Origin of the sequence: Citrobacter sp. CK195, assembly GCF_030333365.1 — a bacterium.
GTDB lineage: Bacteria > Pseudomonadota > Gammaproteobacteria > Enterobacterales > Enterobacteriaceae > Citrobacter_B > Citrobacter_B koseri.
Genome location: NZ_JAOWGB010000026.1, coordinates 14,947 through 476,319 on the forward strand (window position 1 = coordinate 14,947; position 461,373 = coordinate 476,319).

General features: G+C 54.0%; 416 protein-coding genes, 8 tRNA genes, 5 pseudogenes, 2 riboswitches and 1 other annotated feature (1 of these 432 only partly in view). Of the genes and pseudogenes, 159 read left to right on the plus strand and 270 right to left on the minus strand.

The features are described from left to right. The first annotated feature begins 371 nt into the window (after nt 1–371). The 3 genes from OGX93_RS17630 to OGX93_RS17640 all read left to right on the plus strand — a co-directional run bounded on the left by OGX93_RS17630 (nt 372) and on the right by OGX93_RS17640 (nt 1,633). Nucleotides 372–740 carry an NlpC/P60 family protein gene (locus OGX93_RS17630; protein ID WP_024130212.1) on the plus strand — a complete coding sequence of 123 codons (369 nt, stop codon included), beginning with the start codon at nt 372–374 and terminating at the stop codon, nt 738–740. Next, complete coding sequence (locus tag OGX93_RS17635) at nt 740–1,243, plus strand: YqhG/Tai3 family protein (protein ID WP_012131801.1); 504 nt, start codon at nt 740–742, stop codon at nt 1,241–1,243. Before OGX93_RS17630 ends, OGX93_RS17635 begins: the two co-directional genes overlap by 1 nt. Before the next feature lie 117 nt (nt 1,244–1,360). Beyond that, a complete protein-coding gene (locus OGX93_RS17640; protein ID WP_286449139.1) occupies nt 1,361–1,633 on the plus strand; it encodes a hypothetical protein in 273 nt (90 codons plus the stop codon). An 88-nt stretch (nt 1,634–1,721) separates the two neighbouring features. Here OGX93_RS17640 and dctP read toward each other — a convergent pair whose 3' ends face one another. Both dctP and OGX93_RS17650 read right to left on the minus strand, forming a co-directional pair. Further along, the gene (gene dctP / locus OGX93_RS17645; protein WP_286449140.1) at nt 1,722–2,777 is read right to left on the minus strand and encodes a TRAP transporter substrate-binding protein DctP; all 1,056 of its coding nucleotides are present in this window, start codon (nt 2,775–2,777) and stop codon (nt 1,722–1,724) included. A gap of 48 nt (nt 2,778–2,825) precedes the next feature. After that, entirely contained in the window at nt 2,826–3,416 is a 591-nt protein-coding gene (locus OGX93_RS17650; RefSeq protein WP_012131798.1) for a nuclear transport factor 2 family protein, read from the minus strand. Nucleotides 3,417–3,526: 110 nt separating this feature from the next. Between OGX93_RS17650 and OGX93_RS17655 the strand changes: the two genes are divergently transcribed. Next, nucleotides 3,527–4,429, plus strand: coding sequence for a LysR substrate-binding domain-containing protein (locus OGX93_RS17655; protein ID WP_071258852.1), 903 nt, complete (start codon nt 3,527–3,529; stop codon nt 4,427–4,429). Here OGX93_RS17655 and ldtA read toward each other — a convergent pair. From ldtA to pduF, 23 genes are all read right to left on the minus strand, one after another. Beyond that, nucleotides 4,404–5,336: a L,D-transpeptidase gene (gene ldtA, locus OGX93_RS17660; protein ID WP_441302676.1), complete on the minus strand. Its 933-nt coding sequence runs from the start codon at nt 5,334–5,336 to the stop codon at nt 4,404–4,406. The genes OGX93_RS17655 and ldtA overlap by 26 nt on opposite strands. A gap of 109 nt (nt 5,337–5,445) precedes the next feature. Then, a complete protein-coding gene (cobT, locus tag OGX93_RS17665; RefSeq protein ID WP_153258853.1) occupies nt 5,446–6,504 on the minus strand; it encodes a nicotinate-nucleotide--dimethylbenzimidazole phosphoribosyltransferase in 1,059 nt (352 codons plus the stop codon). Nucleotides 6,505–6,529: 25 nt separating this feature from the next. Continuing rightward, complete coding sequence (gene cobS, locus OGX93_RS17670) at nt 6,530–7,273, minus strand: adenosylcobinamide-GDP ribazoletransferase (RefSeq protein ID WP_058669344.1); 744 nt, start codon at nt 7,271–7,273, stop codon at nt 6,530–6,532. Continuing rightward, nucleotides 7,270–7,815 carry a bifunctional adenosylcobinamide kinase/adenosylcobinamide-phosphate guanylyltransferase gene (cobU, locus tag OGX93_RS17675; protein WP_286449141.1) on the minus strand — a complete coding sequence of 182 codons (546 nt, stop codon included), beginning with the start codon at nt 7,813–7,815 and terminating at the stop codon, nt 7,270–7,272. Before cobU ends, cobS begins: the two co-directional genes overlap by 4 nt. Beyond that, nucleotides 7,812–9,332, minus strand: coding sequence for a cobyric acid synthase (locus OGX93_RS17680; protein ID WP_286449142.1), 1,521 nt, complete (start codon nt 9,330–9,332; stop codon nt 7,812–7,814). Before OGX93_RS17680 ends, cobU begins: the two co-directional genes overlap by 4 nt. Beyond that, nucleotides 9,329–10,144: an energy-coupling factor ABC transporter ATP-binding protein gene (locus OGX93_RS17685; RefSeq protein ID WP_012131791.1), complete on the minus strand. Its 816-nt coding sequence runs from the start codon at nt 10,142–10,144 to the stop codon at nt 9,329–9,331. Before OGX93_RS17685 ends, OGX93_RS17680 begins: the two co-directional genes overlap by 4 nt. Before the next feature lie 8 nt (nt 10,145–10,152). Beyond that, nucleotides 10,153–10,830 (minus strand): energy-coupling factor ABC transporter transmembrane protein, encoded by a 678-nt coding sequence (locus OGX93_RS17690; protein WP_047462753.1) that lies wholly within the window; start codon nt 10,828–10,830, stop codon nt 10,153–10,155. After that, the gene (locus OGX93_RS17695) at nt 10,817–11,098 is read right to left on the minus strand and encodes an energy-coupling factor ABC transporter substrate-binding protein (protein WP_012131789.1); all 282 of its coding nucleotides are present in this window, start codon (nt 11,096–11,098) and stop codon (nt 10,817–10,819) included. Before OGX93_RS17695 ends, OGX93_RS17690 begins: the two co-directional genes overlap by 14 nt. A 1-nt stretch (nt 11,099) precedes the next feature. After that, nucleotides 11,100–11,837: a cobalt ECF transporter S component CbiM gene (gene cbiM, locus OGX93_RS17700; RefSeq protein ID WP_012131788.1), complete on the minus strand. Its 738-nt coding sequence runs from the start codon at nt 11,835–11,837 to the stop codon at nt 11,100–11,102. Then, nucleotides 11,834–12,547 carry a cobalt-factor II C(20)-methyltransferase gene (locus tag OGX93_RS17705; RefSeq protein ID WP_286449143.1) on the minus strand — a complete coding sequence of 238 codons (714 nt, stop codon included), beginning with the start codon at nt 12,545–12,547 and terminating at the stop codon, nt 11,834–11,836. Before OGX93_RS17705 ends, cbiM begins: the two co-directional genes overlap by 4 nt. Beyond that, nucleotides 12,544–13,338, minus strand: coding sequence for a sirohydrochlorin cobaltochelatase (gene cbiK / locus OGX93_RS17710; RefSeq protein ID WP_012131786.1), 795 nt, complete (start codon nt 13,336–13,338; stop codon nt 12,544–12,546). Before cbiK ends, OGX93_RS17705 begins: the two co-directional genes overlap by 4 nt. Before the next feature lie 10 nt (nt 13,339–13,348). Further along, nucleotides 13,349–14,134 (minus strand): cobalt-precorrin-6A reductase, encoded by a 786-nt coding sequence (locus OGX93_RS17715; RefSeq protein ID WP_153257697.1) that lies wholly within the window; start codon nt 14,132–14,134, stop codon nt 13,349–13,351. Beyond that, nucleotides 14,131–14,856 (minus strand): precorrin-3B C(17)-methyltransferase, encoded by a 726-nt coding sequence (locus OGX93_RS17720; protein ID WP_012131784.1) that lies wholly within the window; start codon nt 14,854–14,856, stop codon nt 14,131–14,133. The genes OGX93_RS17715 and OGX93_RS17720 overlap by 4 nt, the downstream gene beginning before the upstream one ends. Next, nucleotides 14,856–15,911 carry a cobalt-precorrin 5A hydrolase gene (cbiG, locus tag OGX93_RS17725; RefSeq protein WP_286449145.1) on the minus strand — a complete coding sequence of 352 codons (1,056 nt, stop codon included), beginning with the start codon at nt 15,909–15,911 and terminating at the stop codon, nt 14,856–14,858. Before cbiG ends, OGX93_RS17720 begins: the two co-directional genes overlap by 1 nt. Continuing rightward, nucleotides 15,892–16,665 carry a cobalt-precorrin-4 methyltransferase gene (locus OGX93_RS17730; RefSeq protein ID WP_012131782.1) on the minus strand — a complete coding sequence of 258 codons (774 nt, stop codon included), beginning with the start codon at nt 16,663–16,665 and terminating at the stop codon, nt 15,892–15,894. Before OGX93_RS17730 ends, cbiG begins: the two co-directional genes overlap by 20 nt. Then, nucleotides 16,658–17,227, minus strand: a complete 570-nt coding sequence (locus tag OGX93_RS17735; protein WP_286449146.1) for a decarboxylating cobalt-precorrin-6B (C(15))-methyltransferase — start codon at nt 17,225–17,227, stop codon at nt 16,658–16,660. Before OGX93_RS17735 ends, OGX93_RS17730 begins: the two co-directional genes overlap by 8 nt. Next, complete coding sequence (locus OGX93_RS17740) at nt 17,217–17,822, minus strand: cobalt-precorrin-7 (C(5))-methyltransferase (protein WP_047462737.1); 606 nt, start codon at nt 17,820–17,822, stop codon at nt 17,217–17,219. The genes OGX93_RS17735 and OGX93_RS17740 overlap by 11 nt, the downstream gene beginning before the upstream one ends. After that, complete coding sequence (gene cbiD, locus OGX93_RS17745; protein ID WP_012131779.1) at nt 17,816–18,955, minus strand: cobalt-precorrin-5B (C(1))-methyltransferase CbiD; 1,140 nt, start codon at nt 18,953–18,955, stop codon at nt 17,816–17,818. The genes OGX93_RS17740 and cbiD overlap by 7 nt, the downstream gene beginning before the upstream one ends. Further along, entirely contained in the window at nt 18,952–19,584 is a 633-nt protein-coding gene (locus OGX93_RS17750) for a cobalt-precorrin-8 methylmutase (RefSeq protein ID WP_012131778.1), read from the minus strand. Before OGX93_RS17750 ends, cbiD begins: the two co-directional genes overlap by 4 nt. Nucleotides 19,585–19,596: 12 nt before the next feature. Then, on the minus strand, nt 19,597–20,556 hold the full coding sequence (cbiB, locus tag OGX93_RS17755) for an adenosylcobinamide-phosphate synthase CbiB (RefSeq protein ID WP_047462732.1): 960 nt from the start codon (nt 20,554–20,556) through the stop codon (nt 19,597–19,599). Then, nucleotides 20,553–21,932 carry a cobyrinic acid a,c-diamide synthase CobB gene (locus OGX93_RS17760; protein ID WP_286449147.1) on the minus strand — a complete coding sequence of 460 codons (1,380 nt, stop codon included), beginning with the start codon at nt 21,930–21,932 and terminating at the stop codon, nt 20,553–20,555. The genes cbiB and OGX93_RS17760 overlap by 4 nt, the downstream gene beginning before the upstream one ends. A 99-nt stretch (nt 21,933–22,031) precedes the next feature. Continuing rightward, a riboswitch (cobalamin riboswitch) is annotated at nt 22,032–22,205 on the minus strand. A 298-nt stretch (nt 22,206–22,503) separates the two neighbouring features. Further along, complete coding sequence (pocR, locus tag OGX93_RS17765; protein WP_012131773.1) at nt 22,504–23,415, minus strand: transcriptional regulator PocR; 912 nt, start codon at nt 23,413–23,415, stop codon at nt 22,504–22,506. Nucleotides 23,416–23,620: 205 nt separating this feature from the next. Beyond that, nucleotides 23,621–24,430 (minus strand): propanediol diffusion facilitator PduF, encoded by an 810-nt coding sequence (gene pduF / locus OGX93_RS17770; RefSeq protein ID WP_047462725.1) that lies wholly within the window; start codon nt 24,428–24,430, stop codon nt 23,621–23,623. Nucleotides 24,431–24,953: 523 nt separating this feature from the next. On the opposite strand from pduF, the gene pduA reads away from it, so the two are divergent. The 21 genes from pduA to OGX93_RS17875 all read left to right on the plus strand — a co-directional run bounded on the left by pduA (nt 24,954) and on the right by OGX93_RS17875 (nt 41,728). Further along, nucleotides 24,954–25,238, plus strand: a complete 285-nt coding sequence (gene pduA, locus OGX93_RS17775; RefSeq protein ID WP_001183618.1) for a propanediol utilization microcompartment protein PduA — start codon at nt 24,954–24,956, stop codon at nt 25,236–25,238. Next, the gene (gene pduB, locus OGX93_RS17780) at nt 25,235–26,047 is read left to right on the plus strand and encodes a propanediol utilization microcompartment protein PduB (RefSeq protein WP_012131771.1); all 813 of its coding nucleotides are present in this window, start codon (nt 25,235–25,237) and stop codon (nt 26,045–26,047) included. Before pduA ends, pduB begins: the two co-directional genes overlap by 4 nt. An 18-nt stretch (nt 26,048–26,065) precedes the next feature. Further along, nucleotides 26,066–27,730, plus strand: coding sequence for a propanediol dehydratase large subunit PduC (pduC, locus tag OGX93_RS17785; RefSeq protein ID WP_047462720.1), 1,665 nt, complete (start codon nt 26,066–26,068; stop codon nt 27,728–27,730). A gap of 10 nt (nt 27,731–27,740) precedes the next feature. After that, complete coding sequence (pduD, locus tag OGX93_RS17790; protein WP_047462718.1) at nt 27,741–28,415, plus strand: propanediol dehydratase medium subunit PduD; 675 nt, start codon at nt 27,741–27,743, stop codon at nt 28,413–28,415. A gap of 14 nt (nt 28,416–28,429) precedes the next feature. After that, nucleotides 28,430–28,948, plus strand: coding sequence for a propanediol dehydratase small subunit PduE (pduE, locus tag OGX93_RS17795; RefSeq protein ID WP_012131768.1), 519 nt, complete (start codon nt 28,430–28,432; stop codon nt 28,946–28,948). A gap of 15 nt (nt 28,949–28,963) precedes the next feature. Then, on the plus strand, nt 28,964–30,796 hold the full coding sequence (locus tag OGX93_RS17800) for a diol dehydratase reactivase subunit alpha (RefSeq protein ID WP_286449148.1): 1,833 nt from the start codon (nt 28,964–28,966) through the stop codon (nt 30,794–30,796). Beyond that, a complete protein-coding gene (locus tag OGX93_RS17805; protein WP_047462708.1) occupies nt 30,786–31,136 on the plus strand; it encodes a glycerol dehydratase reactivase beta/small subunit family protein in 351 nt (116 codons plus the stop codon). Before OGX93_RS17800 ends, OGX93_RS17805 begins: the two co-directional genes overlap by 11 nt. A gap of 19 nt (nt 31,137–31,155) precedes the next feature. Further along, a complete protein-coding gene (gene pduJ / locus OGX93_RS17810; RefSeq protein ID WP_004853788.1) occupies nt 31,156–31,431 on the plus strand; it encodes a propanediol utilization microcompartment protein PduJ in 276 nt (91 codons plus the stop codon). Nucleotides 31,432–31,455: 24 nt separating this feature from the next. After that, a complete protein-coding gene (locus tag OGX93_RS17815; protein ID WP_047462701.1) occupies nt 31,456–31,920 on the plus strand; it encodes a BMC domain-containing protein in 465 nt (154 codons plus the stop codon). 11 nt (nt 31,921–31,931) lie between these two features. Further along, complete coding sequence (locus OGX93_RS17820) at nt 31,932–32,564, plus strand: phosphate propanoyltransferase (protein WP_012131764.1); 633 nt, start codon at nt 31,932–31,934, stop codon at nt 32,562–32,564. Further along, nucleotides 32,561–33,052 carry a microcompartment protein PduM gene (gene pduM / locus OGX93_RS17825; protein ID WP_047462698.1) on the plus strand — a complete coding sequence of 164 codons (492 nt, stop codon included), beginning with the start codon at nt 32,561–32,563 and terminating at the stop codon, nt 33,050–33,052. Before OGX93_RS17820 ends, pduM begins: the two co-directional genes overlap by 4 nt. Before the next feature lie 3 nt (nt 33,053–33,055). Then, the gene (locus OGX93_RS17830) at nt 33,056–33,331 is read left to right on the plus strand and encodes a EutN/CcmL family microcompartment protein (protein ID WP_012131762.1); all 276 of its coding nucleotides are present in this window, start codon (nt 33,056–33,058) and stop codon (nt 33,329–33,331) included. Nucleotides 33,332–33,341: 10 nt separating this feature from the next. After that, nucleotides 33,342–34,349 carry a two-domain cob(I)yrinic acid a,c-diamide adenosyltransferase PduO gene (pduO, locus tag OGX93_RS17835; protein WP_286449149.1) on the plus strand — a complete coding sequence of 336 codons (1,008 nt, stop codon included), beginning with the start codon at nt 33,342–33,344 and terminating at the stop codon, nt 34,347–34,349. Then, nucleotides 34,346–35,731, plus strand: a complete 1,386-nt coding sequence (gene pduP, locus OGX93_RS17840; protein WP_286449150.1) for a CoA-acylating propionaldehyde dehydrogenase PduP — start codon at nt 34,346–34,348, stop codon at nt 35,729–35,731. Before pduO ends, pduP begins: the two co-directional genes overlap by 4 nt. A gap of 10 nt (nt 35,732–35,741) precedes the next feature. Continuing rightward, nucleotides 35,742–36,854 carry a 1-propanol dehydrogenase PduQ gene (locus OGX93_RS17845; protein ID WP_286449151.1) on the plus strand — a complete coding sequence of 371 codons (1,113 nt, stop codon included), beginning with the start codon at nt 35,742–35,744 and terminating at the stop codon, nt 36,852–36,854. Then, on the plus strand, nt 36,851–38,206 hold the full coding sequence (locus tag OGX93_RS17850) for a 4Fe-4S dicluster domain-containing protein (RefSeq protein WP_286449153.1): 1,356 nt from the start codon (nt 36,851–36,853) through the stop codon (nt 38,204–38,206). The genes OGX93_RS17845 and OGX93_RS17850 overlap by 4 nt, the downstream gene beginning before the upstream one ends. 2 nt (nt 38,207–38,208) lie before the next feature. Beyond that, nucleotides 38,209–38,763, plus strand: a complete 555-nt coding sequence (gene pduT, locus OGX93_RS17855; RefSeq protein ID WP_012131757.1) for a propanediol utilization microcompartment protein PduT — start codon at nt 38,209–38,211, stop codon at nt 38,761–38,763. Beyond that, nucleotides 38,763–39,113, plus strand: a complete 351-nt coding sequence (gene pduU / locus OGX93_RS17860) for a propanediol utilization microcompartment protein PduU (protein WP_047462685.1) — start codon at nt 38,763–38,765, stop codon at nt 39,111–39,113. Before pduT ends, pduU begins: the two co-directional genes overlap by 1 nt. Nucleotides 39,114–39,117: 4 nt before the next feature. Next, nucleotides 39,118–39,570, plus strand: coding sequence for a EutP/PduV family microcompartment system protein (pduV, locus tag OGX93_RS17865; RefSeq protein WP_012131755.1), 453 nt, complete (start codon nt 39,118–39,120; stop codon nt 39,568–39,570). Further along, nucleotides 39,555–40,769, plus strand: coding sequence for an acetate/propionate family kinase (locus OGX93_RS17870; protein WP_286449154.1), 1,215 nt, complete (start codon nt 39,555–39,557; stop codon nt 40,767–40,769). Before pduV ends, OGX93_RS17870 begins: the two co-directional genes overlap by 16 nt. Nucleotides 40,770–40,861: 92 nt before the next feature. After that, nucleotides 40,862–41,728 carry a GHMP family kinase ATP-binding protein gene (locus tag OGX93_RS17875; RefSeq protein ID WP_047462679.1) on the plus strand — a complete coding sequence of 289 codons (867 nt, stop codon included), beginning with the start codon at nt 40,862–40,864 and terminating at the stop codon, nt 41,726–41,728. 33 nt (nt 41,729–41,761) lie between these two features. Here OGX93_RS17875 and OGX93_RS17880 read toward each other — a convergent pair whose 3' ends face one another. The 4 genes from OGX93_RS17880 to dacD form a co-directional block, all read right to left on the minus strand. Continuing rightward, nucleotides 41,762–42,097 carry a DUF496 family protein gene (locus OGX93_RS17880; protein ID WP_024130204.1) on the minus strand — a complete coding sequence of 112 codons (336 nt, stop codon included), beginning with the start codon at nt 42,095–42,097 and terminating at the stop codon, nt 41,762–41,764. A 172-nt stretch (nt 42,098–42,269) separates the two neighbouring features. Continuing rightward, nucleotides 42,270–43,328, minus strand: coding sequence for an FUSC family protein (locus OGX93_RS17885; protein WP_286449155.1), 1,059 nt, complete (start codon nt 43,326–43,328; stop codon nt 42,270–42,272). A gap of 143 nt (nt 43,329–43,471) precedes the next feature. Next, the gene (gene sbmC, locus OGX93_RS17890) at nt 43,472–43,939 is read right to left on the minus strand and encodes a DNA gyrase inhibitor SbmC (protein WP_012131750.1); all 468 of its coding nucleotides are present in this window, start codon (nt 43,937–43,939) and stop codon (nt 43,472–43,474) included. A gap of 247 nt (nt 43,940–44,186) precedes the next feature. Next, nucleotides 44,187–45,359 (minus strand): serine-type D-Ala-D-Ala carboxypeptidase DacD, encoded by a 1,173-nt coding sequence (gene dacD / locus OGX93_RS17895; protein ID WP_080750383.1) that lies wholly within the window; start codon nt 45,357–45,359, stop codon nt 44,187–44,189. A gap of 224 nt (nt 45,360–45,583) precedes the next feature. Between dacD and sbcB the strand changes: the two genes are divergently transcribed. Then, entirely contained in the window at nt 45,584–47,008 is a 1,425-nt protein-coding gene (gene sbcB / locus OGX93_RS17900; RefSeq protein ID WP_286449156.1) for an exodeoxyribonuclease I, read from the plus strand. Between the two features lie 13 nt (nt 47,009–47,021). Here sbcB and OGX93_RS22380 read toward each other — a convergent pair. The 5 genes and pseudogenes from OGX93_RS22380 to OGX93_RS17920 all read right to left on the minus strand — a co-directional run. Beyond that, nucleotides 47,022–47,105: pseudogene (locus OGX93_RS22380) on the minus strand (hypothetical protein); the annotation flags it as partial. A 110-nt stretch (nt 47,106–47,215) separates the two neighbouring features. Beyond that, a complete protein-coding gene (locus tag OGX93_RS17905; protein ID WP_024130202.1) occupies nt 47,216–48,577 on the minus strand; it encodes an APC family permease in 1,362 nt (453 codons plus the stop codon). Further along, on the minus strand, nt 48,567–48,629 hold the full coding sequence (gene yoeI / locus OGX93_RS17910; protein ID WP_099433339.1) for a membrane protein YoeI: 63 nt from the start codon (nt 48,627–48,629) through the stop codon (nt 48,567–48,569). Before yoeI ends, OGX93_RS17905 begins: the two co-directional genes overlap by 11 nt. A gap of 161 nt (nt 48,630–48,790) precedes the next feature. Continuing rightward, nucleotides 48,791–49,775: pseudogene (locus tag OGX93_RS17915) on the minus strand (LysR family transcriptional regulator). A gap of 41 nt (nt 49,776–49,816) precedes the next feature. After that, complete coding sequence (locus OGX93_RS17920; RefSeq protein ID WP_012131743.1) at nt 49,817–50,641, minus strand: SDR family oxidoreductase; 825 nt, start codon at nt 50,639–50,641, stop codon at nt 49,817–49,819. A 175-nt stretch (nt 50,642–50,816) separates the two neighbouring features. On the opposite strand from OGX93_RS17920, the gene hisL reads away from it, so the two are divergent. The 9 genes from hisL to hisIE all read left to right on the plus strand — a co-directional run bounded on the left by hisL (nt 50,817) and on the right by hisIE (nt 58,052). Further along, the gene (hisL, locus tag OGX93_RS17925; protein ID WP_001364200.1) at nt 50,817–50,867 is read left to right on the plus strand and encodes a his operon leader peptide; all 51 of its coding nucleotides are present in this window, start codon (nt 50,817–50,819) and stop codon (nt 50,865–50,867) included. Beyond that, nucleotides 50,843–50,967: a sequence feature (His leader region), on the plus strand. Its footprint overlaps the gene before it by 25 nt. 45 nt (nt 50,968–51,012) lie before the next feature. Beyond that, nucleotides 51,013–51,912 carry an ATP phosphoribosyltransferase gene (gene hisG, locus OGX93_RS17930; RefSeq protein ID WP_024130200.1) on the plus strand — a complete coding sequence of 300 codons (900 nt, stop codon included), beginning with the start codon at nt 51,013–51,015 and terminating at the stop codon, nt 51,910–51,912. A gap of 5 nt (nt 51,913–51,917) precedes the next feature. After that, the gene (hisD, locus tag OGX93_RS17935) at nt 51,918–53,222 is read left to right on the plus strand and encodes a histidinol dehydrogenase (RefSeq protein WP_286449157.1); all 1,305 of its coding nucleotides are present in this window, start codon (nt 51,918–51,920) and stop codon (nt 53,220–53,222) included. Next, the gene (gene hisC, locus OGX93_RS17940) at nt 53,219–54,298 is read left to right on the plus strand and encodes a histidinol-phosphate transaminase (RefSeq protein ID WP_286449158.1); all 1,080 of its coding nucleotides are present in this window, start codon (nt 53,219–53,221) and stop codon (nt 54,296–54,298) included. Before hisD ends, hisC begins: the two co-directional genes overlap by 4 nt. Then, complete coding sequence (gene hisB / locus OGX93_RS17945; protein WP_047462654.1) at nt 54,295–55,362, plus strand: bifunctional histidinol-phosphatase/imidazoleglycerol-phosphate dehydratase HisB; 1,068 nt, start codon at nt 54,295–54,297, stop codon at nt 55,360–55,362. The genes hisC and hisB overlap by 4 nt, the downstream gene beginning before the upstream one ends. Next, on the plus strand, nt 55,362–55,952 hold the full coding sequence (gene hisH, locus OGX93_RS17950; RefSeq protein ID WP_199976108.1) for an imidazole glycerol phosphate synthase subunit HisH: 591 nt from the start codon (nt 55,362–55,364) through the stop codon (nt 55,950–55,952). The genes hisB and hisH overlap by 1 nt, the downstream gene beginning before the upstream one ends. Continuing rightward, on the plus strand, nt 55,952–56,689 hold the full coding sequence (gene hisA / locus OGX93_RS17955) for a 1-(5-phosphoribosyl)-5-[(5-phosphoribosylamino)methylideneamino]imidazole-4-carboxamide isomerase (RefSeq protein WP_198447532.1): 738 nt from the start codon (nt 55,952–55,954) through the stop codon (nt 56,687–56,689). The genes hisH and hisA overlap by 1 nt, the downstream gene beginning before the upstream one ends. Beyond that, a complete protein-coding gene (gene hisF, locus OGX93_RS17960) occupies nt 56,671–57,447 on the plus strand; it encodes an imidazole glycerol phosphate synthase subunit HisF (RefSeq protein WP_012131735.1) in 777 nt (258 codons plus the stop codon). Before hisA ends, hisF begins: the two co-directional genes overlap by 19 nt. Further along, nucleotides 57,441–58,052, plus strand: coding sequence for a bifunctional phosphoribosyl-AMP cyclohydrolase/phosphoribosyl-ATP diphosphatase HisIE (gene hisIE / locus OGX93_RS17965; protein WP_047462646.1), 612 nt, complete (start codon nt 57,441–57,443; stop codon nt 58,050–58,052). The genes hisF and hisIE overlap by 7 nt, the downstream gene beginning before the upstream one ends. Before the next feature lie 79 nt (nt 58,053–58,131). On the opposite strand, the gene wzzB is transcribed toward hisIE, so the two are convergent. The 35 genes and pseudogenes from wzzB to OGX93_RS18140 form a co-directional block, all read right to left on the minus strand. Then, complete coding sequence (wzzB, locus tag OGX93_RS17970; RefSeq protein ID WP_104868479.1) at nt 58,132–59,115, minus strand: LPS O-antigen chain length determinant protein WzzB; 984 nt, start codon at nt 59,113–59,115, stop codon at nt 58,132–58,134. A 146-nt stretch (nt 59,116–59,261) separates the two neighbouring features. Next, nucleotides 59,262–60,428, minus strand: a complete 1,167-nt coding sequence (gene ugd / locus OGX93_RS17975; protein WP_112001938.1) for a UDP-glucose 6-dehydrogenase — start codon at nt 60,426–60,428, stop codon at nt 59,262–59,264. Between the two features lie 236 nt (nt 60,429–60,664). Further along, nucleotides 60,665–62,071, minus strand: coding sequence for an NADP-dependent phosphogluconate dehydrogenase (gnd, locus tag OGX93_RS17980; RefSeq protein ID WP_058669375.1), 1,407 nt, complete (start codon nt 62,069–62,071; stop codon nt 60,665–60,667). A gap of 149 nt (nt 62,072–62,220) precedes the next feature. After that, on the minus strand, nt 62,221–63,657 hold the full coding sequence (locus OGX93_RS17985; RefSeq protein ID WP_012131730.1) for an undecaprenyl-phosphate galactose phosphotransferase: 1,437 nt from the start codon (nt 63,655–63,657) through the stop codon (nt 62,221–62,223). A gap of 14 nt (nt 63,658–63,671) precedes the next feature. Continuing rightward, entirely contained in the window at nt 63,672–64,817 is a 1,146-nt protein-coding gene (gene glf, locus OGX93_RS17990; protein ID WP_115181434.1) for a UDP-galactopyranose mutase, read from the minus strand. Next, nucleotides 64,814–65,578, minus strand: coding sequence for a DUF4422 domain-containing protein (locus OGX93_RS17995; RefSeq protein WP_115181433.1), 765 nt, complete (start codon nt 65,576–65,578; stop codon nt 64,814–64,816). The genes glf and OGX93_RS17995 overlap by 4 nt, the downstream gene beginning before the upstream one ends. Nucleotides 65,579–66,525: 947 nt before the next feature. After that, nucleotides 66,526–67,554: a CDP-glycerol glycerophosphotransferase family protein gene (locus OGX93_RS18000; RefSeq protein WP_286449159.1), complete on the minus strand. Its 1,029-nt coding sequence runs from the start codon at nt 67,552–67,554 to the stop codon at nt 66,526–66,528. Then, nucleotides 67,551–68,411: a lipopolysaccharide biosynthesis protein gene (locus OGX93_RS18005; RefSeq protein WP_142757145.1), complete on the minus strand. Its 861-nt coding sequence runs from the start codon at nt 68,409–68,411 to the stop codon at nt 67,551–67,553. Before OGX93_RS18005 ends, OGX93_RS18000 begins: the two co-directional genes overlap by 4 nt. Nucleotides 68,412–68,854: 443 nt before the next feature. Beyond that, complete coding sequence (gene pseI, locus OGX93_RS18010) at nt 68,855–69,904, minus strand: pseudaminic acid synthase (RefSeq protein ID WP_115181430.1); 1,050 nt, start codon at nt 69,902–69,904, stop codon at nt 68,855–68,857. Next, complete coding sequence (locus OGX93_RS18015) at nt 69,904–70,545, minus strand: formyl transferase (RefSeq protein ID WP_115181429.1); 642 nt, start codon at nt 70,543–70,545, stop codon at nt 69,904–69,906. The genes pseI and OGX93_RS18015 overlap by 1 nt, the downstream gene beginning before the upstream one ends. Beyond that, on the minus strand, nt 70,533–71,648 hold the full coding sequence (gene pseG / locus OGX93_RS18020; RefSeq protein WP_286449160.1) for a UDP-2,4-diacetamido-2,4,6-trideoxy-beta-L-altropyranose hydrolase: 1,116 nt from the start codon (nt 71,646–71,648) through the stop codon (nt 70,533–70,535). Before pseG ends, OGX93_RS18015 begins: the two co-directional genes overlap by 13 nt. Continuing rightward, on the minus strand, nt 71,641–72,336 hold the full coding sequence (gene pseF / locus OGX93_RS18025) for a pseudaminic acid cytidylyltransferase (protein ID WP_115181427.1): 696 nt from the start codon (nt 72,334–72,336) through the stop codon (nt 71,641–71,643). Before pseF ends, pseG begins: the two co-directional genes overlap by 8 nt. Continuing rightward, entirely contained in the window at nt 72,337–73,488 is a 1,152-nt protein-coding gene (pseC, locus tag OGX93_RS18030) for a UDP-4-amino-4,6-dideoxy-N-acetyl-beta-L-altrosamine transaminase (RefSeq protein ID WP_286449161.1), read from the minus strand. Continuing rightward, nucleotides 73,488–74,486, minus strand: a complete 999-nt coding sequence (pseB, locus tag OGX93_RS18035) for a UDP-N-acetylglucosamine 4,6-dehydratase (inverting) (protein WP_058669386.1) — start codon at nt 74,484–74,486, stop codon at nt 73,488–73,490. The genes pseC and pseB overlap by 1 nt, the downstream gene beginning before the upstream one ends. Nucleotides 74,487–74,854: 368 nt before the next feature. Then, the gene (gene galF, locus OGX93_RS18040) at nt 74,855–75,748 is read right to left on the minus strand and encodes a UTP--glucose-1-phosphate uridylyltransferase GalF (protein WP_012131721.1); all 894 of its coding nucleotides are present in this window, start codon (nt 75,746–75,748) and stop codon (nt 74,855–74,857) included. Between the two features lie 165 nt (nt 75,749–75,913). Next, a complete protein-coding gene (gene wcaM / locus OGX93_RS18045) occupies nt 75,914–77,317 on the minus strand; it encodes a colanic acid biosynthesis protein WcaM (protein ID WP_214318766.1) in 1,404 nt (467 codons plus the stop codon). Nucleotides 77,318–77,328: 11 nt separating this feature from the next. Next, nucleotides 77,329–78,549, minus strand: a complete 1,221-nt coding sequence (gene wcaL / locus OGX93_RS18050; protein WP_047462621.1) for a colanic acid biosynthesis glycosyltransferase WcaL — start codon at nt 78,547–78,549, stop codon at nt 77,329–77,331. Further along, complete coding sequence (gene wcaK / locus OGX93_RS18055) at nt 78,546–79,826, minus strand: colanic acid biosynthesis pyruvyl transferase WcaK (RefSeq protein ID WP_012131717.1); 1,281 nt, start codon at nt 79,824–79,826, stop codon at nt 78,546–78,548. Before wcaK ends, wcaL begins: the two co-directional genes overlap by 4 nt. A 109-nt stretch (nt 79,827–79,935) precedes the next feature. Then, entirely contained in the window at nt 79,936–81,414 is a 1,479-nt protein-coding gene (gene wzxC, locus OGX93_RS18060; RefSeq protein WP_219936850.1) for a colanic acid undecaprenyl disphosphate flippase WzxC, read from the minus strand. Nucleotides 81,415–81,423: 9 nt separating this feature from the next. Continuing rightward, nucleotides 81,424–82,818 carry an undecaprenyl-phosphate glucose phosphotransferase gene (gene wcaJ, locus OGX93_RS18065; RefSeq protein ID WP_047462612.1) on the minus strand — a complete coding sequence of 465 codons (1,395 nt, stop codon included), beginning with the start codon at nt 82,816–82,818 and terminating at the stop codon, nt 81,424–81,426. A gap of 54 nt (nt 82,819–82,872) precedes the next feature. Beyond that, nucleotides 82,873–84,243 carry a colanic acid biosynthesis phosphomannomutase CpsG gene (gene cpsG / locus OGX93_RS18070; protein ID WP_012131713.1) on the minus strand — a complete coding sequence of 457 codons (1,371 nt, stop codon included), beginning with the start codon at nt 84,241–84,243 and terminating at the stop codon, nt 82,873–82,875. Between the two features lie 148 nt (nt 84,244–84,391). Beyond that, nucleotides 84,392–85,828, minus strand: a complete 1,437-nt coding sequence (gene cpsB, locus OGX93_RS18075) for a mannose-1-phosphate guanyltransferase (RefSeq protein WP_286449162.1) — start codon at nt 85,826–85,828, stop codon at nt 84,392–84,394. Nucleotides 85,829–85,831: 3 nt separating this feature from the next. Continuing rightward, nucleotides 85,832–87,055: a colanic acid biosynthesis fucosyltransferase WcaI gene (gene wcaI / locus OGX93_RS18080; RefSeq protein WP_153257712.1), complete on the minus strand. Its 1,224-nt coding sequence runs from the start codon at nt 87,053–87,055 to the stop codon at nt 85,832–85,834. Between the two features lie 86 nt (nt 87,056–87,141). Beyond that, nucleotides 87,142–87,615: pseudogene (locus OGX93_RS18085) on the minus strand (GDP-mannose mannosyl hydrolase); the annotation flags it as partial. A 2-nt stretch (nt 87,616–87,617) separates the two neighbouring features. After that, nucleotides 87,618–88,583 carry a GDP-L-fucose synthase gene (fcl, locus tag OGX93_RS18090; protein ID WP_047462602.1) on the minus strand — a complete coding sequence of 322 codons (966 nt, stop codon included), beginning with the start codon at nt 88,581–88,583 and terminating at the stop codon, nt 87,618–87,620. A 2-nt stretch (nt 88,584–88,585) separates the two neighbouring features. Beyond that, nucleotides 88,586–89,707 carry a GDP-mannose 4,6-dehydratase gene (gmd, locus tag OGX93_RS18095; protein WP_012131708.1) on the minus strand — a complete coding sequence of 374 codons (1,122 nt, stop codon included), beginning with the start codon at nt 89,705–89,707 and terminating at the stop codon, nt 88,586–88,588. 23 nt (nt 89,708–89,730) lie between these two features. Then, nucleotides 89,731–90,285 carry a colanic acid biosynthesis acetyltransferase WcaF gene (gene wcaF, locus OGX93_RS18100; protein ID WP_047462599.1) on the minus strand — a complete coding sequence of 185 codons (555 nt, stop codon included), beginning with the start codon at nt 90,283–90,285 and terminating at the stop codon, nt 89,731–89,733. A gap of 15 nt (nt 90,286–90,300) precedes the next feature. After that, the gene (wcaE, locus tag OGX93_RS18105; protein WP_012131706.1) at nt 90,301–91,047 is read right to left on the minus strand and encodes a colanic acid biosynthesis glycosyltransferase WcaE; all 747 of its coding nucleotides are present in this window, start codon (nt 91,045–91,047) and stop codon (nt 90,301–90,303) included. A 12-nt stretch (nt 91,048–91,059) separates the two neighbouring features. After that, on the minus strand, nt 91,060–92,280 hold the full coding sequence (wcaD, locus tag OGX93_RS18110; RefSeq protein WP_286449163.1) for a colanic acid polymerase WcaD: 1,221 nt from the start codon (nt 92,278–92,280) through the stop codon (nt 91,060–91,062). Beyond that, nucleotides 92,255–93,472 (minus strand): colanic acid biosynthesis glycosyltransferase WcaC, encoded by a 1,218-nt coding sequence (gene wcaC / locus OGX93_RS18115; protein ID WP_286449164.1) that lies wholly within the window; start codon nt 93,470–93,472, stop codon nt 92,255–92,257. Before wcaC ends, wcaD begins: the two co-directional genes overlap by 26 nt. After that, nucleotides 93,469–93,957 (minus strand): colanic acid biosynthesis acetyltransferase WcaB, encoded by a 489-nt coding sequence (wcaB, locus tag OGX93_RS18120; protein WP_214318762.1) that lies wholly within the window; start codon nt 93,955–93,957, stop codon nt 93,469–93,471. Before wcaB ends, wcaC begins: the two co-directional genes overlap by 4 nt. Before the next feature lie 2 nt (nt 93,958–93,959). Further along, on the minus strand, nt 93,960–94,802 hold the full coding sequence (gene wcaA, locus OGX93_RS18125) for a colanic acid biosynthesis glycosyltransferase WcaA (RefSeq protein WP_024130193.1): 843 nt from the start codon (nt 94,800–94,802) through the stop codon (nt 93,960–93,962). A gap of 114 nt (nt 94,803–94,916) precedes the next feature. Further along, the gene (gene wzc / locus OGX93_RS18130) at nt 94,917–97,079 is read right to left on the minus strand and encodes a tyrosine-protein kinase Wzc (RefSeq protein ID WP_286449165.1); all 2,163 of its coding nucleotides are present in this window, start codon (nt 97,077–97,079) and stop codon (nt 94,917–94,919) included. A gap of 2 nt (nt 97,080–97,081) precedes the next feature. After that, a complete protein-coding gene (gene wzb, locus OGX93_RS18135) occupies nt 97,082–97,525 on the minus strand; it encodes a low molecular weight protein-tyrosine-phosphatase Wzb (RefSeq protein WP_012131700.1) in 444 nt (147 codons plus the stop codon). Between the two features lie 5 nt (nt 97,526–97,530). Next, nucleotides 97,531–98,670, minus strand: coding sequence for a polysaccharide export protein (locus tag OGX93_RS18140; RefSeq protein WP_012131699.1), 1,140 nt, complete (start codon nt 98,668–98,670; stop codon nt 97,531–97,533). Between the two features lie 691 nt (nt 98,671–99,361). Here OGX93_RS18140 and OGX93_RS18145 point away from each other — a divergent pair. Further along, nucleotides 99,362–100,945, plus strand: coding sequence for a TerC family protein (locus OGX93_RS18145; RefSeq protein ID WP_058669389.1), 1,584 nt, complete (start codon nt 99,362–99,364; stop codon nt 100,943–100,945). Nucleotides 100,946–101,116: 171 nt separating this feature from the next. On the opposite strand, the gene asmA is transcribed toward OGX93_RS18145, so the two are convergent. From asmA to udk, 3 genes are all read right to left on the minus strand, one after another. Next, nucleotides 101,117–102,970 carry an outer membrane assembly protein AsmA gene (gene asmA / locus OGX93_RS18150; protein ID WP_286449166.1) on the minus strand — a complete coding sequence of 618 codons (1,854 nt, stop codon included), beginning with the start codon at nt 102,968–102,970 and terminating at the stop codon, nt 101,117–101,119. 21 nt (nt 102,971–102,991) lie between these two features. Then, the gene (dcd, locus tag OGX93_RS18155) at nt 102,992–103,573 is read right to left on the minus strand and encodes a dCTP deaminase (protein WP_012131692.1); all 582 of its coding nucleotides are present in this window, start codon (nt 103,571–103,573) and stop codon (nt 102,992–102,994) included. A gap of 91 nt (nt 103,574–103,664) precedes the next feature. Then, on the minus strand, nt 103,665–104,306 hold the full coding sequence (gene udk / locus OGX93_RS18160; RefSeq protein ID WP_024130192.1) for a uridine kinase: 642 nt from the start codon (nt 104,304–104,306) through the stop codon (nt 103,665–103,667). 327 nt (nt 104,307–104,633) lie between these two features. Here udk and OGX93_RS18165 point away from each other — a divergent pair, with 327 nt between their 5' ends. Beyond that, complete coding sequence (locus tag OGX93_RS18165) at nt 104,634–107,963, plus strand: diguanylate cyclase (RefSeq protein ID WP_286449167.1); 3,330 nt, start codon at nt 104,634–104,636, stop codon at nt 107,961–107,963. Here the strand turns inward: OGX93_RS18165 and alkA are convergent. Then, nucleotides 107,931–108,800: a DNA-3-methyladenine glycosylase 2 gene (alkA, locus tag OGX93_RS18170; protein ID WP_114647335.1), complete on the minus strand. Its 870-nt coding sequence runs from the start codon at nt 108,798–108,800 to the stop codon at nt 107,931–107,933. The two genes, OGX93_RS18165 and alkA, sit on opposite strands and share 33 nt — an antisense overlap. A 135-nt stretch (nt 108,801–108,935) precedes the next feature. On the opposite strand from alkA, the gene yegD reads away from it, so the two are divergent. Continuing rightward, the gene (gene yegD / locus OGX93_RS18175) at nt 108,936–110,288 is read left to right on the plus strand and encodes a molecular chaperone (RefSeq protein ID WP_286449168.1); all 1,353 of its coding nucleotides are present in this window, start codon (nt 108,936–108,938) and stop codon (nt 110,286–110,288) included. A 99-nt stretch (nt 110,289–110,387) separates the two neighbouring features. Here the strand turns inward: yegD and OGX93_RS18180 are convergent, their stop codons facing one another. After that, entirely contained in the window at nt 110,388–110,447 is a 60-nt protein-coding gene (locus OGX93_RS18180) for a type I toxin-antitoxin system Ibs family toxin (protein WP_075203763.1), read from the minus strand. Between the two features lie 280 nt (nt 110,448–110,727). Here OGX93_RS18180 and OGX93_RS18185 point away from each other — a divergent pair, with 280 nt between their 5' ends. The 8 genes from OGX93_RS18185 to yegS all read left to right on the plus strand — a co-directional run bounded on the left by OGX93_RS18185 (nt 110,728) and on the right by yegS (nt 124,455). Next, the gene (locus OGX93_RS18185) at nt 110,728–111,975 is read left to right on the plus strand and encodes an MdtA/MuxA family multidrug efflux RND transporter periplasmic adaptor subunit (protein ID WP_071258926.1); all 1,248 of its coding nucleotides are present in this window, start codon (nt 110,728–110,730) and stop codon (nt 111,973–111,975) included. Then, entirely contained in the window at nt 111,975–115,097 is a 3,123-nt protein-coding gene (gene mdtB, locus OGX93_RS18190) for a multidrug efflux RND transporter permease subunit MdtB (protein WP_012131683.1), read from the plus strand. Before OGX93_RS18185 ends, mdtB begins: the two co-directional genes overlap by 1 nt. Continuing rightward, a complete protein-coding gene (gene mdtC, locus OGX93_RS18195) occupies nt 115,098–118,184 on the plus strand; it encodes a multidrug efflux RND transporter permease subunit MdtC (protein ID WP_012131682.1) in 3,087 nt (1,028 codons plus the stop codon). It begins immediately after the preceding gene. After that, nucleotides 118,181–119,596 carry an MFS transporter gene (locus tag OGX93_RS18200; protein WP_012131681.1) on the plus strand — a complete coding sequence of 472 codons (1,416 nt, stop codon included), beginning with the start codon at nt 118,181–118,183 and terminating at the stop codon, nt 119,594–119,596. The genes mdtC and OGX93_RS18200 overlap by 4 nt, the downstream gene beginning before the upstream one ends. Continuing rightward, entirely contained in the window at nt 119,593–120,996 is a 1,404-nt protein-coding gene (gene baeS, locus OGX93_RS18205) for an envelope stress sensor histidine kinase BaeS (protein ID WP_047462573.1), read from the plus strand. The genes OGX93_RS18200 and baeS overlap by 4 nt, the downstream gene beginning before the upstream one ends. After that, complete coding sequence (gene baeR, locus OGX93_RS18210; RefSeq protein WP_012131679.1) at nt 120,993–121,715, plus strand: envelope stress response regulator BaeR; 723 nt, start codon at nt 120,993–120,995, stop codon at nt 121,713–121,715. The genes baeS and baeR overlap by 4 nt, the downstream gene beginning before the upstream one ends. 210 nt (nt 121,716–121,925) lie before the next feature. Beyond that, the gene (trhP, locus tag OGX93_RS18215; protein WP_012131678.1) at nt 121,926–123,287 is read left to right on the plus strand and encodes a prephenate-dependent tRNA uridine(34) hydroxylase TrhP; all 1,362 of its coding nucleotides are present in this window, start codon (nt 121,926–121,928) and stop codon (nt 123,285–123,287) included. Between the two features lie 268 nt (nt 123,288–123,555). Then, nucleotides 123,556–124,455, plus strand: a complete 900-nt coding sequence (gene yegS / locus OGX93_RS18220) for a lipid kinase YegS (RefSeq protein ID WP_101744013.1) — start codon at nt 123,556–123,558, stop codon at nt 124,453–124,455. A gap of 78 nt (nt 124,456–124,533) precedes the next feature. Here yegS and OGX93_RS18225 read toward each other — a convergent pair whose 3' ends face one another. The 4 genes from OGX93_RS18225 to dalD form a co-directional block, all read right to left on the minus strand. Continuing rightward, nucleotides 124,534–125,196, minus strand: a complete 663-nt coding sequence (locus OGX93_RS18225) for an HAD family hydrolase (protein WP_048902422.1) — start codon at nt 125,194–125,196, stop codon at nt 124,534–124,536. A gap of 48 nt (nt 125,197–125,244) precedes the next feature. Next, entirely contained in the window at nt 125,245–126,522 is a 1,278-nt protein-coding gene (locus OGX93_RS18230; protein ID WP_012131672.1) for an RbtT/DalT/CsbX family MFS transporter, read from the minus strand. A gap of 67 nt (nt 126,523–126,589) precedes the next feature. Beyond that, complete coding sequence (gene xylB / locus OGX93_RS18235) at nt 126,590–128,053, minus strand: xylulokinase (RefSeq protein WP_101744014.1); 1,464 nt, start codon at nt 128,051–128,053, stop codon at nt 126,590–126,592. A 9-nt stretch (nt 128,054–128,062) separates the two neighbouring features. Then, complete coding sequence (dalD, locus tag OGX93_RS18240) at nt 128,063–129,430, minus strand: D-arabinitol 4-dehydrogenase (protein WP_047462567.1); 1,368 nt, start codon at nt 129,428–129,430, stop codon at nt 128,063–128,065. A gap of 209 nt (nt 129,431–129,639) precedes the next feature. Between dalD and OGX93_RS18245 the strand changes: the two genes are divergently transcribed. Beyond that, nucleotides 129,640–130,581 (plus strand): sugar-binding transcriptional regulator, encoded by a 942-nt coding sequence (locus OGX93_RS18245; RefSeq protein ID WP_012131669.1) that lies wholly within the window; start codon nt 129,640–129,642, stop codon nt 130,579–130,581. On the opposite strand, the gene OGX93_RS18250 is transcribed toward OGX93_RS18245, so the two are convergent. Next, nucleotides 130,578–131,609, minus strand: coding sequence for a LacI family DNA-binding transcriptional regulator (locus tag OGX93_RS18250; protein ID WP_286449169.1), 1,032 nt, complete (start codon nt 131,607–131,609; stop codon nt 130,578–130,580). The two genes, OGX93_RS18245 and OGX93_RS18250, sit on opposite strands and share 4 nt — an antisense overlap. A gap of 164 nt (nt 131,610–131,773) precedes the next feature. On the opposite strand from OGX93_RS18250, the gene OGX93_RS18255 reads away from it, so the two are divergent. Together OGX93_RS18255 and OGX93_RS18260 are read left to right on the plus strand one after the other, a co-directional pair. Next, on the plus strand, nt 131,774–132,523 hold the full coding sequence (locus tag OGX93_RS18255; RefSeq protein WP_024130189.1) for an SDR family oxidoreductase: 750 nt from the start codon (nt 131,774–131,776) through the stop codon (nt 132,521–132,523). An 11-nt stretch (nt 132,524–132,534) separates the two neighbouring features. Continuing rightward, on the plus strand, nt 132,535–134,142 hold the full coding sequence (locus OGX93_RS18260) for an FGGY family pentulose kinase (RefSeq protein ID WP_286449171.1): 1,608 nt from the start codon (nt 132,535–132,537) through the stop codon (nt 134,140–134,142). Between the two features lie 61 nt (nt 134,143–134,203). Here OGX93_RS18260 and fbaB read toward each other — a convergent pair whose 3' ends face one another. Continuing rightward, the gene (gene fbaB, locus OGX93_RS18265) at nt 134,204–135,256 is read right to left on the minus strand and encodes a class I fructose-bisphosphate aldolase (protein WP_286449172.1); all 1,053 of its coding nucleotides are present in this window, start codon (nt 135,254–135,256) and stop codon (nt 134,204–134,206) included. A 252-nt stretch (nt 135,257–135,508) separates the two neighbouring features. On the opposite strand from fbaB, the gene OGX93_RS18270 reads away from it, so the two are divergent. From OGX93_RS18270 to OGX93_RS18280, 3 genes are read left to right on the plus strand one after another with little or no spacing between them, the layout of a single operon-like run. Continuing rightward, entirely contained in the window at nt 135,509–136,786 is a 1,278-nt protein-coding gene (locus OGX93_RS18270; RefSeq protein WP_047462559.1) for a nucleoside permease, read from the plus strand. Further along, nucleotides 136,783–137,787, plus strand: a complete 1,005-nt coding sequence (locus tag OGX93_RS18275; RefSeq protein ID WP_047462557.1) for an ADP-ribosylglycohydrolase family protein — start codon at nt 136,783–136,785, stop codon at nt 137,785–137,787. Before OGX93_RS18270 ends, OGX93_RS18275 begins: the two co-directional genes overlap by 4 nt. Further along, complete coding sequence (locus tag OGX93_RS18280) at nt 137,784–138,749, plus strand: PfkB family carbohydrate kinase (protein ID WP_071258943.1); 966 nt, start codon at nt 137,784–137,786, stop codon at nt 138,747–138,749. Before OGX93_RS18275 ends, OGX93_RS18280 begins: the two co-directional genes overlap by 4 nt. On the opposite strand, the gene OGX93_RS18285 is transcribed toward OGX93_RS18280, so the two are convergent. Genes OGX93_RS18285 through thiM form a run of 3 tightly spaced genes read right to left on the minus strand, consistent with a single transcriptional unit; the run spans nt 138,723 to nt 141,099 of the window. Continuing rightward, entirely contained in the window at nt 138,723–139,469 is a 747-nt protein-coding gene (locus OGX93_RS18285; protein ID WP_012131660.1) for a GntR family transcriptional regulator, read from the minus strand. The two genes, OGX93_RS18280 and OGX93_RS18285, sit on opposite strands and share 27 nt — an antisense overlap. A gap of 44 nt (nt 139,470–139,513) precedes the next feature. Beyond that, the gene (gene thiD, locus OGX93_RS18290; RefSeq protein ID WP_200075634.1) at nt 139,514–140,314 is read right to left on the minus strand and encodes a bifunctional hydroxymethylpyrimidine kinase/phosphomethylpyrimidine kinase; all 801 of its coding nucleotides are present in this window, start codon (nt 140,312–140,314) and stop codon (nt 139,514–139,516) included. Next, entirely contained in the window at nt 140,311–141,099 is a 789-nt protein-coding gene (thiM, locus tag OGX93_RS18295; RefSeq protein ID WP_200075633.1) for a hydroxyethylthiazole kinase, read from the minus strand. The genes thiD and thiM overlap by 4 nt, the downstream gene beginning before the upstream one ends. A gap of 31 nt (nt 141,100–141,130) precedes the next feature. Continuing rightward, nucleotides 141,131–141,228: riboswitch (TPP riboswitch) on the minus strand. A 281-nt stretch (nt 141,229–141,509) separates the two neighbouring features. Between thiM and rcnB the strand changes: the two genes are divergently transcribed. Then, nucleotides 141,510–141,830: a Ni(II)/Co(II) efflux transporter accessory subunit RcnB gene (gene rcnB / locus OGX93_RS18300; RefSeq protein WP_024130186.1), complete on the plus strand. Its 321-nt coding sequence runs from the start codon at nt 141,510–141,512 to the stop codon at nt 141,828–141,830. A gap of 42 nt (nt 141,831–141,872) precedes the next feature. Here rcnB and OGX93_RS18305 read toward each other — a convergent pair whose 3' ends face one another. The 6 genes from OGX93_RS18305 to apbC all read right to left on the minus strand — a co-directional run bounded on the left by OGX93_RS18305 (nt 141,873) and on the right by apbC (nt 148,554). Then, nucleotides 141,873–142,871, minus strand: a complete 999-nt coding sequence (locus tag OGX93_RS18305; protein ID WP_286449173.1) for a fimbrial protein — start codon at nt 142,869–142,871, stop codon at nt 141,873–141,875. Continuing rightward, nucleotides 142,843–145,323 carry a fimbrial biogenesis outer membrane usher protein gene (locus OGX93_RS18310; protein ID WP_286449174.1) on the minus strand — a complete coding sequence of 827 codons (2,481 nt, stop codon included), beginning with the start codon at nt 145,321–145,323 and terminating at the stop codon, nt 142,843–142,845. The genes OGX93_RS18305 and OGX93_RS18310 overlap by 29 nt, the downstream gene beginning before the upstream one ends. 12 nt (nt 145,324–145,335) lie before the next feature. Beyond that, nucleotides 145,336–146,019 carry a fimbria/pilus periplasmic chaperone gene (locus OGX93_RS18315; RefSeq protein ID WP_286449175.1) on the minus strand — a complete coding sequence of 228 codons (684 nt, stop codon included), beginning with the start codon at nt 146,017–146,019 and terminating at the stop codon, nt 145,336–145,338. A gap of 51 nt (nt 146,020–146,070) precedes the next feature. Then, on the minus strand, nt 146,071–146,610 hold the full coding sequence (gene yehD / locus OGX93_RS18320; RefSeq protein WP_130029051.1) for a fimbrial protein YehD: 540 nt from the start codon (nt 146,608–146,610) through the stop codon (nt 146,071–146,073). Nucleotides 146,611–146,888: 278 nt separating this feature from the next. Next, nucleotides 146,889–147,170, minus strand: a complete 282-nt coding sequence (locus OGX93_RS18325; RefSeq protein ID WP_112001919.1) for a YehE family protein — start codon at nt 147,168–147,170, stop codon at nt 146,889–146,891. Between the two features lie 274 nt (nt 147,171–147,444). Continuing rightward, nucleotides 147,445–148,554, minus strand: a complete 1,110-nt coding sequence (gene apbC / locus OGX93_RS18330) for an iron-sulfur cluster carrier protein ApbC (RefSeq protein ID WP_012131650.1) — start codon at nt 148,552–148,554, stop codon at nt 147,445–147,447. 165 nt (nt 148,555–148,719) lie between these two features. On the opposite strand from apbC, the gene metG reads away from it, so the two are divergent. Then, the gene (metG, locus tag OGX93_RS18335; protein ID WP_104868456.1) at nt 148,720–150,753 is read left to right on the plus strand and encodes a methionine--tRNA ligase; all 2,034 of its coding nucleotides are present in this window, start codon (nt 148,720–148,722) and stop codon (nt 150,751–150,753) included. Between the two features lie 102 nt (nt 150,754–150,855). Here metG and OGX93_RS18340 read toward each other — a convergent pair whose 3' ends face one another. The 3 genes from OGX93_RS18340 to OGX93_RS18350 are packed head-to-tail and all read right to left on the minus strand — an operon-like array spanning nt 150,856 to nt 153,774. Then, nucleotides 150,856–151,326 (minus strand): YehS family protein, encoded by a 471-nt coding sequence (locus OGX93_RS18340; RefSeq protein WP_012131648.1) that lies wholly within the window; start codon nt 151,324–151,326, stop codon nt 150,856–150,858. 46 nt (nt 151,327–151,372) lie between these two features. After that, nucleotides 151,373–152,092 (minus strand): two-component system response regulator BtsR, encoded by a 720-nt coding sequence (btsR, locus tag OGX93_RS18345; RefSeq protein ID WP_012131647.1) that lies wholly within the window; start codon nt 152,090–152,092, stop codon nt 151,373–151,375. Beyond that, entirely contained in the window at nt 152,089–153,774 is a 1,686-nt protein-coding gene (locus tag OGX93_RS18350) for a sensor histidine kinase (RefSeq protein ID WP_012131646.1), read from the minus strand. Before OGX93_RS18350 ends, btsR begins: the two co-directional genes overlap by 4 nt. 222 nt (nt 153,775–153,996) lie before the next feature. Here OGX93_RS18350 and mlrA point away from each other — a divergent pair, with 222 nt between their 5' ends. Further along, a complete protein-coding gene (mlrA, locus tag OGX93_RS18355; RefSeq protein WP_012131645.1) occupies nt 153,997–154,728 on the plus strand; it encodes an HTH-type transcriptional regulator MlrA in 732 nt (243 codons plus the stop codon). Nucleotides 154,729–154,837: 109 nt separating this feature from the next. Beyond that, nucleotides 154,838–154,945 (plus strand): protein YohO, encoded by a 108-nt coding sequence (locus OGX93_RS18360; RefSeq protein WP_047462533.1) that lies wholly within the window; start codon nt 154,838–154,840, stop codon nt 154,943–154,945. Here OGX93_RS18360 and OGX93_RS18365 read toward each other — a convergent pair. The 5 genes from OGX93_RS18365 to bglX all read right to left on the minus strand — a co-directional run bounded on the left by OGX93_RS18365 (nt 154,926) and on the right by bglX (nt 161,178). After that, nucleotides 154,926–155,657, minus strand: a complete 732-nt coding sequence (locus OGX93_RS18365; protein WP_012131644.1) for an ABC transporter permease — start codon at nt 155,655–155,657, stop codon at nt 154,926–154,928. The genes OGX93_RS18360 and OGX93_RS18365 overlap by 20 nt on opposite strands. Then, a complete protein-coding gene (locus tag OGX93_RS18370; RefSeq protein ID WP_286449229.1) occupies nt 155,641–156,588 on the minus strand; it encodes an ABC transporter ATP-binding protein in 948 nt (315 codons plus the stop codon). The genes OGX93_RS18365 and OGX93_RS18370 overlap by 17 nt, the downstream gene beginning before the upstream one ends. Beyond that, the gene (locus OGX93_RS18375) at nt 156,581–157,738 is read right to left on the minus strand and encodes an ABC transporter permease (protein ID WP_286449176.1); all 1,158 of its coding nucleotides are present in this window, start codon (nt 157,736–157,738) and stop codon (nt 156,581–156,583) included. Before OGX93_RS18375 ends, OGX93_RS18370 begins: the two co-directional genes overlap by 8 nt. A 24-nt stretch (nt 157,739–157,762) precedes the next feature. Continuing rightward, entirely contained in the window at nt 157,763–158,680 is a 918-nt protein-coding gene (osmF, locus tag OGX93_RS18380; protein WP_012131641.1) for a glycine betaine ABC transporter substrate-binding protein OsmF, read from the minus strand. A 200-nt stretch (nt 158,681–158,880) separates the two neighbouring features. After that, a complete protein-coding gene (bglX, locus tag OGX93_RS18385; RefSeq protein WP_286449177.1) occupies nt 158,881–161,178 on the minus strand; it encodes a beta-glucosidase BglX in 2,298 nt (765 codons plus the stop codon). A gap of 251 nt (nt 161,179–161,429) precedes the next feature. On the opposite strand from bglX, the gene dld reads away from it, so the two are divergent. Next, a complete protein-coding gene (dld, locus tag OGX93_RS18390) occupies nt 161,430–163,160 on the plus strand; it encodes a D-lactate dehydrogenase (RefSeq protein WP_024130181.1) in 1,731 nt (576 codons plus the stop codon). Between the two features lie 111 nt (nt 163,161–163,271). Here dld and pbpG read toward each other — a convergent pair whose 3' ends face one another. Further along, the gene (gene pbpG / locus OGX93_RS18395) at nt 163,272–164,207 is read right to left on the minus strand and encodes a D-alanyl-D-alanine endopeptidase (protein ID WP_198447505.1); all 936 of its coding nucleotides are present in this window, start codon (nt 164,205–164,207) and stop codon (nt 163,272–163,274) included. Nucleotides 164,208–164,437: 230 nt separating this feature from the next. Next, on the minus strand, nt 164,438–165,025 hold the full coding sequence (locus OGX93_RS18400; protein ID WP_012131637.1) for a Yip1 family protein: 588 nt from the start codon (nt 165,023–165,025) through the stop codon (nt 164,438–164,440). Nucleotides 165,026–165,187: 162 nt separating this feature from the next. Here OGX93_RS18400 and OGX93_RS18405 point away from each other — a divergent pair, with 162 nt between their 5' ends. Continuing rightward, on the plus strand, nt 165,188–165,757 hold the full coding sequence (locus tag OGX93_RS18405; RefSeq protein WP_286449180.1) for a DedA family protein: 570 nt from the start codon (nt 165,188–165,190) through the stop codon (nt 165,755–165,757). Between the two features lie 48 nt (nt 165,758–165,805). Here OGX93_RS18405 and mdtQ read toward each other — a convergent pair whose 3' ends face one another. From mdtQ to mhbT, 7 genes are all read right to left on the minus strand, one after another. Beyond that, nucleotides 165,806–167,242, minus strand: coding sequence for a multidrug resistance outer membrane protein MdtQ (gene mdtQ / locus OGX93_RS18410; RefSeq protein WP_286449182.1), 1,437 nt, complete (start codon nt 167,240–167,242; stop codon nt 165,806–165,808). Between the two features lie 302 nt (nt 167,243–167,544). After that, complete coding sequence (dusC, locus tag OGX93_RS18415; protein WP_012131633.1) at nt 167,545–168,483, minus strand: tRNA dihydrouridine(16) synthase DusC; 939 nt, start codon at nt 168,481–168,483, stop codon at nt 167,545–167,547. Between the two features lie 66 nt (nt 168,484–168,549). Beyond that, complete coding sequence (locus OGX93_RS18420) at nt 168,550–169,743, minus strand: 3-hydroxybenzoate 6-monooxygenase (RefSeq protein ID WP_012131632.1); 1,194 nt, start codon at nt 169,741–169,743, stop codon at nt 168,550–168,552. Nucleotides 169,744–169,757: 14 nt separating this feature from the next. Beyond that, a complete protein-coding gene (maiA, locus tag OGX93_RS18425) occupies nt 169,758–170,402 on the minus strand; it encodes a maleylacetoacetate isomerase (protein WP_110494033.1) in 645 nt (214 codons plus the stop codon). 8 nt (nt 170,403–170,410) lie between these two features. Beyond that, nucleotides 170,411–171,112: a fumarylacetoacetate hydrolase family protein gene (locus OGX93_RS18430; protein ID WP_012131630.1), complete on the minus strand. Its 702-nt coding sequence runs from the start codon at nt 171,110–171,112 to the stop codon at nt 170,411–170,413. Nucleotides 171,113–171,127: 15 nt separating this feature from the next. Next, the gene (gene gtdA, locus OGX93_RS18435) at nt 171,128–172,165 is read right to left on the minus strand and encodes a gentisate 1,2-dioxygenase (protein WP_286449184.1); all 1,038 of its coding nucleotides are present in this window, start codon (nt 172,163–172,165) and stop codon (nt 171,128–171,130) included. 11 nt (nt 172,166–172,176) lie between these two features. Next, entirely contained in the window at nt 172,177–173,535 is a 1,359-nt protein-coding gene (gene mhbT / locus OGX93_RS18440) for a 3-hydroxybenzoate transporter MhbT (protein WP_286449185.1), read from the minus strand. Nucleotides 173,536–173,661: 126 nt separating this feature from the next. Between mhbT and OGX93_RS18445 the strand changes: the two genes are divergently transcribed. The 6 genes from OGX93_RS18445 to OGX93_RS18470 all read left to right on the plus strand — a co-directional run bounded on the left by OGX93_RS18445 (nt 173,662) and on the right by OGX93_RS18470 (nt 177,932). Next, complete coding sequence (locus tag OGX93_RS18445; protein ID WP_024130178.1) at nt 173,662–174,570, plus strand: LysR substrate-binding domain-containing protein; 909 nt, start codon at nt 173,662–173,664, stop codon at nt 174,568–174,570. 129 nt (nt 174,571–174,699) lie between these two features. Continuing rightward, complete coding sequence (locus OGX93_RS18450; RefSeq protein WP_012131626.1) at nt 174,700–175,098, plus strand: CidA/LrgA family protein; 399 nt, start codon at nt 174,700–174,702, stop codon at nt 175,096–175,098. Continuing rightward, nucleotides 175,095–175,790: a CidB/LrgB family autolysis modulator gene (locus OGX93_RS18455; protein ID WP_012131625.1), complete on the plus strand. Its 696-nt coding sequence runs from the start codon at nt 175,095–175,097 to the stop codon at nt 175,788–175,790. Before OGX93_RS18450 ends, OGX93_RS18455 begins: the two co-directional genes overlap by 4 nt. A 129-nt stretch (nt 175,791–175,919) precedes the next feature. After that, nucleotides 175,920–176,804, plus strand: coding sequence for a cytidine deaminase (gene cdd / locus OGX93_RS18460; protein ID WP_275055719.1), 885 nt, complete (start codon nt 175,920–175,922; stop codon nt 176,802–176,804). Nucleotides 176,805–176,970: 166 nt separating this feature from the next. Beyond that, nucleotides 176,971–177,690, plus strand: coding sequence for an outer membrane permeability protein SanA (sanA, locus tag OGX93_RS18465; protein ID WP_012131623.1), 720 nt, complete (start codon nt 176,971–176,973; stop codon nt 177,688–177,690). Nucleotides 177,691–177,692: 2 nt separating this feature from the next. Next, nucleotides 177,693–177,932 (plus strand): DUF2542 family protein, encoded by a 240-nt coding sequence (locus OGX93_RS18470; RefSeq protein ID WP_012131622.1) that lies wholly within the window; start codon nt 177,693–177,695, stop codon nt 177,930–177,932. A gap of 59 nt (nt 177,933–177,991) precedes the next feature. Here the strand turns inward: OGX93_RS18470 and mglC are convergent, their stop codons facing one another. The 6 genes from mglC to folE form a co-directional block, all read right to left on the minus strand. Beyond that, nucleotides 177,992–179,002, minus strand: coding sequence for a galactose/methyl galactoside ABC transporter permease MglC (gene mglC / locus OGX93_RS18475; RefSeq protein WP_012131621.1), 1,011 nt, complete (start codon nt 179,000–179,002; stop codon nt 177,992–177,994). A 15-nt stretch (nt 179,003–179,017) separates the two neighbouring features. Then, nucleotides 179,018–180,538, minus strand: a complete 1,521-nt coding sequence (gene mglA, locus OGX93_RS18480; protein WP_047462502.1) for a galactose/methyl galactoside ABC transporter ATP-binding protein MglA — start codon at nt 180,536–180,538, stop codon at nt 179,018–179,020. A gap of 78 nt (nt 180,539–180,616) precedes the next feature. Further along, nucleotides 180,617–181,615 carry a galactose/glucose ABC transporter substrate-binding protein MglB gene (gene mglB, locus OGX93_RS18485; RefSeq protein ID WP_012131619.1) on the minus strand — a complete coding sequence of 333 codons (999 nt, stop codon included), beginning with the start codon at nt 181,613–181,615 and terminating at the stop codon, nt 180,617–180,619. Between the two features lie 279 nt (nt 181,616–181,894). Further along, complete coding sequence (galS, locus tag OGX93_RS18490) at nt 181,895–182,935, minus strand: HTH-type transcriptional regulator GalS (protein WP_012131618.1); 1,041 nt, start codon at nt 182,933–182,935, stop codon at nt 181,895–181,897. Nucleotides 182,936–183,087: 152 nt separating this feature from the next. Next, the gene (gene yeiB / locus OGX93_RS18495) at nt 183,088–184,245 is read right to left on the minus strand and encodes a DUF418 domain-containing protein YeiB (protein ID WP_058669421.1); all 1,158 of its coding nucleotides are present in this window, start codon (nt 184,243–184,245) and stop codon (nt 183,088–183,090) included. Nucleotides 184,246–184,259: 14 nt separating this feature from the next. Continuing rightward, entirely contained in the window at nt 184,260–184,928 is a 669-nt protein-coding gene (folE, locus tag OGX93_RS18500; RefSeq protein ID WP_012131616.1) for a GTP cyclohydrolase I FolE, read from the minus strand. A 337-nt stretch (nt 184,929–185,265) separates the two neighbouring features. Here folE and fghA point away from each other — a divergent pair, with 337 nt between their 5' ends. After that, entirely contained in the window at nt 185,266–186,102 is an 837-nt protein-coding gene (fghA, locus tag OGX93_RS18505; RefSeq protein WP_286449187.1) for an S-formylglutathione hydrolase, read from the plus strand. Here fghA and OGX93_RS18510 read toward each other — a convergent pair whose 3' ends face one another. Together OGX93_RS18510 and OGX93_RS18515 are read right to left on the minus strand one after the other, a co-directional pair. Next, nucleotides 186,103–186,480 (minus strand): helix-turn-helix transcriptional regulator, encoded by a 378-nt coding sequence (locus tag OGX93_RS18510; protein ID WP_024130176.1) that lies wholly within the window; start codon nt 186,478–186,480, stop codon nt 186,103–186,105. A 4-nt stretch (nt 186,481–186,484) separates the two neighbouring features. Next, nucleotides 186,485–187,852 carry an L-serine ammonia-lyase gene (locus OGX93_RS18515; protein ID WP_286449189.1) on the minus strand — a complete coding sequence of 456 codons (1,368 nt, stop codon included), beginning with the start codon at nt 187,850–187,852 and terminating at the stop codon, nt 186,485–186,487. 216 nt (nt 187,853–188,068) lie between these two features. Between OGX93_RS18515 and serB the strand changes: the two genes are divergently transcribed. The 3 genes from serB (at nt 188,069) to OGX93_RS18530 (ending at nt 192,608) form a co-directional block, all read left to right on the plus strand. Next, nucleotides 188,069–188,956, plus strand: coding sequence for a phosphoserine phosphatase SerB (gene serB / locus OGX93_RS18520; protein ID WP_153258930.1), 888 nt, complete (start codon nt 188,069–188,071; stop codon nt 188,954–188,956). A 32-nt stretch (nt 188,957–188,988) separates the two neighbouring features. Next, complete coding sequence (locus tag OGX93_RS18525) at nt 188,989–190,311, plus strand: MFS transporter (protein WP_286449191.1); 1,323 nt, start codon at nt 188,989–188,991, stop codon at nt 190,309–190,311. 311 nt (nt 190,312–190,622) lie between these two features. After that, the gene (locus tag OGX93_RS18530; RefSeq protein WP_024130173.1) at nt 190,623–192,608 is read left to right on the plus strand and encodes a ligand-gated channel protein; all 1,986 of its coding nucleotides are present in this window, start codon (nt 190,623–190,625) and stop codon (nt 192,606–192,608) included. A gap of 134 nt (nt 192,609–192,742) precedes the next feature. Here the strand turns inward: OGX93_RS18530 and lysP are convergent, their stop codons facing one another. Both lysP and yieE read right to left on the minus strand, forming a co-directional pair. Further along, nucleotides 192,743–194,212: a lysine-specific permease gene (gene lysP / locus OGX93_RS18535; protein ID WP_012131607.1), complete on the minus strand. Its 1,470-nt coding sequence runs from the start codon at nt 194,210–194,212 to the stop codon at nt 192,743–192,745. Nucleotides 194,213–194,446: 234 nt separating this feature from the next. After that, nucleotides 194,447–195,310, minus strand: coding sequence for a DNA-binding transcriptional regulator YeiE (gene yieE / locus OGX93_RS18540; protein WP_012131605.1), 864 nt, complete (start codon nt 195,308–195,310; stop codon nt 194,447–194,449). 119 nt (nt 195,311–195,429) lie between these two features. Between yieE and OGX93_RS18545 the strand changes: the two genes are divergently transcribed. The 3 genes from OGX93_RS18545 (at nt 195,430) to OGX93_RS18555 (ending at nt 198,549) form a co-directional block, all read left to right on the plus strand. Then, nucleotides 195,430–196,479, plus strand: a complete 1,050-nt coding sequence (locus OGX93_RS18545; RefSeq protein ID WP_286449193.1) for a YeiH family protein — start codon at nt 195,430–195,432, stop codon at nt 196,477–196,479. A 115-nt stretch (nt 196,480–196,594) separates the two neighbouring features. Continuing rightward, the gene (gene nfo / locus OGX93_RS18550; RefSeq protein WP_110494024.1) at nt 196,595–197,452 is read left to right on the plus strand and encodes a deoxyribonuclease IV; all 858 of its coding nucleotides are present in this window, start codon (nt 196,595–196,597) and stop codon (nt 197,450–197,452) included. Nucleotides 197,453–197,454: 2 nt separating this feature from the next. Continuing rightward, nucleotides 197,455–198,549 (plus strand): sugar kinase, encoded by a 1,095-nt coding sequence (locus tag OGX93_RS18555; RefSeq protein WP_134769954.1) that lies wholly within the window; start codon nt 197,455–197,457, stop codon nt 198,547–198,549. Between the two features lie 93 nt (nt 198,550–198,642). Here OGX93_RS18555 and OGX93_RS18560 read toward each other — a convergent pair whose 3' ends face one another. The 6 genes from OGX93_RS18560 to fruB all read right to left on the minus strand — a co-directional run bounded on the left by OGX93_RS18560 (nt 198,643) and on the right by fruB (nt 205,979). Further along, entirely contained in the window at nt 198,643–199,893 is a 1,251-nt protein-coding gene (locus tag OGX93_RS18560) for a NupC/NupG family nucleoside CNT transporter (protein WP_104868442.1), read from the minus strand. Nucleotides 199,894–199,979: 86 nt separating this feature from the next. Continuing rightward, nucleotides 199,980–200,915, minus strand: coding sequence for a pseudouridine-5'-phosphate glycosidase (locus OGX93_RS18565; protein WP_286449194.1), 936 nt, complete (start codon nt 200,913–200,915; stop codon nt 199,980–199,982). Beyond that, nucleotides 200,903–201,844 carry a pseudouridine kinase gene (locus OGX93_RS18570; RefSeq protein WP_012131594.1) on the minus strand — a complete coding sequence of 314 codons (942 nt, stop codon included), beginning with the start codon at nt 201,842–201,844 and terminating at the stop codon, nt 200,903–200,905. Before OGX93_RS18570 ends, OGX93_RS18565 begins: the two co-directional genes overlap by 13 nt. Before the next feature lie 358 nt (nt 201,845–202,202). Beyond that, nucleotides 202,203–203,894 (minus strand): PTS fructose transporter subunit IIBC, encoded by a 1,692-nt coding sequence (gene fruA, locus OGX93_RS18575; protein ID WP_012131593.1) that lies wholly within the window; start codon nt 203,892–203,894, stop codon nt 202,203–202,205. Between the two features lie 16 nt (nt 203,895–203,910). Beyond that, nucleotides 203,911–204,849, minus strand: a complete 939-nt coding sequence (fruK, locus tag OGX93_RS18580; RefSeq protein WP_012131592.1) for a 1-phosphofructokinase — start codon at nt 204,847–204,849, stop codon at nt 203,911–203,913. Continuing rightward, complete coding sequence (gene fruB, locus OGX93_RS18585) at nt 204,849–205,979, minus strand: fused PTS fructose transporter subunit IIA/HPr protein (RefSeq protein WP_286449196.1); 1,131 nt, start codon at nt 205,977–205,979, stop codon at nt 204,849–204,851. Before fruB ends, fruK begins: the two co-directional genes overlap by 1 nt. 369 nt (nt 205,980–206,348) lie before the next feature. Between fruB and setB the strand changes: the two genes are divergently transcribed. After that, on the plus strand, nt 206,349–207,530 hold the full coding sequence (gene setB, locus OGX93_RS18590; protein WP_047462472.1) for a sugar efflux transporter SetB: 1,182 nt from the start codon (nt 206,349–206,351) through the stop codon (nt 207,528–207,530). Here the strand turns inward: setB and OGX93_RS18595 are convergent. Further along, on the minus strand, nt 207,527–207,781 hold the full coding sequence (locus tag OGX93_RS18595) for a YkgJ family cysteine cluster protein (RefSeq protein WP_286449197.1): 255 nt from the start codon (nt 207,779–207,781) through the stop codon (nt 207,527–207,529). The two genes, setB and OGX93_RS18595, sit on opposite strands and share 4 nt — an antisense overlap. A gap of 152 nt (nt 207,782–207,933) precedes the next feature. Between OGX93_RS18595 and yeiP the strand changes: the two genes are divergently transcribed. Continuing rightward, complete coding sequence (gene yeiP, locus OGX93_RS18600; RefSeq protein WP_012131588.1) at nt 207,934–208,506, plus strand: elongation factor P-like protein YeiP; 573 nt, start codon at nt 207,934–207,936, stop codon at nt 208,504–208,506. 67 nt (nt 208,507–208,573) lie between these two features. Here yeiP and uxuA read toward each other — a convergent pair whose 3' ends face one another. Next, on the minus strand, nt 208,574–209,764 hold the full coding sequence (uxuA, locus tag OGX93_RS18605; protein ID WP_012131587.1) for a mannonate dehydratase: 1,191 nt from the start codon (nt 209,762–209,764) through the stop codon (nt 208,574–208,576). 204 nt (nt 209,765–209,968) lie between these two features. On the opposite strand from uxuA, the gene OGX93_RS18610 reads away from it, so the two are divergent. The 9 genes from OGX93_RS18610 to yejF all read left to right on the plus strand — a co-directional run bounded on the left by OGX93_RS18610 (nt 209,969) and on the right by yejF (nt 221,652). Beyond that, complete coding sequence (locus OGX93_RS18610; protein WP_286449199.1) at nt 209,969–211,435, plus strand: mannitol dehydrogenase family protein; 1,467 nt, start codon at nt 209,969–209,971, stop codon at nt 211,433–211,435. A 119-nt stretch (nt 211,436–211,554) separates the two neighbouring features. Beyond that, on the plus strand, nt 211,555–212,541 hold the full coding sequence (locus OGX93_RS18615; RefSeq protein ID WP_049009461.1) for a CobW family GTP-binding protein: 987 nt from the start codon (nt 211,555–211,557) through the stop codon (nt 212,539–212,541). A gap of 28 nt (nt 212,542–212,569) precedes the next feature. Then, nucleotides 212,570–213,289, plus strand: coding sequence for a phosphatase PAP2 family protein (locus tag OGX93_RS18620; protein WP_047462461.1), 720 nt, complete (start codon nt 212,570–212,572; stop codon nt 213,287–213,289). Between the two features lie 413 nt (nt 213,290–213,702). Continuing rightward, nucleotides 213,703–214,272, plus strand: coding sequence for a bifunctional murein DD-endopeptidase/murein LD-carboxypeptidase (mepS, locus tag OGX93_RS18625; RefSeq protein ID WP_012131581.1), 570 nt, complete (start codon nt 213,703–213,705; stop codon nt 214,270–214,272). 188 nt (nt 214,273–214,460) lie between these two features. Continuing rightward, nucleotides 214,461–216,017: a cyclic di-GMP phosphodiesterase gene (locus OGX93_RS18630; protein WP_248623124.1), complete on the plus strand. Its 1,557-nt coding sequence runs from the start codon at nt 214,461–214,463 to the stop codon at nt 216,015–216,017. A 109-nt stretch (nt 216,018–216,126) separates the two neighbouring features. Then, nucleotides 216,127–217,941 carry an extracellular solute-binding protein gene (locus OGX93_RS18635; RefSeq protein WP_060868305.1) on the plus strand — a complete coding sequence of 605 codons (1,815 nt, stop codon included), beginning with the start codon at nt 216,127–216,129 and terminating at the stop codon, nt 217,939–217,941. Beyond that, complete coding sequence (locus OGX93_RS18640) at nt 217,942–219,036, plus strand: microcin C ABC transporter permease YejB (protein ID WP_286449201.1); 1,095 nt, start codon at nt 217,942–217,944, stop codon at nt 219,034–219,036. It abuts the gene before it with no gap. Continuing rightward, nucleotides 219,036–220,061 (plus strand): ABC transporter permease, encoded by a 1,026-nt coding sequence (locus tag OGX93_RS18645; RefSeq protein WP_060815836.1) that lies wholly within the window; start codon nt 219,036–219,038, stop codon nt 220,059–220,061. Before OGX93_RS18640 ends, OGX93_RS18645 begins: the two co-directional genes overlap by 1 nt. 1 nt (nt 220,062) lies before the next feature. Further along, complete coding sequence (yejF, locus tag OGX93_RS18650) at nt 220,063–221,652, plus strand: microcin C ABC transporter ATP-binding protein YejF (protein WP_286449202.1); 1,590 nt, start codon at nt 220,063–220,065, stop codon at nt 221,650–221,652. Between the two features lie 3 nt (nt 221,653–221,655). Here the strand turns inward: yejF and OGX93_RS18655 are convergent, their stop codons facing one another. From OGX93_RS18655 to rsuA, 3 genes are all read right to left on the minus strand, one after another. Next, on the minus strand, nt 221,656–222,000 hold the full coding sequence (locus OGX93_RS18655; RefSeq protein ID WP_024130169.1) for a YejG family protein: 345 nt from the start codon (nt 221,998–222,000) through the stop codon (nt 221,656–221,658). Between the two features lie 335 nt (nt 222,001–222,335). Continuing rightward, a complete protein-coding gene (locus tag OGX93_RS18660) occupies nt 222,336–223,526 on the minus strand; it encodes a Bcr/CflA family multidrug efflux MFS transporter (protein ID WP_200075619.1) in 1,191 nt (396 codons plus the stop codon). Nucleotides 223,527–223,575: 49 nt separating this feature from the next. Next, nucleotides 223,576–224,274, minus strand: coding sequence for a 16S rRNA pseudouridine(516) synthase RsuA (rsuA, locus tag OGX93_RS18665; RefSeq protein ID WP_286449205.1), 699 nt, complete (start codon nt 224,272–224,274; stop codon nt 223,576–223,578). A gap of 150 nt (nt 224,275–224,424) precedes the next feature. Here rsuA and radD point away from each other — a divergent pair, with 150 nt between their 5' ends. Continuing rightward, complete coding sequence (gene radD, locus OGX93_RS18670) at nt 224,425–226,185, plus strand: DNA repair helicase RadD (protein WP_286449207.1); 1,761 nt, start codon at nt 224,425–224,427, stop codon at nt 226,183–226,185. Nucleotides 226,186–226,309: 124 nt separating this feature from the next. Beyond that, a complete protein-coding gene (gene rplY / locus OGX93_RS18675) occupies nt 226,310–226,594 on the plus strand; it encodes a 50S ribosomal protein L25 (RefSeq protein ID WP_012131568.1) in 285 nt (94 codons plus the stop codon). A 130-nt stretch (nt 226,595–226,724) separates the two neighbouring features. Here rplY and yejK read toward each other — a convergent pair whose 3' ends face one another. Continuing rightward, on the minus strand, nt 226,725–227,732 hold the full coding sequence (gene yejK / locus OGX93_RS18680; protein ID WP_012131566.1) for a nucleoid-associated protein YejK: 1,008 nt from the start codon (nt 227,730–227,732) through the stop codon (nt 226,725–226,727). 134 nt (nt 227,733–227,866) lie between these two features. On the opposite strand from yejK, the gene OGX93_RS18685 reads away from it, so the two are divergent. From OGX93_RS18685 to narP, 4 genes are all read left to right on the plus strand, one after another. Further along, entirely contained in the window at nt 227,867–228,094 is a 228-nt protein-coding gene (locus OGX93_RS18685) for a YejL family protein (RefSeq protein ID WP_012131565.1), read from the plus strand. Nucleotides 228,095–228,113: 19 nt separating this feature from the next. Beyond that, nucleotides 228,114–229,874, plus strand: coding sequence for an LPS biosynthesis-modulating metalloenzyme YejM (gene yejM, locus OGX93_RS18690; RefSeq protein ID WP_199976208.1), 1,761 nt, complete (start codon nt 228,114–228,116; stop codon nt 229,872–229,874). Nucleotides 229,875–229,947: 73 nt separating this feature from the next. Further along, nucleotides 229,948–230,024: transfer RNA gene (locus OGX93_RS18695), tRNA-Pro, on the plus strand. A 210-nt stretch (nt 230,025–230,234) separates the two neighbouring features. Then, nucleotides 230,235–230,882 (plus strand): nitrate/nitrite response regulator protein NarP, encoded by a 648-nt coding sequence (gene narP / locus OGX93_RS18700; protein ID WP_012131563.1) that lies wholly within the window; start codon nt 230,235–230,237, stop codon nt 230,880–230,882. 78 nt (nt 230,883–230,960) lie between these two features. Here narP and OGX93_RS18705 read toward each other — a convergent pair whose 3' ends face one another. From OGX93_RS18705 to napF, 15 genes are all read right to left on the minus strand, one after another. Continuing rightward, nucleotides 230,961–232,010, minus strand: a complete 1,050-nt coding sequence (locus OGX93_RS18705) for a cytochrome c-type biogenesis protein CcmH (RefSeq protein ID WP_047462441.1) — start codon at nt 232,008–232,010, stop codon at nt 230,961–230,963. Beyond that, nucleotides 232,007–232,564, minus strand: coding sequence for a thiol:disulfide interchange protein DsbE (gene dsbE / locus OGX93_RS18710; RefSeq protein WP_286449208.1), 558 nt, complete (start codon nt 232,562–232,564; stop codon nt 232,007–232,009). Before dsbE ends, OGX93_RS18705 begins: the two co-directional genes overlap by 4 nt. After that, nucleotides 232,561–234,504 (minus strand): heme lyase CcmF/NrfE family subunit, encoded by a 1,944-nt coding sequence (locus tag OGX93_RS18715; RefSeq protein ID WP_047462438.1) that lies wholly within the window; start codon nt 234,502–234,504, stop codon nt 232,561–232,563. The genes dsbE and OGX93_RS18715 overlap by 4 nt, the downstream gene beginning before the upstream one ends. After that, nucleotides 234,501–234,980 (minus strand): cytochrome c maturation protein CcmE, encoded by a 480-nt coding sequence (gene ccmE, locus OGX93_RS18720; protein WP_012131559.1) that lies wholly within the window; start codon nt 234,978–234,980, stop codon nt 234,501–234,503. Before ccmE ends, OGX93_RS18715 begins: the two co-directional genes overlap by 4 nt. After that, nucleotides 234,977–235,189, minus strand: coding sequence for a heme exporter protein CcmD (gene ccmD / locus OGX93_RS18725; RefSeq protein ID WP_012131557.1), 213 nt, complete (start codon nt 235,187–235,189; stop codon nt 234,977–234,979). Before ccmD ends, ccmE begins: the two co-directional genes overlap by 4 nt. Beyond that, a complete protein-coding gene (gene ccmC, locus OGX93_RS18730) occupies nt 235,186–235,923 on the minus strand; it encodes a heme exporter protein CcmC (protein WP_049008540.1) in 738 nt (245 codons plus the stop codon). Before ccmC ends, ccmD begins: the two co-directional genes overlap by 4 nt. A 144-nt stretch (nt 235,924–236,067) precedes the next feature. Beyond that, entirely contained in the window at nt 236,068–236,727 is a 660-nt protein-coding gene (ccmB, locus tag OGX93_RS18735; RefSeq protein WP_012131555.1) for a heme exporter protein CcmB, read from the minus strand. Next, a complete protein-coding gene (gene ccmA, locus OGX93_RS18740; RefSeq protein ID WP_102949630.1) occupies nt 236,724–237,350 on the minus strand; it encodes a cytochrome c biogenesis heme-transporting ATPase CcmA in 627 nt (208 codons plus the stop codon). Before ccmA ends, ccmB begins: the two co-directional genes overlap by 4 nt. Nucleotides 237,351–237,356: 6 nt before the next feature. Continuing rightward, the gene (napC, locus tag OGX93_RS18745) at nt 237,357–237,959 is read right to left on the minus strand and encodes a cytochrome c-type protein NapC (protein ID WP_012131552.1); all 603 of its coding nucleotides are present in this window, start codon (nt 237,957–237,959) and stop codon (nt 237,357–237,359) included. Between the two features lie 9 nt (nt 237,960–237,968). Further along, entirely contained in the window at nt 237,969–238,418 is a 450-nt protein-coding gene (napB, locus tag OGX93_RS18750) for a nitrate reductase cytochrome c-type subunit (protein ID WP_047462429.1), read from the minus strand. Then, nucleotides 238,415–239,278, minus strand: a complete 864-nt coding sequence (napH, locus tag OGX93_RS18755; RefSeq protein ID WP_047462425.1) for a quinol dehydrogenase ferredoxin subunit NapH — start codon at nt 239,276–239,278, stop codon at nt 238,415–238,417. The genes napB and napH overlap by 4 nt, the downstream gene beginning before the upstream one ends. Further along, nucleotides 239,265–239,960: a ferredoxin-type protein NapG gene (gene napG, locus OGX93_RS18760; RefSeq protein WP_058667724.1), complete on the minus strand. Its 696-nt coding sequence runs from the start codon at nt 239,958–239,960 to the stop codon at nt 239,265–239,267. Before napG ends, napH begins: the two co-directional genes overlap by 14 nt. 6 nt (nt 239,961–239,966) lie before the next feature. Then, nucleotides 239,967–242,453, minus strand: coding sequence for a nitrate reductase catalytic subunit NapA (gene napA / locus OGX93_RS18765; protein WP_012131548.1), 2,487 nt, complete (start codon nt 242,451–242,453; stop codon nt 239,967–239,969). Then, nucleotides 242,450–242,716: a chaperone NapD gene (gene napD / locus OGX93_RS18770; protein WP_012131547.1), complete on the minus strand. Its 267-nt coding sequence runs from the start codon at nt 242,714–242,716 to the stop codon at nt 242,450–242,452. The genes napA and napD overlap by 4 nt, the downstream gene beginning before the upstream one ends. Continuing rightward, nucleotides 242,703–243,197, minus strand: coding sequence for a ferredoxin-type protein NapF (napF, locus tag OGX93_RS18775; RefSeq protein ID WP_024130164.1), 495 nt, complete (start codon nt 243,195–243,197; stop codon nt 242,703–242,705). The genes napD and napF overlap by 14 nt, the downstream gene beginning before the upstream one ends. Before the next feature lie 77 nt (nt 243,198–243,274). Here napF and yojO point away from each other — a divergent pair, with 77 nt between their 5' ends. Together yojO and eco are read left to right on the plus strand one after the other, a co-directional pair. Continuing rightward, the gene (gene yojO / locus OGX93_RS22385; RefSeq protein WP_487490358.1) at nt 243,275–243,442 is read left to right on the plus strand and encodes a protein YojO; all 168 of its coding nucleotides are present in this window, start codon (nt 243,275–243,277) and stop codon (nt 243,440–243,442) included. A 165-nt stretch (nt 243,443–243,607) separates the two neighbouring features. Next, entirely contained in the window at nt 243,608–244,105 is a 498-nt protein-coding gene (gene eco / locus OGX93_RS18780) for a serine protease inhibitor ecotin (RefSeq protein WP_134769216.1), read from the plus strand. A 101-nt stretch (nt 244,106–244,206) separates the two neighbouring features. Here eco and mqo read toward each other — a convergent pair whose 3' ends face one another. From mqo to OGX93_RS18815, 7 genes are all read right to left on the minus strand, one after another. Further along, nucleotides 244,207–245,868, minus strand: a complete 1,662-nt coding sequence (mqo, locus tag OGX93_RS18785) for a malate dehydrogenase (quinone) (RefSeq protein ID WP_012131544.1) — start codon at nt 245,866–245,868, stop codon at nt 244,207–244,209. A 244-nt stretch (nt 245,869–246,112) separates the two neighbouring features. Continuing rightward, nucleotides 246,113–247,549, minus strand: coding sequence for a magnesium transporter (gene mgtE / locus OGX93_RS18790; protein WP_049009135.1), 1,437 nt, complete (start codon nt 247,547–247,549; stop codon nt 246,113–246,115). 179 nt (nt 247,550–247,728) lie between these two features. Further along, nucleotides 247,729–249,372: a multidrug ABC transporter permease/ATP-binding protein gene (locus OGX93_RS18795; RefSeq protein ID WP_104868425.1), complete on the minus strand. Its 1,644-nt coding sequence runs from the start codon at nt 249,370–249,372 to the stop codon at nt 247,729–247,731. 75 nt (nt 249,373–249,447) lie between these two features. Next, nucleotides 249,448–250,098: a DNA oxidative demethylase AlkB gene (alkB, locus tag OGX93_RS18800; protein ID WP_115614670.1), complete on the minus strand. Its 651-nt coding sequence runs from the start codon at nt 250,096–250,098 to the stop codon at nt 249,448–249,450. Continuing rightward, on the minus strand, nt 250,098–251,162 hold the full coding sequence (gene ada, locus OGX93_RS18805) for a bifunctional DNA-binding transcriptional regulator/O6-methylguanine-DNA methyltransferase Ada (RefSeq protein WP_101744033.1): 1,065 nt from the start codon (nt 251,160–251,162) through the stop codon (nt 250,098–250,100). Before ada ends, alkB begins: the two co-directional genes overlap by 1 nt. Before the next feature lie 79 nt (nt 251,163–251,241). Continuing rightward, complete coding sequence (gene apbE / locus OGX93_RS18810) at nt 251,242–252,297, minus strand: FAD:protein FMN transferase ApbE (RefSeq protein WP_200096723.1); 1,056 nt, start codon at nt 252,295–252,297, stop codon at nt 251,242–251,244. A 115-nt stretch (nt 252,298–252,412) separates the two neighbouring features. Further along, on the minus strand, nt 252,413–253,540 hold the full coding sequence (locus tag OGX93_RS18815) for a porin OmpC (protein ID WP_012131537.1): 1,128 nt from the start codon (nt 253,538–253,540) through the stop codon (nt 252,413–252,415). A 740-nt stretch (nt 253,541–254,280) separates the two neighbouring features. Here OGX93_RS18815 and rcsD point away from each other — a divergent pair. After that, nucleotides 254,281–256,950, plus strand: coding sequence for a phosphotransferase RcsD (gene rcsD, locus OGX93_RS18820; RefSeq protein WP_071260253.1), 2,670 nt, complete (start codon nt 254,281–254,283; stop codon nt 256,948–256,950). A 16-nt stretch (nt 256,951–256,966) separates the two neighbouring features. Further along, nucleotides 256,967–257,617 (plus strand): response regulator transcription factor RcsB, encoded by a 651-nt coding sequence (gene rcsB, locus OGX93_RS18825; RefSeq protein WP_001061917.1) that lies wholly within the window; start codon nt 256,967–256,969, stop codon nt 257,615–257,617. Between the two features lie 93 nt (nt 257,618–257,710). Here the strand turns inward: rcsB and rcsC are convergent, their stop codons facing one another. Then, nucleotides 257,711–260,557, minus strand: a complete 2,847-nt coding sequence (gene rcsC / locus OGX93_RS18830; RefSeq protein WP_047462396.1) for a two-component system sensor histidine kinase RcsC — start codon at nt 260,555–260,557, stop codon at nt 257,711–257,713. Nucleotides 260,558–260,725: 168 nt separating this feature from the next. Here rcsC and atoS point away from each other — a divergent pair, with 168 nt between their 5' ends. The 6 genes from atoS (at nt 260,726) to OGX93_RS18860 (ending at nt 267,978) form a co-directional block, all read left to right on the plus strand. Further along, nucleotides 260,726–262,552, plus strand: a complete 1,827-nt coding sequence (gene atoS, locus OGX93_RS18835) for a two-component system sensor histidine kinase AtoS (protein WP_286449210.1) — start codon at nt 260,726–260,728, stop codon at nt 262,550–262,552. Next, nucleotides 262,549–263,934, plus strand: coding sequence for an acetoacetate metabolism transcriptional regulator AtoC (gene atoC / locus OGX93_RS18840; RefSeq protein WP_101744037.1), 1,386 nt, complete (start codon nt 262,549–262,551; stop codon nt 263,932–263,934). Before atoS ends, atoC begins: the two co-directional genes overlap by 4 nt. A 197-nt stretch (nt 263,935–264,131) precedes the next feature. Continuing rightward, the gene (atoD, locus tag OGX93_RS18845) at nt 264,132–264,794 is read left to right on the plus strand and encodes an acetate CoA-transferase subunit alpha (RefSeq protein ID WP_047462390.1); all 663 of its coding nucleotides are present in this window, start codon (nt 264,132–264,134) and stop codon (nt 264,792–264,794) included. Continuing rightward, on the plus strand, nt 264,794–265,444 hold the full coding sequence (locus tag OGX93_RS18850; RefSeq protein ID WP_286449211.1) for a 3-oxoacid CoA-transferase subunit B: 651 nt from the start codon (nt 264,794–264,796) through the stop codon (nt 265,442–265,444). The genes atoD and OGX93_RS18850 overlap by 1 nt, the downstream gene beginning before the upstream one ends. Further along, nucleotides 265,441–266,763: a TIGR00366 family protein gene (locus tag OGX93_RS18855; protein ID WP_012131527.1), complete on the plus strand. Its 1,323-nt coding sequence runs from the start codon at nt 265,441–265,443 to the stop codon at nt 266,761–266,763. Before OGX93_RS18850 ends, OGX93_RS18855 begins: the two co-directional genes overlap by 4 nt. Before the next feature lie 30 nt (nt 266,764–266,793). Further along, nucleotides 266,794–267,978 (plus strand): acetyl-CoA C-acetyltransferase, encoded by a 1,185-nt coding sequence (locus OGX93_RS18860; RefSeq protein WP_286449212.1) that lies wholly within the window; start codon nt 266,794–266,796, stop codon nt 267,976–267,978. Between the two features lie 108 nt (nt 267,979–268,086). On the opposite strand, the gene gyrA is transcribed toward OGX93_RS18860, so the two are convergent. After that, entirely contained in the window at nt 268,087–270,723 is a 2,637-nt protein-coding gene (gyrA, locus tag OGX93_RS18865) for a DNA topoisomerase (ATP-hydrolyzing) subunit A (RefSeq protein ID WP_047462381.1), read from the minus strand. A 159-nt stretch (nt 270,724–270,882) separates the two neighbouring features. Here gyrA and ubiG point away from each other — a divergent pair, with 159 nt between their 5' ends. From ubiG to yfaE, 4 genes are all read left to right on the plus strand, one after another. Then, the gene (gene ubiG, locus OGX93_RS18870; protein ID WP_012131523.1) at nt 270,883–271,611 is read left to right on the plus strand and encodes a bifunctional 2-polyprenyl-6-hydroxyphenol methylase/3-demethylubiquinol 3-O-methyltransferase UbiG; all 729 of its coding nucleotides are present in this window, start codon (nt 270,883–270,885) and stop codon (nt 271,609–271,611) included. A 594-nt stretch (nt 271,612–272,205) separates the two neighbouring features. Beyond that, nucleotides 272,206–274,491: a class 1a ribonucleoside-diphosphate reductase subunit alpha gene (nrdA, locus tag OGX93_RS18875; RefSeq protein WP_286449213.1), complete on the plus strand. Its 2,286-nt coding sequence runs from the start codon at nt 272,206–272,208 to the stop codon at nt 274,489–274,491. Between the two features lie 102 nt (nt 274,492–274,593). Beyond that, complete coding sequence (nrdB, locus tag OGX93_RS18880; protein WP_012131521.1) at nt 274,594–275,724, plus strand: class Ia ribonucleoside-diphosphate reductase subunit beta; 1,131 nt, start codon at nt 274,594–274,596, stop codon at nt 275,722–275,724. Next, complete coding sequence (gene yfaE / locus OGX93_RS18885) at nt 275,724–275,978, plus strand: class I ribonucleotide reductase maintenance protein YfaE (RefSeq protein ID WP_012131520.1); 255 nt, start codon at nt 275,724–275,726, stop codon at nt 275,976–275,978. Before nrdB ends, yfaE begins: the two co-directional genes overlap by 1 nt. Before the next feature lie 71 nt (nt 275,979–276,049). On the opposite strand, the gene glpQ is transcribed toward yfaE, so the two are convergent. Beyond that, a complete protein-coding gene (gene glpQ / locus OGX93_RS18890) occupies nt 276,050–277,120 on the minus strand; it encodes a glycerophosphodiester phosphodiesterase (RefSeq protein ID WP_012131519.1) in 1,071 nt (356 codons plus the stop codon). Nucleotides 277,121–277,124: 4 nt separating this feature from the next. Beyond that, the gene (glpT, locus tag OGX93_RS18895) at nt 277,125–278,483 is read right to left on the minus strand and encodes a glycerol-3-phosphate transporter (protein WP_047462375.1); all 1,359 of its coding nucleotides are present in this window, start codon (nt 278,481–278,483) and stop codon (nt 277,125–277,127) included. A 273-nt stretch (nt 278,484–278,756) separates the two neighbouring features. Here glpT and glpA point away from each other — a divergent pair, with 273 nt between their 5' ends. From glpA to glpC, 3 genes are read left to right on the plus strand one after another with little or no spacing between them, the layout of a single operon-like run. Continuing rightward, nucleotides 278,757–280,385, plus strand: coding sequence for an anaerobic glycerol-3-phosphate dehydrogenase subunit A (gene glpA, locus OGX93_RS18900; RefSeq protein WP_114848246.1), 1,629 nt, complete (start codon nt 278,757–278,759; stop codon nt 280,383–280,385). Beyond that, nucleotides 280,375–281,634, plus strand: coding sequence for a glycerol-3-phosphate dehydrogenase subunit GlpB (gene glpB / locus OGX93_RS18905; RefSeq protein ID WP_286449214.1), 1,260 nt, complete (start codon nt 280,375–280,377; stop codon nt 281,632–281,634). Before glpA ends, glpB begins: the two co-directional genes overlap by 11 nt. Beyond that, nucleotides 281,631–282,821: an anaerobic glycerol-3-phosphate dehydrogenase subunit GlpC gene (glpC, locus tag OGX93_RS18910; RefSeq protein ID WP_058667751.1), complete on the plus strand. Its 1,191-nt coding sequence runs from the start codon at nt 281,631–281,633 to the stop codon at nt 282,819–282,821. Before glpB ends, glpC begins: the two co-directional genes overlap by 4 nt. 63 nt (nt 282,822–282,884) lie before the next feature. Here the strand turns inward: glpC and OGX93_RS18915 are convergent, their stop codons facing one another. Both OGX93_RS18915 and OGX93_RS18920 read right to left on the minus strand, forming a co-directional pair. After that, nucleotides 282,885–284,081 carry a nicotinamide mononucleotide deamidase-related protein YfaY gene (locus OGX93_RS18915; protein ID WP_200090847.1) on the minus strand — a complete coding sequence of 399 codons (1,197 nt, stop codon included), beginning with the start codon at nt 284,079–284,081 and terminating at the stop codon, nt 282,885–282,887. A gap of 136 nt (nt 284,082–284,217) precedes the next feature. Further along, nucleotides 284,218–284,760 (minus strand): YfaZ family protein, encoded by a 543-nt coding sequence (locus OGX93_RS18920; protein ID WP_012131513.1) that lies wholly within the window; start codon nt 284,758–284,760, stop codon nt 284,218–284,220. 272 nt (nt 284,761–285,032) lie between these two features. On the opposite strand from OGX93_RS18920, the gene OGX93_RS18925 reads away from it, so the two are divergent. Continuing rightward, nucleotides 285,033–286,481, plus strand: a complete 1,449-nt coding sequence (locus OGX93_RS18925; protein ID WP_286449215.1) for a catalase — start codon at nt 285,033–285,035, stop codon at nt 286,479–286,481. A gap of 38 nt (nt 286,482–286,519) precedes the next feature. Here the strand turns inward: OGX93_RS18925 and menE are convergent, their stop codons facing one another. The 8 genes from menE to OGX93_RS18965 form a co-directional block, all read right to left on the minus strand. Then, a complete protein-coding gene (gene menE, locus OGX93_RS18930) occupies nt 286,520–287,935 on the minus strand; it encodes an o-succinylbenzoate--CoA ligase (protein WP_286449216.1) in 1,416 nt (471 codons plus the stop codon). Further along, entirely contained in the window at nt 287,932–288,894 is a 963-nt protein-coding gene (gene menC, locus OGX93_RS18935; protein WP_200096735.1) for an o-succinylbenzoate synthase, read from the minus strand. Before menC ends, menE begins: the two co-directional genes overlap by 4 nt. Next, entirely contained in the window at nt 288,894–289,751 is an 858-nt protein-coding gene (gene menB, locus OGX93_RS18940) for a 1,4-dihydroxy-2-naphthoyl-CoA synthase (protein ID WP_012131509.1), read from the minus strand. The genes menC and menB overlap by 1 nt, the downstream gene beginning before the upstream one ends. A gap of 14 nt (nt 289,752–289,765) precedes the next feature. Then, on the minus strand, nt 289,766–290,524 hold the full coding sequence (gene menH, locus OGX93_RS18945; RefSeq protein WP_047462359.1) for a 2-succinyl-6-hydroxy-2,4-cyclohexadiene-1-carboxylate synthase: 759 nt from the start codon (nt 290,522–290,524) through the stop codon (nt 289,766–289,768). Next, a complete protein-coding gene (menD, locus tag OGX93_RS18950) occupies nt 290,521–292,191 on the minus strand; it encodes a 2-succinyl-5-enolpyruvyl-6-hydroxy-3-cyclohexene-1-carboxylic-acid synthase (RefSeq protein WP_286449217.1) in 1,671 nt (556 codons plus the stop codon). The genes menH and menD overlap by 4 nt, the downstream gene beginning before the upstream one ends. Nucleotides 292,192–292,319: 128 nt before the next feature. Beyond that, a complete protein-coding gene (gene menF / locus OGX93_RS18955; RefSeq protein ID WP_024130159.1) occupies nt 292,320–293,618 on the minus strand; it encodes an isochorismate synthase MenF in 1,299 nt (432 codons plus the stop codon). A gap of 95 nt (nt 293,619–293,713) precedes the next feature. Then, on the minus strand, nt 293,714–294,019 hold the full coding sequence (gene elaB / locus OGX93_RS18960) for a stress response protein ElaB (protein ID WP_012131505.1): 306 nt from the start codon (nt 294,017–294,019) through the stop codon (nt 293,714–293,716). 53 nt (nt 294,020–294,072) lie between these two features. Then, the gene (locus tag OGX93_RS18965) at nt 294,073–294,534 is read right to left on the minus strand and encodes a GNAT family N-acetyltransferase (RefSeq protein WP_012131504.1); all 462 of its coding nucleotides are present in this window, start codon (nt 294,532–294,534) and stop codon (nt 294,073–294,075) included. Between the two features lie 65 nt (nt 294,535–294,599). Here OGX93_RS18965 and rbn point away from each other — a divergent pair, with 65 nt between their 5' ends. Both rbn and OGX93_RS18975 read left to right on the plus strand, forming a co-directional pair. Then, nucleotides 294,600–295,517, plus strand: coding sequence for a ribonuclease BN (gene rbn, locus OGX93_RS18970; protein WP_199976248.1), 918 nt, complete (start codon nt 294,600–294,602; stop codon nt 295,515–295,517). A 64-nt stretch (nt 295,518–295,581) separates the two neighbouring features. Further along, nucleotides 295,582–296,586: a chemotaxis protein gene (locus OGX93_RS18975; RefSeq protein WP_286449218.1), complete on the plus strand. Its 1,005-nt coding sequence runs from the start codon at nt 295,582–295,584 to the stop codon at nt 296,584–296,586. 62 nt (nt 296,587–296,648) lie between these two features. Here OGX93_RS18975 and nuoN read toward each other — a convergent pair whose 3' ends face one another. From nuoN to lrhA, 14 genes are all read right to left on the minus strand, one after another. Continuing rightward, nucleotides 296,649–298,106 carry an NADH-quinone oxidoreductase subunit NuoN gene (nuoN, locus tag OGX93_RS18980; RefSeq protein ID WP_012131501.1) on the minus strand — a complete coding sequence of 486 codons (1,458 nt, stop codon included), beginning with the start codon at nt 298,104–298,106 and terminating at the stop codon, nt 296,649–296,651. 6 nt (nt 298,107–298,112) lie between these two features. Then, complete coding sequence (gene nuoM / locus OGX93_RS18985; RefSeq protein WP_012131500.1) at nt 298,113–299,642, minus strand: NADH-quinone oxidoreductase subunit M; 1,530 nt, start codon at nt 299,640–299,642, stop codon at nt 298,113–298,115. A 178-nt stretch (nt 299,643–299,820) separates the two neighbouring features. Beyond that, nucleotides 299,821–301,662 carry an NADH-quinone oxidoreductase subunit L gene (nuoL, locus tag OGX93_RS18990; RefSeq protein WP_012131499.1) on the minus strand — a complete coding sequence of 614 codons (1,842 nt, stop codon included), beginning with the start codon at nt 301,660–301,662 and terminating at the stop codon, nt 299,821–299,823. Then, nucleotides 301,659–301,961, minus strand: coding sequence for an NADH-quinone oxidoreductase subunit NuoK (gene nuoK, locus OGX93_RS18995; RefSeq protein WP_000612644.1), 303 nt, complete (start codon nt 301,959–301,961; stop codon nt 301,659–301,661). The genes nuoL and nuoK overlap by 4 nt, the downstream gene beginning before the upstream one ends. Then, a complete protein-coding gene (gene nuoJ / locus OGX93_RS19000) occupies nt 301,958–302,512 on the minus strand; it encodes an NADH-quinone oxidoreductase subunit J (protein ID WP_012131498.1) in 555 nt (184 codons plus the stop codon). The genes nuoK and nuoJ overlap by 4 nt, the downstream gene beginning before the upstream one ends. Nucleotides 302,513–302,523: 11 nt before the next feature. Next, nucleotides 302,524–303,066 carry an NADH-quinone oxidoreductase subunit NuoI gene (nuoI, locus tag OGX93_RS19005; RefSeq protein WP_012131497.1) on the minus strand — a complete coding sequence of 181 codons (543 nt, stop codon included), beginning with the start codon at nt 303,064–303,066 and terminating at the stop codon, nt 302,524–302,526. A gap of 14 nt (nt 303,067–303,080) precedes the next feature. After that, a complete protein-coding gene (gene nuoH, locus OGX93_RS19010) occupies nt 303,081–304,058 on the minus strand; it encodes an NADH-quinone oxidoreductase subunit NuoH (protein WP_012131496.1) in 978 nt (325 codons plus the stop codon). Continuing rightward, nucleotides 304,055–306,781 carry an NADH-quinone oxidoreductase subunit NuoG gene (nuoG, locus tag OGX93_RS19015; protein ID WP_047463972.1) on the minus strand — a complete coding sequence of 909 codons (2,727 nt, stop codon included), beginning with the start codon at nt 306,779–306,781 and terminating at the stop codon, nt 304,055–304,057. Before nuoG ends, nuoH begins: the two co-directional genes overlap by 4 nt. An 81-nt stretch (nt 306,782–306,862) precedes the next feature. Next, on the minus strand, nt 306,863–308,200 hold the full coding sequence (gene nuoF / locus OGX93_RS19020) for an NADH-quinone oxidoreductase subunit NuoF (RefSeq protein WP_012131494.1): 1,338 nt from the start codon (nt 308,198–308,200) through the stop codon (nt 306,863–306,865). Beyond that, nucleotides 308,197–308,697 carry an NADH-quinone oxidoreductase subunit NuoE gene (gene nuoE / locus OGX93_RS19025; protein WP_012131493.1) on the minus strand — a complete coding sequence of 167 codons (501 nt, stop codon included), beginning with the start codon at nt 308,695–308,697 and terminating at the stop codon, nt 308,197–308,199. Before nuoE ends, nuoF begins: the two co-directional genes overlap by 4 nt. Nucleotides 308,698–308,699: 2 nt before the next feature. Then, nucleotides 308,700–310,502, minus strand: coding sequence for an NADH-quinone oxidoreductase subunit C/D (gene nuoC, locus OGX93_RS19030; RefSeq protein ID WP_012131492.1), 1,803 nt, complete (start codon nt 310,500–310,502; stop codon nt 308,700–308,702). Between the two features lie 85 nt (nt 310,503–310,587). After that, a complete protein-coding gene (gene nuoB, locus OGX93_RS19035) occupies nt 310,588–311,262 on the minus strand; it encodes an NADH-quinone oxidoreductase subunit NuoB (protein ID WP_012131491.1) in 675 nt (224 codons plus the stop codon). A gap of 15 nt (nt 311,263–311,277) precedes the next feature. Continuing rightward, entirely contained in the window at nt 311,278–311,721 is a 444-nt protein-coding gene (gene nuoA / locus OGX93_RS19040; protein ID WP_286487823.1) for an NADH-quinone oxidoreductase subunit NuoA, read from the minus strand. Between the two features lie 628 nt (nt 311,722–312,349). Further along, the gene (gene lrhA / locus OGX93_RS19045) at nt 312,350–313,288 is read right to left on the minus strand and encodes a transcriptional regulator LrhA (protein ID WP_012131489.1); all 939 of its coding nucleotides are present in this window, start codon (nt 313,286–313,288) and stop codon (nt 312,350–312,352) included. 935 nt (nt 313,289–314,223) lie between these two features. Between lrhA and alaA the strand changes: the two genes are divergently transcribed. Then, a complete protein-coding gene (gene alaA / locus OGX93_RS19050) occupies nt 314,224–315,441 on the plus strand; it encodes an alanine transaminase AlaA (RefSeq protein WP_012131487.1) in 1,218 nt (405 codons plus the stop codon). A 104-nt stretch (nt 315,442–315,545) separates the two neighbouring features. Then, nucleotides 315,546–316,145, plus strand: a complete 600-nt coding sequence (gene yfbR / locus OGX93_RS19055; RefSeq protein WP_012131486.1) for a 5'-deoxynucleotidase — start codon at nt 315,546–315,548, stop codon at nt 316,143–316,145. Between the two features lie 91 nt (nt 316,146–316,236). Here the strand turns inward: yfbR and OGX93_RS19060 are convergent, their stop codons facing one another. The 4 genes from OGX93_RS19060 to yfbV all read right to left on the minus strand — a co-directional run bounded on the left by OGX93_RS19060 (nt 316,237) and on the right by yfbV (nt 319,850). After that, the gene (locus OGX93_RS19060) at nt 316,237–318,069 is read right to left on the minus strand and encodes an SLC13 family permease (protein WP_012131485.1); all 1,833 of its coding nucleotides are present in this window, start codon (nt 318,067–318,069) and stop codon (nt 316,237–316,239) included. Between the two features lie 77 nt (nt 318,070–318,146). Continuing rightward, entirely contained in the window at nt 318,147–318,824 is a 678-nt protein-coding gene (locus OGX93_RS19065; protein WP_115625750.1) for a sugar phosphatase, read from the minus strand. Next, nucleotides 318,817–319,311, minus strand: a complete 495-nt coding sequence (locus tag OGX93_RS19070; RefSeq protein WP_012131483.1) for a YfbU family protein — start codon at nt 319,309–319,311, stop codon at nt 318,817–318,819. Before OGX93_RS19070 ends, OGX93_RS19065 begins: the two co-directional genes overlap by 8 nt. Before the next feature lie 83 nt (nt 319,312–319,394). Then, nucleotides 319,395–319,850, minus strand: a complete 456-nt coding sequence (gene yfbV / locus OGX93_RS19075) for a terminus macrodomain insulation protein YfbV (RefSeq protein ID WP_003028087.1) — start codon at nt 319,848–319,850, stop codon at nt 319,395–319,397. Nucleotides 319,851–320,188: 338 nt separating this feature from the next. Here yfbV and ackA point away from each other — a divergent pair, with 338 nt between their 5' ends. The 3 genes from ackA (at nt 320,189) to yfcC (ending at nt 325,355) form a co-directional block, all read left to right on the plus strand. Then, nucleotides 320,189–321,391, plus strand: a complete 1,203-nt coding sequence (gene ackA, locus OGX93_RS19080) for an acetate kinase (protein ID WP_012131481.1) — start codon at nt 320,189–320,191, stop codon at nt 321,389–321,391. 76 nt (nt 321,392–321,467) lie between these two features. Continuing rightward, nucleotides 321,468–323,612, plus strand: coding sequence for a phosphate acetyltransferase (gene pta / locus OGX93_RS19085; protein WP_024130156.1), 2,145 nt, complete (start codon nt 321,468–321,470; stop codon nt 323,610–323,612). Between the two features lie 216 nt (nt 323,613–323,828). After that, on the plus strand, nt 323,829–325,355 hold the full coding sequence (yfcC, locus tag OGX93_RS19090; protein WP_104868408.1) for a putative basic amino acid antiporter YfcC: 1,527 nt from the start codon (nt 323,829–323,831) through the stop codon (nt 325,353–325,355). A 104-nt stretch (nt 325,356–325,459) separates the two neighbouring features. Here yfcC and OGX93_RS19095 read toward each other — a convergent pair whose 3' ends face one another. The 5 genes from OGX93_RS19095 to OGX93_RS19115 form a co-directional block, all read right to left on the minus strand. Further along, nucleotides 325,460–326,413 (minus strand): transketolase family protein, encoded by a 954-nt coding sequence (locus OGX93_RS19095; RefSeq protein ID WP_047462336.1) that lies wholly within the window; start codon nt 326,411–326,413, stop codon nt 325,460–325,462. Continuing rightward, nucleotides 326,406–327,236, minus strand: coding sequence for a transketolase (locus OGX93_RS19100; RefSeq protein ID WP_049008599.1), 831 nt, complete (start codon nt 327,234–327,236; stop codon nt 326,406–326,408). Before OGX93_RS19100 ends, OGX93_RS19095 begins: the two co-directional genes overlap by 8 nt. Then, complete coding sequence (locus OGX93_RS19105) at nt 327,233–328,624, minus strand: PTS ascorbate transporter subunit IIC (RefSeq protein WP_012131474.1); 1,392 nt, start codon at nt 328,622–328,624, stop codon at nt 327,233–327,235. Before OGX93_RS19105 ends, OGX93_RS19100 begins: the two co-directional genes overlap by 4 nt. A 22-nt stretch (nt 328,625–328,646) precedes the next feature. Further along, entirely contained in the window at nt 328,647–328,919 is a 273-nt protein-coding gene (locus tag OGX93_RS19110; protein ID WP_024130155.1) for a PTS sugar transporter subunit IIB, read from the minus strand. An 82-nt stretch (nt 328,920–329,001) separates the two neighbouring features. Then, nucleotides 329,002–329,445: a PTS sugar transporter subunit IIA gene (locus OGX93_RS19115; RefSeq protein ID WP_024130154.1), complete on the minus strand. Its 444-nt coding sequence runs from the start codon at nt 329,443–329,445 to the stop codon at nt 329,002–329,004. Between the two features lie 250 nt (nt 329,446–329,695). On the opposite strand from OGX93_RS19115, the gene OGX93_RS19120 reads away from it, so the two are divergent. Further along, nucleotides 329,696–330,715 carry a LacI family DNA-binding transcriptional regulator gene (locus tag OGX93_RS19120; protein ID WP_012131471.1) on the plus strand — a complete coding sequence of 340 codons (1,020 nt, stop codon included), beginning with the start codon at nt 329,696–329,698 and terminating at the stop codon, nt 330,713–330,715. A gap of 5 nt (nt 330,716–330,720) precedes the next feature. On the opposite strand, the gene yfcD is transcribed toward OGX93_RS19120, so the two are convergent. The 3 genes from yfcD to yfcF are packed head-to-tail and all read right to left on the minus strand — an operon-like array spanning nt 330,721 to nt 332,582. Next, nucleotides 330,721–331,275, minus strand: a complete 555-nt coding sequence (gene yfcD, locus OGX93_RS19125) for an NUDIX hydrolase YfcD (protein WP_012131470.1) — start codon at nt 331,273–331,275, stop codon at nt 330,721–330,723. Nucleotides 331,276–331,330: 55 nt separating this feature from the next. Next, on the minus strand, nt 331,331–331,882 hold the full coding sequence (gene yfcE, locus OGX93_RS19130) for a phosphodiesterase (protein WP_012131469.1): 552 nt from the start codon (nt 331,880–331,882) through the stop codon (nt 331,331–331,333). Nucleotides 331,883–331,937: 55 nt separating this feature from the next. Next, nucleotides 331,938–332,582: a glutathione transferase gene (yfcF, locus tag OGX93_RS19135; RefSeq protein ID WP_024130152.1), complete on the minus strand. Its 645-nt coding sequence runs from the start codon at nt 332,580–332,582 to the stop codon at nt 331,938–331,940. Nucleotides 332,583–332,778: 196 nt separating this feature from the next. Between yfcF and folX the strand changes: the two genes are divergently transcribed. From folX to OGX93_RS19150, 3 genes are all read left to right on the plus strand, one after another. Beyond that, complete coding sequence (gene folX, locus OGX93_RS19140; protein WP_275165848.1) at nt 332,779–333,141, plus strand: dihydroneopterin triphosphate 2'-epimerase; 363 nt, start codon at nt 332,779–332,781, stop codon at nt 333,139–333,141. A 19-nt stretch (nt 333,142–333,160) separates the two neighbouring features. Next, nucleotides 333,161–334,054 (plus strand): TIGR01777 family oxidoreductase, encoded by an 894-nt coding sequence (locus OGX93_RS19145; RefSeq protein WP_012131466.1) that lies wholly within the window; start codon nt 333,161–333,163, stop codon nt 334,052–334,054. 70 nt (nt 334,055–334,124) lie between these two features. Further along, entirely contained in the window at nt 334,125–334,634 is a 510-nt protein-coding gene (locus tag OGX93_RS19150; RefSeq protein WP_286449230.1) for a GNAT family N-acetyltransferase, read from the plus strand. A gap of 100 nt (nt 334,635–334,734) precedes the next feature. On the opposite strand, the gene hisP is transcribed toward OGX93_RS19150, so the two are convergent. From hisP to pdxB, 15 genes and pseudogenes are all read right to left on the minus strand, one after another. Then, on the minus strand, nt 334,735–335,508 hold the full coding sequence (gene hisP / locus OGX93_RS19155; protein WP_049008687.1) for a histidine ABC transporter ATP-binding protein HisP: 774 nt from the start codon (nt 335,506–335,508) through the stop codon (nt 334,735–334,737). 7 nt (nt 335,509–335,515) lie between these two features. Continuing rightward, nucleotides 335,516–336,232 carry a histidine ABC transporter permease HisM gene (gene hisM, locus OGX93_RS19160; protein WP_012131463.1) on the minus strand — a complete coding sequence of 239 codons (717 nt, stop codon included), beginning with the start codon at nt 336,230–336,232 and terminating at the stop codon, nt 335,516–335,518. After that, complete coding sequence (locus tag OGX93_RS19165; protein WP_012131462.1) at nt 336,229–336,915, minus strand: histidine ABC transporter permease HisQ; 687 nt, start codon at nt 336,913–336,915, stop codon at nt 336,229–336,231. The genes hisM and OGX93_RS19165 overlap by 4 nt, the downstream gene beginning before the upstream one ends. A gap of 185 nt (nt 336,916–337,100) precedes the next feature. After that, nucleotides 337,101–337,883 (minus strand): histidine ABC transporter substrate-binding protein HisJ, encoded by a 783-nt coding sequence (gene hisJ / locus OGX93_RS19170; protein ID WP_012131461.1) that lies wholly within the window; start codon nt 337,881–337,883, stop codon nt 337,101–337,103. Between the two features lie 248 nt (nt 337,884–338,131). Beyond that, nucleotides 338,132–338,914, minus strand: coding sequence for a lysine/arginine/ornithine ABC transporter substrate-binding protein ArgT (gene argT, locus OGX93_RS19175; protein ID WP_012131460.1), 783 nt, complete (start codon nt 338,912–338,914; stop codon nt 338,132–338,134). Nucleotides 338,915–339,202: 288 nt separating this feature from the next. After that, nucleotides 339,203–339,778, minus strand: a pseudogene (locus OGX93_RS19180) (UbiX family flavin prenyltransferase); the annotation flags it as partial. Nucleotides 339,779–339,869: 91 nt separating this feature from the next. Next, nucleotides 339,870–341,387, minus strand: coding sequence for an amidophosphoribosyltransferase (gene purF, locus OGX93_RS19185; RefSeq protein ID WP_012131457.1), 1,518 nt, complete (start codon nt 341,385–341,387; stop codon nt 339,870–339,872). 35 nt (nt 341,388–341,422) lie between these two features. Further along, nucleotides 341,423–341,911, minus strand: a complete 489-nt coding sequence (gene cvpA / locus OGX93_RS19190) for a colicin V production protein (protein ID WP_012131456.1) — start codon at nt 341,909–341,911, stop codon at nt 341,423–341,425. A gap of 314 nt (nt 341,912–342,225) precedes the next feature. Further along, entirely contained in the window at nt 342,226–342,909 is a 684-nt protein-coding gene (dedD, locus tag OGX93_RS19195) for a cell division protein DedD (RefSeq protein WP_012131455.1), read from the minus strand. Then, complete coding sequence (gene folC / locus OGX93_RS19200) at nt 342,899–344,167, minus strand: bifunctional tetrahydrofolate synthase/dihydrofolate synthase (RefSeq protein WP_012131454.1); 1,269 nt, start codon at nt 344,165–344,167, stop codon at nt 342,899–342,901. The genes dedD and folC overlap by 11 nt, the downstream gene beginning before the upstream one ends. Nucleotides 344,168–344,359: 192 nt before the next feature. Continuing rightward, entirely contained in the window at nt 344,360–345,274 is a 915-nt protein-coding gene (gene accD, locus OGX93_RS19205) for an acetyl-CoA carboxylase, carboxyltransferase subunit beta (protein WP_012131453.1), read from the minus strand. A gap of 152 nt (nt 345,275–345,426) precedes the next feature. Further along, nucleotides 345,427–346,086 carry a DedA family protein gene (locus tag OGX93_RS19210; RefSeq protein WP_012131452.1) on the minus strand — a complete coding sequence of 220 codons (660 nt, stop codon included), beginning with the start codon at nt 346,084–346,086 and terminating at the stop codon, nt 345,427–345,429. Between the two features lie 23 nt (nt 346,087–346,109). After that, a complete protein-coding gene (gene truA / locus OGX93_RS19215; protein ID WP_012131451.1) occupies nt 346,110–346,922 on the minus strand; it encodes a tRNA pseudouridine(38-40) synthase TruA in 813 nt (270 codons plus the stop codon). Continuing rightward, nucleotides 346,922–347,935 carry an aspartate-semialdehyde dehydrogenase gene (locus OGX93_RS19220; RefSeq protein WP_012131450.1) on the minus strand — a complete coding sequence of 338 codons (1,014 nt, stop codon included), beginning with the start codon at nt 347,933–347,935 and terminating at the stop codon, nt 346,922–346,924. Before OGX93_RS19220 ends, truA begins: the two co-directional genes overlap by 1 nt. Before the next feature lie 61 nt (nt 347,936–347,996). Then, entirely contained in the window at nt 347,997–349,133 is a 1,137-nt protein-coding gene (gene pdxB / locus OGX93_RS19225; RefSeq protein WP_286449220.1) for a 4-phosphoerythronate dehydrogenase PdxB, read from the minus strand. Nucleotides 349,134–349,235: 102 nt separating this feature from the next. On the opposite strand from pdxB, the gene flk reads away from it, so the two are divergent. Further along, nucleotides 349,236–350,237 carry a flagella biosynthesis regulator Flk gene (gene flk, locus OGX93_RS19230; RefSeq protein WP_286449231.1) on the plus strand — a complete coding sequence of 334 codons (1,002 nt, stop codon included), beginning with the start codon at nt 349,236–349,238 and terminating at the stop codon, nt 350,235–350,237. On the opposite strand, the gene OGX93_RS19235 is transcribed toward flk, so the two are convergent. Both OGX93_RS19235 and fabB read right to left on the minus strand, forming a co-directional pair. Then, complete coding sequence (locus OGX93_RS19235; RefSeq protein WP_012131447.1) at nt 350,234–351,412, minus strand: MFS transporter; 1,179 nt, start codon at nt 351,410–351,412, stop codon at nt 350,234–350,236. The two genes, flk and OGX93_RS19235, sit on opposite strands and share 4 nt — an antisense overlap. A gap of 274 nt (nt 351,413–351,686) precedes the next feature. Continuing rightward, nucleotides 351,687–352,907 carry a beta-ketoacyl-ACP synthase I gene (gene fabB, locus OGX93_RS19240; protein WP_047462293.1) on the minus strand — a complete coding sequence of 407 codons (1,221 nt, stop codon included), beginning with the start codon at nt 352,905–352,907 and terminating at the stop codon, nt 351,687–351,689. Between the two features lie 158 nt (nt 352,908–353,065). Between fabB and mnmC the strand changes: the two genes are divergently transcribed. After that, a complete protein-coding gene (mnmC, locus tag OGX93_RS19245; RefSeq protein WP_286449222.1) occupies nt 353,066–355,066 on the plus strand; it encodes a bifunctional tRNA (5-methylaminomethyl-2-thiouridine)(34)-methyltransferase MnmC2/FAD-dependent 5-carboxymethylaminomethyl-2-thiouridine(34) oxidoreductase MnmC1 in 2,001 nt (666 codons plus the stop codon). 68 nt (nt 355,067–355,134) lie between these two features. Here mnmC and OGX93_RS19250 read toward each other — a convergent pair whose 3' ends face one another. The 6 genes from OGX93_RS19250 to prmB are packed head-to-tail and all read right to left on the minus strand — an operon-like array spanning nt 355,135 to nt 359,687. Further along, on the minus strand, nt 355,135–355,413 hold the full coding sequence (locus OGX93_RS19250) for a YfcL family protein (RefSeq protein WP_071260202.1): 279 nt from the start codon (nt 355,411–355,413) through the stop codon (nt 355,135–355,137). Nucleotides 355,414–355,445: 32 nt separating this feature from the next. Then, a complete protein-coding gene (locus OGX93_RS19255) occupies nt 355,446–355,994 on the minus strand; it encodes an elongation factor P hydroxylase (RefSeq protein ID WP_012131442.1) in 549 nt (182 codons plus the stop codon). Then, nucleotides 355,994–356,803, minus strand: a complete 810-nt coding sequence (locus tag OGX93_RS19260; RefSeq protein WP_012131441.1) for a sulfite exporter TauE/SafE family protein — start codon at nt 356,801–356,803, stop codon at nt 355,994–355,996. The genes OGX93_RS19255 and OGX93_RS19260 overlap by 1 nt, the downstream gene beginning before the upstream one ends. Next, nucleotides 356,803–357,627 carry a penicillin-insensitive murein endopeptidase gene (gene mepA, locus OGX93_RS19265; RefSeq protein WP_112001875.1) on the minus strand — a complete coding sequence of 275 codons (825 nt, stop codon included), beginning with the start codon at nt 357,625–357,627 and terminating at the stop codon, nt 356,803–356,805. The genes OGX93_RS19260 and mepA overlap by 1 nt, the downstream gene beginning before the upstream one ends. Nucleotides 357,628–357,630: 3 nt before the next feature. Continuing rightward, entirely contained in the window at nt 357,631–358,716 is a 1,086-nt protein-coding gene (gene aroC, locus OGX93_RS19270; protein WP_012131439.1) for a chorismate synthase, read from the minus strand. Nucleotides 358,717–358,754: 38 nt separating this feature from the next. Continuing rightward, nucleotides 358,755–359,687: a 50S ribosomal protein L3 N(5)-glutamine methyltransferase gene (prmB, locus tag OGX93_RS19275; RefSeq protein ID WP_012131438.1), complete on the minus strand. Its 933-nt coding sequence runs from the start codon at nt 359,685–359,687 to the stop codon at nt 358,755–358,757. A 165-nt stretch (nt 359,688–359,852) separates the two neighbouring features. On the opposite strand from prmB, the gene smrB reads away from it, so the two are divergent. After that, entirely contained in the window at nt 359,853–360,404 is a 552-nt protein-coding gene (smrB, locus tag OGX93_RS19280; protein WP_012131437.1) for an endonuclease SmrB, read from the plus strand. A gap of 118 nt (nt 360,405–360,522) precedes the next feature. On the opposite strand, the gene sixA is transcribed toward smrB, so the two are convergent. From sixA to OGX93_RS19300, 4 genes are all read right to left on the minus strand, one after another. Further along, nucleotides 360,523–361,008 (minus strand): phosphohistidine phosphatase SixA, encoded by a 486-nt coding sequence (sixA, locus tag OGX93_RS19285; RefSeq protein ID WP_012131434.1) that lies wholly within the window; start codon nt 361,006–361,008, stop codon nt 360,523–360,525. A 206-nt stretch (nt 361,009–361,214) separates the two neighbouring features. Then, nucleotides 361,215–363,362 carry a fatty acid oxidation complex subunit alpha FadJ gene (gene fadJ, locus OGX93_RS19290; RefSeq protein WP_286449223.1) on the minus strand — a complete coding sequence of 716 codons (2,148 nt, stop codon included), beginning with the start codon at nt 363,360–363,362 and terminating at the stop codon, nt 361,215–361,217. Then, the gene (gene fadI / locus OGX93_RS19295) at nt 363,362–364,672 is read right to left on the minus strand and encodes an acetyl-CoA C-acyltransferase FadI (RefSeq protein ID WP_286449224.1); all 1,311 of its coding nucleotides are present in this window, start codon (nt 364,670–364,672) and stop codon (nt 363,362–363,364) included. The genes fadJ and fadI overlap by 1 nt, the downstream gene beginning before the upstream one ends. Nucleotides 364,673–364,849: 177 nt before the next feature. After that, nucleotides 364,850–365,134 (minus strand): YfcZ/YiiS family protein, encoded by a 285-nt coding sequence (locus tag OGX93_RS19300; RefSeq protein WP_024130148.1) that lies wholly within the window; start codon nt 365,132–365,134, stop codon nt 364,850–364,852. 371 nt (nt 365,135–365,505) lie between these two features. On the opposite strand from OGX93_RS19300, the gene fadL reads away from it, so the two are divergent. Continuing rightward, on the plus strand, nt 365,506–366,855 hold the full coding sequence (gene fadL, locus OGX93_RS19305) for a long-chain fatty acid transporter FadL (protein ID WP_024130146.1): 1,350 nt from the start codon (nt 365,506–365,508) through the stop codon (nt 366,853–366,855). 62 nt (nt 366,856–366,917) lie between these two features. Here the strand turns inward: fadL and mlaA are convergent, their stop codons facing one another. Continuing rightward, nucleotides 366,918–367,673, minus strand: coding sequence for a phospholipid-binding lipoprotein MlaA (mlaA, locus tag OGX93_RS19310; RefSeq protein ID WP_024130145.1), 756 nt, complete (start codon nt 367,671–367,673; stop codon nt 366,918–366,920). Between the two features lie 288 nt (nt 367,674–367,961). On the opposite strand from mlaA, the gene OGX93_RS19315 reads away from it, so the two are divergent. Continuing rightward, nucleotides 367,962–368,894, plus strand: a complete 933-nt coding sequence (locus OGX93_RS19315) for a formate/nitrite transporter family protein (protein WP_012131426.1) — start codon at nt 367,962–367,964, stop codon at nt 368,892–368,894. A gap of 75 nt (nt 368,895–368,969) precedes the next feature. Next, nucleotides 368,970–369,044, plus strand: a tRNA-Arg gene (locus tag OGX93_RS19320). A gap of 172 nt (nt 369,045–369,216) precedes the next feature. On the opposite strand, the gene OGX93_RS19325 is transcribed toward OGX93_RS19320, so the two are convergent. Beyond that, the gene (locus OGX93_RS19325; protein ID WP_198448625.1) at nt 369,217–370,821 is read right to left on the minus strand and encodes an MFS transporter; all 1,605 of its coding nucleotides are present in this window, start codon (nt 370,819–370,821) and stop codon (nt 369,217–369,219) included. A 627-nt stretch (nt 370,822–371,448) separates the two neighbouring features. Here OGX93_RS19325 and OGX93_RS19330 point away from each other — a divergent pair. Further along, nucleotides 371,449–372,873 (plus strand): glucose/sorbosone family PQQ-dependent dehydrogenase, encoded by a 1,425-nt coding sequence (locus OGX93_RS19330; RefSeq protein WP_198448676.1) that lies wholly within the window; start codon nt 371,449–371,451, stop codon nt 372,871–372,873. Nucleotides 372,874–372,915: 42 nt separating this feature from the next. On the opposite strand, the gene OGX93_RS19335 is transcribed toward OGX93_RS19330, so the two are convergent. From OGX93_RS19335 to gap, 3 genes are all read right to left on the minus strand, one after another. After that, nucleotides 372,916–374,478 (minus strand): sensor domain-containing diguanylate cyclase, encoded by a 1,563-nt coding sequence (locus tag OGX93_RS19335; RefSeq protein WP_198448626.1) that lies wholly within the window; start codon nt 374,476–374,478, stop codon nt 372,916–372,918. After that, on the minus strand, nt 374,475–377,018 hold the full coding sequence (dosP, locus tag OGX93_RS19340; protein ID WP_198448627.1) for an oxygen-sensing cyclic-di-GMP phosphodiesterase DosP: 2,544 nt from the start codon (nt 377,016–377,018) through the stop codon (nt 374,475–374,477). Before dosP ends, OGX93_RS19335 begins: the two co-directional genes overlap by 4 nt. Nucleotides 377,019–377,402: 384 nt before the next feature. Further along, nucleotides 377,403–378,404 carry a type I glyceraldehyde-3-phosphate dehydrogenase gene (gene gap, locus OGX93_RS19345; RefSeq protein ID WP_012131419.1) on the minus strand — a complete coding sequence of 334 codons (1,002 nt, stop codon included), beginning with the start codon at nt 378,402–378,404 and terminating at the stop codon, nt 377,403–377,405. A 182-nt stretch (nt 378,405–378,586) separates the two neighbouring features. Between gap and OGX93_RS19350 the strand changes: the two genes are divergently transcribed. Then, the gene (locus OGX93_RS19350) at nt 378,587–378,928 is read left to right on the plus strand and encodes a helix-turn-helix transcriptional regulator (RefSeq protein ID WP_071818848.1); all 342 of its coding nucleotides are present in this window, start codon (nt 378,587–378,589) and stop codon (nt 378,926–378,928) included. 211 nt (nt 378,929–379,139) lie between these two features. Here the strand turns inward: OGX93_RS19350 and OGX93_RS19355 are convergent, their stop codons facing one another. Then, nucleotides 379,140–380,042 (minus strand): LysR family transcriptional regulator, encoded by a 903-nt coding sequence (locus OGX93_RS19355; RefSeq protein ID WP_012131418.1) that lies wholly within the window; start codon nt 380,040–380,042, stop codon nt 379,140–379,142. Between the two features lie 525 nt (nt 380,043–380,567). Here OGX93_RS19355 and OGX93_RS19360 point away from each other — a divergent pair. From OGX93_RS19360 to OGX93_RS19370, 3 genes are all read left to right on the plus strand, one after another. Beyond that, a complete protein-coding gene (locus OGX93_RS19360) occupies nt 380,568–381,248 on the plus strand; it encodes a hydrolase (RefSeq protein ID WP_012131416.1) in 681 nt (226 codons plus the stop codon). A gap of 65 nt (nt 381,249–381,313) precedes the next feature. Next, nucleotides 381,314–381,592 carry a XapX domain-containing protein gene (locus OGX93_RS19365; RefSeq protein WP_012131415.1) on the plus strand — a complete coding sequence of 93 codons (279 nt, stop codon included), beginning with the start codon at nt 381,314–381,316 and terminating at the stop codon, nt 381,590–381,592. Further along, nucleotides 381,589–383,484 carry an amidohydrolase gene (locus OGX93_RS19370; RefSeq protein ID WP_012131414.1) on the plus strand — a complete coding sequence of 632 codons (1,896 nt, stop codon included), beginning with the start codon at nt 381,589–381,591 and terminating at the stop codon, nt 383,482–383,484. The genes OGX93_RS19365 and OGX93_RS19370 overlap by 4 nt, the downstream gene beginning before the upstream one ends. 297 nt (nt 383,485–383,781) lie before the next feature. Here the strand turns inward: OGX93_RS19370 and OGX93_RS19375 are convergent, their stop codons facing one another. The 5 genes and pseudogenes from OGX93_RS19375 to OGX93_RS19390 all read right to left on the minus strand — a co-directional run bounded on the left by OGX93_RS19375 (nt 383,782) and on the right by OGX93_RS19390 (nt 390,849). After that, entirely contained in the window at nt 383,782–385,293 is a 1,512-nt protein-coding gene (locus tag OGX93_RS19375; protein ID WP_200003467.1) for an EAL domain-containing protein, read from the minus strand. Nucleotides 385,294–385,355: 62 nt separating this feature from the next. Further along, nucleotides 385,356–385,937, minus strand: coding sequence for a LuxR C-terminal-related transcriptional regulator (locus OGX93_RS19380; RefSeq protein ID WP_012131411.1), 582 nt, complete (start codon nt 385,935–385,937; stop codon nt 385,356–385,358). 97 nt (nt 385,938–386,034) lie between these two features. Next, nucleotides 386,035–389,508 carry an autotransporter outer membrane beta-barrel domain-containing protein gene (locus tag OGX93_RS19385; RefSeq protein WP_286449815.1) on the minus strand — a complete coding sequence of 1,158 codons (3,474 nt, stop codon included), beginning with the start codon at nt 389,506–389,508 and terminating at the stop codon, nt 386,035–386,037. 174 nt (nt 389,509–389,682) lie between these two features. Beyond that, nucleotides 389,683–390,306, minus strand: a pseudogene (locus OGX93_RS22300) (hypothetical protein); the annotation flags it as partial. A gap of 324 nt (nt 390,307–390,630) precedes the next feature. Then, nucleotides 390,631–390,849, minus strand: coding sequence for a hypothetical protein (locus OGX93_RS19390; protein ID WP_200075592.1), 219 nt, complete (start codon nt 390,847–390,849; stop codon nt 390,631–390,633). A 147-nt stretch (nt 390,850–390,996) separates the two neighbouring features. On the opposite strand from OGX93_RS19390, the gene lpxP reads away from it, so the two are divergent. Both lpxP and ypdK read left to right on the plus strand, forming a co-directional pair. Continuing rightward, nucleotides 390,997–391,917: a kdo(2)-lipid IV(A) palmitoleoyltransferase gene (gene lpxP, locus OGX93_RS19395; RefSeq protein ID WP_101744049.1), complete on the plus strand. Its 921-nt coding sequence runs from the start codon at nt 390,997–390,999 to the stop codon at nt 391,915–391,917. A gap of 378 nt (nt 391,918–392,295) precedes the next feature. Continuing rightward, a complete protein-coding gene (gene ypdK, locus OGX93_RS19400) occupies nt 392,296–392,367 on the plus strand; it encodes a membrane protein YpdK (RefSeq protein WP_010723117.1) in 72 nt (23 codons plus the stop codon). A gap of 51 nt (nt 392,368–392,418) precedes the next feature. Here the strand turns inward: ypdK and alaC are convergent, their stop codons facing one another. Then, nucleotides 392,419–393,657 (minus strand): alanine transaminase, encoded by a 1,239-nt coding sequence (alaC, locus tag OGX93_RS19405; RefSeq protein ID WP_012131405.1) that lies wholly within the window; start codon nt 393,655–393,657, stop codon nt 392,419–392,421. Nucleotides 393,658–394,046: 389 nt separating this feature from the next. On the opposite strand from alaC, the gene ypdA reads away from it, so the two are divergent. The 3 genes from ypdA to OGX93_RS19420 are packed head-to-tail and all read left to right on the plus strand — an operon-like array spanning nt 394,047 to nt 397,365. Further along, on the plus strand, nt 394,047–395,744 hold the full coding sequence (ypdA, locus tag OGX93_RS19410; protein WP_283313163.1) for a two-component system sensor histidine kinase YpdA: 1,698 nt from the start codon (nt 394,047–394,049) through the stop codon (nt 395,742–395,744). Between the two features lie 14 nt (nt 395,745–395,758). After that, nucleotides 395,759–396,493 carry a two-component system response regulator YpdB gene (ypdB, locus tag OGX93_RS19415; protein WP_012131403.1) on the plus strand — a complete coding sequence of 245 codons (735 nt, stop codon included), beginning with the start codon at nt 395,759–395,761 and terminating at the stop codon, nt 396,491–396,493. Nucleotides 396,494–396,507: 14 nt separating this feature from the next. Next, a complete protein-coding gene (locus tag OGX93_RS19420; RefSeq protein ID WP_286449816.1) occupies nt 396,508–397,365 on the plus strand; it encodes an AraC family transcriptional regulator in 858 nt (285 codons plus the stop codon). A gap of 95 nt (nt 397,366–397,460) precedes the next feature. Here the strand turns inward: OGX93_RS19420 and ptsP are convergent, their stop codons facing one another. From ptsP to glk, 6 genes are all read right to left on the minus strand, one after another. Beyond that, nucleotides 397,461–399,956 (minus strand): phosphoenolpyruvate--protein phosphotransferase, encoded by a 2,496-nt coding sequence (gene ptsP, locus OGX93_RS19425; protein ID WP_286449817.1) that lies wholly within the window; start codon nt 399,954–399,956, stop codon nt 397,461–397,463. Nucleotides 399,957–399,982: 26 nt separating this feature from the next. Further along, complete coding sequence (gene ypdE / locus OGX93_RS19430) at nt 399,983–401,020, minus strand: aminopeptidase (protein WP_047462219.1); 1,038 nt, start codon at nt 401,018–401,020, stop codon at nt 399,983–399,985. Then, entirely contained in the window at nt 401,020–402,105 is a 1,086-nt protein-coding gene (gene ypdF, locus OGX93_RS19435; protein ID WP_049011636.1) for an aminopeptidase, read from the minus strand. Before ypdF ends, ypdE begins: the two co-directional genes overlap by 1 nt. A 16-nt stretch (nt 402,106–402,121) precedes the next feature. Then, nucleotides 402,122–403,369 carry a PTS fructose transporter subunit IIC gene (locus OGX93_RS19440; protein ID WP_047462213.1) on the minus strand — a complete coding sequence of 416 codons (1,248 nt, stop codon included), beginning with the start codon at nt 403,367–403,369 and terminating at the stop codon, nt 402,122–402,124. A gap of 20 nt (nt 403,370–403,389) precedes the next feature. Then, on the minus strand, nt 403,390–403,716 hold the full coding sequence (locus OGX93_RS19445) for a PTS fructose transporter subunit IIB (RefSeq protein WP_047462211.1): 327 nt from the start codon (nt 403,714–403,716) through the stop codon (nt 403,390–403,392). A 247-nt stretch (nt 403,717–403,963) separates the two neighbouring features. Continuing rightward, nucleotides 403,964–404,929 carry a glucokinase gene (gene glk / locus OGX93_RS19450; protein ID WP_049011635.1) on the minus strand — a complete coding sequence of 322 codons (966 nt, stop codon included), beginning with the start codon at nt 404,927–404,929 and terminating at the stop codon, nt 403,964–403,966. A gap of 204 nt (nt 404,930–405,133) precedes the next feature. Here glk and OGX93_RS19455 point away from each other — a divergent pair, with 204 nt between their 5' ends. Beyond that, the gene (locus OGX93_RS19455) at nt 405,134–406,369 is read left to right on the plus strand and encodes an ion channel protein (RefSeq protein ID WP_153257750.1); all 1,236 of its coding nucleotides are present in this window, start codon (nt 405,134–405,136) and stop codon (nt 406,367–406,369) included. Between the two features lie 13 nt (nt 406,370–406,382). On the opposite strand, the gene OGX93_RS19460 is transcribed toward OGX93_RS19455, so the two are convergent. After that, nucleotides 406,383–408,038 carry an alpha-keto acid decarboxylase family protein gene (locus OGX93_RS19460; RefSeq protein ID WP_200029217.1) on the minus strand — a complete coding sequence of 552 codons (1,656 nt, stop codon included), beginning with the start codon at nt 408,036–408,038 and terminating at the stop codon, nt 406,383–406,385. A 182-nt stretch (nt 408,039–408,220) separates the two neighbouring features. Here OGX93_RS19460 and mgrA point away from each other — a divergent pair, with 182 nt between their 5' ends. After that, nucleotides 408,221–409,219, plus strand: a complete 999-nt coding sequence (mgrA, locus tag OGX93_RS19465; RefSeq protein ID WP_286449819.1) for an L-glyceraldehyde 3-phosphate reductase — start codon at nt 408,221–408,223, stop codon at nt 409,217–409,219. 124 nt (nt 409,220–409,343) lie between these two features. Then, the gene (ypeC, locus tag OGX93_RS19470; protein WP_058667818.1) at nt 409,344–409,664 is read left to right on the plus strand and encodes a DUF2502 domain-containing protein YpeC; all 321 of its coding nucleotides are present in this window, start codon (nt 409,344–409,346) and stop codon (nt 409,662–409,664) included. A 100-nt stretch (nt 409,665–409,764) separates the two neighbouring features. Here ypeC and OGX93_RS19475 read toward each other — a convergent pair whose 3' ends face one another. Further along, the gene (locus OGX93_RS19475; RefSeq protein ID WP_047462196.1) at nt 409,765–411,003 is read right to left on the minus strand and encodes an Nramp family divalent metal transporter; all 1,239 of its coding nucleotides are present in this window, start codon (nt 411,001–411,003) and stop codon (nt 409,765–409,767) included. Beyond that, nucleotides 410,984–411,073 (minus strand): hypothetical protein, encoded by a 90-nt coding sequence (locus OGX93_RS22390; protein WP_418222348.1) that lies wholly within the window; start codon nt 411,071–411,073, stop codon nt 410,984–410,986. The genes OGX93_RS19475 and OGX93_RS22390 overlap by 20 nt, the downstream gene beginning before the upstream one ends. A gap of 275 nt (nt 411,074–411,348) precedes the next feature. On the opposite strand from OGX93_RS22390, the gene nupC reads away from it, so the two are divergent. Beyond that, nucleotides 411,349–412,536 (plus strand): nucleoside permease NupC, encoded by a 1,188-nt coding sequence (gene nupC, locus OGX93_RS19480; protein WP_012131386.1) that lies wholly within the window; start codon nt 411,349–411,351, stop codon nt 412,534–412,536. A gap of 80 nt (nt 412,537–412,616) precedes the next feature. Here nupC and OGX93_RS19485 read toward each other — a convergent pair whose 3' ends face one another. From OGX93_RS19485 to OGX93_RS19495, 3 genes are all read right to left on the minus strand, one after another. Then, nucleotides 412,617–414,815, minus strand: a complete 2,199-nt coding sequence (locus OGX93_RS19485) for a bifunctional diguanylate cyclase/phosphodiesterase (RefSeq protein WP_286449820.1) — start codon at nt 414,813–414,815, stop codon at nt 412,617–412,619. A 210-nt stretch (nt 414,816–415,025) separates the two neighbouring features. After that, nucleotides 415,026–415,101 (minus strand) — tRNA-Ala (locus OGX93_RS19490). Nucleotides 415,102–415,140: 39 nt separating this feature from the next. After that, nucleotides 415,141–415,216, minus strand: a tRNA-Ala gene (locus OGX93_RS19495). A gap of 221 nt (nt 415,217–415,437) precedes the next feature. Here OGX93_RS19495 and OGX93_RS19500 point away from each other — a divergent pair. Next, nucleotides 415,438–415,800 carry a YfeC-like transcriptional regulator gene (locus OGX93_RS19500; protein WP_012131384.1) on the plus strand — a complete coding sequence of 121 codons (363 nt, stop codon included), beginning with the start codon at nt 415,438–415,440 and terminating at the stop codon, nt 415,798–415,800. Between the two features lies 1 nt (nt 415,801). Beyond that, a complete protein-coding gene (locus OGX93_RS19505) occupies nt 415,802–416,191 on the plus strand; it encodes a MerR family transcriptional regulator (protein ID WP_286449821.1) in 390 nt (129 codons plus the stop codon). A gap of 76 nt (nt 416,192–416,267) precedes the next feature. On the opposite strand, the gene gltX is transcribed toward OGX93_RS19505, so the two are convergent. After that, entirely contained in the window at nt 416,268–417,683 is a 1,416-nt protein-coding gene (gene gltX / locus OGX93_RS19510; RefSeq protein ID WP_047462188.1) for a glutamate--tRNA ligase, read from the minus strand. Nucleotides 417,684–417,942: 259 nt separating this feature from the next. On the opposite strand from gltX, the gene OGX93_RS19515 reads away from it, so the two are divergent. The 4 genes from OGX93_RS19515 (at nt 417,943) to OGX93_RS19530 (ending at nt 418,340) form a co-directional block, all read left to right on the plus strand. Next, a tRNA-Val gene (locus tag OGX93_RS19515) sits at nt 417,943–418,018 on the plus strand. Nucleotides 418,019–418,062: 44 nt separating this feature from the next. Next, nucleotides 418,063–418,138, plus strand: a tRNA-Val gene (locus tag OGX93_RS19520). A 46-nt stretch (nt 418,139–418,184) separates the two neighbouring features. Then, a tRNA-Val gene (locus OGX93_RS19525) sits at nt 418,185–418,260 on the plus strand. Nucleotides 418,261–418,264: 4 nt separating this feature from the next. Then, nucleotides 418,265–418,340, plus strand: a tRNA-Lys gene (locus OGX93_RS19530). Nucleotides 418,341–418,468: 128 nt separating this feature from the next. Here OGX93_RS19530 and OGX93_RS19535 read toward each other — a convergent pair. From OGX93_RS19535 to xapA, 3 genes are all read right to left on the minus strand, one after another. Then, nucleotides 418,469–419,353: a LysR family transcriptional regulator gene (locus OGX93_RS19535; protein ID WP_012131381.1), complete on the minus strand. Its 885-nt coding sequence runs from the start codon at nt 419,351–419,353 to the stop codon at nt 418,469–418,471. 97 nt (nt 419,354–419,450) lie between these two features. Then, complete coding sequence (locus tag OGX93_RS19540; RefSeq protein WP_199977505.1) at nt 419,451–420,707, minus strand: nucleoside permease; 1,257 nt, start codon at nt 420,705–420,707, stop codon at nt 419,451–419,453. Between the two features lie 59 nt (nt 420,708–420,766). Then, nucleotides 420,767–421,600 carry a xanthosine phosphorylase gene (gene xapA / locus OGX93_RS19545; protein ID WP_047462182.1) on the minus strand — a complete coding sequence of 278 codons (834 nt, stop codon included), beginning with the start codon at nt 421,598–421,600 and terminating at the stop codon, nt 420,767–420,769. Between the two features lie 235 nt (nt 421,601–421,835). On the opposite strand from xapA, the gene OGX93_RS19550 reads away from it, so the two are divergent. Next, nucleotides 421,836–422,177 carry a FlxA-like family protein gene (locus tag OGX93_RS19550; RefSeq protein WP_024130136.1) on the plus strand — a complete coding sequence of 114 codons (342 nt, stop codon included), beginning with the start codon at nt 421,836–421,838 and terminating at the stop codon, nt 422,175–422,177. Here the strand turns inward: OGX93_RS19550 and OGX93_RS19555 are convergent. Next, nucleotides 422,168–423,094: a LysR family transcriptional regulator gene (locus OGX93_RS19555; protein ID WP_012131376.1), complete on the minus strand. Its 927-nt coding sequence runs from the start codon at nt 423,092–423,094 to the stop codon at nt 422,168–422,170. The genes OGX93_RS19550 and OGX93_RS19555 overlap by 10 nt on opposite strands. Before the next feature lie 89 nt (nt 423,095–423,183). Between OGX93_RS19555 and OGX93_RS19560 the strand changes: the two genes are divergently transcribed. Then, the gene (locus OGX93_RS19560) at nt 423,184–424,182 is read left to right on the plus strand and encodes a bile acid:sodium symporter family protein (RefSeq protein WP_012131374.1); all 999 of its coding nucleotides are present in this window, start codon (nt 423,184–423,186) and stop codon (nt 424,180–424,182) included. Here the strand turns inward: OGX93_RS19560 and OGX93_RS19565 are convergent. The 3 genes from OGX93_RS19565 to zipA form a co-directional block, all read right to left on the minus strand. Next, nucleotides 424,179–424,397, minus strand: a complete 219-nt coding sequence (locus OGX93_RS19565) for a DUF3820 family protein (protein WP_012131373.1) — start codon at nt 424,395–424,397, stop codon at nt 424,179–424,181. The genes OGX93_RS19560 and OGX93_RS19565 overlap by 4 nt on opposite strands. Nucleotide 424,398: 1 nt before the next feature. Next, on the minus strand, nt 424,399–426,414 hold the full coding sequence (ligA, locus tag OGX93_RS19570; RefSeq protein WP_286449822.1) for an NAD-dependent DNA ligase LigA: 2,016 nt from the start codon (nt 426,412–426,414) through the stop codon (nt 424,399–424,401). A 71-nt stretch (nt 426,415–426,485) separates the two neighbouring features. After that, nucleotides 426,486–427,511, minus strand: coding sequence for a cell division protein ZipA (gene zipA, locus OGX93_RS19575; protein WP_012131371.1), 1,026 nt, complete (start codon nt 427,509–427,511; stop codon nt 426,486–426,488). 229 nt (nt 427,512–427,740) lie between these two features. Here zipA and cysZ point away from each other — a divergent pair, with 229 nt between their 5' ends. The 5 genes from cysZ (at nt 427,741) to crr (ending at nt 432,625) form a co-directional block, all read left to right on the plus strand. Then, nucleotides 427,741–428,502: a sulfate transporter CysZ gene (gene cysZ / locus OGX93_RS19580; RefSeq protein WP_286449823.1), complete on the plus strand. Its 762-nt coding sequence runs from the start codon at nt 427,741–427,743 to the stop codon at nt 428,500–428,502. Between the two features lie 188 nt (nt 428,503–428,690). Then, nucleotides 428,691–429,662, plus strand: a complete 972-nt coding sequence (cysK, locus tag OGX93_RS19585; RefSeq protein ID WP_047462171.1) for a cysteine synthase A — start codon at nt 428,691–428,693, stop codon at nt 429,660–429,662. 383 nt (nt 429,663–430,045) lie between these two features. Next, nucleotides 430,046–430,303, plus strand: a complete 258-nt coding sequence (gene ptsH / locus OGX93_RS19590) for a phosphocarrier protein Hpr (protein WP_005971891.1) — start codon at nt 430,046–430,048, stop codon at nt 430,301–430,303. Nucleotides 430,304–430,347: 44 nt separating this feature from the next. Continuing rightward, nucleotides 430,348–432,075 (plus strand): phosphoenolpyruvate-protein phosphotransferase PtsI, encoded by a 1,728-nt coding sequence (gene ptsI, locus OGX93_RS19595; RefSeq protein ID WP_047462162.1) that lies wholly within the window; start codon nt 430,348–430,350, stop codon nt 432,073–432,075. Nucleotides 432,076–432,115: 40 nt separating this feature from the next. Then, complete coding sequence (gene crr / locus OGX93_RS19600; RefSeq protein ID WP_000522253.1) at nt 432,116–432,625, plus strand: PTS glucose transporter subunit IIA; 510 nt, start codon at nt 432,116–432,118, stop codon at nt 432,623–432,625. Between the two features lie 155 nt (nt 432,626–432,780). Here the strand turns inward: crr and OGX93_RS19605 are convergent, their stop codons facing one another. Next, entirely contained in the window at nt 432,781–433,020 is a 240-nt protein-coding gene (locus tag OGX93_RS19605; protein WP_198448640.1) for a cytoplasmic protein, read from the minus strand. Next, nucleotides 433,017–433,883, minus strand: a complete 867-nt coding sequence (pdxK, locus tag OGX93_RS19610; RefSeq protein WP_047462159.1) for a pyridoxine/pyridoxal/pyridoxamine kinase — start codon at nt 433,881–433,883, stop codon at nt 433,017–433,019. Before pdxK ends, OGX93_RS19605 begins: the two co-directional genes overlap by 4 nt. 82 nt (nt 433,884–433,965) lie before the next feature. Between pdxK and ptsJ the strand changes: the two genes are divergently transcribed. After that, nucleotides 433,966–435,258, plus strand: coding sequence for a MocR-like B6 salvage transcription factor PtsJ (gene ptsJ, locus OGX93_RS19615; protein ID WP_110493975.1), 1,293 nt, complete (start codon nt 433,966–433,968; stop codon nt 435,256–435,258). Nucleotides 435,259–435,271: 13 nt separating this feature from the next. Beyond that, nucleotides 435,272–435,988, plus strand: coding sequence for a type 1 glutamine amidotransferase (locus tag OGX93_RS19620; RefSeq protein WP_286449824.1), 717 nt, complete (start codon nt 435,272–435,274; stop codon nt 435,986–435,988). A 90-nt stretch (nt 435,989–436,078) separates the two neighbouring features. Here OGX93_RS19620 and cysM read toward each other — a convergent pair whose 3' ends face one another. From cysM to murR, 7 genes are all read right to left on the minus strand, one after another. Next, a complete protein-coding gene (cysM, locus tag OGX93_RS19625) occupies nt 436,079–436,990 on the minus strand; it encodes a cysteine synthase CysM (RefSeq protein WP_024130134.1) in 912 nt (303 codons plus the stop codon). 112 nt (nt 436,991–437,102) lie between these two features. Next, nucleotides 437,103–438,200, minus strand: coding sequence for a sulfate/thiosulfate ABC transporter ATP-binding protein CysA (cysA, locus tag OGX93_RS19630; RefSeq protein ID WP_012131360.1), 1,098 nt, complete (start codon nt 438,198–438,200; stop codon nt 437,103–437,105). Beyond that, complete coding sequence (gene cysW, locus OGX93_RS19635; RefSeq protein WP_012131359.1) at nt 438,190–439,065, minus strand: sulfate/thiosulfate ABC transporter permease CysW; 876 nt, start codon at nt 439,063–439,065, stop codon at nt 438,190–438,192. Before cysW ends, cysA begins: the two co-directional genes overlap by 11 nt. Next, nucleotides 439,065–439,898, minus strand: coding sequence for a sulfate/thiosulfate ABC transporter permease CysT (gene cysT / locus OGX93_RS19640; RefSeq protein WP_012131358.1), 834 nt, complete (start codon nt 439,896–439,898; stop codon nt 439,065–439,067). The genes cysW and cysT overlap by 1 nt, the downstream gene beginning before the upstream one ends. Continuing rightward, nucleotides 439,898–440,914 carry a thiosulfate/sulfate ABC transporter substrate-binding protein CysP gene (cysP, locus tag OGX93_RS19645; protein WP_012131357.1) on the minus strand — a complete coding sequence of 339 codons (1,017 nt, stop codon included), beginning with the start codon at nt 440,912–440,914 and terminating at the stop codon, nt 439,898–439,900. Before cysP ends, cysT begins: the two co-directional genes overlap by 1 nt. Before the next feature lie 157 nt (nt 440,915–441,071). Continuing rightward, the gene (gene ucpA, locus OGX93_RS19650) at nt 441,072–441,863 is read right to left on the minus strand and encodes an SDR family oxidoreductase UcpA (RefSeq protein ID WP_012131356.1); all 792 of its coding nucleotides are present in this window, start codon (nt 441,861–441,863) and stop codon (nt 441,072–441,074) included. 177 nt (nt 441,864–442,040) lie between these two features. Next, nucleotides 442,041–442,904 (minus strand): HTH-type transcriptional regulator MurR, encoded by an 864-nt coding sequence (murR, locus tag OGX93_RS19655; protein ID WP_012131355.1) that lies wholly within the window; start codon nt 442,902–442,904, stop codon nt 442,041–442,043. Nucleotides 442,905–443,105: 201 nt separating this feature from the next. On the opposite strand from murR, the gene OGX93_RS19660 reads away from it, so the two are divergent. Genes OGX93_RS19660 through pbp4b form a run of 5 tightly spaced genes read left to right on the plus strand, consistent with a single transcriptional unit; the run spans nt 443,106 to nt 448,461 of the window. Further along, complete coding sequence (locus OGX93_RS19660) at nt 443,106–444,191, plus strand: porin (protein ID WP_012131354.1); 1,086 nt, start codon at nt 443,106–443,108, stop codon at nt 444,189–444,191. 24 nt (nt 444,192–444,215) lie between these two features. Next, nucleotides 444,216–444,806 carry a DUF2057 family protein gene (locus tag OGX93_RS19665; RefSeq protein ID WP_012131352.1) on the plus strand — a complete coding sequence of 197 codons (591 nt, stop codon included), beginning with the start codon at nt 444,216–444,218 and terminating at the stop codon, nt 444,804–444,806. A 13-nt stretch (nt 444,807–444,819) separates the two neighbouring features. Then, entirely contained in the window at nt 444,820–445,716 is an 897-nt protein-coding gene (murQ, locus tag OGX93_RS19670; protein ID WP_286449825.1) for an N-acetylmuramic acid 6-phosphate etherase, read from the plus strand. 5 nt (nt 445,717–445,721) lie between these two features. Beyond that, nucleotides 445,722–447,152 carry a PTS N-acetylmuramic acid transporter subunit IIBC gene (murP, locus tag OGX93_RS19675; RefSeq protein ID WP_012131350.1) on the plus strand — a complete coding sequence of 477 codons (1,431 nt, stop codon included), beginning with the start codon at nt 445,722–445,724 and terminating at the stop codon, nt 447,150–447,152. A 4-nt stretch (nt 447,153–447,156) separates the two neighbouring features. Then, nucleotides 447,157–448,461, plus strand: a complete 1,305-nt coding sequence (pbp4b, locus tag OGX93_RS19680; RefSeq protein ID WP_047462148.1) for a penicillin binding protein PBP4B — start codon at nt 447,157–447,159, stop codon at nt 448,459–448,461. A gap of 96 nt (nt 448,462–448,557) precedes the next feature. Here the strand turns inward: pbp4b and yfeX are convergent, their stop codons facing one another. The 4 genes from yfeX to OGX93_RS19700 form a co-directional block, all read right to left on the minus strand. After that, nucleotides 448,558–449,457 carry a porphyrinogen peroxidase gene (gene yfeX, locus OGX93_RS19685; protein ID WP_286449826.1) on the minus strand — a complete coding sequence of 300 codons (900 nt, stop codon included), beginning with the start codon at nt 449,455–449,457 and terminating at the stop codon, nt 448,558–448,560. Nucleotides 449,458–449,551: 94 nt separating this feature from the next. Further along, nucleotides 449,552–450,127: an RpoE-regulated lipoprotein gene (locus OGX93_RS19690; protein ID WP_024130133.1), complete on the minus strand. Its 576-nt coding sequence runs from the start codon at nt 450,125–450,127 to the stop codon at nt 449,552–449,554. Nucleotides 450,128–450,187: 60 nt separating this feature from the next. Continuing rightward, nucleotides 450,188–450,637, minus strand: a complete 450-nt coding sequence (locus tag OGX93_RS19695) for a DUF2919 domain-containing protein (RefSeq protein WP_286449827.1) — start codon at nt 450,635–450,637, stop codon at nt 450,188–450,190. Beyond that, nucleotides 450,624–451,049 (minus strand): GNAT family acetyltransferase, encoded by a 426-nt coding sequence (locus tag OGX93_RS19700; protein ID WP_012131345.1) that lies wholly within the window; start codon nt 451,047–451,049, stop codon nt 450,624–450,626. The genes OGX93_RS19695 and OGX93_RS19700 overlap by 14 nt, the downstream gene beginning before the upstream one ends. A gap of 211 nt (nt 451,050–451,260) precedes the next feature. Between OGX93_RS19700 and amiA the strand changes: the two genes are divergently transcribed. Together amiA and hemF are read left to right on the plus strand one after the other, a co-directional pair. Next, nucleotides 451,261–452,130: an N-acetylmuramoyl-L-alanine amidase AmiA gene (gene amiA / locus OGX93_RS19705; protein WP_071258031.1), complete on the plus strand. Its 870-nt coding sequence runs from the start codon at nt 451,261–451,263 to the stop codon at nt 452,128–452,130. A 2-nt stretch (nt 452,131–452,132) separates the two neighbouring features. Then, nucleotides 452,133–453,032 (plus strand): oxygen-dependent coproporphyrinogen oxidase, encoded by a 900-nt coding sequence (hemF, locus tag OGX93_RS19710; RefSeq protein ID WP_101744322.1) that lies wholly within the window; start codon nt 452,133–452,135, stop codon nt 453,030–453,032. A gap of 117 nt (nt 453,033–453,149) precedes the next feature. Here hemF and eutR read toward each other — a convergent pair whose 3' ends face one another. From eutR to eutG, 8 genes are all read right to left on the minus strand, one after another. Continuing rightward, nucleotides 453,150–454,202 carry an HTH-type transcriptional regulator EutR gene (gene eutR, locus OGX93_RS19715; protein WP_012131341.1) on the minus strand — a complete coding sequence of 351 codons (1,053 nt, stop codon included), beginning with the start codon at nt 454,200–454,202 and terminating at the stop codon, nt 453,150–453,152. Nucleotides 454,203–454,246: 44 nt separating this feature from the next. Further along, nucleotides 454,247–454,744, minus strand: coding sequence for an ethanolamine utilization microcompartment protein EutK (eutK, locus tag OGX93_RS19720; RefSeq protein WP_012131340.1), 498 nt, complete (start codon nt 454,742–454,744; stop codon nt 454,247–454,249). Nucleotides 454,745–454,755: 11 nt separating this feature from the next. After that, complete coding sequence (eutL, locus tag OGX93_RS19725) at nt 454,756–455,415, minus strand: ethanolamine utilization microcompartment protein EutL (protein ID WP_047462132.1); 660 nt, start codon at nt 455,413–455,415, stop codon at nt 454,756–454,758. Between the two features lie 9 nt (nt 455,416–455,424). Further along, entirely contained in the window at nt 455,425–456,330 is a 906-nt protein-coding gene (gene eutC, locus OGX93_RS19730) for an ethanolamine ammonia-lyase subunit EutC (protein WP_012131338.1), read from the minus strand. A gap of 20 nt (nt 456,331–456,350) precedes the next feature. Further along, on the minus strand, nt 456,351–457,712 hold the full coding sequence (gene eutB / locus OGX93_RS19735; RefSeq protein WP_012131337.1) for an ethanolamine ammonia-lyase subunit alpha: 1,362 nt from the start codon (nt 457,710–457,712) through the stop codon (nt 456,351–456,353). Nucleotides 457,713–457,723: 11 nt separating this feature from the next. Further along, nucleotides 457,724–459,127, minus strand: coding sequence for an ethanolamine ammonia-lyase reactivating factor EutA (gene eutA / locus OGX93_RS19740; RefSeq protein ID WP_012131336.1), 1,404 nt, complete (start codon nt 459,125–459,127; stop codon nt 457,724–457,726). Continuing rightward, the gene (eutH, locus tag OGX93_RS19745; protein WP_110493967.1) at nt 459,124–460,350 is read right to left on the minus strand and encodes an ethanolamine utilization protein EutH; all 1,227 of its coding nucleotides are present in this window, start codon (nt 460,348–460,350) and stop codon (nt 459,124–459,126) included. Before eutH ends, eutA begins: the two co-directional genes overlap by 4 nt. A 123-nt stretch (nt 460,351–460,473) precedes the next feature. Beyond that, on the minus strand, nt 460,474–461,373 hold the 3' portion of the coding sequence (gene eutG, locus OGX93_RS19750) for an ethanolamine utilization ethanol dehydrogenase EutG (RefSeq protein ID WP_012131334.1). Its footprint extends 288 nt past the window's final position; the window shows 900 of its 1,188 coding nt (coding positions 289–1,188); the start codon falls outside the window, past its right edge; the stop codon is at nt 460,474–460,476.

Sequence of the window (461,373 nt, forward strand, 5' to 3'; positions counted from 1 at the left end):
GCTGCTATCAGCACCAAAGAATTATAAAAAATGATGCACGCCAGGGCCGAAAATGGTTATTCGGCCCTTTTATCAGGCAACTGTAGTAATACGTTCCCGAGCGTTACGCTTTGCCTTCTCGCTTAAGGGGCCGGAGACATCATCTCGTCCAGAATGCTAGTGACCTGTTTCCCGCTCATATTCCGATACCCGCATTCTTTTATTTTCGGAATTCGTTTAGGCAATCCCTTCGCTATTGATTCCGCCTGCTCTCAGCGTCAAGCGCACTTGCCTCGCTTATCACGTTACGCTTTCTGTGGCACTAAATGATTAACCCTCCTAACTAATTGGGTATCTATTAGCAATTTCTCTAACTGAAATGGATGATAATCATGGGATGGGACACAAGAAGCGCCGGAAACTGGGCAAAACATCACGCCGAACCGGGGCCAACGAATAACTGTGCATCGTATGTGCGCAAGGCCATAAAGGCAGGGGGCGTGACCGTAACAAACACGCAAAACGCCAAAGATTACGGCCCAATGCTGGAGTCTGCGGGGTTTAGAAAAATATCTTCAACGCAATCCCCCAGAGCTGGCGACGTGGTAGTGATTCAGCCTTACGCGGGAGGACACGCCGCCGGTCACATGGCTATTTACGACGGCCAGGATTGGTATTCAGACTTTAAACAGCGGGATTTTTGGGGCGGTCCTGGATACCGTTCGTCAAAGCCAGCGCATCAAATGTACAGGAAGGATTGATGAAAGCCCTTTATGTTGTTCTCATGATATTTGCAATTACCGCGTGCAGCTCAGGACGCGATAACGCAGAACGGCGTGTTTCAGATTTCTACACTTACTATCTAAACGTGTTTGCAAATAGTGAAGGGAAAATAAAGCCTGCGCCTGAAAAGATGGATGAATATATTTCGAAGGATACGCTAGCCCAACTAAATACTATCTCTCATATTTATGAGCAGGAGATTATCGACACCGATTACTATACATATGCGCAAGATTATTCAGCAGATTGGATCCCCTTATTGAAAGTTGGAAAAGCTAAAAACTGTTTTGGTGGTGAATACGTCGATGTTTGGTTGGGTCGACAAAACAATCAGACGTATCAAATTGGAGTCTACCTAAAAAGAGAGGGCGGCAAGTGGAAAATATACAGAGTGAAGAATGTTACCGCCGGTTATGAGCATTACATATTTGACGCGCACGCCATTGAGAAAGCGAAGCAACATGCTGCAACCACCAATTAAATAGGGAGATTATGACGGCCGCTAAATTAATCCCAATTCGCGGCCAACCTTAACAGTCATTATGCTTTTCTTTCGTCCTCCGGTGGATTCAACAACGTCAGCGCTACAGAATGTTTTATGATTCAGCCGTCGGTTAAGGATATAAGAGCCCACTCCCGCCAGCGTCAGTCGCTGGCGAGTCAGATATTGCAGACCGTAGAGAACCTGTCATTACGCACCCACAGTGATGAGGATAAGTACGTTCTGCAATATATTGCCCGGTATGTCAAAAAGGGCATCAATGATTCAGACAGAATACGCAGTATGATTAAACGCGCGGTGGACTTAAACACCGTCATGGAACGTATGCGAAAAATGCTGCTATCAGCACCAAAGAATTATAAAAAATGATGCACGCCAGGGCCGAAAATGGTTATTCGGCCCTTTTATCAGGCAATTGTCGCAATACGTTCCCGAGCGTTACGTTTTGCCTTCTCGCTTAAGGGGCCGGAGACATCATCTCGTCCAGAATGCTACTGACCTGTTTCATCACCCTTCCCGCCTCGGTAAGCCCGTTCTTTTCCTGTTCCTTCACCCACTCAGACTGAATCTCCTGGTATCGGGTGGCGGCTTTCCATTGCGCAACGTCTTCAGAGTGCAGAATCCTGACCGTCGCACCGCTTTTTTCCAGATCGGCGACTTGTGTGGTGAAACTTTTATCCATTACGGAACCCAGGGATTGATAAGCAATGTCAGCAGCCCGCTGAATCGCCGCCCGATCGTCGCGGGAAAGGTTATCCCAGGTGTTTTTATTCATCACCAGCAGGTAAACATGCCCAAGCCAGAGATCCCGCGAAACCAGCACATCAGGCGCGAATCGCTGAGCATTTAACGCATAGCCGCTATCCACATTCAACATTAATCCGTCGAGACTTCCGCTTTGTAAGGCCTTGTAGGTTTCATCTCCCCAGGGCATGGTCACGGCTTTAGCGCCGACATTTTTCAGAAACCCCTGGTGCCAGAAACTGGCGGAGCGCCACGTTCCCCCCTTAAGTCCTTCAGGATGACTCAGCGCGGTAGTGCTAAAAAAAGCCAGCGGATAGCCGGTCGCAATGAAAACATTCACCACATTTTCTTTCTTGAGTTCTGCCGAAAAATCCGGGATATCCGCATAAACGCGGCGAAAGAAAGCAACCTGCTTTTCCCCGGCAGGGCCGACGGGGAAGCTTTTAAAGATTTGCTGCAATGGTAATGCCTTAGCCGCATATTCAGGTACAACAACGGCCATATCCGCTTTGTCCCCCTTTCCCGCCATAGCCAGAGCCGTATAACCATCACTTAGCTCACCTCCCCAGTGCGCCTCTACCTTCAGGCGACCATGCGACTCTTTTTCGATTGCGGGGAAAAATACGTCATTGATAAAACGAGTGCGCATTCCACCCAGCGGTTCATGGTCGCTGTAGATTAGGGTTTGCGCAGCCAAAGCCGCACCGGGAAACATTAGCATCGCAAACAGAACGGCGATGCATTTTCGTCCTGGTATAGTGGTGAGCATTTCTCTTATCCTTTTGAGAATCATGATGATCGCAGTCGCTGATGAAGCTTAAACAACGGGCTCAGACAGCCAGCGCTGCCCTTCGGTTTTCATCTGCTGTTCGAGCGCACTGCCGCGCGTTGCGAATACACGCGTGACCGGAAATCCGCTTTTTTCCAGCAGGTATGCCAGCGCGGCGTATTCTCGCGGGTATTTTGCTACCGCGCTTTGATCAATATCGACCACGCCCAGCGGGAAGGTAAAACTCCCCATGTCATAAATGCTCTGGCGTCTGAAGAGCTTCCACACGCCATCGCGTTTTTCCGCCATATCGTAAAAGCGATTATGGGTCACCATCCCCAGATTCAGCTTCACATTCTCGCCGATGATCATGGCATTAGTTTCAACAATGGCGCGGTTGACGCTGCTATTGAAGGTCACTACCGGCGTGCCAATCAAATGTTTGGTGCGGATGTCAGAAGCCCCCATACGCATTGAGCCGTCAACAAAATCGCTCGCCAGCCCTTCAAACCAGGTTATCTCAATGGTGCCATCCGGGTGAAACAGCCCGCGAAGTTGCTCCCACTCGCCCAGATCGCGATGCATCCAGCCAGTGAGAAGATCGGTAATTTGCTGACGATCCGCCAGGTGATTGTGCATAATTTTTACTCCAGCCAGTTAAGTGGATTCAGTTTCCTCGCCATTAACGTTAAAATCCAATAGATAAATCTTACAGATTATTCAGTTTAGATGAATGATGAGGCCATCGTATGGATCTGCGCCACTTACGCTATTTTCTTGCCGTTGCACAAGAAGGACACTTTGGCCGCGCCGCCGAAAAACTCAATATCGTTCCTCCCGCGCTGAGCATGCAGATCAAGGCGCTGGAAGAAGAGTTAGGCGGCCCGCTGTTTATTCGTACCAGCCGGAAAGTTGAGTTAACCGAAGCGGGAAAATTGTTGCAGACCGAAGCGCAACGCACGCTTGAGCAGGCGGAACATGCCCGTCTGACAGTACAACGGTCGATGCGCGGAGAAACGGGTCTTGTGCGCGTTGGCTTTGCTGGCAACGCGGTGTTCAGCGGCAAATTGACAGAAGATCTGCGCGCCTTTCGCCAGGCCTATCCCGATGCGGAACTGGTCGTGTGCGAAATCGCGCCGTTGCTACAAGCGGATGCCATTCTGAGCGGCCAGCTCGACATTGGTTACACACCCGATCACCATAACGTACGCCAGCCAGAATTAGCGGCTGAAAAAATAGGCCTCTGGGGCCGGATGGTCGCCATCGCCGACGATCACCCGCTGGCTTGTGAAACCCATTTGACGGTAGATATGCTGGCTGAAGAGCCCCTCATTTTCTACGACACCCACCGTGCGGATGAGCCGCTTTATATGATGCTCACAGAGATTATGGGTCATGTTCCGCACGTCGCCCATTGCACCTCCAGCACGCTCAGCGTACTGGCTCTGGCCGCCGCCGGGCAAGGGCTGGCGCTGGTGCCTGAACCGCTGATGCACATCGCCATTCCCGGCCTGGTCTATCGCCCTCTCGACGCGCCTGAGTTATCGGCCAATCTGATGCTGCTCAGCAGAAAGAACGACAATAACGGCGCGGTAAAGGCTTTTCTGGAGATTGCGCGGAGAAACGTCAGAACCCCGTCAGACCCGCGCTGATATTTGTCGGCATCCCGGAGCGGCGCTCCAGCGCCTCGTTGACGCGATGAATGTCAACGCCGTCGCCCTTCATAAAAGTACGCATCACCGGCGTGATCGGCAGCGGTACTTTTTTGTCGGATTCAAATTCAGTGCGATTACGCGATAACGGCTCATGCACTTCAATCCAGCGACTGCCGTCCGCTTCGACGGTGGTTTTCAGCGGTTGATCGATAATCTGCACGCGAGTGCCCACCGGCACATTGTCAAACAGGTATTTGATATCATCGTTACGCAACCGGATGCACCCCTGGCTCACGCGCAGCCCAATACCGAAGTTCGCATTTGTGCCATGAATGGCATACAGCTTACCGATATAAATTGCATACAGCCCCATCGGGTTATCCGGCCCGGCGGGGACAAACGCGGGCAGACTTTCGCCTCGTTTAGCATATTCACGTCGGGTATTTGCCGTCGGCGTCCAGCTCGGCGCCTCCTGCTTACGCTCTACCGCAGTCACCCAGTTACGTGGGGTTTCTCGCCCCGCCTCGCCAATGCCAATCGGCAGGACATCAACGGTATCGCCCCCTTTCGGATAGTAGTAAAGACGCATTTCCGCCACGTTAACCACAATGCCTTCACGCACGGTATCCGGCAAAATAAGCTGCTGCGGCACCACCAACGTCGAACCGGACTTCGGCAAAAAGACATCCACATCGGGATTCGCTTCGAGCATATTGCTCAGCCCTTGTCCGTACTGCGCCGCAAACGCTTCCAGCGGTTGAGTATTATTGTCCGGGACGGTTATCGTCAGCGGGTTACCGACCAGACGACTCCCTTCTGGCGGCAATGGATAACTTACCGCCAGCGCGCTCTGGCTTGCGAACAGCAGAATAAAAGAACAAAACAATTTCACACGAGGCACCATTTCCCTTTCCTCAAATCGCAGCAGATGTCGGTTAATTATAGCTTTTTTATCGCCTTTCCGACGTTAACAGCGAATGAGCGCCACCGAAGGGAAACGATACGGCTTATCTTTATTTACCATTCGGCAGGACAATATTACTTGCCGCCAGTTGCCCCATGTTGCGGTACATCGCGCAGGCGGCTTCAACGATGGGCATTGCCAGCGCTGCGCCGCTGCCTTCGCCAAGACGCATTCCCATATGCAGATACGGCTCCAGCTCCAGGTGCTCCAGCGCAATCCGCGCACCCTTCTCTGCCGAGAAATGCGACGGAATCAGATACGGTTTAATTTCCGGCGCAACCTGACACGCCGCCAGCGCCGCAGAATAGGAGAGAAAACCATCCAGCACAACCGGCAATCCACATGACGCGGCGCCCAGCATCACGCCCGCCATACCGACCAGGTCAAAACCGCCCACCTTCGCCAGCACCTCAACGCCATCACGCGGATCGGGCCGGTTCACCGCAATGGCGCGGCGCACAACCTCAACTTTATTGCCAATTCTGGAGAGCGGAAGATTCGCGCCAATCCCCACCACATCTTCGGCATCGCTACCGGTCAGTACACTCACAATCGCCGCCGCAGGGGTGGTATTCGCCATTCCCAGTTCGCCAACGCCAAACAGCGTCACGCCGCTTTGCGCCAGTTCGCGGGTGTAGCGTATCACTTCCAGCAGCAGTTCTTCGGCCTGAACGCGGCTCATCGCCGGGCCTGTCGCGATATTCCCGCACCCACGCGCCACGCGCATATTCACCACGCCGGGGATCGGGTCGGCATCAATCCCGACGTCAATCACATGGACTTTTGCTCCGGCCTGAGCAGCCAGTACGCAAACACCGGTTGTTCCCTGCGTCATGTTGGCCGCCTGAATGGCGGTGACAACTTTCGGCGAGACCGCAACCCCTTCATCCCACACGCCATGATCGGCGCACATCACCAGCATCGCCTTCTTACCGACATGCGGAATGCCGTTGAGACCGGGCATCCCCGCTAACTGTACGGCCAGCGCTTCCAGGCGCCCGAGACTGCCCGGCGGCTTGAGCAAGCCGTCAATGTGTTGCCGGGCGTGCGCCATTGCGTCGCTGTCCGGTTTGGGAATGTCACGGAGTAAAGAGGTTAACGTCTGCATAAGGGTTCTCATCGTGTTGGCTGGCTCACAGCAGAGCCAGCAGGAAGATCAACTCGCCAAGTTCAATCGCCGCACCCAGCGTATCGCCGGTTTGCCCACCCAACGTGCGTTTTAATAATTGCCCAAGAATAAAAATTGCCGCCAGAGTGACCACCAGCGCAGCGACCCCGCGCATCCCCGGCATGAGTATCGCCGCGAGAATAGCGGTTAATCCCAGCGTAACGCAGGTTTGTCGCCCGGTAACTTTGCCGATAAACACGTTGCCCAGCCCTTCTTCACGGGCATAGCGATGACGATACATCAGCAATACGGCGACACCGCGCCCCGCCGCGCAGGCCATCGCCAGCGCCGCCAGCATCGGCGTGCCTCTCAGCGCCAGTTCGCTAATCACCAGCACTTTCGCCAGCAGGACAAAAATCAACGCCAGCCCGCCGTGGGTGCCCAGGCGGCTGTCACGCATAATTTCCAGCATCCGCTCCCGGCGGCGGGCGGAAAAAATACCGTCACAGGTATCCGCCAGACCGTCGAGGTGAAAACCGCCGGTCAGCAGCGCCAGCGTCAAAACGCAAAACAGGGCCGCCAGTGGAATGCCGCACCAGGACTGAAGCGCCACAAACACCAGGCCGCCAATCGCGCCCAGCAGCATGCCGATTAGCGGGAATGTCACAATACCGCGGGAATACTCCTCAAAATCCAGCCCCTGAGACCAACGGGTCGGAACAGGCAAACGCGAAATAAAAGCGAGCATCGCCCAGAACAACTTACTCATTTAATTTTGACTCCAATACCCGATACCACCAGCCAGACCTCATCCGCCGCCGCAGCCAGACGCTGATTGACCCGCCCGGCGATGTCGCGAAAATGTCGCGCCAGACGATTTTCCGGGACAATGCCCATGCCCACCTCATTGGTCACCAGAACCACCTGAGCCGGACAGCGCTGACAGGCGTCGATCAACGTGCGAATTTCATCTTCAATCGCCTGCTCCATCGCCGCGTAATCCCAGTTATCCGGGTCAGTATCGCCGCCCATCGCGAACAATAAATTGGTCACCATGGTCGTGATACACTCCAGCAGAATGGCCTCTTCGGGGGCGTTATCTGGCGTAATCAGCGCATCAAGATGCCGCCAGCATTCCGCTGTCCGCCAGTGCGGCGGTCTGCCATTCCGATGGTGCTGAATCCGCGCCGCCATCTCCTCGTCAAAAATCTGCGACGTGGCGATGTACAGCACCTGCGGCGAATCCGCGATTAACGCCTCCGCATGGCGGCTTTTCCCGCTGCGCGCGCCGCCGGTCACCAGAATCATCATACGGGCTCCTGGTGCTGTTGCATGATGGTATAAATTTTCTCAATATCGATGTGTTGTCGCATCGCATCCGCCAGCAGATCAAACTGCTGCGATTTATATTGCGCGTAATGGAAGGCGTGATCCAGCGGCGTCAGCCCCTTACGCACGCGCAGGCCATTGACCAGCGCCCGCGTGAACGCATCGCTGTCGAACAAGCCATGAAGATAGGTGCCAAAGACCAGTCCGTCGTCCGTTACCGCGCCGTCAGCGATAGCGTTTTCGCCTTTGCGTAACGTCATGGCTGGCTGGCATTGTGCATTCAGTGTCGTCTCGCCCATATGAATTTCATACCCGCGCACCGCCAGGCCAGACGCCGCCGCCAGCCATCCCGGCAGCGCAGAGGCCATCTGCCCTTCAACCTGCGTGGTGGTTTTATCCTGCGCGAAATGCGTGACGGTATTAAGCAGCCCAAGACCGGGGAGCGTGCCCAGCCCGGACTCCACCTCATCAATAATGGTGTCGCCCAGCATCTGATAGCCGCCACAGATGCCTGCCACCGGTACGCCCTGACGATGCGCCTGCAACACGGCATGCGCCATTGCGCTTTCACGCAGCCAGACCAGATCGCCAAGCGTATTTTTGCTGCCCGGCAGAATTATCAGGTCCGCGCCCGCCAGTTCTTCAGGATGGCGCACATAGCGCACGCGAACATCCGGCTGCGCCGCCAGCGCGTTGAAATCGGTGAAATTCGAGATGTGCGGCACCTGAACAACGGCAATGTCGATATCACGCCTATCGGTACGCAGGTATTTGCCTTTTTGCAGCGCCACGCCATCCTCATCTTCAAGATCGACCTCCAGCCAGGGCATCACGCCCAGAACCGGCACGCCGGTCAGCGCTTCAATTTGTTCAATGCCGGAGTAGAGCAGCGTCACGTCGCCGCGAAACTTATTGATGATCACCCCTTTCACTCTGGCGCGTTCACTATCATGCAGCAGCGCCAGCGTACCGTAGATAGAGGCAAAAACGCCGCCGCGATCGATATCCGCCACCAGAATGACCGGGCATTGCGCCATTTCCGCCATCCCCATATTGACGATGTCGCGGTCACGCAGGTTTATTTCCGCCGGGCTACCGGCGCCCTCCAGCACCAGAACGTCATATTCTTGCGCCAGGCTATTGTAAACCGTGAGGATCTGCTCACGCAGACGCGGCTTATATTCATGGTAGCTAACCGCGTCCATATCGGTGGCGACTTTGCCCATCAACACCACCTGCGCTTTCCGATCGCTGGTCGGTTTTAGCAGGACCGGATTCATCCGCACATCCGGCGCAATCCCCGCCGCTTCCGCCTGGAAAATCTGCGCGCGTCCCATCTCTTTGCCGTCCGGCGTAATGCCGGAATTCAGCGCCATATTCTGTGACTTAAACGGCGCCGTGCGCAGGCCATCCTGATAAAAGATGCGGCACAGCCCCGCCACCAGCACACTTTTACCTACATCTGATGCCGTTCCCTGCAACATTACTGCCTGCGTCATGACGCCTCCTTCAGCGCGTTCTCTCGCATACGCCCAAAAAATTCTTCTTCCGTTTTACACAACGGCAACCCCAGTTGCGCATGCAGTTTGACCAGCCACGGTTGCGTCAGCCCGGCTTGTTCGATCAGTTCAGTGCGTGCAAACACCTCCCCCGGCTCACCGTATGCCAGTACCTCGCCACGGCGCAGCACATAAACGGCATCGCTGACTTCATAAATGAGATCAATATCATGGCTGGAAATAACCACATGATTCCCCTGCGCCACAATCCGCTTGATGATCGCGATCATCTGCGTGCGCCCGGCAGGATCAAGCCCGGCAGTGGGTTCATCCAGCAGCAGGTAGCGGGCCTGCAACACCATCGCGCCCGCAATCGCCACACGTTTTTTTTGCCCGTGGCTTAAACACTGGATCGGCTGATGACGGAAATGCTGCGCATCAACCAGGGTCAACGCATCGTCCACGCGGCGGGCAATTTCATCCTCAGCCACGCCTAGATTTCGCAGACTAAAAGCGATATCGCTGTCGATATCGGTATAAAAAATTTGTTGATCGGGGTCCTGAAAAACGGTTGCCACCTGTTGGCGCAGCGCCAGCAGCCCGCGCTTACTGTAATCCAGCGCTTTTCCCTGCCACAAAACCTCGCCTTTTTGCGGGCGCAGTAAACCGCTCAGGTTCATGAATAGCGTCGATTTTCCGCAGCCGTTCGCGCCCACCAGCCCGGTAACCGCATGGGGGGAGAAATCCAGCGTTAGCCCCTTGAGCACCTGCTCATCCTGATAGCGAAACCAGAGACCGGAGGTGGCAAGCATACGAATCCTTACAGGTGAAAATCACCCTGATACAGTTTGATATCAAGCACGGTGGTCATTTGCTGATAGCGGATAAGCACACGCGTAAACAGCAAACCCACCAGCATTGCCAGAGAACGATAGCCTTTCGGCAAACTACGATAGCCAAAACGCAGCGTTTGCGCGCGATGAATGGCCAGCGCTTCGTCTAACAGGATAAAAATAAAGCGCCATGTCAGCAGGATCTGCTCGGTCAGCAGCCGTGGCACATGCGCGCGCTTAAGCAAAATAATCAGTTGCGGAAACGGCAGATTCAACACCAGCCAGAACGTCGCCGCCAGCGCGCTTAGGCTGCGCCAGAAGGTTTCATTGGCGGTATTCAACCCTGACGAAGTCACCCCCAGCCAGTAATCGCCAACCGGAACGCTTGCCAGTAACGAGTGAGGATCGCGGCTCACGCTGAATAAAATTGTCACCACGCCCACGCTTAAAAAGCCAAACGGTATCGCCATCCAGCGACACCAGCGCCAGAACGAAATCCGCAGCAGCCAGCAGCTCAGCCCGGCGATGAGCGCCAGTTCAATACCCTGCCCCAAAGGAGGCAGGGTAAAGGCCAGAATCATCATCAGCAACCAGAGCAAAAACTTACGCACCGGCGTAACATGAAGCCAGCGGCTCTGGTAGCTGAGTCGATCAAGCCCGGTCATCACGGCGCTGTCTGCCTTTGCTGTAACCGAGAATATAGAAAATCACCGCCGCGCCAAGCGAACCTTGCAGCGTAAACAGCAGGCTTTCAATTTCACCGCTGGCCGGTTCATACAATGGCTGGAACCACGGTTCATAGTGCGGCGCCACCACCTGGATCTGGCTTTCCGCTTCGCCGTCAGAGCCACCGAACTCACCGCCATGATCGATAAAAAACGGCAGGATCACCAGGGCAATCACCATAGCTAACAATATCAGCGTCTTTTTCATCTTAATGTCCTTGTGCGGTAATCAACCGGCGTTTGGTCAACTGGTCGTAAATCATGACGGTCAGCAGCCCCTCCGCGATCGCAATGGGGATCTGCGTCAGACAGAAAATCCCCATAAATTTAATCACTGAACCCATTGCTCCAGCCTGCGGGTCCGGGAACGCCACCCCAAGCTGCACCGACGTCACGAAGTACGTCACCAGATCCGCCAGCATGGCGCAAAGAAAGACGCCAACATCGCGGCGCAGCCCGGCGCGGCAGGCCATTTGCCATACCAGATACCCGACAACGGGGCCGATAACCGCCATCGACATCCCGTTCGCACCCAGCGTGGTCAGGCCGCCATGCGCCAGCAGCAGCGCCTGAAACAGCAGCACAATCGCCCCGAGGATCGCCACAACGCCTGGGCCAAATAAAATCACCGCAAGCCCTACCCCTGTCGGGTGCGAGCAACTACCTGTAACAGAAGGAATTTTAAGCGCCGACAGCACGAAGATAAACGCCCCGCACAATGCCAGCAGCACCTTCTGGTTGTTATCTTCCTGCACGATACGGCGCAGGCGCACCAGTCCGTACCACAGGCACGGTAAAAACAGCACCCACCAGGCCAGCGCCCACATCGGCGGCAGGAATCCCTCCATGATATGCATGGCGAACGCCTGTTCCGGGACAACCATCAGCAATAACGCCGCAGCTAACCCGCTGAAAGACAGCTGTTTTAGCTGTTGTTCAAGTTTCATTCTGCATACTCCCACTGTTTGTTGACCAGAATGGTCGAAAAATAGGGCAGCGGCTGCTCGTCGCTGACCTCATTCAGGTGACGCCAGCACTGCTCACCGGGCAGCGTGGCTTCCGCCATCATCAGGGCGCACTCCAGCAAACCTTCCTGTTGCAGCAATGCTTTAATGCGCGCGAAGCGACCGTAGACCTTCATCAGCACCAGACTGTCATGCTGTCTTAACGCCTGCTGAATTATCTCTTCCGCCGCGGTGCAGGAGATCACCGCCAGCGATTGTTGTTCCATCGCCAGCGGCGTTTTTGCGCGGGCGGCAATGGCGGCAAACGAGGTGACGCCAGGGACGATTTCCAGCCACGCCGGGTTGCCGATCCGCTGGAGTAAAAAGACCCAGGTGCTGAACAGCATGGCATCGCCGAGGGTGATGAACCCCACCTGTTTACCCGCCTCCACTTCCTGAACCAGCGCTGCGGCTACCTCATTCCAGACGGCTTCTTTTTCCGCGCTGTCGGCGCTCATCGGAAAGTGGCAGCAGCGGACTTCCGTCTGCTCACCCAGATACTCACGCACAATAGAGAGCGCCAGACTGTCGCCGCCTTTGCGCCCTGCCGGAGCGTAGAGGATATCGAGCGAGCCAAGTATTCGCGCCGCGCGCACGGTGATCAGATCGGCTGCGCCCGGCCCGGTGCTTAACGCATACAGCTTTCCACTCATGCCGCTTCCTCCATGGCCGTATTCAGCGCCTGTTGCAGATGCGCCACGAACATGGCGCGTACCGCCGGATTCTCCCCCAGACCGCTCAGCCACGGCGTCGCCGGGATGCCTGCGGCGTTGAACTGCGTTTTCCAGGAGTCCTCTTCATCGGAAGCCATATCGTTGATGGCATGATCGCCGGCGACAAGCATCAGCGGCATCAGATGCACCGCCGTTACGCCTTCCTGACGTAAGCTCCCGATGAGAATATCCACCTCCGGGTAACTCTCGACCGCTCCCACACGCGCCGGAAAACGCTGCGCCGTCATCATATGGTCCAGACACGCATAGGCCGCAAACGCGTGGTGGCTGGCGCCGTGCCCCATAAACACCACTTTCTCCGTCGCGCCAAGCGTCGGCATCTGCTGCTGTAAAGCCTGCATCAGCTGCGCGTAATCGGCATGGCTGCTCAACAGCGGCACGCCGAGCGTAAGACGGGTAAATAACGGGCGCAGAGTCTGAACTTCACGCACAATTTTTTCGTATTCGTCGCCGTTAATAATGTGCAGGGACTGAATCGCCACATCCTGATACCCCTGTTCAGCAAGCTTCTGCAATGCCTGAAGCGGCGTATCGATTTCAATGCCGTCACGCTGTTTGAGCTTGCGGATAATCATCCCGGAGGTGAACGCGCGAAACAGATCGCGATCCGGGCAGCTGGCTGCCAGATCGCGTTCGCAGGCCACAATGTTCTTTTCACAGGTGTCGTGATAGCTAGTGCCAAAACTCACCACCAGAAGCGCTTTTTTCATCTCTTACTCCTTAAGCAGCGGCCAGCCAGCGCGCCAAACGCTGCGCAAATGCGGCCTGACTTTCCAGTAACTCATCACCCGTTACAAGCGTTGCCGGGCGGGTAATCACGATGCAGGGGATACCGGCATCCAGACAGGGTTGAACTTTTTCCTGATAACCGCCCTCCGCCCCCGATGCTTTTGTCACCACGACATCGGCCTGGCACTGACGATAAAACGCCGCGTTAAATTCAGCGCTGAACGGCCCGCACAGGGCGAAAATCTCACCAACGCCAAATCCCAGGTCGGCACATTGCTGAATGACCTCAGGAACAGGTAAGACGCGGGCCAGCAGTTTTTTGTGCGGCAACCCGGCTCGCCAGGTCGCCAGATCTTTACTTCCGGTCGTTAACAGAACGCGTTCGCCAAAGCGCTGCGCCACATCGCAGGCCTCAGCAATCGTGTGGACATGGTGCAACAGCGGGTGCGTAAGCTCGCTGAGCTGTTCCGGGCGCTGATAGCGGCTCAGCAACACCCCCGCGCGTTCACAGGCGTGCATAATGTTGCGGCTGACGACCTCGGCATACGGGTGCGACGCATCAATGACCCAACGCGTGCGGTGCGCTTTCAGCCAGGCCACCATCTCCTCTGGCTCCAGGCGCCCGCAGCGGATATGCCCTTTAATGTCGCCAGCCAGCTGCTTTCCTGTCGGCGTGGCAACCGACAGGGTGTATGCCACCTTTGCCGCATCCAGTTGCTGACACAGCATCCGGGCATCGCTGGTGCCGCCCATAACCAGCACGTCGCCGTAACTCACAGTACGTAACCTCGCGGCGTGATCATCAGACCATCCTGTACGTAAGTGGCTTTGTTGCCGACAATCACCAGGCTGGTCATATCGACAGGCTCAAAATCCATATCGCCGAGCGTGGTCAGCCATTTTTCCTGCTTTTTACGCCCGGCCGACTTCACCACGCCAACCGGCGTTTGCGCGTTTTTGCTGGCGGACAGCAGTTCAAAAGCACGCGCCAGATGGCCTTCACGGCCACGGCTGCGCGGGTTATAGAAACAGATCACGAAGTCTGCTTCTCCGGCGGCGATAATCCGTTTTTCGATGACCGGCCACGGCGTCAGGAGATCGCTCAGGCTGATATGACAGAAATCGTGCATCAACGGCGCGCCCAGCAGGGAGGCCGCCGCGATACTGGCGGTCATGCCGGGGATCAGCCGCACTTCAACGTCCAGCTTCTGTTTGCTGACCAATTCCAGCACCAGCCCCGCCATGCCATAAATCCCCGCATCGCCGCTGCTGATCAGCGCCACATTGTGTCCGGCCTGCGCCAGTTCAATCGCCGCCTGACAGCGTTCGATCTCTTTGCACATTCCGGTTTTGATCACCTGCTTGTCGCCGGTAAAGGCTTTTACCAGATGGGTGTACGTTTTATAGCCAACGACAATTTCCGCCGCCTGTAAGGCTTCTACGGCTTCCATCGTCATCATTGCCTGCGAGCCAGGGCCAATTCCAATTACGCTTAACATCAGTGTGAAACTCCCAAAGTAATAGTGACGCCCTGTTCGCGCAGGGTTTCGCCAGACAGTTTTCCGTGACTTAACAGCCAGGCCGCCGGGCCGGATACGCTGCCCACACCGACGGTTTGCCGCACAAATCTGGAGGCCGGGAAGCGATGTTCATGCTCACGCAACGCGTCAGCGGTAAAGGTTTCAAAGGGAACGCGACAGCAGGAGGCAAGCTGGATTAATCCCTGCTCATCTTTTTTGAGCGAGACGCTGCCAATCGCTTTCAACGCCAGCGGATCAAATTTCTGCGCCTCCAGCTGTCGCGCCAGCAGCGCTGCCAGCAGCGGGAACGGCGTATCGCGGCGACAGCCGATTCCGGCGACCACCCGCTGCGGCACCAGCTTCCAGTGTCGGACGGGTATTTCTGGCAATTCATTGCGCAAAGTGATGCAAATCAGCGCATCAAGCTCAGGAAGTTGATGCAGGTCTGTCACGGTGATGAACCCGCGTCGATCGCAGTGACTGACATCGTCTGCCAGCTCCTCATCCCACCACAGCCCGACGCGCTGGTGGCTGACCAGCATCTGGTTGACGATTTTTACCGCCGAGCGGAAATCGGTCATCCGGGCATTGAGCTGAAATGCCAGCGTATCAAGCGCCGCCATATCGTTAACGTCAGTCGCCGTCGTGATAACCGGATCGGCGCCGAGCATGCCCGCCAGATAGCGGGTCAGCGCATTGGCGCCCCCCGCATGACCAGAGAGCAGGCTGATCACATGCTGGCCCCGCTCGTCGATCACCACCACCGCCGGGTCGCTGAATTTGTCGTTTACCAGCGGCGCCAGCACGCGTACCGCGATGCCGGTCGCACCGATAAAAATCAGCGCCGAATAGTTAGCAAACGCATCGCGGGCCGATTGTGCAAATCCGCCTTCGAAGGGCATAAACCCGTCGTCCAGCAGTTTCTCACTGGTAAAGCAGGTTAACGGCAGCATCGCCGCCAGCCGCTTCGCAAGCTGTACGCCGCCGGGCGTCAGACAAAACAGGGCTATAGATTCAGGCTTTACGGTATTCATGGCTAAAGTCCGCCGCATAGAGTTTTGAGTAGTGATACTCATCCCCCAGGAAATTCCCGACCAGAATGAGCGCCGTTTTACGGATACCCGCCTCACGTACTTTGTCGCCGATATCCGCCAGCGTGCCGCGCACGGTCTGGCTTTCCGGCCAGGTCGCTTTGTAGATAACCGCCACCGGCGTGGTGGTCGGATAGCCGCCTTCAATCAGCCGCTCGGCAACCCGGTGAATACGCTGCACGGAGAGATAAATCGCCATTGACGTCTGGTGGCTGGCGAAGGACTCCAGCTGTTCACGTTCCGGCACCGGAGTACGCCCTTCCAGGCGGGTAATGATGAGGCTTTGCGAAACTTCCGGGACGGTATACTCCACCCCCAGCTCCGCAGCAGCGCCGAGAAACGCGCTGACGCCCGGCACCACCTGCCAGTCGATGCCGCGCCGGGTAAGTTCTTCGCCCTGCTCACGCACGGAGCCGTACAGCGACACATCGCCCGTTTGCAGGCGTACGACCGTTTTTCCGGCTTTCACGCCCGCTTCCATCAGATCCAGAATTTGCTCCAGATGCAGTTCGGCGCTGTCGTGGCACTCTGCACCTGGTGGGCAATAGTCCAGCAGTTCAGTATTAATCAGCGATCCGGCATAAATAACGACCTGCGCCTGTTGCAACAGGCGATAACCTTTGAGCGTGATCAGTTCACGATCGCCCGGACCTGCGCCGACAAACCATACACAGCGGGGATCAAATGTCTCAGACATGGTTCTCTTCCTTCTGACAGGCGATAACAAAAACAGGATTATTCGGTTTGAAATAGTGGCCATTGCCGAGGGGAGTGAGTGACGACACCTGCACTTGCAGGCAATCCACCTCATGGATGCCAATCTGTGTCAGATATTCCAGCGCAGTATTCAGGTTTTCCTGAAGGATAAAGGTCATCACCAGACGGCCGCCGGGATGCAATTGCCGCATAGCCCAGTCAATCAGCGTCGTCAGATGGCCGCCGCTCCCGCCCATAAACACCGCATCCGCTTTTTCGGTCATCGTCATCGGCGCTTCACCCGGCAGAATGTCGATATTGCCGCAGGCAAAATGCTGGCGGTTTTCATCCAGCAACCGCAGGGCTGCCGGGTTACGTTCAATCGCCGTAACGTGCAGCGAAGGGTGCTGTAACGCCGCCTCTATCGACACACTCCCGGTTCCGGCGCCTACGTCAATCAGATGGCTGGCACGGTGCAAATCAAGTTTTGACAGCGCGAGCACGCGAACCGCTTCTTTGGTCATCGGCACGTTCTCGCCACGTAGAAAAAGCTCATCTTTCATCAAGGATCACCACTGCGTTCATGTCATAGTCGGCATTGACTTCACTGACGCGCAGCCAGTGAATCCGCTCGTTTTCCATTGCCAGGTTTTCGCCTATCACCATCCAGCGATGCCCCTTGTCGCGCGCCATTAACTGCGTCGCAATTTCTCGCGGCCCGCAGCGGGCATCCGTCACCATCGCGACCTTGCGATGACGCGCCAGCTCATCAAAACAGACGCTGCGACCGTGGCTGCTGGTCAGCCACATATCGTTCATATCGATACCCGATTGCGCACACAGATATTGCACTGCGCTGATACCGGGAATAATGCGCACCCGCTCAATGCCAAAATGGGCCACCATGCGCGTCCCGATGCCGTAAAACAGCGGATCGCCGGACGCCAGCACCACGATGCGTTTGTCCTGCTGCCCGGCAATCCAGTTGAGCAATTCCGCAATATTGGCGCCCAGAACAAACTGTTCGCCGGTGAACGCAGGAAACTGCAATAAATGGCGCTTTCCCCCCACCAGCACATCGGCATCCGCCACGGCCTCGCGTGCCGCTGGCGTCATCAAATGCAGCCCTGCCGGCCCCATGCCCACCACCGTTAGCATTGCATCTCCTCCACAATCTCTTCGATCGGGCGATTGCTACCGAGGATCTGGTTATCAAAAGAGAACATGATGGCGTCGCAGGTAGGTGGCGTTTTCGTGAAGCGCAGCATCTGCATCACGCGCATACAGATGCGTTGCGCAAGATGGTTGTAAATATGTTGAAAACCGTATGCTTCAATGTGCTCCATTGCCGCTTCGGTGGTGTCGCAGTCGCTGACCCGAGTCAGTAACTCAAGCGGCGCGCCAAGCAGCGCCAGATGCGCCACCAGGGTTTCCATGCGGGCATCTGCGATGTGGCTGTGAGTGTGGAAAATTCCCGCGGCTATTTTAATCAACTTACCGGGATGGCCGATCAACACGATATGGCGGTATCCCAGACGTACCGCTTCTTCAATCATGTAACCGACGAAATTGCTCATGGTGACGACAACCTGCGTGTCGATACCCATCTGTTCGCGCACAAAACGCTCGCCGTGGTTTCCCGGCACCAGCACAACGCGTTCCAGACCGGCGGCGCGTTTGATTTCCAGCTCCAGCGACAGTGAGCGTTTCCAGCTCTCCTCCGACATCGGAGTGACAATGCCGGTGGTTCCAATGATCGAAATACCGCCCAAAATACCGAGGCGCGCGTTATAGGTTTTCTGCGCCCGTTCTTCCCCCTCCGGGGCAAAAATTTCAATATCCGCTCCCCGCGCCGGGCCTATCGCTTCGCGTACTACAGACTCAATGGTATGACGCGGAGTACGATTAATCGCCGCGCTGCCCACCGGCAGTCCAATTCCCTTACGCGTCACGGTTCCCACGCCTTCTCCGCCCTGCAACGTAATCTCGCCGCTATCGTTCAGCGTTACGCGGGCAAAAATCAGCATTCCGTGCGTGGCATCGACATCATCGCCGCCGTCCTTACGGATCGCGGCAATCGCCTGCCGCCCTTCAATGTGCGGCGACTCGACGTTCAGGCACAATGTCACCCCGGACGGCGTAACGATGGAGACCTGATGAATCAGATGCTGGCGTAACACCATCAACGCGGCGACCTTTGCCGCAGCGGTCGCGCACGATCCGGTGGTATACCCTTTTCGCAACGCTTTGCCGTTGTGCCAGACAGGCGCGTCGAAGGATTGATCGCTCATCGCGCCCCCTGCAAGTAATAGAGCATGGCGTTTACGATCGCGGCGGCGACGTTGCTTCCTCCTTTACGCCCCAGCGCCGCGATAGCTGGCAATGCGCTTTTCGTCAGCGCATCTTTAGACTCCGCCGCCCCGACGAACCCGACCGGTACGCCTACCACGCCGCTCACGGCAACGTCATGCTCAAGCAACCGGAACAGCGCCGTCGGTGCATTGCCGAATACAAACACCTTTTCACTCTCTTCCGTCACGGCGATATCCACCGCCGCCATTGATCGGGTAATCCCCTGCGCTTTTGCTTCCGCCACGACTCGCGGATCGCTGATATAGCAACGGCATTCACCGCCAAACGTCGCCAGCAATGTTTTATTGATGCCGGAAAGCGCCATTGTGGTATCGGTATAGATAATGGATGGGCGACTCAGCGCCGCGCAGAGTCGCTCCAGCGCGTCATCGGAAAACCAGAGAATATCCAGCCAGTCAAAGTCGGCGGTGGTGTGAATCACCCGCTTGATGATCGCTTCGTGAAGCGGGCTGGCAAACTGATATTCCGGGCGTGTCTCGCGAATGATCTCGCCAATGATGTCGAAACTTTTGGCCTCAATCGCCTGGGGCTGCTGAATATATTGCATCGTCTGTTATCCTCAGGCTGCGCCAACCAGCAGGCACCGTACGGCGATAAACAGCGCCAGTGCCAGGGTCGAGGCTACCCACATCAATCGAATCGTTCGGGAAATGTCATCTACTGAAATGCCGCGCTGCGCGTCGCCTATCCAGGGTTTTTCAACACGCTCGCCAAAGTAGTCATTCGGGCCGCCAAGACGAATACCCAGCGCACCAGCAACAGAGGCTTCTGACCACGCGCAGTTAGGACTGCTGTGGTTGTAGCGATCCCGCCAGCCGATATGCAGGGCGCGATAGCCGTCGTAACGACACAACGTCGCGGCAATGCTCAGCAGCAGCCAGCTCAGACGCGCCGGGATAACGTTCGCAATATCATCCAGACGGGCGCTGACCATACCAATGGCGCGATATTTTTCGTGTTTATAGCCAACCATTGAATCGAGGGTATTTACGGCTTTGTACGCCATTGCCAGCGGCGCGCCGCCCAAAAAGAGGAAAAAAAGCGGGGCGATGATGCCATCTACGGTGTTCTCGGCGACCGTTTCCACCACGGCACGATTAACCTGTTCAGGCTGTAACTGTGAGGTATCCCGTCCGACAATCCATGACAGCTTCTCGCGGCTTTCAGCTAAATCGCCCGCCCGCAGCGGGCGTTCAACATCGCGGGCAGCATTCGCAAGACAGCGGCCAGCCAGCACGGTAAAAATCATCCAGATCTCTACCAGCCAGCCAAACCAGGGATGGATCGCGCTCGCCAGCGCCAGCACGCCCCAGGAAACCGCCCACGTCACGCCGACCACCACCAGCCACATCACCGCTCCGCCAATGCGCAGCGATCTGTCGCTATGGCAGTAACGCCGCACAACACGTTGAGTTGCTGAAATTAAATTGCCAATCCAGCGTACCGGATGCGGCCAGTTCTGCGGATCGCCAATAACGAAATCCAGAAGCCAGGCGATACACCACGCAAGCACGGTCATAGCGCCTCCCTTCCTGCCGCCAGCCAGTGGTTCAGCATTGCAGGGCGTTGTGCGAAATGAACGTGAAGGTAGCTTGCAAAGGTATTTCCCACCTGCCAGCCGCCAAACCATTCCTGCAATGTCTTACCATCGCGGACTTTACGGCACGCCATCACCGCCGGGTTTTCCGGGAGAAAATCAGAATAGTGGAACTCATGTCCACGCAGCACTTCGCCTGCCGCCGCCAGCAGCGTTTGCTCTCTGGCCTGCGCTTCGCAGTAGCCAAAGCGGGTCAACCGTTTCCCCATTTTGCTGTGCCCCGGAATCACATCCACCATCCGGTGAATCTCTCCACTAGCGTCCTCCAGGGTACTGCCGAGGTACATCAGCCCGCCGCACTCTGCGTAAATCGCCACGCCGCGCTGATGGGCGGCGCGCATTTGCGCCAGCATTGGGGTGTTCGCCGCCAGCGCGCCGGCGTGTAGCTCGGGGTATCCGCCTCCCAGCCAGATCATCTGGCATTCCGGCAGCGTGCTGTCATGCAGTGGACTGAAACGCGTCATCGTTACGCCAGTACGTTCCAGCAGTTTGATGTTATCGGGATAGTAAAAGTTAAACGCTTCGTCATCCGCGATGGCAACGGTAAGTCCTTTTCCCGCCTGCGGGTCGGGTAACGCCGGCCACTCGCCAGCAGGCAACGCGGTTAGCTGACTCAGGGAAAGAAGCGCATCAATGTCCAGCGTTCGTTCAAGCGTATCGGCAAACTCCTGCCACGGCTGCTGATTAACAACGGACTCACGCGCGGTAATCAGCCCCAGATGACGCTCCGGCAACGCCACGCCTTCCACTCCGGGAACATAGCCAAGCACCGGTAGCGAACAATAGCGTTCAATCGCCGTTTTCAGGAGTTGGTAGTGAGTTTCGCTATTAACGCGATTAACAATCACGCCAGCGATATTGAGGTCGGGATCAAAGTGCTGAAATCCCATTACCGTTGCGGCAATGGAGGTAGAAACGGCTTTACCGTCCACCAGTAAAATCACGGGGCAGCCCAGCTGTTTCGCCATCGCCGCCGTACTACAGTAGTTCGGGTCGGTGCCATAGCCGTCATAGAGTCCCATCACGCCTTCGATCACCGCGACGTCCGCCTGCTGCATGTGTTCACAAAACAGCGCGTTAAGCACGGGCTCCGGGAGCATAAAGCTGTCGAGGTTACGGGACGCACTGCCGCATACTGCCGTATGCCAGCCAGTATCGAGATAATCAGGGCCGACTTTGCATGGCTGAACACGCATTCCACGTCTTTTCAGCAGACTCAGCAGACCAAGCGTGACGGTGGTTTTACCACAGCCGCTTCCGGTTCCTGCGAGAATAAATGCGTGAAGCTTTGCCGCCATACCCTGATCCTGTTCAGGGTGGTAGAGGTATTGTTTAGCTGCGTATTACCCCAGTCTTTCGACTGTACGCTACTGAGCAACCCACTTCCCACCGAAGTTGTTGGTAAATACCGACAGGCAGGTCTTCTGGCTTAGCGTCCTCCTCGCCCGTCCTTCCCAATCTTGCGATCAGTGGTCTTACGGGGTCGTCAGCATCACAGCAGCGGGGGCTGCGGGGGATTCTCACCCCCTTCCCTGACACAAATGTGCCAAACCTGTCGGCTGATGTTATGAGCATCACTTTCTCGCTCATAACGACAATTAAATTTTAATTACCTGTTACGCGCCATTATGCCAACGCAATGGTGTAATGACGCCTGTTTTGAATGAAACACTGCGCAAAAGAATAATGAAACCTATTCATAATGACACTGTATCTCATCACAAAAATAAAAACTGGCTCAGTTTATCCTTCAGATAACATTATTTTGTTGCGCTATGACAATTTATTGCTCTGCTATAGTTTTTTTCATTTTATAATGACTGACATACAATACGATATCAAAAATCGGCAATAGCAAAATATTGCTATTTATGCGGACTCGGCGGACGAATTATCATTTATTTGCTGACGGAAAGCCTGTGGCGTGATCTGGTAGGTCTGACGGAACACTTTGCAAAAATAACTGGTTTGAGAAAAGCCTAAATTACGTGCAATGCTGGCGATACTCCAGTCACTGTGACAAAGCAGCTCTCTGGCGCTGGCCATGCGCTGTTGGTTTACCCAGGCATTAAAACCGATTCCCTGATATTTCTTGAATAACTTACTAAAGTAGTACGGGCTGAGGTAGACGTGAGAAGCGACATCCTCAAGGCGAAGATCGTCCGATAAATGCGCATCAATGTAGCGTAACGCTTTCTTCATTTTGCTGTCGTGGGGATTGGGCCCACGTTGCGAACGAGCAGGTTCCGCTTGCGGCGGATTGTCTTTAATAACAACAAAATTAAGTTGTTTTTTAAGGCAATTTTCCACAATCAGCTTCAGCAGATCCGCAGAGGCTATCACCCGCGCGTAGTCCATTTCGGGGACGTTTCGGAACTCATTCAACAGTTCAGGATCGGCCTGCCAGCGATCATCGACATTAAGAATATCAACCAGTCCGACATCATCGCTTAAACGTACCTGACCGCATAACACAAACCCCACCAGATGACCGGCAATCACCAAAGGAATGGAGAAATCGGTTAGCCCGGCATGGCAACGATAAATACAGGGCTGATCTGATTTTGACGCTTCCAGCCCCCCGCAGCGATCGCTCATACGGCAACGAATACTGTGTTGAGGATGTTGACGCATTAGCTGACAAAAAGGCGTGAAATTGAATAACTCAGAAATTTCATCACCGTGAATATTGACAACCACGACCGCCAGACTGGTGGCTTGTGCAAAATCCTGTGCGATTTTATTAATGAGTTCTGAGTTCAGGGCACTCGCAGAAATCATGATAAAACCCCTCAGTTAATTTATTGTTGCAAATGGAACATTTATTTCACATTTACCTTTCATCATCACCATACTGTATTAGTGATAAAAAAGTATAAGGGACAATAACAAAAGTCTCCCATCCGTGGGAGACGTTTTGACCAGTTCGTGAAACCAGATCACGAAATGATTTTACGTGTTTCAAAAATACATACGTCCCGTCGTGTTAACGTCCATTTTCCTCCAGCTTACAGGCATTGCACGGTAAATTTTTACCAATCAGGTAGCGATAAACCGCAGCTCCGGCGCAAGCTCCGACAATCGGCGCAATAATCGGCACAATAAAATAAGGAATATCGCGCCCCCCGGTCATGGCAATGTCTCCCCAACCGGCAAACCACGCGAATAATTTTGGACCAAAATCACGCGCCGGATTCATCGCAAACCCCGTAAGCGGCCCGGTAGACGCCCCGATAACGGCAACCAAAATACCGATAAGCAAAGGCGCCAGCGGCCCTTTAGGAACCCCATTGCCATCATCGGTCAGCGCCATGATCATCCCCATCAGAATCGAGGTAATGACCACTTCGACCAGCGCCGCCTGCCATACGCTCAGCGCGGCTGCCGGGTAGGTACTGAAAATACTGGCAAGTTGCAGACTCTCCACGCTGCCGCGCACCATATGGTTCGCCGCTTCAAACTCGGTAAATAAGCTACCGTAGAGCAGATAGGCCAACAGCGCGCCGCCGAACGCTCCGGCAACCTGAGCGATGGAATAAGGCAAGACCTTTCGCCCAGGGAAACAGGCAAACAACCACAGCGCAATGGTAATCGCCGGGTTCAGGTGCGCGCCCGATATCCCGGCCGTGAGATAAACGGCAAGCGAGATCCCAAGCCCCCAAATGATGCAGATCTCCCATAGCCCCAGACTCGCACCCGCAACCTTTAATGCACTCAGGCAACCGATACCAAAGAACAAAAACAGCCCGGTGCCCAAAAACTCGGCAATACATTGTGCTTTTAGTGAATCGTTCATTGTGACACCTTCTAAGCAGAGTTCGTGTCTTTACCAGCACAACGCCGTACTGGCAGTAGAGTACAACGAGCATCACTATAAAAAGCGGCACCTGTAAATTGTTGGCAATCTGCCGTTAACCTGCCCCGAAAAATCGTGTTGCTATAGCAAAATATTGCTCTCTGTTTATTCTCCAGGGCAATAATGGAGCGTACTCTAACGAATAAAATGCCAGATTAGGGATAATAAAAAATTGCGATCACCAGATATTCGTTTTCAAACAAATATCACAATTCCATTTTTCGCGTAGCAAAAGTTATTTATTTTGTCACCCTGTAAAATGTAAAAATGGAATAGCGAAAACGAAATAATCATATCAAAAACAACACATCAAACCTTTAGATTCAACGGGTTATAAAAAATCACAGCAATTTAGTGCTATTGACCACCCATTATTTTTTCATTCTCTTTTTAAAGTCAGCCATTCTTTTTCCTCGCTTCTTTTTATAGTCATCAACATCGGGACAACCCAGGCGAGGTCTTTATGCAACAAGAAGCATTAGGAATGGTAGAAACCAAAGGCTTAACCGCAGCCATAGAGGCCGCAGACGCAATGGTGAAGTCAGCCAATGTGATGTTAGTCGGCTACGAAAAAATTGGCTCCGGGCTGGTAACGGTCATCGTTCGCGGTGACGTTGGCGCAGTAAAAGCGGCAACCGATGCGGGCGCCGCTGCCGCACGCAACGTGGGAGAAGTGAAAGCCGTACACGTTATTCCACGCCCTCATACCGATGTAGAAAAAATCTTACCGAAGGGAATTAGCCAATGAGCAGCAATGAACTGGTGGAACAGATCATGGCGCAGGTGATTGCCCGTGTGGCAACGCCAGAACAAACGGCCATTCCTGAAGAAACCCACCCAATACGAGAGACGGCTATGGCAGAGAAAAGTTGCAGTTTAACGGAATTTGTCGGCACCGCGATTGGCGACACCGTCGGTCTGGTGATCGCAAATGTGGACAGTGCCTTACTGGAAGCGATGAAGCTGGAAAAGCGCTACCGCTCCATCGGAATCCTTGGCGCGCGAACTGGCGCAGGCCCGCACATTATGGCCGCCGATGAAGCAGTAAAAGCGACCAATACCGAAGTGGTCAGCATTGAGCTTCCCCGCGATACCAAAGGCGGCGCAGGCCACGGTTCGCTGATTATTTTAGGCGGCAACGATGTTTCGGACGTGAAGCGCGGCATTGAAGTTGCGCTGAAAGAACTCGACCGGACGTTCGGCGACGTATACGCCAATGAAGCCGGACATATCGAGCTGCAATACACCGCCCGCGCCAGCTATGCGCTTGAAAAAGCCTTTGGCGCGCCAATTGGCCGCGCCTGCGGCGTGATTGTCGGCGCCCCCGCCTCCGTTGGCGTACTGATGGCGGATACCGCGCTGAAATCCGCCAATGTTGAGGTCGTGGCTTACAGCTCTCCGGCACACGGCACCAGCTTCAGTAACGAAGCCATTCTGGTGATTTCCGGGGATTCCGGCGCGGTGCGTCAGGCGGTTATTTCAGCCCGTGAAATCGGCAAAACCGTTCTGTCCACCCTCGGCGCGACGCCGAAAAACGATCGTCCGTCCTACATCTGATATCCGTGAGGCTGATTCATGAGATCGAAAAGATTTGAAGCACTGGCGAAACGCCCTGTGAATCAGGATGGCTTCGTTAAGGAGTGGATCGAAGAAGGCTTCATTGCGATGGAAAGCCCGAACGACCCCAAACCGTCGATTAAAATCGTTAACGGCGCGGTTACCGAGCTGGACGGCAAAGCCGCCAGCGAATTTGACCTGATCGACCACTTTATCGCCCGTTACGGTATTAACCTGGCGCGCGCGGAAGAAGTGATGGCGATGGACTCGGTCAAACTCGCTAATATGCTGTGCGATCCAAACGTCAAACGCAGCGACATCGTTCCGCTCACCACGGCGATGACGCCAGCAAAAATCGTTGAAGTCGTCTCACACATGAACGTGGTAGAGATGATGATGGCGATGCAAAAAATGCGCGCCCGCCGCACGCCTTCTCAGCAGGCGCATGTCACCAACGTGAAAGACAACCCGGTTCAGATTGCCGCCGATGCCGCAGAAGGCGCGTGGCGTGGGTTTGATGAGCAAGAGACAACGGTTGCGGTCGCACGCTACGCCCCGTTCAATGCTATCGCTCTGCTGGTGGGTTCCCAGGTCGGTCGCCCAGGCGTATTAACGCAGTGTTCACTGGAAGAAGCCACCGAACTGAAGCTCGGTATGCTGGGCCACACCTGCTACGCCGAAACCATTTCCGTCTATGGTACTGAACCGGTCTTTACCGATGGCGACGATACCCCCTGGTCAAAAGGCTTCCTCGCCTCTTCCTATGCCTCTCGCGGCCTGAAAATGCGCTTTACCTCGGGGTCGGGTTCCGAAGTACAGATGGGCTATGCTGAAGGCAAATCAATGCTCTATCTGGAAGCCCGCTGTATCTATATCACCAAAGCCGCAGGCGTTCAGGGTCTACAGAACGGTTCTGTCAGCTGCATCGGCGTTCCTTCTGCCGTACCGTCAGGCATTCGCGCCGTACTGGCGGAAAACCTGATCTGCTCCGCGCTGGATCTGGAATGCGCCTCCAGTAACGACCAGACCTTCACCCACTCCGATATGCGTCGTACCGCGCGTCTGCTGATGCAGTTCCTGCCGGGTACTGACTTCATCTCCTCGGGTTATTCCGCCGTACCGAACTACGACAACATGTTTGCCGGTTCAAACGAAGATGCGGAGGACTTCGACGACTACAACGTTATCCAGCGTGACCTGAAAGTGGACGGTGGTCTGCGTCCGGTTCGCGAAGAAGACGTTATCGCCATCCGTAACAAAGCCGCGCGCGCGCTGCAAGCCGTGTTTGCCGGAATGGGGCTGCCGCCGATTACCGATGAAGAGGTTGAAGCCGCAACCTACGCTCACGGCTCGAAAGATATGCCTGAACGTAACATCGTCGAAGACATCAAGTTCGCGCAAGAGATCATCAACAAAAACCGTAACGGTCTGGAAGTGGTGAAAGCCCTTGCAAAAGGCGGTTTCACCGACGTCGCGCAAGACATGCTCAACATCCAGAAAGCCAAATTAACCGGAGACTATCTGCATACCTCCGCCATTATCGTCGGCGACGGGCAGGTGCTCTCTGCGGTGAATGACGTCAACGATTATGCCGGTCCGGCAACAGGTTATCGCCTGCAAGGCGAACGCTGGGAAGAGATTAAAAACATCCCTGGCGCACTCGATCCCAACGAACTTGGCTAAGGGGTGAAAAATGGAAATTAATGAAAAGCTGCTGCGCCAGATAATCGAAGACGTGCTTTCTGAAATGCAAACCAGCGATAAGCCCGTCTCCTTTCGCGCACCGACAGCATCAACTTCGCCGCAAACTACAGCGCCGCAAGGCGACGGTTTTCTGACGGAAATTGGCGAGGCCAGACAAGGTACGCAGCAGGATGAAGTGATCATTGCCGTGGGCCCGGCATTTGGCCTGTCGCAGACCGTGAATATCGTCGGCTTGCCGCACAAAAATATCCTGCGTGAAGTGATCGCCGGTATTGAAGAAGAAGGCATTAAAGCCCGCGTGATCCGCTGCTTTAAATCCTCTGACGTGGCGTTCGTCGCCGTTGAAGGCAACCGCCTCAGCGGCTCCGGCATTTCAATCGGTATTCAGTCAAAAGGCACTACCGTTATTCATCAGCAAGGGCTGCCGCCGCTCTCCAATCTGGAGTTATTCCCTCAGGCGCCGCTGCTGACGCTGGAAACGTATCGTCAGATTGGCAAGAACGCCGCGCGCTATGCGAAGCGTGAGTCACCACAACCGGTTCCGACCTTAAATGACCAAATGGCGCGCCCGAAGTACCAGGCGAAATCCGCCATTCTGCACATTAAAGAGACGAAGTATGTCGTGACGGGCAAAAACCCGCAGGAACTGCGCGTGGCGCTTTAACAAAGGATACCTCCATGAATACCGACGCAATTGAATCGATGGTTCGGGACGTGTTGAGCCGCATGAACAGCTTGCAGGGCAACGCACCTGCTCCGGCCGCAGCAAGCGCATCAACGCATACCGCAAAAGTGACGGATTATCCGCTGGCGAATAAACATCCAGAATGGGTAAAAACCGCCACCAATAAAACGCTGGATGAATTCACGCTGGAAAACGTCCTCAGCGACAAAGTGACCGCACAGGATATGCGTATCACGCCGGATACGCTGCGCATTCAGGCGGCTATCGCCAGAGATGCCGGACGTGACCGCCTGGCGATGAACTTTGAGCGCGCAGCGGAACTGACCGCCGTACCGGACGATCGAATCCTTGAAATTTACAACGCCCTGCGTCCATACCGTTCGACGAAAGAAGAGCTGATGGCTATCGCAGACGATCTGGAAAATCGCTATCAGGCGAAGATTTGCGCAGCTTTCGTGCGTGAAGCGGCAACGTTATACGTCGAGCGTAAAAAACTCAAAGGTGACGATTAATTTTAGGGAAATACGATGCGATACATAGCTGGCATTGATATTGGCAACTCATCAACAGAAGTCGCGCTGGCGCGGCTGGATGAGGCTGGCACACTGACCATTACCGGCAGCGCGCTGGCGGAAACCACCGGAATTAAAGGCACATTACGAAATGTGTTTGGTATTCAGGAGGCGCTTACGCTTGCGGCAAAAAACGCAGGCATCAATGTCAGCGATATTTCGCTTATCCGCATCAACGAAGCCACACCGGTCATTGGCGATGTCGCGATGGAAACCATCACGGAAACCATCATTACCGAGTCCACAATGATCGGCCATAACCCTAAAACCCCAGGCGGGGTCGGTCTGGGTGTGGGAGTGACCATTACGCCGCAAGAGTTATTAACCCGCCCGGCGGATACGCCTTATATCCTGGTCGTGTCATCGGTGTTCGACTTCGCCGATGTCGCCACCATAATTAACGCCTCCGTACGCGCCGGATATCAACTCACCGGCGTCATTTTGCAGCAAGACGACGGCGTCCTGGTCAGCAACCGCCTGGAACAGCCTTTACCGATCGTCGATGAAGTGCTCTATATCGACCGGATTCCGCTGGGCATGCTGGCCGCAATTGAGGTTGCCGTACCAGGGAAAGTGATTGAAACGCTCTCTAACCCTTACGGTATTGCCACGGTTTTCGGCCTTAATGCCGAAGAAACTAAAAATATCGTCCCTATGGCGCGCGCGCTGATTGGCAATCGCTCCGCCGTCGTCGTGAAAACGCCGTCAGGGGATGTCAAAGCACGCGCCATTCCCGCCGGGAATCTGGAACTGCTTTCTCAGGGACGCACGCTCCGTGTGGATGTTGCCGCCGGTGCTGAAGCCATCATGAAAGCGGTGGGCGAATGCCGCAAGCTGGACAACGTGACCGGCGAAGCAGGCACCAATATTGGCGGCATGCTGGAACATGTACGCCAGACCATGGCGGAACTGACCAATAAGCCCAGCAACGAGATCTTCATTCAGGATTTGCTGGCTGTCGATACTTCCGTTCCGGTGAGCGTTACCGGCGGGCTGGCAGGCGAATTTTCTCTGGAGCAGGCCGTGGGCATCGCCTCAATGGTGAAATCCGACCGTCTGCAAATGGCGATGATCGCCCGCGAAATCAAACAAAAGCTGAGTGTTGACGTTCAGGTTGGCGGTGCTGAGGCTGAAGCGGCGATTTTAGGCGCGTTGACGACTCCCGGCACCACGCGTCCGCTGGCGATTCTCGATTTGGGCGCAGGTTCGACAGATGCCTCCATCATCAATCCCAAAGGGGAGATCATTGCCACCCACCTCGCAGGGGCTGGCGATATGGTTACGATGATTATTGCCCGTGAGCTGGGTCTGGATGACCGCTATCTGGCAGAAGAGATTAAAAAGTATCCACTCGCGAAGGTGGAAAGCCTTTTTCATCTGCGTCACGAAGATGGCAGCGTCCAGTTTTTCCCCACCCCGCTGCCGCCAGCCGTATTTGCCCGCGTATGTGTGGTGAAGCCCGATGAACTGGTTCCATTACCCGGCGATTTAGCGCTGGAAAAAGTACGCGCCATTCGCCGCAGCGCCAAAGAGCGGGTTTTCGTCACTAACGCCCTGCGCGCGCTGCGCCAGGTCAGCCCGACCGGCAACATTCGTGACATTCCTTTTGTCGTGCTGGTTGGCGGATCGTCTCTGGATTTCGAGATCCCGCAACTCGTCACCGATGCGCTGGCGCACTATCGCCTGGTGGCCGGTCGCGGAAACATTCGCGGCACAGAAGGCCCGAGAAATGCGGTCGCAACCGGGCTGATTCTCTCCTGGCATAAGGAGTTCGCGCATGGACAGTAACGCCAGTACCCCGGCTATCGTTATTTCGACCATCAATGACGGTATCGCGGTCTGGAAAGAGGTGCTTCTCGGTATTGAAGAAGAAGGCATCCCCTTTGTTATCCAGACGCAGACTGACGGTGACGTGACCCATTGCGCCTGGCAGGCGGCGCGTCGGTCTCCACTACTCGTCGGCATAGCCTGCGACAAAGAAAAGCTGGTTGTGCATTACAAGAATTTACCCGCATCAGCGCCGCTTTTTACGCTGATGTATCACCAGGACAGCCATGCCCGGCGAAGTGCTGGTAACAACGCGGCAAGGTTAGTCAAAGGGATCCCCTTTCGGGATCTGAATACCTAAGCAACAGGAGAATCGCAGTATGAACAACGCACTGGGACTGGTTGAAACAAAAGGGTTAGTCGGCGCTATCGAAGCCGCTGACGCCATGGTGAAGTCCGCCAACGTGCAACTGGTGGGCTATGAAAAAATCGGCTCCGGCCTGGTCACCGTTATGGTTCGCGGTGATGTTGGCGCGGTTAAAGCGGCAGTCGATGCGGGAAGCGCCGCAGCAAGCGCCGTGGGCGAGGTGAAATCTTGCCACGTTATTCCACGTCCGCACAGCGACGTTGAGGCCATTTTACCCAAGTCAGCCTAAACGGCCGCAACCAAGGAGCACAGCGTGAAGCAATCACTGGGATTACTTGAAGTTAGTGGTCTGGCATTAGCCATCAGTTGCGCGGATGTCATGGCGAAAGCCGCTTCCATCACGCTGGTGGGGCTTGAGAGAACCAACGGTTCTGGCTGGACGGTGATCAAAATCACCGGTGATGTGGCCTCCGTGCAGTCCGCCATCATCACCGGTGCCAGTTTTGCCGATCAACAGCAGGGGCTGATCGCCCATAAAGTTATCGCCAGGCCTGGGGAGGGGATTCTTTCCCGCGCGACGGTTATTCCGCCCGCGCCCATGCCAGCCCCGGAACCTGAAACAGAACCTGAATCTGAACCTGACGTCGTTGTTGTAGAAGAGTCAGTACCGGAAGCAGAACCCGAAGCCGGAATGGTCAGTTGCAATCTCTGTCTTGACCCTGCCTGTAAACGGCAAAAAGGCGAGCCCCGGTCACTCTGCCTGCATTCAGGTAAGTGAGGTAAAGCGTAATGGATAAACAGCTTCTGGAAACAACCGTCAGCAAAGTGCTGGATGAAATGCGTGAGCGCCCTATTCCTCTGGGTGTTTCCAACCGTCATATCCATCTTAGCGCTGAAGACTATGCCCGGCTTTTCCCTGGTCAGCCAATCAGCGAGAAAAAAGCGCTGCTCCAGCCTGGGCAATATGCGGCCGACCAGACCGTCACGCTTATTGGCCCTAAAGGTCAGTTAAAGAATGTGCGCCTGCTCGGCCCCCTTCGCCGTACCAGCCAGGTTGAGATTTCCCGCACCGATGCCAGAACATTGGGCATCGCTGCGCCGCTGCGCATGTCGGGAGACCTTAAAGGAACGCCAGGCATTCGTCTTGTCAGCCCCTTCGCCGAGCTGGATCTCGCATCCGGCGTGATTGTCGCCCAACGCCACATTCATATGTCACCGCTTGATGCGTTGATATTTCGCGTTGCGCATGGCGACAAAGTCTCTGTCGCTATTGAAGGCAATGCGCGCAGGCTGATTTTCGACAACGTCGCGATTCGCGTCTCTGCGGATATGCGTCTTGAAATGCACATCGACACAGACGAAGCCAATGCCGCAGGCGCCGACAGCCCGGACGCGTTTGCCACTCTGGTTACACCGCGATGAACGGCGAGATGTTGCAGCGCATTATTGAGGAGGTCATCTCCCGCTTGCAGCGGCGGGCGGAAAGCACGGCCACGCTCAGTATTTCGCAACTGCGGGAGGCCGATTCCCGCGCGCTGTTTTGTCAGTATGCGGCGCTGCATATTGTGCAGGCGGACCTGCCTTCGCTGACGTACATCGCAGAGCAGGATGCCGACGACCCTGTAGCGAAGAAAGTCCATGACGCACTGGCATCAGGTATTCGTCTACAGATATCCCTGCACCATCGCCTGTTGCCGTCGCTGCCGGTGAAAAAGCTGGCGCGTCTGCCCATCAGGCTGGTCGATGAACGAGGGCAAACAATCTGCCTGCATCCGACCACTCTTTTGAGTTACGCCGACGTCGCCCTACTCGCGGGGCAATTACTGGTGCTGCGTCGTCGCTGTGTCGTCACCGCTCTGGCCCGTGAAGCCGCCAGCGCGCGTAATATTCAACTTATTAAGCAGGAGTGAACCATGCATCTGGCACGAGTCACAGGCGCGGTGGTATCCACGCAAAAATCGCCCTCTCTGGTTGGGAAAAAACTTTTGCTGGTACGTCGGGTAAGTGCCGATGGAGAGCTTCCCGACTCGCCTATTACCGGAGATGAGGTTGCCGTCGATTCCGTCGGCGCTGGCGTGGGTGAACTGGTTTTACTCAGCAGCGGCTCCAGCGCCAGACATGTTTTTTCCAGCCCGAACGAGGCCATCGATCTGGCCATTGTCGGCATCGTAGACACGCTTTCTCATTAAGGAGCGGATGATGGCGATTTATACCCGAACAGGAGATTCCGGCACTACGGCCTTATTTACCGGCCAACGGGTCAGTAAAACGCATCCACGCGTCGAAACCTACGGCACGCTGGATGAACTCAATGCAGCGCTAAGTTTATGCGTTTGCGCCACAACCAGCGCGCAACACCGCACGTTGCTCGAATCTATTCAGATGCAGATATTCTGGTTTAGCGCCGAACTCGCCAGCGAAAGCGAGCAGCCGTCGCCGGAGCAGCGCTATATCAGCGCGGAAGATATTGCCGCGCTTGAAGCGGCTATTGATACCGCGATGGGACGCGTTACGCCTTTACACAGTTTTATTTTACCTGGCCGTTGCGAAGCCGCGAGTCGCCTGCACTTTGCCCGCACGCTTGCCCGCCGGGCTGAAAGACGTCTGGTCGAGCTGTCGGCAACCGCCAGCGTCAGGCACGTCCTGATGCGCTACATCAACCGCTTATCTGATTGCCTGTATGCGCTGGCGCGCGCCGAAGATCATGACGCTCATCAGAACAACATCATTCGGGAGGTCACTGAGCGCTACCTGGCCTCAACCCCGGCCTCTGTCGTCAAGGAGCCCTCTATGGCCCTCTCTTTTCACGAGCTTCATCAGTTAACTCGTTCAGCGGTGGCGCGGGCGGAGGCGCTTCAGGTTCCTGTGGTCGTCAGCATTGTGGATGCCAACGGCACCGAAACCGTGACCTGGCGTATGCCGGACGCTCTGCTGGTGAGCAGTGAACTGGCGCCGAAAAAAGCCTGGACCGCCGTCGCCATGAAAACAGCCACCCACGAACTGGCCTGCGCCGTTCAGCCGGGCGCTTCGCTCTACGGTCTGGAAAGCCATATGCAGGGGAAAGTCGTCACTTTTGGCGGCGGATTCGCGTTATGGCGTGATGGTCTGCTCATTGGGGGTCTTGGCATCAGCGGCGGGAGCGTTGAACAGGACATGGATATTGCACAAGCCGCCATTGCGGCAATTAACGTGAGAACACATCAATGAATACTTCTGAACTGGAAACCCTCATCCGTAATATTTTAAGCGAACAGTTGGCGCCTGCGCAGTCCGAAACGCAAGGACACGGTATTTTTCAGTCCGTCGGCGAAGCGGTAGACGCGGCGCATCAGGCTTTCTTACGTTATCAGCAGTGTCCGCTCAAAACGCGCAGCGCCATTATCAGAGCCCTGCGCCAGGAGCTTACGCCGCATCTTGCCACGCTGGCGGCGGAGAGCGCAGCGGAAACGGGGATGGGGAACAAAGAAGATAAATTCCTTAAAAACAAAGCCGCGCTGGATAACACGCCAGGCATTGAGGATTTGACAACCACGGCCCTCACCGGCGATGGCGGCATGGTGCTGTTTGAATATTCACCGTTCGGCGTCATTGGTTCCGTCGCGCCCAGCACCAACCCTACCGAAACCATTATTAACAACAGCATTAGTATGCTGGCTGCGGGCAACAGCGTTTATTTCAGCCCGCATCCTGGCGCGAAAAACGTCTCACTCAAATTGATCGGCATGATCGAAGATATCGCCTTCCGCTGCTGCGGCATCCGTAATCTGGTCGTCACTGTCGCAGAACCGACCTTTGAGGCAACTCAGCAAATGATGGCGCATCCCAATATTGCGGTGCTGGCTATTACTGGCGGCCCCGGCATTGTTGCGATGGGAATGAAAAGCGGTAAAAAGGTCATTGGCGCCGGGGCAGGCAATCCGCCCTGCATCGTTGATGAGACCGCCGATATCGTCAAAGCGGCCGAAGATATCATCAACGGCGCAGCGTTCGATTACAACCTGCCCTGTATCGCAGAAAAAAGTCTGATTGTCGTAGAGAGCGTCGCTGAGCGCCTGGTTCAGCAAATGCAGGCTTTCGGCGCATTGCTGTTAAACGCTGCGGATATCGATAAATTACGCGCCGTCTGCCTCCCGGAAGGTCACGCGAATAAAAAACTGATCGGGAAAAGCCCTGCCGCCATGCTGGAAGCCGCCGGTATTGCCGTTCCCGCAAAACCGCCGCGTTTGCTTATCGGTATCGTCAGTGCCGACGATCCGTGGGTAACCAGCGAACAGTTGATGCCAATGCTACCCGTCGTGAAGGTCGATAATTTCGACAGCGCGCTGGCACTGGCGCTAAAAGTTGAAGAAGGCCTGCACCATACCGCCATTATGCACTCGCAGAATGTCTCTCGCCTGAATCTGGCGGCGCGCACCTTACAGACCTCTATTTTTGTGAAAAACGGCCCTTCCTATGCCGGTATCGGCGTTGGCGGCGAAGGGTTTACCACCTTTACCATCGCCACCCCGACCGGCGAAGGGACAACCTCAGCACGCACATTTGCCCGTTCCCGTCGCTGCGTACTGACCAACGGCTTTTCAATTCGCTAATGAGGTCGTTATGAATACGTTTTCACTACCAACCCGATTGTACAGTGGCAGAGGAAGTCTGGATGTGTTGACGCGTTTTACAAACCGTCATATCTGGATTATCTGTGATGGATTTCTGGCGCAATCACCGCTGATCAATACGCTGCGCGACGCCCTTCCAACGGATAATCGCATCAGCATATTCAGCGACATCATCCCGGACCCTACCATCGGTACGGTAGTGCAAGGTATTGCGCAAATGCATGCCCTGCGACCGGATGTGGTCATCGGCTTTGGCGGAGGATCGGCGCTCGACGCGGCAAAAGCCATCGTCTGGTTCAGCCGTCAGTTCGGCATCGAAATTGAAACCTGTGTTGCAATTCCCACCACCAGCGGCACCGGTTCCGAAGTCACCAGCGCATGCGTCATTAGCGATCCAGAAAAGGGCATTAAATATCCGTTATTTAATAAAGCGTTGTATCCAGATATGGCTATTCTCGACCCGACGCTGGTTGTCACCGTTCCGGCAAATATTACCGCCAACACGGGGATGGACGTCCTGACGCATGCGCTTGAAGCATATGTGTCTCCGCACGCCAGCGACTTCACTGACGCGCTGGCGGAAAAAGCCGCGCAAATCGTCTTTCAGTATCTGCCCGTTGCGGTCAGGAAAGGGGATTGTCTGGCTACCCGTGGGAAGATGCACAACGCCTCAACGCTGGCGGGAATGGCGTTTAGCCAAGCAGGACTGGGGCTGAACCATGCTATTGCCCATCAGTTAGGCGGCCAGTTTCATCTGCCGCACGGGCTTGCCAATGCACTGCTGCTGACATCGGTCATCCGCTTTAACGCCCACGATCCCCGGGCGGCAAAACGATACGCAAGACTCGCGAAAGCCTGTCAACTCTGCCCCGCCAGCGCAAACGAGACGTCATGCCTCAATGCGCTGATTCATCAGATTGAGCAGCTCAAAACACAGTGTGCGATTCCTTCATTCGCCCAGGCGCTTAAAGAGGGACGACAGGCGTATTCACAACGAATCCCTGTCATGGTTCAGGCGGCGCTGGCTGATGTGACGTTAAGAACCAACCCGCGTACCGCCGATGCCAGCGCGATCCGGGAACTTCTTGAGGCGTTGTCATGAATACCGTCAGCGCCATTGAACAGGATAGCTATGATGCGCAAACCATACGCGATCGAGTACGTGCTGCGGGCGTGGTTGGCGCCGGGGGTGCGGGTTTCCCCGCCCACGTCAAACTACAGGCGCAGGTTGAGATCTTTTTGGTTAATGCTGCTGAATGTGAACCGATGCTCAAGGTTGATCAGCAATTAATGGCGCAGCAGCCCGCGCGCCTGATTCGCGGCGTGCAGTACGCCATGAAGGCAACCGGCGCACACGAGGGGATTATTGCGTTAAAAGAAAAATACCGCGATGCGATTGAGGCATTAACCCCCCTGCTACCTTCCAGTATCAGGCTGCATATTTTACCGGATGTCTACCCGGCCGGGGACGAAGTGCTGACCATCTGGATGGCGACAGGCCGACGCGTTCCGCCTGCGGCGTTGCCAGTGAGCGTCGGCGTGGTGGTCAATAATGTTCAGACCGTACTGAATATCGCCCGTGCGGTAGAACAACAGTATCCCGTAACGCGCCGCACTCTTACCGTTAACGGCGCGGTTGCAAGGCCGCTGACCGTCACCGTTCCTGTCGGTATGTCTTTACGCGACGTTTTAGCGCTTGCAGGCGGCGCCACCGTTGATGACCCTGGATTGATTAACGGCGGCCCTATGATGGGAAGCCTGGTGACATCGCTGGATTCACCGGTGACAAAGACCACCGGCGGCCTGTTGGTGTTACCAAAAACCCATCCCTTGATTCAGCGACGAATGCAGGATGAACGCACCGTTTTGTCTGTTGCAAAAACCGTTTGCGAGCAATGCCGGTTATGTACTGATTTATGCCCCAGGCATTTGATCGGCCATGAGTTATCTCCCCATTTACTGGTACGTGCGGTGAACTATCAACAGGCCGCGACACCGCAACTCCTGCTTAGCGCGCTGACGTGTTCAGAATGCAACGTTTGCGAAAGCGTGGCATGCCCGGTGGGGATCTCCCCCATGCGCATTAACCGTATGCTGAAACGTGAGCTACGGGCGCAAAACCTTCGTTACGAAGGCCCGCTGAATCCCGCCGATGAAATGGCGAAATATCGGCTGGTGCCGGTTAAGCGATTGATTACCAAACTGGGGCTCAGCGACTGGTATTACGACGCGCCGCTAACGGACGTCGCCCCTTCAACAGACAAAACGACGCTGCTCTTGCGTCAGCATATTGGCGCCAGCGCCGTTCCCTGCGTGCAAAAAGGTGAACGCGTTGTCCGTGGACAGTGTGTCGCCGATATGCCATCTGGCGCGTTAGGCGCTCCCGTTCACGCCAGTATTGACGGCATTGTCAGCGACATTACTGAACACGCCATCACGGTTGTAAGAGGTTAACCATGTCTCAGGCTATAGGTATTTTAGAACTCACCAGCATCGCTAAAGGAATGGAAGCAGGCGATGCCATGCTGAAAAGCGCCAGCGTCAATTTACTGGTCAGTAAAACAATCTGTCCGGGTAAATTTTTACTGATGCTGGGCGGCGATGTCGGTGCGGTACAGCAGGCCATCGAAACGGGCACATCGCTGGCCGCAGACATGCTCGTGGATAGTCTGGTGCTGCCGAATATTCATGCCAGCGTGCTGCCTGCGGTCAGCGGGTTGAACAGCGTTGATCAACGTCAGGCCGTAGGGATCGTGGAAACCTGGAGCGTAGCAGCCTGTATCAGTGCCGCCGATCGCGCCGTTAAAGCCTCCAACGTGACGCTGGTGCGTGTCCATATGGCGTTCGGTATTGGCGGAAAATGTTACATGGTGGTGGCAGGCGATGTCTCCGATGTCAACAACGCCGTTACGGTAGCCAGTGAAAGCGCAGGCGAAAAAGGACTGCTGGTTTACCGCGCCGTGATCCCCCGTCCGCATGAAGCCATGTGGCGACAGATCGTGGAGGGATAATGGAAAAGCAACCGACAACGGAACGCATGATTCAGGAGTATGTTCCCGGGAAACAGGTAACGCTGGCGCATCTGATTGCTAACCCCGGTAAAGATCTCTTTAAAAAACTGGGTCTGCCGGATGCGGTATCCGCTATTGGGATCCTGACCATTACGCCCAGCGAAGCCTCGATTATTGCCTGCGATATCGCCACCAAATCCGGCGCGGTCGAGATTGGTTTTCTTGACCGTTTCACCGGGGCCGTCGTGCTGACCGGCGATGTATCAGCCGTCGAGTATGCGTTAAATCAGGTGACCAGAACATTGGGAGAAATGATGCGTTTTACCGCCTGCCCAATTACCCGGACATAACGCCATGAAACGCATTATGTTAATCGGCCCCAGCCAGTGCGGGAAAACCTCTCTTACACAGAGTCTGAACGGCGAAGCGCTTCATTACCAGAAAACACAGGCTATTGTCTGGTCGCCCGGCACAATCGATACACCGGGCGAATATCTGGAGAACCGCTGTCTGTATAGCGCGCTGCTGGCAAGCGCCTGTGAAGCTGACATTATCGCGCTGGTTCTTAATGCCGATGCGCCGTGGTCGCCCTTCTCCCCCGGTTTTACCGGCCCAATGAACAGACCCGTTATCGGGATCGTCACCAAATCTGATTTGGCGGATTCGTCACGTATCTCATGCGTGGAGAACTGGCTGATTCAAGCCGGTGCGCAGAAAATTTTTGTCACCAGCGCGCTGATGAAATCCGGGATTGATGAAATGTTTGTTTTTCTGAGTGCTAAGGAACCCTTATGTCTCACAAAATAATGGCGATTAACGCCGGTAGCTCGTCGCTAAAATTCCAGTTGCTGGCAATGCCGCAGGGCGAAATGATCTGCCAGGGATTAATCGAACGTATCGGAATGGCGAACGCCAGAGTCACAATGAAAACATCCGCGCAAAAATGGCAGGAAACGGCCCCCATCGCCGATCACCGCGAAGCCGTTACCCTGCTGCTGGATAAGCTCCTCAGTCATCACATCATTAATACCTTACAGGATATTGACGGCGTGGGTCATCGCGTGGCGCACGGCGGAGAGTTCTTTAAGGATTCGGCGCGCGTGACCGATGAAACGCTCGCTCAAATTGAGCGCCTTGCCGAACTGGCCCCGTTGCATAACCCGGTTAACGTGCTCGGTATTCATATTTTTCGCCAGTTGTTACCCTCAACGCCTTCTGTGGCCGTATTCGATACCGCCTTTCATCAGACGCTGGACGAGTCGGCCTATATTTACCCTCTGCCCTGGCGTTATTACACCGAGCTGGGTATTCGCCGCTATGGTTTTCACGGTACCAGCCATAAATATGTCAGCACGGCATTAGCTGAAAGACTGGGCGTCCCGCTCAGCGCCTTACGCGTTATTTGCTGCCATCTGGGTAATGGCAGCAGCATTTGCGCTATCAAAGGGGGGCAATCCGTCAATACATCAATGGGATTTACGCCACAATCAGGCGTGATGATGGGAACCCGTAGCGGAGACATCGATCCCTCCATTCTGCCCTGGATTGCAGAGCGTGAAGGGAAAACGCCCCAGCAGCTTAATTATTTATTAAACAATGAGTCGGGGCTGCTGGGCATTTCCGGCGTTTCGCATGATTACCGCGACGTTGAGCAGGCCGCCGATGGCGGAAATCGCCGGGCGGCGCTTGCGCTTACGCTATTTGCTGAGCGCATTCGCGCGACAATCGGCAGTTATATCATGCAAATGGGCGGTCTGGATGCGCTCATTTTTACCGGTGGAATCGGCGAAAACTCCGCCCGTGCCAGAGCGGCAGTCTGCCATAATCTGCATTTCCTGGGGTTGAGTATTGATGAGGAAAAAAACCTGCGCAACGCTACGTTTATTCAGGCTGAAAACGCAGTGGTGAAAGTGGCGGTCATTAATACCAATGAAGAGCTTATGATCGCGCAAGATGTGATGCGGATTGCGTTAAGTGACAAGGTCACATTTGACGTTTCCGCCTGATTTTGCCCGACTGCAACTTGCGGAAAATCATGGTAATAGCGCAATCGCCGTGACACTATGCGCCGAGGATTGCTGACCAGAAAGGTGAAAACGTGGCTGTTGCGCAATGCCCCGCGTCATGCGGAGAACTTATCCAGGGCTGGATTCTGGGCAGTGAGAAACTGGTCTCCTGCCCTGTCGAATGGTACAGCACCGTGGAAGTAAGCTCGGGCGCTCCCCTTGCGGATGAGCGTCCCCTTTCACGCGCAATGGTCAATCGGCTACTGGAATACTGGCGCTACCCTGCGCAGTGGAGCCAGGAGATTCGGATCGCAGTGCATTCCACCATTCCCGTCGCCAAAGGGATGGCCAGCAGTACCGCAGATATCGCGGCAACGGCGGTCGCAACCGCACACCATCTGGGGCATACGCTGGATGAACCCACGCTTGCACATCTGTGTGTTTCGCTTGAACCCACCGACAGCACCATTTTCCGTCAACTGACGCTTTTCGATCACAATGACGCCTCTACGCAAATGGCTTGTGAAGCGCAACCACAGCTTGATCTTTTAGTCCTCGAAAGCCCAATAACGTTGCGCACGGCGGATTATCACCGCATCCCCAGACTGGAACGTCTGCATGCGGGGGCAGCGATGTTGCAGCAGGCATGGGAAAGAGTGCAGGAAGCCTGCATAACGCAAAACCCTCGTCGGATGGGGGAAGCCGCCACGCTCAGCGCTATCGCCAGCCAACAACTGTTACCAAAGCCAGGCTTTGATGCCCTGCTGGCGCTGGTGGAAGCCTGTGATTTATACGGTCTGAATGTGGCGCACAGCGGAAGCGTTGTCGGGCTGATGCTGGACAGGCAGCGCCATGACGTTGACCATATTAAGTGGGAACTCGCACAACGAAAACTGACGGAACACTGGCCCGATCAGCATTTGCTGAAGATGGTCACTGGCGGGGTTGAATTACAGTGAGGAACACGCGGCGTTCCCCACTGCCACAGGCTGTTACTCTGCTTTTGCGTCGCCGTTTTTCATTTCGCCCATCGCTTTCAGCTTTTTAGAAATGTCGCGGCGTTCTTTAGAAATTTCTGCGTTTTTGATGATGTAATCATCAACGCGGTCCTCATAGTCGCTCTTCATGCTGGCGATGATGCCCTGGATCGCTTCAACGCTCATACCTGGCTTGATGTAATCGCTCAGGTTGTCCAGCAGCAGAACACGCTTCTGGTTGTCACGGATCTTTTTCTCAACGTCCTGGATTTCACGTTGCAGTTTGTTCTTACGGCGGAACAGACGAACAAATTCCAGTACGTCCTGGAAAGAAGGCTTGTTGGTTTCCATTTTTACACCCCTGATAATGTGAGATTCGGATTCGTTTAAGCAACCGCTATACGTTAGGGTAAACATTACTTTTAGCCGTTGCAGATGACAATGGTTTTATCCTTTTTCAGTATCATACCCTTAATCGGTGCTGAATCGAAGCAGCAGCCGAATCACGAGCGTCATCTGCTTTTTATTTGCGCAATGCCCGGCAGATCAAATGGGAGAGCAGCTCCAGTTGCCGCGCCGTCTCCATACTTAGCCAAACATAGCCATGAATAGGCGTTTCAGCCACGGTATTGCCATGATGCTCGTTTATCAACTGGCGCAGCTCCGCGACAATCTCATTGAGTTTTTCCGTGTTTGCCAGTACCGGTTGCGGGTTGCCTTCGAACAACGCATGGGCGATGGTGAGTAACGTTTGCTGCGTCATTTGCTGCGTTTCGCGCAGCGTGTGCGCATTCAGCATCACAAAATGGCTGGCACGAGATGCCCAGTGTGCATTAATTTGCAGCTCAAGCATACAGACCAGATTGCGGTTCACGGTTTGAATCGCTTCGAATATCGACTTTTGAATGCGGGTTTCTTTACTGGCTGGCGTAATCAGCCCACGCATTGTGACGACGTCGCTCAGCAGTTTCTGTAAATGCTTCTCCAGCCGGGGACGCTCTAACAAATTTGGCGACAACGCGGCCTGATAGACCCGATTGTACGCCGTCACACAATGCGCCATCTGAATGCGCCAGTGTAAAAATGCGCGTTGCGGCCAGATGCCGGTGAACAGCATCGCCAGCAGCGAACCTAAAATAACATCCCCGCCGCGCCACAATGCCGTGTTCATGTCGCCTGCCGGCGCGCCTACCACCACGGCGAGCGTGATGCCGATCAACAGAGCCTGATACGGCTTTTTCCCTAACGCCAGCCAACCGCACAAGAACATTGCCGCAGCGCACCAGATCAACATCAACGGGAGGGAAAAAAGCTCCAGACGTAACGCTACAAGGCCTAATACCGATCCCAGAATCGTGCCGCCGATACGCTCAAACGCACGGGGAACCACGTTCCCCCAAAAGGAGATCGGCCCCATAATGACGACCAGTGTGATCAGCGGCCAGGTGCCTTCCGGGATGTTGAACAGTCGAACCAGCAGGAAAGTGAGAATAAACGCCAGCGCAATGCGAATGCCGTGTACAACACGATAATGGCGATATAAACGAATTTCAAAGGGACTCAGCGATTTATCAGCCCGCACTCACGCACTCCGTCTGGAAATGACCAAAAAACGAATTGTACCCGCTTTTGCAGCGAAAATATCACTATAGCGGACAGGACTCGCACGTAAATCCCCCCGTCACGACGCCCATCCGCCGGGTACTGCGTACCATTCACACAGGGCTATTTCGACTGTACGGGTACATACATTTCAATGTCCCAGTACCCGTCTTCCGTTCCATTGTTAAGATAGACCTCAAAACACGGTTTAGCCGCTATCTGGTAGTGATTGTCCTGTAACAGGCTATTGAAAAACTGATACCAGGGCGTCGCGAAATCATGATTCTCAACGCGCGCCACCGCTGTCGCATACTGCCCGCCGGCGATCTCCGTCAGGATGACGCCTTCGCTATTTTTCGGAATGGTGAAATTATCCGGGACAGACACCACCGTATCGCAGCGGAGTTTTTCCGCCGGAACCTCATCTGGATTATCGTAGTAAACCGCGATCCATTCGAGCGGAACAACCTGATTCCCGTCAACCCACATCATGAGTTGTTCAAAACCTTGCTTCACCGTTTTTTCCCACGGGCCAACCATGTGAAAACCGGCGATATTACGCTTCTCTGCCTGCCTGATTTCGTAGTCCATACTGCCTCCGATAGTTTCACTGAGACTGATAGCACACCGTCGACCTGATGGCGCTACGCGTATCAGGTCGACGGTGTTCCATAATGCATTGAAGTCAGCGCCGGATAAGGAAGCGATGTCCCCTCCGGCAAATCTTATACTGTATATAAACACAGTATAAGATTTTGCATATAAAGGTCACAAGGAAATCATGATGAGTATGTGAGCAGACTCGCACTCTTACCAGTCTGCCGTGTCAGAAAAGGGGTTACGCCTTATGGTGGAAGTAATCGCTCAGTCGGGAAAAAACGCCGCCTTTGCCAACAGACTCCAGCGTCACCAGAGGCCAGTGCGCCACCAGCTTATCCCGATCGTATAGCTCAATTTCACCGACCCGCTGATGTGCGGCAATAGGGGCTTCAAGTTCTTTTTTATCAAGGGCATACCGGGCCTTAATATGCGGAATTTCAGTTTTCGGCAGCGCCATCCAGAAATCCTGCTCGGTGCCCAGAGCAATATTTTCTTTATCGCCGTACCAGATACGTTCCGTGCCAACCTGTTTGCCACTGCGTAAAATTTGTACCGTATCGAAATTTTGCTGCCCCCATTGCAACAACTTACGTGCCTGATCTTCGCGCCCTTTCGCGCTTTCCGCACCCATCACAACGGCGATAAGACGACGCTGCCCGTCCACGGCGGAGGCAATCAGGTTAAAACCCGCGCCGGAGGTATGGCCGGTTTTCAGCCCGTCGATATTCATGGTTTTATCCCACAGCAGTCCGTTACGGTTCTGCTGGGTAATACCGTTCCATGTCAGGCTCTTTTCACTGTACATATGATAAAACTCAGGCTCACCGTGAATAATGGCGCGGGACAATACCGCCAGATCATAGGCTGAGCTGTGCTGGCCTGGCGCATCCAGTCCGTGTACCGTTTCAAAATGGGTATCCTGCAACTTCAGGGTTTCAACGTAGTGATTCATCATGGCGACGAACTGCGGTTGCCCTCCGGCGATGTAATCCGCCAGCGCAACGCAGGCATCGTTTCCAGAGTCAACAATCAGCCCCCGGCTGAGATCCCGAACCGAAACGCGCTCCCCTTGTTTCAGAAACATTAATGAAGATCCCACAAAAACCGGGTTGTCTTTGGCCCAGGCATCACGTCCAACGGTTACGATATCGTCCGGGCTAATACGATGGCTGTCGATAGCGCGATCGACAACATAGCCGGTCATCAGCTTGGTCAGGCTAGCCGGGTTACGCCGCTGATGTTCATTACCTGCGGTCAGAATTTGACCCGTGGTGTAATCCATAAGTACCCATGACCCTGCCTGAATGGCCGGAGGCTGGGGAGAAAAATCTGGCACATCGGCAGCCAGAGCGGAAGAAAGATTCATCGCGAGAAGTGAAGCGGCAATAAACAAACGGCGTTTCAACACTATTTCCTCAGGAAAGTCATAATTTGCCGTTCTTTTTACGGAAGTTCTGATAAACAAACAGGGATAAATTGCAAGAAAATGTGACATAACGCACGTTTTTCTATGCAGTGCCGGGCAGCGTAACCTTAACGCTCCCAATAACGACTCAGAAGCTGATAACACCGCCAGGATTTGATACCCTGCTGCGCAGAACCGCGCAAACGCACAGTAACGGATAGAACTGAACAATGAATGACGGCAAGCAGCACCCTACCTTCCTGTTCCATGACTACGAAACCTTCGGGACTCACCCGGCGCTGGACAGACCCGCACAGTTTGCCGCCATCCGCACGGATAGCGACTTTAATATTATTGGCGAACCTGAAGTCTTTTACTGCAAGCCCGCCGATGATTACCTGCCTCAGCCAGGCGCTGTGCTCATCACCGGGATTACGCCGCAGGAAGCGCGCGACAAAGGAGAGAACGAAGCCGACTTTGCCAGACGTATTCATTCACTGTTCACCGTGCCAAAGACCTGTGTCGTCGGCTACAACAATGTCCGTTTTGATGATGAAGTCACGCGTAACATTTTGTATCGCAACTTCTACGATCCCTATGCCTGGAGCTGGCAGCACGACAACTCGCGCTGGGATTTGCTGGATGTGATGCGCGCCTGCTATGCCCTGCGCCCGGAAGGCATAAACTGGCCGGAAAATGACGACGGATTGCCCAGCTTCCGCCTTGAGCACTTGACCAAAGCCAACGGGATCGAACATGCCAACGCGCACGATGCAATGGCAGACGTGTACGCCACCATCGCTATGGCGCAACTGGTGAAGTCGCGCCAGCCGCGTCTGTTTGACTACCTTTACACGCATCGCAACAAACATAAACTGGCGGCGTTGATCGATGTGCCGCAAATGAAACCGCTAGTGCATATCTCCGGTATGTTTGGCGCCTGGCGCGGCAACACCAGTTGGGTTGCGCCGCTGGCCTGGCATCCAGAAAACCGCAACGCGGTCATTATGGTGGATCTGGCGGGCGATATGTCGCCATTACTGGAGCTGGACAGCGATACCCTGCGCGAGCGGTTATATACCGCTAAAGCCGACCTCGGCGATAACGCCGCAGTTCCGGTAAAACTGGTACACATCAATAAATGCCCGGTACTGGCTCAGGCTAATACGCTCCGCCCGGAGGATGCCGATCGCCTGGGGATTAACCGTCAGCACTGTCTCGATAACCTGAAAGTGCTGCGCGATAATCCGCAGGTACGCGATAAGGTTGTGGCAATCTTCGCTGAGGCCGAGCCGTTTACGCCGCCTGAGAACGTCGATGCGCAGCTATACAATGGCTTTTTCAGCGACGCCGATCGTGCCGCCATGAAAATCGTGCTGGACACCGAACCGCGCAATTTGCCCGCGCTGGATATTACGTTTGTCGATAAGCGGATTGAAAAACTGCTGTTTAACTATCGCGCCCGTAACTTCCCTGGGACGCTGGATGAAACCGAACAGCAACGCTGGCTGGAGCATCGTCGTCAGGTGTTTACGCCAGAGTTTTTGCAACGGTATGCGGAAGAGTTACAGATACTGTATCAGCAATATGCTGACGATAAAGAGAAACTGGCATTGCTGAAATCACTCTGGCAGTACGCAGAAGAGATTGTCTGAGGAGCCACGCGTCGCTTTTGCCGGATGGCGGCGTAAACGCCTTATCCGGCCTACAAACAGTGAGGAGTGTAGGCCTGATAAGCGAAGCGCCATCAGGCGTTGGCGTTGTGCCGAAGGACGGCCGATGACCTTATCCGGCCTACAGATTTTTGCATAAAAAAACCGGAGAACATGTCTCCGGTTTTTTACCTGTGAAAGGTCATTTCATTACTGTGCGATATCTTCGTACTGCGGTACCGGATTGCGGAAGCTTTTGGTCACGCAAGCCAGATACACCAGGCCAATACCCGCCCAGATCAGACCCAGAGTCATTGAGCTTTCTTCCAGGTTGATCCACAGTGCGCCAACAGTCAGCGCGCCGCACACCGGCAGAACCAGATAGTTGAAGTGGTCTTTCAGCGTCTTGTTGCGCTTCTCACGGATCCAGAACTGGGAAATCACGGAGAGGTTCACAAAGGTAAACGCCACCAGCGCACCGAAGTTGATCAGCGCCGTCGCCGTGACCAGATCGAAGTTAATCGCCAGCAGTGCGATCGCGCCAACCAGCAGCACGTTCCACGCCGGAGTACGCCATTTCGGATGAACGTAGCCGAAGAAACGCGTCGGGAATACGCCGTCACGACCCATGACGTACATCAGACGGGAAACGCCCGCGTGTGCCGCCATACCGGATGCCAGTACGGTCACGCTGGAGAAAATCAGCACGCCCCACTGGAAGGTTTTACCCGCAACGTACAGCATGATTTCAGGCTGTGATGCATCCGGGTCTTTAAAGCGCGAAATATCCGGGAAGTACAGTTGCAGGAAGTAAGACGCCGCGATAAAGATCAGGCCGCCAATCAGCGCCGTCAGGAAAATCGCGCGCGGAATAACGCGCTCCGCGTCTTTAGTCTCTTCAGACAGAGAAGAGATACCGTCAAAGCCGAGGAACGAGAAGCACAGGATTGTCGCACCGGTAATCATCGGCACAACGTGCGCGCCTTCAGACCAGAATGGACGGGAACTTACCAGCGTACCCGCACCTTCGCCGTGAGACACGCCGTAGATAATCAGGCCGACGATCACCGCTACAATCCCCATTTGCAGAATAACAATCAGGGTATTGAAGTTAGCGACGGTCTTGATGCTGCGCAGGTTAGAGATGGTCATAAAGGCCACCAGCGCCACCACAAAGATCCACGACGGCACTGTCGGCACCAGCGCTTCAAAGTAAATTTTCGCCAGCAGAATGTTGATCATCGGCATGAACAGGTAGTCCAGCAGCGATGACCAGCCCACCATAAAGCCTACGGTCGGGCTGATGGATTTCTGGGCGTAAGTGTACGCGGAGCCAGCGGACGGGAAACGACGCACCAGTTTACCGTAGCTCAACGCAGTAAAAAGAATCGCGATCAGCGCAAAGGCATACGCCGTCGCAACGTGACCGTCAGTGAGGCCTGAGACGATACCAAATGTATCGAACAGCGTCATCGGCTGCATATAGGCAAGACCCATCATTACAACCGGAATCAACGTAAGCGTCTTACGCAATTCCACGCGAGAGGTGTTTGGAGTAACGTTATGCGACATGGTCATTCCCCTTTACGGCGAATGCCGTCGCGTAAGCAAAAAATTGCCCCATTTTCTGGATTCCTCAGCGACAACAACTGTCGGTTTTTAGTAAGTATCTATCCGGTACGAAGCCCGGCCTCTTTTATTGAATGATTGGTTTGATGCAAAAAAATAACCGACGCGTATTAAAACGTCGGTTAATGTCATTTTTTGCAAGCGGCGCATTGTGCACTAAATTAAGGCGAAATGACAAGAGAATGAGAGCCCCGTCAAAAAATATTTTTTATTAACTGTTTGATTTCCCAGCATCCCCCATTGTATAGACGCCAGCAATAGCACTATTTGCTAAAATTTTATCTCGCCACCACGCGCTGGCCAGTCCGGCCGTCTGTTCGTTCCAGCCCATCCACACCGGCTCCGACACGATCTGCGCCGCCACGTTCTTCTCAATAAGCGCACCGCTGTCCAGAAAGCGTTGCGCCAGATAGCGCGGTAAATACCCACATCCCAGGCCGCTGATTTGCAGTTCCAGTTTGGTTTTAAAATCAAAAACCGTTATAGCTTCCTGATCATCAAGCAATTGCGCGCTTGCCGAACACGCCGGATGCGTCTCATCGCCGACCACAATCGCGCGGAACCGTTTTATTGTGCGCCGACTCAACGGCTCTTCTTCCTGCACCAGTGGATGATGCGGGGCAATCGCAAAAACCTGCTCAAGCTCTCCCAGACGAGCAAAACCGAAACCACTGGCGTAGGGCGGATCGTGCATCGCGCCAACGATGATATCCGCCCGCCCCTGCGTCAGCGCCTCCCAGGAACCGCCCAGTACGCCATTTATGAATTTCAGGCGCGTTACGCTGTGATGTTGGTAGAAGGATTCAATGAGGGGAGTAAGGAGAGAAAAAGGAAACGTATCGTCCACACCGATGACCAGTTCGTTCTCCCAACCTTCGTGAAGTTTGATGGCCTGCTTTTCCAGTTCGCGCACGGTATGCAGAACTTCCCGGCCTTTTTCCAGCAGCATCTGACCGGTGCGGGTAAACTTAGCCCGATGCCCGCTGCGATCCAACAGTTGGATATTCAGATCGCTTTCCAGTTTATGGACGGTATAGCTGAGCGCTGACGGCGTCTTAAACAATTTTGCCGACGCCGCCGCAAAGCTCCCCTCTTTCTCTAACGCATCGAGAATCATCAGAACGTCCAGCAGTGGTTTCATACTCGCCCCCTTGCGGTGTATGGCGGTAGTCTGCTGGCGCGTCACTCCATCGGCATCACCAGCGGGTCGGGATACTGGTATTCAAACCCGAGTTCATTACAAATCCGGCTGCCATCAATAATCTTGCCTTTATCGTTACTCTGGCTTTCCAGAAAATGCGGCGGTTCCATACCCAGCAAACGCGCCATCTGCGGATAAAACACATTACGCGCCGGATGCGAAGGCGCACATATATTATAGATGTGTCCCCCTTTAGGTGCCTGTAACAGCAGAGTAATAGCGGCAATCACATCTTCCAGGTGGACCAGATTCACACCTTGCTGGCCGTCAGGCGCGGTTTTACCGGCAAAGAAACGCCCCGGATGTCGTCCTGGCCCTACCAACCCGGACAGACGCAGAATATCGACGGAGGTGCCGGGCAGATTGTGCAGCCAGTCTTCGAGCTCCTTCAGGATGCGCCCACTCGCCGTGACGGGATTACGCGGCGTATTCTCTTTCACAATGCCGTGCACATCGCCGTACACTGACGTGGAACTGGTAAAAATGATACGCGGAACGTGATACGCCAGCGCGCTGTCGACCACCTCCTGTATTGCCTGGCGGTAAAAATCTTCCCCCGGCCCGCTACGGCGAGCGGGCAGCGTAATGACCAGAGCATCCACATCCATCAGCGCATCAAGATCGTCCGTTTCGCAAACCAGCTCAGGTTCCAGGCGCAGCGGATAGCTCTCAATGCCGCTCATGCGGGCCGCTTCCACGCCATCCTGCGTGGTTTTCGTGCCAGTAACCTGCCAGCCTCTTGCCGTCAGCGACATCGCCAGCGGCATTCCTAACCATCCTAAACCGACAATTGCGACCTTTTTCATGCGTTCTCTCCTGACTTTAACGCCATCTTATCTAAGGCTACGCCAGCCCGCCGGGACTGACAATTCATACCTTCAATATGAAATGAATTAATGATGAAAAAAAGCCCTTGCTTTCCGGCGCTAAAGTGGTTTAGGTTAAAAGGCATCAAATGAATAAGCATTCATCGAGAATTTTATGACACGCGTTCAATTTAAACACCACCATCATCACCATCATCCTGACTAGTCTTTCAGGCGATGTGTGCTGGAAGACATTCAGATCTTCCAGTGGTGCATGAACGCATGAGAAAGCCCCCGGAAGATCATTCTTCCGGGGGCTTTTTTTTGTGCGCGATTCAGACCGGTTCAGACAGGATAAAGAGGAAAAAAGAATGTTAGATAACACCCGTTTACGCATAGCTATTCAGAAATCAGGCCGTTTAAGCGATGATTCACGCGAATTACTGGCCCGCTGCGGTATTAAAATCAACCTGCACACCCAGCGTCTGATTGCGATGGCGGAGAATATGCCGATTGATATTCTGCGCGTGCGTGATGACGATATTCCCGGCCTGGTCATGGATGGCGTTGTCGATCTGGGAATCATCGGGGAAAACGTTCTGGAAGAAGAACTGTTGAGCCGCCGCGCGCAGGGCGAAGATCCGCGCTACTACACCCTGCGCCGTCTCGACTTCGGCGGCTGCCGCCTCTCGCTGGCCACCGCCGTCGATGAAGCCTGGGACGGCCCGGCTTCCCTTGACGGTAAGCGTATCGCCACCTCTTACCCGCACCTGCTTAAGCGTTATCTGGATCAGAAAGGCGTGTCGTTTAAATCCTGTCTGTTAAACGGTTCTGTTGAAGTCGCTCCGCGTGCGGGTCTGGCCGATGCCATCTGCGATCTGGTGTCTACCGGAGCGACGCTGGAAGCCAACGGTCTGCGTGAAGTCGAGGTGATTTACCGCTCCAAAGCCTGCCTGATCCAGCGTGACGGCGAAATGGCGGAAGCCAAACAACAGCTTATCGACAAACTGCTGACCCGTATTCAGGGCGTTATTCAGGCGCGTGAATCCAAATACATCATGATGCATGCGCCGAGCGAGCGTCTGGAAGAAGTCATCGCCCTGCTGCCGGGCGCAGAGCGTCCGACCATTCTGCCGCTGGCGGGCGATCAGCAGCGCGTCGCCATGCACATGGTCAGCAGCGAAACCCTGTTCTGGGAAACGATGGAAAAACTGAAAGCGCTCGGTGCCAGCTCTATTCTGGTGCTGCCAATTGAAAAGATGATGGAGTGACGGCCATGAGCTTTAATACAATCATCGACTGGAATAGCTGCAATACTGAACAGCAGCGTGAATTGCTGATGCGTCCGGCTATTTCCGCCTCCGACAGCATTACCCGTACCGTCGCAGAGATCCTGGATAATGTGAAATCACGCGGTGATGACGCCCTGCGCGAATACAGCGCGAAGTTTGATAAAACGAACGTCGCAGCGCTGAAAGTGTCCGCCGAAGAGATTGCCGCGGCCAGCGCGCGTCTGAGCGACAATCTCAAACAGGCGATGGCGGTAGCGGTAAAAAACATCGAAACCTTCCACAATGCGCAAAAACTACCGGCGGTAGATGTTGAAACGCAGCCCGGCGTTCGCTGTCAGCAGGTGACGCGCCCTGTCGCATCTGTCGGCCTGTATATCCCGGGCGGCTCTGCCCCGCTCTTCTCCACCGTATTAATGCTCGCCACGCCCGCGCGTATTGCCGGATGCAAAAAAGTGGTGTTGTGCTCGCCACCGCCTATCGCGGATGAAATCCTTTACGCTGCGCAGCTGTGCGGCGTGCAGGAAATCTTCAACGTCGGCGGTGCCCAGGCCATTGCCGCTCTGGCGTTCGGCAGCGAATCCGTGCCAAAAGTGGACAAAATTTTTGGCCCCGGCAACGCGTTTGTCACCGAGGCGAAACGCCAGGTCAGCCAGCGTCTCGACGGCGCGGCAATTGATATGCCTGCCGGCCCTTCTGAAGTGCTGGTGATCGCCGACAGCGGCGCCACGCCGGATTTCGTGGCGTCTGACCTGCTCTCTCAGGCGGAACACGGCCCGGATTCTCAGGTCATCCTGCTGACCCCGGATGCCGGTATTGCACAGAACGTCGCGGAGGCCGTCGAACGCCAGTTAGCGGAGTTACCGCGTGCGGAAACGGCGCGTCAGGCATTAAGCGCCAGCCGTCTGATCGTGACGAAAGATTTAGCCCAGTGCGTCGCCATCTCGAACCAGTATGGGCCGGAACACCTGATCATTCAGACCCGTAAGGCACGCGATCTGGTGGAGGATATTACCAGCGCGGGTTCCGTTTTTCTCGGTGACTGGTCACCGGAATCCGCAGGCGACTACGCTTCCGGCACTAATCATGTGCTGCCGACCTATGGTTATACCGCCACCTGCTCCAGCCTCGGTCTGGCGGATTTCCAGAAACGCATGACCGTTCAGGAATTGTCGCAGGCGGGTTTCTCCGCACTGGCATCCACCATTGAAACGCTGGCTGCGGCAGAACGGCTGACCGCCCACAAAAATGCTGTCACCCTGCGCGTTAACGCCCTTAAGGAGCAAGCATGAGCACTGAAAATACCCGCAGCGTCACCGACTTAGCCCGGGAAAACGTTCGCAACCTGACGCCGTACCAGTCCGCTCGCCGTCTGGGCGGTAATGGCGATGTCTGGCTGAATGCCAATGAGTTCCCGACGGCAGTGGAGTTTCAGCTGACTCAGCAAACGCTCAACCGCTACCCGGAATGCCAGCCAAAAGCGGTTATTGAAAATTATGCGCAGTACGCCGGAGTGAACCCCGGGCAGGTGCTGGTCAGCCGTGGCGCAGACGAAGGTATTGAACTGCTGATTCGCGCATTCTGCGAACCGGGGAAAGATGCGATTCTCTACTGCCCGCCAACGTACGGCATGTACTGCGTCAGCGCGGAAACTATTGGCGTTGAATGCCGGACGGTTCCGACGCAGGAAAACTGGCAGCTGGATCTGCGGGGCATCGCCGATAAACTCGACGGCGTTAAAGTGGTGTTTGTATGCAGCCCCAACAACCCGACCGGGCAGCTTATCAATCCACAGGATTTACGTACTCTGCTGGAAATGACGCGCGGCAACGCCATTGTGGTGGCGGATGAAGCCTATATTGAATTCTGCCCACAGGCAACGCTGGCTGGCTGGCTCTCTGAATACCCGCATCTGGTAGTGCTGCGCACGCTCTCCAAAGCCTTTGCGCTCGCCGGTCTGCGCTGCGGATTTACGCTGGCGAACGAAGAAGTCATCAACCTGCTGCTGAAAGTCATCGCCCCCTACCCGCTCTCTACGCCGGTCGCCGATATTGCCGCTCAGGCGTTGACGCAGCAAGGCGTCAACGCGATGCGCGAACGGGTGGCGCAGATTCTGCTGGAACGTCAGTATCTGGTTAATGCGCTGAAAGAGATTGCCTGCGTAGAACAGGTGTTCGATTCAGAAACCAACTACATTCTGGCACGTTTTACCGCGTCAAGTAGCGTGTTTAAATCTCTGTGGGATCAGGGCATTATCTTACGTGATCAGAATAAACAACCTTCTTTAAGCGGCTGTCTGCGTATCACTGTTGGAACCCGCGAAGAAAGCCAGCGCGTCATTGACGCCTTACGTGCGGAGCAAGTATGAGCCAGAAGTATCTTTTTATTGACCGTGATGGAACCCTGATTGCCGAACCGCCGAGTGATTTTCAGGTGGATCGTTTTGACAAACTCGCCTTTGAACCGGACGTGGTGCCGGTTCTGCTGAAGCTGCAAAAAGCCGGCTTTAAGCTGGTGATGATCACCAACCAGGACGGGCTGGGAACGCAGAGCTTCCCGCAGGCAGACTTCGACGGCCCGCACGACCTGATGATGCAGGTTTTCACCTCCCAGGGCGTACTGTTTGATGAAGTGCTGATCTGCCCGCACCTGCCAGCAGATGAGTGCGACTGCCGTAAGCCGAAGGTAAAGCTGGTTGAACGTTATCTGGCTGAACAGGCGATGGATAGCGCCAACAGCTACGTGATTGGCGATCGCGCTACCGACATCCAGTTGGCCGAAAACATGGGTATTAACGGGTTACGTTATAACCGTGAAACCCTGAACTGGACGATGATTGGCGAACAGCTGACAAAACGCGACCGCTATGCCCACGTTGAGCGTAATACCAAAGAAACGCAGATTGACGTCAAGGTGTGGCTGGATCGCGAAGGCGGCAGCAAGATCAATACCGGCGTGGGCTTCTTTGACCATATGCTCGATCAGATCGCCACGCATGGCGGTTTCCGTATGGAGATCGCGGTCAAGGGCGACCTCTATATTGACGATCACCACACGGTAGAAGATACCGGTCTGGCGCTGGGCGAAGCGCTAAAACTGGCGTTGGGCGATAAGCGCGGCATCAACCGCTTCGGTTTTGTGCTGCCGATGGACGAATGCCTGGCGCGTTGCGCACTGGATATCTCCGGGCGCCCGCACCTGGAATATAAAGCCGAGTTTACCTATCAGCGCGTGGGCGATCTGAGCACCGAGATGGTTGAACACTTCTTCCGCTCGCTCTCCTACACCATGGGCGTGACGCTGCACCTGAAGACCAAAGGTAAAAACGATCACCACCGTGTAGAAAGCCTGTTTAAAGCGTTTGGCCGCACGTTGCGCCAGGCCATTCGGGTAGAAGGCGACACGCTGCCTTCTTCTAAAGGAGTGCTGTGATGAACGTCGTCATCCTTGATACCGGCTGCGCCAACCTGAACTCGGTGAAATCCGCCGTGGCGCGCCACGGTTATGATCCGCTGGTCAGCCGCGACCCGGAGGTCGTCTTAAAAGCTGACAAACTCTTCCTGCCCGGCGTGGGAACCGCCCAGGCGGCGATGGATCAGTTGCGCGAGCGTGAGCTTGTCGAATTGATTAAGGCTTGTACTCAGCCCGTTCTGGGAATTTGTTTAGGCATGCAGATTCTCGGGCGCCACAGTGAAGAGACAAACGGCGTCGACCTTCTGGGCATTATTGACCAGGACGTCCCGAAGATGACCGATTTTGGCCTGCCGCTCCCGCATATGGGCTGGAACCGCGTTTACCCGCAGGCGGGTAATCGTCTTTTCCAGGGCATTGAAGATGGCGCCTGGTTCTACTTTGTTCACAGCTACGCTATGCCCGTAAATCCGTGGACCATTGCTCAATGCAACTACGGCGAACCCTTCACTGCGGCAGTGCAAAAAGACAATTTCTTCGGCGTGCAGTTCCACCCGGAACGCTCCGGCGCCGCTGGCGCGCAGTTGCTGAAAAACTTCCTGGAGATGTGATGATTATTCCGGCATTAGATTTGATCGATGGCACCGTAGTGCGTCTCCATCAGGGCGACTACGCCCGGCAGCGTGATTACGGTAACGATCCCCTTCCCCGCCTGCGGGATTATGCCGCCCAGGGCGCCGAAGTACTGCATCTGGTCGATTTGACCGGGGCGAAAGATCCGGCCAGACGGCAGATCCCGCTGATTAAAACGCTGGTCGCAGGCGTGAATGTGCCCGTGCAGGTTGGCGGCGGCGTGCGTACTGAAGACGATGTTGCGGCGCTGCTGGACGCAGGCGTTGCCCGCGTGGTGGTCGGCTCCACGGCGGTCAAATCTCCCGAGGTGGTCAAAGGCTGGTTTGAGCGCTTTGGCGCTGACGCGCTGGTGCTGGCGCTGGATGTGCGTATTGATGATCGGGGCAACAAACAGGTTGCCGTCAGCGGCTGGCAGGAGAACTCCGGCGTTTCGCTGGAAGAGCTGGTCGAGACTTATCTGTCAGTTGGCCTGAAGCATGTACTGTGCACCGATATCTCCCGTGACGGCACGCTGGCGGGTTCCAACGTCTCATTATATGACGAAGTGTGCGCGAAATATCCGCAGGTCGCCTTTCAGTCTTCCGGCGGAATTGGCGAGATTGAAGACGTGGCCGCTCTGCGCGGCACGGGCGTTCGCGGCGTGATTGTCGGCCGCGCCCTACTGGAAGGAAAATTCACCGTTAAGGAGGCCATCCAATGCTGGCAAAACGTATAATCCCTTGCCTGGACGTACGCGATGGTCAGGTGGTAAAAGGCGTACAGTTCCGCAATCATGAAATCATCGGCGATATCGTCCCGCTGGCAAAACGCTATGCCGATGAAGGCGCAGACGAGCTGGTATTCTATGATATTACCGCTTCCAGCGACGGGCGCGTGGTTGATAAGAGTTGGGTGTCGCGCGTCGCGGAAGTGATCGACATTCCATTCTGTGTCGCGGGTGGCATCAGGTCTATTGATGACGCCGCTAAAATCCTCTCTTTCGGCGCTGATAAAATTTCCATCAACTCCCCTGCGCTGGCCGACCCAACGCTGATCACCCGTCTTGCTGACCGCTTTGGCGTACAGTGCATCGTCGTGGGCATTGATACCTGGTTTGATGCCGAAACCGGCAAGTATCACGTCAACCAGTATACCGGCGATGAAAGCCGTACCCGCGTGACGCAGTGGGAAACTCTCGACTGGGTGCAGGAAGTGCAAAAACGCGGGGCCGGTGAAATCGTGCTTAACATGATGAATCAGGACGGCGTGCGTAACGGTTACGATCTGGAGCAACTGAAAAAAGTCCGTGATGTCTGTCATGTACCGCTGATTGCCTCCGGCGGCGCGGGCACGATGGAGCACTTCCTTGAAGCCTTCCGCGATACCGATGTCGACGGGGCGCTTGCTGCCTCCGTCTTCCACAAACAGATTATTAATATTGGTGAATTAAAAGCGTACCTGGAAGCACAGGGCGTGGAGATCAGGATATGTTAACAGAGCAACAGCGCCGCGAACTCGACTGGGAAAAAACCGACGGATTGATGCCGGTTGTCGTGCAACATGCGGTATCCGGTGAAGTGTTGATGCTGGGTTACATGACCCCTGAAGCGCTGGATAAAACAATCGAAAGCGGCAACGTCACTTTCTTCTCACGAACCAAGCAGCGTTTGTGGACCAAAGGCGAAACATCCGGCCACTTCCTGAAGGTAGTCCGCATTGCGCCGGATTGTGATAACGACACACTGCTGGTGCTGGCCAATCCAATTGGACCAACCTGCCACAAAGGCACCAGCAGCTGCTTTGGGGATGCCAGCCATCAGTGGTTATTCCTGTATCAACTTGAGCAACTGTTAGCCGAGCGTAAAACTGCCGATCCGGCAAGCTCTTACACGGCGAAACTTTACGCCAGCGGCACCAAGCGTATCGCGCAGAAAGTGGGTGAAGAAGGTGTCGAGACCGCGCTGGCCGCAACGGTACATGACCGTTTTGAGCTGACCAATGAAGCCTCCGACCTGATGTACCACCTGCTGGTGCTGCTACAGGACCAGGACCTTGATTTAACGACCGTCATTGAGAATTTACGTAAGCGTCATCAATAGCTTCTGATGCGAAAAAACCGGGCAATGCCCGGTTTTTTGTAGGTCGGATAAGCGTAGTGCCATCCAGGATAACAATAAATTACTGCGCTTTCGGCTTATAGTTACGTAACGCATTACGTCCCAGCACCACACCCGCACCAATCATCCCGCCCAGCAATACCGCCAGAACCAGTGTAATTGCCTTTTTCGGACTGTCACGACGAATCGGTAGCGTCGGCTTCATGACGTAACGGTAGGCGTGAATGGATGCGGTTTCGATTTTCAGATTTCCGATATCCAGCAGATTTTGCTTGGTCTGATAGTAGGCCCCAGAGAAAACCAGCGGACGCGTAGCCTCGTGTTCGATCATTGATTTCAGCGCATCACTACCAAGAAGGAACATACTGTCCTGGGTGACATCCTGAGTTTGCTGAATTTGTGGCTTTATCACATTCGCCTGTTCCGCATAACGCAATGCTTCCTGAATTTGCTTGATACGCAAATCTTTTTGCTCCTGCGCGACCACTTCCTGCGTTTTTAACGAGTCCTCAAGCGTAGTTGTCTGCAACTTGATGTTATCTTTTAGATCCGCGTCCAGTTCTTTCGCAACGCTCTCATCTACCTGCTGGATATACTCTGCCAGCTGGCGTTGCGCCCCTTCCGCAGACTCTCCGACGTAAGAGACGGCCAGCGGCAATGATTGACCCTTAACAGAAGGGGTAATAGTTAATTCTTCAGGTTCTTCCTGATTATCCAGAGCTGCTGACAATGCGGAAAAGGCGGAGCTAAAGCGACCGATAAAGCCAGTCTGGATATCCGCAACTTTCGGAGCGTTATCGCCATACAAAACGCTCATCGCATTATTATAAGTGGCAATCTGCCCCACATCCGGCTGGGTGATGATGGCGGTAGAGGTCCATTTCTCTTTCGCTACCAGGATGTAACCAACAGCCAATAGAATTGCGACAATGACACACACAAAGATTGTCATTTTTCCGCGCCACAATTGCATCACTAAATCAATCAAATCAATCTGTTCCGGGTCATTACTGCGCCCGGTAGCATTGTTATTGTTCACTGTCATCAGTACCCTAACTAAGAAAATGCTTAAGCTGGAGACAGTGTAGTCATAAACATCGTTAATGCTATAGGATTATTGATAAAATTTACGGATTATTTCAAATACTTTGATAGCCAATCAGGGGCTATTGTAGCCCCAATAACAGAAGGTTAATCACTGCCAAAGAGATCGCGTGTATAAACTTTGTCCTGAACATCCAGCAGTTCAGACGCCATGCGATTGGAGATAATCACGTCGGACTGCTGTTTAAACGTATTCAAATCACGTTCAAGGCGGGAATTAAAGAACGACGTTTCCTTCATAACCGGTTCGTAAATAATAACTTCCACACCTTTAGCTTTGATACGCTTCATAATCCCCTGAATTGAAGACGCGCGGAAATTATCAGAACCACTCTTCATAATCAGACGATAGATGCCCACCACTTTGGGTTTTCTGGACAAGATGGCATCTGCAATAAAATCTTTACGCGTCCGGTTCGCATCCACGATCGCGGAGATAATATTGTTTGGCACTGACTGATAATTCGCCAGAAGTTGCTTCGTATCTTTCGGCAGACAATAACCGCCGTAACCGAATGAAGGATTGTTGTAATGATTGCCAATACGAGGATCCAGACACACACCTTCAATAATTTGTCGGGTATTCAGTCCTAAACTTTCCGCATAGCTATCAAGTTCATTAAAGTAAGCAACGCGCATCGCAAGGTAAGTATTAGCAAAAAGCTTAATCGCCTCTGCTTCCGTCGAATCGGTAAACAGAGTTGGAATATCCTGTTTTATGGCGCCTTCCTGTAGCAAAGCAGCGAATCGCTCCGCACGCTCAGAGCGTTCACCAATCACAATCCGCGAAGGATGCAAATTATCATAAAGCGCTTTACCTTCGCGCAGGAACTCGGGGGAGAAAATGATATTCTGCGTATTAAATTTTTTACTCATCGTTGCGGTGAAGCCAACCGGCACCGTTGACTTGATCACCATCACTGCCGATGGGTTAATCTCTGTCACATCCTGAATAACTGATTCTACACTTGATGTGTTGAAATAATTTGTTTTTGGATCATAGTCGGTTGGTGTTGCAATAATGACATAATCAGCATTTTGGTAGGCGGATACCTTGTCTAAGGTTGCTTCAAAATTAATATTCCCGGACGCTAAAAATTGCTGTATTTCTTTATCAACAATCGGAGATATCCGATCATTTAGCATTTCCACACGTTCGGGAATAATGTCTAACGCGGTAACCTGGTGATGCTGTGCGATAAGCAAACCGTTTGACAGACCAACGTACCCGGTTCCAGAAATGGTGATTTTCATTTCACGCTCTCAGAATTAACTTAATTATGCATCATGATGTTTATACATCCTGATAAGATATAAAAGTTTTAACGCCTGAATGAATATTGTGTCAATGAAGGCTAAAACAATTCAGATTTTCTTTATCAGGTTAAACATTAATTATTAAGTTAATATTAAGAAGTAAAAATAAATCAATCAGATTAGGGACAAAAAAAAGCCCGGTGAATCACCGGGCTTTTGATGCGAATCAGAAATTATTCCAGCCATTCGGTATGGAAAACGCCTTCTTTATCAGTACGCTTATACGTATGCGCCCCAAAGTAGTCACGCTGCGCCTGGATCAGGTTCGCAGGAAGAACGGCTGCGCGATAGCTGTCGTAGTAGGCAACAGCGGCAGAGAACGTCGGAACCGGGATACCATTCTGCACGGCATACGCAACCACATCGCGCAGCGCTTGCTGATAGTCGTCCGCGATTTTCTTGAAGTACGGTGCCAGCAGCAGGTTAGCGATACCCGCATTTTCTGCATATGCGTCGGTGATTTTCTGCAAGAACTGTGCACGAATAATGCAGCCGGCACGGAAGATCTTCGCAATTTCGCCGTAGTTCAGATCCCAGTTGTATTCGTCAGAAGCGGCACGCAGCTGGGAGAACCCTTGTGCGTAAGAGACGATCTTGCCGAGGTAGAGCGCGCGACGAACTTTCTCGATAAATTCCGCTTTGTCACCCGCAAGCTGCGCTTTAGGTCCCGACAACACTTTAGACGCTGCGACACGCTGCTCTTTCAGAGAAGAGATATAACGTGCAAAAACGGATTCCGTGATCAGCGACAGCGGCTCGCCCAGATCCAGAGAACTCTGGCTGGTCCATTTGCCGGTGCCTTTGTTTGCCGCTTCATCCAGAATCACATCAACCAGATATTTACCCTCTTCATCCTTTTTGGTGAAGATGTCTTTGGTGATATCGATCAGGTAGCTGTTCAGCTCGCCTTTGTTCCACTCAGTGAAAGTCTCTGCCAGCTCTTCGTTAGACAGATTCAGACCACCTTTCAGCAAAGAATAGGCTTCTGCGATTAGCTGCATGTCGCCGTATTCGATACCGTTGTGAACCATTTTCACATAGTGACCGGCACCATCGGCACCAATATAGGTCACGCAAGGTTCACCATCCTCTGCAACTGCGGCAATTTTAGTCAAAATCGGCGCAACCAGTTCGTAGGCTTCTTTCTGACCGCCAGGCATGATAGATGGGCCTTTCAGCGCCCCTTCTTCACCACCGGAAACACCGGTACCAATGAAGTTAAAGCCTTCAGCAGAAAGTTCGCGATTACGACGGATAGTGTCCTGGAAGAACGTGTTACCACCATCAATGATGATGTCGCCTTTATCCAGATACGGCTTCAGGGAATCGATAGCAGCATCAGTGCCCGCCCCTGCTTTCACCATTAACAGGATACGACGAGGCGTTTCAAGGGATTCAACAAACTCTTTTACCGTGTAGTAAGGCACCAGTTTTTTGCCTGGGTTTTCGGCAATCACTTCTTCGGTCTTTTCACGGGAGCGGTTGAAAACGGAGACGGTATAACCACGGCTCTCGATGTTGAGCGCCAGGTTGCGCCCCATCACTGCCATACCGACGACGCCGATCTGTTGCTTGGACATTACATACTCCTGTCAGGTGTGGATACCCCGCCGTAAAATGGCGGCGAGTAAAGTGAAGAACATGTTAACTCAGGTTAGAGGCCAGAAGGTAGCAATAGATGTCCTCTTCAGAATGAACTTAATGCACATAAAATGCAGTTTCTGCTACATCAATATGCACCATCTCTATGGAGGACTACCTTCACAGTTTTGAAAAGAATAGCGATGTCATTCCACAGCGACCAGTTCTTGACATACCAGGAGTCAAAGTAGACTCGGGTATCGTAATCCACATCGTTACGTCCACTTACCTGCCACAACCCTGTCATTCCCGGTTTCGCCATTAGATAGTAATCAACATTCTCATCATAGCGTGGTAACTCTTCAGAGATAATCGGACGCGGGCCAACCAGACTCATTTGACCTTTCAGCACATTAAATAACTGAGGCAATTCATCAAGACTGGTTTTACGAATAAATCGACCGACAGGAGTGATTCGCGGATCGTTTTTCAACTTAAAGTCACGCTCCCATTCTTCCCGTGCGGCAGGATCGGAATCAAGGAGCTTTTGTAAAACCTCCTGCGAATTCATCACCATTGAGCGAAACTTATAGCAAGGGAAAAGCTTACCGTGACGTCCTACTCGCATATGACCGTAGATTGCCGGACCACCATCACGGGTAACTTTGTACCAAAGATAAATGAGCAGTGGCGAAGAAATTAAGATAATCAGTGATGAACAGACAATATCGAAAGTCCGTTTAAGGAAACGAGATGTCCGTTTTGCCAGATTATTATGAATACGCAGCAACATGACTTCATGACTAAAGATGAAAGACATATCGGTATTATAAAGTGGTAACCCGCGCAGGGACGGAATAACCGTGACAGAACGGCAGTCCTTCTTCGATAGTTCGCGCAACCAGTTAATGGTCTTATCGCTGTTTTCCATTTCAAAAGCTACAATGAAATGAATATCGCCTGTTTTCTTCATTTCCCAAAGAATATTGGGGTCCTGAAGAACCGGCAGTCCCTGTAGCGTTGCCTCTGTACACTCTTCGTCATAAAATGCGACAACATCAAAGCCAAGCATTTCCTCACTTTGCAGTGCATAATAAGCTTCCACTGCATTACTTCCGCTACCCATAATGACAGTCTTTTTCTTCCAAATCCCAAGACGATTAAGAAGTTGTTTGGTCATTGCTCGGAAAAGCGGCAGCAGAATTAATGCAAACGTCCAACAAAAGACCCATACATACCGAGAAAATTGCCATTTAGAAAAAGCGACCAGCGCCAGATCAAAAACAGCAAAGATCACAATAGTGCGGATAATCTCCTTCAATTCAAACCAAAAGGGTTTGCGATAGGAATAATGTCGCAACCGAACCCAGAACCATCCCACACATATCAAGCTCAGGATGACATGAGAAATTATACGCATCTCCAGTTGAGCATCGGGGATAAAACGATAAAGATCGTTAAAAATCCAGTATACACAACCAATAGAGAGGGCCAGTGATAAGTTAAAAAATATAAAATCCGATGCTGCGAGAAAAACCTTGCATAGCAATGGATTATATTTATTCAAAAAATTATCCGTATCCATGACAACACCTGACGTTAGCGAGGATTTATATTAAATACAGGCATTGGCTCCTGACTCTTTTGACATTCAAGGAATTTATTTGCAACATCAATAGCTTCACGAATAGTGACATCCATATCCAGATAGCGGTAGGTACCAAGACGCCCGACAAAAGTGGTATTGCTTAATTCCATCGCTTTATCCAGGTAGCGATTGAGCAGTTCTTTTTCCTTAACCATACGGATCGGATAATACGGAATATCATCTTCGGTGCAGAAGCGACTAAATTCACGATAACATGTTGTTTTTTCGTGTGACTCCCAGGGTGAGAAATGCTTATGCTCAGTGATTCGGGTATAAGGTACATTTTCTTCGCAGTAGTTGATAACAGCCGTTCCCTGGTAGTCACCTTCTGCTGAGAATTTTTCGAAATCCAGCGTGCGATAACCCAGACGCCCCTCACTAAAGTTAAAGTAACCATCCAGCGCGCCTGACCAAAATACATGCTGGTAGGCCCCACTCTCGGTAGCTGAAAACTCAGTATCTGTTCTTATTTCAATCAGTTCGTGATCAAGAATTTTTCCAACCATATCGGTATAGCCATCTCTGGGCATCCCCTGATACTGGTGGTTAAAATAATTGTCATTATAGTTAAAACGAAGCGGCAAGCGTTTCAAAATACTGGCTGGTAACTCCGTCGGCTCACAACCCCATTGTTTACGCGTATAGCCTTTAAAGAATGCTTCATACAGTTCCCGACCAATCATGCTGATGGCCTGTTCTTCAAAGTTTTTCGGTTCGACAATAGATTTGTCAGCTTTAGATTCGATGAAAGCACGGGCTTCATCCGGACGCATTGTTTTATTGAAAAACTGATTAATCGTATGCAGGTTTACTGGTAGTAAGTAAACATTGCCTTTGTAAATGGCCTTCACACGGTTGGTGTAAGGCATAAACTGTGAATACTGATTAACGAAATCCCAAACTTCTTTATCATCTGTATGAAAAATATGGGGACCATAAACGTGCAACATGACGTTGGTCTGCGGATCACGTTCTGAATGACAGTTACCAGCAATATGAGAACGTTTGTCAAAAACAACAGACTCAATCCCTTCCTCTGCTAATAATCTCGCAATAACCGCACCAGAAATACCTGCGCCCACTATAGCAACTTTCATTTTTTACCCCAGAAATGTCGTTTTAATAATCCAATGCCTTTCAGTAAAATATTTTCGCCATCAATATTCACTACTGGCATATATTTAATGCGCAAGTTTTCGCGATGATGATGAAGCCAGACATTGAAAAGACGCTCTGCCATAAAACCAAAAACACGCTTTTGGTAAGCATCGTAATTTTGGTAGTCAATTTTTTGCTCAAGCGCAAAAAGTACCGGGAAAAGCCATTCAAAGTATTCATCGATCAATGACTTTTTACAAACAAACATATTATACAAACTAATTTTTGTCCCACCCATAATAGAGTCAAAATCAGACAAATATTCCGGGTGCTGTAACGCAATCTCATCACGAAGCTGAGTGTAGTCAGACTCATGGTGGGCATGAATGTAATGGTTTTTAATCGATGTGATGTAATAATTTCTCGGTCTGGCAATCAGGATATCAGCTTCTTTCAGCAACGCCATCATCTCTTCTGGTGATGCGATGCGCTTTCCCTTAACCTTCAAATCACTTTTAGAAGATGCGAAATAGCGGCGGTAGTGCGCCAAGCCCACAACGTCTTCCTGAGAATTCTTCCAGATCCAGTAGGCTGCTGTCAGTTCACAAAATGAAGAGTTTAAATTTGATATATTATTTCCCGAAGAGTCCAGTACAAAACTCTCAGCAATAAATTCATCCGCAAAACCAACCTTAATAGGCATGAATTTTTCATTAATTGGAAAATCAAAGCGTTTATGTGACACTATAAATATTTTCATTTCTTAACTACCATCCAACACTAATATTTATTTTTTAATTTTTGAGTATAAGTAGTAGGCAATGTAATTAACAGAGCAACCACGAATAGAGAGTAAGCCATATTATGATAAAATGCACTTATATAAATAGATAAAAGAGAAAATGATAATAGATTCCTTTATTCGTATCTGTAAAGACAAATTAAGAAAACAATTGCACCGATAGCATAGCACCAAAGTCATAAAATAATTTAACAAAATCATTATGAGGCATGATATCATATCCATAGATATCAATTAACATATTGCGAGCTGACTCCGCACCATGACCAAAAATATACTGAGTTAAAGATGAATTATTTGAAGCATCAAAAATATGTTCTTGAATAAGAGTCCTTGCTTCATAAGATTTATCATCGTCTCCCTCATATCCACCTAAAAAAATAGTCGTATGCTTAGTAATTAATGCGTATGCAATATAAGATAACGAGAAAAAATTATTATACCAAATGATATAACTTTCTTTAGCTTCATCGCTATTTTAGAAAAACAATAAAGAGATATGATCCCCAATAATACAACTAAAGCTAGTCGCGTTTCCGAATAGAAAATAAAGAAGGACAAAATAATAATACAACACACTTTAGTAAAATTATTCTTTATAAACTCAAACGCAAATACTACACCGCAAATATATGATGAATGGAAAATAGGGTCTAACATTATCCACCCCATTAAATTGCCATATCCATATAATAAATGTAATAAAAACCCCCAAACCTGCCATTCTAAACTTGTTAAAATAACAACACAAATAAATCAATATCAAAAAATCAACAAAAGCAAAATACAGTACCTCAAAAAAATGTCCAAAATTGGTATCTACTACAGGAATTGCATAGTAAAAAGGATAAGTAAAAATTAATGTTAAAATTAAACCTCTGAGTCAAAGAATATATATTTCCACTTTATTCCGAATTAATATAGAATATATTTTCTACATTCTTTAACGGTTTACTTTTTCCATAAAAACCTCTAATTTCGCTTCCTATTTCAGCCACATTGTAAAATGGGGTAATATTCAAATCAGAATAGACTTTTTTGTATAACTCATCTAAATCCGATGTAGAATAAAATATTATATTTACATCAAAAAATCTTGCTTCAAATGCCATCGTTGAAAATGGTGTAATTAATATATCATTCGGGTAGAGTGTTCGGATAAACTCATAGCTACTTATATTGTTTATTGAAAAACCATATTTTTCATAGTCTGTATAATCTCTTGGATGTTTTCTAATAATCAATTCTACTCCGTTTTGCTTTAAATGCTCGTGTAATTCGGTAGCAAAGACTATCTGACTTTCAGCTGCCGCCTTACAAGAATGAGACATAAAAGCCTGAGTCACAAAATAGACATGGCCTCCGCTAATAGCATCACTACCACTTAAGGTTTTTTGTTTTTTTATCTTTTCAAGCCAAGGCGGAGGAATAAGCTCAATGTTCTCTTGCTTTGCGCTTCTTGCAAGAAGAAACTTTATGTTTAAGGCTGATATAGTGAATATTTTATCGCATTGAAAATTATTAATAGTCAGAGGAAAATGGTATTTTTTTAACATAAGATACAAATGATCAGAAAACCCTTTGTAATTTTTCGAGTCAGCAAAAAGGCCTCGCAAATAAGAATAGTGTTTAATTCTGAAGGCTGAAAATATATTTACCAGCCTATGTTTTAACATAGGATAACCAGAGAAAACAATATCTGGTCTATATTTCACGATTGAGTAAATCAAAAAAGCTAATTGTTTTAATTTATTGATAAACCTGAACTTACCGAGTTGATATTGAACTAATTTATACTTAGTTGCTTCATCGCTATCATTTAAGAGACCTACAGGGCAACAGATTATTATAGTAGAATAATCTTTATATATATTTTCAAGTTCTAATATCTCATAAATTTCTTCTTTAACTTCACTATCAATAAGATATTTCAAAGCAAAACCCTTTTGACGTATTTAACAAAATATGCCTTCATGAAAAATAACAACAATGTAGAAAACAATACACCACATGCTACACCAGTACTTTGGAAAAAGTAACCTAGAATATATTGCATCCCTACACCAAAAACAAATGACACCAGTGTTGAATAAAGTATAATCCTATCTTTCTTTCTGGCATAAAGCTCATAGTGATAGATTAGCCCAAAGGAATATATAAATGTGGATGAAATTAGAATATAAAATATAACAATAGAGTTCATAAAGTCTTTTTTATCCAAAAAGTAACACATCACAGGCATAAAAGCAGACAATAATATTAAAACTCCACCACCTATTTTAAATACACTAACTTTAAATTGCGCAAGGATAGAATTATATTTCTCATTATCTTTGGAGTTGAATGCGTTAACTAACTTAGGATAAAAAATCATAATAACAGCAGCATCAACAAATGCAATCAACGCATTTGCCATATTACTAAAGAATGAATATATAGCCAGATCTTGAGTGGATGACATAAACTTTAAAAAATATCTATCACTAACAAAAATGGCTCTAAGCATAAGAGTCGCAAGAAGTAGAGGAATTGCTATTTTAACACCCTGCCATATCCAAGGAATATTAATTCTCCAAAAAGAAGTTCCACGCCATTTTGTGTATTTTAATTCGGTTAATGAATAAGCAATAGCGACAACATTAGCACTAGCCCAAAAAATCAAAAGATTATTTAATGATACACAACTATCATTATATGAATATGCAATATATAAATAAATCCAAGAGGCTGTTCTTAAAAATAGTTGAAAATTAGCCTTTAGCGCATGACCATTAATAACAATCAACCTCATGAACTCTTGGGAAAGATGTTCAGATATAAGAACAAAAGAAAACAGAAAAAGCAAGTCGGAACTAATAATATTATACTGAAAAAAAACGATTAGTAATGGGATACTGAGTACATACATTACAATATAAAAGAAGAATTGATTAAAAATCATACCGGAACTTTTATAATAAGTATTACTAATAATTTCCCGGGATGAGTAAGAATAGAAATCAAATCCTAAAATATAAAGAAAATATGAAACCGTTATTGATATTAATGAATATCCAGCGAGAACTTCAAACGAGCTATACTTTGCTAAATATGTAATAAGAATAAATTTGCTTGCTAACGTTGCCCCTCGTAATGACAGCATCAAAAGTGATTTTTTTGTTATATTCATCATTGATATATAATAGTAAAATTAAATTATAGCCCCACCAAATTATTAGCGGCGAGGCTTGATGTTTATTCTATGACATCAAAGCTAAGAGGAGTTCCATACTTCAAATCTACTCGAGCATGTTTGCCAAGAATATCATCATAATACTTCGGCGCCATGCCATACCCCGGTCTAATACTCTTAACATTTTCACTAGTCAATTTTTCGCCTTTCTTCACATCTTTTACGACATAAAGAGAGCGACGGAATTTGAGATTGCCTTTTTCACTTTCTTTGCGCTCATAGTTCACCCGACCTAATGCCATCCAGGCCGTCTTCGCATCGCGACACAACGCTACAAGATCTTTAGGTTCCAGGGAGAAGCTATCATCCGGGCCACCGCCATTGCGGTCGAGGGTGATATGTTTTTCAATAATATTGGCACCAAGAACAACTGAGGCAACCGCAGTGGTGTTATCAATTGTATGGTCTGACAAACCAGTGATTACATTAAACCGTTTTGCCATATCGGGTATGGTTGCAAGGTTGTAATCTTCGGCAGGAGCCGGATAACCACTGACACAATGCAGAACAACCAGTTCTTTACACCCGGCACCGTACGCAGCGTCTATAGCTTCCTGGATTTCGTGTTCATCCGCCATACCCGTTGACATAATCATCGGTTTTCCTTTACTTGCCACATAGCGGATTAAAGGTAAGTCAACGAGTTCAAATGAGGCTATCTTGTAAGCTGGGGCATCCAGTTCTTCCAGAAGATCAACAGCAGTGAAGTCGAAAGGAGAACTAAACATCGTGATACCAACTTCTTTAGCCTTCTCAAAAAGCTTCTGGTGCCACTCCCATGGAGTATGTGCCCATTCATAAAGCTGATATAAAGATTTTCCTTTCCACAGGCCATCTTTAATCTGAAAATCTTCTTTATTGCAATCAATTGTTATTGTATCTGGTCGATAAGTTTGAATTTTGATCGCATCAGCGCCACTTTCTTTAGCTATCTCGATCAACCGGAAAGCAGTATTAATATCGCCATTATGATTTGCTGACAACTCCGCAATGATATATGGAGGGAAGTCAGCACCAATTTTACGCCCGGCAATTTCAATAAACTTATTCATTAGTTAACCTTTTTAATTGTGATATTGTATCGTTGACCATTAATGATGAAATAAGCAGGAAACCGATTAGGGTCACATACTCTAAGCAAATTAAATTGTTCTCTTATTGTTTTATCAGTATCCAACTCGCTGTTTTCAGGCGTCCGTTTTTCGTAATAATCCGGGTTTCCAGTTTGAGAGGTCGGCGTCGCTGTTTTATAATTTTGACAGAACCAATTAATCAATTCGATTTCCGCACCAAATAATTTTTCATTAATTTCATCAAATAACTCAGTGCCATCTAGAGGTATATGAATTTTTCTCCAAATGTCTCCCGTATCTATACCTGATTCAGCATTTAGCAAAGATAAAACTATACGGTCTTTCCCGGTTAAGATATCCCATACATGCGGGCTCCATCCTCGTCCTTGTGGCAAATCACTAGCATGAAGAACTAACGTATATTCGAATCGCTCCCTAATCTCTTTTTTGATAAATTCAGAACAAGATATAAGGAATAGAACACCGTTTGCATTTTTAATATCTGCAACACTGGTGACTAATTCAATATTATAATTATCTTTATTTCTCTCTTGCCACGTACTGAGGTAAACATATACCGGGTGTTCGATATCACTACACAATAACGTTACATTAAGCATAATTTCTCGTTCACTGTAGAATAAATTCTGTGCAACCCTGTGCCATCACAGACTTGAGAAGAAGCCTCAGACAATTTTTTTAAAATTGTGACATCACTTATAAGATGATCAATCAAATTCTTAAGCCTTAATATATCGTCTTCGTTTTCCAGGAGTCCAAAGTTGATTGCAGCGCCAGCTTGACTTAAGTTCTTAGCGATAGTTTCCTGGTTCTTGGCAATTACCAAATTTATTGTAGGTAATCCTAATGCACACCTCTCCCACGAGGTCGTACCAGCAGCGCCAATGCATAGATCAGCGTCAGTCATTTCCTCTGACATTTTATCAGAATTAATAACTAATCTAATTTTATTAAGTGATTTTGAGATGGCGTCTTCTAAACTATATAAGTTAGGATTCCCAGAGCCAACAATAAGTGTAATCTTGCCGCTATAATGACTTTTTTCAAGTGCTGAAAGTGTCATTAGGCTTTTGTTGTTTTTGTCAACACCACCCAACGTAACCAAAATATTGTTTACATGTTGGATATCTTTTCGCCGTGTTAATGACTTTGGTCTCCATTGAGAAAATTCATCCCTTAACAGGGAAAATTGAGGTCCCAATAGTAACTGACAATCACTATTTACTAATGCAAGATAATCCCCTTTCTGGCGACCGATAGTCTGGTCAATCAACCAGTTACAGTGATGCGAACGATCACAAAGGTCATCAATTACCAGCAAAGGTGCCAATGAATTCAGTTCAGTTTCCCATGGTTTCCCAAGCGCATAATGATCGACAACAATTAAGCTAAGTTCATTATTACTTTCGCAACCATATTTCACCAATATCTCTCTGGAGAGGGAGGCATCATCACTTTCAGTTCCATTAAGCCAGGCTGAATGAAAATATCTGTTTTCTCGCTCTGACGTAGTGGGGATCCTGATGTAATCAGCACCTGATGTTTTTATCTCGGCTTCAAGCACTGGTGTCAGACTTCGGGAAATGAAGAGAACCTGAAAACCTTCCCTCATAAATTTTTGAGCCAAAGATAAGCACCTTTTGATATGGCCTATCCCTGTATCGACACTTCCATCAGCACGAAACGCTATATATTTAGCCATCAATTTTAGCTTTAAGTAATTGGAAAAGATTTTCAGCAATCACCCAGTCCTCAGGAGTGTCAATATCCTGTACCCGCTCACGGGGGAGGATTTCTAACAAGCTCTTTGACGTGAAGAAACCTTTTCGATTCATAAATGCCTCAGGTTTGCCCCAGTAAAACTGCCCGGCATCATGGTAAGCAGGTTCAAGATCCTGAGAGCGTGTCTTTTCATTTTCAGGATGGAACATCTGTACCTTTCCATCTGGCTTTAAATAAACAGCTCGCTGGATCGGGAATGGGAAAGATGTTGCAGAGAAAACATAATCGCAATCGCTTTGCTGCAGCTTTTCATATGCTTTTTCCAAATCCTGGCCTTGAAGAAAGGGGGCGGTCGCATAGATGCAGCAGACAAAATCAATACATACACTTTGGGATAACTCATCCAAGGCATGATGAATGACATCAACTGTTGTAGCAAAATCATCAGAAATATGAGCAGGCCGCATAAACGGCACTTCCGCACCATATTTACGCGCGACCTCAGCAATTTCTTCATCATCTGTTGATACAATGATTCGGTCAAAGACGCCGCTCTGCTGAGCGGCTTCAATGGACCAGGCAATCATTGGTTTCCCACAAAATTCTTTAATATTTTTACGTGGTATACGCTTGCTACCGCCACGTGCAGGAATGATTGCCACATTCATTTAAAAGAACTCCCGAATACATTTGATAACGTAATTCTGCTCTTCATCAGAAAGTGTCGAGTACATCGGAATGCTGATTTCGCGCGAGTAATAGTTCTCAGCAATCGGGTAATCGCCTGCTTTATGTCCGAGTTGTTCATAATATGGCTGAGTATGAACAGGGATATAATGGACGTTAACGCCAATTCCTTTATCACGCAGGTAGTCAAAAAGCGGTTTACGCTGTGCTGGATCGTTAACCGTCAGAGGATAAAGATGTAGAGCACTGTAGCCACTTGGTGATTGAAGAGGAGTGGAAACAGGTACTCCCTCAAACGCCGCGTCATAACGTCTTGCCAATTCATGCCGACGGGCAACAAAATCCTCAATACGTTTTAACTGGCTCACACCCAAAGCCGCCTGCAATTCGGTCATACGATAATTCAAACCGAGATCAACCTGCTGATAGTACCAACCTCCTTCCGTGGCTTTCGTCATTTTATCACCATCGCGGGTAATGCCATGACTACGAAAAAGCTGTAATTTTTCAGCCAGGGAATCACAGTTGGTGAGCGCCATGCCACCTTCTGCTGTCGTTATAATTTTTACCGGATGAAAGCTCAGTATCGTAATATCGGCAAAACGAGAATTACCAATTTTAACACCCTGATAACTACCACCAATTGCATGTGATGCATCTTCAATAATGGCAAAACCATACTCTTTAGACAGTTGATGAATTTCTTCCATCTCACATGATTGACCCGCGAAAGCAACAGGAACAACAACTTTTGGTAATACGCCGTTAGCCTTAGCAGTAACCAATTTAGCTTTTAGCGCGCTCACACTCATATTGTAGGTTTGCGGATCGATATCGACAAAACTAACATTGGCTCCACAATACAAAGCACAATTAGCCGAAGCGACAAACGTATTCGGAGACGTCCATAACCAGTCACCTTTCTTCAGGCCCAACGCCAGGCAAGCAACATGTAACGCAGAGGTCGCACTGTTCACAGCAACGGCATGTTTAACACCGACATAATCTGCAATTGCTTGCTCAAACTGTGGTACACATGGTCCTTGGGTCAAAAAATCTGACTTCAATACGTCCACAACTGCATTGATATCTTCATCAGAGATATCCTGTCGTCCATAAGGGATAAATTTCATCAGATATTGCCTACTTTTTCGCGGTTTTCATCAATCCATTGACGAAGCTCCTCAATACTCATCCATTCCGTATTGCTGTCGCTCTCGTACACGAACCCTTCCGGCACTCTCTTACCGTCTTTGATACGTTCAGGAGAGTCACACCAGTTGTGAATAGCAGGCAGGATTTTGAAATGTTCTGGGTATTCATAGGTATAATGTGCATCTTCCGCACTGATCATCTGCTCATGCAGTTTTTCACCAGGGCGAATACCAATGACTTTCTGAGTTGCATCCGGGGCAACAGCGGTAGCAACATCGGTAACTTTCATTGATGGGATTTTTTTCACGTAAATCTCACCGCCAACCATATCGTTGAAAGCATGCCATACCAGTTCAACACCCTGTTCCAGGGTAATCATAAAGCGGGTCATACGATCATCAGTAATAGGCAGTTCACCTTTATCTTTAATGGAAAGGAAGAAAGGGATGACTGAACCACGAGAACCCATTACATTACCGTAACGGACAACGGCAAAACGCGTTTTGGTTGCACCAGAGTAGGAATTACCCGCAACAAACAGTTTGTCAGAGGCCAGTTTGGTTGCACCGTAAAGATTAGCCGGGCTACTCGCTTTATCTGTTGAGAGTGCAACAACACGTTCAATGCCTTTATCAATACATGCATCAATAACGTTCATCGCACCGTTAATATTTGTTTTTACACACTCGAATGGGTTGTATTCTGCTGTCGGTACAATCTTAGTTGCTGCTGCATGGACGACGAAATCAACACCATCTAATGCACGGTATAAACGATCTTTATCGCGAACATCGCCAATGAAGAAACGAATACGGCTTTCATCTTTAAAATGCTTCGCCATTTCCCACTGTTTCATTTCGTCACGAGAATAAATGATAATCTTTTTCGGATTATATTTTTCCAATGTCATTCGAACAAATTTATTACCAAAAGACCCCGTACCACCAGTTACCAGAATAGTTTTATTATCAAACATGTTTATTCACCGAAAAATATACTATTTAGATTGTTACAATAATGGCCTATTGTAACGCAAATCTCTAACTATGTTTTACGCACGCTACCGCCCCTGGCTCAACAGCTACCAGTGTACTGCATGCATTCCAGAAATGTTACGAGCCTGCCGATCCTGGCAAAGCGCTCTAAAACTCAAACGCTAATTGTCTTACCAAACAAGGTCAGAAACAAGGAAAAATGCCACAAAACCATAACGAAAATTTGGTGGCTAACACATTGTTATTAAGGATATTTATATGAAACAAAAACGGCAGAAACATCCAAAGACACCTGGATGTTTCTGCCGTCATTATTTTTATAACATCCGCCTCTGGCGATCGGCTTAGCTTACTCGTTAAGCAACGCCTCAATTCCCTTCCGAAACTTCGCCCCTTCCTTCAGGTTGCGCAGCCCGTACTTAACGAACGCTTGCATATAGCCCATTTTCTTACCGCAGTCGTAGCTATCGCCTGTCATCAGCATGGCGTCAACAGACTGTTTTTTCGCCAGTTCTGCAATCGCATCCGTCAACTGGATGCGGCCCCAGGCGCCGGGTTCTGTTCTTTCCAGTTCTGCCCAGATATCTGCCGACAACACATAGCGACCTACCGCCATCAGATCTGAGTCCAGCGTCTGCGGTTGATCCGGCTTTTCAATAAACTCAACAATACGGCTGACTTTCCCCTCATTATCCAGAGGTTCTTTGGTCTGGATAACGGAATACTCTGAAAGGTCGCCTTTCATGCGTTTTGCCAGCACCTGGCTGCGCCCCGTTTCGTTGAAACGCGCTACCATTGCCGCAAGATTATAGCGAAGCGGATCGGCCGTCGCGTCATCAATGATGATATCAGGCAGCACCACCACAAACGGGTTGTCGCCAATCACAGGACGTGCGCATAAAATGGAATGCCCCAGACCCAGCGGTTGAGCCTGGCGAACGTTCATAATCGTCACGCCTGGTGGGCAAATGGACTGCACTTCCGCCAGCAACTGACGTTTCACGCGTTGCTCCAGAAGTGACTCTAATTCGTAGGAGGTGTCGAAGTGGTTCTCTACCGCATTTTTGGAGGCGTGAGTAACCAGAACGATTTCTTTGATCCCAGCAGCAACAATTTCGTCAACAATGTACTGTACCATCGGTTTGTCAACAATCGGCAGCATCTCTTTGGGGATTGCCTTGGTGGCAGGCAACATGTGCATACCCAGACCAGCTACCGGAATAACTGCTTTCAAATTAATCATTATTTCATCCACCTATAAAATGGTTGCTGAATTATAGCTCTTTAGCATGTTTTAGCCAGCATGAATTACATTATGGCGTTGGATGTGATGGTACGCCGCTTATCCGCAGATTGCAGTAGCCATAATCTTAAGTATGAGTAACTTTCGCCAGGAATGGTCGCAAAACTACCTCCCCCGCTCCGGCAACCTGAAATTGACCGCTTCCACATTCACCACCTTGTGGTTAATCCTGTCGATATCGACCGAGCTCTGCCCCTTCTCATTGACTGCATGAACGTTCGCCAGCGACAGCAAAGTGTCCTGTTTCGCCATAAACTTGCCGCGTATATCTTTACGCAGATCAAAGTGCATCTTCAGCGCGGGCCCTGTCGCAGACTCCTGCATTACCTTGATATTACGCAGGAAAAGATGCTGCGGCTGGTTGTGTAGTTCAAGCGTAGCGCGCTTCATATCCAGATTGGTGATCGCCACAAAGGAGGTCGCATTCCCTGAAGAGATCTGAATGCCGCGCAGTTTATAGGCCAGGCGAGTGTTATCAAGATGAATATCATTTAATTTGAAGTTTTGCGGAATGGATAAATATTTGCCTTTGACGACGCCATAGCCAATAAGCATCCCCGCACAATTCACCATATCGATATTATCAATCACGAAATTATCACACCCATAAATTGCTACCGTCGCATTATCAATGCCCGCTTTCTTACTGAAATCAGGCGTGATATTCCGCGCTTTTACATTACGAATGATAAAGTGTTTTCCGTTCTCCACATGAACCAGTTGTCGGCAATCCGATCCGGTAATATTGGCCACGACAAAGTTCTTTACGGTTTGCTCTTCCGGGTAGGCATTATCGTAGGTGCTGCCCGCCAGCCCGATGCCAATCCCCCAATTGATTTTCCCGTTGGTGCAGTCGATGCGTTCTATAACATGATCAGAGATCAGAATATTACGATCGTTAATCGCCACGTTCCATTCGATGGCATCCCCTTGCAGATCGCTGAATCGGCCGTTGGTGATGCGCGCGCCGTCCACCTGGTTGTGGAATCCCTGGCGCAGAATGGCGTAATTTGCATGGCTGACCGTAATATCATCAATGGTGAGATTACGCATCACTCGCGGCTTTTTGCCGCCAATGTAGATCTGGGTAACGGGGCCGAACCCGCTCATGGCAATCCCCCTGATGGTGCAATCTGAACCGCGCACATCCAGGGTGATGTTGTGCAGGCTACCGCCCTGCTCCCCTGTTACCTGGCAGCCATCCTGCAACACAAACCGACCGCGACCATTGCCGCTTAAGCGCCCGCGCACATGCAGCGTTTTTCCTGCCGGGATAAAGATGCCGGTATTGACGTTCTCGCAGACTAGCCCCGCAGGAACAACAACCGTCTGCGCTTCGCTAAACGCCTGTTTAAACGAGGCTATCCAGTCTCGGGGGTTATAATCCTGAATATTGGCGGTTTGCCGGGGTTCAAGCGCGCGGGCAAAGGGGGAATGGAGGACAGGAAGTACGGCAAGCGCAGAGCCTGCCGTCAGGAAGGTGCGACGGGAGAGTTTATTCTCTGGCATACAACCTCGGTTTACATCGTTTGCAGCAGGCTGGCTAACTGTTGATTAATCACCTGCTGATTAAAATCAGCCTCAACTTTTTCACGGGCGCGTTGTACCACAGGCCGCAACGACTCGGTGTCGATGCGACTGAATGCCGCCAGTTGCTCCGCCAACGCCTCAGCATCATTTTCAGGCACCAGCCAGCCCGACTTACCGGCATCCACCAGTTCAGGGATTCCGCTGTGAACGGTTGAAACCACCGGCAGCCCGACTGCCATCGCTTCCATCAGCGCCACCGGAATACCTTCCATATCGCCATCCGTACCGGTGATAGACGGCAGCAGAAACACATCCGCGTCATCCAGCATCTTTTTCACTTCATGGCTGGGCTTAAAACCGGGCATCTCAATCACATCATCAAGCTGGTACTGCTCAATCAATGTGCGCAGGCGTCTCTCCCACGGCCCCATGCCCAGGATGCGATAACGGAACGCCACCCCCTGCGCTTTGAGCTGTCGGCAGGCCTCAATCGCTACGTGCAGTCCTTTCTTCTCGGTTAATCGCGCCACGGAGATAATCTCCAGCGGCGTACCCGGCGCTTTTACCGGACGGTGAGTAAAGCGCGTCATATCGACGCCCATCCGCGAGACCGCAATTTTCTCGGGCGGGCACCCCATCGTTTTAAGGCGTCCCGCCCATAATTCACTGATGGGCAGCATGAGATCGCCACGCTGGAACAGGCGCTGATATTCAGGCGTGTAGTGATTGAGTACATCGCGGTGCGATACATCAATACCGTGAAAAACGGTGGAGATTTTGCCTTTGATCACGCCTAGTTCCCGCAACTTCGCCGCCGTTACACCCGCCGGGCCAAAATGGGCGATAAAAACATCCGCCTGGAACATTTTTGGCGTCAGCCCGCAGATTGCTGACAGAATCAGGTTGCGCGCTTCATCACCGTAACGCGAAACATTCAGCGCCTTCCAGGTCGATGCGCGCGTACCGCCACGCAAAGACGCAATGGCGCGATAGCGCAGCTTCGCCAGCTTACCTTCCGGCTCATCCAGCAGCCAGTGCGTTTTTTCACCCAGGCGGTAGGTGTCATACGCCGCATGCGTGTTCTCAAGGTCGCCTTTATGCAACGCGACAATTTCCACCTCAAACCCCATATCGATAAACGCGGTGATCTGGTTCAGCACGAAGGTCTCTGACGACAGTGGGAACTTCAGTAAAAAGAAGCTGACCTTCATTTCCCCTCCCCGATACGGGTTAATACTGACTGCACCATGCGAAAGCCCTGTTCACGCTCGCGGTTTACGGCGTCCGCCAGTCGCGCGTTGAGCGCGGGCAACTGCCCCAGCGTATCGGCCACCATCGCTTCCAGGCTGCCGTCCAGCAAATGACGAATGTCGATCGCCATTTCAGGCAATCCCAGCTGTTGCATAATTCCGGCAGATTTGTGCTCATAATTAATGGCAATCGCAGGGGTCGCGAAATTCATGGAAATAATGGCGGAATGCAGGCGCGTGCCCACGGTCAGTTCACAGGCGCCGAGGATTTTCCCCATTTCAAGATCGTTGAGTTCGTCCATTACCACATGGTAACGATCCGGGTCGCTGACGTGCTGGCGCAGGTTTAACGCCACCATGCGATCGTCTTTGTTATAGCTGTCGATACCGGTACAGGTTGACAGCGCAATCACCTGATAGCCTTCCTCAAGGATACGGTTCACCACGCCAGCAAACGCCTTCTCGTAAGCCTGTTGGGTGGTTCCCAGACGCTTATCGAATGGCGCCAGTTCACGCAGCGTAATCGCAACCGTCTTTTGCTTTCCGGCAAGGGCTAACCAGTGCTGAACGGCATAACCCGGTTCAAAATCGTCATTGTGATGATCAACCAGCCAGGCGGTATCGACCCCCGCTTCAACTTTCGTCGTGGTGATATCGCTACGCTTCATCAGCTCCAGACTGACTGATTCACGCAGAATCAACGCATCACAATGACCAAAGACGTAATTCGCCAGCGTGTTGAACTGCTCGTCCTGGAAGGGGCCAACGCTATGACCAATCATATACAGCGGCTTCTTCGCCATAAAAGTACACAACGCATGTTCAAACTGCGGCACACCGTACAGATCGACGAAAAACGAGCCCCCGACCTGGATAATGGCGTCATAACCGGATAACAGACGCACGAAGTCGGTAAACCCTTGCGCAATGGCAATATTGCGCAGCTTGCCGGTATCGGTGACGCGGGAGAGCAGTACCTGATGCTGATAGCGGCGACGCAGCACTTTTTTCACACGCCCCATCACGCCCGCCGCGTTATTGTGCTGTTTCATCTGCGAATAGAGCGGATCGCCCATCACCGGGCGATTCAATAACCAGGATGAGCTCACCGGATAGCGACTCATCACATCCACTTCTGCGTCAGGCTCAAGACGGTTAATGGCATCCAGCAGGCCGCGCAAAATTGCGCTGTCGCCACGGTTGCCGCAGGTGTGGTTGCCCAGGATCAGTAATTTCATATTTGCCCCTTAAAATCGTTGCCGGATGGCGGCTGTCGCCTTATCCGGCCTACAGCAAAATCAATTCATAGGCCGGATACGACGCGTAAACGTCGCCATCCGGCAAAAGTTATCCTGCGCGAAGCAGTGTTTTCATTTTTTCGCTACGGCAAAACTGGCGCTTCATCTCCACCACCAGCGGATGGCGCGAAAGCACAATCATCACGGCGAAGGCCAGCGCACCCACCACGATTTGCGTTGCCAGCAGTACGCTCAGCGGCAGATGTCCATTCAGCGCAATCCCCAACCCATAGCTCACCGCCAGGGTAGGTAAAGAGAGATAAAACGGTAGCCACAAACTAAGGATGTACTGGCGGTAACTCGACCCCAGCACCGGTTTAATCATGACGAAATAGCTCAGAACGGTATTGATGATCTGCACCAGCAGGAAGCCCAGCGTCACGCCTGTCGCCCCCGCCAGATGGCCGCCAACGATAATTGCCGGAATGAACAGAAAGGTTTTGAACACATTGAATTTGAAGCTGATATCGACGCGCGCTTTCGCCATCAGCAACGAACCAATCGGGTTGCCGACAGAGCGCAACAGCCCCACCACGCACAGCAGTTGCAGCACCGGAATGATGCTGTTCCACTTCTCGCCAAAAACCAGCGGTACAAAATTATTCGATACCACCATCAGACCGAGCAACGCGGGAAAATTAATAATCCCCACGACCGACAGCAGCTTGTAGAAATTGACGCGCAGCTTCTCCGTATCATCCTGAATTTTGGCGAACGCCGGGAACAATACGCGGGTAATGATCGGGTTAAGCTTCATTGGCGGAACCACCGCCACGTTATAAGCAAGGTTGTATCCCCCGGCGACGCTCGCGCCGAGAATACGCGCCAGCACCAGCGTCGACAGGTTAGTATTGACGTAATTGATGATGCTGTCCGCCGTCAGCCATGCGCCAAAGCGCAGGTTCGACGAAACAGACGCCAGCGAAAAATGCAGGCCGGGGCGGTAGATCTTCCGGCCAAAATAGCCGAACAGCAGCGTACGGACGGCGCTGTTGACCAGATAGCCGAGGATCGCCGTCATCGCCAGCGGCCAGAAATGGGCGCTGACCACGGTAAAGGTGAACCCCGCCAGCACCGAGCTGGTCTCGATCATGCCTATTTTGTTAAATTCCAGCTCCTTTTGCATCAACGCGCGAAACTGTTGCCCGTGAGGGATCACCACAAACGCCAGCGACAGGGTTTTAATCAGCGGCGCCAGATCGGGGTTATGCAGCACGTTGCCGATCGCGTCGCTAAGCAAAAACACCACAACGCACACCGCCAGCCCTAAGCCAACGTTCAGCCAGTACAGGGTGGTGAGTTCGAGGTGGCTTATCGTTTTACGCTGGATAATGGAGTTGGCAATACCGAAGTCCGACAGCGTATCGGCGAGGGCGATAATCACCAGCGACACGGTCAGCAGACCAAACTGGTGATTATCAATAATCCGCGCCAGCACGGTCATCTGAATCAGTCCCAGCCCGATGATGATAACCGTAGCGATCGCCGACCACTTCGCCCCACTGATGGTTTTTTCTCGTAAGCTCATGATCGTTCCTCAGTACGCCGCTTTATTCACAAAGCCTTTGAACACCGTCAGAAAAACAATCTTGATGTCAAACCACACGCTCCACTCACGGATGTACTCCAGATCAAACTCCACGCGCTTTTCCATTTTCTCCAGCGTGTCGGTCTCGCCGCGCCAGCCGTTGATCTGCGCCCACCCCGTAATGCCGGGTTTGACTTTATGGCGCAGCATGTAGCCTTCGATAAGCTGGCGATACTGCTCGTTATGCGCCACCGCGTGCGGGCGCGGCCCGACGATAGACATGCCGCCGGTCAGAACGTTGATAAACTGCGGCAGTTCATCAAGCGAGGTACGGCGCAGAAAATTCCCCACGCGGGTTACACGCGGGTCGTTTTGCGTCGCCTGCGTCACCACTTTGTCGTTTTCCATCACCTTCATGGAGCGGAATTTCCACACTTTGATCGGCTTACCGTCCATGCCATAACGGGTCTGGCGGAAGATAATCGGCCCTGGCGAACTGAATTTGACCGCCAGCGCAATGCAGCACAGCACCGGAGAGATCAGCAGCAGAATCAGCGACGCCAGCACGATATCTTCCGCGCGTTTCAGCAGACGATTGATCCCTGACAGCGGCGTGTCATACAGCGGCACGACCGGCACGCCGCTTACCTCTTCAATGCGCGAGTGCAGAATATTGAAGGTAAAAACATCCGGGATGAGGATGACCGAGCAGGTAGTGTCCGCCAGAGCGCGCACCAGTTTTTTTACCTGCGCCCCGTCACTCATCGACATGGCGATATAGACGTTATGAATGCGTGAGGCTTTGGCATCCTCAACCAGTTGTTGCAGATTTCCGGCCCAGTCAGAAGAGACGCCGCCCGGTTTCGGATCGTAGTAAACGCCGACCACTTCAAAACCCAACCACGGCTCCTTGCGGAAGCTGTCCAGCAGCGACTGACCGGCAGGAAGATCTCCCGCCACCGCCACCCGGCGCGTGTTGTACCCACGGTTACGCAGCCATCCGGCTCCGTAGCGAATGAACGAGCGGCAGACCACCAGACCAACGCTGGAGAGCGCATACCACGCCAGCCAGACGGTAAGACGGTTATCAAAGTCGTTATTGAAGGCAATCAGGCCCGCGCTGAAGACCAGACTCAGCGTCCAGTTTTGCAGCAGCAGCGCCAGTTCCGTCGAAATCTTCACGCCGCGCCAGGAACGGTAAAAATCAGTTATGCCGCCCAGCATCTGAAAAACCACCAGCGTGATCAGCGCCACCAACAGATGCATATACAGGAAAGGCAATCCGCTCAGCTTGCAGACAACCCATAACCCGCCAAACATGATGGTGATATCCGAAAAGCGTTGCACCATAGAGATTAACGATGCATTGGTTTTGGCTCGCTCGCGCTTTTTTAGATTTGTCATCGTTGTTCCTGTTATTAGCCCCTTACCCGTCGCCGGGTAAGGGAAGAACCGACATTACTGATTCAGCAACGTCAGCAGGGTTCGCGTTCGCGCTTCCATCAGCGGAATGTCGCCGCGTGATTCCACGTTCAGCCGCACCACCGGTTCAGTATTGGAAGAACGCAGGTTGAAGCGCCAGTCGGCAAACGACATGCTGATGCCGTCAGTTCTGTCCACCGTCAGCGCTTCACGCGCAAAGTGTGCTTCCACCCGGCTGATGGCGGCCGCAGGCTCTGCCAGTTTGCTGTTGATTTCACCGCTGGCCGGGAACGCCGCCATCCGGTCACGCACCAGTTCCCCCAGTGACTGCCCTTTCAGACATACCAGCTCCGCCACCAGCAGCCACGGGATCATCCCGCTGTCGCAGTACGCAAAATCACGGAAGTAGTGATGGGCGCTCATTTCGCCACCGTAGATAGCATCTTCATGGCGCATACGTTCTTTAATGAAGGCATGACCGGTTTTCGACATCACCGGCGTGCCGCCCGCCGCCGTCACCACATCAACAGTGTTCCAGGACAGACGCGGGTCGTGGATGATCTTCGCCCCCGGGTGTTTCTCCAGAAATGCCTCCGCCAGCAGGCCGACAATGTAGTAGCCCTCAATGAACTGCCCTTTCTCATCAAACAGGAAGCAGCGGTCGAAATCCCCATCGAAGGCAATGCCCATATCTGCGCCGTGTTCAATAACGGCGTTGCGGGTGTCATCGCGACACTCCGGCAGCAGCGGATTAGGGATGCCGTTCGGGAAGTTGCCGTCCGGCGTGTTGTGGATTTTGATGAAGTCAACCGGCACGCCCTGCGCCTTAAAGCGGGCTTCAATGGCATCCACCACCGGGCCTGCCGCGCCGTTGCCGGAGTTGATGACCAGCTTCAATGGCGTGAGATTGTTGACGTTGATGTAGCCGAACAGGTGGTCGATGTAGGCGTCACGCAGATTGATCTGCTTATAGCTGCCGCGTCTGGCTTCGTTGACCGGTGGAAAATCATTGGCTTCCGCCAGACGCTGCACGTCGCGCAGGCCGGTGTCGCCGCTGATGGGGCGCGCGCCCTCGCGCACCAGTTTCATACCGTTGTAGTCCATCGGGTTATGGCTGGCGGTCACTTCAATACCGCCATCGACGCCCAGATGGAAGGTCGCAAAATAGATCTCTTCCGTGCCGGAAAGGCCGATATCCAGTACGTCAACGCCCGCATCCTGCAACCCTTTCGCCAGCGCCAGTTTCAGCGACTCGCTTGTCAGGCGCACATCGCCGCCCAGCACAATGGTTTTCGGTTGCAGGAACTCGCCGTAAGCGCGGCCAATACGCCACGCGATATCCTCATTCAACTCTTCGCCCAGCCTGCCGCGAATATCGTAGGCTTTAAAACAGGTTAATTTCGTCATGTTTTTACCCTTCTTCAGGCAACAGTTGGCCCTGACTCTCGTAAGAGCCTTTTTCAATTTTTGTTTTATTGCCCGGTGACGCTACGCTTACCGGGCCTACGGACCTGTCGGCCGGATAAGCAACGCGCCATCCGGCAACTTACCGGGCTTACACCCGCCCGTAGCGATCGGCGAAGCGCACCACGTCGTCCTCTTCAAGGTACGAACCGGAGCGGACTTCAATCAGGTCGAGCGGAATTTTTCCCGGATTCTCCAGGCAGTGGGTCGCCCCCAGAGGTATGTAGACAGACTCGTTTTCACCGAGCAGTTTGATTTTGCCGTTGATGGTGACTTTTGCCGTCCCTGCAACCACCACCCAGTGCTCAGCACGATGGTGATGCATCTGCACGGAGAGCCCCTCGCCGGGTTTAACGGTAATACGTTTCACCTGATAACGGTCGCCAGCGTCGATAGAGTCGTATTTGCCCCACGGCCGGTAGACTTCACGGTGGATATGGTGCTCATGACGCCCGTCAGCTTTAATCTGCTCCACCACTTTTTTCACATCCTGCACCGCATTGCGATCGGCAATCAGCACCGCATCTTTGGTCTGTACAACCACCAGGTCTTTCACCCCGACGGTCGTCACCAGGCCCGACTCCGCATAAACGTAGCTGTTTTCCGTTTTATGGCTAATAACGTCGCCGTGATGCACGTTTCCCTCGGCGGTATGCGCGCTGATTTCCCACAGTGAAGACCAGGAACCCACGTCGCTCCAGCCGGCATCCATCGGCATAACCACCGCATCCGCCGTGCGCTCCATCACCGCGTAGTCCACCGACTCTTCCGGGCAGGCGAGGAACGCCTCTTCATCCACGCGGATAAAGTCGAGGTCGGGGTCAACGATGCTCATCGCGTTTTCGCAGGCGTCCAGAATATCGGGACGGTATTTTTTCAGTTCTTCCAGATAACGCCCGGCGCGGAACAGGAACATCCCGCTGTTCCAGTAGTAGTCGCCGCTCGCCACGTAGGCCTGCGCGGTTTCAAGATTGGGTTTTTCGACAAACTGCGCGACGTCAAAAGCGACCGCGTCTTGCTCGCCGGGAGAGACATCGCCGCGACGAATATAGCCGTAGCCGGTTTCCGGCAGATCCGGCACGATGCCGAACGTGACCAGCTTGCCCGCTTCGGCATACGGAATGGCGTTACGCACCGCGTCGCGAAACGCTCCTTCATCAGCGATGACGTGATCGGCCGCCAGTACCAGCATCAGCGGATCGCCTTCCGGGCTGTGGCGTTTCGCCGCCAGCGCCGCCAGCGCAATCGCTGGCGCGGTATTGCGCCCGGCAGGTTCGAGAATAATGTTCTCCGTCAGTTTGTTTAGCTGGCGCAACTGTTCGGCGACAATAAAGCGGTGCTGCTCATTGCAGATCACCACCGGGCTTTCGCACTCCACGCCGTTCAGACGACAAATGGTCGTTTGCAGCATGGTGAGATCGCCCTTCAGGCAGAGAAACTGTTTTGGATAAAGTACACGAGAAAGCGGCCATAAACGGCTACCCGAGCCACCCGCCATCACGACCGGATAAAGTTTACGTTGACCCATGATTTATCCCCGAATATCTGTAATAAATTGACGTAACACGTTCTCTTTATCGAGCGTGCGTTCGGCATATTCGCATGCCACCGTGTTGTTCTCAGGCATGGCAAGCGCCTGGGTAATCCCCGTCACCAGCGCGTCGACCGACTCCGGTTCCACGCAAACGGCAATGCCGGGATAGTCGCGACAAAGCTGGCCGAGTTCGGTTTCCGGTTCAGCGGTGATCACCGCGTTGCCGCCCACCGCCAGAATATTGGTCAGTTTCGACGGCAAAACGGCATCCGCCGCGCCGCGCTTTTGCACCACCAGATGGCAATCGCCCATCTTCAGCAACGCAGGTAAGGCTTCATAAGGCTGAAGCGGATAAAATTTGACGTTATCCAGGCCGCGCTCATGGGCCATTTTTTCCAGCCGCGCTTTACCGCCGCCCTGCCCGACAATGACAAACAACCAGGGGCGATCGGTAAGACGCTCAGCGGCGTCGATCACGTTCTCAAGCCCTTGTTTTTCACCGATATTGCCGGAGTACAGAATGATTTTTTTATCATCCGGCAACCCCAACGTCTGGCGTAAGCGGGCCGCATCGCTAGCGGTCACGTCGCGAAAACGCGCCACTTCCGACCAGTTAGGGAAGAAAATCACCTTGTCTGCCGCGACCCCTTTCTCCTGCGCTTTATTCATCATTGAGCGGGAGATGGTGGAGATGTTATCGACGTTGTGCAGACCGCTGCGCTCGAACGCGGCGGCCAGTCGGGCAACCTTACCGCTCTTGCCTTGCCCGGCCAGCCCCAGACCGAGCATCGCATCCACCTCGTAGTCCTGAATATGCAGCAGCGTGCGCGCGCCGGAGAGTTTCGCCAGCAAACGCATACCCGGCGTGCAAAACAGCGTCGGCACCACGCCGATAATCCGATCCGGCTTCCAGCGTCGCTGCGCCATCAGCGGGAAGAAACTGCTCAGGGCGAAACTGCCCAGGTGCAGCAAGCGTTTCAGCGTCGATGGCTGCGTCGGAACATATAACGGGCAGCGCCAGACGGTAGCCGCCCCCTCTTCCCGGCGATAACGCCAGGAGGAATACTGCTCGCCCACTTTCCACTGCGGGTAATAAGGCGGCGCGGTGATCACCCGAACCTCATGCCCTTCACGCGCCATCCACTCCACCATCTCGCCGGTGTATTTACCGATGCCGGTTAGCTCCGGCGAGTAGTTGATGCCGTACACAAGGATTCTCATACGCTTCATCCTTCAACCTGACTCTGCGTTGGCTGCATCTGCTCACCCCTGCCGCCTTGATTCAGGCTGAATGATTTCGTGTAACATCCAGGCACCCCGGACTGACGATCCGCGAGGAAGTACGCCCGACTGTTGTCGTGAACGCTGGCGCTTGCCAGAAGCCGCTCAGGCGTCTGCCAGCGATAATCTTCATGTTGTTCATCAGGCAGATGCAGATCCGCCTGATTCACCTTCAGGCGAAAACCAAGCACAACGTAATGAGTGGTAAAGTCTTCGCCGGAGAAGTTATCGTCATAGAAGTGCTGCCAGACGCCATAAAACGCGCCTGCGGACAGCGGTAAACGCAGCCCCAGTTCCGCCTGAGTGAGACGCTCAAACGCTTTTTCCAGCGTCTCATCCTTCTGCACGCGCCCGCCCGGTACGAACCAGTAACCCTGCGCAGGGCGATTGGTGCGCTTGCCCAGCAGGAACTCGCCGCGCTCATTCTCCACGATCAAATCAATGGAGATCAGCGGCGTAGAGCGCACGACGGTAGCGAAATCTTCCTGACGTAAAAACATGTTTACCCCCGGAACCGGTGCTGGTTCTCAAGGAACCACTGGTAAGTGCTGGCAAGCCCGGCCTCCAGCGACACCTCGTGATACCAGCCAAGCTGATGCAGGCGCGTTACGTCGAGCAGTTTGCGCGGCGCGCCGTCCGGTTTCGTGGCGTCAAACACCACCCGCCCTTTGTAGCCCACGACCTGAGCGATCGTTTGCGCCAGCTCCCGAATGGTGCAATCCACACCAGTACCGACGTTGATGTGCGAGAGCATCGGCTGCGTGTTCTCCTGCCACACTTCGCGATCCAGCTCCATCACATGGATGCTGGCAGCGGCCATATCATCCACATGCAGGAACTCGCGCATCGGTGTCCCGCTGCCCCATACCACTACATCCGGCGCGTTCTGCTCGGTCGCTTCATGGAAGCGACGCAGCAGCGCGGGAATGACGTGCGAATTACTCGGGTGGAAGTTGTCATGCGGCCCGTACAGGTTGGTCGGCATAACCGAGCGGTAATCGCGGTCAAACTGGCGATTCCAGGACTCGCACAGTTTGATCCCGGCAATTTTTGCGATGGCATACGGCTCGTTGGTTGGTTCAAGCGACCCTTGCAGCAGTTCGCTTTCCGCCATCGGCTGTTTTGCCAGTTTGGGGTAGATACAGGAGGAACCGAGGAACAACAGCTTGTTCACGTTGTGCAGATGCGCGGCGTGAATGATGTTGCTCTCAATCATCATGTTCTCGTAGATGAAATCGGCCGGGTACGTATTGTTGGCGACAATACCGCCCACCTTCGCCGCCGCCAGATAAACCTGGTCAATGCGTTCTTCAGCGAAGAATGCCTGTACCGCCCGGCTGTCCAGCAAATTCAGCTCGTCGCGGGTGCGGAGCACCAGCTCCACATCCTCGCGCTGCGCCAGCTGTCTTACGATGGCGGAACCCACCATCCCGCGATGGCCCGCCACAAAAATACGTTGTTTCATCATCCTCAGGACTCCAGCGCGATGGCAACCTCGTAGCCATGAGATTTCAGCAAGGAATGTTTCTTCGCCGCCTCCAGGTCTTTCGCGACCATTTCAGACACCATCTCCTGGAGTGTGATCTCCGGTTTCCAGCCCAGCTTCTCGTGCGCTTTTGACGGGTCGCCCAGCAGGGTTTCCACTTCCGCAGGACGGAAGTAGCGCGGGTCAACGGCGATAATCACATCACCCGGCTTCACGCCCGGCGCGTCATGACCGGTGACAGAAACGACAATCCCTTTCTCTTCCACGCCTTCCCCTTCAAAGCGCAGTTTGATTCCCAGCTGTGCCGCCGCCATTTCGACGAACTGACGCACGGAGTACTGCACGCCGGTCGCGATCACGAAATCTTCCGGCGTCTCTTGTTGCAGCATCATCCACTGCATCTTGACGTAGTCTTTGGCATGGCCCCAGTCACGCAGGGAATCCATGTTGCCGAGGAACAGGCAGGACTCCAGCCCCTGAGCGATATTGGCAATCGCGCGGGTGATTTTGCGGGTCACGAAGGTTTCGCCACGACGCGGAGATTCATGGTTGAACAGAATGCCGTTACAGGCGTAGATGCCGTAGGATTCGCGGTAGTTAACGGTGATCCAGTAGGCGTACAGTTTGGCGACGGCATACGGAGAGCGCGGATAAAACGGCGTGGTCTCTTTTTGCGGAATTTCCTGCACCAGACCGTACAGCTCAGAGGTGGAAGCCTGATAGAAACGGGTTTTCTTTTCCAGGCCCAGGAAGCGGATCGCCTCCAGCAGACGCAGCGTACCCAGCGCATCCACGTCGGCGGTGTATTCCGGGGACTCAAACGAAACCGCAACGTGGCTCATTGCCCCCAGGTTGTAGACTTCATCCGGCTGCACTTCCTGCAAAATGCGGGTCAGGTTGGATGAGTCGGTCAGATCACCGTAGTGCAGGTGGAATTTCGGGTTGCTGGCATGTGGGTCCTGATAGATATGATCCACGCGTTCGGTATTGAACGAAGACGCGCGACGCTTGATACCATGAACCTCGTAACCTTTCTCCAGCAGAAGTTCCGCCAGGTAAGAACCATCCTGCCCGGTTACGCCAGTAATGAGAGCGACTTTTGACATTTTATTTTCCTCAAATAGTCCCGTTAGGGAGTAACTTTCTCAACGCGCTCGCGCGTTACCACTGCGGGATTGCCACGGCAGATTGTGTTTGCCGGTAGCGATTTAAAAACACTGCTTCGCGCACCAACGACGGTGCCGTCGCCTATCGTTACGCCGGGAGCGACAAAGACATCCGTCGCCAGCCAGCATTTCTCGCCAATCACAATTGGCGTGGCGTTAATATCAAAATGGGCGCTGGCATAATCATGACTGCCGGTACATAAATAGCTTTTCTGCGAAATAACAGAATGTGCGCCAATCGTAATGTCACCCAGCGTATATAAAACGGCGTCATCGCCGACCCAGGCGTAATCACCTAACGTCAATTTCCACGGATACGTAATTTTTACAGAAGGTCGGATGACTGCGTTTTTTCCTATTTTTGCGCCAAACATCCGTAATAAAAATGCGCGCCAGCGATACATCACCTGCGGCGACCAGCTAAATAACGTCGCCTGCACCGCCCACCATAATTGCACTTTTATTGCATTGCCGCCCCGGAACCCTTTCGGCACCGAGAAGCCGCTTAAATCCTGCATCATTTTTCCTTATATTCAGGCTTTGTTATATAAGGCTTTTGCTTTGCCTGTCGTTTTCAGACGTAGTAAATAAGATAATTCCGCCCAGAATCCGGGGACGCGTAATATTTTACGCTGCACGTTTTTTGCATCCCGGCATAATTCCAGATTGTTTGAGGTTGACACGCCGCCCATAGAAAATTCAGACACCAACCCTTTGATTCGACGGAAAGGATAGCCTGATTTATAAAGACTGGCTGCCAGCGCGTAATCAGATGACACCTTATATTGCAGATCGTATGGATGTTTTTTCAGCCCTGCGGTCGGGAAGAAAATAGCCTGATGGCTGGCGGGTAAGCTGTGGTAGATATACCAGCCATGTTTGGCGCTTCGTCGGGTTTTATTTCCTTCACCAAAATCCAGCAACGCGTCGCCAATGTACATCGCGTCATCATTTTTTCGCCCCAGTTGACGGACAAAATCGGTGACATCTTCATGAAACACATCGCCGGAATTGAGGAAAAGAGTATAGCGCCCTTGCGCCATCGCAATGCCTTTGTTCATCGCGTCGTAAATGCCGCGATCCTTTTCACTTACGAAGCGTAAGTTAAACTCACCGTTGAGTTTTTCCAGAAACTGGGCGGTGCCGTCATCCGAACCGCCGTCCACGACAATCCATTCAAAGGTCAGGCTGGGATCGCGCGCCAGGTTGCGCAGCGAGCGCCAGGTGTTTACCACGCCGTCGTAATTACGAAAGGCGACAGTAACGACGCTAAGTAACATAAAACCACCTCGTCATGAATTCGTAATATTTAGCGCTTTGCGCAAAATAAAAGGACAAACGATTAAAAATGCATATTCCGGGCTAAATATCGAACCGGTAAAAAACAACGATACCGGCGTAAAGAGATAAAGCTGCACCCGAAAATTCTGATTATCGCCAAACGCATTCAGCGTCAATTTTAAGATTTTCCACATGTACCATGCGGTCAATAACACCGCGAACCATGAGAAATAAATAATCAGCAGATACAGGCCATTGTCTATTGTTTTTCCGACATCCGCACCGTTAAAAATTCCGAATGATGCGACATATTCATAAAGTGAGCCAAATCTGACTACGCCATCAATATGGGTCAACGAATAACCGACCATCACTAATGGCCCAACGATACGATAATACGATGACGAGCCTTCCGTTCCTAAATCTCCAAGACGTTCAGCGATATAAGGAAAAGCAAAAACCACACCGACTAAAAATACGCCCAACGAAATAATCGCCAGTGGCAATTTTTTCCTTATCGCATCCTTATTCAGATACTGAAATGCCCACTCCAGTAAGTAAAACAGGATAAAGGTCATTACCCCTGAAAATGATCCTGATAATATTATCCCTGCCAGAATCATAGCATCGGTCTTAGGGGTTTTGATACCAAACTGTTTGATGCTGAGCCAAATTGAGATTAACGCCAGAGCAAAAAACGCCGGTTCAAAATAGAGCGCAGTGGTTCGCTTGCCGCCAAATTTAATAAAATTCAGCACATAGCTATTACTGTAAATAAGATATTTCGAAATTCCTTCCATTAAACTGCTGCCGCCAGTGAGAATGATCTGCGCCATCTCAACTGCCGCCAGCGCCACCACAAACGCCACCACCATATAGAAAAAACGTAATATCTTGCGGTAGTTATGCGGGGAAACGGTTTTAAAGCGAATACTCCACACCATGCCGATAATGATGACGATGTAAACAAACAGCATCGTCGAGGTGACATACTTGCTGGCATCCAGCGACTGACCGAACAGGTAGTTAAACGCCGTCAGCCCTGCCCCCACGCCCAGCGCAATCATCAATTTTTTAATGCTGATGCGCTCAATGAACAACAACAGCAAAACGGGTAAAAAGGTGACGATGGTGATGGGGAAGCTTTCGCCCAGTTGGGCAATTTTGACGTTGACCAGCAGGTAGATCAGCGGCAGCAGCAGGTAACTACAGATTCTGATAGAACGAGACATACTCCTCCAGCATCTGTTGTCCGCTGTATGCGGTGCGGCTACGCTCGCAAAAGGCCTCCAGCGAGGCGCCAAATACGGCCTGGGCAATGTCGGATTTGCTCATCTGCACCAGGTTAAGCACCTCGTCTTCACTGAACGTTCGCCCGCCCGATTTTGCCAGTACCTCCTGCGCCGCGTCGCTGTGCGTGGCGATCACCGGCACGCCGATAGATAACGCTTCACACAAAATCAGCGGGTAATTATCGACCCGGGAGCTGAACACCAGCGCATCCATCTGGTTAAGGGCGCTCATCAGCTTGCGTTTATCGGTTTCAAAGCCGTGATTCACCACGTTCTCACCGTCGAAGGGGGAAAACTTACCGAAGGTGTGCAGCTCAATGTTGTTGCCTGCCGCCATCATGTCGCGCACCAGCTGTTGGTTTGTTTTGCCGTCATAGCGCAGATCGTGCGCCACCACGGCAATTTTCGGTTTGCCCTGGCGCTCGCTCACCGGCGACAGTTCGGACAGAATCGCTTCGGTCGCCACATCAATGCCATTATTGATAATGCGACAACGCCCTGCCCCGTACAGGCTGTTAAACGCCTCCGCCACATGCTGGCTGGGCGAGATAAACTGACAGCCCAACGAGAGCATCTGCTGAAACAGCTGCCGCTTGCCCACCACCAGCTGGTGCGCTCTGTCCACTTTTACCGGCGGATAATTGGTCAGCGTCGGGCATTTCTGGCAGCCGCTTTTCCAGCCTTCACAGCCGTCGGTAAAGGCACAGCGTCCGGTCACGCTCCAGTGATCGTGCAGCGTCCAGACCAGCCTCACGTCCGGCTTGTGGTTTTTCACCTTCTCGCAGAAAGCGACAACCTCCGCCAGATTCAGCCAGTAGCTGTGCAGCACATGAAAATGCAGCACCAGCGGGCCGGATGTCCGGGTCACTTTGCGGTACAGATTATCGAGATTGCCAAAAAGGTCGCGGTTAAACAGACGAAACAGCGCGATATTGGCGACCGATGTCAGACGCGGCGTCTGTTTAATCACATGCGGATAGTTGCTGTGGCTGACGCTTTTCTTCCCGCCTTTGCCATAGCCATAGACAAAGTGCGAGGTCAGGCCTTTTTGTAGCGCGCGCAGGTGCAGGTCTAATGCCACGCCCGCCGCGCCGCCTTCCGCCAGTCGAACATTAAATTGCAGAATATTCATTTAATTACCTTCACTCGCGCCTTCTCTCCCACTACCAGCGCGTTATCGGGAACCGTGTCGAGCACCACGCTGCCCGCCCCGATAGTCACGTTATTGCCGATGGTGATATTCCCCAGCAAAATGACGTTAGCGCCCAGCTCAACGCCGTTACCAATGACCGGGCACGCCAGGCTGTCGCCGCCCCGGTTGCCGATAGTGACGCCATGACGCACGGTGAAGTCGTCGCCCGCGACGACATGCTTATTGATCACGACGGCATAACCGTGATGGATGGTGAAGCGTCGGCCGATGGTTGCGGCGGCCTGAATTTCGTAACCAAACAGGCATTCGGTCATCAGGCGGTACAGCACCAGCACCGGCACGGCCCACAGGTTATTCAGCACATTTTTTTTGCGCCAGACGGAACAAAAATGGGCGACGCGGTAGGCCAGCACCATGCAGCACGGGCGCAGACTCCAGCTGTTTGCGCGTAGATCCTCCAGCATCCTTAACGCCCCCGCAGTCCGTCAGCCAGGCGTTTGCCGTTACGCACAGAAAACAGCGTCAGCAACGTGCGCCAGGTCATTCGCTTATTGCGGATCTGGTACAGCGTAAACAGCTGATACTTTTTGCTGGCGCGGTCGAATTTGTCTTTATGCTTGCGGTAGAAATGAAAGTAGCCGGAGAATTTTTTCGGCGAGGAGGTGATCTGCATTTCACCATGATTGATGTGCAGAATCTGCGTCGCCTCTTCCACTTTCCACGGTTCGCCGTACTCAACCACCATACGCAGGAAAATATCGTAGTCCTGCGCGGCTTTCAGTTCGGTATCAAACAGGCACTCTTTAAAGCGCCAGGCCCAGGTAAAGACCTGATTGCCAATGATATTGCGTTTATAAAAAAGACGGCGTGAGTACGGCGATTTCGGGTACAACGGCAGACTGGCCGGCTGCGAGTAAACCTCGCCTTCGCAGACATAGTCATTGGCGTATAAAAACGCGTGCGTTACCAGCTGATGCTTATGTTCAAGGAACACGCTCAGACGGTTCGGCGTCCATTCATCATCATCATCGATCCCGGTGATGTACTGCCCTTTCGCCTGCATAATGGCCTGATTACGCACCGCGCAGGCGCCGGAATTGATCGCATTGTGGGTGTAGCGCACGCGCGGGTCGTTTAACCCTTCAACAAACTGCTGCAACTGCTCATACGATGAGGAGCAGTCATCCACAATGATCATTTCCCAGTGGGTATAGTCCTGGCGCAGCACCGATTTAATCGCGCGAATCGCCAGTTGCTGCCGATTCCAGGTTGGCATGTAGATCGAAATCAGTGGGTTGTCTATTGTCATTCTCATTCCCCGGATAGTGTCGGATGGCGGTGTAAACACCTTATCCGGCCTACAGTCACCAGCAATTTTGTCGGCCCTGTAGGCCTGATAAGCGCAGCGTCATCAGGCGACTTATTATTTTGAATCCGACTTGTATTCGTACTCGTAGTAACCGTAATCCTGATAACCGGTCGCCCGTCGGAAGATGGAGTTGAGGATTACGCCTTTTACCGGAATACCGTTCTGCTCAAAGCGGCTCAGGCTGGTTTCCACCTCTTTTAATGTGTTAACGGCGTAACGCGCCACCATCAGCGTGGTGCCGACATGCCGTCCGACGATCGCCGCATCGGTCACCGCCAGAATCGGCGGCGTATCGATTAAGACCAGGTCATAGTGCGCGCTGGCCCAGGCAATCAGTTCGCCAAAGCGCTCGCTCATCAGCAGTTCCGACGGGTTAGGCGGCACCTGTCCGCGCGGCACCAGATCGAAATGCGGGATGGAAGTGGGTTTAGCGCAGGAGGCGATATCCCCTTTGCCCACCAGAATGTCGGACAGACCATTCACGTTGTTGGTGCCCAGCAGCTCGTGGGTATAGCCTTTACGCATATCGCAGTCGATCAGCAGCACGCGTTTGTTGGTCTGGCTGATGACCGCCGCCAGGTTGGCGCAGACAAAGGTTTTGCCGATAGACGGGCTGACCCCGGTCAACATCAGCGCATTGTTTTGCGCCTGCATCATGGCGAAATGCAGGCTGGTACGCAGGCTACGCACCGCCTCAATCGCCAGATCGGTTGGATTCCCCACCGCCAGCAACTGGCTCTGTTTGTAGCGTTTAACGCCCTTAATCGTTTTGACGTTATCGCGCGCTTTCTGCCACTCCGACAGCGGAATGCTGGCATAGACGCTGATGCCGTGTTCTTCGAGCACCTGCGGACTTTCAATCCCACGGTTAAACAGCGAACGCAGCAACACGCCGACGATAGAGAGCATCAGGCCAAGAATAATGCTGCCAAGAATAATCAGCGCTTTTTTCGGCTTCAGCACGCCCGGCTGGGCAATCGCCGGGTCAACAATACGCACATCCCCGACGGTGCTGGCCTCGGTGATCTTCAGCTCCTGCTGCTTGTTCAGCAGTTGCATATAAACCTGCTGACCGGATTCGACGTCGCGCGTCAGACGCACAATTTCCTGCTGTGTTTTCGGCATTGCCGTCACGCGCCCGTTCAGTTTGGCTTTTTCATCTTCCAGCGCTTTACGTTTTTCCAGCAGCGTACGGTAAGCCGGATGCGCTTTAGTAAACAGCTTGGAGATTTCCGCCTCTTTGAAGGTCAGTTCGTTAAGCTGGGCGTCGATATTCACCATCGAATCCAGCACCGCCTTGGCCTCCAGCGGTAAGTCCACGGAGTCTTTATCCTGACGGAAGGCGTTGAGTTTGTTTTCCGCGACGTCCAGGCGACTGCGCACTTCCGGCAACTGTTTCGCCAGGAACGCCAGACTTTTCGCCGCTTCCGCAGATTTCCGCTCAACGTTCTGTTCGAGATAGTTGCGGGTGATGCTGTTGAGAATATCGCGGATCTGATCCTTGTCTTCACCGGTGAAGGCCAGGCTCAATACGCCGGTATCTTTGCCGTTTTCCGTCACAGTCAGGTTGTTTTGCAGATTGTTGATCATCCCAAGCGTGGAGAATTTAGTGACGGTAAATTCACTGTCCGGGCGGGCATGGATAGCGCTCACCATCATCGTCACGCCATCTTTACTCAGCAGTTGCCCGGCCTGACCGCGCGCGCTAAAGCCGCCATCGCTGGTCAGTTCGTAGGTTTTGTCACTCAGCACGTTAAGCGTGAAAACCTGCTCGCCCATCTCTTTTGGACGGGTGAACGTTGTCACTTTCACCGTCTCATTCTGCCGCCCCATCAGGCGCTCCCAGCCTGCGCCAAACAGCGGGAAGGTGTTTTTGGTGACGGAGATATCCAGGTCGAGATCGTCAACGGTTTTCCCCAGAACCAGACGCGACTGAATCAGCTGAATTTCCGCTTCTGATGCCGGCGGTTTATTGGCCAGCGCAGAGCCAATATCCTGCACCAGCGAGTTACCGGTATTTTGCTCGATTTGCACCAGCGCGTCGGCGCTGTAAATCGGCGTGGCGAATAGCGTGTAAATCACCGCGCACAGCGCAAATACCGCCGTAATGCCAAGCACCCACCAGCGCGCTTCAATGACGGTTCCCACCAGACGACCGATATCGATTTCATCACTGCCCGTTACCGGAGCGGCAAGCTGTTTTACTTTTTCTGTCATTGTTATACCTGCTCTGCGTTCAATGCCTGCGCCCATTGGCGAGCAGACCTTTCAAGTAATGTGTACACCGCTTCAAACGCCTCGCGACTTTTGCGATACGGGTCGGGTATTTCACGCTCGCTGTCCCAGTGGCCGAACAACATCACTTTCCCGCGCATCTCTGGCGCCATCTCGCACAGTCTGGCTATATGGCGTTTTTCCATCGCCAGAATCAGGTCATAATCCCGGCACATACGCCCGGAGATCTGGCGAGCGCAATGACCTTCAAGAGAGAGGTTATGCGCCGCCGCCACGCTGACCGCCGACCGGTCGGCGCCCCTTCCCACCAGCGCGCCCAACCCGGCGGACTCCACCGTTAACGACGGGTGATAACTTTTCAGCAAGCGCTCTGCCGTTGGGGAACGGCAAATGTTCCCCACGCAAACAACTAAGATTTTGTTAAACATGACGTTTACCAGTTATGAATGTCGCTGGCCGTATCCGTCATATAACGGACACCGCTGATGGTCGGCAGCAACTGATTGATCAGACGGTTCCAGCGCGCAACCGGTGCGGTCGTGACGTACACCACATCGTAAGGTTGCAGTCGGAACTCCGTCGCCATCACCAGAGAGGTGGCATCAGACATATCAAGCTGATAAATATTGGCGATCTTGCCATTGCGTCCGCCCTCGCCTTTCAGCGGTCGAATCACGAAGATGCCGCTGGCATTGGAGGTGGTCAGGTCGATACCTTCCGCCGTACCCAATGCTTCGGTGAGCGTCATACCGCTGAAGTCCATTTTGAGGGTGCTCTGTTTCTTCACTTCACCCATCACGAAGACTTTCAGATCGTCATTACGCGGTACAAACAGGATGTCGCCGGGGTAGAGCAACCGGTTCTGGCTGAGATCGCCGTTTTGCATCAGCGCCTGCAAAGAAATTCGCTGCTCCTGGCCATTGTGCGTCAGCACGACGTTGCGCCAGTCGGCGTTTTCGGTCAGGCCGCCGGCGGCGTTGATGGCATCAAGAACGGTGAGCGGCACGTTGGTGATCGCCTGCTGGCCGGATTTATTCACCTGCCCGGAGACATACGCCTTCTGCGAGCGGAAAGCGGCGATATTAACGTCCACCTGCGGGTCAGCAATGTACTTCGCTAAGCGCCCGGTAATATCACTGCGAATTTCACCCAGCGTTTTGCCCACCACAGTCACTTTGCCGATGTAGGGATAAAACATGGTGCCATCGGGTTGAACCCAGTTGCCGGTATCACTGGAGCTGCGGTACTGCCCGGCGGGCGTGGTCAGTTCCGGGTGATCCCAGACCGTCACATTCAAAACATCGCCTGGGCCGACGCGGTACTGGTAGCTTGAGATCTCCTGGTCCAGTGACATATTGGGCTGCGCCACATTTGGACGTGGTCGTAATTGCTCCACCAGGCGCGGCGTCAACGGATAGACATTCACCATACGGTCGAGATCAAAATCAGCGTCTTGCTGTTTGATCACGTCTTTACCCATCGTAGACATATTGCTGCCCGGAAGTACTGTGCAACCACTTATCAAGGTTACCGACACCAATAATGGCATCAATTTCATTTTGGATTTCATCATTGATTATTTATCACTTTGGCAGAGTAATTATCCCGTGCAATTTAAATAGCGACTTCGCCTGTACACATTTACATTGCAGTTAATTGAAAAGAAATTTAACTGGCATCAGTCCTAAAAAATTTGGATTCATCCGTAGGCTATTGACAGAATAATTCAGACTTGTCACCAGGTTATCAGACACGCTACCGCCCTTGGATTTTTAGCTACCAATACACTGATTAATTTAGGTTTTTATAATCCTCTTTATTTCCTCTTCTTCGCGACAGAGAAACATCACAGGAAATAAGAAAGTTACTCAGTAATGGCCTGCTTGACGGCGACAGGATATTTTTGTTGCCCACCATTAATGCTGCAAGAATTGTTGCAGTTAACGTAATAGCAGGCAAGGTAACAAGCCTGTACTTCACCCTTTTTAAGATTAATATTAAGCGTGGCGAAATTATAATTTTAGGATTTTATTGATGTTGACAAATTCTATATTTAACGCCCAACCTGCGATATTTCCGAAATATGTCCACATTAAAAAAACCGTACCATATGGAAACTTTATGGTTATTTTTCCGCCACGTTTTCAGCATAAAAGCCTGATATAAAAGAAAGAGAAATGACGTTATGTCATTGCATTTTGCGCCAGCTTTATCCATGATCGAATTGTGACAACTGTCATATAACGAAAGGTATTATTCTCACTATGGAATGGATTGCCGATCCATCAATCTGGGCCGGACTCGTCACGCTTATCGTCATCGAGTTAGTCCTCGGCATTGATAACCTGGTCTTTATTGCCATCCTCGCTGAAAAACTGCCGCCTGCGCAGCGCGATCGTGCGCGCATTACCGGGCTGCTGTTAGCGATGATCATGCGGCTGCTGTTGCTGGCGTCTATCTCGTGGCTGGTCACGCTGACGAAGCCTCTCTTCAGCATACGCGACCTGAGCTTCAGCGCCCGGGATCTGATTATGCTGTTTGGCGGTTTCTTCCTGCTCTTTAAAGCCACGATGGAGCTCAACGAGCGGCTGGAGGGGAAAGACAGCGATAACCCCACCCAACGCAAAGGGGCGAAATTCTGGGGCGTGGTGGCGCAAATTGTAGTGCTGGACGCCATCTTCTCCCTCGACTCGGTCATTACCGCCGTGGGGATGGTCGAACACCTTGCGGTGATGATGGCGGCGGTGATTATCGCCATCAGCCTGATGCTGCTGGCCAGTAAATCCCTGACCCGGTTTGTGAACAGCCACCCGACCATCGTGATCCTCTGCCTCAGCTTCCTGCTGATGATCGGCTTCAGCCTGGTGGCGGAAGGGTTTGGCTTCCATATTCCGAAAGGTTATCTGTACGCCGCGATCGGCTTCTCGGTGATGATTGAAGCGCTGAACCAACTGGCGATCTTCAACCGTCGTCGCTTCTTATCCGCCAACCATACGTTGCGCCAGCGCACCACCGAAGCGGTGATGCGTTTGCTCAGCGGGAAAAAGGAGGATGCCGAGCTGGATGCTGACACCTCCGCCATGCTGGCGGATCATGACGACAGCCAGATTTTCAACCCGCAAGAGCGGCAGATGATTGAACGGGTGCTGAACCTCAACCAGCGCACCGTCAGCAGTATCATGACCTCGCGCCATGATATTGAGCACATCGATCTCGACGCGCCTGAAGAGGAAATTCGCGCCCTGCTGGAAAAAAACCAGCATACGCGTCTGGTAGTGACCGGAGAGGACGAACAGGAAGAGTTGCTTGGCGTGGTGCATGTCATCGACCTGCTACAGCAATCGCTGCGCGGCGATCCGCTCGATCTGCGGGCGTTGATCCGTCAACCGCTGGTGTTTCCTGAAACGCTACCGCTGCTTCCGGCGCTGGAGCAGTTCCGTAACGCCCGTACGCATTTTGCTTTTGTCGTGGATGAGTTTGGTTCCGTTGAAGGGATCGTAACCCTGAGCGACGTCATGGAAACCATCGCCGGTAATCTGCCAAACGAAGTGGAAGAGATCGACGCCCGTCACGATATTCAGAAAAACCCGGACGGCTCCTGGACCGCCAACGGCCATATGCCGCTGGAAGATCTGGTGCAGTACGTTCCGCTGCCGCTGGATGAGAAACGCGAGTACCACACCATCGCGGGGTTGTTGATGGAATACCTGCAACGTGTGCCGAAAACCGGAGAAGAGGTTCAGGTGGGAGATTACCTGTTGAAAACCTTGCAGGTTGAGAGTCACCGCGTACAGAAAGTGCAGATTATTCCGTTACGTAGCGATGACGAGTTAGATTACGAGGTGTAAGGCTGAACGGCATGCCGGGTGGCGACTGACGCCTTACCCGGCCTACGGTTGTGTCGTTGTAGGCCTGATAAGCGCAGCGCCATCAGGCGTAGGGTGTTGCCGGATGGCGGCGTAAACGCCTTATCCGGCCTACACATGCTGTCTGTTTTCACAGCCGGCATTCAGATTCGCTTACAGCTTATCCAGCAGCTTCTTCACGTCTTTACCGTTGCGGCTCTCTTTATTACGATCCGCCCAGTCGCTCAGACGACGTTTTGCTTCATCCTGCAAATGCTTACGCAGAATCTGGTCAACCTGGAGATTGTAATTCAGCGCCTGCCACTTACCGTATACGCGCAGCGGAACCGGCGTCTCTTTCAGGAAATCAATCAGCTTGCTTTCACCTGTCCAGCCGCCCAGCACGCGCACGTTAAACTGCGTGTCGCAGGTCTGCTCAACAAGATTCAACGCGCCATTACCGGAAACCGCCAGTATTGCAGACTGCCCTTCCATGCTGCCCAGCGTGAGCTTACCGTTATCCAGCGTCAGGTCGGTGACAAAGCGATCCAGACGGGTCGCGTTATCAAAATTCTGCTGCGATTGCTGCACATCGCCACCGCTACGCGTTACCGCCTGCTGCACCAGTTGCTGGAAGTTCATCCCTTCCATACGCGTGTCGCGCATTTCAACATGCGCCTGCCCTTGCCAGCCATGACGAAACGCCTGGGCGTCAATATCCGCGCCTGAAAAATCACCCGCCAGCGACATTTTGCCGGTCAGCGCGATGGGATAGTCAAACGCGTTCAGAATCGTACCGATTTCCACATCCTCAAGGCGCGGCTGGAACACGGCGCGCGGATTTGCCGCTCTCGCGTCCAGCGTACCGGGCAGAGAAATCTCACCGCCGTCGAGTTTCCCCTGCAACTCAACGATATTCAGCAAACCGGCCTGATTCGTCATTTTCGCCGACACGTCGGTAAACACCATGCCACGCCACTGCGCGTTATCCGCCCGCAGAGAGAGGGCCGCAGAAAACCCTTTTAGCCCCTGATAAGCGGGTTCATCAACGCGGGACGCGATAACCGGCCGCGGCCGCGTCGACTGCTGCCCCGTTTGCGCCACGTTTTTGGATGTGCTTGCCACGTCATTTCGCGGAAGAAGGTTATCCAGATTCAGCTTGCCAAATTGCAGATCGATCGCCCATTCCGGCTCATCGCTCAGCGTCACCTGAGCCTGTCCGGTCAGGGTGCTGTCGTTGGCGGTTAAACTGAGCTGACTGAAAGAGAGCCTTTTTTGCCCTTCCTGCCACTGCGCCTGTAATTGCCCCTGGCCCTGAATACCCTGTTTCGGTAAATCGGCTCCCTGCAACTGCCAGTTGAGCTGCTCGATACCGGCCGTTAAGTTGTGCGGATAGTCAGACGCATCGACCGTTCCGTTGAAGGAGAGCGAGAGATCGCGCTGATCGCGGTTCACCCGCCCGGAAAAATCAAACGTCCCGCGATGCTGTTCATCCTGCTCCATTTGCAGGCGAATATCGCGAACCGTAATTTGCTCGTCGTCTTCATGCTGGAACACCAGCACGCTGTCAGCAACGCGTAAGCTGCTGATATCAAAAGACCAACCACGGTCTTCCGGGACATCCGGCAGCGTATTGTCTTTTGGCGCAACAGGCGCGTCTTCCCGGCGCGCCGCTTCCGTCTGCGGCGTCAACTGGATGACCGCGCCTTTGAGCATCACCTGTTCAACCTTCAACTGATGACTAAGAAGCGGCCACAGCGCAACGTCCAGACGCATATTGTCGGCCCGAACCAAGGGTTCGCTGGCGCCTTCCGCTGTCAACGCCATCCGTCCAGAAAGGATGCTGAGTTGAGGCCATACGTGCCAGCGCAGAGGGCCATCCAGTTGCAGTTGATATCCGCTACGCGCAGCGACCTGCTGCACCATATACGCGCGGAAATCATTCGGATTCACCAACATCACCAACGCCGAGAAACCGGCCACCAGCACGACCAGGAGAATCATCAGCGTCGTCAGAAATCGTCTCATGCTATCCTCAGTGGAGCAGACTCAGTCTTTGTCAATCCGGCTGGCAACAGCGCCTTGCTGATCGCGGTATTTCGCATCCTGGCGACGGTTATAAGGGCGTGCGGCAGGGCCGGAGAGCGGCTCAAAGCTCAGGGCGCCAATCAGCATTCCCGGACGCAGGGCCAGCGGTAATTTCCCGGAGTTGTAGAACTCCAGAACGATGCAACCGGACCAGCCGGGATCGATACGGTGCGCGGTAACGTGCACCATCAGCCCAAGACGCGCCAGCGAGGAACGGCCATCCAGCCACCCCACGAGATCCGGCGGCAGCGTGACGGACTCAAAGGTCACGGCCAGCGCCAGCTCGCCTGGATGAAGATAAAACGCGTCGCCTTCATCCAGCACGATTTCATCGCTCATCACGCGATCCAGCGCGGCGCTGACCTCATCCTTCGGGCCGCTTAAATCAATAAACGCAGCCGTGTGGCCACGAAATGTACGAAATTTATTGCCAAGGCGCACATCCACCGTCGCGCCATTAATACGCTCAACAGGAGGACGCGGGTTGATCGACAAGCGGCCTTCATCCAGCCAGGCTTCAATATCTCGGTCACACAAACGCATGGCACTTTCTCCTTTCGTGCATCAGGCCCTTAACGTTCAACGCGTCAAGGGCGAACCAGGTTATCACTGAACGGTACACAATTCGCTGGGCTTATTCAAAGAACTGACTGATTTTCGCTTTCAGAATATCAATCGCAATGCGGTTCTTACCGCCGCGCGGTACGATAATATCGGCGTATTGCTTGGAAGGTTCAATAAATTGCAGGAACATCGGGCGTACGGTTTTCTGGTACTGCGCCATCACCGAATCCATTGAACGCCCACGCTCGTTGACGTCGCGCTTAATACGGCGCATCAGGCAGATATCCAGCGGGGTATCGACAAAAATAGAGAAGTTCATCTCTTCACGCAAACGCGCGTCCGTCAGCAGCAAAATCCCTTCGAGAATAATGACTTTTTTGGGCTCGACGCGAACGGTTTCCTGCATGCGGGTATGTTCAACATAGCTGTATACGGGCAATTCAATCGCCGAACCGCGCTTGAGCGCTTGCAGATGCTGGAACAGCAAACTGTGATCCATCGCATTAGGATGGTCGTAGTTGGTTTTTACACGCTCTTCCATCGACAGATGGCTTTGATCTTTGTAATAGCTGTCTTCGGGAATAACGCCGATATGTTCATCACCCACTTGTTCACGCAATTCGCGATAAAGGGTACTGGCAATAAGACTCTTGCCGGAAGCCGATGCGCCAGCAATACCGATAATGACGCACTGATGAGACTGAACAGTCATAAATTTAGCGACCTGATTAACCTGGATGTTAGGGAGGGCGACGCCGAAGCGCCAAACGCGGCAATTATAGGGATTTCAGCGGCACGATACCAGTCGAGATAACAGAACGCTAAATTGCCGTCCATCTCTCCCTGTCGCAAATTAAAATGATTATTTTTAAAGCAGCTGCCGGATTTATTCGTTTATGCCGGAATTAATCCCCCGGAGATGTCAAATTATGAGCCGCTGACGTATAAATCGTAAATTGTTTGTACTAGCATGATCCTGAATGAAAACTGACGCGTCCGGGCCCTCCGCGACGGCAAGGGCTATTCGGATAACGTGGTAATGAGTAAACAAACCCAACATGTTTTAGTTACCTTGCCTCACCCTCTACTGCGTCTCGTCAGTTTAGGTCTGCTCACCTTTATCTTTACACTCTTCTCGCTGGAGTTGTCGCGTTTCGATACGCCGCTGGCGCCGCTGTGGTTCCCGACGTCAATCATGATGGTCGGTTTTTATCGCCACGCAGGACGGATGTGGCCGGGGATCGCACTGGTCTGTTCCCTCGGCAGCATAAGTGCGTCACTCGTTTTTTCTCCTGCCGGTTCGCTGAATTTTGGCTGGACGGCGATCAATATTATTGAAGCGGTGGTCGGCGCAATCCTGTTACGTAAGCTACTGCCCTGGTATAACCCCTTACAAAATTTGAATGACTGGCTCCGCCTGGCGACGGGCAGCGCGGTGATTCCACCGCTACTGGGAGGCGCGCTGCTCTGGCTGCTGATGCCCGAAGGGACGCCAGTAAAAACATTTTTGATTTGGATTCTGTCCGAGTCTATCGGCGCGCTGGCGCTGGTGCCATTAGGCTTGCTGTTTAAACCACGCTACCTGCTTCGCCATCGCGATCCCCGTTTACTGCTTGAAACGCTGCTTACGCTGACGATAACGCTGGGGCTAAGCTGGCTCTCTATGCTGTACGTTCCGTGGCCTTTCACCTGCATTATCGTTCTGCTGATGTGGAGCGCGATACGTCTGCCGCGTATGGAAGCGTTTCTGATCTTCCTTGCCACCGTCATGATGACGTCGCTGATGCTGGCATCCGACCCGGCGCTGCTGTCAACGCCCAAAACATACGCCATGATGAACGTTCCCTGGCTGCCGCTTTTAATGATCCTGCTGCCCGTCAACATCATGACAATGGTGATGTATGCGTTTCGGGCGGAACAAAAAAATATCACGGAAAGCGAATTACGCTTTCGTAACGCGATGGAATATTCCGCGATCGGCATGGCGTTAGTGGGCACCGAAGGCCAATGGCTACAGGCCAACAAGGCATTGTGTCAGTTTCTTGGTTACAGCCAGGATGAACTGCGCGCCCTCACCTTTCAACAGCTCACCTGGCCTGAGGATCTGCATAACGACCTTGAACAGCTGAATATGCTGGTGCGCGGCGATATCAACAGCTATTCCATGGAGAAACGCTATTACACCCGCGACGGCGATGTGGTCTGGGCATTACTGGCCGTTTCACTGGTTCGCCATAGCGACAACACCCCGCTCTATTTCATTGCGCAAATTGAAGATATCAACGACCTGAAACATACCGAACGGGTAAACAAGCGCTTGATGGAGCGGATTACGCTGGCGAACGAAGCGGGCGGTATCGGCATCTGGGAATGGGAACTGCGGCCTGACGTGATCAGCTGGGATAAGCGCATGTTTGAGCTGTATGAGGTTCCGCCGCATATCAAACCCACCTGGCAACTCTGGCACGACTGCCTGTTGCCGGAAGACCGCGCGCCGACGGAAAAGATCATCCGCGAGTCTCTGGCGGCACGTCTCCCCTTTAAGCTCGAATTCAGGATTGGCGTAAAAGATGGCATCCGGCATATCCGCGCCCTGGCGAACCGGGTGCTGGATAAAGACGGCGACGTGGAACGCCTGCTTGGCATCAACATGGACATGACCGAAGTCAAACAGCTTAACGAGGCGCTGTATCAGGAAAAAGAGCGCCTGCACATTACGCTGGATTCCATCGGGGAAGCGGTTGTCTGTATTGACGTCGATATGAACGTAACCTTTATGAACCCTGTCGCCGAAAAGATGAGCGGCTGGCAGCAGGAGCATGCGATCGGCATCCCGCTGCTGACGGTATTGCGCATCACTTTTGGCGATAACGGCCCGCTGATGGAAAATATCTATAGCGCGGATATGTCGCGTTCCGCCATTGAGCAGGATGTGGTGCTTCACTGTCGCAACGGCGGTCGCTACGACATTCATTACAGCATTACGCCGCTCAGTACGCTGGACGGCGGGAATATCGGCTCCGTACTAGTCATTCAGGACGTCACGGAATCGCGGAAAATGCTGCGCCAGCTCAGCTACAGCGCCTCTCATGACGCCCTCACCCACCTGGCTAACCGGGTCAGTTTTGAAGGCCATCTTAAAGAAATCCTGCTTACGGTACGCGATACGCGCCAGCATCATGCGCTGGTCTTTATTGATCTTGACCGCTTTAAAGCCGTTAACGACAGCGCCGGGCATGCCGCAGGCGATGCGCTGCTTCGCGAACTGGCCGCCTTAATGCTTAGTATGCTGCGTTCCAGCGATATGCTGGCCCGCCTGGGCGGGGACGAATTTGGCCTCCTGCTGCCGGATTGCAATATCGACAGCGCGCGCTTTATTTCTACGCGGATCGTCAACGCGATTAATGAATACCGCTTTACGTGGGAAGACCGCGAACACCCCATTGGCGCCAGCGCCGGGATCACGCTAATCAATAACGCCAATCGCCGGGCGGCAGACGTGATGTCCCAGGCGGATATCGCCTGCTATGCCTCTAAAAACAACGGTCGGGGACGTGTCACCGTGTACGAAGCGCAGCAGGAACAGGCGCACAGCGAGCGGGAAGTCACGTCTCAGGATGAACAATGGCACATAACCAAAGATAACCCTCTATTGATGATCGCCCGCGGGGTCGCGTCGCCGCGCATCCCTGAAACGTGCGGTTTTTGGCTGATCTCGCTGCGGCTGTGGACCAGCGACGGCGAAATCATGGAGGAGCAGGCATTCCGCGCAGGGTTAACCGATCCCGAACTCAGCCACGCTCTCGATCGTCGCGTGTTTCAGACATTTTTCCAGCACGCGGCATCCACCGTCGCCAGTAAGGGGGTGAGCATCGCCCTGCCGCTTTCCGCCGCCGGACTCAGCCGCGCAACATTCATTGATGAGCTGCTCGAACAGCTGGAGCGCAGCCCACTTCCGCCGCGCTTATTGCATCTGGTTATCCCGGCACATGTCCTGATGCAAGAGTCCGATAAGGCCATACCCGCGATACAGATACTGCGTCAGGCGGGCTGTCGCATTGTTCTCAGCCAGGTCAACCGTGACCTGGCGCTTTTCGATTGCTTAAGCGCCCACATGGCTGACTACCTGTTGCTTGATAGCGAACTCTGCGCCAGCCTTCACGGTAATTTAATGGATGAAATGCTGGTATCGATTATTCAGAGCCATGCGCAGCGGCTGGGCGTCAGAACCATTGCCGGCCCGGTACAAATGCCGCTGATCATGGATGCGCTTTCCGGTATTGGCATCGATCTGATTTACGGCGACGTCATTGCCGATGCCCAGCCGCTGGATCTGTTACTGAACACCAGTTATTTCGCCATCAACTGACGGCTGCCAGCCATCCGTATACCAGATATGCAGCAACGCGTAGGAGCGCCAGGGTTTCCAGCGCTCCGCATAACGGCGGATTTGCGCGGGCGTCATTCCCGAAAACCGCTGTTTAATCAGATAATCATCCGGCAAAAAGATATCTTTCGCCTGCCAGCCGCGCAGCGCGAAGTAGTTGGCCGTCCAGCGCCCAATCCCAGGAAAGGTTTGCAGGTTTTTCACCCCCAGCGCAATATCCGGCGGCGCGACCGTCTCTAACGTTCCATCCAGCGTCGCACGCGCTAGATGGATCAGCGCTTCCGCGCGTTTAAGCGGCATCCCCAGTGCTTTAAGCGCGAATGGGTCCGCCGCCGCCAGCGTTTGCGGCGTGGGGAAACAGACATACTCCGGCGCGTCGGCAAGCACATCGCCATAACGACGGGCGACTTTCGCCGTCAGCTTTGCCGCCATCGCCACGCTGACCAGTTGCCCGAGTATCGCCCTTACGCCCTGTTCGAAGGCATCCACCGAGCCGGGCAGGCGCAATCCCGGTCGCGCAGCCCCCAGACTGCCGAGCGCGTCGGCAATCTGATCGGGGTTACAGCGCAGATCGAACAGGCGTTCAATTTTTGCCAGACATTCTTCGGCGACGGGCAACAAGCCCGCGCTCAGGGTTACGCGCAGCGTATGCGTCTGGTGCTCCGGTACAACGGCGATCAGTCCCCGATGTTCTCCCGTCGCCAGACTGCGAACGTAACGCGCGGGCTCAACCGTTTCGACGCCGCTCACCGCACGCGCGGCGAGAAAACCCAACATCCAGGACCAGTCATAAGGCGGCTGCCAGCTTAGGATATACATTGCGACTCCTGTTTTTATTCTCCTTCAGCATAAACGCTATTCAAACGCCGCGCCTTGCTTTCATATTCCAGTTGTCGGGATTACAACATTTCGTTAAAGTCACGCCCCTTCTTCACTGGCATGGGGATTATTAAGGTGTTTATTGGTTTTGACTACGGCACGGCAAACTGTTCCGTTGCCGTCATGCGCGACGGGCAACCGCAGTTGCTAAAAATGGAAAATAACAGCACGCTGTTGCCCTCAATGCTTTGCGCCCCGACGCGTGAAGCCGTCAGCGAGTGGCTGTACCGCCATCACGCGGTTCCGGCGACGGATGACGAAACGCAGGCGCTGTTGCGGCGCGCAATGCGCTACAACCGTGAAGAAGATATTGAGGTCGGCGCAGGCAGCGTGCAGTTCGGGCTGGCTTCGCTGAGCCACTACATTGACGACCCGGAAGAGGTTTACTTCGTTAAATCGCCAAAATCCTTCCTCGGCGCTAACGGCCTAAAACCGCAGCAGGTTGCGCTGTTTGAGGATCTGGTTTGCGCGATGATGTTGCACATCCGTCATATGGCGCAAACGCAGTTGCCGGAAAGCATCACGCAGGCGGTGATCGGTCGACCAATTAACTTTCAGGGGCTGGGTGGCGATGAGGCCAACCGCCAGGCGCAAGGCATTCTGGAGCGCGCGGCAAAACGCGCCGGTTTTCAGGATGTCGTCTTCCAGTTTGAACCGGTTGCGGCGGGTCTGGATTATGAAGCCACGTTGCAGGAAGAGAAGCGCGTACTGGTGGTGGATATTGGCGGCGGGACGACCGACTGTTCATTGCTGCTGATGGGGCCGCAGTGGCATCAGCGCGCTGACCGCGCCTCCAGCCTGCTCGGGCACAGCGGCTGTCGCGTGGGCGGTAACGACCTGGACATCGCGCTGGCGTTTAAACACCTGATGCCGTTGCTGGGCATGGGCGGCGAAACCGAAAAAGGCATCGCATTGCCGGTTCTGCCGTGGTGGAACGCTGTCGCGACCAATGATGTTCCCGCACAGAGCGATTTCTACAGCAGCGCCAACGGTCGTCTGCTCAACGAGCTGGTTCGGGACGCCCGCGATGCGGATAAAGTCGCGCTGCTGCTTAAAGTCTGGCGTCAGCGCCTCAGCTATCGTCTGGTACGCAGCGCGGAGGAGAGCAAAATCGCCCTGTCCGGGCGGCCCGATATCCTCACCACGCTGCCGTTTATCAGCGATGAGCTGGCGACGTCTGTCAGTCAGCAGGGGCTGGAAGCCGCGCTGAGCCAGCCGCTGGCGCGTATTCTGGAGCAGGTACAGCTGGCGCTGGACAATGCGCAGGAAAAACCGGATGTCATCTATCTGACCGGCGGCAGCGCGCGCTCACCGCTGATCAAAAACGCGCTGGCGGAGCAGTTGCCGGGCATTCCGATTGCTGGCGGCGATGACTTCGGTTCCGTCACCGCCGGTCTTGCGCGCTGGGCGGACGTCGTATTTCGTTAACCGCCTCGCAAGCTGAGCGGCTTGCAGATTGACATTATTTTTGCTGTGGCTTATTTTCAGGAGTGAGGGTTAGGGAGGGTTTCCCCTCCCCCTGGTGTCTTAGTAAGTCTGAAAGCTAATCACTAAGAGTATCACCAGTATGATGACGCACTTCATCATAACCCTTTCCTTATTTTAGCCCCTTCCTCGGGAGGGGCTTTCCCGTTCCAGCGTCCTGCTGAAAGCTGTGGCTTACCTCCTTTTTTTGCCGTGCCGCCACTCTAACGTAAGAGTAAATATCCGTGTTTTTCATGGGTGATTGTTGCGTAACGCCTCGCAAAGGCCGACGTCATTCAGACGAATCCAGACAGTGTTTCATAATTCCTCCATTTTTCTCCCGTTATGGATGACTAAACTAGTATCATTCCGCGAAACGTTTCAGGATGAGAAACTTATAACGATGAAAGGCAGTAAAAAATCCCGCTGGGTGATAGCAATCGTGGTCGTTGTGGCGGCCATTGCCGTGTACGGGTTCTGGCATAGTCGCAGCGAAACCCAGGGGAATGCGCCGGGCGCTAACGAACATGCGCAACGTCAGGCTGGCGCAGGACGTCGCGGCATGCGTTCCGGCCCGCTGGCGCCGGTTCAGGCGGCGACCGCAACGGAACAAGCCGTACCACGCTATCTGACCGGGCTGGGCACGATCGCTGCCGCCAATACCGTCACGGTACGCAGCCGCGTGGATGGTCAACTGATGGCGCTGCACTTCCAGGAAGGACAACAGGTCAAAGCGGGCGATCTGCTGGCGGAAATCGATCCCAGCCAGTTTAAAGTCGCCTTAGCGCAAGCGCAGGGGCAGCTCGCGAAAGACAAAGCCACGCTGGCGAATGCCCGTCGCGATTTAGCACGCTATCAACAGCTGGTGAAAACCAACCTTGTCTCCCGCCAGGAGCTGGACGCGCAACAGGCGCTGGTCAGCGAAACAGAAGGCACCATTAAGGCCGATGAAGCCAGCGTCGCCAGCGCGCAGTTGCAGCTTGACTGGAGCCGCATCACCGCACCGGTAGAGGGTCGCGTGGGGTTAAAACAGGTGGATGTCGGTAATCAAATTTCCAGCGGCGATACCACAGGCATTGTCGTTATCACCCAGACACACCCAATCGATCTTATTTTTACCTTGCCGGAAAGCGATATCGCCACCGTCGTACAGGCGCAAAAAACGGGCAAAACATTAACCGTTGAAGCCTGGGATCGCACTAACTCACAGAAATTAAGCGACGGCGTACTGCTCAGCCTGGACAACCAAATCGACGCCACGACCGGCACCATCAAAATCAAAGCCCGTTTTAACAACCAGGATGACGCGCTGTTCCCTAACCAGTTTGTTAACGCCCGCATGCTGGTCGACACGCAGCAAAACGCGGTGGTGATACCGACAGCGGCCGTGCAAATGGGTAACGAAGGCCACTTTGTCTGGGTGTTAAATGATGAGAACAAAGTCAGCAAGCATCTGGTTAAACCGGGTATTCAGGACAGTCAGAACGTGGTAATCAGCGCCGGGCTGTCGGCAGGCGATCGCGTCGTGACGGACGGGATCGATCGTCTGACGGATGGGGCGAAAGTCGAAGTGGTGGAAGCGCAAGCGCCTGCGGCGAAAGAAGATAAAGCCACGAATCGGGAATACGGTAAGAAAGGAGTGCGCTCCTGATGCAGGTGTTACCTCCGAGCAGCACAGGCGGCCCGTCGCGCCTGTTTATTATGCGCCCTGTCGCGACCACGCTGCTGATGGTGGCGATTTTACTCGCCGGGATTATCGGTTACCGCTTCCTGCCCGTCGCCGCATTGCCGGAGGTGGACTACCCCACCATTCAGGTGGTAACGCTCTACCCCGGCGCCAGCCCGGATGTGATGACCTCCGCCGTCACCGCGCCGCTTGAACGCCAGTTCGGGCAAATGTCCGGCCTGAAACAGATGTCGTCACAAAGTTCCGGCGGCGCATCGGTTGTAACGTTGCAGTTCCAGCTGACTCTGCCGCTGGATGTCGCCGAGCAGGAAGTACAGGCCGCCATTAACGCGGCCACAAACCTGCTGCCGAGCGATCTGCCTAACCCGCCGGTATACAGCAAAGTTAACCCGGCAGATCCACCGATCATGACGCTGGCCGTCACCTCAACCGCTATGCCCATGACGCAGGTGGAAGACATGGTGGAAACCCGGGTGGCGCAGAAAATTTCCCAGGTATCCGGCGTAGGGCTGGTCACGCTGTCCGGCGGCCAACGCCCGGCCGTGCGTGTGAAGCTGAATGCGCAGGCGATTGCCGCGCTGGGGCTTACCAGCGAGACGGTTCGCGCTGCCATCACCAGCGCCAACGTCAACTCGGCGAAAGGGAGCCTTGATGGCCCAACTCGCGCGGTCACGCTCTCTGCTAACGATCAGATGCAGTCTGTCGATGAGTATCGCCAGTTAATCATCGCCTGGCAGAACGGCGCGCCGGTACGTCTGGGCGATGTGGCAACGGTCGAACAAGGCGCGGAAAACAGCTGGCTCGGCGCGTGGGCCAATAAAGAACAGGCCATTGTGATGAATGTGCAGCGCCAGCCTGGCGCCAACATTATCTCCACGGCGGACAGCATTCGTCAGATGCTGCCGCAGCTTACGGAAAGCCTGCCAAAATCGGTCAATGTCACCGTGCTGTCGGATCGCACCACCAACATTCGCGCTTCCGTTACCGACACCCAGTTCGAACTGATGCTGGCGATTGCGCTGGTGGTGATGATCATCTACCTGTTCCTGCGTAATGTCCCCGCCACAATCATTCCGGGCGTCGCCGTGCCGTTATCGCTGATCGGCACTTTTGCGGTAATGGTCTTTCTCGATTTCTCGATCAATAACCTGACGCTAATGGCGCTGACCATCGCCACCGGCTTCGTCGTGGACGACGCGATTGTGGTGATTGAGAACATTTCGCGTTACATCGAGAAAGGGGAAAAACCGCTGGCGGCGGCGCTCAAAGGCGCTGGCGAAATCGGCTTTACCATTATTTCATTAACCTTCTCGCTGATTGCGGTACTGATCCCGCTGTTATTTATGGGCGATATCGTCGGGCGTTTGTTCCGCGAATTTGCGGTCACGCTGGCGGTAGCGATCCTGATCTCCGCCGTCGTGTCGCTGACCCTGACGCCCATGATGTGCGCCCGGATGCTCAGTCAGGCGTCGCTGCGCAAGCAAAACCGCTTCTCCCGCGCGGCGGAAAAAATGTTTGATCGCGTCATTGAGAAATACGGTCAGTGGCTGGCAAAAGTGCTCAACCATCCGTGGCTGACGCTGAGCGTGGCGCTCGGCACCCTGCTTCTCAGCATCATGCTGTGGGTCTTTATCCCGAAAGGGTTCTTCCCGGTGCAGGATAACGGCATTATTCAGGGCACATTGCAGGCTCCGCAATCCAGCTCGTTCGCCAGCATGGCCCAGCGCCAGCGCCAGGTGTCTGATGTGATTTTAAAAGACCCGGCGGTGGAAAGCCTGACCGCCTTTGTCGGCGTTGATGGCACCAACCCGGCGCTGAACAGCGCGCGTCTGCAAATTAACCTTAAACCGCTGAATGAACGTGACGATCGGGTGCAGAAAGTCATCGCCCGCCTGCAACACGCCGTGGCGAAAGTGCCCGGCGTCGATCTCTACCTCCAGCCAACGCAGGATCTCACCATTGATACTCAGGTGAGCCGCACGCAGTACCAGTTTACGCTACAGGCCACCTCACTGGATGCGCTCAGCACCTGGGTGCCGCAGCTGATGGAAAAACTCCAGCAGCTTCCGCAGCTTTCTGACGTCAGCAGCGACTGGCAGGACAAAGGTCTGGTGGCGTATGTGAACGTTGACCGCGACAGCGCCAGCCGTCTTGGCATCAGCATGGCGGATGTCGATAACGCCCTGTATAACGCCTTTGGCCAGCGCCTGATTTCGACCATCTACACCCAGGCGAATCAATATCGCGTCGTGCTGGAACATAACACCGACACCACGCCGGGGCTGGCGGCAATGGACACCATCCGTCTGACCAGCAGCGACGGCGGGATTGTGCCGCTTAGCGCCATCGCCAAAATCGAGCAGCGTTTCGCGCCGCTTTCCATTAATCACCTGGATCAGTTCCCGGTAACGACCTTCTCGTTTAACGTGCCGGATAATTATTCGCTCGGCGATGCGGTACAGGCCATTCTGGACACGGAGAAAACGGTCAACCTGCCAGTCGATATCACCACCCAGTTCCAGGGCAGCACACTGGCCTTCCAGGCCGCGCTCGGCAGCACCGTCTGGCTGATCGTGGCGGCAGTGGTGGCGATGTATATCGTGCTTGGCGTGCTGTACGAAAGCTTTATCCACCCAATCACGATCCTCTCCACCCTGCCGACGGCGGGCGTCGGGGCGCTGCTGGCGCTCATGATTGCCGGTAGTGAACTGGACGTGATTGCCATCATCGGGATCATTTTGTTGATCGGTATTGTGAAGAAGAACGCCATCATGATGATCGACTTCGCCCTGGCCGCCGAGCGCGAGCAGGGAATGGCGCCGCGTGATGCGATTTTCCAGGCCTGTCTGCTGCGTTTTCGCCCGATTCTGATGACCACGCTGGCGGCACTGTTAGGCGCGCTGCCATTGATGTTAAGTACCGGCACAGGCGCGGAATTACGCCGCCCGTTAGGGATTGGCATGGTAGGCGGCCTGCTGGTCAGCCAGGTCTTAACCCTGTTCACCACGCCCGTCATCTATCTGCTGTTTGACCGCCTGTCGCTGTATGTGAAAAGCCGCTTCCCCCGCCAGGAAGAGGAGGCGTAAATGAAATTTTTCGCCCTTTTCATTTACCGCCCGGTGGCGACCATTTTAATCTCCATCGCCATTACGCTCTGCGGCGTGCTGGGTTTCCGGTTATTGCCGGTCGCCCCGCTGCCGCAGGTGGATTTTCCGGTCATTATGGTGAGCGCATCGCTTCCGGGCGCTTCGCCGGAAACCATGGCGTCGTCGGTCGCCACGCCGCTGGAGCGTTCACTCGGACGCATCGCGGGAGTCAGTGAGATGACCTCCAGCAGCTCGCTGGGCAGCACGCGAATTATTCTTCAGTTTAACTTTGACCGTGATATCAACGGCGCGGCGCGTGACGTGCAGGCGGCAATTAATGCCGCACAGAGTCTGCTGCCCAGCGGGATGCCCAGCCGCCCGACCTACCGTAAAGCCAACCCGTCCGACGCGCCGATTATGATTCTGACGCTCACATCGGACACCTGGTCGCAGGGAGAGCTGTATGACTTCGCCTCAACGCAACTGGCGCAGACAATCGCGCAGATTGACGGCGTCGGCGATGTGGATGTCGGCGGCAGTTCGCTGCCCGCCGTGCGCGTGGGGCTTAACCCGCAGGCGTTGTTTAATCAGGGCGTATCGCTGGATGACGTGCGCAGCGCCATCAGCAATGCCAACGTGCGTAAGCCACAGGGCGCGATCGACGACAAGACTCATCGCTGGCAGGTTCAGACAAATGATGAACTGAAAACGGCGACGGAATACCAGCCGTTGATTATCCACTACAACAACGGCGCCGCCGTGCGTCTGGGCGATGTCGCCACGGTAACTGACTCGGTGCAGGATGTGCGTAACGCCGGGATGACCAACGCCAAACCGGCGATTTTGCTGATGATTCGCAAGCTGCCGGAAGCCAATATCATCCAGACGGTAGACAGCATTCGCGAGAAGCTCCCGGAATTACAAACGCTGATTCCCGCCTCAATTGACCTGCAAATCGCTCAGGATCGTTCCCCGACGATTCGCGCCTCGCTGGAGGAAGTGGAGCAGACGCTGGTTATTTCCGTCGCGCTGGTCATTCTGGTGGTCTTTTTATTTCTGCGCTCCGGGCGCGCAACGTTGATTCCTGCCGTTGCGGTTCCCGTGTCGCTGATTGGCACCTTCGCCGCAATGTACCTGTGCGGTTTTAGCCTGAACAACCTGTCGCTGATGGCGCTGACTATCGCCACCGGGTTTGTCGTCGATGACGCCATTGTGGTGCTGGAAAATATCTCCCGCCATCTTGAAGCCGGCATGAAGCCCTTGCAGGCGGCGCTTCAGGGAACGCGTGAAGTTGGCTTTACGGTGCTCTCCATGAGCCTCTCCCTGGTGGCGGTATTCCTGCCGCTCTTGCTGATGGGGGGATTGCCCGGAAGATTATTACGCGAGTTTGCCGTCACCCTTTCGGTGGCGATCGGCATCTCGCTGCTCGTCTCGCTCACGCTAACCCCCATGATGTGCGGCTGGATGCTGAAGTCCAGCAAGCCTCGCGAGCAGACGCGAAGCCGCGGCTTTGGCCGTCTGCTGACTGGCCTGCAACAGGGGTACGGCACATCGCTGAAATGGGTGCTAAACCATACGCGGCTGGTGGGCGTCGTCTTGTTGGGCACCATTGCGCTGAATATCTGGCTCTATATTTCCATCCCCAAAACCTTCTTCCCCGAACAGGATACAGGCGTACTGATGGGCGGCATTCAGGCTGACCAGAGTATTTCGTTTCAGGCGATGCGCGGCAAACTTCAGGACTTTATGAAGATCATTCGCGACGATCCGGCGGTCGACAACGTGACCGGCTTCACCGGCGGTTCGCGGGTCAACAGCGGGATGATGTTTATTACGCTGAAATCACGCGGCGAGCGCCATGAAACGGCGCAGCAGGTTATCGACCGGCTGCGGGTCGCGCTGGCAAAAGAGCCGGGCGCAAACCTGTTTCTGATGGCGGTGCAGGATATCCGCGTCGGCGGGCGGCAGGCTAACGCCAGCTACCAGTATGCCCTGCTGTCTGATGATTTAAGCGCGCTGCGGGAATGGGAGCCGAAAATCCGTAAAGCGCTGGCGGCGCTCCCCCAACTGGCGGACGTTAACTCCGACCAGCAAGATAACGGCGCGGAGATGAACCTGATTTACGACCGCGAAACCATGTCCCGGCTGGGGATCGACGTGCAGGCCGCCAACAGTCTGCTGAATAATGCCTTCGGTCAACGGCAAATTTCCACCATCTATCAGCCGATGAACCAGTATAAGGTTGTGATGGAGGTTGACTCACGCTATACCCAGGACATCAGCGCGCTGGAGAAGATGTTCGTCATTAACAGCGACGGGAAGGCGATTCCGCTCTCTTATTTTGCAAAATGGCAGCCCGCCAATGCGCCGCTGTCAGTGAATCACCAGGGGTTGTCCGCCGCCTCGACTATCGCGTTTAACCTGCCTACGGGCACGTCGCTGTCCGAAGCGACGGAAGCCATCAACCGGGCGATGACACAGCTTGGCGTACCGTCAACGGTGCGCGGCAGTTTCGCCGGCACGGCACAGGTTTTCCAGGAGACGATGAATTCGCAGGTGATTCTGATCCTGGCGGCGATCGCGACGGTCTATATTGTGTTGGGGATATTGTATGAAAGTTATGTTCATCCGCTGACCATCCTCTCTACCCTCCCCTCCGCAGGCGTGGGGGCGCTACTGGCGCTGGAGCTGTTCAATGCCCCGTTCAGCCTAATCGCGCTCATCGGGATCATGCTATTAATTGGCATTGTGAAGAAAAACGCCATCATGATGGTCGATTTTGCGCTTGAGGCGCAGAGAAACGGCAACCTGACGCCGGAACAGGCGATTTTCCAGGCCTGCCTGCTGCGTTTTCGCCCAATCATGATGACCACGCTGGCGGCGCTGTTTGGCGCGCTGCCGCTGGTTATCTCCGGGGGCGATGGTTCAGAGTTACGTCAACCATTAGGGATTACGATCGTGGGCGGACTGGTGATGAGCCAGCTGCTGACGCTCTATACCACCCCGGTGGTCTATCTCTTTTTCGACCGTCTGCGGCTGCGTTTTTCACGTAATAATAGCCAACCGGAATCCATAACAGAGCCATGACAGAACTTCCTGACAGCACACGCTGGCAACTCTGGATTGTGGCATTCGGCTTTTTTATGCAATCGCTGGATACCACAATCGTCAACACCGCGCTTCCCTCTATGGCGCTCAGTCTGGGGGAAAGCCCGCTGCATATGCACATGGTCGTGGTTTCCTATGTACTGACCGTGGCGGTAATGCTGCCTGCCAGCGGCTGGCTGGCGGATAAAGTCGGCGTGCGTAATATCTTCTTTACCGCCATTGTGCTGTTTACGTTGGGATCGCTATTTTGCGCCTGGTCCAGCACGCTGAATGAACTGGTGCTGGCGCGCGTTTTACAGGGCGTGGGCGGCGCCATGATGGTGCCGGTCGGCAGACTGACGGTCATGAAGATCGTTCCGCGCGAACAATATATGGCGGCGATGACCTTCGTCACGCTGCCCGGTCAGGTCGGGCCGCTGCTCGGCCCGGCGCTGGGCGGCATTCTGGTCGAGTACGCCTCCTGGCACTGGATTTTCCTGATTAACATTCCGGTCGGCATTGTCGGGGCGATTGCGACGCTCATGCTGATGCCGAACTACACCATGCAAACCCGGCGCTTCGATCTTTCAGGGTTCCTCCTGCTGGCCGTCGGCATGGCGGTACTGACGATGGCGCTGGACGGCAGCAAAGGCACGGGGCTCTCGCCTCTCTCACTGGGCGCACTGGTGTTGTGCGGCATCCTGGCGATTGCGCTCTACCTGAAACACGCCAAAAACAATCCGCGCGCGCTGTTTAGTCTGGCGCTGTTTCGCACCCACACCTTCTCGCTGGGCCTGTCTGGTAGCTTCGCCGGGCGCGTCGGGAGCGGCATGCTGCCCTTCATGACGCCGGTCTTTTTGCAGATTGGTCTGGGGTTCTCGCCGTTTCATGCCGGGTTGATGATGATCCCGATGGTACTCGGCAGCATGGGAATGAAACGTATCGTCGTACAGGTGGTAAACCGCTTTGGCTATCGTCGCGTACTGGTCGCCACCACCCTCGGTCTGTCGCTGGTCAGCCTGCTGTTTATGAGCGTTGCGATGCTTGGCTGGTATTACGCCCTGCCCTTTGTGCTGTTCCTGCAAGGCATGGTCAACTCCACCCGTTTTTCATCCATGAACACCTTAACGCTCAAAGATCTGCCCGATGAACTCGCCAGCAGCGGCAACAGCTTGCTGTCCATGATCATGCAGCTGTCGATGAGTATTGGCGTGACCATCGCCGGGCTGCTGCTGGGCATGTTTGGTCAACAACATATCGCGGCCGACAGCGGCGCGAGCCACACGGTGTTTATGTATACCTGGCTGTGCATGGCCCTGATTATCGCGCTGCCCGCACTCATCTTCGCCCGGGTGCCGAACGACACGCATAAAAACGCCGTCATTTCACGACGCAAAAGGAGCACGCAATGAAGTTCTGGCGGCCCGGTATTACCGGCAAATTGTTTCTGGCGATTTTCGCCACCTGCATTGTCTTGCTGATCAGCATGCACTGGGCCGTACGCATCAGCTTTGAGCGTGGGTTTATCGACTACATCAAACATGGCAACGAACAGCGGTTGCAGATGCTCGGCGACGCGCTGGGCGAGCAGTACTCGCTGCACGGCAACTGGCGTTTTTTACGCAATAACGATCGCTTCGTTTTCCAGATCCTGCGCTCTTTTGAGCATGACAACGACGATAACAAACCCGGCCCCGGGATGCCGCCGCATGGCTGGCGAACCCAATTTTGGGTCGTCGATCAACACGCCAATGTGCTGGTCGGCCCGCGAGCGCCAGTCCCGCGAGACGGCACCCGCCGGGCTATTCACGTAAACGGTGTGGAGGTTGGCGCGGTGATTGCCTCTCCCGTTGAGCGACTGACGCGCAATACCGATATTAATTTTGATAAGCAACAGCGCCGTACCAGCTGGCTGATCGTGGCGTTGTCGACTCTGCTGGCGGCGCTGGCGACGTTTCCGCTGGCGCGCGGGTTGCTGGCGCCCGTTAAGCGGCTGGTGGAAGGCACGCACAAACTGGCCGCAGGCGACTTCACGACGCGCGTAACGCCGACCAGCGCGGATGAACTGGGTAAACTGGCGCAGGATTTTAACCAGCTCGCCAGCACGCTGGAAAAAAATCAGCAAATGCGCCGCGATTTTATGGCGGATATCTCCCACGAACTGCGCACGCCGCTGGCGGTATTGCGCGGTGAGCTGGAGGCTATCCAGGACGGAGTCCGCCAGTTTACGCCCGAATCGGTGGCCTCGCTCCAGGCTGAAGTCGGCACGCTCACCAAGCTGGTTGACGATCTGCATCAGCTTTCTATGTCCGATGAAGGCGCGCTGGCGTACCAGAAAACATCGGTGGACCTGATTCCCCTGCTGGAGGTGGCGGGCGGCGCGTTTCGCGAGCGCTTCGCCAGCCGTGGGCTGACGTTACACTTTTCCCTTCCTGACAGCGTGATGGTATTCGGCGATCCGGATCGTCTGATGCAGTTATTCAATAATCTGCTGGAAAATAGTCTGCGCTACACCGACAGCGGCGGCAGCCTGCACATTTCCGCCGAGCAGCGCGACAACATGCTGCTGTTAACGTTCGCCGATTCCGCGCCCGGCGTTCGCGATGAGCAGTTACAAAAACTGTTTGAACGTTTCTACCGCACAGAAGGCTCCCGCAACCGCGCCAGCGGCGGGTCCGGTCTGGGACTGGCGATTTGCGACAATATCGTACAAGCGCATAATGGTCGTATCCGGGCGTCCCATTCGCCTTTTGGCGGGCTTAGCATTACAGTAGAGTTACCGCTGGAACGCGATTTACAGAGAGATGTATGACTGAGTTACCCATTGATGAAAACACGCCGCGTATTTTAATCGTGGAAGATGAACCCAAGCTGGGACAACTGCTGATCGACTATCTGCGCGCCGCAAGCTATGCCCCCACGCTAATCAGTCATGGCGATCAGGTATTGCAGTATGTGCATCAAACGCCGCCAGACCTGATCCTGCTGGACTTAATGCTGCCAGGTACGGACGGCCTGACGCTGTGCCGGGAAATTCGCCGTTTTTCTGACGTGCCCATCGTGATGGTCACGGCAAAGATTGAAGAGATCGACCGCCTGCTTGGGCTGGAGATTGGCGCCGATGATTACATCTGCAAACCTTACAGCCCCCGTGAGGTGGTCGCCCGCGTGAAAACGATTTTGCGCCGCTGCAAGCCGCAGCGTGAGCTGCAACAGCTGGACGCGCAAAGCCCGCTGATTGTTGATGAAGGCCGTTTTCAGGCATCCTGGCGCGGCAAGATGCTCGACCTGACCCCCGCAGAGTTTCGCCTGTTGAAAACGCTGTCTCACGAGCCGGGGAAAGTTTTCTCCCGCGAGCAACTGCTTAATCATCTCTACGATGATTATCGCGTGGTGACGGACCGCACCATTGACAGCCACATCAAAAACCTGCGCCGCAAGCTGGAATCACTGGATGCCGAACAGTCGTTCATCCGTGCGGTATACGGCGTCGGGTATCGCTGGGAAGCGGATACCTGCCGGATTGCATAAGTCACGCCTGCAATAGCCGGATGACGCTCCGCTGATCCGGCCGACAAATAAGAGTGTTGTCGGCCAGAGAAGGCGCTACGCCGCCATCCGGCGTTTTTCTTTACCTGCCTCCCCCACAGCGCTACAATGCCCGCCCTTAACGTAGGGGCACTCCCCCTAACCGCCTCATTCAGTGAAGCGGATCTGACCTGTCATCAGAACGAGAAAATTATGTTTAAACCGGAACTCCTTTCCCCGGCGGGAACGCTGAAAAATATGCGTTACGCTTTCGCTTATGGCGCAGATGCCGTGTATGCGGGCCAACCGCGTTACTCCCTGCGCGTGCGCAACAACGAATTTAACCACGAGAATTTGCAGCTCGGCATTAACGAAGCCCACGCGCTTGGCAAAAAATTCTATGTGGTCGTGAACATTGCGCCGCATAACGCGAAACTGAAAACCTTTATTCGCGATCTTAAACCGGTTGTGGAAATGGGGCCGGATGCGCTGATCATGTCCGATCCCGGGCTTATCATGCTGGTACGTGAAAACTTCCCGGAGATGCCGATTCACCTTTCGGTGCAGGCCAACGCCGTAAACTGGGCAACGGTGAAATTCTGGAACCAGATGGGGCTGACCCGCGTTATTCTTTCCCGCGAACTGTCACTGGAAGAGATTGAAGAGATTCGTCAACAGGTGCCGGAAATGGAGATCGAAATCTTCGTACACGGCGCGCTGTGCATGGCCTACTCCGGTCGTTGCCTGCTCTCTGGCTACATCAACAAGCGCGATCCGAACCAGGGAACCTGCACCAACGCCTGCCGTTGGGAATATAACGTGCAGGAAGGGAAAGAAGACGTCGTGGGCAACATCGTCCATAAATACGAACCGATTCCGGTACAGAACGTCGAGCCGACGCTGGGTATCGGCGCACCGACCGACAAAGTGTTTATGATCGAAGAAGCTCAGCGTCCGGGCGAATACATGACCGCGTTCGAAGATGAACACGGCACCTACATCATGAACTCGAAAGATCTGCGCGCCATTGCTCACGTTGAACGCCTGACCAAAATGGGCGTGCACTCACTGAAAATCGAAGGCCGTACCAAATCCTTCTACTACTGTGCGCGTACCGCTCAGGTTTATCGCAAAGCGATCGACGATGCCGCTGCGGGCAAGCCGTTTGATCCGCAACTGCTGGAAACGCTGGAAGGCCTGGCGCATCGCGGTTACACCGAAGGCTTTCTGCGCCGCCACACGCATGATGACTACCAGAATTACGAGTACGGTTACTCTGTTTCTGAACGTCAGCAGTTCGTGGGTGAGTTCACCGGCGAGCGTAAAGGCGCCCTTGCCGCCGTTGCCGTGAAGAACAAATTCTCCATCGGCGACAGCCTGGAGCTGATGACGCCGCAGGGGAACGTCAACTTCACTCTGGAACATATGGAAAACGCCAAAGGTGAAGCAATGCCGGTGGCGCCTGGCGATGGCTACACCGTCTGGATGCCGGTGCCGCAGGATATGGATCTGAATTATGCGTTGTTAATGCGTAATTTTTCCGGCGAATCCACACGGAACCCACACGCTAAGTAGTTAATCCACGTTATTTTTTCATTATGGGAAGATTCTTAGAAATCGATCACATACCGCCTCGTTCATTACGGGTATTATCCGAGGCGCTGAAAAACATAACCCATAAATGCTAGCTGTACCAGGAACCACCTCCTTAGCCTGCGTAATCTCCCTTACGCAGGCTTATTTTTTTGTGCTGCACAAACCTTCCATTTTCAGCCTGTTCTGACCTTTCCGCGCCTTTTCTGCTATACACTTTCAACAGGTTAACGACAGAGGCAAACAAAGGATGGCTACGTTTCCCGCCAGCTTACTGATTTTAAATGGCAAAGGCGCTGATAATCAGCCCCTGCGCGACGCGATAGGGCTACTTCGCGATGAGGGCGTGGAGATTCACGTCCGGGTTACCTGGGAAAAAGGCGATGCCCAGCGTTATGTTAATGAAGCCCGACAGCTTGGCGTTGAGACAGTTATTGCAGGCGGCGGCGACGGCACCATCAATGAAGTTTCCGCCGCGCTGATTCAGTGTCAGGGCGGCAACGTTCCCGCGCTTGGCATTTTGCCTCTGGGCACGGCCAATGACTTTGCCACCAGCGCCGGCATACCGGAAGCGCTGGATAAAGCCTTAAAACTGGCGATTGCCGGTAACGCAGTTGCGATCGATATCGCTCAGGTCAACGATAAAACCTGCTTTATTAATATGGCGACAGGGGGGTTCGGGACGCGCATCACCACCGAAACACCGGAAAAACTCAAGGCCGCGCTGGGCGGCGTCTCTTACTTTATTCATGGGCTGATGCGCATGGACACCCTCAAGCCCGATCGCTGTGAGATTCGCGGCGAGAATTTTCACTGGCAGGGCGATGCGCTGGTGATTGGCATTGGTAATGGTCGTCAGGCCGGTGGCGGACAACAGCTCTGCCCTGGCGCACTCATTAATGACGGGCTGCTGCAACTGCGGATCTTCACCGGTGAGGAGCTGCTTCCGGCGCTGTTTTCCACATTGACGCAGCCGGAAGAGAACCCCAACATTGTCGATGGCGCATCCGCCTGGTTTGATATTCAGGCTCCGCATGAAATCACCTTTAACCTCGATGGCGAGCCGCTCAGTGGTCAGGAATTTCATATTGAAATACTTCCCAACGCGCTGCGTTGCCGTTTGCCGCCAGACTGCCCGTTACTGCGCTAACGAAAAAAGAAAGTAAGCGCAGAGAGGGATAATCAGACCGGCGACATCCCGGAACCTCTGCGCTCACAAACGGGTCATTTACCCTGCGGCCCGAACCGGCGGGGCCAGCGTCTCCAGGAGTTGCGGCATTGACGTGTAGCGCCCGATGGCCTCACTAAAGCAGGGATGCTGGCAGCCGTCAGACACCACGATGGTATCAATTCCGGCGGCCTGCGCGGCGCGAAAACCGCTCAGGCTGTCTTCAATCACCAGACACTCTGCGGCGGGCAGACCCAGCTTTTTCAGCGCGGAGAGATACACCGCCGGGTGCGGTTTGCCGTAGCGTTCATCGTCAGCGCTGCAAATGACGTCAAAATGCCCCCGGAGATTAAGTTTAGAGAGAACAGCCTCAATAACCTGATGGGATGATGACGTAGCCAGCGCAATCCGATACCCCCTGTGGCGAAAATGATGCAATACCGCGTAGACGCCATCCATCGCTTCGCCTTCCGTTGCAATAAGTCCGGTAATGCGTTTGCGAATGGCCGACTCCAGCACCCCAGGGTCTGTCTGCAACGGGCAGTATTCGCACCAGACACGGGCAATCTCATCCAGTCGCTTCCCTTTGGTTAACGTTTCACACTCCTCGTCATTAACCGTCACTCCCCAGCCTGCCAGCGCGTCTTTTTGCGCCTGACGCCACAGCCCTTCGGAGTCAATGATGACGCCATCCATGTCGAAAATTACCGCTTTACTCTTCATCATTTGCCGCCTTAAAAAGGCCCGGCAGCGCAGCCGGGCCCGACATCATTAAGAAATACCGACCGTTTCGCCTTCACATGCCTCCTGACGCGTGAATCCGGGTTGTTCAACACGAATAAACGGACACAGAATAAACGCCACAATATAGAGCAACGTATACGCAATCACGACGCCAATGGTGCTGAAGTGCGGTAACAACACCACGGCGATCGCCGGGGCGAGGAAGTTGGAAAGCCCAGCCGACAGGTTGTAGACCGAAATCGCGGCTCCTTTGTGTTTTGGCTCAAGCGCAGGAAAGACGGCGGCCATCGGCACAAACGCGGCAACGAAGATCCCCAGCGCGATTGCCGGAACCAGCGCCATCGCGAAGTTATGGCCAAAGTGCTGCGGAATGTAATAAAACGCGAGGCTGGAGAGCGCCATCCCGATGCAGCCAAACCAGCGTACAACCTTCATCCAGCCCATTTTCTCTGCCAGTACGCCCCAAAAGACGTTGGAGAAGATGGTTGTGAAGAAGAACGCCGCCCATACCTGTAGCCATTCAGAGGTGGTGAAGCCCAGTTCATCCACAAACATCATCGGCATGACCACCGCAAAACCGAACAGCGATAACGTATTGATAATACGCACGATGCTGGACAACATAATGCTACGGTTGGTGTAAAGCAGCGTGACCGCACGCCCCAGTTCGCTGAACTTTTCACGGGTGGTGAGGTTTTGCATATGGCGCGGCGTTTCAATTTTACGCAGCGAAACCAGCGCGATAACACCGCCGGTCAGACAGAACGCCAGCGCCAGCCACAGGGTGCCCATTTCGCCAATATGCGGAATGGTAAAACTCGGGATATAACTGCCGAAAACGCCGATCCCAATAGAGTAGACCGCCCAGAACCAGCCCAGCGCGGCGCTGGTGCTGTCGCTACGGACGTTATGCACAATGGCGACGATAAACGCATAAAGGAACAGCGGATACGCCAGACCGCGAATACCGTAAAACAGCAGAATTAAGGCGTAGTTGGACTGACCCAGCCCAAAAACGAGGAACAATACGTGGAATACGCACCACAGCACAAAGCCGATCATCATGGTTTTTTGCGGCGTGATGATCTCCGCCACTACGCCGGATACCCAGGCCGACAGCGCCGCCGCCAGGCCATATAGCGTAAAGGCGAAGGAGGCTTCCGCCGGGGTAAAGCCCAGCGCTTTGATGTAGTGCGACAAAAATGCCAGCTCGAAACCATCACCAGTCATGAATACGGCGATGGCGATATACCCCCAGACCAGACTTAAGGGTAATCCCAGCCATTGTTTGTTAGTTAACGACATATTGACCTCGTTTTAGGGTGCAGGGAGCCACTCCGGTACATTCACCGGAGGGCTTTTGTTATAGAAATTATTGATTTCGATAGTTCAGGTCGTTTCGGTACAGTGCGTTAAACTGCTGATAACGCTGCATCAGCGCCGTGTGGCGAACCGGATCGCCATACCAGGTTTTGTAGACTTCCGGTTTTTCGCAAACGGACGCCAACGGTTTACCTGCCGCAAGGCACGCCAGTCGCGCCGCGCCCAGCGCGCCGCCGGTTTCTCCGCCTTTGTGCGTCACCACGGGCATATCCAGAATATCTGCCAGCAGTTGCGCCCAGAACGGACTTCGGGCGCCGCCGCCCACCAGCGAACATTGTTCGATATTTGTACCGCTCTCCTGCAAAACACGGAGCCCGTCAGCGATGCCGAAACTGACGCCTTCCAGCACCGCATACCCCATCAGCGCGCGCTGGCTGGAGTGCGTCAGCCCCCAGAACATGCCCCGGGCGTCAGGATCGTTATGCGGCGTGCGTTCACCGGAAAGGTACGGCAGGAACATCGGCGCGCTGGCTTTTTCCGCATCGCTTAACTGCGCGATTTCTTCCAGCAGTTCCGTTTCCGTTGTCCCTACCAGGCGGCAGAACCATTGCAGACAGCTGGCGGCGCTGAGCATTACGCTCATCTGGTGCCACAAATTCGGCAGGACGTGGCAAAAAGCATGTACTGCGGATTGCGGCGCGGGACGGTACGCGTCTGTCACCACAAACAGCACGCCGGACGTCCCCAGTGAAATAAACGCATCGCCGGGCGATACCGCGCCAACGCCAATAGCGCTGACCGCGTTGTCTCCGCCGCCCCCGGCGACCACCACCGAAGGGTTTAACCCCCAGCGTTGCGCGACGACGGGATCGAGCGTGGCAGAAATATCGCAGCCTTCCACCAGCTCTGGCATATTGGCCCGCGTCAGCCCGCATTTCTCCAGCAGCGCATCCGACCAGTCGCGCTTCTCGACATCAAGCCACAGCGTCCCTGCCGAATCGGACATGTCGGAGACTTTTTTACCCGTCATTTTGAAACGCAGATAATCCTTCGGCAGCAGCACCGTTTCGATGCGGGCAAAATTCTGCGGTTCATGGCGACGCACCCACAGCAATTTCGGCGCGGTAAACCCCGGCATCGCCAGATTACCGGCAACCTGATGCAGCTCTGGGGCAATTTCTTCCAGTTCCGCACACTCCTGGGCGCTACGGGTGTCATTCCACAGAATCGCCGGGCGGATCGTATTCCCGGCGGCATCAAGCAGTACCGCGCCATGCATCTGACCGGAAAGACCGATCGCCTTAATCGCCTGCCAGTGATGACCACATTTCTCCCGCAGGGTGGACATCAGATACTCCGTTGCGTCCCACCAGGCTTCCGGTGATTGCTCTGACCAGTGTTGATGGGGCCGCTGAATCGTCAGCGGCGCGCTATGGGTGGCGACAATGTCATTATTTTCATCAATGACCAGCGCCTTCACTTCAGATGTGCCGAGATCGATACCCAGATACATAGCCACCTCTCAGTTAATCAGCGTGTGAACAGCGGCGATTTTCTCGCGCAGCAGCGCGGCGAAATCATCACGTTCCGTCAGGTCGCCAAACAGCGCTTTATCACTGGCATACGCCGCGATCGGATCGGCGGATTCAAACATGGCATGTACCGCTGGCGCATCCAGAATGCCGTCCTGGTATTCATAAGGCAGCGTGCCCTTGTGCCACTGCTCCATAAAGACGTAAAACAGTGCGGGCAGCATAGCGGTAGCGTTCGGCCGCGCACCGCGCTGATAGCACTCGCGCAGCGTCGGCGCAATCATCGCCGGGATTTTCGAGAATCCGTCGGCGGCAACGCGCTGGTTGGTATCCTGAATATGCGGGTTGGTAAAACGCTTAAGCACCACATCACGATAGGTCGGGAGATCGATGCCGTTATCTCCCAGGCAAGGGATCACATCTTCCGTCACGTAGCGGTCGGCAATCTGGTAGATAAAGTCCGTCAGGGTGCTTTCATGAATATACTGCTGGCCGATTAACGTACCCGCCCACGCAATGCAGCTATGTGATGAGTTGAGGATGCGGATTTTCGCCTCTTCATACGGGATAACAGACGTCACCAGCTCCACACCGACATTTTCCAGCGCAGGACGCACATCGCGGAAACGATCTTCAACCACCCACTGGATAAAGGTTTCGCCCATTACCGGCGCTTTATCATCAATGCCCGTCTGCGCTTTGATACGCGCCGGAAGATCGGCTGCCGGACGCGGCGTGATGCGGTCCACCATCGTATTCGGGCAGGTCGCATTGGCGCTAAGCCAGTCAATCACCGCCTGTTTGCCGGTCAGCTGTAAAAACTCAACCAGACCATCGTGGAACCGTTCACCGTTGTGACGCACGTTGTCGCAGTTGAGCAGCGTCAGCGGCCCTGCGTTATTGGCCATACGCGCTTCCAGAATGCGGGTAATGACACCGTAAATCGTTTTACAGCCGCCGTTGAGATCGCTCGCCAGATCGGGGTTATTCACTTCCAGCTTGTGGCTGGTGTTCAGGTAGTAGCCCCCTTCCGTCACGGTAAAGGCAATCACTTTGGTCTGCGCTCTGGCGCCTTCGGCAATCAGCGGCTGCAAATCCGCCTGCCACGGCAGCAGTTTCTGAATCGACGTGATCTCTTCGTACTCACGTTCGCCCTCCGGGCTGACCGTTTCCAGCACATAACGACCGTTTTGCGCCGCCAGCGCCTGCACAACGTGCTCGGCGTCATTGCGAATATTGCCGGCGGCAATGTGCCAGCGCGTATCGCCGGAAGCGATCAGACGATGCAGATACCACGCCTGATGGGCGCGGTGAAAAGAACCTAAGCCAATATGAAGCCATGTGTATTGATCGTTCATTGTTCTGCTCTCCAGTGAGGTTATGCCTGCACTCTAGTCGATCATTTGTATTAAATAAGAGCCGTAGATCACAAAAGAGCAATTGCTCTATAAAATTACAAATGACCACAAAAGAGCAAAGAGCTTGCCTCAATCCTGAGCACCCGCCAGAATGACCTTATCGGTTGAGGGAAATTAACGCCCCAACGCCACTCTTAAGGTAGGGAAACGTGAGCAAAGAAGATGACATCAGGCTGGATCAGAAAGTCCGGGCCGCATGGATGTACTACATTGCGGGTTTAAACCAAAGTGAGATAGCCAGCCAGCTTGGGACGTCAAGACCGGTGGTACAACGCCTTATCGCTGCGGCGAAGGAGGAAGGCATTGTTTCGATTGGTCTGCACCATCCTGTCGCGAACTGCCTCGATTACGCGCAGCTTTTGCAGGAAAAGTATCAGTTAATTAACTGCAATATTGTTCCCGCCTACAGCAGCGAAAGCACCCTCGACAGCGTAACCTTTGGCTGTTATCAACTGATGGCCCGCTACTTACAGGGCGACAAACCGACGGTAGTCGGCATTGGTTCCGGGTTGACGCTGAAAAAAACCATCAAACGTATTGATTTCGACAGTCGCAATACGCGCTGCGTGGCGTTGATCAGCGCCATGAACGAACACGGACAATGTAACTATTACGACGACGTCCCGCTGTTGCTGGCGCGTAAAATTCAGGGCAAATATTACCAGTGGCCCGCGCCACGCTATGCGCAATCCTGTGATGAATACGAGATGTGGTGCACCAGCCGTCTGTTTCGCAACGTCTCTGCCGTCGCCGAAGCGTCGGAGGTCATTTTTGTCGGCATCGGCGCGCTGGGGAAACAGAGTCCTATCTTCAAAGACGGTTTTATCAATGAGGCGCAACTGGACGAATTGACCGCGCGCGGCGGCGTGGGGGAAATACTTGGCCGCTTTATTGACGCAGACGGCAACGTAGTGGATAGCCTCATCAACCGCTACATCACCAGCTACGATATACGCCAGAGCCAGTGTCCGCGTATTGCGGCGGCCTGCGGTGAAGATAAGCGCCCTGCTATCCTCGCCGCACTGAAAGGCGGCTGGATCAACGGTCTGGTTACCGATGAACATACCGCGCGCTGGTTGCTGACGCGCTAACGCGCCATGTTCTGGCTGGCGATCAATTCCGGCGGGATCTCAATACGACGTATTGTGGTATCGCCGGAATCCACAATCTCAAACACTTTGTCCAGCATGGCTGGCACATCCTGGCGCACCATATCGATATCGTGCCCCAGCAGAGAGACAAACGGGTCCCAGTCAAAACAGCCCATTGGCGGCTGATGGCTTCCCGTCTGCCCGTTCTGCGCCAGCCAGCGCACCACCCCTTCGAGCGAAATTGTCGAATTAACAAACAGCCCCGGCAGCGGAATATCAGGCGACGGGTAGACCGATTTCAGTAGCCCTTCCACCCTTGCGGAAGAATAACCCGTAACCAGTTGCTGCATTTCCGGCACCGTCAATCCACACGCTTTATGCGCGTCGAGGAAGCCGCGCAAACGTTCGGCGGTGTTATTGTCGGTGATTCGCCCCCCCACAAACGTCAGCGGAGCCAAAACGCCATACCGCTTTTGGCTGCTGGCGAGAATGCTTTCCGTCAGCGCTTTAGCCCCCGCATAGTTATCCGAAATAATCGACGGCGCCAGCGTTCCGGGCAGATCGAGGTTCAGCGTGGGCACACCCGCCTGATGACACATCTGCGCGATCTTATCCGGGTGCGTCGCCCCGGTGGCGATAACCCAGTCCACCTGCCAGGAGAGCATCGCCCTCGCCGCTTCAACCTCCAGATCCGGTTGACGCCGCGTACAGGTAATGATGGGCAGCAGCCCCCTGGCACGCGCCATCTCTTCAAACTTTTCAGCAATGGAGCCAAAGTAGCGGTTGTCGTATTTCGGGACAATCATCCCGATGACATTCGATTTCTTACTGCGAAGCAGGCTGGCCTGTCGGTTCACCGCATATCCCTGCTCTTCAGCAATCCGGGTCACCTTCTCCGCCAGCTTTGCGCTAATGCGTCGCTTCTTCCAGTTGCCATTCAAAATTGCGCTCACCGCGCTGGCGGAAACCCCGGTTAACTCAGCCAGGTCGTAGATGGTTGTTTTCTTCGTTTTCTCAACGCGCGTCACAAAATCGCCTCTTCATTTTGAATGTCTCTTGCTGAGGAAATAAACAAGTGCTAGATCAGCTTCATCGATTGAGCAATATGCTTCACACGCCAGTCAGAACGCCCCCGTTCTTCGCGCAGAAGCAAATACACCTTAAAAATCACCTATGCATAAAGGATTATAAAATGAATCACTCTGTCCCCTCCATGAATACTTCCCTCAACGGCAAGGTTGCAGCCATTACCGGCGCAGCCTCCGGTATCGGCCTTGAGTGTGCGAAAACCCTGCTTGCCGCAGGAGCAAAAGTGGTCCTGATCGACCGCGAAGGCGAGAAGCTGAAGAAAATCGTCGCGGAACTGGGCGATAACGCGTTTGCGCTGCAAATCGACTTGTTCAATACCGGGCAGGTCGACAACCTGCTGGCAGGCATTATCGAGCTGGCCGGTGGGCTGGATATTTTCCATGCTAACGCAGGCGCTTACATTGGCGGGCCGGTCGCCGAGGGCGATCCTGACGTCTGGGATCGCGTACTGAACCTCAACATCAATGCCGCATTTCGCTGCGTCCGCGCCGTATTGCCGCATATGATTGCGCAAAAATCCGGCGATATCATTTTCACCAGTTCTATCGCTGGCGTTGTACCGGTCATCTGGGAACCTATTTACACGGCCTCCAAATTTGCCGTTCAGGCCTTTGTCCATACAACCCGCCGTCAGGTGTCCGAACATGGCGTACGCGTCGGAGCGGTGCTGCCGGGGCCGGTAGTGACCGCGCTGCTGGACGACTGGCCGCAGGCGAAAATGGAAGAAGCGCTGGCAAATGGCAGCCTGATGCAGCCGATCGAAGTCGCAGAATCGGTACTGTTTATGGTCACTCGTTCGAAAAACGTCACTGTTCGCGATCTGGTTATCCTCCCCAACAGCGTTGATCTGTGAGGAAAAGCGCCATGAACAGCTTACAGAAAACCGTTATCGGCGTGGATGTTGGTTCAGGCAGCGTCCGCGCAGGCATCTTCGACCTGAGCGGCACGTTGCTCTCTCATGTCACGCAAAAAATCACCACCACTCACCGGAGCGGCAGCCGCGTGGAGCAGTCCAGCCAGGAGATCTGGCAGGCCGTTTGTCACTGCATCCGGGAAGCGCTCAGGCAGTCCGGCGCGGCGCCGGAAAGCGTGGCGGGGATCGGTTTCGACGCCACCTGCTCGCTGGTGGTTCTGGATAAAAACGGCGCGCCGCTCCCCGTGAGCGCCGAAGGCGATGCGGCGCAAAACATCATCGTCTGGATGGACCATCGCGCGACTGAACAGGCTGAACGCATTAACGCCAGCCAACATCCGGTGCTGAACTATGTCGGCGGGAAAATCTCACCGGAAATGGAAACGCCTAAGATTTTATGGCTGAAGGAAAATCGCCGCGAGGTGTACGAAAACGCATGGCAATTTTTCGACCTTGCAGACTTCCTGACCTGGCGCGCCACCGGCGACCTTGCCCGCTCCATCTGTACAGTCACCTGCAAATGGACCTGGCTTGCTCATGAAAACCGCTGGGACCCGGACTATTTCCGCACGATCGGGCTGGCAGAACTGGCTGATGACGAGTTTGCCCGCATCGGGCAGCGCATCGTGCCGCCGGGTACGCCCTGTAGCGACGGCTTAACCGCGCAGGCGGCGCAGGAGATGGGCCTGCCTGCGGGCACGCCGGTCGCCGTGGGTCTGATTGACGCCCATGCGGGCGGCATCGGGACTGTCGGCGTTGAAGGCGGCGCCCTCAATAATATGGCATATGTGTTTGGCACCTCATCCTGCACCATGACCTCAACGAACGATCCCGTTTTCGTTCCCGGCGTCTGGGGGCCGTATTACAGCGCGATGGTGCCAGGGCTCTGGCTTGTTGAGGGAGGGCAAAGCGCCGCGGGCGCGGCTATCGATCAGCTATTGGCGTTTCATCCCGCCGCCGAAGACGCGCGGAAACTGGCGCAGGAGGCAGGATTACCGCTGCCGGTTTATCTTGCCGATCGGGTGTCAGAAAAAGCGCCGCAGGCATCGGACGCCATCACGCTGGCGGCGGGTATTCATGTTGTACCGGAGTTTTTAGGCAACCGCGCGCCGTTTGCCGACCCGCACGCACGCGCCGTTATTTGCGGATTGGGTATGGAACGCGACCTGGACAATTTACTGGCGTTGTATGTGGCGGGACTGTGCGGTATCGGTTACGGTTTACGGCAAATTATTGATGCGCAGAATGCCTGCGGCGTACGGAATAAAAATATCGTGATTAGCGGCGGTGCGGGTCAGCACCCTCTGGTGCGGCAACTATTAGCCGATACCTGCGGACTTCCGGTATTAACCACCCAGTGCAGCGAGCCCGTTTTATTAGGTTCCGCAATCCTTGGCGCCGTCGCCGGAAATATTTCCCCCTCGGTTGCCGAGGCCATGACGCAGTTTACGCATGTGGATACCTGTTATTATCCACAGACAGCGTATCAGCCATTGCATCATCGTCGTTACGAGGCCTATAAGCAGTTGCAACACATGGCGAAAATGCTCAGAGAGTGATTTTTGCGCCGTCCTGATAACCAATACCCCTCCCCGGAAACCTGGGGAGGGATACGTGACATCAGGCAATCGTCACTTTATTGTCCAGGTAGACGTCCTGCACGGCGTTAATCAGTTTCACGCCATCCGCCATTGTTTTCTTGAAGGCTTTACGCCCCAGAATCAGGCCCATGCCGCCCGCGCGTTTGTTGATAACCGCAGTACGCACAGCGTCGCTGAGATCGGTCTCACCGCCCGCCGCGCCGCCGGAGTTAATCAGCCCCGCGCGCCCCATATAGCAGTTGGCTAACTGGTAACGCACCAGATCGATAGGGTTATCGCTGGTCAGCTTGCTGTAAACACGATCGTCGGTGTAACCGAAATTCACCGCCTTATAGCCACCGTTATTTTCCGCCATTTTTTGTTTGACGATATCTGCGCCAATCGTCGCCGCCAGGTGGTTAGCCTGCCCGGTCAGGTCGGCGGAAACGTGGTAATCCACGCCGTCTTTTTTAAATGCAGAGTTACGCAAGTATGCCCACAGGACGGTCACCATCCCCAGCTCATGCGCACGTTCAAAAGCGGCGGAAATCTCTTCAATCTGACGACGCGACTGCTCAGAACCAAAGTAAATGGTCGCGCCAACGGCCACGGCGCCCAGATTGAACGCCTGCTCAACGCTGGCATAGAGCGTTTGATCGTACTCCGTTGGGTAGCTCAACGTCTCGTTGTGATTCAGTTTGACGAGGAACGGAATGCGGTGCGCGTAACGGCGTGAAACCGATGCAAGTACCCCATACGTCGAGGCCACGCAGTTACAGCCTGCTTCAATAGCCAGTTCGACGATATTCTTTGGATCAAAATAAAGCGGGTTTGCGGCAAACGACGCCCCGGCAGAATGTTCAACGCCCTGATCGACGGGCAGAATGGAGAGGTAGCCCGTTCCGGCCAGACGTCCGGTATTATACAGCGTCTGCATGGTACGCAGTACGGCAGGCGGACGGTTGTTATCAACCATCACGCGGTCTACGTAGTCATGTCCGGGTAAATAAAGTTGGTCAGAAGGAATGGTCATACAACGATGCTGTAAAAGGCTGTCGGCGTCTTTGCCAAGCAACTGCGCAATATCAGTCATAGCTATGCTCCCGTAAGTTCCGATTGAGTACCGGAATGTGGATTGTCCTGACCCGCGTTTTGCGGGCAGCAATAAGCCTGGTACCGACCGGCCATTTTTTCCATCTGTAGCGCATTTTTCAGCGCTATCTGCTGGCACGTTTCAGGTACGAAAAAGTGTTACAGCAGTCAAATTTACGCTCCAAAGGTATTTAAAAGGTATTATTAAATGGTACTGTCATCACGTACCTTACCTGTCATGAAGGATTTAACGATGAAAACTACAGTGAAACTGTCGTTCATGATGTTCGTGGAGTGGTTTATCTGGGGCGCCTGGTTCGTCCCCCTCTGGCTTTGGCTGAACAAAAGCGGTTTTAGCGCCGGAGAAATCGGCTGGTCTTACGCATGTACCGCGATTGCCGCCATTCTCTCGCCGATTCTCGTCGGCTCACTGACTGACCGCTTTTTCTCCGCACAAAAAGTGCTGGCGGTGCTGATGTTCGCAGGCGCAGTCCTGATGTATTTCGCCGCGCAGCAAACAACATTCGCCGGGTTCTTCCCGCTGCTGTTGGCCTACTCCTTAACCTATATGCCCACTATTGCGCTGACGAACAGCATCGCCTTCGCCAACGTACCGGACGTCGAGCGCGATTTCCCACGCATTCGCGTGATGGGCACCATTGGCTGGATCGCATCCGGGCTGGCGTGCGGCTTCTTACCGCAAATGCTGGGCTATAACGATATTTCGCCAACCAATATTCCGCTGTTGATCACCGCAGGCAGTTCCGTCCTGCTGGGCGCCTTTGCGTTCTTCCTGCCGGATACGCCGCCAAAAAGCACCGGCAAGCTGGACATTAAAGTTATGCTGGGGCTGGATGCGCTGATCCTGCTGCGCGATAAAAACTTCCTGGTCTTTTTCTTCTGCTCGTTCCTGTTTGCGATGCCGCTGGCGTTCTACTACATCTTCGCGAATGGCTATCTGACGGAAGTCGGCATGAAAAACGCCACCGGCTGGATGACGCTGGGCCAGTTCTCCGAAATCTTCTTTATGCTGGCGTTACCCTTCTTCACGAAGCGCTTTGGCATTAAAAAGGTCTTACTGCTTGGTCTTATCACTGCGGCAATCCGCTACGGCTTTTTTGTTTACGGCGGCGCGGAAGAATATTTCACCTATGCCCTGCTGTTTCTTGGCATTTTGCTGCACGGCGTCAGTTACGACTTCTACTATGTTACGGCCTATATCTATGTCGATAAAAAAGCGCCTGTGCATATGCGTACTGCCGCTCAGGGGTTGATCACCCTCTGCTGTCAGGGGTTTGGCAGCCTGCTGGGCTACCGTCTCGGCGGCGTGATGATGGAAAAAATGTTTGCCTATAAAGAGCCGGTAAACGGCCTCACCTTCAACTGGGCGGGCATGTGGACATTCGGGGCGGTGATGATCGCCGTGATTGCCGTGTTGTTTATGATTTTCTTTCGCGAATCCGACAAAGAGATCACTGCGATTAAAGTGGACGATCGCGATATTGCGCTGACACAAGGGGAAGTTAAATGAAAGCTGAACGTATTCTCGGTGCCCTTTATGGGCAGGCGTTAGGGGATGCGATGGGAATGCCGTCGGAGCTATGGCCCAGAACGCGCGTAAAAGCGCATTTTGGCTGGATTGATCGCTTTCTGCCCGGCCCTGCGGAAAATAACGCGGCCTGCTATTTTAACCGCGCTGAATTTACTGACGATACGTCGATGGCGCTGTGTCTGGCGGATGCGTTGCTGGAGCGCGACGGGCAGATCGACCCGGACCTGATTGGCCGTAACATTCTGGACTGGGCGCTGCGCTTTGACGCCTTTAATAAGAACGTTCTTGGCCCGACGTCGAAAATTGCGCTAAACGCCATTCGTGACGGCAAGCCCGTTGCTGAACTGGAAAACAACGGCGTGACCAACGGGGCGGCCATGCGCGTTTCCCCACTGGGGTGCTTGCTTCCGCCACGCGATCTGGATGCCTTTATTGATGATGTGGCCCTGGCCTCCAGCCCGACGCATAAGTCAGATCTGGCTGTTGCTGGTGCGGTCGTTGTGGCATGGGCTATCTCACGCGCGATTGAGGGTGATTGCTGGTCTGATATTGTCGATTCGCTACCGGCTATCGCCCACTATGCGCAGCAAAAACGCATCACGACCTTTAGCGCCTCGCTCTCGGCTCGCCTGGAGATCGCATTGAAGATCGTCCGTGACGCGAACGGCATTGAATCCGCCAGCGAGCAGCTTTACCAGGTGGTTGGCGCGGGCACCAGCACCATTGAATCGGTGCCCTGCGCCATCGCAATGGTCGAGCTGGCCAATACCGACCCTAACCGCTGCGCCATTCTGTGCGCCAATCTCGGCGGCGACACCGACACCATTGGGGCGATGGCAACGGCGATTTGTGGCGCGCTGCACGGCGTGGAGGCCATCGAGCCAGCGCTGAAAGACGAGCTGGACGCGGTAAACCAACTGGACTTCATGCGCTATGCCACCGCGCTGGCGCGCTATCGCCAGCAGCGGGAGGCGGTATGAACACAACGCGCCTGCGGGCGTTGCTGCCCGATTTAACCCGCCGCCAGCCGGTGACGGTCGTGGGCGCTGCGGTCATTGATGTGATTGCCGATGCTTACGCGCTGCCCTGGCGTGGCTGCGATATTGAGCTTAAACAGCAAGGCGTCAACGTCGGCGGCTGCGCGCTCAATATCGCCGTCGCTTTAAAGCGTCTGGGGATTGAGGCCAGTAATGCCCTGCCCCTCGGTCAGGGCGTATGGTCAGACATTATTCGTCATCGCATGGCGAAAGAGGGGTTACACAGCCTGATCGACAACGCAGAGGGAGACAACGGCTGGTGTCTGGCGCTGGTAGAACCGGATGGCGAACGCACGTTTATGTCGTTCAGCGGCGTTGAGAACCAATGGAATGCCGACTGGCTGGCGCAGTTGACAATTCCGCCCGACAGTTGGATCTACTTTTCCGGTTATCAACTCGCCTCGCCATGCGGCGAACTGCTGGTGAGCTGGCTGGAAGGGTTAGAGCGCGTGACGCCGTTTATCGACTTCGGGCCGCGAATCGGCGACATTCCCGACCCGCTAATGGCGCGGATTATGGCCTGCCATCCGCTGGTATCGCTGAACCGTCAGGAGGCAGACATTGCTGCCGAACGGTTTGGCTTTAGTCATGAACCTAACGCGTTTGGCGCCGCCTGGCTTGCGGCGTTTGCCTCACCGGTTATTGTCCGCCACGATAAAGACGGAGCATGGTATTTCAGCCAGCAATCATCCGGCTGCGTGCCCGCATTTGCCACAACGGTCGTCGATACCATTGGCGCGGGAGACAGCCACGCGGGAGGCATGCTGGCCGGGCTGGCATCCGGCTGGGCGCTTGCAGACGCGGTGCTGCTGGGGAACGCGGTCGCCTCCTGGGTGGTAGGCCATCGCGGCGGTGATTGCGCGCCAACGCGCGAGGCGCTACTCCTCGCACACAAAAACGTATAGATCGCTGCGACAGTAGCTGATGCTGTATTCAATGGGCCGCTGTTGCTGGTCAAGCGCCACCTGCTTGATCACCAGCACCGGCACTTTGCTGTCCATCTGAATATGTGACTGAAATTCCGCATCCGGCATGCGCGCGCTGACGCGAGAGCGTGTACGTTGCGGGAAGATATGCTGGCTGCGGAAATAGTCATACAGCGAGATCCCGATGGCGTCCGCATCATGAATCAGGTGCGCAGGCACCCAGGACTCCTCAATGGACACCGCATCCTCATCCACATAACGAATACGTTTGAGCAAGAACACATCGCTGCCTGCGGCGATCGCCAGCTGCTGCGCCACCTCATCCGGGCATTTCACTACCCGCTTGTTGACCCACAGGGTATCCGGCTTTTTACCGCGCAATACCACCTGCTGCGAAAAGCCGCGCGCCTCTTTCAGGGAATATTCGAAGATGTTATTAATCTGCGTTCCATAGCCACGGGCGCGGGTCACGACGCCTTCTTCTTCCAGCGCCTGCATTGCCTTGCGCACCGTAATACGCGAAACGCCGGTCAACTGGCTGAGATCGCGCTCGCCGGGCAAAATGTTGCCATGCTCAAGAATCCCGCTGCGAACGGCATTTTTGACCGTCTCGGCAAACTTCCTGTACAGCGGCGTGTTATCCACCGCGGCAATTCGTTCATTCAGTTGCGCGATAAGCCGGGTATGCGCTTGTTCCATTTATCTTTTTCCAAGCCGACAAGTCTGGGATCAGTATACTACCATTACCACCACGCGTGGAAATGATGTACCGGGCCAATCCCCTCGCCTACCTCCAGCGTATCCGCCTGGGCTAACGCCGCCGAAAGCCAGGTTTTTGCTTCCTGTACCGTATCGGCCCAATTGTTATGGCGCGGGCGCAGCGCCGCCAACGCCGCCGACAGCGTACACCCGGTGCCATGGGTATTTTTGGTCATCACCCGTGGGGCGGTAAAACGCTGCTCCCCTTCACGGGTAAAGAGCCAGTCCGGGCTTTGCGCATCATCCAGATGACCACCTTTCATCAGCACGGCGCCACAGCCCAGCGCCAGTAGCGCACGCCCTTGTTCCAGCATTTCCTGTTCCGTGCGGGCGTGCGGCGCATCCAGCAATGCCGCGGCCTCCGGCAGATTCGGCGTGATAATCGACACCTGCGGCAATAACCGGCTGCGCAACGTCTCCACCGCCGACGGAGAAAGCAGCGGATCGCCGCTTTTCGCCAGCATCACCGTATCCAGCACCACGTTTTGCACCTGGTGACGCTGCAAACGCTCTGCAACAGCTTCAACAATATCCGTTTCCGCCAGCATACCGATTTTGGTGGTGTCGATACGCACATCGCTGAAGACAGAATCCAGCTGCGCTGCGACAAAATCGGGCTCAATGCGGTACACCGACTGCACGCCGCGAGTATTTTGCGCCACCAGCGCCGTAATGACGGAGCAACCATACGCGCCCAGCGCCGAAAAGGTCTTCAAATCGGCCTGAATCCCGGCGCCGCCGCTTGGGTCAGTGCCTGCAATGGTTAACGCGTTAATCCGTTTCATACCTGCTCCTCCACATTAAGGTGATACAGCGCATCAAGAAAAGCCGGAATAAAGCTCCCTGGCCCCTGACTGCGTTCGGCAGCAGACTGCCCGGCCTGTTTCATCCAGCTACAGGCTGACGCCACATTGTCCAGCGTATTTCCCGACAGCGCGCAACTGGCCGCCACAACCGCAGATAAGGCGCATCCCGTCCCGACAACGCGCGTCATCAGCACATCGCCGCCGGTAACGCTGACGGTACGCTGCCCGTCGGTGACGTAATCCACCTCTCCCGTTACCGCAACGACGGCTCCCGTCTGACGCGCCAGCGTCTGAGCGGCCGGTAACGCCGATACCGCCGTATCGGTGGTATCCACTCCACGCCCGCCCGCCGCTAATCCAGCCAGGGCGAGGATCTCCGAGGCATTGCCGCGTATTGCCCTGGGATTAAGAGACAGCAGTTCCAGACAGAAACGGCGGCGATAATCGAGCGCGCCAACCGCCACGGGATCAAGCGTCCAGGGGGTTTTCGCTATATGGGCCTGCTCTGTCGCAGCGCGCATGGCCTCCGCGCGCGACCGGGTCAGCGTGCCGACGTTAATCAGTAACGCACTGGCGATAGCAGCAAACTGGCGCGCCTCTTCGGGCTCAATCACCATCGCTGGTGAGGCGCCTGATGCCAGTAATGTATTGGCGGTAAAGTTCTGTACGACGTCGTTCGTCATACAGTGGGTCAGCGGAGAAAGGATACGAAATTGTTGTAAGGTATGAGCCGCAAGCGTGCGGCTGTGCAGGTCAGGCTGCATGGTTCAGCTCCTGCCCGCGTGAAGAAGGGACACGAGCAGTGTCAGACTTCCCTACGCTGGCATTATCCAGATCAGGTAATACGGGTATGTCTCAGCCCTTCGTGAAAAGGGGCACCCCGAGTCGTTGAAACCGAAGCATTTATTATGCTTGTCTCGCCAACAGGATACTGGGTGCGTCAGGGGATGTAAATCAGCGAAATGCCGATATCGCTGGCTCCAGCTCAGGTCAGATAGTTCCCAAAACCGTCATTCGTGATGTGAACTGCCTACAGCATGTGTTGCTTGCGCGCGCTTTCGTTTACACTTTTTACGAAATTATTGGCGTGATAACAAAATAGTTCTTGTCAGACTTGCTGCACAGTGAGAATGATACACGACTGATTTTTATGACCCGAATACGTGGAGAGTTTATGGGTATGAAGAATAAATTTTTAATGGGCGCACTGCTGCTGGCAACCAGCGCAGTCTGGGCCGCACCCGCCGCAACGGGGATTGATCAGTACGAATTGAGCAGCTTTGTTGCCGACTTTACCCATTTCAAACCTGGTGATACCGTTCCTGAGCTGTACCGCACCGACGAGTACAATATTAAGCAATGGAAGCAACGCAATCTGCCAGCGCCCGACGCAGGAACCCACTGGACCTATATGGGCGGCGCTTATGTACTGATTAACGACACCGACGGCAAAATTATTAAAGCCTACGACGGCGAGATTTTTTATCATCGGTAACCCCCCCCCCTCGAAAACGAGGGGGAATGCCTCTGTTTTTTATTACTGATAATCAACTCTAAAAATAACTTTACTTGATATTTCACCTGTCGTTGGTTTTCCACCGCCAGTAAGGGCATATTCTGCTGATACGGGAAATACATAGTCTGTTTCCAGACCAGAATATTTCGCGACTGAGAGCAAAACATTCCCCTTATGCAACGTTACCGACTCAGAACCTCGAAATAATTTAAACCCGACATTTTTACTTCCAGTAGATATAGTGTTAAGCAATATCTGACCATTGGCATCCCAATCACCATCAGATATTTTTACCGTAACAGGGTTGCTTGCAATTCCATGTATACCATCGCATCGTAGTTTAATATCTTCACTCTTACTTCTTTTCCCATTCCCGGCCAGCAACTCCTGTGTTGTTACATCTTCCATTTTTATGAAGTAATGCGGAGATAAAAATTCACAGGTTGTTTTCCTGTGTTTAATAGATATATTCAAATCTACAATATAAGAACCCGCATCGCCAAACAACCAGCAACCAATAGACTCACATTTAGCCGTTGTTATTACAAAAGCATCCTTAACAGTAAGCGTATCATTCCCTTGAGTTGTTGGCACATTTTGACCTTCCAGTACATAATCAAATACCATTGGTACAACTTTATTTATTACAACGACATCGTTATTTGCGCCAGAAATAAGTTCATGATTAAGATTAGAAACTGGAAATGATGTACCAATATCAGACTTTACTTTAAATCGAATGCCATTAACGGCATATGTTTCGTGCATAATATTATCATAAAAATTCATTCTATCTGAAGATAATCGACATTTAAAATCTTGTGTGAAATTTAACAAAACACTACTCTGAGCCGTGTTTTTTTCAGGGGAAAATTCAACATTAAGAACAATCCGTTCACTTTTATCTCCATTGCTCAACCGACACGCACTAAAGGAAGAAAAAGAAACAAGGAATACACATAGCAATAGATACGGCCACATTCCATTCACCTCACCGACAAATATAAACTTTACTTTCATCAATCTCTTTATCGAAGGTGATTGAACATGAAAGTCCCTGTTGTTTATCGACCGCCACACTAACTTCTGGCGGAATCTCATTGGTGCGAATAAAGAGCTGACTTCCCTGGCCGACCACGCCAATATTATGCCCGTGCGTATCCTCGACCTCGTAGCCAAAGATTAGCGGCGAGCCGTCGGGACGTTGCGCCCGAATAAACCACGGCTTTCGTTGGTCGGTGTCAAACGTTGTCAGTACCACTGCCCCACGGTATGGCGCGGTAATTTTCCGATTGCCACGTAATTCCGTTTCACTATTACTTTGTGAAACATCCAGCATCAGGTGGTTTTCACGGTATGGCGTCAGGCTGTCATAGATCACCACGCCATTACGGTTAGTGGTGCGGTATTTCTGTCCATTCGCATAAGCGCCTTCTAATCCCGGCGCCTGCATTATCGCAAACGTCTCCGAAAGACGATTCGCCAGGTTCACACCACCGGACCAGGCCACCACGCCTCCCGAAATACTGCCGCTACTTTGCGTATATTTAGACGACTGACTGTAACTGCCGTTTAATGTCGCCACAGGCGCATTCCACGTCAGGTTTGTCCCCGCGGTGGTCTCGCTGTTCTGTCGCTGATGGCTAAGGTTCACGCCATAAGTAAACTGATCGCGAGCGCCCGTCGTACCAGACAATCCGGTATTGTTGGAGGCAAAGCCATCATCATCAAAGGTGGTTGAGTTAGACACATATAAAGACCGACGCGGCGAGGTAATATCATCTCCCCAGTCAAATGGAATCGAAATAAAGATATTAAAACGCTTGTCTTCATGATGATCTTCATCATATGTCTGGCTGGCAGAAAACGTATAGCTGATGCGCTGCCACTGGCTGGAATAGCTCAGTTGATAATCTTTACTGTTACCACTGCGTCCCCAATAATCACGCCATAGCGTACTTAAGGAAAACGATCCCCATCCTTCTGGCAAGGTCTGGCTGACGTTGGCGGAAAAACTGTTTTTACGCCCAAAATCATTCTGGTAGTAATCAGTAATGTCATAGACATCATTCTCATCGCGACGGTAGTTATTTTTATTATTGGCCCAGACATGATCGTTAAAAGTACGGTACTCGCGTGACGAATAGCGGTATGCCGCCAGACCAAAGCGGGTCGCCGTTTGCGTCAAATATTTGTTATAGGCAATCTGATAGCTCTGACCGTCAAAAACATCGCCATTATCCTGTTTGCTATGAGACTTCGTCGCATCCACGGAAATTGCGCCAATACGGGTATTCCATCCTGTCCCGAGCGTAAAAGCATTGTAATCATCCGCCAGCATTGTGCCGCCATAAAGCGTCAGCAAATTATTCAGGCCATACTGATAGCTGATTTGCGCAAAATCCGTTTGATGACTCGCTCCCTCAATGTGGCTTCGCCCGGCGGCAAAGTCATACTTCGAAACGCCGGGTTGCAGCATGTTAGGGACAGCGGCATACGGTACAAGGTAGGTAGTGACTGAGCCGTCGGCCTCTTTCACGCTCACATCAAGATCCGCACCGCCTCCCGCAAGCTGTAAATCAGCGATAGAAAATGGCCCTGGCGGCACCTCTTTCTGATAGACCACAAAACCGTTCTGCTCAATAGTGACCAGCGCATTACTTTGTGCAATCCCCTGCACCAGCGGCGTAAAGTTTTGCTTCGAGTTCGGTAACATCTGCATATCCCGATACAGACGTACGCCGCTAAAACGCACAGAATCAAAAATATCTGATGAGGTATACATATCCCCGGCGCGCAGCGTACCCAGAATCTGCGGGATTCCCCGCTCAAGAAAGAGCGTATTGCTTTTCCACTCTCCACGGTTATCGTCAGATTTGCTGTAACTGGCATCCGAATGCAATTGCCACCCCAGCAAATTTAGCCCGCTGTTAAAACGGACATAGGTGCTTTTACTGTTGCCGGACTCTTTATAATCACTGTAATACTGGCTGGCATAATATGACGTATAAAAAGCATTAATCCCGCGATCCCAGTTTTCTGGCGGCACATATCCCTGCTCCAGTTCTTCCACGTATGCCTGCGGCACGCTGAGGTTCAGACGAAACGTACCGATATCCCACGCGTAGCTCCCGCCTTGCACCGCCTGTTTCAACAATAAGCACTCCCCCGCATTATTCAATACTTCTGTATTAATGCCTAAGCGAGTGAATATCTCACGAGACAGGCAGGTATCATCTGGGTTATCTTTAACTATAACCTCATATTTTCCCCGCCATTGCTGGTTGACATAAATATCGATGTCATATTGCCCGGGTAACGGTTGGCTATCATCCAGACGGAAGTCAGACACTTTCTCGCCTTTCATTCCCCCCATCATAAAATGGGTGTCAAAGGTTTCTTCTGCCGCATAAGCATTCATTCCGGGCAGCAACAGTAATATCGCCGAAGCAAGCGGGGTCATCCTTAACATAACCGACTCCTGTCATTTTACGCTTACACGATCGCTGATATAATTACCGTAATCATCAATAATGGTCAGACTATATTGGCTGGCGTTAACATTTTTTAATGGTACGTCCTGACTGGATAAGGGAGCGACCATGATGCTTTCATTATTTATTTTGATATTACTGGCTTTCACCTCACTTACGGTGATCCAGTTGGCGGCATCATTTCTGATCGTAAACGTTTTACCGCTCCGTTTAATCGCCAGTTTCTGAAAAGTACTTTTATTAACGGGAGCAATACCTTTTGGTCGATAAAACAGCTTAATACGGTTTTGCATAGCAAACTTAAGCACATTCTTTCCGGCGCTTTCTGGATTATTCGGTGGAATATCCAGCACATTCAGGAAAAAAAGACTCTCTTTATTGCCGGGTAACATATTCGGCATAGCTTTAATCTTTAACTGCTGGCCGGAATCACTGGCTACCTTTGCAACCGGTGGCGTAAGCAGAAACGGCACCTGGATTTTCTCCGGCGGTAGCGACGTGTCGCCATCATCAATCCACGACTGCACCAGTGAAGAACGTCCCCCCTGGTTCATTAACTGTACCAGCACTTCTTTTTTCTCTGCCGGGTAGATAATACGAGTACCGTAGATCACAATTCCCGCATGAGCAGGCATAATGATTGATGATATAATTAATGCGTAAAATCCTTTCATCCATTATCCCTTAAAATTAGCAACCGGCAGCAGAGTGCTGCCGGCCAGACATTATTCCTGAACAACCTTAAGCGTCACTGTTGCACTAACCGCACCTGAAGTTATCGAGTTTGTTCTTTTTGCATAACGTGCCGCAAGGTCAAGTTTATAAGCCCCATCCGCCGATGTCGGAAAATCACTTAATGGAATACCAGCGCTACCTGCTTTCGCAATAGAGTCATTATTATGGAATAATTTAAAACCGACCCCTGTATTATCCCCATTACCAGGGATAATAATATCATTATTATCCACCTCATCGCCGGAGATAAAGACCCTAACATTCGTAGCGCCATCTCCACATTTGATTTCCAGTGGCGCTGCTGCCCGGCCTTCGCCATATGTTACATCCTTCCCAATACCCACGTTATCAAAGAAGGTATCAGGAATACTGGCTAACTCGATGGTTGCATTTGTATGTCCGTCAACAAACTGGCATGACGTACCTGTAACTTCACCCTGAATTGTTAATTCACCAGAATCCGCCGCAAAAACCCCGGCACTCATAAAAATAGCAGACAATACGGAGGCAGCAATAATTGAACGTTTCATAGTATCTTCCTTAATAAATGAATTTCTATTTGTTAAGAGGGATTAACTCTTGAAACTAAATTCGCACACACAAAACGTTATCGCAATGTAAACGTGTTGTTTTGTTGATTTAAAACAATTTACAGAATGCAATATAATTACAACAAATAAGTTGTACTAATTATCATTTTTAGAATTTATTAATAATCGTGATTTATCATTAAATACATTCAAAATATAAATAAAAAAGCCCACATCATTCATGAAAATAATGTGGGCTTTCTCGTATTCACGTTATTTTAGTCGTAGCGGTTTAGGACTATCTGGCGAGCAGAGCCTCCAGGCAGAGTGATAACTTCCGTTACAACGCCTCTGACCGGCATTGAGGCCGTTTCTCCTGCGTTTGTCAGATAGGTGTTATTACCGCAACGCTGTTGCAACTGAGTATCCACAACGTCAGCGTGACAGGTGGGGGTCGTGACGCTTCCGCTAATCGTGAGCGTCGCGGTATCAGAAGCAAAAACAGGAGAACTCATTCCATAAGCCAGAACTATAATTCCCATCAGCAAAGGATTCTTCATGTTTAGCGTTAATCCTGTCGTAAAAGAGAGCACAGCACAGTTTATCTTCACGGGAAATTATGCTCGCTGGTTCATTGTAAGACCAATCGAGATAATAAATTAATAAGATAGCTATGATCAATTCAAATGATGTATTTGGCGATTTTTTAAGAAAAGCGCCCAAATAATGAAGGGAAAATAAATAATAGTGTGATGATTATTTCATTAATATATTCACCGCATCAATATATTTCTGATGCGGTGAATAGCAGTCATCCTGACGGTTCAGGCGAAATTAAACCGCGCGGAAAGCTATTTCTCCGGGAATAACCTCACCCTGCCAGTACAGTTGCGCCGCAACGCGCCCTGCCAGCTCGCGGTATATCGCGGTAAACTCACTGTCGGGACGGCTGATTACCGTCGGCGTTCCGCGATCGAGATCTTCACGCAGGCTGATATGCAACGGCATCTGCCCCAGCAGTTGAGTACGGTACTGCTCGGCCAGTTTCTGTGCGCCGCCGGTGCCAAAAATTGGCTCATGGTGACCGCAGTTGCTACAGATATGCATACTCATGTTTTCAACAATCCCGAGCACCGGTACTTCGACCTTCTCGAACATCACAATGCCTTTTTTGGCGTCAATAAGCGCGATGTCCTGCGGCGTGGTAACGACAACCGCGCCTGTAACCGGAATGTTCTGCGCCAACGTCAATTGAATGTCACCGGTTCCCGGCGGCATATCCAGTACCAGGTAATCCAGATCCGGCCACAACGTTTCCTGCAACATCTGCATCAGCGCTTTGCTGGCCATCGGGCCGCGCCATACCATCGCATTGTCATCCGTCACCAGATAGCCGATGGAGTTGGTCGCCAGACCGTGAGACATAATCGGCGCCATATGGGTGCCGTCCGGCGAAGTTGGACGCTGATTCTCAGCCCCCAGCATGGTCGGGATAGACGGGCCGTAGATATCAGCATCCAGAATACCGACTTTCGCCCCTTCCGCCGCCAGCGCTAACGCCAGGTTAACAGCGGTAGACGATTTTCCCACGCCGCCTTTACCGGAACTGACGGCGATAATGTTCTTCACGCCGTTAATGCCTGGCTGATTTTTAACGCGCTTCAGCGTCGCGATGTTATGCGACAGCTTCCAGTCAATGGCTTTCGCGCCCGTAATCCGCAGTAAATCGGCGCTGCATTGCTCTTTTAACACCTCAAACGCGCTGTGCCAGACAAACGGCATGACCAGCTCAACGTGCAGCGTGTCATCCAGCCAGGCGACATGGTGCAACGCTTTCAACGTCGTCAGGTTATGCTTCAGGGTTGGGTGCTGAAAATTCGCCAGCGTCCCGGCGACCATCGCGCGCAGGGTCTCTGGTGATTTAGCCTGGGATTGTGCGTTCATCCCGACTCCTTTTTATCGTTATGAAAAGTACAATTGTAACTTTCTAGTTTACTCCTGCGGTAATAATTATTCATTTATGGATTAATGCCCTTATCACTTGGCGTAGTTATTCCCTTTCAGGTAACATCAGAACCCCCTTTTACTAGAGAAGAAGTAATACCTACTATGACTCAAGTCGCGAAGAAAATTCTGGTAACGTGCGCGCTGCCGTACGCCAACGGCTCCATCCACCTCGGCCATATGCTGGAGCACATCCAGGCTGATGTCTGGGTCCGTTACCAGCGAATGCGCGGCCACCAGGTCAACTTCATCTGCGCGGACGACGCACACGGCACCCCTATCATGCTGAAAGCACAGCAGTTGGGGATTACGCCAGAGCAGATGATTGGTGAAATGAGTCAGGAGCATCAGACTGATTTCGCAGGCTTTAACATCAGCTATGACAACTACCACTCAACGCACAGCGAAGAGAACCGCGAGCTGTCCGAGCTGATTTACACCCGCCTGAAAGAGAACGGTTTCATTAAGAACCGCACCATCTCTCAGCTCTACGATCCAGAAAAAGGCATGTTCCTGCCGGATCGTTTTGTAAAAGGCACCTGCCCGAAATGTAAGTCTCCAGACCAGTACGGCGATAACTGCGAAGTGTGCGGCGCGACCTATAGCCCGACCGAGCTTATCGAGCCGAAATCCGTGGTTTCCGGCGCTACGCCGGTGATGCGCGACTCTGAGCACTTCTTCTTTGACCTGCCCTCTTTCAGCGAAATGTTGCAGGCGTGGACCCGCAGCGGCGCGTTGCAGGAGCAGGTGGCGAACAAAATGCAGGAGTGGTTTGAATCCGGCCTGCAACAGTGGGATATCTCCCGTGACGCGCCATACTTCGGTTTTGAAATCCCGAATGCGCCGGGCAAATTTTTCTACGTCTGGCTGGATGCGCCGATCGGCTACATGGGTTCATTCAAGAATCTGTGCAACAAGCGCGGCGATCTGACCAGCTTTGACGACTACTGGAAGAAAGATTCTGACGCCGAGCTATACCATTTCATCGGTAAAGATATCGTCTACTTCCACAGCCTGTTCTGGCCGGCCATGCTGGAAGGCAGCGGTTTCCGCAAACCGACCAACCTGTTCGTTCACGGCTATGTAACGGTGAACGGCGCGAAGATGTCTAAATCGCGCGGCACCTTTATTAAGGCCAGCACCTGGCTGAACCATTTTGACGCCGACAGCCTGCGCTATTACTACACGGCGAAGCTCTCTTCCCGCATCGATGACATCGACCTGAATCTGGAAGACTTCGTGCAGCGCGTCAACGCGGATATCGTCAACAAAGTCGTCAACCTGGCTTCCCGTAACGCGGGCTTTATCAACAAGCGTTTCGATGGCGTACTGGCTGCTGAACTGGCCGATCCCGCGCTGTACAAAACCTTCACCGACGCAGCAGCGGTCATCGGCGAAGCGTGGGAAAGCCGCGAATTCGGTAAAGCGATCCGTGAAATTATGGCGCTGGCGGACATGGCTAACCGCTATGTTGATGAACAGGCGCCGTGGGTTGTCGCGAAACAGGAAGGCCGCGATGCCGACCTGCAAGCGATCTGCTCGATGGGCATCAACCTGTTCCGCGTGCTGATGACGTACCTGAAGCCGGTTCTGCCAACGCTGAGCGAACGTGTGGAAGCGTTCCTGAACACCGAGCTGAGCTGGAATGCAATCGCGCAACCGCTGCTGGGCCACAAGGTTAACGCCTTCAAAGCGCTGTATAACCGCATCGACATGAAACAGGTTGATGCGCTGGTTGAAGCCTCGAAAGAAGAGGTGAAAGCGGCGGCGGCGCCAGTTACCGGCCCGCTGGCAGACGACCCGATTCAGGAAACCATTACCTTTGACGATTTCGCTAAGGTCGATCTGCGCGTGGCGCTGATTGAAAACGCTGAGTTCGTTGAGGGTTCTGACAAACTGCTGCGTCTGACGCTGGATCTGGGCGGCGAAAAGCGCAACGTCTTCTCCGGCATCCGTTCCGCGTACCCTGACCCGCAGGCGCTGATTGGTCGCCATACGGTGATGGTCGCCAACCTGGCCCCGCGTAAAATGCGCTTCGGCATCTCTGAAGGGATGGTGATGGCCGCCGGTCCTGGCGGGAAAGATATCTTCCTGTTAAGCCCGGATGACGGTGCGAAGCCAGGCCAGCAGGTGAAATAAACAAAAAAGCCGGAGACATTCTCCGGCTTTTTTATTCCAGTACGCCAGCGAACCACGCCGGATGACGGTGCAAACACCTTATCCGGCCTACCGCTTATCTTATTACGCTTTCTTCTCGTGCTGACGCGCCGCCAGCCCGCGCAGGAAATAGCGCAAGAACTGATCGCCGCACTCGCGGAAGTTTTTATGCTCCGGGGCGCGCATCATCGCCGTGATTTCCGGCATCGAGACGCGGAATTTTTGCTCCGTCAGAATCGCAAGAATATCGTCGGTTTTCAGCGAGAACGCGATACGCAGCTTTTTCAGCACAATATTATTGTTAACGCGGCGCTCCGGCTCCAGCGCTGGCGCGGACTCATCTTTACCACGCTTTTCGTAAATCAGCCCATTCAGGAAAGCAGAGAGGATGATATCCGGGCAACGTTGAAAGCCCTCTTCCTCTTCTTTACGCAACCAGACAGCAATCTGTTCCGCAGTGGCTTCGGCATTACCCAGCGCCAGAATGCGCACCAGATCGTTATTGTTTGCTTTCAGGATGTAGCGCACGCTACGCAGAATATCGTTACTCAGCATGGGGCCTTCGGGTGTTAATGAGGCAAAAAATCATTTTAGCAGTCTTTTACAGCCCAATCGCCTCTTTTAAACTTTTCAGGTAGCGACGGCTGACAGGAACCGTTAAACCGTTGCGCAAAATCAGCTCGGCCTGACCATTATCCTCCAGACGAATTTCCTGCAACTGCGCCATATTCACCAGATACTGACGATGGCAGCGCAATAACGGCGTGCGGCTCTCCAGCGTTCGCAGCGTCAATTCGGTAAACCCTTCCTTCCCCTCGCTGCTGGTTACGTACACGCCGCTCATCCGGCTGCTGACAAACGCCACGTCATCCATTTGCAACAGATAAATACGGCTGTGCCCGGTGCAGGGAATGAATTTCAACGCTTGTTGATTTTCCGGCAGCACCGAAACGTCCTGCATGTTTCGTTCCTGTCGCAGACGCGCCAACGTTTTCTCCAGCCGCTTCTCTTCAATGGGCTTAAGCAGATAGTCAAAAGCGTGCTCTTCAAACGCTTTAATGGCGTATTCGTCAAAAGCGGTCAGAAAAACAATGTACGGTCGATGTTCTGGATCGAGCATCCCGACCATTTCCAGCCCGCTGATGCGCGGCATCTGGATGTCGAGAAACAGCACGTCCGGGTGCAGCTTATGCACCGCGCCAATCGCCTCTACCGCATTCGAGCACTCACCCACAATCTCAATATCACTTTGTTCCTGTAACAGAATCCGCAGATTTTCCCGCGCTAACGGCTCATCATCCACAATCAGCACTTTAATCATGCGTTTTCCTCCAGGGGAAGTCGTAAGGTTATCCGGGTAAAGAGATCGGGTTCGCAGGCCACGTTGATGCCGTAATCATCGCCAAAGCGTTCGCGCAGCCGTTTATCCACCAGGTTCATCCCCAGGCCGCTGGCATTGGTCGTGGGCTGGTACAACCCGGCGTTATCCTCAATGTCCAGCATCAGATGCTGCCCGTCCTGTCTGGCCGTAATGGAGACTTCGCCGGTGCCGAGCAGTTGCGACGTGCCGTGCTTAATGGCGTTTTCCACAATCGGTTGCAGAGTGAACGCGGGCAGTTGCTGGTGCGAAAGTTCCTCCGGCACGTTTAAATTCACCTGCAACCGCGCCTGGAAGCGCGCCTTCTCAATTTGCAAATAGGCATTCACATGCTCAATTTCATCGGCAAGGGTCACAATCTCCGAGGGGCGCTTTAAGTTCTTGCGAAAGAAGGTCGAGAGATACTGCACCAGTTGGCTGGCCTGTTCGCTGTCGCGGCGCACCACCGCTTTAATGGTGTTAAGCGCGTTAAACAGAAAATGAGGATTCACCTGCGCATGCAAAAGTTTAATTTCCGACTGTGTGAGCAGCGCTTTCTGGCGTTCATACTGCCCGGCCAGAATCTGCGCCGACAGCAGTTGCGCAATCCCCTCGCCCAGCGTTCGGTTGATGGAGCTAAAGAGCCGGTTTTTGGCTTCATACAGTTTGATGGTGCCCATCACGCGTTGGTTTTCGCCGCGCAGCGGAATCACCAGCGTTGAGCCTAATTTGCACTGCGGATGCAACGAGCAGCGGTAAGGCACTTCGTTACCATCGGCATATACCACTTCGCCGGTCTCAATCGCTTTCAGCGTGTAGCTTGATGAAATAGGTTTCCCCGGCAGGTGGTGATCGTCGCCAATGCCGGTAAATGCCAGCAGTTTATCGCGATCGGTGATCGCCACTGCGCCGATGTCCAGTTCCTGATACAACACCTGGGCCACCTTCATGCTGTTCACTTCGTTAAAGCCCTGACGGAGGATACCCTCCGTGGAGGCCGCCACTTTCAGCGCGGTGGCGGAAAACGCCGAAGTGTATTTTTCAAACATGGCGCGTTTGTCGAGCAAAATGCGCATAAACAGCGCCGCCCCGACGGTGTTAGTCACCATCATGGGCGCGGCAATACTGCTTACCAGATGCAACGCATCTTCAAAAGGTCGGGCGATCAACAAAATGATCAGCATTTGCACCAGTTCAGCGACGAAGGTAATCGCCCCGGCCGTTAACGGGCTGAAAACTTTATCGGTGCGCCCGCGACGGATCAGCACGCTATGCACCAGGCCGCCTAACAACCCTTCGACAATGGTGGAGATCATGCAGCTCAACGCCGTCATCCCGCCCATCGAATAACGGTGTAAACCGCCGGTGAGTCCGACCAGGCCGCCGACCACAGGCCCGCCCAGCAAGCCGCCCATCACGGCGCCAATCGCACGGGTATTGGCAATGGAATCTTCGATGTGCAACCCAAACCAGGTGCCCATAATGCAGAAAATAGAGAAGACGATATAACAGAGAAATTTATGCGGCAGGCGAACGGTAACCTGCATTAACGGGATGAATAAACGTGTTTTACTCATTAACCACGCAATGACCAGAAACACGCACATCTGCTGAAGCAGCAGCAACACCAGATTAAACTCGTACATACCCGCAAACCACACATCTCTTAAAAACGCGTAACATACATTGGCTGCGCTTATCTTTCTTTGAACTGTTGCAAAAAAACATGAATTCGTGAGAACGATCACTCAAAAGCGCACGTCAGGCCACAATCTCACCCGCGCACTGATTAAAAAACAGACAAAACTACCTGGTTCGTAAAAGAGCGTCTAAAGTAAAACTGGGACCTCGCGAGCAAGGGTGAAACGATGGCGCTTTACACAATAGGTGAAGTGGCTTTGCTTTGTGATATCAACCCTGTCACGTTACGCGCGTGGCAGAGGCGTTACGGATTATTAAAGCCCCAGCGAACAGACGGGGGGCACCGCCTGTTTAATGACGCCGATATCGACAGGATTCGGGAGATTAAACGCTGGATTGATAACGGCGTGCAGGTCAGTAAGGTCAAAGTGCTGCTCAGCAACGATAATATCGATGTGCAAAACGGCTGGCGCGAACAGCAGGAGACGCTGCTGCACTATTTGCAAAGCAACAATCTGCATAGCCTCAGGCTATGGATTAAAGAACGTGGGCAGGATTACCCCGCCCAGACGCTCACCACGCACCTGTTTACTCCTCTGCGACGACGCTTACAGTGCCAGCAACCCACTCTCCAGGCGCTGCTCGGCATCCTTGACGGCATCTTGATCAATTACATTGCGATTTGTCTTGCCTCCGCGCGCAAAAAACAGGGGAAAGACGCGCTGGTGGTCGGCTGGAATATTCACGATACCACCCGGCTGTGGCTGGAAGGCTGGGTCGCCAGCCAGCAAGGATGGCGCGTCGATGTGCTGGCTCACTCGCTGAACCAGCTTCGCCCGGAGCTGTTTGACGGCAGGACGCTGCTTATCTGGTGCGGCGAGACGCAGACGCCCGCGCAGCAGCAGCAACTCAACGCCTGGCGCGCGCAGGGGCACGATATTTACCCGCTGGGCCTGTAGCCTTACCGGATGACAGCATCAATGCGTGATCAGACATTCTGCGCATTTAATGATTCATTAACAAACGTGCTTTACGGTACAATCCTTTTGTTAACATAAGGAGTGCACAATGCGCGCAGCTAAAATCGGTGTGATTACCCTCTTCCTGCTGATGGCTATCGGCGGTATCGGCGGCGTGATGCTCGCTGGCTATACGTTTATTTTACGTGCCGGTTAAGGCGCAGTACCAGACGCTCGAACAGGCGATCGACAATGATCGCCGCCAGCGCGACCAGTAAAGCCCCCTGAATCACATAGGCGGTGTTAAAGCCGCTCAGCCCGATGATAATCGGCGTGCCGAGCGTGCTGGCGCCCACCGTCGAGGCGATCGTCGCAGTCCCAATATTGATGATCACCGAGGTGCGAATCCCCGCCAGAATCACCGGCGCGGCCAGCGGCAGTTCGACTTTCCACAGCTGCTGTCCCCGGCTCATTCCCATCCCGCGCGCCACACTCATGACACTGGCGGGAATCGCCCCCAGCCCGGCGAGCGTGGCCTGCAATATCGGCAAAACCCCGTAGAGGATCAGCGCGATAATGGCTGGCTCCTGACCAAACCCCATCACCGGAACGGCTATCGCCAGCACCGCGACCGGCGGAAAGGTCTGCCCGACGGCGGCGATGGTTTCCACCAGCGGGCGAAACTCTGCCCCCCATGAGCGAGTGACCGCAATCCCCGCCCCGACGCCAACCGCCACAGCAATCAGGCTTGACACGCCCACCAGCCAGAAATGGGCCAGCGCCAGCGCCATAAAGCTTTCTTGCTGGTAAACCGGTCGTGGTAACTGTGGAAACAGCGCGCCAAACACCGCCTGGCTGTACGGCAGCCCCGCAAGCAGCGCCAGAAAAGCGACAATAAGCCAGAACAGCGGATCAGACAGTCGTTTCACCGGGCAGCGCCTCCGAAAGCAGATCGCGAAAATGGAGCGTCCCGCAGGGAGTGCCCTGCTGATCCACCACCGGCAATACGTCGCACCCTCGCGCCACAAAGACAGACAGCGCATCGCGCAGCGTCATCTCTTCCGCCAGCGCGTCACCGCCCACTTGCTCATGGCGACGCACATAATCCCCCACGCTGCGCAGCGACAGCAGCCGCACGCCCAGTTCGCTGCGCCCAAAAAACGCCTGCACAAAATCATTCGCCGGCGCGGTCAGCATTTCCAGCGGCGTGCCCTGCTGTACCACTTCGCCGCCATCCATCAGCACCAGATGCTCCGCCAGACGCAGCGCCTCGTCGATATCGTGCGTCACCAGCACGATGGTGCGGCCAAGCAGTCGGTGAATACGGGTCATCTCCTGCTGAAGCGCCCCGCGCGTCACCGGGTCCAGCGCGGCAAACGGCTCATCCATCAGCAATACCTGCGGATCGGCAGCCAGCGCGCGGGCCACCCCAACGCGCTGCTGTTGCCCGCCAGAGAGCTGGTGCGGATAACGGTGACGCAAATTCACCTCCAGCCCCAGCAGCGTCATCAGTTCTTCCGTGCGGTCATCAATACGCGAGCGCGACCACTTTTGCAGTTGCGGTACGGTGGCAATGTTTTGCGCCACCGTCCAGTGCGGGAAAAGGCCGATCGACTGGATGGCGTACCCCATGCGACGACGCAGCTCCAGCACCGGCAAGCTGCGGATCTCGTCCCCGGCAAAACGGATCACCCCGCTGTCATGCTCCACCAGGCGGTTAATCATCTTCAGCGTGGTGGATTTTCCCGACCCCGATGTGCCAATCAGCACCGAAAAGCTGCCTTCGCGAAAATGCAGATTGAGGTCGTTGACGGCCTTCTGCGCACCGAAGGTTTTGCTGACATGGCTAAATTCAATCATCATTCGTTACCTTCAGGAGTGCGATCCATAAATCAAACAGCGCGTCGATCAGCACGGCCAGCGCAATGACCGGGATCACCCCCAGCAGAACCAGATCAACGGCGCTGCTGAGCAGTCCCTGAAAGACCAGGGCGCCAAACCCTCCCGCCCCAATCAGGGCGGCGATGACCGCCATCCCCACCGTTTGCACCATGACCACGCGCAGGCTACGTAAAAAAACCGGCAACGCCAGCGGCAGTTGTACATGGATAAAGCGTTGAGAAGCGCTCATCCCCATCGCCCGCGCGCTTTCCAGCACGTCTCGCGGCACCTGGTTAAGCCCGGCAACCACGCCGCGCACCAGCGGCAGTAACGCATAGAGCACCAGCGCAATCAGGGCGGGCGTTAACCCGGTTCCCGCCACGCCAAGCGTTCCCAGCCAGGGCCACGCCTTCACCAGCCCGGCAAGCGGGGCAATCAGCAGGCCAAACAGCGCAACGGAAGGGATGGTCTGGATAACATTCAGAACGGCAAAGACCGGCCCCTGCCGCGCCGTTGCAAACGAGCACCAGATGCCCAGCGGTACGCCAATCAGCAACGCGGGCAACACGGTTCCCGCCAGCAGCGTCAGGTGCTGAACCAGCGCATTATCAAAAATATCCTGCCGGTTCGCGTACTCTTTGAGTAAAGAGAGATCGTTGAATGCGCCGGTGAGCAGCAGCGCCAGCGGTAAGAGCACAATTTGCGCATGCAGAAGCCAGCGCCAGAGCGGTTGGGTGGTGATACGGCGAATGGCATCGCTACAGGCCAGCAGGGTGAGCCCAAGACCCAGCCACAGGCCACTCCCCAGGCTGGTGCGCGCCAGCGGGCTGCCGGCCTGCGCCAGATGCGTTGCCGCTTTCCCCACGCTCCAGAGCATGGCGATCACCAGCGCCTGCGCCAGCACAAGCGTCAGCACGCTGCCCTTTTTTCCAGGGACAAAACACAAGACCAGCAATGCGCACCCGGCGCCCGCCAGCAGAGAAACCGAACCCGGCCAGATATCCCAGATCTGACGCCCCTCCCCCGACACCAGGCGATTGGGGGCGTAGTTAACGAAAGGCAGCGCGGCGGCAACCCCCGTCAGGATCACCAACAGCAGCAACACACGGTTAAGACTGACTTTTGACACCTTACTGACCTGATACAAAATGTGTTACTTCACCCAGCCTTTTTGCTTCAGGTAATCTGCCGCGACTTTTTTCGCATCCAGCCCTTCAACGGCGATACTGGCATTCAACTGTTGCAGCGTTTTTTCATCCAGGCTGGCAAAGACCGGCTGCAACCATTCCGCCATCTGCGGATATTCTTTTAGCACCGACTCACGAACCACCGGAGCAGGCGCATAGATAGGCTGAACGCCTTGCGGATCGCTCAGTGTTTGCAGCCCCAGCGCTGCAACCGGGCCGTCGGTGCCATAGGCCATTGCCGCGTTTACGCCGGACGTTTGCTGAGCGGCCGCTTTAATGGTCACCGCCGTATCGCCGCCAGCCAGCGACAGCAACTGGTTCTGATTCAGTTTAAAATCGTAGGCTTTTTCAAAGGCAGGCAGCGCATCGGCGCGTTCGATAAACTCGGCGGAGGCGGCCAGCTTGAACGTTCCGCCCTCTTTCAGATAGCGTCCGAGATCCGCAAGCGAAACCAGTTTATTCTTTTCCGCAACATCCTGGCGCACTGCAATCGTCCAGGTATTGTTTGCAGGCGCTGGCGTTAACCAGACCAGCTTGTTCTGCTCAGCATCCAGTTTTTTGACTTTTTCAAACCCCGCCTGTGCGTTTTTCCATGCCGGATCGTTTTCGTCTTTAAAGAAGAATGCGCCGTTTCCGGTATATTCCGGGTAAATATCCAGCTCGCCGGAGGTAATCGCGCCGCGTACTACCGGGGTTGTACCCAGTTGCACTTTATTCACCGTTTTAACGCCGTGGCTTTCCAGCACCTGTAAAATCAGGTTGCCAAGCAAGGCGCCTTCCGTATCGATTTTTGATCCGACCGTTACGGGTGATGCGGCCTGCAACGGCAGACTGACCGCCGCTAACAGCAGCAGCGCCCCCGCCCCTGTTTTTGAAATTGTCATGCTGCTTTCCTCATTCTTTTACATCCCTTTTCAGAGACTTGAGGAAAAAGCATAGTTGAAAAATAGCAGAGCGACAAAAGGCAGGGCAATTCGCAGGCCGGATAAGCGCAAGCGCCATCCGGCAATCAGGCGCACCAGTGCCGGATAGCGACGCTAACGCGTCTTATCCGGCCTACGGAGCTGGCAGGCATGGCGCGTGGCTACAGCAGTTCAAACTCGCCCTGCTTCACACGGGCGGAATCGACGCCAATAAAGACGTTAAACTTGCCGGGCTCCGCGTCATACTTCATACGCTGGTTCCAGAATTTCAGCGCCTCAATATCAATCGGGAAGCTAACGGTCTGCGTTTCTCCCGGCTTCAGCGTTACCTTCTCAAAGCCTTTCAGCTGTTTTACCGGACGACTCATCGATGCCGTGACATCCTGCAAATACATCTGGATTACCGTCGCCCCCTCGCGCTTGCCGGTATTCGTCACCCGCACGCTGGCCGTTACCGCGCCATCGCGCTTCATGGTGGGCGCAGAGAGCGTCACATCGGAAACGGTAAACGTGGTGTAGCTCAGACCATAACCAAACGGATACAGCGGGCCATTCGCCTCGTCAAAGTAGCGGGAGGTGTACTTGTTCGGCTTGTCGGCGTTATACGGACGACCGGTGTTGAGATGGCTGTAGTAAACCGGGATCTGCCCGACAGAGCGCGGGAAGGACATCGGCAGTTTACCCGACGGGTTATAGTCGCCGAACAGAACGTCAGCAATGGCGTTACCGCCTTCCGTACCGGCAAACCAGGTTTCCAGAATGGCGTCAGCCTGCTGATCTTCTTTCACCAGCGCCAGCGGACGACCGTTCATCAGCACCAGCACCAACGGTTTACCCGTCGCCTTCAACGCCGCGATCAGATCGCGCTGGCTTTGCGGGATCTGAATGTCGGTGCGGCTGGAAGCCTCATGCGCCATACCCTGCGCTTCCCCGACAACGGCCACAACCACATCGGACTGTTTCGCGGCATTAACGGCCTCGTCAATCATCGCCTCTGGCGAACGAGGGTCTACTTTCACCGCCTCCTCATACTGATTGAGGAAATCAACAATGCCTTTGTCATTAGTGACATTCGCCCCTTTGGCGTATATCACTTTGCCTTTGTCGCCCAGCGCGTTTTTAATCCCCGTCAGAACCGTAACGGACTGGCTGGCGACGCCAGCGGCAGACCAGCTTCCCATCACATCACGCTGACTGTCAGCCAGCGGCCCCACCACCGCAATGGTGCCGGATTTATTCAACGGCAGCGTTTCCAGACGGTTCTTCAGCAGCACCAGACTTTCGCGCGCAACGTCGCGCGCGTCTTTGCGATGCAGACGGCTCTCAGCGTTCGTGTCCTGCGGATCGGACTCTTTTGTGCCCAGGTGGCTGTACGGATCGTTAAACAACCCCATGTCATATTTCACGTTCAGCACATGGCGCGCGGCATCGTCCAGTTCCGCCATCGTTACTTTGCCTGATTTGACCAGCCCCGGCAGGTATTTGCTGTAATACTCATCGCTCATACTCATGTTGATGCCGGACTTGAGCGCCACGCGCACCGCGTCTTCCGGGTCGGATGCCGTGCCGTGTTTAATCAGCTCTTTGATCGCGCCGTGATCGGAAACGGTGATGCCTTTAAAGCCCCACTCGTCGCGCAGCACCTCTTTCAACAGCCACGAATCTGACGTCGCAGGCGTGCCGTTCAGTGAGTTGAGCGCCACCATCACCGCGCCGCTGCCCGCGTCCAGCCCGGCTTTATACGGCGGCATATAGTCGTTAAACAGGCGCTGCGGGCTCATATCGACGGTGTTGTATTCCTTCCCGCCCTCAACCGCGCCATAGGCGGCGAAATGTTTCACGCTGGTCATCACCGAATAGCGATCCGCCGGGCTTTTACCCTGCATCGCCTCGACCATCGTTTTGCCCATGATCGCCGTCAGATACGTATCTTCACCAAAGCCTTCCGACGCGCGTCCCCAGCGCGGATCGCGGGACACATCCACCATTGGCGCCCAGGTCATGTTCAGGCCATCGTCAGCCGCCTCATACGCCGAGACGCGGCCCACGGTTTTTACCGCCTCCAGATTAAACGAGGAGGCCAGGCCGAGGCTGATAGGGAAAACGGTACGCTGCCCGTGCAGCACGTCATAGGCGAAAAAGAGAGGGATTTTCAGGCGGCTCAGTTCCATCACCTGATCCTGCATTTTTCGGATATCCTGGCGGGTGACGGTGTTAAAAATCGCCCCGACCTGCCCGTTTTTGATCATCTCCCGGATGGCTTCTTTCGGGTTGTCGGGCCCAACGCTTATCAAACGCAGCTGACCGATTTTCTCATCGACGGTCATTTTCGTGAGCAATTCAGTGACAAACGCATCCCGAGCTTCAGGCGTCAGCGGATGGTTGCCAGACAACGCTTCCGCCAGCGCTGGCTGCAACGCAAGGCTTACCGCAACACCTACAGAACATAGCCATTTCATCTTGATTCTCTCTTTTTCTTTAGCCCGACGTGGCAGCAAAAATATAACAAAAACCGCAGTTTGCCATAAGCCTAATCGGGAGAGGAGAAGAAAGCTAAGGTTATTCTCTGATTTTTTTAACGTCCCCTGCGCAGAGAGGAGGATCAAGAATACGCTAAGCCTGCACCGAGACAAGTTGCATGAGAAAGCGTATTGTCATACAAAGCGCTATGCTTAGTTCCGATAGTTTGTCCCACCACAAGGAGTGGAGAATGTCTTCCATTACAACGACAGATAATAAAGCCTTTCTTAATGAGCTCACCCGTCTGGTGGGTCATTCGCACCTGCTCACCGATCCTGCAAAAACCGCCCGCTACCGCAAGGGGTTCCGTTCCGGTCAGGGCGAAGCGCTGGCCGTGGTCTTCCCCGGCTCGCTGCTGGAATTGTGGCGCGTACTGAACGCCTGCGTAAACGCCGATAAAATCATTCTGATGCAGGCCGCCAATACCGGCCTGACTGAAGGTTCCACGCCGAACGGCAACGATTACGATCGCGAAATTGTCATCATCAGCACGCTACGCCTCGACAAGCTGCACGTCCTCAGTAAAGGCGAACAGGTGCTGGCATACCCAGGCACCACGCTGTACTCACTGGAAAAAGCGCTTAAACCTTTTGGTCGCGAACCGCACTCGGTTATCGGTTCCTCCTGTATCGGCGCGTCAGTTATTGGCGGCATCTGCAATAACTCCGGCGGGTCGCTGGTACAACGCGGCCCGGCGTATACCGAAATGTCGCTGTTCGCGCGCATTGATGAACAGGGCAAATTACAGCTGGTGAACCATCTGGGCATCGAACTGGGCCAGACCCCGGAACAGATCCTCAGCACACTCGATGATGAACGCATCAAAGATGAAGATGTGCGCCACGATGGCCGCCACGCCCACGATTACGATTACGTGACTCGCGTCAGGGACATTGAGGCCGATACCCCTGCCCGCTATAACGCTGACCCGGATCGCCTGTTCGAATCCTCCGGCTGCGCGGGTAAGCTGGCGGTGTTCGCCGTGCGGCTGGACACTTTCGAGGCGGAAAAAAACCAGCAGGTCTTTTACATCGGCACCAATCAGCCCGACGTGCTGACCGAGATTCGTCGTCATATCCTGGCGAAGTTCGACAACCTGCCGGTTGCCGGTGAATATATGCACCGCGATATTTACGACATCGCGGAGAAATATGGCAAAGATACGTTCCTGATGATCGACAAGCTCGGCACCGACAAAATGCCGTTCTTCTTTACGCTCAAAGGCCGTACCGACGCGATGCTGGAAAAGGTAAAAATCTTCCGTCCGCATTTCACCGACCGCGCGATGCAGAAGTTCGGCCATTTATTCCCTAACCATCTGCCGCCGCGCATGAAAAGCTGGCGCGACAAATATGAGCATCATCTGCTGTTAAAAATGGCGGGAGACGGAGTGGCGGAAGCGCAAAGCTGGCTGACCGAGTTTTTCAAAACCGCCGAGGGCGATTTCTTTGCCTGTACCCCGGAGGAAGGCAGCAAAGCGTTCCTGCACCGTTTTGCCGCGGCAGGCGCGGCGATCCGTTATCAGGCGGTGCATGCCGATGAGGTGGAGGATATTCTCGCACTGGATATCGCCTTACGGCGTAACGACACCGAATGGTATGAGCATCTGCCGCCGGAAATTGACAGCCAGCTGGTGCATAAACTCTATTACGGTCATTTCATGTGCTATGTCTTCCATCAGGATTACATCGTGAAGAAAGGCGTCGATGCCCATGCGCTGAAAGAGCAAATGCTGGAACTGCTGCGCCAGCGCGGCGCGCAATATCCGGCAGAGCATAACGTTGGTCATTTGTACAAAGCGCCGGAGACGCTGGCGCGTTTTTATCGTGAAAATGACCCCACCAACAGCATGAATCCGGGTATTGGTAAAACAAGTAAGCTGAAATTCTGGAAAGAAGCGGCGTCCGACGAGACGCATTGATTTCTCGTATTTACAGCGATGGAGCTGTTTTAAATATCGTGCCGGATGGCGGCGCAAGCGCCTTATCCGGCCTACAAACTGTAGGCCGGATTCAGGCACATATCAACAAACTCAATCGTTTTGCGCGGTCTGCTCGCCTGCTGCGGCCATCTGCGCAGCTTTCTGCTTTTTATAACTCAACGCGGCGGCCGGAACGGGCATCGCTTTGCCGGTTTCAATCCAGGTGCGTAAACGGCTGGCATCGGCAAAATGGGTATATTTGCCAAAGGCATCCATCACCACTAACGCCACCGGTTTGTTGTTGATCATCGTGCGCATCACCAGGCAATGACCCGCAGCGTTGGTAAACCCGGTCTTGGTCAACTGAATATTCCAGTTATCGCGGTACACCAGGTGATTCGTATTGCGAAACGGCAAGGTGTATGCCGGGTTTGCAAAGGTCGCCATATCCTCACGCGTGGTGCTTAACTGACCAATCAGCGGGTACTGCTTGCTGGCAATCAACAGTTTCGTCAGGTCACGGGCGGTCGATACGTTATGAATCGACAGTCCCGTCGGCTCCACAAAACGGGTGTGGGTCATGCCCAACGCTTTGGCTTTAGCATTCATCGCTTTAATAAAAGCGTTATAGCCACCCGGATAATGATGCGCCAGGCTTGCCGCCGCCCGGTTTTCCGAAGACATCAGCGCCAGCAGCAACATATTTTTACGGCTGATTTCACTGTTCAGACGCACGCGTGAGTAAACGCCTTTCATTTCCGGCGTCTGGCTGATATCGACTTTCAGTTTTTCATCCAGCGGCAGTCGCGCATCAAGCACCACCATCGCCGTCATTAATTTGGTGATCGACGCAATCGGACGCACAAGATCCGGGTGGTTCGAATAGATCACTTTGTTGGTGTTCAGATCAACAATCATCGCGCTTCCAGAAGCAATTTCCGGTTGAGACGCTACGGCGGCAGCCGCGGTTTTCGCCACAGCCTGTGGCGCAAAAGGGACAGCCAGCATCAGGGCAAGGCTAAATAATGAAACTCGGAATTTCAGCATGATGAGATTTCTGATAATGATTCACGCACGTAGAACGTACACCGCCTGAGCCAGGATTTTACTCAAGCTAGCTCCGGCATCATAGCGACCCGACAGCGTTGTCGCCATAAGAGAATCGTCACGAAATGCTGCATGCTGGCTTTTACACCCGTCTCTTCCCTGTTTCGGGGCGCAGGCGCGCTGCTGTTGTCCATTTACCGCCCTCCTGCGACCCGAATTCTTTTCATACCTCAGAATAACCGGTATCCATATCCCCACAGGATCACCGTCATCGCCAGCAGCACTTCCAGTACCAGCACGCCGATAGCCAGCGTCGAACTGGAAAAGCTCAGACCTTCCTCTTTACTGATGTTCAGGAATGTCGGGATGCCGAGATACAGCAGATAGCCGGTATAAAACAGTGCGACAGTACCGACTAACGCACAGAGCCACACCAGCGGATAAAGCGCCACCAGACCACTTAAAAACAGCGGCGTTGCGACATACCCGGCAAAGACCATACAGTGTCCCAGGGAAGGCCGTTGCGGGTAGTTGCGCGCCATCCACCAGATGACCCGCCCCATCACGGCAACCCCGGCCAGCATCATGCCGTAAAACAGAACCGCGAACGCCAGCCCCGTAAACAGAGACAAGCGCAGCACATTGCCATCACCAAAATTCCAGCCAATTTGCGTGGTGCCGATAAAGGCGCAAATCACCGGGATCGCCGCCATCAGCAGCACATGGTGGGTATAGTGATGCGACACCGTTTCGTTTTCGCTTTTGATCACGCGCATTTCACGATCGGGATGGGAAAATAGCCCCCAGACATGGTTCATACCGCCCCCTGCTTGTCAGCTCTGGATCTCAACACTTCAAGTATAATTCAGCTTTCGATTATTTTATGTACAGCGCATAAAAACCGATGCGCTAACGTCGCGCCTTTTCCGGCCATAAACATTGATAGGGTGTATGCTAAAGGCGGGAGGTCGTTTTCACGTATGGATATCAACAGTCTTATCACGCATTACGGTTACGCCGCGCTGATTATTGGCAGTATGGCGGAAGGCGAGACCATCACCCTGTTAGGCGGCGTGGCAGCCCATCAGGGATTGCTTAAATTCCCTCTGGTGGTGCTCTCTGTCGCACTCGGCGGCATGATTGGCGATCAGGTGCTCTATTTGTTGGGTCGTCGCTATGGCGGCAAAATTTTACGGCGCTTTTCCCGACATCGCGCCAAAATTCATCTGGCGCAGAAAATGATCCAGCGCCGCCCGTACCTGTTTGTGATCGGTTCCCGATTTATGTACGGCTTTCGCATTATTGGGCCGCTATTGATTGGCGCCAGCCACCTGCCGCCTAAAATCTTTCTGCCGCTGAATATTCTGGGGGCAATGATCTGGGCTTTGCTGTTTACCACCCTGGGCTATATTGGCGGCGAGGTGATCGCGCCGTGGCTGCACAGTTTCGACCAGCATATAAAGCATGTGATTTGGCTGGCGCTGGTGGCTGGGCTGGTTTTTGGCGCTCGCTGGTGGTTAAAACGGCGCAATAAGCCTGATGCGCCTTAGCGCTTCAGGCTTATTTGGCCTGTATTAAAGCGCCATCCGGCATGACGCTCAAAGATGATAACCGCCGCCCAGCGCGCTGGTGAGCTGGATGGACGCATCCAGCCATTGCCCTTGCAAAATCAGGCCGTTGCAATGTTCCCGCAGCGCCGGGATCTTCGCCTGGCTGACGCGGGAGCCCGCAATAATTCCGGCATTAAAGCGCGCCTGTGCCAGACCAACCACCCGCTGTGCGTCATGCTCAATCTGCCGTTGGTGCTGATTTTTTTCAGCCATCGTTTCAACCTGACTGGCGGCGCGCGCCACATCATTCACCGCATCCACCACCGCTTTGTTGTAATTCGCGACAGAGAGATTACTTTGCGCTTTCGCGATATCAAGACTGGCGTTCAGCCTGCCGCTGTCAAAGATCGGCAGCGTCAGCCCGGCGGTGACGCCCATCTGCTGTGCGGAATGGCGAAACAGATCGCTCAGGTGCAGGGCGTCCTGTTGCAGAAACGCCATCAGGTTGATATCGGGATAAAACGCCGCTTTTGCGGCGTCAACGCTGCCTAAAGAGGACTCAATGTACCAGTGCGCCGCCTGTAAATCGGGTCGGCGAGCCAGAAGTTCATAGCTCAACTGAGCGGGCAACTGGCTTTCAGTCACTGGCAGAGCAACCGTATGCAGGGTCAGCGAGGCCGATTGCGCATTGGTCAGCGCACTCAGACGCGCCTCAATAATCTTCATTTTACCGGCCACATCATTTAGCTGCTGCTGCGTTTTACCGGCATCAATATCGGTTTCCACCCCTTCGACCGAGGAGGTAATACCGTTTTGATACAGCTGGCGATCAACCGTAATAACGTTTTGCTGTTCATGTTCGATTTGCGCCAGCACCGCTTTAAGCGCCGCCTGCGTCTGCCATTCCCAGTATAAACGCGCGACGCCGCTTGCCAGCAGTTGCCGGGTTTGCGCCTGTTCCGCTTCACGCGCTTTCACTACGCCGATTCTCGCGCTGACTTCAGCCCGGTTCTTGCCCCAGAGATCCAGATCCCAACCGGCGGTTAAGCCGAACGTCCCGTTGGTGTACCACGGCCCGGTGGTTCCCGCCGCCGGATCGGTGATGGCAAACGGCCCCATCAGCCCTTCCGCAGACATTTTCTGGCGCTCAACATCCGCAGAGAAATCCAGCCGGGGGCCATCCTGCGCTTCAACCTCCTTCGCCTGCGCCTCGGCGAGTTGTATACGCTGTTCAGCCACCTGCATATCAGGAGAATGCTGTAATGCGTTGTTAATTAAGGCATCAAGCTGGGGATCGTGGTACGCCTTCCACCACTGGCTGTCCGGCCAACCGTTTTTTATTGCCGTCGGTAATGGTGAATCAACCTGTGCAGCAGGCGTTTGTCGCGTCAGCGACTGGCGGGTATCGTGCATCGGCGCGCAACCCGCCAGCAGCGTAAAAAGAGACAGGCACACCGTTGTGGCCAGGAGAGAATCGCGGTTCATGGAGACGTTCTGGTAAGAAAAGGTGCGCAGAGATTACGTGGTGTTGCGTCCTGTTTTTTAGTTACGCGTGGCAATACATCTTTGGAAAAGGAAAAATATAATTAGAAAATTATAATTGAAACAAATAATTATAATTAAAGTATTTCATGGAATGATATTTACCCTTTGCGTAGTTCCCTGTCGAACCGCTGACCGCTGACCGCTGCCGGATGGCGACGTACCGTCTTATCCGGCCTACACAGTCTGGAGTCTGTAGGCCTGATAAGCGAAGCGCCATCAGGCACGCGGCCTGATAAGGCGATTTAAATATCAATGGACTGAATGGCGCGAGCAATATCGGGGGAATTATTAAGCGCACGGATTTCCTGAAATAGCGCGGTGGCTTCCGTATATTCCTTACGCAAATACCCCAGCCACTGCTTAATACGCGCGACATGATACAGCCCTGTATCCCCCTGCTTTTCCAGCCGGGTGTATTTTTGCAGCAGTAAAACCACTTCCGGCCAGGGCATACGCGGTTCGTTATATTTCACCACGCGGCTGAGATTCGGGATGTTTAACGCTCCACGTCCCATCATCACCGCGTCGCAGCCGCTGACCGCCATACACTCTTGCGCACTCTGCCAGTCCCAGATTTCACCATTGGCGATAACCGGAATAGTGAGTCGCTGGCGGATCTCACCAATCGCCTGCCAGTCAATATGTTCGGCTTTATAACCCTGCTCTTTGGTGCGCCCATGCACGACAAGCTCTGTCGCCCCTGCCTGCTGGACGGCATCGGCAATTTCAAATTTTCTTTCGCCGCTGTCCCAGCCCAGACGCACTTTCACCGTGACCGGTAAATGCGCAGGCACGGCTTCGCGCATCGCTTTTGCCCCCTGATAGATAAGCTCAGGATCTTTGAGCAACGTCGCCCCACCTCCGCTGCCGTTCACCATTTTCGACGGACAGCCGCAGTTTAAATCCACGCCGTATGAGCCCAGCTCCACCGCGCGGGCGGCGTTTTCCGCCAGCCACTGCGGGTATTGCCCCAGCAGTTGAATACGCACGACTGTGCCGGACGCCGTGCGGCTGGCATTGTGCAGTTCCGGGCAGATGCGATGAAACACTTTTACCGGCAGAAGCTGATCCACCACGCGCAAAAACTCCGTGATGCACAGATCGTAATCATTAACCTCGGTCAGTAGCTCGCGCACCAGAGAGTCGAGCACGCCTTCCATCGGCGCCAGTAAAACACGCATAGCATTTTGTTACCTGCAAAAAAAGAGGCGCTATGGTAGCGCCTCTGTGGTGCGGTTTAAAGTCTCTCAGCGCGGCTCAAGGCAGTTATCTTCCTTCCAGCCATACAGCCACTCAATGCCGCGATAAAACTCCTGCTGGGATTTGCCTTTCCACAGCAGATTACGCACCTGTCGCTCCACGCCTGCGGCATGGTAGACGCGCCCCATCTCGCGGGTTGACCAGACAATTCGCGCCGTGCGGGGAATACGCACCGACTCATACAACGCAAAGGCCTGCTGCGCATCACCATGACAACGCTCCAGCGCTTTACCCAGCGTAACGGCATCTTCCAGCGCCATGCAGGCGCCCTGCGCCATATATTGCGCAACCGGGTGCGCGGCGTCGCCCACCAGCGTGATGCGGTCGGTTCCCCATTTCTCTACCGGTTCCCGGTCAGCGGTCGCCCAGCGGCGCCAGGAGGTGGGTTTGTCGAGCATTTGACGCGGACGCGGGTGAATCCCGGCAAAATAAGAGAGCACCTCTTCTTTGCTTCCGTCTTTCACGCCCCACTCCTCCTGCTGACGGCTATGGAACGTCACCACCAGATTGTACTGTTTCCCGCCGCGCAACGGATAATGCACCAGATGGCAATGCGGCCCGGCCCACAGTACCGGCGCGTTGATGCGCAAATCTTCCGGCATGTCGTCGCACTCCACCACGGCCCGGTACACCACATGCCCGGTCACGCGCGGCGTATCACCAAGTAGACTCTGGCGCACGACCGATTTCACGCCATCGCAGCCCAGCAGAATATCTGCCGTCCAGCTATTCCCTTGCTCGTCAAACACCGTTACATCGTCCGGCGTCTGGCGGATATCGACAATATTCGTCGAAGTCCGGTACTCCACGCCCGGATGGGTCAGCGCCGCTTCCCAGACGGTGGCATGAATATCCACCCGGTGAATTACGGCATACGGGCCGCCAAAATGGTCACGAAAGGCCTGGCCGGTTTCAATGCGCACGACCTCTTCGGCATTCACGGCGTCCATCATCGTAATATGATCGGTAAAGACCGCGCGCTGGCGAGCCACTTCACCAACGCCGAGGCTGTCCAGCGCGGAAAACGCATTCGGCCCGAGCTGAATCCCCGCCCCAATCTCACCAATTTCATGAGCCTTTTCCAGCAGCATCACTTTAATGCCCTGGCGCGCCAGCGACAGCGCGGTCGCTGCGCCGCCAATACCGCCACCCACGATAATTGCGCTTGTCACTTTAGCCATTGTCGTTCTCCTTATCAGGCTGAAATTTTGTCTTGTTGATTTTCGGGGGCGGCGGCGATAAAGGCCGGAAGCCGGGTGCAGGCGTCATAAACCGCCTTGCAGCGCGGATAACCGCTCAGGTCGCATCCCATTCGCAGCGCATTGGCCCATTGTGGAATCAGGCAGCAATCCGCCAGCGTGGGCGCATCCCCCACGCAAAACTGCCCGGACTGCCCCTGGCGCAACAGCTGTTCCACCGCGCTAAGCCCTTGTTGCACCCAGTGGGCGTACCAGCGTTTCTTGTCTTCTTCGCCGATCTTCAGCTCGTCAGTCAGGTAGCGCAGTACGCGCAGGTTGTTCACCGGGTGAATATCACAGGCAATGGCATAGACAATTTCCAGCGCCTGGCTGCGCGCCGGATCGACCTGCGGTAGCAACGGCGTCTGCGGGAAGTGGCGATCCAGCCAGTCGATGATTGCCAGCGATTGCCCGAGAGATTCACCGTCATCAGTCACCAGCGTCGGCACCAGCCCGATCGGGTTCATCCGTCGGTAGCTCAGCGCATTCTGCTGGCCGATACGAATGTTGACACCCACCGTCTCATAATCAATGCCTTTTAATGCCAGCGCGATACGCACGCGATAAGACGCCGAGCTATTAAAAAAACTGTACAGCTTCATCATTCACCTCAGACAATCTTCACGGCGATCGGCGTTAACCCTTCCACATTGCCGGTAATCACATCCCCTTTCACCACTGCCCCAACCCCTTCTGGCGTACCGGTGAAAATCAGGTCGCCCGGTTGCAGTTCAAAAAAGCCGGACAGGTAGCTGATGGTTTCATTGACGGACCAGATCAGATGGCGAATATCGCTGCGCTGATGATCTTCCCCGTTTACCTGTAACCAAATCGGCGCGTTGTTGACGTCTGCCACATCGGTCGCTTTATGCAGCGGCGCAATCGGCGCGGACAAATCAAACGCTTTGCCGATTTCCCACGGGCGCCCCATCTGGCGCATTTCCATCTGGCGGTCGCGGCGAGTCATATCCAGCCCGGTGGCATAGCCCCAGACATACTCATGCGCCTGCTCAAGCGGAATATCGCTGCCCTGCTTGCCTATCGCCACCACCAGTTCAATTTCATAGTGATAGTTATCAGTCTGCGACGGATAGGCCAGCGCCAGCGTTTCGCCAGCCGCAACCGGTACGACCGCATCGGCCGGTTTGCAGAAGAAGAACGGCGGCTCACGATCGGGATCGAACCCCATCTCACGGGCATGGGCGGCGTAGTTACGACCAACGCAGTAGACGCGGCGAACCGGGAATTGCTCATCGCTGCCAACAACCGGCACCGCGACTGGCGCCTGAGGTTCGAATACATATTTGCTCATTTTTTCTCTCCCAATTTAATCACGCGCTTCGCGGAACAAGCCGAGGGCTTCCTGAACCGGTTTGTCCGAAAAACTGAATAAAACGGTATCTTCCGTGGTCTGGAACGACACCCCGTGCCATGTCGGCACCACAAAGATATCTTTCGCCGTGAAGTGGAACGTCTCATTGCCAATGATGACCTGCCCGGAACCTTCCACAACGTGATAAATGGTGCTGTCGGTCGTGCGCGCCACGCGCGACGCAAACCCTTTCGGCAACAGTTGCAAAAACGCGCCCATCGAAGGCATCGGATAGCCCCCGGTGACCGGGTTGACGTAGCGCATCTTGTAGCCCTCCCACTCATCAGGTTCCCCCATCCGGGTCAGGTCATGCAGCGCTTCACGGCTACGGTCGTAGCGGTAGTTGAAAATCGGCGAGGAATTGCCGACCTGGTGGCGTAGCGGCAGCATGTTGGCGGCGTAGCGCGGCAGGTAATCGCCTTCTTTGCGCGTCACCGGCTGCTGTTCTTCCGGGTAATCTTCCGCAAACCCGCAGCCCAGCGTATTCACCAGTGGCAGATCCAGACCGTCCAGCCATACCACCGGCTCGTCGCCAGGGTTGCCGTGATCGTGCCAGCGCCACTGCGGCGTCAGAATAAAGTCACCCGGGTGCATCTGCGTCCGCTCGCCGTCAACGGCGGTGAACGCGCCTTGCCCTTCCACAATAAAACGCAGCGCCGACTGGTTGTGGCGATGACTCGGCGCCACCTCGCCCGGTAAAATCAATTGCAGCCCTGCGTACAGCGTCGCGGTAATTGACGACTGTCCGCGCAGCGCCGGGTTTTCCAGCACCAGCACCCGGCGGACAGCCTCTTTCGCGCCAATCAGGTTGCCGCTTTCCAGCAACAGCGGGCGGATCTCCTGATAGTTCCAGTACGCAGGCGCGCAATTGGCGTTCGGCGTTTGCGGCACCAGGTGGTGCAGCGACTCCCAGAGCGGCGTCAGGTTTTGCCCGGAAATGTGCTGATAAAACTGCTGACGGTTGTGTTTAACATCCTGATTCACTTCAGACATGGAGGTTCTCCTTATTCGTTCACGACGCCTGCCCGGGGCAGCACGTCAGGTTCAGAGGCAGAGTGGCGGACAACCGCCGTCAACATGGCGAGCGTCACCGCGCTAATGGCTGCCGGGATCGCGATGACGAAAAACAGCGTATCGAAAGAGAAATTCATCGCCATCATCATGCCGCCGGAGAGCGAACCGACAATGGCGCCGCATCGCCCGACGGCATTGGACCAGCTCACGCCGGTTGCACGGCTTTGAGTCGGGTACAGCGTCGCAGTTAAGGCATTCAACCCCACCTGCGATCCGCTGATGCCAATGCCCGTACCAAAAATCGCCAGCGCCATCAGCCACAGTCCGTTTTCGCTCAGGCCAATCATCACGATGCAGACCGCGCCCAGCGCGTAGCTCACGGCCAGCACCCGGAACGGATTGTGTTTGTCCATCAGTACGCCGAGTAACAGCGCGCCGAGCGTACCGCCGACCTGGAATGCGGCAGTGACCCAGGAGGCATGCTGCAAATCGATTCCCCGGTGGTTCAGGAGCGTCGGCATCCAGCTGGAGAGCAGGTAGATAATGAGCAGGCTCATGAAGAACACGACCCATAACATCAGGGTAATGGGAAGCTGACGCCCGACAAAAAGCTGGCGGATACTGCCTTTTGAAATGGCGGCGGCTTCATGAAGATAGAAATGCGTATTGTCGTAGCGTTCGCCAGTGATGGCGGCAACCGTTCTGGCAATCGCCGCCTGCGGGCGCTGACGACGCACCTGCCAGCGTGGCGACTCGGGCAGAACAAACAGCAAGGCGAAGAACAGCATTAAAGGCAATACGCCGCCGAGCACCAGAATGCCGTGCCAGCCAATCAGCGGCACCAGTTGCGCGCTGACGATGCCGCCCATCGCCGAACCGAGGGTAAACCCGCAGAACATCAGCGTCACCAGCGCGCCGCGACGGCGGGCGGGAAGGTATTCCGACGTCATCGTGATGGTATTCGGCATCGCGCCGCCCAGCCCTAGCCCGGTTAAAAAGCGCAGTACCACCAGCGTTTGCAAATCCGGCGAGAAGGCGGAAAGCAGGCTCAAGGCGCCAAACAGCGCCACGCACAGTTCAATCACCCGTTTACGGCCAAAACGGTCTGACAGCGGGCCGCACAATAGCGCCCCTGCCGTCAGCCCCAGCAGACCCGCGCCGAACAGCGGAGCCAGATCGCTGGCGCTCAATTGCCAGTGCGTACGGATATCCGGCGCAATAAAGCCAATTGCGGCCGTATCAAAACCGTCGAGCATTACCACCAGAAAGCAGCAGATGATAACGCGCCACTGCATTTTGCCGACGGGGGCGGCGTCAATCAGTGCTTGTAGATCACGTCGTTGAGTCATAGTGAATGCCTCGGTGCAGGTAAGGTAGATGTCATTTTTGTTTTTTGTATGTTGCAAGTTTGTAATCATGGCGATGAAATGTACAATGGCATTTCGGGCAGAGGCATAACCTGGGGGTTATATCAAATGGCGAATTGGGCGCAAAAATTGAAGCTGCACCACCTGCAAATGCTGGTCGCGCTGGGGGAACAAGGGAATCTGACCCACGTTGCGCGAATGATGAACATCACCCAGCCCGCGCTGTCGAAGTGGCTGTCACAGCTTGAAGATGAGATCGGAATCACGCTTTTTGAACGCCACAGCAAGGGGTTACGCCCTTCAGAAGGGGGCAAGCTGTTGCTCCAGCATGCGCAGCGGCTCATCAACGATATGGAACGTTCGCAGTATGAGATCGCGCGCTTTAAGCAAGGTGGGCTGGTGGGAAGCCTGAAAATCGGCTGTTCACCGGTCGCGACAGATTGCGTGTCGCAGGCGATCCTCTGCCTGCTCAATGAGATGCCGACGCTGCACCTGAACATTGAAGAGAAAGTCATGACCCCGCTTTTACACGATCTGCTCGCCGGGTCGCTGGACGTGGTGGTAGGTCGCGTGGGCGGTCGGGCGCTCCAGCTGCCGTTAAACTATCAGGTGCTCTACACCGAACCGGTCTGCTTTGTCGCCCGCCCCCATCATCCCCTGGCCTCACACGCCACGCTTTCCTGGAACGACCTCGCCCACTGGCGCTGGATTGTCTGGCCGACCGGTACGCCGATTCGCATCAGCATTGATAACGCCCTGGTGGACAACGGCGTGATGCTGCCGGAAAACACCATCGAATCCGCCTCGATGAACGTCAGCACCAATTTGCTGCAAAGCAGCGATATGATCTCTATTCTTTCTCTACGCCTGGCGCAACGCTATGCCAGCCAGGGCCAGTTGGCTATCTTAAACCTGCCGAAAATAGAACAGAAAGGAAGCGTGGGCATGTTCTGGCGCAAGAACGAGACCCCTTCTCTCGCGTTGAGTCGTTTTCTGCATTTTCTGGCGCAGGTTTAGCGCGGGCAACGGGGCGTTGCCCGATGTTCCCGTTGTCTATTTCCACTATGCTCAGAATTCATGATGTGATCGGTAGCACGTTTTAAAGTTTAATTGTATGATGAATCTGTTTCATCAAGGGCTTTTACCATGAGTAAATCACTGAATATCATCTGGCAGTATTTACGCGCATTTGTACTGATATATGCCTGTTTGTATGCGGGTATTTTCATTGCATCGCTGCTTCCTATTACGATTCCCGGCAGCATCATCGGCATGTTGATTCTGTTTGTTTTACTGGCGCTACAAATTCTGCCAGCGAAGTGGGTAAACCCGGGATGCTATGTCCTGATCCGTTACATGGCGCTGCTGTTTGTGCCGATTGGCGTCGGCGTCATGCAGTACTTCGATTTGCTGCGCGCGCAGTTTGGCCCGGTGGTGGTCTCCTGTGCGATCAGTACGCTGGTTGTTTTCCTGGTCGTGAGCTGGAGTTCGCATATCGTACACGGTGAACGAAAAGTGTTAGGGCAGAAAGGATCGAAAAAATGATGTCGTATATCTGGTGGTCGTTACCCCTGACGCTGGCGGTCTTTTTCGCCGCCCGCAAACTGGCTGCGCGCTTTAAGATGCCGTTGCTTAACCCGTTGCTGGTTGCCATGGTGGTCATCATCCCGTTTCTGATGCTGACCGGCATTCCTTACGATCACTATTTCAAAGGCAGCGAGGTGCTCAACGACCTGCTGCAACCCGCCGTCGTGGCGCTGGCGTACCCTTTATATGAACAACTGCACCAAATCCGCGCCCGCTGGAAATCCATCATCACGATCTGCTTCGTCGGCAGCGTGGTCGCTATGGTGACCGGAACCACTGTCGCCTTACTGATGGGCGCCACGCCGGAAATCGCCGCATCGGTATTACCGAAATCGGTCACAACCCCAATCGCAATGGCGGTGGGCGGCAGCATCGGCGGCATCCCCGCCATTAGCGCCGTCTGCGTTATTTTCGTCGGGATACTGGGCGCCGTATTTGGTCATACCCTGCTCAACCTCATGCGTATCCGTACCAAAGCCGCACGCGGTCTGGCAATGGGAACCGCCTCGCACGCCCTGGGCACTGCGCGCTGCGCCGAGCTGGATTACCAGGAAGGGGCGTTCAGTTCGCTGGCGCTGGTGATCTGCGGGATCATCACCTCGCTGCTGGCGCCGTTTCTCTTCCCGATTATTCTGGCGGTAGCGGGTTAAAATTTGCGATGCGTCGCGCATTTTTAATTTAAGTTTCACAAGTTGCAATAACAATGAGATTTGGATCACATATAAAGCCGTAACAGCTCCGTAAACTACGATTCCATTACATTGTTATGAGGCAACGCCATGCATCCACGTTTTCAAACTGCTTTTGGCCAACTTGCGGATAATCTGCAATCAGCGCTGGCGCCGATTCTGGCGGATGAGCATTTTCCCGCCATGCTGACTGCGGAGCAGGTCTCGACGCTTAAGCGTGAATCGGGGCTGGACGAAGACGCGCTGGCTTTCGCGCTCCTGCCGCTGGCTGCCGCCTGCGCACGCACCGACCTTTCCCACTTCAACGTTGGCGCTATCGCGCGCGGCATCAGTGGGGCCTGGTATTTCGGTGGGAATATGGAGTTCCTGGGCGCGACGATGCAGCAAACCGTTCATGCCGAGCAAAGCGCGATCGGCCATGCCTGGCTGCGCGGTGAAAAAGGGCTCGCCGCCATCACGGTTAACTACACCCCTTGCGGTCATTGCCGTCAGTTTATGAACGAACTGAACAGCGGCCTGGATCTGCGTATCCACCTGCCGGGGCGCGTACCGCATACCTTACGCGACTATCTGCCTGACGCTTTCGGCCCGAAAGACCTGGAGATCAAAACGCTGCTGATGGACGAGCAGGATCACGGTTTCGCGCTGGAGGGCGACGCGCTGACTCAGGCAGCGATTACCGCCGCCAATAAATGTCATATGCCTTACAGCCACTCCCCAAGCGGCGTGGCGCTGGAATGCAAAGACGGGCGTATTTTCACCGGCAGCTATGCCGAGAACGCCGCCTTTAACCCTACGCTGCCGCCTTTGCAGGGCGCACTGAATCTGCTGAACCTGAACGGGTATGACTATCCAGATATTCAGCGCGCAATTCTGGCGGAGAAAGCCGACGCGCCGTTAATCCAATGGGACGCCACTGCCGCCACGCTGAAAGCATTAGGCTGCAATAATATCGACCGCGTACTACTGGGTTAAGCCCTGGAACACGCAATGTGCGTAGGCCCGATAAGCGCAGCGCCATCGGGCAACATGCAAATGGCAAGAATGTCTAAAATCCCCCCAATCAGACTGCTGTTTCTTGCGCTTCGACAGCGGGTACAGTAGCCTGATTGAAATTTCATCCCTTTATCGAGTTCTCTGCATGTTAAAGCGCGTGTTTTACAGCCTGTTAGTCCTGATCGGCTTGCTGCTGTTGACTGTGCTTGGTCTCGACAGATGGATGAGCTGGAAAACCGCGCCCTATATTTACGACGAATTACAGGATCTCCCCTACCGCCAGGTGGGAGTGGTATTAGGCACCGCAAAATACTATCGCACCGGCGTCATTAATCAGTATTACCGCTACCGCATTCAGGGCGCGTTAAACGCCTACAACAGCGGCAAGGTCAATTATCTGCTGCTCAGCGGCGATAACGCGCTGCAAAGCTATAACGAACCGATGACGATGCGTAAGGATCTGATCGCCGGGGGCGTTGATCCTGCCGACATCGTGCTCGATTATGCCGGTTTTCGCACGCTGGACTCCATTGTGCGCACGCGCAAAGTGTTTGATACCAACGACTTCATCATCATTACCCAGCGTTTCCACTGTGAACGCGCGCTGTTTATTGCGCTGCATATGGGAATTCAGGCTCAGTGCTATGCGGTGCCGTCGCCAAAAGATATGTTAACGGTACGCGTACGTGAATTTGGCGCCCGATTTGGCGCGCTGGCGGACCTTTATATTTTCAAACGGGAACCTCGCTTCTTAGGCCCGTTAGTTCCCATTCCAACAATGCATCAGGTGCCGGATGACGCCCAGGGCTACCCGGCAGTAACGCCTGAGCAATTGCTGGAACTGCAAAAGAAACAAGGAAAATAAGCGTGGAAGGGAAAACGATCTTTGTGGTCATCGCCGTCCTGATGGTGATGCTGTTTAGCTTACGGGAAGCCTACAAAGGCTGGCGCTCTGGCGCCGTGGATAAAATCGTCAGGAACGCCCGCGAACCCGTATACGCCTACCGTGCAGAAACCCCTCTCCTTTACTGGAGCTACATTGGGTTATATCTGTGCATGTCGGTTTGTACGCTCGCCGCAGGCATTTATTTTCTGTTCTTTAGATAACGCGCAGAAACAAAAAAGCCCGAAACAGTTGCCTGCTTCGGGCTTTTTCATGCCGGTAATTACTTCTTACGGGCGTATTTCAGCGAGTCCAGCGCCACCGCGAAGATAATGATGCCGCCTTTAATGATGTACTGCCAGTAAGGGTTCACGCCGATATAGGTCAGGCCGTAGTTGATGACGGTAAAGATAATCACACCGGTCACAACGCCGAATACCGTCCCGACGCCGCCGCTAAACGACACGCCGCCGACCACGCAGGCCGCAATCGCATCCAGCTCATACATAAAGCCGAGGTTGTTGGTCGCAGAACCGATACGCCCCGCTTCCAGCAAACCGCCGAATGCGTAGAACACACCGGACAACGCATAGATCATCAGCAGGTTCAGCCCCACGTTAACGCCGGACACTTTTGCCGCTTCCGGGTTGCCGCCGATAGCGAAAATGTTCTTACCGAAACGGGTTTTATTCCACAGGATCCAGACGAACGCCACCGCAATCAGCGCATAGAAGGTAATGTAGGAGAGCCGGAAACTGCCCAGCGCAATAAAGCCCTGCGCAAACGTCGAGAACCCGCTATCAAACCCCGAAATCGGCGACGCCCCGACGAAGTCGTAATACAGGGAGTTGATGCCATAAACGATAATCATCGTGCCCAGGGTCGTGATGAACGGCGTCACATTAAGGTACGCAATGATAATGCCGTTAAGCAGACCAATGACGGCCCCAATTGCGCAGACAATCAGGATCACCAGCGGAATCGGCATGGTGGCCATTTCCGGGAAGACCTTATTGGCGTTTTCCACGGACTGCAACAGCGTTGCGGCGACCACGGCCGCCAGGCCAACCTGACGCCCCGCAGACAGGTCAGTCCCCTGGGTGACAATCAACCCTGCCACACCCAGCGCGATGATAATACGCACGGAGGACTGCGTCAGAATGTTACTTAAGTTCAGCAGACTTAAAAATGTAGGGTCCTGGAAAATAATAATGGCCAGCAAGACTAAAAGAACAACGTAAATTCCGCCTTCTTTCAGATAAGTAAGAAAACTTTTCTTATTTAACGCACTCATGAGGAGCCCCTGATCTTAAAGGTGCAAAGACGCAAGACGCAGAATTTCGTTTTGCGTTGTTGTTTTTGTGTCAACAATCCCGGCAACAAGGCCATTGCTCATTACCAGAATACGATCTGTAATCCCTAACAATTCCGGCATTTCGGAAGAAATGATAATAATCCCCTTCTCTTTTTTCGCCAGTTCCGCAATCAGTTGATAGATTTCAAATTTTGCGCCGACATCAATACCGCGCGTTGGCTCATCCAGCATTAATATTTCTGGCTGCGTTAACAGCCACCGGCCAATAATGACCTTCTGCTGGTTGCCCCCCGAAAGAGAGCCAATTTGCGTGCGATGACCAGGCGTTTTCACGCGCATTGAGTCAATAACCCACTGGGTATCGCTCTTCATGCGGGAATTATCCAGCAAACCGACTTTATTTCTGTAATTGCGGATGTTGGAAATTAAAGAGTTAAAACCAATATCCAGATACGCGTAGATCCCGGTTGAACGACGTTCTTCCGTTACCAGCGCGAAACCGTGATTAATGGCTTCATTCGCGTTGTGGTTATTAATCTTTTTGCCGTGCAGCGTAATCGTACCCGATGATTTTTCCCGGATACCAAAAAGCGTTTCAACAATATCGGTACGCTTTGCCCCTACCAGACCCGCAATCCCGAGAATTTCCCCTTTATGCAGATCAAAAGAGACGTCGCGGATCGACGGCTGGCGCAGAGACGTCAGGTTACGCACTTCCAGAATGACCTCTCCCGGCTTGTTTTGCTTGTCCGGGAAACGCTGGTTCAGGGAACGACCCACCATCATGGCGATGATCTTGTCCATATCCAGCCCTTCCAGCGGCTGCGTCGCAATCCACTGGCCGTCGCGCAAGACGGTGACTTCATCGCACAGCTGGAAAATCTCTTCCATTTTATGCGAGATATACACAATACCGCAGCCGCGCTCCTTCAGTTTGCGAATAATAGTGAACAGATGGTTAACCTCTTTTTCCGTTAATGAAGAGGTCGGCTCATCCATGATCACAATTTTGGCATTGTAGGAAAACGCCTTCGCAATTTCGATCATCTGCATTTGTGAAACGGATAATGTCCCGACACGCGCACGCGGATCGATATCAATATCCAGCTCATCAAATATCGCTTTGGTATCCCGGTACATTTTATCCTGATCGACAAACATACCTTTGGTTGGGTAACGCCCTAACCACATGTTATCCATGACGGAGCGCTGTAACACCAGGTTTAGCTCCTGGTGAACCATCGAAATACCATTCTCCAGGGCTTCTTTGGCAGAATGAAAATCGATCTCTTTCCCCTGAAATAAAATGCTACCGGAATCTTTTTGATAGATCCCAAAAAGGCATTTTAATAATGTTGATTTTCCTGCGCCATTCTCCCCCATTAAGGCGTGAATCGAGTGCGGGCGGACTTTTAAATTAACATTGTCAAGTGCCTTTACGCCGGGAAAAGACTTGTTGATGCCGCTCATTTCCAACAAGTATTCGCCTGACGACGGAGTAGTAGTGCTGACCATAATTATACCTTGTTGGCCTCGCAGAGTGCGTTAATAAAGGGCGCAATGTTATTGCGCCCAAAGAAAACGATATACGAATTACTTGTTGGTAAACTCAGCCAGATTGTCTTTATCAACACCTACGTACGGAACGCGAACAATTTTGTTCTCGATTTTCCAGTCGGTGCCGTCAGCCGCGCCTTTACCATCGGCCAGGTTTTTCGCCAGATCAAAGGTGGCTTTCGCCTGGTTGTTGGCATCGTTCAGCACGGTACCTGCCAGCGCGCCGGATTTCACCAGTGCCAGCGCTTCAGGTAACGCATCCACGCCGAATACCGGAACGCTGGTTTTATTGTGCGCTTTCAGCGCTTCTACCGCGCCCATCGCCATTGCGTCGTTATTCGCGATAACCACTTCAATTTTGTTGGCGTTCGGGCCGGACAGCCATGCGTCCATCTTGTCTTTCGCCATTGCGGTATCCCACATCGCGGTATCCATTTGCAGCTGCTCAGTTTTGATGCCTTTGTCGTTCAGCTCTTTGATAACATAGGTGGTACGCGCTTCAGCATCCGGGTGGCCCGGCTCGCCTTTCAGCAGTACGAACTGGATTTGGCCATCTTTGTTCAGATCCCAACCCTGGTTAGCCTGCCAGTGTTTAGCGATCAGATCGCCCTGGATGATACCGGATTCTTTGGAGTCAGTGCCGACGTAATAGGCTTTGTCATAGCTATCCAGCGCTTTGCGGGAAGGTTCTTTGTTGAAGAACACAATCGGGACATTCTGACCACGCGCTTTCTCAATTACCGTACCTGCCGCAGCCGGGTCAACCAGGTTGATCGCCAGCGCTTTTACCCCTTTTGCCAACAGCACGTCGATCTGGTCGTTTTGCTTGGACTGATCGTTCTGCGAGTCATTCATCAGCAACTGCACATCAGGCGCCGCCTGGGCGTCTCTTTCGATAGCCTTACGCACGACGGACATAAAGTTATCGTCATATTTATAAATCGTCACACCAATGCGAGTATCAGCAGCGTGCGCAGCCGCGCCAAATAACATGCTTGCCATCACAGCAGACAGAGTTAACGCCTTCTTATTCATGGTATCTCCGGTTTTATTATGCAGGGTAGTACTTGAGAAAAATGCTCGGCAGGGCAGAACGTTAATGAAGTGTTACTGAACGCCGAAGCTCACTGTTAAAAAATCTTTCTTCCGTGCCCGGTAACGCTCCAAAAATATGCTTTAATTGCTGTTTAATGCCCTGACGATGCGTTAAAAGTGATTATTCACCGTTACATAGTATTTACAGTGCTTCAAACGGTGCCATCATAGCTATCGTATTGTTAAGATACTGTGAATTTACTCACATATTGAAAGCGGTTACATCCCCTGACGTTGCTGGTTAGTGATCGGGGCCGCATTCTGTCTTAGCGCAACCGAATGACGACGCACCAGCGTTGGCATAAAACAGTGCGTCGCCGTTGAATCCAGCGTGCCGGCCGCGCCCTGCAACGCCAGTTCCGTTGCCATTTTCGCCATAGAAGCAATGGGATAACGCACCGTGGTCAGCTGCGGGTCGGTGTAACGGGCAATAGGAATATCATCAAAACCGATGATGGAAAGATGTAACGGGATGGCAATGCCATTGTCTTTTAACGCCGTGAGCGCGCCAGCGGCCATGCTGTCGTTATAGGCGAATACGGCGGTCAGTTGCAGGTTTCGCCCCAGCAGTTCCACCATCGCCGCTTCACCGCCCTGCATGTCCGGGGAACCCGTGCCAATCCAGCTTTCTGGCGGCGTAATCCCCTGCTCCTGCAACGCGCTCAGCCACCCTTCTTTACGCATCGTGTCATCTTCAATGCGGTGGCTGGAAGCCAGATAACCAATCCGTTGATGGCCATTATTGAGCAGCATGCGGGTCGCCATTTTTGCGCCGCTGATATTGTCCAGGCACACGCAACGGTGGGCATAACCCGGCACAATACGATTGATCAGCACCATGCCTGGGATCTGGTCCATAAACGCTCCCAGCTCCTGGTCACTTAACGCTTTCGAGTGAACAATCAATGCGTTACAGCGCTGGCGAATCAGAACCTCGATGGCATGACGCTCTTTTTCAGCCTCATGATAACTGTTGCCGATCAGCACATATTTGTTGTGTTGTTGGGCAACCACATCCACCGCTTTGACCAGTGCGCCAAAAAACGCATCTGACACGTCCATCACCACCACGCCGATGGTGTCGCTTATCTGCGTCGCCAGCGCTTGCGCATTAGCATTAGGGCGGTAACCCAGCAGCGTGACCGCCTTCATTACCGCTTCGCGCGTATCGGGACTGACCAGCGCACTGTTATTCAGCACGCGAGAAACGGTCGCTACGGAAACGCCAGCCTGACGTGCCACATCACGAATGGTTACCATATTCACTACCCTGTTTGAGATTGCCGTTGCTCACAGACACCCTGTGTTTAGCAGGTGGGTATTTTGTCAGCGCTTCGTTCAGGACTACGTGAGTAAGGTCACAGGGCTGGAAACGGTTACATGCGTTTTGTTAATGAATGTGATCCAGATCGTTATCTGGATGTTCCCGATAATGACGTCCCGGAAGCACGGAGGGTTAATTGCCGCCAGAGCCATTCCACCGGCCCTTGCCGATAGAAACGCAGCCAAATCCAGGAGAAAAGCAGGTTCGCCAGCCAGACAGGAATGACGAATATCAGCAGCGTCAGTCGGTCGAATTTCATAAATAAACCGAACTGGTAGAACAGCGTGGTGCAGATCAGCGTCTGCAACAGATAGTTGCTCAACGCCATCCGCCCTACGCAGGCAATGGCAATGACCAGTTTAAAACGGCTGAGCTGCGGCCAGAATCCCAGCATCAACGCGGTGTAACCTATAGTCTGAAACGGCGCGCTCAATTCACGCGGCGCCTGTAACAGAAAAGCGCACCAGCGATACGCCCAGTCCAGCCGCCACTGTACAATAATGGCCGGAAGGTTAATCAGCACGCCGACGACGACAAGCAATACGCCCGTACGCCGGTAGTGTTGCAGACTGTACTGGCCCTTCAGCCAGCCGCTGCGCATCAGCGCCGCGCCCAGCAGCATCATTCCCGCCAGCTGCCAGCCATACTGCGCCCCCAGCGCCAGCAGACTGTTCGACAGCAGATCGACCCGGTTGCTGACCGCCTCCATGCCGCCGTTAATCTTCCAGTATTTTTCATACAACAAGGCAGAGGCATCCGGCGTCCAGGCGCGGCTGGTTTCACTCACCGAGATAGACCCTAACAGCAGCAACACGCCAATCCCCGCCAGATAGAGCAAAATACCGGTATTAAATAAACTTTTTACCGACGGCGCGTCGCGCACCAGCCGCCAGCAAATCAGGCCGACAAGGCCATACGCCAGCAGAATGTCGCCATCCCAGAACAGCAAACCGTGGATAAAGCCCAACAGGACGAGCAGCGTCAGACGCGACTGAATCCAGCGTTTGCCGCGCGGCAGCAGCATTTGCAGACCCGCGCCGAATAACAGCGCAAAAAGCGTAAGAAATTTTACCTGCGCGAACAGGTCGAGGATCGCCCACGTCCATGCGTCAGACGCGGTGATCTTGCCATACCAGGCGGGATTAAGGTAAGCCGCCTTTGGCAAGCCAAAGGCGCTGATATTAAGAAGCAGGATACCGAGGATGGCGACGCCACGAATAAAATCCAGCGTGACATTACGCTCCATACTCCCTGCCCTGATCAGTTATGGTGACGCACGGCGCGCAGGAACTCCTGGCGCGTGTTCTGGCTGGATTTAAACAATCCGCCGAGGGAAGTCGTGGTGGTGGCGCTGGTCGCATCGCGAATGCCGCGCGCTTTCACGCAGTAATGCACAGCGTCAATTGAGACCGCGACGTTATTGGTGCCAAGCAGCGTTTGCAGCGCGGTCAGAATCTGTTGGGTCAGACGCTCCTGAACCTGCGGGCGCTGCGCAAAAAACTGCACAATACGGTTAATCTTCGACAGGCCAATCACCGAATCTTTCGGGATATAGGCCACCGTCGCTTTCCCGTCGATCGTGACGAAATGGTGTTCGCAGGTGCTGGTAAGCGTGATATCGCGCACCGTCACCATTTCATCCACTTTCATCTTGTTTTCAATCACGGTGATCTTCGGGAAATTGGCGTAATCAAGGCCGGAGAAAATCTCATCGACATACATTTTGGCGATGCGATGCGGCGTTTCCATCAGACTGTCATCGCTCAAGTCGAGATTCAGCAACTGCATAATCTCGGTCATATGCCCCGAAATAAGACGTTTGCGCGTTTCGTTATCCATCTCATGCACGGGCGGGCGCAGCGGCGTTTCCAGACCACGCGCAACCAGCGCTTCATGAACCAGGGCCGCTTCTTTACTGAGTGATGACATTTATTCTTCTCCTGCAGGTGTGGCGCCTCTGCCCTGCGTGGGGCAAAGTTTTTAGGCTGTTGGCAGCCCGTTTATTGTGCGTGAGGCGGCGCACATAATCCAGTATTCACAACGATAATTATTGAAATCGCCGCTGCCTTTCATGTCCCGGATTCCCCACGGCGGTTCCGCGCGCTAAATCTGACGGGCCATGACGCCAGGTGTTAATGTAAAGTTGTGTAGATGATGAAGCATGTTAGATAAATGCGGAAGTGAAAGTTACTCACAGCACAATGAATAATCTGTATTATGGGGAAATTGCACGACTCATTCAGGTTCAACACAAAAGGAGCCACGCATGGATATGCTCGAAGAGCACCGTTGTTTTGAAGGCTGGCAGCAACGCTGGCGACACGACTCCATCACGCTGAATTGCGCCATGACATTCAGCATCTTTCTCCCGCCTCCCCGCAGTACAACGCCGCCTCCGGTGCTGTACTGGCTGTCAGGGTTAACCTGTAATGATGAAAACTTCACCACCAAAGCCGGTGCGCAACGCATTGCCGCCGAACTGGGCATTGTGCTGGTGATGCCGGACACCAGTCCGCGCGGCGAACAGGTCGCCGATGACGAAGGTTATGATTTAGGTAAAGGCGCGGGATTCTATCTCAACGCGACGCAGCAGCCCTGGGCCGCGCATTTCCGCATGTACGACTACCTGCGCGATGAACTCCCGGCGCTGATCCAGTCGCAGTTTAACGTGGGTGAACGTTGCGCGATCAGCGGACATTCAATGGGCGGACACGGCGCATTGATCATGGCGCTGAAGAATCCGGGGAAATACACCAGCGTTTCCGCCTTTGCGCCCATCGTGAATCCGTGCCGCGTACCGTGGGGAGAAAAAGCGTTTACGGCCTATCTGGGGGAAGAGAGATCGGCCTGGGTTGAGTGGGACAGTTGCGCGCTGATGCTCGCCAGCCAGCCGGAACACGCCATTCCAACGCTGATTGATCAAGGCGATAACGATCAGTTCCTCGCCGATCAGCTACAACCGGCGGTACTGGCCGAAGCCGCGCGCCAGAAGGACTGGCCGATGACGTTACGTATTCAACCGGGCTACGACCACAGTTATTACTTTATCGCCTCGTTTATTGAGGATCATCTGCGCTTCCATGCACAGCATCTGCTGAGCTGATCACCAGTAAACGGCTTTTTCCAGCGCCGCAATATCGTTATTGTCATCGGCTTGCGGCGCAGACGATTTCCGGTTTAAATCAGCAACCTGCTGGCGAATCTGAAGACGCCCGGCACTCTCGCTCTCGCTAAAATTGCGCATTTCTGATTCAAACAAAATCGCATCCAGATTGTGCAGTTTATCAAGCGCGCGCAGGAGAGAAATCAGCGTATCAAGGTTCAGGCCAGCGCCTTTCTCAATACGCTTGATCGTCGCGATGCCTACCTGCGCGCGATCGGCAAGCTGCTGTTGCGTCATAGACAGGGAAATCCGCGTTTCCTTGATACGCGCGCAGAGCGACCAGACGATCTCGTCATTATTCATTGTTTGGTATTTCAATGTATTAGCACCTTTTTCTTGGTTGAATTTTTCCGAGGCATCCGTGGTAAGTCTCGCGATATTTTGCGCTCATGTCTTTGCCGGTTTCATACATGGCGGCAATAATTTCATCCAGAGAAATACAAGGCTCGCTGATGCGGCTCATCGCCATCGTCGCCGCATTAATGGCTTTTACGGCAGAGATGGCGTTTCTTTCTATACAGGGAATTTGTACCTGCCCGCCAACCGGATCGCAGGTCAACCCCAGATGGTGCTCCATCGCAATTTCCGCAGCGCTTAATACCTGCCCGACGGATGCGCCCATCAGCTCCGCCAGCCCTGCCGCCGCCATCGAACATGCGACGCCGATTTCCCCCTGGCATCCCACTTCCGATCCTAAAATCGACGCATTCTGTTTAAACAACAGCGCGACGGCACCTGCCGTAAGAAAAAAACGGGTGATGGCGCCCACGTCCAGCGGACAAACAAACTTATCGTACCAGCTTAGTACCGCCGGAATAATGCCGCTTGCGCCATTCGTCGGCGCCGTGACAATCTGCCCGCCTGCCGCATTCTCTTCACTCACGGCAATAGCAAACACGTTAACCCAGTTCAGGGTCGTCAGAAAATCCGCTGCCGAAGGCTTCATACACAACGATTTATGCAATGCGCAGGCCCGACGCGGGATCTGATAAGGGCCGGGAAGCAGCCCTTCGGTATGCAGGCCACGGTGAACGGCCTGCTTCATAACCTCCCAGACCTGCGTTAAATAGCGCTGTAATGAGGGCTGAGAATGGCTGTTCAGCTCATTTTTCATCATCAGCGCCGCAACGGAAAGCCCGTTGCGTTGGCACAGCGTCTGCAACTGCGCGGCGTTGCGAAAGGCAAAGGGAGAGGCGCGTGTCTGATCTGTCGCCACGGGCGCAGACTCACCGTATTTTCGTACCTGCCCGGCGCCGGTCGAAAACCACGTCTCCTCGTATAACGTAAAGTAATCATCTTTGGCGCGAAAGGTCATCGCATAAGGATGTCCAGGATGCGCATGGTGATTCGCAATAATTTTCACCGCCACTGTCACCGTGCTGTTCGCCGGGGCTGGCACGTCAAGCATACCGTCATTTTCCGCACGCCTGATGGCGGTCAGTTGCATACGTAAATCCACCTTCTCCGGCTGATTTCCCAGCAACCCCAGATAAAGCGCGGCATCAACATTGTGGCATTTACGGCTTAACGATAATGCGCCAAACAATTCAATTTCAATATTCCTGAGTAACGGCAGCGTATCCTGCCGTTTTAGCTGCGAAATGAAATTGCAAGCCGCACGCATTGGCCCCACGGTTCTTGAACTGGATGGACCTATCACAATTTTGAATATATCAACGCAACTTTCCATTTTTATATATGTATTCCTAAAAAAAGCGCAGGGTGGGATGGCGATAATATACCGTAATCAACATATTAAAAATGATACTTTTCATGCTTATTCATTATCAGGTATTAAAAACAATACCATTTTATCTTTTCTTTAACATTCATATCTGTGATAGCACGACGCACAAGAAACAAACGCCGCCCATTATAATAAAGCGCAATGTAAAGGAGCAACATGATGGCAATAACTTACTTCGTCACATCAACAAACACAGAGCAACTTCAGGCGTGGTTATATAATGATTTTCTTCGTTCTCACGCAATGCAATGTCATTATTTATTAGAGCGTCGGCATCTGGCATTAATCAATAAGGATTATTTAAAACTTACGCTACCCGATGAAATGCTGACGCAGGCTATTTATCAGAAATTACGCGCTGCATCACTGCAATTGCAGTTTGATTTTTTTGTCAAACCTCAGAGCACCCCCACAAAGGGACTGATTGCATTTGATATGGACTCAACGTTTATTGAAGAGGAAGGCGTGGATGAAATCGCTCACACGCTTGGCATCTCTGCGCAAATCGCGGAGATGACCCAACAGGCGATGGAAGGGAAAGTAGATTTCGACACCAGTTTTACCCGCCGTATTCGCATGTTAAAAGGCACGCACTGTGATGTCCTCAATGCCGTTTGCGATCGAATGACGATTTCCCCCGGCCTTGCCGCTATGTTGCCGGTACTGAAAAACAAAGGGTTTAAAACGGCCATTATTTCCGGCGGTCTGGATATTTTTACCCAACGACTGAAAGAAAAGTATCAGCTCGACTACGCCTTTTCCAACACGGTTGAAATAAAAGATAACGTCCTGACGGACAATATTACCTTCCCGATCATGAATGCCGGAAAAAAACGGCAAACGCTCTCTGCGCTGGCAACACAACTCAACCTCGCTGTACACAACATTATTGCCTGCGGCGACGGCGCAAACGATCTGCCGATGCTAACGTACGCAGGAACCGGTATCGCGTGGCGGGCAAAACCCGTTGTCAGAGAAACAATCCATCATCAGATTAATTTTCATGGATTCGAATCACTTCTGTTCTTTATTGAAGATGAATTATAACCACATTTCCGTCGCCGGAAGGGAAACTCACGATGAACATAAAAGCATTTATTTTCAGTCAGGCCGATCGGCCTGTTATGAACGCGAAAAAAGAGATTGATCATACTTATAAAAAATTTCGCACAGAGATCATCACCTCGGTATTTATCTCTTATGCCGTATTCTATCTGACCCGTAAAAACTTTTCTGCTGCGATGCCAGCCATGCTGGCGGATACGTCGCTAACCGCAGAAGATTTCGCCATCATGTCCTCCATTTTTTACATTCTTTATGGTTCCATGAAGTTTGTTGGCGGCATGCTGGTTGATAAAATTAACCCTAAAGCCATGACCGGCCCGGTGCTGATTGGCGTCGGCATCGTCAATATTCTCTTTGGCTTTTCCGATAGCGTCGCGGCGTTCTACGTATTGTACAGCCTCAATGCGATTCTCCAGGGCACCAGCTTCCCGCCAATGGCGAAAATTATGGCCTCCTGGTTCTCAAAAAACGAACGCGGGCGCTGGTGGGCAATCGTTGAAGCAGCGCATAACATTGGCGGCAGCCTTGCCCCGCTGCTCACCAGCTTCGCCATTGCCTTTAGCGGCAGCTGGAAAATGGGCTTCTATGTCCCTGGAGTCATTTCCCTTCTGATGGGGGTTGTCGCGCTGTTTACGATTCAGGATCGTCCCGGCACCCTCGGGCTACCCAATGTCGGCGAATGGCATAACGACCCTACCGAGCTTGCACAGGTAAAAGCCAGCCCGGTCAATCTGAGCTTCTGGCAGGTGTTCGTTAAATACATTCTGACCAACCCACTGGTATGGATCATCATCGTGGGCGATATGTCCGTGTATATTGCGCGCACTATTCTCAATGACTGGCCGCAAATCTATTACTCGCAGGTACACGGCTGGAGCCTGATTAAAGCAAACTCCATTATCTCGTGGTTCGAAGCTGGCGGGCTGGCAGGGGGACTGCTGGCCGGATATTTGTCAGACTTTATGTTTAAAAGCAACCGCTGGATGACGGGGTTAATTTTCGCCTTAATGCTCTGCGTATGCATCGTGCTTATCCCACTGGTGCAGGATACCTCTTACACCATCACCGCCGTACTTTTCACCATCATGGGATTTGCACTGTACGGGCCGCATATGCTTTTTGCCGTCGGCTGCCTGGACGTTACTCACAAAGATGCTGCGGGTTCTATTACCGGTTTCCGGGGATTATTCAGTTATGTTGGCGCGGCAATGGCCGGCGTACCGGTCATTCTGGTGAAAAATAGCTGGGAATGGTCTGGCGTCTATATTTACGCCTTCATCGCTATTTTATTAACCACGCTCTCCCTGGCGCTACTTTCTCGTCTCCATCGTCTGTAAAAAACGATAATCTATTGCCATAACGTAACAACGGAGGGTATCCGCCCTCCTTTTCATCCTTCATTTCTCCATTTTTTTTTCAATATTTCCTCACATTTACGATCCGCCATCTTATTGATTTGAAATCCCTTTCCGTGAAAAACAAATAAACACAAATGATTTCAATTATCATTTGTGTTTACAAATATTCATTCTTTTGTACAATTCGTCCCGCTTATTCACCGCAAAGAGTACTTAAAAGACAAATACATACCGTTGTCATGGCCTTTTTTCATGGCTCGCAGTTTTACTCATTTAATGGAATGACAAAAATGACCATACCTCACGTTAAGGCTATCGCTGCCGCAGTATGCGCAGCGTGTCTCCCATCGCTCGTCTATGCTGCCGATCAGGACACCGTCGTTGTAACCGCCACGGGATTTGAGCAGAAAATCCAGAACGCCCCCGCGTCTATCTCCGTTATCACCAAACAGCAGATCGAAGACAAAGCCTATCGCGATGTCACCGATGCGCTGAAAGATGTGCCCGGAGTCGTCGTTACCGGCGGCGGCAGCAGTAGCGATATCAGCATCCGCGGGATGGCTTCGCAATACACGCTGTTCCTGGTCAACGGTAAGCGCATCAGCACGCGCGGCACGCGTCCGAACAGCGATAACTCCGGGATCGAGCAAGGCTGGCTGCCGCCGCTGGAATCGATCGAGCGTATTGAAGTTATTCGCGGGCCAATGTCATCGCTTTACGGTTCAGATGCGATGGGCGGCGTCATTAACGTGATCACCAAAAAAGTGTCCAACACGAAAGGCTGGACCGGCTCCCTGCATGGCGACGCCACCTTCCAGGAAGACAGGGACTCCGGTGATTTGTACCAGACCAACGCTTATGCGTCCGGCCCGCTGATTGACGGATTGCTGGGAGCGAAAGTGACCGGGCTGCTCTCTCGCCGTGCGGAAGACAAAATCGTCAATGGCTACAACGAGCAGCGCCTGCGCAACGGGGCTTTAACGCTTAACTTTACGCCGGATGATAAAAACGATTTTGACTTCGACATCGCGCGTGAATTGCAGGATCGCGACAGTACGCCAGGCAAGTCAATGGCAGAAGAAAGCTGCCGCAACGGTAGCTGTAAGCCAAACAGCAAAAGCGAAAACCGCTATGAGCACACCACCTATTCCTTAACCCACAGCGGTTATTACGACGACTTCAACACCACCAGCTACATTCAGCAGGAAGAGACCAACAACCCCGGTCGCCAGATGAAGTCTTACAACACCATCTTTAATAACCAGAACCAGATCTTCCTCGGCGCGCATACCCTGACATTAGGTGGGCAGTATCGTTACGAGAAACTGAGCGATAACGGCAACCAGTTAAAAGCCTACGAAGACGTGAACAAGCTGACCCGCTGGAGCTGGGCGCTGTTTGCTGAAGATGAGTGGGCGATGACCGACAGCTTTACGCTGACCGGCGGTATCCGTATGGATAAAGATGAAAACTATGGCGACAACTGGACGCCGCGTGGCTATGGCGTATGGCATCTTACCGATCAGTGGACCTTAAAAGGCGGCGTCTCTGCGGGCTACCGCGCGCCGGATCTGCGCCAGTCCTCCCCGACCTGGGGACAGATTACCGGCGGCGGTCGTCTGAACGGTATTATTGTCGGTAACGCAGACCTGAAACCAGAAAAGAGCCTGAGCGAAGAGTTGGGCCTGCTGTGGGATAACGGAGATAACCTTAACGCTGGCGTGACGCTGTTCAATACCGACTTCAAAGATAAGATAACCGAAGTGCGTCGCTGCAACAGCAGTTCAGATCCGGCCTGTACTATTGGTGGTGAGAAATACGACTTTGTCAGCGATCGCGTCAACGTTGATAAAGCCAATATGCGCGGCGTGGAGTCCACCTTTGGCTGGAAGATCACCCGCGATCTCAACTGGACGGCGAACTACACCTATACTGAATCTGAGCAGAAAAGCGGCCAATTCTCTGGCAAGCCGTTGAATAAAATGCCGAAGCATATGTTCAACACCACGCTGGACTGGCAGGCAACGCAGGATGTTGGCTTCTGGAGCCGTCTGAACTTCCGCGGCAAGACCTCCGAATACCTGAGCCGTACTTCAATGGCCCAGGGAACGCCGTCTTATACGCAGGTTGATGTTGGTGTGCGTTATTACGCGTACAAAAATCTACTGTTAACCGCGGGCGTGTATAACGTTCTGGACAAACAGATCGATTACGAGACTTACGATACCATTCTCGACGGTCGTCGTTACACGGTTGGCCTGACTTATAACTTCTAAGTTCAGTACAACAAAAAGCCCCGGCATGATGAATGTCGGGGCTTTTTTATTTTACCTGCCGGATGGCGGCGTAAACGCCTTATCCGGCCTACAAATGTCGTTCCTGTAGAGCGCAGCGCCATCAGGCCTACAGGTTATTTCTTCACACGCTCCGGGAAGTGCATTTCACTGTAGCGAACAAAGTGCGTTCCCTTTGTCAGCTTGTAGCCAAACCAGATAGCCAGGAACAGCGGAATCCCGATATAGGTTGCCGCTACGCCGCCCCAGTCAATGGTGTCTTTCAGGAAGGCTTCATAGTTCTGACCCAGCGTGATGGTCAGACACAGCACAAACGCAAAGATCGGCCCCAGCGGGAAGAATCCAGAACGATACGGCAGATCTTTCACATCGTTACCCTGCAACACATAGCCACGGCGGAAACGATAATGGCTGATGGCAATCCCCAGCCAGGCGATAAAGCCCGTCATCCCGGAGGTATTCAGCAGCCACAGGTATACCGTCTGGTTGCCAAACATCGACGTCAGGAAGCAAAGCCCCGCGATTACCGTCGTCGCATACAGCGCGTTACGCGGAACGCCGCCGCGTGACAGCTGCGCGAAAATACGCGGCGCTTTACCGTCACAGGCCAGGGTGTAGAGCATACGGGTAGACGCGTACATCCCGGAGTTACCCGCCGACAGCACCGCCGTCAGGATAACCGCGTTCATTACCGCCGCAGCGGAAAGCAGACCCGCATGCTGGAACACCAGAGTGAACGGGCTGACGCTGATGTCTTTCACATCGTTACGCAGCAGGCTCGGGTCGGTATACGGGATAATCAGGCTGATAATCAGGATCGCGAACACATAGAACAGCAGGATACGCCAGAATACCTGACGCACCGCGCGCGGAATGTTTTTCTCTGGATCTTCAGACTCACCCGCCGCGATACCAATCAGTTCCGTCCCCTGGAAGGAGAAGCCGACAATCATCGCCACGCCAATCATCGCCGCAAAACCCCCGGCAAACGGCGCATCGCCGGTCGTCCAGTTGCTCCAGCCCACTGGCTGCGCCCCTTTGAAGATGCCGACGATCATCATGACGCCCACGATGATAAAGATAATGACGGTCGCCACTTTGATCAGCGAGAACCAGTATTCTGCTTCGCCAAAGCCTCTGACCGAGATGTAGTTCAGCAGGAAGATCACGCCGAGGAACAGCGCACTCCAGATCCAACCCGGCGTATCCGGGAACCACCAGTTCATCACCAGCTGTGCGGCCACGAGGTCTACGGCGATGGTCACCGCCCAGTTGTACCAGTAGTTCCAGCCGAGCGCGAAGCCAAAGCCTTCTTCAACATAGTTCTGACCGTAAGTCGCAAATGAACCGGATACCGGCATATACGCCGCCAGTTCACCGAGACTGGTCATCAGGAAGTAGACCATCAGACCGATCAGGATATAAGAAAACAGCGCGCCGCCTGGACCCGCCGCAGAAATGGTTGCACCAGATGCAACGAAAAGACCCGTACCGATGGAACCGCCAATGGCGATCATTGTCAGGTGACGCGCCTTTAATTCGCGACGTAACGCGGGCGCTTCTGTGGTTTTAGTTTCGGAAACCATGTGAAAATGCTATCCATCCAAAAAATGAGGCGCGATTGTAGCAGACGAAACGCCATCCTTCCGGCACAAATGCGCAGTTATAAGAGACCTTCATGACTGGCCGTGGATTATAAGTAAAGTGTAGATCGGATAGACGTTAAGACATTCGCCTGATGGCGCTGCGCTTATCAGGCCTACAGGATCGACATTTGTAGGCCGGATAAGGCGTTTACGCCGCCATCCGGCAAAGGACGCTTATTCGCAGTAGCGCAGAAAACGCTGTAAGGCATTGGAAAGGTGTTTCTGGCGATGGTGGATTCGCCACAGGGTTCGCACCAGGCGCGGCAAAGGCACCGCGATTTCACTCAACGTTCCCGCCTGAAGCTGTTCCTCAATAACCCGCCGCGACAGGCAGCTGATGCCCAGACCATGACGCACGGCGTGTTTGATCGCTTCGGAGTTACCCAGCTCCATCGCCATTTCGAATTTTGGCAAGTGCGAAAGCAACAGGTAGTCGACAATCTCACGCGTACCGGAACCGCGCTCGCGCAGTATCCAGGGCGCGGCGGCAAGTTGTTCAAGCGTTACCGGCCCTTGCGCCAACGGCGAGGACGGTGCGGCAAACACCACCAGCTCATCGTCCAGCCACGGCTCAGAAATAATCTCAGTATTGTGGCACGGGCCTTCAATCAGGCCGATATCCACCCGAAAATCGAGCACTGCCGTAATGACATCCTGGCTGTTGCCCACGCTAAGTTCCAGCGGCAGATCGGGAAAGTCCTTCCTGTAACGGGCAATTACCGCAGGCAGGATGTAATTACCGATGGTGCTACTGGCATAAACGCGGATTGCGCCGTTGTCTTCCCGAAACAGTTGCTCAATTTCGACAGCCTGCTCCAGCAGCGCCAGCGCACGCGGGTACAGCAAGCGCCCGTGTTCATTGACTACCAGCCGTTTCCCGACGCGGTCAAATAGCTGTACGCCAAGCTGACCTTCCAGATCGGTCAATGCTGCGCTTACGGCCGACTGCGACAGCGACAGCATGACTGATGCCTGGGTCGTCGAGCCGCTTTTTAGCACCTCAGTAAAAACTTCTAGTTGTCGTAGCGTGATATGCATTGTTGTTTTCCACTGGCAGGCCGTCGCTTACCACTTATAAAGATTAATTATAAATATATAATCAATTTTATTTTTAAACCAGTTCGCCATAACATTTTACCCATATAGAGGAGAAGGTTATGACAGAACTCACCTTACAGAATCACCATCGTACAGTGTGGCATTTTATACCGGGGCTTGCCCTGAGCGCAGTTATCACAGGGGCCGCCCTGTGGGGTGGAGCTATTCCTGCCGTCGCGGGAGCCGGGTTCAGCGCCCTCACCTTAGCCATCTTACTGGGAATGGTCATCGGCAATACGGTGTATCCGCAAATCTGGAAAAGCTGTGACGGCGGCGTGCTGTTCGCTAAACAACATCTATTACGCCTGGGGATCATTCTCTACGGTTTTCGCCTCACCTTCTCACAGATTACAGACGTGGGCGTCAGCGGGATTGTGATTGATGTACTGACGCTCTCCAGCACTTTTTTACTCGCCTGTTTCCTCGGGCAGAAAGTGTTTGGTCTGGACAAGCACACCAGTTGGCTGATTGGCGCCGGAAGCAGCATTTGCGGAGCGGCGGCAGTGCTGGCAACGGAGCCCGTCGTTAAAGCGGAGGCCAGTAAAGTTACGGTGGCCGTCGCGACGGTGGTGATTTTCGGTACGCTGGCAATCTTCCTCTACCCGGCAATGTATCCGCTGCTGGCGCACTGGTTCAGCCCGGAAACCTACGGCATCTATATTGGTTCGACCATGCATGAAGTAGCCCAGGTCGTTGCCGCCGGACACGCCATTAACCCGGACGCGGAAAACGCCGCGGTGATTGCCAAAATGCTGCGCGTAATGATGCTGGCGCCGTTTCTGATTCTGCTGGCCGCCCGCGTGAAACAACTTTCTCCGGCGACGGGCGCGGAGAAAAGCAAAATCACCATCCCGTGGTTTGCGGTGCTGTTCATCGTAGTGGCAATCGTTAACTCGTTCCATCTGCTGCCGCAGGCGGTGGTAAACATGTTGATTACGCTGGATACGGTTCTGCTGGCGATGGCAATGGCCGCGCTGGGTCTTACAACGCACGTCAGCGCGCTGAAGAAAGCCGGAGCGAAACCGTTACTGATGGCGCTGGTGCTGTTTGTCTGGCTGATTGTTGGCGGCGGCGTGATTAACGTACTGATTCACCATCTTATCGCATAAAGCACTACATTTTGCCCCTGTTAACCCGCTATCATTGGAGAGTATTTTTTTCGAATACACGACATTATTCAAACCTGAAGAATAATGTGTATAGCGGGTTTAACAGGAGTCTTCCATGAAATATATCGGAGCGCATGTCAGCGCCGCTGGCGGGTTAGCCAACGCTGCAATTCGCGCCGCAGAAATTGACGCAACCGCATTTGCGCTGTTCACGAAAAATCAGCGTCAATGGCGCGCCGCGCCGCTCACTGCCCAAATCATTGATGACTTTAAGGCCGCCTGCGAGAAATACCACTATTCGCCTGCGCAGATCCTTCCCCACGACAGCTATCTGATCAACCTCGGGCACCCTGTCAGCGAAGCGCTGGAAAAATCGCGCGATGCGTTTATTGATGAAATGCAGCGTTGTGAGCAACTGGGGCTATCGCTGCTCAATTTCCACCCGGGTAGCCATTTACAGCAAATCCCGGAAGAGGAATGTCTGGCGCGAATTGCAGAGTCGATCAACATTGCCCTTGAGAAAACCCAAGGGGTCACGGCAGTCATTGAAAACACTGCGGGTCAGGGGAGCAATCTGGGATTCAGGTTTGAGCATCTCGCCGCCATCATCGACGGCGTGGACGATAAGTCCCGCGTGGGCGTCTGTATTGATACCTGTCACGCGTTCGCGGCCGGTTACGATCTGCGTACCACCGACGAATGTGAAAAAACATTCGCCGATTTTGAGCGTATTGTGGGCTTTACATACCTGCGCGGCATGCACCTGAACGACGCGAAAAGCGCCTTTGGCAGCCGCGTTGACCGTCACCACAGTTTGGGCGAAGGCAACATTGGTCATGATGCATTTCGCTGGATCATGCAGGACGATCGTTTTGACGGTATTCCGCTGATTCTGGAAACCATCAACCCGGATATCTGGGTAGAAGAGATCGCCTGGCTGAAAGCGCAGCAAACGGCAAAGGTGGTTGCGTAATGATGAACGACAGGGAAAAGCAGATCCTCAAGATCCTGCGCCGCAATCCGCTCATTCAGCAAAATGAAATCGCTGATATTTTGCAGATCAGTCGCTCACGCGTGGCGGCCCATATTATGGATCTGATGCGCAAAGGGATGATCAAAGGCAAAGGCTATATCCTCACCGAGCAGGAGTATTGCGTGGTGGTCGGGGCGATCAATATGGATATTCGCGGCGTGGCGGATATCCATTATCCGCAGGCGGCTTCCAACCCTGGCAGCATTCACTGTTCTGCTGGCGGCGTGGGGCGCAATATTGCGCATAATCTGGCGCTGCTGGGTCGCGATGTGCATTTGCTCTCTGCGGTCGGTAGCGATTTTTATGGTGAAACGCTGCTGGAGCAGACTCGTCAGGCTGGCGTGAACATCTCCAGCTGTATCCGTCTGCATGGGCATAACACTTCAACCTATCTGTCCATCGCCAACCAGCAGGAAGAGACGGTGCTGGCGATTAACGACACCCACATTCTGCAACAGCTGACGCCGCAGTTGCTGAATAGCTCGCGGGATCTTATCCGTCACGCTGGCGTGGTGCTGGCGGACTGCAACCTGACGCCGGAAGCCATCGAATGGGTCTTTACCATTGCGAATGAAATCCCGGTCTTTATTGATACCGTTTCAGAGTTCAAAGCGGAAAAAATCAGGACCTGGTATTCACGCATTCATACGTTAAAACCCACGCAAAAAGAGCTGGAGATTCTGTGGGGAAAAGCGGTGCGTTCCGATGCCGACCGTGTACAGGCCGTCAATGACCTGCATCAGCAAGGCGTACAGCGAATCTTCGTTTGCCTGGAAGATGAAGCGGTCTTTTGTAGCGAGAAAAACGGCGAGCAGTTTTTACTCACCCCGCCGTCTCACACCCGCGTGGACAGCTTCGGCGCGGATGATGGCTTCATGGCCGGGTTGCTCTACAGCTTTCTGGAGGGAAGTGATTTTCGCGATAGCGCGAATTTCGCAATGGCCTGCGCGGCGTTATCGCGCGCCAGCATCAGTATTAACAACCCCACCCTCTCCGCCGATAACGCGCTTTATCTGCTGAAAACAACCCTGGCATAATGCCTGATGGCGCTACGCTTATCAGGCCTACGGAGTGCGTTACTGTAGGCCGGATAAGGCGAAGCCGCCATCCGGCAAAATCGTCTACTACAACTACGCCAGCCCGATAAAGAACCCCGCGATAGTGGCGCTCATCAGGTTAGAGAGCGTTGCCGCCGCCAGTGCCCGCATTCCTAGCTGGGCGATTTCCGGCGCACGCTGTGGCGCAATCGCAGAAAACGCGCCTACCACCACACCAATCGAACCAAAGTTGGCAAAGCCACACAACGCGAAAGAGATGATCGCTATCGTCTTCACATCCAGCGTACCGGCAGCTTGCAGATACGGTGAGAAATTGAGATAAGCGACAAACTCGTTAATCGCCAGTTTTTGCCCAATCAGGCTACCGGCAAGCGTCGCATCGCTCCAGTCCACGCCCATAATCCAGGCCAGCGGCGCTAAAACCCAGCCGAAGATCCCTTCTAGCGTGGCGTGACCAAAGCCGAACCAGCCGCCAACGCCGCCGATGATGCCGTTAATCAGCGCGATAATCGCAACAAACGCCATCACCACCGTCGCCACACCGGCGGCGATTTTCAGCCCGGTCATCGCGCCGCTGGCCGCCGCTTCAATGATGCTTTTTGGCGGCGTTTCGGTAAATGACAGGTTTTCAAACGTCACCTTCGATTCTTCCGTTGCCGGGCTCAGCATACGGGCAAACAGAATGCCGCCAGGGATCGCCATTAAGGACGCCGCCAGCAGATAATCAATCGGCACCCCCATTCCGGCATAGCCAATCATCATCGAACCGGCGATTGAGGCCATGCCGCTACAAATGGCGGTAAACAGCTCATTACGATTTAGACGGTCGATAAATGGCTTAACAATCGCCGGGATCTCGTTTTGCCCGAGGAAAATGGTAGTGACCGCAACAAACGACTCGATCTTGCTGATGTTCAGCGCTTTCTGGAAAATACCGCCGAGGATACGGATCAGCAGTCCCATCACGCCAATGTAGTAAAGCAAGCTGATCAGCGCAGTCACAAAGATGATGGCCGGCAACACGCGAAAGGCAAAGATAAACCCGGCGCCGTCAAACAGCACATCCATTTTTGGCCCTACTAATGAGCCAAAGATAAATGCGCTACCCGCGTCGCTGTAGGACATCACCTTGTGGACACCGAGCGCGGCCTGCTCCACCAGCCATTTCCCCGGCGGGAAATAAAGCATGATCCCACCGATGGCGATTTGCAGCACCAGCGCTGCGCCAACGGTACGCAGGCTGATACGTTTTTTATTCACTGACAGCAGAAATGCGATTGCCAGTAGTACCACCATACCCACAACACTTCTCATTATATCCATAATGATTTTCCCTTCATGCCAGGAAACCCGGCGTGAAAGCCAGGTTTTGATATCGCGGGCGACCGCTCTCTGCCCGTGCGTTTTTATCAGGCGAGGCGTTGATATTCCTTCGCTATTTCACAGGCCAGTACAGCGTTGTTGAACACCAGTTGGATATTGGATTTCAGGCTATCGCCGCCGGTCAGTTCCGCCACGCGCGCCAGCAAGAATGGCGTACTTTCTTTCCCCACGACGCCCTGCTCTTCCGCTTCTTTCACGGCCTGATCGATCGACGCGTTGATTTTCTCTTCCGCCATCGCAAACTGTTCCGGGATCGGGTTTGCCACAACCAGACCACCGTTCAGGCCGGTTTGCCATTTCACCGCCATTGCGCGGGCGATGTCTTGCGCGCTGTCCAGGCGGATACTGACGTCAAACGGACTGGTACGGCAGAAAAATGCCGGTAATGCCTGGGTCCGATAGCCAATTAACGGCACGCCAAAAGTCTCTAAATATTCGGTGGTTAATCCCAGGTCGAGAATTGATTTCGCCCCCGCACAAACTACCGTGACATTGGTATGCGCCAGCTCCTGTAAGTCAGCAGAAATATCAAACGTATGTTCTGCGCCACGATGTACGCCACCGATACCGCCGGTTGCAAATACTTTAATTCCGGCCAGTGCGGCAATAATCATGGTGGATGCAACCGTCGTTGCGCCATTTTTCCCAGCGGCAACCACAAATGGTAAGTCACGACGACTGACTTTTGTAACGTTATGTCCTTCACGGCCTAATAATTCAATTTCTTCTTTATTCAGGCCCACTTTCATTACACCGCCAATAATGGCAATGGTTGCGGGCACGGCGCCATGCTTACGAATGGTTTCTTCAACTTCAATTGCCGTTTGCGCATTTTGCGGAAAAGGCATGCCGTGGGAAATAATGGTTGATTCCAGCGCAACAATGGGTTTCTTACTTTTTAACGCATCCTGTACTTCTGGCGAAATTTGTAATAATTCAGAGGAAAGAGTTAATTCAGACATTCTGTGTTCTCCACTAACGATGTAACATTCGCGACAGATAAATCAGGGTTATTGGTATATTCACAGGCAAGCGCCATTGATGAACAACCCTGTGCAAATCGAACCGAATCTATAAAGGGCAAGCCGTCCATCCAGCAGGCGGCGAGTCCCGCCATCATGGCGTCGCCAGCGCCGGTCACATTGACGACGTTGGTTTTAATGGGGAGCGACCAGCCGTTTTCGCCGTTGATATCGCTGTAATAAACGCCGTCGCCACCCATACTAAGCACCAGACGGTTCAGGCCATGTTCATGAAACCATGCCGCAACGCTCCCGACATCTTCCCGCCCGGAGAGGGGAATGCCGCTGAGGGTTTCAGCTTCAAGCCGGTTGGGTTTCAGCGTGTGAATTTTGCCAAGTCGCTCGCGAATTTTGACACACTTCCAGGCAGAAACCGGATCAACAAATACCGGCACATCGCCTGCATTTTCCAGCACCCAGTTCAGTGCCTCTTCGCTGATATTACAATCGGCGACAATCACTTTTGCCCCACGAATAAAATCAGCATGCTGTGATAAAAATTCAGCCGAAATAAAGTCGGTAATGCTCATGTCATTTATGGCGACCAGCATTTCTCCGGTATTGTCGAGCAGGGATAAGTAACTTGACGTATTTTCTCCCGGCACAATCAGACATTTATCAACGTGCACACCGGATTGATTCGTTTGCGCCATTAATGACTGCCCATAGAAATCACTCCCGACGGCCGTCAGTAGCCATGAGTTTTTTCCCAGCAGCGCCAGATTATGCGCAATATTGCGCCCCACGCCGCCGGGGGTAAATTTTATTTTTCCCGGATTGGAGTCCGCATAATTTAAAGAAGCATGCGAATACCCGGCAACATCCATATTGGCTGAGCCAATCGTCACTATGTATTCCGTTTCACGCATAGAACGTCCTCTGGCATTAAGCTGCCATAACAATGAGTTCGTTAAGAATAACCACCGCCACAATCGAGATTATTAGAGCACATGTTCATATTAAAACATGTGTTCATGATATGCGTGTTTTTGATAAAGTAAATCCATCCGCAAGCCCTAAAGCGAATAGATATGAACAGAGTCACAATTTTTTATAGATACAGTTTGCAAGGGAGGAAAAAGTTGCGAGCCAGGACACAAAATGGGGGGGATAAAAAAGGCAGAAAAATACCGGATGGCGACGCTAATGCGTTTTATCCGGCCTACAGGATCGGTATCCGTAGGCCGGATAAGGCGCTCACGCCGCCATCCGGCACAAGGTTTTACATTATGCCGCTTTCGCGATAACTTCAGCTTCCGGGCGTTTCAGGAACGCATAGGCCAGACCGGCAACCAGCGTACCCGCAACAATCGCCAGCAGATAGCCCAGCACCGGTGTAATCGCGCCAGGAATCAGCAGCACAAACAGACCGCCGTGCGGCGCCATCAGTTTCGCGCCAACCCACATTGAGATTGCGCCTGTCAGCGCGCCGCCGACGATACAGCATGGCAGGACACGCATCGGGTCGCGCGCCGCAAACGGGATCGCGCCTTCGGTAATGAAGCACAGCCCCAGCACCAGCGCGGCTTTGCCCCCTTCCTGCTGCGCCTTGTCGAACTTACGACGCGCAACCAGAGTTGCCAGCCCAAGAGCCAGCGGAGGAACCATGCCTGCCGCCATAATGGCCGCCATCGGCGCATAGGTCTGGGTACTCAGCAGACCAACACCGAACGCATACGCCGCTTTGTTAACCGGGCCGCCCATATCAGTACACATCATACCGCCGAGGATCGCGCCCAGCAGTACCGCATTCGCCGTCCCCATCGTTTGCAGCCAGTGAGTCAGCCCTTCCAGAATGCCGGCAACCGGTTTACCGATAAGGTAAATCATCGCCAGACCGACAATCAGACTGGAAATCAGTGGAATGATCAGGATCGGTTTCAGCGCTTCCATACTTTGCGGAAGTTTTAGTTTAGTGCTGATAAGTTTCGCGACATAACCGGCCAGGAAGCCCGCGATAATACCGCCGATAAAGCCAGATCCGGTGCTCACCGCCAGCATACCGCCGATAAGACCCGGCGTCAGGCCTGGACGATCCGCAATGGAAAACGCGATATATCCCGCCAGTACCGGCACCATTAGCGCGAAGGCGGAACCGCCGCCGATCTGCATCAGCGCCGCAGCCAGCGTACCTTCTTCTTTAAACGCCTCAATACCAAACGCAAAGGAGAGCGCGATACACAACCCACCTGCAACCACCATTGGCAGCATGTAGGAAACGCCCGTCAGCAGATGGCGATATGCGCCAGCGCTCTCTTTTTTCCCTTCTGTCGCGGCGGCCTGCGCTTTGCCCGTAGGCGCATACGGCGTCGCTTCCGCTACGGCTTTGTCCAGTTCCTGCGCGGTTTTCTTCAGCGCCAGGCCGGTTGATGTACGGTACATCGGTTTTCCGGCAAACTTCGCCAGATCCACTTCGATGTCAGCCGCCACGATCACCAGATCCGCTTCCGCAACCTCTTCCGGCGTGATGGCATTGCCTGCACCCACGGAGCCACGGGTTTCGACCTTCACCCACCAGCCACGTTTTTTCGCTTCGGTTTCAATCGCTTCAGCCGCCATAAAGGTATGCGCGACGCCTGTCGGACACGCCGTCACCGCCACGACGCGTTTCGGGCCGCTGGCCGCTGCCGGGGCGGCAACCGCTGTCGGCGCGCTGTATGGCGTCGCGTGTCCTTTCGCTTCATTGAGGAACAGTTCCGGGTGCGCCACAGCACGGGCAATATCGCCCAGCCAGACTTTTTTACCGTTCAGCGCGCTGTCGTTCGGCACAGCGTCAGCCAACACAATGGCTAACTCTGCGTCATTCGGATTGTCGATAATTTCCAGATTTGCTTTATGTGCCGCCGCGCCGAGCAGGGTCTTCGCCATGTAAGCGCGAGCCTGGCCGAGATTGGCGTCAATAATCAGCAGCGTTTTCATTATGCCTCTCCTGCTGTCAGTTAAACGGTTTTAAGTCGACGCGCGCCATCATTGCGGCCAACTGAGGACGATCGGTAATGCCCACATTGCTCTGGCTTACCGCAAGCGCGGCAACGGCTGTCGCCAGACGCAACGTATGTTCACTGGATTCACGCATCAGCAGGCCGTAAATCAGACCGCCAACCATAGAATCCCCTGCACCTACGGTACTCACCACATCAACGGACGGTGGCTTCGCGATCCATTCGCCGGATGCGTTCACCCACAGCGCCCCTTCCGCACCGAGAGAGATCACCACATGCGCAATACCTTGCTCACGCAGGGCGTGCGCCGCGTCGATCACATCTTTCATTTCCGGCAGCTTACGGCCTGCCCAGATTTCTAATTCACGACGGTTCGGTTTCACCAGCCACGGCGCCGCTTTCAGACCCGCCACCAACGCTTCACGACTACTATCAAAGATAATGCATGGGCACTGGCTACGCAGACGCGTCATCCAGTCGGTAAATGCTTCCGGGCTGACGCCTGTCGGCAAGCTGCCGCTGACGCAGACCATATCGAACTGACCCAGCCAGCTCAGCGAATCGTTCACAAAACGTTCCCAGTCAGCCGGAGTCACGTCAAAACCGGAGAAGTTAAAGTCGGTCACTTCACCGTCTTTTTCCGTCAGCTTAACGTTGATGCGGGTACGCCCCTGCACCACCTGAAAACGGTTGGCAATGCCCAGCTCGCTGAACAACTGCTGGAAACCGTCCTGGTTGTCTTTACCCAGGAAACCGCCAACTGTGACATCAATACCTAAATCTTTCAGAACTCTGGCAACGTTGATGCCTTTACCCGCCGCATGCAGACCCGTGGTTTTCACCAGGTTCACTTCGCCGCGTTCAATCTCCGGGCAGAAACCGACCAGGTCGTATGCCGGATTAAGGGTGATAGTAGCAACACGTCTGCTCATTACACGCCCTCCCCAAGACCAGCGGCAATGGCGTCGCCAATCGCTTTCAGCGCCTGTTCAGCATCTTCGCCCTGCGCCGTAAAGCGCAGGCGATGGCCTTTCTTCACGCCCAACGCCACCACTTTCATCAAACTGCGTCCATTTGCCGGTTTTCCGGTTCCATCAAGGTTTGCCACGGTAATTTCGCTATTAAATTGTTTAATGGTATTCACCAGCATGGTGCCCGGACGGGCGTGTAAGCCATGCTCATTGCGCACGACAAATTCGGCGCTCAGCACGTCGTCAGTCAATGCTTCATCACTGGTCAGCAGCGCCAGCACGGTGGCGGCATCCGCTTTCAGCAAACGGTCAGCTTTATTGTTCAGCAGCAGATCGCCAAGGCGCTTCAGCACGGCGACGGGCTGATCGTCATTCATCGCGACGGTCACCAGCAGCGCAGCCGCTTCGCCCTCTACGTCAAACGCCGTGGCCGCACGGCTCACAGCGATAGCGCTGCGCAGGTTGCCGTCCGCGCTGTCGTTCAGCCAGATGCCCTGGCCGAGATTCATCGGCTGTTCATTGATGGTTCTGGCAACAAACGCGGCATCCACAGCGCCTGCTTCTTTCAGGCGCGCGGCGTTCAGCGCCTGTAGCGTCACCAGGTCGCTGGCCACTACATCCAGCGTCAGGGTGTCGTTATCCAGCTTCAGCTGTTCGCTCTGCTTTTCACTCATCAGCAACGCGCGCAGTTCTTCTGCCGTCGTGGCGGATTTCAGCTGTTCAGCCACAGCGTCATCGCTTAATACGTGCGTCAGCTGACGCAGCAACCCGAGATGCTCATCGGAGCTGGCGGCAATACCAATCGCCACATAGGCCACTTGCCCTTCGCCCCAGGTTACGCCCTGCGGAAACTGGAACACCTGCACGCCGGTTTTCAGCACCTGATCGCGCGTGTCGGTCGTTCCGTGCGGAATGGCGATACCGTTGCCAAGGAAAGTGGATGTCTGTTGCTCACGCGCCAGCATGCCGTCGACGTAGCCGTCTGCGACGTTGCCCGCCTGCACTAACGCAGCGGCAACCTGGCGAATGGCCTCTTCTTTGTTTCCGGCCTGTTCGCCCGGATGAATGTCCTGAACCGATAACTGGAACATAGTTCTCCTCTCCTGCTGAACTTGAAACGATTCAGCTAACATGAGAAAAAAGGCGCTAATCTGACTTGTAACCAAAAACAAAATAGCGCTGAAACGTTTCAAGAAGTCTTGCGCTTTCTGCTTCAGCACGCAAGTAAAGTCGTAAAATTGATGACAGAATTTAGAGATAAAGCACACTTTTCATTCAGGAAGGTAATAAATGCTGAAATGAATTGCCCGTAAAACGATCTGTTTCAGCACCGTCAGCATCTTCCCTTCATAGACTGAAATGCTATTTTGATTTTTTGTGGCGATTTTGATTTGGGCACCTGTTTATTTCCTGACGAGCAGCGTAAACTCCGCGTCTCTTCACACCACTGATACAGAAACATGCATAACACCCCCGTTGCCGCCACACCAAAAACGTTTGATTTGACGTCTTCGGCATTCCTGCTCGTCGCATTTCTGACGGGTATCGCCGGTGCGTTACAGACGCCGACGCTCAGTCTTTTTCTGACGGATGAAGTACACGCTCGTCCGGGGATGGTTGGCTTCTTTTTTACCGGCAGCGCCGTTATCGGCATTCTGGTGAGCCAGTTTCTGGCCGGGCGCTCCGACAAAAAAGGCGATCGCAAAAGCCTGATCGTTTTTTGCTGTGTGCTGGGCATGTTGGCCTGCGTGCTGTTTGCCTGGAACCGCAACTATTTTATTTTGCTGTTCGTCGGCGTTTTCCTGAGTAGTTTTGGTTCGACCGCAAACCCGCAAATGTTCGCCCTTGCCCGCGAACATGCCGATCGCACCGGTCGCGAAGCCGTGATGTTCAGCTCGATATTGCGCGCCCAGGTTTCGCTGGCGTGGGTGATTGGGCCGCCGCTGGCCTATGCGCTGGCGATGGGGTTCAGCTTTACCGTGATGTACCTGAGCGCGGCGGCGGCGTTTGTCGTCTGTGGCGTTATGGTCTGGCTGTTTTTACCGTCAATGCGTAAAGATGCGCCGCTTGCTGCCGGAACCCTTGAAGCGCCGCGCCGTAATCGCCGCGATACGCTGCTGCTCTTTGTTATCTGCACATTAATGTGGGGAACCAACAGCCTCTATATCATTAATATGCCGCTGTTTATCATTAACGAACTGCATCTGCCGGAAAAACTTGCCGGCGTCATGATGGGGACTGCCGCCGGGCTGGAAATTCCCACCATGTTGATTGCAGGCTATTTTGCTAAACGTCTGGGGAAACGCCTGCTGATGCGGATCGCCATCGTGGCGGGGTTCTGCTTTTACGCGGGTATGCTGCTGGCGCACTCGCCTGTCGTTCTGCTCGGCTTGCAGTTGCTGAACGCAATTTACATCGGCATTCTCGGCGGCATCGGGATGCTCTATTTTCAGGATCTGATGCCCGGCCAGGCGGGTTCAGCAACCACGCTGTATACCAATACCATCCGCGTAGGCTGGATTATCGCCGGATCGCTGGCGGGGATTGCGGCGGAAATCTGGAATTACCACGCCGTATTCTGGTTTGCGCTGGTGATGGCCCTCGCGACGATGGTTTGTCTGGCACGCATTAAAGACGTTTAAGGCGCAGTAAGCGTTTCCAGTTCAATGAGGTAGATCATTGCCTGCGCCCTTGTCTGACCGCACATATCGGCGCTGGGTTGCAGGCCTGCGCAGACCTTTGGACGCAGCGGCGAACCGAAGATCTTACAGCGTTGATGTTCATCAAGCTGGACACACGCCGTGTTTGCGGGTTTACCGTCAGGCATACCCGGAATGGGGCTGGAGATTGAAGGCGCGGTGCAACATGCTCCGCAATCCGGGCGGCATTCCATACAGTATTCTCTATTCGTAAGCCACCGGACTGAAAGTGGGCGAACAGTATACACAAAATCATCCGGGATATGTGAATTCCACTTGCCTGAATCGCCCGGCGCGAGTAGTTTGACGCGATATTTTAGACATTCTCTACAACAGGATTTTTTCGATGCCAAGAGCGAACGAAATTAAAAAAGGTATGGTACTGAACTACAACGGCAAGCTGCTGATTGTAAAAGATATTGATATTCAGTCACCGACCGCCCGCGGTGCCGCGACGCTGTACAAAATGCGTTTTTCCGACGTCCGTACGGGTCTGAAAGTCGAAGAGCGTTTCAAAGGCGACGACATCGTTGATACCGTCACCCTGAGCCGCCGTGGCGTCGATTTCTCTTATATCGACGGCAACGAATATGTGTTCATGGATAAAGAAGACTATACCCCGTATACCTTCACCAAAGATCAGATTGAAGAAGAACTGCTGTTTATTCCTGAAGGCGGAATGCCGGATATGCAGGTGCTGACCTGGGACGGTCAGTTGCTGGCGCTCGAACTGCCGCAGACGGTTGATCTGGAAATCGTGGAAACCGCACCGGGCATTAAAGGCGCGTCAGCCAGCGCCCGCAACAAACCCGCAACGCTGAGCACCGGTCTGGTGATTCAGGTGCCGGAATACCTGAGCGCCGGTGAAAAAATCCGTATTCACATTGAAGAACGTCGCTACATGGGCCGCGCGGACTAAGCGCCCGTTGCCGATGCACCAACAAAAAAGGACAGCCAGGGCTGTCCTTTTTTATGACCAACAGGTGTTACAGCAAATCGCGGAACTGGGTCTTTTTCAGCGCCAGTTCAACGCCACGAATTTCCGCCAGCCCTTTCAGACGACCAATAGCGGAGTAGCCGGGGTTGGTTTTCTTATGCAGATCGTCAAGCATCTGATGACCGTGATCCGGGCGCATTGGGATCGGACGCAGATCGCCTGCCAGCTTACGACGCTGTTCTTCCGTAAGAATTGCGGTAATCACCGCGACCATATCGACATCCCCTTGCAAATGCGCGCCTTCGTGGAAGGTTTTCGGGTTATCTTCACGGCAGGTTGAGCGTAAATGGGTAAAGTGAATGCGGTCGCCAAACGTCTCGATCATTTTCACCAGATCGTTATCCGCGCGTACGCCGTACGAACCGGTACACATGGTGAACCCGTTGTTAATGCTGTCTACGGTTTCTTTCAGCCACTGCATATCTTCAATGGTGGAGACGATGCGCGGCAGGCCGAGGATGGGGCGCGGCGGATCGTCAGGATGCACCGCCAGGCGCACGCCGACTTCTTCTGCCACCGGCACAATCGCACGCAGGAATACCGCCATATTTTCGCGTAAATCCTCTTTGCTGATACCGTTATATTCCGCCAGACGCGCACGGAACTGATCCAGCGTATAACCCTCTTCAGCGCCAGGCAGCCCGGCGATAATATTCCGGGTCAGTTTTTCGATATCCGCAGCGCTCATGGCGTTGAAGTAGTCCAGCGCCTGGCGCTGTTCTTCTTCGCTGTAGTCCGCTTGCGCGCCGTCACGCTTCAGGATGTGCAGTTCGAAAGCCGCAAAGGCAATCTGATCGAAACGCAGCGCTCTGGAACCATCGGGCAACGGATATTCAAGGTCGGTACGCGTCCAGTCGAGAATCGGCATAAAGTTGTAGCACACGGTATCAATACCGCAGGCGGCCAGATTACGGATGCTTTGCTGATAGTTTGCAATCCAGGTCTGGTACTGCCCGGAGCGGGTTTTAATCTCTTCATGCACCGGAATACTTTCGACAACAGACCAGGTCAGCCCTTTCTCAGCCAGAATGGCCTGGCGCTTTTTAATCTCTTCAACCGGCCACACATCACCGTTCGGAATGTGGTGCAATGCCGTCACAACCCCCGTTGCGCCAGCCTGACGCACATCATCAAGCGATACCGGATCGTTAGGCCCGTACCAACGCCAGGTTTGTTCCATTGCTTCACCTCACAAGTTGTTATACCAAATTAGTTTACCTGAGTGATGACTACCATACAGGTATCGCGTAAATGGTCAACGCAGGGCGCATGATTGATTGATCCAGCTCACAATCCCCGGATAAATGCGGCATACCAATTCAATTTGGTGTCATATAACTTTACACTACCATTGTTAATTAATGGTTAATCAGGTGTGTTCTTAATGAAGACTATTGCCTCTGCCCCACTCCCGGAAGGCGTACTGACGCCCCGCTACGATCGACAACAACTACAAACCCGGATTGTGCACTTCGGTTTTGGCGCGTTCCACCGCGCCCATCAGGCATTATTGACCGACAGAGTGCTGAATGCGCAAGGCGGAGACTGGGGGATCTGCGAGATCAGCCTGTTCAGCGGCGATCGCCTGATGAGCCAGCTTCGCGAGCAGAATCACTTGTACACCGTGCTGGAAAAAGGCGCGAACGGCAATCAGGCGATTATCGTCGGCGCGGTCAAGGAGTGTCTGAACGCAAAGCTGGATTCGCTTGCCGCTATTATCGAAAAGTTCTGCGAGCCGCAGGTGGCGATAGTGTCACTCACTATCACCGAAAAAGGATATTGCATCGATCCGGCAACCGGTTCGCTCGACGTGTCAAACCCGCGCATTATTCACGATATGCAACACTCCACGGAGCCGCACTCGGCGCCGGGGATTCTTGTGGAGGCCCTGCATCGTCGGCGTGAGCGCGGGTTGTCGCCTTTCACGGTTCTCTCCTGCGATAACATCCCGGATAACGGCCATGTGGTTAAAAACGCCGTTCTGGGCATGGCGGAAAAACGCGCGGCGGAGCTGGCGGCGTGGATTCAGCAGCACGTCAGCTTCCCGGGAACGATGGTAGACAGAATCGTGCCTGCCGCCACAGAGGAGTCGCTGGACGAAATTACCCGCGAGCTGGGCGTCGCCGATCCCTGCGCCATCAGTTGTGAACCGTTTATACAGTGGGTCATTGAAGATAACTTTGTGGCAGGCCGCCCGCAGTGGGAAGTCGCTGGCGTGCAGATGGTTGATGACGTGCTGCCCTGGGAGCAAATGAAACTACGCATGCTCAACGGCAGCCATTCGTTCCTTGCATATCTCGGCTATCTGGCCGGGTTCCAGCACATCAGCGATTGTATGCAGGACAGCGCGTTTCGCGAGGCCGCTTACCGCCTGATGATAAATGAACAGGCGCCGACATTGCGCATCACCAACGTCGATTTATCCCGCTATGCCGCCAGCCTGATTGAACGCTTCGCCAATCCGGCGCTGAAGCACCGGACCTGGCAAATCGCGATGGACGGCAGCCAGAAATTACCGCAGCGGATGCTGGAAGGCATTCGCGAACATCTGGCGCGTGGGAGTGACTGGCCGCTGCTGGCGCTGGGCGTCGCAGGCTGGATGCGCTACGTCAGCGGCGTGGACGACGCTGGTGCAACGATTGATATTCGGGACCCGCTCAGTGAAAAAATTCGCCTGCTTGTTGAAAGCAGCAGTGACGCGGAGCGGGTTAGCGCGCTGCTGTCGTTGCAGGAGGTTTTCGGCACGGATCTCGTGAAAAATCCCCTGTTTGTGCAGGCCATTGAGCAAGCCTGGCGGCGCATTGCGCAACATGGCGCGCATCAGGCGGTCATTGATACGTTAAAAAGTTAACAATTTCTGTCTTTCCAGCGGGCGAAAAAATTCTTCGTCCGCTCTGCCCTTCTCTTTTTCGTTTTTTTTCGCCAGGATTAGCACGAGCCGTTACGGCATATCATTATTCTGGAGCAGACGTGACCAAAACCAACCTCATTACCGGCTTTCTCGGCAGTGGAAAAACGACCTCTATTCTTCATCTGTTAGCCAACAAAGATCCTGCGGAAAAATGGGCCGTGCTGGTCAACGAATTTGGCGAAGTGGGCATTGACGGCGCACTGCTTGCGGACAGCGGCGCATTGCTGAAAGAGATCCCCGGTGGTTGCATGTGTTGCGTGAACGGATTACCAATGCAGGTGGGGCTAAATACCCTGCTGCGCCAGGGCAAGCCGGATCGCTTGCTGATCGAACCGACAGGACTTGGCCATCCGAAACAGATCCTCGATTTGTTAACCGCGCCGGTTTACGAGCCGTGGATCGACCTGCGCGCCACGCTGTGCATCCTTGATCCGCGTTTACTGCTGGATGAAAAGAGCGTCGCCAACGAAAACTTCCGCGACCAGCTGGCCGCCGCCGATGTCATCGTCGCGAATAAAACCGATCGCGCTACGCCGGAAAGCGAAAGCGCCCTGCAAACCTGGTGGCAACAGTACGGCGACAATCGTCAACTGGTTCATGCCGACCACGGGCAAATCAACGGACAGCTGCTGGATTTACCGCGCCAGAACCTGGCGGAACTGCCCGCCAGCGCCGCCCACGCGCACCAGCATGCCGAAAGAAAAGGGCTCGCCGCGCTTAGCCTGCCGGCGCAACAGCGCTGGCGTCGCAGCCTGAACAGCGGCCAGGGGCATCAGGCCTGCGGCTGGATTTTTGATGCAGATACCGTGTTCGACACCATCGGCCTGCTCGAATGGGCGCGCCTCGCGCCGGTTGGACGAGTGAAAGGCGTTATGCGCATTAAGGAGGGTCTGGTGCGTATTAATCGTCAGGGTGACGATCTTCATATTGAGACCCAAAACGTCGCGCCGCCGGACAGCCGCATCGAACTCATCTCAGACCGCGAAACAGACTGGAACACATTACAGACCGCATTGTTGAAGCTTCGTTTAGCCGAGGACGCGTAAGGTTGCCTCCGTTTTACTGAATGGCGAGATGATAATGAAAACCCGGTATCCCCTCATACTGCTGATTAACGCTGCGGGTCTGGCGTTGTTTTTGTCGTGGTATATTCCAGTCAATCACGGATTCTGGTCTCCTCTCGACGCAAACATTTTCCACTTCTTTAACCAGAAGCTGGTTGAAAGCCGCGCATTTCTCTGGCTGGTGGCGATCACCAATAACCGGGCGTTTGATGGTTGCGCGCTGCTGGCGATGGGCTGCCTGATGCTGAGTTTCTGGTTAAAAGAGACCCCGGCGGGCCGTCGGCGTATTATCATCATCGGCCTGGTGATGCTTTTATCTGCGGTTGTGGTGAATCAGTTAGGCCAGGCGTTTATTCCGGTCAAACGCGCCAGCCCTACGCTGACGCTTGAAAATATTCACCGCGTCAGCGATCTCCTGCATATTCCCACCAAGGATGCGTCAAAAGACAGTTTCCCTGGCGATCACGGAATGATGCTGCTTATTTTTTCCGCATTTATGCTGCGTTATTTCGGAAAAGTCGCAGGTTTCATCGCCCTTATTATATTTGTGGTTTTTGCCTTTCCGCGCGTAATGATCGGCGCCCACTGGTTCACGGATATTGCGGTCGGTTCGCTGACAACGGTGCTGATTGGATTGCCCTGGCTGTTAATGACGTCGTTCAGCGATCGCGTGATACGGTTTTTCGATAATTATCTGCCCGGTAAAAACAAACAAAATTTAAACAAATAAATCACATCAATTAACATCGTCATCAGAGAGCGTTCTCACTCCTGATGGCGATCGTCGATTATTTCCCGCTCCGCCGTCATCTTCCTGTCATCTTCTTCCCGTTGAAAATGAACGCATTGCCTGTTATTCGCCTCATTTGCGTTTAATTTAGCCAATGCCACTAATTCACTTTCAGTATCATAATTTCTTATAAAAAATCCCGCCAAACTGCTCGCAATGGCAGCAACGATCGGGTAATCTTGAACTCGTTTTGCCTCGCTGGATAATTATTCTCTTTGCGAATAAATTTGTGCGTTCCGCCACAGATTTGACCTTAAAGAATTGTCTCATTGTGCGCAGGTAATTAGTCTCGTCACGTTTGGCATTTTTATAACGATATTTGTCGTTAAGGACTTCAAGGGAAAACAAACAACATGGTCAGGTCTCAACCGATTTTGAGATATATCCTGCGGGGAATTCCCGCGATTGCAGTGGCGGTTCTGCTTTCTGCATGTAGCACTACAAATACCGCAAAGAACGTGCATTCTGAGACGCATGCTGTGGGCAATGGAGATAACTCTTCACTGCAAGCCTCTCAGGATGAATTTGAAAATATGGTGCGTAACCTCGATGTTAAATCGCGGATTATGGATCAGTATGCTGACTGGAAAGGCGTGCGTTACCGCCTTGGCGGCAGCACCAAAAAAGGTGTCGATTGTTCCAGCTTTGTACAGCGTACATTCCGTGAACAATTTGGTTTAGAACTGCCTCGCTCAACCTATGAGCAGCAGGAAATGGGCAAATCCGTTTCGCGCAATAACCTGCGCACGGGCGATCTGGTTCTGTTCCGCGCCGGTTCGACGGGCCGTCATGTAGGCATCTACATCGGCAACAACCAGTTTGTTCATGCGTCTACCAGTAGCGGCGTTATTATTTCCAGCATGAACGAGCCTTACTGGAAAAAACGTTACAACGAAGGGCGCCGGGTTCTGAGCCGCAGTTAATTTTTCGTCTGACCGCTATCCCTTGGCAATCCTGACGAGACACATAAAAAGCACTGCTTCGGCGGTGCTTTTTTTGCGTTCTATCGCATCCCTGTAGAAAAGTATGACGATGCAGTTTAATCCAGGTTATAGTCTTTTAAATCAAGCATTTTAATCGCATTCGGTTACCTCAGGTAGAACCAGTAACTATGTTCACACGCGCCTCCTCGTCCTCGCGAAAAATCCTGCTCACCTGCATTCTCACAGGGGTCATCGTCGCGTTACTTATCAGTAGCCTGCAATTTTTAATGTCATGGCATAAACGTGAAGTCAAGTACGACACGCTGATATCCGACGTACAACATTATCTGGTGAGCTACTTCGCCGACCTTAAAGCCACGACGGATGTGTTACAGCCCCTGACGCTTAATGACTGCCAGCAAGTCTCTTCCGAGCTGACCTCCCGCGCCGCTTTTAGCCTGAATGTGCGCGCCTTTTTGCTCGTCAAAGACAAAATCGCCTTCTGCTCGTCAGCGACCGGGCCGATGGACACGCCGCTTACCGACCTGGTATCCAATATCGACATCCGCAAAGAGATTGATATGGCGATACTTCCCGGCACGCCGATGATGCCGGATAAACCGGCGATGGCGATTTGGTATCGCAACCCGTTATTAAAAGAGAGCGGCGTATTTACCTCGCTGAATATCAACCTGACACCCTACCTTATTTACACCGCCCGGCAGGAAGATTTTGATGGCATCGCATTAATTATTGGCGATACCGTGCTCTCGACGTTTTCTTCGCATTTAATGACCGTGGAAGAACTGTCGGGTACGCCTTCGCGCCAGGCGACAATAAAAGGGCTGCCGCTGAAGATACAGCTATACGCCGACAGCTGGACCTATAACGACGTGGGCTATGCCCTGCTGCTGGGCAGTATGAGTGGTATCATCGCCGCCCTGCTCTGCTACTACATCAGCTCTATCCGCCTGAAGCCGGGGCGAGAGATCCTGGTGGCTATCAAGCGCGAACAATTTTATGTGGTCTATCAACCGGTCGTTGATACCCAAACGCTCAGGGTCACGGGTCTGGAAGTGCTGTTACGCTGGCGTCACCCTACAGCAGGCGAAATCCCGCCTGACGCGTTTATTCATTACGCAGAAGCCCAGCAGCTTATTGTGCCGCTCACCCAGCATCTGTTTAAACTCGTGGCGCGCGACGCCCCCGCGTTGCAGAAGGTACTGCCTGTCGGGGCAAAGTTTGGCATCAATATCGCGCCTGACCACCTGCACAGCAACAGCTTTAAAGAGGACATCCGTCTCCTGGCGGAATCCTTACCGCCGCATCATTTTCAGATCGTACTGGAAATTACCGAACGCGATATGCTCAATCAACATGAAGCGGCTAAATTATTTGAGTGGCTGCACTGCGCTGGATTCGAAATCGCAATTGATGATTTTGGCACCGGCCATAGCGCCCTCATCTATCTGGAACGCTTTACGCTGGACTACCTGAAAATCGACCGGGGCTTTATTAATGCGATTGGTACGGAAACCGTGACCTCTCCAGTTCTGGATGCGGTGTTGATGCTCTCTAAGCGTCTGCATATGCTGACCGTCGCGGAAGGAGTGGAAACCCCGGAGCAGGCCCGATGGCTACGCGATCATGGCGTCAACTTCCTCCAGGGGTACTGGATTAGCCGCCCTTTAGCGCTTGAGGACTTCGTTCACTGGATGAATACCCGGCCCGCGCCGAAATGGTGACGGCACTCTTCTGCCCGAATGGATTCACAACAGAGGCTGCGTCACTTATTATTCAGGATTGACGCTTGCCTGACGGTGGCAGGTGATAAGAAAAGGAAACCATTTTCCGATGATTGCTCGCGTAATGCTTCTGTTTGTCGCCCTGGCCAGCTTTGGCGTACAGGCTCAGGCCATCAAAGAAAGTTACGCCTTTTCCGTGCTTGGCGAACCCAAATACGCCTTCAATTTTAATCATTTCGATTATGTCAATCCGGCGGCGCCAAAAGGGGGGCGGATAACGCTTTCCGCGACCGGGACATTCGATAATTTCAACCGCTATTCCATGCGCGGTAATCCTGGCGCACGTACCGAGCAGCTTTACGACACGCTTTTTACCACCTCTGACGACGAACCCGGCAGCTACTACCCGCTCATTGCCGACAACGCGAGATATGCGGAGGATTACTCCTGGGTGGAAGTGACCATCAACCCACGCGCCCGTTTTCATGATGGTTCGCCCATCACTGCCCGCGACGTCGCCTTCACCTTCCATAAATTTATGACCGAGGGCGTGCCGCAATTTCGTCTGGTGTACAAAGGCACGACCGTCAAAGCCATCGCTCCGCTTACCGTCCGCATTGAATTAGCCAAACCCGGTAAAGAGGATATGCTCAGCCTGTTTTCTTTACCGGTCATGCCGGAAAAATTCTGGAAGGATCATAAGCTCAGCGACCCGCTCTCTAAGCCTCCTCTTGCCAGCGGCCCGTACCGCATAACCCAGTGGAAAATGGGCCAGTACATTGTCTATTCCCGGGTAAAAAACTATTGGGCTGCTAACCTGCCGGTAAACCGGGGGCGCTGGAACTTTGATACCATCCGCTACGACTACTACCTTGATGACAACGTTGCGTTTGAAGCCTTTAAGGCCGGGGCGTTTGACCTGCGTCTGGAGAATGACGCGAAAAACTGGGCGACGCGCTACACCGGTAAAAACTTCGATAACCATTACATCGTTAAAGACGAACAGAAAAATGAATCCGCACAGGATACGCGCTGGCTGGCCTTTAATATTCAGCGTCCGGTATTTAACGATCGTCGCGTGCGTGAAGCGATAACCCTGGCATTTGATTTCGAATGGATGAACAAGGCATTGTTTTATAATGCCTGGAGCCGGGCAAACAGCTATTTCCAGAATACCGAGTATGCCGCCAGAAACTACCCCAGTGCGGACGAACTGGTCTTACTCGCACCCATGAAAAAGGATCTGCCGCCGGAGGTCTTTACCCGGATTTATCAGCCGCCAGTCTCAAACGGCGATGGCTACGATCGGGAAAACCTGCTGAAGGCCGATAAATTACTCACAGAGGCGGGATGGGTACTGAAAGGCCAGCGACGCGTTAACAGCGCGACCGGCAAAACGCTGAGCTTTGAACTGCTGCTTCCGGCAGGCGGCAACAGCCAGTGGGTTCTCCCCTTCCAGCATAATTTGCAGCGTCTTGGCATCACGATGAACATCCGCCAGGTTGATAACTCGCAAATCACCAACCGTATGCGCAGTCGCGACTACGACATGATGCCGCGACTGTGGCGCGCCATGCCGTGGCCCAGCTCCGATCTACAAATATCCTGGGCGTCTGAATACATTGACTCCAGCTATAACGCGCCAGGCGTGCAAAGCCCGGTCATTGATAAACTGATTGCCCAAATCATTGCCGCCCAGGGCGATAAAACGAAGCTGATTCCCCTCGGGCGGGCGCTGGATCGGGTATTGACCTGGAATTACTACATGCTGCCAATGTGGTATATGGCGGAAGACAGGCTCGCCTGGTGGGATAAATTTTCCCATCCGGCCATCCGGCCGATCTACACCATTGGACTGGATACCTGGTGGTATGACGTCAACAAAGCGGCAAAACTTCCCGCCGCCAGACGACAGGGAGAATAAATGGGCGCCTACCTGATTCGACGTCTGTTACTGGTGATCCCGACGCTGTGGGCCATCATTACAATCAACTTTTTTATTGTCCAGATCGCACCGGGCGGCCCGGTTGACCAGGCGATCGCGGCCATTGAATTCGGCCAGTCTGGCGCCTTACCCGGCGCCGGTAGCGAAGGCGTTCGCGCCAGCCACGCCCAGACCGGCGTAGGGAATATTAGCGACAGCCACTATCGCGGCGGACGTGGGTTAGATCCCGAGGTGATCGCGGAGATCACGCATCGCTACGGCTTTGATAAGCCTGTTCATGAGCGCTACTTTAAAATGCTCTGGGACTATGTTCGTTTCGATTTCGGCGACAGCCTGTTTCGCAGCGCATCCGTACTGACGTTAATCAAAGACAGTCTGCCCGTGTCCATTACGCTCGGATTGTGGAGTACGCTCATCATTTATCTGGTGTCGATCCCGTTGGGCATCCGCAAAGCGGTATATAACGGCAGCCGTTTCGATATCTGGAGCAGCGCTTTTATCATCGTTGGCTACGCTATCCCCGCCTTCCTGTTCGCCATCTTATTGATCGTTTTCTTTGCTGGCGGTAGCTATTACGACCTCTTCCCGCTGCGCGGCCTGGTATCCGCCAATTTTGATTCCCTGCCCTGGTATCAGAAAATTACCGACTACCTCTGGCATATCACGTTACCGGTACTGGCGACGGTGATCGGCGGGTTCGCCGCGCTGACCATGTTGACCAAAAACTCTTTTCTGGATGAAGTCCGCAAACAGTACGTTGTCACCGCGCGCGCAAAAGGGGTAAGCGAAAAAAACATTCTGTGGAAGCACGTTTTCCGCAACGCCATGCTGCTGGTGATCGCCGGTTTTCCGGCCACCTTTATCAGCATGTTTTTCACCGGTTCGCTGCTCATTGAAGTGATGTTTTCCTTAAACGGGCTGGGGTTGCTGGGCTACGAAGCGACCGTGTCACGCGACTACCCGGTAATGTTTGGCACGTTATACGTTTTCACCCTGATCGGCTTACTGCTGAATATCCTGAGCGATATCAGCTATACGCTGGTTGATCCACGCATTGATTTTGAGGGACGCTGATGCCGCGATTAAGCCCTGCAAACCAGGCCCGCTGGGCGCGTTTTCGTCATAATCGCCGGGGGTACTGGTCACTGTGGATTTTCCTGGTGCTGTTTGGCCTGAGTCTGTGCGCCGAACTGGTCGCCAACGATAAACCGCTGCTGGTGCGCTATGAGGGAAGCTGGTACTTTCCGCTGGTCAAAAACTACAGCGAAAGCGATTTCGGCGGGCCGTTCGCAACGCAGGCGGATTATCAGGACCCCTGGCTGCAAAAGCAGCTTGAAAACCACGGATGGGTGCTGTGGGCGCCCGTGCGTTTTGGCGCCACCAGCATCAACTTTGCCACTGATAAACCCTTCCCCTCTCCGCCGTCCGCACAAAACTGGCTGGGAACCGACGCGAATGGCGGCGACGTGCTGGCGCGCATCCTCTACGGCACGCGAATCTCTATCCTGTTTGGTTTGATGCTTACCCTCTGTTCCAGCGTAATGGGCGTGCTGGCGGGCGCGTTGCAGGGGTATTACGGCGGAAAAATCGACCTGTGGGGGCAACGGTTCATCGAAGTGTGGTCAGGAATGCCGACGCTGTTTCTGATTATTCTGCTCTCAAGCGTAGTGCAACCCAATTTCTGGTGGCTGCTGGCTATTACCGTCCTGTTTGGCTGGATGAGCCTGGTCGGGGTGGTTCGCGCGGAATTCCTGCGCACGCGCAATTTCGACTACATCCGCGCCGCGCAGGCGCTGGGCGTCAGCGATCGCAGCATTATCCTGCGTCACATGCTGCCCAACGCGATGGTCGCCACGCTGACCTTTTTACCGTTCATTTTGTGCAGCTCGATTACCACATTGACGTCACTGGATTTTCTCGGATTTGGCCTGCCGCTCGGCTCCCCTTCCCTCGGCGAATTACTCCTGCAAGGTAAAAATAATTTGCAGGCGCCGTGGCTTGGGATCACCGCGTTCCTGTCCGTCGCGGTGTTATTGTCGCTGCTGATTTTTATTGGCGAAGCAGTACGCGACGCGTTTGATCCCAACAAGGCGGTATAAGATGACGCATCCTCTGTTAACTATTGAGAATTTATCGGTAGGTTTTCGCCATCAGGAGAACGTGCGCACGGTTGTTAACGACATCTCTCTACAGGTTGACGCAGGCGAAACGCTGGCGCTAGTGGGCGAATCCGGCTCCGGTAAAAGCGTCACCGCACTGTCGATTCTGCGGTTGCTGCCCTCTCCGCCTGCGGTGTATCTCGCGGGCGATATCCATTTTCATGGCGAGTCATTGCTCCACGCCAGCGAGCAGACGCTGCGCGGCGTGCGGGGCAATAAAATCGCCATGATTTTTCAGGAACCGATGGTATCGCTAAACCCGTTGCATACGCTGGAAAAACAGCTCTACGAAGTGCTGTCCCTGCACCGGGGAATGCGCCGTGAGGCCGCCAGGGCCGAAATCCTGAGCTGCCTGGATCGCGTAGGGATTCGTCAGGCCGCGAAACGGCTGAGCGATTATCCCCATCAGCTCTCAGGCGGTGAACGCCAGCGCGTGATGATCGCAATGGCGTTGCTCACGCATCCTGAACTGTTAATCGCCGATGAACCCACGACCGCTCTGGATGTCTCCGTACAGGCGCAAATCCTGCAACTGCTGCGTGAACTGCAACGCGAACTGAATATGGGTATGCTGTTTATCACCCATAATCTCAGCATTGTGAAAAAACTGGCGGACACCGTGGCGGTGATGCAAAACGGACGATGCGTGGAGCAAAACCGTGCGTTGCCGTTGCTTAGCGCGCCTGAGCATCCCTATACGCAAAAGTTGCTGAACAGCGAACCCACCGGCTCCCCGGTTCCATTGCCCGGTGAGTCGTCGCCGCTACTGGAAGTGAACCAGCTTCGCGTCGCATTCCCGATTCGAAAAGGGGTTCTGAAACGCGTGGTGGATCATAACGTCGTGGTTAACGAGGTGAGTTTCGCGCTTCGACCCGGTGAAACGCTGGGGCTGGTCGGTGAATCCGGGTCAGGAAAAAGCACTACCGGTCTGGCCTTACTGCGGTTGATTCGCTCGCAGGGCAGCATCACTTTTGACGGCCAGCCGTTGCAAAATTTAACCCGCCGTCAGTTGCTGCCGGTTCGTCACCGTATTCAGGTGGTATTTCAGGACCCGAACTCATCGCTGAACCCCCGCCTCAACGTACTGCAAATTATTGAAGAAGGCTTACGCGTTCATCAACCGGCCCTTTCCGCCGGGCAGCGCGAAGAGCAGGTTATCGCCGTCATGAAGGAAGTGGGTCTGGATGCTGAGACGCGCCATCGTTACCCGGCGGAATTTTCCGGCGGCCAGCGCCAGCGTATCGCTATCGCCAGGGCGCTAATACTGAAACCGTCGCTGATTATTCTGGATGAACCGACATCATCGCTGGACAGAACGGTTCAGGCACAAATCCTGGCGCTGTTGAAATCTTTACAACAAAAGCATCGCCTGGCTTACATTTTCATCAGCCACGATCTGCATGTTGTGCGCGCATTATGCCATCAGGTCATTGTACTGCGACAAGGAGAAGTGGTGGAACAGGGGCAATGTGAGCGTGTCTTTACCGCACCGCAACAGGAGTATACGCGTCAGTTGCTCGCGCTAAGCTGACGCTCAAAAAGGATTGTTGTTCGAAAAGGGTTCCGCTATCGCTACGCCGAAATTTTTCAGGCGGCAGGTCGCGGCAAATTCGTCCTGACGATTAACAAACAGGCACGGCTCTCCTTCGCACTCCAGAACGGAGCAAGGCACTTCGATGTCGCTAAGCGCCTGGCTAAGTGTATGCATCACCGGCCATGCGCTGTCGCCATCGGGGCTCAGGAGTTTGAGCGCCACCAGACTGTTTTCTGTGTTCTGCCCGTTTTGCGGAATCGGTTCAACTTTTGAACCTGCAAAACCCGTTGACCACCGATAGTTCTGCGGTAAACGATGAATGATTGAGAGTTGTAATGTAGTCACTTTCTTTCCCCGGAAGCACATTCACTTCACAATTTATTTACATCCATATTAACACATCATTGACAACCCGTCCTTAAACAGATCGAAAACGCTTACATCCCTGGTCTGAGCGGCCTGTACAGCCCGTTATTAAAATATTTTTTGCCAGTGCCGGACGTATTTGCGGGCTATATGTACCCGTTTCTGCGATCTAACTCAACCTTTTTAACTACAATGATGTGACTTTTTACATAAATTGATTTTACATAAAATAAACATAAATGGAAAAAATGATGGATTTGACGTTGATGTACGTCAACAAAGGAAGCCTTCCGGCTTCCATGTTGTGTATTAGATCACCGTTTTTTCGGGCGACTGGCGTAGAGATAGAAGAGAATGGAGCAGGTTGCGCAGAAAGCAATCGACCAAATCATCGGCCAGGCGGAGGTAAAGGTTGCCAGCGACAGCAGCGCCCCGACAATCGCGCCAATGCCAAACCGGAACGTACCGGCCAGCGACGAGGCGGTGCCCGCCATATGCGGAAATTCATCCAGAATAACGGCCATCGCGTTTGAAGAGACCATAGAAACGCATCCGACAAACGCCGCGACGCCAACCACCAGCGCCCAAAAGCCCACGCCAAACAGCGCGCTGAATACCATCCAGACCGCCATCACAAACTGAATCCATAGCCCGGTACGGAACATATTCAACGCCCCAACCCGGCGCACAAAGCGGCTGTTGATAATGGTCATCACAAACAAGAACACAATGTTCAGCGCAAAGTAATAGCCAAAATGCTGCGGCGACACATGGTTAATCTCGATATACACAAACGGGCCGGCGCTGAGGAACGAGAACATTCCCGCAAAGCTAAATCCGCTGGCCAGCATATAGCTCAGTACGCGTTTGTGTCGGAACAGCGAGGCAAAGTTCCCTATCGTGGTACGAATATGGAACGGCTGACGGCGTTCAACGGGAAGCGTCTCGTTAATCAACAAGAAGATCATCACCGATGCCAGAATCGCCGCCACCGCCAGAATCCAGAAGATGTAATGCCAGCTCAACCACACCAGAACCCACCCACCAATAATCGGCGCCATCAGCGGCGCGATTGTCGTCACCAGCATGACGAATGACATCATGCGGGAGAACTCTTCTTTCGGGTAGATATCGCGCATCAGGGCATTGATCACCACGCTCGCCGCAGCGGCGGCAAGACCGTGGAAGAAACGCATGATGATCAGCTGGTCGATAGTCTGCGCCAGCGCGCATGCCACCGCCGCCGCCGCAAACACCAGCGTCCCGCCGAGGATCACCGGCTTGCGCCCGAGACTATCCGCCATCGGGCCGTAAATAAGCTGCCCCACGGCGAACCCCAGAATATAGGTACTGAGGGTCATCTGCGCGCTGCCCGCCGGTACGCCAAACTGGGCAGAAATCACCGGCAGCGCCGGAAGATACATATCAATCGACAGCGGCATCAGCATGGCTAACAGGCCAAGGATAAAAACAATGGCAAAAGATGAGTGCTGCCGGGTGGTCACAAATGAACTCCTGAATTTAGCGGGACGTAAAGCGCCTGGCTCACCGGGTCTATAAACCGACGCTGGCGATTTCTTCTTCTGTCAACGGGCGATACTCGCCAGGTTCGAGGTCGTCATCCAGCACAATTGCGCCGATGCGTTCACGGTGCAGTTCGACAACATGGTTCCCCACGGCGGCGAACATCCGCTTCACCTGGTGGTAGCGCCCTTCGCTAATGGTCAGACGCACCTGCGTCGGGGTGATCACCTCCAGCACGGCCGGTTTGGTGAGGTCTTTCTCATTATGCAGTTGCACGCCTTTGGCAAACTGTTCGGCGGTATCCGCAGCTACCGGCGATTCCAGCGTAACCAGATAGGTTTTCTCGCAATGATGGCGCGGAGAGGTGATCCGGTGTGACCACTGGCCATCATCCGTCATCAACACCAGTCCCGTGGTATCGATATCCAGCCGCCCGGCGGCATGCAGCTTGTACGCGACAGGTTCATCAAGGAAATAGAGTACCGTGGGATGATCCGGGTCGTCCGTTGAACAGACATAGCCCTGAGGCTTATTAAGCATAAAGTAGCGCGGGCCATTTTGCTGAATCAGCGTGTTGCCATCGTACTCGACATTATGTTCTGGCAGGAGTTTAAACGCCGCGTTTCGGATGATTTCGCCATCGACGGTAACACGGTTACTACGAATCTCACGCCCGGCAATAGCACGGCTGACGCCGAGTTGCTGAGCGATAAATTTATCAAGTCGCATGAGTTTGATTTTGCCTGTAATAATACGGAAATCGGGCATAACGCCCGAAAAATGAAGCCGTTGTCCATCCAGTATAACGGGCTCTAACCATCGCTCAAGGGAAATGATTCATGGCATACTATTCCCTGTACCGTTCATCGTAGTGAGACCATGATTTTTACACTTCGTCCTTACCAGCAAGAAGCCGTGGATGCCACGCTCAACCATTTTCGCCGCCACCGCACGCCTGCCGTGATTGTCCTGCCAACCGGCGCAGGCAAAAGTCTGGTGATTGCCGAGCTGGCGCGAGTGGCGCGTGGGCGCGTGCTGGTGCTGGCGCACGTAAAAGAGCTGGTCGCGCAAAACCATGCCAAATATTGCGCGCTGGGGCTGGAGGCCGACATTTTCGCCGCCGGTCTGAAGCGTAAAGAGAGCCACGGCAAGGTGGTGTTTGGCAGTGTGCAGTCGGTCGCCCGTAACCTTGACGCCTTCCAGGGCGAGTTTTCGCTGTTGATTGTCGATGAATGTCACCGCATCGGCGACGATGAAGAGAGTCAGTATCAGCAAATCCTGGCGCACCTGAGTAAAGTGAACCCCCACTTACGTCTGCTCGGCCTGACGGCCACCCCTTTCCGGTTAGGCAAAGGCTGGATTTATCATTTTCATTACCACGGCATGGTGCGCGGCGACGAAAAAGCGCTCTTTCGCGACTGCATTTATGAGTTACCGCTGCGCTACATGATTAAACATGGCTATCTGACGCCGCCGGAGCGTCTGGATATGCCCGTGGTGCAGTATGATTTTAGCCGCTTGCAGGCACAGAGTAACGGCCTGTTCAGCGAAGCTGACCTCAATCGCGAGCTGAAAAAGCAGCAGCGCGTGACCCCGCACATCATCAGCCAGATTGTTGAATTTGCCCAAACCCGCAAAGGGGTGATGATTTTCGCCGCCACCGTCGAACATGCCAAAGAGATTGTGGGTTTGCTGCCCGCCGATGATGCGGTGCTGATTACCGGGGACACGCCGGGCGCAGAGCGCGACGTGATGATTAACGATTTTAAAGCCCAGCGCTTTCGCTACCTGGTGAACGTCGCCGTGCTGACGACCGGGTTTGACGCGCCGCATGTCGATCTTATCGCTATCCTGCGCCCGACAGAGTCAGTCAGTCTTTACCAACAAATCGTGGGGCGTGGTCTGCGGCTTGCGCCTGGAAAAACTGACTGTCTGATCCTCGACTATGCCGGAAACCCGCACGATCTGTATGCGCCGGAAGTGGGCACGCCAAAAGGCAAAAGTGACAACGTTCCCGTGCAGGTGTTCTGCCCTGCCTGCGGGTTCGCCAATACCTTCTGGGGGAAAACCACCGCTGACGGCACGCTGATTGAGCATTTCGGTCGCCGCTGCCAGGGCTGGTTTGAAGATGATGACGGGCATCGCGAACAGTGCGATTTTCGCTTCCGCTTTAAAAACTGCCCGCAGTGTAACGCGGAAAACGATATCGCCGCCCGGCGCTGCCGGGAGTGCGACACGATTCTGGTTGACCCGGACGATATGCTGAAAGCGGCGCTAAAACTCAAAGATGCGCTGGTATTGCGCTGTAGCGGGATGGCGTTACAACACGGGCATGATGAGAAAGGCGAATGGCTGAAAATCACCTACTACGATGAGGACGGCGCCGATGTGAGTGAGCGCTTCCGATTGCAGACGCCCGCTCAACGCACCGCCTTTGAACAGTTGTTTATTCGCCCGCATACCCGCACGCCGGGTATTCCGTTACGCTGGATCGCTGCGGCGGATATCCTGGCGCAACAGGCGCTGCTTCGCCACCCTGATTTTGTCGTCGCCCGCATGAAAGGTCAGCACTGGCAGGTGCGCGAAAAAGTCTTCGATTATGAAGGCCGCTTCCGGCGGGCACATGAATTGCGCGGTTAATCGTACTTTTGATTGATGTGATAGCCATTTGAGTATAGAATCTCGCCCGCTTTTGCATACGCAAAGCAGATCACTTACCTGTTGCTGGGTCGCCTGTAACAGGAATTATTTAAGAGAGATTTAAATGTTTACTATCAACGCAGAAGTACGTAAAGAGCAGGGTAAGGGTGCGAGCCGCCGCCTGCGCGCCGCTAACAAGTTCCCGGCAATCATCTACGGTGGCGCTGAAGCCCCGATTGCTATCGAACTGGACCACGACCAGGTTATGAACATGCAAGCTAAAGCTGAGTTCTACAGCGAAGTTCTGACCATCGTTGTTGACGGTAAAGAAGTCAAAGTTAAAGCTCAGGCTGTACAGCGTCACGCGTTCAAGCCGAAGCTAACTCACATCGACTTCGTTCGCGCGTAATCGCCAACAAGTTGAAGAAAAACCCCGCCACGGCGGGGTTTTTTTATGGTGCGCGACAAGGCGATGAACCGTAAGCCGAATAAGGTGCCTGCACCGCTATCCGGCGTTACAACACATAACGTCAAAACCGTTAATTACCGCCGGACGTCCGACGCTGGAGCTGATCGCGCAAGTTTGGCGGCGTTCCCTTGATCGTCAGCGTATCGGTCGCCGGGTCCCAGAAAATCCGCTCACCTAACAGCATGGCGTCGAAGTTGATGGTTAACCCACCGCCGCTCCCGGCATATTTCGTCAGCTGACGCAGCGTGCTGCGGTCCGCCGGGAAACTCTCTTCCAGCTCATAGCCTTTGTCAGCGGTAAATTCTCTGAAGCTGACTTCGCTGACGCCGGATAACTCTTTCGACAGCGATTCAAGCTCAATCTCTTCACCAGACTGCAATTGCTCATTGCAGTAGCTGTACACCTGCTGACGGACATTCTGACGTTCAGCTTTGTCCAGCTGCGCTTCTGCGGTGAAATCGTCCACCGCCTGCAACAGCCCCCGGTTTTGCGCTTTCGCGTTCAGCCCTTCGCTGGCGCCCAGGAAATCCATAAAGAAATCGGCCACTTTGCGCCCTACCCGGCCTTTCAGGAAGGTCAGATAACGGGTGGATTCCGGGTTCGTTTCCCATTCGGTCAAATCGATACGCGCCACAATATCCGCATGGTTAATATCCAGATAGTGCGTCGGGTTGATATCCAGGTTCTCATTCACGCGCATGCTGCTTAAGTTGTTCAGCACCGCCACCAGCAGATACTCCACCGCCAGATAACGGTAATGGCAGAACAGGACAATACCGCCGTCCGCAAACGGGTATTTCGCCAGTTCATCGCGTAAACGGCCGGTCGCCGCACGGCTAAAGGCAAGAAAATCCTCCTCGCCCTGACGCTGCAACCGCAGCGTTTGCGCCAGTTCACTCTCTTCGCTGAACAGGCCGTACGCTTTGTTCTTGGCGCTATAGACCCGGTGCAGTTCAGCCACCATATCGACAACGGTGGTTGTCGGCTCCAGTAATGAATCGCGCAAGACCAGCTCAAGATTTTGCTCATCACGTTTGATAAGCTGGTGCAGGGCAATCTGGTTGATATCCAGACTCATGATAAACTCTCCTTTATGACCGGGCGGTATTCAATCACCTGACGGGCGGTGACGCAACAGGAGATAAAAAAGCAGAAAAAAAACTGTTGCTACGGTAATATGTTGCCCTTTCATGAACAAACTGATTGCGATTTATGCCACAACACTCCCGCTATAGTGACGAACACGTTGAACAATTACTGAGTGACCTGCTCAACGTACTGGAAAAACATAAGGCACCGACCGACCTTTCCCTGATGGTGCTGGGAAACATGGTCACCAACCTTATCAACACCAGCATCGCACCGGCTCAACGCCAGGCGATTGCGAACTCTTTTGCCCGCGCATTACAGTCTTCAATTAACGACGACAAAGCGCATTAAGGGAAACGAACGGCTATTTATGGTAACTCATCGTCAGCGCTACCGTGAAAAAGTCTCCCAGATGGTTAGCTGGGGGCACTGGTTTGCACTGTTCAACATTCTGCTGGCCATGGTGCTCGGTAGCCGTTACCTGTTTGTCGCAGACTGGCCGACAACGCTTGCAGGGCGTATTTACTCGTACCTGAGCATTGTCGGGCACTTCAGCTTTCTGGTGTTCGCCGCCTACCTGCTGATCCTGTTTCCTCTGACATTTATTGTCATGTCTCAGCGGCTGATGCGTTTTTTGTCAGCCATCCTGGCGACGGCGGGCATGACGCTGTTGCTGATCGACAGCGAAGTTTTTACCCGCTTCCACCTGCACCTGAATCCCATTGTCTGGGAACTGGTCATTAACCCCGATCAGAACGAGATGGCGCGCGACTGGCAGCTGATGTTTATTAGCGTGCCGGTCATCCTGTTAATCGAAATGCTGTTTGCGACCTGGAGCTGGCAAAAGCTGCGCAGCCTGACGCGACGTCGCCATTTCGCCAAACCGCTTGCCGCGTTCTTTTTCGTCTCATTTATCGCTTCGCATGTGGTGTATATCTGGGCAGACGCCAACTTCTATCGCCCAATCACCATGCAGCGCGCGAATTTACCGCTGTCATACCCGATGACGGCGCGCCGTTTTCTGGAAAAACACGGCCTGCTGGATGCGCAGGAGTATCAGCGCCGTCTGGTGGAACAAGGCAACCCGGAAGCCGTTTCCGTTCAGTATCCGCTGAGCGATTTGCAGTATCGCGACATGGGCACCGGCCAGAACGTACTGTTAATTACGGTCGACGCGCTGAACTACTCCCGCTATGAAAAACAGATGCCCGCGTTGGCCGCATTCGCCGAACAGAATACGTCATTCACGCGCCACATGAGTTCAGGCAACACGTCTGACAATGGGATATTTGGTCTGTTCTATGGCGTATCGCCCAGCTATATGGACGGTATTCTGTCGACCAGAACGCCTGCCGCGCTGATCTCGGCGCTGAACCAGCAAGGCTATCAGTTAGGGTTATTCTCTTCTGACGGCTTCACCAGCCCGCTCTACCGCCAGGCGCTGCTGTCAGACTTTTCCATGCCAACCGTGCAAACGCAGTCCGACGAGCAGACGGCAAGCCAGTGGATTAACTGGTTAGGACGTTACGCCCAGGAAGATAACCGCTGGTTCTCATGGGTTTCCTTCAACGGCACAAACGTTGACGACAGCAACCAGAAAGACTTTGCGAAACGGTATGCCCGCGCCGCAGAGAACGTGGATGCCCAGATTAACCGGGTGCTCAGCGCACTGCGTGACGCAGGGAAACTCAACAACACCGTGGTGATCATTACGGGGGGGCGCGGCGTACCGTTGACGCAGGAAGAGAGCCATTTCGCCTGGTCTCGCGGCCATCTGCAAGTGCCGTTGATCATTCACTGGCCGGGCACGCCAGCGCAGCGAATCAACACTCTGACCGACCATACGGATTTGATGACGACGCTGATGCAGCGACTGTTGCACGTCAGTACGCCAGCCAATGAGTACTCGCAGGGACAGGATCTGTTCAATGCCACGCGCCGCCATTACTGGGTGACCGCGGCGGACGGCAGTACGCTGGCGATTACCACGCCGGAAATGACGCTGGTACTGAACAATAACGGCACCTATCAGACGTACGATCTACACGGCGAGAAGATCAAAGACCAGAAGCCGCAGCTGAGCCTGTTGTTGCAGGTACTGACCGACGAGAAACGATTCATTGCTAACTGATTAATTATAAATCAGTTAGCAAGACATCCCCTTGCATTCGTGGTGGAAAGCGGTAGTATTGGCATCCACAAGTCGGCACGTAGCGCAGCCTGGTAGCGCACCGTCATGGGGTGTCGGGGGTCGGAGGTTCAAATCCTCTCGTGCCGACCAAAATCCCTTAGAAAAACCAACCTCTTACGGTTGGTTTTTTTATGTCTGCCGTTCCCTTCCAGTACTGTGCTAACACCGCATAATCAAAAGGTTTTACTACTTACCCATGCCCAAAATAGGGTAAAATTTATTCTCTCATCAACGCGATGAATCTGGACGATTTTCGCGCTAAAAACAATAATGATACGAGTATGTACTCAGGAGAATAGTATGCCTGAAGCAACGCCTTTTCAGGTGCTTATTGTGGACGATCATCCACTTATGCGACGAGGTATTCGTCAATTACTGGAACTGGATACCGCATTTAATGTCGTTGCCGAAGCTGGCGATGGGGCGAGTGCTATCGATCTGGCAAGCCGTCTCGATCTTGATCTGATCCTGCTTGACCTGAATATGAAAGGCCTGAGCGGGCTTGATACGTTGAATGCGCTGCGTCGGGATGGCGTCACCGCACAGATCATTATCCTGACGGTTTCCGACTCTGCCAGTGACGTGTACGCGCTGATTGATGCCGGGGCGGATGGCTATTTACTGAAAGACAGCGACCCGGAAGTGCTGCTGGAAGCGATTCGTGCTGGCGCCAACGGCGGCAAGGTATTCAGCGATCGCGTCAGCGAATACCTGCGCGAACGGGAACTGTTTGGCGCAGAGGAAGATCCCTTTAGCGTGCTCACTGAACGCGAACTGGACGTGCTGCACGAACTGGCTCAGGGGCTGTCGAACAAACAGATTGCCTCCGTGCTGAATATTTCTGAGCAGACGGTTAAGGTGCATATTCGTAATTTACTGCGAAAGCTGAACGTGCGCTCGCGCGTCGCGGCGACCATTCTCTTTTTACAAACACGCGGAATGCAGTAACAAGATATGCCCGATGGCGCTACGCTTATCGGGCCTACAAGTCGCGTGGCAAGTACTATCCGGCCTTGCCACACTCATTTATTCCGCCTGCGGCGAAAGCTGCGCTAATGCCTGCTTAATACTGCGTTCAATCACTGCCCGGCGGGAATCATTGGCGGGCAGCAATTTCAGCATCATCTCCCAGGCTGCAACCGCCTCGCCGAAACGCTGCTGCTCGAAGGCATTAAACGCATACATACTCAACGTCCGAATGTTGGCATGATCGCTTCTCACCAACTGGCGCAACAGCTCCCCTCCCCGACGATTATCATCAGGATCGGAAGAACGGGTCAGCGCTTCCGCATACCCTAATGCGGCATCGCTATTTTTGGGGTCCAGTCTGTACGCATTGGCATACGCTTCCGTCGCCGTGCTGGCATTCCCCAGCACCATGCCGATACGCCCAAGCATAATCCAGCCTTCCACATTGCCAGCATCGCTTTGCAGTCGGGTACGCAAACCAAGCGCCAGGCGTGTCATCTCTTCCTCATTCAGCGGCTGCGCGTCAGGGTCCAGCGCGCGCTCCAGCAACGCTGGCGTCTGCGCCGTAGCCTGTTGCCAGATTTTTACCTGCTGATAGTTACCGGTCTGGTAGTAACTTACCGCCCCGACAATCAGCGCGATCACAACCCCGGGAGCAAACAGCCATAATCCGGCCTGGCGTCCCTTCGGCGTCACCTCGTCAGAAAAGGTTTCCTGTTTTACACGTACGCGCCGCCGCGAACGGGCGAAGATAATCCAGCCGCCAGCGCCAATAGCGGCGATCGGCAAGATCCACAACAGCACGGTAAGCGGTGTCAGCGGCGGATCGTAGGTGACGAAGTTACCGTAGCGCGCCACCATGTAATCAACGATCTCCTGCTTGCTTTTACCTTCCTGCATCAGTTCATAAACCTTCTGACGCAGGTCGGTGGCAATCATCGAGTTAGAGTCCGCGATGCTGTTGTTCTGGCATTTCGGGCAGCGCAGCTGCTCGGTGAGCTGGCGGAACTGCTGCTCCTGCGCTTCATCTTTGAACTGCATAACATCAATGGCAGCCAGCGACGAGCCGGAGATCACCAGCATCAGCACGCCCAGTAAGAATCTCATTGCGCGGCCTCCTTGCTGTACTGCTCCCAGAGCGGTTTTATTTCACTTTCCCATACCCTGGCGTTCAGATCGCCTGCATGGCGATAACGAATGATCCCTTTACCGTCGATCAGGAAGGTTTCCGGCGCGCCGTAAACGCCCAGATCCAGCCCAAGCATACCGTCGCCATCAAACAGGCTTAGCGCATAAGGATTCCCTAACTCTTTCAGCCAGGTAATCGCTTTCTGGCGATCGTCTTTGTAATTCAGACCAACCACGCGAATTCCCTGCGCAGACAGCTGATTCAGATACTGATGTTCAGCGCGGCAGGTCGGGCACCAGGTCGCCCACACGTTGAGCAGCACCGGTTTCCCCTGCGTTAGCACGTCTGCCTGATAATGCTGACCAGGATTTTCCAGCGATTCGAGACGGAAGGTCGGCACCGGTTTGCCAATCAGCGCCGATTCCAGATTCGTCGGATCGTCCCCTTCCGCATTACGCGCCAGCTGCCACAGCAACGCTGCCGCAATAACCAGAAAAATGATGAAAGGTATTAACAGTACGTTGCGCTTCATACAGCCTCCGGCGCGGTTTTTTGCGGGCATGAACGCTGGCGATAGCGCGGATCAAACAGGCAGAACAACCCGCCAAGCGCCATCAACAGCCCTCCCGCCCAGATCCAGCGAATAAACGGTTTGTAATACAGGCGTACCGCCCATGCGCCATTGTCCAGTTCTTCGCCGAGAGCGGCATACAGATCGCGGGTGATCCCGCCATCGATCGCCGCTTCCGTCATCATTGAGCTGGTGCTGTTATAAAAACGTTTTTCCGCATGCAGCGTCGCTTCTGCTTTACCTTCCCGCGTCACGCCGATAATCGCCACCCCGCCGCGATAGTTCGGGCCGGTAATCTCCTTCACTTCACGGAAGGTGAATTGATAGTCGTGGATGCTGACGCTGTCGCCCGCTTTCATGCGGACATCACGTTCCACGCTGTAGTTTTGGCTAAACGCGATGCCGACAATCGTCACCGCCAGCCCAACGTGCCCGGCGACCATTCCCCAGTAGCTGAGCGTCATTTTCGTACCGCGCGAAACGCGCTGCGCGACTTCCGCTACCGCCAGCACAAATACCCAGCACGCCATCGCCAGCCCGACCACCGTCATGGCGACAATCTTGTCTTCAAACAGCCACGGCAGCAGCATCGACAGCACTAACGTGCTCACCAGCGCGATAACCAACAACCGCTGCAACTTGCGCGGTCTGTCACGTCCCCAGCGAACCAGCGGCCCGATGCCCAGCAGCAGCGCGAACGGCGCCATCAGCCAGGTGAACATGGTATTAAAGAACGGTTCGCCGATTGAAATACTGCCCAGACCGAGCTGTTTATGCACCAGCGGCAGCAATGTTCCCAGCAACACCACCAGCATGGCGGCGATAAGCAGGACGTTATTGGCTAACAGCAGTGACTCACGCGACCAGAGCGCGTTATTCACCCGCGAGCGAACCTTGTGTCCGCGCGTCGCGAACAGCAGCAGCGAACCGCCGATCACCAGTACCATAAAGGCGAGAATAAACATCCCGCGCGATGGATCGGAGGCAAAAGCATGCACCGACACCAGCACGCCAGAACGCACCAGGAAAGTACCGAGCAGGCAGAGTGAGAAGGCGCATATTGAAAGCAGAAGCGTCCAGGCTTTGAAGCTGGCGCGCTGTTCAGTCACCGCCAGGGAGTGCATCAACGCGGTGCCCACCAGCCACGGCATAAATGAGGCGTTTTCCACCGGGTCCCAGAACCACCAGCCGCCCCAGCCCAGCTCGTAATAGGCCCAGGCAGAGCCAAGCACGATACCCAGCGTTAAGAATACCCATGCGGCCAGCGTCCAGGGGCGGGAAAAGCGGGCAAAGGTGCTGTCCAGACGCCCACTCATCAGCGCGGCGATCGCGAACGCGAACGCCACCGAGAAACCGACATAGCCCATATAGAGCAGCGGCGGGTGGAAGATCAGCCCCGGGTCCTGCAACAGCGGGTTCAGGTCGCGCCCTTCAATCGGAAAGTTGGGCAACGTACGGGAAAACGGGTTGGAGGTGAACAGAATAAACAGCAGAAAACCGACGCTGACCATCCCCATCACCGCCAGTACGCGGGCGACGATATCCAGTGGCATCCGCTGACTGAACACGGCCACAGCAAACGTCCAGCCGCTCATCAGCAATACCCATAGCAGAAGCGACCCTTCGTGCGCTCCCCAGGTCGCGGCGACGCGATACCAGACCGGCAGTTGCGTGTTGGAGTTGCTGGCGACATAGGTAACGGTAAAATCATTCACCACGAAGGCATTGATCAGCACCAGAAACGCGCCCATCACCAGGATAAACAGCAGCCAGGAGAATGGCCTCGCCGAGGCCATCATGCGCACATCGCCGCGCCCCACGCCCCACAGCGGATAAACGGACAGCAACAGCGCCACGCCGAGTGCGAGACACAGCAGCGCGTTGCCAATTTCAGGCATCATGATGCTTTATCCTTATAAACGCTTTCCGGGCGACGATGGTTTTCCTGCATCGCTTTTTCAACTTCCGGCGGGGTATAGTTTTCATCATGTTTGGCGAGCACCTCTTTCGCCTGCACATGGTTTTTCTCGCCCAGTTCCCCCTGCACCACCACGCCCTGCCCTTCGCGGAACAGGTCCGGCAGAATGCCTTCGTACGTCACATCCACCACGCCTTCGGCGTCGTAGATGCTGAAATTCACTTTCAGCGAATCCGGGTCGCGCTTCACGCTTCCGGGCATGACCATGCCGCCGACGCGCAGGCGTTGCCCCACTTCAGGCAGTTGGTGCGTTTCGCGTTTACCGTAGAGAATTTCGCCTGGCGTATAGAACAGGTCGATATTGGAACGCAGCGCATAAAGTACCAGCGTGATAGTCAGAGCCAAACCGGCCAGCACCGCGCAGGCTATCCACAAACGATTTTTACGACGGATATTCATGCGGCCTCCCGCTGCGCCTGCGCCGCGCGCATCCGCGCTTCACGCGCTCGCTGCTGCGCCACGCCGCGCAAAATCACGCGGTGCTGCATGGCGGTATGTACCACCAGCGCCGCCAGCGGGATCACGGTCATCACAACCGCCAGCCAGACATAAAAGGCGTAACCGCCCATAGCAAAGAAATCACTCCAGGATGCAAATGCGCTGGTCATTGGCGGCCTCTTTTTAAAATCAGTTCACTCACCCACGGGCGACGTTTTTCCATTAACAAAATCAGGTTACGCATCCGCATCAGCGCCAGCGTGATAAACAGCAGCAGATAACCGATAATCGCCAGGCGCAACGGCGCGCGCATCGCCGGGTCAATGCTCTGCTGCATACGAGTTGATCCCTGATGTAGCGTATTCCACCACTCCACCGAGTAGTGGATGATCGGCAGATTAACGACGCCAATCAGCACCAGAATGCCCGCCGCGCGTCCCGCCAGGCGGCGATCGTCAAAGGCGTGCCACAACGCTATCACCCCGACGTACAGGAACAGCAGCACCAGTTCGGAGGTCAATCGCGCGTCCCATACCCACCAGGTTCCCCACATCGGTTTGCCCCAGGCGGAACCGGTAACCAGCGCGATAAAGGTAAACACCGCGCCAACAGGCGCCATCGCCGCCACCGCCAGGTTAGCCATTTTCATTTGCCAGACCAGACCGATGAATGCGGCGACCGCCATCGAGGCGTAAATCCCCATCGACCAGATCGCCGCCGGGACATGCAGGTAGATGATGCGGTAGCTTTGCCCCTGCTGATAATCCGCAGGCGCGAAGCCAAACCCCCAGACCCAGCCCGCCGCCAGCACCACCACGCTGGCTATCGCCAGCCACGGGATGAACCAGCCACAGATCTGATAAAGCCGTGGGGGAATCGCCAGTTGATGAAGTGTTTTCCACATAGTTCAGTCACCAGATTCAATCAAAACGAATGAAACTTCAGTTATGCCGGATGACGGCAAAGACGCCTTATCAGACCTACAGACTTTCCTGATAAGCGTAACGTCATCCGGCATCCTACAGTTTGTCGCCAGTCAAAGACCGCGCTACTGCATGCTGATACGTAACGCTGCCGCCGTAGCAAAAGGACTTAACGTTGCGCTGCCCGCCAGCAACGCGCCCAAAATCGCCATATATCCCTCAACGGGCAAATGCATGGAGGCCGCATCCATCGCCGCAGTGGCGAAAATCAGTAACGGAATGGTCAGCGGCAGCACCAGCACGCTCAGCAATACGCCGCCGCGTTTCAGGCCCACCGTTAACCCCACGCCCGGCGCGCCAAGAAAACTCAGGGTCGGCGTGCCAAGCAGCAGAGTCAGCGCCATGATTTGCCAGCCGTACATATCCATTCCCAGCAATAACGCCACCAGCGGAGAGAGGATCAGCAGCGGCAGACCGGTCACCACCCAGTGCGCCATCACTTTCGCCAGCACCACCGCCGGTAACGGCAGCGGCAGGAGCATCAGTTGCTCCAGGCTGCCGTCCTGTAAGTCATCGCGAAACAGACGCTCCAGCGCCAGCAGCGAGGAGAGCAACGCCGCCACCCAGATAATGCCGGGAACAATGCGCGCCAGCAGCTGCGGCTCCGGGCCAATGCTCAGTGGGAAAAGCGTGATAACAATCAGAAAGAACCACAGTGGGTTAGCGATTTCCGCGCTATGACGAAACGCCACGCGCAGCTCAAGACGAAAGATTTGCCACATCATTGCGCTGCCCTCTCGCCAGTCAGCGCGATGCGCCGTATTTTGTCAGTCGCGACATTCAGCGGCTGGTGCGTGGTGAGGATGACGATCCCGCCCTGCTGTGTATGTTCAGCCATGCGCTGCGTCAGACGCTCAACACCATTGACATCAATGGCGGTAAACGGCTCGTCGAGGATCCAGAGCGTCGCGCGGGTCAGCCACAGACGCGCCAGCGCCACGCGCCGTTGCTGTCCAGCGGAAAGCTGGTTGACGGGGATGTCTTCGTATCCGGCCAGCCCCGCCTGCGCCAGCGCGGCCAGACACTGCGCCGTATCGCCGTCATGGTGGAAAAAGCGCAGGTTCTCCAACGCCGAAAGCCGGGTTTTAATCCCCGGCTGATGTCCAATCCACAACAGATTTTGATGGTAGCTGTCGCGCACGCGGTGCAACGCCTGCTCTTGCCAGCACACTTCCCCTGCGTCGGGGCGCGCCAGTCCGGTGAGCAACCGCAAAAGGGTGGTTTTCCCCGCGCCGTTGCCCCCGGTAATTTGTACCCATTCCCCTGCGTTCACGCGAAACGACAGCCCACTGAACAGTATTCTGTCATCCCGCTCGCAGAGCAGTTCTCTGGCTTCAAGCATACCCACTCATTATTAAAAGCCCGGTTTCACTTCGCGCATATCCGGGAGTTTATGCGCAATCCCTTTGTGGCAGTCGATACAGGTTTGCCCCTCTTTCACTGCCTGGTCGTGCATTTTGGCGGCAACGCCTTTCTGAGCGGTGAGATCCATAAATTCGAAGTTGTGGCAGTTACGGCACTCCCGCGAATTGGTGTCTTTCATCCGTCGCCACTCGCTCTGCGCCATTGTCAGGCGGTGATCTTCAAACTTCTGCGGAGTATCGATAATGCCGAACACCTTCCCGTACAGCTCTTTACTGGCCTTGATCTTACGGATCATTTTCGGGCCCCACTCGTGCGGAACGTGACAGTCAGGACAGGTGGCGCGAACGCCGCTGCGGTTGTTGTAGTGCACGGTTTCCATGTATTCCTGATAGACGGTGTTGCGCATTTCGTGGCAGCTGATACAGAACTCTTCGGTGTTGGCCTTTTCCATCCCGGTGTTGAAACCGCCCCAGAAAATAATGCCGCCAACAAAACCGATTAACAGCAACGTGCCGATCGCCAGGCGGCTGGGGCGACGCCACCATTGCCAGACCCGCTTAATCACGCCAGGTTTACGGTTAGAATTTTCCATAATGACCTCTTATTTCCCGTAACCTTTCGACGGGGTAAAGGTATTACCCACGATCGGCGCGGCATCCGCCTGCGGCACATGGCACTGCAAACAGAAGTAACGACGCGGCGCGACTTCGCCTAAGACTTTGCCGTCGCTGTCCATAAAGTGCGTTGGGCTAATACGCGGCGCGCCGGTCGTACGGTAGCTTTCCACACCATGACATTGCAGGCAGCGGTTGGTATTGGTCGTTACCTGATAACCTTCAACGCTATGCGGGATCATCGGCGGCTGATTAACATAGTTCAGCGGCATACGTTCCTGCTCTTTCGGCATGCGAATCGCCCCTTCCTGCGTCCCCGAAACTTCCGGCGACTGGCTCAGATCCACTCCGTTTGCTGCCCAAACCGCACCACTCACCGCCAGGGCAAGCAGGGCCGTCCATTGACACAGCGCTTTCTTCAGGTCATGGCTTTTCATGATTTCGCTCCCGAACTCCATCGTGTTGTTATTGTAAATACGTCCTCAGAACAGACATCCACGCAGCGACCGCACGTCATGCAATCGCGGCTGGTGACCTGCACCGGGCTTTGCTCATCCAGCACCGGCGCACGCAGGACGTGCGGTTCCGGGCAAACATGAAAACAATCCATACAGCGGTTACATTTCTCGCGATCTTTCGCCGCCACCGTTAGCGCGCCTTTACTTCCCAGCACGCCATACAACGCGCCCAAAGGGCAGATATGTCCGCACCAGCCGTGTTCAACGACCAGTAAATCAAATAAAAACAGAGCGATAATCAGCAGTGCGCCGCTACCGAATCCCATCACCAGGCTACGCCCCAGCAGGGAAACCGGGTTTATCCATTCCCACAGTAGCGTTCCGGTTAGCGCCGATCCCACCAGCACGACAACCAGAAGGACGTACCGTATATGACGCGGAATCGTTGCGGACTGATTCAGGTCAAACCTTCTGCGTAGCCAGTTCGCAAAATCGGTAATTGGGTTCAGCGGACAGACCCAACTGCAAAATAATCGCTTTCCTGCCAGGGCATACAGCACCGTAATAATGGCGGCGCCGGTCAGCGCAACGGCGGCAGGTAAATGCCCGCTGGCAAGGCTTTGCAACGTTATCAGCGGGTCGGTTAAAGGAATGGTATCCAGCAACAAGCTACTGCTGTAGTTACCGTGCAGAATCCAGACGCCCGCCCACGGGCCACTGAGAAACATTCCCAGCACCAGAAACTGACTTATCCGCCGCAAAACCAGCCAGCGATGGCTGCGCCACCAGCCTTTTTTCGCTCGCGCTTCGCGCCCGGCATCGCGTTTACGATTTGCCATCTTTCCCCTCCAGCCAGCCGAAGCGGTAGTGGTGCCCCAACTCCCCTTTCGCCAGCGACAGCGGCAACACTTTTATCGCCGGTTGTTCCAGCACACAGACTTTTTCGCATTTACCGCAGCCGGTGCAGGCGTCGCTGTGAACGGTGGGAAGAAAGCGCGCATGTTTGCCGGTACGCATATTGCGATCCAGCTCCAGCGTGATCGCCTCATCGATTTTTGGGCACTCGCGATAACAAACGTCGCAGCGCAGTCCCTGGAAGTTAAGGCAGTTCTCCTGGTCCAGCAGTACCGCCAGCCCCATGCGCGCATCGTCAATGGATTCGATCTCTCGATCCAACGCCCCACTGGGGCAAACTTTGGCGCATGGAATGTCTTCACACATTTCGCAGGGAATATCGCGGGCGACAAAGTAAGGCGTACCGGCAGACAAACCCGAAGCCAGCGTCGCCAGCTTCAGGGTGTCATACGGACATGCCTGAACGCACTGCCCGCAGCGCACGCAGGCGCTGGCGAACGCGTCTTCACCCAATGCCCCCGGCGGGCGCAACCGCACGCCCGTTGCGCGAGCGGTTTGCTGCTGTAACCCCAGCGCTACGCCAACGGCAGCCAGCCCGCCTGCCGTGCGAACCATATCGCGCAAAAAGCGGCGGCGGCCATTTTGGGGTTTCGCTGACCGGGACATGGTGTGTTACACCTTCGCCAGTTTGACGGCGCACTTCTTGAAATCCGTCTCTTTAGAGAGCGGGTCCGTCGCATCCAGCGTCAGGTTGTTCACCAGCTGTGCGGCATCGAAGAACGGCATGTACACCAGTCCCTGCGGCGGACGGTTACGCCCGCGCGTTTCAACAACCGAAATCACTTCCCCACGGCGGGAGATGACTTTGACCTTATCGCCACGGCGCAGGTCACGCGTTTTCGCGTCCAGCGGATGAATAAAGAGCACCGCTTCCGGGAAGGCGCGATGCAGCTCAGGCACGCGGCGCGTCATGCTGCCGGTGTGCCAGTGCTCCAGTACGCGACCGGTAGAGAGCCACAGGTCATACTCTTTATCCGGCGCTTCCGCGGCGGGTTCAAACGGCAGGGCGAAAATCACCGCTTTGCCGTCCGGCTTACCGTAAAACTTGTAGCCTTCTCCCGCTTTGACATACGGGTCATGGCCTTCGCTGTAACGCCACTGGGTCTCTTTACCATCAACCACCGGCCATCGCAGACCGCGCGCTTTGTGATAATCATCGAACGGCGCGAGATCGTGGCCGTGTCCGCGACCAAACCAGGCGTACTCTTCAAACAGCCCTTTTTGCAGGTAGAAACCCAGCTCACGGGATTCATCGTTCAGTTGGTCTTCCGCCAGATCGGTCAGCGGGAATTTGCTGACCGCAGGCGTGGCAAACAGAACGTCGTAGAGGGTTTTGCCGCGCAGTTCTGGTTTTTGCGCCAGCAGATCTTCCGGCCAGACCTCTTCCGTTTTGAAACGACGAGCGAACTGCACCAGCTGCCACAGGTCTGATTTCGCTTCACCCGGCGCTTTAATTTGTTGACGCCAGAACTGGGTACGACGCTCAGCGTTACCGTAGGCCCCTTCTTTCTCCACCCACATCGCCGTTGGCAGAATCAGGTCAGCGGCCAGCGCGCTGACGGTCGGGTACGGATCGGAGACGATGACGAAGTTACGCGGATCGCGCCAGCCCGGCATACGCTCTTCATTGATGTTCGGCCCGGCCTGCATGTTGTTGTTGCACATCACCCAGTAGACGTTCAGCTTGCCGTCTTTCAGCGCACGATCCTGCGCTACGGCGTGCAGACCGATTTTCGCCGGGATGGTGCCCGTTGGGATCTGCCAGTGTTTTTCGCAGATATCACGGTGTTTTTCATTAGTGACCACCATGTCCGCAGGCAGGCGGTGGGAGAATGTCCCAACTTCACGCGCCGTACCACAGGCGGAAGGCTGACCGGTCAGGGAGAACGGACCACAGCCTGGCTGGGAGATCTTGCCGGTCAACAGGTGCAGGTTATACACCAGGTTGTTGGCCCATACGCCACGCGTATGCTGGTTAAAGCCCATCGTCCAGTAGGAGATCACTTTTTTCTTCGGATCGGCATACAGCTGCGCCAGTTGCTCCAGCTGATCTTTCGGCACGCCGGTCATTTCTGCGGTTTTCTCCAGCGTGTACTCCGCGACAAACGCTTTGTACTCGTCGAAGCTCATCGGCTCAGAGGCGTCGGAGCCCGGATTCTTCGCCGCTTTTTCCAGCGGATGCGTTGGACGCAGACCATAACCGATGTCGGTCGTCCCTTTACGCAGGTTGACGTATTTGCTGAAGAAATCCTGATTTATCGCATTGTTTTGAATGATGTAATTGGCGATATAGTTGAGGATCACCAGATCGCTTTGCGGCGTAAAGACAATGCCGTTATCCGCCAGCTCAAAGCTACGATGCTGGAAGGTTGAGAGAACCGCGACATTAACGTTCGGATCGGACAGACGGCGGTTGGTGATGCGCGACCACAGGATCGGGTGCATCTCCGCCATGTTAGAGCCCCATAGCACAAAGGCGTCGGCTTGTTCGATATCGTCGTAGCACCCCATCGGCTCATCCATACCAAAAGTACGCATGAAGCCCACCACCGCCGACGCCATGCAGTGGCGCGCGTTCGGGTCGATATTGTTGGAACGGAAACCGGCTTTGAACAGCTTCGCGGCGGCATAACCTTCCCAGACCGTCCACTGCCCGGAACCAAACATACCAATCGCTTCCGGCCCTTTTTCTTTCAGAGAGGCCTTAAATTTCTCTTCCATCACATCGAAAGCCTGATCCCAACTGATTGGGGTAAATTCGCCTTCTTTGTTGTACTGGCCGTCTTTCATGCGCAGCATCGGCTGCGTTAAACGGTCTTTGCCATACATAATCTTGGGCAGGAAGTAGCCCTTAATGCAGTTAAGGCCACGGTTGACCGGCGCATCAGGATCGCCCTGACAGGCCACAATACGGCCCTGCTGAGTACCGACCAGCACGCCGCAACCCGTTCCGCAAAAACGGCACGGGGCTTTGTCCCATTTGATGGCTTCCTGCTGACCAACCACTGCGCGGGCGACGCCCGGCACGCTTAGCCCGGCAGCCGCCGCAGCGGCCGCAACGGCGTTAGCTTTCATAAAGCTACGACGACTGAGTTTCATGGTGTTTCCTCACCTTGCTCATCCTGCTGGTGATAAACCAGCGACACCGCCAGCACGCCCGCAACGTTGCGTACCGACTCAATTGTTTGCATCAGCGTTCCGCTGTGTTCTGCTTCCACCACCACGATCAACTGACCGCTGTCGACATCGCTCAACGCGACTTCACAGCCCGGAAACTGGTGCAATTGCGTGCTGATGTCGGTGATGTGCTGACTTTTGGCCTGGACGACCAGGCTACAGACCTGCCAGTTACTGTGCTGCATGGTTGTACTCCGCATTGATCGCTGATGTCGGGCAAATGGCGACACACGCCCCGCATCCGCTGCATGCCTGATTGTCGAGTTGCGGCTGATAAATGCCTGACAGCGTGGGGCGAAACGTTATCGCCAGTGGTTCGCAGCTATCCTGGCAGCGATGACACTCAACGGACTGATACGCCAGACAATTCTGCCCAATCGTAAAGTTCAGATCCCAGGCCCTGGTGTGGCGCGGAAGGAAGAGTGATTCAGGACAGGCTTGCGCGCAGGCATAACAAAAGCTGCATTCACCCTGCTTAAAATTAACGCCCGGATAGCCGCCCTGCCCCCGCTGTAAAATGTCGGTTTCACATGCCTGAATGCAGGCGTCACAACGGATGCAGTGCGTCAGGAAGTGTGATTCGTCCCCAGACCAGGGCGGACGGAGCCCGCTGTTGGCTTTGCGCCAACTGCCTGTCAGTATTCCTCGACGGGATAGATCAACCATGACATCGCCCTTCCATCACGACGCTCACACCGGAAGGTGAACGACTAAATAAACCGCACTACCACTAAGTCATTATTATGATCGGTAAGATATTTCAGGATGTGTTAGAGGTGCATACCCCGATTGGGGTAAATGCTGTCGCCGGATCAAAAGAGTGTGGGGTTAGCGTATCTGAATGTGCTTTTGTTCACATTTCAAAGGGTTATATCAATAAGTATATAACGAAAGGCTTAATTGGAGAATAATCCTATTTAACGTGTAAGAAATGGAATATATCGCTATCAAACAAGTAAACACTCAATTAACCATCTTAAAATATAAGTAAATTTAGATTAATAGCCAATATGAATGTGTTAACCTGCCGGGAATCGTTCAGAAGACAGAAGAAAGGAAACGCTGTGAACTCGAAAATGAAGACAATTGTACCTGCTGTACTGTTAGCGGCTTTCGCCAGTACCTCCGCATGGGCGGCGACCAGCGATGCCAATACGCAACCTCTGGAAAAAATCGCGCCGTATCCGAAAGCGGAAAAAGGGATGAAGCGCCAGGTTATCCAGCTTACTCCCCAGGAAGATGAGTCTACCCTGAAAGTGGAACTGCTGATCGGCCAGACGCTGGAAGTGGATTGCAACCATCACCGTCTTGGCGGCGAACTGGCGAGCAAAACGCTGGAAGGCTGGGGTTACGACTACTACGTCTTTGATAAAGTAACCTCCCCGGTTTCTACCATGATGGCCTGCCCGGATGGCAAGAAAGAGCAGAAGTTTGTGACGGCCTATCTGGGCGATGCCGGGATGGTGCGTTATAACAGCAAACTGCCGATCGTGGTGTACACCCCGGCTAACGTGGAGGTGAAATACCGTATCTGGAAAGCGGAAGATAAAGTACAGGACGCAGTGGCGCGTTAAGGAACGTTTTGCCGGATGGCGGCGTACCGCCTATCTGGCCTACATATTGCTCGTTGTAGGCCGGATAAGTGCAGCGCCATCCGGCATGCCGCAATACGTTTTTACAGCGCGATATCCGCGACAGCTTTATGCGCCGGCTGCGGTTGAACCTGCGGCTTAAGCTGCGGTTTTGGCGCTTCGTCCACCACCTGCGGCTTGTCATATTTCAGCCCCAGAACGTCGCTGGTGTATTGCAGCTCTTGTTCCGTGGCCTCAATATTGCCGTTCAGCTTAGTCCCGTAAGACGGAACAATCGTTTTCAGCTTCGCCTGCCATTCCGGGCTGGCCACTTTCTCTTTAAACACTTTTTCCATCAGATGCAGCATGATCGGCGCAGCAGTGGATGCCCCCGGAGACGCGCCCAGCAGCGCGGCAATCGTACCGTCTTTGTCGCTGACCACTTCAGTGCCCAGACGCAGTACGCCGCCCTTGTCTTCATCACGCTTGATGATCTGCACGCGCTGGCCCGCCTGCCACAAACGCCAGTCTTCTTTCTTCGCCTGCGGATAGTACTCTTTCAGCGCTTCAAAGCGTTCATCATCGCTCAGCATCACCTGGCTAATCAGGTATTTCACCAGATCGAAGTTATCCATCCCTACGTTAACCATCGGCATAAAGTTAGAGGTCGTGGTCGAACTCAGCAGATCCCACAGCGAACCGTTTTTCAGGAACTTCGTGGAGAACGTCGCGAACGGCCCAAACAGCACGACGCGTTTGCCATCCAGAATACGGGTATCGATGTGCGGTACGGACATCGGCGGTGCGCCGACCGACGCCTGGCCGTATACCTTCGCCAGGTGGTTGTTAACCACATCCGGGTTCTCTGAAACCAGGAACTGGCCGCCAACCGGGAATCCCGCGTAATCTTTCGCTTCAGGAATGCCCGTCTCCTGCAACAGCTTCAGCGCCGCGCCCCCCGCGCCGATAAAGACAAATTTCGCCTTAATCGCATGTTCTGCTTCACCGTTTTTCAGATCGGCGACGGTCACGGTCCAGGAGTTATCCGCGTTACGTTTAAATCCACGGACTTCGGTATTCAGTTGCAGCGCAAAGTTCGGTTTTTTCTGCAACGATGCCACCAGCTGACGCGTGATTTCCCCGTAGTTCACGTCAGTACCGATTTCAGTGCGGGTCGCGGCAACCTTCTGTTTCGGGTCGCGACCTTCCATGACCAGCGGCGCCCACTCTTTAATTTGCGCATGATCTTCGGAGTAACGCATACCGCGGAACAGCGTGCTCTGCTGCAACGCGGTATAGCGGGCGCGCAGGAAATTGACGTTATCATCGCCCCAGACAAAGCTCATGTGCGGAACGGTATTGATAAACGAGTGTGGTTCGTGCAGAACGCCGCTCTGTACCTGATGCGCCCAAAACTGGCGGGAAACCTGGAAGGCTTCGTTAATGTCGACTGCCTTTTCGATGCTGACGGAACCGTCGGCTTTTTTCGGCGTGTAGTTCAGTTCCATCAGCGCGGAGTGGCCTGTTCCGGCGTTGTTCCAGCCGTTGGAACTCTCCTGTGCAACCCCATCCAGTCGCTCAACCATGGTCATTGACCACTCCGGTTCCAGCTCCTGCAAATAGGTTCCCAACGTGGCGCTCATGATGCCGCCGCCAATCAACAGTACATCCGTTTCCTGCTCTTCAGTCGCTTTCGCTTTTGCCGCCATCGAGACAGCATTCAGCCCCACAGCCATGGTGAAGAGCATGGCAGTCACTTTTTTCATAATGTTAATGCCTTACTTTTAGTATCGTTTTTTTTGCTTTTTGCAGGTGAAAATCGAGCGGCATCAACGTTAACACTTCAGGTAAAAGATTTAAATATTGTTTATAAATTATATTAAGATTTTAAAAACGTTAGTAATACGTTGAATATTTATAAGGTTATTGACAATTAACGGGGCAACAGCATTCCCGCATCGCTAATCGCCATGCTTTCGCTGCTACGGATGATCAGGCATAATCAGGCGGTTAAAGCAGAAATACCGTCGCCAGCCCCAGAAAAATAAAGAAACCGCCGGTATCGGTAATGGCGGTAATCATCACGCTTGAGCCGACCGCCGGGTCACGCCCGAGCTTTACCATCGTCATCGGGATGATCACGCCCATCAGCGCCGCCACCAGTAAATTCAGCACCATCGCCAGCGTCATAACGCCGCCAAGGGCGATATCATCATAGAGCCACCAGGTCACGCCGCCCATGATGCCGCCCCAGACAAGGCCGTTGACCAGCGCCACCCCCATTTCACGCAAAATGAGAAAGGTCAGGTTGCCGGGCTGAATATTTTGCAGCGCCAGCGCGCGAACAATCATGGTAATGGTTTGATTCCCGGTATTGCCGCCAATCCCGGCGACAATCGGCATGAGAGAAGCCAGCGCCACCAGTTGCGAGATCGTGTGTTCAAAGCCGTCGATCACCCGGGAGGCGATAAACGCCGTGCACAGGTTTATCGCCAGCCATGCCCAACGGGTTTTTACCGCTTTGGCGACGGGCGCAAAGACATCTTCTTCGGCGCTCAGACCCCCCATGCGACGCAGATCGGTGTCAGTTTCTTCGTAGACCACATCAACGATCTCATCGATGGTCAGGCGTCCCATCAGTTTGCCGGAAGGATCGATCACGGCGGCGCTGACCAGGTTGTCACGTTCAAAGGTGCGCGCCGCATTCTCAGAGATATCTTCCGGGGCAAAGGTCAGCGGATCGTCATCCATCACGTCGCTGACTTTACGCTGCGCGTCACTGAGCAGAATACGCGTCAGAGACAGCTCGCCGACCAGTATTTTATTCCGGTTCGTTACAAAGAGTTTGTCGGTGTTTTCCGGCATTTTTCCCAGACGGCGTAAATAGCGCTGCACCACCTCCAGCGTCACGTCCGGGCGCACGGTGATGACCTCGAACTCCATGATCGCCCCGACGCGATTCTTCTCGTAGTGCATAACCTGACGGACGCGGGCGCGCTCCTCCGGCGGCAGCGTCGCCAGCAGTCGCCCGGTGAGGTTACGCGGCAGGTGCTGAACGAGATAAATCTGTTCGTCAATGTCGAGGTATTGCAGCGCGTCCAACAGCGCGCGGTCGGTCATTTCATCAATCAGGTCATCCCAGACGTTTTCGGACGCTTCCAGCAGCACTTTGCCGCGTTTTTCATTCTCGACCAGCCGCCATAAGGCATGACGTTCTTCGGAAGGCAGCGCTTCAAGGGTATCCGCCAGGTCCGGCGGCGGCAGGTGAGCCACCAGCGCCCCTACCTCAGCAATATCGTCGGCCAGCGTACCGACATCATATTGCTCAGCCAGGGTGAGCTTGCCTGACAGGGCGGAAATAATCGCTTTATCGGTGGTGAGCAGCCAGATAAGACGCGCACGCTCTTCATCGCGCAGTCTGGCGCTGTTTTTGGTCATTGCGGACATTAATCATAAATCCATGAAATGAGATGCCATTAAGCATGGCGCGAGGTTATGTAAATAACAATAAACGGCGCCGCGAGTGGATAAAAAATCAGCATCATGCAGGGAATGGCAGGCCCGATAAGCGTCGCGCCATCGGGCAATTAAGCCGGATGCGGCTACGCCTTATCCGGCCTACAGGATCAGGCGGTACGCGCAACCGCATCGCGGGAGGCGGCGTCGCGTTCATCGCCGACCAGTTCACTCAACTGCCCGTTACGCATTTCCAGCAGGCGATCGGCGTGAATAAAGTAATGATCGTCATGACTGATCGCAAAGATGGTTTTGCCCATCTCCTGCATCAGCGGCAGCAGCACCTGATAAAATTCACGGCGGAAATGCGGGTCCTGATCGGCGGCCCATTCATCCAGCAGAATGATGTCACGCTCCTCCGCCAGCGCCAGCAGCAACGCCACGCGCTTTTTCTGCCCTTTCGACAGCTTCAGGTTCAGAATCCGGCCATCGCGTAGCTCCAGCTTGTGCGCCATTTTCAGTTGCTCAAGCCACTTTTCCACCAGTTCCGCTTTGGCCGGTTTGCCTTCCGGCCCCAGCAGTTGATCAAACAGCCAGACATCGGTAAACACAGCGGAAAAGAGTTTCCGGTAGTCCTCAGGACGCTCTGCGGAAAGCGTTTTGCCATCCAGTAAAATTTCGCCTGACTGAGGCTGGTACAGCCCCGTCAGCAGCATCGCCAGCGTCGATTTCCCGCTACCATTGCCGCCAATCAGAAACAGCAGTTCCCCGCGCTGGATGGTCAGGTTGATCGGCCCGACTGAAAACGCATTATCCTGATAATGGAAAACGACATTGCGTAACTCCAGCGTTTTCCAGTCAGGAAAGGCGTCAGGACGAGGAAATTCCGCTTTAAACGGCGCCAGCGAAAATTTATTCAGCTTGTTGAAAGCCACCTGCGCGGTGAGCAGCGTCGGCAACGCGCCAACCGCAGAGAGCAGCGGCGTGCGCAGGAACAGCAGCGTCAGCGAATAGGTCGCCGCCACGTTGGTATCCGCCCAGCCCAGGCTGTTCGCCATCCAGAACACCAGACCAATCGCGCCCAGCATCATAATGTTTGACCAGTTAACGGCGCTCAGGTGGAACGTATCGGCGCGAATAATATGGTGGCGATACTCTTTCGCATCCGGGATATACGAATGGTTAAAGATATGTTCCGCGCGCTCACGGTTCAGGGTCAGCTCTTTGCGCCCTTCCAGCACCGTCTGAAAATCCTGATACAGCTTATCTTCCGTTTCGCGCAGCGTCGCCATGTGCTTATACACGCGCGCCACCAGCACAAACCCGCCCCAGATGGTGATTGCCATCCAGATTGCCGTCACCAGCAGCATTTTGGTGGATAACATCGCCAGATACGCGGCGGAACCCACCGTCAGGATGATCCCCTGAACCAGCTCCGGCAGGCGCACGAACGCGATCGTGATGTTGCGGATATCACTGGTTAACCCTGCCAGCAGCGAGGCGCTGCCCAGTTGTTCGATGCGCTCAACCTGCGTGTCCAGAATACGTTTGATAAATTCGCTGCGCAGGCGATAGACAAAATGGTGCCCTAACGCGGTTAAGGCCAGTTGGGAGCCCAGCGTCACCGCCATCAGTAAAAGCAGCAGCGCGAGAAATTCCGGCAGCACCATCAGCGTGGTATCCACCGTTTCGATGAGGCGCTGATTGATAAAGGCAATCAGGCCAATCCCCAGCGCAGCGCTGGCGAGGCTGAGCGCCATCACGCTGATAAATGGCCAGCGATACTGCCGCCAGACAAGAAGAAGTAGTTCCATTCATACAACCCGGGCAAGGAATAACAGCCCGCAGTTTAAACATCTCAACGCCGACAGCAATAATAATTCTTATTTTTATTCTTTTTTACCCGCCTGGCGAAACGTCAGGTTGTAACGACAGTCCGCCGTCAGCGGATGAAAGCCCGCTTTAAGCGGTTGTATGCCGTGGTAAAACAGCCGCGATTCACCGCCCCAGACCACCACATCGCCGTGCTCCAGCAAAAGGCGTTTTAACGGATCGTTACGACGCAGGCCGCCAAACTGAAAAATGGCCGGAAGGCCCAAAGAAACCGACACAATCGGCGCGCGCAGATCCGGTTCGTCTTTATCCTGATGCAACGACAACTTTGAGCCGGGCGTATAGCGATTGATAAGACAGGCATCCGGCTGAAAATCAGCATAGCCCGCCGCGATCGCCGCGCGATGGCACAGGCTGGTAAAGACCTCAGGCAGCGGCGGCCAACGCCGCCCGGTTAACGGATCGACGGGAGAATAGAGATATCCGTGCTGATCCGTCGTCCAGCCGAGCTGACCGCAATTTGTCATCGCCACCGACATGGTATAGCCGCCGGGCGTCACCATCTGGCGAAATGGCGACTGCGCGGCGACCGCCGCGATGGCCTCAATCAGCGATGGCGCCTCGCGAAAGGCGAAACGGCGCAAGATAACCGCGCCGGACGCCAGCGGCTCTTGCCAGGGTTCAGCATCCGCAAATAAGTCCAGCATCATTTATCCTCATGTCGCGCCTCTCGTTGCAGAAGCTGCGCCTTGCGCGCCACGCCCCAACGATAACCCGATAGCGCGCCGTCGCCGCGCACCACCCGATGGCACGGGATCACAATCGCCAGTTTATTTGCCCCGCAGGCGCTGGCAACGGCACGAACCGCCTTCGGCTTGCCGATTGCGCTGGCGATCTGCTGATAGCTGACGGTTTCCCCACAGGGAATCGTGCGCAGCGCCTGCCAGACCTGCTGCTGGAACGCGGTGCCCTGAATATCTAACGGCAGTGACAGCGGCATATCGCGTGCATTAATACTGGCGATAACCTGGCGCACGCGCTGCTGGAAAGGGCGATCAGCGGGTTCATCCTGCGCGGCGGGAAACAGTTCATGCAGGCTGGCAATAAGCCCGGCATCATCATCGCCCAGCAAAATCGCGCAGATTCCCCGCTCGCTCTCCGCAACCAGGCAGCGTCCCAGCGCACAATCCGCGAGGGCATAGCGAACGGGGAGATTATCGCCGCCCTTACGAAACTGCTTCGCCGTCATGCCGAGCGTCTCATCCGCTTTGCGATAGTAACTGCCGCTGTCGGGAAAACCGGCGTTCAGGATCGCCTGCGTTACCGTCTCACCTTTCGCCAGCGCATCGCGCAGACGGCGGGCGCGCCAGGATTGCTGCCAGGCTTTTGGCGTCATCCCCGTCGTGGCTTTGAACAACCGGTGCAGATGAAATGGGCTCATTGCCACCTGCTGCGCCAGGGCGTCCAGCGTGATGGGGGCATCCTGTTCCAGTAAACGACAGGCGTGCGTGATTTTATCCAGCTGATGCTGTCGGGCGTTGTCTTTGTCTGGCTGGCAGCGTTTGCAGGGGCGGAATCCTGCGGCCAGCGCCTGCTCCGCACTGGCAAAGAAACGAACGTTTTGCCGCAACGCGTGTTTTGCCCGACAGGACGGTCGGCAAAAGATGCCGGTGGTCTGTACCGCAAAAACAAACTGACCATCGGCGTCAGGATCGCGATCCAGCACCGACTGCCAGCGGGCATCGTCATTTATGCGTGAGAGATTTTTCATCATGGACTCCTTCATTAAGCATAGTGCTTAGTCTCAGTGTGTCCGTAAGTCAGCGCACGAAAACCCGAAATCTTGCTTTTTAATTTTTATCACTCACGAGGAAGCTTTTGAACTGCGGCGACATCCAGGTTTTAAAACCCTCGCCCTCTTTCATGATCATGTACACCGCCAGCCCTTCCCGGCGCACCACCTCTTTGGCCTTTTCCGTGCCGAGCACCATCAACCCGGTATCCCAGCCGTCCGCTTCCAGCGCCGTCGGGGCGATAACCGTCACGGAGACCAGATTGTGTTCTATGGGACGCCCGGTCTGCGGATCAATAACGTGAGACAGGCGCTTCCCGTCCAGTTCGTAATAGTTACGGTAGCTGCCGGAGGTACTGATGCCATGCCCGTTAATATCGACAATCGCCTGTACCGCGTTTTCTTGATCGGTCGGTTTTTGGATCGCCACACGCCAGGGCTGCCCCTGTGCATTCATGCCGCGACTGTTCAGGGCGCCGCCGACGGAGACCAGATAGCGGGCAATGCCTTCCTGTTCCATCAAGCGCGCCAGATGATCGGCCGCATACCCTTCCCCCACGGTTGAGAGATCGACGAACAGATCCGGCATATCTTTTTGCAGATATTGCTGTCGCGCCTGATTGATGACCCGCAGATGTTGCAGCCCGGTCTTTGCTTTTGCGCTGTCAATCTGCGGCTGTGTGGGAACATGTAGCGGCTGTTGCTCCGGGCCGAACCCCCACAGATTCACCAGCGGCCCCACGGTGATATCCATCGCGCCGTCGGTTTTCGCGCCAATGCGCAGCGCCGAGGTAATGATATCGGCCATTGCTTCGCTAACCGGCCAGGGAGAAAGACTCTGCGAATGGTTGAAGCGCATCAGCGCCGAGTCATTTTTGTACGTGGACAACAACTGATCGTCGGCATCAAGCTGCGTCTGAATTCTGTTACGTAATTCCTCAGCACGGCTGGCGTCCACATCCACCACGCTGACCCGCCAGAAGGTGCCCATCGTTTTCCCTTCCAGTACGGTTGCAGCAGGTGACGCTGTATCAGCCGGTTTTGGGGCATCATCGCACCCCACAAAAAAGATCGTCGTGGCCAGCAGCGCTGCCCGACAAAAGGTCATTTCCATACGTGATTATCCTCATGCGAACGCGCGCAAGAGTACACCAAAAATCGCTATTTGTACGCCGTAAAAAACGCATTAAAAAAGGGCCCGCAGGCCCTTTAGTTGACATTGTCCGCAATCAGAACTGGTAAACCAGGCCCAGAGCAACGATGTCATCAGTGCTGATACCCGCGTTACGGGTAAAGGTGTTGTCATCCAGCAGGTTGATTTTGTAATCAACGTAGGTAGACATGTTTTTGTTGAAGTAGTAGGTCGCGCCAACATCAACGTATTTCAGGATATCCTGATCGCCGTAGTTGGTGGTGCCGTTGGAGATGTCCTTACCTTTAGATTGCAGGTAAGCCACGGACGGACGCAGACCGAAGTCGAACTGGTACTGTGCAACCACTTCGAAGTTTTGCGCTTTATCAGCGAAGCCATAAGAGTCGCTACGGCTGTTCTGGGAAGAACCAAAGCGGGTTGCGTTGTAAGTCTGAGAGTACTGCGCTGCCAGGTAAACGTTGTTAGCGTCGTATTTCAGACCACCGGTATAAACGGTCGCACGATCGCCGCTGCCGTATACGCCAGCCGAATTCTGGTCAGCAGTACGTTTGGAAGAGGTGATTGCACCACCAACGCTGAAGCCTTCGCCGATATCATAGGTCAGAGATCCGCCGAAGCCGTCGCCGTTCTGTTTCAGCAGGCTACGACCATCCGCAACGTCGTTTTCACCGCTGGCGCTGCCGTTTTTACCCTGATACTGCAACGCAAAATTCAGACCTTCAACCAGACCGAAGAAGTCAGTATTACGGTAGGTTGCCAGGCCGTTAGCACGCTGCTGCATGAAGTTATCCGCGCCGTAGGTGTCGCCGCCGAATTCCGGCAGAACGTCGGTCCAGGCCGTTACATCGTAGATTACGCCGTAGTTACGACCGTAGTCGAAGGAACCTGCATCGCCAAATTTCACACCAGCAAACGCCACACGGGTCCAGGAGTTGTTAGTGGTTTCAGCGTCGTTACCCTGAATCTGATATTCCCACTGACCGTAGCCGGTGATCTGATCGTTAACCTGGGTTTCGCCTTTGAAGCCGAGACGCATATAGGTCTGATCGCCGTCGTTGCCATCGTCATCAGAGAAATAGTGCAGACCGTCGACTTTACCGAACAGGTCCAATTTGTTGCCGTCTTTGTTATAAACTTCAGCCGCATTTGCTGCGCCTGCTACCAGCAGAGCCGGTACCAGGAGGGACAGTACTTTAACTTTCATGTTATTAACCCTCTGTTATATGCCTTTATTTGCTTTTTTATTGCCACTGCATACTGATTAACCCTCTTAACCAGTCGGCAATTTCATTCTCCGCAAAAATGCAGAATAATCCAACACGGATATGATACTAAAATCTTTAAAATGTTTCATTTATCGCCATAGGTGTTTCAAATTATTAATGGCATGGAACTTTTTTAAAAGCAAAAAATGGGACAAATAAGCACGAATCATCAAAACATATTTATTTTTCATTATAATTCAATGCATTATATTCATGAAAATCATAGCACTGAATGATAAAACAAAATCTTCACTCGCAACTAAAATAGTCAGCGCTATCATCATTAACTTTATTTATTACCGTCATTCATTTCTGAATGTCTGTTTACCCCTATTTCAACCGGATGCCTCGCATTCGGTTTTTTTTTACCCTTCTTTACACAACTTTTATCTTCTTGTGCTACCGAATTTAAATAATCACAACGGTTTACTACCCCCCTCGTGATAATCACCAGTCATGCCAACAAATAATTTCTTGTTATTTAGTGCTAAATTTTATTTCATTGTGTTTATATTTATACATCTGCGCCAACGCTGTACACGTTTTGCTTAGGGAAACGCCTTCGCGGCGCGGGAGGAAAAATGCAGCGTGTCTGATGAGCGAGAGTATGGAAATTCACACAGTACCCTTTATACTGCCCTTTCCTCTTTAGCGTTGTTTTAACAGGTCATAAACACGAATGAGTCAGTCTGATACAACGGTTTCTACCCGATTCTCCCTTCTGCCGGGAAGCATTACCCGTTTCTTCTTATTACTGATCATTGTGTTACTTGTAACGATGGGCGTGATGGTGCAAAGCGCGGTCAACGCCTGGCTGAAAGACAAGAGCTATCAGATTGTCGATATCACCCATGCTATTCATAAGCGCGTAGACACCTGGCGCTACGTGACCTGGCAAATCTATGACAACATTGCCGCAACGGCTAGCCCATCCACGAGCGAGGGCTTGCAGGAAACGCGTCTGAAACAAGACGTCTACTACCTTGAAAAACCGCGCCGTAAGACCGAAGCGCTTATTTTTGGCTCGCATGACAGCTCAACGCTGGAAATGACCCAGCGGATTTCCACCTATCTTGATACGCTGTGGGGCGCGGAGAACGTGCCCTGGTCGATGTATTATCTGAACGGGCAGGACAACAGCCTGATTCTCATCTCCACCCTGCCGCTCAAGGATCTCTCCTCCGGCTTTAAAGAGTCTGCGATTGGCAATATTGTCGATTCCCGTCGGGCGGAGATGCTGCAACAGGCGAATGCGCTGGATGAACGCGAAAGCTTCTCTTCGTTACGTCGTCTGGCGTGGCAAAACGGCCATTACTTTACGCTGCGCACCACTTTTAATCAGCCGGGGCATCTGGCAACGGTTGTGGCGTTCGATTTGCCGATCAACGACCTGATCCCGCCGGGAATGCCGCTGGACAGCTTCCGCCTGGAACCCGACTCCTCAACCACGACGGTACGTAATACGGAGAAAGAGTCTCCAGACAGCGTCAGCATCAGCTTCAACAGCGCCAAAATTGAGATTTCTTCCGCACTGAACTCAACCGATATGCGGCTGGTCTGGCAGGTTCCTTTCGGCACGCTATTGCTTGATACGCTGCAAAATATCCTGCTGCCGTTACTGTTGAATATCGGCTTGCTTGCGCTGGCGCTGTTTGGCTACACCACCTTCCGCCACCAGCCTGGCCGTTCAACGGAAGTGGCGACAAGCAATACCGCAAATAATGAACTGCGTATTCTGCGCGCGATTAATGAAGAGATCGTCTCCCTGCTGCCGCTGGGGCTGCTGGTGCATGACCAGGAGGCCAATCGCACCGTCATCAGCAATAAAATCGCCGACCATTTGCTGCCGCATTTAAATCTGCAAAACATCACCAGCATGGCGGAGCAGCATCAGGGCATCATTCAGGCGACGATCAATAACGAGTTGTATGAAATTCGCCTGTTCCGCAGCCAGGTCGCCCCTCGCACGCAGATCTTTATTATTCGCGATCAGGACCGGGAAGTGCTGGTGAACAAGAAGCTCAGGCAGGCGCAGCGTCTGTATGAGAAAAACCAGCAGGGCCGCGCCGCGTTTATGCAAAATATTGGCAATGCCCTGAAAGAACCCGTGCGGATACTGGCGATCAACGCCGCTGCCGCAGACACGCCGGAAAGCCAGAAGCTGGCGAACCAGGCGGATGTTCTGGTGCGTATGATAGATGAAATTCAGCTGGCGAATATTCTGGAGAATGATACCTGGAAAAGCGAGCCGACGCTGTTCTCCATTCAGGATCTGATTGACGAAGTGGTACCGGACGTTCTGCCTGCGATTAAGCGCAAGGGTCTGCAACTGCTGATCAAAAACCACCTTAGCGCCAACGATGAACGCCGTGGAGACCGTGACGCCCTGCGCCGCATTCTGCTGTTGCTGATCCAGTACGCGGTCACGACCACGCAGATTGGGAAAATCACGCTGGAAGTCGATCAGGATGAGTCGGCTGAAGAACGCCTGACCTTCCGCATTCTGGATACCGGTGAAGGCGTGACGCTCAATGAGATCGACAATCTCCATTTCCCGTATATCAATGAAACGCAAAGCGACCGCTACGGGAAAGCGAATCCGTTAACCTTCTGGTTGTGCGATCAGCTGGCGCGTAAGCTCGGCGGGCATCTGAATATTAAAGCACGCGATGCGCTGGGGACGCGCTATACCGTACATGTTAAAATGACCCCGCATGACCAGCATGTAAATGATGAAGAGCGCTTGCTGGATGACGTTTGCGTAATGGTTGACGTCACCTCTAATGACGTGCGCAATATTGTGTTGCGTCAGTTGGAAAACTGGGGAGCCACCTGCATCACGCCGGATGATCGGCAAATAAGTCAAGAATATGATCTCTTTTTAACTGATAATCCGTCTAATCTTACTGCCTCCGGCTTGCTTTTAAGCGATGATGAGTCAGGCGTGCGGAAAATGGGTCCTGGCCAACTGCGCGTCAACTTTAATATGAGCAACGCTATGCAGGAAGCTGTACTACAACTGATAGAAGAGCAACTGGCGCAGGAAGAGATTCCAGAGTCGCCCCTCGGCGGAGATGAAAACGCCGAACTTCATGCCAGCGGTTATTACGCGCTCTTTGTAGACACAGTACCGGATGATGTTAAGAGGTTGTATACTGAGGCAGCGACCAGTGATTTCGCTGCGCTGGCGCAGACAGCCCACCGCCTGAAAGGCGTGTTTGCTATGCTTAATCTGGTACCCGGCAAGCAGTTATGTGAAACGCTGGAACATCTTATTCGTGAGAAAGATGCTCCAGGTATAGAAAAATACATCAGCGACATTGACAGCTACGTCAAGAGCTTGCTGTAGCAAGGTAGCCCAATACATGAACAATATGAACGTAATTATTGCCGATGACCATCCGATTGTACTGTTCGGTATTCGCAAATCACTTGAACAAATCGAGTGGGTGAATGTTGTCGGCGAGTTTGAAGATTCCACAGCACTGATCAACAACCTGCCTAAATTAGATGCGCATGTGTTGATTACCGACCTCTCCATGCCGGGAGATAAATACGGTGACGGGATTACCCTCATCAAATACATTAAACGTCATTTCCCGAGCCTGTCGATCATCGTTCTGACGATGAACAACAACCCGGCAATTCTGAGCGCGGTGCTGGATCTCGACATTGAGGGGATTGTGCTGAAACAAGGCGCGCCGACTGACTTGCCTAAAGCGCTGGCCGCGCTGCAAAAGGGCAAGAAGTTTACCCCGGAAAGCGTCTCCCGCCTGCTGGAGAAAATCAGCGCGGGCGGTTATGGCGACAAACGTCTGTCCCCGAAAGAGAGTGAAGTCCTGCGTCTGTTCGCAGAAGGTTTCCTGGTGACGGAAATCGCCAAGAAACTGAACCGCAGCATTAAGACCATCAGTAGCCAGAAAAAATCGGCGATGATGAAGCTGGGCGTCGAAAACGATATCGCGCTGCTGAATTACCTCTCTTCCGTCACGCTGAGCCCGGCGGACAAAGACTGATCAAACGTCAGGTGCCTGATGGCGTTGCGCTTATCAGGCCGACGTTGATGACCGCAGTAGGCCGGAGAAGGCGAAACCGCCATCCGGCCTTTTTTATGCCCGCGTCTTTCTCACCCGCTCCGCATACACCGCCAGCGTCTGCTTAAGCACATCTAACGTCACCGGCTTGGACAGGCAGCTATCCATACCGGACTCCAGACAACGCTGTTTCTCTTCCGCCAGCGCGTTAGCCGTGACGCCAACCACCGGCAACGTCAACCCTAGCTGGCGAATGCGCTGCGTCAGACGGTAGCCGTCCATATTCGGCATGTTGACGTCGCTCAGCACGATATCAATATGGTTTTTACTCAGCACGTTCAACGCATCGACGCCGTCATTCGCGGTCTTGCATTGATACCCCAGCGATCCCAACTGATCGGCCAGCAAACGACGGTTGATCGGATGATCGTCCACCACGAGGATCATCATGTCGTCATTCGTCGCGTCGGTTTTATCCGGCGCAGGCAGCGCCGTTGCAAGCGCGTCGTTATCAAGCTCAATACTGTAAATCCGCGCCAGCAGCGCAGGCAATTCATGCGGCGACGCCACGCTGTGTACCCACTCGCCCGGCGCTCTTTCCTGCGGAATACCAATATGGCGGCGGCTGAAAACAACCGCCGCACGCCCCTGCCATGCCAGCTCCAGCACATCGTCCGTAATCAGAATATCTTCCGGCGCCGGTTTTTGCCCTTCGTAACGAAGCACATCGACACCGCTTCGCGCCAGGCTGGACTCAATAAAATGACACAGCGACGCGTTGCGTACCGCCAGCCAGCAACGCGTTTGAGCCAGCCCTTCGACGCCTTTTTTCTGCGGGTACTGCGCGCCATAAAGTGGAATGCGTAACGTAAACTGGCTGCCCATCCCGGGCTCTGAATCGACGGAGATATCCCCATCCATCATGCTGATCAGTTTTTCACAAATCGCCAACCCCAGGCCGGTTCCCTGGAAATTACGCTGCACGCCGGTTCCCACCTGGAAGAAAGGATCGAACAAACGCACAACCTCTTTCGCCGGAATCCCCACGCCGGTATCGCGTACCTGAATACTGAGATAATCGCCATCACACTGCACATGCAGCACAATACAACCGGTATCGGTAAATTTGATGGCGTTACTCAGCAGGTTAGAAATCACCTGTTGCAGACGCATCGGGTCGCCGTTCAGCGCAACCGGTACATCCGGTTCAATAAAGCAGTACAGGCCAAGCTGTTTTCTCACCACCAGCGGTAAATAGTTGGCCGTAATATGGTTCATCACCTCACGCGGCGAGAACTCACGCGGTTCAATCTTCAACTGCTCGGATTCGATTTTTGAGAAGTCGAGAATATCGCTGATGATTTTCAGCAGCAGGCTGGAGGAGTTGTTCATCGCCGTAACCAGCCTGTCGACCCCTTTCGGCAGCGCTTTGGTTTGCAGCAGATCGAGGTTACCGATAATCCCGTACAGCGGCGTGCGCAGCTCGTGGCTCACGGTCGCAAGGAACATTGATTTGGACTGGCTCGCCTGCTCCGCCGCCTGCGCCATCTCCTGCAACGACTCTTCCATTTTGACGCGCGCGCTCACATCCACCAGCACGCAAATCGCCACGTTTTCATTACGATAGCGCGAATGGACAAAGCTGATTTGCAGATTGGTATTGTTGCTGGTCAACACATCGACGAAGTTAACCTGCTGACCACAGATAATTTGCGTCAGCCTTTGCCGGTCCTCATGGGTGAGCATATTGAGGTAGGTATGCGCCAGTTCATTACTGAGAATATTGACCCCGTCAATGGTGCGCAGGATGCAGATCCCCACCGGCGCGGAAGCGACGATTTTCCGGTTAAACTGCTCATGCTCTTCCAGCCGCTGAGCATCGCTTTCCGCCGGAATAAAGATACGCCGTTCATACATACGCGCCAGCGTGAACAAGGCGGCGCCCACCAGCACATTCAGCAGAATGGCATTCAGAATCAGCATTCGAATATGCTCCAGCACCAGGTCGACCGGTACGGAGTAGACAATGCTGAGCGACGATGGCGGCAGACTTTTCTTCAGAACCAGCTCACGGAACCCTGGCGTGTAGCCAAACCAGGAGCGCTCCTGCATCCAGCGGGGTTCCGGCCTGATGTTGCTTTCCGGCCCGGTCAGCGAAATCAGCGGATGACCATTTTCATCGAGGATCGTCACCCCCATAGGCAAACTTCCCGGCGTGAAAAAGTTCTCCATCCGAATGGACTGCTCGACGCCCAGCAGCGCCTGCAAGCGGTTGGCCAGATAAACCGGCGTCAGGGCATAAAAATAGCCGATGCCGGGGCGCGGCCCCTGGCTAATCCAGAAAAGGTTATTCCCGCTCTCTTCCTGCGGGGCATTGCGGTACTTAACAATGCGCTCATGCAGCGTTTTCAGCGCATTATCACGTTCGACCGGCATATCGCGCAGGCCGAAATTCGCCATACAGAGATTGTCGCTGCCAATCAGGAAAACACGATTCAGATCGTAGGCCGCAGAAAAATTGTCGCGCCAGTAGCGCATAAACCAGGCCAGCGACTCCAGCGACCCGCGCCAGGCATTCCCCATCGCCGCACAGTCGGAGTCGGCAAACAGCGGCTCAAAATTGGGCACCACGGTTTTATCGTCGCGCGCCCGGCTGGACATCACGCCGTTTTCCGCCGTTAAGCGATTCTCGGCAATGTATTTAAGTTCTTTCATTACGTCAGACGTGCGCTGAATATAGCGCTGCGCCTGGTCGGAACTGAGATTGAATTCCTGACGGATTTCAGACTCTCTCTGATGCAGCGCATTGACGATGTAAAACACCGAAGCAAAAGCGATCAGCAGCCAGATCAGTAACGCCAACGCTCTGAACAGGTAGCGCGAAACTTTCAGGGTTGTACGAAAGGAAGCAAGGTATTTCAAAGGGGCGAAGCTCCGCCTCAGGCGATAAATAGAGTGTGGTTAAGGTAGCGGTAAATGCCCGGCGTCGCAATGCCCTCTCTTTGCGGGAATATGATATACCGCTGAGAAACCTGCGCCTCAACCCCCGATAATCGGCGTTTGCCTGATAAAGACCACACGGATGTCAGCATGCGCTACCTGAGACGGCTTTACCCGCGACGCTTACGCAATCAAATGATACTGATGGCTATCCTGATGGTCATCGTGCCGACGCTCTCTATTGGTTATATCGTAGAAACCGAAGGCCGATCAGCGGTCTTATCTGAAAAAGAGAAAAAATTATCGGCTGTCGTGCATCTGCTTGATGAAGCGCTGGGCGACAGCTTCACCCAGCAGGAAAATCTGCCGCGCGATGAGAGTATCCGCGCGCTGAATGCGCAGTTATCACCGGTCACTGAGCGCATCACTCGCGCGTTCCCGGGAATTGGCGCGGGCTATTACAATAAGGCGCTGGACGCCATTATCACCTACGCCCCTTCGGCACTGTATCAAAACAACGTCGGGGTCACTATCGCTCCCGATCATCCTGGCCGGGAGGTCATGAGTACCAACGCCCCGGTGGTATTTTCAGGCCGGCAGGTGCGCGGCGATATCCTCAACTCAATGATTCCGATAGCGCGGCATGGCGAGGTCATTGGTTATATCTGGGCGAATGAGTTGACCGAAGATATTCGCCGACAGGCCTGGAAAATGGATGTTCGTATTATTGCCGTTCTGGCGGCGGGGCTTATCAGCAGCCTGTTACTGATCATTCTCTTCTCACGCCGTCTGAGCGCCAATATCGATATCATCACTGAAGGCTTGCCTACTCTTGCGCAGAAAACGCCGGCCCAGTTACCCGATCTCCCCGGTGAACTGGGGCAAATCAGCCGCAGCGTCAACGCTCTGGCGCAGACACTGCGGGAAACCAAGACGCTGAACGATCTGATTATTGAGAACGCCGCCGATGGGGTTATCGCGATCGACAGACAAGGTAATGTCACCACGATGAACCCTGCCGCAGAGACCATCACGGGTTATACGCTGCATGAACTGGCCGGGCGCCCCTACGCAACGCTGTTCGCCGATCCTCATTTCTCCAGCCCTGTGCTTGACACTCTGGAGAACGGCACTGAACATCTGGCTCAGGAAGTCAGCTTCCCCGCGCGTGACCGGACAATTGAACTCAGCGTCACCACCAGTCGTATTCATAACGCTGACGGTGAGTTGATTGGCGCGCTGGTGATGTTTTCCGATTTAACCGCCCGTAAAGAGGCGCAGCGCCGTCTGGCGCAAACGGAGAGACTCGCCACGCTGGGTGAACTGATGGCAGGCGTGGCGCATGAAGTGCGCAACCCGCTCACCGCCATCCGGGGTTATGTGCAGATTATTCGCCAGCAAATCAATCTGCCTGTACATCAGGAGTACCTGTCCGTCGTACTGAAAGAAATTGATTCTATTAATAAAGTCATCCAGCAACTGCTGGACTTCTCCCGACCGCGACAAAGTCAGTGGCAGCAGGTATCCATTAATACGCTGATCGAGGAGGCGTTGATCCTGGTGCAGACTTCCGGGGTGCAGGCGCGAATTAACTTCAATACGGAATTCAACGCCGCATTGCCCACGATCGTCGCCGATCGCGAACTGCTCAAACAGGTGCTCCTGAACATGCTTATCAACGCGGTGCAGGCGATAGGCGCGCGCGGCGAAATTCGTATCCGAACCTGGCGCTACACGACCACGCATCTGGCGATCGCCATTGAAGATAATGGCTGCGGTATTGACGTCGCTTTGCAGAAAAAAATCTTTGATCCGTTCTTCACCACCAAAGCGTCAGGAACCGGCCTCGGGCTGGCGTTAAGTCAGCGCATCATCAATGCGCATCAGGGCGACATATACGTTACCAGTATGCCCGGATGCGGCGCGACCTTTACCCTTATTTTACCGATTAACCCGCAGGAAACCTCGTCAGAATGAAAACTCGCTACCGTATTCTCATCGTTGATGACGAAGATAATGTTCGCCGTATGCTCGCCACCGCGTTTTCGCTGCAAGGGCATGAAACCCAGTGCGCCAGTAACGGTCAGACAGCGCTGCAACATTTTGCCGACACGCCGCCCGACGTGGTGCTGATGGACATCCGCATGCCGGAGATGAACGGCATTGAAGCGCTGAAAGTGATGCGCGCACAGCATCCACGGGTCCCCATTATTCTGATGACAGCCTACGCTGAAGTGGAAACCGCCGTAGAAGCACTGCGCAGCGGCGCATTTGATTATGTGATTAAACCGTTCGACCTCGATGAACTGAACTTATTGATTCAGCGGGCCTTGCAGCTCCAGGCCATGAAGCAGGAGATCCGCAGCCTGCATCAGGCGCTGAGCACCAGCTGGCAATGGGGACATATCCTGACCAACAGTCCGGGGATGATGGATATCTGCAAAGATACCGCGAAAATCGCGCTTTCCCAGGCCAACGTGCTCATTAGCGGCGAAAGCGGCACTGGAAAAGAGTTGATCGCCCGCGCCATTCACTATAACTCACGCCGAGCAAACGGCCCCTTCATCAAGATTAACTGTGCGGCGCTGCCGGAATCACTGCTGGAAAGCGAACTGTTCGGCCACGAAAAAGGGGCGTTTACCGGCGCACAAACGCGACGTCAGGGGCTGTTTGAGCGCGCTCATCAGGGAACGCTGCTGCTGGACGAAATAGGCGAAATGCCGCTGGTGTTACAGGCTAAGCTGCTGCGAATCCTCCAGGAGAGGGAGTTTGAACGCATTGGCGGGCATCAAACCATTCAGGTTGATATCCGCATTGTCGCCGCCACCAACCGGAATTTGCAGGAAATGGTGAAAGAAGGCACCTTCCGTGAAGATCTGTTTTATCGGCTGAATGTGATTCATCTGACGCTTCCTCCTTTGCGTGAGCGGCGGGAAGATATCCCCCTGTTGGCCAACCACTTTTTGCAGAAATTCAGCTCAGAAAACCAGCGGGATATTATTGAAATTGACCCTTCCGCTATGTCACTTCTCACCGCCTGGCCGTGGCCCGGTAATATCCGCGAATTATCCAATGTGATTGAGCGCGCGGTGGTGATGAACACCGGGGCGGTGATTTTTGCCGAAGACCTCCCTACCCAGTTCCGCCAGTCGGTGAGTCACGCCAGCGGAATAAAGCCAGCCCAACCCGGTGAACGGAACCTGAAAGAAGAGATTAAACGCGAAGAACGCCGAATCATTATGGAGGTTCTGGAGCAGCAGGAGGGAAACCGCACGCGCACCGCGTTAATGCTGGGCATCAGCCGACGCGCGTTGATGTACAAATTGCAGGAATACGGCATCGATCCGGCAGGCCTCTGATACCAGAAGTTGCTATGCAGAATTTTGCACAGTGCGCAAAATTCTGCATAGCGCCTCACGCCCTCTCATCCCCCTTCTGTGAAAATTAATTTTTATATTCATCAGGTTAACCCTTCTCTTCCCGGTTTATTAATCCTGGCATCCCGCTTGCTATTCCCTTTGCGTACCCAAAATGGAGTATGCAAAAGGGAAACATAATGAAAACAAAACTGATTACCTTACAGAACGCCTCAGGCTTCTTTCGTGACGGCATGACCATCATGGTCGGCGGTTTTATGGGGGTAGGCACCCCGCCCCGCCTTGTTGAAGCCTTACTTGAATCCGGTGTCAGGGACCTGACGTTGATCGCCAACGATACCGCATTTGTCGATACCGGCATCGGCCCGCTTATCGTAAATGGCCGGGTGCGCAAGGTCATCGCCTCCCATATCGGCACCAACCCGGAAACGGGTCGGCGGATGATTGCCAAAGAGATGGAGGTTCAGCTGGTTCCGCAAGGCACCCTGATTGAACAAATCCGCTGCGGCGGCGCCGGGCTGGGCGGTTTTCTGACCCCGACTGGCGTCGGCACCGTGGTTGAAGAGGGAAAGCAAACGCTTCAGCTCGATGGCAGAACCTGGCTGCTGGAGCGTCCACTGCGTGCAGATCTGGCGCTTATTCGCGCCCACTGCGCCGACCCGCTTGGCAACCTGACCTACCAGCTCAGTGCCCGTAATTTTAACCCCCTCATTGCTCTCGCCGCAGACATCACCCTGGTTGAGCCTGACGAACTGGTTGAAACAGGCGAGCTACTGCCTGACCAGATTGTCACCCCTGGCGCCGTTATCGACCACATCGTTATTCCACAGGAGAGCAAATAATGGATGCTAAACAACGTATTGCGCGCCGCGTGGCGCAAGAGCTGCATGATGGCGACGTGGTTAACCTGGGAATTGGTTTGCCGACGATGGTCGCAAACTACCTGCCGGATGACATTCACATCACCCTGCAATCTGAGAACGGCTTTCTGGGACTGGGGCCGGTCACGACGGCCCACCCGGATCTGGTGAACGCTGGCGGTCAACCCTGTGGCATTTTGCCCGGCGCGGCAATGTTCGACAGCGCCATGTCGTTCGCATTGATTCGCGGGGGCCATGTTGACGCCTGCGTACTCGGCGGGCTACAGGTGGATGAGCAGGCAAACCTCGCCAACTGGGTGGTTCCCGGCAAAATGGTCCCCGGCATGGGGGGCGCAATGGATCTGGTCACCGGCGCGCGCAAAGTGATCATTGCAATGGAACATTGCGCGAAAGACGGCTCGGCGAAAATTCTGCGCCAGTGCACCATGCCGCTCACCGCCCAGCACGCGGTGCATATGCTGGTTACCGAACTGGCTGTATTTCGCTTTATCGACGGCAAGATGTGGCTGACAGAAATCGCCGAAGGGTGTGATTTGGAAACCCTGCGGGCAAAAACTGATGCGCACTTTGAGGTTGCGGCCGATCTGGTCATTCAGAGAGGTGACGCATGATTGGGCGTATTTCACGCTTTATGACGCGGGTCGTCAGCCGCTGGCTTCCTGATCCGCTGATCTTCGCAATGCTGTTAACCCTGCTGACGTTCGGGATCGCTCTCTGGCTGACGCCGCAAACGCCGGTCAGTATGGTGAGGTTCTGGGGCGACGGCTTCTGGAACCTGCTGGCTTTCGGTATGCAAATGGCGCTGATTATCGTGACGGGCCACGCCCTGGCCAGTTCCGGCCCGGTTAAAAGCCTGTTGCGTACCGCCGCTTCAGCCGCTAAGACGCCCGCCCAGGGCGTCATGCTGGTGACCTTCTTTGGCTCGGTCGCCTGCGTGATCAACTGGGGCTTTGGTCTGGTGGTCGGCGCAATGTTTGCCCGTGAAGTGGCCCGTCGCGTGCCGGGTTCCGATTATCCGCTGCTTATCGCCTGCGCCTATATCGGTTTTCTCACCTGGGGCGGCGGCTTCTCTGGATCTATGCCCCTGCTGGCCGCAACGCCAGGCAACCCGGTAGAACACGTCGCGGGGTTGATTCCGGTTAGCGATACCCTGTTCACCGGGTTCAATATTTTCATCACGCTCGGCCTCATCGTGGTGATGCCGTTTATTACCCGAATGATGACGCCAAAACCCTCCGACGTGGTCAGCATCGATCCGAAGCTGCTACTGGAAGAAGCCGATTTTCAGAAGAAATTGCCGGCTGACGCGCCACCGTCGGAAAAACTGGAAGAGAGCCGCATTCTCGCGCTGATCATTGGCGCATTAGGGATTGCCTATCTGGGGCTCTACTTCGCCGAGAAGGGATTCAACATCACCATCAATACCGTCAATCTGATGTTTATGATCGCCGGTCTGCTGCTGCACAAAACGCCAATGGCCTACATGCGCGCCATCAGCGCCGCAGCGCGCAGTACCGCCGGTATTCTGGTGCAGTTCCCCTTCTACGCCGGGATCCAACTGATGATGGAACACTCCGGCCTCGGTGGCCTTATCACTGAATTCTTCATCAACGTCGCCAACAAAGACACCTTCCCGGTGATGACCTTTTTCAGCTCTGCGCTGATTAACTTTGCCGTGCCATCAGGCGGCGGCCACTGGGTTATCCAGGGACCATTCGTCATGCCTGCGGCTCAGGCGCTGGGGGCGGACCTCGGCAAGTCAGTCATGGCAATCGCCTACGGTGAGCAGTGGATGAATATGGCGCAGCCATTCTGGGCGCTACCCGCCCTGGCAATCGCCGGACTCGGGGTACGCGACATTATGGGCTACTGCATCACCGCCCTGCTCTTCTCCGGGATCATTTTTGTCATCGGTTTGACCTTTTTCTGACGGCAACCACGCACTTTTAAGGAACAGAAGATGAAAAACTGTGTCATCGTCAGCGCGGCGCGTACCGCAATCGGCAGTTTTAACGGCGCACTGGCAACCACCAGCGCCATCGACCTTGGCGCCACCGTGATTAAAGCGGCGCTTGAACGCGCGCAGCTCGACCCGCAACGGGTGGATGAAGTGATTATGGGCAATGTGCTACAGGCTGGTCTTGGGCAAAACCCGGCGCGTCAGGCACTGCTCAAAAGCGGCCTCGCAGAGACGGTCTGCGGCTTTACCGTTAACAAAGTATGCGGCTCCGGCCTCAAAAGCGTGGCGCTTGCCGCGCAGGCGATTCAGGCCGGACAGGCACAGGCGATCGTCGCAGGCGGTATGGAAAATATGAGCCAGGCGCCGTATCTGCTGGATGCCAAAGCCCGCTGGGGCTATCGTCTTGGCGACGGACAGCTCTCCGATGTGATCCTGCGCGACGGTCTGATCTGCGCCACTCACGGCTACCATATGGGGATCACGGCAGAAAACGTCGCCCGGGAATACGGCATCAGCCGGGAGATGCAGGATGAGCTGGCGCTGCTCTCACAGCGTAAAGCCGTTGCCGCTATTGATTCCGGCGCATTCCAGGCCGAAATTGTGCCGGTTAGCGTCACATCCCGTAAGAAAACCGTGGTGTTTGAGCGCGACGAGTTTCCGAAAGCCGATTCAACGGCGGAAGGTCTTGCTGCATTACGCCCGGCTTTCGACAAGTCAGGTACAGTAACGGCAGGAAACGCCTCTGGAATCAATGACGGCGCGGCAGCGCTGGTAGTGATGGAAGAATCCGCAGCGCTGGCGGCGGGCCTGACCCCACTGGCTCGTATCAAAGCCTACGCCAGCGGCGGCGTCGCCCCGGCGTTAATGGGGATGGGGCCGGTTCCCGCCACGCAGAAGGCGCTGCAACTGAGCGGTTTAACGCTTTCGGATATCGATCTGATCGAAGCCAACGAAGCGTTTGCCGCACAGTTCCTTGCCGTGGGTAAGACGCTCGGTTTTGATCCGCAGAAGGTGAACGTTAACGGTGGGGCTATCGCCCTGGGACACCCCATCGGCGCCAGCGGCGCGCGTATTCTGGTGACGCTGCTGCACGCCCTCTCTGCACGCGATAAAACGCTCGGGCTGGCCACGCTCTGCATCGGCGGCGGTCAGGGTATTGCGATGATAGTGGAAAGGATGAATTAAGGATTTGCGCCTTTGCCGGATGGCGGCCTGATAAGGCGTTTACGCCGCCATCCGGCAAAAAAAAGGAGGCGCAATGGCCTCCTTTCACACACGATTTACAACGCCGAATTACTCGTCAGCATCATCCGCTGCATCGTCATCGATTTCCGCTTCCGGGGCGATATCCTCGTCCCCTTCCGCTACGCTGCCGTCGATGGAGTCGAGTTCTTCGTCATCCACCGGCTCAGCAACACGTTGCAGACCCACCACGTTTTCATCTTCCGCCGTGCGGATGAGGATTACGCCCTGGGTGTTACGGCCAACGACGCTGATTTCCGATACGCGGGTACGAACCAGCGTACCGGCATCGGTGATCATCATGATCTGGTCGGCATCATCCACCTGTACCGCGCCAACAACGGAACCGTTGCGCTCGGTGACTTTAATGGAGATAACGCCCTGCGTACCACGAGACTTGGTTGGGTATTCGCCTTCCGCCGTACGTTTACCGTAACCATTCTGCGTCACGGTCAGGATAGCGCCTTCACCACGCGGAATAATCAGGGAAACGACGCTGTCTTCGCCCGCCAGCTTGATGCCACGTACGCCGGTCGCGGTACGACCCATCGCACGAACGGCATCTTCTTTAAAGCGCACCACTTTACCGGCAGCGGAGAACAGCATGACTTCGTCGGAACCGGAGGTCAGATCCACGCCGATCAGCTCGTCGCCTTCGTTCAGGTTCACCGCGATGATACCGGCGGAACGCGGACGGCTGAACTCGGTCAGCGCCGTTTTCTTCACCGTACCGCTGGCGGTCGCCATAAAGACGTTAACGCCCTCTTCGTACTCGCGTACCGGCAGAATGGCGGTGATACGTTCGTCGGCTTCCAGCGGCAGCAGGTTGACGATCGGACGGCCACGCGCGCCACGGCTCGCTTCCGGCAGCTGATAGACCTTCATCCAGTACAGACGGCCACGGCTGGAGAAGCAGAGGATCGTGTCGTGGGTGTTAGCCACCAGCAGACGGTCGATAAAGTCTTCTTCTTTTATACGCGCAGCAGATTTACCTTTCCCGCCACGACGTTGCGCTTCGTAATCGGTCAGCGGCTGATATTTGACGTAACCCTGGTGAGACAGCGTTACAACCACATCTTCCTGGCTGATCAGATCTTCGATATTAATATCGGCGCTGTTAGCGGTGATTTCAGTGCGACGCTCATCGCCAAACTGATCGCGGATCAGTTCCATCTCTTCGCGGATCACTTCCATCAGACGATCGGCGCTGCCCAGAATGTGCAGCAGTTCTGCAATCTGTTCCAGCAGCTCTTTGTACTCGTCGAGCAGTTTTTCATGCTCCAGGCCGGTCAGTTTCTGCAAGCGCAGATCCAGAATCGCCTGTGCCTGTTGTTCAGTCAGGTAATACTGACCATCACGCACGCCAAATTCCGGCTCCAGCCACTCAGGACGGGCAGCATCATCACCGGCGCGTTCTAGCATAGACGCCACGTTGCCCAGATCCCATGAACGGGAGATTAACGCCGCTTTTGCCTCTGCCGGCGTTGGCGCACGGCGGATCATCTCGATGATCGGATCGATGTTCGCCAGCGCAATCGCCAGCGCTTCAAGGATATGCGCGCGATCGCGGGCTTTACGCAGTTCGAAAATAGTGCGGCGCGTCACCACTTCGCGACGGTGACGCACGAACGCGGAAATGATCTCTTTCAGGTTCATGATCTTCGGCTGGCCGTGGTGCAGCGCAACCATGTTGATACCGAAAGAAACCTGCAACTGGGTCTGGGAATAAAGGTTGTTAAGCACCACTTCCCCGACGGCATCGCGTTTCACTTCAATCACGATGCGCATCCCGTCTTTATCAGACTCGTCGCGCAGCGCGCTGATGCCTTCAACGCGTTTGTCTTTCACCAGTTCAGCGATTTTCTCGATCAGGCGCGCTTTGTTCACCTGGTACGGAATTTCATGAACGATGATGGTTTCGCGGCCGGTTTTCGCGTCAGCTTCCACTTCCGCGCGAGCGCGAATGTACACTTTTCCGCGACCGGTACGATAGGCTTCTTCAATACCGCGACGACCGTTGATGATCGCGGCGGTCGGGAAGTCCGGGCCAGGAATGTGTTCCATCAGCCCTTCAATGCTGATGTCTTCATCATCGATATACGCCAGGCAACCGTTGATCACTTCCTTCAGGTTGTGCGGCGGGATGTTGGTGGCCATACCTACCGCGATACCGGACGAGCCGTTTACCAGCAGGTTAGGAATTTTGGTCGGCATGACGTCAGGAATTTTTTCCGTGCCGTCATAGTTGTCAACGAAATCCACCGTCTCTTTTTCGAGATCGGCCATCAGTTCATGGGCAATCTTCGCCAGACGGATTTCCGTATAACGCATTGCCGCGGCAGAGTCGCCGTCGATAGAACCAAAGTTGCCCTGACCATCCACCAGCATGTAACGCAGCGAGAAAGGCTGCGCCATACGGACGATAGTGTCGTACACCGCGGAATCACCATGAGGATGGTATTTACCGATTACGTCACCAACAACACGGGCAGATTTTTTATAGGCTTTATTCCAGTCATTGCCCAATACGTTCATGGCGTATAGTACGCGACGGTGTACCGGCTTCAGGCCATCTCGGACATCCGGCAGCGCACGGCCAACAATGACCGACATCGCATAATCCAGATAAGAGCTCTTCAGCTCTTCCTCAATGTTGACCGGTGTAATTTCTCTCGCAAGGTCGCTCATCTAACCGCTATCCCTCTACTGTATCCCGGATTCAAAGGTCGCAAATTATAACACAATCGCAATGAGACAGGTAAATGGAATGGTCTTCTACGGAGGCTTTATTCATCCCGTCGTGCTGATATACTCAGGCGACTTGCCAAATAAGGAGTAAAAGCGCCAATGAATGCCGAAAAACCCCCGGTGACGCATAACGTTGATCACGAAGAAATCGCCAAATTTGAAGCTGTCGCGTCACGCTGGTGGGATCTTGAGGGTGAATTTAAGCCTCTGCACCGCATTAACCCGCTGCGCCTGGGCTACATTGCCGAGCGTTCCGGCGGCCTGTTCGGCAAAAAGGTGCTCGACGTTGGCTGCGGCGGCGGCATTCTGGCTGAGAGCATGGCGCGTGAAGGTGCGACGGTAACGGGCCTGGATATGGGCTTTGAGCCTTTGCAGGTCGCGAAACTGCACGCGCTGGAAAGCGGTATTCAGGTTGATTACGTGCAGGAGACGGTTGAAGAGCATGCGGCGAAACATGCGCACCAGTACGACGTCGTGACCTGTATGGAGATGCTGGAGCACGTACCGGACCCGCAATCGGTCGTCAGGGCCTGTGCGCAATTAGTTAAACCGGGCGGTGAAGTCTTTTTCTCGACCCTTAATCGCAACGGCAAGTCGTGGCTGATGGCGGTGGTAGGAGCGGAGTATATTTTACGCATGGTGCCGAAAGGCACGCACGATGTGAAAAAATTTATTAAGCCTGCGGAGTTGCTGAACTGGGTCGATCAGACCGTATTGAAAGAGCGTCACATGACCGGGCTGCACTACAACCCGATTACCAACACCTTCAAGCTCGGGCCGGGCGTTGATGTTAACTATATGGTTCACACTACCGCACAAGTTGACTAACTGCGTCTGTAGGCCGGATAAGGCGTTTACGCCGCCATCCGGCAATTTGCCCGGGGCGCTGCGCTCGCCGGGCCTACAAACCATCGCAGGCCGGATAAGGCGTTTATGCCGCCAGCCGGCATTTTGCCCGGGGCGCTGCGCTTGCCGGGCCTACAAACCATCACAGGCCGGATAAGGCGTTTACGCCGCCATCCGGCAATTTTGCCCGGGGCGCTGCGCTTGCCGGGCCTACGCATCGCCTACCAATCCTGAGTAGGATCGCCAGGGCAATTTTTGCGCCAGATCATAGGAACTTTTCCTGCCTTAGATGAAGAAATCAGCACTCGATCAAATTTTCATTTTTTTTTATGAATTATTGACATGCCCTCCAGGCCTTATAAGACGCGCACTTAGCGATTATCACCCTTTTGCAACCTCAATTTAACCTCAAAATCAACTCTTGTACTGAAAAGAATCCCTACTAGAATACTCACCATATAGCGTTTCATTTATCAGTTACCCCCTATATATAGTATTTATCCACAGACTTAGTCACAACGTGGCATTGTGGATAAACGGGGGATATTTTTTCTTTCACGGACAGGTAAAACCCACATGAATCAGAGTCTGCTGGTGACAAAGCGTGATGGTCGTACTGAACGCATCAATCTCGACAAAATCCATCGAGTTCTGGATTGGGCGGCAGAAGGACTGAATAACGTATCCATCTCCCAGGTTGAACTGCGCTCTCATATCCAGTTCTACGACGGCATCAAGACGTCCGATATCCATGAGACCATCATTAAGGCCGCTGCCGACCTGATCTCCCGCGATGCGCCGGATTATCAGTACCTGGCCGCGCGCCTGGCGATTTTCCACCTGCGTAAAAAGGCTTACGGCGAGTTCGAACCGCCAGCGCTTTACGATCATGTGGTGAAAATGGTTGAGCTGGGTAAATACGACAATCATCTGCTGGAAGACTACACGGAAGAAGAGTTCAAGCAGATGGATTCGTTCATCGTACACGACCGTGATATGACCTTCTCCTACGCTGCCGTTAAGCAGCTGGAAGGTAAATACCTGGTACAGAACCGTGTAACCGGCGAGATTTATGAAAGCGCGCAGTTCCTTTATATTCTGGTTGCCGCTTGCCTGTTCTCTAACTATCCGCGTGAAACCCGTCTCGACTACGTGAAACGTTTCTACGATGCGGTTTCTACATTCAAAATTTCTCTGCCGACGCCAATCATGTCCGGCGTGCGCACCCCGACTCGTCAGTTCAGCTCCTGCGTGCTGATCGAGTGCGGCGACAGCCTGGACTCCATTAACGCCACCTCCAGCGCGATCGTGAAATATGTTTCTCAGCGTGCCGGTATCGGCATCAACGCCGGTCGTATTCGCGCGCTGGGTAGCCCGATTCGCGGCGGCGAAGCGTTCCACACCGGCTGTATTCCGTTCTACAAACACTTCCAGACGGCGGTGAAATCCTGCTCTCAGGGCGGCGTGCGCGGCGGTGCGGCAACGCTGTTCTACCCGATGTGGCATCTGGAAGTGGAAAGCCTGCTGGTACTGAAGAACAACCGCGGCGTGGAAGGCAACCGCGTGCGTCACATGGACTACGGCGTACAGATCAACAAGCTGATGTACACCCGCCTGCTGAAAGGTGAAGACATCACCCTGTTCAGCCCGTCCGACGTTCCGGGTCTGTACGACGCTTTCTTCGCCGATCAGGACGAGTTCGAGCGTCTGTACACCAAATACGAAAAAGACGACAGCATTCGTAAGCAGCGCGTGAAAGCCGTGGATCTGTTCTCGCTGATGATGCAGGAACGCGCATCAACTGGCCGTATCTACATTCAGAACGTGGATCACTGCAACACCCACAGCCCGTTTGATGCGCAGGTTGCACCGGTACGCCAGTCCAACCTGTGCCTGGAAATCGCCCTGCCGACCAAACCGCTGATGGACGTTAACGACGAAAACGGTGAAATCGCGCTGTGTACGCTTTCCGCCTTCAACCTGGGCGCAATTAACAGCCTGGAAGAACTGGAAGAGCTGGCGGTGCTGGCGGTACGCGCGCTGGATGCGCTGCTGGATTACCAGGATTACCCTATTCCGGCGGCTAAACGCGGCGCAATGGGCCGCCGTACGCTGGGTATCGGCGTGATTAACTACGCTTACTATCTGGCGAAACACGGCGTGCGTTACTCTGACGGCAGCGCGAACAACCTGACGCACAAAACGTTTGAAGCCATTCAGTACTATCTGCTGAAGGCCTCTAACGAGCTGGCGAAAGAGCAAGGCGCATGCCCGTGGTTTAATGAAACCACTTACGCTCAGGGCATTCTGCCGATCGACACCTACAAAAAAGATCTGGATGCGATCGCCAACGAACCGCTGCACTACAACTGGGAAGCGCTTCGTGAGTCCATCAAAACGCACGGTCTGCGTAACTCCACGCTTTCCGCCCTGATGCCGTCTGAGACCTCTTCGCAGATCTCCAACGCCACTAACGGTATTGAACCGCCGCGCGGCCATGTCAGCATCAAAGCGTCGAAAGATGGCGTACTGCGCCAGGTGGTGCCGGATTACGAAGGGCTGAAAGACCGCTATGAGCTGCTGTGGGAAATGCCGAGCAACGACGGCTACCTGCAACTGGTCGGTATCATGCAGAAATTCATCGATCAGGCGATTTCAGCCAACACCAACTACGATCCGACGCGCTTCCCGTCTGGTAAAGTACCGATGCAGCAATTGCTGAAAGATCTGCTCACCGCCTATAAATTTGGCGTGAAAACCCTGTACTATCACAACACCCGTGACGGTGCGGAAGATGCGCAGGACGATCTGGTGCCGTCTATTCAGGACGATGGCTGCGAAAGCGGCGCATGTAAGATCTAAGTTATTTTTGCCGGGTAGCGCTACGCTTACCCGGCCTACGGTTTTGTAGGCCCGGCAAACGAAGTGCCGCCGGGCGATACAATCTCAACAGGACTCACTTCAATGGCATACACCACTTTTTCACAGACGAAAAACGACCAACTCAAAGAGCCGATGTTCTTTGGCCAGCCGGTCAACGTGGCACGCTACGACCAGCAAAAATATGACATCTTCGAAAAACTGATCGAAAAACAACTCTCCTTCTTCTGGCGCCCGGAAGAAGTTGACGTTTCACGCGATCGTATCGATTTCCAGTCATTGCCGGAACACGAAAAACATATTTTCATCAGCAATCTGAAGTACCAGACGCTGCTGGACTCCATTCAGGGACGTAGCCCGAACGTGGCATTACTGCCGCTGATCTCCATCCCGGAGCTGGAAACCTGGGTAGAAACCTGGGCGTTTTCTGAGACGATCCACTCGCGCTCGTATACCCATATCATCCGCAACATCGTTAACGATCCGGCGGTGGTATTTGACGACATCGTCACCAACGAACAAATTCAGAAGCGCGCGGAAGGCATTTCTCACTACTACGATGAGCTGATTGAAATGACCAGCTACTGGCATCTGCTGGGGGAAGGTACGCATAACGTGAACGGCAAAACCGTCACCGTGAACCTGCGTGCGCTGAAAAAACAGCTCTACCTGTGCCTGATGAGCGTTAACGCGCTGGAAGCGATTCGTTTCTACGTCAGCTTCGCCTGCTCCTTCGCTTTCGCGGAACGTAAGCTGATGGAAGGTAACGCCAAAATCATCCGTCTGATTGCCCGCGACGAAGCGCTGCACCTGACCGGCACGCAGCATATGCTGAACCTGCTGCGTAGCGGCATAGACGATCCAGAAATGGCGGAGATTGCCGAAGAGAGCAAGCAGGCGTGCTATGACCTGTTTGTACAGGCCGCGCAGCAAGAAAAAGAGTGGGCGGATTACCTGTTCCGCGACGGTTCCATGATCGGCCTGAACAAAGATATTCTGTGCCAGTACGTCGAGTACATCACCAATATCCGCATGCAGGCGGTCGGCCTGGAGCTGCCGTTCCAGACGCGCTCTAACCCGATCCCGTGGATCAACACCTGGCTGGTTTCCGATAACGTCCAGGTGGCGCCGCAGGAAGTGGAAGTCAGTTCTTACCTGGTCGGCCAGATTGACTCGGAAGTTGATACCGACGATCTGAGTAATTTCCAGCTCTGATGGGACGCGTGACGCTACGTCTTTCCGGCACCGAAGTGCTGTGTCGGGAAGAACACCCTTCTCTGCTGGTGGCGCTTGAGGCGCATCAGGTTGAAGTGGAGTATCAGTGTCGTGCGGGCTATTGCGGCTCCTGCCGCTGCCGTCTGGTCGCAGGCCAGGTTGACTGGCTGACCGAACCGCTGGCTTTTATCAGCGAAGGGGAAATTTTGCCCTGCTGTTGCAGGGCAAAAGGCGATATTGAGATAGAGATGTAGCCTTGTCGGGTGGTGCTACGCTTACCCGACCAGTTCACAGGCCGGGTAAGGCGAAGCCGCCACCCGGCTTTTTAGTGCTTATCCTTCAAAAACACCACCGCTTTATCCGGGAAATCGGTGAACAATCCATCCACACCCGCCTTGTTATACAGGATGTCATAAAGCTGATTAACATCCGTGGCGTAGTCAGGAAGCTGATCGGCGCGTACGGTGTAAGGGTGTACCACCATCTTGTTCTGCTGCGCCTCTTTCACCATGCCGGTCAGCGTGATATGCCCGACCTTCGATTTTTCATCAATCAGCATATGGTAGTCCGGGCCGATCCCGTCAGCATAGCTGGCGATTTCTTTCATCGCGCCAGGCTTGAACATCCAGTCGTAGTTATAGTTAACCCAACTGCCGTCCGGCTGTTTTTGCTGAGTTTCATTCCAGTCGGTATACGCAATCAACTGCACCAGATTGAGATCCATCCCCCTCTTCGGTTCCAGCTCATTCTTAATGCGCTTCAGCTCCGCGGCATCGAAACACTGCAAATAAACGTTATCTTTTTTACCGGTATAACCATACTTTTTCAGCACATCCAGCGTCTTAGCCGCAATATCCTTCCCTTCCTGATGATGGAACCACGGCGCTTTGATTTCTGGATAAATACCGATATTTTTTCCGGTCGAATGATTCAGCCCCTGAACAAACTCAATCTCTTCCTCAAAGGTATGCACGCGGAAATCTGATTTTCCCATCGGGAAACGGCCAGGGTAAGTCTGTACTTTCTTGCCGTTCTCAATATCAAAACCTTCGGTGAACTTCAGGGATTTAATTTCATCCAGTGTGAAATCAATGGCGTAGTAACGCCCGTCCTTGCGGGCGCGATTCGGAAAACGTTCGGCAACGTCGGTAACCCGGTCAAGGTAGTGGTCATGCAGGACGACCAGATGGTCGTCCTTCGTCATCACCAAATCCTGCTCCAGATAATCGGCACCCTGCGCATACGCCATCGCTTTCGCTGGCAGTGTGTGCTCCGGCAGATAGCCGCTGGCGCCACGGTGCGCAATCACGATTTTATCCGCAGCGATTGCCGCGCTGCTCACGACCATACCCGCCAGCATCAATGCCACGCTGAGATTTTTCAGTGTCGTCTTCATTCACTTAAGCTCCGTTGCGTTTCAACATCAGCTCTTCATGGTGGCGTTTTTCGCCAATCATCACGATAATCAGCAGGATAACCGCCAGAACGCTGCCACCGATCATCACCATGAAGCCGCCGTCCCAGCCGAAGAAGTCAACGGTATAGCCGACAATAGCGCTCGCCGCGACGGAACCGCCGAGATAACCAAACAGGCCGGTGAAGCCCGCCGCCGTACCTGCCGCTTTTTTCGGCGCCAGTTCCAGCGCGTGCAGACCAATCAGCATGACCGGGCCATAAATCAGGAAGCCGATAACGATCATACAGGCCATATCCACGGTCGGATTTCCTGGAGGGTTCAGCCAGTAAACAACTGTGGCAATGGTCACCAGCGTCATAAAGAACACGCCCGTTGCGCCACGGTTGCCACGGAACACTTTATCCGACATCCAGCCGCACAGCAGCGTACCCGGGATACCGGCATATTCGTACAAGAAATACGCCCAGGACGATTTATCCAGCGCAAAGTGTTTCACTTCCCTCAGGTAGGTCGGCGACCAGTCGAGGATGCCGTAACGCAGCAGGTAAACGAACACGTTCGCAATCGCGATGTACCACAACAGTTTGTTCGGCAGCACGTACTGCATAAAGATCTGTTTTGCAGTCAGCTCTTCTTCCGCTTTTTCGTTGTAATCATCCGGGTAGTCGTTTTTGTACTCTTCAATCGGCGGCAGACCGCAGGACTGCGGCGTATCGCGCATCAGCGCGAAAGCGAAAATCGCCACCAGGATCGCACCAAACGCCGGCATGTAGAGCGCGGCTTTCCAGTCATTAAACCAGGCCATCCCCAGCAGGAACAGCAGCGGAGGAATACCGCCGCCAACGTTATGCGCGCAGTTCCAGACGGAGACGATACCGCCACGTTCTTTCTGTGACCACCAGTGCACCATTGTACGACCGCACGGCGGCCACCCCATTCCCTGGAACCAGCCGCAGAGGAACAGCAGCACGAACATCACGGCAATGCTGGACGTGGCCCACGGCACAAAGCCCATAAACAACATCACGGCCGCCGCCAGAATCAACCCTGCGGGCAGGAAAACGCGCGGATTCGAGCGGTCAGAGACCGACCCCATGATAAATTTCGAAAAACCATAGGCGATGGAGATCCCGGACAGCGCAAAACCCAGATCGCCGCGCGAGAATCCCTGCTCTACCAGGTAAGGCATCGCCAGCGCAAAGTTCTTACGCACCAGATAGTAAGCGGCATAACCAAAGAAAATCCCCAGGAAAATCTGCCAGCGCAGCCGACGATATGTCGGATCAATCTCCGCTGCTGGCAAGCGCGTTTTATGTTGCGCAGGTTTAAAAATACTTAACATATGTAGCCTCCGTGGCCGTGTCTTATTAGAGGTAAACACCGCAGTTCGTTTAACTAACCAACCTCGCTGCTCCCAGTGTGGGCGCGATGTTAAGTAAAGATACCTGTCGTTAATGTGAATTACAGCACAGATTGTTACACATTTATGACAAATGTTCAGAAAAGCGCACGAAATCACGTTTCATTTTCGAATCATGAGCGATTATGCGCGAAATCAAACAAACCATGCTTTTTATGTGGCTAAATGATAAAAAACGAACTGTGAGGGATAACCATGAAAACTCGCGACTCGCAAACAAGTGACGTGATTATCATTGGTGGGGGAGCCACAGGCGCAGGGATCGCCCGAGACTGTGCGCTACGCGGATTGCGCGTTATCTTAGTTGAGCGCCACGATATCGCGACCGGCGCAACCGGCCGTAACCACGGCCTGCTGCATAGCGGCGCCCGCTATGCCGTTACCGACGCGGAGTCTGCCCGCGAATGCATCAGCGAAAACCAGATTCTGAAACGGATCGCCCGCCACTGCATTGAGCCAACGGACGGTCTGTTCATTACCTTGCCGGAAGACGAATTATCCTTCCAGGCCACCTTTATTCGCGCCTGCGAAGAGGCGGGTATTCGCGCCGAAGCAATTGATCCGCAACAGGCGCGGCTGATCGAACCAGCCGTCAATCCGCAGCTGATTGGCGCGGTGAAAGTGCCTGACGGCACTGTCGATCCCTTCCGGCTGACCGCCGCGAATATGCTGGATGCCAGAGAACATGGCGCAATCATTTTAACGGCGCATGAAGTCACCGGACTTATTCGCGAAGGCGCGACCATTTGCGGCGTGAACGTGCATAACCATCTCACAGGGGAAAGCCAATCGCTGCATGCGCCGGTCGTGGTGAATGCCGCAGGCATCTGGGGTCAGCGCATTGCGGAATACGCCGATCTGAGCATCCGCATGTTCCCGGCGAAAGGGTCGCTGCTGATTATGGATCATCGCATTAACCAGCATGTGATTAACCGCTGCCGCAAGCCGTCCGACGCCGATATTCTGGTGCCCGGCGATACCATCTCGCTCATCGGTACTACGTCGACCCACATTGATTACAACGAGATCGACAGCAACCGCGTCACTGCGGAAGAGGTTGATATTCTGCTGCGTGAAGGGGAAAAACTGGCGCCGGTGATGGCGAAAACGCGCATTTTGCGCGCCTACTCGGGCGTGCGTCCGCTGGTCGCCAGCGATGACGATCCGAGCGGTCGTAATGTCAGCCGTGGCATTGTGCTGTTTGACCATGCTGCACGCGACGGGCTGGACGGGTTTATCACCATTACGGGCGGTAAGCTGATGACCTACCGCCTGATGGCGGAATGGGCAACCGACGCGGTATGCCGAAAACTGGGCAACACTCGCCCCTGCGTCACCGCGCAAACCGCCCTTCCCGGCTCGCAGGAACCCACGGAAAACACGCTTAAACGCGTGATCTCGCTGCCCGCCCCGCTACGCGGTTCCGCCGTCTATCGTCACGGCGATCGTACTCCGGCCTGGCTCAGCGAAGGTCGCCAGCACCGCAGCCTGGTCTGTGAATGCGAAGCGGTCACCGCAGGCGAAGTGCAGTACGCCGTCGAAAATTTAACCGTCAACAGCCTGCTGGATCTGCGCCGCCGTACCCGCGTAGGCATGGGCACATGTCAGGGAGAACTGTGCGCCTGCCGCGCCGCCGGGCTGCTGCAACGTTTTAATGTCACTACCGCCGCCCAGTCCATCACTCAGCTTTCTGCGTTCCTTAATGAACGCTGGAAAGGCGTACAGCCTGTCGCCTGGGGAGACGCGCTGCGCGAAAGCGAGTTCACGCGCTGGGTTTATCAGGGATTGTGCGGTCTGGAGAAGGAGCACCAGGATGAAATTTGATACGGTCATTATGGGTGGCGGTCTCGCCGGATTACTGTGTGGCCTGGAATTGCAAAAACACGGTTTGCGCTGTGCGATCGTCACTCGCGGCCAAAGCGCGCTGCACTTCTCCTCCGGCTCGCTGGATCTACTCAGCACCCTGCCGGACGGTCAGCCCGTCACAAATATCACTGAAGGTCTGAATGCGTTACGCGAACAAGCGCCGACACACCCTTACACCACAATTGGCGCGTCAACCGTTCTGGAACTGGCGCAGCAGGCGCAAGCGTTGCTGGAAGCGTCTGGCGCGCATTTACAGGGCGATGTACAACAGTCGCATCTGCGCGTCACGCCGTTGGGAACATTGCGCGCCACCTGGCTAAGCTCGCCGGAAGTGCCCGTCTGGCCGCTGGCCGCGCAACGCGTTTGCGTCGTCGGCATCAGCGGTTTACTGGACTTTCAGGCGCACCTCGCGGCGGCGTCGCTGCGTCAGCACCATCTCACGGTAGAGACGGCAGAGATCGACCTGCCTGAACTGGACGTATTACGCGATAACCCGACGGAGTTTCGTGCGGTGAATATTGCGCGTTTGCTCGATAACGAAGAAAAATGGCCGTTGCTCCACGACGCGCTCTTACCGATAGCAAAAACCTGCGACATGATCATCATGCCCGCCTGTTTCGGCCTGGCGGATGACAGCCTCTGGCGCTGGCTCAATGAACGTCTGCCCTGCTCGCTGAATTTGCTGCCGACGCTGCCGCCTTCCGTGCCGGGCATTCGCCTGCACAATCGCTTGCAGCGCCAGTTTGTTCGTCAGGGCGGGATCTGGATGCCGGGCGACGAGGTGAAAAAAGTGACCTGCCGTAACGGCGTCGTGAGCGAAGTCTGGACCCGCAACCATGCCGACATTCCTCTGCGCCCGCGCTTTGCGGTACTCGCCAGCGGCAGCTTCTTCAGCAGCGGCCTGGTCGCCGAACGTGACGGCATTCGCGAACCCATTATGGGACTGGACGTTCAGCAAACGGCCACCCGCGCCGAATGGTATCAGCGTGATTTCTTTGATGCGCAACCCTGGCAGCAGTTTGGCGTCACGACCGATGATGCGCTGCGCCCCTCACTGGCGGGGCAGACCGTAGAAAATCTGTTTGCCATCGGCTCGGTGCTCGGCGGATTCGATCCGATAGCCCAGGGATGCGGAGGCGGCGTATGCGCAGTCAGCGCCTTACACGCCGCACGTCACATTGCAGAACGTGCAGGAGGTCAGCAATGAGCGATACGAGTTTCGAGAGTTGTATCAAATGCACGGTGTGCACCACCGCCTGCCCGGTCAGCCGGGTGAATCCTGGCTACCCAGGCCCCAAACAGGCAGGGCCGGACGGCGAGCGCCTGCGCCTGAAAGACGGCGCGCTGTACGACGATGCGCTGAAATACTGCATTAACTGCAAACGCTGCGAAGTGGCCTGCCCGTCAGACGTTAAAATTGGCGATATCATCCAGCGTGCGCGCGCCAGATATGACACTTCGCGCCCGTCGCTGCGCAACTTTATCTTAAGCCACACCGATTTAATGGGCAGCGTCTCTACGCCGTTCGCCCCGGTCGTCAATACCGCGACGTCGCTGAAACCGGTTCGTCAGTTGCTCGACTATGCGTTGAAGATCGACCATCGCCGTACGCTGCCGAAATACTCCTTCGGCACCTTCCGCCGCTGGTATCGCAGCGTTGCGGCACAGCAGGCGCAATACAAAGATCAGGTCGCTTTCTTCCACGGCTGCTTCGTCAATTACAACCATCCGCAGCTCGGTAAGGATTTAATTAACGTCCTGAACGCAATGGGCACCGGCGTGCAGTTGTTAAGTAAAGAGAAGTGTTGCGGCGTGCCGCTGATCGCCAACGGTTTTACCGATAAAGCGCGCAAGCAGGCGGTGAGCAATGTGGCGTCGCTCAGAGAAGCGATTGGCGTAAAAGGCATTCCGGTTATCGCAACCTCATCAACCTGCACCTTTGCCCTGCGTGATGAATACCCGGAAGTGCTGGACGTGGATAACAGCGGGCTGCGTGAGCATATCGAACTCGCGACCCGCTGGCTGTGGCGTAAGATCGATGCAGGCCAGACGCTGCCGCTGAAAAAATTACCGCTGAAGGTGGTTTACCATACGCCGTGTCATATGGAGAAGATGGGCTGGACGCTCTATACGCTGGAGTTGCTGCGCCAGATCCCAGGTCTGGAACTGACCGTGCTGGACTCCCAGTGCTGTGGGATTGCCGGAACCTACGGTTTTAAAAAGGAAAACTACCCCACCTCGCAATCCATCGGCGCCCCGCTGTTCCGCCAGATTGAAGAGAGCGGCGCGGATATTGTGGTGACCGACTGTGAAACCTGTAAGTGGCAAATTGAGATGTCGACAAGCAAACGCTGCGAACATCCGATTACCCTGCTTGCCCAGGCATTAGGTTAAGCGCGTTAACGTCTTATCGGGCCTGCAAACCACGGCAGGCCCGATAAGCACAGCGCCATCAGGCTACAGGGTTAACGACTCCACCACCTCAATCCAGCCATGTTCACTGGCAATATCCTGACCGTTTAACCACCGACGCACCATATTCAGCGCCATCATGGCGCAAACTTCCTGCCGCACCGCCAGACTGTAGCGGCTGGCGCTGAAATGCACGCGCAGGGCAAATGTCCCATCCGGCGTCGCCAGCGCGAAATTAAGATGGTCGTTTTCCAGCCCGGATACCGCCAGCGCCAGTCCGGCGTAGTGGTTGCTCCGTCGCTCTGTCGTCCAGTGCGCGGTCTGAGCCAGCGTCTCTTCCTGGGAAGGCACCACTTCGCTGGCAAGAATCGGCGCATTCGCACGGGAAAGCTGCAAAGCCAGCAGCCCGCTGGTGAACTGTTCGCTGAGCGTCAGGCTGAGCTGGCGCGTCTGCAAACAACGGGCGATTTGCGCAGGCAGTCCTTCCGTCCCTTCAAAAATCAGGTTCTGCCCTGCCACCCGCTTCACCTCCGGCCATAGCGCCAGCATCGCGTCCCGCTGCGCATCCGGGCCAGTGAGTTTCAGTTCAATAATCGGCATTGAAGAGCGATATCCCATCGTCACGCCCGCCGGTAGCGGCAGCGAATCGAGGCTCTGCGCCAGATCGCTTTCCGAACGACCAAACGTGGTGAGTCGCAGACAAACCGGCGGTTCAGGAAGCGAAAAACGCGCACGCAGACGCGGCATAATTTCATGCTCGACCATCACCTTAAATTCAGACGGGACGCCAGGGGTAAAGAACATCAGGCAGCGATTTAGCTTCACCGCAAACCCACAGGCGGTGCCAACCGGGTTATTAATAAACTCGGCGCTGGCGGGCAGTTCTGCCTGCTTGCGGTTACTCGGCGCCATAACCCGCCCGCGCTCATGGAAAAAACGCTCCATCTCAGCCAGCCACGCGTCATGAAGCACCAGACCTTCACCTTTCGCCGTGGCGGCGGCCAGCGCGCTTAAATCATCGCTGGTCGGCCCCAGGCCGCCATTCACAATCAGCACATCAGCATGTTCGCTACGTTCGCGTAAAATGGCGACCAGCGCATCCAGATTATCTCCCACCGTATTTCGGCGTGATAACGGCAACCCCTGATTAAAGAAAAAATCGGCCAGCCAGGCGGCATTCGTGTCGACGATTTGCCCGTGCAACACTTCATCCCCGGTGGATAACATCTCCACGTTTAACATCGTGTTCTCCTGCTTCTATGATGAAAACACTATAACGCAAAGCCCGCTGGGGCGGAGTAAGAAACTCAGAGGAAACAAACCGGGAAAGAAGGCGATAGCATACAGGAAACGGCGCGACGGATGCCGCGCCCGAAAATCAGAAGCTGGCGTTAACGCCGACGTACGGGCCATCGGCAATCGCGTTGTCACGGTTGCCGTCTTTACCCGCCAGGTTCAGATAGCGATAGCCCGCTTCAATGCTCAGCGGACGCATAATGGTAAAGCGCGCTCCGGCATTGGCTTCTTCATAGCTATCAATGCCGCTGGACAGTGAATCTGGAGAGTAGTAATACTCGCCAAACAGACGGAAGCTGTCGCCGATTTTCCACTGTAACCCGCCGCCTACCGCCGCCGCATAGCCTTCATCGCCGTCGTTCGGATTGGTATAAACGCCTTTCCCACCAACCGTTGCCAGCAGCGGCCCAAGCGGAATATTCAGGCCGAGCCCCACGCCGGCAGCGTCGCCATCGTCGTCGTTATGCATCCAGTTGCCGCTCAACGCCAGCCCGGTGGATTCAGTACCGAAACCTACGCCAACGTTGGTGTAATCTTTACCCGCCTGGCCGCTAATGCTCATCGCATTCGCCGATGCAGAAGCGAACAACAGTCCGGCAACGCCTAATAAAATGCTTTTTTTCATTTTTACCCTTTCCAGCAAAGAAATAAACAAAAGACCCCAAAACCGCAGGATTGTACTGCCAGGCGCAACAGAATCAATGAGCTAAAAAAGCGATCTAATAACATATTGTAACTAAACACTACCTTTCAGGTTTATTAAACGTTACAAGAAGAGGCGTTTAGCGCAGCAGTCATTGCCCGAGATCAATATTTCATTCACAAATATTTTCTACATTAGTTTCCGAAATTAAACGGAAATTAAACATTTTTTCTAACGATCGTCGGGAGATAAAGATGAGCAAAAAAGGACTCACCACCGCAGCAGGCGTGCCTGTCGCCCATAATAACAACGTTGCAACCGCAGGCCCACGCGGCCCCATGCTGCTACAGGACATCTGGTTCCTGGAAAAACTGGCCCACTTCGATCGTGAAGTGATCCCTGAGCGCCGTATGCATGCCAAAGGCTCAGGCGCGTACGGCACCTTCACCGTCACGCACGATATTTCACGTTACACTCGTGCAAAAATCTTTTCGGAGCCCGGTAAAAAAACGGATCTGTTCCTGCGTTTTTCCACCGTGGCGGGAGAGCGCGGCGCGGCGGATGCCGAGCGCGATATTCGCGGGTTTGCGATCAAGTTTTACACTGAAGAGGGCAACTGGGATCTGGTGGGTAACAACACGCCCGTTTTCTATCTGCGCGATCCGCTGAAATTCCCGGATCTGAACCATGTCGTGAAGCGCGACCCACGCACCAACCTGCGCAATCCGACCTACAAATGGGACTTTTTCTCCCATCTGCCGGAATCGCTGCACCAGTTAACTATCGACTTTAGCGACCGGGGTTTGCCTTTCTCTTACCGTACGATGCACGGTTTCGGTAGCCACACATTCAGCTTTATCAACAGCGACAACGAACGTTTCTGGGTGAAATTCCACCTGAAATCGCAGCAGGGCATCGCCAACCTGATGGATGACGAAGCGAAACGCCTGGTGGCGGACGATCGCGAAAGTTCTCAGCGCGACCTGTACAGCGCCATCGAACAGGGCAACTTCCCCCGCTGGAAATTCTACGTGCAGATCATGCCGGAAGCCGAAGCCTCACAGGTGCCGTACAACCCGTTTGATCTGACCAAAGTATGGCCGCACGGCGATTACCCGCTGATTGAAGTCGGCGTGCTGGAACTGAACCGCAACCCGGAAAACTATTTCTCCGAAGTGGAACAGGTGGCGATGAATCCGGCGAACGTCGTGCCGGGGATTAGCTTCTCCCCTGACCGTATGTTGCAGGGGCGTCTCTTCTCCTATGGCGATGCGCACCGCTATCGTCTGGGCGTTAACCATCAGCAGATCCCGGTCAACGCCCCGCGCTGCCCGTTCCATAACTACCATCGTGACGGCGCGATGCGGGTGGACGGCAACAGCGGCAACGGCCCAACCTATGAGCCAAACAGCTTTGGCGTCTTCCAGGAACAGCCTGATTTCAGCGAACCGCCGCTCTCTGTCGAAGGCGCTGCCGCGCACTGGGATCATCGGGAAGATACGGACTACTTCAGCCAGCCGCGTAAGCTGTATGAGTTGCTGAGTGATGAAGAACATCAGCGTATGTTCGCGCGCATCGCCGACGACATGAAAGATGTGCCGGAATTTATTCAGCAGCGTCAGATTGGCTTGTTTAGCGAAGTTCATCCTGACTATGGCGCGGGCGTCGCCGCTGCCCTGCGGGCGTTAAAAGAAGCGAAATAACCGTTTCCACGGGAGCTGCGGCTCCCGTGTTGCTTACATTACGGACGGTTAGCGCGCACCCACTCCTGCAATGCCCGGCGCGAAACTTTGATCCCGCCGTTTTTCAGCGCTGATGGCAACGTCAACCAGCATACCGGCTGCTGAAAACGCGCCAGCTTGTCTTTCACCCATTCCGCGAGATCGACGTTCCCGGCCTGCGCATCATATTCCACCACCGCCACCGGACGATGGCCGAACTCCCTGTCCTCTACCGGCACCACGAACGCCTGTAGAACATGTGGATGCGCCGAGATAACGCGTTCCACCTCTTCCGGCTGAATGCCTTCTCCGCCGCTGAAGAACAGATTATCCAGCCGACCGGCAATCGTCAGCTTACCATCGTTCAGTTCGCCGCGATCGCGGGTAGCAAACCAGCCTTCGCCGTTCACCAGCGGGATCAGCTTACCGTCGCGCCAGTAGCCTTCCGCCATGCTGGCGGCGCGTAGCCAGACTTCGTCATTCACGATTCGGACTTCCCGCCCCGGTAACACCGCGCCGACATCGCCCAGGCCGTCGGCCTCTTTCGCACACACCGTCGAGGCAAATTCCGTCAGGCCATAACCGCACCAGCAGCGAATACCCTGCGCGCGAGCCTGCTCCGTCAGTTCAACCGGGATAGCCGCGCCGCCCAGCAGTACCGCTTTCAACGTTACCGATGCCGGATTCTCCAGCAGCCGCCACAGCTGAGTGGGAACCAGGGACGCATGCGTACACCCTTGCAGCATTGCTTCCAGCGGCTGCTTCTCACGCACGGTCATTCGGGCGCCCGCAAACAACCAGCGCCACATAATACCCTGGCCGGAAACATGAAACAGCGGCAGCGATAACAGCCAGTCATCCCCATCGGCAAACGGCATCAGGGACAGCACCCCTTCCGCGCTGGCCAGATGCGCCTGGCAGGTATGCACTGCGGCTTTGGGTAATCCGGTTGAGCCAGAGGTCAGCGTCATTGAACTCAGCCGCGTCGGCTGCCAGTCTGCGGCGTGTTCGCCTGCCTCTTGCTGCATTTGCAGCGGTTGCAACGCCGGGAAGGTATTCTCCCCCTCCAGCAGCAAAGCAAACCGGAGCGTTAAGTCCGGCAGCAGCGCGTCGAGCAGCGGTTGTGGAAGCTGCGGGTTAACCGGCAGGATTCTTGCCCCGCATTGCAGTAAAGCCAGCCAGGCCAGCAGCGTTTGCGGGTGATTCCAGGCGCGCAGCATCACGCCGCAGCCTTCAGAGACACCCTGAGCGGCAAAACCGCTCGCCAGCGCGTCAATACGGGTACAGAGTGTGCGCCAGCTTAGCACTTCATCATTAAGGCGTAAGGCAGGCGCATCTCCCCGCACCTGCCGCCAGTGACGCCACGGCCAGTCATTAAAAGACGACGGCTGGAGGCCCGATACGCTTGCGCTATCGGGCATTTCCCGGAGGCTCATAGCAGCCGTTCCAGCGCATCGTCGCTAACACACGGCAAAGCGCTGCCCGGCCAGCGGCGCACCTGCTGGGTTTGCATCAGGCTTAGCGTATCCAGACCCGGAATGGTCTGCGGCGTCAGCCACGCGGCAATACGCGCCAGCTGCGTTAAGCCGAGGCTCGACTCGATGGAAGAGCTGATCACCGCCGTCAGTCCCAGCGTATGCGCGGCCTGTACCTGCTCGCGAACCTTTTCCAGGCTTCCGGTGAGCGTCGGTTTGATGACCACCGCGCTGACGCCCGCTTCCGCCGCAAAGACAAAATCGTCTTCACGCAGACTTTCATCCCAGGCAATCGCAATCCCGGTTTCACACGCAAAGGCGCGGGAGTCGTCGCGGGTTTTACACGGTTCTTCGAGGAAGGCGATGCGGGCACGGTAGTCCGGGTTGACGTATTTCGCGAACTGCTGCGCTTTCAGCGGCGTCCAGGCGCGATTGGCATCCAGACGCAGATGCAGATCGGGAACCGCCTCCAGCAGCAGGTTGACCACCATTCCATCGCGTACCGCTTCGTACAGACCGACTTTGATCTTGGCGACTTTCTCACCAGGCATATCAGCCAGTTGCAGCACCAGATCGTCTGGATCGCCCGTACACAGCGGCGCGGCGCGGTAATCCGCCGCCTCTGGCAACGTCCCCGCCGCCTCCGCCAGCGCACAGCTAACGCCAAACGCCACGGAGGGCACTTCAGGCAACGTTGACTGGCCTTGCAGCCAGCCGTTAACCCAGTCCAGCAGCGCGGCCTGCGCCTCTTCCAGGGTTTCCTGGCTGAAACCCGGAAGCGGGGAGATCTCCCCCCACCCTTCGCGCTCGCCGTCGCACAGACGGACATACAGCCCGTCGCGAGTTTTTAACCGCCTGTCGCGCAGAACCACCCCCGCGTCCATGGGGATCTGCCAGCGGTACACCTGCGCGCTACGCATTACGGATTCCGTTTGAATTTGCTGAAATCAGGCTGACGTTTCTGGTTGAAAGCGTTACGGCCTTCCTGACCTTCTTCCGTCATGTAGAACAGCATCGTGGCGTTGCCCGCCAGCTCCTGTAGACCCGCCTGACCGTCGCAGTCGGCGTTCAGCGCCGCTTTCAGGCAGCGCAGCGCCATCGGGCTGTTCTGCAACATTTCGCGGCACCAGCGCACGGTCTCTTTTTCGAGGGAGTCCAGCGGTACGACGGTGTTGACCAGCCCCATATCCAACGCCTGTTTAGCGTCGTACTGACGGCACAGGAACCAGATTTCACGCGCTTTTTTCTGCCCGACGATACGCGCCATATAGGAAGCGCCCCAGCCGCCGTCGAAGGAGCCGACTTTCGGGCCCGTCTGGCCGAAGATGGCATTTTCCGCCGCGATGGTCAGGTCACACATCATGTGCAGTACGTGACCGCCGCCGATAGAGTACCCTGCGACCATCGCCACAACCGGTTTCGGGCAGGTACGGATTTGGCGCTGGAAATCCAGTACGTTCAGGTGATGCACGCCGGAATCATCCTGGTATCCGCCGTAGTCGCCGCGTACCTTCTGGTCGCCGCCCGCACAGAAGGCTTTCTCGCCTTCGCCGGTCAGAATAATGACGCCCACGTTGTCGTCATACCGGGCATCCGCCAGCGCCTGGATCATCTCTTTGACGGTCAAAGGACGGAATGCGTTGCGCACCTGTGGACGGTTAATGGTGATTTTTGCAATACCATCGGTGGATTTTTCATAACGAATGTCCGTGTAACCTTCGGAGCAGTCGTGCCATTCAACCGGTGCGTAAAGCATTGTTTCATCAGGATAGATCATAGTGTGTCCTTTAGTCAGAGACGCAGAATCTGAGCCAGACTGTCCACCACGCCTGCGGGATTTTCCCGATGCGCGTTGTGTCCGGCGTTACGAATCATATGGCAAGGTACAGACAACTCCGCCGCCAGCGCGCGGAATTTGCTGTCGCGTTCACCACATAAATAATAAAACGGAAATGTGCGCGCATTTAGCCGCGCGCGTAAATCAGGCTGTACGGCAAGCGAGGTTGCCTCCAGCATCGCCGCCAGCGTTTCGCCATTGTTCTGGCTGCGCAGCGCGACTAACGCTTCTCTTTGCGAAGCATCCAGCGAAGCGAAAACCGGCTGCTGATACCAGTCAGTAAACACGTCGCGCAGCGGTTCACGGCGAAAGCGCGCTGCCCAACGACCGTCAGACCGTCGGCGCGCGTCACGCTCAGCCTCGCGTTGCAGTCCCGGGTGACCGCCTTCAACCACCAGCCCACAAAGACCCGGCAGAGTCTGGCACGCCGCCATCATCGCCACTCTGCCGCCGAGCGAGTAGCCGACCAGCCAGTATTTAAGTATGTTGTAACTAAATAATGTGTTACGCAATAAGTCGCACACATCAGCAAAGCCGCTGACACGAATATCGGCAGAATCGCCGTGACCAGGCAAGTCGATATACAGGCGCGAAAAGTCGGGAAACTGCTCACCGATCTGCTGCCATTCCCGGCAATCACCGGAAAATCCATGCAGGAAAACCAGCCAGGGAGACCCCGGCTGACCACCGTTCGCCTGCGCGCGCAGGATCATAGATGGCTCACCTGCGCCAGCAGCTGTTGCAGGGTTTGCGCCCCGTCGGTATCGTTCACGACCAGCTCAATCACCGTGGTTGTCGGCGTTCGCCAGGCGCCAGCCAGCGCCGCATCCAGTTCATCCCAGCTTTGCGGGCGGTGATATTTGAGGTTAAACATGGCCGCTGCGTGTTCAAAGTGGACGTTTTGCGGCATCAGGTAAAACCGCTCGCGCTCGCTCTGCGGCGTCGGCAACAAAGAGAAAATTTGCCCGCCGTTGTTATTCACCACAATCAGCACAAACGGCGCGGACACCTGGCGCAATAGCGCCAGCGCGTTGAGATCGTAGAGCGCAGACAGATCGCCGACGATAGCCAGCGTCGATTTCGCGCTGGCGCGCTGAACGCCCGCCGCCGTCGAGAGCAAACCATCAATACCGCTGGCTCCCCGGTTGCTGTACACAGGGTAGCCCGCCGGTAGCTGCGACAGCGCGTCAATCAGGCGCACCACCAGGCTGTTGCCGACAAACAGTTGCCCTTGTTCCGGCAGATAGTCGCGAATGCGGTGCGCCAGTTGCGCTTCGCCGAACATATCGCGACGCGCGACAACCGCCTGCCACGCCTGCTCTGCCAGGCGCGGGATATCGACGCACCAGGGATGGCGTTTCTCCGCCGGATGCAGCTCCAGCCAGTCGGCGATTTTCGCCACCAGCCTGCGTCCGCGATGATGCGCCGGGTCCAGACGACCTTCGATATTATCAATAATCCAGTACTCTTCCGGCTCGCAGGCGGCCTGCCATTGCAGCAGGCGCTTTCCGGTCAGGCAGCTGCCGAGTTGCACCACAATTTGCGCCTGCTGAAGCTCAGTGACGGCCTTCGCATTACCCAGCCAGAGATCGGCGCACGGCAGCGGCTGCCCGGTTTGCGACAGCACGTCGCCAATCAGCGGCCAGCCCAGCGTCTGCGCCCAAAGCGCGACTTTCTTGCCCTCTTCCGCGCTCATGCGCCCGGCCACCACTACGCCGCGTTTTTGCCGCCAGAAGAACCAGTCGCGCTGTTTGTCGCTTTCCAGCCGACGCGCTTCGCGCAGCCAGGGTTTATCATCCTGCCACCAGTCGCCAAGGCTCTGCTGCCAGGCAAGCCCCGTATCGTCCATATCGCCATACAGCGGTTCCGCAAACGGACAGTTGATGTGTACCGCGCCGGCATGCAGCGTCGCCAGGACGTTATCAAGGGTGGAGACCAGCCAGCGCGCGGAAATATCCTGCGTCGGGCGCGGCAAAGAGAGCGTCTGAGAAGGATGAGAAGCGAACATCCCGGCCTGACGAATCGCCTGATTCGCGCCGCAGTCAATCAGTTCCGGCGGACGGTCCGCAGTCAATAAAATCAGTTTTTCACCGGTAAGCCCCGCTTCAATCAGTGCCGGATAGAGATTTGCCACCGCCGTACCGGAAGTAACGATAACGGCAACGGGCTGCTTACTGACTTTCGCCAGCCCTAACGCCAGATGACCAAGACCACGCTCATCAAAGTGCGTGTGATGAATAAAGGCTGAATTTTCCGCTGCCGCCAGGGTTAAAGGCGTGGAGCGGGAGCCAGGGGCAATGCAAACATGCCTGACGCCGTGGCGAGTGAGTGCTTCCAGAATGACCGCCGCCCAGCGTCGGTTAAATGCGCTTACTGACATGAGATTGTCCGGTATCAATATTGCGACTCAGTATAAGGATCAGAAAAAATGGATTATTGATATGAGTCGGGAATATACACAAAATCATTCAGCAGACCGCCTGAAGGATGAGGTGTATGTGCGACTCATTAGCTTTCCATCTGTAATAACGTGCGTAGCCCGGCTGCTTTGTTGTCGATCTCTTGCCATTCCTGTTCCGGGTCAGACCCGCGCACAATGCCTGCCCCGGCATACAGACGAACAACGTTCGCCGCGACTTTCGCCGAGCGCAGCGTCACGCAGAATTCGCTTTGCTGTAAAGACAGATAACCCGCCGACCCGGCGTACCACTCACGTTCAAACGGTTCATGTTGCTGAATAAACGCGCGCGCCCGTTCACGCGGAATCCCCGCGACGGCTGCCGTGGGCTGTAGCTGTAGCAAACAGAGCGTGTCGTCAGCCTGATTGAGCGCCGTCCAGATACAGCGGCGCAGATGCTGTACTTTGCGTAATCTGAGCACCTGCGGCGGCAAAACATCGAGCGAGTGGGTGCAGCTTTGCAGGCGCTGACAAATATCTTCCACCACCAGCATGTTTTCACGCTGGTTTTTATCATCCTTCATCAACCATTCGCCCAGTTGCCAGGCCTGATGGTCGTCGGGATGATTCGCCACCGTGCCGGCCAGCGCCTCGGTGCGCAATGCCGTTTCACGTCGCCGCCAAAGGCGTTCCGGCGACGAGCCAAGAAAGGCGCTTCCGGCGGAGAACGCCATAAAAAAATGGTAGCAGTTAAGGTTTAAACGGCGGCTGGATGCCATCACGGCGGCGGCATTCACCGAATGGGAAAACTGCAAATCCGTCGCCCGCGCCAGCACCACTTTGTCGAGATCGTCTTCAGCGATAGTCTGCGTGGCAAGCTGAATCAGGCTGGTCCAGCCCGCTTTATCCGGCCAGTGCTGCTCGCCCGTCAGGTGCAGGCGCAGCGCCGGAATCGGCTTCACGCCCCTTAATGAAGAGAGAAACGCGATCGCCCGCCTGGCGTCTTCACGCAGTGAAACCGGGCTGTAGAGATACAGCCGCAGCGTTGCCATAGCGCCAGCGCGTCGCCATTCAAGACGCGGCAGCAGCAAATGCCCCTGCTGCGGTTCAAACGCATTCAGTCCCCAGATACGCAAATCGGATTGTGATTCATGCTGGCGGAGAAAGTGTTGCGCCTGTTCGAGAGAGGGGAACGTTTCAACGGCGCCGAGCACCGCGGCTTCTTCATCGCCGTTACGCTGTTGCCAGTAAAATTGCGGCCAGATGGCCTGACTGGCCAGCCAGCTTAATGCGTCAAACGCATCATTCAGAGGGAAAGGCACATCAACAATACGCATTCCTGGTGCCGCCGGTATCTCCTGCGATAACTGGCGCCGCAGATTTTCCAGCGCAGTAGTGATTGAATGCACGCGGACCTCTCCCTGTTAAAAACCTCACATTATACGGGGTACAGCGGAGAAAAAGCAGTACCCCCGTTTAGGGAGGAAATGCGATCCCGGTTACATTACCGCCGCGCCAGCAGTAGTCCCAGCACCAGGCCGACCGCCGCGCCTGCGCCAATCCCTTGCCAGGGTTTTTCATGCACGTAATCATCCGCTTTATAAACCGCCTGTTTTGCACGGTAATAGTAGCTGTCAGACGCATGGCTGACGCGATTTTTTACCTCTTCAAGCGCCCGTTCTGCGCGTGCTTTTAACTCAACATATTTTTGATCGGCAGGATCGCCGGAAGAACGCAGCACCTCTTCCAGCGTTTCGCTCAGAAGTTCCAGGTCGTCATCAATACGTGAACCATAAGAATGAAAAGACATTATATTCTCCCTTTCGATTAACGTTCCCACTAACTATAGACAAAACCGGAACATCACACCTGGCTAACCTCGCGCGCCATACCCATGTGCGGGATACCGTCTTCGTCATAAACGTCCGTCACCGGAACAAAGCCGAATCGCGCATAGAAGGATTGCAGATGCGCCTGCGCGCCGAGGTAAAGCGCCTTCTCCGGCCAGTGTTGCTCACAGGATGCCAGAGTCTGCGCCATAAGCTGTTGCCCCAGTTTTTCGCCGCGCAGCGCTTCGCTGACGATCACGCGCCCAATCACCACCGGCTCCAGTTCGTCGTCGCTTTTCAGAATCCTCGCATACGCTACCAGCTCATCGTTATGCCAGCCCAGGATATGACGGTTCTCCCCCACCAGGTCATCGCCGTCCACATCCAGATACGGACACCGTTGTTCAACCACAAATACCGCGCAGCGCAATTTCAGTAACGCATAGAGTTGCGGGACGGATAATTCAGAATGATGCAGGTCTTGCCAGTGAATCATGGTGCGCTCCTTTTACGTATTCGCTTTATACTAGCCAGAATATTTTTTAAACGTGTAATGAAATAATGGAATTAATTTTTTTAGGTACTTCTGCCGGCGTTCCTACCCGCACGCGTAATGTCACGGCCATATTACTGAATTTACAGCACCCGACGCAGGCGGGGCTATGGTTATTCGACTGCGGTGAAGGCACCCAGCACCAGATGCTCAACACCGCGTTTAACCCAGGTAAGCTCGATCGCATTTTCATCAGCCATCTGCATGGCGATCACCTTTTCGGTTTGCCCGGTCTGCTGTGCAGCCGTTCGATGGCGGGAAACGCACAGCCGCTGACGATTTACGGCCCCAAAGGCATTCGCGAGTTCACCGAAACCGCATTGCGCCTTAGCGGCTCCTGGACTGATTATCCGCTAGAGATCGTTGAAATTACCGCCGGCGAAATTCTGGACGACGGCCTGCGCAAAGTAACCGCCTTTGCGCTTGAGCATCCACTCGAATGCTATGGCTATCGGATTGAAGAGCATGACAAGCCCGGCGCGCTGGATGCCAGTGCGCTAAAAGCGGCAGGCGTGAAGCCCGGCCCGCTGTTTCAGGATCTGAAAGCGGGTAAAACCGTCACCCTGAACGATGGTCGCGTTATTAACGGCGCCGATTTTCTCGCACCAGCCACGCCCGGGAAATCGGTGGCGATATTTGGCGACACCGCGCCATGCGCGTCGGCCATCACACTGGCAAAAGGCGTGGACGTAATGGTACACGAAGCAACGCTGGATACCTCAATGGAAGAAAAAGCCAACAGCCGTGGGCACAGCTCCACCAGGCAGGCCGCGCAGCTGGCGCACGATGCTGACGTGGGCCAGCTCATCATTACTCACGTCAGCTCGCGTTACGATGACAGAGGCAGCCAACGCCTGCTGGCAGAATGCCAGGCGATCTTCCCCGCAACTGCGCTGGCTCACGATTTCGCCGTTTTCACGGTTTAACGCTCCATTTTTCTTCCTCAGTGCCGATAACAGAGAAAAGGCTGGCTTTCATATTGAGGATGCGATGGATAATTTCCAGAAAGATATTGATGACAGGGCTAACTTAACCCTGTCTAACCGCTTTGAACTGCTGTTATTCCGTCTCGGCACATCGCTGCATGAGCAGAAGTCGGAGCTATTTGGCATCAACGTATTCAAACTGCGCGAAATTGTGCCAATGCCCACATTTACGCGCCCTGCCGGAATGAAAGCCCCACTTTTAGGTATGGTCAACATCCGCGATCAGGTGATCCCGGTCATCAACCTGCCCGCCGTGGCCGGGTGTAAACCGGAGAACGGGCTTAACATCCTGCTGATCACCGAATATGCGCGCAGCGTACAGGCATTTGCGGTGGAGTCCGTCGAGAATATTATGCGTCTGGACTGGCAGCAGGTGCATACCGCCGAGAAAGCGGTTAACGGCCGCTATATCACCAGCATTGCCTGTCTGGATGAAGACAAAGAGACCAACAACCTGGCGCTGGTGCTCGACGTAGAGCAAATTCTCTATGATATCGTGCCGTCAAATCACGACTTGCGCGCCACCAATTTGAAAACCAGCAAGTTCAACATCACGCCGGGTGCGGTGGCGATTGTGGCAGAAGATTCTAAAGTTGCCCGCGCCATGCTGGAGAAAGGGCTGAATGCGATGGAGATCCCGCATCAGATGCACGTTACCGGTCAGGATGCCTGGGAGAAAATCCAGCAACTGGCGAAAGAAGCGGAGGCGGAAGGCAAACCAATTAGCGAGAAAATCGCCCTGGTGCTAACCGACCTCGAAATGCCGGAGATGGACGGTTTCACCCTGACGCGTAAGATCAAAACCGACGAGCGCCTGAAGAAGATTCCGGTGGTGATCCACTCTTCCCTTTCCGGCAGCGCCAACGAAGATCATGTGCGTAAAGTTAAAGCGGATGGTTATGTCGCGAAGTTTGAAGTCAACGAACTGTCGTCGGTGATTCAGGAAGTAATGGAACGCGCCGCGCAAAACGTCAGCGGGCCGCTGGTCAGCCGTCAGTTGCTGAGTTAACGTCCTGACGTTCAGGGCATAAAAAAACCCGCCGCGGCGGGTTTTTTCGTTTCTGCTTTCGCTTACATCAGCGGCGTAGCTAACTGCACGATGCTAATCAGTGGTTGCGGGTAGATACCCAGCACCAGAACCAGCAGCGCGGAGATCAGAACCACAATACCGCCCGCGCTGTACTGCCAGTTAGACGGCGCATCGCGGTTAAGCTGCTGCGGCGCGCTCAGATAGAGGCTTACCGCAACACGCAGGTAGTAGTAGAGACCAATCGCGGAACCAACCACCACCGCGGCAACCAGCCACCACAGGCTGGCCTGCACACCGACCGCCAGGACGTAGAACTTGCCGATAAAGCCCAGCGTCATCGGGATACCCGCCAGAGAGAGCATCATCACGGTCATCACCGCCGCGAGGATCGGACGATGCCAGAACAGACCACGGTAGGAGAACAGTGAATCGGCATCCGGGCCACGGAACGGGCTGGACATCAGGCTAACCACGCCGAACGCGCCGAGGCTGCTGAACAGATAACCGGCCAGATAGACGCCAACGGCTTCCATCGACATCTCGCCGCTTTGCAGGGCGATCAACGCCACCAGCAGATAGCCGAGGTGAGAAATAGAGGAATAACCGAGCAGACGCTTAATGTTGGTCTGGCTCAGCGCCATCAGGTTACCGAAGATGATGGAGGCAAAGGCAATCACGCCCAGCACGATACGTACCGCTTCGCTGTCGCCAACCGGTGCGTACAGGAACAGACGCATCACCACGCCGAAGATAGCGATTTTGCTCGCCGTCGCCAGGAAGGTGGAAACCGGCGCAGGCGCGCCCTGGTATACGTCTGGCGTCCACAGGTGGAACGGCACCAGCGAGAGTTTAAAGCCGAGACCAACAATCATCAGACCGAAGCCCGCCAGCAGCAGCGGTTCGTGCAGCATGCCGTCGCCGAGGCTCTTACCAAGCGCGACAAACGACAGGTTGCCAGACTGCGCGTACACCAGCGCCATACCGAACAGCAGGAAGGAAGACGCTGCGGCAGACAGAATGGTGTATTTGATACTGGCTTCCAGCGAGCGTTTCTGACGGAAGGCATAACCAATCAGGCCAAACAGCGGCAGAGAGATCAGCTCAATACCGAGGAACAGCGCCGCCAGGTGGTTGGCGTTCGCCAGCAGAATACCGCCCAATGCGGCAATCAGCACCAGCAGGTAGAACTCTTCCTGGTTGTCGTTATAGCCTTCAAGCCACGGATAGGCAAAGGTACAGGTGGCAAGACTCGCCAGCAGAACCAGCCCGGTGTAAAGCATGGCGAAACCGTCAACGCGCATCAGCGGAGTGACGTCCATCGCGCCCGCCTGGCCAACAAACCAGAGCGAAACCAGCGCGGCGTTAAGCCCAATGACCGACAGCGTGGCATTGAGGAAGTGATTGCGTCGCCACGCAATGGAGAGCATCACAACCACCACCGTCAAGCCGACGATCAGCAGCGGTAGCAGCGCAATCAGGTGTTGTGGAGTTATTGTCATGGCGATTTACGGCCTTGTAGTAGTAACGGAATTAACAAACCACTGCTGGATGTTGCTCATCGCAGAATGCGAGGTATCCAGAATCGGCTGCGGATAGAAGCCAAGCAGTACCAGAAGCACGACCAGCAACAGGATGATAAACAGCTCTCGCAGCGACATCCCTGGCATGTCCTGGCTGGCAATCTGGCTCTTCGCTTTACCGAAGTAAGCGCGATGCAGCATCGCCAGCGAGTAAACGGAAGCAAACACCAGACCAAAGGTTGAGATCACGGTAATGACCGGAACCACCTGGTAGCTACCGAACAGAATCATAAATTCGCCAACGAAGTTACCGGTGCCCGGCATACCGAGCGTCGCCACCGCGAAGAACATCGACAGCGCAGGCAACCATTTAATTTTGCTCCACAGACCGCCCATCATACGCATATCACGCGTATGCAGACGTTCGTACAGCTGACCACACAGGATGAACAGACCCGCTGCCGACAGACCGTGCGCAATCATCTGGATTACAGCGCCCTGGTACGCCAGCTGGCTGCCGGTGTAGATAGCAATCAGTACGAAGCCCATGTGCGAAACGGAAGTGTACGCAATCAGACGTTTAATGTCGTACTGGGTGAAGGCCATCCACGCGCCGTAGAAGATGCCAATCACACCCAGCCACATCGCAATCGGCGCAAACTCGGCGGAGGCGTTCGGGAACAGCGGCAGCGAGAAGCGCAGCAGACCGTAAGCCGCCGTTTTCAGCAAAATACCGGCGAGGTCAACGGAACCTGCGGTCGGCGCCTGGGAGTGCGCGTCCGGCAGCCAACCGTGTAGCGGAACCACCGGCATTTTCACCGCAAACGCGATGAAGAAGCCCAGCATCAGCAGGTATTCCACCCCGTGCGACATCGGCGTTTTCAGCAGGTCTTCGTAGTTGAAGGTCCAGACGCCGGTCGCATTGTGGTGTACAAACACCAGCGCCAGGATGGCAATCAACATCACCAGACCGCTCGCCTGGGTATAGATGAAGAACTTGGTAGCCGCCGTGATACGCGTTTTACCGTCAGAGGCTTTGTGCCCCCACAGCGCGATCAGGAAGTACATCGGCACCAGCATCATTTCCCAGAAGAAGAAGAACAGGAACATGTCGATGGCAAGGAACACGCCGATAACGCCGCCCAGAATCCACATCAGGTTCAGGTGGAAGAAGCCCTGATATTTTTCGATTTCATTCCAGGAGCAGAGTACCGCCAGAACGCCCAGCAGACCGGTCAGCACCACCATCAGCAGCGACAAACCGTCGATAGCCAGATGGATAGAGATGCCGAAGCGCGGGATCCACGGCAGAATGAACTCAGACTGCCACTGCGGAATGCCAGCGGCTTGCGTCAGTGAATAGCCGCCCTGCAACCACAGTTGCAGGCCAAGCGCCAGCGTCAGTCCCATGGTGATCAGCGCAATCCAGCGCGGCACCTTCACGCCGAAGCGTTCGGTCTGCCAGCACAGAAAGCCACCGATAAAGGGAATTAATATTAGCCAGGGTAGTAACATGGCGATCTTTATTCCTTGTTAAAGTCCCATCAGGACCTGATTTTCAACGAATTCTCACAACAGAAAATTCACTTCGGATTGCGGCCTTTTTTGCCCGGTGGCGCTAACGCTTACCGGGCCTACAGATTCCCGTAGGTCGGATAAGCGCCATCCGACATCAACCCCACAATCCTCAAACTCAACGCAGTACCATCAACAGCGCCAGCACAACGACCGCACCGATGCTCATGGATGCCACATACCAGCGCAAATATCCGTTCTCGCTGAGCAGCAGGCCTTTACCTGCAAAGCGGGAAAGGATAGCCGGAACGTTCATCAGTGCATTGAGCGGGTCGCGTTTCAGCAGCCAGGCGACGCCGAGGAACGGCTTCACGAACACTTTGTCGTACAGCCAGTCGAAGCCCCAGGCGTTATACCACCAGGTGCCCAGCAGACGGCCCGGCGCACTGTTGGCGACAGAAGTCACCAGAGTACGTTTACCCAACCACAGCCATGCGGCAATCAGGATGCCGACAATCGCAACCACGCCGGAGGCAATTTCCAGGGTCATCACGCGGCTATGCTCAAGCTCGGTCGTCTGCGGCAGCACACCCTGCAACGGCGGCACAATCAGCGCGCCAACAAAGGTGGACAGTACCATCAGCACAATCAGCGGCAGGTGATGCGTAATCCCCTTCCCTGCATGAGCGTGAATTTGTTCTTTACCGTGGAACACGATGAAAATCATACGGAAGGTGTACAAGGAGGTCATGAACGCACCGACCAGACCTGCAACCATCAGATTGATATGACCATTCGCCATCGCGCCAGCCAGAATCTCATCCTTACTGAAGAAGCCGGCGGTAATCAGCGGCAGAGCCGACAGCGCCGCGCCACCCACCAGGAAGCAGAGATACACCAGCGGAATAGACTTACGCAGGCCGCCCATCTTGAAGATGTTCTGTTCGTGGTGGCAGGCCAGAATCACCGAGCCGGACGCCAGGAACAGCAGCGCTTTAAAGAAGGCGTGCGTCATCAGGTGGAAAATCGCCGCATCCCACGCCTGGACGCCCAGCGCCAGGAACATGTAGCCAATCTGGCTCATGGTGGAGTAAGCGAGAACACGTTTGATGTCGGTCTGCACCAGCGCGGCGAAACCGGCCAGCACCAGCGTAATCGCCCCAACGATCCCCACCAGATGCAGCACTTCCGGCGTCATCAGGAACAGACCGTGGGTACGGGCAATCAGGTAAACACCGGCGGTAACCATCGTCGCGGCGTGGATCAGCGCGGAGACAGGCGTCGGGCCCGCCATCGCGTCTGCAAGCCAGGTCTGCAACGGCAGCTGCGCAGATTTACCTACCGCACCGCCCAGCAGCATCAGCGTCGCCCACATCAGCATGTTGTTGCCGTCGGCGAAGTGCGCGGGCGCCAGTTCCACCATTTCGCGGAAGTTCAGGGTGCCCAGTTCGTTGTACAGAATGAACAGCGCAAACGCGAGGAACACGTCGCCCACGCGGGTAACAACAAACGCTTTCATTGCCGCTGCGCCATTCTTCGGATCGGTGTAGTAGAAACCGATCAGCAGATAGGAGCACAGACCCACGCCTTCCCAGCCGAGGTACATCAACAGCAGGTTATCGGACAGCACCAGAATAACCATGCTGGCGATAAACAGGTTGGTGTAGGCGAAGAAGCGGGAGTATCCCTCTTCACCGCGCATATACCAGGAGGCGAACATGTGGATCAGGAAACCCACGCCGGTCACTACCGAGAGCATGGTCAGTGACAGGCCGTCCAGCACCAGGTTGAAACCGATGTTGAAATCACCCACCGACATCCACGTCCACAGCGGCTGGCTGAACGCCTGCTTGCCGTTAGCGAAGAAGTCAACGCCGACAAACGCCGTCACCAGCGCCGCCAGGCCAATGGAGCCGACGCCCACGGTCGCGGAGAGGTTTTCCGACCAGCGACCGCGAGAGAACGCCAGTAATACAAAGCCAATCAATGGCAGAATAATGGTTAAGGCAAGCATGTTCATCCACGCATCTCACTTACTGAATCGATGTTCAGGTTCTGGCGACGGCGATGAAGTTGCAGTAACAGCGCCAGGCCAATACTCGCCTCCGCAGCTGCAAGGCTGATGGCGAGAATGTACATCACCTGACCATCCGTCTGGCCCCAGTAGCTTCCGGCGACCACGAAGGCCAGCGCGGAGGCGTTAATCATGATTTCCAGCCCAATCAGCATAAACAGCAGATTGCGGCGGATAACCAGACCGGTTAAGCCCAGCACGAATAAAATCGCCGCGAGGATCAGTCCATGTTGTAAGGGGATCATGCGTGCTCCTCCGTTTTTCTTTTCGCGCTGTCACCAGGACGGTTGCTCAGCACTTCGCCCACACGCTCTTCGCGACCGACGTGGAAGGCGACAACCAGACCGGCCAGCAGCAGCATAGAGGCCAGTTCGACCGCCAGAACGTAAGGCCCAAACAGCGAGATACCGACCGCTTTGGCGCTAATTGGCGTACCGTCGATACCCTGGTCGTTGACGCCCAGAATGGCGTACACGATCACCACCAGCATGATGGCCGACAAAATCGCCGGGCCAATCCACACCTGCGGTTTCAGCCACTGGCGTTCCTGTTCGATTTCCGAACCGCCGAGGTTGAGCATCATGACCACGAACACGAACAGCACCATGATGGCGCCCGCATAAACGATAATTTCCAGCGCACCGGCAAAGTAAGCGCCCAGCGAGAAAAACACCCCGGAAATCGCCAGCAGCGAAATAATCAGATACAGCAGCGCGTGTACCGGATTGGTATGGGTGATGACTCGCAAGGTTGCGAGAATGGCGATCAGGCCACAGATATAAAAAGCGAACTCCATTGCCCCTCTCCTTACGGTAACAGGCTCTTGACGTCGATAGGCTTGGCTTCGTTCTCTGCTTCGCCCTTATCTTTGCCGTCGATTGCCATACCTGCCATCCGGTAGAAGTTATATTCCGGGTATTTGCCCGGACCGGAGATCAGCAGATCCTCTTTCTCATAAACCAGGTCCTGGCGCTTGTACTCACCCATTTCAAAATCGGGGGTGAGCTGAATGGCCGTCGTCGGACAGGCTTCTTCGCACAGGCCGCAGAAAATGCAGCGTGAGAAGTTGATACGGAAAAACTCAGGATACCAGCGACCATCTTTCATCTCTGCTTTTTGCAGCGAGATACAGCCTACCGGGCAGGCTACCGCACACAGGTTACAGGCAACGCAACGCTCCTCGCCGTCCGGGTCGCGCGTCAGCACGATACGGCCACGGTAACGAGGCGGTAGATAGACCGGCTCTTCCGGGTACATCTGCGTTTCGCGTTTCGCGAACGCATGCAGGCCGATCATCCAGATACTGCGTACCTGGGTGCCGAAGCCTACTAACAATTCTTTTAAGGTCATGGTCTTTGTGCCCCTTATTGCGCCTGCCAGAGAATGACAGCCGCCGTTACCAGCAAGTTGATGAGCGTCAACGGCAGGCAGACTTTCCAGCCGAAGGACATTACCTGGTCATAACGAGGACGCGGTAACGACGCACGAATCAAAATGAACATCATCATAAAGAACGCGGTTTTCAGCGCGAACCAGATGAATGGCGGTAAGAACGGGCCATGCCAGCCACCGAAGAACAGCGTCACCATCAGCGCGGAGATAGTAACGATACCGATGTATTCCCCCACGAAGAACAGACCGAATTTCATACCGGAATATTCAATGTGGTAACCATCGGCCAGTTCCTGCTCGGCTTCCGGCTGGTCAAACGGATGACGGTGACACACCGCCACGCCCGCGATGGCAAAGGTGACAAAACCAAAGAACTGCGGAATAACGTTCCAGATATCAGCCTGGTTGTTGACGATGTCGGTCATATTAAATGAACCGGCCTGCGCCACCACGCCCATCAGGGAAAGCCCGAGGAACACTTCGTAGCTGAGCGTCTGTGCTGATGCACGCATCGCCCCCAGCAGCGAGTATTTGTTGTTGCTCGACCAACCGGCGAACAGCACCGCATACACCGCCAGGCCCGCCATCATCAGGAAGAACAGAATCCCGATGTTCAGGTCAGCGACAACCCAGGTCGGGCTAACCGGAACGATAGCGAACGCCAGCAGCAGCGAGGTAAAAGCGATCATCGGCGCCAGGGTAAAGATGACGCGATCCGAGAATTTCGGGATCCAGTCCTCTTTAAAGAACATTTTGATCATGTCCGCGACCAGCTGGAGCGAACCGCCCCAGCCAACGCGGTTTGGCCCATAACGGTTCTGGAACAGACCCAGCAGACGACGTTCGCCAAAGCTCATGAATGCCCCGCAGGTGACCACCACCAGCAGGATCACCACCGCTTTGAGAATGCTCAGCAGGATCTCGATCAGATCCGGTGTAATCCAACTCATTGTTGCGCCTCCTGCAGATTCTCAAGACGACCGCCCGCCAGAACCGGCGCGATGCCAGGCATACCCATCGGCAATCCGACCTGCCCTGCCGTTAAGCCTTCAGCGATTTCAACCGGCAGCGTTACCGTATTGCCGTCGTAGCTGAAGGAAACGCGCGTTCCCGCATTCACGCCCAACTTTGCGGCATCAGCCGGGTTGAGTTTGATGTACGGTTGCGGCATACGGCTCTGGAAGACCGGAGAGCGCTGCGACATTTCGTCACTGCCAAACAGGTGATAGTACGGCGCGATACGCCACTGACCATCCTGTGCCTGGAAGCTGGCCGGAACGGTAGTGAAGTAATCAAGACCGTTTTCAGATGCTTCAATCAAACGCACGCCCGGATCGCCATGACGCAGTTTGCCGCCCACTTCATCCTGGAACTTGTTCCACGCCTGTGGGGAGTTCCAGCCTGGCGCCCAGGCAAACGGAATCTGCGAACGCGGCGCGCCCGGCTGGTTGTTCCCTTCCATTGAGAAGGCGAACATGGTGTCTTTATCCTGCGGCTGACGCGGCTCGTGAACGCTGATGTTAGCGCGCATCGCGGTACGACCGCTGTAACGGTGCGGCTCACGCGCCAGTTTCTGCCCGCGAATGCGGAAGGTCGCGTCCGGCGCGGCATCTTTAATGCCCGCCAGTTGCGGCATTGCGGCGATCGCGGCGTCAATAACGTGGTCCAGTTGCGTCCAGTCCACCTCGCGGTTCTGCACGGTGCTGTGCAGCGAGTGCAGCCAGCGCCAGCTTTCCAGCATCACGGTGTTGCTGTCGTAATAGGCCGGGTCATAAACCTGGAAGAAACGCTGCGCGCGGCCTTCGTTGTTAATGACCGTACCGTCGCTTTCCGCAAAACTTGCAGCGGAGAGCACCAGATGCGCATTCTCCATAATCGCCGTGCGCTGATGGTCAACCACCATCACCAGCGGCGCTTTTGCCAGCGCGGCATTTACGCGAACGGCGCTTGCATGGCGGTGCAGATCGTTTTCCAGCACCACGACAGCGTCGGCACGACCGGTTTCCAGTTCGGTCAACGCGTCATCCAGCGAACCGCCGCCCATCATGCCCAGCCCCATGCTGTTGACCGAGCGGGCAATCATGGTGATGCCGACATCCGAACCACGGCCTTTCAGCGCTTTCGCCACGTTGGCGGCCGCCTGAATCACTTCCGCGCTACCGGCGTTGGTGCCGGAGATAATCAGTGGTTTCTTCGCACCTGCCAGCGCCTGAACGATGACGTCGATTTTGTTCTGCAAATCGCTGCTGATGCCGTCGACCACCGGTGCGCTGTCGTCCAGCGCATGAGCGATGGCAAAGCCTAAACGCGCCTGATCTTCCACCGGCGCACGGTAAGTCCATGCCGCGATGTCGTCCAGACGGGTGTTGTCAACGTTGGTCACAAACAGCGGATGCTTAGCGCGCTGGCCGATGTTGAGGATGGCCGCAATCTGCCAGTCGGCCACTTTCTGGGCCGCCGCCATTTCACGCGCTTTGCCTTTCACCGCCTGGCGAACCGCCAGCGCAACGCGCGCGCCGGTCTGGGTAATATCTTCGCCCAGCACCAGCACCGCATCGTAAGATTCGATGTCACGCAGCGCCGGAGTATGAATGCCGCCTTCGCGCAGCACTTTCAGCGCCAGTTGCAGACGTTCCTGCTCGCCCTGAGCGATACCGGTATAGAAGTTATCCGCACCCACCAGTTCACGCAGCGCGAAGTTGCTCTCAACGCTGGCGCGCGGAGAACCGATGCCGATCACTTTCTTCGACTGACGCAGAATATCCGCCGCGCCCTGCATCGCCTGTTCGGCGTTGAGGGTGATCAGGTCATCGCCACGACGCTGAATCGGCTGACGAGGCCTGTCTTTCAGGTTCACATAGCCATAACCGAAACGACCACGGTCGCAGAGGAAGTAGTGGTTAACGGTCCCGTTGTAACGGTTCTCGATACGACGCAGTTCGCCGTAGCGCTCGCCCGGGCTGGTGTTACAACCGATGGAGCACTGCTGGCAGATGCTTGGCGCAAACTGCATGTCCCACTTACGGTTATAACGCTCGGAGTGCGTTTTGTCGGTGAATACGCCGGTCGGGCAGATTTCTACCAGGTTGCCGGAGAATTCGCTTTCAAGCGTACCGTCTTCAGGACGACCGAAGTAGACGTTGTCATGCGCGCCATATACGCCCAGATCCGCGCCGTCTGCGTAGTCTTTGTAGTAACGCACGCAGCGGTAGCAGGCGATACAGCGGTTCATTTCGTGAGAGATGAACGGCCCCAAATCCTGGTTGCGGTGAGTACGCTTAGTGAAACGGTAACGACGGAAGTTGTGGCCCGTCATCACGGTCATATCCTGAAGGTGGCAGTTACCGCCCTCTTCACAGACCGGACAATCGTGCGGGTGGTTGGTCATTAACCATTCCACCACGCTTTCGCGGAACTGTTTCGCTTCTTCGTCATCAATAGAAATAAAGGTGCCGTCGGTGGCAGGCGTCATACAAGACATCACCAGGCGACCACGCGTATCTTCCGCGTTTTGATATTGCTTCACCGCACACTGGCGGCAAGCACCGACGCTACCCAGCGCCGGGTGCCAGCAAAAGTACGGAATATCAAGGCCGAGGGACAGACATGCCTGTAGCAGGTTGTCTGCGCCGTTGACCTCATATTCTTTGCCGTCTACATGAATCGTAGCCATAGTCAGCATGCTTCCAGTTGGCTTAGTCAGGGACTAAGCGTTAATCGAATGACTTATCGCGATGCAGGGGTAAGCCCGCAATTACCAGCGCTCTTTCAGCAGGTTCGGCTGTATACCACCAATCACATGGGTATTGCTGAACGGCTGCTTGATGCCAGCTTCGAATTCTTCGCGGAAATATTTAATGGCGCTCTGCAACGGTTCGACCGCGCCTGGCGCATGCGCACAGAAGGTTTTACCCGGCCCGAGGAAACGACACAGTTGCTCAAGTGTCTCGATATCCCCAGGCTGGCCTTCGCCGCGTTCCAGCGCACGCAGAATTTTTACACTCCACGGCAGACCGTCGCGGCACGGCGTACACCAGCCGCACGATTCGCGCGCAAAAAACTCTTCCAGGTTACGCACCAGCGACACCATGCCGATTTCGTGGTCAACGGCCATCGCCAGCGCCGTACCCAGACGGCTGCCCGCTTTACCGATGCTTTCAAATTCCATCGGCAGGTCGAGGTGCGCTTCGGTCAGGAAGTCGGTTCCCGCGCCGCCTGGCTGCCAGGCTTTGAATTTCAGGCCATCGCGCATGCCACCGGCGTAATCTTCGAGGATCTCACGCGCGGTAGTGCCGAACGGCAGTTCCCACAGTCCCGGATTTTTCACGCGACCGGAGAAGCCCATCAGCTTGGTGCCCGCATCTTTGCTCTTCGAAATGTTCTGATACCACTCCACGCCGTTCGCGAGGATCGCCGGGACGTTACACAGCGTTTCCACGTTGTTGACGCAGGTCGGCTTGCCCCATACGCCGGAGCTTGCCGGGAACGGCGGCTTAGAGCGCGGGTTGGCACGACGACCTTCGAGGGAGTTAATCAGCGCGGTTTCTTCACCGCAGATGTAACGCCCTGCCCCGGTGTGGACAAACAGTTCGAAGTCGAAACCGGTGCCCATGATGTTTTTGCCGAGCAGACCGGCTTCGGTCGCTTCCGCGATTGCGCGGCGCAGATGCACAGCCGCTTCGATGTATTCGCCACGCAGGAAGATGTAGCCACGGTACGCTTTCAGGGCAAAGGCGGAGATCAACATACCTTCCACCAGCAGGTGCGGCAGTTGCTCCATCAGCAGACGGTCTTTATAGGTGCCCGGCTCCATTTCATCGGCGTTACACAGCAGGTAACGGATGTTCATGGATTCATCTTTCGGCATCAGGCTCCACTTCAGACCGGTGGAGAAGCCCGCGCCGCCGCGCCCTTTCAGGCCAGCGTCTTTCACCTGATTGACGATCTCGTCAGGAGACAGCCCGGTCAGCGCTTTACGCGCGCCTTCGTAGCCGTTTTTACTACGGTATTCGTCCAGCCATACCGGCTGCTTGTCATCGCGCAGACGCCAGGTCAGCGGATGCGTTTCGGGAGTACGGATAACGTTTTTCATTTATACCGCTCCAGTAGTTCGGGAATGGCTTCCGGGGTCAGATGGCTGTGAGTATCCTCATCAATCATCATGTTCGGCCCTTTGTCGCAGTTCCCCAGGCAACAGGTCGGCAGCAGCGTAAAGCGACCGTCAAAGGTCGTCTGCCCCGGCTTGATATTGAGTTTTTTCTCCAGCGCGGCCTGGATCCCCTGATAACCGGTGATATGGCACACCACGCTGTCACAGTAACGGATCACATGGCGACCGACCGGCTGGCGGAAGATCTGGCTGTAGAATGTGGCGACGCCTTCGACATCGCTCGCCGGAATACCCAGCACGTCGGCGATCGCGTAGATCGCGCCATCCGGCACCCAGCCACGCTGCTTCTGTACGATTTTCAGCGCTTCAATGGACGCCGCACGCGGGTCTTCGTAGTGGTGCTTCTCGTGCTCAATGGCTTCACGCTCTGCCGCACTCAGCTCAAAAGCCTCGGTTTGTGGTTGTTGATTCTCGTGCATAATTAGCGGTCCACATCTGACATAACAAAATCGATACTACCTAAATGAACGATCAGGTCAGACACCAGGCTGCCGCGCACCGCCACCGGAATCTGCTGCAAATGCGCATAGCTCGGGGTACGGATACGAGTACGGTAACTCATGGTGCTGCCATCGCTGGTCAGGTAGTAACTGTTAATACCCTTGGTCGCCTCTACCATCTGGAAGGATTCATTCGCAGGCATGACCGGGCCCCACGACACTTGCAGGAAGTGGGTGATCAGGGTTTCGATATGTTGCAGCGTGCGCTCTTTCGGCGGCGGCGTCGTCAGCGGGTGATCCGCTTTGAACGGGCCTTCCGGCATGTTATTGAGGCACTGCTCAAGGATGCGCAAACTCTGACGCAGCTCTTCGACTTTCAGCATCACGCGGGTATAGCAGTCGGACACGCCGCCGCCAACCGGGATTTCAAAGTCAAAGTTCTCGTAGCCAGAGTACGGACGTGATTTACGCACGTCGAAATCAATACCGGTTGCACGCAGCGCGGCGCCTGTACAGCCCCAGTCCAGCGCTTCTTTCTTGCCGTAAGCGGCAACGCCCTGGGAACGCCCTTTCAGGATGGTGTTGCGCAGCGCCGCTTTCTCGTAGGAGTCCAGACGCTTCGGCATCCAGTCCAGGAAATCGCGCAGCAGGCGATCCCAGCCGCGCGGCAGGTCGTGCGCGACGCCGCCGATACGGAACCAGGCCGGGTGCATACGGAAACCGGTGATCGCTTCCACCACATCGTAAATTTTCTGACGGTCGGTAAAGGCGAAGAAGACCGGGGTCATCGCGCCGACGTCCTGAATAAACGTCGAGATGTACAGCAGGTGGCTGTTAATGCGGAACAGTTCGGAGAGCATAACGCGAATCACGTTTACGCGATCCGGTACGGTAATACCCGCCAGTTTTTCTACCGCCAGTACGTACGGCATTTCGTTGACGCAGCCGCCGAGGTATTCGATACGGTCGGTATACGGAATGTAGCTGTGCCAGGACTGGCGTTCGCCCATTTTCTCAGCGCCACGGTGGTGGTAGCCGATGTCAGGCACGCAGTCGACAATTTCTTCGCCGTCAAGCTGAAGAACGATACGGAATGCGCCGTGTGAGGACGGGTGGTTCGGACCGAGGTTGAGGAACATAAAGTCCTCGTTTTCGGTGCCGCGTTGCATCCCCCAGTCTTCCGGTTTGAAGGTCAGCGCTTCCATCTCCAGATCCTGCTTGGCTTTGGTCAGCTCAAACGGATCGAATTCGGTGGCGCGCGCCGGGTAGTCTTTACGCAGCGGATGCCCTTCCCAGGTCGGCGGCATCAGCAGACGCGTCAGGTGCGGGTGGCCGTCGAACGTGATGCCAAACATCTCCCAGGTTTCACGCTCGTACCAGTTGGCGTTCGGGAAGAGTTTGGTAAACGTCGGCACATGCAGGTCGTTTTCAGACAATGCCACCTTGAGCATGATGTCGCGATTGCGGTCTATTGAGATCAGGTGGTAGAAAACGGAAAAATCCGCAGCAGGTAACCCGTCGCGGTGCGTGCGCAGACGCTCGTCCATGCCGTGTAAGTCAAACAGCATGACGTAAGGTTTCGGCAGTTTCTTTAAGAAATCGCCAACTTCCAGTAATTGTTCACGCTTGACCCAAACAACGGGTACCCCGGTGCGGGTCGCCTGAACGGTAAAGGCATCCGGCCCAAAACGGTTGCGCAGTTCGCCAATGACCGGGTCATCCAGATGATCCCGGGTTTGCCATACAGCGTCTTGCGCGGTTAAGTCGGTCATATTGTTCACCATTGCAAATGGTCCGTGGTAGTCGGCAGTGCTTCGCGTTATTTATGTAGTGATAAGCGAAGTGAAGTCTGCTGCCGACAGGCGCAAATTAAATCTCGTCTGGTGTACGTAGATTCGTTACTGCAATGCGTTCGCCGCGTTTACGTTCGCGCTCTGACTGCATATTGGCGCGATAAACGCCCTGATCGCCAACCACCCAGGAGAGCGGACGACGTTCTTTGCCAATTGATTCCTGCAACAACATCAGCGCCTGCATGTACGCTTCGGGGCGCGGCGGGCAGCCCGGGATATACACATCTACCGGGATAAATTTATCAACGCCCTGCACAACCGAATAAATATCGTACATACCGCCAGAGTTAGCGCATGCCCCCATGGAAATCACCCACTTCGGCTCCAGCATCTGGTCATACAAACGCTGAATAACAGGCGCCATCTTGGTAAAGCATGTTCCCGCTACCACCATCAGGTCGGCCTGACGCGGCGAAGCACGCAGCACTTCCGCGCCGAAGCGCGCCACGTCATGCACGGCGGTAAAAGAGGTCACCATCTCGACATAGCAGCAGGAAAGGCCGAAGTTATACGGCCAAATTGAATTCTTACGACCCCAGTTAACCATGTCATGAAGCGCGTGTTCGAGCTTGCCCATGTACACGCTTTTGTTGATTTCTTGCTCCAGGGGGTCGGTTACGATCTCCTGTTTTTGCAGGGGGTAACGGTCATTCTCACCGTTGGGATCTATGCGGGTGAGCGTATAATCCATCTTAATGCCTCGCGGTTAGCGTTGACGATTAGCGATACTGTTCGTTTCCGGGTTCATACGCTCGCGGCGTGAACGCGCGGGCGTCCAGTCCAGCGCGCCAATACGCACCAGATAAACCAGACCAGCCAGTAACACAAAAATAAAAATTGCAGCTTCCACAAAGCCTACCCAACCGCTTTCACGGATAGAGGTCGACCATGCGAACAGATACAGCGCTTCAACGTCGAAGATAACGAAGAACATGGCTACCAGGTAAAACTTGGCAGACAGGCGTAAGCGGGCGGAGCCGACCGAGTCGATACCTGATTCAAACGGGGTGTTTTTCGACCTCGCGCGTGCGCGACTGCCTAAAAACCAACCGCCGACGAGCATCAGGCAGCACAGGCCAATGGCAATAATAAGAAAGATAGCGAATGCCCAGTGATGAGCGATGATTTCAGTGGATGTTGACATACTCATTGCTTACTCATCAAAAGTAGCGCCAAATTCTCTGCTCTTTTCGGCAGATGAACGCCACATCGATTCATGGGGAGGAATAAAAAAAACCTTACAATCACTGTAGAAAATGATTAAACAGCTAATTGATGTGGTTTTTTACTCCTTTCTATAACCTTTTGTCAACTTTAACAAAAGTTCCCTCACATTAATTTACATCGACCCAACACCATTAACATTTAATGCCATTTTGACTGATTTCGATCGCATCACCAGCCCGAATTTAATGTTGTTGAATCGTGTCCGTTGTGAAGTAAATGAGATAATACACTCCTATTTTGACAGGATTTTACGCAGATGCCTCCCCCTAAATGGGAGTATTTTCTTGATCTGTGACACGCTTTTGTTAATCCGCCATAAAAAACAGCAACAATTTCTCTAGTTTTTTAACATGGAAACAAAACCAGACCGTCAGTGCCTATTTTTCATCCAAATTAACAGGTTAATGACTACTTACTGATTTTTTAGGCTTTTTCCCGCATTTACGTTCGAAACGCCGGTAAATTGTATAAAAAAAGAACCGCTGGATGTTTTTTCAGCATCAGCGGCCCTTTTTTACACTTACATTTTATAACGTTTTTTTTGTGACTGGCTACTCAAAGTCACCTTCAACCATCAGCGAATCGTCTCCTCCTTCGGGAGTAAACTGACTGTATTGCCAGGGGTTTTGGTAACTGTCCATCGCCTGATAGATAACCTGCGCCAGTTCGTTCTGGCCTGATGGATCGCGACACAGTAAGTATTCCGTATCTGGCAACGGCGGTAATCCATCCGCAGCGCCGAGTACGCGTAAATCCGGGCTCATCATCTCAACCGGTCGCGCGGTGATCCCCAGTCCGGCTTTTACGGCCGCTCGTACCGCCGCTAACGTTGAGGCCACATAGGCAAGGCGCCAGGGAATATTCGCCGCATTCAACGTCGCTAATACGATATCGCGGAACGGGCTGGGATCGTCTAACAACACCAGCGGGATCGGTTCCCCCTTCTGTAGCACATATTCCGCCGCGCAGTACCAGTGTGTCGGCGATGTGCGCAGGTTCAGGAACTCGAAAGATCCCGGACGGTGCGTAGTGACAATCAAATCCACTTCCTGCGATTTCAGCATATCCACCATAAAGGCGTTACGTTTCACCCTCACATCCAGAGCAAGCTTCGGGTAAACCGAACTGATCCGATTGAGCAGGAAAGGCAATATCGTATCGGCGGATTCATCAGAAGCGCCAATTGTTAATACGCCCTGAAGATTGCTAAACATCAATGATGAGCACGCCTCATCATTAAAGCGCAGGATTTTTCTGGCGTAACCCAGAAGCTGAATACCGTGTTCAGTCAACAGCTTGTTACGACCATGACGGGCGAACAACTCCTTGCCCACAAGCTGCTCAAGACGCTGCATTTGCTGACTCACCGCAGACTGAGTACGACACACCGCCGCCGCCGCAGCGGCGAACGTGTTCAGATCGGCAACAGCAACAAACGTTCTCAGCAGATCGAGGTCGAGGTTAATTATCGGACGATTTGCATTTATCATAATTTTTCACTTACTGGCGGGTCATACCATGCTGACCTGGTTAATGCTGTGTGTTCATAAACAAACAATTCCATTTGTAATGTGCTTCCCTCGCCGTTTCACTTGCGTAACCAAGTGAAAGTAAAAATGTATTTGGTGCTGCTAACAACCTCTTCTCCTTTCTTTTCGAATAATCCCAGAGGTCATTACCAGGGATATATCGAGGAGAAGACGCATACCTTTTTAGGTAACAACGGAATTCTGCTAAGGATAAACGTGTAATTTTGTAAATGTAAAAGAAGTTAACGGACATTTACCGACACAAAAAAAGCCTACTGAGCAACAAGTTAGTTATAGATGCTCGTCATAAAAATTAGCAGACAACGCAGACTGCGCACCATTTCCTGGGGCTTATCTTAACCCAAAACCACTATATTTATAAGCCTTAATACGAATAATCTGAAGCGTGATTATGTTATCTTAACCAAGAAAATTATGTATTATTAATCTCACCAGCAGGTGCTTTTTAAATATTAAATAATAATTAATTAAGATCGCCACTACTCATTAATTCTACTTAACAATAGATTTACACCCTAACGTTTACAGATCATGGCGATAACAGTAGTTTCGTAAAAGCATTCAGTATTTTCCTGATAATTGAGTTATGCTGACGCCGCTAACACTTTCCTCCCTGAGTTTAGACTATTTTTTAACAAAACATACAACCACACAAAAGCCTGATACCAAAAACAAAAAACCAATAAAATAAATAAAAGCAGTAATAAAAACTGCAAGAATGGCATTAAAGCAGGACTTAACAGCACAATCCCACACTAAGCCTGAGCAAAATCTTCTACTGCTGACCCTTCAAAACTCACCGCTGTGGGAGTACATTGTTCCGTGCTGACTTCCACGGCAGGGAGTGGCGATAACAGCTAAAAAGGTCAAGATTCATGTCCCCCATTGAAAAATCCAGCAAACTAGAAAATGTCTGTTATGACATCCGCGGCCCTGTTCTGAAAGAAGCGAAACGCCTGGAAGAAGAAGGCAATAAAGTTCTGAAACTGAACATCGGCAACCCCGCCCCTTTTGGGTTTGAAGCGCCTGATGAGATCCTGGTCGATGTCATCCGCAATTTACCAACGGCGCAGGGGTATTGCGATTCAAAGGGTCTGTATTCCGCACGCAAAGCGATCATGCAGCATTACCAGGCGCGCGGCATGCGCGACGTCACCGTAGAAGATATCTATATTGGTAACGGCGTATCCGAATTGATCGTGCAGGCAATGCAGGCGTTGCTGAACAGCGGGGACGAAATGCTGGTTCCCGCGCCGGATTACCCGCTGTGGACAGCGGCAGTCTCGCTCTCCAGCGGCAAAGCGGTACACTATCTTTGCGATGAATCTTCTGACTGGTTCCCGGATCTCGACGACATCCGCGCCAAAATCACGCCGCGTACCCGTGGCATTGTGATAATCAACCCGAATAACCCAACTGGCGCGGTTTACTCCAAAGAGTTGCTGATGGAGATCGTTGAGATTGCCCGTCAACATAATCTGATCATTTTCGCCGATGAGATTTACGACAAGATCCTCTACGACGACGCTGAGCATCATTCTATCGCCGCGCTGGCGCCGGACCTGCTGACCATTACGTTCAACGGGCTGTCCAAAACCTATCGCGTCGCCGGATTCCGCCAGGGCTGGATGGTGCTGAATGGGCCAAAAAAACACGCCAAAGGCTACATTGAAGGGCTGGAGATGCTGGCGTCAATGCGTCTGTGCGCCAACGTTCCGGCGCAGCACGCGATCCAGACGGCGCTGGGCGGCTACCAGAGTATTAGCGAATTCATCATGCCGGGCGGGCGTTTGTATGAACAACGTAACCGTGCGTGGGAGCTGATTAACGATATTCCGGGCGTTTCCTGCGTGAAACCGCGCGGCGCACTGTATATGTTCCCGAAAATAGATGCGAAGCGCTTTAACATCCACGATGACCAGAAGATGGTGCTCGACTTCCTGTTGCAGGAAAAAGTGCTGCTGGTGCAGGGAACCGCGTTCAACTGGCCCTGGCCGGATCACTTCCGCATTGTAACGCTGCCTCGTATTGACGACATTGAAATGTCGCTGAGTAAATTCGGGCGCTTCCTGTCAGGATATCATCAGCTGTAACCGTAAACTGGCCGTCGGGTGCAACGTGAGCAAGACGAGTATTTGCATCCGATGGCCTTCTCTGCGCACAATGACCCTCAGGTTGTCATCATGAAAAGGTCACTATGAAGCAGAGCCATTTTTTTGCCCACCTCTCCCGCCTGAAACTGATTAACCGCTGGCCATTGATGCGCAACGTGCGCACCGAAAACGTCTCCGAACACAGTTTGCAGGTGGCAATGGTCGCCCACGCGCTTGCCGCTATCAAAAATCGCAAATTCGGCGGCCAGGTCAATGCCGAGCGTATTGCGCTACTGGCGATGTACCACGATGCCTCTGAAGTGTTGACCGGCGATCTCCCGACTCCGGTGAAATACTTCAATTCGCAAATCGCGCAGGAATACAAAGCGATTGAGAAAATTGCCCAACAAAAACTGGTGGATATGGTTCCTGACGAACTGCGCGATATTTTTGCACCGCTGATCGACGAACATGCTTACAGCGAAGAAGAGAAATCGGTTGTGAAGCAAGCCGACGCGCTTTGCGCCTATCTGAAGTGTCTGGAAGAGTTATCGGCGGGCAATAATGAATTCCTGCTGGCAAAAACGCGACTGGAAAAAACCCTGGCGTCGCGCCGCAGCGAAGAAATGGACTATTTTATGGCGGTGTTTGTGCCCAGTTTTCACCTCTCGCTGGATGAAATCAGCCAGGATTCGCCGCTATAAATCGTTTTGCCGGATGGCGACGTAAACGTCTTATCCGACCTACTGCTACATTTGTAGGCCGGATAAGCGAATAGCGCCATCCGGCAAAAAATCAAAACGGAAACAGCACCGGGATCATCACCACGCATACCGCCATAACGATTATCGTAAACGGCACCCCGATCTTAACAAAGTCGCTAAAACTGTAGTTCCCCGGCCCCAGAACCAGCGTGTTTACCGGCGAGGAGACCGGCGTCATGAACGCCGCCGACGCCGCCATTGCCACCACCATCGCGAAAGGATACGGTGACACCCCCATCGACTTCGCTGCCGCAAGGGCTATCGGCGCCATCAGCACGGCGGTCGCGGTATTGGAAATAAACAGCCCGATGGTGGCGCACAGCACAAACAGACATGCCAGCATCATATAGGGGCCATAACCGCCGCCGACATCCATCAATCCTTTAACGACCAGATCAACACCGCCGGTCTTTTGCAACGCCAGCGCAAAAGGCATCATCCCGACAATCAGGATAATGCTCGGCCAGTGAATCGCTTTGTAGGAGCTTTCTGCATCAATACAGCGGAATTTCCCCATCAGCAGGCAAGCAATGATTGCCGCGATCGGGTTAGGGATCTCATCGGTCAGCATCAGCGCAACCATCAGCACCAGACAGAAGATCGCATGCGGCGCCTGGCTGTGCGCCGGGGAGGCGTCGCTCACTTCCACAGGCATATTCAGCACCACGAAGTCACGGCCCTGTTTCGCCAGCTGACCAATCAGCTTCCAGTTTCCTACTACCAGAATAATGTCGCCCATTAACAGCGCTTCATCAGCAAGCGACCCTTCGATTGCCACGCCGTCACGCTTCAGACCGACGACATTCAGGCCATAGCGCGTACGAAAACCGATCTCGCGCACCGATTTGCCAATCAGTTCCGATTCGGGAATCAGGGAGATTTCCGCCATCCCCACATCCAGCGCCTGATCGGAAAAATACTCGCCGCGTAAAACCATCGGCTCCAGCAGTTGCTCGCTGCAAAATTCCCGGAGATCCACCTCGGCGGCAGACATATCGATCAGTAACACATCGCGGGCGCGAAATTCCGACACCCCATTGACGTTAACAATAACGCGCCGAAAGCGCCGCCAGCGTTCAACGCCGATCACGTTCGCGCCATAGCGCTCACGCAGCTTAAGGTCATCCAGACGCTGGCCGACCATCGGCGAACCCGGGCGAATGGCAAGCCGACGAGCGCGACCGGTCAGACGGTACTCTTTGATTAAATCGCGAAAGGCGCGACGCTTCCAGCCATCACGCTGCTGCGATGCATCATCCCCTTTCAACATAAAGCGCATCACCAGCATGTAGATAATGCCGAGGAACAGCACCACCAGCCCAATCGGCGTGACGCTAAAGAAGCTAAAACCGTGCAGCCCTTCGCGCAGCAGTTCACTGTTCACCACCAGGTTGGGCGGCGTCGCCACCAGCGTCATCATGCCGCTGATAAGACCGGCAAAACTGAGCGGCATCATCAGGCGTGAAGGCGAGGTCTGCATACGCATAGAAACGCTTAACACCACCGGGATGAAAATCGCGACCACGCCGGTTGAACTCATAAACGCGCCAAGCCCGGCAACGGTGATCATCAGCAGCACCAGCATTTTGACTTCGCTGCTACCGGCCATTTTCACCAGCCAGGCGCCCATGACCGTCGCGACGCCGGTACGCACCAGCCCGTCGCCGATAATGAACAAGGCGGCAATCAGAACAACGTTAGGATCGCTGAAGCCGGAAAAGGCCTCTGAGATGCTCAATGTTCCACTCAGAACAAAGGCGACAATGACCAGCAAAGCAATCGCGTCCATGCGCACTTTGCCCGTCGCAAACAAGATAACGGCAATCGCCAGTAAGGAGAGAACCCATATCAATTCACCGTTCACAACATATCCTTGTTAAATGAGAGGGATGGACTGATTCTGCCATAAAAAAGCCCCAACAATGCGGGGCTAAATCATGTTCAGGTATTTCTAAGAACGACCACGTTTCCGTTGGGCTGTTTGGTCACGGAAATGTGCTCAAGGCTGCTCAGGGCAAAATCGACGTCCGCAATGCGGGGCGTGTCCTCAGGCGCATTGACCGCAATGACATGACACCCGGCGGTCAGCCCGGAGAGAATCCCGGCAGGCGCGTCTTCCACCACCGCGCATTCCTGCGGCGAGAGGCCGAGCAGTTGGGCGCCCAGCAGATAGGCATCCGGTTCCGGTTTGCCGCGCTTCACACGCTCAGCGGTAACAAACACCTCTGGCGCAGGAAGGCCGGCCGCCTGATGGCGCGCCCGCGCAACCGGCATCGAGCCTGAAGTAACGATAGCCCAGGGGATACCGGCTTTATTGAGATGGTTCAGCAATTCGACCGCGCCCGGCAACGCCACAATCCCTGCCGTATCCGTCGCTTCTATCTGTTCCAGACGGGTAAACTCTGCGGCGATCTCCTCTTCCGGCTTTCCCGCCATGAAGTGTCGCAGAGAAGTGATAGCCTGCTTGCCATGAATAAAGCTCAGCACTTCATCATGCGTGAGGCCAAAACGATCGGCCCAGTTGCACCATGTCCGCTCTACAACGGGTAAGGAGTCAACCAACGTTCCATCCAGATCAAACAGAAAGCCTTTGCACTGCACGCTCACCCCCTCAGGCATTGATAATCTGATTAATTTCGTTCGAGCTCAGGTGATACTGGCGCGGGCAGGAGTGCCAGACATTCAGCATACGCTGGTATTTTTCCCACATCGGCGTCTGGGCATTAAAGCCATGCGTACCGGCATCAAAGTGGGTATAGCGCCCTTCCACGTTCACCATAAAGCGAACGTAGCCCAGATAACGCGCTTCGGTTGCGGCATCAAACCCGAGGAACGTCACGCGACGCTCGTCAATGGTCTGCGCGTCTTTCAGGTTAGTCCAGGACACATGTAAGGCGTGATACATCTCCATGATATCGATAATCGTGCGGCAGGTTTCTTCCTTCAGTTCGCCAAACTCACGATCCAGCTCACGCATCTGCAAGCCGTAGCCGCGTTCAATGATCGTTTGCAGACGGCGATAACGCTCGGCGTTGGTCGGGTCGAGCATGGTCATCATTTTGTACTGGTTAGACAAAATCAGACGTTGAGCGTTGGTCATTTCCATTTTGGGACTCCTGTATCACTCTACTGCGGTCAAAAAAAGAAGGCATTGGTATGCCTTCTTTTATATGCGTAATCAGGGGTCAATTACAAATCATCAAGGAAAGTTTTATCCAGTTGTTTGAAGGCGCGCTTAAGCGTGTCAGCTAATGCCTGGTAATCCGGCTTGCCTTCTACTGGCGACAACGCCTGCCCGGCTTCCTGCAATTTTCCCCGAACCTCATAGAACCAGTTCAGGATAGAAGGCGGGAGTGGCGTAACGGAGCGTTTTCCCAGCCACCACATGCCTTGCATCGGTAAACTGAGCGCAAACAGGGCTGTGGCAACCGCCGGGCCTAACTGACCACCCAGCGCGATTTGCCAGCACAGCGTAAACACCGCGATCGGCGGCATAAAGCGAATGGCGTAACGCGTCATACGAATCACGCGGTTCTCAACAAAGACCGGCGCAAGGCGCTTTTCCATCGGCCACGTCTTTGCGTAGTGCTGCCCCCGGCGAAACAAACTAAAAAAATTCACGGAGCGATTATCCGGTGTCGACATGGCTTTACCTCAACTTCACATATAAAAATTCAAAAATTTGTGCAAAACAACAACTGCAAGGGACATCGTTCAAAACATTTTGTCATTGATACCCACTATCAGGTATCCTGTGTCGGCCTCTAAGGCCAGTAGTCCAAAATCATTGAGTCGTCAAATTTACATATAGTATGCCATTGGCTGAAAAATACGCAAAATGGCATAGACTCAAAGGTATTTCTTCCATCATGCCGAAAAAGATTATTGCGCATGATGTTAATCATAAACGTCAGCGTCATCATGCGTTACGCTCTATGGCTCACTGACGTTTTTTTAGCCACGTATCATAAATAGGTACTTCCATGTCGAGTAAGTTAGTACTGGTTCTGAACTGCGGTAGCTCCTCACTGAAATTTGCAATCATCGATGCAGCGAACGGTGAAGAATACCTTTCTGGTTTAGCCGAATGTTTCCATCTTCCTGAAGCACGTATCAAATGGAAAATGGACGGCAATAAACAAGAAGCGGCTTTAGGTGCAGGCGCCGCTCACAGTGAAGCGCTGAACTTTATTGTTAATACTATTCTGGCACAAAAACCAGAACTGTCTGCGCAGTTGACCGCAATTGGTCACCGTATCGTACACGGCGGCGAGAAGTATACCAGCTCCGTGGTCATTGATGACTCCGTTATCCAGGGCATCAAAGACGCTGCGCCGTTCGCTCCGCTGCACAACCCGGCTCACCTGATCGGGATTACTGAAGCGCTGAAATCCTTCCCGGAACTGAAAGAAAAGAACGTTGCAGTGTTCGACACCGCGTTCCATCAAACCATGCCGGAAGAGTCTTACCTGTATGCCCTGCCGTACAGCCTGTACAAAGAACACGGCGTACGTCGTTACGGTTTCCACGGCACCAGCCACTACTATGTGACTCAGGAAGCCGCAAAAATGCTGAACAAGCCGGTTGAAGAACTGAACATCATCACCTGCCATCTGGGCAACGGTGGTTCCGTTTCTGCAATCCGCAACGGCCAGTGCGTTGACACCTCTATGGGTCTGACCCCGCTGGAAGGTCTGGTGATGGGCACCCGTACCGGTGACATCGACCCGGCAATCATCTTCTTCCTGCATGACAACCTGGGCATGAACATCGATCAGATCAACAAAATGCTGACCAAAGAATCAGGTCTGTTGGGTCTGACCGAAGTCACCAGCGACTGCCGTTATGTTGAAGACAACTACACCGCTAAAGAAGATGCGAAACGTGCGATGGACGTATACTGCCACCGTCTGGCGAAATACATCGGCTCTTACACCGCGCTGATGGAAGGTCGTCTGGACGCAGTGGTCTTCACTGGCGGTATCGGTGAAAACGCGGCGATGGTGCGTGAGCTGTCTCTGGGTAAACTGGGCGTGCTGGGCTTTGAAGTCGATCACGAACGTAACCTGGCTGCCCGTTTCGGCAAATCTGGTTTCATCAACAAAGAAGGTACCCGTCCTGCGGTGGTTATCCCAACCAACGAAGAACTGGTTATCGCGCAAGACGCGAGCCGTCTGACTGCCTGATTTTACACCGCCAGCCTAGCTGGCGGTGCTGTTTTGTAACCCGCCTGAAACCGGCGGTAACGAAAGAGGATAAACCGTGTCCCGTATTATTATGCTGATCCCTACCGGAACCAGCGTCGGCCTGACCAGCGTCAGCCTTGGCGTCATCCGTGCTATGGAACGCAAAGGCGTTCGTCTGAGCGTCTTTAAGCCAATCGCCCAACCGCGCGCGGGTGGCAATGCGCCAGACCAGACTACCGCTATCGTTCGTGCAAACTCGTCTGTCCCGGCGGCTGAACCGCTGAAGATGAGCCACGTTGAATCTCTGCTGTCCAGCAATCAGAAAGATGTGCTGATGGAAGAGATCATCGCGAACTATCACGCGAACACCAAAGATGCGGAAGTGGTGCTGGTTGAAGGCCTGGTTCCGACGCGTAAACACCAGTTCGCTCAGTCTCTGAACTACGAAATCGCGAAAACGCTGAATGCGGAAATCGTCTTCGTGATGTCTCAGGGCACCGACACCCCGGAACAGCTGAATGAGCGTATCGAACTGACCCGCAGCAGCTTCGGCGGCGCGAAGAACACCAACATCACCGGCGTTATTGTTAACAAACTGAACGCACCGGTTGATGAGCAGGGCCGTACCCGCCCGGATCTGTCTGAGATTTTCGACGACTCTTCCAAAGCGAAAGTGGTGAAAGTCGATCCGGCTAAACTCCAGGAATCCAGCCCGCTGCCGGTTCTGGGCGCGGTGCCGTGGAGCTTCGATCTGATTGCGACCCGTGCAATCGACATGGCGCGTCACCTGAACGCTACCGTTGTGAACGAAGGCGATATCAACACCCGTCGCGTGAAGTCTGTCACGTTCTGCGCGCGCAGCATTCCGCACATGCTGGAGCACTTCCGTGCGGGTTCTCTGCTGGTGACTTCTGCTGACCGTCCTGACGTACTGGTTGCGGCTTGCCTGGCGGCAATGAACGGCGTGGAAATCGGCGCTCTGCTGCTGACCGGCGGCTACGAAATGGACGCGCGCATCTCTAAACTGTGCGAACGTGCTTTCGCAACCGGCCTGCCGGTATTCATGGTGAACACCAACACCTGGCAGACCTCTCTGAGCCTACAGAGCTTCAACCTGGAAGTTCCGGTTGATGACCATGAGCGTATCGAAAAAGTTCAGGAATACGTTGCTAACTACATCAACGCTGACTGGATTGAATCCCTGACCGCGACCTCTGAGCGCAGCCGTCGTCTGTCTCCGCCTGCATTCCGCTACCAGCTGACCGAGCTGGCGCGTAAAGCCGGTAAACGCGTCGTTCTGCCGGAAGGCGACGAACCGCGTACCGTTAAAGCGGCAGCCATCTGTGCTGAACGTGGCATCGCGACTTGCGTCCTGCTGGGTAACCCGGAAGAGATCAACCGCGTTGCCGCCTCTCAGGGCGTAGAACTGGGCGCAGGCATTGAAATCGTCGACCCGGAAGTGGTTCGCGAAAGTTATGTTGCTCGTCTGGTTGAGCTGCGTAAGAGCAAAGGCATGACCGAAACCGTCGCCCGCGAACAGCTGGAAGACAACGTGGTTCTCGGTACGCTGATGCTGGAACAGGATGAAGTTGACGGTCTGGTTTCCGGTGCGGTTCACACCACGGCAAACACCATTCGTCCGCCGCTACAGCTGATCAAAACAGCGCCGGGCAGCTCTCTGGTCTCTTCCGTGTTCTTCATGCTGCTGCCGGAACAGGTCTATGTTTACGGCGACTGCGCGATCAACCCGGACCCGACGGCAGAACAGCTGGCTGAAATCGCCATCCAGTCTGCGGAATCCGCAATTGCCTTCGGCATCGAACCGCGCGTTGCGATGCTCTCCTACTCCACCGGCACCTCTGGCGCAGGCAGCGACGTAGAGAAAGTGCGTGAAGCGACCCGTCTGGCGCAGGAAAAACGTCCTGACCTGATGATCGACGGCCCGCTGCAATACGACGCCGCAGTCATGGCTGATGTTGCGAAATCCAAAGCGCCGAACTCTCCGGTTGCAGGTCGCGCGACCGTGTTCATCTTCCCGGATCTGAACACCGGTAACACCACCTACAAAGCGGTACAGCGTTCTGCCGACCTGATCTCCATCGGGCCGATGCTACAGGGTATGCGCAAGCCGGTGAACGACCTGTCCCGTGGCGCGCTGGTAGATGATATCGTCTACACCATCGCCCTGACCGCGATTCAGTCTTCACAGCAACAGCAGTAATCTGCTTTGTGTGCCGGATAGCGACGCTAAGGCGTCCTTATCCGGCCAGCACTTCATATCTAAGGTCTGGAAATAGCGATTATTTCCAGATTTTTTATGCCTGCCGAACCGGCATGAACGAAATCCGATTTTCCCGCTTAGCTGCGCTGTATCAATGAATAACTATTCCTCTGTTCGCATAATTATCTCTTTGCCTTGCAACAGGGATAGTGTGTTATGTCCGCAGTAACAGAATCGCAATCGCGGCCTGCCAAAAAATGGGCGATGCCCGATACGCTGGTGATTATTTTTTTCGTCGCCATTCTGACCAGTCTTGCCACCTGGGTTGTTCCCGTCGGAATGTTCGACAGCCAGGAGGTGCAGTATCAGGTTGACGGGCAGACGAAAACCCGCAAAGTGGTCGATCCCCACTCTTTTCGTATTCTCACCAACGAAGCCGGTGAAGCGCAGTATCACCGCGTCCAGCTCTTTACAACCGGCGATGAAAGACCCGGCTTAATGAATTTCCCGTTCGAAGGATTAACCTCCGGTTCTAAATTCGGCACGGCTGTCGGCATCATCATGTTTATGCTGGTGATCGGCGGCGCGTTCGGCATCGTCATGCGCACAGGCACCATTGATAACGGTATTCTGGCGCTGATACGCCATACGCGCGGTAATGAGGTGCTGTTTATCCCGGTGCTGTTCATCCTCTTCTCACTGGGCGGCGCGGTTTTTGGTATGGGGGAAGAGGCCGTCGCCTTTGCGATTATTATCGCGCCGCTGATGGTGCGCCTGGGCTATGACAGCATTACCACCGTACTGGTTACCTATATCGCCACCCAGATTGGTTTTGCCAGTTCATGGATGAACCCGTTTTGCGTCGTGGTCGCGCAGGGGATTGCGGGCGTACCGGTCCTTTCCGGCTCAGGCTTGCGCATTGTTGTGTGGTTCGTTTCCACGCTGATTGGTCTTCTTTTTACCCTGACCTATGCCGCGCGGGTGAAAAAGAATCCCCATCTGTCGCGCGTCCATGAATCCGATCGCTATTTTCGTGAGAAGCAGGACGAAATCGCCCAACGTCCTTTCACCACAGGCGACTGGCTGGTGCTGATTGTGCTGACCGGAGTGATGATTTGGGTTATCTGGGGAGTGATTGTTCACGCGTGGTTTATTCCTGAGATTGCCAGCCAGTTCTTCACGATGGGCGTGGTCATCGGCATCATTGGGGTTATTTTCCGCCTCAACGGTATGACGGTGAACATCATGGCCTCCTCGTTCACCGAAGGCGCCAGAATGATGATTGCCCCGGCCCTGCTGGTCGGCTTCGCCAAAGGTATTTTATTGCTCGTGGGCAACGGCGAGGCGGGCGACGCCAGCGTGTTAAATACCCTGTTGAACAGTATTGCTCACGGTATTAGCGGTCTGAACAACGCTGTCGCCGCATGGTTTATGCTGCTGTTTCAGGCCGTATTCAATTTCTTTGTTACCTCCGGTTCCGGTCAGGCAGCGTTAACGATGCCGCTTCTGGCTCCGTTAGGCGATCTGGTAGGCGTAAACCGTCAGGTTACGGTACTGGCCTTCCAGTTTGGCGATGGCTTCAGTCACATCATCTATCCAACGTCCGCATCGTTAATGGCGACATTAGGCGTGTGCCGGGTCGATTTTCGCAACTGGCTGAAGGTTGGCGCGACGCTGCTGGGGTTGCTGTTTATCATGTCCAGCGTGGTGGTTATCGGCGCGCAGTTGATGGGATACCATTGATCAAAAATGCCGGATGGCGACGCTGGCGCGTCTTATCCGGCCTACGAGTCAGGTTATTGTAGGCCGGATAAGCGGTAGCGCCATCCGGCAACAACACATCATTATTACAGCAGCGTTTTCGCCGCTTCCACAATGGCCTCTGCGGTCAAACCATACTCCTTCTGCAAGAAATCCTGCGTTCCGACCTGACCATAACGCTCTTTAACGCCGACGCGGCGCATGGGCACCGGGCACGTTTCAACCAGCACTTCAGCCACGGCCGACCCAAGTCCATTATGAATGCTGTGGTTCTCACAAGTGACGATTCGCCCGGTTTTCTCCGCGTAATTTTTTACCAGCATGCGGTCGATGGGCTTGAGGGTAAACATATCGATAACCGCCGCGTTCACGCCATCCTGCTCCAGCTGGCGCGCCGCCTCCAGCGCCTCGGCAACCATAATGCCGTTGGCAATCAGCGTGATATCGCTGCCTTCACGCAGAACATTCCCTTTACCGATGGTGAACGTCGATCCTGGAGCATAAATGCTCGGGGCCTGTTTGCGGATGGTTCGAACCCAGTAAAAACCCTCAAGATCGATAAGCTGGCGCAAAATATCCTTAAACATGACGGCATCGGTCACTTCCAGCACGACCGAATGCGCCAGCCCGCGCACAATGCCCATATCTTCAAAAGACATATGGGTGCCGCCGTTATGGCAGGCAGTCACGCCGGCATCCGACGCGATCACCTTGACGTTGTTGCGCTGGTAATCGAGCGACATAAACAGCTGATCAAAACAGCGACGGCTGGCAAAGGCGGTAAAGGTATGGACAAACGGTTTGCGTCCGGTGAGCGATAGCCCTGCCGCAGTGCCGATCACATTGGCTTCCATAATGCCGCAGTTGATCACATGCTGAGGATAATCCCTCGCAACGCCGTCCATCGCCATAGAACTCATGAGATCCGCTTCAAGTGCGATAATCTGGCTTCCGGCCTCTATCTGCTCCGCCACAAATCCGGCGTACACTTTACGCATTTCCATGCTCTCTTTTTGTCCCGCGGGTGCAACCTTAATCATGCGCGGCCTCCAGTTGGCGAATCGTCTCGTTAAGCGCCTTTTTCATCTCATCGGTCAGACGCAGGTGGTGGGAGTTGCTTAATTGCTCCAGGTAGGGCACGCCCTGTCCTTTAATACTGTCGAGGATCACCACGCGTGGACGGGCATCCGCCGCCGGAACCGGCTGAACGACCTCCAGCAGCCGGGCAATGTCATCGCCTTTCACGGTGACAACATCAAAACCGAAAGCGCGGAATTTCCCTTCCAGATCGAACGGGCAAATAATCTCATCCAGTTCGCCGTCCAGCTGCTGCTTGTTCCAGTCGATAAACACCGTCAGGTTGTTCAGGCGATGATGGGCGATAAACTGAAACGCTTCCCAGCACTGCCCTTCGTTCAGCTCGCCGTCGCCGACGATACAAAATACCCGATTCGGGCGCCCGGCAAGTTTGTGCGACAGCGCCATCCCCCCGGCAATCGAGATCCCCTGCCCCAGTGAACCGGTCGTCGCATCCACGCCGCGCGTTTTTAACCTGTCTGGATGGCTCGGCAGACGGGTGCCGTTCTGGTTAAGCGTGTTCAGTTCTTCTGTCGGAAAGTAGCCTTTAATCGCCAGCGTGCTGTAGAGCGCCGGGCCAGCATGACCTTTAGACAGCACAAAGTAATCGCGCTCCGGCCAGTCAGGGTCGGCCGGGTCAATCTTCATCACCGCGCCGTACAGCACCGCCAGCGTCTCCACTACCGACATGCTGCCACCGTAGTGGCCAAAGCCAAGCTGCGTCAATGACTTAAGAGTGGCAACGCGAATATCGCGCGCCAGTTGAGTAACTTCATTCACATTCATAATTTGGCTCCGGTATTCTCCTGCGTGTTACCCCCCGCAGATTTGTTTTTCGCAAACACGTTGTACGCCACCAGCAGCACGAACAACGCCACAACAAGCCCTGTGATGGCAAGCGGCGACAGGTAGCGCGCCAGATTGCCCAGCACAATCCCCACTGCGCCGAAATCAGCGTCTGAGAAGGTCGTATTCGCAAAGCCGATCGCCCCCAGCACGGGCAGCAGCAGAACGGGCAGGAAGGTGATCAACAGACCGTTGGCAAATGCGCCGATCATCGCGCCGCGACGCCCGCCAGTGGCATTACCAAATACGCCAGCCGTCGCACCGGTAAAGAAGTGCGGCACCACGCCCGGCAGGATCAGCACCAGCTTCATCTGTCCGAGCAGGAACAGACCGACCAGGCCGCCGAGGAAGCTAAACAGGAAGCCAATCAGCACCGCGTTAGGCGCATACGGATAGACGACCGGGCAGTCCAGCGCCGGGCGGGCGTTCGGCACCAGTTTTTCTGAGAATCCGGTAAAGGCCGGTACGATTTCCGCCAGAATCAGACGTACGCCCTGTAGGATGATGAACACGCCCGCCGCAAAGGTGATCGCCATAATGATGGCGTAGACCAGGTAGTTCTGACCGCCGCTGAAGGTGCTCTCGACATATTCACGCCCCGCGCTTACCGCCATGATCAGATAGATAATCATCATGGTCAGAGAGATAGAGATCGAACTGTCGCGCAGGAAGCTTAAGTTTTTAGGCAGGTTCATCTCTTCGGTAGAGCGGGAACCTTTACCACAAAGGCTGCCGATCCAGCCGGACAGCACATAACCCAGCGTGCCGAAGTGACCAAACGCGATATCATCAGTGCCGGTGATACGCTTCATATAGCGCTGCGCCAGCGCCGGGAAAAAGGCCATCACCAGCCCCAGAATCAGCGATCCGGTAAAGACGAGACCAACGCCGTCAAAACCGGCAACCGTCAGGATTACGCCGATCATACAGGCCATATAAAACGTATGGTGTCCTGTCAGAAAGATGTATTTCAGACGGGTAAAACGGGCGACCACAATATTCGCCACCATGCCAAAGGCCATGATCAGCGCCGTAGACGCCCCGTATTTTTCCAGCGCGATGGAAACAATCGCTTCGTTATTTGGAATAATCCCCTGGATATTAAACGCATGTTCAAACATTCCGCCGAGTGGATTTAAAGACCCGACCAGTACCGTTGCGCCGCCGCCCAGTACAATAAAACCTAAAATAGTTTTAATCGTGCCTTTCACTACATCGGAAAACGCTTTTTTCTGCGCGACAAGGCCAATTAAGGCAATTAACCCCACCAGCACCGAGGGCACTTTTAAGATATCAACAACAAAATTCAGCGTTTCAAGGATAAACATATCCGCCTCGCTTGCAATAAGGTTATTGTTTGGCGAACCAGGCGCGCAGCTGCGCTTCAAGTTCATTAATATCGATAATGTTATTAATCACCACCAGTTGGCTTTCCGGCACGCTGGCGCTGGCGGCAATATCTTTCGCCATGACAAACAGATCCGCAGCGCCAGGCGTCGCCGAGGAGAGATCGGAATGCTCAACATCGGCATCAATTTCAAGCTTCCTGAGCACTTTTTTAATATTCATTTCGACCATAAAACTGCTGCCCAGGCCAGAACCGCAAATAGCCATAATTTTCATTATCATCACCTTCTTTTAAGTAGAGTACGCCCGCATCACGCAGGCGCGTAATGTGTCAGGTAATTCGGAATGCGTAATTAAATTAGAAACGTGCGATTATTGTTTTTATTTCCTCCAACGACTTCGCCTGATGTAATTTATCCATATCGTCATCGCTGGAAAATAACTCTGCCAGCGCCGAAATCATTTCAATATGGCTGTGTTTGTCGGGTGCCGCGAGCATCACGATGATATCCACCGGATCGAACTCGCCCGCCCCAAATGAGACACCCTGCTCCAGCTTTAACAACGACAAGCCTAATCCCTTTGCTCCCTCTTCCGGTCGCGCATGCGGCATCGCCAGACCCGGCGCCAGAACGTAATACGCGCCCAGCTTATGATGCTGCTCAACAATCGCCGTCACATATTCAGGTGTGATAACGCCAGCATCCAGCAGCGGTCTGGCACATATTTCCAGCGCCTGCGGCCAGTTTTCCACCCTCGCCTGCCGCATGATGGTTGCATCAGTTAGCCAGTGATTGAGCACATATCCTCCTCGCGTGATTGCCAGATATGAGCAAACTTTATTCAAGCGCTGAAACCTTATCTGTGATCATATTCACAAAGATAGCGCTATCAAAAGTTATCAGTCAGATATGTGATAGCGCTATCAAAATACAATCAACGCGTGAAATCACAGCCTTAAACCGGATTTAAGGCGTATACTGCTACTCCCGTGAAGCGATGAATGACAATAAAAAAACATCTCAATACGTTGTAATTGCGCAGGAATCTGTATGTCTATAACTCGAAAACGGCGTAGTACTGGTAAGGTGACCATCGCCGATGTTGCTCAGCTTGCCGGTGTCGGCACCATGACCGTGTCCCGTGCGTTACGCACGCCTGAGCAAGTTTCCGATAAACTCCGGGAAAAAATCGAAGCCGCAGTGAATGAACTCGGTTACATGCCCAATCTTGCCGCAAGCGCGCTGGCTTCCGCCTCGTCACGGACCATCGCGATGGTCGTCCCAAACCTCACGGAAGCCGGTTGTTCAGAAATGTTTGCCGGACTTCAGCAAGTTTTACAACCTGCGGGATACCAGATTATGCTGGCGGAGTCCCTTCACCATCTCGAACAGGAAGAGAAACTGCTGGAGACGCTGCTGGCCTCCAACATCGCCGCCGCCATCTTACTCAGCGTCGAGCACAGCGACACGGTGCGTCACTGGTTAAAAAACGCGTCGATTCCGGTGATGGAAATTGGCGCCATTCGTACCGATCCGATTGATATGAATATAGGTATTGATAACGTCGCGGCAATGTACGAACTGACCGAAATGCTCATTCAGCGCGGTTATCAGAATATTGGCCTGCTTTGCGCCAATCAGGAGCAGTGGATCTTTCAACAGCATTTGCAGGGCTGGTACAAGGCGATGTTGCGCCACCATATGTCGCCCAATCGCGTGATTAACGCCGCCCTGCCGCCAAACTTTTCCACCGGCGCTTCGCAGCTTCCCGAATTTATTCTGGCGTGGCCCGAGCTGGACGCGCTGGTGTGCGTATCCGATGAGCTGGCTTGCGGTGCGTTATATGAGTGTCAGCGCAGACGGATCAAAGTCCCTGACGATCTGGCGGTGGTAGGATTCGGCGACAGCGATGTGAGTCGGGTTTGTCAGCCGCCGTTAACGACAATGGCCGTACCGCATCGTAAGATAGGCCTTGAAGCCGGACGCGCGCTGCTGGAACGTCTGAAGGATGGCAACTGGAGCGATCGGAAACAGATCGCCTCCAGTTTATGCTTGCGGGATAGCTGTTAGAGACCTTATTCCGTCTCTTCTTGCTTCTCTTGCTTTGCCGATTCATTGTTGGCATTGCGGGTCATCCACAACGCCAGCGCTTTCAATGAGTCCGGGGTGAACTCATCGCAACGCGCCGTAATTTCTTCCGGCGTCAGCCAGCAGACTTCGCTGATTTCTTCTTCCTGAAGCGCGAATGGCCCATGAGAAACGCAGCTAAATAATCCGCCCCAGACACGGCAATTATCATCTTCAAAATAGAACTGACCGTGCTCAGCAAACGGCACGCCTGCGATACCCAGTTCTTCTTCCGCTTCACGTCGTGCAGACTCCAGCAGTTGCTCATCGGCCTGCACCACCCCACCTGCGGTGGCATCTAACATGCCGGGCAAAAAGTCTTTTGTCTCAGTACGGCGTTGAACCAGAATTTTGCCCATACCATCATGCACGACGATATACGTTGCACGATGACGTAAGCGCTGCGCTCGCATTTGCTCCCGGCTGGATTGCGCAATGACTTCGTTCTCTTCATTCACAATATCCACCCATTCAGTACTTGCCAAACGACGCTGTTCCACCATCAGGAAACCTTCTTTTTCTGGCGCTCTTACGGCGCATTTACAATTGTGGGGTAAATTACGGATTAATCGCGACCTGCGCAATGATACTTTGATCATTGAGTGCGATTACGCTCAAAACATTATCATCCAGAATGCCGTAGCTTGCTGCAAACCCACCTTTCGGGATGCTGACTGAGCCTGGATTAAAGTGATACAGCTCGCCGCGTTTTTCAGCGACCGGCAGATGAGTATGCCCATAAGCAAGAACGTCGCCCGCATTTAACGCGGGTACATTATCCGCCCCGAACAGGTGTCCGTGGGTCAGGAAGATGCGCCGGTTTTCCAGCAGCACTTGCTGCCACGGCGCGGTTATCAGGAAGTGGAGCAGCATCTGATCCACTTCGCTGTCACAGTTTCCCCGTACCGCAATAATACGCGCCGCCTGCTCGTTCAGGCGTTCTGCCACCTGCGCCGGTGCGTAGCCTTCCGGCAGCGCGTTACGCGGCCCGTGATAAAGCACATCACCCAGTATCACCAGCCATTGCGCGCCACTTTGCGCAAACCGTTCAAGTACGCGCTCTGTCGCAGGTAACGAACCATGAATGTCCGATGCAAACATCAGTTTCATCACTCACTCCTCGTCATAAAAAACCGCTCTATGATACTGGATTATACGCGGATTATCAGCCGGAACGCTTTGCGGAAAGCGCAATAAAACGTTGAACGGAGGCGCGCTGCCACTGGAATGCTGCATATTCCGCCAGTGCCTCAGGAATCTCGTCGCCATTCAGTACGAGGCGGTTAAGCATGAGCGCCAAATCGGTATCCGCAATACACCATTCGCCAAATAAATTCGGCTTACCGTGAGCGAGCAAACCACTGGCCGTCGCCACCAGTTTTGCCGCGCTCTCTTTCCCCGCTTCGCTTAACGGGCCTTTCCTGGCCGCCGCAAAGACCACATCCGTCGAACGTTCCTCGCGAATGGGCATTAAATCACTGCGTAACCACGCCTGAATCTGGCGCGCGCGGGCGCGTTTTTGCAGATCGTGCGGGTAGATGCGCTCCCACTGCGGCGGCGCAAAGCGATCTTCCAGATACTCGGTAATTGCCGACGACTCGCTAAGCTCAAAGCCATCGATTTCCAGCACCGGGACGCGGCGCGTTAACGCGTAGCCCTGCCATGAGGGCTGCAAATGCTCGCCGCTGCTCAGGTCAACGGTTTTGAGGGTAAAAGGCAGTCCTTTCTCCTGCAAGGCAACATAAACGGATAAGACGTAAGGAGAGAAAAAGTTAGCGTCTGACCAAAGCGTAATCTCGGGTTTGCTCATAATGTCCTCTTCGTTCTTTGGGCTTTCTCTCAAAATATAGAGTCTTTCGCATACTGTCACCTGATGAAAACTCATACTGAGCCCGGCAACAGAACGCGCAAGACTGCGGCCTTAGCAGAAGCCTGAGAGTCAGAGCGAATAACGCGGCCGGGTTCTCGTGTATCATGCAAAGGTTCAACCATGGAGGACGCCTGCAATGTCACAACCTGACGCTATTATTCGTATAAAAAACCTTCGTCTGCGCACGTTTATCGGTATCAAAGAGGAAGAGATCCTCAACCGCCAGGATATCGTTATTAACGTTGCCATTCACTATCCGGCGGAAAAAGCCCGCGTAAGCGAGGACATCAACGACGCGCTGAATTACCGCACCATCACAAAAAACATTATTCAGCATGTGGAGAGCAACCGATTCTCGCTGTTAGAAAAATTAACTCAGGATGTGCTCGACATCGCACGCGAACATCACTGGGTCACTTATGCTGAAGTAGAGATCGACAAACTTCATGCGCTGCGTTATGCCGATTCCGTCTCCATGACGCTCAACTGGCGACGTTAAGCGCTATCCGGGAGGAAACATGCAGATTCTGATTACCGGCGGTACTGGCCTGATAGGACGCCACCTGATTCCCCGTCTGCTGGCGCTGGGGCATCAGGTGACGGTCGTCACACGGAGTCCCGATAAGGCGCGTCAGCTTCTCGACTCCCGGGTTGCGCTGTGGAAAGGGCTGGAGGACAGGCAGAACCTCAACGACATAGACGCCGTGGTCAACCTTGCTGGCGAGCCTATCGCCGACAAACGCTGGACTGCGCAGCAAAAAGAGCGTTTGTGTCAAAGCCGCTGGTCCATCACGCAAAAGCTGGCGGATTTGATCAACGCCAGCGAGACGCCCCCGGCCGCGTTAATTTCCGGGTCTGCCGCAGGCTATTACGGCGATCTGGGCGAAGTTGTCGTAACGGAAGAAGAACCGCCGCATAACGAATTTACCCATAAGTTATGCGCGCGTTGGGAGCAGATTGCCTGTAGCGCGCAAAGTGATAAAACGCGCGTTTGTCTGCTACGCACCGGCGTCGTCCTGGCGCCGGAAGGCGGCATTCTGGCCAAAATGATCCCGCCGTTTCGCCTGGGGCTGGGAGGGCCAATTGGCAATGGGCGTCAGTATCTGGCCTGGATCCATATCGATGATATGGTAAACGGTATTCTCTGGCTGCTGGATAACGACCTGCGCGGCCCGTTCAATATGGTTTCGCCTTATCCGGTTCGTAATGAACAGTTCGCCCATGCGCTGGGTCATGCGCTGAACCGCCCCGCAATCCTGCGCGTTCCCGCGACCGTCATCCGCCTGTTAATGGGGGAATCATCGGTACTGGTGCTGGGCGGACAGCGCGCATTGCCAAAAAGACTGGAGGCGGCGGGGTTTTCATTTCGCTGGTACGATTTAGAAGAAGCGCTGGCCGATGTGATCCGTTAAACCATTCACCTGGTCACTGTAGCCATTCCGGTGGTAAGGTAGTATGCCTGACTTCTGGAATGGCGATTTTATGGCGATAATAACCACCTCCCGATTGACCCTCTCCCTTTTTCAACCTACTGACTGGTCCTTTTTTCTCGCACTGCGTGAAAACCCTGAAATCATGCGTTATATGGCTGATATCACGCCGGAAAAAGACACTCGCCTGCTGTTCGCCCGTCGCCTCGTCTCAAAGTATACCTTCGTCATCCGCCTGCATAACAGCGATAAGCCTTTGGGCGACATTGGCTTACAAATTAGCCACCATTATCCGCAGGAAGCCGATATCGGCTATACGGTGCTCCCGGAAGCGCAAGGGAGAGGGATCGCCACAGAAGCCTTATATGCCGTCTGCGATTACGCCTTTACGCATACCAGCGTGAAAGCGATAAATGCCTATGTGCTGGCAAAGAATCACGCGTCTGTGCGCGTGCTGGAAAAGCGTGGTTTTACGCGGACTCAGGTGCTGAAAAACGCCTATGAGGTGAACGGCATCCGGTATGACGAATGGGTATATCGTCTGGAAAGCGAGATGGGGTGATAATCGCCGGATGGCGGCGATGCCTTATCCGGCCTACGTGTCGGCCCGGTAAGCACAGCGCCACCGGGCAAAATTGTTTCTCTGAGCGACGGATAAACCGCTACTTCAGCGAGCCTTTCAGGAACTGTTGCAAACGCGGGCTTTGCGGGTTGCCGAATACCTGCTCTGGATCGCCTTCTTCTTCGATTTTCCCCTGATGCAGGAAAATCACATGGGTGGAAACATGGCGGGCAAACCCCATTTCATGCGTCACCACCACCATCGTTTTCCCCTCTTCCGCTAACTGCTGCATGATACGCAAGACTTCGCCTACCAGTTCGGGGTCAAGCGCCGATGTCGGCTCATCAAACAGCAGTACCTCAGGTTCCATCGCCAACGCGCGGGCAATTGAGACGCGCTGCTGCTGACCACCTGAGAGGTGTACCGGGTATTTTCCCTGCGCACGTTCATCAATACCAACTTTCGCCAGGTATTTCACCGCACGCTCGCGCGCTTCATGTTTGCTTAATCCCAGCACCTGAATCGGCGCTTCCATAACGTTCTCCAGCACCGTCATGTGGCTCCAGAGATTGAAGTGCTGAAATACCATCGTCAGGCGCGTACGCAGCAGCCGCAGTTGGTTTTTATCGGCGACCTTGAGCTGGCCGTCTTTATCACGCACCAGGGAAATATTCTGGCCGCTCACCACAATCGACCCTTCGCTCGGTTTTTCGAGGAAGTTAATACAGCGCAGAAAGGTACTCTTACCGGAGCCAGACGATCCGATAATACTGATCACATCTCCGGCGTTAGCCTGTAGCGATACCCCTTTCAGCACCTCATGTTCGCCGTAGCGCTTGTGCAAATCGATAACGTTTAATTTATTCTCAGACATCGTATTCTCAGTGCGTTGAAGAAGGTTTCACGTGCTGGAGCCAGCGCTTTTCCGCTTTACGGAACAGGCTAATCAGGACATACGAAATAATCAAATACAGCACAGCGGCAATGCCGAATGCGGTAAACGGTTGATAGGTTGCCGAGTTAATATCACGGGCGATTTTCAGCAAATCCGGCACCGTCGCGGTAAACGCCAGCGCGGTTGAGTGCAGCATCAGGATCACTTCGTTACTGTATGCTGGCAGCGCGATACGCAGCGCGGAAGGTAAAATAATACAGCGATACATTTTGAACGATGAGAAGCCATACGCCCGCGCCGCTTCAATTTCCCCGTGCGGTACTGAACGGATGGCGCCAGCGAAAATCTCCGTGGTATAGGCGCAGGTATTCAGCGTCAACGCCAGAACGGTACAGTTAAGACCGCTACGGAAAAACGCGTTGAGGAGATCGGTTCCTTTCACGATCTCCAGCGTGTACATCCCGGAATAGAACACCAGGAGCTGCACATACAGCGGCGTACCGCGAAAAACATAGGTAAACAACCAGATGGGGAACTGGATAAATTTGTTGCTGGAAACGCGGCCAATCGCCAAAAACAGCGCCAGAATGCCGCCCATCACCACCGAGGAGATCAGCAACCACAGCGTAATGGCCACGCCGGTAAAGCGATAACCATCGCTCCAGAGCAGGGATTTCCAGTACTCCTGAATAATCTCGATCACAGGTCAGCCCTCTTCACACCCACGGAGTAGCGGCGCTCGAGGAACAGCAGCACACCATTGGAAACCGTTGTAAATACCAGATAAATCAGCCCGCACACTACGGCGAAATAGAATGGCTCCCAGGTACTCTTGCCGGCCAGCTGCGTGGCTTTGACCACATCTTCCAGCCCGAGCAGCGAAACCAGCGCCGTCGCTTTGAGGATAACCTGCCAGTTATTACCAATCCCCGGTAAGGCGTAGCGCATCATCGCCGGGAACATAATCCGCCGGAATATTTGCGAACCGGTGAAACCGAATGCCGTCGCCGCTTCAATATGCCCTTTTGGCACCGCCATAAACGCGCCACGGAAGGTTTCCGTAAAGTACGCGCCATAGATAAAACCCAGGGTGATAATACCGGCGACCATCGGATCAATATCAATCTGCCCTATTCCCATCGCGTCGGTCACCGCATTGAGCGCGATTTGCAACCCGTAGAAAATCAGCAGCATTAAAACCAGATCCGGCACCCCGCGAATCAGGGTGGTATAGCCTTCGAAAATAAGTCCCGTCACCCGGTTTTGCGAAAGTTTCGCGCCCGCGCCGACAAGACCGATCAGCACGGCCAGCACAACTGAGCTGAGGGCCAGCTCAAGCGTGACAAGCGCGCCCTGAAAAATAACACCTGAAAACCCGTACAACATGCTGCCTGTCCTGTCGTGTGTGGTGAGTAAGACGCCTCTTTTGATCTCAGTCGAACCGTTAAATGCCGGATGGCGGCTTTGCCTTATCCGACCTACAAAATCTCTGTAGGCCTGATAAGCGCAGCGCCATCAGGCATAAAATCAGCGCGTCAAAAATCTGCGGGCGTTATCTGCACCAGCGGCGATTAACCGCCGTAAACATCAAAATCAAAGTACTTTTTCGCCAGCTTCTCGTAAGTACCGTCAGCACGCATTTCCGCAAATGCTTTGTTCAGGGCTTCGCGCAGTTCGTTATCCTCTTTGCGCAGCCCCATACCCGTACCCACACCGAACAGTTTCTCGTCTTTCACCGACGGGCCGCCGAATTTGTAATCTTTGCCTACAGGCTGCTTCAGGAAGCCTTCGCTGGCTGCGACTTCATCCTGGAAAGCGGCATCGATACGCCCTGCCGTCAGGTCGGAATAGATATTGTCCTGACCCTGGTAAGAGACGATTTCAATGCCTTTCGGCGCCCAGTGCTCATTACCAAACGTTTCCTGCGTGGTGCCCTGCAATACGCCAACACGCTTGCCTTTCAGGGACTCAACGGTCGGCTGAATATCAGAATCTTTGGCGACAACCAGGCGAGAGTCTGCTGCATAGAATTTGTCGGTAAACGCGATTTCCTGCTGACGCTTTTCGGTGATGGAAAGCGAGGACATGATGGCATCGATTTTCTTCGCTTTTAACGACGGGATCAGCGCATCCAGCGGGTTTTCCACGAAGGTACATTGTGTATTAATGCGTTTGCACAGCTCTTTGGCCAGATCGATATCAAAACCGACCAATTCACCCTGTGCATTTTTCGATTCAAAAGGGGCATAAGTCGGATCGGTACCGATACGAACTTTTTGCGGAATGGCTGCAAATGCTGCGGTAGCACTGGAGAAAGCCAGGACCAGAGAAAGAGACAACACCAGTTTTTTCATAACTATCCTCAACAGACTGTCTTTTATAGGGGATCTTTACAGGACCAGGTGCAGTTATCGTGCCATTAATCGGGCCGACAAGGCAAAGCATTCTACCCTGTCAGCCGGTTTATTTTGCATGAAAAGCGCTTAAGTATGCATTCATGCTCATTTTGACAGCGACAAACGCACCATGATGGTGCAAATCTCTCATCACGCACCGTGATGGTTAACCAAAACGGTGCGCAATACTCCCCCGCAGCGACCGGTCAGTCGCCGTAGACGTTAAAGTCAAAGTACTTTTTCGCCATCTTGTCGTAGGTGCCGTCAGCACGCAGATCGCTCAGCGCTTTATCAAACGCCGCTTTCAGCTCGGTATCGTCTTTACGCAAGCCAACCCCGGTGCCGTCGCCAAAGTACTTTTTATCTTTCACGGAAGGACCGGCAAACGCATAGTCCTTGCCCGCAGGCTGTTTGAGGAACCCTTCGCTGGCCGCAACTTCATCCTGCAATGCAGCATCAAGACGGCCCGCCGTCAGGTCGGAATAGATGAGATCCTGGTTCGCGTAGGCCACAACATCCACGCCTTTGCTGCGCCAGTTATCATTCGCATAGGCTTCCTGAGTGGAGCCTTGCAGTACGCCAACGTGCTTGCCCTTCAGCGAGTCAATCGTCGGCTGGACAGATGAGCCTTTCGCGGCAATCAGGCGCGAGTCGGCGGCATACAGTTTGTCGGAGAAGGCAATCTCCTGCTGGCGTTTCTCGGTAATGGAGAGCGATGAAATGATGGCATCGATTTTCTTCGCTTTCAGGGAAGGAATCAGCGCATCAAAATCGCTACCGACCCAGGTGCATTTGATCTGCATACGCTTGCACATCTCATTGCCCAGATCGATATCAAAACCAACAAAATCCCCTTTGGCATCTTTCGATGAGAAAGGCGCATATGTCGCGTCTGTACCAATACGAACCGTCTGCGGTAGCGCTGCGTAGCTGGCCGCCGTTGCGGAAAGTCCTACCAGCAAAGACAAAGCGAGAACTGTCTTCTTCATACATAACCCTCAAGTGGCGTAATTTTATTATGTTTTGCATTGTGTTGTGTGTTTGCAGACTTTTTCATGCAGGTCTTATGCCATTTTCACGTCGGCGTCCCTATTTGACGTTAAATATGTTAATAAAACGTTGCAATATTGTCCTGATGTTGAAGATAGCAGGTATGACGGTTGAACCGCAGCGTTTCGGTCGCTTTTAGCGAATTAAATGTTGAGGATATGATCGCGGTTACAAAATTGCCCTGAAACAGGGCAATTTGTGCAAAAACGCACTGTGAACGGGCAGCGTTATGCGCCCTGCCAACGGGTGAAAAGATCGTGCGGCAACGTGATATCAAACTGATCCAGAACACGATTAACCGTCTGATTAATCACATCATCCAGCGTTTGCGGGCAATGATAAAACGCGGGAACCGGTGGCATAATAACGGCGCCAATTTCAGCCGCCTGAGTCATGAGGCGCAGGTGTCCTAAATGCAGCGGCGTTTCCCGCACGCACAACACCAGCGGGCGGCGCTCTTTCAGGACAACATCCGCCGCACGGGTGAGAAGTCCGTCGGTATAGCTGTGCACAATACCGGAGAGCGTTTTGATCGAGCACGGTAAAATCACCATCCCCACCGTCTGAAAGGAGCCAGAAGAGATACTGGCGGCAATATCGCGCGCATCATGGGTGACATCGGCCAGAGCCTGCACCTCCCGCAAGGAAAATTCGGTTTCCAGCGCAAGCGTCTGACGCGCTGCCGGACTCATCACCAGGTGGGTCTCCACATCCGCCACGTCACGCAGAACCTGCAACAAGCGCACGCCATAAATCGCGCCGCTGGCGCCGCTAATCCCTACAATGAGTCGTTTCATGATTTTTGCCCTTTCTTGCGTCTGGGCTGACTTTGCAGGATTTTACGGGGCGTTGCAAGCAAGGGCGCGGATTGCGCGCCCTTGCCGGGAGGAGAGATTAACCTTCGTTATGCATTTCCAGGTTTTCCACTTCGTTCTGACGCTGCATCGCTTTGACGTCGTCATTACGCAGGGAATCCAGATAATCGAGATACTGCTGGTCAACGTCTTTCGTGACATACACGCCGTTAAAGACCGAACATTCAAACTGCTGAATATCCGGGTTCTCAGCGCGAACAGCTTCAATCAGATCGTCCAGATCCTGGAAAATAAGCCCATCGGCACCGATGATCTGGCGAATTTCATCCACTTCACGACCGTGAGCAATCAGCTCATTTGCCGTCGGCATATCGATACCGTAAACGTTCGGGAAGCGAATTTCCGGCGCCGCAGAAGCCAGATAGACCTTCTTCGCGCCGGCTTCACGGGCCATCTCAATAATCTGTTCAGAGGTGGTGCCGCGCACGATGGAGTCATCCACCAGCAGGACGTTCTTATCGCGGAATTCAGCGCGGTTGGCGTTCAGCTTGCGACGCACGGACTTACGGCGCAACTGCTGGCCCGGCATGATAAACGTCCGGCCAACGTAGCGGTTTTTCACAAAGCCCTGGCGGTACGGCTTACCCAGAATGCGGGCGATTTCCAGCGCGATATCGCAGGAGGTTTCTGGAATCGGGATCACCACGTCGATATCCAGATCTTCCCATTCACGTGCAATTTTTTCGCCCAGCTTCGTCCCCATATTCACGCGGGCGCTGTAGACGGAAATTTTATCGATGAACGAGTCCGGGCGCGCAAAGTAGACGTATTCGAACAGGCACGGATTGCTGACCGGGTTATCCGCGCACTGGCGGGTAAACAACTGGCCTTTTTCGGTGATGTACACCGCTTCGCCCGGCGCCACATCGCGCAGGAATTCGAAGCCCAGCGTATCAAGCGCCACGCTTTCGGACGCAACCATATATTCAGTGCGACCATCGCCAATGTCGCGCTTGCCCAGCACCAGCGGGCGGATGCCGTTCGGATCGCGGAAAGCCACCATACCGTGCCCGATAATCATCGCCACACAGGCATACGCGCCGCGAATCTGCCGGTTGGTCGCGGCAATGGCGGCAAAGATGTTATCGGCTTCCAGCGGGTAATGACGGAAGTTATCCAGCTCGCTGGCAAAAATATTGAGCAGGATTTCAGAATCTGACGTGGTGTTGATGTGACGACGTTTTTCTTCAAACAGCTTTTTACGCAGCTCATGCGCGTTGGTCAGGTTGCCGTTATGAGCAAGCGTGATGCCATACGGCGAGTTGACGTAAAAAGGTTGAGCTTCGGAGGCGCTGGAGCTGCCAGCCGTTGGGTAACGCACATGCCCGATGCCCATATTGCCCTGCATACGCTGCATATGGCGAGCTTCAAAAACATCGCTCACCAGTCCGTTTGCCTTACGCAAGCGGAAGCAGTTGTTGGCATCAATGGTGATGATGCCAGCGGCATCCTGACCACGATGCTGGAGCACCGTTAACGCGTCATAAATCGACTGGTTTACCGGCATAACACCGGCGATACCGACAATACCGCACATACGTCTTTTCCTCGTTAAGCCACATCTCAGAACCGTTACGTTCTGGGCAAGAAACTTGACGAGCTTTGCAGATAGTCAAAGAACCATCTGATGATGAAACTGAACTGCGGGATAAGCTGCGACTTGCTCCAGTCTTCGCTTTTCGACAGGCCGGTAAACGTATCGAGAAAGAACAGAATGGCAGCGACGATTAACGCTCCTCGCAGCGCGCCAAAACAGATCCCCAACACCCTGTCAGTACCCGACAGGCCGGTTTTCTCCACCAGCTGACCTATCACAAAGTTCACGATAGCGCCGACGATAAGCGTCGCGATAAACAGTATCGCGATAGCAATCCCATTTCGAACCAGTTCGTCTTCAAAGCCCGTAAACCAGACAGACAGGTAAGTGTAGTAATGGCTGGCGACAAAGAAAGCACAACCCCATGTCACCAACGATAACGCTTCACGAACAAAGCCACGGATCAGGCTAACCAGACAGGAAAAACCAATCACCGCGATAATGGCGTAATCAATCCAGACCATATGTGTCCCACGATTTTACGCCCTGTCGTCCTGTTCGGGGCGCATTCTAACAGAAAAAGAAAACGTTTGCGTAGGGATTTCCTTCCCGTGCGTAAATAAAAATGGCGCTGAAAAAATATTCAACGCCATCAAACTTTTTGCCTCTTCGGGCATTGCCGGATGGCGGTGCAAGCACCTTATCCGGCCTACAAAACAGTACACCGTAGGCCTGGCTGAACTCCGCGCGGATGGCGGGCAAGCACCTTATCCGGCCTGGAAAACAGTACATCGTAGGCCTGATAAGACGCGCAGCGTCGCCATCAGGCAGCGGTGGCTTAGTTCGGGCTGTAACCCATCACCACGCCACTCAAACCGGAGATCTGCTGTAACTCGCCAAGAGAATTTTTCAGCTTGTCTCTTGAGGCGTCAGGCCCGACGAGGATACGGGTTATTTTACCCTGTACCGGCGTTGACGGAGAAGTATATACCCGGAAGCCCGCGCCACGAAGTTTACCCACTATCTCATTGACCTTATCGGCATTTTTCAACGCCCCCAACTGCACAACGTACGCTTTACCCGTTGGCGCGGGTTTTTCTTCAGCAGCAGGTTTCGGCTCAGGCGCCGGTGTCGGCGTTGCCGCTACCGGTTGCTGCGGCTTCGGCTGTGGTTTCGGCTTTTCAACCGGTTTCGGCTTCGGCGGCTCAACAGGTGCGGGGACAGGATCGAAACTGGCGTTGTTTTCCGCAGCAAAACGGGAAGGGTCCAGAGACGGCGCTGCCGCATCTCCGGCACGCACCTCCTCAGCAGCGCCTTCAGGCGGCTGGGTCGGCAACGCCTGTGTTGCGGCTGGCATCATATCAGGCTCATCGCGATCGCCAGGTTTTGGCACCAGCGGGATCGCCGCAAACTCATCCTGATAGTGTTTTTTCTGCCCGTCGAGCAACCCGGGAAGCACAATCACCCCGAGAGCGACCAGCACGATTGTGCCAACTAAACGATTCTGAAACTTACTCGCCACCGCTTCTCCCCGCGTCCATCACTTCCATGACATGTGCAACCGTGTGAAATGATCCACACACCAGCACGGTATCTTCTGGTTTCGCCTCTGCCAGCGCTGCATGCCACGCCAGCGCGACACTGTCATAGACAGTGCCTTTGCCCAGATGTTCCAGCAATTGCTCCGCCGTCGCGCCGCGCGGCCCTTCCAGCGGCGCGCAATACCAGTCGTCGACCACGCTTTTCAGCCAGGCTAACGTCCCTGCGATATCTTTATCATGTAGCATACCGATAACGGCAAGTATACGCCCGTTTTTCGGCAACATTTTCAGGCGTTCTGTCAGATATTCCGCAGCATGGGGATTATGTGCGACATCCAGAATCACCCGTGGCGATTCGCTCACTATCTGGAAACGACCGGGCAAAATCGCCCGGGCAATACCGTCACGAATCGCCTGCTCGCTGATGTTCAGCCCGCTGGCGCGCAGTGCCGCCAGCGCGGTGGCGGCGTTAGGCTGAGGCACCTGCGGCAGCGGAAGATTCGCCAGCGTACCTTCGCCGTCCGTAAACGACCAGCCGTCGCCCGTCACATCATAATGCCAGTCCACGCCGCGACGCTGTAACTGCGCCCCGGTTTCCTGCGCCACATCGGCGATGGTATACGGCATTTCCGGTTCGCCGACGATAGCCGGTTTTTCCGCCCGGAAGATCCCCGCCTTCTCACGCCCGATACTTTCGCGATCCGGCCCCAGCCAGTCGGTATGATCCAACGCAATGCTGGTCACTACCGCAACATCCGCATCAACAATATTGGTCGCGTCCAGACGTCCGCCCAGCCCGACTTCCAGAATCACCACGTCAAGCTGAGCCTGCTTAAACAGCCACAGCGCCGACAGCGTGCCATATTCAAAGTAGGTCAGAGAAATGTCTTCGCGCGCGGCCTCAATCTCGGCGAACGAGGCGGTATGAGCAGACTCCGGCAACTCGTTCCCCTGCACGCGAACGCGTTCGGTATAGCGCACCAGATGCGGAGAACTGTAAACGCCCACTTTATAGCCCGCCGCCGTCAGCACAGACTCCAGCGTGCGGCAGGTTGTTCCTTTACCGTTAGTGCCCGCCACCGTAAAGACAAACGGCGCGGGTTTCAGCACGCCCAGACGCGCCGCAACCCGGCTTACGCGTTCCAGACCCAAATCGATAGTTTTACTGTGCAGGTTTTCCAGATAAGAAAGCCACGCTGCCAGGGGCGACGCGGCTTGGGGAATGCGTTTATTGTCCATGATGCCTGTAAATTTATTACGTTGAGAAAAGCAAAAGGCAGCGCCAGCTGGCCCTGCCCTTTTGTACTCGTCGTCTTTCAAGCTGCAGGTGTGTTGGCTGCTCTCGCTCACCCGAATCACTTGCCTGTGCAAGCTCATCGGGATTCGCTCTCTTGCCGCCTTCCTGCAACTCGAAATCCATAGAGTAAATTATCAGGCCTCGGGTTCCTGATCGGGTACCGGCGGCACCACCTCGCCTTCGCGCGGCGCATCCGGGTTCGGCGCCGGAAGATTCATCAGCTTCGCCAGAACGCTTGCCAGTTTCAGGCGCATTTCCGGGCGGCGGACGATCATATCGATAGCGCCTTTTTCAATCAGAAACTCACTGCGCTGGAATCCCGGCGGCAGTTTCTCACGTACGGTTTGTTCAATAACACGCGGGCCCGCAAAACCGATTAACGCTTTCGGTTCTGCAATGTTGAGATCGCCGAGCATCGCAAAACTTGCGGAAACGCCGCCCATTGTCGGATCGGTCAACACGGAGATATACGGCAGACCACGCTCCTGCATTTTCGCCAGTGCAGCGGAGGTTTTCGCCATCTGCATCAGCGACATCAGCGCTTCCTGCATACGCGCGCCGCCGGAAGCGGAGAAGCAGATCAGCGGGCAGTTATCTTCCAGCGCCTGCTCAACGGCACGGACAAAACGCGCGCCGACCACAGACCCCATAGAACCGCCCATAAAGGAGAACTCAAACGCCGCCGCGACAATCGGCATATCGTGGAGCGTACCTTTCATCACCACCAGCGCGTCTTTCTCGCCGGTTTCCTTCTGTGCGGAAGCCAGACGATCTTTATACTTCTTGGAGTCGCGGAACTTCAGCACATCTTTCGGCTCAAGTTCGCTGCCCAGTTCCACAAGGCTTCCTTCATCTAACAGGCTATGCAGGCGATTGCGCGCCGACATGCGCATATGATGGTCACACTTCGGACAGACCTCAAGATTACGTTCCAGCTCAGCACGGTATAAAACCTGACCGCAGCTATCACACTTGGTCCACACCCCTTCAGGAATGCTTGCCTTGCGGGTGGGAGTAATGTTGCTTTTAATTCGTTCAATCCAGCTCATTAGTGACCTTTCTGCCTGAACCTTAGTCGTCAGCTTTGTTATCAGGAGCGCATAATGCCATTTTTGCCCCCAACAGACTATGAATGTTGCACATTAAAACATAACAGCCCGAAACTTTGGATAAAAAAGTGGTCGAACCGCTGAGTTACTTTCTATTTTGCGGCACGCGACGCAGCGCGCTTATGGCGAATGATTTCAACCACGCCTGGCAATATCGACACCACAATAATCCCTACGATCAGTAACTTAAGGTTATCCTGAATCATAGGGATCGTACCGAAGAAATACCCCGCATATGTGAAGAGCAGCACCCATAAAAGCGCGCCAATGACGTTATACGCGGCAAAATGGCGATAAGACATATGTCCCATACCCGCAACAAACGGCGCAAAGGTTCTGACAATCGGGACAAAACGGGCCAGAATAATGGTTTTTCCGCCATGCTTTTCATAAAACTGGTGAGTCTTATCAAGGTAACTGCGACGGAAAATTTTTGAATTCGGGTTACTGAATAACCGTTCGCCAAACAATCTGCCGATCGTGTAGTTCACCGCGTCGCCGACAATCGCGGCGATCAGCATTAACATCACCATAATATGTACGTTGAGATCGTTGGTTTCCAGCGACGCCAACGCGCCCGCCACAAACAGCAACGAATCCCCCGGCAGAAACGGCGTCACCACCAGTCCGGTTTCACAAAACAGGATCAGGAACAGAATGGCATATACCCAGACGCCGTATTCCGCGACCAGCTCCGCCAGGTGCACGTCAATGTGCAGGATAAAATCAATCAGAAAATAAATCAGGTCCATATTGATGCCTTATACGACTCAAATTAGTCCGCCAGAAACAGCGGGCCCAGTGGCGTTTTGGGAAGGTCAAACCGTTCCGGGTAATCAACCGCAACCAGGTACAACCCTTCCGCTTTCGCCGTTGCTGCTGAAAGCCGCCTGTCCTTCGCCGCCAGCAACTCTGCTATCCAGCTCTCCGGCTGGTTGTGGGCGCCTACTTCCATCAGGCTACCGACAATATTCCTGACCATATGATGTACAAAGGCATTGGCTTTGATATCGACCACCACATATGCACCGTGACGCGTCACGTTAATGTGCATCACGTTTCGCCACGGCGTACGCGACTGGCACTGTACCGCGCGAAACGAGGTAAAATCATTTTCACCAATCAGACACTGCGCCGCCCGGTGCATACGTTCCGCGTCCAGCGGCTCATAAAAGTGCGTAACCCCATGACCTAAAATCGCCGGGCGCAACCGATGATTGTAGATGATGTAGCGATAACGGCGAGCCGTTGCGCTAAACCGGGCGTGAAAATCCTCAGGTACAGCTTTAACCCAACGAACCGCGATGTCACCAGGTAAATTCGCATTTACACCCAGCGTCCATGCCGCGTCTTTACGCAACGCGGTGGTTTCAAAATGCACCACCTGCCCCGTTCCGTGTACGCCAGCATCTGTCCGCCCGGCGCAAAACACGTTAACAGGTTCGTTGGCAACCTGAGAAAGCGCTTTTTCCAGCTTTTCCTGAACGCTACGCACTTCGTTCTGGCGTTGCCAGCCATAATATTTGCTGCCGTCGTACTCAATGCCCAGCGCAATTTTATAAACTGGCGGTTGTTCCACTGCTGACATCAGTACAGGTACTCCTGTACCAGTTTTTCCGCGGTTTTGACCGCCATCAGCGCGCCGCCAAAGCGAACGTTATCGGCCACCGACCAGAACTGAACCTGCTCCGGCATGCCATAGTCGTTACGCACACAGCCGACAGAAAGCTGCGGATTGCCTGACGCATCGCCCACCTGAGTCGGGAAGTCAGTCTCTTCAGACAGCACAATATCTTCGCCGCGAGAAAAGGCATCGCGCGCCTCTTCCGCCGCCAGCGGGCGCAGCGCTTCAAAACTGACCATTTGCGCATGGCCATAAAATACCGGCGACTGAATGCAACTGGCGGAAATCATCAGCCCGTCGTCCTGCAAAATCTTACGCACTTCGTCAACGATACGGCGCTCTTCGCGCACGCTGCCTTCACTGTCCGGCAGGAGCGGCAGCATGTTAAACGCCAGTTGGCGACCAAAGAAATCATCTTCGTCGATAGGGATACCGTTGAGCAGTTTCGCGCTCTGACCGGCCAGCGCATCCACCGCTTTTTTCCCGTGTGCCGAAGCGGAAAGCAGGCTGGTGACGCTAATGCGCGACAGACCGCCTTCATCAATCAACGGCTTCAGCGAGGCCAGCAACTGGCTGGTCAGACTGTTGGCTACGGCGATCACATTGCGGTTGCGGTAATCGGCCAGCACAGACGGGTTCACTTCCGGCACCACTAATGGCACATCCGGTTCCAGGGCAAACAGGCCGCTGCTGTCGATCACCAGACAGCCCGCATTGGTGGCTTCCTCAACCCATGCGGCAGAGGCTTCAGCGCCAGCGACAAAAAACGCCAGCTGCGCCTGCGTCCAGTCAAAATCAGCGACATCCTGCACAATGACAGACTTGCCGCTATAGCGCAGATGTTCGCCCGCACTTTCATTACGCGCCAGCGCATAAATCTCACCGACCGGGAACTGACGTTCAGCCAGCGTTTCGAGCAGGGCTTCGCCTACGGCGCCTGTTGCGCCCAGGATGGCAATGTTCCAGCCTTCAGACATGGTGGTTTACTCCAGAAATAGCAAAGCTCCCCGCGCTATGCAGGGAGCGACAAAAAGAATGTTAATGGGCCGGATGATGAACGGCGTTGAAACCGAGCTTATGCAGCAGCGTGGCGGCACTGACATCGTCGCACATCACGTACAAGGAAGACCATTCACGGCGCTCAAGGTAATTCTTACGCAGCTTATCAAACTCGCCCGGAATTCCGGCGACTTTACGCAGTGGCGCATCATCGCGGCGCACATCATACACCAAATGCGCCAGCCTTTTCAGTGTCGGCTGATCCAGCGGGCCATGCAGCGTAATACGCCCAAACTCCGGCGCGGGTAGCAGCGTATCCAGCGCCACTTTTTGCGCCCGTCCGATAAACGTACTATAGGCTTCAAAGACCTGCGTGGTGCCGCGCGCCTTCCCTTCCAGGGTATAACCGGCAATGTGCGATGTGCCGATATCAATTTTTTCCAGCAGCGCCACGTTGAGATCGGGCTCCCCTTCCCAGACATCAAGCACCACGCTCAGCGACTGCCCGGCATTCAGGCGCGCCAGCAGCGCGGTGTTATCCACCACCGGGCCGCGACAGGCGTTAATCAGAATCGTCCCCGGCTTCAGCCGCCCGATCAGCGCCTCATCCGCCAGGTGCAGCGTCTTGTAAGGCCCCTCTTTATACAACGGCGTGTGGAACGTCAGAATATCCGCTTCCTGGACCAGCTCATCCAGCGAGCGGAAATCACCTTCATCGCCCCGGTCCGCACGCGGCGGATCGCACAGCAAAGTGCGAATGCCCAACGCTTCCAGCCTCGCCTGCAAGCGAGCGCCAACATTACCTACGCCGACAATCCCCACGGTGCGGTCGCTTAAAGCAAAACCGTCACGCTCCGCCAGCATCAGTAAAGCGGAAAAAACATATTCAACAACAGCGATAGCATTGCAGCCAGGCGCCGCTGAAAACCCCACGCCAGCCTGCTTAAGCCACGCCTCATCCACATGATCGGTCCCGGCGGTTGCGGTACCGACAAATTTGATGGATTTCCCCCCAAGCAGCGCTTCATTCACTTTGGTGACTGAACGCACCATTAACGCATCCGCATCATCAAGTTCTGCAACGGGAATGGGGCGACCGGGAACCGCTTTGACCTCGCCCAGACGGCTAAATAATTCGCGGGCATAAGGCATATTTTCATCAACGAGGATTTTCACGTCTGCGTACCTGTTTGAGAACGAGAGTTAACCGGGCAAGTGTGCCATAATCTGGCCGCCAGGCATACTTTGCTAAGATTTATGGTTTAAGGATAAGTGATGATGCAACCCATTTCCGGTACTCCCGCACGCCCTCCCGGTGAAGGTCAGACTGCGCCTTCCGTTGCCGGAGAACAGCCGCTATCCACCCAGCAGCGCACGGTGTTGGAACGCCTGATTACGCGTCTGATTTCGCTGACGCAACAGCAAAGCGCGGAAGTCTGGGCCGGAATGAAACACGATCTGGGCGTAAAAAGCGACACGCCGTTGCTGTCGCGCCACTTCCCCGCCGCAGAACAAAATCTCACGCAACGCCTGAGCGTCGCTCAGCAGAACCACGCGAATCGTCAGGTGCTCTCGCAGTTGACGGAATTATTGAGCCAGGGGAACAACCGCCAGGCCGTCAGCGATTTTATTCGCCAACAGTACGGTCAGACGGCGCTCAGCCAGTTAACGCCCGAGCAGTTAAAGAATGTGCTGACGCTACTGCAACAGGGGCAACTTTCCATTCCTCAGCCTCAACAACGTCCGCCAACCGACAGACCGTTATTGCCTGCCGAACATAATACGCTCAACCAACTGGTGACGAAGCTGGCCGCCGCGACGGGCGAATCGGGCAAACTTATCTGGCAGTCCATGCTGGAACTTTCCGGTGTGAAAAGCGGCGAGCTGATCCCTGCAAAACAGTTCACGCACCTGGTCACCTGGCTGCAAGCGCGTCAGACCCTCAGCAACCAGAGCGCGCCTACCCTACAGACGCTACAGGCGGCGCTAAAACTGCCGCTGGAGCCGAATGAATTCACGGCGTTAAGAGATTACGCCCAGCAGACATATCAGACGTTGCCGCATACAATTCTGACAACCGCTCAGGTTCAGGATCTGCTGAACCAGGTCTTTCTGCGCCGCGTTGCGCGCGAAAGAGAGTTAACCGAGCCGCATCACATTCAGCCGATATACAGCCCGTTCGCCCCGCTGATTGAAACCATCAAATCCGTAACGGCGCGACCGGGGCTGATCTTTATCGCACTGGCGGTTGCCTTCATTCTGTTCTGGCTGGTGTCTTAACCCCGGCGAAACGACAGCAGCGTCACCACAATCCCCACGACGGCAGAGATCGCCCCGGCGAGGAACACGGAAGAGTAGCCGCACGAGGTGGCTAACAGCCCGGCCAGCGGGCCGGTAACGCCGTAGGAGATGTCCTGAAACGCGGCATAGCCGCCAAGTGCCGTACCGCGTACCTGAGAAGGTACGCGCTTCACCACTTCAACGCCCAGCGCCGGGAAGATGAGCGAGCACCCTGCCCCGGTTAACGCCGCGCCCAATAGCGCAATCCAGGCCACAGGCGCCAGCCAAAGCAGCACCAGCCCTGCCGTTTCGACCAACAGGGACGCAACCGCCACCTTCACACCGCCAAAGCGATCCGGCATCCAGCCAAACAGCACGCGCATCAGCACGAAAGCGCCGCCAAACGCGGTCAACGTAAAACCGGCCATCGCCCAGCCTTTACTGGCGAAATAGAGTGAAATAAAGGTGCCGATAACGGCGAAGCCAACCCCCTGTAGCGCCAGCCCCAGGCCCGGCTTCCAGATGAGGCCGACGACGCTCCACAGCGACGGACGTTCGCCCGCGTGCGCAGGTACTTTACGCACGGTGCCATTAAATGCCCAGGCCAGCAGCGGCAGCGCCATTGTCGTTCCTGCCAGCGCCGCAAAACCGTAATGGCTGTGAATCAGTAAACCAAGCGGCGCACCGGCAGCCAGCGCGCCGTAAATCGCCATGCCGTTCCACGACATCACTTTACCGGAGCGCGAAGGCCCTACCAGCCCCATCCCCCAGGTCAGAGTTCCGGTCAGTAGCTGGCTTTCGCCAAAACCCAGGATCAGTCGCCCGACGATCAGCAACGCGAATTTTACAGGTACAGAAACAGGTAACAACGCCGCCAACAGCCACGCGCCCCCCGCCAGCGCGCAGGCCAACATCCCCTGTAGCGCGGAACGTTTGGCGCCATATTGATCGGCAAGTCGCCCGGCGTAACCACGGGTCAATACCGTTGCAAGGAATTGAATGCCCACCGCGATGCCGACCATCGTGTTGCCATAGCCCAGCTCATGGTGAACAAAAAGAGGGATTACAGGTAACGGTAAACCGACCGTCATATAGGTCAGAAAAACCGCAAAAGCGATACGAAAAAGCGAAAAATTCGCAGAAGGTGTTTTTTCTTTTTGGGATACAGCTGTCATGCGTTACTCCAGAATGCAGAGTAAGGCGAGGAAATGCCACGCCCCCTCCACCTGACCATCAGGATTAAGGTGCGTTGGATAACGTTAAACGCTTACGCATTATCATGGGGATAATGTTGAAGGTGGAGTTTGCCTGTAAAATCAGGTTGTTGTCAATGCAATAAAAAGGGAGCCATTATCGGCTCCCCTGTAGGCCTGATAAGCGAAGCGCCATCAGGCAAACGTTGATGTCGGATAGCGGCGTAAACGCCTTATCCGCCCAACGTCTTCAGATTTACGCTTTCAGCTTACGCATAACCAGCGTCGCGTTGGTGCCGCCAAAGCCGAAGCTGTTGGACATAACGGTCGTCAGCTCGCGATCGGTGGCTTCGGTTACGATGTTCAGACCTGCCGCTTGCTCGTCCATCTCTTCAATGTTGATGCTCGGCGCGATAAAGCCGTGTTCCAGCATCAGCAGCGAATAGATAGCTTCCTGCACGCCAGCCGCACCCAGAGAGTGACCGGTCATCGCTTTGGTCGCGGAGATAGCCGGGCTCTTATCGCCAAAGACTTCACGAATTGCGCCCAGCTCTTTCACGTCGCCTACCGGCGTAGACGTACCGTGGGAGTTCAGGTAGTCAATCGGAGTGTCAACGCCGTGCATCGCCATCTGCATGCAGCGCACTGCGCCTTCGCCTGACGGTGCAACCATGTCAGCGCCATCGGACGTTGCGCCATAACCGACGATTTCTGCATAGATGTGCGCGCCGCGCGCCAGAGCGTGTTCCAGTTCTTCAACCACAACCATACCGCCGCCGCCCGCGATAACGAAACCATCACGGTTCGCATCATAGGTACGGGAAGCTTTAGACGGATCGTCGTTGTATTTGGTGGACAGAGCACCCATCGCGTCGAATTCACACGCCATTTCCCAGCACAGCTCTTCACCGCCGCCGGCAAAGACGATGTCCTGTTTGCCCAGTTGAATCTGTTCAACCGCGTTGCCGATGCAGTGTGCAGAGGTCGCGCAAGCAGAGCTGATGGAGTAGTTCACGCCGTGGATTTTAAACGGCGTAGCGAGGCAGGCAGAAACGCCGGAGGCCATCGCTTTGGTCACTACATACGGGCCAACGGCTTTCAGACCACGCGGGCTACGCATGGCATCTGCGCCAAAGACCTGGAATTTCGGGGAGCCGCCGCCGGAACCTGCAATCAGGCCAACGCGCGGGTTATTCTGGTAAGTTTCTACAGAGAGACCCGCATCAGCAATCGCCTGCTCCATAGAAAGGTAAGCATAGATGGATGCGTCGCTCATAAAGCGCACTACTTTGCGGTCAATGAGGCCAGTGGTATCCAGTTTGACGTTACCCCAAACATGGCTACGCATGCCGGAGTCCTTCAGCTCCTGAGAGAAAGTGATCCCTGAACGTCCTTCACGCAGAGATGCCAGGACTTCCTGCTGGTTATTACCGATGCTGGAAACGATGCCCAGGCCAGTAATCACTGCACGTTTCATTCAATACCTCTGTAAGTCGCACTATTTTAAGATTCGACTCGCACAATAGCGTACACTTGTACGCCGAACAAGTCCGATCAGCCAATTAATATGGAAATTTGCGCCTCCGGGCGCACATCGCTAAGATCGTGACACTGCCTGTCAGACGAGTAACTTACGTGAAACAATACGCTATACAACCTGCCAACCTTGAATTCAACGCTGAGGGTACACCTGTTTCCCGAGATTTCGATGACGTCTACTTTTCCAATGATAATGGGCTGGAAGAGACGCGTTATGTTTTTCTCGGCGGCAATCAGCTTGAGGAGCGTTTTCCTCTGCACCCTCGCCCATTATTCGTGGTGGCAGAGAGCGGTTTCGGCACTGGCCTTAACTTCCTGACGCTCTGGCAGGCGTTCTCGCAGTTTCGCGACGCTCACCCTGAGGCTACGCTACAAAGATTACATTTTATCAGTTTTGAAAAATTTCCCCTGACGCAGGCCGACCTCGCTTTAGCCCATCAACACTGGCCAGAGCTTGCCCCCTGGGCACAGCAGCTACACGCACAGTGGCCGCTGCCGCTGGCCGGGTGCCATCGCCTGATTCTTGATGACGGTCGCGTGACGCTGGATCTCTGGTTCGGCGATATTAATGAACTGACGGGGAAACTGGATGAATCCCTGAACCAGAAAGTGGACGCCTGGTTTCTGGATGGTTTTGCCCCTGCGAAAAACCCTGACATGTGGACGCAGAATCTGTTTTCCACCATGGCGCGACTGGCTCGCCCCGGCGGAACGCTGGCGACGTTTACCTCTGCGGGATTCGTGCGCCGGGGGTTGCAGGAGGCAGGGTTCACGATGCAAAAACGCAAAGGTTTTGGCCGCAAGCGTGAAATGCTTTGCGGCGTCATGGCGCACGCGCTGACGTCCCCCTCCCCGACGCCGTGGTTCACCCGCAGCGGCAGCGCCAAACGAGACGTCGCAATCATCGGCGGTGGCATCGCCAGCGCGCTGCTGTCGCTGGCGCTTCTGCGCCGCGGCTGGCAGGTAACGCTCTATTGTTCAGATGAGCAGCCCGCGCAAGGCGCATCCGGCAATCGTCAGGGGGCGCTTTATCCCCTGCTCAGCAAACACGATGCGGCGATTAACCTCTTTTTCCCGAGCGCGTTTACGTTCGCGCGGCGTCTGTATGACGTGCTGCCGGTGACTTTCGACCATGACTGGTGCGGCGTCACGCAACTGGGTTGGGACGAAAAGAGCCAGCACAAAATCAATCAGATGCTGTCGCTGGCGTTGCCCGATGCGCTCGCAGTGGCTGTAGATCCAGACCAGGCGCAGCAGGAAACAGGCGTGGCGACACACTGTCGCGGAATAACATATCCGGCTGGCGGCTGGCTGTGCCCAGCACAGTTAACCGCTGCGCTGCTGGCGCTAGCGGCCACACAAGGGCTGCGGAGGCATTATACACACACGCTCACCGCCCTTTCGCGCCAGGCCACAGGCTGGCAGTTGCAATTTGCAGAGGGTAAGGCAGTTGAACATGAGGTGGTCGTGCTGGCAAACGGGCATCAGATTAACCACGTTGACCAGACGCTTCCGTTACCGGTCTATTCGGTGGCCGGTCAGGTGAGCCATATCCCGACGACGCCTGCGCTTTCCGCATTACGCCAGGTGCTGTGCTACGACGGATACCTCACGCCGCAAAACCCTGCCACTCATCAGCACTGCATTGGCGCCAGTTACCATCGCGGCAGTGAGGAAACTGCCTATCGTGAAGACGATCAGCAGCAGAATCGCCAGCGCTTGATCGACTGCTTCCCGGATGCCGCATGGGCAAAAGAGGTTGATATCAGCGAAAAAGCGGCGCGCTGTGGCGTACGCTGCGCCACGCGCGATCATCTGCCGATGGTCGGAAATGTGCCGGACTATGATGCAACGCTCGCACAATACGCCGCCCTTGCCAGACAGAAAGACGCCGCCGAACGCGCGCCGGTTTATCCTGATTTGTTTATGCTGGGAGCGCTCGGATCGCGCGGGTTGTGTTCAGCCCCGCTCTGCGCGGAAATTCTCGCGGCGCAAATGAGTGAAGAGCCCATTCCGATGGATGCTGACACGCTGGCGGCGTTAAACCCGAATCGCCTGTGGGTACGGAAGTTATTGAAGGGAAAAGCGGTGAAATAAGTCCATCCGTTGGATGAACGTTAACGCCACCCGGCAAGGTGAAAATGCCGGATGGCGACGCATCCGGCCTACGCGTCAATGGCCTTCTGGAACAGGTTATCCCACATCTCTTTCACTAACGCCTGGTCACGCGGCGACAACTCGCCTGCGCCAATCGCTTTTTCCAGGCTGCTGGTGACGTTGGCATACACCGCTTCTGCGGAATGGTCATCACCGCCTTCCAGTTCTGCAACTGCTAACGTCAGGTGGCCACGCAGATATCCGCTGGCAAACAGCTCGTCATCGCTTGCGTGCTCTACCATATCGTCGATTAATGCCAGAATGCGTGATTCAAACTCCGCGATCATCTTCTTTCCTCATTGTAAACGTGGCGTCGGCCTCAGTTGAGTGCTTCCGGCCACGGGAACTGTTCCGCCGTAATGTCAGGCGTGTGATAATAATTCTGTAACGCTTTAATAAACCGGGCCGGGCGTTCAGGAATGCCTTTTTCCAGGTACTCCATCACCTGGGCATGAACCCGGCGCTGAAATACCACGCGATCCGGTTCGAAGTCCCCTTCCAGGTTGTCGCAACTGACGTTAAACGGATAACCCGCCGCCACGCAAAACAACCAGTCAAAGGCCTGCGGTTTCACTTCCACGTCTTCAAACTGGCTTTGGGTTTGCGCATCACGCCCATCCGGGCAATACCAGTAACCAAAATCCACCAGCTCACGACGCGCCTTTCCGGCAATACACCAGTGCGAAATCTCATGCAGCGCGCTGGCGTAAAAGCCGTGCGCAAAAACAATCCGGTGGTACGGCACGTCCGCATCAGCAGGAAGATAGACCGGTTCGTCATCGCCTTTAATCAGACGGGTATTAAAATCGTCGGCAAAGCAGCCGTTAAAAATATCAATTAGCTGTTGGTAATGATGCGTACTGTTCATTAGTTCATCCCCAGCAAGTGGAGAATCTCCTGTCCGTGGTTATCATAAAGTAGTTTGGCGCTCATCACCGCAGAGACGATGACAATCATCGGGCGAATGAGCTTCTGTCCTTTGCTTAACACCAGTCGCGAGCCCATACGAGCGCCCAGAAACTGGCCAATCAGCATCACGAAACCTGTCGCCCAAATGACTTTACCGCCAATAGCGAACAGCAACAGGCCGCCAATATTCGAGGTGGCATTCAACACTTTGGCATGGGCGGTGGATTTCGCCAGGTTGTACCCGCACAGCGTCACAAACGCCAGCGCGTAAAACGATCCGGCAGCCGGGCCGAAGAAGCCATCGTAGAATCCGACGCAGCCCCCGGCGACCAGCGCGAAAGGCAGACCATAAAGCCGACGCTGACGATCCTCTTCGCCGAGTTTCGGCATCAACAGGAAGTAAAGGCCAATACAAATAACCAGCACCGGTAAAATCTGCCGCAAAATGCTCGCCTGGACATATTGCACCAGTAACGCGCCGCTCATTGAGCCAATGAACGTCATCAGAATATTGAGTTTCTGATCGGCAAGATTGACCACTTTGCGACGAATGAAATAGATTGACGCGGAGAGTGAGCCGCCGCAGGCCTGCAATTTATTGGTCGCCAGCGCCTGTGCTGGCGACATGCCTGCCGCCATTAATGCAGGGATCGTTAATAAGCCGCCTCCCCCCGCCAGCGAATCAATAAATCCAGCCAGCATTGCCACGAAAAAAAGAACAATCAATAACAGCGGGGACACCATAAACAGATTTAAAAAATTGTCCATTAGAGTACATGCTCATCCAGTAGCGCCTGGCAGGAAGGCGGCAACGGTGGCGGTGTCTTCTTCTCAGGCTTTGTTGTTCCAGGTTCAGGAGGTTCAAACCAACTTTGTAGTTCTGCGCCGCATCCATCGCCAGGCGGAGGCAAAGGCTGATCTTCGCACTCCAGGCTGTCGGCAGGGCAACGTAATCGTACATGCATATGCGCACGATGCTGGAACCAGGGTCGCACTTTACGCAACCAGTCACGATCGGTTCCGGCATCCAGGCATAGCTGCTGTTTAATGGCAGGATTAACAAAAATACGCGTGACGTCGTTATCTTCCGCCGCCAGTTTTATCAGGCTGGAAATTTCCGGCTTCCACAGCGAAGGCACCACATGTTTGCCGTCGCGGGAGACCAGGTCAATTGCCTGAGGTCGCAGTAGCTGCGCCTGCGTCCAGCGTGTTTTCGGCAGTTGCAGAAAAATATCGACATCGAGCCCGGTCTGGTGGCTGGCATGTCCGCCGTTGAACCGCCCGCCCGCAGGCATCCCCATATCGCCGATCAACACCGTTCCAAACCCAAGATTGCTGACCTGAGTGCTCAGTCGTTGAATAAACATCACGAGATCGGGATGACCAAAATAGCGGCGCTGATCGGTACGCATCACCTGATAGTGTTCGGACTGCACGGGAAGCGTGTCTGCCCCAACAATGCAGCCATTCGAAAAGCCGCCGATGGATTGCGCACTTCCGGGAACAGGATGCGTAATTTTCTGCCAGGGCGTCGCCGCCAGGCTGACGCTGCTGACCAGAAGAGCCAGCAACGCGAGTGCCGTTTTTTTCATTGATTACCAGCGTGGAATATCAGTCTTTACATCCGCATTTTGCGCGCGCTGACGCAGAAGGTGATCCATCAGCACGATCGCCAGCATGGCCTCAGCGATCGGCACGGCGCGGATCCCAACGCAGGGATCGTGACGCCCTTTGGTGATCATCTCGACTTCTTCACCAAAGCGGTTAATCGTACGTCCCGGCACCGTAATACTGGAAGTGGGTTTCAGCGCCATATGTGCAACAATTTGTTGCCCGCTGCTGATACCGCCGAGAATACCGCCCGCATGGTTGCTCAGGAAGCCCTCTTTGGTAATTTCATCGCGATTCTGGCTGCCTCGCAACGCGACCACATCAAACCCATCGCCAATCTCCACGCCTTTTACCGCGTTGATGCTCATCAGCGCATGAGCGATGTCCGCATCCAGACGGTCAAAGACCGGTTCACCAAGCCCTGCCGGAACGCCGTTTGCCACGACGGTCACTTTTGCCCCAATCGAATCGCCCTCTTTCTTCAGGGCGCGCATCAGTTCATCCAGCGCGTCGATTTTATCTGGATCAGGACAGAAAAACGGGTTTTGTTCAACCTGCTGCCAGTCTTTGATTTCAAGCGGAATATCGCCCATCTGGGTCAGACACCCCTGAATGACGATGCCGTGTTTCTCCGCCAGATATTTTTTAGCAATCGCGCCAGCCGCGACGCGCATCGCCGTTTCACGAGCGGAAGAACGACCGCCGCCACGGTAATCGCGCAGACCGTATTTCTGCTCGTAGGTATAGTCGGCATGGCCCGGGCGGAAAACGTCCTTAATGGCGCTGTAATCTTGTGAACGCTGATCGGTATTTTCAATCAACAGGCCAATGCTGGTGCCCGTCGTCACGCCTTCAAAGACACCGGAGAGAATTTTCACCTGGTCCGGTTCACGACGCTGGGTCGTGTAACGCGAGGTTCCCGGACGGCGTCTGTCGAGATCGTGTTGCAGGTCGGCTTCCGTTAGCGGAATGCCCGGCGGAACGCCATCAACGATACAACCGAGCGCCAGCCCGTGTGATTCACCAAAAGTCGTTACGCGAAAGAGTTGTCCAAGTGTATTTCCTGCCATCACGGCTCCGTTATCGTTGTTGTGTTGTTGACCGTTGATTAATCTTTATAGATGCTGAAATGCTCGCGAGCCGCAATGAGCTGCGCTTTCGTCAGCATAAAGACACCGTCGCCGCCGTTATCGAACTCCAGCCAGGTAAACGGTACATCGGGATATTGTTCTATCAGATGTACCATGCTGTTTCCGACTTCACAAATCAGAATACCGTCATCGGACAAGTAGTCCGGCGCGTTGCCCAAAATACGGCGGGTCAGTTTTAAACCGTCAGTGCCGGACGCCAGGCCCAGTTCAGGTTCATGACGATATTCATTCGGCAGATCGGACATATCTTCCGCATCAACGTACGGCGGGTTCGTCACAATCAGGTCATACTGCACTTTCGGCAGATCGCGGAACAGATCGGAGCGAATCGGCGTGACATGGTTGAGCAGACCGTGCTCTTCAATGTTGTGTTCGGTTACGGCTAACGCGTCGCTGGAGATATCAACGGCATCCACTTCCGCCTCCGGGAAAGCATAAGCACAGGCGATAGCGATACATCCGCTGCCGGTACACATATCCAGAATGTGGTGCGGCTGCTCGCTGATAAGCCCCGCGAAGCGGTTGTTGATCAGCTCGCCAATCGGCGAACGTGGCACTAATACGCGTTCATCAACATAGAATTCATGGCCGCAGAACCAGGCTTTATTGGTCAGGTAGGCCACCGGAATACGCTCGTTGACACGACGAATGACCCGTTCAACAATGCGGTGACGTTCGCTGGACGTCAGGCGCGCGGTGCGCATGTCTTCTGGAATATCCAGCGGTAGATAAAGTGACGGCAGTACCAGCTGTACGGCCTCATCCCACGGGTTGTCCGTACCGTGACCATACCAGATATTCGCCGCGCTAAACCGGCTTACCGCCCAGCGCAACATGTCCTGAATGGTATGCAGCTCACTCACTGCTTCATCGACGAAAATTTTATCCACGTATTCCTCCAGGGCATGCTCGCATTAAATTCGGCGGCTAGTTTGCCACGAAGACGGCGATAAATCAGCACTCACGCGGCGCCAGAGCGTGAAAATTGCGTTTTGGCTGAACGAATGTCCCCTGAGTCGGGTAAACTAACGCAAAATAAAAGATGAGACGTTCGAATGAAAAAGAAAACATCGCTCAGCGAGGAGGACCAGGCGTTGTTCCGGCAGTTAATGACCGGCACCCGCCAGATTAAGCAGGACACCATTGTCCACCGACCGCAACGTAAAAAAATCACAGAAGTCCCGGTCAAACGTCTGATACAGGAGCAGGCTGATGCCAGCCACTATTTCTCCGATGAATTTCAACCGTTATTGAATACCGACGGCCCGGTGAAATATGTACGTGCCGACGTCAGCCATTTCGAGCTGAAGAAAATGCGTCGGGGCGACTATTCGCCGGAGTTGTTCCTGGATTTGCACGGTCTGACGCAACAGCAGGCCAAGCAAGAGCTAGGGGCGCTGATTGCCGCCTGTCGCCGCGAGCATGTCTTTTGCGCCTGTGTGATGCACGGCCACGGAAAGCATATTCTTAAGCAACAAACGCCGTTATGGCTGGCGCAACATCCGCACGTTATGGCCTTCCATCAGGCGCCAAAAGAGTACGGCGGGGACGCTGCGCTGTTGGTATTGATTGAAGTAGAAGAGTGGTTGCCGCCGGAGCTTCCCTGACAATGTCGGTTGCCGGATGGCGGCGCAAGCGCCTTATCCGGCCTACGGAGTCAGTGCAGGATGTAGGCCTGATAAGCGAAGCGCCATCAGGCACAGTATCCAACCGACGATAATAACGTTAAATCGCCTTTGCCATTTTCAGATTACACGGGCTCATCTGCCAGTTGAAAACCCCTTTGCCGCTTTCATCAAGCGTTACGCTGGCAATCGCAGATGTGGTGAACATTGGCGGCGTCTCGCCAGGACAGAGTTCAGACACCAGATATCCCACCAAAGGCAGGTGAGAGATCACTAACACCGATGCGACGCCTTCATTCGCCAGCGTCTGCAACCAGGCGCTGACCATACCGACATCGCCGCAAGGAGTAAGCTCCGGCAAAACGTCCACATTGCCAGGCAGGTTCATACATTCCCCTACCACATCCAACGTTTGTTCGGCTCGTAGAAACGGGCTCACCAGAACACGTTCGATATCCACTTTTTGACCTTTCAGCCAGTTCGCCATAAGGCGGGATTCGTCACAACCACACGAGGTTAAGGGACGAACCGAATCACTGGCGGCATCGAGGGCCGCGTCGCCGTGACGCATGATAAAAACTTGCATATTGCACCGCTTTTGTTAACCAGAATCACCCACATTCTTAGCAAAAACCCTGACGGGTATGATAAAAATGCGGTGGCCGGCATTGTGCCTTATCCATTCACCGAATGAAACGCTGTTTTTTACCTCAATGGCGTAAGTATAGTCAATCTTTGTTTACAAATTGACCACCACACAGTCATTCGGTGCGGTCTCGTCCTGATATGACCTTATTCCTTCAGGTCTGTTTCCCCACTGTTCCAGAAACGTTCACCGCGTTCAGCCATCCGCAATAAGCGCTCGCACGGGGTAAACCGGTCGCCATACTGCGTAGCCAGTCGTTGCAGAACCGCAACCACTTCACCCGCGCCGAGAGTGTCCATATAACGGAACGGGCCGCCAAGAAACGGCGGAAAACCAATACCAAATACCGCGCCGATGTCGCCATCACGCGCGCTGCGGATCACCTTCTCATCAAAGCAGCGCGCCGCTTCATTGAGCATTAACATCACGCACCGCTCAGCCATTTGCTGCGCAGAAAGTCGGCTCTGCCCTTGCGTACCAATAAGCCTATAAATTGCAGGGTCGACCTGTTTTTTGCTTTTACGCCCTTTCACGCCATAAAGATAGAAACCGCGACCATTTTTTCTGCCTTTGCGATCGTCATTCAAAATTGAGGCAACAACGTTTGCAGGCGCGCTAAAACGTTCGCCGTAAGCGGCTTCCAGTACAGGTATAATTTTAGTGCCTGTATCGATGCCAACCTCATCCAAAAGTTGGATTGGCCCGACCGGAAAACCAAACTTGACCAGCGCGGCGTCGATCGCTTCGACGCGTTCACCTTCGGTCAGCAGCCGTATTGCTTCGTTGATATACGGGGCAAGAATACGATTAACGTAGAACCCGGCTTTATCGCTGACCACAATCGGCGTTTTGCCCTGTTTTTTCGCCAGCTTAACGGTCGTGGCGATCGTCTGCGCAGAGGTTGTCGCATGAGGAATGACCTCCACCAACGGCATTTTTTCTACCGGGCTAAAGAAGTGCAAACCAATCACCTGCTCAGGCCTGGCCGCGTTAGCCGCGATGTCGCCGATGGGTAAAGATGAGGTGTTGGAGGCAAAAATGGTGTGAGGAGCGCAGTTTTGCTCGACTTCCGCCACCATCTGCTGTTTTAACGCCAGATCTTCAAACACCGCTTCAATAACCAGATCCCGATGCGAGAAGCCGCGGTAATCCGTTGAGCCGGAGATTAGCGCCAGCTGTTTGTCGCGTTCGCCCGCTTTGATATGGCGGCGGCGAACTTTGGTTTCAAGCTGATCCCAGCTGTACTTCAGCGCGTGGTTGATGCCTTTGGCATTAATATCTTTGATGCGAACCGGCAAGCCGCCTTTACAGGCCGTCACGTAAGCAATACCGCCGCCCATCAGACCTCCGCCCAGCACGCCTACGCTGGCTAACGGGCCAGGCTGCGCATCGCTCCCCGGATCTTTTTTCACTTCGGTACTGGCAAAAAAGATATTCCGCAACGCCTGCGACTGCGGCGTCATCGCCAGCTCGCCAAACGCCCGCGCTTCCGCGTCGTATCCGCTGCTGCTTCCCTGCGCCAGCCCGGTTTCAATCACCTCAAGGATTCGCTCTGTCGCCGGGTAATTACCCTGCGTTTTCTGCCCGGTTTTTTTACTGACCATGCGAAACAGCAGCGTGCGCCCAAGCGGCCCCGCCAGAATACGTTCACGCACCGGTAAATTCCGCTGAGCGGAACGCCCTTTAATCGCCAGTTCCACGGCGGCCTCAAGCAAGATGGCGTGCGGCACGACCTCATCCACCAGACCAACCCTGAGCGCTTGTTTTGGCCGTAACTGCTTACCGGTGAGGATCATGTCCAGCGCCGTACTCACCCCAACCAGGCGCGGTAATCGCTGCGTACCGCCAGACCCTGGCAGCAGCCCCAGTTGCACTTCCGGCAGGCCCAGCACGGTTTTCGCATCATCAGTACAAATGCGCCGATGGCAAGCCAGCGCCATCTCTAACCCACCGCCGAGACACGCGCCGTGAATGGCGGCGACAACCGGAACAGACAGCGCCTGAATTTCAGCCATTATCTGCTGGCCCTGACGCGCCAGCGTTTCAGCTTCCTGCACGCTTTTGCAGTTGCCGATCATGTTGATATCCGCCCCCGCGATAAAGTTATCCGGCTTCGCAGAAATAAAAACCACACCGCGCAGCGCCTTGTTTTCCCGAATCTGTTTCAGGATGGCGCGAACCTGCGTCGCGAACTCCGCCTTCAGGGTATTCATTTTCTCACCGGGGACATCAATAGAGACGACCGCGACGTTATCCAGACGCACGTTAAGCGTGAAAGCCGATGTCATGTCCATTATTCCGCCTCCAGAACCATTGCCGCCCCTAAACCTCCCGCTGCGCACGCGGTCACCAGGCCAAAACCGCCTCCCCGACGGCGTAGCTCATGCAGGGTTTGCGTGATCATCCGCGCCCCCGTTGCGGCAAACGGATGTCCATAGGCAATCGACCCGCCGAGGACGTTAAACTTACTGTCATCCACTTCTCCGGTCGCATGCGCCCTGCCCAGCACGTCGCGGGCAAAACGCTCGCTGCCAAGCAGTTGAATGTTAGCCAGCGTCTGGGCGGCAAAGGCTTCATGCATATCAATTAACGAGAGATCGGCCAGCGTTAATCCGGCCCGCTCCAGCGCCAGCGGCGTCGACCAGGCCGGGCCCAGCAGCATGTCCTGCCAGACGTCAATTGCGGTAAACGCATAGCTACGCAGATAGCCCAACGGCGCCAGGCCAAGTTCTTTAGCGCGAGACTCCGTCATCAGGATGACGGCTGCCGCGCCATCCGTCAGCGGTGTACTGTTCGCCGCCGTGACCGTCCCGTGTTGTCGATCAAACGCGGGGCGCAGCTTCGCATAATCAGCCAGAGTAGAGTTGCCACGAATATTATTGTCTTCAGAGAAAGGCTCTTTATACGGCGGCGCATATGTCGTCATCACCTCATCCGCCAGTTTACCTTCAGCCCAGGCCTGCGCGGCTCGTTGATGAGAACGATGCGCCAGCGCATCCTGCTGCTCACGCGTAATGCCATAGGTTTTCGCCATTTGCTCGGCCGTATCGCCCATCCGCAGCCCGGTGGAATATTCAGCGACCGCGGGCGGAACAGGCATCAGGTCTCGCAGACGCAGGCGGGAAAAGAGTTTGAGTTTTTGCCCGGTCGTGCGGGCTTTATTGACGTCCACCAGTATACGCGCCAGCTTTTTGCTGACGCCAATGGGTAACACGGAAGAGGAGTCCGCGCCGCCAGCAATCCCCGCGCGAATCGTCCCCGCCATCAGGCTTTCCGCAACATTCGCTACCGCCTGAAAACTGGTCGCGCACGCCCGGCTTACGCTGTAGGCATCGGTGTGAACATTCATCCCCGTACCCAGCACAATTTCCCGGGCGATGTTGGGAGCTTCAGGCATTTGCACCACCTGGCCAAAAACCAGTTGCTCAATAACCTCGGCAGGTATTTCACTGCACGCCAGCAATTCCCCAACAACCATTTTTCCCAACTCAACAGCAGGAATGCCATGAAAAGCGGTGGCCTGACGAGCAAACGGCGTACGTAATCCGCTTACAATGGCGATACGATCGCCCTGGCGGGTAACCAGTGGTAAAGCCTGACTCATAACATTCCCCTGTAAAAAAATAAAATAAGTGGTCTGACCTGATCACAGTCTTAACCAATTTTTTACATTTCGCCAAGCGGAGACGCCAGAAAGTGAGAGCTAAGACACAGAGGATAGTAACAGAGGGTTACGAAAATGCCCCTGCCAGAATTTGACAGGGGCATTCAAAGAAGGGGATTAACGCAGACCCAGCTGGAAGATCAGCGTTTCAGCTTCGCAGGCGAAGACAAAGTCGATGTCCAGACGCACGCCTTCAGCTTCTTCGGTAAAGGTGGATGTAATCTGGCAAGGTTCAGATTCCACACCACGCGCTTTTTCTGTCAGAGCCGCCAGCGTTTCTTCGGCCTGCGCGCGGTTTTCAAACACACGGCTGTAGGACGCGGTGCAATCGGAGTTGTCCATAATGGTGCCAACATCCATACAGCAGCAAACCGGGGTTTCATCAGCACTGCATTTACTCATTGTAGATTTCCTCTGTATTTGCACTCAAGGTGCCAGATAAATATTGAGGATATTTTACGCTCGTGGAAAAAGGCTCTCCAGTCGTTAATGACGCAAAATGGGATAAGTGACCGAAATCACACTTAAAAATGATCTAAAACAAAAATCGCCCAATCGAGTGAGTGCGCCAGGCCTCAAATTTGCCAGCTGGATCGCGTTTCTACGATCACAATTGAAAAATATTATAAACATACTTGCAACATTCCAGCTGGTCAGACCTATACTCACGCCACTGGTCTGATTTCTCTGTCGTACCTCAGACCCTACACTTCGCGCTCCTGTTACGGCATGTAACATAGTTTGTATAAAAATAAATCGATGAGGTTATGGTCATGAGCCAGAAAACCCTGTTTACAAAGTCTGCTCTCGCAGTCGCAGTGGCAATCGTCTCCACACAGGCCTGGTCTGCAGGCTTTCAGTTAAACGAATTTTCTTCCTCTGGCCTTGGCCGGGCTTATTCGGGTGAAGGCGCTATCGCAGATGATGCCGGTAACGTTAGCCGCAACCCGGCGTTAATTATGATGTTCGATCGCCCCACCTTCTCTGCGGGTGCAGTGTATATCGATCCAGATGTCAATGTGACCGGCCGCTCTAACTTAACCGGGCAAAATGCCAACGCGAATAATATTGCGCCAACAGCGTGGGTTCCTAACCTGCACTTCGTTGCGCCAATCAACGATCAGTTCGGTTGGGGGGCATCCATTACCTCCAACTATGGCCTCGCCACCGAATTCAATAAAGACTATTCAGCCGGTATCTATGGCGGTAAAACAGACCTGCAAACGGTGAACCTGAACCTCAGCGGTGCCTATCGCCTGAATAATAGCTGGAGCTTCGGGGTTGGTTTTGATGCGGTTTACGCGAAGGCTAAAATTGAGCGCTATGCGGGCTCCCTCGGTCCGGTGCTTTCACAACAGCTGGTTGGACAAGGCGTACCCTCTCAGTGGACGGATGGCATTAACTCCCCTGACTCCCAGATCGCCCACCTGAAGGGTGATGAGTGGGGATTCGGCTGGAACGCAGGCATCCTGTATGAACTCGACAAGGATAACCGTTGGGGCCTGACCTACCGCTCTGAAGTGAAAATCGACTTCGAAGGCGATTACAAAAGCTCCATTAACCCAAATCTGAACAATATTTTCGCCAGCATGGGGCTTTCAAGCCTGCCATACGGCACTGGCGGCGCAACACAGAATGGTTCCTTAACCCTGAACCTGCCTGAAATGTGGGAAATCTCCGGTTATAACCGCGTCGCGCCGCAATGGGCTATCCACTATAGCCTGACTTATACCAGCTGGAGCCAGTTCCAGGAGTTAAAAGCCAAAGGCGACGACGGCCAGACGCTCTTCTATAAAGATGAAAGCTTTAAGGATGCGTACCGTATCGCGTTGGGTACGACCTACTACTACGATAAGAACTGGACTTTCCGTACCGGTATCGCGTATGACGATAGCCCGGTTCCGGCAAACAAACGTTCCATTTCTATTCCCGATCAGGACCGTCTGTGGCTGAGCGCGGGTGCAACTTACGCCTTCAATGAAGATGCTTCTATTGACGTTGGCGCATCCTATATGCACGGTCAGAACGTGAAATTCACCGAAGGGGAAGGCCCGGCAGCTTACTCCTTCAAGTCTGACGGTAAAGCCTGGCTGTTCGGTACGAACTTTAACTACGCGTTCTGATTTTCATCAGACGTAAAAAAAGGTGAGTCTTTTGACTCACCTTTTTTATTAGCCTCGTGTGGTTATTCAGAATCAATCTCTTTGAGATCGTCCTGAATCGCCTGGGCATTCGGGTTTTCCTGCGGTTTAAGCTTCCCGCCGTTAGCGATGAAGTCATGACGCTGGAAGTATGCTTCACGCACCAGAATATACGGGTCGGAAGACTGACGCAGCAGACCATCGGAATCCAGCAGTTGCGCGCGGGTTTCAATTCCTTCAATGGTCCATTTACCAATCGACATCGGCCAGGTGAGCCAGGAAAGTACCGGATAAAGGGTATCGGCCATATCACCGCCATCTTCACGCAGCGTGAAGCTGCCATAGAACGGAAGTTGCACGTAGGGGCCATACCCCACGCCGTAATGGCCTAACGTACTGCCGAAACGGTGCGGTTCAACACGCTGTAGTTTTGGATTCGCCATCCCCGCAACATCAATAAAGCCCCCCATCCCCAAAATACTATTCAGGAAGAAGCGGGTGAAGTGCACCATACCCTGATAGGGATCGCCCTGCAGGAAATAGTTCACCATAATCGCAGGCTCTTCGAGGTTGCTGGTAAAATTACTCAAACCATTTCTGGCAGGCTGCGGAACATAATCACGCCAGGCGACAGCGACCGGTCGAACGACATACGGGTCCAACACGTTAAAGTTGAAGTTGTACATGGTGCGGTTAAATCCTTCGAGCGGATCTGAACGCCCCTGCTGTTCTGTACCGGAGCTTGCACATCCCACCAGCAGTGTGCTCCCCAGCGCAAGCGCCGACAGGCGAAGCTTCATAAATGTCTCCCTGTTGATTATGGCTATCGCTGATTGCCATCCATGACGGAACGAGACCGTATCCGCCTGTTTAGGTGTGAGCGATTGTAACAGCACGTCAAATGATGTCTATATACTGATTCTTGTTGATTTGATCATAGCCTGTAACTCTGGCTCATGGCGGGTTTCATTCTAACCGGGCGGGTAAAAACGCGCGTCGCCTTTTTTGCGATTTCAGAGTTTGCCCTGCCTTCAGTCGGATAAAAGCCACTACGCTTTAGACAGATGTGTTCATCACGAGGTCTCACAATGGATAAATTCAGCGAAGAGAAAATTGATCAACACAGTGACGAACTCGAAGTCGAAAGCGAAGAAAAACAACGCGGGAAAAAGATAGAGGTCGACGAGGATCGCCTCCCCTCACGCGCGATGGCGATTCACGAACATATCCGCCAGGACGGCGAAAAAGAGCTGGAGCGTGACGCCATGGCGCTGCTGTGGTCAGCCATTGCCGCAGGGCTATCAATGGGCGCCTCGCTACTGGCGAAAGGTATTTTTCACGTACAGCTGGACGGCGTCCCCGGCAGTTTTTTACTTGAGAATCTGGGTTATACCTTTGGTTTTATCATCGTCATCATGGCGCGCCAGCAGTTGTTTACTGAAAATACCGTCACCGCCGTTCTGCCGGTGATGCAAAACCCGACGATGGGCAACGCGGGTCTGCTGATGCGGCTCTGGAGCGTGGTGTTGCTGGGCAACGTAGTCGGTACTGGCATCGCCGCATGGGCTTTTGAATATATGCCTATATTTGACGAAGAAACGCGCGATGCGTTTGTCAAAATCGGCATGGATGTGATGAAAAATAGCCCTGGCGAGATGTTTGCCAATGCCATTATTTCCGGCTGGATCATTGCCACGATGGTATGGATGTTTCCTGCTGCCGGCGCCGCAAAAATCGTGGTGATCATTCTGATGACCTGGCTCATCGCCCTCGCTGACACGACCCATATCGTCGTGGGTTCGGTTGAAATCCTCTATCTGGTGTTTAACGGCACGCTGCACTGGAGCGACTTTTTCTGGCCCTTTGCTTTGCCCACGCTGGCGGGGAATATCTGCGGCGGTACATTCATCTTCGCGCTTATGAGTCATGCGCAGATTCGTAATGATATGAGCGCCAGACGCAAAGAAGAGGCCAGGCTGCGTGCCGGAAAGAAGGCAGAAAAGCAGAAAAAACAGTCCTGAATGGCGACTGTTTGAGCAGTCAGGCGGCGATATACTTACTGTGCAAGGTAAAAAACGCTATACTCGTGCCGCCTCGTCTCCTTAGTTAAATGGATATAACGAGCCCCTCCTAAGGGCTAGTTGCAGGTTCGATTCCTGCAGGGGACACCATACATACCTCTCCTGACGTCTGCCGGGTTCAGTAAAACCACCACAATCAGCCATCGTCTTGTGATTTTGCATTTCTACATTGCCACGCGGCAGACAGGATGATGCGTGATTCAGTCCTGCCGCCCCACAACGTTCGAGTATTCACCAGGCGGTATAAGCTGAACGCTTATTCTTATTCCTCTTGTATGACAAAGGATTCCGCCACACTCGCAGAAAAATAGTGTGTTGCTTTTTTATCCAGAATGATGTCATCCAGTTGCTGCTGTATTTGTCTGTCATCGACAGTCGCTCTGTCGTGCTGACGCAGATGTTCAGCCAATGACGACACCATGAATGTTTCAATAAATTCATTGGATTTCTCAGGAACTACAAACAGTCCCCAGGCGTAACCGCCATCCCTTAACCGGATATTTTTTAACTTTTTCATCAAACTGATAAATTGGCCATTCTTTTCAGCATCGACATGATAATAAACAGACACCAGCATCGGGCCGTTATGGCCGGTAATATCATTAAGACCGTCCTCAGCAAGGCTAAAGTGGTCTGAATGCTGCAAGTTAATATTGTCATGGTCAATTTTTACCTTTAATACGCATAACCAGACAACGACAATACCGATTGCGGCAGAAAGTAATGCTGTGGTTACTGACGTATGCGAGGCAATTTGTCCCCAGACCAGAGAACCGAATGCCATTGACCCGGAAAATACGGTCAGGTATAAGGCCAGCCCTCTTGCGCGAACCCAGTCCGGGAGCGCTGTCTGGGCTGATATCATGAGCGTTGACAAGGTAATAATCCAGCTGAAACCAGCCACAATACTGGCGAAAATGGCGGCATATTGAGATGCTGCTCCGGCGAATATCAGTAATACGGCAGCAGTACCGAATGTTCCTGAAGTAATAAGAGCGCCGGCACTGAGTCGCTTACGCAGCGCGGGCAAACTGAATGCGCCACAGACAGCGCCGATCCCGATACTGGTTGTTAACACGCCATATAATGTTGCATCTCCCTGAAGTGAGAGTCTCACCACCAACGGGAGCATTGCCCAATACGCGCTGGCAAAAACAAAGAAGCTGGCAGCCTTTATTATTGTTCTCATTAATTCCGGGCTGTAACGGGCATAACGCAAACCTGAAACCATTGCGGCAACAACAGATTCAGCCGGAAGACTCCCGTTCGTTTTTTCTTCTCCTTTCCACCACCATACCGCAGCAATAATCGCAATAAAACTCAACGCATTCAGAAGAAAAGGAAGATAAAGACCGACCTGTGAAATCAAAATACCGGCCAGCGCGGGCCCGATCGCCCGGCTGATGTTAATACCCATACTGTTTAACGCAATCCCGGACTTTAATTCATGAGGTTCAACAATAGCAGGTACAATGGCCTGCCATGCCGGGCCTAAAAACGCGGCGCCGGATCCGAGAATAAACGTGATGAATAATAACCATCCGATACTGACAACATTAAAATAGACGATAATTGCGAGCAGAGACGCGGCACACAGCATCATAATATTAACAAGAATAAGTAATTTTCTCTTGTCGAAAATATCCGCAATGGCCCCCGCCGGTAACGCCAGCAAGAATACGGGCAGCGTGGTCATTGCCTGAATAGCGGCAATCATGACAGGGTCCGGGCTTAAATTGGTCATCAACCAACCGGCGCCAACATCATTCATCCAGGTCCCGATATTGGAAAAGAGTGTGGCTATCCATAACATGAAAAAAACACGGTTACGTAAAGGTGACCATGCTGATGAATGTTGTTCTGCCATATAAATATGCCCTCCAGCTTAAGATGACCGGTAATCATTTACTTGTCACAGGTATCAACGATATCGTAATCAAAATACAAAACAGGAAAAGAAGATTTATGGGGAATATTTAGATACAGTCCCTTATCTCATGACATTACCTTTTATAAAAATAAATAACAAGAATTAAAATCCACGTTCAGACAATACCATCTCCGGTAGAAATGTGCCTGATAATCCTTAAATAAAGTGTCATCACTGAAAAATAGAGACTATTCATGGACATCACTCTCATTATAGAACACAACCACATAATCCAGTGGGTGAAAATCAACATTAACAACACATGTCGGACAGTGAATTTCAAAAAATGAGACAATAAATTCATATCGCGATATTGTGAGAAGCCAACAAATGAACCTCTAACAACTGCCAGAGAAAACATTCAGTACAAACAACACGTTAAACAACACCCCAATGCCGACACACCCAAATCGACTTATTCCACCTTATCGCAACAGATTCATTTTTAATAAATTATCGGCTTCTGGCGCAACTTGACAAATTACCTCTCAAGGACAATAGTTGTTACATCTTTGAAAATTTCGACATCCGTCGAAACTATTTATCATATACAGGAACGCAATGATGAATAATAAAATAAAGCGCATCAGTCAGGCTGTTACGTTAGCCCTTGCCATATCTGGCGTTAGTTATGCCGCTACCTCATCACAGGCCGCAAATTCAAAACAAACCGAGATACAAGCCTCAGAACCTTTTTCCGCGCATGTCCTCATTAGCGGGCTTGATGCCCCGTGGGATATGGTGTGGGGGCCGGATGATTATTTATGGGTAACCGAACGTAAAGCCGCTTCTATCGATCGTATCAACCCGAAAACCGGTGAGAAAAAAGTCGCCATTACGCTGAGCGGGGTTCATACCGGGCCGCAGCATGAAGGCGTTCTGGGCCTGGCGTTGTCACCGAACTTCATGAAACCGGGTGGCGATAATTATGTTTATACGGCCTATACCTATATGAACGGCGACAAGGAACACGCCAAAATCGTTCGCCTGGAATATGACGAAAAAACCCAGAAGCTGGGTAATGAAAAAGAGATCCTGGCTGGATTCCCGGCAGGCAATGACCACAACGGTGGACGCCTGCGCTTTGGCCCGGACGGGAAGTTGTATTATACCATCGGTGAACAAGGGCATAACCAGGGCGCGAATTTCTGTAAACCTATCGAAGCTCAGCGTATTCCCACTGAGAATGAACTGAAGAATAAAGACTATACCGCCTATGCCGGTAAAGTGCTGCGTCTGAATACCGATGGCTCTATTCCAGATGATAACCCCGTTATTAAAGGCATCAAAAGCCACCTGTTTACTTACGGACACCGTAACCCTCAGGGACTGGTATTTATTGGCGATACCCTTTACGCATCCGAACAAGGGCCATCCTCCGATGACGAGCTGAATATCCTCGAACCCGGCGGCAACTATGGCTGGCCACACGTTGCCGGTTTCCAGGACGATCAGGCTTACGTTTATGCCAACTACTCTGAAGCGGCGAATTGCCCGTCTCTGACCTGGGACCCTAACCATATTCCGGCAGGCGTTCCGGTCCAGAAAGAAACAGAGTGGAAAGCCGCAGACTTTAAAGCGCCAATTAAAACGTTCTTTACGGTCAAAGAAGGCTTTACCTATAACGACGCCAGCTGCGGCCCGGATTCTTCATATATCTGCTGGCCGACAATTGCGCCATCCAGCGTGGCATACTACCCGGAAAACGGCGTAATTAAAGGCTGGCGAAACTCGGTGATTATCAGCTCCATGAAAAATGGCGCGCTATACCGTGTTCTGCTGAATGCCGATAAGAAAGATGTCCAGGGTGACGTCGCGAAATATTTCCACACGGCAAACCGTTACCGCATGGTGCTGGTCAGCCCGGACACCCGTAAAATCTACGTGGCGACGGATAACTTTGGTAATGTGATGGATGAATCCAACCATCCAACGCATAATCTGAGTAACCCGGGTTCTATTATCGTCTTTGAATACACGGGCAAATAATTCAATAACAGGCGAATACGAATAAGGTATTCGCCTGCTTTTTTATCCTGCGACCACCTGGTTTCTGCCCGCCTGTTTCGCCTGGTACATCAATTCATCAGCCCGTTTCAGCGCCTGGGAGACAGAGTCAACGCCCGACGGCCACACCGTCACGCCAAGAGAAATGGTGATATGCCCTACCGTCTCTATCTTTGCGGCGGCGACCTCTTTTCTCAGCCGCTCCGCAATATCCGCCGCAGCCTCTACCGACGTCTCCGGGAAAAACATCATAAACTCCTCTCCTCCCATACGGCAGGCGGTATCATTTTTACGACAGCTTCGCTTCAGCAGCTGCGCCAGCGCTTTTAACGTAACATCGCCAATGTCATGACCAAACGTGTCGTTGACGGCTTTGAAGCGATCGATATCCAGAGAAATCACCGCAAACTGTCGCTGCTGATGTTCGTATTCAGCCAGCAGTTTCTCTGCCGCCCGTCGGTTGACCAGGCCGGTAAGCGGGTCAGTGCTGGCCTGATCGTTCAGCCATTTCATTTTCTCCCGGATTAATTCCATTCCCTGAAGCAACGCGCGCCTGAGTCGGGAGGCTTCGATATACCATGATCGAACGTTTCGTACTTTTTCTGCGGACTCATCGCTGTCCATCGAAGTGGCGTGATCCGCCAGTTGACGCAATGGTCTGACGATTTCATTCCCCAGCCACCAGAGAATGAACAACCCCACAATACCCAGCGGTACAACGCCGCGTATCATTTGCCACATGAGCCCATCAAGCGCAGTAAGGGTTTTATCTTTTGGTTTTTGCGCCACAACGCCCCAGCCCGAAGTATTTATACTGGCATACCCTGCCAGCATTTCCACGCCACGGGAGTTTGTCACCTCCATCGCGCCGCTCAGCCCTTGCTCCACGGCTTTCACTGCGGCATTGCCTTCCTCTTTTTCCCCTCTGCGGGCCGGATCGGGGTGATATAAGAGCTGGTCATTTTTATCAACGACATAAATATAGCTGTCATCATTGCGGAAATGATTAGAAATGAGCGCAGAAAGAACGTTGCTTCTTTGCAGATAAATCGCGCCGCCAATAAAACCGAGGTATTTCCCCTGCGCATTCCTGACGGGATGTGAAATATACACCACCAGATTACCGGACAAAGAATTGTAGGCGCTGCTGACCGTCGGCTGCATTTCTTTGAGAGCCTCGACGCCGCCTGGCGTGGTCAGCATTTTCCCCTTCAGGTTCAGGGATTCAGGCAGCACGCCAATAATTTTGCCTTTTTCATCCACCAGCGTAACGGAATCAAAACCAAAATCTCGCCGCTGCATCCTCATCATTTCACCAGCGATAATGCTCTCATCATCGAAATGCTGACCGATGACGCTCGCACTGTATTCCAGACGCTCCATGAAAACCGCCAGATACAAATCAATAGTGGAAGCAATCCTCTCCGCATATGCCTGGTTTTCACTGAGTTCATTCTCAATGAGTACCTGCTTCTGGACACGCCAGGCTGAATAGAAACTATTGAAAAGAGTAAGGAGGGTCATCAGAAACGCAAAAGCAATAATAAGCAGACGCAAATTCAGCATCTGTAACAGTTTTTTCTTCATGATTGTGCATCCTGCAAGGGTGAACGGTAAGCCTCTAGCCATACCGGTAACGTATTCGCCGACAATGGTCGGGAAAAAAGAAATCCCTGAAGTACGGAACAGCCCATTTTTCTCAGTTGCTGATGCTGATGGGTATTTTCCACACCTTCCGCCACAACCGTCAGGTCGAGGTTATGCCCAATACTGACAACCGCTTCGACAAGCGCATTGACGCGACGATCGCGGGCGAACCGGTCAATGAAGCTTTTATCAATTTTGACCTCCGTCACCGGCAGATACGCCAGGCTGGCCAGACTGGAAAAGCCGGTGCCAAAATCATCCATTGAGACCCCCGCGCCCATCGCACGAATCTCCCTGACCCGCGCAAGCATCTCATCCGTCAGTTCCATCATGGCGCTTTCCGTAATTTCAATGGTCAGGATATTGCCGGGCAGCTGATATTCATTCAGCAGGTCGGCGATATAACGGGGTAAATCAGGCTTACGGAAGTTATGGGCAGACAGGTTTACAGATACTGCCGACACATTCGTGCCCTTTTTCCGCCATTCAAAAAGCTGTCGGCAGACTTCACGCAGCGCCCAGAGGCCGATATGCTCTATATCTCCCGTCTCTTCAGCCAGAGGAATAAACGTCCCTGGAGAGATGTCGCCGGCGTGCGGATCGTGCCATCGGGTCAGCGCTTCAAAACCGTATACCTGCCCGTCCGCAGCCCTGATCTGAGGCTGATATTCCAGCCGCAAATGACCCTCCGTAATCGCATTTCGCAGCGCCATGCCCAGTTTCAGACGTTGCATGACGGCCTGATTCAGTTCCGGGTTAAAAAACTGATAGCTTCCACCGCTTTCACGTACCCGCTCCATCGCGCTCTCGGCGTGGGCCAGCAGCGTTTCCCTGTCGCCGCCAATGGAATGGCTGATCCCAATACAGGCTTTAAGCTCGAAGGTCTGCCCGGCGGCGCTCATTTCAGCGCCAACGATATGCTGCATAAGCTCAGCCAGGTGTGAGGCCTCATCAACACGACAGGCGCTCGCCACCACAACAAACTGCGCGCCACCCACCCGGCTGATAAAGTGATGCGGCCCGAACCGTTCCTGCAAGCGGTTAGCCAGCGTGATAATCACCTGGTCGCCAGCGGAATACCCCAGTGACTCATTCACCTTACGAAAACGGTTAATATCGAGGAAAAACACGGCGAGTTCCGGCTCGTTACCCGACAGCAGTTTATCCAGATGGTGATAGAGATACTGACGATTGGGCAGCCCCGTAAGGGCATCGAACCGAACCAGTCGATCGATTTGCTGGCGACCTTCCTCCCGCTCAATCGCCAGGGCGCAAAGATGAACGCTGGCATCGGCAATGCGAACCAGAAACGTATCCGGCTCATTCTGTGTCCTGAAATAAAAAGCAAACGTCCCTGCCACGGAACCATCTCGACGTTTTACAGGGTATGTCCAGCATGCCCGAAAACCATGAGGCAACATCTGATGTTTATAGGGAGCCCATAGAGGATCGGTGCTGATATCCTGGACCATGACGGGCTCGCCACGCGCAGCACAAGTACCGCAGCTTGCCACGCCTTCACCGACGGCCACGCCATCCCAGTATTCACCATATTCTTTTGGAAAACCGGGAGCTGCCCACGGGCGCATCCGGTTATCGACGATTCGGCATACCGAGACCAGTACGCCTGGCGCAATATTTCCAATTCGCTGGCAGATGTAATCACCCGTTTCCTGGAAAGTCATCCGACTGGTCAGCGCGGCCAGTACATCCCGCTCCAGATTACGAATATTACGTTCTTCTGTAATATCAACGAAGGTTACGACAAGGTTACGGGTCTGGCGGTGGTCACGCTCATTGAGGACAGGGTTTACCGAAACCCTGCTCCAGACTTCCCTGCCGTTTCTGGTCGCGGTGAGGAGTTCTTCCTGAAACCAGCGACTTCCCCGCAGATGTTCTTCCACACGTTTTAGCGCGTCATCGCTGTTTCCTGAAGACAGCAGGAAATCAGGGAATACCTGGTTCATGGCTTCATCTGCGCCATACCCAAACATGCTGGTGAACGCACGGTTGGTCTGGACAATACGACGTTGTTCATCCAGAACAACCACGGCTCTGTCCGTGTTATTGACGGCAAGTAACAACAGACGGTTTTGCTCGCGCCTGGCTACCTCTTTGCTGACGTCTCTGGCGGCGGCCATGTAGTGGATGCGGCCATCCACGTCTATTTTGGAGAGCGAAAAGCTGGTCCAGACCTGCGTGCCGTCTTTTCGTTCCAGTTGAAGTTCACGATTCATCCCGACAACCCGGGAATTTCCCCCGTCGCGGTGATGGTGGACATAATCCCCATGAACATGCTTCAGAGGCCCGGGAATTAATATATTCATATCCCGGCCAAGCACTTCATCCCTGGAATAGCCCCACAATTTCTCTGCGGCTTCGTTAAAGAACAGAACCCGGTTACGCTCGTCGACGAGGACAACCGCCATGAACGTCTGCTCAAGAGCAGGAAACAGAATATTGTCAGCCGCAGCTTTCATTTTCAGATAACTCCTCAACAGATAATGCCTGACTGACGGAAAGTCGCATTATCCTGAACAATTGTCCCTGCAAACCACAGCCTCAGGCAGGCCGATACATGGTGATGACGTCACCTGCCGCGTTTCGCTATTCAAACCCTGTAGGAAAAGTCTACTGAAGCAAACGGATTACTTCCACTCAGCGGTATAAAATATGTCACGCTTATCATTCCTGCTATTCCTTTTCTGTCCGGTCCCTTTTCTTACGCAGTACGAAGCCATGTTTGCCGTTTTCATTACCTGAACGACAGCGCACATCAACAATAAAAATCTGACATAACCTAAATTTATATCACCATTTAAAAACCCCCGCATTTTTGTGCAGGGGTTTCTTTTCAACAAAAATCAGAGGGAAATATACTTCTTCAATACTCTGACCAACTGGGTCACAAACCCGTATTCATTATCATACCAGGCGACCGTCTTGACCAGTTGCACGCCATCAAATTCGGTCACTTCCGTTTGGGTCGCATCAAAAACGGAACCAAAATGGATGCCAATAATATCAGACGATACAATTGGCTCATCCGTATAGCCAAATGACTCATTATCAACTGTTGCATTTCTCAGCGCGTTATTGACCTCTTCAACGGTGACGGTCTTATTCAGGACGGTCACTAACTCCGTCACTGAACCCGTTTTTACCGGAATACGCTGGGCATGACCTTTCAGTTTCCCGTTAAGTTCAGGAATAACAAGACCAATCGCTTTGGCCGCCCCTGTCGTATGCGGGATAATATTTTCCGCCGCAGCACGAGAAGCCCTGAAGTCTTTACCTCGGGGACCATCCACCAGAGCCTGGGTGCCGGTATAAGCATGTACCGTCGTCATCGTGCCGACGTTAATACCAAAGGCGTCATTCAGGGCTTTTGCCACTGGCGCCAGACAGTTTGTCGTACAGGACGCAACGGAAATAATGTTATCAGCAGAAGTGAGCGTTTCATCATTCACATGATAAACGATGGTCTTCATATCGCCAGCAGGCGCGGAGATAAGCACTTTTTTCGCTCCGGCTTCAATATGGGCATTCGCTTTTTCTGCTGAGGTATAAAAACCGGTACATTCCACAACAACATCAATACCCAGGCTACCCCAGGGGATATCACCCGCATTTTTCTCAGCAAATACTTTGATGACTTTACCATTGACGATAATTGAACCGTCAGCATGGGAAACCGTGCCGTTAAAGGGACCATAGTTTGAATCATATTTCAGCAAATAAGCCAAAACATCCGGCGAGGTAAGATCGTTTATAGCGACAATTTCCACATTCAGTTCGGTTTCCAGAATCCGGCGTAATACCAGCCTACCGATACGACCGAAACCATTGATGCCAATTCTTTTCATATTCAATCCTCAAAATAAAAGCACTCATAAGACACTACCAACATACACAACAAGGTTGCCGATGCTGTATAATTTTATTGCTGGTTATCATCAAAAAAACTGCACAATAAAGTTCGATATAAGCATTATGATTATGATACGTTGATACATAATCAATAACCGAAAATGGCAGATGTATTATCATGTACAAAAGTGTGCTCGACGTTCTACTTGAATGGCTCCACAACAATACAGACAAACCATTACGAATTACTGACATAGCCGCGAGATCTGGATATTCTCCCTGGCACCTCCAGAGAATATTCAAGTCGCATACCGGCGTAACCCTTGGTCAGTATGTAACAGAGTTAAAATTAAATAAGGCCTTTGAACTTTTATCGACAACCAGAACACCGATAATGGATGTGTCCTTTATCGTAGGTTTTTCCAGTCAGCAAGCCTTTTCAAGACGATTCCATCAATACTTTGGGAAAACGCCAGGACAAGTCAGACGCGATATGACAGAAAAAAGAGAACGCGTTTAATTTCAACCGAACATCAGGCAAGCATAATTTTAAAGAGCAACGAACATCTTATCCCTTCTGGAATACCAGGGATTACATCACTTTGATGATCATATGATAGTTATCAGCGTCGGCTTGACACGGCCATTTTATGTCACTGCCTGAGCCCATCAATACTCAAATAACATATTCACTATCCTGATTTAGTTGACAACATCAGCCCCTACATCACTCATGTTTTTTTAATCGGGTCGACGATGCCGGCAATTCTTTCGGCCAGAAATGGCAATAAGATCCGGGTCACTGCGCTGCGCTGGCGATGTTTTGGATACAGCGCGCTGATCGTCAGCGGAGGCGGCGAGTAATCAGACAATATCTGCACTAAAGCGCCTTGTTGCAGCGAGTCTTCAACGATAAAAAGCGGCAAAAGCGCAATACCGGCCCCCGCTTCTGCGGCCTCGCGGATCACGTCCCCGTTATTACTGCTCAGATTGCCTCTGACGGCATACGTATTCGGTGAATTTTCCTCCGTCAATTTCCAGCCGAATTGCCCCTCCCGACCATACAAAAGGCAGCTATGCTGCGCCAGTTCAGAAGGCGCCAGAGGCGTACCGTGCAAACGGAGATAATCCGGGCTGGCGCAAATCACCATCGGTAATTTACCCAGACAGCGAGCAATTAAGGTAGAGTCCATCAGGTTCCCGATGCGCAAAACCATATCGTAGCCTTCACCCACCACATCAACATATCTGTCATTCATATCAATATGAACGGTAAGTTCTGGATGCGCCGCCTGAAATTCAACAATCAGGGGGGCAAGTCGCCTGATGCCGTATGTCATCGGCAGGCTAATCCTGAATGACCCGGCCAGTTTTTGCTGCCGGGCGGAGATAACCTGCTCGGCTTCATGAACCTCTTCCAGAATGCGCCGGGCATGATGAAAAAAAGCCTGGCCGGTATCCGTAACGGACAACTTTCGGGTATTTCGCACCAGTAATCGGGCTGAAACTTTTTTCTCCAGCGCGGCCATTCTTCTGCTGACAAATTGTTTGGATAGACTCAGGTGTTCGGCTGCTGCTGTAAAACTTCCCATATTTACGATGGTTACAAAAATTCGAATATCTTCTAAATGCATTACTGTCACCAGATACGGGACGTATGATTGTCCTGTTATGAATACAGTCCCTATAGTAGTTTACCGATGGTGAAATCGTAAACCCCATGAGCCATGACAAGGAACAATATTTAATAAATAATAAGTTTCCAAAAGTTTTCTTAAACATGTTGTATAAAATTCTTAAACAAGACATGAGAAAAATATGATTGTCACATTTTAAAAGACAGTGAGTAATATTTTTGAACATTGATGTTAGCCATAAAACTTCTAAACTGAGTCTGTCGTCACATTCTGACCGACAGATCAAAATGATGGTAAAGATATTCCCCTGTCATTAATCAGATGACGGATGGATAACAAATAAAAAGGAAGAGTACGCGGATAAGGAACGAACATTGCTGACAGCACGTATACCGTAACATGAAATAAGTGCGACGGGAAAATGTTGAACGTCAGGAAGGAATAACACGGCATTATTCTCTTCGGGAATGCGCATTTCTAATCATGTTGTGCTTACACTATATTAGTTCAGGAGAAAGTGATATGTCTCATTACCTTGATGTCCTCACCCCGCAGAACAGTCAACTGATTTTTATCGACCAGCAACCCCAGATGGCCTTCGGGGTACAATCTATTGACCGTCAGGTACTGAAAAACAACGTTGTTGGCCTGGCCAAAGCGGCAAAACTGTTTAATATCCCCACCACCATCACGACCGTAGAAACCGAAAGTTTTTCCGGTAACACCTATCCCGAACTCCTGGCCGTTTTCCCGGAAAACAACATCCTGGAACGTACTTCAATGAACTCATGGGACGATCAGAACGTGCGTGATGCGCTGGCGGCGAATGGTCGTAAGAAAGTGATTGTTTCCGGTCTGTGGACGGAAGTCTGTAACACCACGTTTGCCCTGTGTGCAGTCAAAGACGCGGATTATCAAATCTATATGGTGGTTGATGCTTCCGGCGGCACCTCCGTTGATGCGCACAAATACGCTATCGATCGTATGGTTCAGGCAGGCATCGTACCGGTAACCTGGCAGCAGGTCATTCTTGAGTGGCAGCGCGACTGGGCCCGTAAAGAGACCTACAACGGCATTATGGATATCGTGCGTGAACACTCCGGCGCCTACGGCATGGGCGTCGATTATGCCTATACTATGGTTCATAAAGCGCCTGAGCGCGTACAACACGGCGAACGTATCGGCCCAAACCCGGCTAAATAACACCTCCAACTGATTTACGGCAGGCGTAATGCACCACGCATTGCGCCTGTCCTGATGAGGTCCGCATGAAAATGTATATCCTTTCTCTGGGTGCCGGACTTCTTGTCGGCATTATTTACAGTTTGCTGAATGTCCGCTCCCCCGCCCCACCGCTGATAGCCCTCCTTGGCTTGCTGGGAATGCTGGTCGGCGAACAAGTTATTCCGGTAGGCAAACAACTTCTGTCCGGCACAGCCTTTTCTTCGGCCTGTACCAAAACACATGCCATCAGCCATATCTTCGGGCAGCTCCCCGGCCGCCAGGCAGCTGAAGACAGTCATTCCTCAGAGGAGAAACGCTCATGACACAACATGTTGTCGCAGACGTTATTCTGCATCATGGTCTGTTTACCACTCTCGATAAAAGCAACCCAACCGCCAGCGCCGTCGCAGTCAAAGACGGGAAGTTTCTCGCGGTTGGCGGCGACGCTGAAATTATGGCCTTCGCGGGTCCGGCAACCAAAGTCGTCGACCTGAAAGGCAAACGGGTATTACCCGGGCTGATTGATAACCATACGCACGTAGTACGCGGCGGGCTTAATTACAATATGGAGCTTCGCTGGGATGGCGTACGTTCGCTGGCTGACGCGATGGATATGTTGCGTCGGCAGGTAGCCATCACCCCGGCACCGCAGTGGGTTCGCGTGGTTGGCGGTTTTACTGAACATCAGTTTGTGGAAAAGCGTCTGCCAACTATCGAAGAGATCAACGCCATTGCGCCGGACACCCCGGTGTTTCTGCTGCATCTCTATGACCGCGCGCTCCTGAACGCCGCGGCCTTGCGTGCCGTCGGGTATACAAAAGAGACGCCGGAACCACCCGGAGGCGAGATAACCCGCGATGCGAAAGGCAATCCTACCGGATTATTACTGGCGCGCCCCAACGCGGGCATCCTTTATGCCACGCTGGCCAAAGGCCCCAAACTGCCGTTTGACTACCAGGTTAACTCCACCCGCCATTTCATGCGTGAGCTGAATCGTCTGGGCGTAACTGGTGTCATCGACGCCGGTGGCGGATTCCAGAATTACCCCGATGACTACGCCGTTATTCAGAAACTTGCAGATGAAAATCTGATGACCGTGCGCCTGGCCTATAACCTCTTCACGCAAAAACCCCAGGAAGAGAAAGAGGATTTCCTCAACTGGACCCGCTCCGTCACCTACAAACAGGGTAACGACTACTTCCGCCATAACGGCGCCGGTGAAATGCTGGTATTTTCAGCGGCAGATTTCGAAGACTTCCGCCAGCCGCGACCGGATATGCCGCCGGAAATGGAAGGCGAGCTGGAAGAAGTTGTTCGCATTCTGGCGGAAAACCGCTGGCCCTGGCGTCTGCATGCCACCTATGACGAGACCATTTCTCGCGCCCTCGATGTTTTTGAGAAGGTCAATCAGGATATCCCGCTTGAAGGGATTAACTGGTTCTTCGACCACGCCGAAACAATTTCTGAGCGTTCAATCGATCGTATCGCGGCGTTAGGCGGCGGTATTGCGGTTCAGCACCGTATGGCATATCAGGGTGAATATTTCGTTGAGCGTTACGGTGCCGGCGCTGCGGAAGCCACGCCGCCCATTGCCCGTATGCTGGAAAAAGGGGTGAAAGTGTCCGCCGGTACGGATGCCACCCGCGTAGCATCCTATAACCCGTGGGTTTCTCTCGCCTGGATGATCACCGGGAAAACCGTGGGAGGCATGCAGCTTTATCCGCGTCGTAACTGCCTGGATCGGGAAACAGCGCTCCGAATGTGGACGGAGAACGTCACCTGGTTCTCCAATGAAGAAGGTAAAAAAGGCCGTATTCAGGCCGGTCAGTTCGCTGATCTCATTGTGCCGGACAAAGACTTTTTTGCCTGCGCCGAGGATGAGATCTCCTTCCTGTCTTCAGAGTTAACGATGGTGGGCGGAAAAATCGTCTGGGGGGCGGGTCCTTTCGAATCCCTGGATGACAATCCTGTCCCACCCGCGATGCCGGACTGGTCGCCAACGCGCACCTTCAAAGGCTACGCCGCATGGGGAGAGCCAGAAGGCGCGGGGAAAAACTCGCTTGCCGTACGACAAATGGCGATGGCCTCCTGCGGTTGCTCTCACGGCTGCGGCCTGCACGGGCACGATCATGCTGGCGCATGGACATCCAGCCTGCCGGTATCGGATCTGAAAGGGTTCTTTGGCGCGCTTGGCTGCTCCTGCTGGGCTGTCTGACCGTGGAACCTGACATGACATTTTCACAACGTCTGACGCATGCCGTTCGCCCCCTTATCGGGGCGGCGGTATGCCGTTGGCTGGCTGGACGTGCAGAAAAAGACGGCTGACGAATAAAAAAACATTCAGCAATGGCGGTAATCCGTGGTGGATCATTCGTGACAGTCGTGAACTGGATATCGCCCGCCACCAGGGTAAATATGTGGCTGAGATCGCGCTAAAACTTAAACACATGCGCATATTACTCCGGGTAATATGCGCATGATATATCGATAAATTTCGCATTATTATCAGAAATTAACACAGTAATACTTTATCGCTCTGAATAATATACTGCATTAAATGAAAACTGGACAATGGCATTGACCAGTAATTCCCCTGTTGTAAAACAACACCGCGCAGTGATAAATAGTGGTACTGCTGATCATTTTCAATACCATCCGCGATAATCGTATAATTTTTATTTACCGCCGAACGAATAATATCATCAACACTCGCGACAGGTTCTTTGGAGTCCGAAATTAATCCGGTAACTGACTTTTCAATTCTGACAGCATCAACCGGAAGATATAAATTACGGTCAGCATTTAAACGTTCTAAAAATAAGGAGCTCATTTTAATTTTAATGCCTTCGACACGTAACCTCCTGAGAACTGAATCAAACTCAAGCGTTGTATCACGATAAACAACCTCAGGAAATTCCAGCGTCAGTTTTACATCGCTGGGCAAGCGTTTTTGAAACTCAACAAACGAATCAATAAGTTCTGGCATAGCGATCATCGATTCACTAAGTCGGAAATTAATGTAGAATGTTCTCGGCAGTCTGAGGCGTAAAGAGAGTATATCTTTTTCCACCTGTCGTAAAATAAAGTTAACTAATGGAGATATCATCCCGGTTTTATTTGCCAGAGAGATAATCTCTTCATTAATAACGGATGTATCGTTCCCCTTCTTCCATCGCATGACCACTTCTGCGCCATATAATGCCCCGGAAGCACAATTCATGACGGGTTCGTAATAAGGAACGAACTGCTGTTTGCGCAGCCCCCGGCGAAGTTGTATATACCGGGACATCGCGATTCGTTGTAGCGTATAGTTAAACAGAAAAGCGGCAGGAACGGCAATCGCTGCGGATAAAAAGAGAATAAAAATAAAGTTAAGAACAGAAGCAATGCCCGTATGTTCCGGGTATTCCATTACCTGATAATCAAACATATTAGATTGTTGCCAGGCGGAGTTTTGAAAATCAATACTATTTGTACTGATTAACTTATCATCGGAGAGAATATTTCCATTCACGTTAACAAGTAAACGACTGTCTGCAAGCAGCGACTTAAACCAGTAGGTACTGATCGTCACCACTATTGCGTTATTTCCTCTCACAGTAACGTAGGCTAATACAGGCTCCCCGCGAAATGCCGGCGTTTCATCAACTAAAAATAGCCGATTACCGTTCTCCCCTGCGGTTAAATTGCTGAGTTCAGGTTTTGCCATCCCGGATGAGCAATATACCTGCGAATCCTGCAACAGGAAAATGCCCCCAATATGCGGATAACGGTGTATCTGTTTCGTCAGCATACGCACCGTTTCATCTGAGCAGCGTTCTGTTAAATGCGCGGTCAACGAATCTGATATCTGTTTCGCTTCAAACAGCAGCGAATCTACGCGCTGGATTAATGCTCTTTTGTCATTATCTACCCGGCTGGACGCACCCAGCCAAAAAGTCACCATGCCGGTTATAGTGATGGTTAAGAATACGATCACAAAAACTAGCTTGTTTCCCACCAATCCCCCAGCATGTTGTTTCATTGAGTTCTGTAAAAGTCCCTTTAAATATAAGCAAGACTCATTGTCATCCTGGCTTACGTAGATTAAACCTCTATTAAAACCTCACTCTGCCTTTTTGTAAAGGTTTCAGGCGTGATGACAGAGAGTTTAACCGGTTTTCGCATTTGATTGTTTTTATACTCAACATACTCATGCCACAATCTCAGCCAGGCCAGATACTCAACGAAAAACTTTGTTGTTTTATTGATGCTCAGCTTTCGCAAGGCGTTCATTTTTTGATTACTGATCGTCTTTTCGCTGACCTTGAACTGTTCTGCAATTCGTCGTTGACTGATCCCCTGACAAACTTTTTTTATGACCCGTAACTCACTTACGGTTAATACTTCTCGCTTCCGTCTGACAGCGGGATGAGATTTCGTTTTTGATAGCAGCGTTTCGATTTTGAATTTTCTGTTTTTCTCGGTGAGATAAATACGCCGACAATGTGAAAAAATCAAAATCGGTTCATGGAAAAAAGGCATCTTTGCCTCTTCAGTATCAAGCATATAGAGACAATCGCGCCCCGTATCAAACACAATCAAATTACGGGTGGTATTCAATGCCATTCTTTCTACTAATGCGCTAACCCCAAGATGGAAAAAACTATTTTCTGAGATTACAATCATTCATCCCTCACTCTATTCTTCCTGAAGAAAATTGTTTTTTAATGTTATAAAGATGAGAACTCACGACAGAAAAAGGGGGCACGACGCCCCCTTTCTGCTATTTAAAGTTATATTTAATCCCTATCATTGCTGAGGTGTCATTGTATCCTTTATCGCCCAGCTGGACGCCGACATTCCCCCAGACATTGAGTTGTGGATTAATTTGCCCCTCAACGCCCGTTTTTATTTCACCCAGATTACGCGCGCCTTCCTGCCGGATGCTGACACCATCCATTTTTGTGCCGAAATCGCGCGTATTGTGGAGCCAGTTCACTTCCACGAACGGCTGGAACTCGCGTGCTTTGCCTTCATCAATCGCGCTGTGGCCTTTCAGGAAAGTACGGACGCCCAGTCGGGTCTGAACGTTGCCGTCCCCTTCACCGCTGATACGTGTGCCATTCGATTCACGATGATCGTCAGCTTCGACGCCCATCCAAATGGCCTGCGCCTGCGGCTGGATAAACCATTCATTTTTAGAGCCCTTACTTCCTGCAAATTCACCCAGCTTGTGGGTGTACCCCAGCTCCAGCGACCCGGTGATCCCTTTGGATTTGTACGATTCGCTCTGAATATCCTGGCCTTTGACGCTGTTATTAAACCAGCTGTACTGTGCCCATGAATCCAGATAAGCGCCCTGATGCGTTTCATCATTGGCATACCACGTTGCATACACCCCGGCGCTGTAGCCGTTCACGGAACCGTCAGAGCGATACCCTGTCGATGAGGAGCGCGTGTTGCTGCTGTTGTGTCCATATCCGGCCATGACGCCAAGGTGCCAGCGATCCAGTCCGTCGCCGCTCCAGCGGGCAACATCACCCCCTACCTGCATCACATAGCGGTTACTCTGGGTTTTAAGCTGACCGGAGCTGTCCCGCCAGGCATTATGCCCGCCCGCCTGACGCATCCACATGCTGGTGACTTTCTTCTCGCCCGTCAGCGCGTCAATGTACTGCGTTTCGCCAAGACGATCGTGAAGCCGCGTAACAAACAGCGTATTGGCTGCCGCCAGGTTAGCTGTCCAGGAGCCCGGTTCAGGACGGATATCGGGTTCAGGTTTCGGGCCCGGCCCCGGATTTGGATCTGTCTTATGGCTGGTTAAATACCAGTTACCGTTGTTGTCGCCCTGACCACGGGCCAGTGAATAATCATACGCCCCGGCCACAATCCTGCCGTCCTGCGTAAACTCACCGTCGGACTGACCATCAACATGAATCACTTCAATGCCATTGATCGTCTGCGCGCCAGAACCGCCAGCATTCGTCACGCTGACGCCGGTTGTGCCAGAGGTGTTTCCTTTAACAATCAGTTTATCCGTGACGGAATTATCATCATTCAACGCGGTATTCAGATGAAGATGACCGCCATCTCCCTGATAGTTCCCGTTTACCACAAGCTGATTACCGGCATCTTTACCTTTGCTTCCGGTCCAGATATCGCCGCTGTTCGTCAGATTGCCGCCTACGGTAAAGCTGACAGGTGAAGAAACCGCTCTGCGAGCCGCGCTGACGTCATCGCCAATCAATAGCGTGCCCTGGTTAGCCATATTTCCGGCTACGCCGCCAAACCCGGATAAGCGCCCGTCTTTCCCGATATTGACCTGATGACTGGCCAGCGTGAACGCGTTATCCGCGCTGCCCAGAGTCAGACCACCGGCATTGATATCCGTCGCGCCGGTCCACTGGGCGCTGTCGCTAAGCGTGACGTTGCCGCTGCCATTCTTCACCACGCTCCCGCTACCTGTAACACCGTTCTCCAGCGACCAGTTTTCGTGAGTGTTCAGCACAAACTTACCGGCATTCTGAATCGCGGAGGTGCCTAACTGCTGCGCGGAAGAGGCCGTCAGCGTGGAGTCGTTGTCGATGTCGAAGGTCCCGGCAAAATGGCTATTGTTGCCAGCAAGCACCACATCACTGGCATCCAGTGCGACTTTCCCGGCATCGCTGATGCTGTTGTACAGCACGCCCGTGGCGTTGCTCAGATTAAGCAGCCCGGCGGCAACAATATCTCCGGTTCCCAGCCCCAGCGTATTATCCAGCACCGCCGTCGCGCCCTGAGCAATCGTGGTCGTCGCCTTCAGCCCCGTATTCGCCCCGGAGACATTCAGGGTTCCGCCTGCAACGGTGAGCTCCCCGTCGCCCGTCAGTACGCCAGACGCTTCACCACCGTTTGTCAACGTCAGATGACCGCCGTTCAAATCGGTCAGAGAGCCGCTTTCAGCCGTGAGCTTGCCGATGGTTTGTGAATGACCGCGCATATCAAACCCGGTATCGCCAGCCAGTTTCAGTTCGCGGGTATTTCCCAGCACGTTATCGTTCAGCATCGCCAGATTACCGCTGCGCACATCGGTGACGCCGCTGTAATCATTGTCCATATTCGACAGCGTCACCGTCTGGCCTTTCTGGCTGTCAAACGCCAGATCGCCGCTGCCGGTCACTCTGGCGCTCAGGTCAGCCGCGTTGCCGCTTTTCCCGTTCGCATCAAGGATAAGCGCATCGGCGTCTTTACCCAGCAAATCGACCTGGGTCAGGCCATAGCTGACATAAAGTCCGTCATCACTGTCACCGCCGGTCAGACGATAGTCATACGTTCCTTTCGCCACCACCACGCCATTCTGGGCGATATCGGCTTCAACAGCATCACTGATAGCATTACTGCTCTGGTCAGTTAGCGTTAAATTACCACCGTTACCGATAACGCCTCCATCACTGGACACAAGTTGAACAAGAATATTGCTGTTATCCTGTTCCAGAAGAGGGATATGAGTATCCGGCGTTGGTCTGTCGTTACTGAAGGCCGCGCCCGTTGTAACCTGTACGGTTCCCTGACCTGAAATATCCAGTATTCCTGTGGTATGTACGGTATTTTCTGTCGTCGTCTGGCCCGGAATAATATCGCCAAAAACCAGCGTACCGCCGTCAAAGGCAAGTCCATCAATAACCTGCTGTCCTGGCCCCACTTTAACTGTCGCTCCCTGGCCCACCTTTAGTCGCATAGTTTTCAGCGCAGCTGTATTCGTATCTGCAAGGTGAAATAAGGTCTCTTTAAGCGCCAGAATGCCGCTGAAATTATCGGTCAGTGAAGAGGAGTTAAAATCAAAAATATTCCCCCCGGTATTCACTGCAAGCGTACCCTGCCCCGTCAGCAGGTTAATAAACTGCCAGTCATGATCGGTATTAATCGCCAGTGTGCCGCCAGTAACCGCAATATCACTGGAGCCGATATTTTTTTGTTCTGAAATAACCAGCGTGGCAGGAGCATCAATATTAAAGTCCCCCTGATAAGCTGAGTTATCACCAGACAGCGCAGAAACTCCGCTTAACGCATTTATTGCCCCATTACCGCTGATATCTGCCCCAAGGGAAAAATCACTGCTGGTATGATTCAGAGTCAGTACGCCATTTCCGGAACCAAAAATAATTTTTTGAGCGTCGATCATTCCCGCAGCGACAGCATTCTCGCCCGCTCTGGCACCGGTTGCTAATTCCCCTAAAGAACCTGCACTGCTCGCAATACGGATTTCCGGAGCGCTCAACGTTCCGTTATCGGAAGCAACCGCGGTTCCTCTTCCAGAAAGTCCAACGGTTAATATGCCCCCCGCAGAGACTATTGAATCCGTTCCATCAACTTTAAGCAGGTTATCGTAGACCTTCGTTTCCGCCTGGTTTCCTACCTGAATAGTAGCTTCGGCGCGAGTAACCCCGCCATTCGATGTGATGAGGCTTCCAGAGCCATATGTTCCAACAATAATTCGACTGGCAGTCCTGAGCTCACTTCCTTTACCGTCAACATTAACGATGCCAAAAGTCTCCGCAGATGTTGCTCTTCGTCCACCAATCCATATTCCACCGAATGATATGCTCGGATCTTCATGATAAAATTTACCGCCATCAGTGATATTCAGTACACCGCTTCCGGCGCCAGCGCCAACCTGCATGGCACTGGTTCCCACAGATACAGTAACGATACTCCCCTCACCAGAAACATTGAACGTACCAGTCCCCCCCTTGCTTTGAGTACTGGAAACATCTGTTGTACCGCCAATATCTAAAGGATAAGAATAACTGGAAGCCCTGATTGTCAATTTTCCACCATCGACAACATTTACGATTCCGTTGGAACCGGCTCTGCCAATCTTTAATAAATCAGTTTGTACTTCACCACCACGAATAATATTCAGGATACCGTTAGTTTCATATCCTACATTCGTGGGAGAGGTATCACTCCATAAATAATCAATTGTGCGTTCCTGATTATTGTTGATATTTGTCGCCACCGCGTTTGTTGCGCATAACGCAGAAACAACAGCAAGAAACACTTTACTCAGTTGCATAAGAGACCAACTTTAAGCTCACGGTTAATCATGAATACTTAAACTCTGCTATAGCAGGATACGAGCTACGCTGACGGGAGCTCATCCACCCCAGGTAATGCCTGGGCTATGACGCAGATGTAAAAGCCGTAACCAGAATAAAAGTCAGTTAAGCTGCGAAGCAGAAACAAACCCCTACTCAGAGGAGTACTATTATTATACAAAATATCAATTAGATCGACAAAAACGATCAATATCACAATTTCAATAGGAAATAACAATCAAAAATACATAGATCGATCGTCACCGGCGATCGGAAATTTAAAAAATATCAATAAAAAAACCTTATATTTCAGCATGAAAAACAGAAAAATGAATAAAATAAGAGGAAGAGTGGAAATGCAGTGTCAGTACCTGATATTTCAGACTGTGTGATGTGGGTAATGCCATGACAAGCAGCACATTCGCGTCATCCTTCACCCCCATCAAAAAATATTTACGCATCTTAATTAATAATTTCTGGCTGATATTAATCCCCCGGTGGTACATTAGTTGTCCAAGCATTCATGCCCCTCGTGGTTTTGTCCTGACTAAGCTTTACACTCTTTACAGGAACCATTGTCGTACATGATGGCCTAACTATCGTGAGTGTACCGCTGCGGACAATGAATCTTCTGCGATACATATTGTTCGTATCAACAGAGGGTATTTATGTTCCCACAATGCAAATTTTCTCGTGCGCTACTGCACCCGCGCTACTGGCTTACCTGGTTTGGTCTTACTGTACTCTGGTTACTGGTGTTGCTTCCCTACCCCGTTTTACGCTTCCTGGGTACGCGAACCGGCAGACTTGCCCGTCCCTTTCTGAAACGTCGCGAATCCATCGCCCGTAAGAATCTTGAGCTTTGCTTCCCCAATCTGATGCCGGAAGAAAGGGAAAAGATGATAGTGGAGAACTTCCACTCCCTCGGAATGGCACTTATTGAAACAGGTATGGCGTGGTTCTGGCCTGATAAGCGGGTACGTAAATGGTTTGATGTGGACGGTCTGGATAACCTCATGCAGGCGCAAGCGCAAAAACGCGGTGTGATGGTCGTTGGCGTCCACTTTATGTCGCTGGAATTAGGCGGTCGGGTCATGGGGCTGTGCCAGCCGATGATGGCGACATACCGCCCGCACAATAACTCGCTGATGGAGTGGGTTCAGACGCGGGGTCGCATGCGTTCAAATAAAGCGATGATTGGGCGCAACAATCTGCGCGGCATCGTCGGCGCGCTGAAAAAAGGTGAAGCCGTATGGTTCGCCCCGGATCAGGATTACGGCCGTAAAGGCAGTTCATTTGCCCCCTTCTTCGCGGTCAAAGATGTCGCAACGACTAACGGCACCTATGTGTTATCCCGCCTTTCCGGTGCAGCGATGCTGACCGTCACCATGATCAGAAAAGGTGATAACTCAGGTTATCGTCTGTACATCACGCCAGAAATGGAAGGCTACCCGGAAGAAGAGAACCAGGCGGCAGCCTATATGAACAAGATTATTGAGAAAGAGATTATGCGCGCACCTGAGCAATATCTCTGGATCCATCGTCGTTTCAAAACGCGCCCTTTAGGGGAAGCATCGTTGTATGTTTAAAAAAGGCCGCAAGGCCTTTTTTATTGCCCGGCGCTATCTTTCCTTCCAATATCCCTGTTAACCATCTGGTTTTTATGTGACTTTTTCTGAACAGCAATAGCGTCGCTGAATAGCAATTTATTACCGTCAGAAATTAAACTGTCGCCGAATCACGACAGTTGTAAGTTACTAAAAGTAAATAAAAAAATGCCTCTTGTCTCGCCTCATTTTTAGGCGTACATTAGCGCCGTCTGGAGCAATAACGCACAGAATTCTGAGGTGATGCCACAAGAAAGACGGAGAACATTCTCAATCTCATTCTGGCGGGCACCAGCTCTCTATACACAGGTAAATTTAAGTTCATTTAGGCGTGCTTAAAGCGACGCGGAGAGATGAAACGTGAAATATTTCTTTATGGGCATTTCATTTATGGTCATCGTTTGGGCCGGTACTTTTGCCCTGATGATCTAAATTGAGAAGATGCAGCAAAAAACAGGAGCCAGATGGCTCCTGTTTGCTTTTCTACTCGGTACCTTCTGTTACCGATTTCGCCCCCGCAGGCAGCAGGCCGTCTGCACGGAACATGGTCTTAATGCCTCTGATCGCCTGACGTATACGATCCCGGTTTTCTATCAGCGCGAAACGCACATGGGTGTCGCCGTAGTCGCCGAAACCGATCCCCGGTGACACACACACTTTGGCGTCGTTGAGCAGCTTTTTCGCAAATTCCAGCGACCCCATTGCCGCGTACTGCTCCGGTATTTTTGCCCAGACATACATCGAGGCTTTTGGCATTTCGACCATCCATCCGGCTTCATGCAAGCCTTTCACCAGTACGTCGCGGCGACGTTTATACTGCTCAGCGATATCACGCACGCACTGTTGATCGCCTTCCAGCGCGGCAATCGCCGCCACCTGTAACGGCGTGAAGGTTCCGTAATCGTGGTAGCTCTTAATCCGCGACAGCGCGCTGACTAACGTCTGGTTGCCCACCATAAAGCCAATGCGCCAGCCCGCCATGTTGTAACTTTTCGACAGGGTGAAAAACTCCACCGCCACGTCGCGCGCGCCCGGCACCTGCATAATTGACGGCGCTTTCCAGCCGTCATATACGATATCGGCATAGGCCAGATCGTGAACCACCAGCACGTCGTAGCGTTTGGCCAGCGCAACCACTTTTTCGAAGAATTCTAACTCAACGCACTGTGCCGTCGGGTTGGAGGGGAAACCAAGAATCATCATCTTCGGTTTCGGGTAGCTTTCACGGATCGCACGTTCCAGCTCGTTGAAGAAATCCACGCCTTCCACCAGCGGAACCGAACGTACCTGCGCGCCGGCGATGACGGCGCCATAAATATGGATGGGATAACTGGGGTTCGGCACCAGCACGGTATCGCCATGATCGAGGGTTGCCAGCATCAGGTGCGCTAACCCTTCTTTCGAACCAATAGTGACGATCGCTTCCGTTTCTGGATCGATATCCACGTCGTAACGTTCCTGATACCAGCGGGAGATCGCCCGGCGTAAACGCGGGATCCCGCGTGAGGTCGAGTAACCATGCGTATCCGGGCGTTGAGCCACCGTACAGAGTTTCTCGACGATATGAGGAGGCGTTGCCCCATCCGGGTTCCCCATGCTGAAGTCAATAATATCTTCGCCGCGCCGACGCGCAGCCATCTTCAGCTCAGCGGTAATGTTAAAAACGTAGGGAGGGAGACGATCAATACGCGTAAAGCGACGTTCAGGGCGGGTATCAGCCATAGTATCCTCAGATTCACGTTAGCGCCCGGACCGTCCGAGCGACGCTGCCACGACCGTGGCATGCTTAGAAAATAGCCTGAAAAAAATCCTCCTGTCGAGAGGCAAACGAAAATATTTTTCATCGGCTTAAAAGGGGAATACTAAAAAGAAAACGGGAATACTCAGCAAAATACCGCCCATAACAACTATCAATTAATTAACATTTTGATATCAATAAAATTACCTTAAGGCGTTCCTCATCCTGGTGAGGTCTTGTCATTTCTCTAACAAAAGATCAATCCCCTTTTAATATTATGGTTTTTCCTCATTAACAGCGCCGCATCAGCGGGCTGGTCATATGGGTGCGGGTTACCTATCATAGTGGTTTAACCCAGTCACAAGAGTCACCCGTGCACGAAATATTCAACATGCTGCTGGCGGTATTTGACCGGGCAGCGCTAATGCTGTTCTGTCTGTTTTTCCTCATCCGTATCCGCCTGTTTCGCGAACTGTTGCATAAGTCAGCGCACTCCCCAAAAGAGCTGCTCGCCGTTACCGCAATTTTCTCGATGTTCGCCCTGTTCAGCACCTGGTCCGGCGTGCCGGTCGAAGGCTCACTGGTGAATGTTCGCATCATCGCCGTGATGTCCGGGGGCATTTTGTTTGGCCCGTGGGTCGGGATCATTACGGGTGTGATCGCCGGTATTCACCGCTACCTTATCGATATTGGCGGGGTCACTGCCGTACCGTGCTTTGTCACCAGTATTCTGGCGGGATGTATCGCGGGCTGGATAAACCGGAAAATCCCAAAAGCACAGCACTGGCGCGTAGGTATTTTGGGCGGGATGCTTTGTGAAACCTTGACCATGATTCTGGTCATTGTCTGGGCGCCGACCATCGCGCTGGGCGTAGATATCGTGTCCAAAATCGGTATCCCGATGATCCTCGGCAGCGTATGTATCGGTTTTATCGTGCTGCTGGTTCAAAGCGTAGAGGGCGAGAAAGAGGCCAGCGCCGCGCGGCAGGCCAAGCTGGCGCTGGATATCGCCAACAAAACGTTGCCGCTCTTTCGCCAGGTCAACAGCGAATCACTCCGCCAGGTGTGCGAAATCATCCGTCATGATATCCATGCCGACGCGGTAGCAATCACTAATACCGAACACGTTCTGGCCTATGTCGGCGTGGGGGAAACCAACTACCGCAATAACGATGATTTTGTCAGCCCGACCACGCAACAGGCCATCAATTACGGGAAAATCATCATTAAAAACAATGATGAAGCGCACCGCACGCCGGAAATACACTCAATGTTGGTCATCCCATTATGGGAAAAGGGCGTAGTGACCGGGACGCTAAAAATCTACTACTGCCACGCGCATCAGATCACCTCTTCCCTGCAAGAGATGGCGATCGGCCTGTCGCAGATTATCTCCACCCAACTGGAAGTGTCCCGCGCGGAGCAACTGCGGGAAATGGCAAATAAGGCAGAGCTGCGAGCGCTGCAAAGTAAAATTAATCCCCATTTCCTGTTTAATGCGCTGAACGCCATTTCGTCATCCATTCGGCTCAACCCGGACACCGCACGCCAGCTCATTTTTAATCTGTCACGCTATCTGCGCTATAACATTGAATTAAAAGATGATGAGCAAATTGACATCAAAAAGGAACTGTATCAAATCAAGGACTACATCGCCATTGAGCAGGCTCGTTTTGGCGACAAGCTGACCGTCATTTATGATATTGATGAAGAGGTGAACTGCTGCATTCCCAGCCTGCTTATTCAGCCGCTGGTAGAGAATGCAATCGTCCACGGCATTCAGCCCTGTAAAGGGAAAGGCGTGGTGACCATCAGCGTCGCCGAATGCGGCAACCGTGTGCGAATCGCCGTCAGGGATACCGGCCACGGTATTGATCCTAAAGTAATTGAGCGGGTGAAGGCGAATGAAATGCCGGGAAATAAAATCGGCCTGCTGAATGTCCATCATCGCGTTAAGCTGTTATACGGTGAAGGGCTGCACATCCGCCGTCTGGAACCGGGCACCGAAATCGCCTTTTATGTTCCCAATCAGCGCTCCCCTGCCGCCGCACCGGCAACGTTATTGCTTTAACCCGGAGATGAGTAGTGAAAGTCATCATCGTTGAAGATGAATTCCTGGCCCAGCAAGAATTAAGCTGGCTGATAAAAGAGCATAGCCAGATGGAGATTGTCGGTACGTTTGACGACGGTCTGGACGTGCTCAAATTTCTACAGCATAACCGCGTTGACGCCATTTTTCTGGACATCAATATTCCTTCGCTGGATGGCGTACTGCTGGCGCAAAACATCAGCCAGTTCGCCCATAAGCCGTTTATTGTGTTTATTACCGCATGGAAAGAGCACGCGGTAGAGGCGTTTGAACTGGAAGCATTTGACTACATTCTGAAGCCGTACCAGGAATCACGCATCGTGGGGATGCTGCAAAAACTGGAGGCCGCCTGGCAACAGCAGCAGGTCGTCGCCGTTCCCGGCAGCCCTGTCGCCCGTGAAAACGACACCATCAATCTGATCAAAGACGAACGCATTATCGTCACGCCGATCAACGATATCTATTACGCCGAAGCGCATGAAAAGATGACGTTTGTCTACACGCGGCGGGAATCGTATGTCATGCCGATGAATATCACCGAGTTTTGCAGCAAACTGCCAGCGTCGCATTTCTTTCGCTGCCACCGCTCATTTTGTGTGAATTTGAACAAGATCCGCGAAATCGAACCCTGGTTTAACAACACGTACATCCTGCGGCTCAAAGATCTGGAATTTGAAATCCCGGTCAGTCGGAGTAAAGTGAAAGAGTTCAGGCAGTTAATGCATTTATGACGCAGGATTAGGTGATGAAAGAGCCAGGCTTGCCCGCAGACCAACAGTTTTTTGCCGATCTGTTCAGCGGCCTGGTGTTAAACCCGCAGCGACTGGGACGCGTCTGGTTTGCCACGCAACATACCGCTCTCCCCACAGGCAGCCTGTGTATTGATTTACCGCGTCTCGACATCGTATTGCGCGGAGAATACAGCAACCTGCTCGAAAAAAAACAGCACGCCCTGACGGAGGGTGAGATGCTGTTCATCCCCGCCAGGGCGGCAAACCTGCCCGGTAGCGATAAACCGGTGATGCTGTTAAGTCTGGTGTTTGCCCCGGCCTGGTTAGGATTATCGTTTTACGATAACCGTACCGCTTCCCTGTTACGCCCGGTGCGACGCATTGAGTTAGCGCACCAGCAGCGCGGCGAAGGGGAAGCCATGCTCACGGCTCTGACCCATCTGAGCCGCTCGCCTCAGGCGCAGGATATTATTCAGCCTCTGGTTCTCAGCCTGCTGCATCTGTGCCGTAGCGTGGTCAATACTCGCCCGGACTCACGCCGCCCGCGCTCGGAATTTCTCTATCACAGTATGTGCAACTGGGTGCAGGACAACTACGCCCGGCCGCTGACGCGGGAAAGCGTGGCGCAGTTTTTCAATATCACGCCGAATCACTTATCAAAACTGTTCACCCAGCACGGCACCATGAGTTTTGTCGAGTATGTTCGCTGGGTGCGAATGGCGAAGGCGCGCATCATTTTGCAGAAGTACCATCTGTCGATTAGCGAGGTGGCGGAACGTTGTGGATACCACGACAGCGATTATTTTTGCCGCCTGTTTCGTCGGCAGTTTGGCCTGACGCCGGGAGAGTACAGCGCGCGTTTTCAGGGTTAACCGCCGGATGCGGCGTACACGTAAAACGAATAATTGGGCGTACACGTAGGCCCGGTAAGCGAAGCGCCACCGGGCATTCACTCAGACACGCAGATTCAAAACGTCAGTTCCGCCTCCAGCAGCGCCAGAAGACTTTCGGCATCCTGAGCGGCGAACAGCGACTGACGGAAGTTTTTATTCACCAGCTTACGCGCCAGCTGCGAAAAGACTTTCACATGGTTAATCCCTTCATCAGCGCCCAGCGTCAACATAATCACCAGCTCAACCTCGCCCATCTCCGACTGCCAGTCAACAGGGCGCGCCAGCCGCGCAATGCTGATGCTGGAATGGCGTATCCACTGTGATTTGGTATGCGGGATCGCCACGCCAAAACCGACGGCAGTCGTGACAATCTCCTCGCGTTGCCAGACATCCTCTTCCAGCTCAAACGGATGCTCAGTACGCCCGTTTACGCCGAGATTGCCGCAAAGAAACTGAATCACCTGCTCTTTGTTGCTCAATGACTCGCCCACAAAGATATTTTCCAGCGCCAGCAGCGGACGCACGTCTTTTTGCGGCGCAAATTGATTCAACAGCGTTTCAATCTCCTCTGCGCTACGACACTCACAGGCCTGCGCCGCAAGCGCCCGGCACGCCTGGCTGTCCATCTGCCGCAGCTGGCTTTTCACGCCAGGGATTCGCGGGCTGCTCATGCTTAATTCATCCAGTTCCAGCCCCAGCAGTAACGGTAAATATCGGCTTTCACCGCCCAGCTCGCCGCAAATCCCCACCCATTTTCCGTGCTGATGCGCCGTGCGGACGATCTGCTGCAACATGCGCAGAAATGACGGCGTAATCGGGTTATACAGCGGCGAGACGCGCGGATTATTACGATCGACGGCATACAGATACTGGGTCATATCGTTCGAGCCGATGCTAAAGAAATCCACCTCATCGCAGAAGTGATCGATGATGTAACAGACCGACGGAACTTCCACCATAATCCCCAGCGGGATCGTTGCAGCATGGCGCAGCCCGTCTCTTTTGAGTTCCACGATCGCTTTTTGCAGCTCGCTTTTAACCCACAGGATCTGATCGAGACTGTGCACCATCGGGATCATCAGTTGCGCCTGACCAAAGGTTGCCGCACGCAAAATAGCGCGAAGCTGCGTGCGAAACAGCCCGGCAAACTCAGGATAAATACGCACGGCGCGATAGCCGAGGAAAGGGTTCTCTTCCTGCGGGATATTGAGATAGCGAATATTTTTATCGCCGCCAATGTCCATCGTGCGAAAAATAACCGGCTTCTCTCCCGCCGCCAGCAGTACCTGCTGGTAGGCCTCAAACTGTTCCTGTTCGTCAGGGGCGCTGTCGCGATCCATGAACAACATTTCGGTGCGGAACAGACCGATGCCTTCCGCGCCATTGGCAAACGCGCCCGGCGCTTCCAGCGCCGTACCAATATTGGCGGCGATATCAAGACGCTGATTATCCCGGGAGAAAGCAGGCAAAGACGCTTCTCTCGCCTGTTGCTGTTGACGCTTATCCGCCAGTTGCTGCGCAATGGCGTAATATCCGCAGACGGCGGCGTTCGGGTTAATCGCCAGCACGCCGCACTGGGCATCCAGCACCGCAGGTTGCCCGGCATAGCGACTGAGCGCGTCCAGGGGCAGCCCGCTGAGCACCGGAATCGCGGATGCGCGCGCCAGAATCAGCGTGTGCGACGTTCTGCCGGTTTTCTCCAGAATCATGCCGGACAGGTGCTGCAAATCGAGGCTCAGGAACTGGCTCGGCGTCAGATCTTCCGCCACCAGAATGGTCGGCTGTTCAAGAATCAACGTATTACGCGGGCGTCGTTCCGGCCAGGTGATATGCAGCAACTGTTCGCTAATATCACGAATATCGCTTACCCGCTCGCGTAAGTAGTCGCTTGCGGAGGACGACAGCTTGTCGCACACCTGCTCCATATTGGCGATAATCGCCGCGCCCAGCCCCTTGTGCTGCTCGTCCATCAGGCGACGAATGTTTCCCGCAAACTCGTCATCCTGGATCAGCGACAGATGGGCGCTAAGGATCGTTTTACTTTCACCGTCACGTTCGCGAAGCTGTTGATTAAGCTGCTCCGCCAGCGTCGCCAGGCTATGTTCAAGCCGGGTGCTGTCTTCCGCGCTGGCCGGAATTGCGCGATACGCCTCCAGATTATCGTTTTGCCACAACGTGAGCGCGCCAGCGCCGACGCCGTTAGCCAATACCGCGCCATACAGTAAATCGGGATTCAGTCGAACCAGCGAGCGCGGCAGCGGATGCGCCGCCAGTTCCGCAGAGGTCGGCTGAACGCTGTCACTGTCGATAAACCGGTGCTGGAGATAGGTCTCCAGAGAACGCCTGGCCTGCTCTTCATCACTGCCGTTAATGTTCAGACTGCAACTGTCGTTAAACAGCGTTCCGGTGCCGATCAGCGCCAGCGAGCTTTTCGCGTCCGCGCGCGCATTCTGGCGATGGTTAATAAACGTCACCTCGCTTTGCCACTGGCTACACTGCTCTTTTAGTTCCCACGCCGGACGCGCATGCAGGCCATTTGGCAACGGGCAAAGAAATTGAATCGTTAACATAACAACTCCTGATTAACGCAAGACGCTCATCTGAAATCCGTAAGATGAACGACGGTCTCACGCGTAAGACGGGTAATAAGTGCCGATAAAAGTTGCTGCGTGTGGATAATGTCGCGGCAATCCGCAATGGACGCGGCGCAATGCCCGTGACGCGTGGCGGGCCCAATAACCACCGTCGGGGTTCCCGTCCCGGTCAAATGCACCGCTCCGCCATCCGTCCCTCCATTACTGAACATATCCAGTTGCAGCGGCAGACCGGAGTCACTGGCGACGCTTTCAACCCAGGCGGTCAGTTTGGGCGGCGCGATGAGCGACTTATCGGCAAGCACCAGCATCGGCCCTTTACCGATCTGCCGATGATTCGCCGCGCCATAATCAAAGTTTTTCGCCCAGCAGGCGGTGTCCAGCACGATAGCGATATCGGGAGCAACCGCGCGAGCGGCCGTTTGCCCGCCGCGTAACCCGACCTCTTCGCTGGAGCTGGCTACCAGCCAGACCTCGGCGGGCAGCGCTGCGTCATGCCATTCACGCAGCAGCATGATCAACAAGTAGCACCCCAGTCGGTCATCAAACGCTTTCCCCATTACCCGCTGGTGTGGCAGCACCTGAAACGCAGAGTCAAAAGTGACGCGATCGCCAGGTCGAACGCCCGCCTGGATCACCTCATCATATGAGCGTGCGCCAATATCGACCCGCAAGGCGCCAACCTCATTTCCATTACGCTCGCCATCCAGCAAACCGGGAATTTTACTGTCTTCCCGCGTGGTAATACGCACGGGCTGGAGCTGACGGGCCGCCATACGCACGTTGCCGACCGGCAACACATCGATCGCCCCTTCCGACGAGATACTGCGCACAATAAACCCCACCTCATCCATGTGAGCGCAGATCATCACTTTCGGCCCATCGGACTCATTAAGGCGGATCAGCACCGATCCCAGCCCGTCAAAACGCACCTCTTTGTGCAGACGATCCGCTTCCTCCAGTAAGATCTGGCGCACTTCCTGCTCTGAGGAGGCAATGGCATCCGCCTCGCTCAGGGCTTTTAACAGCGATAAATCCATTATGCTTCTCCCGTGAGCAATACTGTTTTCGGCATCGTGTAGAGCACTTCCGCGCCGTCTTCCGTGACCAGTACGACATCTTCAATACGCACGCCGCCCTGCCCCGGCAGGTAAATGCCCGGCTCTACGGTCAGCAACATGCCTGCGGCAAGTCGGGTGGTATCCGTTGGTGAAAAGCGCGGCGCTTCATGCACCTCAATGCCGATAGCGTGCCCGGTGTTGTGGCCAAAATAATCGCCATAGCCCGCCGCCTCAATCACCCGACGAGCCGCAGCATCCACCGCCTGGCAGCACACGCCCGGACGAATGGCGGCAATCGCCGCCTGCTGCGCCTCAAGAACCGTCTGGTAAATGGCGAACAGCGGATGAGATGCGACGGGCGCATCCTGCCCGCTCACGAGGAATGTTCGCGTCATATCCGAACAATACCCCTGATATTGCGCCCCAAAATCCAGGGTAATAAATTCACCCGCCACGACGATTTTTTCGCTGGCTTTACCGTGGGGTAACGCCCCACGCCAGCCGCTGGCGACGATGGTGTCAAAAGAGGCTTTTTCCGCCCCCTGCTGGCGCATAAACCACTCCAGCTCCGCGGCAATTTCTCGTTCGCGAAGACCGGGGCGAATAAAACGGCGGATATGCTCCGCGCTGCAATCGGCAATCCGGCAGGCCTCGCGTATCAACGCTATTTCCTGTGCCGTTTTGATCTGTCGCAGCGCGTCCGGCGACGCGCTCACCAGCTTCGCCCGCAGCCTTTCCTGCCAGCGTTGCGCGCAATCCCAACTCACCTGCGCGCCTTCAAAACCAATGACCTGCAATTGCTCGTCGTCGATTATCTGGTTCACAATGGAAGTCAGCGTCTGCGACCCGGCCAACAGATGCAGTTGATCGCCATGCGCTCGCGCTTCAACGTCAGCGTAATAGCGGCCATCCACCAGCAGATGCGCGCTTTTATGCGTGATAAAAACAAACCCGGCGCTGCTGGAAATCCCCAAATGCGGTTGCTTGTTCTGCCGGGATGAAATCAATACCGCATCCAGGCGTTGTTCCACCAGCCACTGGCGAAGCGATGCACGTAACGTCATGATGTCAGTCCTTTTTTCAGAGGCTTTCAATCAGCAGTTTGCCTCTGCGATACATCATGTGACGCAGGAAAACGACCATCAGCGCCGTGATCACCGCCCCTAACACGATCCCCGCCATATAGACGCCAAGATTGCTCACCAGCGGCCATGCCCAAATCGCAGACTCAGGGAACCACTGCACGGCGCCCAGCCAGACGGCGGTTGTCGAGCCGACAATCGCGCCCACCATATACGAAGGGATTGCCGTGATCGGGCTTTCCAGCGCGAAAGGAATCGCCCCCTCGCTGATCCCCATAAACGCCAGGAACATCGCGGTTTTGCCTTGCGGATACAGTTGCGCGTTAAACAGACGCTTACCGGTTAAGCGACGATCGAGAATCGTTGCCAGCCCCAGACCAATCGGCGGGATCACAATCGCGATAGAACGCGCAGTGACGGGTAAAACGTGATCGGTAGTGAAACTAAAAGCGACAAATCCTGCGGCCTTGTTAATCGGGCCGCCGAGGTCGATCGCCGTTGCCGCCGAGATCCCCATCGCATACATCAGCGTTCCTTTTTCACCCGCCGCCGTCAGCAGCGTGCGGATACCGCCGTTGATCCATCCGCCAAACGGCGTGATCACGTAGTACATCGCCAGCATCACAAAAATGGCGGACAAAATGGGCAGCAAAAAGGTGGTTTTGAAGGCCAGTAAGAAATCAGGCAACTGGATTTTTTGATTCATCCACTTCACCAGATAGCCCGCGACAATCGAGATAATCAGCGCCCCGATGAACGTTGACGGTACGGGCGCGGTCGTTACCCATTGCAGGCTGGCCGGGTCAAAATTCAGTATCTGGGTTGGCTGGGTGGACATTAAGCCGCCGATGAATCCTGCGGGAAAGGCCAGCTTACCGCCGATAGAGTTAGCGACAAACGCCGCGAACATTGGAATCGCAAAGCCAAACAACACGCCGCCAAAGGATTGCGATAGCCAGGCGAATTTCAGTAATGAGAGGTTAAAACCGTCGAATTTTCCGCTATTCAGCGCATCCATGATGCCGGTATCTGCGGGAATTTTCAGCCAGCTATAGGCAATCAGCTGGCTGAAAGCGAGAATCACCCCACCCATGATTAACGTGGGCACCATGCGCGAAATACCCGACATGACGTGCTGCGGAAGTTCGCCCCAGAAGCTGTTACGGGAGGCCGGAGGGGTTTTTATTGCCGCTGCCGCACCGGATGCGCCAGGCACAACGGTTGCACTGCGTTTTTTAATGGCCATATGTGTATCCCTGTCGAAAATTATTGTTGCTCTGCCGCAATCATCTCTTCGATTTCTTTAATGATACCGGCGGCGTTTTTTATCGCGTCCTGGAGCGTAATTTCATACACATCGCGCGACTCAAACCGTTCATTGTCTTCGGGGGTAACGGCAACGGAATGGATGATTAGCGTCGCCTCAGCGATATCCTGCGCCGTCAGGCGATTCTGGATGCCGTCCGCCCCCTGGGTTTCAATTTTCACCTCGTATCCCGCTTCAACCGCCGCCTCTTCCAGCGCCTGAGCCGCCATAAATGTGTGGGCCAGCCCCATCGGGCATGCGCAAACAGCAATGAGTTTTTTCGCCATAACAGACTCCTCCAGATAGTTAACGAGAGAAATTATGGCGGTGAGAGCCTGCGCATTGTTATCAGACAAATAATGCTTTTACTGGACAAATAATCCCGTTAAACAGAAATGTGACGGGCGTCGGAAAGGTCGGCGACGGGCACAAAAAAACCGCGTCAGTGACGCGGTTTAAGGCCGGATAATGCAGGCAACGACTGTCATGCCCTGCCTGATGGCGCTAACGCGTATCAGGCCTGCCGATCTTCAATTACAGAATTTGCCCTAACGTCTGGCGCAGATGCGCGCCGGAGCCGAGCAGACCGGGATTATCATGCACAATCAGGTAAACCGGAATATCCTGAACGTAGGCTTTAAAACGGCCTTTGTCTTCAAACCCGCCACGAAAGCCGGAGGCTTTAAAGAACTCCAGGAAGCGCGGCACGATGCCGCCCGCAATGTAGACGCCGCCAAACGTGCCCAGCGTCAACGCCAGATTACCGCCAAAACGGCCCATAATGACGCAAAACAGCGACAGCGCACGACGAGAGTCAATGCAGGTATCCGCCAGCGCGCGTTCGGTAATATCCTTCGGTTGCAGATTTTCCGGCAGACGGCCATCAGATTTGACGATAGCGCGATACAGATTCACCAGCCCAGGCCCCGACAACACGCGCTCGGCGGAGACGTGACCAATTTCCGCACGCAGTTCTTCGAGAATAATGCCTTCCTCTTCGCTGTTCGGCGCGAAGTCAACGTGACCACCCTCGCCCGGCAGGCTGATCCAGCGTTTATCGACATGAACCAGGTGCGCCACCCCTAATCCGGTTCCGGCGCCGTAAACGGCAATCGGTTTGCCGGCAACCGGTTCCGCGCCGCCGAACTGGATCAGATGCTCTTTGCGCAGCATCGGGATCGCCATCGACACGGCGGTAAAATCGTTGATGATTTCCAGATGGCTAAAGCCAAGGTTCTTTTTCATCTCCGCAATAGAAAATGCCCAGGTGTGGTTGGTCATCGCCACCCAGTCACCGGTGATCGGGCAGGCGATAGCGATACAGCCGTCTTCCACCCTGGCGCTATGCTCGTCCAGATACACGCGCACCACTGCTTCGAGGCTCGGATAGTCCAGCCCGGAATAGGTTTTCGCCTGCGAAATCTCCCCGCTGGTCATATCGCACAGAGCAAGACGCGCGTTGGTGCCGCCTACATCACCTACTAAAGCATATTTTGTCATTCTTCTACTGCTCCGCTAAAGTCAGAATAAATCTTTGCCACACTGTAAATTCATGGGGGCATAACAACAACGGTCGAAAGGCGAGCTCCCCAAAAATATCGATCTGCATCACATAATTACTTTATCGTTTCAGCACCATTTGCAGCGATGCCGTCGGGCAGGCTGTGCAAACTAAGCATATGACTCAGTATTAAGGAATAGATCATGCTCCATCCGCGAGCCAGAACGATGCTGTTATTATCGCTTCCCGCACTCATTATTGGCATTGCCTCCAGTCTGGTATTGATCGCCGTGATGAAAGTCGCCTCCGTTTTACAGCGCCTGCTGTGGGAGCAAATCCCCATCGGCCTAGGCATTGCCCATGATTCCCCCGTCTGGATTATCGGCATGCTCACGTTTACCGGGATCATGGTCGGGCTTGTCATCCGCTACAGCCCTGGGCATGCGGGCCCGGACCCGGCGACCGAACCGCTGATCGGCGCGCCGATGAGCCCTGTCGCGCTTCCGGGCCTGCTGATCGCGCTCATTCTCGGCCTGGCAGGTGGAGTAAGCCTGGGGCCGGAGCATCCCATTATGGCGGTGAATATCGCGCTGGCCGTCGCTATCGGCGCGCGCCTTTTCCCACGCATAGGGGCGCTGGACTGGACGATCCTGGCTTCCGCAGGCACTATCGGCGCGCTGTTCGGCACCCCTGTCGCCGCTGCGCTGATTTTCTCGCAAACCCTGAACAGCTCTGACGATACGCCCTTGTGGGATCGTCTGTTCGCTCCGCTGATGGCGGCAGCCGCGGGATCGTTAACCACCAGCCTGTTCTTCCATCCGCACTTCTCCTTGCCGATTGCGCACTACACGCAAATGCGGCTGAGCGATATTTTCAGCGGCGCAGTGGTGGCGGCCATTGCGATTGCGGCGGGTATGGTGGCGGTATGGTGTTTACCACGTCTGCATTCGTTGGTGCATCGTCTGAAAAATCCGGTACTTATTCTCGGTATCGGTGGTTTTATGCTGGGGATTCTGGGCGTATTGGGCGGGCCGCTGACTCTCTTTAAAGGACTGGACGAGATGCAGCAGCTGGCGTTCAGCCAGACGCTGGGCGCCACGGACTACTTTATGCTGGCGATCGTTAAGCTGGGTGCGCTGGTTATCGCCGCCGCCTGCGGTTTCCGGGGCGGGCGTATCTTCCCGGCGGTCTTTGTGGGCGTGGCGCTGGGTCTGATGCTGCACGCGCATGTTGAAGCGGTTCCGGCGGCAATCACCGTCTCATGCGCGATTCTGGGGCTGATGCTGGTCGTAACCCGTGACGGCTGGCTGAGTCTGTTTATGGCCGCAGTCGTCGTACCGGACACCACCCTGCTTCCGCTGTTGTGCATCGTTATGCTTCCCGCCTGGCTCCTGCTGGCAGGCAAGCCAATGATGGCCGTCAACCGCCACGACAGATAACCGGCCACCGCGTTTACTCCCCGTTGCGCGATTCCAGCGCGCGGGTGACGGTACGCAGCAATTCCGGCAAATCGGCTTTCGGCAGCACGACCTCAATCAGCGAAAGCCGCTGCGGGGATTTCAGGCGCGCCAGCACTTCCTCCAGCTGGATAGCCTGCGTTACCCGCCAGCACTCCGCCTGACAGTTCGCACTGAGCGCCTGCGGAACCTGCGTCCAGTTCCATCCGGCGATATCGTTATAACGCTGGTTCGCCCCATGAATGGCGCGCTCCACGGTATAGCCATCGTTATTGAGCAGCAGAATGACCGGCGACTGTCCATCCCGCATCATCGACCCCAGTTCCTGAATCGTCAGCTGCGCCGCGCCGTCTCCGGTAATCAGAATCACTCGCCGTTCCGGGCAGGCGGTTTGCGCGCCAAAGGCGGCGGGCAAAGCATAGCCGATTGATCCCCAAAGCGGTTGCACCAGCACGTCCGCGCCAGCAGGCAGTGAAAGATCCGCCGCACCAAACGCGGCGGTTCCCTGATCGGCAAGGATAATATCGCCCGGCAGCAGGTACGCCTGTACCGTATGCCAGAAGTTTTCTTGCGTCAGCGTCCCCTTCTCAATATGGCCGCCGGGCGCATGCGCCGGGGTCGGAGGAGGCGAAAATGAAAGTTCCAGACATAACTCGCGCAACGTAGTGACCGCCTGCTCCATCGACAGACCGCTGAACCAGCTATTCCCGACGCGCGAAGCATGCGGCTGGATTTCAATCGTGCGTTCCTGCGGCAGTTGCTGTGTGAAGCCCGCCGTCAGCGTATCGACAAACCGGGTGCCAACGCAGATAACGGTATCAGCCTCTTCAATCGCCTGACGCACCGATTCACTGCTGGCTCCGGCGCTGTATGTACCGACAAAATTCGGGTGCTGCTCATCAAACAGCCCTTTGCCCATGAGCAGCGTCGCGTGCGCTATTGGCGTTTCCGCCATCCAGCGTTGTAAAACTGGCTGCAAGCCAAAACGCAAGGCGAGAAAGTCTGCCAGCAGCGCCACGCGCGGGCTGTTCATCAGCCGCTGGCGCGCGCGATAGCGAAACGCCGCCACCGTGTCATTTTCCCCTTCAGCACGGTCAGGTGTGAGAACGTTTACAGGAGGGACAGCAGGTCGTTTTGCCACATCCGCCGGTAACATCAGATAGCCGGGTCTGCGCATCGTCAGCATTTCGCGTAATACGCGGTCGATTTCATAACAGGCGTTCTGTTCATTCAACACGGCGCTGGCGGCCGTTACAGCCTGGCTTATACGGTAAAAATGCTGAAAGTCGCCATCGCCGAGAGTGTGATGCATCAGTTCGCCCCGCCGCTGTGCGCCGCTGCATGGCGCGCCGACAATATGCAGCACGGGAACGTACTCTGCGTAGCTTCCCGCCAGGCCATTAAGCGCGCTTAACTCCCCTACGCCGAAAGTGGTCAACAACGCCCCTGCCCCGGCTAACCGGGCGTAGCCATCAGCCGCATAGGCGGCATTCAGCTCATTCGCGCACCCTACCCAGCATACGTCACGATGCGCAATCACATGGTCAAGAAACTGCAAATTATAATCGCCCGGCACACCAAAAAGATGCCCGATACCGCAGCCTGCCAGTCTGTCCAGCAGGTAATCCGCAACGGAATATGGGGTTTGCATGACAGCTATCCTTCTGACGGTAACCTCATGTTGAGTATTAAAGAACTGTGATAGCTGTCCAGAAAAGCTGCTGCAAAAGGGGTGGAAAGCAGGATTTACAGTTTTTCACGGTGTAATCTCATTGAATAACAATCCGTGTAAACGTATACACTGAAAACTCACGTCATTCAGAGGGCAACAACATGGTTTATCGGGCCGATGAAAATCGCTACCAGACAATGGAGTATCGCCGCTGCGGTCAGAGCGGTTTAAAGCTCCCCGCCATTTCACTTGGGCTATGGCACAATTTCGGTGATACCACTCAGGTAGAGAACAGCCGGGCGCTGCTACAGCGTGCTTTTGATCTGGGAATTACCCATTTTGATCTCGCGAATAATTACGGCCCGCCGCCAGGCTCAGCAGAGCGCCACTTTGGCCGTATCCTACAGGAAGACTTTTTACCGTGGCGCGATGAACTGATCATTTCTACTAAAGCGGGTTATACCATGTGGGATGGCCCTTACGGTGACTGGGGTTCGCGCAAGTATTTGATAGCCAGCCTCGATCAAAGCCTGAAACGTCTGGGGCTGGAATATGTCGATATCTTCTATCACCACCGCCCTGACCCGGAAACGCCGCTCAAAGAGACGATGAAAGCGCTGGATCATATTGTTCGTCAGGGAAAAGCGCTGTACGTCGGGATTTCCAACTATCCGGTGGATCTGGCCAGACAGGCCATTGAGATCCTAGACAACCTGGGCACGCCGTGCCTGATTCACCAGCCCAAATACTCGATGTTCGAGCGCTGGGTCGAAGACGGCTTACTGGCATTATTGCAGGAGAAAGGCGTTGGCAGTATCGCCTTTTCACCGCTGGCGGGCGGGCAATTAACCGATCGTTATCTCAACGGCATTCCGGCTGATTCCCGGGCCGCCAGCGGAAGCCGCTTCCTTAACCCGGATCAGATTACCCCAGAGAAACTGGAAAAAGTGCGCCAGTTAAATGCGCTGGCCGGACGTCGGGGGCAAAAACTGTCCCAGATGGCGCTGGCCTGGGTGCTGCGCGACGACAAGGTAACGTCAGTGCTGATTGGCGCCAGCAAGACCGCGCAAATTGAAGATGCCGTGGGAATGCTGGCAAATCGTCATTTTTCTCCCGCCGAATGCGCAGAAATCAACGCAATCCTGAACGGCAGCCAATAATCACTTTTTAGCAAAAAGTGCTCTCACTCATGATTTAAGAGTTAAGGCGATGAAACGGGGCTTTACCGCCCCGTAATATTGCGTTAACAGGCCGATTACGGCTCGATCGTGAAGGAGAAAAAGAATGTTCAGGTCACTGATTCTGGCGGCAGCCTTATTGGCTTTTACACCGCTTGCCGCGAATGCTGGCGAAATCACCCTGTTGCCATCGATAAAATTACAAATTGGCGATCGCGATAATTACGGTAACTACTGGGACGGCAGATACTGGCGCGACCGGGATTACTGGCACCACCATTATGAATGGCGTAAAAATCGCTGGTGGCGACACGATAATGGCTATCATCGCGGCTGGGATAAGCGCAAAGCCTATGAACGCGGCTACCGCGAAGGCTGGCGCGATCGCGACCACCGCCCTGGCCGGGGTCACGGACACCGTCATTAAAAATAGCCCCGTTCAAACGGGGCTATTTTCGAATTGTGTTTTTATCAGCAATACCGATTCAACCATTTCTCTTAACTTCCCTGGCTATACGGTCTTCAAATCACAACCCCAGCGCGGTTCCTACCAGCAACCAGATATTCAGCGCCACCACCAGCACCACAATCATCCAGCCGATGTACTTGACCCATTGGGTATTCACCAGATCGCCCATTAATGTGCGATCGCTGGTAAAAATCAATAACGGCACCAGCGCCAGCGCAATGCCGAAACTCAGCAGGACCTGACTCATCACCAGGATTCGGGTTGGATCAAGCCCCATAAGAATAACGATAAACGACGGCATCATCGTGATGGTGCGGCGTACCCACAGCGGAATATGAAAGCGAACAAATCCCTGCATCACAACCTGCCCCGCCAGCGTACCGACCACGGTGGAAGAGAGCCCCGCCGCAACCAGGCTCAGGCCGAACACCGTCGCCGCAGCATGGCTAAGCAGCGGTTCCAGCGTCAGATACGCCTGATCAAGATCGGCAATACCGGTATGCCCGCTAAAATGGAACGCGGCGGCAGCGGTCGCCATCATCGCCAGGTTCACGAACCCTGCAATCGTCATCGCTATCGCCACATCCCATTTGGTGGCGGCATAGCGCTGCTGCCGGGAGCCGTCGTGCAGATGCTGCGTTAAAGAGGAGTGCAGATAGATAACGTGGGGCATGATGGTCGCGCCCAGCACCCCGGCGGCCAGAAATACCGCCTCAGAGTTCGGCAGGCTGGGGATGATCATCCCTTTACTCAGCTGCGCCAGGCTTGGCTGCGAAAAAATCAGTTCCACAATATAGGCTGCGGCCACAAACAGCAGTAATCCGCCAATCACTTTTTCCAGCGGTTTTTGCCCACGACGCTGCAACATCAGAATCAGGAATGTGGCGATACCCGTCAGCACCGCCCCCTGCAACAGGGAGATGCCGAGAATGAGTTTAAAGCCGATCGCCGCCCCGATAAATTCCGCTAAGTCGGTGGCCATCGCGATGATTTCCGCCTGAACCCAATAGAACCAGACGACAGGGCGCGGGTAATGATCGCGAATTTGCTCCGCCAGGTTTTTGCTTGTCGCAATCCCCAGTTTGGCCGACAGAACCTGAATGAGCATCGCCATCAGGTTCGCCCAGACAACCACCCACAGCAATTTATAGCCAAAGCTGGCCCCGGCCTGGATATTAGTCGCAAAGTTACCAGGATCGATGTATCCGATCGCGGCGATGAACGCCGGGCCCATCAATGCGAGCCTTAACTTGCGCGCCGCTCGTCCACTACTGCTTTCAACGCGATCGTTTGTCATCTTTTGCCTCAGAAACATAGCCTTTGCTATGTTTTATGCTATGTTTATTGAGAATGATTATCAAGTGCATTTTAATGGGTAACGTTGATATCTCTGATAGCGCCAGGCTATGGGCCAGCAAGGGAGGGTCGAAAAACAAAACCAGGTTGTTTGTTAATTGTATGAGATTAGCACAATGACATAACTTTTCACTTCCATACTAAACATAACAGAAACGTATTCCAGATCACTAATTTTGAATCTCATCACAGCTCCTTATTATAGTGTGTGTTTGATCTCGTTTTCTTTATTGTTGTTGCATAGAATGTGCACGGAAATTAAACCTGCCTCATATTTGGAGCAAATATGGACCGCGTCCTTCATTTTGTCCTGGCCCTCGCTGTTGTTGCGGTACTCGCACTGCTGGTAAGCCATGACCGTAAAAAAATTCGCATTCGTTACGTCATTCAGCTGCTTGTTATCGAAGTTTTACTGGCCTGGTTCTTCCTGAACTCAAACGTTGGCCTGGGCTTCGTGAAAGGTTTCTCCGAGATGTTTGAAAAACTTCTCGGTTTTGCCAACGAAGGGACCAACTTCGTTTTCGGCAGCATGAACGATCAGGGCCTGGCCTTCTTCTTCCTGAAAGTCCTTTGCCCCATCGTCTTTATTTCCGCGCTGATCGGTATTCTTCAGCACATCCGCGTTCTGCCGGTTGTGATTCGCGCGATTGGTTTCCTCTTATCCAAAGTCAACGGGATGGGTAAACTGGAATCATTTAACGCCGTCAGCTCCCTGATTCTGGGCCAGTCTGAGAACTTTATCGCGTATAAAGATATCCTCGGCAAAATGTCCCGCAATCGTATGTACACGATGGCGGCAACGGCGATGTCTACCGTATCCATGTCTATCGTGGGTGCGTACATGACCATGCTGGAGCCGAAATATGTCGTTGCGGCGCTGGTTCTGAACATGTTCAGCACCTTTATCGTTCTGTCAGTGATCAACCCGTATCGCGTCGAAGCCAGCGAAGAAAATATTCAGATGTCTAACCTGCACGAAGGTCAGAGCTTCTTCGAAATGCTGGGCGAATACATTCTGGCGGGCTTTAAGGTCGCGATTATCGTTGCGGCGATGCTGATTGGCTTTATCGCCCTGATCGCGGCGCTGAACGCCCTGTTCGCGGCCGTTCTGGGCATCTCCTTCCAGGGCATTCTGGGTTACATCTTCTACCCGGTGGCCTGGGTCATGGGGGTTCCGGCGAATGAAGCGCTTCAGGTAGGCAGTATCATGGCGACCAAACTGGTATCTAACGAATTCGTCGCCATGATGGATCTACAGAAAATCGCCTCTACGCTCTCTCCGCGCGCGGAAGGCATCATCTCTGTATTCCTGGTCTCCTTCGCTAACTTCTCTTCCATCGGGATTATCGCAGGCGCGATTAAAGGTCTGAACGAAGAGCAAGGCAACGTGGTTTCACGTTTTGGTCTGAAACTGGTGTACGGCTCAACGCTGGTGAGCGTACTGTCTGCGTCTATCGCAGCGCTGGTGCTGTAATTACGGTATCGCCAGGCGGCGGCGCAAACGCCTTCATCTGGCCTTACGACGCGCAACCGGGGACATGTTCCCCGGTTTTTTTATAGCTGTGGCGCTTCCAGCGGGCGCGGTCGCCCAATCAGATAACCTTGCAGATAGTTCACGCCCAGGCTTAAGAGTAATTCCCGCTGCTCCGGCGTCTCGACAAATTCGGCAACCACGCATAAGGATTTCGCTTTCGCGAGATCGGTAATTGATTTCACGATCATCGCATCCAGAGAGTCCGTCATAATATCTTTTATGAAGCAACCATCAATCTTGATGATGTCTGCCCGCAGGCGTTTAAGACGTTCATAGTTCGCGTATCCCGTACCAAAATCATCAATGGCTATCCTGAAACCGAAATTCCGCAGTTGCGCAATATTCTGCGTGCTGATTTCAGAATTGGAAAACGCCTGCTCTTCGGTGATTTCGATGATCACGCTTTCTGGCGTAATACCATAACGCCTGAACAGGCCGATAATGCGTGATGCGCTCTCTTTATTCAGTAACGTCAACGGCATTAAATTGACCGAGAAACGGGCGCCCGGCGCTGTCGTCGGGTGGGTAGCTATCCATCGCAGCAGGGCCTCCACAACCTGTAAATCAAAGCGGGCGCTGAGGTTAAATTGGGCAATCAGTGGAATAAACTGATCCGGTGTCATGATGCCGTCATCACTTTTCAGTCGCGCCAGAACCTCCGCATACCCCTTCCCCTGCGCGTTGAGAATCGGTTGCGCGTACAAAACCAGATCGCCGTTCTCCAGCGCTTTGCGAACCTTTTGCAGCAGTAATACCCGTTCCGTCGTCTGATCGGAGACCACCTCAAGACTTTGGGTCAGCGCCATAACCCGGTGGTTCGCGCAGGATTGCTCCGACAGCCAGCTAAGCTGCCCCAGCAGGGGTTGCAGCGTCTCCTGCCTGCCGTCGTAAACGCCCCACGCGGCGCCGTATTCCATGTCCAGCCCGGTATTGTTCCAGTAAATTTTGCGGCTATTGAGGAGATTAACCATATGTTGCAGGCGGGCTTCCGTCTCAGGGCCGCGAAGCACTAACAACAATTCGCTGCCAGGCACCTGAAATACGCTCTCGTTTTCTTGCAGGAACGGTTGCAGCATTCGACACACCGAGCGTTTGCAATGAACGCGCATCAGCATGCCGTAATGTCGACTCAAAAATTCCAGGTTTTCCATCCGCAGGCAGCAAACCGTTTGTCCTGTTCCCTGCAACAAAAATTGCTCCAGCGCGCGAATGTTAGGAAGGCTCGTCAACGGGTCGGTTAACGCCTGGCCATGCCACTGTCGGTTCAACCATTCGCTGCGTTGATAAATACACACCATATACAGCAAACAAATACTAAAGGAGATGAGAACAGAGAGGATAAAGGCCAGTGAATATTCGGAGCCGACGCCCTGCAAGAAATTCCGGTTATACACCAGCAGGCACAGCGCAGAGATGGCCCAGCTGAGGTTCAGCAGCGGATAACTCAACCTGCCCACACCGAGCGTAAAAACAATAAAAAAGACGGGCACCAGATAACCGGCAATATAGTCGGCATCAAAAGGCGCGCACATCAGAACGATCAGCGCCACGACGATGGAGATCCAGGTCAGGGTAAACAGACGCTTCTCTTTGACCAGATACGGCGCAATGTCCCTGCGCCAGAAAATGCGGCAATAGCGCGGGTTGATTATCATCCGCAGAGGATAATAAAAGAGCATCGTGAAAATCAGGACCGCTGAAATCAGGCTCAGAATATCCACGATGGTATAAATAATGGTTGCCGTACCAAAGAATGTTGATATCGCAACAGGGTAGTCCAGACAATGCCCCGCGAGATACATGCTGGCTTTGATGCCCGCCGGCGCGACAAACCCGAGCCAGAAGATACGCAACCAGATATTCCTGTCAGGCAATCCATGACGCCAGCGCGACCCCACTTGCCAGCGGACGATCCCGCAAATGCCCAATACGGAAAAGGTCTGACAAAATAACAGCACCGCTGCCTGCATTAACGGGAGATGAAGGTTCCAGTGATTGGTCGCCATCATCGCTAAAATGATGGGGACAATACCGCGTCGGCCAAATAAGAAAAGCACGGAAAACATGACGCATAGCGGCAGCCAGGCCAGGAAAATAGAGCTGTCATCGACAACGGCGAGCGGAGAAATAGAGCGGGAGAACTGTATACCGACAATGGATAGCGTCAAAGAAACGATAAATATTCTTATATTTTTTAGTAAGTTATGCTTATCCTGCATAGATTCCCTGTTCTCATCAGTCACGCTATAAGGCACACAAATAATAAGTTTATTCGTGACGCGAAGCAAACCTGCACAGGCCTGATATCAGGCGCTCTTACACGTTCTTTCATTTGATACAAAGGTATTGACGCTTACTGAAACTGTATTACAAAAATGGCGGGAACGCAGATACAAAAAACCCCCGCTTTTCAGCGAGGGTTCAAATTTTGGTGGAGCTAAGCGGGATCGAACCGCTGACCTCTTGCATGCCATGCAAGCGCTCTCCCAGCTGAGCTATAGCCCCACGATGCTTTTACGTACCAGATTTGTTGGGATTCAAATTTGGTGGAGCTAAGCGGGATCGAACCGCTGACCTCTTGCATGCCATGCAAGCGCTCTCCCAGCTGAGCTATAGCCCCGTCACGTAAAGCTTGTCGAGTTGACGGGCGGCATCATATGAATTCCCTTCGCATGTGTCAACGGCAAAATGCCACCGGCAAATTCAATCGCTGAAAAAGCAGGCAAATGAAGAACATTGCGTAACAACTCGCATTTAGTAGTTAAACGCGTCACGGTTTCAACTAAAATGATGCTATAAAGTGAACCGCTAATTAACCATACGACTATTCAGGGAATCGTTATGTTCAAGGAACGGATGACGCCAGAAGAACTCGCTAATCTGACCGGTTACAGCCGACAAACCATCAATAAATGGGTACGCAAGGAAGGCTGGACGACGTCGCCCAAACCAGGCGTACAGGGAGGAAAAGCCCGGCTGGTACACGTTAATGAGCAGGTTCGCGAATATATCCGCAGCGCCGAGCGTTCTGCGGAGGGAGCATCGGAATCCTTTTCGTTAACCAGCGATACCTCTCTTGAATCGCTGCTGGTCACGCTGGCCAAAGAGATGACGCCATCTGAACAGAAGCACTTTACGTCTTTGCTTTTGCGTGAAGGGATTACCGGTTTGTTACAACGCTTAGGGATTCGCGATAGCAAATAATATGAAAAAATTACGCAGCAAAATGACGACCGAAGAGTTGGCGGAGTGCCTTGGCGTCGCCAGACAAACCGTTAATCGGTGGATCAGAGAACAAGGATGGGAAACTGAAAAGTTTCCGGGCGTAAAAGGCGGTCGGGCAAGGCTCATTCACATTGATGCTCGCGTACAGGAATTTATTCTTAACATCCCTGCCTTCCGCAACCATTCTGCGTTTTATCAGGCGGAGGAGCCGCTTGCCGAATACAGCCACGTTGTGCGCAGCCACGCCTATCGCCAGATTATTGATGCCGTGGAGAACATGTCGACCAAAGAGCAGGAAAAGCTGGCGCAGTTTCTGTCGCGAGAAGGCATACGCGGTTTTCTCGCCCGTTTGGGTCTTGATGAATCATAGGCCCAATAAGCACAACGCCATCGGGCAACAGGCCGGATGGCGGCGCAACCCCCATCCGGCCTACGGTTAATACACCTTACTGCTGATTTTCACGTTCCGCGATAAAAGCCAGCGCTTTATTGATGCGCTCAATGCTGCGGGATTTACCAATCGCATGCACCGTGACGTCCAGCGCCGGAGACTGGCCTGCGCCAGTGACGGCAACGCGCAGCGGCATACCGACTTTACCCATCCCCACTTCCAGCTCATCGGCTGTCGCCTGAATTGCATGGTGTACGTTTTCTGCGCTCCACTCTGTGATGGCCGCCAGCTTATCACGCACCACTTCCAGCGGCTGACGCGCGACCGGGCGCAGGTGTTTTTTCGCCGCATCTGCGTCGAACTCAGCAAAGTCCTCATAGAAATAGCGGCAGCTTTGCGCCATCTCTTTCAGTGTTTTGCAGCGTTCGCCCAGCAGTTTCACCAGTTCAGCCAGCTGCGGGCCGTTACGGGTATCGATATTCTCCTGCTCAATGTGCCATTGCAGGTGCGTTGCCACATATTCCGGCGCCAGAGAATTGATGTAGTGATGGTTCAGCCACAGCAGTTTGTCAGTGTTGAACGCACTGGCGGATTTGCTCACAGCATTCAACGAGAACAGCTTGATCATCTCTTCACGGGTGAAGATCTCCTGATCGCCGCTGGACCAGCCCAGACGCACCAGGTAGTTCAGCAGCGCTTCCGGCAGGTAGCCGTCGTCACGATACTGCATCACGCTGACCGCGCCATGACGCTTGGACAGTTTTTTACCGTCGTCGCCGTTGATCATGGAAACGTGCGCGTACACCGGAACCGGCGCGTTCAGCGCTTTCAGGATGTTAATCTGGCGCGGCGTGTTGTTGATATGGTCTTCGCCACGAATCACATGGGTGATTTCCATATCCCAGTCATCCACAACCACGCAGAAGTTATAGGTCGGGGAACCGTCGGTACGACGAATGATCAGATCGTCCAGCTCCTGGTTGCTGAATTCGATCGGCCCACGGATCTGGTCGTCAAAAATAACGGAGCCGTCCTGCGGGTTGGCAAAACGCACAACGCAAGGCTCATCGTCAGAATGATGTTCGTGACCATGACGGCAGCGGCCGTCGTAACGCGGCTTCTCGCCTTTCGCCATTTGTTCTTCGCGCAGTGCTTCCAGACGCTCTTTGGAGCAGTAGCATTTATATGCCGTACCCGCTTCCAGCATCTCATCAATCACCGCGTTGTAACGATCAAAACGTTTGGTCTGGAAATACGGGCCTTCATCCCATTCCAGGCTCAGCCAGTTCATACCATCCATAATGGCTTCAATAGCTTCCGGCGTGGAGCGTTCGAGATCGGTGTCTTCAATACGCAGCACAAACTCACCGCCGTGGTTACGTGCAAAAAGCCAGGAGTAAAGAGCAGTACGCGCGCCGCCGACGTGCAGATAGCCTGTCGGGCTTGGCGCGAAGCGAGTTTTGATTTTCATGAAATGGCCTTACGTTTATTAAAGATGCCGACAACCGGCAAATCCGGGAAAGATTATCAGGCTGGTATTCTATCACCGTGGTCTGATTCCTCAATGTTGTTCGGGTTGGAACATCACGCTTTGCGATTTTCGTATACAAATCATGCTGAACGGAGTAATTCGCGATCGTTTTGTTTAAATTTACGACGAACGGACAATTTCTTTAGAAAATGCGTTGACTCATTTTCAACTCTCCCTATAATGCGACTCCACACAGCGGGGGTGATTAGCTCAGCTGGGAGAGCACCTCCCTTACAAGGAGGGGGTCGGCGGTTCGATCCCGTCATCACCCACCAACTACTTTACGTAGTCTCCGCCGTGTAGCAAGAAATTGAGAAGTGGGTGATTAGCTCAGCTGGGAGAGCACCTCCCTTACAAGGAGGGGGTCGGCGGTTCGATCCCGTCATCACCCACCACTTTCTCGCCAGCTGAATTTCTTGCAGTAAAATGAAGTACCGAAGTGGGTGATTAGCTCAGCTGGGAGAGCACCTCCCTTACAAGGAGGGGGTCGGCGGTTCGATCCCGTCATCACCCACCACTTCGGGTCGTTAGCTCAGTTGGTAGAGCAGTTGACTTTTAATCAATTGGTCGCAGGTTCGAATCCTGCACGACCCACCAATGTAAAAAGGCGCCCTAAAGGCGCCTTTTTGCTATGCGCGATATTTATATGCCTGATGACGCTTCGCTTATCAGGCCTACGGGTCTTGTAGGCCGGATAAGGCGCTTGCGCCGCCATTCGGCAATGCTCAACGAATCAGCGCATCAATCAACTTCGTTAATGCCGGTGTTGCCTGCTGCGGCTCGTAAACAATATACAAATCTGCCGGAATACGTTCTTCCAGAGGGCGGAACACCACGCCCGGCCAGTTCATCTGCGCATAACTGTCTGCGATTAACGTAATGCCAATCCCCATGCTGATCATCGCCAGCACCGTTTGCGGCTCCATAACTTCACGCACTATCATCGGCGTAAATCCGGCCTTCTGACAAACACGTTGCAAAAATGCCCAGTCGGTATGAATCGAAGGCATGGTAACGAAATATTCGTTGCGTAACGCATCAAGAGGGATCGCCGGGCAGCAAGCCAGAGGGTGATCTTCCGGCATCGCCACCAGAAATGCGGATTCATGTAAGCGCAGGCTGGTAAATCCCTCCGTCGGTTCGATCGCCATCCGCCAGATGCCAGCATCCAGCTCACGTCGCTCCAGTAACGCCATCTGCATCGCAGGCATTTTTTCGCGAAATAACACCTCGACATTGGGGTTCTCTTTCAAAAAACGGCGCATCACAGGACGCATTTTCCCCCACATCGCCGTGCCCACAACGCCCAGTTCAATGCGCCCTGCCTCACCGCGTCCGATCTGTTCCACGCGCGCAAATGCCTGATTCGCGCTGAACAACAAACGCCGCGACTCTTCCATGAGAATTTTCCCCGCATGCGTTAACGCCACGCTGCGGGAATGGCGAACAAACAACGGCGTGCCGAGCTGATTTTCCAGCTCTTTGACATGAATACTCAGAGGAGGCTGAGACATATTCAGACGCGCCGCCGCCCGGCCAAAATGCAGCTCCTCAGCAACAGCGAGAAAATAGCGCAATAATTTAAGATCGATACGATGTACGCGTTCCATGATTATTGCGCTCCACAGATAAGGAATAATGCGCAACGTTAGCACATTTGTCTCAGGGACGTTGAAACGGCGGGCAGGCGCCCCGCCGTTTCAGCCGTTAGTGCGCCAGTGGTTTCGCCAGCCATTTTTCTGGCTCATGTTTATATTTGAAAAACAGCGCAAAAATCACTGCCAGCGCCAGCGCATAAGCGGCGAATACCAGCCAGATGGTCTGCCAGTCTTTCACGCCTTCCACCGAGAAGTAGTCCACGGCGATACCACTCAAAATTGACCCGACCCAGGCGCCTACGCCATTGACCATAGTCATAAACAGCCCCTGCGCACTGGCGCGGATCGTCGAACTGACTTCCTGCTCAACAAATACCGATCCTGAAATATTGAAAAAGTCGAAAGCGCAACCGTAAACAATCATTGACATCAGCAGCAGCACAACGCCAAACGGGGATGGATCGCCAAACGCAAAAAAGCCAAAGCGCAGCGTCCATGCCAGCATACTCATCAGCATCACGGTTTTAATGCCAAAGCGTTTCAGAAAGAACGGGATAGTCAGAATGAAACCCACTTCAGCCATTTGGGAAACAGACAGCAGGATGGAGGGATATTTCACCACAACGCTGTCAGCAAACGCCGGATTGCGGGCAAAATCGTGCAGGAAGGGATTACCGAAAACATTCGTAATTTGCAGCACAGCCCCTAACATCATCGCAAACAAAAAGAAAATCGCCATTCGCGGATTTTTGAATAAGACAAACGCATCCAGCCCCAGTTTGCTGGCAAGCGTGGCGGACGTATTCTTCTTCGCCACCGGAATTTTCGGTAGCGTAAAGGCATACAGCGCCAGTAACAGCGAAGCGCCAGCGGCAATGTACAGCTGCGCGCTGCTTAGCTCCAGCCCCATCAGGCTGACCGTCCACATAGCGATAATAAAGCCCACGGTGCCAAAGACGCGAACGGGCGGGAATGCAGTAACCGGGTCCTGGCCGGACTGCGCCAGACAGGCGTAAGAAACGCTGTTGGATAAGGCAATAGTCGGCATATAGGTCATTGCATTAATTAACATTATCCAGAACATCGCATCCGGGTCGGTCACGGTCGTGGCATACAACAACGCACCGGCGCACACCAGATGGCAGAGCATATATGCACGCTCGGCACGCAGCCATTTATCGGCGACGATCCCCATAATGCCCGGCATAATAATCGCCGCCAGCCCTTTTGAGCTGTAAATCATTCCAACGTTAGCGCCAGTAAAATGTAAGGTGTTAATCATGTAAGAACCCAGGGTCACCAGCCAGCTTCCCCAGATAAAATATTGTAAAAACGACATGACTTTTAAGCGGGACGTAATACCCATTTTTTCGTTCCTTGCCGTAAAGTACGGCCCTGCAAGCAGGGCCATTATTATTTTGTGTTTTAAGCCAGTTGGCGTAAGAAGCCGCAAATCAGATTGATGAAGTTCTGCCGGGAAAGCTCAGCCGCCGCCAGCGTTTGCGCATGGGACAGTTTCACATCACCCAGCCCTTCCGCCAGATTGGTGATCGCGGATACGGCCACCACCTTTAGTCCGCAATGACGCGCGCTAATCACCTCCGGGACGACCGACATTCCCACCACGTCGCCACCGATGATCTGCATCATGCGAATTTCCGCCGCCGTCTCAAAGTTCGGCCCCGGATAAGAGACAAACACCCCTTCGTGAAGCGTGAAACCCTCTTCCCCTGCAACGCGCTGGAGAATGGCGCGGTAATCCGCATCGTAGGCATTGGCCAGCGAGAAGAAGCGATCGCCAAAACGTTCGTCGTTCATTCCCACCATCGGCGTGCCCGGCATCGTATTGATATGATCGCTCAACGCGACCAGACTGCCTGGCCCGACTTCCGGGCGTAGGGAGCCAGCGGCGTTAGTGCAAAACAGCAGTTCACAGCCCAGCAGTTTCAGGGTACGGATCGCGTCAGTCATGATCGTCATGCCGCGACCTTCGTAAAAGTGCCCACGGCCTTTCATACATGCCACCGGGACTCCAGCCAGATTCCCCAGCACCAGTTCCCCCGCATGCCCGTGAACGGTACTGACCGGAAAACCAGGCAAACGCGCATAAGAAATTGCCACCGCGTCTTCAATTTGCTCCGCCAGCGCTCCCAGACCGGAGCCAAGAATGAAAGCAACACGCGGGGTAAAATCAGGCTTGTGCGCGCGAATGATGTCAGCGCTGTACCAGGGATTCTGCGAAAAAAGGGTGTGGGTCATAAGAGGTCCTTAAAAACGGAATAATCGATAAATACGTTGGGTACGTCGTTGTTATAACGAGAGTAACCAACCGATTACCAATACCGTTTTCCCGGACGATCGATATAAAATGTATATTGATACGTAAAATAAAATGGTCAGACTTTGCCTGATTTGCCCACCAGAAATGGCAGGGACTGCTGAAGGTCTGTTCACCTCTGCCGATATTAATGTTTTAAGGCAAGAGGAAATGGTAATGACGACGATCAACACTTCAGTCTCCGCCGTTCAGAGCGGCAGCACGGGCAGCAAAGCCGCTACCGGTAACGATCTGTCTGCGCAAATCTCACGCATCACGCAGCAAATTACAAAGCTTACACAGCAGCTCAAAGAGGTTGCTGACGGCAGTGGCAGCACAGAAGAGAAACAAAAGCAGCAGGAACTGATACAGACGCAAATTAAAATGTTGCAGGCGCAGCTGGCGCAATTACAGCGCCAGCAGGCAGAAGAAACGCAGCAGAAGCAGGAGCAGAAACAACTCAGGGCCGAAGGTGTCAACGCGCCTTCCGACGATCACCAAATTGATGTTTATATCTGATACAACGGATCGCGTGCACGGCCAGCGGTAAGTTCACTGGCCTGCATGCGCACGACGTCCCACAGCGCCTGAGCCGCCGTAGAGAGCGACCGGTTCTTGCGTCTCGCCAGCATCAACTGCCTTTCAACGACGGGCGTCAGCCGTTTCACCTGCAAATGACTTCCCTGGGGCAGCGGCAACGCCAGCGCGGGCAACACGCTGATGCCAATCCCCGCCTCCACCATCGGAAACAGCGTTGCGGGATGCCCAATCTCCTGCACGATCGTGGCATCAATGGCAAAATGCGCGAAAGCCGCGTCAATCAACGGGCGGCTGCCGGAGGCGTAATCCTGTAATACCAGCCGCTCATGTTTAAGATCCTGCCAGTTAACCCACTCCCGCTGCGCTAACGGACTATCCTGGCGACACAACAGCAAAAAGGGTTCAGACAGCACGGCTTCACATTGCAAATCCGAAACAGCCCCGGGATCGATGACAATGCCAAAATCCACATCCCCCTGACGAATGCTCTCCAGCACCCACTGCTGGGGACGATCGTGCAGTACAAAATCAATTTCCGGGTACAGCTGGTTACTCTGCGCGATGCACTGCGGGATAAGATGCGCAGAAATCGTCTGGCTGGCCGCCACGCGCACGGTGCCGGTTAACTGCGTCCCCACTCTTCCGGCTTCCCGCAGAGTACTGTGCAGTTCATCGAGAACACGCTCCAGACGCCCCGCCAGCTGCTGACCCGCTTCCGTCAGCGTCACTTCTCGCGTGGTGCGATCCAACAGCTTAACTCCCGTCTGCCGTTCCAGCTCTTTTACGCTGTGGCTCACCGCAGACTGACTCAGACCAATGACGTCTCCTGCCCGACTAAAGCTTTTAGCCTGAGCGACGGTGACAAAGATACGAAGTTGACGCAGAGAATAATTCATCTGTTAAATTCATATATAGATGCAATAAATCAATTTTATTTCTCAAACGGAAAAAAGCAAAATACCTGCATCGACTTTCAGGAGTTTTTATGAAACTTTTTCGTATTCTTGATCCGTTCACGCTGACGCTTATCACCGTCGTTTTGCTGGCCTCCTTTTTTCCGGCCAAAGGGGATTTCGTTCCGTTTTTTGAAGGCTTAACCACCGCCGCGATTGCGCTGCTGTTTTTTATGCATGGCGCAAAACTCTCACGCGAAGCCATTATCGCGGGCGGCAGCCACTGGCGGCTGCACCTGTGGGTAATGTGCAGCACCTTCATCCTGTTTCCGGTTCTCGGGGTGTTATTTGCCTGGTGGGCGCCCGTCAATGTCGATCCCATGCTGTATACCGGTTTCCTGTACCTGTGTATTTTGCCCGCGACCGTACAGTCTGCCATCGCCTTTACCTCTCTGGCGGGAGGAAACGTCGCGGCAGCCGTCTGTTCGGCATCGGCCTCCAGCCTGCTGGGGATTTTTCTTTCGCCGCTGCTCGTCGGCCTGGTGATGAATATCCACGGAGCGGAAGGCAGCCTGGAACAGGTCGGCAAAATCATGCTGCAACTGCTGCTGCCGTTTGTGCTGGGGCACCTGTCGCGTCCGTGGATTGGCAACTGGGTCGCGCGTCATAAAAAGTGGATTGCGAAAACGGACCAGACCTCCATTCTGCTGGTCGTCTATTCCGCATTCAGCGAAGCCGTCGTTAACGGTATCTGGCACAAAGTGGGATGGGGCTCGTTGTTGTTTATTGTCGTCGTCAGCCTTGTGCTGCTGGCGATTGTCATTGGCGTTAACGTGTTTGCCGCCCGCAGGTTCGGATTCAACAAAGCGGATGAAATAACCATTGTTTTCTGCGGGTCGAAAAAGAGTCTGGCGAACGGTATCCCGATGGCCAATATCCTGTTTCCCACCTCAGTGATTGGGATGATGGTGCTGCCGTTGATGATCTTCCATCAGATCCAGTTGATGGTCTGCGCGATGCTGGCGCGTCGCTACAAACGCCAGACTGATAAGTTGCAGGCGCAGCAAGAAGGCCGCGCCGCGAAGGCTTAAAGAGGTCGTTTCAGGGGCTGCACCAGCTGCGTCAGCCCCTCGGTTTTAATCAGCAGCGTGATTTGCATCAGCTCGCCCAGTCTTCCCGCCGGAAATTCATCCTTACGGGCAAACCACAGCAAATACTCCTCCGGCACATCAATGAGCCGACGCCCTTTGTACTTGCCGAACGGCATCACCGTGTTGGCTATCTCAATCAGCTGCTCTTTTTCCATGTCAGACACCCAGTAAGCGGAGCATCTCTGCTTCGTCGATCACGTCAATCCCCAGTTCCTGCGCTTTCGCCAGCTTAGATCCCGCCGCTTCGCCCGCAATCACCAGATCGGTTTTCTTCGATACGCTGCCCGCCACTTTCGCCCCCAGCGCCACGAGGCGCGCTTTCGCATCATCTCGCGACATCAGGCTGAGGCTGCCCGTCAGGACGATCGTTTTACCGGCAAACGGGCTGTCGATTTCGTCGGCGTTAACCACGATCGGCGCAGGCCAGTGAATGCCTTCCGCCAGTAACTGCCCGATCACATCCCGGTTACTCTCTTCAGCAAAGAAGTTAAAGACGTGCGTAGCGACCACAATGCCGACATCCGGCACTTTTTGCAGTTCGTCGATAGAGGCCGCTTCCAGCGCCTCTAACGTACCGAAGTACGCCGCCAGCCCTGCCGCCGTGGCTTCGCCCACTTCGCGGATACCGAGCGCATAGAGGAATCGCGCGAAGGTGGTCTCTTTCGCTTTTTCCAGCGCATTCACCACATTCTGCGCCGATTTCGGCCCCATACGATCCAGGCCCGTCAGTTTGCCTGCCGTCAGACGGAACAGATCTGCCGGGGTGTGGACATACTCTTTCTCGACAAGCTGGTCGATAATTTTATCGCCCATGCCATCAACGTCCATTGCCCGGCGGGAAACAAAGTGCTTGAGCGACTCTTTGCGCTGCGCGCCGCAGATCAGGCCGCCGGTACAGCGAGCGACCGCTTCGCCTTCCACACGCTCGACATCAGAACTGCACACCGGGCAATGCGTCGGGAACTCGACCGGGCGCGTCTCTTCCGGGCGTTCGGAAAGCACCACGTTCACCACCTGCGGGATCACATCCCCCGCGCGGCGAATCACCACTTTGTCGCCAATGCGCAGGCCAAGACGCTCAATTTCATCCGCGTTGTGCAAGGTGGCGTTGCTGACCAGCACACCCGCAACATGCACCGGTTCGAGACGGGCGACGGGCGTGATCGCGCCAGTCCGCCCCACCTGGAACTCTACATCGCGTACAAACGTCATTTGCTCCTGCGCCGGGAACTTAAAGGCCACCGCCCAGCGCGGCGCGCGGGCGACGAATCCAAGCTGTTCCTGCAACGCCATCGAGTTGACTTTAATCACCACGCCGTCAATGTCAAAACCCAGCGTCGGGCGGTCTTCTTCCACTTTGTGATAGAAGTCCAGCACCGCTTCGGGAGAGTCGCACAGCGTCACCCGGTCGCTTACCGGAAGCCCCCAGGCTTTGAATTGCAGCAAGCGCCCCAGATGCGTATCGGGCAGTTCGCCACCTTCCAGAATGCCGACGCCGTAGCAAAAGAAAGTGAGTGGTCGCTTCGCGGTAATACGCGGATCAAGCTGGCGCAACGACCCCGCCGCAGCGTTACGCGGGTTGGCAAACACTTTATTACCGGTGCGGCGCGCCTCTTCATTAATTTTTTCAAACCCGGCCTGCGGCAGGAAAACTTCGCCACGAACCTCCAGACGCGCCGGAATGTTATCGCCGCGCAGCTTCAGCGGAATAGCGCGAATGGTACGCACATTGGAGGTGATGTCCTCGCCGGTCGTTCCATCGCCACGCGTTGCCGCGCTGATCAGCACGCCGTTTTCATACAGGATGCTGACTGCCAGGCCGTCCAGCTTCAGCTCGCAGCACCAGGTCAGTTTATCGCCGCTTTTTAGCCGATCCTGCACGCGCTTGTTAAACGCCAGAAAACTCTCTTCATCAAACACGTTGTCCAGCGACAACATGGGCACTTCGTGGCGAATCTGGCTGAACGCCGCCAGCGGCGCCGCTCCGACGCGTTGGCTCGGGGAGTCCGGCGTAATTAAATCTGGATGCTGCGCTTCCAGCTCGCGAAGTTCGCGCATCAGACGGTCATACTCAGCGTCCGGGATCTCCGGCGCATCCATCACATGGTAAAGATACTCATGATGGCGAAGCGTGGTTCGCAGTTCTGTCAGTTGTTGTTCGATTGATTCCATATCGCACCATCAATGATAAAAAACCCCCGACAGGCGGGGGTTCAGAAAGGGGGGGATCACGCCTGGGTTTCTCAGGCGTTGGATTCTTTCACTTCGCGAATGCGATCCTGATATTCACGCAGTTTCTGCGGCGTCATCATCCGGCGCTGGTCATCAAGCACCACGCCGCCGACTTCATCAGCGATATGCTGCGCAGACTGGAGCATCAGCTTAAAGTTTTGCAGCTCGTCGCCGTAAGAAGGCACCTGCATAAAGATAGTGACCCCCGGCGTGGAGAAATCACCGGTCATTTCAGGATCAAACGTTCCCGGGTTCACCATGTTGGCCAGGCTGAACAGCGCAGGGCCGCTGCCATCCGGGCTCAGGTGGCGATGGAAAATATTCATATCGCCAAATTTGAAGCCCGCTTGCTGGATGCTGTTCAGCAGCACTTCGCCGCTAAGCTCGCTGCCATGATGAGCGGCGACGTTCATAATAATGACCGCTTCTTTACGCTGCGGTTTTTCCGCGACAGGCGCTTCTTCCACTACTGGTTCAGGTGCTGGCGCAGGCTCTGCGACAGGTTCCGCTGGCTGGAAAGTCTGCGGAGCAGGCTGAGGCGCAGGTTGCTGTGGCGCTGGCTGAACAGGCTGTTGCGGCGCAGACTGAACCTGCGGCGCTACCGGCTGTTGCTGTACTGGCTGCTGCACAGGCTGTGCCGGTTGTTGTGCCGGTTGCGGTTGCGACGGCTGCCCATACTGCGGCCGTTGCTGCGGCTGCGCTGGCGCTTCAGGCGGCTGCTGAGCCGGTTGACGAGGCTGCGCAGACGCATAAGGCGGCTGGTATTGGTGTTGCGGCGACTGACGAGGTGCATCATGCTCCTGAGCGTTGCCGGGGGCATGATTCACGCGGTGAACACGAACTTCACCCACGCCTTCCTCTTCTTCGACGTCATCGTCGTAAGAATCGTCGTCACGTTTTGACTTCATGCGTTTCAGTGGACGATCGCGGAACATAGAAGATCGTTCTTTACGGCTGGTCCAGAAACCATGTACCAGTAAAGCGATTATGGCGATCGCGCCAACAATGATTAATATCAGACGCAAATCCTGCATCATTATATTCTCTGTTGTTCTAACACCTTGCCACCACGGCAAACATTTACTCACTAAGAGTATTTGCCGATTACGTCAAGTGCAAGTGCGCTCTTGGCTTTCACAGCATAAAGATGAACGAAATCGTGCTTTTTGCTGTTTTTTCGAACATTTCTTAACTGGCGAACGCGTCACAACCCGGTAAGATACGCAAAGTTTACCCGGGGCTTTATTAAAGGAGCATATCCTGATTATGGTGTCATCATCCGCAACTGCACCTCGCAGCGGCTTTTACTATTTCTCACAGGGGTGGAAACTGGTCACGCAACCGGGGATCCGTCGCTTTGTTATTTTGCCGTTACTGGTAAACATTTTGCTGATGGGCGGCGCATTCTGGTGGCTGTTTACGCAACTGGACGTCTGGATCCCTTCGCTGATGAGCCACGTTCCCGACTGGTTGCAGTGGTTAAGCTATCTGCTGTGGCCCATTGCGGTCATCTCGGTTTTACTGGTCTTCGGCTATTTCTTTTCAACCATTGCCAACTGGATCGCCGCCCCTTTCAATGGGCTGCTGGCGGAACAGCTTGAGGCGCGCCTGACCGGCGCAACGCCGCCAGATACCGGCGTACTGGGTATTATGAAAGATGTGCCGCGCATTATGAAACGCGAATGGCAAAAGTTCATCTGGTATCTGCCGCGCGCCATTGTGCTGTTAATTCTCTATTTTATTCCAGGAGTCGGGCAAACCGTCGCCCCGGTGCTGTGGTTCCTGTTCAGCGCGTGGATGCTGGCGATTCAGTATTGCGACTATCCCTTCGACAACCACAAAGTCCCGTTCAAAGAGATGCGCACCGCCCTGCGCACGCAGAAAGTCGCCAATATGCAGTTCGGCGCGTTAACCAGTTTGTTCACCATGATCCCGGTGCTTAACCTGGTGATCATGCCCGTCGCCGTGTGTGGCGCAACGGCGATGTGGGTTGATTGCTACCGTTCCATACATGGGTCATGGAAATGAATCACAGCACACTCATAAACCTGTAAAATAGTTGTATAAAAAAGGAGGGGCTTATGCCGCTCCTTATTCCATCTCGGTAGCCATTATTTCCCTTCCGAATATAGATATGCTAAATCCTTACTTCCGCATATTCTCTGAGCAGGTATGCTAGCCCATGTATCCCAATTTCATACAGTTAAGGACAGGCCATGAGTAAGATTTTTGAAGATAACTCGCTGACTATCGGTCATACGCCGCTGGTTCGACTGAACCGTATCGGTAACGGACGCATTCTGGCGAAGGTGGAATCACGTAACCCGAGCTTCAGCGTTAAATGCCGTATCGGTGCCAATATGATTTGGGATGCCGAAAAACGCGGCGTGCTGAAACCGGGCGTCGAACTGGTGGAACCGACCAGCGGCAACACCGGTATCGCGCTGGCTTATGTTGCTGCCGCGCGTGGCTACAAGCTGACGCTGACCATGCCAGACACCATGAGCGTTGAGCGTCGCAAACTGCTCAAAGCGCTGGGAGCGAACCTCGTACTGACCGAAGGCGCGAAAGGCATGAAAGGCGCTATCCAGAAAGCGGAAGAGATTGTCGCCAGCGATCCAGAAAAATACCTGCTGCTTCAGCAGTTCAGCAACCCGGCTAACCCGGAAATTCACGAAAAAACCACCGGCCCGGAAATCTGGGAAGATACCGATGGTCAGGTCGATGTCTTTATCTCCGGCGTCGGCACCGGCGGTACGCTGACAGGCGTCACCCGCTACATCAAAGGCACCAAAGGCAAAACGGACCTCATTACCGTAGCAGTAGAACCGACCGACTCTCCGGTTATCGCACAGGCGCTGGCTGGTGAAGAACTGAAGCCCGGCCCGCACAAAATTCAGGGCATTGGCGCAGGCTTCATTCCGGGCAACCTCGATCTGAAACTGATTGATAAAGTTGTCGGTATCACAAATGAAGAAGCCATTTCCACCGCTCGTCGCCTGATGGAAGAAGAAGGTATTCTGGCGGGGATCTCTTCCGGCGCGGCCGTTGCGGCAGCACTTAAGCTCCAGGAAGATGAAACCTTTACCAATAAGAATATTGTGGTTATCCTACCGTCATCGGGTGAGCGTTATCTGAGCACTGCTTTGTTTGCCGATCTCTTTACTGAAAAAGAACTGCAACAGTAATGCCAGCATGTTAAAAACGCGTAAAAAAGCACCCTTTTGGGTGCTTTTTTGTGGCCTGCTTCAAATTTTCAACCCTCCTGGCATTGATTCACCCTGCCGGGTCTGGTATTTAACCAGACTAATTATTTTGATGCCCGAAATTAATCGTTACAGGAAAAGCGCTAGCTGAATCGATTTAATGATTTGGTTCAAGTCTTCCTTTCACGGCATAATGTTTAATGACGAGCGAAACGTCAGCGGCCAGCAGTTGCCAGCAACGGATTGCGCATAACACCTGGTGTGTCGCGTCCCGTTTACGCCGACGCTAACAATACAGGCTAAAGTCAAACCGCCAGGCTAGACTTTAGTTCCACAACACTAAACCTATAAGTTGGGGAAATACAATGTTCCAGCAAGAAGTTACCATTACCGCTCCGAACGGTCTGCACACCCGCCCTGCTGCTCAGTTTGTTAAAGAAGCGAAAGGCTTCACTTCTGAGATTACTGTGACTTCCAACGGCAAAAGCGCCAGCGCAAAAAGCCTGTTCAAACTACAGACTCTGGGCCTGACTCAGGGCACCGTTGTCACCATCGCTGCTGAAGGCGAAGACGAACAAAAAGCGGTAGAGCATCTGGTCAAACTGATGGCGGAACTCGAGTAAGTTCCCGGGTTCTTTTAAAAATCAGTCACAAGTAAGGTAGGGTTATGATTTCAGGCATTTTAGCATCCCCGGGTATCGCTTTCGGCAAAGCACTGCTGCTGAAAGAAGACGAAATCGTCATTGACCGGAAAAAAATTTCTGCCGACAAGGTTGATCAGGAAGTTGAACGTTTTCTGAGCGGTCGTGCCAAGGCATCTGCGCAACTGGAAGCGATCAAAACGAAAGCTGGTGAAACGTTCGGTGAAGAAAAAGAAGCCATCTTTGAAGGGCATATCATGCTGCTCGAAGATGAGGAGCTGGAGCAGGAAATCATAGCCCTGATTAAAGATAAGAACATGACGGCTGACGCAGCTGCGCATGAAGTTATCGAAGGTCAGGCCACTGCCCTGGAAGAACTGGATGATGAATACCTGAAAGAACGTGCGGCTGACGTGCGTGACATTGGTAAGCGCCTGCTGCGCAACATCCTGGGTCTGGCAATCATCGACCTGAGCGCAATCAAGGACGAAGTCATCCTGGTTGCCGCTGACCTGACCCCATCAGAAACCGCACAGCTGAACCTGCAAAAGGTGCTGGGTTTCATCACTGACGCAGGTGGACGTACCTCCCACACCTCTATCATGGCGCGTTCTCTGGAACTGCCGGCCATCGTGGGCACCGGTAACGTCACCTCTCAGGTGAAAAACGACGACTATCTGATTCTGGATGCCGTAAACAATCAGGTTTACGTCAACCCAACCAACGAAGAAATTGAAAAACTGCGCGCCGTTCAGGAGCAGGTTGCAACCGAGAAAGCGGAACTCGCTAAACTGAAAGATCTGCCGGCTATCACGCTGGACGGTCATCAGGTAGAAGTTTGCGCCAACATCGGTACCGTTCGTGACGTTGAAGGCGCAGAGCGCAATGGCGCGGAAGGCGTTGGTCTGTATCGTACTGAATTCCTGTTCATGGACCGTGACGCGCTGCCGACTGAAGAAGAACAGTTTGCGGCGTACAAAGCCGTCGCTGAAGCCTGCGGCTCTCAGGCGGTTATCGTCCGTACTATGGATATCGGCGGCGACAAAGAACTGCCGTACATGAACTTCCCGAAAGAAGAGAACCCGTTCCTGGGCTGGCGTGCGGTACGTATCGCGATGGATCGCAAAGAGATCCTGCGTGATCAGGTTCGCGCCATTCTGCGCGCCTCTGCGTTCGGTAAACTGCGCATCATGTTCCCGATGATCATCTCTGTTGAAGAAGTTCGCGCGCTGCGCAAAGAGATTGAAATCTACAAACAGGAACTGCGCGACGAAGGTAAAGCATTTGATGAAAGCATTGAGATTGGCGTAATGGTGGAAACACCAGCTGCGGCAACCATTGCTCGTCATTTAGCTAAAGAAGTTGATTTCTTTAGTATCGGCACCAATGATTTAACGCAGTACACCCTGGCAGTTGACCGTGGTAATGATATGATTTCACATCTTTACCAGCCAATGTCACCGTCCGTGCTGAACTTGATCAAGCAAGTTATTGATGCTTCTCATGCTGAAGGTAAATGGACTGGCATGTGTGGTGAGCTTGCAGGCGACGAACGTGCTACACTTCTGTTGCTGGGGATGGGTCTGGACGAATTCTCTATGAGCGCCATTTCTATCCCGCGCATTAAGAAGATTATCCGTAACACGAACTTCGAAGATGCGAAGGTGTTAGCAGAGCAGGCTCTTGCTCAACCGACAACGGACGAGTTAATGACGCTGGTTAACAAGTTCATTGAAGAAAAAACAATCTGCTAATCCACGAGATGCGGCCCAATTTACTGCTTAGGAGAAGATCATGGGTTTGTTCGATAAACTAAAATCTCTGGTTTCTGATGATAAGAAAGACACCGGAACTATTGAGATTGTTGCTCCGCTCTCTGGCGAGATCGTCAACATCGAAGACGTGCCGGATGTAGTTTTTGCCGAGAAAATCGTTGGCGATGGCATTGCTATCAAACCAACCGGTAACAAAATGGTCGCGCCAGTAGACGGCACCATCGGCAAAATCTTTGAAACCAACCATGCGTTCTCTATCGAATCGGATAGCGGCATTGAGCTGTTCGTTCACTTCGGTATCGACACCGTTGAACTGAAAGGCGAAGGCTTCAAGCGTATTGCTGAAGAAGGTCAACGCGTTAAAGTTGGCGATCCGGTAATTGAGTTCGATCTGCCGCTGCTGGAAGAAAAAGCCAAGTCTACCCTGACTCCGGTTGTTATCTCCAACATGGACGAAATCAAAGAACTGATCAAACTGTCCGGTAGCGTGACTGTGGGTGAAACCCCGGTTATCCGCATCAAGAAGTAATTCTTGCCGCAGGGAAAAATGGCGCCGACTGGCGCCATTTTTTTATCCTGGTTACGGTAAAACCGCGCCTGATGGCGCTGCGCTTATCAGGCCTACAATAAAAGATCGTAGGCCGGATAAGGCGTTTTTCGCCGCCATCCGGCATAGTTACGCGCTCACAACAGCGAGGTGACTGGACGGTAGTACTTCTCGCGCATCAGGATCTTCATCCCTTCCGGCCCGCTTTCCAGCATCCGCTTCTCCGAGTCCGACACCAGCAATTCGCACTGATAGCCACCCGCAATGCCGAACATCGCGCGCGCCACGCAGATATCCTCCAGCGCATCAAGCCCGCTCGTTTCAAAGTGACCAACCACACGTCCCTGCTGGCGAACCACCAGCCGATAACTCTTCATCGCGCCTCCCCTGCCGGTGGCAGAATCAACTCGTCACACCCGCAGCGCTGCGTCCAGGTCATCACCTCCAGCACACGCTCTGCGGCATGTCGCGTCGCCGCCGTCAGCGCTTTCCCCTGCACAATACCGCTCACCAGTTCGGCGCAGAACAGATCGCCCGTCCCTTTTAAATCGGTTTCCACACGCGGGTGTTCAATCACATCCACGCCGCCGCTCGTCACCACCGCCACATTGATGGTATCCGCCGTCTGGCCTGGCGCACTGGTGATCACAATCCACTTCAGCGTGTCGGAGAGCAGCGATTTCGCCGCTGCAACCGCTTCATCCAGCGTGCCGCACGGTTTGCCGCTGAGCATCTCCAGCTCAAACACATTCGGCGTCAGCCCCTGCGCCAGCGGCAGCAGGTAATGACGATACGCCTGCGGGATCTCCGCTTTCACATACATTCCGCTGTCCGTGTCGCCAATCACCGGATCAACCAGAATGCACACCTCAGGATGCGCGATCCGCACCGTTTCCAGCCATTTCGCCAGCAGAACGATTTGTTCCGCACTGCCCATATAGCCTGTCGTGACCGCTTTAAGCTCACGCAGCGCATCCCGTTCATTTAAGGCCTGGAGATAACCGCTGAACCAGTCGGCAGGAATAATGCCGCCGTAAAACGTTTCATAATGCGGCGTATTGCTGAACAGCACCGTGGGTACCGCCGTCACCCGCAAGCCCTGCGCTTTAATCGCCGGTACGGCAATACTGTTGCCTACGCTGCCGTACACCACCTGTGACTGAACGGCGACAATGTCGGTCTGTAAAGCCCGATGCTTATCGTCGAAGAGCACTGACTGTATTTCACTATCCTGCCCCATTTACCTCTCCTCTCACTGGACAGCGGGCTAACGCCTCACTATTATCGTCATATGCTAAAATTCATTTTGTCATAGGTCAATAATGATCGACGGAAAAACCGCCAGCGAAATCTTTGACAGTATTCGTCAGCATGTCACCACCGGCGCACTGGCGCCAGGGGAAACGCTGCCGCCGGTGCGGGAACTGGCATCGGAATTAAACGTGAACCGCAATACTGTCGCGGCGGCTTACAAACGGCTGGTGACATCCGGCCTGGCCCTGAGCCAGGGACGTAACGGTACGGTCATTAAAGGTGCGCCTTCTCCGCTCGCGCTGGAAGGAAGCAGTCCCGATACGCCGCTGACCGATCTTTCCGGCGGCAATCCCGATCCCCAACGGCTGCCCGATCTCAGCAGTTATTTTTCAACAATAAATAAGTCACCGCGTCTTTACGGCGATGCGGCTGTTTCTCCCGCCCTTCACGCGTGGGCGAAGCAGTGGATGCAGGATGCCGTACCTGACGAAGGCGAGATTGATATCACCAGTGGGGCGATTGACGCCATCGAGCGTCTGCTGTGCGCCCATTTACTGCCGGGTGACAGCGTGGCAGTGGAAGACCCCTGCTTTTTAAGCAGCATCAGTATGCTGCGCTACGCCGGGTTTTCCGCCATCCCCGTTGGCGTCGATAGCGAAGGTATGCAGCCTGAGATGCTGGAACAGGCGCTGAAAAATGGCGCCCGCGCCGTCATTTTAACCCCGCGCGCCCACAATCCTACGGGGTGCAGTTTGAGCGCCTCCCGCGCCGCCGCGCTACAGAACATTGTGGCGAAATACCCGCAAGCGCTGGTTATTATCGACGACCACTTTGCCCTGCTCTCTTCATCTCCCTGGCACCCGGTGATCGCCCCGGAGACGCTACACTGGTCAGTGGTTCGCTCGATGTCAAAGACGCTGGGGCCGGATCTGCGCCTCGCCATTGTCGCCAGCGATCCCGCCACCTCAGCCAGACTGCGCCTGCGCCTTAATTCCGGCAGTCAGTGGGTCAGCCATCTGTTGCAAGATTTAGTGCATGCCTGTCTGAGTGACAAAAACTATCAGCGAACGCTGGCGCAGACCCGGCAATTTTATGCTTCGCAGCAGCAGAAGCTGGCCTGCGCGCTCCAGCGAACCGGGCTTACACACGCCCCCGGCGATGGGCTGAATGCGTGGTTGCCGTTGAAAAGCCACAGCCAGGGCATCGCGTTTATGCTGGCGAAAGCGGGCTGGCTGGTACGGGAAGGCGAAGCATTTGGCGTCAACGCGCCCGCCCACGGTCTGCGCATTACGCTGTCGACGCTGGGCGACGGCGATATCAACAAACTGGCGGCTGATATCCATCAGGCGTTAAAACGTTAACAGGAGAGAAAAAGTGCGAGTTCATTTTGTCGTTCATGAGTCTTTCGAATCTGCCGGAGCCTATCTGCAATGGGCTGAGGATCGCGGTTATCCCCTCTCCTGGTCCCGCGTGTATGCCGGTGAACCTGTCCCCGCCAATGCGGATGGTTTCGATATGCTGGTGGTGTTTGGCGGCCCGCAGTCACCGCGTACTACGCTCGAAGAGTGCCCGTATTTTGACGCTTTAGCGGAGCAGCGGCTTATTAATCAGGCGATCTCTGCGCGTCGTATTGTGATCGGCATCTGTCTTGGCTCCCAGTTGATTGGTGAGGCGCTGGGCGCAAAAGTACGCCAGAGCCCGGAAAAGGAGATCGGCCACTACCCGATTACGCTAACGGAAGCCGGGAAACAGAATCCGCTGCTCGCTCATTTCGGCTCTCCGCTTGTGGTCGGGCACTGGCACAACGATATGCCAGGGTTAACCGATCAGTCGGTCGTTCTCGCGACAAGCGAAGGATGTCCGCGCCAGATCGTGCAATACGGTAACGCCGTCTACGGTTTTCAGTGCCATATGGAGTTTACCGCCGAGGCGGTAGAAGGGCTGATCCAGCATTCAGAACAGGAACTGGCTGCGGCAAAAGGGAAGCGCTTTATTCGCTCGAACGCCGAAATGCGCGAGTGGAATTATCAGGAGATGAACGAGAAACTGTGGCGCTTCCTCGACCTGCTGGTGGAGAAACGTAACGCTTGACGTTGCAGGCCGGATAAGACGCCTTGCGTCGTCATCCGGCGATCATACTTTACGGTTACCGGATGGCGCTACGCTTATCAGGCCTACAGGCTAAATCCCAGCCCCCTGGCTGAAGTGTTCTTCGCCAAAAACGCCGGTAGAAAGATAGCGATCGCCGCGATCGCAGATGATCGCCACCACCACGGCCCCCGGCGTCGCGCGGGCGACGCGTAACGCACCGGCAACCGCGCCGCCGGAACTCACGCCGCAGAAAATACCTTCGCGTACCGCCAGTTCGCGCATGGTATTTTCCGCCTCGCTCTGGTGTATATCCAGCACCTGATCCACAAGCTGAGCATTAAAAATACCCGGCATATATTCTGCGGGCCAGCGACGAATCCCCGGAATGCTGCTGCCCTCTTCCGGTTGCAGGCCAACAATCGTTACCGGTTTTTCCTGTTCGCGCAGGAAGCGCGACACACCGGTAATCGTGCCGGTTGTTCCCATACTGGAGACAAAGTGGGTGATGCGACCTGAGGTTTGCTGCCAGATTTCCGGCCCGGTCGTGGTGTAGTGCGCGTAAGGGTTGTCGGGATTGTTAAACTGATCGAGCAGCTTACCTTCGCCGCGTTCGGCCATTTCCAGCGCCAAATCGCGCGCGCCTTCCATCCCTTGCTCTTTAGACACCAGAATCAGATCCGCGCCATAGGCGCGCATCGCCGCACGGCGCTCCTGGCTCATGTTGTCCGGCATCAGCAGTTTCATGCGATAGCCTTTCAGTGCGGCAATCATCGCCAGCGCAATACCGGTATTGCCGCTGGTCGCTTCAATCAGCACATCGCCGGGCTTAATTTCCCCGCGTTTTTCCGCCTGGACGATCATCGACAGCGCCGCCCGGTCTTTCACTGACCCGGCAGGGTTATTGCCTTCCAGCTTGACCCAAATTTCACTGCCGTTATCCGGCGCCATCCGCTGCAATTTCACCAGAGGCGTATTGCCAATTGTTTGTTCTAATGTGTTCACTTCTCTGTCCAGTAAAAAGCCCGGTGGCGCTTCGCTGACCGGGCCTACGCAGATCATATTGTAGGCCGGGTCAGCGCAGCGCCACCCGGCAAAACTACGTGATATTAACCTATCAGGCCGATTCTGCCAGAGCAAGCTCCTCTTCGCGCGTCTCAATGCGCTGGTTGCCATTGTACAACCGCGCATTTTGCAGCCCGACAAACAGCCGCTCGCCGCGCTGTGGGGGATTATCCCCCTGCATCACCACCGTCAGCGGTTCGTTATACCACCCCAGAGGCTGCACGACTAATTGGGTGTAGTGACCTTTCGGACTGGCCTCCAGCACCTGTACCGGCAGCGGGGAATCCAGACTGGTGCGGCGGCTGACATCCACCTCCCACGGACGCAGGAACAGATCGACCGCCCCCTGGTACGCTGGCGTATACCCCAGCGGCCAGCGATGCGCGCCAACGTGGAACTGACCGCCGCGAATCGTTCCCTGCAAACGGTTCACTTCGCCCATAAACTCCAGCACAAAGCGGGTGGCGGGTTCACGCCACACCTGATCCGGCGCATCGGCCTGTTCAATGTTGCCCTGGCTCATCACCACCACGCGATCCGCCACTTCCGTAGCCTCTTCCTGATCGTGGGTGACAAACACGCTGGTGAATTTCAACTCTTCATGCAGCTGACGCAGCCAGCGGCGCAGCTCTTTACGCACCTGCGCATCAAGCGCGCCAAACGGTTCATCCAGCAGCAGGATCTGCGGCTCAACCGCTAACGCGCGCGCCAGCGCCACGCGCTGTTTCTGCCCGCCGGAAAGCTGTGCCGGAAAACGCTCCGCCAGATGGGCCAGTTGCACCATTTCCAGCAGTTTCGTCACTTTCGCTTTGATGGCCGCCGCATTCGGACGTTCGCGACGCGGCAGCACCGTCAGGCCAAAGGCGATATTGTCGAACACCGTCATATGACGAAACAGCGCATAGTGCTGAAAAACAAAGCCGACTTTACGATCGCGCGCGTGCAGACGGCTTACGTCTGTACCGTGAAAACGAATATGCCCGCTGGTCTGATGCTCCAGCCCGGCAATAATACGCAGCAGCGTGGTTTTACCTGAACCGGACGGCCCCAGCAAGGCAACCATCTGACCTGAAGGAATATCCAGCGAGATATCGTTCAGCACCTGGGTGCGACCAAAAGACTTCTTAATATTGGCAATCTCAATGCTCATGATTTTCCTCCTGTTGCGCGCGTTTTTCCTGATTTTCCAGGCGCCATTGCAACATACTCTTCAAAAACAGGGTAATAATCGCCATCAGCGTCAGCAGCGCGGCGGCGGTAAAGGAGCCGACGGTGTTGTAGTCCTGCTCCAGTAATTCAATCTGTAACGGCAGCGACAGGGTTTCGCCGCGAATCGAGCCGGAAACCACCGACACCGCGCCGAACTCGCCAATGGCGCGCGCGTTGGTCAGCACCACGCCGTACAGCAGCGCCCAGCGAATATTAGGCAACGTAACGCGACGGAACATTTGCCAGCCGGAAGCGCCAAGCAGAATCGCCGCTTCATCTTCCTGGCTGCCCTGACTCAGCATAACCGGCACCAGTTCACGCACCACAAACGGACAGGTGACGAAAATAGTGACCAGCACCATTCCCGGCCAGGCGAACATAATTTGCAGGTTGTGCTCATCCAGCCAGTCGCCCAGCGGGCCGTTCGAGCCGTAAAACAGCAGGTAGACCAGACCGGCCACCACCGGCGAGACGGCAAACGGAATATCCAGCAGCGTCAGCAGCAGCTGGCGACCGGGGAAATTAAAGCGCGTCACCAGCCACGCCAGCAGAACGCCAAACACCAGGTTTACCGGTACGGCAATCAGCGCAATCAACACCGTCAGCCAGATCGCGTGCAGCATGTCCGGGTCAGCCAGGTTCTGTAAGACCGGCATCAGCCCTTTGCTGAAGGCCTGTACGAAGATATAAATCATCGGCACCAGCAAAATAAACGCCGAAACCAGCATCCCGGTGCCAATCAGAAACCATTTTCCCCAGTTAATGCGGGGGGCGTCATAACGCTTCAATTGGGTAACTTCCGCCATTAGTGACCTACCACACGTCGACCAAAGCGACTTTGCAGGGTGTTAATCGAGAACAGCAGCAACAACGACGCCGCGAGGATCACCGACGCAATCGCGCTGGCCGCCGGATAGTCAAACTCCTGCAAACGAACAAAAATCATCAGCGAGGTCACTTCGGTTTTCCACGCAATGTTCCCGGCAATAAAAATCACCGCGCCGAACTCGCCGAGGCTTCGGGTAAACGAGAGCGCAATACCCGCCACCAGCGCAGGAGACAGCTCCGGCAACACCACTTTGCGGAAACTTTGCAGGCGCGTTGCGCCGAGCGTTTCCGCCGCTTCTTCATATTCCGGGCCTAACTCTTCCAGTACCGGCTGCACCGTGCGCACCACAAACGGGATGCTGGTAAAAGCCATCGCTACCGCGATGCCAAGCCAGGTGTAAGTCACTTTGATATCAAACTTCGCCAGCCATTCGCCGTAAAAACCGTTCACGGAAAACAATGACGCCAGCGTCAGACCCGCCACCGCCGTCGGCAGGGCAAACGGCAGATCCATCAGCGCATCCAGCAGAGTACGTCCCGGAAAGCGATAGCGGGTTAAGATCCACGCCATCAACAGGCCAAATACGCCGTTGAAGATTGATGCCACAAACGCCGACAACAGCGTGACTTTGTAGGCCGCTACCACCTGCGGGTTGGTGATAACCTCCCAGTATTGCGCCCAGCTCATTTGCGCCAGCTGCATCACCAGCGCGCTCAACGGAAGCAGCAATATCAGGCAGACGAACAACAGGCTGGTTCCGAGGCTTAAGGTAAAGCCGGGCAGCACACGTCTTGTCGATACTGCGAACATTACTTACGCCCCGCCGCCAACAGTTTGTCCAGCTCGCCGCCGCTGCCGAAGTGGGTTTTCATCACTTCCGGCCAGGAGCCAAACTGGTCTTCCACGCGGAACAGTTCGGTCTGCGGGAATTTATCTTTCAGTTTGTCCATCACTTCCGGGTTATTCACGCGGTAGTAGAAGTCGGTGATGATGGTCTGCGCCTGCGGGCTGTAGAGCCAGTTCAGGTAAGCCTTCGCCGCTTTTTCAGTACCGTTGGCCTGTACGTTTTTATCCACCCATGCCACCGGGAATTCGGCCAGAATATTGGTTTTCGGGATAACGACTTCAAATCCCTGCGCTTCATACTGTTTACGGATGTTATTCACTTCCGATTCAAAGCTAATCAGCACATCGCCCAAGCCGCGTTCCGCAAAGGTGGTGGTCGCGCCGCGACCGCCGGTGTCAAACACTTCGACGTTCTTCAGGAACTGGGTCATAAACTGCTCGGTTTTGGCTTTGTCGCCACCGTCAGCTTTATCCGCCGCGCCCCATGCAGCCAGATAGGTGTAACGGGCATTGCCTGAGGTTTTCGGGTTCGGGAAAATCAGTTTTACATCGGAACGCACAAGGTCATTCCAGTCATGGATATTTTTCGGATTCCCTTTGCGCACCAGGAATCCCATCGTGGAATAGAACGGTGAGCTGTTATTCGGCAGACGGCTTTGCCAGTCGGCAGGGATCAGCTTGCCTTTGTCATGCAGGATCTGCACGTCCGTGACCTGGTTATAGGTCACTACGTCAGCTTTCAGCCCTTGCAGAATCGCCAGCGCTTGTTTTGACGAACCGGCGTGAGACTGCTTGATGGTCAGCTTATCGCCGCCGTTATCTTTCGCCCACTGCTGTTCAAACGGCGGATTAAGGGCGGCAAACAGTTCGCGAGAAACGTCGTATGAGCTGTTCAGCAGCTCTGTTGCCTGCGCCTGCGTGACCAACAACAGCATCGCGCTCAGCGCCAGGTATCTTTTTTTCAGTAAGTTAACAGCCATTGCGCACCCTTATAAATTTGATGACTTTCTTATGGTCATAATATTTATAACGGGTACGAAAGGAGTAACGGTTTTATATACCGTTTGATGATTTGAAAGTCGAAAAGGGAATAAGAGAATCCCTCCCCACATGCGGTGAGGAGGAAAGCGGCGTCAATCAGACGCCCACGCTCACGCTTTCAGGCAGCGTGCTGCCGCCATCAATCACGTTTTGCGTCCCGGTCAAATAGCTGGACTCATCCGACGCCAGGAAGGCCGCCAGTTCACCCACTTCGAGCGGACAGGCCAGACGGCGCATCGGGATCGCTTTCGCCATTTCGGTGAGTACCGATTCAGGATCGTCAGGATTAGACTGACGGGCGATATTTTCCGCCATCGGCGTGCGGACATAACCCGGACAGATTGCGTTCACACGAACGCCGGACTGCGCATACTCCACGGCCAGGGACTTGGTGAGTCCGATAATCGCCGCTTTAGACAGGGCATAAGCCGTTTCGCCTGGATCGGCCACCATATCCCCGGTCACGGAGGACATCATGACGATACGCCCATCTTTGCGTTCAACCATTTCCGGCAGAACGGCTTTTGTGACGTTCCAGACGCCTTTGATATTAATATCGATATGGAAATCGCGATCTTCTTCGCTCATGTCGAGGAAGTTGCCCAACCGGCAAACACCCGCATTGTTGACCAGAATATCAATTTTACCTTCTATCTTTTTCGCGCGCGCCACTGCCGCCGCGACCGATGCAAAATCCCTGACATCCGCTTTGATGGCGGTACAACGATGACCGCGTCCGCCCAGCTCATCCGCCAGTTTTTCCGCCTCATCGGAGATATCCAGCAAAATTAAATTCGCGCCGTGGCGAGCAAACACTCTGGCGATCCCCTCGCCAATGCCCTGTGACGCGCCGGTAATCAATGCCGTTTTGCCCGTGAGTTTACCCATTTCAATGTTCTCCTTTTCAGTCTGTTGCAGCGCATAAGCGGTGCGTCTTATGCGCTACGCTCGTCTCCAGCGAAACTACGATGAAGCCTTACACTCCATTAACATTGAAAATACAGAAAAAACAAATAAGTGCTGCGGAACAACTCACTAATTAGGGTAAATCTTACGTAAAAGTCCTTAGCTCCTGCCTAAAAGATTAATCAGTTCGCTGCTGCGCTCAATCATACGAAGCGACTCAACATCATTGAGCTGCACCATGCCAACAAACAGCAGATCGGTCACCGAGTTCTGCGCGGTTCGGGTGGACATGGACGAACTGCGCCATTCGGTCTCACCGGATACGGTATCCAGCGTGTAATCAGCCAGCCGCCGCAGCGGAGAGTCCGTCAAAGAGGTGATCGCAATCACCGTCGCCCCCTGCTTACGCGCCGCTTCGGCGCAAAGCACGATCTCCTTTTTCGACCCGCTGTAGGAAATGGCTATTTGCACGTCCCCTTCTTGCAAGGCCTGAGCAATGGTTGCCTGCACATGGGTATCGACCTCGCAGGCCACGCGATAACCAATTTTCATCAGCTTGAAGGATAAATCCCGTCCTACCAGCGCCGAACCGCCGACACCCGTAATCTGAATAAGCCGGGCCTTGCTGATCAGGTTAATCACCTGCTTCAGGCGATCGAAATCCATCAGACTACAGGTTTCCTCCAGCGCGAACATTTTTTCTCTGTTCAGCTTACGGGCAATCACCTCCAGGCTGTCTTCACTGGTAATCGTACTGTGCAGATGCAGCGCCGTGTCATGTTTCTTTTCCCGGTTGACGCTGTACTCCTCAATGAGCGCCATTCTGAGCTCGGTGAATCCCTTCGCGCCAAGTTTCTGGGCAAATTTCACAATACTGGACTGGCTGACTTCCAGCTGCTTCGCCAGATTGCGGGAAGAAACGGTTTTTAGCTCGCTGACATGAGCCAAAAGAAAGCTGGCAATTTTCTGTTCATTTTCCGTTAACTCTCCCTCTGCATTACGCATTTTCGCCAGATACAACATCGCTCTTCCGCTCCCGTCATCATGGAATCATTAATTCCAACGCACTGTTCGCAGGATAACACAACGCGGGTGAGAATTTGATAGCCCTCACAATATTTGTATTACGATTCAATGATTCTATTGTAAATATTTTTATGGAATATATGATTCCTTGCGTCTTTCATAGCAACAAAAAACTACACACAGAAAAGGATAATCATAATGAAACGTACTCTGAAGTCCCTGGCAATCTTTACTCTCCTCGCAACCAGCGCCAGCCATGCCGCCGTGATCTACCAGGCCAATGACGGATCGAATATCGATCTCTACGGGCGTCTCGGATTCAATATCTCTGACAAGAAATCAGGCGACACCTCGGGCGATTTTGACGCGCGTATCGGTTTCTCCGCCCGCCAGGCGATTAATGACAAGCTGGCCGTTATTGGTTTTACGCAGTATCAGGTAAATGCCGCAGAGTACGCGAACAACATCAGCGCGGAAAACCCGAATGACTTCACCGCGCGTTACGTCTGGGCAGGGATTGATTTTGCCGAATACGGCAAGCTGACCGGCGGGCGCGTGTCATCCGGCCTGATCATGTTCACGGATATCGGCGATGTGTTCGCCAGCTCCGATGTCGCAATGGCCCGCCAGGCAAACTTTGTTGACCCGACGGCGGTACAGGTTTTCCGTCAGGACGGCACCATTCAGTACCAGAACACATTCGGCAATTTTGATTTCTCTACCGCCTATATTCTGGGCAATAACACCTCCGATCTGGATTACGGTTATAATGCCGCCCTTCGCTATACGCTCGATATGGGCGATTTTGGCCGCCTCCAGCCGGTGATTGCCGGTCAGACAGAGAAAGCGAGCCATGACGATACATCCACGCTGTCGGATAATAATGTCGATAAGTACACCTTTTATGGCATCGGCACCCGCTACTACCTGGGCGATTTCATGTTCGGCCTGCTCTATGCCCAGGATAAAGTGACCTACCTCGACGGTTCTGCGGACAGCACCGATAAAGATTACGAAGCAACGCTGGTCTGGAACGTCAGCCCGGACTGGGCGTTACGTACCGGCTATCGCCATCTGAAAAATGAGGACGGCGACGGGCTGAAACTTCGCGATACCACCTTTGAAGCGCAGTACAAACTCACCGTTCGCAGTTCCATATTTGCGTCTTACTCCTGGCGTAATGGTGAAGAAGGGAAAAAACGGACGAACGGCAATGATGTCTCCTTTGGCGGCAGCAACCCGGCTGATGACTATTTCCACCTTGGCTTACGTTACGAATTCTGATTCCCCTTTTCCGGGAGAGTAAAAATGAAGAAATATTTTGTGTCCGCCGCAGCACTGTTGTTTTGCAGCCAGGCTTTTGCCGCTCCGCATCTCTTTATTGGCGATAACGTCAGCGTGCTAGCGGCCCGTTCGGCAAAAGTCAGTATTTTTAGTAAAGACGTGGCGCTGCCAGACGGCGCTCAAAAAATGGTAGTGAAGTTCGACAGTCCGGCAAATCCTGAATCGGTGAACAATAACCGGGGCCGCGTGACGTCTAACCCGTATATCATCTCGTTTAACGCTTCCGGCAATGTGGATCTGCAACTGTCTGCGGGAAAACCGCTGGACGAAAAAGAAGCCAGCCAGATGGCGCAAAAACCGGTATTCACCCTGACGGCGGCCGGGAAACCCGTACCGTTTGATATCAAAATTCTCGACCGTGACAGCATCACCGTGTTCACCGACCTGAGCGCCATCGTCAACGATGACAGCACGATGATACCTTCTCCGGCGCGCTCCGCTTCCCCGGCGGCGCCCGCCACTTCGCATGACCAGCTCTCCCAGCTACAGCAACTGTATCTGAAAGCTGACGACACCCAGAAAAAAGCATTCCTGAAATGGGCGCTAAACCTGTAAGGCTGTAAGTAATATGCAACTTGAAAATATGATTACCGAAGGTGTTAACCGCGCCTCTTTTGAGATTGACCGGGCTTCCACCCTCGATATGTGCCGCATCATTAATGATGAAGATAAAACGGTTCCACTCGCCGTGGAGCAGGTTCTGCCCGAGATCGCCGCGGCTATCGACATCATTTATGCGCAGGTCAGCGCTGGCGGGCGGCTGATTTATACCGGCGCCGGAACGTCCGGTCGCCTGGGTATCCTTGACGCCAGCGAATGCCCCCCGACCTATGGCGTGGAATCAGGCCTGGTTATCGGTTTGATCGCCGGTGGCGAGCGCGCGATACAGCATGCGATTGAAGGCGCGGAAGACAACCGCGAGCTTGGGGTCAACGACCTGAAGACCCTCGCACTCAATGAAAAAGATGTGGTTGTGGGCATTGCGGCCAGCGGTCGCACGCCGTATGTGATTGCCGGTCTGGAATATGCCCGTACGCTCTGCTGCCGGACGGTCGGGATCTCCTGCAATCCAGGGAGCGCCGTAGCAAAGGCGGCGGAGCTTGCCATCACGCCCGTAGTCGGCGCCGAAGTGGTGAGCGGTTCTTCCCGTATGAAGGCGGGCACCGCGCAGAAGCTGATTCTCAACATGCTGTCCACCGGCCTGATGATTAAATCCGGCAAGGTGTTTGGCAACCTGATGGTGGATGTTGTCGCCACGAACGAAAAACTCAACGTGCGTCAGGTAAATATTGTGAAAAATGCGACAGGCTGCACCGGGCAACAGGCTGAAGCCGCGCTGATGGCCTGTGGCCGTCACTGCAAAACCGCTATCGTCATGCTACTGAAAAACCTCAACGCAACAGAAGCCAGTCTGCGTCTTGAGCAACATGGCGGCTTCATTCGCCAGGTACTGGAAGAGGAATAAAGCGAATGGCAAAAGAAATCAGTAATGATCTCCTGAATACGATTATCTCCCGGGTCGGCGGCCCGGGTAACATTGCCACCTGCGGGAACTGCATGACCCGTTTACGTCTGGCGGTACATGACAGCGATCGGGTCGATCCGGCGATTAAAACGCTCGAAGGCGTGAAAGGCGTGGTCCTCTCGAATAACCAGGTGCAGGTCATTTTTGGCCCCGGTAAAGCGCAGCGGGCAGCAGATGCCATGAATGCGCTACTGAGCGACAACAGCGGCACCGTCACGCAGGCGGCAGATATCGCCGCCAAAACCAAAAGCCAGCTAAAAGCGAAACAAACCTCAGGCATTCAGCAATTCCTGTCGAAGTTCGCCACTATTTTTACGCCGCTCATTCCCGGTTTTATTGCTGCGGGCCTGCTGCTGGGGATTGCCACGCTGCTGGGTACGGTATTGCACGTTCCGGCCGATGCGCAAGGTATGCTTCCCGACGCCCTGAACTTTATGAAAGTGTTCAGTAAAGGGCTGTTTACCTTTCTGGTCATTCTTATTGGCTATAACGCCGCGCAGGCTTTCGGCGGCACCGGCGTTAACGGGGCGATCATCGCCTCGCTGTTCCTGTTGGGATACAACCCTGCCGCCACCACGGGCTATTTCTCCGGTATTGAGGACTTCTTTGGCCTGCCGATCGACCCGCGCGGCAACATTATCGGCGTACTGATCGCCGCCTGGGCCAGCGCGCGTATTGAGGGCTTTATCCGACGCTTTATGCCCGACGATCTGGACATGCTGCTGACCTCCATGTTAACCCTGCTGGTCACCGCCGCACTGGCCTACCTGATCATCATGCCGCTGGGCGGCTGGCTGTTCGAAGGGATGTCATGGCTCTTTATCCACCTCAACAGCAACCCGCTGGGCTGCGCCGTTCTGGCGGGTCTGTTTCTTGTTTCGGTGGTGTTTGGCGTCCATCAGGGCTTCATTCCCGTCTATCTGGCATTAATGAGTAGCCAGGGATTCAACAGCCTGTTCCCTATTCTTTCTATGGCTGGCGCAGGTCAGGTCGGCGCCGCACTGGCGCTCTACTGGCGAGCAGAAAAACACAGCGTGTTACGCAGCCAGGTTCGCGGGGCGATTATTCCCGGCTTACTCGGTGTTGGCGAACCGCTGATTTACGGCGTTACGCTGCCACGAATGAAACCGTTTATCACCGCCTGCCTCGGCGGCGCTGCCGGGGGGCTTTTCATCGGCTTAGTGGCCTGGTCGGGTCTGCCGATGGGCTTAAACAGCGCCTTTGGCCCATCCGGTCTGGTGGCGCTGCCGTTAATGACGTCCGCGCAAGGTATTCTGCCCGCAATGGCGGTATATGCCGGAGGAATGCTGATTGCGTATCTTGGCGGATTTATTTTTACCGCTCTCTTTGGCTGCCGTAATGTGAATCTGGACTAATACCATGAAAATGACATTACTTTTTGCTTCCCTGCTGGCGCTCAGTTGCACCGCCAGCGCCGCGCCATTTCCGGTATTGACTGACGCCGCGCCGGAAAAAGCAGGATTTAATATTGAACGGCTTAACGCGCTGGATAACTGGATAGCGCAACAGGTTGATGCCGGTTATCCAAGCGTTAACCTGCTCATTATTAAAGACAGTCATATTGTTTATCGTAAGGCCTGGGGTCAGGCTAAAAAATATGACGGCAGCGTCCTGATGTCTCATCCCGTCAAGGCAACCACTGACACCCTGTACGACCTGGCATCAAATACAAAAATGTATGCCACGAACTTTGCCCTGCAAAAACTGATGTCAGAGGGCAAATTACAGCCGGACGATCTTATCTCGAAATACATTCCCGATTTTGGCGATCGCCCGGGGGATGCGATTAAAGGGAAAAGCACGTTACGCATTGCGGATCTGCTGCATCATTCCGGCGGTTTCCCCGCTGACCCGCAATACCCGAACCAGGCCGTCGCGGGCGAGTTGTATTCGCAGGATAAAGCCACCACGCTGGAGATGATCAAACGTACGCCGCTGGCGTACCGCCCCGGCACGAAACACATCTACAGCGATGTGGATTATATGCTGCTTGGATTTATCGTGGAGTCCGTGACGGGCCAGCCGCTCGATCGTTATGTTGAAGAGAACCTCTATCGCCCGCTCGGTTTAACGCATACGGTCTTTAACCCGCTACAGAAAGGCTTCCGCCAACAGCAGATCGCCGCGACGGAACTGAACGGCAATACCCGGGATGGCGTGATTCATTTCCCCAATATCCGCACGACCACCCTATGGGGCCAGGTGCATGATGAAAAAGCATTCTACTCGATGGGCGGTGTTTCAGGACATGCGGGACTGTTTTCGAATACCGGCGATATTGCGGTACTGATGCAGACCATGCTGAATGGCGGAGGGTACGGTAACGTGACGCTGTTCAGCCCGGAAACCGTGAAAATGTTCACGCAATCCTCGCCGGAGGATGCCACGTTTGGTCTCGGCTGGCGCGTTAACGGCAATGCGTCCATGACGCCGACATTCGGCACGCTGGCCAGCGCGCAGGCATACGGCCATACCGGATGGACAGGGACGCTGACCGTTATCGACCCGGCCAATCAGATGGCGATTGTGATGCTGAGCAACAAGCCGCACTCGCCCGTCGCCGACCCGCAAAAGAACCCGAATATGTTTAACAGCGGGTTGATGCCGATAGCCACATACGGTTGGGTGGTGGATCAGATATACGCGGCGTTAAAACATGAGTAACCGATAAGGCAGGACTGCCGGGGGCGCTTCGCTTGCCCGGCCTACAAAAAGGCTCTGTAGGCCGGGTAAAACGATGCCGCCATCCGGCAAAAGAAATTACAGCGCCATCAATCTGTCCAGAGACGGTGCGAAGTAATAGCCGCCCGTCACTGGCTTCGTGAAGCGCAGCATGGCGTCACGCTTCCCGTCGGTATCGCCAAACATGCTCAGCAACTGCTGCTCAATATTGTACAGACGCGCGCAGTAAGCGCAGAAATAGAGGCCGTGGGTGCCGCTGGCCGTACCGTATGGCAGGCTCTGGCGCACAATTTTCAGCCCTTTGCCGTCTTCTTTCAGATCCACGCGGGTCAGGTGAGACGTGACCGGACGGTCATCGCCATCGATCTCTTCGTTGGCTTCTTTAGTACGACCAATCATCATTTCCTGGTCGTGAACGCTCATGCGGTTGAGCTGCGTCAGGTTGTGTTCCCAACGCTGAACGAACACGTAGCTGCCGCCCGCATCCACGCCGTCTTTAATGACCGCCACGTCGCGGCGAACCTCTTCTCCCGCCGGGTTTTCCGTCCCGTCAACGAAGCCGCTGAGATCGCGTTCTTCCACCCAGCGGAAACCGTGGACTTCTTCCTGCACCTCGATGCACTCGCCAAAAGCCGCCATTGCCGCCTGCGCGACAGAGAAGTTCACGTCGTGACGCAGTGAAAGAATGTGGATCAGCACATCGTACTGGGTTGCTGGCGCCAGACCTTTACCGTAAGGGATAAAATCTTTCAGCTCTTCAGCCCCAACGCCGCCGCTCAGGGCGCGCCAGGTGTTGTTGCCAAATGCGACAACCGCGCCCAGATGCGCGTCAGGGAATTTCGCTTCGAAGGTTGCCAGTTTATCGGCAAACGTTTTGCTGGCCGCACGCAGGGCATCGACATCCCCTTTTACATTGGCTTCAATCCAAATCGCCGCGCGGCAGTGTTCTGGCAAAATGCCACTTTGAACCTGAGACATTGTTCCTCCTGAAAAATAAGAATGCCACGGCTGCGTGGCATTGATGGGCGTATTGTACCCGTTTTTTCAGCGAGGCGGTTTGTTCAGACGCAAATTAACGGCGCCAGATGATTTTGCTCACTTTCCAGTTTTTCAGCGTGTCGTCAGGAGGCATTAACCCTTCCGGGCCGTTCCACTCGCCGGAGAACAGATAGCTAATATGTTGACTGTCTTGTGCTTTACACTCGACCGACGCGCTGTCATCGCCCGTCGCTTTCTGGCAGTTACCGAAGGCTTTGCTGTAAAGGTCGCTAAACGGCGTACCGATTTCGACGCCTGCCTGCGATGGAATATCGCTGTCCAGCACATCAATACGGCTGATGGTTCCCTGGTCGCCATTGATAACCAGCGCAACCTTGTCCTCTTTCATCGCTTCAAAAAAACGCACCACGTTGCCGTTCTGGGTTTTCATTCCGCTACGCAGGCGATAGTCGCCATCCAGCGCGTCAGTAATCGCTTTTTCATCCAGCGGCGTGGACGCAGTTAATGCCCCAACGCCCTGCTCAGTGACCTCTGTCGACGAGCCAAACCAGTTCCACGGATTCGCAGCAGACCAGTTCACCGACGAGAGGGTTGAACAGCCGCTCAGCACCAGCGGCATTGCGCATAAAATCAAACGCAGCGATTTCATCTCACTTCCTTTCTTTATTAATCAACGTTGTTTGGAGTCCGGTTTCGCCAAAAAGTGCCGTTATTCTTTTACCGGTGCAAAGCAGGCGCGTAAACGACGGTTAGAGAGCAACCAGATAAGCGCGACAATATCGGCCACCACCAGCGCCAGCCCGATGCCGTTTACCGGTTCACCGTACAGCCACAGCACCGGTTGCCAGCAGAGCAGAACGCCCTGCGCCAGAATCAACAAGCCGCGCAGCCCGCGCCACAGCACCGGGAAAGCGTCGCGCCGCCCGCTCAGTAAAAACGCCAGTACCGCCGGGACGCCGGGCAACAACCCCAGCCAGAACGTATCGTGATCGGGATAAAACAGATTCAGCAGCGTATAGCCCTGCTCGCGGGAGGAGCCAGCAATCACAAACAGCACCCAGGTACGCGCCTGAAGCAGCAGCACGCCCCAGAACAGAAAAGGCAGGCGCAAGCGCCCATGACCGTCGTAGTCAGCAGGATGAAACTCAGTACTCTTCATCTTCAATCAGACGCTTGCCCAGACTTAACGCGTCCGAATGTTCATAACCCAGGCGCTCGTACATGCCCAGTACAATGTCGTTGTCTTCCCGCACCATGATTTGGATTTTCGGGCAGCCGCGAGCAATGAGCTTTTTCTCCAGCCGGTTCAACAGCGCGTTGGCGATGCCACGACCGCGAAACTCCGGGTGTACGCCAAGATAATAGGCAGAACCCCGATGGCCGTCATAGCCGCCCATGACCGTGCCGACCACCTCGCCATTCACCTCAGCGACCAGGAACAAGCTGACGTCATGGTTCAGCTTACGTTCGATATCCATTTCAGGATCGTTCCACGGACGCAGCAAATCGCAGCGCTCCCAGAGGGTGATCACCTCTTCGAAATCTTCCTGGCGAAAAACGCGTATCTCCATGGTATTGAGACCCTTTTCAAGGTTAAAACTCCGATTATGGCGCGAACGACTGATTTAGCCAATATCTGACGCGAAACGGCGAAAAAAATGGCATAATGACGGATTGTCACGTATTGAAATGAAAAGTAAAACAATTCTCATCACGAACAGTCGTAACGGATTACGCGATACGATATAACATCTGGAACTCAATTTTCACAACTCAGGCTGTATGAGCACTTTTAAACCCTTAAAAACTCTCACATCGCGCCGCCAGGTGCTGAAAGCCGGGCTGGCGGCTCTGACGCTGTCGGGCATGTCGCACGCCATCGCTAAAGAAGAAGCGCTAAAGACCAGTAATGGTCACAGCAAACCGAAGGCCAAAAAAGCAGGCGCCAGACGCATTGTTGTTCTCGATCCCGGCCACGGCGGTATCGACACCGGCGCGATTGGTCGCAACGGCTCGAAGGAAAAACACGTCGTGCTGGAGATCGCCAAAAACGTGCGCGCGATTTTGCGCAACCAGGGGATTGATGCGCGCCTGACACGCACGGGCGACACCTTTATTCCCCTGTACGATCGCGTGGAAATCGCCCACAAGCACGGCGCGGATCTGTTTATGTCCATCCACGCAGATGGCTTTACCAACCCCAGCGCCGCAGGGGCCTCGGTGTTTGCGCTTTCTAATCGCGGCGCCAGTAGCGCCATGGCGAAATACCTCTCCGACCGTGAAAACCGCGCCGATGAAGTCGCGGGGAAAAAAGCGACCGATAAAGATCATCTGTTGCAGCAGGTATTGTTCGATCTGGTGCAAACCGACACCATCAAAAACAGCCTGACGCTGGGATCGCATATTCTTAAGAAGATCAAGCCAGTGCATCGTCTGCACAGTCGCAATACGGAACAGGCGGCGTTTGTGGTGCTAAAATCACCGTCAATTCCCTCCGTACTGGTAGAAACCTCATTTATCACCAACCCGGAAGAGGAGCGTCTGTTAGGCACCACCGCATTCCGGCAGAAAATCGCCACCGCGATAGCCAATGGCGTGATCAGTTATTTCCACTGGTTTGATAACCAGAAAGCACACTCGAAGAAACGGTAATCATGAAACCCGATGCACAACGCGTAAAACAGTTCCTGCTCAGCCTTCAGGATGATATTTGCCAGCAGTTAGCCGCCGTTGATGGCGCTGATTTTGTTGAAGATAGCTGGCAGCGCGACGCGGGTGGCGGCGGGCGCAGCCGGGTACTGCGTAACGGCGGTGTCTTTGAGCAGGCTGGGGTAAATTTCTCCCATGTTCACGGCGACGCGATGCCCGCCTCCGCGACGGCACACCGCCCGGAGCTGGCTGGGCGCAGTTTTGAAGCGATGGGCGTGTCGCTGGTGGTGCATCCGTTGAATCCGTACATTCCAACCAGCCATGCCAATGTTCGCTTTTTTATTGCGGAGAAGCCCGGCGCGGAGCCAGTCTGGTGGTTTGGCGGCGGTTTCGACCTGACGCCCTATTACGCGTTTGAAGAGGATGCCATTCACTGGCACCGCACGGCGCGGGATCTGTGCCAGCCCTACGGCGAGGACGTCTATCCGCGCTATAAAAAATGGTGCGACGATTACTTTTTCCTGAAGCATCGCGATGAGCAGCGCGGTATTGGCGGGCTTTTCTTCGACGATCTGAACACGCCGGATTTCGACAGCTGCTTTCGCTTTATGCAGGCGGTAGGCAAAGGCTATACCGATGCTTTTCTGCCAATTGTCGAGCGGCGTAAAGCAATGGCCTGGGGCGAGCGCGAGCGTCATTTCCAGCTTTATCGCCGGGGCCGCTATGTGGAGTTTAATCTGGTGTGGGATCGCGGCACGCTGTTTGGCCTGCAAACGGGCGGACGCACCGAGTCCATTTTGATGTCGATGCCGCCGCTGGTGCGCTGGGAGTACGACTGGCAGCCGGAAGAAGGCAGCCCGGAAGCGGCGCTGAGCGAATTTATCAAAGTCCGCGACTGGGTGTAATTTACCTGGCCGCGTTTTGCCTGATGACGGCTAACGCCTTATCCGGCCTACAACTGCAACGGTAGCGCCCGTAGGCCGGATAAGACGCAAAGCGTCGCATCCGGCACAATAATGTCATCACATCCACTGGCGCATACGCTGATGCAGCGTCAGCGACGGTTTTTCGGCAAACAGCTGCTGGTAATCGGTCGCGAACTGCCCCAGATGCCAGAACCCCCACTGCATTGCCGCCTCTTTGACCGTCGAACTTTGCGACCACGGGCTGATCAGCTCCCGCCGCACCGCGTTTAATCGAATCCGCTTCAGCCACGCGTTCGGGCCAATCCCCAGAATCGCGTGAAACGCGTTTTGCAACGTGCGGCGGCTGACGTGCAGCTGATTGCACAGATCGAGCACCGTCAGCGGCTCCGACATATTCTCCAGCACGTATTCCCGCGCGCGGGACAGCAATTTTCGATAGCTCTGATGGCTGACGCTTTCTGCCGTTATAATCGGCTGCGCTTCTTCCAGCATCGTCCCCATCGCCAGCAGCAGGTTATCCCCCAGCACTTTACGCACCGCATGCTGATGCAGGTTTTCCGGGTTCTCGCTGAACGTCGCCAGCGCCTGCTGGACAAAGCCCCACAGCGCCGCTTTATGCTGCTCTTTCACCTCCAGCGCAGACTGGTTACGCAGCATATGCAGCACCCTTTCCGGGTGATGCAGGAAATTGGCCTGCCGGGTAAGCACCTCCTCCGAGATAACCACGCCAAGGATGGTGTAATCATCCGGCGTGCTCAGCTCAAACTCCGTCCCGCCAGGACGGGTGGCGATCTCCGCGCTGCCAATGCACTGCGTGCCGATAAAACCTTGCTCGCCGCGCGTTGCCGGAATACCGAACCAGAAGGAATTCGGCCAGACCAGGCAAGACTGACGCAGCGCCAGACCGGTGTACTCACGGAACACCTGAATTTCATCCAGCAGGATTTCCGTGAATTCCCCATGAAATTTACCGGGATGCAGCTGATCGTAAATCTGCTGCCAGGCGGTTATCGTCAGGGCGTGTTCATAGACGTCCGTTGTCAGCCGCTGGTGAACATTATCCACCTCAACCAGAGGCGTAAGTTTAACGTCTTCGGGTAACGCTTCATGATAAAGATGGTGCAAGTTTGCTGTACGAGTCTTTTTCATGATCTTCAAAGCCGGGGCGCAACGTCCCCGGCACCTCCGACAGGTTATACTTTCTTCAGACGATAGCGACTACTGCGTTTACGCAACGCCCCGTCAGAAAAGAGTTGCTCCAGCGCATTTCTGGCGCGCTCCAGTGACCAGCCAAAATGCGCGGCCACCTCCCCTGCCGTCATTCCCTGACGTACTGATGCTAATAACGCCAACAGCGCTTCTGAGGATTCAGAGGTAACAGGCGCATCTGGCGTCTTTCCGACTTTCGTTGGCTGGCGCTTAAAGCCGCCGATCAGCCACTGGGTGTCGTCTTCCGGCCGCCCAATTTCTTTGCGGCTGATAACACGGCCCGTGCGTTGTGCTGCGGCGCTTCCGGCATCCAGCGCCGCGCGACACGCCGCCAGATCGCCCTCCACCACCAGCGTCAGCCGGCCGGGATCGAGCACTTCGTGGCTGAGCAATCGCACATTGGCGGCTTTCAGCATGGCGTCCGCCGCATCAACGGCGGCAACCATGCCATCCACTTCCAGTAATCCCAGTGCATTGATCATCGCTACCTCTCTTACGCGCGCTGGACGGGATTACGGGCAATATCCAGAACGGCATCGGTAAAGGCGTTGCAGGCGGCTTTACAGGCGGCCTGGCTCCCCGTTAAAAACGCCGCAGAGTAGTTGGTTTCTGACGGCGGCGGCACGTAGGTCACCAGTTGGACATCGGCGGATTTCATCGCCGCATCAATGCCAAACGTCGCTTCCAGCGGCGGCGCCACCAGATAGGCGATAGGATCGCCCAGCGCGATGCCTGAGGTTGATGAGAGATAAGACCCGGTACGCGAAACCACATGCGCCAGGAATGCAGTATCCTCCGCATCGTTGGCCCACTGGAACGCTGCGCCGCCTTCAATATGCGCCACCATCGCATCCAGACCCGCCCGCACTTCCGCCGGATTCGGGCCGCCCAACATGATCAAGACTTCACCGGCCGTCGGCGACGGCCCGTGGGCCGCTCCGGCATACAGTGAACGGCCATACACCACTTCCACCATCGCCTGTTTTGTCGCTTCGTCTGCCGCAATATACGTTACGTCATCAGAGTCTGCCGTGATGAGACCGAGGCTACGTATATGTGACGGTAATTTAAGCTCACGCGCGAAACCGTCATTCACCGAGGCAATCACGCGCATTGCGGTGACCGACGGTCGAATCAAATCTAATGCTGGCATGTTGCCTCCTTAACGGGTCATATTGATGCCGGATGCTTTCTGCTCCAGCATACGTTTCGCCAAATCCACAATTACCGCTGCGGCTTCAACCGGCGGCGTGCCGCCCTGGTGAATATTCGAAATACAGGTACGATCCGCTTCAACGGTGGTTGCCACCCGTGGTGAGTAAACCGCATAGCAGGAGAGGCTTTCCGACTGACCTAAGCCAGGACGCTCGCCTACCAGCAGAATCACCACTTTCGCGCCAAGAATTTCGCCGATCTGATCTTCAATCTTCACGCGGCCATAGCGTACAAAGAACGGCGTCCCGACTTTCAGCCCCGCCTGTTTCAGGCCTGAGAGCAGCGGCGGCAGGATCTCTTCATAGTTGGCGGTAATCGCATCCGTCGATAAACCATCGGAAATCACCACCTGGACATCCGGGCTGGCGACACACTGCGCTTTCAGCGCGTCAATGGCCTCCTGGCTCAGACGACGCCCCATATCCGGGCGGGTCAGGTAGAGGTTTTTGTCGCTGATTTCCGAACGCACTTCCAGCAGCCCCTGTGCTTTCACCCACTCTTCCGGCACCTCTTTCAGGACGGTATCTTTCGAACGAGAGTGATCCGCCAGGAAGCGCAACAGCGCCAGGGTGCGCGGACGTGGGCCGGCGCGACCGGTACACACGCGCGCAGCGGTGCTGCGGCGCAGTTCGGCCAAAACATCCGCGCGATGCGGATTCTCCACGCCTACCCAGGCTTTCGCCTCAGCCGAACCTAAATCCAGCGCGCAGCTTTCCGCCGCTGAAGGCGCTGAAGGTGCGGCACATTGTTTAGCGCTACAGGCTGGCGCGGATTCTGCGGGGGCCTGCGGCTGCGACTCGCCCATTGACGCCATTACACTGCGTACAATTTCTTCAATCTGTTTTTGATCCATCGTATGTCATCCCCGCGTCATCAGAAGAACAGTGACGGATCGCCCGCCCGCTTGGTCAGGCGACCGTTTTCCATAATGCCCATCGTTTCCAGCCAGCGCTCAAACTCCGGCGACGGACGCAGGTTGAGTAACTGACGTACCGTTGCGGTATCGTGGAATGCGGTGGTCTGGTAGTTGAGCATGATGTCGTCGCCGAGCGGCATGCCCATAATGTAGTTACAGCCTGCGGTGGCGAGCAGAATCATCAGGTTTTCGTTGAGGTTCTGATCGGCGTCGGCGTGGTTGGTGTAGCAGCAGTCGCAGCCCATTGAGATGCCGCTCAGCTTGCCCATAAAGTGATCTTCCAGACCGGCGCGAATAATCTGCCGGTCGTTGTAGAGATACTCCGGCCCGATAAAACCGACCACCGTATTCACCAGGAACGGATCGTAGTGCCGCGCCAGGCCGTAGTTACGCGCTTCCATCGTCACCTGGTCGGCGCCGAAGTTGGCCCCGGCCGAAAGCGCAGACCCCTGCCCGGTTTCAAAGTACAGGCAGTTTTCCCCGGCGATACGGTTAAACTCCGCGCCGACCGCACGCGCCTCATCCAGCATTGCCAGCTCCACGCCGAACTCTTTTAATCCTTTTTCGCTGCCGCAAATACTCTGGAAAATCAGCCCGCCCGGCGCGCCGCGACGAATGGCTTCAATCTGAGTGGTGACGTGCGCCAGCACGCAGCCCTGCGTCGGAATATTGAACTTGTCGATCACCCCGTACACGGTATCCAGCACGCGGCTTAAGTTTTCCACGTCGTCCGTTACCGGGTTAACGCCAATCACCGCATCGCCCGCCCCGAAAGAGAGCCCTTCATAGATTTGCGCGGCGATACTCTGTACATCGTCACGGGTATCGTTCGGCTGCAAACGGCAGCTAAAGGTGCCCGGAATACCGATGGTGGTGTTGGCCTTTTTGATCACCGGCATTTTCTTGCCACCGTAGATCAGGTCGGCGTTGGAGCAGATCTTCGCGACCGCCGCCACCACTTCCGAAGTCAGCCCTTTACGCGTAAACGCAATGTCATCGACGGACGTTTCATCACTCAGCACATATTCGCGCAGCTCACTGATGCTCCAGTTTTTAATGCGGTTATAGGCCGTTTCATTGACGTCGTCCTGAATCAGACGCGTCACGCAGTCCTCTTCATAGGAAATCACCGGGTTGTTGCGAATATCCGCCACCGACATTTCCGACAACACCTGTTTCGCGGCAACGCGCTCCTGTGAGCTTTCAGCCGCAACACCTGCCAGCACATCCCCCGAACGCAGTTCGTTGGCTTTTGCCAGCACCTCTTTTACATCCTTAAACTGATAAACATTGCCGAACAATGTGGTCTTTAGTTTCATAAGTCGTTCCCTCAGGAAGGAAATGCGAGTGATTTCACCGTCACCGGCACAACCGATCCGCCAAAAAGAGGCGTACCAATGTCGATATAGTCCCCCGCCCGGACGCTCACTTCGTCAATGACCGCCAGCGGGTGTTGCTGTAACTGTGGGCGCAATAACATGCCCAGGGCTTTGCCAAAGTCCTGCTCGGCCACCACCAGCAGGGGATGCGGATTGGGAAAACGCGCGGTAAACGCCAGCAGCGCGTCGATGACCGTGAGTAATGCCGCGTAGCGCACCGGAAGCCGGGCGGGAAGCGCCAGCACGTATGCGTCAGTGCCAGGGTCGAGATCGAGCTGAGTCAGCGCCTGTTCCCAGGCGGCCACCAGTTCGTTTTCATCTTGTGGAATCGCCACCGGCAGGTTGCGCAGCGGAAGCGCCACCCCCTCCAGCCAGATGGTGCTGCCGGACAGCGACAGCGTGTGCGCCCCCGCGCCAATCACCGTGGCGCGCACGGTTTGCGTCGGGAACTGCACGTTCATCTCACGCAGGCGCGGGTGCTCATGCAGCGCCGTCGCCAGCAGCGGGCCGACATCAGAAAAGCAGAACGGATCGGCAGGCTGATTGCGGTAGCACTCCCCGACGCCACCGGAAAGGGTGATCACCTCCGGTTTCACCCCTGCGGGCAGTAATCCGGTTTGCATCAGCGCCTGCGCCAGCGGCGAAGGCTCGCCGTCAATGATTTCGACAATCAAATCCGCCATCCGCCGCACAACCTGCGCCAACTGTGTGGCATTGAGCGAGCGGGCGTCAGTGCCCGCGCCGAACACCGCCTCAACGATCATCTGCCCCGGTTTATGCGCATGCACCACCCGCCCCTGACCGTCCGTTTCCAGCAATCTGCCGCCCACGTTCAGACAAGCGGAGCCGCTCACTTTTCCGGCGTCAAACAGAACATAGTTCGAGGTGCCGCCGCCGATGTCGATGTTGAGCACGCGACACAAGCGCTGTTCAGACAGGGTCTGCGCCCCCGCGCCGTGCCCGGCAATCACCGATTCCAGATGCGGCCCGGCGCTGGCGACGACAAAATCGCCGAGAGACTGCGACAGCGCCATCACTGCCGGACGCGCATTGCGGGTTTTCGCGCTTTCGCCGGTAATGATGATCGCCCCGGAATCCACCGTCTCCGGCGCAATCCCCGCCGCCTGGTACTGAGCCAGAATCAGCGCCTTAAGTTCGGCCTCTTTCAATCCGCCCTGCTTATCCACAGGGGTAAAAAAGACCGGGCTTTGCCAGCTAATTTCGCGTTTGATAAATTCATAGCGCGGCACCTGCGACACTGCCGCACGGTTAACCAGCTCAAGGCGTGAGAAGATCACCTGAGTGGTGGTGGTGCCGATATCGATACCGACGCTCAGTAGCTGGCGAGTGTTCACGACTGCGCCTCCACTTCCGTTTCTGCCGGAATGTCTTCATCTTTGGGCACCAGCATCATCGCCACGCCAATCGCCGTCACGCCGCCGATCAGCTTGCCGACAATCATCGGGAAGATCATCGCATTCATGTTGGCGGCCGCAAAGCCTAAGTGGTCGCCCAGCGCAAAGGCAGCGGAGACCGCAAAGGCGCAGTTGATCACTTTGCCGCGGGTATCCATCTGTTTCATCATGCCGAACATCGGAATATTGTTCGCCAGCGTCGCGACCATGCCGCCTGCCGCCATATTGTTGATTTTTAACAGGCCGCCAACGCGCATCAGCGGTTTTTCAAACCAGCGGGTCAGCAGAAGCACCATCGGATAGGCGCCGAGCAGAACGCAGGAGATGGAGCCGATCACTTCAATGGCGCGCATCACTTCGCCAGGCTGGTCGCCAGGGGACATGAAGATCGGGTCAAGGCCTGGGATCAGCTCCCATCCCAGCAGGAATTTAATCACCGCAGCCGCCAGACCAATGGTGATCAACGCCACCAGGAATTTAGCGAAGATCTGGAAACCGCTGATCATTTTCTCCGGGATAAATTTCAGCCCCAGCGCAACCAGCACCGCGACGATGATCACCGGGATCATGTTCATCAGGATCAGCGCGAAGGTGAACTCCACCGGTTGCCCGTTGATCTCCACGCCGGAGTACATCGCCACTAAACCACCGGCGATACAGCCAATGGGAATGGTGACAATTCCCGCCAGCACGCCCAGCGCCAGGTAGCGGCGGTCAGACGGCTCGATAATGCCGAGCGCCACCGGAATGGAGAAGACGATCGTCGGCCCCATCATCGCCCCCAGGATCAGGCCGGAGTACAGCCATGCCGCCACATCGCCGCCCGCCAGTTCTTTGGCGAGGAAGAAGCCGCCCATATCGCAGGCCAGCAGCGTTCCGGCGAACATCGACGGGTTCGCGCCGAGCATTTCATACAGCGGGATAATCACCGGCCCGAGCAGCTTCGCCAGCACCGGCGCCAGGGCGGTCATACCGACCATCGCCAGTCCCAGCGCGCCCATCGCCATAAAACCTTCTTCAAACTGACCGCCCGACCCCTCGATGCTCTTACCGAATTTACCGAGAAAACGCGCCGAACCGCCAAACTGCGACAGGATCCTGTCCACGGCGGCAATCAGCATAAAGAACATCATGATGTACATGATGATTTCATTAATTCCCATAGCCCTATCTCCATTTGCCAGGTGTTTCGTAGGCCTGATAAGCGCAGCGCCATCAAGCAATAGTGCCGCGTTTTTGCCGGATGGCGGCGCGAACGCCTTATCCGGCCTACATCCTGGTATGCTTTATTGTGCCGCCGCGTACAGGTCGATAATCTGTTCCTGCGTGGCGGTTCGTGGGTTACTGCGAATACAAATATCTTCCAGCGCGCCTTGCGCCCACGCGCTGTAATGCGCGGACGTCGCGCCAACATCGGCGAGGCGTTTTGTCAGCCCGGTTTCAATAATCAGTTCGCTAACTGCGCCGATTGCGTCGCGATCGTCCGCTTTCTTGTTGAGTAACGCCCGGCCAATATGGCTGAACCGTTCGCGACACACCATGCGGTTAAATCCCATCACCGTCGGCAGCAACATACTGTTCGCCTGGCCATGCGGAATATGCAGCGTCGCGCCCGGCTGGTGCGCCATCGCATGACACAGCCCCAGCCCCGCGCTGGAAAAAGCCATCCCCGCCATGCAGGACGCCAGCAGCATGTTTTCCCGCGCCGCCATGTCGTGCCCGTTCCCCACCGCTTTCGGCAGAGACTTGCCGATCATCGCAATAGCGCCAATCGCCAGGCTGTCGGTAAACGGCGTGGCATTCAGAGCGCTATACGCCTCAACCGCATGGGTCAGCGCGTCAATCCCGGTCATCGCCGTTACGTGAGAAGGCACCCCTTCCGTCAGTGCCGCATCCAGAATGGCGACGTCCGGCATCAGCGAGGCATGCGCCAGAACCTGCTTGCGCCCGCTTACCGCATCAATAATCACCGTCACGTTGGTGGTTTCCGACCCCGTCCCCGCCGTCGTCGGCACGGCAATCAGCGGCAGACGCGGGCGCAGTACGCTCTGCGCCGTCATATCCGCCAGCGTCTGCCCTGGGTTGGTAAAGAGCAGCGCTACGGCTTTTGCCGCATCCAGCACCGAGCCGCCGCCAAACGCCACCACGCCGTCACATTTTGATTCGCGCAGCTGCGCGACCGCCGC

What these genes read in the sequence shown, in the direction of transcription:
- hisC (WP_286449158.1), top strand. Translation starts at nt 53,219, where the DNA reads ATGAGCACTGAAAATACCCGCAGCGTCACCGACTTAGCCCGGGAAAAC.
- OGX93_RS19690 (WP_024130133.1), bottom strand. Translation starts at nt 450,127, where the DNA reads ATGAAATCGCTGCGTTTGATTTTATGCGCAATGCCGCTGGTGCTGAGC.
- OGX93_RS18715 (WP_047462438.1), bottom strand. Translation starts at nt 234,504, where the DNA reads ATGATGCCTGAAATTGGCAACGCGCTGCTGTGTCTCGCACTCGGCGTG.
- OGX93_RS18145 (WP_058669389.1), top strand. Translation starts at nt 99,362, where the DNA reads ATGGAATGGATTGCCGATCCATCAATCTGGGCCGGACTCGTCACGCTT.
- OGX93_RS19070 (WP_012131483.1), bottom strand. Translation starts at nt 319,311, where the DNA reads ATGGAAATGACCAACGCTCAACGTCTGATTTTGTCTAACCAGTACAAA.
- purF (WP_012131457.1), bottom strand. Translation starts at nt 341,387, where the DNA reads ATGTGCGGTATTGTCGGTATCGCCGGTGTTATGCCGGTAAACCAGTCG.
- mlaA (WP_024130145.1), bottom strand. Translation starts at nt 367,673, where the DNA reads ATGAAGCTTCGCCTGTCGGCGCTTGCGCTGGGGAGCACACTGCTGGTG.
- OGX93_RS18925 (WP_286449215.1), top strand. Translation starts at nt 285,033, where the DNA reads ATGAGCAAAAAAGGACTCACCACCGCAGCAGGCGTGCCTGTCGCCCAT.
- eutC (WP_012131338.1), bottom strand. Translation starts at nt 456,330, where the DNA reads ATGGATCAAAAACAGATTGAAGAAATTGTACGCAGTGTAATGGCGTCA.
- eutL (WP_047462132.1), bottom strand. Translation starts at nt 455,415, where the DNA reads ATGCCAGCATTAGATTTGATTCGACCGTCGGTCACCGCAATGCGCGTG.
- OGX93_RS19120 (WP_012131471.1), top strand. Translation starts at nt 329,696, where the DNA reads ATGTCTATAACTCGAAAACGGCGTAGTACTGGTAAGGTGACCATCGCC.
- OGX93_RS18455 (WP_012131625.1), top strand. Translation starts at nt 175,095, where the DNA reads ATGATGTCGTATATCTGGTGGTCGTTACCCCTGACGCTGGCGGTCTTT.
- OGX93_RS18405 (WP_286449180.1), top strand. Translation starts at nt 165,188, where the DNA reads ATGGATATCAACAGTCTTATCACGCATTACGGTTACGCCGCGCTGATT.
- OGX93_RS19100 (WP_049008599.1), bottom strand. Translation starts at nt 327,236, where the DNA reads ATGAATGTGAATGAAGTTACTCAACTGGCGCGCGATATTCGCGTTGCC.
- OGX93_RS17630 (WP_024130212.1), top strand. Translation starts at nt 372, where the DNA reads ATGGGATGGGACACAAGAAGCGCCGGAAACTGGGCAAAACATCACGCC.
- trhP (WP_012131678.1), top strand. Translation starts at nt 121,926, where the DNA reads ATGTTTAAACCGGAACTCCTTTCCCCGGCGGGAACGCTGAAAAATATG.
- OGX93_RS19315 (WP_012131426.1), top strand. Translation starts at nt 367,962, where the DNA reads ATGGATAAATTCAGCGAAGAGAAAATTGATCAACACAGTGACGAACTC.
- OGX93_RS19455 (WP_153257750.1), top strand. Translation starts at nt 405,134, where the DNA reads ATGCTCCATCCGCGAGCCAGAACGATGCTGTTATTATCGCTTCCCGCA.
- wzxC (WP_219936850.1), bottom strand. Translation starts at nt 81,414, where the DNA reads ATGAGCTTACGAGAAAAAACCATCAGTGGGGCGAAGTGGTCGGCGATC.
- OGX93_RS19260 (WP_012131441.1), bottom strand. Translation starts at nt 356,803, where the DNA reads ATGGACAATTTTTTAAATCTGTTTATGGTGTCCCCGCTGTTATTGATT.
- OGX93_RS18230 (WP_012131672.1), bottom strand. Translation starts at nt 126,522, where the DNA reads ATGTCGTTAACTAACAAACAATGGCTGGGATTACCCTTAAGTCTGGTC.
- thiM (WP_200075633.1), bottom strand. Translation starts at nt 141,099, where the DNA reads ATGCAGCCTGACCTGCACAGCCGCACGCTTGCGGCTCATACCTTACAA.
- cbiM (WP_012131788.1), bottom strand. Translation starts at nt 11,837, where the DNA reads ATGAAACTTGAACAACAGCTAAAACAGCTGTCTTTCAGCGGGTTAGCT.
- radD (WP_286449207.1), top strand. Translation starts at nt 224,425, where the DNA reads ATGATTTTTACACTTCGTCCTTACCAGCAAGAAGCCGTGGATGCCACG.
- OGX93_RS18620 (WP_047462461.1), top strand. Translation starts at nt 212,570, where the DNA reads ATGATAATGAAAACCCGGTATCCCCTCATACTGCTGATTAACGCTGCG.
- OGX93_RS19150 (WP_286449230.1), top strand. Translation starts at nt 334,125, where the DNA reads ATGGCGATAATAACCACCTCCCGATTGACCCTCTCCCTTTTTCAACCT.
- mglB (WP_012131619.1), bottom strand. Translation starts at nt 181,615, where the DNA reads ATGAATAAGAAGGCGTTAACTCTGTCTGCTGTGATGGCAAGCATGTTA.
- flk (WP_286449231.1), top strand. Translation starts at nt 349,236, where the DNA reads ATGCAACCCATTTCCGGTACTCCCGCACGCCCTCCCGGTGAAGGTCAG.
- ccmD (WP_012131557.1), bottom strand. Translation starts at nt 235,189, where the DNA reads ATGACCAGCGCATTTGCATCCTGGAGTGATTTCTTTGCTATGGGCGGT.
- OGX93_RS18285 (WP_012131660.1), bottom strand. Translation starts at nt 139,469, where the DNA reads ATGGAACAAGCGCATACCCGGCTTATCGCGCAACTGAATGAACGAATT.
- osmF (WP_012131641.1), bottom strand. Translation starts at nt 158,680, where the DNA reads ATGACAATTTCAAAAACAGGGGCGGGGGCGCTGCTGCTGTTAGCGGCG.
- OGX93_RS17805 (WP_047462708.1), top strand. Translation starts at nt 30,786, where the DNA reads ATGGACAGTAACGCCAGTACCCCGGCTATCGTTATTTCGACCATCAAT.
- ptsI (WP_047462162.1), top strand. Translation starts at nt 430,348, where the DNA reads ATGATTTCAGGCATTTTAGCATCCCCGGGTATCGCTTTCGGCAAAGCA.
- OGX93_RS18255 (WP_024130189.1), top strand. Translation starts at nt 131,774, where the DNA reads ATGAATCACTCTGTCCCCTCCATGAATACTTCCCTCAACGGCAAGGTT.
- pduF (WP_047462725.1), bottom strand. Translation starts at nt 24,430, where the DNA reads ATGAACGATTCACTAAAAGCACAATGTATTGCCGAGTTTTTGGGCACC.
- OGX93_RS19210 (WP_012131452.1), bottom strand. Translation starts at nt 346,086, where the DNA reads ATGGACCTGATTTATTTTCTGATTGATTTTATCCTGCACATTGACGTG.
- alkB (WP_115614670.1), bottom strand. Translation starts at nt 250,098, where the DNA reads ATGCTGGACTTATTTGCGGATGCTGAACCCTGGCAAGAGCCGCTGGCG.
- OGX93_RS17845 (WP_286449151.1), top strand. Translation starts at nt 35,742, where the DNA reads ATGAATACGTTTTCACTACCAACCCGATTGTACAGTGGCAGAGGAAGT.
- eutB (WP_012131337.1), bottom strand. Translation starts at nt 457,712, where the DNA reads ATGAAACTAAAGACCACATTGTTCGGCAATGTTTATCAGTTTAAGGAT.
- mqo (WP_012131544.1), bottom strand. Translation starts at nt 245,868, where the DNA reads ATGAAAAAAGTGACTGCCATGCTCTTCACCATGGCTGTGGGGCTGAAT.
- wcaK (WP_012131717.1), bottom strand. Translation starts at nt 79,826, where the DNA reads ATGAAATTACTGATCCTGGGCAACCACACCTGCGGCAACCGTGGCGAC.
- xapA (WP_047462182.1), bottom strand. Translation starts at nt 421,600, where the DNA reads ATGACCCACACCCTTTTTTCGCAGAATCCCTGGTACAGCGCTGACATC.
- baeR (WP_012131679.1), top strand. Translation starts at nt 120,993, where the DNA reads ATGACTGAGTTACCCATTGATGAAAACACGCCGCGTATTTTAATCGTG.
- OGX93_RS19605 (WP_198448640.1), bottom strand. Translation starts at nt 433,020, where the DNA reads ATGAAGAGTTATCGGCTGGTGGTTCGCCAGCAGGGACGTGTGGTTGGT.
- asmA (WP_286449166.1), bottom strand. Translation starts at nt 102,970, where the DNA reads ATGAGACGATTTCTGACGACGCTGATGATTCTCCTGGTCGTGCTGGTG.
- pseB (WP_058669386.1), bottom strand. Translation starts at nt 74,486, where the DNA reads ATGTTTGATAATAAAACTATTCTGGTAACTGGTGGTACGGGGTCTTTT.
- OGX93_RS17880 (WP_024130204.1), bottom strand. Translation starts at nt 42,097, where the DNA reads ATGGAAACCAACAAGCCTTCTTTCCAGGACGTACTGGAATTTGTTCGT.
- OGX93_RS18920 (WP_012131513.1), bottom strand. Translation starts at nt 284,760, where the DNA reads ATGAAAAAAAGCATTTTATTAGGCGTTGCCGGACTGTTGTTCGCTTCT.
- uxuA (WP_012131587.1), bottom strand. Translation starts at nt 209,764, where the DNA reads ATGGAACAAACCTGGCGTTGGTACGGGCCTAACGATCCGGTATCGCTT.
- sbcB (WP_286449156.1), top strand. Translation starts at nt 45,584, where the DNA reads ATGAATGACGGCAAGCAGCACCCTACCTTCCTGTTCCATGACTACGAA.
- napD (WP_012131547.1), bottom strand. Translation starts at nt 242,716, where the DNA reads ATGCAGCACAGTAACTGGCAGGTCTGTAGCCTGGTCGTCCAGGCCAAA.
- dusC (WP_012131633.1), bottom strand. Translation starts at nt 168,483, where the DNA reads ATGCGTGTTTTACTGGCGCCGATGGAAGGCGTGCTCGACTCTCTGGTG.
- argT (WP_012131460.1), bottom strand. Translation starts at nt 338,914, where the DNA reads ATGAAGAAGACAGTTCTCGCTTTGTCTTTGCTGGTAGGACTTTCCGCA.
- nuoI (WP_012131497.1), bottom strand. Translation starts at nt 303,066, where the DNA reads ATGACCTTAAAAGAATTGTTAGTAGGCTTCGGCACCCAGGTACGCAGT.
- OGX93_RS18855 (WP_012131527.1), top strand. Translation starts at nt 265,441, where the DNA reads ATGATTGGGCGTATTTCACGCTTTATGACGCGGGTCGTCAGCCGCTGG.
- OGX93_RS18400 (WP_012131637.1), bottom strand. Translation starts at nt 165,025, where the DNA reads ATGAACCATGTCTGGGGGCTATTTTCCCATCCCGATCGTGAAATGCGC.
- hisF (WP_012131735.1), top strand. Translation starts at nt 56,671, where the DNA reads ATGCTGGCAAAACGTATAATCCCTTGCCTGGACGTACGCGATGGTCAG.
- pduD (WP_047462718.1), top strand. Translation starts at nt 27,741, where the DNA reads ATGGAAATTAATGAAAAGCTGCTGCGCCAGATAATCGAAGACGTGCTT.
- galF (WP_012131721.1), bottom strand. Translation starts at nt 75,748, where the DNA reads ATGATTAATTTGAAAGCAGTTATTCCGGTAGCTGGTCTGGGTATGCAC.
- OGX93_RS17985 (WP_012131730.1), bottom strand. Translation starts at nt 63,657, where the DNA reads ATGGATACGGATAATTTTTTGAATAAATATAATCCATTGCTATGCAAG.
- yejM (WP_199976208.1), top strand. Translation starts at nt 228,114, where the DNA reads ATGGTAACTCATCGTCAGCGCTACCGTGAAAAAGTCTCCCAGATGGTT.
- OGX93_RS19445 (WP_047462211.1), bottom strand. Translation starts at nt 403,716, where the DNA reads ATGGCGAAAAAACTCATTGCTGTTTGCGCATGCCCGATGGGGCTGGCC.
- yeiB (WP_058669421.1), bottom strand. Translation starts at nt 184,245, where the DNA reads ATGGAGCGTAATGTCACGCTGGATTTTATTCGTGGCGTCGCCATCCTC.
- yfaE (WP_012131520.1), top strand. Translation starts at nt 275,724, where the DNA reads ATGGGACGCGTGACGCTACGTCTTTCCGGCACCGAAGTGCTGTGTCGG.
- OGX93_RS18645 (WP_060815836.1), top strand. Translation starts at nt 219,036, where the DNA reads ATGCCGCGATTAAGCCCTGCAAACCAGGCCCGCTGGGCGCGTTTTCGT.
- OGX93_RS18360 (WP_047462533.1), top strand. Translation starts at nt 154,838, where the DNA reads ATGCGCGCAGCTAAAATCGGTGTGATTACCCTCTTCCTGCTGATGGCT.
- OGX93_RS19390 (WP_200075592.1), bottom strand. Translation starts at nt 390,849, where the DNA reads ATGCTTGGACAACTAATGTACCACCGGGGGATTAATATCAGCCAGAAA.
- OGX93_RS17730 (WP_012131782.1), bottom strand. Translation starts at nt 16,665, where the DNA reads ATGTCTGAGACATTTGATCCCCGCTGTGTATGGTTTGTCGGCGCAGGT.
- yfbV (WP_003028087.1), bottom strand. Translation starts at nt 319,850, where the DNA reads ATGTCGACACCGGATAATCGCTCCGTGAATTTTTTTAGTTTGTTTCGC.
- OGX93_RS19420 (WP_286449816.1), top strand. Translation starts at nt 396,508, where the DNA reads ATGAAAGAGCCAGGCTTGCCCGCAGACCAACAGTTTTTTGCCGATCTG.
- napA (WP_012131548.1), bottom strand. Translation starts at nt 242,453, where the DNA reads ATGAAACTCAGTCGTCGTAGCTTTATGAAAGCTAACGCCGTTGCGGCC.
- OGX93_RS18445 (WP_024130178.1), top strand. Translation starts at nt 173,662, where the DNA reads ATGGCGAATTGGGCGCAAAAATTGAAGCTGCACCACCTGCAAATGCTG.
- ccmE (WP_012131559.1), bottom strand. Translation starts at nt 234,980, where the DNA reads ATGAATATCCGTCGTAAAAATCGTTTGTGGATAGCCTGCGCGGTGCTG.
- ptsP (WP_286449817.1), bottom strand. Translation starts at nt 399,956, where the DNA reads ATGTTAACGATTCAATTTCTTTGCCCGTTGCCAAATGGCCTGCATGCG.
- yojO (WP_487490358.1), top strand. Translation starts at nt 243,275, where the DNA reads ATGATCGGTAAGATATTTCAGGATGTGTTAGAGGTGCATACCCCGATT.
- OGX93_RS19235 (WP_012131447.1), bottom strand. Translation starts at nt 351,412, where the DNA reads ATGACAGCTGTATCCCAAAAAGAAAAAACACCTTCTGCGAATTTTTCG.
- dalD (WP_047462567.1), bottom strand. Translation starts at nt 129,430, where the DNA reads ATGAACGATCAATACACATGGCTTCATATTGGCTTAGGTTCTTTTCAC.
- menD (WP_286449217.1), bottom strand. Translation starts at nt 292,191, where the DNA reads ATGTCAGTAAGCGCATTTAACCGACGCTGGGCGGCGGTCATTCTGGAA.
- ypdE (WP_047462219.1), bottom strand. Translation starts at nt 401,020, where the DNA reads ATGGATTTATCGCTGTTAAAAGCCCTGAGCGAGGCGGATGCCATTGCC.
- OGX93_RS17705 (WP_286449143.1), bottom strand. Translation starts at nt 12,547, where the DNA reads ATGAGTGGAAAGCTGTATGCGTTAAGCACCGGGCCGGGCGCAGCCGAT.
- folC (WP_012131454.1), bottom strand. Translation starts at nt 344,167, where the DNA reads ATGGACAATAAACGCATTCCCCAAGCCGCGTCGCCCCTGGCAGCGTGG.
- OGX93_RS18685 (WP_012131565.1), top strand. Translation starts at nt 227,867, where the DNA reads ATGCCACAACACTCCCGCTATAGTGACGAACACGTTGAACAATTACTG.
- OGX93_RS19220 (WP_012131450.1), bottom strand. Translation starts at nt 347,935, where the DNA reads ATGTCTGAAGGCTGGAACATTGCCATCCTGGGCGCAACAGGCGCCGTA.
- pseF (WP_115181427.1), bottom strand. Translation starts at nt 72,336, where the DNA reads ATGAATGTGGCAATCATTCCTGCACGTGGCGGTAGCAAGCGTATACCA.
- mglC (WP_012131621.1), bottom strand. Translation starts at nt 179,002, where the DNA reads ATGAGTGCGTTAAATAAGAAAAGTTTTCTTACTTATCTGAAAGAAGGC.
- cpsG (WP_012131713.1), bottom strand. Translation starts at nt 84,243, where the DNA reads ATGACGAAATTAACCTGTTTTAAAGCCTACGATATTCGCGGCAGGCTG.
- ldtA (WP_441302676.1), bottom strand. Translation starts at nt 5,336, where the DNA reads ATGGTGCCTCGTGTGAAATTGTTTTGTTCTTTTATTCTGCTGTTCGCA.
- cdd (WP_275055719.1), top strand. Translation starts at nt 175,920, where the DNA reads ATGCATCCACGTTTTCAAACTGCTTTTGGCCAACTTGCGGATAATCTG.
- truA (WP_012131451.1), bottom strand. Translation starts at nt 346,922, where the DNA reads ATGTCAGCAGTGGAACAACCGCCAGTTTATAAAATTGCGCTGGGCATT.
- fruB (WP_286449196.1), bottom strand. Translation starts at nt 205,979, where the DNA reads ATGTTCCAGTTATCGGTTCAGGACATTCATCCGGGCGAACAGGCCGGA.
- OGX93_RS17820 (WP_012131764.1), top strand. Translation starts at nt 31,932, where the DNA reads ATGGATAAACAGCTTCTGGAAACAACCGTCAGCAAAGTGCTGGATGAA.
- glf (WP_115181434.1), bottom strand. Translation starts at nt 64,817, where the DNA reads ATGAAAGTTGCTATAGTGGGCGCAGGTATTTCTGGTGCGGTTATTGCG.
- hisIE (WP_047462646.1), top strand. Translation starts at nt 57,441, where the DNA reads ATGTTAACAGAGCAACAGCGCCGCGAACTCGACTGGGAAAAAACCGAC.
- OGX93_RS19565 (WP_012131373.1), bottom strand. Translation starts at nt 424,397, where the DNA reads ATGGAAAAAGAGCAGCTGATTGAGATAGCCAACACGGTGATGCCGTTC.
- mdtB (WP_012131683.1), top strand. Translation starts at nt 111,975, where the DNA reads ATGCAGGTGTTACCTCCGAGCAGCACAGGCGGCCCGTCGCGCCTGTTT.
- galS (WP_012131618.1), bottom strand. Translation starts at nt 182,935, where the DNA reads ATGGTAACCATTCGTGATGTGGCACGTCAGGCTGGCGTTTCCGTAGCG.
- atoC (WP_101744037.1), top strand. Translation starts at nt 262,549, where the DNA reads ATGAAAACTCGCTACCGTATTCTCATCGTTGATGACGAAGATAATGTT.
- glk (WP_049011635.1), bottom strand. Translation starts at nt 404,929, where the DNA reads ATGACAAAATATGCTTTAGTAGGTGATGTAGGCGGCACCAACGCGCGT.
- pduA (WP_001183618.1), top strand. Translation starts at nt 24,954, where the DNA reads ATGCAACAAGAAGCATTAGGAATGGTAGAAACCAAAGGCTTAACCGCA.
- eco (WP_134769216.1), top strand. Translation starts at nt 243,608, where the DNA reads ATGAAGACAATTGTACCTGCTGTACTGTTAGCGGCTTTCGCCAGTACC.
- hisG (WP_024130200.1), top strand. Translation starts at nt 51,013, where the DNA reads ATGTTAGATAACACCCGTTTACGCATAGCTATTCAGAAATCAGGCCGT.
- OGX93_RS19065 (WP_115625750.1), bottom strand. Translation starts at nt 318,824, where the DNA reads ATGCCTGAGGGGGTGAGCGTGCAGTGCAAAGGCTTTCTGTTTGATCTG.
- OGX93_RS18860 (WP_286449212.1), top strand. Translation starts at nt 266,794, where the DNA reads ATGAAAAACTGTGTCATCGTCAGCGCGGCGCGTACCGCAATCGGCAGT.
- cobU (WP_286449141.1), bottom strand. Translation starts at nt 7,815, where the DNA reads ATGATGATTCTGGTGACCGGCGGCGCGCGCAGCGGGAAAAGCCGCCAT.
- OGX93_RS18350 (WP_012131646.1), bottom strand. Translation starts at nt 153,774, where the DNA reads ATGTACGAGTTTAATCTGGTGTTGCTGCTGCTTCAGCAGATGTGCGTG.
- wzb (WP_012131700.1), bottom strand. Translation starts at nt 97,525, where the DNA reads ATGTTTAACAAAATCTTAGTTGTTTGCGTGGGGAACATTTGCCGTTCC.
- OGX93_RS19700 (WP_012131345.1), bottom strand. Translation starts at nt 451,049, where the DNA reads ATGGAGATACGCGTTTTTCGCCAGGAAGATTTCGAAGAGGTGATCACC.
- folX (WP_275165848.1), top strand. Translation starts at nt 332,779, where the DNA reads ATGTCACAACCTGACGCTATTATTCGTATAAAAAACCTTCGTCTGCGC.
- nuoE (WP_012131493.1), bottom strand. Translation starts at nt 308,697, where the DNA reads ATGCACGAGAATCAACAACCACAAACCGAGGCTTTTGAGCTGAGTGCG.
- OGX93_RS19255 (WP_012131442.1), bottom strand. Translation starts at nt 355,994, where the DNA reads ATGAACAGTACGCATCATTACCAACAGCTAATTGATATTTTTAACGGC.
- dctP (WP_286449140.1), bottom strand. Translation starts at nt 2,777, where the DNA reads ATGCTCACCACTATACCAGGACGAAAATGCATCGCCGTTCTGTTTGCG.
- sanA (WP_012131623.1), top strand. Translation starts at nt 176,971, where the DNA reads ATGTTAAAGCGCGTGTTTTACAGCCTGTTAGTCCTGATCGGCTTGCTG.
- OGX93_RS18555 (WP_134769954.1), top strand. Translation starts at nt 197,455, where the DNA reads ATGAACGACAGGGAAAAGCAGATCCTCAAGATCCTGCGCCGCAATCCG.
- pduU (WP_047462685.1), top strand. Translation starts at nt 38,763, where the DNA reads ATGGAAAAGCAACCGACAACGGAACGCATGATTCAGGAGTATGTTCCC.
- wcaC (WP_286449164.1), bottom strand. Translation starts at nt 93,472, where the DNA reads ATGAATATTCTGCAATTTAATGTTCGACTGGCGGAAGGCGGCGCGGCG.
- gtdA (WP_286449184.1), bottom strand. Translation starts at nt 172,165, where the DNA reads ATGTCTGAAGTGAATCAGGATGTTAAACACAACCGTCAGCAGTTTTAT.
- OGX93_RS18560 (WP_104868442.1), bottom strand. Translation starts at nt 199,893, where the DNA reads ATGGATATAATGAGAAGTGTTGTGGGTATGGTGGTACTACTGGCAATC.
- nuoH (WP_012131496.1), bottom strand. Translation starts at nt 304,058, where the DNA reads ATGAGTTGGATTACACCGGATCTGATCGAGATCCTGCTGAGCATTCTC.
- hisB (WP_047462654.1), top strand. Translation starts at nt 54,295, where the DNA reads ATGAGCCAGAAGTATCTTTTTATTGACCGTGATGGAACCCTGATTGCC.
- OGX93_RS18340 (WP_012131648.1), bottom strand. Translation starts at nt 151,326, where the DNA reads ATGCTGAGTAACGATATTCTGCGTAGCGTGCGCTACATCCTGAAAGCA.
- pduP (WP_286449150.1), top strand. Translation starts at nt 34,346, where the DNA reads ATGAATACTTCTGAACTGGAAACCCTCATCCGTAATATTTTAAGCGAA.
- ccmB (WP_012131555.1), bottom strand. Translation starts at nt 236,727, where the DNA reads ATGATGTGGCAAATCTTTCGTCTTGAGCTGCGCGTGGCGTTTCGTCAT.
- pduV (WP_012131755.1), top strand. Translation starts at nt 39,118, where the DNA reads ATGAAACGCATTATGTTAATCGGCCCCAGCCAGTGCGGGAAAACCTCT.
- OGX93_RS19370 (WP_012131414.1), top strand. Translation starts at nt 381,589, where the DNA reads ATGACACAACATGTTGTCGCAGACGTTATTCTGCATCATGGTCTGTTT.
- aroC (WP_012131439.1), bottom strand. Translation starts at nt 358,716, where the DNA reads ATGGCAGGAAATACACTTGGACAACTCTTTCGCGTAACGACTTTTGGT.
- yfbR (WP_012131486.1), top strand. Translation starts at nt 315,546, where the DNA reads ATGAAGCAGAGCCATTTTTTTGCCCACCTCTCCCGCCTGAAACTGATT.
- OGX93_RS19500 (WP_012131384.1), top strand. Translation starts at nt 415,438, where the DNA reads ATGTTCAAGGAACGGATGACGCCAGAAGAACTCGCTAATCTGACCGGT.
- OGX93_RS17635 (WP_012131801.1), top strand. Translation starts at nt 740, where the DNA reads ATGAAAGCCCTTTATGTTGTTCTCATGATATTTGCAATTACCGCGTGC.
- metG (WP_104868456.1), top strand. Translation starts at nt 148,720, where the DNA reads ATGACTCAAGTCGCGAAGAAAATTCTGGTAACGTGCGCGCTGCCGTAC.
- OGX93_RS19250 (WP_071260202.1), bottom strand. Translation starts at nt 355,413, where the DNA reads ATGATCGCGGAGTTTGAATCACGCATTCTGGCATTAATCGACGATATG.
- hisP (WP_049008687.1), bottom strand. Translation starts at nt 335,508, where the DNA reads ATGTCTGAGAATAAATTAAACGTTATCGATTTGCACAAGCGCTACGGC.
- ada (WP_101744033.1), bottom strand. Translation starts at nt 251,162, where the DNA reads ATGAAAAATCTCTCACGCATAAATGACGATGCCCGCTGGCAGTCGGTG.
- nuoJ (WP_012131498.1), bottom strand. Translation starts at nt 302,512, where the DNA reads ATGGAGTTCGCTTTTTATATCTGTGGCCTGATCGCCATTCTCGCAACC.
- pseI (WP_115181430.1), bottom strand. Translation starts at nt 69,904, where the DNA reads ATGAATAAGTTTATTGAAATTGCCGGGCGTAAAATTGGTGCTGACTTC.
- cysW (WP_012131359.1), bottom strand. Translation starts at nt 439,065, where the DNA reads ATGGCGGAAGTTACCCAATTGAAGCGTTATGACGCCCCCCGCATTAAC.
- rcsD (WP_071260253.1), top strand. Translation starts at nt 254,281, where the DNA reads ATGAGTCAGTCTGATACAACGGTTTCTACCCGATTCTCCCTTCTGCCG.
- udk (WP_024130192.1), bottom strand. Translation starts at nt 104,306, where the DNA reads ATGACTGTTCAGTCTCATCAGTGCGTCATTATCGGTATTGCTGGCGCA.
- eutR (WP_012131341.1), bottom strand. Translation starts at nt 454,202, where the DNA reads ATGAAAAAGACTCGTACAGCAAACTTGCACCATCTTTATCATGAAGCG.
- nuoG (WP_047463972.1), bottom strand. Translation starts at nt 306,781, where the DNA reads ATGGCTACGATTCATGTAGACGGCAAAGAATATGAGGTCAACGGCGCA.
- dcd (WP_012131692.1), bottom strand. Translation starts at nt 103,573, where the DNA reads ATGCGTTTGTGTGACCGAGATATTGAAGCCTGGCTGGATGAAGGCCGC.
- OGX93_RS19300 (WP_024130148.1), bottom strand. Translation starts at nt 365,134, where the DNA reads ATGAGTAAATGCAGTGCTGATGAAACCCCGGTTTGCTGCTGTATGGAT.
- cysZ (WP_286449823.1), top strand. Translation starts at nt 427,741, where the DNA reads ATGGTGTCATCATCCGCAACTGCACCTCGCAGCGGCTTTTACTATTTC.
- OGX93_RS17995 (WP_115181433.1), bottom strand. Translation starts at nt 65,578, where the DNA reads ATGAAAATATTTATAGTGTCACATAAACGCTTTGATTTTCCAATTAAT.
- OGX93_RS17920 (WP_012131743.1), bottom strand. Translation starts at nt 50,641, where the DNA reads ATGAAAAAGGTCGCAATTGTCGGTTTAGGATGGTTAGGAATGCCGCTG.
- hisJ (WP_012131461.1), bottom strand. Translation starts at nt 337,883, where the DNA reads ATGAAAAAACTGGTGTTGTCTCTTTCTCTGGTCCTGGCTTTCTCCAGT.
- mgrA (WP_286449819.1), top strand. Translation starts at nt 408,221, where the DNA reads ATGGTTTATCGGGCCGATGAAAATCGCTACCAGACAATGGAGTATCGC.
- yeiP (WP_012131588.1), top strand. Translation starts at nt 207,934, where the DNA reads ATGCCAAGAGCGAACGAAATTAAAAAAGGTATGGTACTGAACTACAAC.
- nuoL (WP_012131499.1), bottom strand. Translation starts at nt 301,662, where the DNA reads ATGAACATGCTTGCCTTAACCATTATTCTGCCATTGATTGGCTTTGTA.
- OGX93_RS18515 (WP_286449189.1), bottom strand. Translation starts at nt 187,852, where the DNA reads ATGGAAAGTTGCGTTGATATATTCAAAATTGTGATAGGTCCATCCAGT.
- fruK (WP_012131592.1), bottom strand. Translation starts at nt 204,849, where the DNA reads ATGAGCAGACGTGTTGCTACTATCACCCTTAATCCGGCATACGACCTG.
- lpxP (WP_101744049.1), top strand. Translation starts at nt 390,997, where the DNA reads ATGTTCCCACAATGCAAATTTTCTCGTGCGCTACTGCACCCGCGCTAC.
- OGX93_RS19540 (WP_199977505.1), bottom strand. Translation starts at nt 420,707, where the DNA reads ATGGGTATTACGTCCCGCTTAAAAGTCATGTCGTTTTTACAATATTTT.
- ugd (WP_112001938.1), bottom strand. Translation starts at nt 60,428, where the DNA reads ATGAAAATCACCATTTCTGGAACCGGGTACGTTGGTCTGTCAAACGGT.
- dosP (WP_198448627.1), bottom strand. Translation starts at nt 377,018, where the DNA reads ATGAAAGCTGCGGCTGACAATATTCTGTTTCCTGCTCTTGAGCAGACG.
- crr (WP_000522253.1), top strand. Translation starts at nt 432,116, where the DNA reads ATGGGTTTGTTCGATAAACTAAAATCTCTGGTTTCTGATGATAAGAAA.
- pduC (WP_047462720.1), top strand. Translation starts at nt 26,066, where the DNA reads ATGAGATCGAAAAGATTTGAAGCACTGGCGAAACGCCCTGTGAATCAG.
- ypeC (WP_058667818.1), top strand. Translation starts at nt 409,344, where the DNA reads ATGTTCAGGTCACTGATTCTGGCGGCAGCCTTATTGGCTTTTACACCG.
- mdtC (WP_012131682.1), top strand. Translation starts at nt 115,098, where the DNA reads ATGAAATTTTTCGCCCTTTTCATTTACCGCCCGGTGGCGACCATTTTA.
- mlrA (WP_012131645.1), top strand. Translation starts at nt 153,997, where the DNA reads ATGGCGCTTTACACAATAGGTGAAGTGGCTTTGCTTTGTGATATCAAC.
- OGX93_RS18315 (WP_286449175.1), bottom strand. Translation starts at nt 146,019, where the DNA reads ATGAAAGGATTTTACGCATTAATTATATCATCAATCATTATGCCTGCT.
- wcaI (WP_153257712.1), bottom strand. Translation starts at nt 87,055, where the DNA reads ATGAGAATCCTTGTGTACGGCATCAACTACTCGCCGGAGCTAACCGGC.
- accD (WP_012131453.1), bottom strand. Translation starts at nt 345,274, where the DNA reads ATGAGCTGGATTGAACGAATTAAAAGCAACATTACTCCCACCCGCAAG.
- yfcC (WP_104868408.1), top strand. Translation starts at nt 323,829, where the DNA reads ATGTCCGCAGTAACAGAATCGCAATCGCGGCCTGCCAAAAAATGGGCG.
- OGX93_RS18430 (WP_012131630.1), bottom strand. Translation starts at nt 171,112, where the DNA reads ATGAGCAAATATGTATTCGAACCTCAGGCGCCAGTCGCGGTGCCGGTT.
- OGX93_RS17870 (WP_286449154.1), top strand. Translation starts at nt 39,555, where the DNA reads ATGTCTCACAAAATAATGGCGATTAACGCCGGTAGCTCGTCGCTAAAA.
- dsbE (WP_286449208.1), bottom strand. Translation starts at nt 232,564, where the DNA reads ATGAAGCGCAACGTACTGTTAATACCTTTCATCATTTTTCTGGTTATT.
- fruA (WP_012131593.1), bottom strand. Translation starts at nt 203,894, where the DNA reads ATGAAAACGCTGCTGATTATTGACGCCAATCTCGGCCAGGCTCGCGCT.
- OGX93_RS19555 (WP_012131376.1), bottom strand. Translation starts at nt 423,094, where the DNA reads ATGAATTATTCTCTGCGTCAACTTCGTATCTTTGTCACCGTCGCTCAG.
- cobT (WP_153258853.1), bottom strand. Translation starts at nt 6,504, where the DNA reads ATGCAGACGTTAACCTCTTTACTCCGTGACATTCCCAAACCGGACAGC.
- fabB (WP_047462293.1), bottom strand. Translation starts at nt 352,907, where the DNA reads ATGAAACGTGCAGTGATTACTGGCCTGGGCATCGTTTCCAGCATCGGT.
- ligA (WP_286449822.1), bottom strand. Translation starts at nt 426,414, where the DNA reads ATGGAATCAATCGAACAACAACTGACAGAACTGCGAACCACGCTTCGC.
- menC (WP_200096735.1), bottom strand. Translation starts at nt 288,894, where the DNA reads ATGCGTAGCGCGCAGGTGTACCGCTGGCAGATCCCCATGGACGCGGGG.
- wcaB (WP_214318762.1), bottom strand. Translation starts at nt 93,957, where the DNA reads ATGCTGGAGGATCTACGCGCAAACAGCTGGAGTCTGCGCCCGTGCTGC.
- murR (WP_012131355.1), bottom strand. Translation starts at nt 442,904, where the DNA reads ATGTTGTATCTGGCGAAAATGCGTAATGCAGAGGGAGAGTTAACGGAA.
- yfcD (WP_012131470.1), bottom strand. Translation starts at nt 331,275, where the DNA reads ATGGTGGAACAGCGTCGTTTGGCAAGTACTGAATGGGTGGATATTGTG.
- OGX93_RS19360 (WP_012131416.1), top strand. Translation starts at nt 380,568, where the DNA reads ATGTCTCATTACCTTGATGTCCTCACCCCGCAGAACAGTCAACTGATT.
- lysP (WP_012131607.1), bottom strand. Translation starts at nt 194,212, where the DNA reads ATGGTTTCCGAAACTAAAACCACAGAAGCGCCCGCGTTACGTCGCGAA.
- hisD (WP_286449157.1), top strand. Translation starts at nt 51,918, where the DNA reads ATGAGCTTTAATACAATCATCGACTGGAATAGCTGCAATACTGAACAG.
- OGX93_RS19440 (WP_047462213.1), bottom strand. Translation starts at nt 403,369, where the DNA reads ATGGCCATTAAAAAACGCAGTGCAACCGTTGTGCCTGGCGCATCCGGT.
- OGX93_RS19095 (WP_047462336.1), bottom strand. Translation starts at nt 326,413, where the DNA reads ATGATTAAGGTTGCACCCGCGGGACAAAAAGAGAGCATGGAAATGCGT.
- dld (WP_024130181.1), top strand. Translation starts at nt 161,430, where the DNA reads ATGTCTTCCATTACAACGACAGATAATAAAGCCTTTCTTAATGAGCTC.
- napB (WP_047462429.1), bottom strand. Translation starts at nt 238,418, where the DNA reads ATGAAAAGCCATGACCTGAAGAAAGCGCTGTGTCAATGGACGGCCCTG.
- atoD (WP_047462390.1), top strand. Translation starts at nt 264,132, where the DNA reads ATGAAAACAAAACTGATTACCTTACAGAACGCCTCAGGCTTCTTTCGT.
- setB (WP_047462472.1), top strand. Translation starts at nt 206,349, where the DNA reads ATGCATAACACCCCCGTTGCCGCCACACCAAAAACGTTTGATTTGACG.
- cbiK (WP_012131786.1), bottom strand. Translation starts at nt 13,338, where the DNA reads ATGAAAAAAGCGCTTCTGGTGGTGAGTTTTGGCACTAGCTATCACGAC.
- bglX (WP_286449177.1), bottom strand. Translation starts at nt 161,178, where the DNA reads ATGAAATGGCTATGTTCTGTAGGTGTTGCGGTAAGCCTTGCGTTGCAG.
- hisH (WP_199976108.1), top strand. Translation starts at nt 55,362, where the DNA reads ATGAACGTCGTCATCCTTGATACCGGCTGCGCCAACCTGAACTCGGTG.
- eutH (WP_110493967.1), bottom strand. Translation starts at nt 460,350, where the DNA reads ATGGGAATTAATGAAATCATCATGTACATCATGATGTTCTTTATGCTG.
- menB (WP_012131509.1), bottom strand. Translation starts at nt 289,751, where the DNA reads ATGATCTATCCTGATGAAACAATGCTTTACGCACCGGTTGAATGGCAC.
- OGX93_RS18850 (WP_286449211.1), top strand. Translation starts at nt 264,794, where the DNA reads ATGGATGCTAAACAACGTATTGCGCGCCGCGTGGCGCAAGAGCTGCAT.
- nuoF (WP_012131494.1), bottom strand. Translation starts at nt 308,200, where the DNA reads ATGAAAAACGTTATCCGTACTCCCGAAACGCATCCGCTGACCTGGCGT.
- OGX93_RS18815 (WP_012131537.1), bottom strand. Translation starts at nt 253,540, where the DNA reads ATGAAAGTTAAAGTACTGTCCCTCCTGGTACCGGCTCTGCTGGTAGCA.
- gltX (WP_047462188.1), bottom strand. Translation starts at nt 417,683, where the DNA reads ATGAAAATCAAAACTCGCTTCGCGCCAAGCCCGACAGGCTATCTGCAC.
- OGX93_RS18185 (WP_071258926.1), top strand. Translation starts at nt 110,728, where the DNA reads ATGAAAGGCAGTAAAAAATCCCGCTGGGTGATAGCAATCGTGGTCGTT.
- menH (WP_047462359.1), bottom strand. Translation starts at nt 290,524, where the DNA reads ATGATCCTGCGCGCGCAGGCGAACGGTGGTCAGCCGGGGTCTCCCTGG.
- sixA (WP_012131434.1), bottom strand. Translation starts at nt 361,008, where the DNA reads ATGCAAGTTTTTATCATGCGTCACGGCGACGCGGCCCTCGATGCCGCC.
- OGX93_RS18310 (WP_286449174.1), bottom strand. Translation starts at nt 145,323, where the DNA reads ATGTTAAGGATGACCCCGCTTGCTTCGGCGATATTACTGTTGCTGCCC.
- fghA (WP_286449187.1), top strand. Translation starts at nt 185,266, where the DNA reads ATGGATATGCTCGAAGAGCACCGTTGTTTTGAAGGCTGGCAGCAACGC.
- cysA (WP_012131360.1), bottom strand. Translation starts at nt 438,200, where the DNA reads ATGAGCATTGAGATTGCCAATATTAAGAAGTCTTTTGGTCGCACCCAG.
- maiA (WP_110494033.1), bottom strand. Translation starts at nt 170,402, where the DNA reads ATGAAGCTGTACAGTTTTTTTAATAGCTCGGCGTCTTATCGCGTGCGT.
- nuoM (WP_012131500.1), bottom strand. Translation starts at nt 299,642, where the DNA reads ATGTTACTACCCTGGCTAATATTAATTCCCTTTATCGGTGGCTTTCTG.
- OGX93_RS19660 (WP_012131354.1), top strand. Translation starts at nt 443,106, where the DNA reads ATGAAACGTACTCTGAAGTCCCTGGCAATCTTTACTCTCCTCGCAACC.
- nuoC (WP_012131492.1), bottom strand. Translation starts at nt 310,502, where the DNA reads ATGGTGAACAATATGACCGACTTAACCGCGCAAGACGCTGTATGGCAA.
- nuoB (WP_012131491.1), bottom strand. Translation starts at nt 311,262, where the DNA reads ATGGATTATACGCTCACCCGCATAGATCCCAACGGTGAGAATGACCGT.
- rcnB (WP_024130186.1), top strand. Translation starts at nt 141,510, where the DNA reads ATGGGTATGAAGAATAAATTTTTAATGGGCGCACTGCTGCTGGCAACC.
- cbiB (WP_047462732.1), bottom strand. Translation starts at nt 20,556, where the DNA reads ATGACCGTGCTTGCGTGGTGTATCGCCTGGCTTCTGGATTTCGTTATT.
- mgtE (WP_049009135.1), bottom strand. Translation starts at nt 247,549, where the DNA reads ATGTCCGCAATGACCAAAAACAGCGCCAGACTGCGCGATGAAGAGCGT.
- OGX93_RS19365 (WP_012131415.1), top strand. Translation starts at nt 381,314, where the DNA reads ATGAAAATGTATATCCTTTCTCTGGGTGCCGGACTTCTTGTCGGCATT.
- wcaJ (WP_047462612.1), bottom strand. Translation starts at nt 82,818, where the DNA reads ATGACAAATCTAAAAAAGCGCGAGCGAGCCAAAACCAATGCATCGTTA.
- OGX93_RS19335 (WP_198448626.1), bottom strand. Translation starts at nt 374,478, where the DNA reads ATGAAGAAAAAACTGTTACAGATGCTGAATTTGCGTCTGCTTATTATT.
- OGX93_RS18165 (WP_286449167.1), top strand. Translation starts at nt 104,634, where the DNA reads ATGAGTAAACAAACCCAACATGTTTTAGTTACCTTGCCTCACCCTCTA.
- eutK (WP_012131340.1), bottom strand. Translation starts at nt 454,744, where the DNA reads ATGATCAATGCACTGGGATTACTGGAAGTGGATGGCATGGTTGCCGCC.
- alaC (WP_012131405.1), bottom strand. Translation starts at nt 393,657, where the DNA reads ATGGCTGATACCCGCCCTGAACGTCGCTTTACGCGTATTGATCGTCTC.
- cbiD (WP_012131779.1), bottom strand. Translation starts at nt 18,955, where the DNA reads ATGAGCGATCAATCCTTCGACGCGCCTGTCTGGCACAACGGCAAAGCG.
- nuoN (WP_012131501.1), bottom strand. Translation starts at nt 298,106, where the DNA reads ATGACAATAACTCCACAACACCTGATTGCGCTGCTACCGCTGCTGATC.
- napF (WP_024130164.1), bottom strand. Translation starts at nt 243,197, where the DNA reads ATGGTTGATCTATCCCGTCGAGGAATACTGACAGGCAGTTGGCGCAAA.
- wcaF (WP_047462599.1), bottom strand. Translation starts at nt 90,285, where the DNA reads ATGCAGGATTTAAGCGGCTTCTCGGTGCCGAAAGGGTTCCGGGGCGGC.
- glpQ (WP_012131519.1), bottom strand. Translation starts at nt 277,120, where the DNA reads ATGAAGACGACACTGAAAAATCTCAGCGTGGCATTGATGCTGGCGGGT.
- OGX93_RS19330 (WP_198448676.1), top strand. Translation starts at nt 371,449, where the DNA reads ATGAATAATAAAATAAAGCGCATCAGTCAGGCTGTTACGTTAGCCCTT.
- yejF (WP_286449202.1), top strand. Translation starts at nt 220,063, where the DNA reads ATGACGCATCCTCTGTTAACTATTGAGAATTTATCGGTAGGTTTTCGC.
- pocR (WP_012131773.1), bottom strand. Translation starts at nt 23,415, where the DNA reads ATGATTTCTGCGAGTGCCCTGAACTCAGAACTCATTAATAAAATCGCA.
- pseC (WP_286449161.1), bottom strand. Translation starts at nt 73,488, where the DNA reads ATGAAATTTATCCCTTATGGACGACAGGATATCTCTGATGAAGATATC.
- OGX93_RS18275 (WP_047462557.1), top strand. Translation starts at nt 136,783, where the DNA reads ATGAAAGCTGAACGTATTCTCGGTGCCCTTTATGGGCAGGCGTTAGGG.
- OGX93_RS19485 (WP_286449820.1), bottom strand. Translation starts at nt 414,815, where the DNA reads ATGCAGGATAAGCATAACTTACTAAAAAATATAAGAATATTTATCGTT.
- OGX93_RS17905 (WP_024130202.1), bottom strand. Translation starts at nt 48,577, where the DNA reads ATGTCGCATAACGTTACTCCAAACACCTCTCGCGTGGAATTGCGTAAG.
- nrdB (WP_012131521.1), top strand. Translation starts at nt 274,594, where the DNA reads ATGGCATACACCACTTTTTCACAGACGAAAAACGACCAACTCAAAGAG.
- gap (WP_012131419.1), bottom strand. Translation starts at nt 378,404, where the DNA reads ATGAAAAGAATTGGCATCAATGGTTTCGGTCGTATCGGTAGGCTGGTA.
- glpC (WP_058667751.1), top strand. Translation starts at nt 281,631, where the DNA reads ATGAGCGATACGAGTTTCGAGAGTTGTATCAAATGCACGGTGTGCACC.
- OGX93_RS18640 (WP_286449201.1), top strand. Translation starts at nt 217,942, where the DNA reads ATGGGCGCCTACCTGATTCGACGTCTGTTACTGGTGATCCCGACGCTG.
- atoS (WP_286449210.1), top strand. Translation starts at nt 260,726, where the DNA reads ATGCGCTACCTGAGACGGCTTTACCCGCGACGCTTACGCAATCAAATG.
- OGX93_RS18795 (WP_104868425.1), bottom strand. Translation starts at nt 249,372, where the DNA reads ATGGAACTACTTCTTCTTGTCTGGCGGCAGTATCGCTGGCCATTTATC.
- wcaL (WP_047462621.1), bottom strand. Translation starts at nt 78,549, where the DNA reads ATGAAGGTCAGCTTCTTTTTACTGAAGTTCCCACTGTCGTCAGAGACC.
- apbC (WP_012131650.1), bottom strand. Translation starts at nt 148,554, where the DNA reads ATGAACGCACAATCCCAGGCTAAATCACCAGAGACCCTGCGCGCGATG.
- OGX93_RS18325 (WP_112001919.1), bottom strand. Translation starts at nt 147,170, where the DNA reads ATGAAGAATCCTTTGCTGATGGGAATTATAGTTCTGGCTTATGGAATG.
- OGX93_RS19535 (WP_012131381.1), bottom strand. Translation starts at nt 419,353, where the DNA reads ATGGAACGCGTACATCGTATCGATCTTAAATTATTGCGCTATTTTCTC.
- ackA (WP_012131481.1), top strand. Translation starts at nt 320,189, where the DNA reads ATGTCGAGTAAGTTAGTACTGGTTCTGAACTGCGGTAGCTCCTCACTG.
- gyrA (WP_047462381.1), bottom strand. Translation starts at nt 270,723, where the DNA reads ATGAGCGACCTTGCGAGAGAAATTACACCGGTCAACATTGAGGAAGAG.
- OGX93_RS18305 (WP_286449173.1), bottom strand. Translation starts at nt 142,871, where the DNA reads ATGAAAGTAAAGTTTATATTTGTCGGTGAGGTGAATGGAATGTGGCCG.
- OGX93_RS19105 (WP_012131474.1), bottom strand. Translation starts at nt 328,624, where the DNA reads ATGTTTATCCTTGAAACGCTGAATTTTGTTGTTGATATCTTAAAAGTG.
- cbiG (WP_286449145.1), bottom strand. Translation starts at nt 15,911, where the DNA reads ATGAATACCGTAAAGCCTGAATCTATAGCCCTGTTTTGTCTGACGCCC.
- OGX93_RS18450 (WP_012131626.1), top strand. Translation starts at nt 174,700, where the DNA reads ATGAGTAAATCACTGAATATCATCTGGCAGTATTTACGCGCATTTGTA.
- glpA (WP_114848246.1), top strand. Translation starts at nt 278,757, where the DNA reads ATGAAAACTCGCGACTCGCAAACAAGTGACGTGATTATCATTGGTGGG.
- OGX93_RS18260 (WP_286449171.1), top strand. Translation starts at nt 132,535, where the DNA reads ATGAACAGCTTACAGAAAACCGTTATCGGCGTGGATGTTGGTTCAGGC.
- rsuA (WP_286449205.1), bottom strand. Translation starts at nt 224,274, where the DNA reads ATGCGACTTGATAAATTTATCGCTCAGCAACTCGGCGTCAGCCGTGCT.
- nfo (WP_110494024.1), top strand. Translation starts at nt 196,595, where the DNA reads ATGAAATATATCGGAGCGCATGTCAGCGCCGCTGGCGGGTTAGCCAAC.
- OGX93_RS19550 (WP_024130136.1), top strand. Translation starts at nt 421,836, where the DNA reads ATGACGACGATCAACACTTCAGTCTCCGCCGTTCAGAGCGGCAGCACG.
- OGX93_RS18630 (WP_248623124.1), top strand. Translation starts at nt 214,461, where the DNA reads ATGTTCACACGCGCCTCCTCGTCCTCGCGAAAAATCCTGCTCACCTGC.
- napH (WP_047462425.1), bottom strand. Translation starts at nt 239,278, where the DNA reads ATGGCAAATCGTAAACGCGATGCCGGGCGCGAAGCGCGAGCGAAAAAA.
- OGX93_RS17735 (WP_286449146.1), bottom strand. Translation starts at nt 17,227, where the DNA reads ATGAAAGATGAGCTTTTTCTACGTGGCGAGAACGTGCCGATGACCAAA.
- glpT (WP_047462375.1), bottom strand. Translation starts at nt 278,483, where the DNA reads ATGTTAAGTATTTTTAAACCTGCGCAACATAAAACGCGCTTGCCAGCA.
- hemF (WP_101744322.1), top strand. Translation starts at nt 452,133, where the DNA reads ATGAAACCCGATGCACAACGCGTAAAACAGTTCCTGCTCAGCCTTCAG.
- OGX93_RS17750 (WP_012131778.1), bottom strand. Translation starts at nt 19,584, where the DNA reads ATGCAATATATTCAGCAGCCCCAGGCGATTGAGGCCAAAAGTTTCGAC.
- OGX93_RS19355 (WP_012131418.1), bottom strand. Translation starts at nt 380,042, where the DNA reads ATGCATTTAGAAGATATTCGAATTTTTGTAACCATCGTAAATATGGGA.
- OGX93_RS18705 (WP_047462441.1), bottom strand. Translation starts at nt 232,010, where the DNA reads ATGAGATTCTTACTGGGCGTGCTGATGCTGGTGATCTCCGGCTCGTCG.
- cpsB (WP_286449162.1), bottom strand. Translation starts at nt 85,828, where the DNA reads ATGGGTCAACGTAAACTTTATCCGGTCGTGATGGCGGGTGGCTCGGGT.
- OGX93_RS17830 (WP_012131762.1), top strand. Translation starts at nt 33,056, where the DNA reads ATGCATCTGGCACGAGTCACAGGCGCGGTGGTATCCACGCAAAAATCG.
- yehD (WP_130029051.1), bottom strand. Translation starts at nt 146,610, where the DNA reads ATGAAACGTTCAATTATTGCTGCCTCCGTATTGTCTGCTATTTTTATG.
- OGX93_RS18545 (WP_286449193.1), top strand. Translation starts at nt 195,430, where the DNA reads ATGACAGAACTCACCTTACAGAATCACCATCGTACAGTGTGGCATTTT.
- elaB (WP_012131505.1), bottom strand. Translation starts at nt 294,019, where the DNA reads ATGTCTTTTCATTCTTATGGTTCACGTATTGATGACGACCTGGAACTT.
- fbaB (WP_286449172.1), bottom strand. Translation starts at nt 135,256, where the DNA reads ATGACTGATATTGCGCAGTTGCTTGGCAAAGACGCCGACAGCCTTTTA.
- OGX93_RS19110 (WP_024130155.1), bottom strand. Translation starts at nt 328,919, where the DNA reads ATGAAAATTATGGCTATTTGCGGTTCTGGCCTGGGCAGCAGTTTTATG.
- OGX93_RS18915 (WP_200090847.1), bottom strand. Translation starts at nt 284,081, where the DNA reads ATGTTAAACGTGGAGATGTTATCCACCGGGGATGAAGTGTTGCACGGG.
- murP (WP_012131350.1), top strand. Translation starts at nt 445,722, where the DNA reads ATGGCAAAAGAAATCAGTAATGATCTCCTGAATACGATTATCTCCCGG.
- menE (WP_286449216.1), bottom strand. Translation starts at nt 287,935, where the DNA reads ATGAGCCTCCGGGAAATGCCCGATAGCGCAAGCGTATCGGGCCTCCAG.
- OGX93_RS17650 (WP_012131798.1), bottom strand. Translation starts at nt 3,416, where the DNA reads ATGCACAATCACCTGGCGGATCGTCAGCAAATTACCGATCTTCTCACT.
- mglA (WP_047462502.1), bottom strand. Translation starts at nt 180,538, where the DNA reads ATGGTCAGCACTACTACTCCGTCGTCAGGCGAATACTTGTTGGAAATG.
- napG (WP_058667724.1), bottom strand. Translation starts at nt 239,960, where the DNA reads ATGTCCCGGTCAGCGAAACCCCAAAATGGCCGCCGCCGCTTTTTGCGC.
- wzzB (WP_104868479.1), bottom strand. Translation starts at nt 59,115, where the DNA reads ATGACAGTGAACAATAACAATGCTACCGGGCGCAGTAATGACCCGGAA.
- OGX93_RS17800 (WP_286449148.1), top strand. Translation starts at nt 28,964, where the DNA reads ATGCGATACATAGCTGGCATTGATATTGGCAACTCATCAACAGAAGTC.
- wzc (WP_286449165.1), bottom strand. Translation starts at nt 97,079, where the DNA reads ATGACAGAAAAAGTAAAACAGCTTGCCGCTCCGGTAACGGGCAGTGAT.
- OGX93_RS17695 (WP_012131789.1), bottom strand. Translation starts at nt 11,098, where the DNA reads ATGAAAAAGACGCTGATATTGTTAGCTATGGTGATTGCCCTGGTGATC.
- glpB (WP_286449214.1), top strand. Translation starts at nt 280,375, where the DNA reads ATGAAATTTGATACGGTCATTATGGGTGGCGGTCTCGCCGGATTACTG.
- OGX93_RS18270 (WP_047462559.1), top strand. Translation starts at nt 135,509, where the DNA reads ATGAAAACTACAGTGAAACTGTCGTTCATGATGTTCGTGGAGTGGTTT.
- OGX93_RS18570 (WP_012131594.1), bottom strand. Translation starts at nt 201,844, where the DNA reads ATGCGTGAAACGGAATACATAGTGACGATTGGCTCAGCCAATATGGAT.
- pduT (WP_012131757.1), top strand. Translation starts at nt 38,209, where the DNA reads ATGTCTCAGGCTATAGGTATTTTAGAACTCACCAGCATCGCTAAAGGA.
- OGX93_RS18530 (WP_024130173.1), top strand. Translation starts at nt 190,623, where the DNA reads ATGACCATACCTCACGTTAAGGCTATCGCTGCCGCAGTATGCGCAGCG.
- mdtQ (WP_286449182.1), bottom strand. Translation starts at nt 167,242, where the DNA reads ATGAACCGCGATTCTCTCCTGGCCACAACGGTGTGCCTGTCTCTTTTT.
- mepS (WP_012131581.1), top strand. Translation starts at nt 213,703, where the DNA reads ATGGTCAGGTCTCAACCGATTTTGAGATATATCCTGCGGGGAATTCCC.
- OGX93_RS18225 (WP_048902422.1), bottom strand. Translation starts at nt 125,196, where the DNA reads ATGAAGAGTAAAGCGGTAATTTTCGACATGGATGGCGTCATCATTGAC.
- wcaE (WP_012131706.1), bottom strand. Translation starts at nt 91,047, where the DNA reads ATGTTACTTAGCGTCGTTACTGTCGCCTTTCGTAATTACGACGGCGTG.
- mhbT (WP_286449185.1), bottom strand. Translation starts at nt 173,535, where the DNA reads ATGACTCAACGACGTGATCTACAAGCACTGATTGACGCCGCCCCCGTC.
- OGX93_RS19460 (WP_200029217.1), bottom strand. Translation starts at nt 408,038, where the DNA reads ATGCAAACCCCATATTCCGTTGCGGATTACCTGCTGGACAGACTGGCA.
- fadL (WP_024130146.1), top strand. Translation starts at nt 365,506, where the DNA reads ATGAGCCAGAAAACCCTGTTTACAAAGTCTGCTCTCGCAGTCGCAGTG.
- OGX93_RS18370 (WP_286449229.1), bottom strand. Translation starts at nt 156,588, where the DNA reads ATGATTGAATTTAGCCATGTCAGCAAAACCTTCGGTGCGCAGAAGGCC.
- OGX93_RS17760 (WP_286449147.1), bottom strand. Translation starts at nt 21,932, where the DNA reads ATGGCGGCAAAGCTTCACGCATTTATTCTCGCAGGAACCGGAAGCGGC.
- alkA (WP_114647335.1), bottom strand. Translation starts at nt 108,800, where the DNA reads ATGTATATCCTAAGCTGGCAGCCGCCTTATGACTGGTCCTGGATGTTG.
- napC (WP_012131552.1), bottom strand. Translation starts at nt 237,959, where the DNA reads ATGGAAAATTCTAACCGTAAACCTGGCGTGATTAAGCGGGTCTGGCAA.
- folE (WP_012131616.1), bottom strand. Translation starts at nt 184,928, where the DNA reads ATGTCATCACTCAGTAAAGAAGCGGCCCTGGTTCATGAAGCGCTGGTT.
- murQ (WP_286449825.1), top strand. Translation starts at nt 444,820, where the DNA reads ATGCAACTTGAAAATATGATTACCGAAGGTGTTAACCGCGCCTCTTTT.
- cysP (WP_012131357.1), bottom strand. Translation starts at nt 440,914, where the DNA reads ATGGCTGTTAACTTACTGAAAAAAAGATACCTGGCGCTGAGCGCGATG.
- fadI (WP_286449224.1), bottom strand. Translation starts at nt 364,672, where the DNA reads ATGAGTCAGGCTTTACCACTGGTTACCCGCCAGGGCGATCGTATCGCC.
- OGX93_RS19695 (WP_286449827.1), bottom strand. Translation starts at nt 450,637, where the DNA reads ATGAAGAGTACTGAGTTTCATCCTGCTGACTACGACGGTCATGGGCGC.
- yieE (WP_012131605.1), bottom strand. Translation starts at nt 195,310, where the DNA reads ATGCATATCACGCTACGACAACTAGAAGTTTTTACTGAGGTGCTAAAA.
- pduM (WP_047462698.1), top strand. Translation starts at nt 32,561, where the DNA reads ATGAACGGCGAGATGTTGCAGCGCATTATTGAGGAGGTCATCTCCCGC.
- OGX93_RS19350 (WP_071818848.1), top strand. Translation starts at nt 378,587, where the DNA reads ATGTACAAAAGTGTGCTCGACGTTCTACTTGAATGGCTCCACAACAAT.
- cysT (WP_012131358.1), bottom strand. Translation starts at nt 439,898, where the DNA reads ATGTTCGCAGTATCGACAAGACGTGTGCTGCCCGGCTTTACCTTAAGC.
- OGX93_RS18015 (WP_115181429.1), bottom strand. Translation starts at nt 70,545, where the DNA reads ATGCTTAATGTAACGTTATTGTGTAGTGATATCGAACACCCGGTATAT.
- OGX93_RS18635 (WP_060868305.1), top strand. Translation starts at nt 216,127, where the DNA reads ATGATTGCTCGCGTAATGCTTCTGTTTGTCGCCCTGGCCAGCTTTGGC.
- ptsJ (WP_110493975.1), top strand. Translation starts at nt 433,966, where the DNA reads ATGATCGACGGAAAAACCGCCAGCGAAATCTTTGACAGTATTCGTCAG.
- ucpA (WP_012131356.1), bottom strand. Translation starts at nt 441,863, where the DNA reads ATGGGTAAACTCACGGGCAAAACGGCATTGATTACCGGCGCGTCACAG.
- pduO (WP_286449149.1), top strand. Translation starts at nt 33,342, where the DNA reads ATGGCGATTTATACCCGAACAGGAGATTCCGGCACTACGGCCTTATTT.
- OGX93_RS17640 (WP_286449139.1), top strand. Translation starts at nt 1,361, where the DNA reads ATGATTCAGCCGTCGGTTAAGGATATAAGAGCCCACTCCCGCCAGCGT.
- wcaD (WP_286449163.1), bottom strand. Translation starts at nt 92,280, where the DNA reads ATGTCTCGTTCTATCAGAATCTGTAGTTACCTGCTGCTGCCGCTGATC.
- nuoA (WP_286487823.1), bottom strand. Translation starts at nt 311,721, where the DNA reads ATGAGTATGTCAACATCCACTGAAATCATCGCTCATCACTGGGCATTC.
- cobS (WP_058669344.1), bottom strand. Translation starts at nt 7,273, where the DNA reads ATGAGTAAGTTGTTCTGGGCGATGCTCGCTTTTATTTCGCGTTTGCCT.
- OGX93_RS22390 (WP_418222348.1), bottom strand. Translation starts at nt 411,073, where the DNA reads ATGCACTTGATAATCATTCTCAATAAACATAGCATAAAACATAGCAAA.
- pbp4b (WP_047462148.1), top strand. Translation starts at nt 447,157, where the DNA reads ATGAAAATGACATTACTTTTTGCTTCCCTGCTGGCGCTCAGTTGCACC.
- OGX93_RS17680 (WP_286449142.1), bottom strand. Translation starts at nt 9,332, where the DNA reads ATGACGCAGGCAGTAATGTTGCAGGGAACGGCATCAGATGTAGGTAAA.
- wcaA (WP_024130193.1), bottom strand. Translation starts at nt 94,802, where the DNA reads ATGACAATAGACAACCCACTGATTTCGATCTACATGCCAACCTGGAAT.
- OGX93_RS19375 (WP_200003467.1), bottom strand. Translation starts at nt 385,293, where the DNA reads ATGAAACAACATGCTGGGGGATTGGTGGGAAACAAGCTAGTTTTTGTG.
- hisA (WP_198447532.1), top strand. Translation starts at nt 55,952, where the DNA reads ATGATTATTCCGGCATTAGATTTGATCGATGGCACCGTAGTGCGTCTC.
- OGX93_RS19475 (WP_047462196.1), bottom strand. Translation starts at nt 411,003, where the DNA reads ATGACAAACGATCGCGTTGAAAGCAGTAGTGGACGAGCGGCGCGCAAG.
- OGX93_RS17850 (WP_286449153.1), top strand. Translation starts at nt 36,851, where the DNA reads ATGAATACCGTCAGCGCCATTGAACAGGATAGCTATGATGCGCAAACC.
- yfcF (WP_024130152.1), bottom strand. Translation starts at nt 332,582, where the DNA reads ATGAGCAAACCCGAGATTACGCTTTGGTCAGACGCTAACTTTTTCTCT.
- OGX93_RS18975 (WP_286449218.1), top strand. Translation starts at nt 295,582, where the DNA reads ATGGATAATTTCCAGAAAGATATTGATGACAGGGCTAACTTAACCCTG.
- rcsB (WP_001061917.1), top strand. Translation starts at nt 256,967, where the DNA reads ATGAACAATATGAACGTAATTATTGCCGATGACCATCCGATTGTACTG.
- narP (WP_012131563.1), top strand. Translation starts at nt 230,235, where the DNA reads ATGCCTGAAGCAACGCCTTTTCAGGTGCTTATTGTGGACGATCATCCA.
- OGX93_RS17685 (WP_012131791.1), bottom strand. Translation starts at nt 10,144, where the DNA reads ATGCTTGCCACCTCCGGTCTCTGGTTTCGCTATCAGGATGAGCAGGTG.
- OGX93_RS18565 (WP_286449194.1), bottom strand. Translation starts at nt 200,915, where the DNA reads ATGTCTGAATTAACTCTTTCCTCTGAATTATTACAAATTTCGCCAGAA.
- ypdF (WP_049011636.1), bottom strand. Translation starts at nt 402,105, where the DNA reads ATGACGTTACGTGCATCGCTTCGCCAGTGGCTGGTGGAACAACGCCTG.
- OGX93_RS19560 (WP_012131374.1), top strand. Translation starts at nt 423,184, where the DNA reads ATGAAACTTTTTCGTATTCTTGATCCGTTCACGCTGACGCTTATCACC.
- OGX93_RS19665 (WP_012131352.1), top strand. Translation starts at nt 444,216, where the DNA reads ATGAAGAAATATTTTGTGTCCGCCGCAGCACTGTTGTTTTGCAGCCAG.
- pbpG (WP_198447505.1), bottom strand. Translation starts at nt 164,207, where the DNA reads ATGCTGAAATTCCGAGTTTCATTATTTAGCCTTGCCCTGATGCTGGCT.
- cysK (WP_047462171.1), top strand. Translation starts at nt 428,691, where the DNA reads ATGAGTAAGATTTTTGAAGATAACTCGCTGACTATCGGTCATACGCCG.
- OGX93_RS18005 (WP_142757145.1), bottom strand. Translation starts at nt 68,411, where the DNA reads ATGAGGTTGATTGTTATTAATGGTCATGCGCTAAAGGCTAATTTTCAA.
- OGX93_RS18525 (WP_286449191.1), top strand. Translation starts at nt 188,989, where the DNA reads ATGAACATAAAAGCATTTATTTTCAGTCAGGCCGATCGGCCTGTTATG.
- yejK (WP_012131566.1), bottom strand. Translation starts at nt 227,732, where the DNA reads ATGAGTCTGGATATCAACCAGATTGCCCTGCACCAGCTTATCAAACGT.
- nrdA (WP_286449213.1), top strand. Translation starts at nt 272,206, where the DNA reads ATGAATCAGAGTCTGCTGGTGACAAAGCGTGATGGTCGTACTGAACGC.
- fadJ (WP_286449223.1), bottom strand. Translation starts at nt 363,362, where the DNA reads ATGGACATGACATCGGCTTTCACGCTTAACGTGCGTCTGGATAACGTC.
- ccmC (WP_049008540.1), bottom strand. Translation starts at nt 235,923, where the DNA reads ATGTGGAAAACACTTCATCAACTGGCGATTCCCCCACGGCTTTATCAG.
- alaA (WP_012131487.1), top strand. Translation starts at nt 314,224, where the DNA reads ATGTCCCCCATTGAAAAATCCAGCAAACTAGAAAATGTCTGTTATGAC.
- OGX93_RS19505 (WP_286449821.1), top strand. Translation starts at nt 415,802, where the DNA reads ATGAAAAAATTACGCAGCAAAATGACGACCGAAGAGTTGGCGGAGTGC.
- nupC (WP_012131386.1), top strand. Translation starts at nt 411,349, where the DNA reads ATGGACCGCGTCCTTCATTTTGTCCTGGCCCTCGCTGTTGTTGCGGTA.
- cvpA (WP_012131456.1), bottom strand. Translation starts at nt 341,911, where the DNA reads ATGGTCTGGATTGATTACGCCATTATCGCGGTGATTGGTTTTTCCTGT.
- gnd (WP_058669375.1), bottom strand. Translation starts at nt 62,071, where the DNA reads ATGTCCAAGCAACAGATCGGCGTCGTCGGTATGGCAGTGATGGGGCGC.
- pseG (WP_286449160.1), bottom strand. Translation starts at nt 71,648, where the DNA reads ATGGCTAAATATATAGCGTTTCGTGCTGATGGAAGTGTCGATACAGGG.
- pduB (WP_012131771.1), top strand. Translation starts at nt 25,235, where the DNA reads ATGAGCAGCAATGAACTGGTGGAACAGATCATGGCGCAGGTGATTGCC.
- OGX93_RS18965 (WP_012131504.1), bottom strand. Translation starts at nt 294,534, where the DNA reads ATGATTCACTGGCAAGACCTGCATCATTCTGAATTATCCGTCCCGCAA.
- ubiG (WP_012131523.1), top strand. Translation starts at nt 270,883, where the DNA reads ATGAATGCCGAAAAACCCCCGGTGACGCATAACGTTGATCACGAAGAA.
- yfeX (WP_286449826.1), bottom strand. Translation starts at nt 449,457, where the DNA reads ATGTCTCAGGTTCAAAGTGGCATTTTGCCAGAACACTGCCGCGCGGCG.
- wcaM (WP_214318766.1), bottom strand. Translation starts at nt 77,317, where the DNA reads ATGCCAGAGAATAAACTCTCCCGTCGCACCTTCCTGACGGCAGGCTCT.
- amiA (WP_071258031.1), top strand. Translation starts at nt 451,261, where the DNA reads ATGAGCACTTTTAAACCCTTAAAAACTCTCACATCGCGCCGCCAGGTG.
- serB (WP_153258930.1), top strand. Translation starts at nt 188,069, where the DNA reads ATGGCAATAACTTACTTCGTCACATCAACAAACACAGAGCAACTTCAG.
- OGX93_RS18200 (WP_012131681.1), top strand. Translation starts at nt 118,181, where the DNA reads ATGACAGAACTTCCTGACAGCACACGCTGGCAACTCTGGATTGTGGCA.
- mepA (WP_112001875.1), bottom strand. Translation starts at nt 357,627, where the DNA reads ATGAAAAAAACGGCACTCGCGTTGCTGGCTCTTCTGGTCAGCAGCGTC.
- OGX93_RS19145 (WP_012131466.1), top strand. Translation starts at nt 333,161, where the DNA reads ATGCAGATTCTGATTACCGGCGGTACTGGCCTGATAGGACGCCACCTG.
- pduE (WP_012131768.1), top strand. Translation starts at nt 28,430, where the DNA reads ATGAATACCGACGCAATTGAATCGATGGTTCGGGACGTGTTGAGCCGC.
- OGX93_RS17740 (WP_047462737.1), bottom strand. Translation starts at nt 17,822, where the DNA reads ATGCTAACGGTGGTGGGCATGGGGCCGGCAGGGCTGCATTTGATGACG.
- smrB (WP_012131437.1), top strand. Translation starts at nt 359,853, where the DNA reads ATGAAAAAGAAAACATCGCTCAGCGAGGAGGACCAGGCGTTGTTCCGG.
- ptsH (WP_005971891.1), top strand. Translation starts at nt 430,046, where the DNA reads ATGTTCCAGCAAGAAGTTACCATTACCGCTCCGAACGGTCTGCACACC.
- sbmC (WP_012131750.1), bottom strand. Translation starts at nt 43,939, where the DNA reads ATGGACTACGAAATCAGGCAGGCAGAGAAGCGTAATATCGCCGGTTTT.
- baeS (WP_047462573.1), top strand. Translation starts at nt 119,593, where the DNA reads ATGAAGTTCTGGCGGCCCGGTATTACCGGCAAATTGTTTCTGGCGATT.
- OGX93_RS18280 (WP_071258943.1), top strand. Translation starts at nt 137,784, where the DNA reads ATGAACACAACGCGCCTGCGGGCGTTGCTGCCCGATTTAACCCGCCGC.
- gmd (WP_012131708.1), bottom strand. Translation starts at nt 89,707, where the DNA reads ATGTCAAAAGTCGCTCTCATTACTGGCGTAACCGGGCAGGATGGTTCT.
- OGX93_RS17655 (WP_071258852.1), top strand. Translation starts at nt 3,527, where the DNA reads ATGGATCTGCGCCACTTACGCTATTTTCTTGCCGTTGCACAAGAAGGA.
- pduJ (WP_004853788.1), top strand. Translation starts at nt 31,156, where the DNA reads ATGAACAACGCACTGGGACTGGTTGAAACAAAAGGGTTAGTCGGCGCT.
- lrhA (WP_012131489.1), bottom strand. Translation starts at nt 313,288, where the DNA reads ATGATAAATGCAAATCGTCCGATAATTAACCTCGACCTCGATCTGCTG.
- OGX93_RS19165 (WP_012131462.1), bottom strand. Translation starts at nt 336,915, where the DNA reads ATGTTGTACGGGTTTTCAGGTGTTATTTTTCAGGGCGCGCTTGTCACG.
- OGX93_RS18140 (WP_012131699.1), bottom strand. Translation starts at nt 98,670, where the DNA reads ATGATGAAATCCAAAATGAAATTGATGCCATTATTGGTGTCGGTAACC.
- OGX93_RS18595 (WP_286449197.1), bottom strand. Translation starts at nt 207,781, where the DNA reads ATGGAATGCCGCCCGGATTGCGGAGCATGTTGCACCGCGCCTTCAATC.
- OGX93_RS18610 (WP_286449199.1), top strand. Translation starts at nt 209,969, where the DNA reads ATGAAGACTATTGCCTCTGCCCCACTCCCGGAAGGCGTACTGACGCCC.
- nuoK (WP_000612644.1), bottom strand. Translation starts at nt 301,961, where the DNA reads ATGATCCCCTTACAACATGGACTGATCCTCGCGGCGATTTTATTCGTG.
- rplY (WP_012131568.1), top strand. Translation starts at nt 226,310, where the DNA reads ATGTTTACTATCAACGCAGAAGTACGTAAAGAGCAGGGTAAGGGTGCG.
- OGX93_RS19380 (WP_012131411.1), bottom strand. Translation starts at nt 385,937, where the DNA reads ATGATTGTAATCTCAGAAAATAGTTTTTTCCATCTTGGGGTTAGCGCA.
- zipA (WP_012131371.1), bottom strand. Translation starts at nt 427,511, where the DNA reads ATGATGCAGGATTTGCGTCTGATATTAATCATTGTTGGCGCGATCGCC.
- btsR (WP_012131647.1), bottom strand. Translation starts at nt 152,092, where the DNA reads ATGATTAAAGTGCTGATTGTGGATGATGAGCCGTTAGCGCGGGAAAAT.
- yfcE (WP_012131469.1), bottom strand. Translation starts at nt 331,882, where the DNA reads ATGAAACTGATGTTTGCATCGGACATTCATGGTTCGTTACCTGCGACA.
- OGX93_RS19325 (WP_198448625.1), bottom strand. Translation starts at nt 370,821, where the DNA reads ATGGCAGAACAACATTCATCAGCATGGTCACCTTTACGTAACCGTGTT.
- fcl (WP_047462602.1), bottom strand. Translation starts at nt 88,583, where the DNA reads ATGATGAAACAACGTATTTTTGTGGCGGGCCATCGCGGGATGGTGGGT.
- xylB (WP_101744014.1), bottom strand. Translation starts at nt 128,053, where the DNA reads ATGTATCTGGGTATCGATCTCGGCACATCTGAAGTGAAGGCGCTGGTC.
- rbn (WP_199976248.1), top strand. Translation starts at nt 294,600, where the DNA reads ATGGAATTAATTTTTTTAGGTACTTCTGCCGGCGTTCCTACCCGCACG.
- OGX93_RS18420 (WP_012131632.1), bottom strand. Translation starts at nt 169,743, where the DNA reads ATGGCTAAAGTGACAAGCGCAATTATCGTGGGTGGCGGTATTGGCGGC.
- OGX93_RS17720 (WP_012131784.1), bottom strand. Translation starts at nt 14,856, where the DNA reads ATGTTAAGCGTAATTGGAATTGGCCCTGGCTCGCAGGCAATGATGACG.
- thiD (WP_200075634.1), bottom strand. Translation starts at nt 140,314, where the DNA reads ATGAAACGGATTAACGCGTTAACCATTGCAGGCACTGACCCAAGCGGC.
- pdxK (WP_047462159.1), bottom strand. Translation starts at nt 433,883, where the DNA reads ATGGGGCAGGATAGTGAAATACAGTCAGTGCTCTTCGACGATAAGCAT.
- apbE (WP_200096723.1), bottom strand. Translation starts at nt 252,297, where the DNA reads ATGGAAATGACCTTTTGTCGGGCAGCGCTGCTGGCCACGACGATCTTT.
- OGX93_RS17690 (WP_047462753.1), bottom strand. Translation starts at nt 10,830, where the DNA reads ATGACCGGGCTTGATCGACTCAGCTACCAGAGCCGCTGGCTTCATGTT.
- yegS (WP_101744013.1), top strand. Translation starts at nt 123,556, where the DNA reads ATGGCTACGTTTCCCGCCAGCTTACTGATTTTAAATGGCAAAGGCGCT.